General features: G+C 65.2%; 397 protein-coding genes, 9 tRNA genes, 1 other RNA gene and 3 pseudogenes (1 of these 410 running past the window's edge). 157 read left to right on the top strand and 253 right to left on the bottom strand.

Annotated elements, in window-relative coordinates:
• Positions 1-633: 633 nt before the first annotated feature.
• The gene (gene serA, locus ACQU6B_RS06130) at positions 634-1,830 is read right to left on the bottom strand and encodes a phosphoglycerate dehydrogenase (RefSeq protein ID WP_430869153.1); all 1,197 of its coding nucleotides are present in this window, start codon (positions 1,828-1,830) and stop codon (positions 634-636) included.
• A gap of 217 nt (positions 1,831-2,047) precedes the next feature.
• Between serA and ACQU6B_RS06125 the strand changes: the two are divergent.
• Positions 2,048-2,203 (top strand): annotated as a pseudogene (locus ACQU6B_RS06125) (methyltransferase domain-containing protein); the annotation flags it as partial.
• A 552-nt stretch (positions 2,204-2,755) separates the two neighbouring features.
• Positions 2,756-3,520 (top strand): NAD(P)H-hydrate epimerase, encoded by a 765-nt coding sequence (locus ACQU6B_RS06120; RefSeq protein ID WP_430869221.1) that lies wholly within the window; start codon positions 2,756-2,758, stop codon positions 3,518-3,520.
• Positions 3,521-4,050: 530 nt separating this feature from the next.
• Here ACQU6B_RS06120 and ACQU6B_RS06115 read toward each other — a convergent pair.
• From ACQU6B_RS06115 to ACQU6B_RS06105, 3 genes are all read right to left on the bottom strand, one after another.
• Complete coding sequence (locus ACQU6B_RS06115) at positions 4,051-5,055, bottom strand: CFI-box-CTERM domain-containing protein (RefSeq protein ID WP_430869152.1); 1,005 nt, start codon at positions 5,053-5,055, stop codon at positions 4,051-4,053.
• The gene (locus tag ACQU6B_RS06110; RefSeq protein WP_430869151.1) at positions 5,052-5,867 is read right to left on the bottom strand and encodes a DUF5677 domain-containing protein; all 816 of its coding nucleotides are present in this window, start codon (positions 5,865-5,867) and stop codon (positions 5,052-5,054) included. The genes ACQU6B_RS06115 and ACQU6B_RS06110 overlap by 4 nt, the downstream gene beginning before the upstream one ends.
• A gap of 505 nt (positions 5,868-6,372) precedes the next feature.
• The gene (locus ACQU6B_RS06105) at positions 6,373-6,822 is read right to left on the bottom strand and encodes a hypothetical protein (protein ID WP_430869150.1); all 450 of its coding nucleotides are present in this window, start codon (positions 6,820-6,822) and stop codon (positions 6,373-6,375) included.
• An 808-nt stretch (positions 6,823-7,630) separates the two neighbouring features.
• On the opposite strand from ACQU6B_RS06105, the gene ACQU6B_RS06100 reads away from it, so the two are divergent.
• Positions 7,631-8,566 carry an SPFH domain-containing protein gene (locus tag ACQU6B_RS06100; RefSeq protein ID WP_430869149.1) on the top strand — a complete coding sequence of 312 codons (936 nt, stop codon included), beginning with the start codon at positions 7,631-7,633 and terminating at the stop codon, positions 8,564-8,566.
• A 53-nt stretch (positions 8,567-8,619) separates the two neighbouring features.
• Here the strand turns inward: ACQU6B_RS06100 and ACQU6B_RS06095 are convergent, their stop codons facing one another.
• The gene (locus ACQU6B_RS06095) at positions 8,620-9,228 is read right to left on the bottom strand and encodes a hypothetical protein (protein WP_430869148.1); all 609 of its coding nucleotides are present in this window, start codon (positions 9,226-9,228) and stop codon (positions 8,620-8,622) included.
• 201 nt (positions 9,229-9,429) lie between these two features.
• Here ACQU6B_RS06095 and ACQU6B_RS06090 point away from each other — a divergent pair, with 201 nt between their 5' ends.
• The gene (locus ACQU6B_RS06090) at positions 9,430-9,861 is read left to right on the top strand and encodes a tyrosine-type recombinase/integrase (protein WP_430869147.1); all 432 of its coding nucleotides are present in this window, start codon (positions 9,430-9,432) and stop codon (positions 9,859-9,861) included.
• On the opposite strand, the gene ACQU6B_RS06085 is transcribed toward ACQU6B_RS06090, so the two are convergent.
• Together ACQU6B_RS06085 and ACQU6B_RS06080 are read right to left on the bottom strand one after the other, a co-directional pair.
• Positions 9,853-9,926: transfer RNA gene (locus ACQU6B_RS06085), tRNA-Pro, on the bottom strand. The genes ACQU6B_RS06090 and ACQU6B_RS06085 overlap by 9 nt on opposite strands.
• Positions 9,927-10,084: 158 nt before the next feature.
• On the bottom strand, positions 10,085-11,821 hold the full coding sequence (locus ACQU6B_RS06080) for a SulP family inorganic anion transporter (protein WP_430869146.1): 1,737 nt from the start codon (positions 11,819-11,821) through the stop codon (positions 10,085-10,087).
• Between the two features lie 98 nt (positions 11,822-11,919).
• On the opposite strand from ACQU6B_RS06080, the gene ACQU6B_RS06075 reads away from it, so the two are divergent.
• Positions 11,920-12,330, top strand: a complete 411-nt coding sequence (locus ACQU6B_RS06075) for a DUF1801 domain-containing protein (RefSeq protein WP_430869145.1) — start codon at positions 11,920-11,922, stop codon at positions 12,328-12,330.
• A 32-nt stretch (positions 12,331-12,362) separates the two neighbouring features.
• Here ACQU6B_RS06075 and ACQU6B_RS06070 read toward each other — a convergent pair whose 3' ends face one another.
• From ACQU6B_RS06070 to hisS, 3 genes are all read right to left on the bottom strand, one after another.
• The gene (locus ACQU6B_RS06070; protein ID WP_430869144.1) at positions 12,363-13,553 is read right to left on the bottom strand and encodes an S-layer homology domain-containing protein; all 1,191 of its coding nucleotides are present in this window, start codon (positions 13,551-13,553) and stop codon (positions 12,363-12,365) included.
• A gap of 216 nt (positions 13,554-13,769) precedes the next feature.
• The gene (aspS, locus tag ACQU6B_RS06065; RefSeq protein WP_430869143.1) at positions 13,770-15,545 is read right to left on the bottom strand and encodes an aspartate--tRNA ligase; all 1,776 of its coding nucleotides are present in this window, start codon (positions 15,543-15,545) and stop codon (positions 13,770-13,772) included.
• A gap of 96 nt (positions 15,546-15,641) precedes the next feature.
• The gene (hisS, locus tag ACQU6B_RS06060; RefSeq protein ID WP_430869142.1) at positions 15,642-17,021 is read right to left on the bottom strand and encodes a histidine--tRNA ligase; all 1,380 of its coding nucleotides are present in this window, start codon (positions 17,019-17,021) and stop codon (positions 15,642-15,644) included.
• A gap of 86 nt (positions 17,022-17,107) precedes the next feature.
• Between hisS and ACQU6B_RS06055 the strand changes: the two genes are divergently transcribed.
• Together ACQU6B_RS06055 and ACQU6B_RS06050 are read left to right on the top strand one after the other, a co-directional pair.
• Positions 17,108-17,914 (top strand): peptidylprolyl isomerase, encoded by an 807-nt coding sequence (locus tag ACQU6B_RS06055; protein ID WP_430869141.1) that lies wholly within the window; start codon positions 17,108-17,110, stop codon positions 17,912-17,914.
• Positions 17,911-19,575, top strand: coding sequence for a DUF349 domain-containing protein (locus ACQU6B_RS06050; protein WP_430869140.1), 1,665 nt, complete (start codon positions 17,911-17,913; stop codon positions 19,573-19,575). Before ACQU6B_RS06055 ends, ACQU6B_RS06050 begins: the two co-directional genes overlap by 4 nt.
• 73 nt (positions 19,576-19,648) lie before the next feature.
• Here ACQU6B_RS06050 and ACQU6B_RS06045 read toward each other — a convergent pair whose 3' ends face one another.
• The 6 genes from ACQU6B_RS06045 to ruvA form a co-directional block, all read right to left on the bottom strand.
• Positions 19,649-20,221 (bottom strand): hypothetical protein, encoded by a 573-nt coding sequence (locus tag ACQU6B_RS06045; protein ID WP_430869139.1) that lies wholly within the window; start codon positions 20,219-20,221, stop codon positions 19,649-19,651.
• A 110-nt stretch (positions 20,222-20,331) separates the two neighbouring features.
• On the bottom strand, positions 20,332-22,584 hold the full coding sequence (locus ACQU6B_RS06040; RefSeq protein ID WP_430869138.1) for a RelA/SpoT family protein: 2,253 nt from the start codon (positions 22,582-22,584) through the stop codon (positions 20,332-20,334).
• Between the two features lie 155 nt (positions 22,585-22,739).
• Positions 22,740-23,825 (bottom strand): protein translocase subunit SecF, encoded by a 1,086-nt coding sequence (gene secF / locus ACQU6B_RS06035; protein ID WP_430869137.1) that lies wholly within the window; start codon positions 23,823-23,825, stop codon positions 22,740-22,742.
• A gap of 2 nt (positions 23,826-23,827) precedes the next feature.
• Positions 23,828-25,762 carry a protein translocase subunit SecD gene (gene secD, locus ACQU6B_RS06030; RefSeq protein WP_430869136.1) on the bottom strand — a complete coding sequence of 645 codons (1,935 nt, stop codon included), beginning with the start codon at positions 25,760-25,762 and terminating at the stop codon, positions 23,828-23,830.
• A 60-nt stretch (positions 25,763-25,822) separates the two neighbouring features.
• Positions 25,823-26,848 (bottom strand): Holliday junction branch migration DNA helicase RuvB, encoded by a 1,026-nt coding sequence (gene ruvB, locus ACQU6B_RS06025; protein WP_430869220.1) that lies wholly within the window; start codon positions 26,846-26,848, stop codon positions 25,823-25,825.
• Between the two features lie 103 nt (positions 26,849-26,951).
• The gene (gene ruvA, locus ACQU6B_RS06020) at positions 26,952-27,548 is read right to left on the bottom strand and encodes a Holliday junction branch migration protein RuvA (RefSeq protein WP_430869135.1); all 597 of its coding nucleotides are present in this window, start codon (positions 27,546-27,548) and stop codon (positions 26,952-26,954) included.
• A gap of 762 nt (positions 27,549-28,310) precedes the next feature.
• Here ruvA and ACQU6B_RS06015 point away from each other — a divergent pair.
• Complete coding sequence (locus ACQU6B_RS06015) at positions 28,311-28,757, top strand: hypothetical protein (RefSeq protein ID WP_430869134.1); 447 nt, start codon at positions 28,311-28,313, stop codon at positions 28,755-28,757.
• A 9-nt stretch (positions 28,758-28,766) separates the two neighbouring features.
• Here ACQU6B_RS06015 and ruvC read toward each other — a convergent pair whose 3' ends face one another.
• The 14 genes from ruvC to ACQU6B_RS05945 all read right to left on the bottom strand — a co-directional run bounded on the left by ruvC (position 28,767) and on the right by ACQU6B_RS05945 (position 43,231).
• Positions 28,767-29,366 (bottom strand): crossover junction endodeoxyribonuclease RuvC, encoded by a 600-nt coding sequence (gene ruvC, locus ACQU6B_RS06010; protein WP_430869133.1) that lies wholly within the window; start codon positions 29,364-29,366, stop codon positions 28,767-28,769.
• Positions 29,367-29,370: 4 nt separating this feature from the next.
• Positions 29,371-30,129: a YebC/PmpR family DNA-binding transcriptional regulator gene (locus tag ACQU6B_RS06005; RefSeq protein WP_430869132.1), complete on the bottom strand. Its 759-nt coding sequence runs from the start codon at positions 30,127-30,129 to the stop codon at positions 29,371-29,373.
• Between the two features lie 128 nt (positions 30,130-30,257).
• Positions 30,258-30,893: a pyridoxal 5'-phosphate synthase glutaminase subunit PdxT gene (gene pdxT, locus ACQU6B_RS06000; protein WP_430869131.1), complete on the bottom strand. Its 636-nt coding sequence runs from the start codon at positions 30,891-30,893 to the stop codon at positions 30,258-30,260.
• Positions 30,890-31,399, bottom strand: a complete 510-nt coding sequence (locus ACQU6B_RS05995) for an NUDIX hydrolase (RefSeq protein ID WP_430869130.1) — start codon at positions 31,397-31,399, stop codon at positions 30,890-30,892. Before ACQU6B_RS05995 ends, pdxT begins: the two co-directional genes overlap by 4 nt.
• A gap of 55 nt (positions 31,400-31,454) precedes the next feature.
• Entirely contained in the window at positions 31,455-32,360 is a 906-nt protein-coding gene (pdxS, locus tag ACQU6B_RS05990) for a pyridoxal 5'-phosphate synthase lyase subunit PdxS (RefSeq protein ID WP_430869129.1), read from the bottom strand.
• Positions 32,357-33,508, bottom strand: a complete 1,152-nt coding sequence (locus ACQU6B_RS05985; protein WP_430869128.1) for a glycosyltransferase family 4 protein — start codon at positions 33,506-33,508, stop codon at positions 32,357-32,359. The genes pdxS and ACQU6B_RS05985 overlap by 4 nt, the downstream gene beginning before the upstream one ends.
• Complete coding sequence (locus ACQU6B_RS05980) at positions 33,505-34,389, bottom strand: phosphatidylinositol mannoside acyltransferase (RefSeq protein WP_430869127.1); 885 nt, start codon at positions 34,387-34,389, stop codon at positions 33,505-33,507. Before ACQU6B_RS05980 ends, ACQU6B_RS05985 begins: the two co-directional genes overlap by 4 nt.
• Positions 34,386-35,105, bottom strand: coding sequence for a phosphatidylinositol phosphate synthase (gene pgsA / locus ACQU6B_RS05975; protein ID WP_430869126.1), 720 nt, complete (start codon positions 35,103-35,105; stop codon positions 34,386-34,388). Before pgsA ends, ACQU6B_RS05980 begins: the two co-directional genes overlap by 4 nt.
• Positions 35,106-35,192: 87 nt before the next feature.
• Positions 35,193-35,720: an HIT family protein gene (locus tag ACQU6B_RS05970; protein WP_430869219.1), complete on the bottom strand. Its 528-nt coding sequence runs from the start codon at positions 35,718-35,720 to the stop codon at positions 35,193-35,195.
• Positions 35,721-35,747: 27 nt separating this feature from the next.
• Positions 35,748-37,739: a threonine--tRNA ligase gene (thrS, locus tag ACQU6B_RS05965; protein WP_430869218.1), complete on the bottom strand. Its 1,992-nt coding sequence runs from the start codon at positions 37,737-37,739 to the stop codon at positions 35,748-35,750.
• A 184-nt stretch (positions 37,740-37,923) separates the two neighbouring features.
• The gene (locus ACQU6B_RS05960) at positions 37,924-38,085 is read right to left on the bottom strand and encodes a hypothetical protein (protein WP_430869125.1); all 162 of its coding nucleotides are present in this window, start codon (positions 38,083-38,085) and stop codon (positions 37,924-37,926) included.
• Positions 38,086-38,187: 102 nt separating this feature from the next.
• Positions 38,188-39,060: a bile acid:sodium symporter family protein gene (locus ACQU6B_RS05955; protein ID WP_430869124.1), complete on the bottom strand. Its 873-nt coding sequence runs from the start codon at positions 39,058-39,060 to the stop codon at positions 38,188-38,190.
• Between the two features lie 96 nt (positions 39,061-39,156).
• Positions 39,157-40,731, bottom strand: a complete 1,575-nt coding sequence (locus tag ACQU6B_RS05950; RefSeq protein ID WP_430869123.1) for a chitinase — start codon at positions 40,729-40,731, stop codon at positions 39,157-39,159.
• 76 nt (positions 40,732-40,807) lie between these two features.
• Complete coding sequence (locus tag ACQU6B_RS05945; RefSeq protein WP_430869122.1) at positions 40,808-43,231, bottom strand: glycosyltransferase family 2 protein; 2,424 nt, start codon at positions 43,229-43,231, stop codon at positions 40,808-40,810.
• Positions 43,232-44,044: 813 nt separating this feature from the next.
• Between ACQU6B_RS05945 and ACQU6B_RS05940 the strand changes: the two genes are divergently transcribed.
• Positions 44,045-48,217, top strand: coding sequence for a DUF7507 domain-containing protein (locus ACQU6B_RS05940; protein ID WP_430869121.1), 4,173 nt, complete (start codon positions 44,045-44,047; stop codon positions 48,215-48,217).
• A gap of 663 nt (positions 48,218-48,880) precedes the next feature.
• On the opposite strand, the gene ACQU6B_RS05935 is transcribed toward ACQU6B_RS05940, so the two are convergent.
• The 3 genes from ACQU6B_RS05935 to ACQU6B_RS05925 all read right to left on the bottom strand — a co-directional run bounded on the left by ACQU6B_RS05935 (position 48,881) and on the right by ACQU6B_RS05925 (position 50,961).
• Positions 48,881-48,955 (bottom strand) — tRNA-Val (locus ACQU6B_RS05935).
• Between the two features lie 24 nt (positions 48,956-48,979).
• Positions 48,980-49,867 (bottom strand): aminotransferase class IV, encoded by an 888-nt coding sequence (locus ACQU6B_RS05930; protein ID WP_430869120.1) that lies wholly within the window; start codon positions 49,865-49,867, stop codon positions 48,980-48,982.
• Complete coding sequence (locus tag ACQU6B_RS05925; protein ID WP_430869119.1) at positions 49,864-50,961, bottom strand: chorismate-binding protein; 1,098 nt, start codon at positions 50,959-50,961, stop codon at positions 49,864-49,866. Before ACQU6B_RS05925 ends, ACQU6B_RS05930 begins: the two co-directional genes overlap by 4 nt.
• Before the next feature lie 187 nt (positions 50,962-51,148).
• On the opposite strand from ACQU6B_RS05925, the gene ACQU6B_RS05920 reads away from it, so the two are divergent.
• From ACQU6B_RS05920 to ACQU6B_RS05895, 6 genes are all read left to right on the top strand, one after another.
• A tRNA-Gly gene (locus ACQU6B_RS05920) sits at positions 51,149-51,220 on the top strand.
• Between the two features lie 52 nt (positions 51,221-51,272).
• A tRNA-Cys gene (locus ACQU6B_RS05915) sits at positions 51,273-51,343 on the top strand.
• A gap of 5 nt (positions 51,344-51,348) precedes the next feature.
• A tRNA-Val gene (locus ACQU6B_RS05910) sits at positions 51,349-51,423 on the top strand.
• Positions 51,424-51,675: 252 nt separating this feature from the next.
• Positions 51,676-53,367 (top strand): collagen-binding domain-containing protein, encoded by a 1,692-nt coding sequence (locus tag ACQU6B_RS05905; protein ID WP_430869118.1) that lies wholly within the window; start codon positions 51,676-51,678, stop codon positions 53,365-53,367.
• Positions 53,368-53,594: 227 nt separating this feature from the next.
• Entirely contained in the window at positions 53,595-54,179 is a 585-nt protein-coding gene (locus ACQU6B_RS05900) for a nucleoside deaminase (RefSeq protein WP_430869117.1), read from the top strand.
• 14 nt (positions 54,180-54,193) lie between these two features.
• On the top strand, positions 54,194-54,856 hold the full coding sequence (locus ACQU6B_RS05895; protein WP_430869116.1) for a 4'-phosphopantetheinyl transferase family protein: 663 nt from the start codon (positions 54,194-54,196) through the stop codon (positions 54,854-54,856).
• On the opposite strand, the gene ACQU6B_RS05890 is transcribed toward ACQU6B_RS05895, so the two are convergent.
• The 3 genes from ACQU6B_RS05890 to ACQU6B_RS05880 form a co-directional block, all read right to left on the bottom strand.
• Positions 54,850-56,160 carry a M1 family metallopeptidase gene (locus ACQU6B_RS05890; protein ID WP_430869115.1) on the bottom strand — a complete coding sequence of 437 codons (1,311 nt, stop codon included), beginning with the start codon at positions 56,158-56,160 and terminating at the stop codon, positions 54,850-54,852. The two genes, ACQU6B_RS05895 and ACQU6B_RS05890, sit on opposite strands and share 7 nt — an antisense overlap.
• Positions 56,157-60,011 (bottom strand): Pls/PosA family non-ribosomal peptide synthetase, encoded by a 3,855-nt coding sequence (locus ACQU6B_RS05885; protein ID WP_430869114.1) that lies wholly within the window; start codon positions 60,009-60,011, stop codon positions 56,157-56,159. The genes ACQU6B_RS05890 and ACQU6B_RS05885 overlap by 4 nt, the downstream gene beginning before the upstream one ends.
• A gap of 102 nt (positions 60,012-60,113) precedes the next feature.
• The gene (locus ACQU6B_RS05880; RefSeq protein ID WP_430869113.1) at positions 60,114-60,710 is read right to left on the bottom strand and encodes a DUF1684 domain-containing protein; all 597 of its coding nucleotides are present in this window, start codon (positions 60,708-60,710) and stop codon (positions 60,114-60,116) included.
• A 146-nt stretch (positions 60,711-60,856) separates the two neighbouring features.
• Between ACQU6B_RS05880 and treY the strand changes: the two genes are divergently transcribed.
• From treY to ACQU6B_RS05865, 3 genes are all read left to right on the top strand, one after another.
• Positions 60,857-63,370, top strand: a complete 2,514-nt coding sequence (gene treY / locus ACQU6B_RS05875; protein ID WP_430869112.1) for a malto-oligosyltrehalose synthase — start codon at positions 60,857-60,859, stop codon at positions 63,368-63,370.
• Positions 63,370-65,103: a malto-oligosyltrehalose trehalohydrolase gene (treZ, locus tag ACQU6B_RS05870; RefSeq protein WP_430869111.1), complete on the top strand. Its 1,734-nt coding sequence runs from the start codon at positions 63,370-63,372 to the stop codon at positions 65,101-65,103. The genes treY and treZ overlap by 1 nt, the downstream gene beginning before the upstream one ends.
• Before the next feature lie 62 nt (positions 65,104-65,165).
• Positions 65,166-66,038 carry a polyphosphate kinase 2 family protein gene (locus ACQU6B_RS05865; protein ID WP_430869110.1) on the top strand — a complete coding sequence of 291 codons (873 nt, stop codon included), beginning with the start codon at positions 65,166-65,168 and terminating at the stop codon, positions 66,036-66,038.
• A gap of 74 nt (positions 66,039-66,112) precedes the next feature.
• Here ACQU6B_RS05865 and zapE read toward each other — a convergent pair whose 3' ends face one another.
• A complete protein-coding gene (gene zapE / locus ACQU6B_RS05860) occupies positions 66,113-67,093 on the bottom strand; it encodes a cell division protein ZapE (protein WP_430869109.1) in 981 nt (326 codons plus the stop codon).
• A gap of 72 nt (positions 67,094-67,165) precedes the next feature.
• On the opposite strand from zapE, the gene ACQU6B_RS05855 reads away from it, so the two are divergent.
• Complete coding sequence (locus ACQU6B_RS05855) at positions 67,166-67,912, top strand: dihydrofolate reductase family protein (protein WP_430869108.1); 747 nt, start codon at positions 67,166-67,168, stop codon at positions 67,910-67,912.
• Positions 67,913-68,037: 125 nt separating this feature from the next.
• Here ACQU6B_RS05855 and ACQU6B_RS05850 read toward each other — a convergent pair whose 3' ends face one another.
• On the bottom strand, positions 68,038-69,630 hold the full coding sequence (locus ACQU6B_RS05850) for a collagen-binding domain-containing protein (RefSeq protein ID WP_430869107.1): 1,593 nt from the start codon (positions 69,628-69,630) through the stop codon (positions 68,038-68,040).
• Positions 69,631-69,855: 225 nt separating this feature from the next.
• The gene (gene gndA / locus ACQU6B_RS05845) at positions 69,856-71,289 is read right to left on the bottom strand and encodes an NADP-dependent phosphogluconate dehydrogenase (protein WP_430869106.1); all 1,434 of its coding nucleotides are present in this window, start codon (positions 71,287-71,289) and stop codon (positions 69,856-69,858) included.
• A gap of 105 nt (positions 71,290-71,394) precedes the next feature.
• On the opposite strand from gndA, the gene ACQU6B_RS05840 reads away from it, so the two are divergent.
• Both ACQU6B_RS05840 and ACQU6B_RS05835 read left to right on the top strand, forming a co-directional pair.
• Positions 71,395-71,955 carry a DUF3000 domain-containing protein gene (locus ACQU6B_RS05840; protein ID WP_430869105.1) on the top strand — a complete coding sequence of 187 codons (561 nt, stop codon included), beginning with the start codon at positions 71,395-71,397 and terminating at the stop codon, positions 71,953-71,955.
• Positions 71,952-73,262: an HRDC domain-containing protein gene (locus ACQU6B_RS05835; RefSeq protein WP_430869104.1), complete on the top strand. Its 1,311-nt coding sequence runs from the start codon at positions 71,952-71,954 to the stop codon at positions 73,260-73,262. The genes ACQU6B_RS05840 and ACQU6B_RS05835 overlap by 4 nt, the downstream gene beginning before the upstream one ends.
• Here ACQU6B_RS05835 and dxs read toward each other — a convergent pair.
• From dxs to ACQU6B_RS05815, 4 genes are all read right to left on the bottom strand, one after another.
• On the bottom strand, positions 73,259-75,142 hold the full coding sequence (gene dxs, locus ACQU6B_RS05830; protein ID WP_430869103.1) for a 1-deoxy-D-xylulose-5-phosphate synthase: 1,884 nt from the start codon (positions 75,140-75,142) through the stop codon (positions 73,259-73,261). The genes ACQU6B_RS05835 and dxs overlap by 4 nt on opposite strands.
• Before the next feature lie 110 nt (positions 75,143-75,252).
• The gene (locus tag ACQU6B_RS05825; RefSeq protein ID WP_430869102.1) at positions 75,253-78,087 is read right to left on the bottom strand and encodes an aconitate hydratase; all 2,835 of its coding nucleotides are present in this window, start codon (positions 78,085-78,087) and stop codon (positions 75,253-75,255) included.
• A 95-nt stretch (positions 78,088-78,182) separates the two neighbouring features.
• Complete coding sequence (locus tag ACQU6B_RS05820; RefSeq protein ID WP_430869101.1) at positions 78,183-79,400, bottom strand: class I SAM-dependent RNA methyltransferase; 1,218 nt, start codon at positions 79,398-79,400, stop codon at positions 78,183-78,185.
• On the bottom strand, positions 79,397-81,292 hold the full coding sequence (locus ACQU6B_RS05815) for an APC family permease (protein WP_430869100.1): 1,896 nt from the start codon (positions 81,290-81,292) through the stop codon (positions 79,397-79,399). Before ACQU6B_RS05815 ends, ACQU6B_RS05820 begins: the two co-directional genes overlap by 4 nt.
• Positions 81,293-81,333: 41 nt before the next feature.
• On the opposite strand from ACQU6B_RS05815, the gene ACQU6B_RS05810 reads away from it, so the two are divergent.
• Positions 81,334-81,999 carry a potassium channel family protein gene (locus tag ACQU6B_RS05810; protein WP_430869099.1) on the top strand — a complete coding sequence of 222 codons (666 nt, stop codon included), beginning with the start codon at positions 81,334-81,336 and terminating at the stop codon, positions 81,997-81,999.
• Positions 81,996-82,682: a potassium channel family protein gene (locus ACQU6B_RS05805; protein ID WP_430869098.1), complete on the top strand. Its 687-nt coding sequence runs from the start codon at positions 81,996-81,998 to the stop codon at positions 82,680-82,682. The genes ACQU6B_RS05810 and ACQU6B_RS05805 overlap by 4 nt, the downstream gene beginning before the upstream one ends.
• Here ACQU6B_RS05805 and ACQU6B_RS05800 read toward each other — a convergent pair.
• From ACQU6B_RS05800 to ACQU6B_RS05780, 5 genes are all read right to left on the bottom strand, one after another.
• On the bottom strand, positions 82,603-83,289 hold the full coding sequence (locus tag ACQU6B_RS05800; protein WP_430869097.1) for a DUF3159 domain-containing protein: 687 nt from the start codon (positions 83,287-83,289) through the stop codon (positions 82,603-82,605). The genes ACQU6B_RS05805 and ACQU6B_RS05800 overlap by 80 nt on opposite strands.
• Positions 83,286-83,585, bottom strand: a complete 300-nt coding sequence (locus ACQU6B_RS05795) for an OB-fold nucleic acid binding domain-containing protein (RefSeq protein WP_430869096.1) — start codon at positions 83,583-83,585, stop codon at positions 83,286-83,288. Before ACQU6B_RS05795 ends, ACQU6B_RS05800 begins: the two co-directional genes overlap by 4 nt.
• Positions 83,586-84,056 (bottom strand): dUTP diphosphatase, encoded by a 471-nt coding sequence (dut, locus tag ACQU6B_RS05790; RefSeq protein WP_430869095.1) that lies wholly within the window; start codon positions 84,054-84,056, stop codon positions 83,586-83,588.
• Positions 84,057-84,067: 11 nt separating this feature from the next.
• Complete coding sequence (locus tag ACQU6B_RS05785) at positions 84,068-84,367, bottom strand: DUF4193 domain-containing protein (RefSeq protein WP_430869094.1); 300 nt, start codon at positions 84,365-84,367, stop codon at positions 84,068-84,070.
• A gap of 117 nt (positions 84,368-84,484) precedes the next feature.
• On the bottom strand, positions 84,485-85,315 hold the full coding sequence (locus tag ACQU6B_RS05780; protein ID WP_430869093.1) for an inositol monophosphatase family protein: 831 nt from the start codon (positions 85,313-85,315) through the stop codon (positions 84,485-84,487).
• Between the two features lie 126 nt (positions 85,316-85,441).
• Between ACQU6B_RS05780 and sepH the strand changes: the two genes are divergently transcribed.
• Positions 85,442-86,548 carry a septation protein SepH gene (gene sepH, locus ACQU6B_RS05775; protein ID WP_430869092.1) on the top strand — a complete coding sequence of 369 codons (1,107 nt, stop codon included), beginning with the start codon at positions 85,442-85,444 and terminating at the stop codon, positions 86,546-86,548.
• A gap of 93 nt (positions 86,549-86,641) precedes the next feature.
• The gene (locus ACQU6B_RS05770; protein ID WP_430869091.1) at positions 86,642-87,445 is read left to right on the top strand and encodes an ABC transporter ATP-binding protein; all 804 of its coding nucleotides are present in this window, start codon (positions 86,642-86,644) and stop codon (positions 87,443-87,445) included.
• Between the two features lie 65 nt (positions 87,446-87,510).
• Here ACQU6B_RS05770 and ACQU6B_RS05765 read toward each other — a convergent pair whose 3' ends face one another.
• Both ACQU6B_RS05765 and ACQU6B_RS05760 read right to left on the bottom strand, forming a co-directional pair.
• Positions 87,511-88,680, bottom strand: coding sequence for an alkaline phosphatase family protein (locus ACQU6B_RS05765; RefSeq protein WP_430869090.1), 1,170 nt, complete (start codon positions 88,678-88,680; stop codon positions 87,511-87,513).
• Entirely contained in the window at positions 88,677-89,243 is a 567-nt protein-coding gene (locus ACQU6B_RS05760) for a DUF5998 family protein (protein ID WP_430869089.1), read from the bottom strand. Before ACQU6B_RS05760 ends, ACQU6B_RS05765 begins: the two co-directional genes overlap by 4 nt.
• Positions 89,244-89,384: 141 nt before the next feature.
• Here ACQU6B_RS05760 and ACQU6B_RS05755 point away from each other — a divergent pair, with 141 nt between their 5' ends.
• Together ACQU6B_RS05755 and ACQU6B_RS05750 are read left to right on the top strand one after the other, a co-directional pair.
• Complete coding sequence (locus tag ACQU6B_RS05755) at positions 89,385-91,844, top strand: DNA gyrase/topoisomerase IV subunit A (RefSeq protein ID WP_430869088.1); 2,460 nt, start codon at positions 89,385-89,387, stop codon at positions 91,842-91,844.
• Between the two features lie 172 nt (positions 91,845-92,016).
• On the top strand, positions 92,017-93,339 hold the full coding sequence (locus ACQU6B_RS05750; RefSeq protein ID WP_430869087.1) for a hypothetical protein: 1,323 nt from the start codon (positions 92,017-92,019) through the stop codon (positions 93,337-93,339).
• Here the strand turns inward: ACQU6B_RS05750 and ACQU6B_RS05745 are convergent, their stop codons facing one another.
• The 7 genes from ACQU6B_RS05745 to ACQU6B_RS05715 form a co-directional block, all read right to left on the bottom strand.
• Positions 93,340-93,696, bottom strand: coding sequence for a hypothetical protein (locus ACQU6B_RS05745; protein WP_430869086.1), 357 nt, complete (start codon positions 93,694-93,696; stop codon positions 93,340-93,342). It abuts the gene before it with no gap.
• A complete protein-coding gene (locus tag ACQU6B_RS05740) occupies positions 93,669-95,012 on the bottom strand; it encodes a threonine/serine ThrE exporter family protein (RefSeq protein WP_430869085.1) in 1,344 nt (447 codons plus the stop codon). Before ACQU6B_RS05740 ends, ACQU6B_RS05745 begins: the two co-directional genes overlap by 28 nt.
• 68 nt (positions 95,013-95,080) lie before the next feature.
• A complete protein-coding gene (locus tag ACQU6B_RS05735; protein WP_430869084.1) occupies positions 95,081-95,818 on the bottom strand; it encodes a class F sortase in 738 nt (245 codons plus the stop codon).
• 128 nt (positions 95,819-95,946) lie between these two features.
• On the bottom strand, positions 95,947-96,720 hold the full coding sequence (locus tag ACQU6B_RS05730) for a hypothetical protein (RefSeq protein ID WP_430869083.1): 774 nt from the start codon (positions 96,718-96,720) through the stop codon (positions 95,947-95,949).
• A 186-nt stretch (positions 96,721-96,906) separates the two neighbouring features.
• The gene (locus tag ACQU6B_RS05725) at positions 96,907-99,006 is read right to left on the bottom strand and encodes a DNA gyrase/topoisomerase IV subunit B (protein WP_430869082.1); all 2,100 of its coding nucleotides are present in this window, start codon (positions 99,004-99,006) and stop codon (positions 96,907-96,909) included.
• Positions 99,007-99,074: 68 nt separating this feature from the next.
• The gene (locus ACQU6B_RS05720; RefSeq protein ID WP_430869081.1) at positions 99,075-99,539 is read right to left on the bottom strand and encodes a GNAT family N-acetyltransferase; all 465 of its coding nucleotides are present in this window, start codon (positions 99,537-99,539) and stop codon (positions 99,075-99,077) included.
• A 10-nt stretch (positions 99,540-99,549) separates the two neighbouring features.
• The gene (locus ACQU6B_RS05715; protein ID WP_430869080.1) at positions 99,550-99,894 is read right to left on the bottom strand and encodes a hypothetical protein; all 345 of its coding nucleotides are present in this window, start codon (positions 99,892-99,894) and stop codon (positions 99,550-99,552) included.
• Between the two features lie 107 nt (positions 99,895-100,001).
• Here ACQU6B_RS05715 and ACQU6B_RS05710 point away from each other — a divergent pair, with 107 nt between their 5' ends.
• Both ACQU6B_RS05710 and ACQU6B_RS05705 read left to right on the top strand, forming a co-directional pair.
• The gene (locus ACQU6B_RS05710) at positions 100,002-101,012 is read left to right on the top strand and encodes an EamA family transporter (RefSeq protein ID WP_430869079.1); all 1,011 of its coding nucleotides are present in this window, start codon (positions 100,002-100,004) and stop codon (positions 101,010-101,012) included.
• A gap of 103 nt (positions 101,013-101,115) precedes the next feature.
• On the top strand, positions 101,116-101,985 hold the full coding sequence (locus ACQU6B_RS05705; RefSeq protein ID WP_430869078.1) for a tryptophan-rich sensory protein: 870 nt from the start codon (positions 101,116-101,118) through the stop codon (positions 101,983-101,985).
• Between the two features lie 104 nt (positions 101,986-102,089).
• Here the strand turns inward: ACQU6B_RS05705 and ACQU6B_RS05700 are convergent, their stop codons facing one another.
• Positions 102,090-103,475 (bottom strand): RNA polymerase sigma factor, encoded by a 1,386-nt coding sequence (locus ACQU6B_RS05700; protein ID WP_430869077.1) that lies wholly within the window; start codon positions 103,473-103,475, stop codon positions 102,090-102,092.
• 353 nt (positions 103,476-103,828) lie between these two features.
• Positions 103,829-104,887: a DUF4192 domain-containing protein gene (locus tag ACQU6B_RS05695; protein ID WP_430869076.1), complete on the bottom strand. Its 1,059-nt coding sequence runs from the start codon at positions 104,885-104,887 to the stop codon at positions 103,829-103,831.
• Positions 104,888-104,995: 108 nt separating this feature from the next.
• Between ACQU6B_RS05695 and ACQU6B_RS05690 the strand changes: the two genes are divergently transcribed.
• On the top strand, positions 104,996-106,072 hold the full coding sequence (locus ACQU6B_RS05690) for a polyprenyl synthetase family protein (protein WP_430869075.1): 1,077 nt from the start codon (positions 104,996-104,998) through the stop codon (positions 106,070-106,072).
• Between the two features lie 9 nt (positions 106,073-106,081).
• Here ACQU6B_RS05690 and ACQU6B_RS05685 read toward each other — a convergent pair whose 3' ends face one another.
• A complete protein-coding gene (locus ACQU6B_RS05685; RefSeq protein WP_430869074.1) occupies positions 106,082-106,432 on the bottom strand; it encodes an Rv2175c family DNA-binding protein in 351 nt (116 codons plus the stop codon).
• A 70-nt stretch (positions 106,433-106,502) separates the two neighbouring features.
• Between ACQU6B_RS05685 and ACQU6B_RS05680 the strand changes: the two genes are divergently transcribed.
• Together ACQU6B_RS05680 and pknB are read left to right on the top strand one after the other, a co-directional pair.
• Positions 106,503-107,822, top strand: coding sequence for a LysM peptidoglycan-binding domain-containing protein (locus tag ACQU6B_RS05680; RefSeq protein WP_430869073.1), 1,320 nt, complete (start codon positions 106,503-106,505; stop codon positions 107,820-107,822).
• A gap of 64 nt (positions 107,823-107,886) precedes the next feature.
• Positions 107,887-109,842, top strand: a complete 1,956-nt coding sequence (pknB, locus tag ACQU6B_RS05675) for a Stk1 family PASTA domain-containing Ser/Thr kinase (RefSeq protein WP_430869072.1) — start codon at positions 107,887-107,889, stop codon at positions 109,840-109,842.
• Positions 109,843-109,915: 73 nt separating this feature from the next.
• Here the strand turns inward: pknB and ACQU6B_RS05670 are convergent, their stop codons facing one another.
• The 4 genes from ACQU6B_RS05670 to ACQU6B_RS05655 all read right to left on the bottom strand — a co-directional run bounded on the left by ACQU6B_RS05670 (position 109,916) and on the right by ACQU6B_RS05655 (position 114,247).
• Positions 109,916-111,262 carry a class II 3-deoxy-7-phosphoheptulonate synthase gene (locus tag ACQU6B_RS05670; RefSeq protein ID WP_430869071.1) on the bottom strand — a complete coding sequence of 449 codons (1,347 nt, stop codon included), beginning with the start codon at positions 111,260-111,262 and terminating at the stop codon, positions 109,916-109,918.
• A 5-nt stretch (positions 111,263-111,267) separates the two neighbouring features.
• The gene (locus ACQU6B_RS05665) at positions 111,268-112,467 is read right to left on the bottom strand and encodes a pyrophosphate--fructose-6-phosphate 1-phosphotransferase (RefSeq protein WP_430869070.1); all 1,200 of its coding nucleotides are present in this window, start codon (positions 112,465-112,467) and stop codon (positions 111,268-111,270) included.
• A gap of 75 nt (positions 112,468-112,542) precedes the next feature.
• Positions 112,543-113,250 (bottom strand): lysophospholipid acyltransferase family protein, encoded by a 708-nt coding sequence (locus tag ACQU6B_RS05660; RefSeq protein WP_430869069.1) that lies wholly within the window; start codon positions 113,248-113,250, stop codon positions 112,543-112,545.
• A 31-nt stretch (positions 113,251-113,281) separates the two neighbouring features.
• Positions 113,282-114,247 carry an ROK family glucokinase gene (locus ACQU6B_RS05655; protein ID WP_430869068.1) on the bottom strand — a complete coding sequence of 322 codons (966 nt, stop codon included), beginning with the start codon at positions 114,245-114,247 and terminating at the stop codon, positions 113,282-113,284.
• A 75-nt stretch (positions 114,248-114,322) separates the two neighbouring features.
• On the opposite strand from ACQU6B_RS05655, the gene ACQU6B_RS05650 reads away from it, so the two are divergent.
• The gene (locus ACQU6B_RS05650; RefSeq protein WP_430869067.1) at positions 114,323-116,140 is read left to right on the top strand and encodes an AMP-dependent synthetase/ligase; all 1,818 of its coding nucleotides are present in this window, start codon (positions 114,323-114,325) and stop codon (positions 116,138-116,140) included.
• Here ACQU6B_RS05650 and ACQU6B_RS05645 read toward each other — a convergent pair.
• Complete coding sequence (locus ACQU6B_RS05645; protein ID WP_430869066.1) at positions 116,137-116,394, bottom strand: hypothetical protein; 258 nt, start codon at positions 116,392-116,394, stop codon at positions 116,137-116,139. The genes ACQU6B_RS05650 and ACQU6B_RS05645 overlap by 4 nt on opposite strands.
• Positions 116,395-116,532: 138 nt before the next feature.
• On the opposite strand from ACQU6B_RS05645, the gene ACQU6B_RS05640 reads away from it, so the two are divergent.
• Complete coding sequence (locus tag ACQU6B_RS05640) at positions 116,533-118,248, top strand: DEDD exonuclease domain-containing protein (protein WP_430869065.1); 1,716 nt, start codon at positions 116,533-116,535, stop codon at positions 118,246-118,248.
• Here the strand turns inward: ACQU6B_RS05640 and trpD are convergent.
• Together trpD and ACQU6B_RS05630 are read right to left on the bottom strand one after the other, a co-directional pair.
• Entirely contained in the window at positions 118,245-119,285 is a 1,041-nt protein-coding gene (gene trpD / locus ACQU6B_RS05635) for an anthranilate phosphoribosyltransferase (protein WP_430869064.1), read from the bottom strand. The genes ACQU6B_RS05640 and trpD overlap by 4 nt on opposite strands.
• 71 nt (positions 119,286-119,356) lie before the next feature.
• A complete protein-coding gene (locus ACQU6B_RS05630; RefSeq protein ID WP_430869063.1) occupies positions 119,357-119,779 on the bottom strand; it encodes a hypothetical protein in 423 nt (140 codons plus the stop codon).
• A 114-nt stretch (positions 119,780-119,893) separates the two neighbouring features.
• Between ACQU6B_RS05630 and ctaE the strand changes: the two genes are divergently transcribed.
• The 5 genes from ctaE to ACQU6B_RS05605 all read left to right on the top strand — a co-directional run bounded on the left by ctaE (position 119,894) and on the right by ACQU6B_RS05605 (position 124,816).
• Positions 119,894-120,523, top strand: a complete 630-nt coding sequence (gene ctaE / locus ACQU6B_RS05625; RefSeq protein ID WP_430869062.1) for an aa3-type cytochrome oxidase subunit III — start codon at positions 119,894-119,896, stop codon at positions 120,521-120,523.
• Positions 120,524-120,532: 9 nt separating this feature from the next.
• Positions 120,533-121,318: a cytochrome bc1 complex diheme cytochrome c subunit gene (gene qcrC / locus ACQU6B_RS05620; RefSeq protein WP_430869217.1), complete on the top strand. Its 786-nt coding sequence runs from the start codon at positions 120,533-120,535 to the stop codon at positions 121,316-121,318.
• The gene (qcrA, locus tag ACQU6B_RS05615) at positions 121,315-122,388 is read left to right on the top strand and encodes a cytochrome bc1 complex Rieske iron-sulfur subunit (RefSeq protein ID WP_430869061.1); all 1,074 of its coding nucleotides are present in this window, start codon (positions 121,315-121,317) and stop codon (positions 122,386-122,388) included. The genes qcrC and qcrA overlap by 4 nt, the downstream gene beginning before the upstream one ends.
• On the top strand, positions 122,388-124,007 hold the full coding sequence (gene qcrB, locus ACQU6B_RS05610) for a cytochrome bc1 complex cytochrome b subunit (protein ID WP_430869060.1): 1,620 nt from the start codon (positions 122,388-122,390) through the stop codon (positions 124,005-124,007). Before qcrA ends, qcrB begins: the two co-directional genes overlap by 1 nt.
• A gap of 188 nt (positions 124,008-124,195) precedes the next feature.
• Positions 124,196-124,816 (top strand): superoxide dismutase, encoded by a 621-nt coding sequence (locus ACQU6B_RS05605; RefSeq protein WP_430869059.1) that lies wholly within the window; start codon positions 124,196-124,198, stop codon positions 124,814-124,816.
• A 104-nt stretch (positions 124,817-124,920) separates the two neighbouring features.
• Here the strand turns inward: ACQU6B_RS05605 and ACQU6B_RS05600 are convergent, their stop codons facing one another.
• From ACQU6B_RS05600 to ctaC, 4 genes are all read right to left on the bottom strand, one after another.
• A complete protein-coding gene (locus ACQU6B_RS05600) occupies positions 124,921-125,589 on the bottom strand; it encodes a potassium channel family protein (protein ID WP_430869058.1) in 669 nt (222 codons plus the stop codon).
• A gap of 95 nt (positions 125,590-125,684) precedes the next feature.
• Complete coding sequence (locus tag ACQU6B_RS05595; RefSeq protein ID WP_430869057.1) at positions 125,685-126,086, bottom strand: cytochrome c oxidase subunit 4; 402 nt, start codon at positions 126,084-126,086, stop codon at positions 125,685-125,687.
• A gap of 12 nt (positions 126,087-126,098) precedes the next feature.
• Entirely contained in the window at positions 126,099-127,799 is a 1,701-nt protein-coding gene (ctaD, locus tag ACQU6B_RS05590; RefSeq protein ID WP_430869216.1) for an aa3-type cytochrome oxidase subunit I, read from the bottom strand.
• Between the two features lie 14 nt (positions 127,800-127,813).
• A complete protein-coding gene (gene ctaC, locus ACQU6B_RS05585; protein WP_430869056.1) occupies positions 127,814-128,686 on the bottom strand; it encodes an aa3-type cytochrome oxidase subunit II in 873 nt (290 codons plus the stop codon).
• 32 nt (positions 128,687-128,718) lie between these two features.
• Here ctaC and ACQU6B_RS05580 point away from each other — a divergent pair, with 32 nt between their 5' ends.
• Positions 128,719-129,849 carry a cysteine desulfurase family protein gene (locus tag ACQU6B_RS05580; protein ID WP_430869055.1) on the top strand — a complete coding sequence of 377 codons (1,131 nt, stop codon included), beginning with the start codon at positions 128,719-128,721 and terminating at the stop codon, positions 129,847-129,849.
• A 97-nt stretch (positions 129,850-129,946) separates the two neighbouring features.
• Here the strand turns inward: ACQU6B_RS05580 and erpA are convergent, their stop codons facing one another.
• Together erpA and ACQU6B_RS05570 are read right to left on the bottom strand one after the other, a co-directional pair.
• Positions 129,947-130,300 (bottom strand): iron-sulfur cluster insertion protein ErpA, encoded by a 354-nt coding sequence (erpA, locus tag ACQU6B_RS05575; protein ID WP_430869054.1) that lies wholly within the window; start codon positions 130,298-130,300, stop codon positions 129,947-129,949.
• 108 nt (positions 130,301-130,408) lie between these two features.
• Positions 130,409-131,455 (bottom strand): glycerate kinase, encoded by a 1,047-nt coding sequence (locus tag ACQU6B_RS05570; RefSeq protein ID WP_430869215.1) that lies wholly within the window; start codon positions 131,453-131,455, stop codon positions 130,409-130,411.
• Between the two features lie 40 nt (positions 131,456-131,495).
• Between ACQU6B_RS05570 and nadA the strand changes: the two genes are divergently transcribed.
• The 4 genes from nadA (at position 131,496) to ACQU6B_RS05550 (ending at position 136,102) form a co-directional block, all read left to right on the top strand.
• On the top strand, positions 131,496-132,701 hold the full coding sequence (gene nadA / locus ACQU6B_RS05565) for a quinolinate synthase NadA (protein WP_430869053.1): 1,206 nt from the start codon (positions 131,496-131,498) through the stop codon (positions 132,699-132,701).
• Between the two features lie 49 nt (positions 132,702-132,750).
• Positions 132,751-133,344 (top strand): DUF3043 domain-containing protein, encoded by a 594-nt coding sequence (locus ACQU6B_RS05560; protein WP_430869052.1) that lies wholly within the window; start codon positions 132,751-132,753, stop codon positions 133,342-133,344.
• A gap of 116 nt (positions 133,345-133,460) precedes the next feature.
• The gene (locus ACQU6B_RS05555) at positions 133,461-134,477 is read left to right on the top strand and encodes an aldo/keto reductase family protein (RefSeq protein ID WP_430869051.1); all 1,017 of its coding nucleotides are present in this window, start codon (positions 133,461-133,463) and stop codon (positions 134,475-134,477) included.
• A gap of 314 nt (positions 134,478-134,791) precedes the next feature.
• Positions 134,792-136,102 carry an amidohydrolase family protein gene (locus tag ACQU6B_RS05550; protein WP_430869050.1) on the top strand — a complete coding sequence of 437 codons (1,311 nt, stop codon included), beginning with the start codon at positions 134,792-134,794 and terminating at the stop codon, positions 136,100-136,102.
• Between the two features lie 14 nt (positions 136,103-136,116).
• On the opposite strand, the gene ACQU6B_RS05545 is transcribed toward ACQU6B_RS05550, so the two are convergent.
• Positions 136,117-137,070, bottom strand: a complete 954-nt coding sequence (locus ACQU6B_RS05545; RefSeq protein ID WP_430869049.1) for a PDR/VanB family oxidoreductase — start codon at positions 137,068-137,070, stop codon at positions 136,117-136,119.
• Entirely contained in the window at positions 137,067-137,702 is a 636-nt protein-coding gene (locus ACQU6B_RS05540) for a helix-turn-helix domain-containing protein (protein ID WP_430869048.1), read from the bottom strand. Before ACQU6B_RS05540 ends, ACQU6B_RS05545 begins: the two co-directional genes overlap by 4 nt.
• A 178-nt stretch (positions 137,703-137,880) precedes the next feature.
• Between ACQU6B_RS05540 and ACQU6B_RS05535 the strand changes: the two genes are divergently transcribed.
• From ACQU6B_RS05535 to ACQU6B_RS05495, 9 genes are all read left to right on the top strand, one after another.
• Positions 137,881-139,125, top strand: a complete 1,245-nt coding sequence (locus ACQU6B_RS05535; protein WP_430869047.1) for an amidohydrolase family protein — start codon at positions 137,881-137,883, stop codon at positions 139,123-139,125.
• Positions 139,122-139,892, top strand: coding sequence for an ABC transporter ATP-binding protein (locus ACQU6B_RS05530; RefSeq protein ID WP_430869046.1), 771 nt, complete (start codon positions 139,122-139,124; stop codon positions 139,890-139,892). The genes ACQU6B_RS05535 and ACQU6B_RS05530 overlap by 4 nt, the downstream gene beginning before the upstream one ends.
• Positions 139,892-140,713, top strand: coding sequence for an ABC transporter permease (locus ACQU6B_RS05525; RefSeq protein WP_430869045.1), 822 nt, complete (start codon positions 139,892-139,894; stop codon positions 140,711-140,713). Before ACQU6B_RS05530 ends, ACQU6B_RS05525 begins: the two co-directional genes overlap by 1 nt.
• A 63-nt stretch (positions 140,714-140,776) precedes the next feature.
• Positions 140,777-141,970 carry an ABC transporter substrate-binding protein gene (locus ACQU6B_RS05520; protein ID WP_430869044.1) on the top strand — a complete coding sequence of 398 codons (1,194 nt, stop codon included), beginning with the start codon at positions 140,777-140,779 and terminating at the stop codon, positions 141,968-141,970.
• Positions 141,971-142,005: 35 nt separating this feature from the next.
• The gene (locus ACQU6B_RS05515) at positions 142,006-142,764 is read left to right on the top strand and encodes an SDR family NAD(P)-dependent oxidoreductase (protein ID WP_430869043.1); all 759 of its coding nucleotides are present in this window, start codon (positions 142,006-142,008) and stop codon (positions 142,762-142,764) included.
• Positions 142,765-142,792: 28 nt separating this feature from the next.
• Positions 142,793-144,130, top strand: coding sequence for an FAD-binding oxidoreductase (locus ACQU6B_RS05510; protein ID WP_430869042.1), 1,338 nt, complete (start codon positions 142,793-142,795; stop codon positions 144,128-144,130).
• Complete coding sequence (locus tag ACQU6B_RS05505; RefSeq protein ID WP_430869041.1) at positions 144,127-144,936, top strand: creatininase family protein; 810 nt, start codon at positions 144,127-144,129, stop codon at positions 144,934-144,936. Before ACQU6B_RS05510 ends, ACQU6B_RS05505 begins: the two co-directional genes overlap by 4 nt.
• A complete protein-coding gene (locus tag ACQU6B_RS05500; protein ID WP_430869040.1) occupies positions 144,933-145,520 on the top strand; it encodes a pyridoxamine 5'-phosphate oxidase family protein in 588 nt (195 codons plus the stop codon). The genes ACQU6B_RS05505 and ACQU6B_RS05500 overlap by 4 nt, the downstream gene beginning before the upstream one ends.
• On the top strand, positions 145,489-146,628 hold the full coding sequence (locus ACQU6B_RS05495; RefSeq protein ID WP_430869039.1) for a methylenetetrahydrofolate reductase C-terminal domain-containing protein: 1,140 nt from the start codon (positions 145,489-145,491) through the stop codon (positions 146,626-146,628). The genes ACQU6B_RS05500 and ACQU6B_RS05495 overlap by 32 nt, the downstream gene beginning before the upstream one ends.
• Here ACQU6B_RS05495 and ACQU6B_RS05490 read toward each other — a convergent pair.
• Entirely contained in the window at positions 146,625-147,545 is a 921-nt protein-coding gene (locus ACQU6B_RS05490; RefSeq protein WP_430869038.1) for a LysR family transcriptional regulator, read from the bottom strand. The genes ACQU6B_RS05495 and ACQU6B_RS05490 overlap by 4 nt on opposite strands.
• Before the next feature lie 92 nt (positions 147,546-147,637).
• Here ACQU6B_RS05490 and ACQU6B_RS05485 point away from each other — a divergent pair, with 92 nt between their 5' ends.
• Positions 147,638-148,774, top strand: coding sequence for a TDT family transporter (locus ACQU6B_RS05485; protein WP_430869037.1), 1,137 nt, complete (start codon positions 147,638-147,640; stop codon positions 148,772-148,774).
• Here the strand turns inward: ACQU6B_RS05485 and ACQU6B_RS05480 are convergent.
• Positions 148,764-149,771 (bottom strand): quinone-dependent dihydroorotate dehydrogenase, encoded by a 1,008-nt coding sequence (locus tag ACQU6B_RS05480; protein ID WP_430869036.1) that lies wholly within the window; start codon positions 149,769-149,771, stop codon positions 148,764-148,766. The two genes, ACQU6B_RS05485 and ACQU6B_RS05480, sit on opposite strands and share 11 nt — an antisense overlap.
• 32 nt (positions 149,772-149,803) lie before the next feature.
• Between ACQU6B_RS05480 and ACQU6B_RS05475 the strand changes: the two genes are divergently transcribed.
• Positions 149,804-151,261, top strand: a complete 1,458-nt coding sequence (locus tag ACQU6B_RS05475) for a leucyl aminopeptidase (protein ID WP_430869035.1) — start codon at positions 149,804-149,806, stop codon at positions 151,259-151,261.
• A 125-nt stretch (positions 151,262-151,386) separates the two neighbouring features.
• On the opposite strand, the gene ACQU6B_RS05470 is transcribed toward ACQU6B_RS05475, so the two are convergent.
• Entirely contained in the window at positions 151,387-151,722 is a 336-nt protein-coding gene (locus ACQU6B_RS05470) for an oxidoreductase (RefSeq protein WP_430869034.1), read from the bottom strand.
• 91 nt (positions 151,723-151,813) lie between these two features.
• Here ACQU6B_RS05470 and lpdA point away from each other — a divergent pair, with 91 nt between their 5' ends.
• Genes lpdA through ACQU6B_RS05455 form a run of 3 tightly spaced genes read left to right on the top strand, consistent with a single transcriptional unit; the run spans position 151,814 to position 156,064 of the window.
• Positions 151,814-153,199, top strand: a complete 1,386-nt coding sequence (lpdA, locus tag ACQU6B_RS05465; RefSeq protein WP_430869033.1) for a dihydrolipoyl dehydrogenase — start codon at positions 151,814-151,816, stop codon at positions 153,197-153,199.
• Between the two features lie 20 nt (positions 153,200-153,219).
• Positions 153,220-155,145, top strand: a complete 1,926-nt coding sequence (gene sucB, locus ACQU6B_RS05460) for a 2-oxoglutarate dehydrogenase, E2 component, dihydrolipoamide succinyltransferase (protein ID WP_430869032.1) — start codon at positions 153,220-153,222, stop codon at positions 155,143-155,145.
• A 10-nt stretch (positions 155,146-155,155) separates the two neighbouring features.
• Complete coding sequence (locus tag ACQU6B_RS05455) at positions 155,156-156,064, top strand: TIGR01777 family oxidoreductase (RefSeq protein WP_430869031.1); 909 nt, start codon at positions 155,156-155,158, stop codon at positions 156,062-156,064.
• On the opposite strand, the gene ACQU6B_RS05450 is transcribed toward ACQU6B_RS05455, so the two are convergent.
• Positions 156,027-157,457 carry a protein kinase domain-containing protein gene (locus ACQU6B_RS05450; RefSeq protein WP_430869030.1) on the bottom strand — a complete coding sequence of 477 codons (1,431 nt, stop codon included), beginning with the start codon at positions 157,455-157,457 and terminating at the stop codon, positions 156,027-156,029. The two genes, ACQU6B_RS05455 and ACQU6B_RS05450, sit on opposite strands and share 38 nt — an antisense overlap.
• A 69-nt stretch (positions 157,458-157,526) precedes the next feature.
• Positions 157,527-159,713, bottom strand: a complete 2,187-nt coding sequence (locus ACQU6B_RS05445; protein ID WP_430869029.1) for an MMPL family transporter — start codon at positions 159,711-159,713, stop codon at positions 157,527-157,529.
• 71 nt (positions 159,714-159,784) lie between these two features.
• Between ACQU6B_RS05445 and lipB the strand changes: the two genes are divergently transcribed.
• From lipB to ACQU6B_RS05430, 3 genes are read left to right on the top strand one after another with little or no spacing between them, the layout of a single operon-like run.
• The gene (lipB, locus tag ACQU6B_RS05440) at positions 159,785-160,495 is read left to right on the top strand and encodes a lipoyl(octanoyl) transferase LipB (protein ID WP_430869028.1); all 711 of its coding nucleotides are present in this window, start codon (positions 159,785-159,787) and stop codon (positions 160,493-160,495) included.
• The gene (gene lipA / locus ACQU6B_RS05435) at positions 160,492-161,499 is read left to right on the top strand and encodes a lipoyl synthase (RefSeq protein ID WP_430869027.1); all 1,008 of its coding nucleotides are present in this window, start codon (positions 160,492-160,494) and stop codon (positions 161,497-161,499) included. The genes lipB and lipA overlap by 4 nt, the downstream gene beginning before the upstream one ends.
• A gap of 34 nt (positions 161,500-161,533) precedes the next feature.
• Entirely contained in the window at positions 161,534-162,226 is a 693-nt protein-coding gene (locus tag ACQU6B_RS05430; protein WP_430869026.1) for a DUF4191 domain-containing protein, read from the top strand.
• Here ACQU6B_RS05430 and ACQU6B_RS05425 read toward each other — a convergent pair.
• Complete coding sequence (locus ACQU6B_RS05425; RefSeq protein ID WP_430869025.1) at positions 162,223-162,648, bottom strand: RDD family protein; 426 nt, start codon at positions 162,646-162,648, stop codon at positions 162,223-162,225. The genes ACQU6B_RS05430 and ACQU6B_RS05425 overlap by 4 nt on opposite strands.
• Before the next feature lie 178 nt (positions 162,649-162,826).
• On the opposite strand from ACQU6B_RS05425, the gene glnA reads away from it, so the two are divergent.
• The 8 genes from glnA to ACQU6B_RS05385 all read left to right on the top strand — a co-directional run bounded on the left by glnA (position 162,827) and on the right by ACQU6B_RS05385 (position 172,810).
• A complete protein-coding gene (glnA, locus tag ACQU6B_RS05420; protein ID WP_430869024.1) occupies positions 162,827-164,260 on the top strand; it encodes a type I glutamate--ammonia ligase in 1,434 nt (477 codons plus the stop codon).
• A 118-nt stretch (positions 164,261-164,378) separates the two neighbouring features.
• Positions 164,379-164,687, top strand: a complete 309-nt coding sequence (locus ACQU6B_RS05415) for a hypothetical protein (protein ID WP_430869023.1) — start codon at positions 164,379-164,381, stop codon at positions 164,685-164,687.
• Positions 164,688-165,027: 340 nt separating this feature from the next.
• Entirely contained in the window at positions 165,028-166,680 is a 1,653-nt protein-coding gene (locus ACQU6B_RS05410; RefSeq protein ID WP_430869022.1) for a glycoside hydrolase family 13 protein, read from the top strand.
• Between the two features lie 35 nt (positions 166,681-166,715).
• Entirely contained in the window at positions 166,716-167,777 is a 1,062-nt protein-coding gene (locus ACQU6B_RS05405) for a LacI family DNA-binding transcriptional regulator (RefSeq protein WP_430869021.1), read from the top strand.
• Positions 167,774-168,649 carry a carbohydrate kinase family protein gene (locus tag ACQU6B_RS05400; protein WP_430869020.1) on the top strand — a complete coding sequence of 292 codons (876 nt, stop codon included), beginning with the start codon at positions 167,774-167,776 and terminating at the stop codon, positions 168,647-168,649. The genes ACQU6B_RS05405 and ACQU6B_RS05400 overlap by 4 nt, the downstream gene beginning before the upstream one ends.
• 302 nt (positions 168,650-168,951) lie before the next feature.
• Positions 168,952-170,211, top strand: a complete 1,260-nt coding sequence (locus tag ACQU6B_RS05395; RefSeq protein ID WP_430869019.1) for a sugar ABC transporter substrate-binding protein — start codon at positions 168,952-168,954, stop codon at positions 170,209-170,211.
• Between the two features lie 98 nt (positions 170,212-170,309).
• Complete coding sequence (locus ACQU6B_RS05390) at positions 170,310-171,902, top strand: ABC transporter permease subunit (RefSeq protein ID WP_430869018.1); 1,593 nt, start codon at positions 170,310-170,312, stop codon at positions 171,900-171,902.
• Positions 171,902-172,810, top strand: a complete 909-nt coding sequence (locus ACQU6B_RS05385; protein WP_430869017.1) for a sugar ABC transporter permease — start codon at positions 171,902-171,904, stop codon at positions 172,808-172,810. The genes ACQU6B_RS05390 and ACQU6B_RS05385 overlap by 1 nt, the downstream gene beginning before the upstream one ends.
• Positions 172,811-172,925: 115 nt before the next feature.
• On the opposite strand, the gene ACQU6B_RS05380 is transcribed toward ACQU6B_RS05385, so the two are convergent.
• The 4 genes from ACQU6B_RS05380 to ACQU6B_RS05365 are packed head-to-tail and all read right to left on the bottom strand — an operon-like array spanning position 172,926 to position 179,622.
• Positions 172,926-174,344: a hypothetical protein gene (locus tag ACQU6B_RS05380; protein WP_430869016.1), complete on the bottom strand. Its 1,419-nt coding sequence runs from the start codon at positions 174,342-174,344 to the stop codon at positions 172,926-172,928.
• A 42-nt stretch (positions 174,345-174,386) separates the two neighbouring features.
• The gene (locus ACQU6B_RS05375; protein WP_430869015.1) at positions 174,387-175,259 is read right to left on the bottom strand and encodes a hypothetical protein; all 873 of its coding nucleotides are present in this window, start codon (positions 175,257-175,259) and stop codon (positions 174,387-174,389) included.
• Positions 175,256-178,255 carry a bifunctional [glutamine synthetase] adenylyltransferase/[glutamine synthetase]-adenylyl-L-tyrosine phosphorylase gene (locus ACQU6B_RS05370; RefSeq protein ID WP_430869014.1) on the bottom strand — a complete coding sequence of 1,000 codons (3,000 nt, stop codon included), beginning with the start codon at positions 178,253-178,255 and terminating at the stop codon, positions 175,256-175,258. The genes ACQU6B_RS05375 and ACQU6B_RS05370 overlap by 4 nt, the downstream gene beginning before the upstream one ends.
• Before the next feature lie 32 nt (positions 178,256-178,287).
• Positions 178,288-179,622 (bottom strand): glutamine synthetase family protein, encoded by a 1,335-nt coding sequence (locus ACQU6B_RS05365; RefSeq protein WP_430869013.1) that lies wholly within the window; start codon positions 179,620-179,622, stop codon positions 178,288-178,290.
• Positions 179,623-179,695: 73 nt separating this feature from the next.
• On the opposite strand from ACQU6B_RS05365, the gene ACQU6B_RS05360 reads away from it, so the two are divergent.
• A complete protein-coding gene (locus ACQU6B_RS05360; RefSeq protein ID WP_430869012.1) occupies positions 179,696-181,345 on the top strand; it encodes an NAD+ synthase in 1,650 nt (549 codons plus the stop codon).
• Positions 181,342-182,151, top strand: coding sequence for a 3-methyl-2-oxobutanoate hydroxymethyltransferase (gene panB, locus ACQU6B_RS05355; protein ID WP_430869011.1), 810 nt, complete (start codon positions 181,342-181,344; stop codon positions 182,149-182,151). Before ACQU6B_RS05360 ends, panB begins: the two co-directional genes overlap by 4 nt.
• Before the next feature lie 76 nt (positions 182,152-182,227).
• On the opposite strand, the gene glsA is transcribed toward panB, so the two are convergent.
• Positions 182,228-183,223, bottom strand: a complete 996-nt coding sequence (gene glsA, locus ACQU6B_RS05350) for a glutaminase A (RefSeq protein ID WP_430869010.1) — start codon at positions 183,221-183,223, stop codon at positions 182,228-182,230.
• A gap of 59 nt (positions 183,224-183,282) precedes the next feature.
• Complete coding sequence (locus ACQU6B_RS05345; RefSeq protein WP_430869009.1) at positions 183,283-183,486, bottom strand: hypothetical protein; 204 nt, start codon at positions 183,484-183,486, stop codon at positions 183,283-183,285.
• A gap of 31 nt (positions 183,487-183,517) precedes the next feature.
• On the opposite strand from ACQU6B_RS05345, the gene map reads away from it, so the two are divergent.
• Both map and ppgK read left to right on the top strand, forming a co-directional pair.
• Complete coding sequence (gene map / locus ACQU6B_RS05340; RefSeq protein ID WP_430869008.1) at positions 183,518-184,399, top strand: type I methionyl aminopeptidase; 882 nt, start codon at positions 183,518-183,520, stop codon at positions 184,397-184,399.
• Positions 184,396-185,205, top strand: coding sequence for a polyphosphate--glucose phosphotransferase (gene ppgK, locus ACQU6B_RS05335; protein WP_430869007.1), 810 nt, complete (start codon positions 184,396-184,398; stop codon positions 185,203-185,205). Before map ends, ppgK begins: the two co-directional genes overlap by 4 nt.
• 8 nt (positions 185,206-185,213) lie before the next feature.
• On the opposite strand, the gene ACQU6B_RS05330 is transcribed toward ppgK, so the two are convergent.
• Positions 185,214-186,572, bottom strand: a complete 1,359-nt coding sequence (locus ACQU6B_RS05330; RefSeq protein ID WP_430869006.1) for an O-antigen ligase family protein — start codon at positions 186,570-186,572, stop codon at positions 185,214-185,216.
• Between the two features lie 238 nt (positions 186,573-186,810).
• On the opposite strand from ACQU6B_RS05330, the gene ACQU6B_RS05325 reads away from it, so the two are divergent.
• The 4 genes from ACQU6B_RS05325 (at position 186,811) to ACQU6B_RS05310 (ending at position 192,091) form a co-directional block, all read left to right on the top strand.
• Positions 186,811-189,288, top strand: a complete 2,478-nt coding sequence (locus ACQU6B_RS05325; RefSeq protein ID WP_430869005.1) for a glycogen/starch/alpha-glucan phosphorylase — start codon at positions 186,811-186,813, stop codon at positions 189,286-189,288.
• A gap of 60 nt (positions 189,289-189,348) precedes the next feature.
• On the top strand, positions 189,349-190,227 hold the full coding sequence (locus tag ACQU6B_RS05320; protein ID WP_430869004.1) for an oxygenase MpaB family protein: 879 nt from the start codon (positions 189,349-189,351) through the stop codon (positions 190,225-190,227).
• Positions 190,228-190,320: 93 nt separating this feature from the next.
• The gene (locus tag ACQU6B_RS05315) at positions 190,321-191,439 is read left to right on the top strand and encodes a GmrSD restriction endonuclease domain-containing protein (RefSeq protein WP_430869003.1); all 1,119 of its coding nucleotides are present in this window, start codon (positions 190,321-190,323) and stop codon (positions 191,437-191,439) included.
• 58 nt (positions 191,440-191,497) lie between these two features.
• Positions 191,498-192,091: a GNAT family N-acetyltransferase gene (locus tag ACQU6B_RS05310; RefSeq protein ID WP_430869002.1), complete on the top strand. Its 594-nt coding sequence runs from the start codon at positions 191,498-191,500 to the stop codon at positions 192,089-192,091.
• On the opposite strand, the gene ACQU6B_RS05305 is transcribed toward ACQU6B_RS05310, so the two are convergent.
• The gene (locus tag ACQU6B_RS05305; protein ID WP_430869001.1) at positions 192,088-193,329 is read right to left on the bottom strand and encodes an LCP family protein; all 1,242 of its coding nucleotides are present in this window, start codon (positions 193,327-193,329) and stop codon (positions 192,088-192,090) included. The two genes, ACQU6B_RS05310 and ACQU6B_RS05305, sit on opposite strands and share 4 nt — an antisense overlap.
• Positions 193,330-193,487: 158 nt before the next feature.
• Here ACQU6B_RS05305 and ACQU6B_RS05300 point away from each other — a divergent pair, with 158 nt between their 5' ends.
• Positions 193,488-194,339 carry a formate/nitrite transporter family protein gene (locus tag ACQU6B_RS05300; RefSeq protein WP_430869000.1) on the top strand — a complete coding sequence of 284 codons (852 nt, stop codon included), beginning with the start codon at positions 193,488-193,490 and terminating at the stop codon, positions 194,337-194,339.
• Between the two features lie 74 nt (positions 194,340-194,413).
• Here ACQU6B_RS05300 and ACQU6B_RS05295 read toward each other — a convergent pair whose 3' ends face one another.
• A complete protein-coding gene (locus tag ACQU6B_RS05295) occupies positions 194,414-195,451 on the bottom strand; it encodes a zinc-binding dehydrogenase (RefSeq protein ID WP_430869214.1) in 1,038 nt (345 codons plus the stop codon).
• A gap of 501 nt (positions 195,452-195,952) precedes the next feature.
• Between ACQU6B_RS05295 and ACQU6B_RS05290 the strand changes: the two genes are divergently transcribed.
• Positions 195,953-198,106: a DEAD/DEAH box helicase gene (locus ACQU6B_RS05290; protein ID WP_430868999.1), complete on the top strand. Its 2,154-nt coding sequence runs from the start codon at positions 195,953-195,955 to the stop codon at positions 198,104-198,106.
• Between the two features lie 177 nt (positions 198,107-198,283).
• Here the strand turns inward: ACQU6B_RS05290 and ACQU6B_RS05285 are convergent, their stop codons facing one another.
• Complete coding sequence (locus ACQU6B_RS05285; RefSeq protein ID WP_430868998.1) at positions 198,284-198,502, bottom strand: hypothetical protein; 219 nt, start codon at positions 198,500-198,502, stop codon at positions 198,284-198,286.
• Positions 198,503-198,643: 141 nt separating this feature from the next.
• Complete coding sequence (locus tag ACQU6B_RS05280) at positions 198,644-199,012, bottom strand: hypothetical protein (protein WP_430868997.1); 369 nt, start codon at positions 199,010-199,012, stop codon at positions 198,644-198,646.
• Positions 199,013-199,316: 304 nt separating this feature from the next.
• Between ACQU6B_RS05280 and ACQU6B_RS05275 the strand changes: the two genes are divergently transcribed.
• Entirely contained in the window at positions 199,317-200,519 is a 1,203-nt protein-coding gene (locus ACQU6B_RS05275) for a Fic family protein (RefSeq protein ID WP_430868996.1), read from the top strand.
• A gap of 35 nt (positions 200,520-200,554) precedes the next feature.
• A pseudogene (locus ACQU6B_RS05270) lies at positions 200,555-200,737 on the top strand (IS3 family transposase); the annotation flags it as partial.
• Positions 200,738-201,187: 450 nt separating this feature from the next.
• Here ACQU6B_RS05270 and ACQU6B_RS05265 read toward each other — a convergent pair.
• The 3 genes and pseudogenes from ACQU6B_RS05265 to ACQU6B_RS05255 all read right to left on the bottom strand — a co-directional run bounded on the left by ACQU6B_RS05265 (position 201,188) and on the right by ACQU6B_RS05255 (position 203,556).
• A pseudogene (locus ACQU6B_RS05265) lies at positions 201,188-202,362 on the bottom strand (IS3 family transposase).
• Between the two features lie 252 nt (positions 202,363-202,614).
• Positions 202,615-202,929, bottom strand: a complete 315-nt coding sequence (locus ACQU6B_RS05260; protein WP_430868995.1) for a hypothetical protein — start codon at positions 202,927-202,929, stop codon at positions 202,615-202,617.
• A gap of 126 nt (positions 202,930-203,055) precedes the next feature.
• Entirely contained in the window at positions 203,056-203,556 is a 501-nt protein-coding gene (locus ACQU6B_RS05255) for a hypothetical protein (protein ID WP_430868994.1), read from the bottom strand.
• Positions 203,557-204,305: 749 nt separating this feature from the next.
• Here ACQU6B_RS05255 and ACQU6B_RS05250 point away from each other — a divergent pair.
• The 3 genes from ACQU6B_RS05250 to ACQU6B_RS05240 all read left to right on the top strand — a co-directional run bounded on the left by ACQU6B_RS05250 (position 204,306) and on the right by ACQU6B_RS05240 (position 207,138).
• Complete coding sequence (locus ACQU6B_RS05250) at positions 204,306-205,346, top strand: peptidoglycan-binding domain-containing protein (RefSeq protein ID WP_430868993.1); 1,041 nt, start codon at positions 204,306-204,308, stop codon at positions 205,344-205,346.
• Positions 205,337-206,002 carry an ABC transporter ATP-binding protein gene (locus ACQU6B_RS05245; RefSeq protein WP_430868992.1) on the top strand — a complete coding sequence of 222 codons (666 nt, stop codon included), beginning with the start codon at positions 205,337-205,339 and terminating at the stop codon, positions 206,000-206,002. The genes ACQU6B_RS05250 and ACQU6B_RS05245 overlap by 10 nt, the downstream gene beginning before the upstream one ends.
• A gap of 116 nt (positions 206,003-206,118) precedes the next feature.
• A complete protein-coding gene (locus tag ACQU6B_RS05240) occupies positions 206,119-207,138 on the top strand; it encodes a hypothetical protein (protein WP_430868991.1) in 1,020 nt (339 codons plus the stop codon).
• Between the two features lie 1,358 nt (positions 207,139-208,496).
• Here ACQU6B_RS05240 and ACQU6B_RS05235 read toward each other — a convergent pair.
• Both ACQU6B_RS05235 and ACQU6B_RS05230 read right to left on the bottom strand, forming a co-directional pair.
• Complete coding sequence (locus ACQU6B_RS05235; RefSeq protein ID WP_430868990.1) at positions 208,497-209,054, bottom strand: hypothetical protein; 558 nt, start codon at positions 209,052-209,054, stop codon at positions 208,497-208,499.
• Between the two features lie 1,044 nt (positions 209,055-210,098).
• Positions 210,099-211,064, bottom strand: a complete 966-nt coding sequence (locus tag ACQU6B_RS05230) for a hypothetical protein (protein ID WP_430868989.1) — start codon at positions 211,062-211,064, stop codon at positions 210,099-210,101.
• Positions 211,065-212,300: 1,236 nt separating this feature from the next.
• On the opposite strand from ACQU6B_RS05230, the gene ACQU6B_RS05225 reads away from it, so the two are divergent.
• The 5 genes from ACQU6B_RS05225 (at position 212,301) to ACQU6B_RS05205 (ending at position 215,773) form a co-directional block, all read left to right on the top strand.
• A complete protein-coding gene (locus ACQU6B_RS05225) occupies positions 212,301-212,522 on the top strand; it encodes a hypothetical protein (protein WP_430868988.1) in 222 nt (73 codons plus the stop codon).
• A 663-nt stretch (positions 212,523-213,185) separates the two neighbouring features.
• Entirely contained in the window at positions 213,186-213,734 is a 549-nt protein-coding gene (locus ACQU6B_RS05220; RefSeq protein WP_430868987.1) for a hypothetical protein, read from the top strand.
• A complete protein-coding gene (locus ACQU6B_RS05215) occupies positions 213,655-214,467 on the top strand; it encodes a S1 family peptidase (protein WP_430868986.1) in 813 nt (270 codons plus the stop codon). The genes ACQU6B_RS05220 and ACQU6B_RS05215 overlap by 80 nt, the downstream gene beginning before the upstream one ends.
• A 526-nt stretch (positions 214,468-214,993) precedes the next feature.
• Positions 214,994-215,212: a hypothetical protein gene (locus tag ACQU6B_RS05210; protein WP_430868985.1), complete on the top strand. Its 219-nt coding sequence runs from the start codon at positions 214,994-214,996 to the stop codon at positions 215,210-215,212.
• Positions 215,213-215,227: 15 nt separating this feature from the next.
• Positions 215,228-215,773 carry a tyrosine-type recombinase/integrase gene (locus ACQU6B_RS05205; protein ID WP_430869213.1) on the top strand — a complete coding sequence of 182 codons (546 nt, stop codon included), beginning with the start codon at positions 215,228-215,230 and terminating at the stop codon, positions 215,771-215,773.
• A 587-nt stretch (positions 215,774-216,360) separates the two neighbouring features.
• Here ACQU6B_RS05205 and ACQU6B_RS05200 read toward each other — a convergent pair.
• The 3 genes from ACQU6B_RS05200 to ACQU6B_RS05190 all read right to left on the bottom strand — a co-directional run bounded on the left by ACQU6B_RS05200 (position 216,361) and on the right by ACQU6B_RS05190 (position 224,178).
• On the bottom strand, positions 216,361-216,606 hold the full coding sequence (locus ACQU6B_RS05200) for a hypothetical protein (RefSeq protein WP_430868984.1): 246 nt from the start codon (positions 216,604-216,606) through the stop codon (positions 216,361-216,363).
• Between the two features lie 120 nt (positions 216,607-216,726).
• Positions 216,727-217,551: a hypothetical protein gene (locus ACQU6B_RS05195; protein WP_430868983.1), complete on the bottom strand. Its 825-nt coding sequence runs from the start codon at positions 217,549-217,551 to the stop codon at positions 216,727-216,729.
• A 9-nt stretch (positions 217,552-217,560) separates the two neighbouring features.
• Positions 217,561-224,178: a DNRLRE domain-containing protein gene (locus tag ACQU6B_RS05190; RefSeq protein ID WP_430868982.1), complete on the bottom strand. Its 6,618-nt coding sequence runs from the start codon at positions 224,176-224,178 to the stop codon at positions 217,561-217,563.
• Between the two features lie 977 nt (positions 224,179-225,155).
• Between ACQU6B_RS05190 and ACQU6B_RS05185 the strand changes: the two genes are divergently transcribed.
• Both ACQU6B_RS05185 and ACQU6B_RS05180 read left to right on the top strand, forming a co-directional pair.
• Entirely contained in the window at positions 225,156-225,566 is a 411-nt protein-coding gene (locus ACQU6B_RS05185; RefSeq protein WP_430868981.1) for a hypothetical protein, read from the top strand.
• 10 nt (positions 225,567-225,576) lie between these two features.
• The gene (locus ACQU6B_RS05180) at positions 225,577-226,746 is read left to right on the top strand and encodes a hypothetical protein (protein ID WP_430868980.1); all 1,170 of its coding nucleotides are present in this window, start codon (positions 225,577-225,579) and stop codon (positions 226,744-226,746) included.
• Here ACQU6B_RS05180 and ACQU6B_RS05175 read toward each other — a convergent pair.
• From ACQU6B_RS05175 to ACQU6B_RS05140, 8 genes are all read right to left on the bottom strand, one after another.
• On the bottom strand, positions 226,713-227,546 hold the full coding sequence (locus tag ACQU6B_RS05175; RefSeq protein WP_430868979.1) for a hypothetical protein: 834 nt from the start codon (positions 227,544-227,546) through the stop codon (positions 226,713-226,715). The two genes, ACQU6B_RS05180 and ACQU6B_RS05175, sit on opposite strands and share 34 nt — an antisense overlap.
• Positions 227,547-227,554: 8 nt before the next feature.
• Positions 227,555-228,256: a hypothetical protein gene (locus ACQU6B_RS05170; protein ID WP_430868978.1), complete on the bottom strand. Its 702-nt coding sequence runs from the start codon at positions 228,254-228,256 to the stop codon at positions 227,555-227,557.
• A gap of 219 nt (positions 228,257-228,475) precedes the next feature.
• Entirely contained in the window at positions 228,476-228,661 is a 186-nt protein-coding gene (locus ACQU6B_RS05165; RefSeq protein ID WP_430868977.1) for a hypothetical protein, read from the bottom strand.
• A gap of 804 nt (positions 228,662-229,465) precedes the next feature.
• Positions 229,466-229,636 (bottom strand): hypothetical protein, encoded by a 171-nt coding sequence (locus tag ACQU6B_RS05160; RefSeq protein ID WP_430868976.1) that lies wholly within the window; start codon positions 229,634-229,636, stop codon positions 229,466-229,468.
• On the bottom strand, positions 229,633-230,583 hold the full coding sequence (locus ACQU6B_RS05155; protein WP_430868975.1) for a hypothetical protein: 951 nt from the start codon (positions 230,581-230,583) through the stop codon (positions 229,633-229,635). Before ACQU6B_RS05155 ends, ACQU6B_RS05160 begins: the two co-directional genes overlap by 4 nt.
• A 231-nt stretch (positions 230,584-230,814) precedes the next feature.
• On the bottom strand, positions 230,815-230,931 hold the full coding sequence (locus ACQU6B_RS05150) for a hypothetical protein (protein WP_430869212.1): 117 nt from the start codon (positions 230,929-230,931) through the stop codon (positions 230,815-230,817).
• A 526-nt stretch (positions 230,932-231,457) separates the two neighbouring features.
• Positions 231,458-232,432: a hypothetical protein gene (locus ACQU6B_RS05145; protein WP_430868974.1), complete on the bottom strand. Its 975-nt coding sequence runs from the start codon at positions 232,430-232,432 to the stop codon at positions 231,458-231,460.
• A gap of 11 nt (positions 232,433-232,443) precedes the next feature.
• Entirely contained in the window at positions 232,444-232,731 is a 288-nt protein-coding gene (locus ACQU6B_RS05140) for a hypothetical protein (RefSeq protein ID WP_430868973.1), read from the bottom strand.
• A gap of 346 nt (positions 232,732-233,077) precedes the next feature.
• Between ACQU6B_RS05140 and ACQU6B_RS05135 the strand changes: the two genes are divergently transcribed.
• Both ACQU6B_RS05135 and ACQU6B_RS05130 read left to right on the top strand, forming a co-directional pair.
• Positions 233,078-234,577: a P-loop ATPase, Sll1717 family gene (locus ACQU6B_RS05135; RefSeq protein WP_430868972.1), complete on the top strand. Its 1,500-nt coding sequence runs from the start codon at positions 233,078-233,080 to the stop codon at positions 234,575-234,577.
• 453 nt (positions 234,578-235,030) lie between these two features.
• The gene (locus ACQU6B_RS05130; protein ID WP_430868971.1) at positions 235,031-235,354 is read left to right on the top strand and encodes a hypothetical protein; all 324 of its coding nucleotides are present in this window, start codon (positions 235,031-235,033) and stop codon (positions 235,352-235,354) included.
• A gap of 27 nt (positions 235,355-235,381) precedes the next feature.
• On the opposite strand, the gene ACQU6B_RS05125 is transcribed toward ACQU6B_RS05130, so the two are convergent.
• The 5 genes from ACQU6B_RS05125 to ACQU6B_RS05105 all read right to left on the bottom strand — a co-directional run bounded on the left by ACQU6B_RS05125 (position 235,382) and on the right by ACQU6B_RS05105 (position 240,741).
• A complete protein-coding gene (locus ACQU6B_RS05125) occupies positions 235,382-236,155 on the bottom strand; it encodes a TatD family hydrolase (RefSeq protein WP_430868970.1) in 774 nt (257 codons plus the stop codon).
• On the bottom strand, positions 236,152-237,453 hold the full coding sequence (locus ACQU6B_RS05120) for a hypothetical protein (protein WP_430868969.1): 1,302 nt from the start codon (positions 237,451-237,453) through the stop codon (positions 236,152-236,154). The genes ACQU6B_RS05125 and ACQU6B_RS05120 overlap by 4 nt, the downstream gene beginning before the upstream one ends.
• Complete coding sequence (locus ACQU6B_RS05115) at positions 237,450-238,298, bottom strand: hypothetical protein (protein ID WP_430868968.1); 849 nt, start codon at positions 238,296-238,298, stop codon at positions 237,450-237,452. Before ACQU6B_RS05115 ends, ACQU6B_RS05120 begins: the two co-directional genes overlap by 4 nt.
• The gene (locus ACQU6B_RS05110; protein WP_430868967.1) at positions 238,288-240,180 is read right to left on the bottom strand and encodes a KAP family P-loop NTPase fold protein; all 1,893 of its coding nucleotides are present in this window, start codon (positions 240,178-240,180) and stop codon (positions 238,288-238,290) included. The genes ACQU6B_RS05115 and ACQU6B_RS05110 overlap by 11 nt, the downstream gene beginning before the upstream one ends.
• Positions 240,181-240,501: 321 nt before the next feature.
• Positions 240,502-240,741, bottom strand: coding sequence for a hypothetical protein (locus ACQU6B_RS05105; protein ID WP_430868966.1), 240 nt, complete (start codon positions 240,739-240,741; stop codon positions 240,502-240,504).
• 383 nt (positions 240,742-241,124) lie between these two features.
• Between ACQU6B_RS05105 and ACQU6B_RS05100 the strand changes: the two genes are divergently transcribed.
• From ACQU6B_RS05100 to ACQU6B_RS05090, 3 genes are all read left to right on the top strand, one after another.
• Positions 241,125-241,517, top strand: a complete 393-nt coding sequence (locus ACQU6B_RS05100) for a hypothetical protein (RefSeq protein ID WP_430868965.1) — start codon at positions 241,125-241,127, stop codon at positions 241,515-241,517.
• A gap of 761 nt (positions 241,518-242,278) precedes the next feature.
• Positions 242,279-242,911, top strand: coding sequence for a helix-turn-helix domain-containing protein (locus tag ACQU6B_RS05095; protein ID WP_430868964.1), 633 nt, complete (start codon positions 242,279-242,281; stop codon positions 242,909-242,911).
• Between the two features lie 10 nt (positions 242,912-242,921).
• Positions 242,922-244,127, top strand: a complete 1,206-nt coding sequence (locus tag ACQU6B_RS05090; RefSeq protein ID WP_430868963.1) for a tyrosine-type recombinase/integrase — start codon at positions 242,922-242,924, stop codon at positions 244,125-244,127.
• A 147-nt stretch (positions 244,128-244,274) separates the two neighbouring features.
• Here ACQU6B_RS05090 and rnpB read toward each other — a convergent pair.
• Positions 244,275-244,635: RNase P RNA component class A (gene rnpB / locus ACQU6B_RS05085), an RNA gene on the bottom strand.
• Between the two features lie 28 nt (positions 244,636-244,663).
• On the opposite strand from rnpB, the gene ACQU6B_RS05080 reads away from it, so the two are divergent.
• The gene (locus tag ACQU6B_RS05080) at positions 244,664-245,437 is read left to right on the top strand and encodes a YaaA family protein (RefSeq protein ID WP_430868962.1); all 774 of its coding nucleotides are present in this window, start codon (positions 244,664-244,666) and stop codon (positions 245,435-245,437) included.
• A gap of 48 nt (positions 245,438-245,485) precedes the next feature.
• Here ACQU6B_RS05080 and ACQU6B_RS05075 read toward each other — a convergent pair whose 3' ends face one another.
• The 9 genes from ACQU6B_RS05075 to ACQU6B_RS05035 form a co-directional block, all read right to left on the bottom strand.
• A complete protein-coding gene (locus ACQU6B_RS05075; RefSeq protein WP_430868961.1) occupies positions 245,486-247,072 on the bottom strand; it encodes a CoF synthetase in 1,587 nt (528 codons plus the stop codon).
• Positions 247,069-248,085: a hypothetical protein gene (locus ACQU6B_RS05070; RefSeq protein ID WP_430868960.1), complete on the bottom strand. Its 1,017-nt coding sequence runs from the start codon at positions 248,083-248,085 to the stop codon at positions 247,069-247,071. Before ACQU6B_RS05070 ends, ACQU6B_RS05075 begins: the two co-directional genes overlap by 4 nt.
• 106 nt (positions 248,086-248,191) lie before the next feature.
• Positions 248,192-248,914, bottom strand: coding sequence for a histidine phosphatase family protein (locus ACQU6B_RS05065; RefSeq protein WP_430868959.1), 723 nt, complete (start codon positions 248,912-248,914; stop codon positions 248,192-248,194).
• Positions 248,911-249,648 carry a zinc ribbon domain-containing protein gene (locus tag ACQU6B_RS05060; RefSeq protein WP_430868958.1) on the bottom strand — a complete coding sequence of 246 codons (738 nt, stop codon included), beginning with the start codon at positions 249,646-249,648 and terminating at the stop codon, positions 248,911-248,913. Before ACQU6B_RS05060 ends, ACQU6B_RS05065 begins: the two co-directional genes overlap by 4 nt.
• Positions 249,649-249,666: 18 nt before the next feature.
• On the bottom strand, positions 249,667-250,485 hold the full coding sequence (locus tag ACQU6B_RS05055; protein ID WP_430868957.1) for a Nif3-like dinuclear metal center hexameric protein: 819 nt from the start codon (positions 250,483-250,485) through the stop codon (positions 249,667-249,669).
• 41 nt (positions 250,486-250,526) lie between these two features.
• A complete protein-coding gene (locus tag ACQU6B_RS05050; RefSeq protein ID WP_430868956.1) occupies positions 250,527-251,303 on the bottom strand; it encodes a potassium channel family protein in 777 nt (258 codons plus the stop codon).
• Positions 251,304-251,544: 241 nt separating this feature from the next.
• Positions 251,545-251,618: transfer RNA gene (locus ACQU6B_RS05045), tRNA-Val, on the bottom strand.
• Positions 251,619-251,691: 73 nt separating this feature from the next.
• Positions 251,692-252,222: a peroxiredoxin gene (locus tag ACQU6B_RS05040; protein ID WP_430868955.1), complete on the bottom strand. Its 531-nt coding sequence runs from the start codon at positions 252,220-252,222 to the stop codon at positions 251,692-251,694.
• Positions 252,219-252,647 carry a DUF3052 domain-containing protein gene (locus ACQU6B_RS05035; RefSeq protein WP_430868954.1) on the bottom strand — a complete coding sequence of 143 codons (429 nt, stop codon included), beginning with the start codon at positions 252,645-252,647 and terminating at the stop codon, positions 252,219-252,221. The genes ACQU6B_RS05040 and ACQU6B_RS05035 overlap by 4 nt, the downstream gene beginning before the upstream one ends.
• 245 nt (positions 252,648-252,892) lie before the next feature.
• On the opposite strand from ACQU6B_RS05035, the gene aceE reads away from it, so the two are divergent.
• Positions 252,893-255,601 (top strand): pyruvate dehydrogenase (acetyl-transferring), homodimeric type, encoded by a 2,709-nt coding sequence (aceE, locus tag ACQU6B_RS05030; protein ID WP_430868953.1) that lies wholly within the window; start codon positions 252,893-252,895, stop codon positions 255,599-255,601.
• Between the two features lie 79 nt (positions 255,602-255,680).
• On the opposite strand, the gene ACQU6B_RS05025 is transcribed toward aceE, so the two are convergent.
• Entirely contained in the window at positions 255,681-256,823 is a 1,143-nt protein-coding gene (locus ACQU6B_RS05025) for a hypothetical protein (RefSeq protein WP_430868952.1), read from the bottom strand.
• A 262-nt stretch (positions 256,824-257,085) separates the two neighbouring features.
• Here ACQU6B_RS05025 and ACQU6B_RS05020 point away from each other — a divergent pair, with 262 nt between their 5' ends.
• From ACQU6B_RS05020 to ACQU6B_RS05000, 5 genes are all read left to right on the top strand, one after another.
• Positions 257,086-258,255 (top strand): PucR family transcriptional regulator, encoded by a 1,170-nt coding sequence (locus ACQU6B_RS05020; protein ID WP_430868951.1) that lies wholly within the window; start codon positions 257,086-257,088, stop codon positions 258,253-258,255.
• 90 nt (positions 258,256-258,345) lie between these two features.
• A complete protein-coding gene (locus ACQU6B_RS05015; RefSeq protein ID WP_430868950.1) occupies positions 258,346-259,260 on the top strand; it encodes an ACP S-malonyltransferase in 915 nt (304 codons plus the stop codon).
• A 5-nt stretch (positions 259,261-259,265) separates the two neighbouring features.
• The gene (locus ACQU6B_RS05010; protein WP_430869211.1) at positions 259,266-260,255 is read left to right on the top strand and encodes a beta-ketoacyl-ACP synthase III; all 990 of its coding nucleotides are present in this window, start codon (positions 259,266-259,268) and stop codon (positions 260,253-260,255) included.
• Between the two features lie 96 nt (positions 260,256-260,351).
• Positions 260,352-260,600: an acyl carrier protein gene (locus ACQU6B_RS05005; protein ID WP_430868949.1), complete on the top strand. Its 249-nt coding sequence runs from the start codon at positions 260,352-260,354 to the stop codon at positions 260,598-260,600.
• 55 nt (positions 260,601-260,655) lie between these two features.
• Positions 260,656-261,894 (top strand): beta-ketoacyl-[acyl-carrier-protein] synthase family protein, encoded by a 1,239-nt coding sequence (locus ACQU6B_RS05000; RefSeq protein ID WP_430868948.1) that lies wholly within the window; start codon positions 260,656-260,658, stop codon positions 261,892-261,894.
• A gap of 88 nt (positions 261,895-261,982) precedes the next feature.
• On the opposite strand, the gene ACQU6B_RS04995 is transcribed toward ACQU6B_RS05000, so the two are convergent.
• On the bottom strand, positions 261,983-262,480 hold the full coding sequence (locus ACQU6B_RS04995) for a DUF3145 domain-containing protein (protein WP_430868947.1): 498 nt from the start codon (positions 262,478-262,480) through the stop codon (positions 261,983-261,985).
• Positions 262,481-262,656: 176 nt separating this feature from the next.
• Between ACQU6B_RS04995 and ACQU6B_RS04990 the strand changes: the two genes are divergently transcribed.
• Positions 262,657-263,307: an NAD(P)H-hydrate epimerase gene (locus ACQU6B_RS04990; RefSeq protein ID WP_430868946.1), complete on the top strand. Its 651-nt coding sequence runs from the start codon at positions 262,657-262,659 to the stop codon at positions 263,305-263,307.
• 16 nt (positions 263,308-263,323) lie between these two features.
• Here the strand turns inward: ACQU6B_RS04990 and def are convergent, their stop codons facing one another.
• Positions 263,324-263,824: a peptide deformylase gene (gene def, locus ACQU6B_RS04985; protein ID WP_430868945.1), complete on the bottom strand. Its 501-nt coding sequence runs from the start codon at positions 263,822-263,824 to the stop codon at positions 263,324-263,326.
• Between the two features lie 101 nt (positions 263,825-263,925).
• Here def and ACQU6B_RS04980 point away from each other — a divergent pair, with 101 nt between their 5' ends.
• Positions 263,926-264,795, top strand: a complete 870-nt coding sequence (locus ACQU6B_RS04980) for an NAD(P)H-hydrate dehydratase (protein WP_430868944.1) — start codon at positions 263,926-263,928, stop codon at positions 264,793-264,795.
• Between the two features lie 105 nt (positions 264,796-264,900).
• Here ACQU6B_RS04980 and glpK read toward each other — a convergent pair whose 3' ends face one another.
• The 3 genes from glpK to ACQU6B_RS04965 all read right to left on the bottom strand — a co-directional run bounded on the left by glpK (position 264,901) and on the right by ACQU6B_RS04965 (position 269,024).
• Entirely contained in the window at positions 264,901-266,415 is a 1,515-nt protein-coding gene (gene glpK, locus ACQU6B_RS04975) for a glycerol kinase GlpK (protein WP_430868943.1), read from the bottom strand.
• A 52-nt stretch (positions 266,416-266,467) separates the two neighbouring features.
• Positions 266,468-267,151, bottom strand: coding sequence for an MIP/aquaporin family protein (locus ACQU6B_RS04970; protein ID WP_430868942.1), 684 nt, complete (start codon positions 267,149-267,151; stop codon positions 266,468-266,470).
• A 115-nt stretch (positions 267,152-267,266) separates the two neighbouring features.
• Positions 267,267-269,024 (bottom strand): glycerol-3-phosphate dehydrogenase/oxidase, encoded by a 1,758-nt coding sequence (locus ACQU6B_RS04965; RefSeq protein WP_430868941.1) that lies wholly within the window; start codon positions 269,022-269,024, stop codon positions 267,267-267,269.
• A 91-nt stretch (positions 269,025-269,115) separates the two neighbouring features.
• Here ACQU6B_RS04965 and ACQU6B_RS04960 point away from each other — a divergent pair, with 91 nt between their 5' ends.
• Entirely contained in the window at positions 269,116-270,132 is a 1,017-nt protein-coding gene (locus ACQU6B_RS04960; RefSeq protein ID WP_430868940.1) for a sugar-binding transcriptional regulator, read from the top strand.
• Between the two features lie 30 nt (positions 270,133-270,162).
• Here ACQU6B_RS04960 and ACQU6B_RS04955 read toward each other — a convergent pair whose 3' ends face one another.
• Together ACQU6B_RS04955 and ACQU6B_RS04950 are read right to left on the bottom strand one after the other, a co-directional pair.
• The gene (locus tag ACQU6B_RS04955) at positions 270,163-270,465 is read right to left on the bottom strand and encodes a DUF1905 domain-containing protein (protein WP_430868939.1); all 303 of its coding nucleotides are present in this window, start codon (positions 270,463-270,465) and stop codon (positions 270,163-270,165) included.
• Positions 270,466-270,510: 45 nt separating this feature from the next.
• Positions 270,511-270,584: transfer RNA gene (locus tag ACQU6B_RS04950), tRNA-Ile, on the bottom strand.
• A 107-nt stretch (positions 270,585-270,691) separates the two neighbouring features.
• On the opposite strand from ACQU6B_RS04950, the gene ACQU6B_RS04945 reads away from it, so the two are divergent.
• Positions 270,692-270,764, top strand: a tRNA-Asn gene (locus tag ACQU6B_RS04945).
• Positions 270,765-270,870: 106 nt separating this feature from the next.
• Entirely contained in the window at positions 270,871-271,404 is a 534-nt protein-coding gene (locus ACQU6B_RS04940) for a hypothetical protein (RefSeq protein WP_430868938.1), read from the top strand.
• A gap of 53 nt (positions 271,405-271,457) precedes the next feature.
• On the opposite strand, the gene dnaG is transcribed toward ACQU6B_RS04940, so the two are convergent.
• Entirely contained in the window at positions 271,458-273,512 is a 2,055-nt protein-coding gene (gene dnaG / locus ACQU6B_RS04935) for a DNA primase (protein ID WP_430868937.1), read from the bottom strand.
• Positions 273,513-273,678: 166 nt separating this feature from the next.
• Here dnaG and ACQU6B_RS04930 point away from each other — a divergent pair, with 166 nt between their 5' ends.
• From ACQU6B_RS04930 to ACQU6B_RS04920, 3 genes are read left to right on the top strand one after another with little or no spacing between them, the layout of a single operon-like run.
• Positions 273,679-274,128, top strand: a complete 450-nt coding sequence (locus tag ACQU6B_RS04930) for a DUF6941 family protein (protein WP_430868936.1) — start codon at positions 273,679-273,681, stop codon at positions 274,126-274,128.
• A gap of 6 nt (positions 274,129-274,134) precedes the next feature.
• Positions 274,135-274,554, top strand: coding sequence for a hypothetical protein (locus ACQU6B_RS04925; RefSeq protein WP_430868935.1), 420 nt, complete (start codon positions 274,135-274,137; stop codon positions 274,552-274,554).
• Positions 274,554-274,985, top strand: a complete 432-nt coding sequence (locus tag ACQU6B_RS04920; RefSeq protein ID WP_430868934.1) for a hypothetical protein — start codon at positions 274,554-274,556, stop codon at positions 274,983-274,985. Before ACQU6B_RS04925 ends, ACQU6B_RS04920 begins: the two co-directional genes overlap by 1 nt.
• Here the strand turns inward: ACQU6B_RS04920 and ACQU6B_RS04915 are convergent.
• The 6 genes from ACQU6B_RS04915 to ACQU6B_RS04890 form a co-directional block, all read right to left on the bottom strand.
• Entirely contained in the window at positions 274,982-276,238 is a 1,257-nt protein-coding gene (locus ACQU6B_RS04915) for a deoxyguanosinetriphosphate triphosphohydrolase (protein ID WP_430868933.1), read from the bottom strand. The genes ACQU6B_RS04920 and ACQU6B_RS04915 overlap by 4 nt on opposite strands.
• A gap of 78 nt (positions 276,239-276,316) precedes the next feature.
• Positions 276,317-277,156: an SDR family oxidoreductase gene (locus ACQU6B_RS04910; protein WP_430868932.1), complete on the bottom strand. Its 840-nt coding sequence runs from the start codon at positions 277,154-277,156 to the stop codon at positions 276,317-276,319.
• Positions 277,153-277,929: an enoyl-CoA hydratase/isomerase family protein gene (locus ACQU6B_RS04905; RefSeq protein WP_430868931.1), complete on the bottom strand. Its 777-nt coding sequence runs from the start codon at positions 277,927-277,929 to the stop codon at positions 277,153-277,155. Before ACQU6B_RS04905 ends, ACQU6B_RS04910 begins: the two co-directional genes overlap by 4 nt.
• 64 nt (positions 277,930-277,993) lie before the next feature.
• Complete coding sequence (locus ACQU6B_RS04900; RefSeq protein ID WP_430868930.1) at positions 277,994-279,061, bottom strand: threonine aldolase family protein; 1,068 nt, start codon at positions 279,059-279,061, stop codon at positions 277,994-277,996.
• 21 nt (positions 279,062-279,082) lie between these two features.
• Positions 279,083-279,796 (bottom strand): SDR family NAD(P)-dependent oxidoreductase, encoded by a 714-nt coding sequence (locus tag ACQU6B_RS04895; protein ID WP_430868929.1) that lies wholly within the window; start codon positions 279,794-279,796, stop codon positions 279,083-279,085.
• 34 nt (positions 279,797-279,830) lie between these two features.
• Complete coding sequence (locus ACQU6B_RS04890) at positions 279,831-281,279, bottom strand: DUF6421 family protein (RefSeq protein WP_430868928.1); 1,449 nt, start codon at positions 281,277-281,279, stop codon at positions 279,831-279,833.
• Between the two features lie 124 nt (positions 281,280-281,403).
• Between ACQU6B_RS04890 and ACQU6B_RS04885 the strand changes: the two genes are divergently transcribed.
• Both ACQU6B_RS04885 and ACQU6B_RS04880 read left to right on the top strand, forming a co-directional pair.
• Complete coding sequence (locus ACQU6B_RS04885) at positions 281,404-281,874, top strand: Lrp/AsnC family transcriptional regulator (protein WP_430868927.1); 471 nt, start codon at positions 281,404-281,406, stop codon at positions 281,872-281,874.
• 42 nt (positions 281,875-281,916) lie between these two features.
• Positions 281,917-282,507, top strand: a complete 591-nt coding sequence (locus tag ACQU6B_RS04880; RefSeq protein ID WP_430868926.1) for a dihydrofolate reductase family protein — start codon at positions 281,917-281,919, stop codon at positions 282,505-282,507.
• 30 nt (positions 282,508-282,537) lie between these two features.
• On the opposite strand, the gene dusB is transcribed toward ACQU6B_RS04880, so the two are convergent.
• The 19 genes from dusB to ACQU6B_RS04785 all read right to left on the bottom strand — a co-directional run bounded on the left by dusB (position 282,538) and on the right by ACQU6B_RS04785 (position 306,180).
• Entirely contained in the window at positions 282,538-283,728 is a 1,191-nt protein-coding gene (dusB, locus tag ACQU6B_RS04875) for a tRNA dihydrouridine synthase DusB (RefSeq protein WP_430868925.1), read from the bottom strand.
• Positions 283,729-283,855: 127 nt separating this feature from the next.
• Positions 283,856-284,554: a ribulose-phosphate 3-epimerase gene (locus tag ACQU6B_RS04870; protein ID WP_430868924.1), complete on the bottom strand. Its 699-nt coding sequence runs from the start codon at positions 284,552-284,554 to the stop codon at positions 283,856-283,858.
• Between the two features lie 33 nt (positions 284,555-284,587).
• Positions 284,588-285,361: a 5-deoxy-glucuronate isomerase gene (locus ACQU6B_RS04865; RefSeq protein WP_430868923.1), complete on the bottom strand. Its 774-nt coding sequence runs from the start codon at positions 285,359-285,361 to the stop codon at positions 284,588-284,590.
• Positions 285,362-285,396: 35 nt separating this feature from the next.
• Positions 285,397-286,497 (bottom strand): M24 family metallopeptidase, encoded by a 1,101-nt coding sequence (locus tag ACQU6B_RS04860; protein WP_430868922.1) that lies wholly within the window; start codon positions 286,495-286,497, stop codon positions 285,397-285,399.
• On the bottom strand, positions 286,494-287,798 hold the full coding sequence (locus ACQU6B_RS04855) for a TRAP transporter large permease (protein WP_430868921.1): 1,305 nt from the start codon (positions 287,796-287,798) through the stop codon (positions 286,494-286,496). Before ACQU6B_RS04855 ends, ACQU6B_RS04860 begins: the two co-directional genes overlap by 4 nt.
• Positions 287,791-288,363, bottom strand: a complete 573-nt coding sequence (locus ACQU6B_RS04850; protein ID WP_430868920.1) for a TRAP transporter small permease — start codon at positions 288,361-288,363, stop codon at positions 287,791-287,793. The genes ACQU6B_RS04855 and ACQU6B_RS04850 overlap by 8 nt, the downstream gene beginning before the upstream one ends.
• Positions 288,364-288,387: 24 nt before the next feature.
• Positions 288,388-289,407, bottom strand: coding sequence for a TRAP transporter substrate-binding protein (locus ACQU6B_RS04845; protein WP_430868919.1), 1,020 nt, complete (start codon positions 289,405-289,407; stop codon positions 288,388-288,390).
• A gap of 199 nt (positions 289,408-289,606) precedes the next feature.
• Positions 289,607-290,653, bottom strand: coding sequence for a LacI family DNA-binding transcriptional regulator (locus ACQU6B_RS04840; protein WP_430868918.1), 1,047 nt, complete (start codon positions 290,651-290,653; stop codon positions 289,607-289,609).
• Positions 290,654-290,826: 173 nt separating this feature from the next.
• Positions 290,827-291,342: a gluconokinase gene (locus tag ACQU6B_RS04835; protein WP_430868917.1), complete on the bottom strand. Its 516-nt coding sequence runs from the start codon at positions 291,340-291,342 to the stop codon at positions 290,827-290,829.
• The gene (gene manD / locus ACQU6B_RS04830; RefSeq protein WP_430868916.1) at positions 291,332-292,570 is read right to left on the bottom strand and encodes a D-mannonate dehydratase ManD; all 1,239 of its coding nucleotides are present in this window, start codon (positions 292,568-292,570) and stop codon (positions 291,332-291,334) included. The genes ACQU6B_RS04835 and manD overlap by 11 nt, the downstream gene beginning before the upstream one ends.
• Positions 292,571-292,674: 104 nt before the next feature.
• On the bottom strand, positions 292,675-294,063 hold the full coding sequence (locus ACQU6B_RS04825) for a mannitol dehydrogenase family protein (protein WP_430868915.1): 1,389 nt from the start codon (positions 294,061-294,063) through the stop codon (positions 292,675-292,677).
• Positions 294,060-295,463 (bottom strand): glucuronate isomerase, encoded by a 1,404-nt coding sequence (gene uxaC / locus ACQU6B_RS04820; RefSeq protein ID WP_430868914.1) that lies wholly within the window; start codon positions 295,461-295,463, stop codon positions 294,060-294,062. The genes ACQU6B_RS04825 and uxaC overlap by 4 nt, the downstream gene beginning before the upstream one ends.
• 87 nt (positions 295,464-295,550) lie before the next feature.
• The gene (locus ACQU6B_RS04815; RefSeq protein ID WP_430868913.1) at positions 295,551-296,531 is read right to left on the bottom strand and encodes a LacI family DNA-binding transcriptional regulator; all 981 of its coding nucleotides are present in this window, start codon (positions 296,529-296,531) and stop codon (positions 295,551-295,553) included.
• A 488-nt stretch (positions 296,532-297,019) separates the two neighbouring features.
• Positions 297,020-298,444 (bottom strand): UDP-glucose dehydrogenase family protein, encoded by a 1,425-nt coding sequence (locus ACQU6B_RS04810; RefSeq protein WP_430868912.1) that lies wholly within the window; start codon positions 298,442-298,444, stop codon positions 297,020-297,022.
• Positions 298,445-298,510: 66 nt separating this feature from the next.
• Positions 298,511-299,764 carry a right-handed parallel beta-helix repeat-containing protein gene (locus tag ACQU6B_RS04805; protein ID WP_430868911.1) on the bottom strand — a complete coding sequence of 418 codons (1,254 nt, stop codon included), beginning with the start codon at positions 299,762-299,764 and terminating at the stop codon, positions 298,511-298,513.
• On the bottom strand, positions 299,761-301,929 hold the full coding sequence (locus ACQU6B_RS04800) for a right-handed parallel beta-helix repeat-containing protein (protein ID WP_430868910.1): 2,169 nt from the start codon (positions 301,927-301,929) through the stop codon (positions 299,761-299,763). Before ACQU6B_RS04800 ends, ACQU6B_RS04805 begins: the two co-directional genes overlap by 4 nt.
• Positions 301,926-303,188, bottom strand: a complete 1,263-nt coding sequence (locus ACQU6B_RS04795; RefSeq protein ID WP_430868909.1) for a glycosyltransferase — start codon at positions 303,186-303,188, stop codon at positions 301,926-301,928. Before ACQU6B_RS04795 ends, ACQU6B_RS04800 begins: the two co-directional genes overlap by 4 nt.
• A gap of 437 nt (positions 303,189-303,625) precedes the next feature.
• A complete protein-coding gene (locus ACQU6B_RS04790; RefSeq protein WP_430868908.1) occupies positions 303,626-304,696 on the bottom strand; it encodes a YibE/F family protein in 1,071 nt (356 codons plus the stop codon).
• Positions 304,697-304,794: 98 nt separating this feature from the next.
• Positions 304,795-306,180 (bottom strand): glycine--tRNA ligase, encoded by a 1,386-nt coding sequence (locus tag ACQU6B_RS04785; RefSeq protein ID WP_430868907.1) that lies wholly within the window; start codon positions 306,178-306,180, stop codon positions 304,795-304,797.
• Between the two features lie 134 nt (positions 306,181-306,314).
• Here ACQU6B_RS04785 and ACQU6B_RS04780 point away from each other — a divergent pair, with 134 nt between their 5' ends.
• The 5 genes from ACQU6B_RS04780 to ACQU6B_RS04760 are packed head-to-tail and all read left to right on the top strand — an operon-like array spanning position 306,315 to position 309,820.
• Positions 306,315-307,247 (top strand): metal ABC transporter substrate-binding protein, encoded by a 933-nt coding sequence (locus ACQU6B_RS04780; protein WP_430868906.1) that lies wholly within the window; start codon positions 306,315-306,317, stop codon positions 307,245-307,247.
• 43 nt (positions 307,248-307,290) lie between these two features.
• The gene (locus ACQU6B_RS04775; protein ID WP_430868905.1) at positions 307,291-308,028 is read left to right on the top strand and encodes a metal ABC transporter ATP-binding protein; all 738 of its coding nucleotides are present in this window, start codon (positions 307,291-307,293) and stop codon (positions 308,026-308,028) included.
• Complete coding sequence (locus ACQU6B_RS04770; RefSeq protein ID WP_430868904.1) at positions 308,025-308,894, top strand: metal ABC transporter permease; 870 nt, start codon at positions 308,025-308,027, stop codon at positions 308,892-308,894. Before ACQU6B_RS04775 ends, ACQU6B_RS04770 begins: the two co-directional genes overlap by 4 nt.
• Entirely contained in the window at positions 308,891-309,304 is a 414-nt protein-coding gene (locus tag ACQU6B_RS04765) for a Fur family transcriptional regulator (RefSeq protein WP_430868903.1), read from the top strand. The genes ACQU6B_RS04770 and ACQU6B_RS04765 overlap by 4 nt, the downstream gene beginning before the upstream one ends.
• Complete coding sequence (locus ACQU6B_RS04760; RefSeq protein ID WP_430868902.1) at positions 309,305-309,820, top strand: DedA family protein; 516 nt, start codon at positions 309,305-309,307, stop codon at positions 309,818-309,820.
• Here the strand turns inward: ACQU6B_RS04760 and ACQU6B_RS04755 are convergent.
• The 14 genes from ACQU6B_RS04755 to hrcA form a co-directional block, all read right to left on the bottom strand.
• On the bottom strand, positions 309,774-310,529 hold the full coding sequence (locus tag ACQU6B_RS04755) for an isoprenyl transferase (protein ID WP_430868901.1): 756 nt from the start codon (positions 310,527-310,529) through the stop codon (positions 309,774-309,776). The two genes, ACQU6B_RS04760 and ACQU6B_RS04755, sit on opposite strands and share 47 nt — an antisense overlap.
• 36 nt (positions 310,530-310,565) lie before the next feature.
• Positions 310,566-310,976, bottom strand: a complete 411-nt coding sequence (locus ACQU6B_RS04750) for a hypothetical protein (protein ID WP_430868900.1) — start codon at positions 310,974-310,976, stop codon at positions 310,566-310,568.
• Positions 310,977-311,014: 38 nt separating this feature from the next.
• Positions 311,015-311,773, bottom strand: a complete 759-nt coding sequence (gene recO / locus ACQU6B_RS04745; RefSeq protein WP_430868899.1) for a DNA repair protein RecO — start codon at positions 311,771-311,773, stop codon at positions 311,015-311,017.
• A 111-nt stretch (positions 311,774-311,884) separates the two neighbouring features.
• On the bottom strand, positions 311,885-312,850 hold the full coding sequence (locus ACQU6B_RS04740; RefSeq protein WP_430868898.1) for a tail fiber protein: 966 nt from the start codon (positions 312,848-312,850) through the stop codon (positions 311,885-311,887).
• A gap of 178 nt (positions 312,851-313,028) precedes the next feature.
• Positions 313,029-314,123 carry an NINE protein gene (locus ACQU6B_RS04735; RefSeq protein WP_430868897.1) on the bottom strand — a complete coding sequence of 365 codons (1,095 nt, stop codon included), beginning with the start codon at positions 314,121-314,123 and terminating at the stop codon, positions 313,029-313,031.
• Positions 314,124-314,288: 165 nt separating this feature from the next.
• Complete coding sequence (gene leuA / locus ACQU6B_RS04730; protein WP_430868896.1) at positions 314,289-316,052, bottom strand: 2-isopropylmalate synthase; 1,764 nt, start codon at positions 316,050-316,052, stop codon at positions 314,289-314,291.
• Between the two features lie 272 nt (positions 316,053-316,324).
• Entirely contained in the window at positions 316,325-319,777 is a 3,453-nt protein-coding gene (locus tag ACQU6B_RS04725; RefSeq protein WP_430868895.1) for a hypothetical protein, read from the bottom strand.
• 101 nt (positions 319,778-319,878) lie between these two features.
• Positions 319,879-320,793: a GTPase Era gene (gene era, locus ACQU6B_RS04720; protein ID WP_430868894.1), complete on the bottom strand. Its 915-nt coding sequence runs from the start codon at positions 320,791-320,793 to the stop codon at positions 319,879-319,881.
• A complete protein-coding gene (locus tag ACQU6B_RS04715) occupies positions 320,783-322,033 on the bottom strand; it encodes a hemolysin family protein (RefSeq protein WP_430868893.1) in 1,251 nt (416 codons plus the stop codon). The genes era and ACQU6B_RS04715 overlap by 11 nt, the downstream gene beginning before the upstream one ends.
• Positions 322,034-322,060: 27 nt before the next feature.
• Positions 322,061-322,513, bottom strand: a complete 453-nt coding sequence (gene ybeY / locus ACQU6B_RS04710) for an rRNA maturation RNase YbeY (protein WP_430868892.1) — start codon at positions 322,511-322,513, stop codon at positions 322,061-322,063.
• Positions 322,510-323,568 (bottom strand): PhoH family protein, encoded by a 1,059-nt coding sequence (locus ACQU6B_RS04705; protein WP_430869210.1) that lies wholly within the window; start codon positions 323,566-323,568, stop codon positions 322,510-322,512. Before ACQU6B_RS04705 ends, ybeY begins: the two co-directional genes overlap by 4 nt.
• A 497-nt stretch (positions 323,569-324,065) precedes the next feature.
• A complete protein-coding gene (locus ACQU6B_RS04700) occupies positions 324,066-324,410 on the bottom strand; it encodes a histidine triad nucleotide-binding protein (protein WP_430868891.1) in 345 nt (114 codons plus the stop codon).
• A 58-nt stretch (positions 324,411-324,468) separates the two neighbouring features.
• Positions 324,469-325,593, bottom strand: a complete 1,125-nt coding sequence (gene dnaJ / locus ACQU6B_RS04695) for a molecular chaperone DnaJ (RefSeq protein WP_430868890.1) — start codon at positions 325,591-325,593, stop codon at positions 324,469-324,471.
• On the bottom strand, positions 325,594-326,634 hold the full coding sequence (gene hrcA / locus ACQU6B_RS04690; protein ID WP_430868889.1) for a heat-inducible transcriptional repressor HrcA: 1,041 nt from the start codon (positions 326,632-326,634) through the stop codon (positions 325,594-325,596). It lies immediately after the preceding gene.
• Positions 326,635-326,951: 317 nt separating this feature from the next.
• Here hrcA and ACQU6B_RS04685 point away from each other — a divergent pair, with 317 nt between their 5' ends.
• The gene (locus tag ACQU6B_RS04685; RefSeq protein WP_430868888.1) at positions 326,952-327,356 is read left to right on the top strand and encodes a DUF4870 domain-containing protein; all 405 of its coding nucleotides are present in this window, start codon (positions 326,952-326,954) and stop codon (positions 327,354-327,356) included.
• A gap of 182 nt (positions 327,357-327,538) precedes the next feature.
• Complete coding sequence (locus ACQU6B_RS04680) at positions 327,539-327,904, top strand: DUF4870 domain-containing protein (RefSeq protein WP_430868887.1); 366 nt, start codon at positions 327,539-327,541, stop codon at positions 327,902-327,904.
• 42 nt (positions 327,905-327,946) lie between these two features.
• Here the strand turns inward: ACQU6B_RS04680 and hemW are convergent, their stop codons facing one another.
• A complete protein-coding gene (gene hemW, locus ACQU6B_RS04675; protein ID WP_430868886.1) occupies positions 327,947-329,143 on the bottom strand; it encodes a radical SAM family heme chaperone HemW in 1,197 nt (398 codons plus the stop codon).
• Positions 329,144-329,145: 2 nt separating this feature from the next.
• Entirely contained in the window at positions 329,146-330,999 is a 1,854-nt protein-coding gene (lepA, locus tag ACQU6B_RS04670) for a translation elongation factor 4 (protein ID WP_430868885.1), read from the bottom strand.
• A gap of 170 nt (positions 331,000-331,169) precedes the next feature.
• Between lepA and ACQU6B_RS04665 the strand changes: the two genes are divergently transcribed.
• The 4 genes from ACQU6B_RS04665 (at position 331,170) to ACQU6B_RS04650 (ending at position 334,485) form a co-directional block, all read left to right on the top strand.
• Positions 331,170-332,882 carry a putative bifunctional diguanylate cyclase/phosphodiesterase gene (locus ACQU6B_RS04665; protein ID WP_430868884.1) on the top strand — a complete coding sequence of 571 codons (1,713 nt, stop codon included), beginning with the start codon at positions 331,170-331,172 and terminating at the stop codon, positions 332,880-332,882.
• A 6-nt stretch (positions 332,883-332,888) separates the two neighbouring features.
• Entirely contained in the window at positions 332,889-333,386 is a 498-nt protein-coding gene (locus ACQU6B_RS04660; protein WP_430868883.1) for a type II toxin-antitoxin system PemK/MazF family toxin, read from the top strand.
• A 72-nt stretch (positions 333,387-333,458) separates the two neighbouring features.
• On the top strand, positions 333,459-333,719 hold the full coding sequence (rpsT, locus tag ACQU6B_RS04655; protein ID WP_430868882.1) for a 30S ribosomal protein S20: 261 nt from the start codon (positions 333,459-333,461) through the stop codon (positions 333,717-333,719).
• A 46-nt stretch (positions 333,720-333,765) separates the two neighbouring features.
• Entirely contained in the window at positions 333,766-334,485 is a 720-nt protein-coding gene (locus tag ACQU6B_RS04650; RefSeq protein ID WP_430868881.1) for an EAL domain-containing protein, read from the top strand.
• Positions 334,486-334,492: 7 nt separating this feature from the next.
• On the opposite strand, the gene holA is transcribed toward ACQU6B_RS04650, so the two are convergent.
• The 6 genes from holA to leuS form a co-directional block, all read right to left on the bottom strand.
• Positions 334,493-335,485, bottom strand: coding sequence for a DNA polymerase III subunit delta (gene holA, locus ACQU6B_RS04645; protein WP_430868880.1), 993 nt, complete (start codon positions 335,483-335,485; stop codon positions 334,493-334,495).
• Between the two features lie 19 nt (positions 335,486-335,504).
• Positions 335,505-337,967 (bottom strand): ComEC/Rec2 family competence protein, encoded by a 2,463-nt coding sequence (locus ACQU6B_RS04640; RefSeq protein WP_430868879.1) that lies wholly within the window; start codon positions 337,965-337,967, stop codon positions 335,505-335,507.
• The gene (locus ACQU6B_RS04635; RefSeq protein WP_430868878.1) at positions 337,964-338,716 is read right to left on the bottom strand and encodes a helix-hairpin-helix domain-containing protein; all 753 of its coding nucleotides are present in this window, start codon (positions 338,714-338,716) and stop codon (positions 337,964-337,966) included. Before ACQU6B_RS04635 ends, ACQU6B_RS04640 begins: the two co-directional genes overlap by 4 nt.
• Positions 338,717-338,831: 115 nt before the next feature.
• Positions 338,832-339,692 carry a DegV family protein gene (locus ACQU6B_RS04630; protein ID WP_430868877.1) on the bottom strand — a complete coding sequence of 287 codons (861 nt, stop codon included), beginning with the start codon at positions 339,690-339,692 and terminating at the stop codon, positions 338,832-338,834.
• A gap of 45 nt (positions 339,693-339,737) precedes the next feature.
• Positions 339,738-340,619: a DegV family protein gene (locus tag ACQU6B_RS04625; protein ID WP_430868876.1), complete on the bottom strand. Its 882-nt coding sequence runs from the start codon at positions 340,617-340,619 to the stop codon at positions 339,738-339,740.
• A 224-nt stretch (positions 340,620-340,843) separates the two neighbouring features.
• Positions 340,844-343,348, bottom strand: a complete 2,505-nt coding sequence (leuS, locus tag ACQU6B_RS04620; protein WP_430868875.1) for a leucine--tRNA ligase — start codon at positions 343,346-343,348, stop codon at positions 340,844-340,846.
• Positions 343,349-343,595: 247 nt separating this feature from the next.
• Here leuS and ACQU6B_RS04615 point away from each other — a divergent pair, with 247 nt between their 5' ends.
• Positions 343,596-345,221, top strand: a complete 1,626-nt coding sequence (locus tag ACQU6B_RS04615; protein ID WP_430868874.1) for an S-layer homology domain-containing protein — start codon at positions 343,596-343,598, stop codon at positions 345,219-345,221.
• Between the two features lie 63 nt (positions 345,222-345,284).
• Here the strand turns inward: ACQU6B_RS04615 and ACQU6B_RS04610 are convergent, their stop codons facing one another.
• From ACQU6B_RS04610 to ACQU6B_RS04600, 3 genes are read right to left on the bottom strand one after another with little or no spacing between them, the layout of a single operon-like run.
• A complete protein-coding gene (locus tag ACQU6B_RS04610; protein ID WP_430868873.1) occupies positions 345,285-346,121 on the bottom strand; it encodes a transglutaminase family protein in 837 nt (278 codons plus the stop codon).
• Entirely contained in the window at positions 346,118-347,041 is a 924-nt protein-coding gene (locus tag ACQU6B_RS04605; RefSeq protein WP_430868872.1) for an alpha-E domain-containing protein, read from the bottom strand. Before ACQU6B_RS04605 ends, ACQU6B_RS04610 begins: the two co-directional genes overlap by 4 nt.
• Positions 347,041-348,633, bottom strand: a complete 1,593-nt coding sequence (locus ACQU6B_RS04600; protein ID WP_430868871.1) for a circularly permuted type 2 ATP-grasp protein — start codon at positions 348,631-348,633, stop codon at positions 347,041-347,043. Before ACQU6B_RS04600 ends, ACQU6B_RS04605 begins: the two co-directional genes overlap by 1 nt.
• A 135-nt stretch (positions 348,634-348,768) precedes the next feature.
• On the opposite strand from ACQU6B_RS04600, the gene ACQU6B_RS04595 reads away from it, so the two are divergent.
• From ACQU6B_RS04595 to ACQU6B_RS04580, 4 genes are all read left to right on the top strand, one after another.
• Positions 348,769-349,266, top strand: a complete 498-nt coding sequence (locus ACQU6B_RS04595; RefSeq protein WP_430868870.1) for a MogA/MoaB family molybdenum cofactor biosynthesis protein — start codon at positions 348,769-348,771, stop codon at positions 349,264-349,266.
• Entirely contained in the window at positions 349,263-349,679 is a 417-nt protein-coding gene (locus ACQU6B_RS04590; protein WP_430868869.1) for a molybdenum cofactor biosynthesis protein MoaE, read from the top strand. Before ACQU6B_RS04595 ends, ACQU6B_RS04590 begins: the two co-directional genes overlap by 4 nt.
• Positions 349,676-350,677 carry a GTP 3',8-cyclase MoaA gene (gene moaA, locus ACQU6B_RS04585; RefSeq protein ID WP_430868868.1) on the top strand — a complete coding sequence of 334 codons (1,002 nt, stop codon included), beginning with the start codon at positions 349,676-349,678 and terminating at the stop codon, positions 350,675-350,677. The genes ACQU6B_RS04590 and moaA overlap by 4 nt, the downstream gene beginning before the upstream one ends.
• 92 nt (positions 350,678-350,769) lie before the next feature.
• Positions 350,770-351,009 (top strand): hypothetical protein, encoded by a 240-nt coding sequence (locus ACQU6B_RS04580; RefSeq protein WP_430868867.1) that lies wholly within the window; start codon positions 350,770-350,772, stop codon positions 351,007-351,009.
• A gap of 313 nt (positions 351,010-351,322) precedes the next feature.
• On the opposite strand, the gene ACQU6B_RS04575 is transcribed toward ACQU6B_RS04580, so the two are convergent.
• Entirely contained in the window at positions 351,323-351,709 is a 387-nt protein-coding gene (locus ACQU6B_RS04575) for a hypothetical protein (protein ID WP_430868866.1), read from the bottom strand.
• A 209-nt stretch (positions 351,710-351,918) separates the two neighbouring features.
• Between ACQU6B_RS04575 and ACQU6B_RS04570 the strand changes: the two genes are divergently transcribed.
• Positions 351,919-352,557, top strand: a complete 639-nt coding sequence (locus tag ACQU6B_RS04570; RefSeq protein WP_430868865.1) for a hypothetical protein — start codon at positions 351,919-351,921, stop codon at positions 352,555-352,557.
• 38 nt (positions 352,558-352,595) lie between these two features.
• Here ACQU6B_RS04570 and ACQU6B_RS04565 read toward each other — a convergent pair whose 3' ends face one another.
• Positions 352,596-352,964 carry a VOC family protein gene (locus ACQU6B_RS04565; RefSeq protein ID WP_430868864.1) on the bottom strand — a complete coding sequence of 123 codons (369 nt, stop codon included), beginning with the start codon at positions 352,962-352,964 and terminating at the stop codon, positions 352,596-352,598.
• A gap of 63 nt (positions 352,965-353,027) precedes the next feature.
• On the opposite strand from ACQU6B_RS04565, the gene ACQU6B_RS04560 reads away from it, so the two are divergent.
• The 6 genes from ACQU6B_RS04560 to ACQU6B_RS04535 all read left to right on the top strand — a co-directional run bounded on the left by ACQU6B_RS04560 (position 353,028) and on the right by ACQU6B_RS04535 (position 357,263).
• A complete protein-coding gene (locus tag ACQU6B_RS04560; protein ID WP_430868863.1) occupies positions 353,028-353,480 on the top strand; it encodes a MarR family winged helix-turn-helix transcriptional regulator in 453 nt (150 codons plus the stop codon).
• A gap of 61 nt (positions 353,481-353,541) precedes the next feature.
• On the top strand, positions 353,542-353,952 hold the full coding sequence (locus ACQU6B_RS04555) for a TOBE domain-containing protein (protein WP_430868862.1): 411 nt from the start codon (positions 353,542-353,544) through the stop codon (positions 353,950-353,952).
• Positions 353,949-354,704: a molybdate ABC transporter substrate-binding protein gene (gene modA / locus ACQU6B_RS04550; protein WP_430868861.1), complete on the top strand. Its 756-nt coding sequence runs from the start codon at positions 353,949-353,951 to the stop codon at positions 354,702-354,704. The genes ACQU6B_RS04555 and modA overlap by 4 nt, the downstream gene beginning before the upstream one ends.
• Positions 354,701-355,564 (top strand): ABC transporter permease, encoded by an 864-nt coding sequence (locus tag ACQU6B_RS04545; RefSeq protein ID WP_430868860.1) that lies wholly within the window; start codon positions 354,701-354,703, stop codon positions 355,562-355,564. Before modA ends, ACQU6B_RS04545 begins: the two co-directional genes overlap by 4 nt.
• Positions 355,561-356,676 (top strand): sulfate/molybdate ABC transporter ATP-binding protein, encoded by a 1,116-nt coding sequence (locus ACQU6B_RS04540; protein ID WP_430868859.1) that lies wholly within the window; start codon positions 355,561-355,563, stop codon positions 356,674-356,676. The genes ACQU6B_RS04545 and ACQU6B_RS04540 overlap by 4 nt, the downstream gene beginning before the upstream one ends.
• A gap of 59 nt (positions 356,677-356,735) precedes the next feature.
• On the top strand, positions 356,736-357,263 hold the full coding sequence (locus tag ACQU6B_RS04535) for a GNAT family N-acetyltransferase (protein ID WP_430868858.1): 528 nt from the start codon (positions 356,736-356,738) through the stop codon (positions 357,261-357,263).
• A 14-nt stretch (positions 357,264-357,277) separates the two neighbouring features.
• Here the strand turns inward: ACQU6B_RS04535 and ACQU6B_RS04530 are convergent, their stop codons facing one another.
• The 21 genes from ACQU6B_RS04530 to ACQU6B_RS04430 all read right to left on the bottom strand — a co-directional run bounded on the left by ACQU6B_RS04530 (position 357,278) and on the right by ACQU6B_RS04430 (position 378,322).
• Positions 357,278-357,514: a MoaD/ThiS family protein gene (locus tag ACQU6B_RS04530; RefSeq protein WP_430868857.1), complete on the bottom strand. Its 237-nt coding sequence runs from the start codon at positions 357,512-357,514 to the stop codon at positions 357,278-357,280.
• Complete coding sequence (locus tag ACQU6B_RS04525; protein ID WP_430868856.1) at positions 357,514-357,777, bottom strand: DUF6457 domain-containing protein; 264 nt, start codon at positions 357,775-357,777, stop codon at positions 357,514-357,516. Before ACQU6B_RS04525 ends, ACQU6B_RS04530 begins: the two co-directional genes overlap by 1 nt.
• Positions 357,774-358,436, bottom strand: coding sequence for a molybdenum cofactor guanylyltransferase (gene mobA / locus ACQU6B_RS04520; protein WP_430868855.1), 663 nt, complete (start codon positions 358,434-358,436; stop codon positions 357,774-357,776). Before mobA ends, ACQU6B_RS04525 begins: the two co-directional genes overlap by 4 nt.
• Positions 358,433-358,864, bottom strand: coding sequence for a cyclic pyranopterin monophosphate synthase MoaC (moaC, locus tag ACQU6B_RS04515; protein WP_430869209.1), 432 nt, complete (start codon positions 358,862-358,864; stop codon positions 358,433-358,435). Before moaC ends, mobA begins: the two co-directional genes overlap by 4 nt.
• A 54-nt stretch (positions 358,865-358,918) precedes the next feature.
• Entirely contained in the window at positions 358,919-360,142 is a 1,224-nt protein-coding gene (locus ACQU6B_RS04510; RefSeq protein ID WP_430868854.1) for a molybdopterin molybdotransferase MoeA, read from the bottom strand.
• Positions 360,135-360,893, bottom strand: a complete 759-nt coding sequence (locus tag ACQU6B_RS04505; RefSeq protein ID WP_430868853.1) for a HesA/MoeB/ThiF family protein — start codon at positions 360,891-360,893, stop codon at positions 360,135-360,137. Before ACQU6B_RS04505 ends, ACQU6B_RS04510 begins: the two co-directional genes overlap by 8 nt.
• Positions 360,883-361,605 carry a sirohydrochlorin chelatase gene (locus ACQU6B_RS04500; protein WP_430868852.1) on the bottom strand — a complete coding sequence of 241 codons (723 nt, stop codon included), beginning with the start codon at positions 361,603-361,605 and terminating at the stop codon, positions 360,883-360,885. Before ACQU6B_RS04500 ends, ACQU6B_RS04505 begins: the two co-directional genes overlap by 11 nt.
• The gene (locus ACQU6B_RS04495; RefSeq protein WP_430868851.1) at positions 361,602-362,714 is read right to left on the bottom strand and encodes a uroporphyrinogen-III synthase; all 1,113 of its coding nucleotides are present in this window, start codon (positions 362,712-362,714) and stop codon (positions 361,602-361,604) included. Before ACQU6B_RS04495 ends, ACQU6B_RS04500 begins: the two co-directional genes overlap by 4 nt.
• An 11-nt stretch (positions 362,715-362,725) precedes the next feature.
• On the bottom strand, positions 362,726-363,943 hold the full coding sequence (gene cobA, locus ACQU6B_RS04490) for a uroporphyrinogen-III C-methyltransferase (protein WP_430868850.1): 1,218 nt from the start codon (positions 363,941-363,943) through the stop codon (positions 362,726-362,728).
• The gene (gene nirD / locus ACQU6B_RS04485) at positions 363,940-364,344 is read right to left on the bottom strand and encodes a nitrite reductase small subunit NirD (protein ID WP_430868849.1); all 405 of its coding nucleotides are present in this window, start codon (positions 364,342-364,344) and stop codon (positions 363,940-363,942) included. Before nirD ends, cobA begins: the two co-directional genes overlap by 4 nt.
• Positions 364,341-366,932: a nitrite reductase large subunit NirB gene (gene nirB, locus ACQU6B_RS04480; RefSeq protein ID WP_430868848.1), complete on the bottom strand. Its 2,592-nt coding sequence runs from the start codon at positions 366,930-366,932 to the stop codon at positions 364,341-364,343. The genes nirD and nirB overlap by 4 nt, the downstream gene beginning before the upstream one ends.
• A gap of 3 nt (positions 366,933-366,935) precedes the next feature.
• A complete protein-coding gene (locus ACQU6B_RS04475) occupies positions 366,936-368,450 on the bottom strand; it encodes an FAD-dependent oxidoreductase (protein ID WP_430868847.1) in 1,515 nt (504 codons plus the stop codon).
• The gene (locus ACQU6B_RS04470) at positions 368,447-370,657 is read right to left on the bottom strand and encodes a molybdopterin oxidoreductase family protein (RefSeq protein WP_430868846.1); all 2,211 of its coding nucleotides are present in this window, start codon (positions 370,655-370,657) and stop codon (positions 368,447-368,449) included. Before ACQU6B_RS04470 ends, ACQU6B_RS04475 begins: the two co-directional genes overlap by 4 nt.
• 3 nt (positions 370,658-370,660) lie before the next feature.
• A complete protein-coding gene (locus ACQU6B_RS04465) occupies positions 370,661-372,124 on the bottom strand; it encodes an MFS transporter (protein ID WP_430868845.1) in 1,464 nt (487 codons plus the stop codon).
• Positions 372,125-372,244: 120 nt separating this feature from the next.
• The gene (gene hemL / locus ACQU6B_RS04460) at positions 372,245-373,573 is read right to left on the bottom strand and encodes a glutamate-1-semialdehyde 2,1-aminomutase (RefSeq protein WP_430868844.1); all 1,329 of its coding nucleotides are present in this window, start codon (positions 373,571-373,573) and stop codon (positions 372,245-372,247) included.
• Between the two features lie 9 nt (positions 373,574-373,582).
• Positions 373,583-374,569, bottom strand: coding sequence for a porphobilinogen synthase (hemB, locus tag ACQU6B_RS04455; RefSeq protein ID WP_430868843.1), 987 nt, complete (start codon positions 374,567-374,569; stop codon positions 373,583-373,585).
• A complete protein-coding gene (locus ACQU6B_RS04450; RefSeq protein ID WP_430868842.1) occupies positions 374,566-375,381 on the bottom strand; it encodes a uroporphyrinogen-III synthase in 816 nt (271 codons plus the stop codon). The genes hemB and ACQU6B_RS04450 overlap by 4 nt, the downstream gene beginning before the upstream one ends.
• Positions 375,378-376,301, bottom strand: coding sequence for a hydroxymethylbilane synthase (hemC, locus tag ACQU6B_RS04445; RefSeq protein WP_430868841.1), 924 nt, complete (start codon positions 376,299-376,301; stop codon positions 375,378-375,380). The genes ACQU6B_RS04450 and hemC overlap by 4 nt, the downstream gene beginning before the upstream one ends.
• A gap of 28 nt (positions 376,302-376,329) precedes the next feature.
• Positions 376,330-376,971, bottom strand: coding sequence for a copper resistance CopC family protein (locus tag ACQU6B_RS04440; RefSeq protein ID WP_430868840.1), 642 nt, complete (start codon positions 376,969-376,971; stop codon positions 376,330-376,332).
• 73 nt (positions 376,972-377,044) lie between these two features.
• A complete protein-coding gene (locus ACQU6B_RS04435) occupies positions 377,045-377,644 on the bottom strand; it encodes a TetR/AcrR family transcriptional regulator (protein WP_430868839.1) in 600 nt (199 codons plus the stop codon).
• 93 nt (positions 377,645-377,737) lie between these two features.
• Positions 377,738-378,322 (bottom strand): hypothetical protein, encoded by a 585-nt coding sequence (locus ACQU6B_RS04430; protein ID WP_430868838.1) that lies wholly within the window; start codon positions 378,320-378,322, stop codon positions 377,738-377,740.
• A 289-nt stretch (positions 378,323-378,611) separates the two neighbouring features.
• On the opposite strand from ACQU6B_RS04430, the gene ACQU6B_RS04425 reads away from it, so the two are divergent.
• From ACQU6B_RS04425 to ACQU6B_RS04405, 5 genes are all read left to right on the top strand, one after another.
• A complete protein-coding gene (locus ACQU6B_RS04425) occupies positions 378,612-380,855 on the top strand; it encodes a glycoside hydrolase family 3 N-terminal domain-containing protein (RefSeq protein ID WP_430868837.1) in 2,244 nt (747 codons plus the stop codon).
• Positions 380,856-380,914: 59 nt separating this feature from the next.
• The gene (locus ACQU6B_RS04420; RefSeq protein WP_430868836.1) at positions 380,915-382,177 is read left to right on the top strand and encodes an MFS transporter; all 1,263 of its coding nucleotides are present in this window, start codon (positions 380,915-380,917) and stop codon (positions 382,175-382,177) included.
• Positions 382,178-382,253: 76 nt separating this feature from the next.
• Complete coding sequence (locus ACQU6B_RS04415; protein ID WP_430868835.1) at positions 382,254-383,441, top strand: LLM class flavin-dependent oxidoreductase; 1,188 nt, start codon at positions 382,254-382,256, stop codon at positions 383,439-383,441.
• The gene (locus tag ACQU6B_RS04410) at positions 383,438-383,926 is read left to right on the top strand and encodes a MarR family winged helix-turn-helix transcriptional regulator (RefSeq protein ID WP_430868834.1); all 489 of its coding nucleotides are present in this window, start codon (positions 383,438-383,440) and stop codon (positions 383,924-383,926) included. Before ACQU6B_RS04415 ends, ACQU6B_RS04410 begins: the two co-directional genes overlap by 4 nt.
• A complete protein-coding gene (locus ACQU6B_RS04405; protein ID WP_430868833.1) occupies positions 383,923-384,612 on the top strand; it encodes a CE1759 family FMN reductase in 690 nt (229 codons plus the stop codon). The genes ACQU6B_RS04410 and ACQU6B_RS04405 overlap by 4 nt, the downstream gene beginning before the upstream one ends.
• An 85-nt stretch (positions 384,613-384,697) precedes the next feature.
• Here ACQU6B_RS04405 and ACQU6B_RS04400 read toward each other — a convergent pair whose 3' ends face one another.
• From ACQU6B_RS04400 to ACQU6B_RS04385, 4 genes are read right to left on the bottom strand one after another with little or no spacing between them, the layout of a single operon-like run.
• Entirely contained in the window at positions 384,698-385,456 is a 759-nt protein-coding gene (locus ACQU6B_RS04400) for a hypothetical protein (protein WP_430868832.1), read from the bottom strand.
• Positions 385,453-386,664, bottom strand: coding sequence for a hypothetical protein (locus ACQU6B_RS04395; protein ID WP_430868831.1), 1,212 nt, complete (start codon positions 386,662-386,664; stop codon positions 385,453-385,455). The genes ACQU6B_RS04400 and ACQU6B_RS04395 overlap by 4 nt, the downstream gene beginning before the upstream one ends.
• A complete protein-coding gene (locus tag ACQU6B_RS04390) occupies positions 386,661-386,960 on the bottom strand; it encodes a hypothetical protein (protein WP_430868830.1) in 300 nt (99 codons plus the stop codon). The genes ACQU6B_RS04395 and ACQU6B_RS04390 overlap by 4 nt, the downstream gene beginning before the upstream one ends.
• Positions 386,957-387,259 carry an SAV_915 family protein gene (locus tag ACQU6B_RS04385; protein ID WP_430868829.1) on the bottom strand — a complete coding sequence of 101 codons (303 nt, stop codon included), beginning with the start codon at positions 387,257-387,259 and terminating at the stop codon, positions 386,957-386,959. The genes ACQU6B_RS04390 and ACQU6B_RS04385 overlap by 4 nt, the downstream gene beginning before the upstream one ends.
• Before the next feature lie 267 nt (positions 387,260-387,526).
• Here ACQU6B_RS04385 and ACQU6B_RS04380 point away from each other — a divergent pair, with 267 nt between their 5' ends.
• Positions 387,527-388,345 carry an HAD hydrolase family protein gene (locus ACQU6B_RS04380; RefSeq protein WP_430868828.1) on the top strand — a complete coding sequence of 273 codons (819 nt, stop codon included), beginning with the start codon at positions 387,527-387,529 and terminating at the stop codon, positions 388,343-388,345.
• A 14-nt stretch (positions 388,346-388,359) separates the two neighbouring features.
• On the opposite strand, the gene ACQU6B_RS04375 is transcribed toward ACQU6B_RS04380, so the two are convergent.
• Positions 388,360-388,797, bottom strand: coding sequence for a rhodanese-like domain-containing protein (locus ACQU6B_RS04375; protein WP_430868827.1), 438 nt, complete (start codon positions 388,795-388,797; stop codon positions 388,360-388,362).
• Positions 388,798-388,864: 67 nt separating this feature from the next.
• Here ACQU6B_RS04375 and ACQU6B_RS04370 point away from each other — a divergent pair, with 67 nt between their 5' ends.
• Entirely contained in the window at positions 388,865-389,872 is a 1,008-nt protein-coding gene (locus ACQU6B_RS04370) for an SLAC1 anion channel family protein (RefSeq protein ID WP_430868826.1), read from the top strand.
• A 22-nt stretch (positions 389,873-389,894) separates the two neighbouring features.
• Here the strand turns inward: ACQU6B_RS04370 and ACQU6B_RS04365 are convergent, their stop codons facing one another.
• The 3 genes from ACQU6B_RS04365 to ACQU6B_RS04355 form a co-directional block, all read right to left on the bottom strand.
• Complete coding sequence (locus ACQU6B_RS04365; RefSeq protein WP_430868825.1) at positions 389,895-391,763, bottom strand: alkyl/aryl-sulfatase; 1,869 nt, start codon at positions 391,761-391,763, stop codon at positions 389,895-389,897.
• 107 nt (positions 391,764-391,870) lie between these two features.
• Entirely contained in the window at positions 391,871-392,518 is a 648-nt protein-coding gene (locus tag ACQU6B_RS04360; protein ID WP_430868824.1) for an NADPH-dependent F420 reductase, read from the bottom strand.
• Between the two features lie 85 nt (positions 392,519-392,603).
• Positions 392,604-393,392, bottom strand: coding sequence for an SGNH/GDSL hydrolase family protein (locus ACQU6B_RS04355; protein WP_430868823.1), 789 nt, complete (start codon positions 393,390-393,392; stop codon positions 392,604-392,606).
• A gap of 113 nt (positions 393,393-393,505) precedes the next feature.
• Here ACQU6B_RS04355 and ACQU6B_RS04350 point away from each other — a divergent pair, with 113 nt between their 5' ends.
• Complete coding sequence (locus ACQU6B_RS04350) at positions 393,506-395,023, top strand: DHA2 family efflux MFS transporter permease subunit (protein WP_430868822.1); 1,518 nt, start codon at positions 393,506-393,508, stop codon at positions 395,021-395,023.
• Here ACQU6B_RS04350 and ACQU6B_RS04345 read toward each other — a convergent pair.
• Positions 395,020-395,667, bottom strand: coding sequence for an alpha/beta hydrolase (locus ACQU6B_RS04345; protein ID WP_430868821.1), 648 nt, complete (start codon positions 395,665-395,667; stop codon positions 395,020-395,022). The genes ACQU6B_RS04350 and ACQU6B_RS04345 overlap by 4 nt on opposite strands.
• Positions 395,668-395,705: 38 nt before the next feature.
• Positions 395,706-395,900 carry a CsbD family protein gene (locus ACQU6B_RS04340; RefSeq protein ID WP_430868820.1) on the bottom strand — a complete coding sequence of 65 codons (195 nt, stop codon included), beginning with the start codon at positions 395,898-395,900 and terminating at the stop codon, positions 395,706-395,708.
• Between the two features lie 248 nt (positions 395,901-396,148).
• Between ACQU6B_RS04340 and helR the strand changes: the two genes are divergently transcribed.
• Positions 396,149-398,320, top strand: coding sequence for an RNA polymerase recycling motor ATPase HelR (gene helR, locus ACQU6B_RS04335; protein WP_430868819.1), 2,172 nt, complete (start codon positions 396,149-396,151; stop codon positions 398,318-398,320).
• Here the strand turns inward: helR and ACQU6B_RS04330 are convergent.
• Positions 398,317-398,658: a DUF2200 domain-containing protein gene (locus ACQU6B_RS04330; protein WP_430868818.1), complete on the bottom strand. Its 342-nt coding sequence runs from the start codon at positions 398,656-398,658 to the stop codon at positions 398,317-398,319. The two genes, helR and ACQU6B_RS04330, sit on opposite strands and share 4 nt — an antisense overlap.
• 141 nt (positions 398,659-398,799) lie before the next feature.
• Here ACQU6B_RS04330 and ACQU6B_RS04325 point away from each other — a divergent pair, with 141 nt between their 5' ends.
• Positions 398,800-399,291 (top strand): SRPBCC family protein, encoded by a 492-nt coding sequence (locus ACQU6B_RS04325; protein ID WP_430868817.1) that lies wholly within the window; start codon positions 398,800-398,802, stop codon positions 399,289-399,291.
• Here ACQU6B_RS04325 and ACQU6B_RS04320 read toward each other — a convergent pair.
• From ACQU6B_RS04320 to ACQU6B_RS04235, 18 genes are all read right to left on the bottom strand, one after another.
• Positions 399,285-400,103 carry a hypothetical protein gene (locus ACQU6B_RS04320; RefSeq protein WP_430868816.1) on the bottom strand — a complete coding sequence of 273 codons (819 nt, stop codon included), beginning with the start codon at positions 400,101-400,103 and terminating at the stop codon, positions 399,285-399,287. The two genes, ACQU6B_RS04325 and ACQU6B_RS04320, sit on opposite strands and share 7 nt — an antisense overlap.
• Positions 400,104-400,278: 175 nt before the next feature.
• Positions 400,279-400,351: transfer RNA gene (locus ACQU6B_RS04315), tRNA-Ala, on the bottom strand.
• 131 nt (positions 400,352-400,482) lie between these two features.
• Positions 400,483-402,042 (bottom strand): MFS transporter, encoded by a 1,560-nt coding sequence (locus ACQU6B_RS04310; protein ID WP_430868815.1) that lies wholly within the window; start codon positions 402,040-402,042, stop codon positions 400,483-400,485.
• Between the two features lie 86 nt (positions 402,043-402,128).
• Positions 402,129-402,665 carry a TetR/AcrR family transcriptional regulator gene (locus ACQU6B_RS04305; protein WP_430868814.1) on the bottom strand — a complete coding sequence of 179 codons (537 nt, stop codon included), beginning with the start codon at positions 402,663-402,665 and terminating at the stop codon, positions 402,129-402,131.
• A 95-nt stretch (positions 402,666-402,760) separates the two neighbouring features.
• Positions 402,761-403,363, bottom strand: coding sequence for a histidine phosphatase family protein (locus tag ACQU6B_RS04300; RefSeq protein WP_430868813.1), 603 nt, complete (start codon positions 403,361-403,363; stop codon positions 402,761-402,763).
• Positions 403,360-403,722 carry a ribosome silencing factor gene (gene rsfS, locus ACQU6B_RS04295; RefSeq protein WP_430868812.1) on the bottom strand — a complete coding sequence of 121 codons (363 nt, stop codon included), beginning with the start codon at positions 403,720-403,722 and terminating at the stop codon, positions 403,360-403,362. The genes ACQU6B_RS04300 and rsfS overlap by 4 nt, the downstream gene beginning before the upstream one ends.
• A complete protein-coding gene (locus ACQU6B_RS04290; protein ID WP_430868811.1) occupies positions 403,722-405,518 on the bottom strand; it encodes a hypothetical protein in 1,797 nt (598 codons plus the stop codon). The genes rsfS and ACQU6B_RS04290 overlap by 1 nt, the downstream gene beginning before the upstream one ends.
• Positions 405,487-406,083: a nicotinate-nucleotide adenylyltransferase gene (gene nadD, locus ACQU6B_RS04285; protein ID WP_430868810.1), complete on the bottom strand. Its 597-nt coding sequence runs from the start codon at positions 406,081-406,083 to the stop codon at positions 405,487-405,489. Before nadD ends, ACQU6B_RS04290 begins: the two co-directional genes overlap by 32 nt.
• Before the next feature lies 1 nt (position 406,084).
• Positions 406,085-406,231, bottom strand: a complete 147-nt coding sequence (locus tag ACQU6B_RS04280; RefSeq protein ID WP_430868809.1) for a hypothetical protein — start codon at positions 406,229-406,231, stop codon at positions 406,085-406,087.
• Between the two features lie 121 nt (positions 406,232-406,352).
• A complete protein-coding gene (locus ACQU6B_RS04275; protein WP_430868808.1) occupies positions 406,353-407,648 on the bottom strand; it encodes a glutamate-5-semialdehyde dehydrogenase in 1,296 nt (431 codons plus the stop codon).
• Positions 407,649-407,846: 198 nt separating this feature from the next.
• Positions 407,847-409,124, bottom strand: coding sequence for a sugar ABC transporter permease (locus ACQU6B_RS04270; RefSeq protein ID WP_430868807.1), 1,278 nt, complete (start codon positions 409,122-409,124; stop codon positions 407,847-407,849).
• The gene (locus ACQU6B_RS04265; RefSeq protein ID WP_430868806.1) at positions 409,121-409,873 is read right to left on the bottom strand and encodes an ATP-binding cassette domain-containing protein; all 753 of its coding nucleotides are present in this window, start codon (positions 409,871-409,873) and stop codon (positions 409,121-409,123) included. The genes ACQU6B_RS04270 and ACQU6B_RS04265 overlap by 4 nt, the downstream gene beginning before the upstream one ends.
• A gap of 101 nt (positions 409,874-409,974) precedes the next feature.
• Positions 409,975-410,919, bottom strand: a complete 945-nt coding sequence (locus tag ACQU6B_RS04260) for a sugar ABC transporter substrate-binding protein (protein WP_430868805.1) — start codon at positions 410,917-410,919, stop codon at positions 409,975-409,977.
• A gap of 297 nt (positions 410,920-411,216) precedes the next feature.
• Entirely contained in the window at positions 411,217-412,347 is a 1,131-nt protein-coding gene (proB, locus tag ACQU6B_RS04255) for a glutamate 5-kinase (RefSeq protein ID WP_430868804.1), read from the bottom strand.
• A gap of 41 nt (positions 412,348-412,388) precedes the next feature.
• Positions 412,389-413,912 carry a GTPase ObgE gene (gene obgE, locus ACQU6B_RS04250; RefSeq protein ID WP_430868803.1) on the bottom strand — a complete coding sequence of 508 codons (1,524 nt, stop codon included), beginning with the start codon at positions 413,910-413,912 and terminating at the stop codon, positions 412,389-412,391.
• Between the two features lie 156 nt (positions 413,913-414,068).
• The gene (gene rpmA / locus ACQU6B_RS04245) at positions 414,069-414,323 is read right to left on the bottom strand and encodes a 50S ribosomal protein L27 (RefSeq protein ID WP_430868802.1); all 255 of its coding nucleotides are present in this window, start codon (positions 414,321-414,323) and stop codon (positions 414,069-414,071) included.
• 16 nt (positions 414,324-414,339) lie between these two features.
• Positions 414,340-414,648 carry a 50S ribosomal protein L21 gene (rplU, locus tag ACQU6B_RS04240; RefSeq protein ID WP_430868801.1) on the bottom strand — a complete coding sequence of 103 codons (309 nt, stop codon included), beginning with the start codon at positions 414,646-414,648 and terminating at the stop codon, positions 414,340-414,342.
• 154 nt (positions 414,649-414,802) lie between these two features.
• A complete protein-coding gene (locus tag ACQU6B_RS04235) occupies positions 414,803-417,481 on the bottom strand; it encodes an Rne/Rng family ribonuclease (protein WP_430868800.1) in 2,679 nt (892 codons plus the stop codon).
• A gap of 467 nt (positions 417,482-417,948) precedes the next feature.
• Here ACQU6B_RS04235 and ACQU6B_RS04230 point away from each other — a divergent pair, with 467 nt between their 5' ends.
• From ACQU6B_RS04230 to ACQU6B_RS04200, 7 genes are all read left to right on the top strand, one after another.
• On the top strand, positions 417,949-419,421 hold the full coding sequence (locus tag ACQU6B_RS04230; RefSeq protein WP_430868799.1) for a cytochrome ubiquinol oxidase subunit I: 1,473 nt from the start codon (positions 417,949-417,951) through the stop codon (positions 419,419-419,421).
• A gap of 30 nt (positions 419,422-419,451) precedes the next feature.
• Positions 419,452-420,477 (top strand): cytochrome d ubiquinol oxidase subunit II, encoded by a 1,026-nt coding sequence (cydB, locus tag ACQU6B_RS04225; protein ID WP_430868798.1) that lies wholly within the window; start codon positions 419,452-419,454, stop codon positions 420,475-420,477.
• Between the two features lie 261 nt (positions 420,478-420,738).
• Positions 420,739-422,223, top strand: coding sequence for a cytochrome ubiquinol oxidase subunit I (locus tag ACQU6B_RS04220; protein WP_430868797.1), 1,485 nt, complete (start codon positions 420,739-420,741; stop codon positions 422,221-422,223).
• 29 nt (positions 422,224-422,252) lie between these two features.
• Entirely contained in the window at positions 422,253-423,278 is a 1,026-nt protein-coding gene (cydB, locus tag ACQU6B_RS04215; RefSeq protein WP_430868796.1) for a cytochrome d ubiquinol oxidase subunit II, read from the top strand.
• Between the two features lie 6 nt (positions 423,279-423,284).
• The gene (locus ACQU6B_RS04210; RefSeq protein WP_430868795.1) at positions 423,285-424,916 is read left to right on the top strand and encodes an ABC transporter ATP-binding protein/permease; all 1,632 of its coding nucleotides are present in this window, start codon (positions 423,285-423,287) and stop codon (positions 424,914-424,916) included.
• A complete protein-coding gene (gene cydC, locus ACQU6B_RS04205) occupies positions 424,913-426,577 on the top strand; it encodes a thiol reductant ABC exporter subunit CydC (RefSeq protein ID WP_430868794.1) in 1,665 nt (554 codons plus the stop codon). Before ACQU6B_RS04210 ends, cydC begins: the two co-directional genes overlap by 4 nt.
• Complete coding sequence (locus tag ACQU6B_RS04200) at positions 426,570-428,186, top strand: sensor histidine kinase (RefSeq protein WP_430868793.1); 1,617 nt, start codon at positions 426,570-426,572, stop codon at positions 428,184-428,186. The genes cydC and ACQU6B_RS04200 overlap by 8 nt, the downstream gene beginning before the upstream one ends.
• Before the next feature lie 23 nt (positions 428,187-428,209).
• Here the strand turns inward: ACQU6B_RS04200 and ACQU6B_RS04195 are convergent, their stop codons facing one another.
• From ACQU6B_RS04195 to ACQU6B_RS04135, 13 genes are all read right to left on the bottom strand, one after another.
• The gene (locus ACQU6B_RS04195) at positions 428,210-428,827 is read right to left on the bottom strand and encodes a hypothetical protein (protein ID WP_430868791.1); all 618 of its coding nucleotides are present in this window, start codon (positions 428,825-428,827) and stop codon (positions 428,210-428,212) included.
• A gap of 112 nt (positions 428,828-428,939) precedes the next feature.
• Entirely contained in the window at positions 428,940-435,002 is a 6,063-nt protein-coding gene (locus tag ACQU6B_RS04190; RefSeq protein ID WP_430868792.1) for a ThuA domain-containing protein, read from the bottom strand.
• A 627-nt stretch (positions 435,003-435,629) separates the two neighbouring features.
• Entirely contained in the window at positions 435,630-436,247 is a 618-nt protein-coding gene (locus ACQU6B_RS04185; protein ID WP_430868791.1) for a hypothetical protein, read from the bottom strand.
• A 112-nt stretch (positions 436,248-436,359) separates the two neighbouring features.
• Positions 436,360-442,332: a ThuA domain-containing protein gene (locus tag ACQU6B_RS04180; protein ID WP_430868790.1), complete on the bottom strand. Its 5,973-nt coding sequence runs from the start codon at positions 442,330-442,332 to the stop codon at positions 436,360-436,362.
• A 468-nt stretch (positions 442,333-442,800) separates the two neighbouring features.
• A complete protein-coding gene (locus ACQU6B_RS04175; RefSeq protein ID WP_430868789.1) occupies positions 442,801-443,418 on the bottom strand; it encodes a response regulator in 618 nt (205 codons plus the stop codon).
• Between the two features lie 9 nt (positions 443,419-443,427).
• Positions 443,428-444,384 (bottom strand): bifunctional DNA-formamidopyrimidine glycosylase/DNA-(apurinic or apyrimidinic site) lyase, encoded by a 957-nt coding sequence (gene mutM / locus ACQU6B_RS04170; protein WP_430868788.1) that lies wholly within the window; start codon positions 444,382-444,384, stop codon positions 443,428-443,430.
• Positions 444,385-444,399: 15 nt separating this feature from the next.
• Entirely contained in the window at positions 444,400-445,161 is a 762-nt protein-coding gene (gene rnc / locus ACQU6B_RS04165) for a ribonuclease III (RefSeq protein ID WP_430868787.1), read from the bottom strand.
• Between the two features lie 30 nt (positions 445,162-445,191).
• Positions 445,192-445,386, bottom strand: coding sequence for a 50S ribosomal protein L32 (gene rpmF, locus ACQU6B_RS04160; RefSeq protein WP_430868786.1), 195 nt, complete (start codon positions 445,384-445,386; stop codon positions 445,192-445,194).
• Between the two features lie 63 nt (positions 445,387-445,449).
• A complete protein-coding gene (locus tag ACQU6B_RS04155) occupies positions 445,450-445,944 on the bottom strand; it encodes a YceD family protein (protein ID WP_430868785.1) in 495 nt (164 codons plus the stop codon).
• 147 nt (positions 445,945-446,091) lie between these two features.
• The gene (coaD, locus tag ACQU6B_RS04150; protein ID WP_430868784.1) at positions 446,092-446,574 is read right to left on the bottom strand and encodes a pantetheine-phosphate adenylyltransferase; all 483 of its coding nucleotides are present in this window, start codon (positions 446,572-446,574) and stop codon (positions 446,092-446,094) included.
• Positions 446,575-446,595: 21 nt separating this feature from the next.
• Positions 446,596-447,177, bottom strand: a complete 582-nt coding sequence (gene rsmD / locus ACQU6B_RS04145) for a 16S rRNA (guanine(966)-N(2))-methyltransferase RsmD (RefSeq protein ID WP_430868783.1) — start codon at positions 447,175-447,177, stop codon at positions 446,596-446,598.
• A gap of 30 nt (positions 447,178-447,207) precedes the next feature.
• Positions 447,208-449,496, bottom strand: coding sequence for an ATP-dependent DNA helicase RecG (locus ACQU6B_RS04140; RefSeq protein WP_430868782.1), 2,289 nt, complete (start codon positions 449,494-449,496; stop codon positions 447,208-447,210).
• A gap of 33 nt (positions 449,497-449,529) precedes the next feature.
• Positions 449,530-451,041 (bottom strand): DAK2 domain-containing protein, encoded by a 1,512-nt coding sequence (locus tag ACQU6B_RS04135; protein WP_430868781.1) that lies wholly within the window; start codon positions 451,039-451,041, stop codon positions 449,530-449,532.
• 312 nt (positions 451,042-451,353) lie between these two features.
• Between ACQU6B_RS04135 and rpmB the strand changes: the two genes are divergently transcribed.
• On the top strand, positions 451,354-451,545 hold the full coding sequence (gene rpmB / locus ACQU6B_RS04130; RefSeq protein ID WP_430868780.1) for a 50S ribosomal protein L28: 192 nt from the start codon (positions 451,354-451,356) through the stop codon (positions 451,543-451,545).
• Positions 451,546-451,673: 128 nt separating this feature from the next.
• On the opposite strand, the gene ACQU6B_RS04125 is transcribed toward rpmB, so the two are convergent.
• Positions 451,674-452,615: a thiamine-phosphate kinase gene (locus ACQU6B_RS04125; RefSeq protein WP_430868779.1), complete on the bottom strand. Its 942-nt coding sequence runs from the start codon at positions 452,613-452,615 to the stop codon at positions 451,674-451,676.
• Positions 452,616-452,676: 61 nt separating this feature from the next.
• Positions 452,677-454,041, bottom strand: a complete 1,365-nt coding sequence (locus ACQU6B_RS04120) for an MATE family efflux transporter (RefSeq protein ID WP_430868778.1) — start codon at positions 454,039-454,041, stop codon at positions 452,677-452,679.
• Positions 454,042-454,106: 65 nt separating this feature from the next.
• Between ACQU6B_RS04120 and ACQU6B_RS04115 the strand changes: the two genes are divergently transcribed.
• Entirely contained in the window at positions 454,107-454,568 is a 462-nt protein-coding gene (locus ACQU6B_RS04115) for a DUF3515 family protein (RefSeq protein ID WP_430868777.1), read from the top strand.
• A 108-nt stretch (positions 454,569-454,676) separates the two neighbouring features.
• Here ACQU6B_RS04115 and ACQU6B_RS04110 read toward each other — a convergent pair whose 3' ends face one another.
• The 4 genes from ACQU6B_RS04110 to murA are packed head-to-tail and all read right to left on the bottom strand — an operon-like array spanning position 454,677 to position 458,801.
• On the bottom strand, positions 454,677-455,768 hold the full coding sequence (locus ACQU6B_RS04110; protein ID WP_430868776.1) for a D-alanine--D-alanine ligase family protein: 1,092 nt from the start codon (positions 455,766-455,768) through the stop codon (positions 454,677-454,679).
• Between the two features lie 4 nt (positions 455,769-455,772).
• Positions 455,773-456,774 carry an NAD(P)H-dependent glycerol-3-phosphate dehydrogenase gene (locus ACQU6B_RS04105; RefSeq protein WP_430868775.1) on the bottom strand — a complete coding sequence of 334 codons (1,002 nt, stop codon included), beginning with the start codon at positions 456,772-456,774 and terminating at the stop codon, positions 455,773-455,775.
• On the bottom strand, positions 456,771-457,484 hold the full coding sequence (locus ACQU6B_RS04100; protein WP_430868774.1) for a lysophospholipid acyltransferase family protein: 714 nt from the start codon (positions 457,482-457,484) through the stop codon (positions 456,771-456,773). Before ACQU6B_RS04100 ends, ACQU6B_RS04105 begins: the two co-directional genes overlap by 4 nt.
• A gap of 6 nt (positions 457,485-457,490) precedes the next feature.
• A complete protein-coding gene (gene murA, locus ACQU6B_RS04095; RefSeq protein WP_430868773.1) occupies positions 457,491-458,801 on the bottom strand; it encodes a UDP-N-acetylglucosamine 1-carboxyvinyltransferase in 1,311 nt (436 codons plus the stop codon).
• 282 nt (positions 458,802-459,083) lie between these two features.
• On the opposite strand from murA, the gene ACQU6B_RS04090 reads away from it, so the two are divergent.
• A complete protein-coding gene (locus ACQU6B_RS04090; RefSeq protein ID WP_430868772.1) occupies positions 459,084-460,889 on the top strand; it encodes a cellulase family glycosylhydrolase in 1,806 nt (601 codons plus the stop codon).
• A 268-nt stretch (positions 460,890-461,157) separates the two neighbouring features.
• A protein-coding gene (locus ACQU6B_RS04085) for a cellulase family glycosylhydrolase (RefSeq protein WP_430868771.1) crosses the window boundary here: on the top strand, positions 461,158-461,373 show its beginning. The gene runs 1,584 nt beyond the window's last position; only the first 216 of its 1,800 coding nucleotides appear in the window; it begins with the start codon at positions 461,158-461,160; its stop codon lies off the right edge, out of view.

The raw sequence follows: 461,373 nt of genomic DNA, 5'->3' as shown, positions 1-461,373 counted from the left end.
AACGCCTCGAGGAGATGGCGCACTAGCGCGCTCGTCCCGGGAGTGGAACCTGATGGACTCTTGACTACAGGGTTCCCTGCCTCTGGTTCACCCGGAAGGGCGCCACGTGAACCGGGACCCCACACGTCAACGGGAGCGTCCTTCGGCCAACCCTGTATGTATCCACAGTGCACCAGATTCGCTAGATCCATAGTGTGGTCGGAATGCAGATGACTCAGATAGATGCCCCTAAGCCGGCTAAACGCCTGGGTCGGCCCTCCCCCACCTATGTCAGCGAAAGTCAACTGACGGGCCACTCCCATTCCTGCGTCAACTAGGTGGACCCGACCCTCGACGACCAGGGCGGACGCGATGCCTTGGCGTGCCACGCCCGGCTGACCGTCGGCGGGGTACGTCGCGGCCCCACCCGCTGTCCCTAGTAGAACGAGCTTGGTGCCTTTCATCTGTCCCACTTCCCTCTCCTCGACCAGCAAATCCCTCGAACGACTCCAATATTTCGACGGCCAGCCCCGTCCGCCGACTACGCGACTCAATCAGAACCGGCTAACGCGGACCACGCCTGACACGGGAAACGCCTGAGGCGTAGAAGGTACGGCGGCAAAGCCCCGGCCAAAGAACTTGCGGCTTCGGCGATTAGGAGAGGACACGCAATCGCACGGTGGCGTGCATACTCGAAAGGGCCTCGGTGGCGTCCTCCGGAATGCCGTCGGAGACGTCAGTGACCACGTACCCAAGCTCACCAGTTGTGGCCAACATCTGTCCGTCGATATTGACCCCATGCACCGCAAACTGGCGGTTAACCTCAGCCAGAACCCCAGGGATGTTTTCGTGGAGGTGCACGATGCGGTGGGATCCCTGCGCCCGGTCAAGCGACAACTGGGGAAGGTTCGCCGAGAGCGAGGTCGAGCCGTTGAAGACATAGTCGCGAAGACGTGTGGCAACAAAAATACCGATGTTTCGCTGCCCCTCCTCAGTAGACCCCCCGATGTGAGGGGTAAGAATCACATTTGGCATGTCGCGAAGCGGCGAGGAGAACGAATCTCCCTTGGCCTTTGGCTCAACGGGATAGACGTCGATGGCTGCTCCAGCAATGTGCCCAGATTCGAGAGCGTCCGTGAGCGCGTCAATATCGACGATAAAGCCGCGAGAGAGGTTGAGAAAGAGTCCACCTGGCTTCATGGCGGCGAACTGCTCGCGGCCAAAGAACCCCGAGTTGCCGGGCCGTCCATCCAAGTGGGCGGTCACTATGTCGGCCTCGTTGAGGAGCGATTCAAGTGAAGGCATTTTGGTGGCATTGCCAAGCGCGAGCTTTTCTACGCCGTCGAAGAAGATCACGTTCATGCCGAGCGCCTCTGCGATGACAGAAAGTTGAGACCCGATGTTGCCGTAGCCGACGATGCCGAGGGTGCGTCCCCTAATCTCGTGAGCCCCATTCGCGCTCTTGGACCATACGCCGGCATGCATCTGACGGTTGTGTTCAGGCAGTCGCCGTGTCAGTGAAATCATCTCAGACACCGCCATCTCCACGACCGAGCGAGTGTTCGAGAAAGGCGCGTTAAACACGACAACCCCCCGTTTAGCGGCCGCGTCTAGGTCGATCTGATTGGTTCCGACCGAGAAAGCTCCGATCGCAATGAGATCGGGGCAAGCCGCGAGCACCCGCTCAGTGATCTGAGTCTTGGAACGGATTCCGAGCAGCTGCACGCCGCTGAGTGCGGCGATAAGTTCGTCTTCGTCGAGAGCACCACCACGGTTCTCGACGGTGATACCGGCTGCTGTAAGGATGTCAGTGGACTCGGGGTGAAGTGTTTCAAGAAAGAGTGCGCGCATACCCATAATTATCGCGCACCCAGGAGCTATTCTCCAAAATGCGGTGGCGATGGCTCCTGATCCGTGAGCGTGCCGAGCTCAGGCGCTCATCACGTTCTCCCCGCAGGCCGATGTCGGCCAAAGAACAAGAGCCGCGAACGTGAGGCTCCCCCGTCCGGGCGCCCCCATCTGTCGGGCTGACAGGACTTGATCGTGCTCCCGCTTGCACCCACGCCTCGTGACAGCATCGCCGTTCCTGAGTGTGGACGTGTCCCAGACCAAGTTGCGGTGCGCGCGGGATCGCGGACGCGGACGCGGACTCGTCGAGCGGGCAGACGCCCTCGCCCTTCCGCTCGCCCACCACGCGTTCGATAAGGTCGCCTCATCCAAGAGTTCATGCCGTGTCCAACCGATGCATGTCGCGGCGTACGACGTGGCGCTGGTCTTGCGGCCAGCCCGGAGGGTCACGTTCCTCCGGCCACATCGGACGCCTTGGCGCGTCTGGGACGTCACGCTCCTGCCAGTGCGGAGCCGTCGCATGCACGGCGCCCACGCCATGCCCGAACAGGTTCAATGGCGGCACCTGATCAAACTTACTGATCGTGACGGCCTGCGCTATGTGGGGTCAGGCCGTCCTCGATTCGGGTTCCCGGTGCAACCCGCGGAGTACGACCACCGATACTCCCCAGCACATGCAAGCCACGCGGGCCGCGCTACCCCGGATGGCTTGGCCCGGTTCTCACCTTCCGGTGCCGCTCCTAATACTCGTGATGACCAAGCCGAGTTGACACCGGGGTGGGCGGCCCGAGCAGGCAAGGTAAATTGGTCACCATGCCCCCGTGCCGAACCTTCGCCAACCAGGTGCTCTCGGCGAAGCGCCACCGGTTCTGCGGCCACGCGCGGCGGCCCTCGCCGGCGGTGCCAGTCCGCCACCTCGGGAGCGCATATGACAGCTGAGGCATTCACCACGCCGACCGGCGTCCTAGTCTCGGCGATCACGACGGCGCAGATGCGCGAGATCGACCGAGTCGCGGTCCACGAGGTGGGCCCGAATCTCTACCAGATGATGGAAAACGCCGGGCGGAATCTCGCAGAATTGTGCGTAGAGTCGCTGGGCGACGGCTGGGATGCACGTCCGGTCGTCGTAGCTGCCGGCACCGGGGGAAACGGTGGTGGCGGGATGTGCGCCGCGCGGCACCTGGTCAACCACGGCGGGGATGTCGTGGTGGTGGTGACCGAGCCGACCAGGCTCACGGGCGTCCCGGCCACCCAACTCGATTTGTTCCGAGCCGCCGGTGGGCGCATTGTCGACGTGGACAACATCGGTTCGCTTCAACCCGACATGGTCGTGGACGCTGTGCTCGGCTACAGCCTGTCCGGCGCACCGCGGGGCGCGGCGGCCACTCTGATCGATTGGATGATCGGCGGCCCGGCATCAGTAATCTCGCTCGACGTGCCGTCGGGGATCGACTCGACCTCCGGGAGGGCGCCTGGCGTGTTCGTTAGTGCTTCGAAGACGATGACGCTCGCCTTGCCGAAGTCAGGTCTCGACGGTGCGGAGGTGGGCCAGCTGTACCTGGCAGACATCGGGATCCCGCGCGAGGTCTATCGCCGGGTCGGCGTGCACGTGCCTACCAACCTGTTCACCGGTAGTTACCGGGTCGGGCTGACGCCCGTCGACACCGGCCACGACCGTCATCCGGCTCCCTAACTGGTCACGCCGGGTCGGCCCCCTGCACCGCCTACTCTGCACCACCCGAGTTTGGGCCCTACGTCGAGCGGATCGCGCACTACTGGCGACTGCCAACCCAAGAAACCACAAAAGCCCCTCCCGAAGGAGAGGCTCTGTTGAGCGATGCTTTGACGCTTCACATCGGTCGGGCTGACAGGATTTGAACCTGCGACCCCTTGACTCAAAAGTAGGACTTCCCGGCAAGTCACGTTACTTCCCACTAGCGTCGATTTTCTTTATGTAGCAGGCCATATATTCAGTTTTGGTCTCCCGCACCTTCACGCCAGTTCTTTCTGTAATGTCCCCAAAATGTCCCCACGAGGTCCACCAAGCTCGCTAGCCAAAACGGCCGTACACGGACAACCCACCGTCATTCGCAGGCGTCACAGCGCCCAGTAGCCGGAAGCTGCTCATGCCACGTCGGACACGACGCACGCTCGCGCTCAACAGAGGTGGCATCGTGACGACCAGCGAGCCTTACCGATTGCCGATATTGCGGCCTGTCCAGGTTAGGAATCCAGTTTTCGAACTAGTTGGTCAAGGACCCATCGCGACGGCATGCTGAACCATCTGCGGCCCCCTATCGTGCGCACAAGGCTTGGGCTGACGGCGTAGTAGACCCGAACAAATCCCCTCCCAAGCAAACTCCGGTTTAGATCCCGATCCCGCCACAATCGCAGCACCCGGACTTGAGGCGCGTCGTAGTCGCCATACACGCTAGTTGCGATATAGCATCCAGCGCTCGACTGTGTACTTGAACTCGTAAGACTAGGCACTTGAGTCTCCGTTCTCGGCGGCGTAGTCTCCTCCGGGTTTCTAATGAAACCCACGCGCATCAAAACGAATAGATCTTGCGGGTCCGCGTCATCCGTCCGGCGAACAGCGTTGCCATACCACTCCATGAGAACACCAGTCATTCGTTCGCGTTCCGCGGAAACGCGTCGAGCCTCATCGAGCTTGCCTTCCGCTTCGAGGCGCTTCTCCATGACCCGCTTGAGAGTCGATGACCCTGGCCCGACGCGCCTTTGGCTCGACACCATGGTTCGGTGCGCCACGAGCTTTTCAGCAACGTCGCGAAGTTCGTTTTCGCCCGCCTTGCTTGACTTCGGGTACGGATCGAATTCAGGCCAGACCTTCGGTTTCGGCTCGCTTGCTTCGCGAGCCCGCATCTCGGCAAGTTCCGCGCGTCGTTGCTGTTCGATTAGGGGGATGGGACCCCATTCTGGGAGCCAGTAGCCTTCCTCGGTTGTAATTAGCGGCGCGTCGGGTCGGAGACCCCCCATGTCAGTATGCGACATGAGACTCATCGAGAGTTTAAGTTTGACGATGTTGCGAGGGTACGGCCCCGGCTTGAATGGCGGCGTCCAGTAACCCTCTCGGTCTTCAGGCGGGACGTCCGAGCGGCTCATAACCCGCTCCCAGAGCTCCTCATCGCTGATTGGCCCGCCAGCTTCACGAAGGGTCACCACTACCACAGCCGCATAGTCAAAGCCGTCCACGTCTTCCGCTGTCATTCTGATGCCTTCCGACTCAGTAGTTCCCGCCATCCTCGGACAGTTGTCCCATACTTTGAACCGAAGATGCCCAATGCTGATGTGAGGTCAGCCGCCAGCTCAACGATCATCGCGATCTCCTGTCGTGCCTCTCGCGCGAAAGCGGCGTATTCCTCGCTGCGCGGAGACCGTGGTGTCCGCGGTGCAACACTATTGATGAGCGACGAGGAGCTCCCGTGAGCCTGCTCAGACCACGATCGGTAGTAGTAGCGATACTGGCCGGTCCTCCACGTAACTCGCGAGGCCTCGGCCAACTTGCCTACGCTAAGACCTGACCAGGAGTCGCGAATATGTCCCTTGGGGTGTCGGAACTCATCGAACTGCGCGTCCTTCAGAGTTGCCTCGAGCGCCTCAACCCTTGCTGCCTCGTCAATGTAGCCAGTGGCGATGGCGTACTTCATCTTGCGAAGTGAGGCTTGGAGCAACTGAGCCTCGCCGTACGTTCGATAGCTTTTCCACGCGGCCTCGGTGTCACTCTGATTCAATAGGTGCTCGACGTTGACCAGCACTTCGAACATTTGCCGGACCACTCCAGCAGCGATCTCCCAGTGGCCTTCCTCCAGCAGTAGGCGAGCTCCATGCAACAGCAAGAGGGATCGCTGGCCCAAAGCGAGACGCATCACCTCGGACTCCGACCCCGGCCTCAACTTTTTCAGCGCGCGTTGGGTGTCGTCAATCACAAGGTCGAGGGCATCGAACTCTTCCGCGAGTAGACCGCGAAACTGCACGGCCCCGCTGTCTGGGATTTCGGAGTGTTCGTTCACTGCCTGCACAAACTAAAGGTTACCTGCTACGGGCGGCTCGAGAGCATTTATGTGACGCATCGGGTATGCCGCACCGGCAGGTGACAGACCCGTTCGCACCAGCCAGCTGAATTCCTAGCAGTACCGGTATGGGGGGGGTGCCTCCGAATCCGGCTTCTGGTGGATCGAGTCTGAGCGAGACTTCACAGCGCTACTAGCCTAGATTTGATGGTTGTCTGGCCGCCAACTATCCGCGTTAGCAACGCCGGACCTGTGCCGCCAGCGTTGGAAGTTGGATAGAGCAGGCGAGGTTCTTGACAAACGACGCGGGCTTCAGGCAGATCGCAGGTAGGACCGGCTCGCAGCACATGACATCTGTTTTCGCTGCGATGTCCCAACGACGAACACTTGTCCCTATCCTTTCTCCTACTCCCGCTGAGGGCAACGGAGCGTCAATCGCAGGCGTCACAGCGCCCACTAGCGGGAAGCTGCTCATGGCGCGTCGGACACGACGCACGCTCGCGTTCAACAGGCTTCACAGCGCGCACTCCCCCATTGCGGCGCAGGTTGTATTTCGCTGTGAAATGAGGCACCGCGTCTGCCGGTATGTCCTGCGCGTAAGCGCGGTAGCACTCCAGTCGATCCACGGCTGCGGCGTTCTCGCAATTACTCGAGTTATCGAACCCGTCGAGATGTCCGTGTGTGATGTAGCCGCTTCCCACGCCGCCGGTGCTGGCGTAATCCAGTTGCTGACAAGCTGGCGCGTTTGATATCCGGTCTCGGCGAAGAGCCTGTCCTTCAGAACGCCATACGTCACGGTCGCCGTGTACTGCGATGCCACATCCTGCAAAATTCCGGTCGCCACCTGCTGCCAAGCGTCCAATGCGACGCTGCGCCTCACCGCAATATTCGGCGCACTTTCATGCCACATTCCGGGCTGGGCGATGTTGACCTCCGGGTCATCACACAGAGCGTCCATGAACACAGCCATTCCTCAGTTGGGACTGCCCCGGGATTCATTGACGCTCGCAGCAGGGCCCTGAGCGCTTCAAACTGAGCCGATATCCTCACGGCCCGTTTCAGAAGAACAAAAATCGGCTTCCAACCCGAATTTCCCCCAGTTCGACGACTGTCATCTGTGACATGCGCACAAAACTCCTCTACCCGGAGGCACGAGGCCCCTAGGAAGTGCTGAATCCGCGTATATACGTTTCTGAATCCACGTCAGAGTGCCTCCACGCACTTTCCTGGGCGGGCGGCAAGTGTGCCCTATGTGAATTGATCACCCGTCGACCGCCACAATAACGGCGGGATTGGGCGAGCGAGCCTAGCGTTGGATGCGCTCTAGAACCTGCCGTCCGGGCTAGTTCGTTGGAAGTCATGGTTACTGTCCCGAACTACGCGCCGGAGTGCCTCCGAGCTCGCCACTCCCCGACGCAAACCCGGCATGTGCACCCGGCAGGAAGACCCCTAGGCCCTCCCCGCAAGAAGAAATCCACCGAGGAATGGATTGAGGGGCTCAGCAATATAGAATTTCGTAAACGTAGATTCCACGCTTAGCGAAAGAGAGTTGAAGTCCCATGGGGCTAATTTCAGCCGCGGTCGACGCCGTAGAAGGGACTCTGGCGGATCAGTGGGCCGAGTTCTTCACCTCTAGTACGTTCGACGAGCAAACTGTTGTAGCGCCTGCGGTACTCCAGCGGAAAAACCGAGGACGTGGCTCCAACGTATCGGGATCAGCCAATATCATCTCGGACGGCTCACGCTTTACGGTTCCAGAGAATACTGCACTCGTGATCACAGACGGCGGACGTATTACGGACGTATCCACCGAGCCTGGCTACTATACCTATCGAAATGATGGTCAGCCATCAATGTTCACAGGCTCGGGCCTAGCGTCCAGTTTGATCCGACAATCATGGGAACGGGTCAAGTTCGGGGGCATCCCAGGTTCTCAGCAGCTGGCGTATTTTGTGAACCGCCGCGAAATCCGGGACCAGTGGTTTGGCACGCCTGGTGCGCTCCCGTACAAGGACTACTCGCTAGTTCCTGCGGGCTCAACTCAGGCACCCGTACTGAGGATTAAGGCGCGCGGGATGTACTCGATTCGAGTCGCCGATCCCGTTCAGTTCTTTCAGAACTTCCTCCCCGCGAACGCCCGCTTCTATACGTTTGCTGATCCGGCTGCCAGCAACCAACTCTTCAACGAATTCATTACTGCCTTCCAGGCGGCCCTACAGGGTTTGTCCAGATCCACCGATATCGCTTCACTCGCTACTCACGGTCCCGAACTCGCCCGAGCCTTGACGACCGAAGCCGGGCCTGAAGGGTCCTGGCTTTCGCGGTTCGGCATTGAGGTGGTGAGTTGCGCTGTGTCGGCTATCGAGTATGACGCGGCTTCTCAGAAACTCATGGACAAGTACAACCAGGGCACAATGCTTAGCGGCGCTATCGGCAACGCTTACTCGCAGACGACCCTTGCTGACGCAGCGCTCGCCGCAGGTGAGACTGGGGGCGGCGCCGGGATGATGGGCGTTGGAATAGGCGTCGCTTCCGTGGGCGGGGGACTTGCTGCTATGCAGCAGCCGACCGGCGGATCCTCGGGAGTCAGTGAAACGGTCCCTGACCTAGTCACCTTGCTCGGCCAGCTGAAGGGCATGTTCGACCAAGGACTGATCACGGATGAGCAGTTTGCTGCGAAGCAGGCAGAAATCCTCGGTCGCATGTAGTCCCCTGGCAGCGAATCAGCACCGCTGCCAATACCGGCATCGCGATCAAGGTCTTACGCGACGCGCCCAGCTCCGCACTTCTCACATACAGTCGTCCCACCTAGGTTCGCACTCCGACAGTATCGGCACTGCCAGTCCGGCTTCGATTCCTCGCGAGCGGGGGCAAATCGGTCGAGAGTTGCGTTAACGCTTGCGCTGAGCTTCTGTGTTCTCGAGGCGGTGGCCATCGGATCGAGCGTTACCTTGTGGGCGATGAGGTCCAACTGCGCATTTCGCAAGAACTGAAGCTCCTCCTTTGATGACTTCCGCCCTATGTTTGCACTCTTAATCATGTCGGCGATAGCTGATTCGACTTCGCGAGCATCAACACCCACGGCTGACGCTACATCGTAAGTCGAAGTCACCTCAGTTCCCGCAAGAAGCTCACGAGTCTTGGTGGCTATCTCCGCCTTCCTAGCGTCCTCTGGATTCTCCCTCATTAAGAGCCACCAAATAGGGACACCCACAATGAAGAACCAGATGTAGCCATGCGTCAACCACGTAAGGAGAGCCAGCACGACGACGACTATTGCAATGATGGTCACCGGGCGCGCGGGTCGAATGCGGCCCTGCTCGTCCCTGGGGCCTAGCACGAGATCCCGGGCTACTAAGAGTTGTTTCATCGTGTTCTTTAGCCCCGGATCCGCTCGCTTTTCAAAGGATTCAATTTCGCGTCAGCGTAGCAGAAAACTAGTCAAATCGGCTTCGCGATGAGGCGGGTTGGCTAGGTTCAATTAGCACGGTAAACGAAGGCTCCTCTCGGTTATCCGGGACGTTGCGGGAAGTCCTCGAAACTGGACATCCCCGCTTCCGTCGTAGAAGAGTTGCGCGGCCTAGCCTGCGGTTGTGCCCCGAAGGACTTCGTCTTCCAGGCGGCACGAGGTGGGGCCGTCAACGATCACAACTGGCGCACAAGGGTGTTCGACCTGTGCAAACGCGAGGCAGGGCTGGACGACATCGGCCTGACACCCCACAAGTTACGCCACACCGCCGCGAGCATGGCGATAGCCGCTGGAGCCGACGTGAAGCTCGTTCAGCAGATGCTTGGCCATGCGGACTCATCAGAAACGCTGAACACCTACGCACATCTGTGGCCCGACAAAATTCATGAAGTTTCGTCAGTTCTGGACGCCGCTCGCCGGTGGGCTCTCGACACCTCAAGCGGAGCCAATGTCCCCACGGGCCGATTCGGACAAATGAAAAAGGGCCGCCTACCCGGGTTTCCCCAGGTAAACGGCCCTCATCGGTCGGGCTGACAGGATTTGAACCTGCGACCCCTTGACCCCCAGTCAAGTGCGCTACCAAGCTGCGCCACAGCCCGTGGCTCGTACTCAATGAAACGAGCACGGTCACCAATGCTACCGTGACTTCGCCTTCCCTGGTGACACTTCTGGGCCAAAAAACCTGACCCTCACAATGCGCCTTTGCCACGTACCGCTGGCCGCCCAAACTCCCCTCCCACCAGGCACTTACACCCGACTAAGCAGAGTCCTCAGGTTCCTGGACGGACACCAGGGCGTCGCGGTAGGCCCGCACGGTCGCACGGCCAAGCCACTCGCTCCCCATGTACACATTCTCCGGCCCGATCAGATCAGGAATGCCCTCGCGATCAATCTGGCCGAGAGCGTGCTCGCTGCTGATCACCAGCTTGAGCGTTCCGCCCTGCGCCATCAGGCGCTCCGCGTAGCGGCGCAACACGTTGATGAGCGAAAGCCCCACCTCGTCGACACCGCGCAGGCGCACCACGACGACGCAAGACTTGCTGGCGCGCGTGATCTTTGGCAACTGATTCTCAAAGGTGGGCGCGCTCGCAAAGAACAGGCTGCCGTAGGGCTGCAGCACCACCACTTCGCGCTCCTTGAGGCTGCGCACGGGGTCCGACTCGCGCACCGAATCATCGTCTTGAATATTGAGTTGGCGAACAGTGAGCTTGTTGGAGGCCTGCGCCACGAACAACATGATCCCTAGCCCCACCCCGACGAGCACCGCGAACTGCAGCGGGATGATCAGCGTCAGCACAAAGGTGACGGCCATCAGCGTGGTCTGGAAGGAACCCGTCTTCATGACGGAGCGGACCTTTTCCGGCTTGACCGCGCTCCAGCCCACCACCATCAGCAACGCGGCTAGGGCCGGCATCGCGATGACCCCTACGGCCCTGGAGAAGAACATCACCGCAATGGCCATAACCACCGAAGCGATCAGCAGGGCGGTGCGCGACCGCGCTCCCGACTTGGTCACCAGGGTCGATCCGGACATCGTGGCGCCCACCGGCATGCCCTGGAACAGCCCGGCGGCGATGTTTCCGGCGCCCTGACCGATGAAGTCCTTCGAGACGCGCCGCGGACCGGCGCCATGCGTCGACACGCTCGCTGTCACGGCCGCGCCCTGGATCATGGCGACGAAGGCGAGCGACAGGGCCGGGATCGATAGCGCGATGATGGCGCCGAAGTCGGGTATCCCGATGAAGGGCAACCCCGGCGTGATGTCCGCGATGTCGCTCACGGTCGCCACAGACGCACCCAGGAAAGTGTCGAGGAGGAAGGCGATCAGGGTGCCGAGCACCACTCCGACCACCATTCCCAGTGCACCAAGGCGGGTCCTGCTCAGGAGCACGATGAGCGCGATGGTGATCACGCCAACGACGGTCGTCCACAGGCTGATGTCGAACAGGTAGCGAAAGGTGGCAACGGTATTGAGGATCCGGCCGCCCTCGTTGGGCGCGAACCCCGTCAGGTTGCTGAGTTGACCCAGGATGATATTGATTCCCACCGCCGCGACGAATCCGGTCATCACCGCGGTCGGCACAAAACGCACGAGCTTGCCGAGTCGCAGGATGCCCGCGATGATCAGCACGATGCCTACCAGCAAGGTCAGCGTGAACATCGCGCGATTGGGATCCTCGAACCGAGCCAGATCCGTGTCGCCAACCACGAGTGCCATGGCACCTGTGACGCCGATCGCCATGAAAGCCGAGCCGGTGAAGAACGCGCCGCCGGCCAGCCCAAAGATGTAGGAGTAGAGGCCTGCCATGGGGTTAACCCCAGCGAGGATTCCGTTGGCGAGGGCATCGGGGATACTCTCGATTCCGAGCACCGTTCCGGCCGAGGCGTCCTGCTTGATGGTCTTGGGGTCGAACCGCCGGCGCAGACTATCTCGCAACGCGCCACCCGGCCTGGGAGGCGAAACCGCCGAGGCGTCTTCGTCTTTCTCCGTCACGCGACTCCGCCAATCACAGTTGCTTGGATACTGACTGCGACGTTAGCACCTGAGCACCCAAACTGGCGGACGTTTTACGCCCCGGTTACGCTCAAATCATGGCCAACAAGACGCAACCCACCGACTTATCCGTCGAGGACTTCCTCGCTACAGTCACGCCGGATCGCAGGCGAGCCGAGGGCGTGGCGCTGCTAGCCCTGATGCGCGCCGTCACCGGCGAGCAGGGCACCATGTGGGGCACGAGCATCGTCGGGTTTGGAGAGCTGCACTACCGCTACGCGAGCGGGCGCGAGGGAGACACCATCAAGGTGGGCTTTTCCCCTCGCAAGGCCAAGCTTTCGCTTTACGGTCTCCAGGACTCGCCCGATGCCGCGGCCCTACTACCCAACTTGGGCGAGCACACGCTTGGCGTAGGTTGCGTCTACGCCAAGCGGCTCGAGGACCTGGACGTCCGCGTACTGAGGGAGCTCGTCCGCATCGCGTACGAGCGCGGCGACTACACCGCCTAACAGCTAGCTGCCAACGGCTAGCTAGCTGTCAGCTAGTGAGTCGCGTCGTAGTAGGCGCGTGGGTCGAACACGGCGTCGATGTAGCTCAGCGGGCGCCAGCGGTGGAACACTCCCCTGCCGGAGTTGCCCGTACCGTCCGTAGTGTTGCCCTCATAGAACCAGGCGCCGTTGCCGGACACCCTGTCGACGATCGCGCTGTGAGACGCCCCTAGTCCGCCATTCCAATTGATAAGGACGACGTCACCCTGCTGGAGGTCGCCAAGGCTCACGTTCCAGTCGAGCACTCCTGCCGCCTTGAGTTTGCTCACGTAGTTATTCGAGCTGCTGGTGTAGCTGGAATCGAAGTACTTCTCCTTGGGCACGTACCCCGGGTAGCCAGCCTTTTCGAATACCCAACCGATGTAGACCGAGCACCACGCTGAGTTCGCGCCTATCCAGTCGTTGTACTTGTTCGTGCGCCAACCCGGCTCCCGGTAACCCACCTGCGACTTGGCGACGCTGATGATCTCGCTCGGCTTCCAGGGCACCTTTGGCTCTATGTACGTGGGGGCCCGGTAGGACGAAGGCGCGTATCCGCGGAACAGGAACGCGGCCGTGGCCGCGCGCGACGTTCCCTCATACGGACGGAACGTGCCGTCGCTAAATCCGGTAGTCATGCCGCTGTCGCTCAGCCAGGACACTTCCTTGTAGAACTTCGAGGACGTCTTCATGTCCTTGAACTTGGAGGTCTTGGGAGCCGTATAGGCCGCCCCGCCGTCGAAGCGGTCGTAGCGGTAGAGGAACGCCGCCATCGCGGAGCGCGAGATGGAATCGTCCGGCCGGAACGTCTTATCGGCCCAGCCTGTCGTGATGCCCGTCTTCTCGAGCCACACAATCTGCTTGTAGAACTGATCAGAGGTCTTGACGTCCTTGAACGGAGACTTGCTGGGCAAGGACACCGACGGCGAGCCGGCGAGCCGGTAAATGAAGGCCGCGAATGCCTCGCGGCTCACCTCGCGCTCCGGATAGAACCACTTGCCGTCGTAGCCCGTGGTGATGCCCTCGTCGGTCATCCAGGAGATCTGGGTATAGAACTGGTAGCTGCCGAGCACGTCGCGGAAACCAGTCGTCGCGGCCGTCGACGGAGCGGCCGTCAGCGGCACTACGGCTAGCGCCATCACTAATGCAAGTGCGGCGGCCTTGGTGTACTTCATTGTTCGAGCGATCACAATCGCTCCCTTCATGGTCGACTTCGTCGGTCCCAGCGGACGGCCAGCGCAGGAGCCGACGTGCCGCTAGTTGGCGAGTCTAAAAAACCCGTGAACTCAGGGTACGCGAGAGCGCCACGACATTCGAGGCCCGAAATGACCGATTTGTCACACTCGCACGGGAGACGCGCAATATGTCGGGACCGCCGAGGGACCCGGCGCGGTCGCGCGCCGGCCCTCGGTCAGCCCACGTTAAGCGTCAGCTACGGCCTCGTCCTCGGGGACGAAGTCGACTCCCGCTTCCGTGCGCTGCAGCTCTGTGATGGGAGCGGGCGCGGCGGTGAGCGGGTCGTAGCCACCACCGGACTTGGGGAACGCGATCACGTCGCGGATCGAGTCGGCCTTGGCCAACAGCGCGGTGACGCGGTCCCATCCGAGCGCGATTCCGCCGTGAGGGGGCGCGCCGAAGCCGAAGGCCTCGAGGAGGAAGCCGAACTTCTCGTTGGCCTCCTCTTCCCCAATTCCCATGACGCCGAACACGCGCTCCTGCACGTCGCGCTGGTGGATACGAATGGATCCCCCTCCGAGCTCGTTGCCGTTGCAGACGATGTCGTACGCGTACGCCAGGGCGGAACCCGGGTCGGTGTCGAACGTGTCCATAAACTCGGGCTTGGGCGACGTGAACGCGTGGTGCACCGCGGTATAAGCGCCGGTGCCGAGCACCACGTCGTCGTCGTCCGGGTCGTCGTCGATCGCCTTGAACAGGGGTGCGTCGACAACCCATACGAACTTGTAGGCCTCGTGGTCGATCAGGCCGCAGCGCTCGCCAATTTCGAGGCGAGCAGCGCCCAGCAGGGCTCGCGCGGGCGTGGGCTTGCCCGCGGCGAAGAAGATGCAGTCGCCGGGAGCGGCGCCCACCTTGGCCGCGAGGCCAGCAACCTCGGACTCGCTGAGGTTCTTGGCGACGGGACCGGTCAGGGTGCCATCTTCCTGCACCAGCACGTAAGCCAGTCCGCGTGCGCCGCGCGACTTTGCCCAGTCCTGCCACTTGTCAAGCGTCTTGCGAGGCTGCGAGGCGCCGCCTGGCATCACCACCGCGCCCACGTACTCTGCGGCGAACACGCGGAACGTGGTCTCCTTGAAGTACTCGGTCATCTCTGTGAGCTCGAGGCCAAAGCGCAGGTCGGGCTTGTCGGACCCGTAGCGGGCCATCGAGTCGGCGTAGGTGATGCGCGGGATGGGCAGCTCGATGTCGTAGTCGATGAGCGACCACAGTTCCTTGACGAGTTCCTCGCCCAGGGCGATCACGTCGTCCTGGTTGACAAAGCTCATCTCGATGTCGAGCTGGGTGAATTCGGGCTGGCGGTCCGCGCGGAAGTCCTCGTCGCGGTAGCAGCGGGCAATCTGGTAATACTTCTCCATGCCTGCGACCATCAGCAGCTGCTTGAACAGCTGAGGCGACTGCGGCAGGGCGTACCAGGAGCCTGGCGACAGGCGCGCCGGCACCAGGAAGTCGCGCGCACCCTCCGGGGTCGAGCGCGTCAACGTAGGGGTCTCGATCTCGAGAAAGTCGTGACGCTCGAGTACCCGGCGCGCGGCCTGGTTCACCTTGGAGCGCAGCACCATGTTGGCGCGCGGCTGGGGGCGACGCAGGTCGAGGTAGCGGTGCTTGAGGCGAGCCTCCTCGCCGACGGTGACGTGCTCGTCGATGGGCAGCGGCAGCGGCGCGGACTCGTTGAGGACCACCAGTTCCTCGATCACGATCTCGACCTCGCCCGACGGCAGGTTCGCATTCGCGGAGCCCTCGGGACGCAGGCGAACCTCGCCGGTCACCTGAATCACGTACTCGTTGCGCAGGCTGTGCGCGACCTCCTCACGGATGACGACCTGGGCGAACCCGGAGGAATCGCGAAGGTCGATAAACGCCACCCCACCGTGGTCGCGGCGACGTCCCACCCATCCCGCGAGCGTGACGGTCGAACCAGCATCGGCGGCGCGGAGGTTTCCAGCGAGGTGCGTGCGGAGCAAGATAAGCCTTTCCCAGTGCGCACCTGCCAGGCACGTGCGCGAATATTTATGTGTGAGGGTGCGGGCGCGACAGCGCCCACACGTTTGAGGTTAAGTCTATCCGTGAACGATGCGTGGCTTGAGGTCCTCTGCCGGCGGCGTCCAGGCATCGGCGTCAGCGGGGTTCTGCTCGCCGCTGCGAATGTCCTTAACTTCGCCGTCGGCGCAAGCCCCCTCCCCCGCGTCCGGGAACCAGACGAACGGGATGCCGCGGCGGTCCGCGTACTGAATCTGCTTGCCAAACTTTGCTGCGGAGGGCGAGACCTCGCAGGCGATTCCCCGTGCCCGCAGCCTGTCCGCGATCGAGGCTGATGCGCCGCGCGCTTCAGCGTCCGTCACCGCCACCAGCACCGCGCTGGGCACTGAGCGAGTGGCCGAGGCCAGCTCCGCGCCCAGGATCCGGCTCACCAGGCGGCTCACGCCGATGGACATGCCGACCCCGGGGAATCCCCCGCCCGCGATGAGCGAGTCGTAGCGTCCGCCGGAACAGATGGACCCGAGGTCCTCATGGCCGGTCAGGAACGTCTCGTAGACAGAGCCCGTGTAGTAGTCCAGTCCACGCGCGATGCGCAGGTCGGCCACGGCGACTCCACCGTTGCCGTCAGTGGCGGTCGCCTCGTTGACCCCGGTCACGAGCGCCGCCAGCGAGGCGATGCCGCGCGCCAACTTGAGCTGAGCCGCCTCAACCACGGGCCCGTCGTCGACGAGAACCGTGGTCTCCCACAGGTCCTCGACCGCGCCGGCGAACGACGCGTCTGGGGAGGAAATCTTGGCCAACTCAAGGACCGCATCGGCCGCACGCTCGTCGACGCCCTTGCCTGTCAGCTCCTTGCGGACCCCCTCGGGTCCGATCTTGTCGAGCTTGTCCACGCTGCGCAGCGCTCCCGCGACATCGGTGATGCCGACGCCCTCGTAGAAGCCCTCGACAAGCTGGCGGTTGTTGACGTGCATGCGCACGGCGGGAATGGGCAGCGCCGCCAGTGCGCGAGCCATGACGATGGCGACCTCGGATTCCAGGTGCTCGGGCAGGTTCTCGCGACCGACCACGTCGATATCCGCCTGATAGAACTCGCGGAACCGTCCCTCCTGGGGTCGCTCTCCGCGCCACACCTTCTGGATCTGGAACCGCCGGAACGGGAACTGCAGCTGTCCCTGGCGCTCCTCGACGTACCGTGCGAAGGGCACCGTGAGGTCGAAGTGCAGCCCGAGCTTGGCATCTGCGTCGCCCTCCGCAGTCAGGCGACCCAGGGTGTAGATCTCCTTAGAGGCGTCGGAGTCCCCCGCCAGGCGGCCGATGGGCTCGACAGCACGCGTTTGGATCTCGCCAAATCCGTGCAGCGCGAACACCTCACCGAGCGTTGAAATGACGTGAGACTCCAGGAGTCGGTCCTGAGGGGACCATTCGGGGAATCCGGACAGTGGTTGCACGCGAGCCATGCGCCCATTGTTCCACCCTTGGCGCAATAGACTGGCACGGCGCTGGGTCCAATACACGTGGCGCTCCACAATGAGGCAGGCAGAGAATGACCAGCAAGAAGCAGTCCAAGGCGTACGAGCAGAAGCGGCACGAGCAGTTGGAGCTGAAGATCGAGCAGACCAAGGCTCGCCAGCAGCGCAATCGGAAGATTGTTGCGCTCTCGGTAGCCGGCGTGGCGCTCGCCGCGCTGATAACGATGATCGTGCTCGCGCTCACCAGCGACGATGGTGCCGGTGCCGCCTCACCGAGCCCTTCGCCGTCGGCAACTGAGAACGCGGCAGCGCCCGAGGAGCTCGACGTAGACACCGCGGGCTGGGCCAACTCGCTGACTCCCCCCGATGCGGCGCTCGCCGAGGGACGGCTTTGGACAGTGGAGATCGACACCAACCAGGGCCCGATCACCGTCGAACTGGACGGCGTCAACGCACCGCTGGCCGTCGCGTCCTTCGTGTCCCTGGCTCAGGACGGCTTCTTCGACTCCACCGACTGCCACCGCATCGTGACGTCCGGAATCTACGTGCTCCAGTGCGGCGACCCCACGGGCACCGGCACCGGCGGACCCGCGTACCGCTTTGGCCCGCCCGAGAACACGCCCGCTGACGACACTTACCCCGCTGGAACGCTCGCCATGGCGAGGGTCGGCAACGACGCAAATTCCATGGGAAGCCAGTTTTTTGTCGTCTATGAGGACTCAGTTATCCCTTCCGACACGGCCGGCGGATACACCGTATTTGGCGAGGTAACGCAAGGGCTCGCTATTGTTGAGGATGTTGCCCAAGCTGGCACGATCACCGGAACCACCGATGGTCGACCCGCGCAGTCCGTGATCATCAACGAGGTATCCGTCTCATGACCCCGTCCACCACCCCTCCTTCCGACGCCGCCGAGCACGCCGCGACGCCGGACGACTCCGTGACCGCTACCCCGGAAAGCGCGCCTGAGGCCGCTCCCGAGACCGCTGCTCCGGCCACCCCCGACGCTACGGCTCCAGAAGCTGCGCCCGACGCCGCTGCCGAGTCGGCTCCGGAAGTCGCTCCGGAAGTCGCTCCGGACGTCGCTCCCGAAGCGGCCACCGAAGCAGCTCCCGACGAGCCCGCCGACAAGGCTGCCGCCGAGCCCGCGGAGAAGGAGACGCCCGCGAAGCCTGCACCTAAGCCATCCGCGAAGCCTCGTCCCCACGCTCCCAAGCCGGGTTCCTTCACGCCGGCGAGCCCTGCGAACGTTGCGGCCCACAAGACGCACCCGGTCAAGGTCCCCGTAGTCCACCCGGTCACTCCCGAGGAGCTCGCCGAGGGCAAGAAGTTCGCCGAGGTGGTCGAGGACAAGGTCTTCGTGATCGATGGCGACGCCAAGCACGAGGTTGGCGAGGCTGCCGGAGACGAGCCGATCGCGCCCTACATCCGTGCCTACTTTGAACTGCAGGCCTCGATCGAGCGTTTCCACGCCCGCCTGAGCTCAGCAGAGTTGTCCCCCAAGGACATCGACGATTCCAGCAAGACCATCACCGCGGGTCTCGCGACCCCCGTGGTAGTCGGCGACCTTCCCGCACTCCGCGAGCGGTTTGCGGTAGTCGAGACGGAAGCCGCCGAGGTGCGCGCGCGCATCCAGGCCGAGCGCAAGGCAGCCCGCGAGGCCGCCGTCGCCGTCCGCGAGGAGATCGTCGCGAAGGCCGAGTCCATCGCAGCCAAGGACCTCGCGTCCGTGCACTGGAAGAACGACACGACCACCCTGCGCGACCTGCTGGACAGCTGGAAGGAAGCACAGCGTTCCGGCGCGCGCGTCCCCAAGGACACCGAGCGGGCGCTGTGGAAGCGCTTCACTCACGCGCGCTCCTCGTTCGAGAAGGCCCGCAAGCACCACTTCGCGGAGCTCGACAAGGACAATGGCGCCGTCGCCTCCGCCAAGGAGACGCTGGTAGCCAAGGCCGAGGCTCTCGCAGAGTCCACCGACTGGGACCGCTCGGCCCGCGCGTTCAAGGACCTCATGGGCGAATGGAAGAACTCCGGACGCGGACGTCGTAGCACCGACGATGCCCTGTGGAAGAAGTTCCAGAAGGCTCAGGACGCGTTCTTTGACGCGCGTCGAGGCGCCTCGGACGCGGAGGACGCCGCGCTTGCCGAGAACGTCGAGGCCAAGGAGGCAGCGGTCGTCGAGGCCGAGGCACTCCTCCCGATCAAGGACCTGGGCGCCACCAAGAGCGCGTTGCGAGCCGTCCAGGACCGCTTCGAGGCCGCAGGACAGGTCCCGCGTGGAGACATCACGCGACTCACCAAGCGCATGACGGCCGTCGAGAAGGCCGTTCGCGACGCCGAGGACTCCGCCTGGACGTCACGCAACCCCGAGCTCGAGGCCCGCGCCACCGGCGCGGCCGCGCAGCTCGAGTCGGCCATCGCCAAGCTGGAGGCGGAAATCGCCGAGGCTAAGGAAGCGAAGAACACCAAGAAGGCGAAGTCGCTCACCGAGGACCTGGCCGCACGCAAGGCCTGGCTCAAGCAGATCGAGGGACTCTCCTAGTTCACGCCGCGCGGGGGCCATCGTGCCCCCGCGTTCGCCGTGCCCCCGGGCGTGTCCGTGCCGGTGACCCCGCCTAGCCCGACGCATCAAGTTCCGCCAGCGCGGGTCGTAGCGCTTGCCAAAGCGAACTGAGCCGCCCGTAGCCCGCGCCCCGGGGATTGTCCCGACTCGCCTCGTACTCAATGCTTGCCAGGCGCACGAAGCCCCGGGCGACCACTCTGGCTATCGCCGGAATGGCCTCCGCATGCGCGTCCCACCGCAGCGCGTCGCTGCAACACCGGGCCGGGTTGGCGATCGCGACCGTCCCCAGGACCGTTGGCTCGTCCCGCCACGCGATTCCGGAGTGGAACGTCACCGAATCGCTGCCTGCTTCGCGTCGACCCGCCGCGTCGCGATGAAGCCCCCGTTTGCCGACCACGGTGACCTCCCCCGGCCACCGACCCCCGTGCCATACCCAGAGTCCCGCCAGCCCGCTTAGAACCGTGCGTTCGGGGACGCTTGGCGACACGCACAGCGCCCGAATCCCCGGCGTCGAGACCACGTCGCGCGGCAACGCAAAGCGACGGGTGGCCGCAGACACGTGCCCGTCGCGAACCAGGCGGGAGAATTCCACCGGTCCCACGGCGTCGGCATCTACGAGGAGCATGCGACCAGCGTGACACGGGGGCCCTCGGCGCGTGCCGCCAGTTGACAACACTGTGGACAGTCCCGACCGGGGCGACGCGAAACTGCCGCCACCGGCCCCTAAGCTCCGCGTTACCCCGAGCGCTTGCCCGTGATGCGACGGGCGTCGTAGACCCCGTCAATGCGCCGCACAGCGCCAATGACGGCACCCAGGTGAGACGGATCGGCCATCTCGAACGAGAAACTCGACAGGGCGACGCGGTCGCGGCTCGTAGAGACCGCCGCGGACAGGATGTTGACGTGGTAATCGGAGAGCACCTGCGTCACGTCGGACAGTAGCCGGTTCCGGTCCAGCGCCTCGACCTCAATCTGCACCAGGAACGTGGTCTCGAACTGACCAGTCCACTCGACGTCTATCAGTCGCTCCTCCTGCGCCTGTAGGGCGTGCAGGTTGTCGCAGTCGGCGCGGTGGACGCTGACCCCCGAACCGCGGGTGACGAAGCCCTGGATGGGGTCGCCCGGCACGGGCGTACAGCACTTTGCCAGCTTGACGACCACGTCGGAGAGCCCATGCACGGACACCCCGGGGTCCCCACGCCTGGTGCGCTGAGGCGTTCCCGGGCGCGTGATCTCCGTCATGTCCTCGTCGGCACCCTCGGTGCCGCCGACTGCCTCGACCATGCGCGCCACGACGTCGGCCGCCTGCGCGTTGTGCTCGCCTATCGCCGCGTAGAGCGAGTCGACATCCTCGTAGTGCATCTCCTTGGCGAGCGCGAGTAGCGTGGACTTGCTCATGAGGCGCTGCATCGGCAGGTGTTGGCGGCGAATCGCGCGCGCCAGCATGTCGCGCCCGGTGTCGACAGACTCCTCGCGACGCTCCCGCGTGAACCACTGGCGGATCTTGTTGCGCGCCCGAGTGGACTGCACGAACTCAAGCCAGTCCCGCTTGGGGTGACCGTTTTCGTCAGTGGTGGTCAGCACCTCGACGGTGTCGCCGTTCTCGAGCGTCGAGTCGAGGGAGACCAGCCTCCCGTTGACCTTGGCGCCGATCGTCTTGTGACCCACCTCGGTGTGCACGCCGTAGGCAAAGTCCACGGGCGTCGCGCCCTGCGGAAGGGCCAGCAGGCGCCCGCCCGGGGTGAAGACGTACACCTCGGCGCGCGAGATCTCCCCGCGCAGGCTGTCGAGGAAGTCGTTCGGGTCCGCGGTCTCCTGCTGCCAGTCGGCAATCTGACGCAACCAGCCCATGCCCTCGGGCGAGTTTCCGCTGCCTTCGGAGGCCTTCGCGTTCTCCTTGTAGCGCCAGTGCGACGCGAGACCGTATTCGGCCCGGCGGTGCATCTCGTGGGTGCGAATCTGGAGCTCAACCGGCTTACCCGTCGGGCCAATCACCGTGGTGTGCAGCGACTGATAGAGATTGAACTTGGGCATCGCGATGTAGTCCTTGAAGCGGCCCGGCACCGGCTGGTAGCGGGCGTGCATTGCACCCAGTACGGCGTAGCAGTCGCGCACCGAGTCGACCAACACCCGCACACCAACCAGGTCGTAGATCTCGTTGAGGTCGCGGCCACGGACAATCATCTTCTGATAGACCGAGTAGTAATGCTTGGGCCGCCCGCTGATGGTGGCCTTGATCTTCATCGACTTGAGGTCGATCTCGATCTCGCGTCGCACCTCGGCGAGGTAGTTTTCCCGCTCCGGCGCTCGCTCGGTGACGACGTCGACGATCTCCTGATAGATCTTGGGGTAGAGCGTCTGAAAGGACAGGTCCTCCAGCTCCCACTTGATCGCGTTGAGCCCCATCCGGTGCGCCAGGGGTGCGTAGATCTCGAGGGTCTCCTGCGCCTTGCGCCGGGCGCTCTCCGCAGGCACGTACTTCCAGGTGCGGGCGTTGTGCAGCCGGTCCGCGAGCTTCAGCAGTAGGACCCTAATGTCCTTGGCCATCGCCACGACCATCTTGCGGACCGTCTCAGCCTGCGCCGAGTCGCCGTAGTGGACCTTGTCCAACTTGGTGACGCCGTCCACGATCATCGCGACCTCGTCGCCGAACTCCTCGCGCATCGTCTCGAGCGGGTAATCGGTGTCCTCGACCACGTCGTGCAGCAGGGCGGCGCAGATCACCGTCTCCGGCAATCCGAGCTCGGCCACAATCAGCGCTACCGCGATCGGGTGCGTGATGTACTCTTCACCGCTCTTGCGCGCCTGGCCCCGGTGTGCGATTTCGGCGACGTTGTACGCGCGCTCGATCTCGCCGGTCTTGGGCGCCTTGGGATACATGCGGCGATACGTCTCGAGCACGCCGTCGATGGCGGTGGGCTCGCGCCCGGTGCGGCGCAGGAAGCCCAGCGAGCGGGACGTGGACGACGTTGGACGGGCGTCGGTCATGGTCGCCTCCCCTGGCTCTAGTGTGGATGCTCGTCGCAGAGCCCCTTCAGTCTATCGGGGCTTGAATACCGCTCCGGCTCACGGCCCGGCCCATCCCCCCGAACGCAGAACGGCCCCGCCAATTAAGGCAGGGCCGTTCCGTTCGTCACTGAAAACTACTTGCGCTTCTTGCCCTTGGGCTGCGCCTTGGTTCCCTGGTGGCGCCCTGGCTGCAACGCTCCCACGCGGATGGAGCCGTCAGCGGCGTGAGCCACCTCGACCTCGCCGCTCTCGCGCAGACGCAGCACCATCTCGGTGTGCTCCTTGATCCACGGCTCGCGCAACCGGAGGGCAACCTCAAACGGCGTCGCGACGAAGATCGAGGAGTACGTGCCGACGGCCATACCGACGAACAGGGCCAAGGAAATATCCTGCAGTGTGCTCGCGCCTAGGAGCAGCGAACCGATGAACAGAATCGCACTCACGGGCAGCAGCGCCACCACGGAGGTGTTGATGGAACGGACGAGGGTCTGGTTCACCGCGAGGTTCGCCAACTCCTCGTAGGTGAACCGGTTCTGCTCGGTGAGGTGGGCGGTGTTCTCCTTGACCTTGTCGAAGACCACCACCGTGTCGTAGAGCGAATAGCCAAGGATCGTCAAGAAACCGATCACCGTCGCGGGGGTTACCTCGAAGCCGACCAGCGCGTAGATACCCACGGTAAATAGCAGGTCGTGGGCTAGAGCGCCGATGGCCGCCACCGCCATGCGCCAGGCGCGGAAGTAGACGGTGATGACGAGCGCCACCAGGACGATGAAGACGATGAGTCCCTGGACGGCCTTCTTGCCCACCTCGGCGCCCCAGGTCGGGCCGATCTGGGTGAAGCCCACCTCGTCCGCGGCTACGTCGTACGCCACCGACAGCGAGTCCACGATGGACTGAGAGGTGGCCTGTTCGACGACTCCGATCTGCACGAGGACGTCGTTTGCCCCCAGGATCGAGATCTCGGGGGTCTGTTCAGGAGCGAACTCGGCCACGACCTCGGTCGCGATGGCGGGGCTCGGGTCCGCGGCGTTAGACACCTGGAACTGGGTTCCTCCGGTGAAGTCGATGCCGGGGTTGAGGCCCTTGGTAAGAAGCAGCACGATTGCCGCCAGCATCAGGAAGCCGGAAACGGCGAACCAGCGCTTGCGCTGCTGGACTATGGGGTAGGTCTTCTCCCCCGAGTGCAGCGAGTTTCCCCACTTTGCAAGATTCATCGCCATGGTTACTTCTCTCCTTCGGCCGATGCGGCGGACGGGTCGGCGTCGCCACCAGCTCCGTTGTCGGTCGGCGACTGGTCCGGTGCCGTGTCTTCGGTGGCGACCGGGGCCTTGGCCGCCTTAGCGGCCGCCGCCCTGCGCTCCGCCAGCGTGAGCTGGCTGGAGCCCTCGATTCCGGCCACGGCCGGAGCTGAGGTGACTCCCGGAGTAGCGACGCGTCCGCGTCCCTTGTACATGGTTTCGCGTCCGAGCTGCTTGGGGTCCAGGCCCGATAGCGGGTGTCCGTTGCCGAAGAACTTGGTGCGGCCCAGCAGTACGAGCACCGGGTGCGTGAAGAGGAACACGACCAGGATGTCGACCAACGTGGTCAAACCGAGCGTAAACGCGAACCCGCGCACCCCGCCGACGGCGAAGGTGTAGAGGACCGCGGCCGCCAGCAGGCTGACGGCGTCGGAGGCCAGGATGGTCCGTCGCGCGCGCTTCCACGCGTGATCGATTGCGCTATGTAGCGAACGACCCTCGCGTAACTCGTCTCTGACTCGCTCGAAGTACACGATGAACGAGTCCGCGGTAATACCGATCGCGACAATCAATCCCGCGACACCTGCTAGCGATAGTCGATACCCGATTCCCCAGGACAACAGCGCGATCACCGCGTAGGTAATGACACCCGCGATGAGGAGCGATCCGACGGTCACCAGACCGAGCGCGCGGTACTGGAATAGCGAGTAGATGACGACCAGGATCAAGCCGATCGCACCGGCGATCATGCCGCTCTTTAGCTGCTCGGAGCCGAGCGTCGAGGAGATCTGCTCGTCGGACTGTACGACGAACGTCAACGGCAGTGCGCCGAACTTGAGCTGGTTTGCGAGCTGATCCGCCTCTTCCTGCGTGAAGGTGCCAGTGATCTGGGCCTCACCGCCGGTGATGGCCACCTCCACACGCGGCGCGGACAGCACGACGCCGTCTAGCAGCATCGCGAACTGGTTGCGCGGTGCCTCTAGCTGCGAGATGCGACCGGTGATGTCTGCGAAGGTGTTTCCTCCCGCGGAGGTGAAGTCGAGGTCAACCTGGTACGTACCGTCAAGCGTGCCGGCCGTCGTGTAGTGAGGGCCGGAGGTCGCACCAGCGAGGTCCGCTCCGGTCATCTCGACGGGGCCAAGAATATACTTGGCGACGCCGTCTTCGGCACACGCGACGTGGCCCGCCTCGGGGTCGCCAAGTTCGGCGCCTGCGAGGTTCAGTGGATCCAGGCAGTCGAGCGTCGCGTAATCCGAGGTGAGGTCGGCGGTGATCCAGTCGAAGGACGACGGGTCAGTCTCTCCAAAGACCGGCTCGGGAAGCGGCGCGGCTATCGTCGACGGAACGGCTGCGGGCTCCTCGCTCGCGGTCGCGTCCGGTGCGGCACTGGTCTCCGTGAACAGGCTCTTGGAGGCCTCGGAGGCGGAAGGCGTAGGCGTGGACTCCGCCCCGTCACTCGGCCCGACCTCTTCGGTGGGTTCCGCGGTCTCACTCGGGATTGCCGAGGGGGTCGTGTCGACGGTGGCCGGGAACGGCGAGCCCTCGACCAACACTGTGCGGAACTGCAGTTGAGCGGACTGCCGCACCAAGTCGACAGTCTCCTCGCTCGGGTTACCAGGCAGCGACACCACGATGTTGGGGTATTGCGTGCTGATCTCGGCCTCGGCGACACCGCTGGCGTCCACGCGGTTTCGCATGATGATGACGGCCTGATCCAGGTCGGTCTGAGTGATCTCCTCGCCGTTATCAACGACGGGGGTCAAAATTATCTGGCGTCCACCGGCTAGGTCGAGCCCCAGCCCCGGCGTCCATGAGGCGCCGCCGACGGCGACTCCCACTGCGAGCAGGGCATACAGGACGACCACGATGGCGCCGAGCGTTGTCAGCGACTTTCGCGCTGACTTCTTAACAGTTGACACTATGTTCCTTACGATCGAGTGCTCCGCAGAGCCCAGCCGATTCTAGGCGGGAACGCGCCTCTAGTCGAATAGGCGCGACCCTTGAGTCCCATTCGCGGCGTCCGCGGGCGGTTCCAACCCTAAATGAATCCACGCGTCGGCAGTTGCAACCCGACCCCGGGGGGTGCGGGACATGAGTCCCTCGCGTACCAGGAACGGCTCCGCGACGGTCTCAACGGTCTCCGTCTCCTCGCCCACGGACACCGCCAACGTGGAGAGTCCTACTGGCCCTCCGCCAAAGCGGGTGCAGAGCGCCCTGAGGACGGCCCTGTCGAGTCGGTCGAGGCCCAACTCGTCGACCTCGTAGACGGTCAGTGCCGCCTGTGCCGCGGGCAGGTCACCCACCCCCGAACCATGAATCTGAGCCCAGTCGCGCACCCGGCGCAGCAGCCTGTTGGCGATTCTGGGCGTGCCTCGAGACCGGGAAGCAATCTCCGCCGCGGCATCCGCGTCCAGTTCGAACCCGAGCATCGCCGCCGACCGCACCAGAATCTTCTGCAGGTCAGCCGGCTCGTAGAAATCGAGATGCGCGGTGAAGCCAAAACGGTCACGCAGCGGAGCGGGCAGCAATCCGGCGCGGGTCGTAGCCCCCACGACCGTGAACGCCGGCAGGCTGAGCGGGATCGACGTCGCACCGGCGCCCTTGCCGACCACCACGTCCACCCGGAAGTCCTCCATCGCCAGATACAGCATCTCCTCCACGGGGCGCGCGAGGCGATGAATCTCGTCGAGGAACAGGACGTCGCCCTCGTCGAGCGAACTCAGAATTGCCGCCAGGTCCCCCGCGTGCTGGATGGCGGGGCCCGAACTCACGCGCAGGGTGGAGCGCATCTCCCCCGCCACGATCATCGCGAGCGTGGTCTTGCCGAGCCCTGGCGGCCCGGAGAACAACACGTGGTCGGCGACGGCTTCGCGCGACACCGCGGCGCGCAGCATCAGCGAAAGCTGGCTACGCACCACCTGTTGCCCCACGAACTCGTCGAGGCTCCGCGGACGTAACGCCGCCTCGTTCGACCGTTCGATGACGTCAGAGTCAGTGCTCACCACTCGCGCGACGTCCGAGTCTGACGAGGCCCACGAGTCATCGTCATTCGTCGCCCCGGAGCCGCGGTCCGCCGATGCGTCCTCGTCGTATCCGCCGCCGTCTGCGCTAGCCACGCGAACCGCCCAGGTTCTGCAGCGCCGCGCGCAGTGTGTGTGACACCTCGTCGTCGCCGATGGGCCCGTCGGTCACCGACTCCACCGCCTTCTCTGCCACCTTGGCGTTGTATCCCAGACCCACGAGTGCCTCGGTCACCTGAGCGCGGCCGTCGGTAATCGCCGCACGTGCGCCGCCCTCCTGGGCCGGCAGCGTCAGCTTTCCTCCGAGCTCGAGCAGCAGTCGTGCGGCCACCTTGGCACCGATCCCCGGCACCTTCTCGAGGGCCTTGCGGTCCCCCTCAGCCACGGCACTGGCTAGCGCTGAGGGAGAGTGCACCGCGAGCATCGCCAGCGCGAGCCGCGGTCCCACGCCCTGCACTGAGGTCAGCGCCTCGAACGTGCCGCGCTCCGACGCATTGCCGAACCCGAACAGAGTCAGGGAGTCCTCGCGCACCACCAGGTGGGTGAACAACCTCACCTGGGCCCCGGGACGCAGGTCGGCGAGCGTGGCCGGAGTCGACAGCACGCTGTATCCGAGCCCGCCCACGTCGACGACGACTGTGGAGGTGCCCACGTCGAGTACCGTCCCCTGCAACTGTGCGATCACTACTTACTCCCTCTCCACGCCTACCTGCACGCGCGGCGGCGAGCTCGGTAGACACCCAGCGCCGTAGGCACCGCGTTCGAACGTATGTACGAACACGCTACGCCATGGGTGTGACGCCGCACGGATGACGCGCCGCTCGAGGTTGCGTCGCCGGTAGCCCGTAGGTGATCGCCTTAGCCCCGCGTAAGTCCTCCCAGAAGGAATGCCCGCGCCGGACACGGCCTAACTGCGCGACCCACTACACGAGAAGCGCCCTGCAGAACAGGCGCCGGATGAATTCTCGATGAACTCTCGATGACCTCCTGTTCTGAAGGATCCAAAAGCGTAAAGATGATGTTGTGTCCGGCGTGTCCTGGGCCGAGGGTTGGCCTTCAGGAGGGTTTGAGATGTCCAGACCAAGGTTTGGTGTCGCAGTCATCACGTCTGCGGTCATGCTATGTGGGATTGTCGCTAGTCCAGGCTCGGAAGCTCGGGCCGATGTCGGCACAGCTGATACGGGACCTGCTATACGTTCAGCGAAGAGCCTGTCGAAGTTTGAGGTTCATTCGAATACTAAAGGCAAAGCGGACGCGTTTGATGAGAACGAACTTGCTGACCTAGCCACCGCTGCGAAGTCTTCTGGTGTTTCGGTGGCGACAGCGGCGGGCCCTGGTTCTACGGCTCGAACGCGATCGGGGTGCATTCCGGCGCGGTCACGGGCTCCCACAGCTTGTTCACCAGGATTAGCGCGATCAACGACTTCCTAGATGCGACGGTGTTGGAATGATCAGGCCCGGCATGGCGGCGTTCCTGGTCACCGTGATGACCACTATGTCGCTGGCAGCGTGCACCGGTGAGGCTACCCCGCAACCCACGGCAGGAACCCCGTCAGCGACACCAGGCCCGGCTCAAATCCTCACCTGGACCCGCACTGCCAGCGATAGCCCCACGACAGACGCCCTGGTCTCAGGAACGTTGGCGGTCAACGACAACGGGTGCGTCACGATCGGGGCTGCACTCCTGGTGGCTCCGCCCGGCTCATCGGTCTTGGCTGACGGTTCGGGACTCAGCGTGTCCAGCCTTGGTGAGCACAAATTTGGCGACACCCTGCAGAACGTGTCAGGCGGTCACTTTGACATCACCGGCACCGCCGCCGACCCTGCGGGGATATCCGAGTGCCTCTCCTCTGTCAGCCCGGAGCACGAGTACACCGTCGTATGGGGAGAGTAGCTGGGCTCCCTAGCCACGCTTGCGCGCGGCCCTCTCCGCTTCAGCCCAGCGCTGCTGCGCCGGGGTAGCGCTACCCGCGCTCCCTTGAGAACCCGCAGGCCCAGCCGTGCCTGCCGTGCGCGTCCCGACCGCACCCGCCCCGCCTCGCCACGCGTGGGCGATGGCGATCGCCAGGGCGTCCGCGGCATCGGCCGGGCCGGGAATCGACTCGAGCCCCAGCAGCTTGGCGACCATGAACCCCACCTGAGCCTTGTCCGCGCGGCCGCTGCCGGTGACTGCCGCCTTGACCTCGGACGGCGTGTACAGCGCCACGGGAATCCCCCGCCGCGCCGCTGTGGCCATCACCACGCCGGAGATCTGCGCGGTGCCCATGACGGTACGCACATTGTGCTGGGCGAACACGCGCTCCAGCGCAACGGCATCGGGCCGATGCTTGTCGAGCGCGGCGTCGAACGCGTCCGCAATCGTTGCGAGCCGCTGGGGCACCTCGGCATCCGCGCTCGAGCGGGCCACGGAGACGTCCACCAGCTCAATCTTGCGCGAACGTCCGGCATCGATGACGCCCAGTCCACAGCGAGTCAGGCCTGGGTCGACACCGAGGATGCGCATAGGGCTACTCGGCGGACGCTTCCTCGAGCACCTCGTCCGAAGCGTCCATGTTCGCGTAGACGTTCTGTACGTCGTCGCAGTCCTCCAGTGCGTCGATGAGACGCAGCATCTTCTTTGCGCCGTCGACGTCCAGTTCGATCTTCACTGAGGGCATCCAGGTGGCCTCAGCGCTGTCGTAGTCAAGTCCGGCCGCCTGAAGCGCGGTGCGCACGGCGACCACGTCGGTGGGCTCGGAGATGATCTCGAAGTGCTCGCCAAGATCGGTGATGTCCTCCGCGCCTGCGTCGAGGGTCGCCTCCATCAGATGATCCTCGTCGGCGTCGCCCTCCTTAGCCACGATGACCTGACCCTTGCGGGAGAACATAAACATGACAGAGCCCGGGTCGGCGAGGGTGCCGTGGTTGCGGGTGAGTGCGGTCCGGACCTCCATGGCGGCACGGTTGCGGTTGTCAGTCAGACACTCGATCAGCATCGCAACACCGTTGGGCCCGTAGGCCTCGTACATGATGGTCTCGTAGCTGGCCGCGCCGGCCTCGAGGCCGGCACCACGCTTGATCGCGCGGTCGATGTTGTCGTTGGGTACCGAGGTCTTCTTGGCCTTCTGGACGGCGTCGACCAGCGTGGGGTTGCCGGACATGTCTGCGCCGCCGTCGCGCGCCGCGACCTCGATGTTCTTGACCAGCTTGGCGAACGACTTAGCGCGGCGGCTATCGGTGATGGCCTTCTTGTGCTTGGTCGTGGCCCATTTGGAGTGTCCGGACACGTTGGCTCCCAGTGAAATCGAGTTGACGAATGGTGCTGTCGGAAAAACTGCGGTCAGTACAGAATTACCGACCAGTCTAGGGCAGGACCGACTGCTGCCCACCTAGCCTCGCGGGAGGCGCCCGCAAGCTAGTCGCGGCGTGACGCCACGACGTCCAGCAGCAGCTGGTGCACGCGGTGGTCCCCGGAGATCTCCGGGTGGAAGGCCGTGGCGATGCAGTTGCCGTAGCGCACGGCCACCGCATGGGAACCCTGTGCGTCCTCGTCCCGGCCCGCCACGGTCGCGAGCACCTCGACGCCAGCATCGTAGGCCTCGACCCAGGGGGCACGGATGAAGGTGGCGTGCATGTCCGAACCGTCCGGCTCCCACGTGAGCGCGACCTCAGCGGAGTCGACCTGGCGCCCGAAGGCGTTGCGTCGCACGGTCATGGGGATGCCGCCCAGCGTCTGCTGGCCCTCTATGCCGCCTACGATGTCGCGAGCAAGAAGCACCATGCCAGCGCACGAACCGAGCACCGGGAGCCCCGCGTCGATCGCCGCAATCACGGGATCGCGCAGGTCGAACGCCCTCAGGAGCTTGTCGATAGTCGTCGACTCCCCGCCGGGGATCACCAGGGCCTGCACCTGCTCCAGCTCGGAGAGTCGACGCACCGCAACGACGGTGGCGCCGAGCGCAGTCAGGACCGCGGCGTGTTCCCGCACGTCGCCCTGCAACGCCAGCACACCCACGATCGGGCCGGCCTCGGTGGTGATCACTTCGCTCATGCATGCTCCTCTGCCAAGTGCCTGAGAAGCCCATCCCAGGGCATCACGGTGCTCAACAATTCTCTAAGACTGGAAGGAAAAATCTCTATCTCGACGCTAGCCAGGTCGTCCGCCGAGAACCACCTGGTGTCGTCAATGGCGTCCACCTCGGCGTCGGTCCAGGCGAGGTCACCCGGCGCAGCATCGGCGCCAAGCGTCGCCACAAAGAACACCTCGTGCTGGACGTAGGGCGTCTGCATGAAGTCGAACACCGCCGACCTCTCCCACACGGGCCCTACGAGCGAGTCGGCGGCCAGCGCGTAGCCGGTCTCCTCGAGCAGCTCGCGAGCAGCGGCCACCCGGGTCGACTCCCCCGCCTCGAGACCGCCGCCCGGCGTGAACCACCATTGACGCCCCGGCTGCACGGGGTCATGCCCTTTGAGCAGCATGATCCGCCCCCGCGAGTCGAAAAGTAGGACCCGCGCAGCTTCCCGCGCGACCCTGGACTGCGCCGCCGATTCATTCACGTTTCGCCACGTCTCGCTAGAGAGCCGGAACAGCGGCGACTCGAGGTGCCGTGCCCTACCAGCCGCGCTCGGCCAGGCGGTGAGGCTCAGGAACCTCTTCAACGTTGATGCCGACCATCGCCTCGCCGAGTCCACGCGAGACGTCCGCGACCACGGAGGCATCGTCGAAGAACGTGGTGGCCTTAACGATCGCCTTGGCGCGCTGCTCGGGGTTGCCGGACTTGAAGATTCCGGATCCCACGAAGACGCCCTCGGCGCCCAGCTGCATCATCATGGCGGCGTCGGCCGGGGTGGCGATTCCACCCGCGGTGAAGGTCACGACGGGGAGCTTGCCGGTCGCGGCGACCTCCTGGACCAGCTGCAGCGGAGCCTGGAGTTCCTTGGCTGCCACGTAGAGCTCGTCCTTGGGCATGGACGTGAGGCGCGCGATCTGCGAACGCAGCGTGCGCATGTGGGTGGTGGCGTTGGAGACGTCACCGGTGCCGGCCTCGCCCTTCGAGCGAATCATCGCGGCACCCTCGGAGATGCGACGCAGCGCCTCACCCAAGTTAGTGGCGCCGCAGACGAAGGGAACCGTGAAGTTCCACTTGTCGATGTGGTGGGTGTAGTCCGCGGGGGTCAGCACCTCGGACTCGTCGATGTAGTCGACGCCGAGGCTCTCGAGAATCTGCGCCTCGACAAAGTGTCCGATGCGGGCCTTGGCCATCACGGGGATGGAAACAGCGGCGATGATCTTCTCGATCATGTCGGGGTCGCTCATGCGCGAGACGCCACCCTGCGCGCGAATGTCCGCTGGTACACGCTCGAGTGCCATGACCGCGACCGCGCCTGCGTCCTCAGCGATCTTGGCCTGCTCGGCGTTGACGACGTCCATGATCACGCCGCCCTTGAGCATCTCGGCCATGCCGCGCTTGACCAGATCGGTGCCTACCTGGGGTGACTTAGCATCGGGCTGACTCATGAGGCTGCTTCCTTACTCTGATTGGGGTGGAATTCCGCGTCCATTCTAATCGCGTCGCGGTACGTCTCCAAGACCCGCGGCGCGACGACGTCCCAGTCGAACTCCTTGGCGCACTCCTGACCGAGCAGCGCCAGGGCGGCGCGCCCGTCCGGGTCGCCTAGCAAGGAGAGGACATGGGCGGCCAAATCGCCCGCGTCGCCTACGCGGTGAAACGCGACGGTCTCGACGCCGTCGACGTTCGTCGCGACGTCCTTGAACGCCGTCAGGTCGCTCGCGACGACGGCAGCTCCCGCAGCCATGGCCTCGACGAGCACGATTCCGAAGCTCTCACCGCCGAGGTTTGGCGCGCAGTAGATGTCCACGGAACTCATGAACACCTCCTTCTCGTCCTCCTGCAGCTCGCCGACTATCTCTGCCCCGGCGCGCGCCGCCTTTGCGGCCACGCGGTCGGAGAAGCGGCCAGCTACGAGGAAGCGGGTGCGGGGAAGTTTCGCCCTCACGATCGGGATCATGGCGAGGAAGTCGTCGAGCCCCTTGCGGGTCTCCTCCATGCGGCCCAGAATCCCGATGGTTGGGGCGGTCTTGGTCCCCTGCCACTCGCGCTTTGGCTGCGCGTTGACGTACCCCGAGGTGTCGACCCCGTTGGGGATGATGTGGGTGGCCGCGAGGTGCAGGTGCTGCTGAACGGTCTTGTCCGCCGACGGGGACACCGCGATGCGCGCATCGAGTTCCTCCATGCCCGGCTTGATGAACGGCTTGGCGATCCGCATGAGGCGCGAGTGGTCGTTCGACGTGTGGAAGGTCGCGACGGTCGGCCCGAGCCGGGCCCACATCGCGATCACGCTCAGCGACATCGTGCCTGGTTCGTGCAGGTGAACCACGTCAAAGTTGCCGTCCTGGAGCCAGCGCCGCACGCGTGCCGCGGTCAGCAGGCCAAAGGTGAGGCGCGCGGTCGAGCCGTTGTAGCTGACGGGGATTGACCGACCGCTCGCCTGAACGTAGGACGGCACCGGGGTGTTGGGCGCTGCGGGGGCCAGCACCGACACCTCGTGGCCGCGGGCGATGAGCGCCTCGGCGAGGTCGGTGACGTGGAGCTGCACGCCCCCGGGGCGATCGAGCGAGTAGGGGCAGACGATGCCAATCCTCATTCGATCCAGCCAAACCGTTGCAGCATGTGCCAGTCCTCCGGGTGCGCCGCGATCTGCTCGCTCATGAACGCTACCCAGGACTCTGTCATGGACTGCACCGCTTGCGGCTTAGGCCCGTCGGGGACACGTACGACCGGTCCAAACACCATCACCTTGCCGGTGCGAGACTTCGCTGCCTTGCGGCGCGCGCCTGTGAGCTTCTCGGAGTGGATGAACACCGGGATCAGGGGCGCCTTGGAGGAGGCGGCCAGCGCGGCGGGGCCCGGCGCGACGCGCGCGTCGTGTCCCCACATCTTGACCGCGATGCCGCTGCCCGACAGGTCCCGATCAGCTACCAGCGCCAGAATCCCCTTGCCGTTCGCGGCGGCGACTAGCCTGCGGAAGGTCGCCGAACCCTCGTGCCCAAAGATCGTCATGCCGAGGCCCTCGCGAAACGCGATGAACTCGTCGAACACTTCCTTGGGCTTTAGGACCTCGGCCACGGACGTCACCGGGCCCAGGTTACGGGCTCCGAAGGCGCCGATCAGGTCCCAGTTGCCTGAGTGGCTCAGGGGCGCGACGACCACGTTCTCGTCCTTAAGAGCCGCCACAAACTGCTCCGGGTTGTGCATCCTCACCCGGGCGTCAATCGCCTCCCCGCTCATGCGTGGGAGCTCAAGAACCTCCGCGTAATAGGCGGCGGTGGTGAGCATTCCGCGTCGGCTCAGCTTCCGCAGTGGCCGCCCCGACAGGCCCGTGACCTTGCTGAGGTTGCCTTCGAGCCGCGTGACCGACTTGCCGCGCATGAACCACGCGACGCTGCCCCCAGTCCAGGCCAGGCCGCGGATCACGGGTACGGGTAGGTAGCGCGACGTCCGCCACGCAGCAAGAAACATGTTCATTCGGAGGAGCCGCGGTCCTCTTCCATCGTGGCATTCTCACCCTGATTCGCGGGCTCGGACTCAGCGACGCCGGCCGCGCGCTTGCGCTCGTCCTCGCGACCCAGCTCGCGTTCGCGCTCCAGGTCCTCAACGGTGAGCGCGGGGTGGGCGCCAGGCGCCTTCTCCCCCGGCAACAAGGGAGACAGCGCCGAGGCACGCTTCACCGCCCATGAACGCTGCACCACGGTGATGAGGGCGGCGACGGCCAAGGCGTAGAGCGACCAGGTCAGCACCCACAGCGGCAGGCCGAGTCCCACGAGCCCGGTCGCCATCAGACCCACAAAGAGTCGGTCAGAGCGTTCCGCAATGCCGACGGAGGCGTCGATGCCGAGCGACTCGGCTCGGGCCCGCGCGTACGGGACAAAGGAGCCAATGGTGAGGCAGAGCATCGCCGCCAGCGCGGTGTTGCGGTCCACGTCGAGGAAGGTCCACACCAGCGCGCCAAAGATGGCCGCGTCCGCGACCCGGTCGAGCGTGGAGTCGAGGAAAGCGCCCAGGCGAGACGACAGCCCACCCAGCCGTGCCATCGTCCCGTCGATCATGTCCGTCATCGCGAAGAAGGTGATGATCAGCGCGCCCCAGAACAGCATCGTGCCGCCCTTGGGGAAGAAGTACAGCGCGCTGATAACCACGCCGAGCGTCCCGATGATGGTTATCGCGTTGGGGTGGATGCCCATCTTCAGTAAAGCGCGCGCTGGCGCTTCCAAGACTCTGGCGGCCAATGGCCGCAATTTGCCGAACATCAAATTCCTCTGCTCCGGGCGCTAGCCCTCGTTGGTCCAAGCCTCGCTGAGCCGCTGCCACGTGTCGTCCAAGAGCTCCGGAAGAGCCTTGGTCTGGGCAATGATCGGCAGGAAGTTGGAGTCGCCAGTCCATCGTGGCACGACGTGCTGGTGAAGGTGCTCAGCGATCCCGGCGCCGCCGACGGCGCCCTGGTTCATGCCGATGTTGAAACCCTTGGTGCCGCTCACGCGCTCGAGCACCCGCATGGCCTGCTGCGTCAGCGCGCCCATCTCGTCCCGCTCGGCATCCGTGGCGTCCGTGTACCAGCCGATGTGGCGGTAGGGACACACCATCAGGTGGCCGGGGTTGTAGGGGTACAGATTGAGCACCACGTAATTGAATTCACCGCGGAACACGACCAGGCTTTCGCGGTCGTTGCCGTCGATCTTCTGGCACAGCGGGCACTGGTGCTCGCCCTCGTACGCCTTGCGCTCCGAGGAGTGGCTGACATACGCCATACGATGCGGCGTCCAGAGGCGCTCGAAGCCGTCGGCCTCTCCGCCCATCATCTCGCCGTCAACGATGTCCACCACGCGCTACACCTGCACCTTGTCGGCGATGGCGGCCACGATGCGGGCCACCGCGTCGGCTACCGGCACCTGGTTGTCCTGGCTGCCGTCGCGCAGGCGGAAGCTGACCGCTCCGGCGTCCTTGTCGTCCCCGCCGGCGATCAGCACGAACGGCACCTTGTCCTTGGACGCGGACCGAATCTTCTTGGGGAACCGCTCGTCGGAGTCGTCCATCTCCGCGCGGACACCCTGCCGCTTGAGCTCGGCGACGATCTCGCCCAAGTACTCGTTGAAAGGCTCCGCCACCGGGATGGCGCGGACCTGCACCGGCGCCAACCACACGGGGAACTGGCCCGCGTAGTGCTCGGTGAGGATCGCGAAGAACCGCTCGATGGAGCCGAACAGCGCACGGTGGATCATCACCGGGCGCTGGCGCGAGTTGTCTGCGGCCGTGTACTCAAGCTCAAACCGCTCGGGCAGGTTGAAGTCAAGCTGGATGGTGGACATCTGCCATGAGCGACCGATCGCGTCACGGGTCTGAACCGAGATCTTGGGGCCGTAGAACGCCGCACCCTCGGGGTCAGGGACCAGCTCGAGCCCGGACGCGAGGCCCACCTGGCGTAGCGTCTCGGTGGCCTCCTCCCAGACGTCGTCGTCGCCCACGGACTTCTCGGGGTTGCGGGTGGACAGCTCCAGGTAGAAGTCGGTGAGCCCGTAGTCCTTCAGTAGGCCGAGCACAAAGTTCAGCGTCGTGGTGAGCTCGTCCTTCATCTGCTCGCGGGTGCAGTAGATGTGCGCATCGTCCTGAGTGAAGCCGCGGGCTCGCGTGAGTCCGTGGACCACTCCCGACTTCTCATTGCGGTACACCGTGCCGAACTCGAACATGCGCAGTGGCAGCTCGCGGTACGAGCGTCCGCGAGAGTCGAAGATCAGGTTGTGCATGGGGCAGTTCATGGGCTTCAGGTAGTAGTCCTGGCCCTGCTTAGTGATGTTGCCTTCGGCGTCGCGCTCCTCGTCCATGTGCATGGGCGGGTACATGCCGTCCGCGTACCAGTCGAGGTGACCGGAGGTCTCGAACAGCTGCTTCTTGGTCGCGTGGGGGGTGTAGACGAACTCGTAGCCCTCCTCGACGTGGCGCCTGCGCGAGTACTCCTCCATCTCCATGCGGATCACCCCACCCTTGGGGTGGAAGACCGCGAGACCGGAGCCGATCGCGTCGGGGAAGGAGAACAGGTCCATCTCCGCGCCCAGGCGGCGGTGGTCGCGGCGCTCGGCCTCGGCGAGGCGCTCCTTATACGACGTGAGTTCTTCCTTGGTCGGCCAGGCGGTGCCGTAAACGCGCTGCAGCTGCGGGTTGTTCTCGTTGCCGCGCCAGTAGGCGGCCGCGGAACGCATGAGTGACCAGCCGTTGGCGAGCACCTTGGTGTTCGCGACGTGCGGGCCCCGGCAGAGGTCCTTCCACTTGGTCTCGCCCTGGCGGTTGAGGTTGTCATAGATGGTCAGGCCGCCGTCGCCCACCTCGGCGGAGGCGCCCTCGGCCGCATCGGCCGCGTTGGACTTTAAGCCGACCAACTCGCACTTGTAGGGCTCGTCTGCCAGCTCGGCGAGCGCGTCGGCGTCGGTGATCTCGCGACGAGAGAACGTCTGGCCCTCCTTGACGATGCGCTGCATCGCCTTCTCGAGCGCCTTGAGGTCCTCCGGGGTGAAGGGCTCCTCGACGTCGAAGTCGTAGTAGAAGCCGTTCTCGATGGGCGGGCCGATGCCGAGCTTCGCGGCAGGGTTGATCTGCTGGACCGCCTGCGCCAGCACGTGCGCGGTCGAGTGGCGCAACACCATGAGGCCGTCCGGCTCGCTCACGGTCACCGCCTCGACGACGTCGCCTTCACTCAGCACACGCGCCAAGTCAACCAGCTCGCCCGCGACCCTCATCACGACCACGTCACGGCGGTCCTGGAACAGGACCAAGCCGGTGGTGCCGGTCTCGATCGAACGTTCTTCGCCGTCGATGGTCACGGTCATGCTGGCCACAGAGGAACCCCTTAGGTGTCGTCGGAGCGCACGCCGTCAGGCGCACACCCGATAATCGTACCGAGGTTCATGGGTCCGCCCGGCATCGGCTTGCCAAACGGGGTACCCGGGCGCGAACCACGCCGCGCGATCAAGCCGGGCGGCGCGGTTCGCAGCGATGATCTAGCGCAACGCTCTAGTCGTTGAGCTTCTTGGCTTGCTCGGCGAGCATGTCGACCTTGTCGTCGACGCTGTCGGGAGTCTTGGCCTTGATCTGGTCGACGGCATCGTCGATTTGCTCGTCCGAGACCTTGCCGGCCGCGTCCTTCGCATTGTTCATCATGTCGCCCATGTCCATGCTGACCTCCCGGTCGCTTGCTGTGGAAACCTCACGCGGGTGCGCACGTCCGACGCTACGCGAGTTGGTTTCGCGGCGCTCGCCGAGTGCCGCCTCACCGTGCTAGGCCGTCGCAGCCGCCTGCTCGCGCTCCGGCTTGCCGCCACGCTTGCCCATCTCCGCCGCGACAAGGATCAGTAGGACGGGGACCACAAGCGCGGCCACGAGCGTGCGCACCATCACGTCGCCATCGAGCGACACCGCAATGACCAGGGCGGCCGAGATGTTGCGCTGTGCCGTAGCGAAACTGGTGATCCTGCGGCTCGCGCTCGGCATACCGAACCCGGCCAGATATCCGGCCGCGTAGCTCACCACGACCAGGATGAGCGTGCCGACAAAGATCCAGGTGCCGACCGATGCGACGATCTCGCTCCAGTTGGTGAGGATGCCGGCGACCAGTCCGATCAGCAGCCCCATTATTGAGAGCTGATTCACTGGCTTGGCCCACGTCGCGGCGAGGCCCGTGTACCGGGCCCGGATGAACAGGCCGACGGCGAGCGGGATCAGCATGAGGACTATCAGTGAGGAGGCGATGTCCCAGGCGGAGACGGTGGCCCCCTTCACCACTAGCGGCACCACGATGGGCGCGTACACCACCGTCACGACCATGAGTAGCACCATGCCGCCCACAGCGAAGGCCGGGTCGCCCTTGGAGAGCTTGGCCAGCGTGGGCAGGAAGGGAGCCCCCGCACAGCACGAGACCAGGATCAACGCAGTCGCGGTGGCGTCATCCATCGGCAACACCGACGTGACCAGCACCATGATCGCGGGCACCACCACAAAGTTGGCCAACAGCAGCAGGATCACGAGCCGCGCGTTCTTCAGCGGTTCGACGATGCTCGCCACCGTGAGCTTCAAGCCCATCGATAACATGCTGGCCACGACGAACGCGAGTAGGCCGACCTTGGTGATTTCTAGCAATACGTCGCTGGGCATGGCGTGGCCTCTCCTACGTCAGTGTGCTGGAAGCGTAGCGCACCCGCCTCACGGGGCTGCGGTAAGAACCGCAACCCCGTGAGAGGCGCTAACTGGTTACTCCGCGCTTGCCGGCGTGATGAGCACCCAAGGAGAACCGCCTGCGACGGCCACACCCGGCTCCTGTCCCTCGGACCACCACTTGGCCTCATAAGGGACATTGCCTAGCTGCACTCGCGTGCCAGCGGAGTAGGTCTCGCTCACATCCCACTGCGGGTAACTGCCAGCGGGAAGCGTCGGCAGGGGTGCAGGGGTGTCGCCGGGCAGTACGGGCCCGACGAGGATCCACGGCAGGTCGCCGACGACGGCGGCCTGAGTATCCGGGGCGACGCCGCTGGTCCAGTAGCGCGCCTCGTAGACGTTGTGGTGCCAGACGATCATGGTTCCCGTTGGGTAGGTACCCAGCGGGTCCCAGATCGGGAACGGGCTGGTCTCGGGGTCGTCCGCCTCGTCAGTGGAGACGGCGGTGGGCGACTCGGACGGTGACGCAGAGGCCGACGGCGCATCGTCGGTGTCCGACGACTCGAACGGCGCGGACGGTAGGTCCTCCGCCAGAACCTCGGCGAAGGACTTGCCTCCCTGGTCAACCCCGCTGCAGAACGTCTGCACCACCGTGAGCACGGTGGGCAGCGGACTCTGGCAGGTGGCGTCACGGTTGAGCGACCACATGGACAGCTGGCCCACGCCGTTAGCCCGCGCAAACTCATTCACGGTCGCGGCGTCACCGAGGGTGAATACCTCGCCCGGGATGTCGTTCTGCCCGATCATCGGCGTGATACCCACCTTCTCCCACGCGTGCGTGACGGAGAGCTTGGTTCCGATGCGCGCGTACGCCTCGGTGACCTGGGCGTGCAGCGCGGTCGACGCCTCCAACACCACGTCGGAGTACGGCGCCGTGGCGGACACCCCGCTGTTGAAGTCCATGGTCATCCCGTTGACTCCGGCGAGGTCGACGCCAGCAGCAAGCATCTGGTCCACCGCGGTGATGCCCTCGGCCGTAAGGCCGGTGGGCGCGACGGGCAGCGTCAGCCACACGGAGAGGCTGCGGCCATCCTCGAGGGTCTGGTCCTGGACCGCCTTGATCGCGGCCGCCCGGCGGACTCCCGCCTCGGGATCTGCCAAGGAGGCGCCCTCGATGTCGAGGTCGATGCCCGTCAGCGTGTAGCGGTCGACCACTGACTGGTACGCATCCTGAAGGGCTGCCTCGTCGGTGCAGGTCACGGCAATTTCCGTGCCGGCCTGGCCTCCAAAGGAGACGCGTGCCTCCCCGCCCGTGCTTCGCAGCTGAGAGATGCGCCGGTCCAATTCGAGGTCGGCGGCGGCCTCGTCGAGGGAATAGGCCCCGCCCCACAACGGGGTGCAGCTGCTCGTCGGGTCGGCGACGATGAACGACAGAATCACGTGCGACTGCGCTGGCCCGACGGGCGTGCCGAAGGAGTACGTCGGCGTCACCGTCACGTCAACATAGGACGCAAAGACGGAGGGACCGGGCACGATCGGCTTGGTGACCACGGAGGCGAAGGCGTTGAATCCCGCCCACCCCAGCAGTCCAGTGCACACCAGCACCAGGGTGACCCGGAACAGGGAGATTCGAGTTCGAGGGGCGCTCGATACGGAAGTTGATTTGGTCATCGGGAACTCCAGATGTTGGTCAGGCGCGCTGACATGCTGTGTGCCGGCCGTCCGAGGAAGAAAATAGTCACGCCGCTTACCCGCGGTGACGCGCGCGGGTGTCGCCGCGCCGCTCCATAGGCGTGTCGCTCACGGCCGGAGAGGGCCGTTCGCCAGGCGCTCCGACGTAGTCGGGGCCAAAGTACAACACGGCATCCCAGTCGGGGTCGCCGGCGGCACCGCTCTCCTTGGGCTCCTCGCGGACCTTCGCGGGAATGCGCACCCAGTGCGTGAATCCGAGCACCACGTCGACAATCGAGTTACGGAATCCGATGAACGCGAAGATCGCATATGTCGTCAGTACCCCGTTGAACAGGGCGAAGGCGCCGTTGCTCCAGTTCTGCGTGATGACGTCGTTCGCGAGCGTGTAGAAGGAGAACGCCGCGATCAGGTACGCGGCGAGCACGTAGAGCGCCGGCGTAGACGTGCGGTTCTCGACCTTGGGTGTCCGCGCAAACGCAATCTTGGACTTCGCGGCTGCCTGTTGGAGGGACTTGATCGTCCCCGCGAGGTTGACCGGAAGCAACAGCAGGTTGAACGCGTACACCCGGAAGATGTCCGTCCGCTTGTACCCGAGTCGTTTGAAGTCGGAGGACATCGCCAGGAAGTACGGCAACGCCGCGACGACGATGACGGGGCTCAGCAGCTTCTCGTCGAACGGGAAAACCAGCAGCAGCACCAGCCCGATGCTCGCCCAGGAGATGGACGCCATGTAGTTGAAACGGAGCGCGGCCGACGCGCGAGGCACTCTGGTGCCCGCCTTGCGTTCGCGGCGACGGTAGCGGAGGAACTTGGGCAGGATGAGCAGGCCACCGTTGGCCCAACGTGCGCGCTGCACGACGAGCGAACCGAAGTCGGGAGGCGTGGCGCTGTAGCTGAGTCGCTCGGGGTAGTTAAAGAGCGACCATCCGGTGGCGATCAGGTCGATGCTGGACTCAGTGTCCTCGATGACGGTGCGGTCCTGTACGTACCTACGTACCTGCTGTCCCCCGACGTAGCTGACCTCAACGATGTCGTCGAGCGCCGCCTTTCGGATCACCGCGTTCGCGCCCACCCAGAAGGTAGCGCCAAAGTACGTCAGACCCTGGTGGAGGATGTGCTGAATGTCGGTAGTCGCGCCCGCGATCCGCTCGAGCCGCGTCTCCGCTCCGCGGAACGCAGAGTAGGGCGTCTGGATGACACCGATCCGCTCGTTGCCCGGCGCCTCCATGTAGTGCACCAGACGCAGGCAGTACTCACGCAAGAGCACGCTGTCGGCGTCGAGCGTCAGGATGTAGTCGCTGTCCGGAACGTCCATCACTTCGTCATTGGACACGTCCTCGTCGGTCGCGTCGCGCAGCACGATGCCGATCTTGGTGTCGACGGCGCGTACCTTGCGACCCATCAGGCCCATGTAGGCGTTGAGGTTCATCGCCTTGTTCGCGTCGTGCGGCAGGTGGGCGTACCGCTTGCGCTCGAAGGAGGTGAGCGTCGCGTCGAACGTCCACACGAGTCGGCGGCCGAGCTGGCTCAGACGGGCGGAAGGCAGCGGGGCCTTCTCGTCGAGCGAACGGAACAGCGCGCGTGCCGTGATCTCGAAGTCGCCGGCGAGACCGCCGAAGACTTCTTCGGACATGAAGTCGTCGGCGTGGCTCACGGATGCGTAGGAAGTGGCCTGATCGCGCAGCCAGGCGGCGGCCCAGACGTAGTCGAGCGCGAGGGAGCGCACCTGGTCGGGCGTACTCTGACCGTTGGTCTCCGCCGCAGCATCGTAAACACTGAGCGACGCGGCGAACCGATCGTGGGGCTCCTTCAGGAGTTCCTCGATCTCCCCTGCCAGTGCACGACAGCCCTCGAGGCTGTCCAGCGCGGCGGGGTCGGTGGGCGCGGGCGGATCGTCGATCAACAGCACGATGCGCATGCCGGGGTACTCCTGGAGCGCGGCCGACAGCAGCGTCGAGCGCACCACGGACGGCTCCTCGGCGTACGACGGCACCAGCACGGTCAGCGACGAGCGGTGGTCCGCCATAAACGCGTCAATCTCAGCGCGCGGCACCCGCGCATGGGTGCGGGACCGGTACAGCGCGCCCTGGCGCGCTAACAGGTACATGAAGGCGGAGAAGATCAGCAGGGTCATGATCGACACGTACAGCACCGTCTGGATGATGAACTGGCTATCGTTGATGCCGTTGTCGATGAACTGCGAGACCACGGATTGAATGAGGTACGCAGCCCAAGCCACCACAGTGACGGCCATGGCCAGCCCACCGAGCCAGGTGGCGCCGGTGCTCGCGGGCTTCTCCTGGATAGACAGAGGTGGTCGCGGGCGCTCAGCACCCCACTGTCGACGCCGCTTCTTGCGGGGACGTGGCTTCTCGTCGGTCTCCGCGTCCTCGGACACGTCGTCTTCGACGTCGACGGCCCCAGTTACGGCGTCGTTCAGGTCACGCGCGTCAGCGTCTTCAGCAATATTGACCGGCACAGGTCATTCCCCCTCAGTCGGACGTTTGGGCCTCAGCACCCTGTCCACAGGCTCACGTTGATCGCAACGCCGCCTCGCAAAGTGTAACTGGATGCTTTTAAAGAGCAAGGGGTTCACGGCCGATCGCAAGCACGCTGGGAATCAGACGCCGCCGACTGTTGGCCACATGTCGCGGGCACCAACCGGGGAGGGTGTCCACCTTGCCCCAGTTTGTCACCCCAATATCGCGATTCTGGGCACACCTGTGGCCGGTGGCACGCGGGGTGCGGCTATTTCAACGACCCTTTGTAACGCCAATTGCCACTGGTGAGGAGTTCCTCACAACGGCAAGCGGCGCATATTCATCTCCTCACGCCACCAACACCCTGTGTTCCTGCGACTCCTTCAGCGGCAGTTTGAGGACCATTCATGGATCCCGTTACTTGACCTGTTTTGTCACAGGTCAAGAGCGCCATAAGCCAAAGATATTCGAATGTCCTGCGTTGTCTTCCCGACTCATCATGAATTTCGGTCCCATTTGCCTGGCCGCGCCCGTGTCGCACACCGATCGGCCACCAAGTACCACTCTCTAACCGCGCTAGTTTTGGCCGCAGCATCCAAAAAATGCCGGACTGCGGGCAAGAAGCCGCGCGTAGTTGTCTGTGATCATCAGGGGGAATGACTATGTTCGGTCAAGTGCAGCACGGCATGCCACACGGAGTTGGTTCCGCGCTAAGACGAGCGGGGCGCACCCGAAAGACCGCGATCTCGACAGCTCTGGTGGCCTTACTTGCGACCACCGTGATGCTCCCGGCAGCGGCAAGCGCCGCGCCTGTGTCTGAGATCGAGACCCGGTGGGCGGACGGCACGCCCGCATCGTCCACGATCGGTCAGGTCGTGGTCGCTGAAGTCCGGATCAACGTCAATGACGATGCAGCCGCCCCCAGCAACGACGACGTCGACAACTTCACCGCTAACTTCACGACAGCGCAAGGCAAGTTCACTGACCTGCCTGACGCCTGCCTCGTGACCGGAGTCACCCCGGCCTCGAGCATCGCAGCCGACGGCCTGTCCATGGTCTGCAACTTTGGCACCCAGGAGCAGGGCACTGCGCTTGCGCTTCAGGTCCCCATCCAAGTGGTTGGCGGCCCCAACAGCACCAGCGGCGAGCTGAGCTTCGGCGCATCCGTCGGCTCTGTCACCGCGCCAGAACTGACCCACGAGGTCATCGCGCCGTTCATGATGGACTTCACGCTGGCCGGTAACTCCAACGTCGCGTCGCGAAACGGAGACACTCGTATTTTGCAGTTCGAGTACACGCTGAACCTGGGCAAGGGATCCATCGTCGGCCCCAACTCTGTGTCGTACACCCTCAACGTGAACCCCACCGTGGGCACCATTACCAGCGTGAACGCGTGCGGCGCGTTCACCGATCAGGTTGCCTCGAGTCACCCGAACTCGGGTGCAGGCTCCGACATTGAGCAAACTGCACCTGAGGCAGGCACATGCTCCATCACTCGGGTTGGCTCGACGAACAACTTCATTCTGACGCTGACGGGTATCGACTACTCGTTGACGCAGGTGCCGACCGAGAACTCCAGCGGCTACCTGCTGCGTGTCGATCGTTCCGCGGTCGCATCCGGCAAGTTCACCGTCAATGTGGAGTCCGCCGGCGGCGGAAGTGCGACGGTGTCAGCGAACACCCCCACCTACACATCGGCTGACGGTACGGCCACCTCGGCTGATGAGGCGTTCAACAACACGGCGTCAAAGGCGTTCACGAACCCCGGAGTGTGGATTTCATCCTGGAACCGACCGTTCTCCGGTTCTGGCGGCACCTCGTTCGATGACACGTTCCGGGTTTCTCCTGGCACCCACGTGCGTTCGTCGACCTACTTCACACAGTCTGTCTCGAACTTCAACCTCGCTGACACTCAGAACGTTGGTCTGTGCACGATCCTTGACAACAAGTACGTCGACTACGAGACCGCCTACATGGTTACTGCCCCTGACGCTAGCGCGCGCTTGGCGGCCAGCTACCAGTGGTACGTCGGTGGAACGCAGGCGGTCATCAACCCCGCCTCCGCAAGCTACAACCCTGGATCGCTGAATAACTGTGGTGAGCTCACCGGCGGAACTTGGGTGACTACGGTACCTACGGATAAGTCGACCATCCAGGCAGTGCGCTCCCTGATCCCGTTTGGTGATGTGAAGAACAACACCATTACCCACATGTTCGTGGAGCAGATGATCCAGGATGACGCTCCCGTAGGTATGGACGTGTGGCAGTTCAGCAGCTACTTCATCGGTGGTACGGGCTGGCTCCCAACAGACGCTTCTACGGCGTCCACCACGCCGACCCCGGACGCCCGCTACCCCCACACGAATGGCTACCGTGACGTACTGCGCGTTGTCGGCCTCACGCCAAACATCGAGAAGTCTGTGGACAACACGGTCTTGGCTCTCGGCACGGCGGCGACGTTTACGTTGACGTACTCGGCCAACGGTGCTGCGGCGCCAGCAACGGTTGACGGGTACGAGATCGTTGACACGATGCCTGCCGGTCTGACCTATGTTGCCGGCTCGGCAAGTCCTGAGCCGGTTGTCACTGTTTCTGGTGACCACCAGGTTCTCACCTGGAACCTTGACGGCGTCCCCACCAACGAGGAGAACACGCTGACCTATGAGGCTGTGGCCAACGAGAACGCGACCCCCGGTCAGCGTTTGACCAACGTCGTTGAGTCCTCTGTTCAGACTCGCACCTCGGCTGAGGCATCGGCTTCAACCACGGTCGCGAACAGCGGTCGCACCATCATCGGTAAGTCTGCCGACCAGGCACTCATCCCCAACGTTGACGGCAACGGCAACGGTGAGGGTTCCTGGACGGTGACTCTTCGTTCAGAAGACCCCACTGCGCAGGCGTTCACTGATGTGATCGACATCCTGCCCTACAACGGTGACGGTCGCGGAACTGATTTCGATGGCACGTACTCCGTGACTGACGTGGTCTCCACCGGCACGGTCTACTACACGACGGCGGCTCCGGCCACGATCAGCGACGACCCGGCTGACGCCACCAACGGTGCAGCAGGCGACACCACCGGCAACACCATCGGTTGGACGACGACGGCCCCGGCTGACGCGTCCACGATCACCGCGGTGCGTGTCATCGGGGGTACGTTCCTTCCCTCCCAGACGCGGTCCTTCCAGATCGTGATTGAAACTGCAGGTGCCTCCGGTGGCGACGTGTTCGTCAACCGCTCACAGGGCCGTGCGGAGCACACCGAACTGGTGATGCGTACTTCGGCACCGACGACCGTGTCGCAGTTCTTCGCGTACGACCTGAAGAAGTACGTGCTTGGCGCCGACGGCGAATGGCACGACGCGCAGGACACCAACGACGCCGACTGGCCGCAGCTGAGCCCCGGCGCCACCGCCCAGTACAAGTTCGTGGTGACCAACACCGGTCAGGGCGACCTTGCCGACATCGTGGTCGCTGACCCGCTGCTCGGTGTGAACTGGGAAATCGACTCGTTGGACGCAGGAGATAGCGTCGAGTCGGCCACGTACGACTACGCGATCACCGACGAGACGGAAAGCCCGCTTCGTAACGAAGCATGCGCAACGGCACCACTACCGGCTAGCTCCTCACAGGCCGAGCTCGCAGAGTCCTGCGACGAGGCGAACATCGAGATTGGTGCGTACACGGTCTCCAAGACCAGCGACCCGGTCTCTGGTTCCGAGGTCGAGACCGGTGACGTCGTCACCTACACGGTTGAGGTCAAGCACGAGGGCGACGCCGACATCATGGCTTCGTTCGACGACACTCTTACCGCGGTCCTCGACGACGCCGACTACAACAACGACGTGACTGCCTCGGCAGGAACTGCGTCAATCACGGGCGACGTGTTGTCCTGGGCGGGCGAATTGTCCGAGAGTGACGTTGTTGAGGTCACCTACTCGGTGACGGTCACCAACGCTGGCGACAAGGAGATGACCAACGTTGTCGCCCCCACCGCCCCCAACGGCGTTTGCGTTCCGGCAGATGACGAAAACGCGGACTGCACCACCACACACACCGTTCTCGAGGACGGCTCGTACACGGTCTCCAAGACCAGCAACCCGGCCTCCGGGTCCGCGGTTGAGATCGGTGACGTCGTCACCTACACGGTAGAAGTTGTCCACCAGGGCGAGACTGATGTTGATGCGTCGTTCGACGACACCTTGACTGCAGTTCTGGATGACGCCGACTACAACGACGATGTGACTGCTTCGGCGGGCACAGCTTCTGTGACTGGTGACGTTCTCTCGTGGACGGGAACACTCTCCGAGGATGACGTCGTAAATGTCACGTATTCAGTGACAGTCACGGGTGCTGGCGACAAGGTGATGACCAACGTTGTCGCACCGACCACGACAGAGGGCACCTGCGTTCCGGCAGATGACGAGAACGCGGAGTGCACCACCACGCACCGGGTCCTCGAGGCCGGTTCGTACACGGTCTCCAAGACCAGCGATCCGATTTCGGGATCCACGATCGAGGTAGGCGACGTCGTCACCTACACGGTCGAGGTCAACCACCTTGGCGAGGCTGACGTTCCGGCTTCGTTTGAGGACACTCTGACTGGGGTACTCGCACACGCCAGCTTCAATGACGATGTGGCCGCCACCGCGGGCACAACGACGATGGCTGGTGACGTGCTGACGTGGACGGGAGTTCTATCCGAAGGGGACGTCGTCGAGGTGACGTACTCCGTCACGCTGACGAGTGCCGGTGAAATCACGAACGTGGTCGCACCGACATCGCCCAACGGCACTTGCGTTGCCGCACCCGACGAGAACCCGGACTGCACCACCACGCACCGTGTAACCGAAGGCGGCACAGTGGGAGATTCAGGACTCCTCTCGAACACGGGAGCGAACCTCACGCTCGGCGCAGTGGCATTGCTCATGACATTGCTCGGTGGCGCTTTCATCGCCGTGCGACGTAGGAACTACGTCATGTAGGGACATCCCCTCGCTTAAGTGCCCGGAACTGACTCGAGTCGGCTCCGGGCACTTTTGTCTTTCCTGACCCGTAAGCCCCGACTCCCCCGGCTTGCGGCAGCCCTTGGTGCCGGTCCGTAATCAAGTGGTATAAATTGCGGCCTCAACTAGTCTCGCGAAACCATCCCTCGTTGCGAGAGCCTGCATGGCGCGCGGGCCCCATGCCCCAAATCGCCTGCCATGGGCGACTGAGGGCGCGTACGGCTCCGGCGGCAAGGGCGGGCGGCACGCCGGCCGATGCGGCGCTTCAGCGGCGTTGCTCAAGACCATTGGCCCCCGGCCTTCGAGTCTGTCGCCGTGCTCTTCCGGTCAGGAAGGACCATTACGGCATGAGGCGAGAGTGGTGCTCGCCAGACTACGACGCGAGAGGTGCCCTAACTCGGCGAGTGCGGGGTTTAGCCCGGCACATCCACCAGCATGTCGATCGCTTCCAGAGCTTCGTTCCCGAGCCGGCGTCGACGCCATCGATCTGCGGCGTTTTGCATATCTGGTTTTCGGCCCGCGGCCCGCGGTGTGAACCGAATAGAGTCCATTCACACTCAACTTCGCCGCTACGTGCGCTGGCGCCGGTCCGATAACTCAGGTTCTACGCGGTCCATCACGTCTCTTGGCTACCGTTCTTGATGGTGGGCGATACTGGGATCGAACCAGTGACCTCTTCCGTGTGAAGGAAGCGCGCTACCCCTGCGCCAATCGCCCTGAAAGCAGACTCCATACTAGCGGCTATTTTTGCCGCGGCGGGACCGGATCCGGGTTGTCGCCAGCGAACTCGTCGAACGTGCGCGTGAGCCGCCTCAGAATCGGCCCGCGTTCAAGGGAAACCCCGTCGAGGCTGTCCAACGGCTGGACCCCCCGGGTCGACGAGGACACCGCAGCAAACGCGGAGCCCTCACGGACCCTATCGAGCACGGACATGTCCAACTCCCCCACGTCTGCGGCGCGAATGGGCAGGCCCACCCGGGTGCCCCACTCGAGCGCGAGCCCCCTGGTGATGCCAGCGAGGCAGCCCGAGGCCAGCGGCGGCGTGAGCACCTCGCCATCTACCTCGATGAAGATGTTGGTTCCTGTGCCCTCGCACAGGTGACCGTGGGTGTTGGCGATAATCGCCTCGTCCGCGCCCTTGCCCGCCGCGAACTGAGACATCACGACGTTCTCCGCGTACGACGTCGACTTCACGCCCGCGATAGCCGAGCGCTCGTTGCGCACCCAAGGCGCGCGCACCGCCCTGCACCGCTCCGGCGCCGGCGCGTCGGACCCGACCACGATGAGCGATGGCGGGCCGTCACCACGCACGTAGCTCATCGGCCCCGGCCCGGAGACCAGAGTGAGCCTCAGGCGAGTGAGCTCGATTGGCTCGCCTGCCTCGGAGGCAGCGTTCGTGACGGCTTGGATTCCCGCCCGCACCTGATCAGCGTCGATGGGGTCGAAACCTAGGCGCTGCGCGGAATACGAGAGTCGCGCGATGTGGCGCGAAAGGGCAAAAGGAACCCCCTCCGCGACCGCCATCGTCTCAAACACTCCGTCGCCCACGGTAAGCCCGTGGTCTGTGGCCGCCAACAATGGCGTATCCGCAGCCACGAGGCTACCGTTCACCCACACCACGATGCTCATGGGGCCATTGTGTCCGTACTTGCCAGGGCAATCAAGCGCTTGGCCTTAAGTTCCGTCTCCTGCCACTCGCCCTCCGGATCGGACCCCCAGGTGATTCCCGCTCCGGTGCCGAATTTCAGGGTGCCGCCGGACTCCGGTTCCCACCAAAACGTCCTAATGCCCACCGCGAGCTCGGCGCGGCGTGCGTCGGCGTCGATCCAACCCAGACCGCCGCAATAGGGGCCGCGAGTGGCGCGCTCCTCGCGAGCGATGATCTCGAGCGCGCTGGACTTTGGCGCGCCGGAGACGGAGCCGGGAGGGAAGGTCCCGGCTAGCAGCGCTGGCCACATCTGAGGGGTCCAGTCGAACTCCGGCGCGAGGTTTGCCTGAACGGTGCTTTGCAGGTGGGAGAGCCCCGGGTGCTCGTGCTCAGCTAGGAACTCGGGGACGCGCACGCTGCCCGGCACCGCCACCTGCGAGAGATCGTTGCGAATCAGATCGGTGATCATGACGTTCTCAGCCTCGTCCTTTGGCAGCATCGACTCCCCCGGGGCAGCCGTGCCCTTGATGGGCGCGGATGTCAGTATCGCGCCCTCAATGCCCAGGTACAGCTCGGGCGAGGCGGACACCACCCAAGCGCCGGGGTGCCCGTCGATGCTGGGCACCACGATCCGGGAGGCGAAGCGAGCGGGATTTCCCGTCGCGAGAACCTGGGAGAGCGCTACGGCATCGGGTCCGGGCGCTGCGGCGGGCAGCGACGCCGACATCACCCGGCACAGATTTACCTGGTAGACGTCACCCTCACTGATCGCGCCACGAATGCTCTGCACGCCCCGCACGTACTCATCGCGATCCATCGATGTCGCCCAGCCTGCGGGAGAGGGTCCCCTCCACGTCCGCGGTTCGGGGGCGGCCTCGACGCCGTCGGTACGCTCCACCTCAGCGAAGCGCCAGGCGGTGATGGCGCCGTCAAACTCCGCGACCAGCACCCAGAAACCCGACTCGGACAGCCTCGCGCCCTGGGTCGCGACGTCGATTCGCTCGACCGGAATGCGCGCCCGAACGCCGCGGAACTCAGCGCTGCCTTCTCGGCGAGGGTCTCGGCTCCAGTCCACGCCCTAACGCTAGCGGTACGCCGACGGTGTCGGTCGAGGTTGGGACGGGTTTTGGTACCGAAGGGGCCCCATTGAGCGTGATCACGAGCGGGAACAGGCACAACGGGACGGCGCGCCAGTCGCGGATTGGTAAACCGGCCAACTTTCGGATATTGTCATCTCCTGTTCGAGGGAATACCGAGAACATGCGGACGTAGCTCAGTGGTAGAGCATCACCTTGCCAAGGTGAGGGTCGCGGGTTCAAATCCCGTCGTCCGCTCGGAGACATGATTTTGTTTTCGTACCTGGTACGAAGGCACAAATCACTTCGTGGTGGAGTGGCCGAGAGGCGAGGCAGCGGCCTGCAAAGCCGTATACGTGGGTTCGAATCCCATCTCCACCTCGCATGGGCCATTGGCGCAGCGGTAGCGCGCTTCCCTGACACGGAAGAGGTCACTGGTTCGATCCCAGTATGGCCCACCATGCAAAGAGAAAGCCGGTTGCGGCCCTAACGGGCCGGGACCGGCTTTTTTATTGCCCGTTCAGGCATTGCTCGAACCGGCTCCTCTGGCTTGTCCCCAAACTTTTTCGAAGCGGCGCCGTCATAAATTGACCTTCGCCCCGTCCTGATTGGCGACACATCAAATGCACCGACCGGACACGCTCCATGGGAGACCCCGGTCGGGTGAGCGCCATCTGACCTATAGGAGAAGTATCATCATTTCGAATAATCGAGTGCGTCCCACAACACTCATCCCGAGAGTCTTCGCGGGCGCAGCAATCACCGCAGTAGCAGGCACCAGTTTTGCTCTCTCGGCCCAGGCCGCCACCGAAACTATGAACCCGTTTGACGTAAACGCGGGATTCACCATCGTGTCCCAGAGTGACCTAGTCCTCGAGAACGCTGAACTAGAAGGCTCCGTCGCCGCATTCGGCACGATTTCGGCAGGAAGTAAGGACAGCTACCCAGTCATTCACGATGCCGCTGGCCAACCGGACTACCTGGTCCCGTTGATCGACGGCTTGCCGGTACGTATTTTGGCCGAGCGATTCGCGGGCACCGGTTCGTTTCAAGTGACGAACAGGGATGACTCCGGGACCATCACTGCCGACTCCCCCGAGGCGAACGCGACCGTCAAACTTGCCCATACCTCCACCCTGACCGGATCGCCGCGAGGCGGCGGCACTGGCGCTGCGGTCGGCGGCGACTTTCTGCGAATCGACAACGGCGAAGGCACCAGCGAGCAGGGACTGATCGATCTCTCCGCAGTCCCCTACACCGACAACGACCTTGACCCTTACTCGACCCAGCGAAGCTCGGTAGCGGATTACTTCGAGCAGCTCGACGAACAGGTCGCGACCGCCAACACATGCCTCAATACCTTGTACACCGACCCATCCGTGGGCAACAGCGTCGTGGTGACCGGCACCGACGGAACCGTCCAGGCTTCGGGCTTCGCTCTCGACAGGCCCAACATCATCAACTATGAAGACATCGCGGGCTCGGTTATCAAACTGGACAACGCTGCCGGTTACGAGCCGACCTCATCGGCCCCCCTCATCGTGCGCATTCCCGCAGGCACCACAAGCATTGGTGAACTGCGTTTTGAGGGCTGGTCTGCGGATCAGTCGGCAGATCAGGCTTTTGCGCGGTACATCATGCTCGACATGTCGGATGTGACGGGCGCCGTAACCATTGACGGACTGACGATGGGGTCCATTTGGGCGCCATACGCAACCATCAATTTCAGCTCGGGAACAACTACCAACGGTCAGTGGTTTGCGAAGGAGGTCTCTGCCTCTGGCGGGGGCGAAATTCATCACCACGCCTTTGCCGGTGCCATTCCTTGCGCCAGCACCGTACCCGAGCCTGAGCCTTCCGTCTCGGCGGAGCCGACACCTGAGCCTTCCGTCTCGGCGGAGCCGACACCTGAGCCTTCCGTCTCGGCGGAGCCGACACCTGAGCCTTCCGTCTCGGCGGAGCCGACACCTGAGCCTTCCGTCTCGGCGGAGCCGACACCTGAGCCTTCCGTCTCGGCGGAGCCGACACCTGAGCCTTCCGTCTCGGCGGAGCCGACACCTGAGCCTTCCGTCTCGGCGGAGCCGACACCTGAGCCTTCCGTCTCGGCGGAGCCGACACCTGAGCCTTCCGTCTCGGCGGAGCCGACACCTGAGCCTTCCGTCTCGGCGGAGCCGACACCTGAGCCTTCCGTCTCGGCGGAGCCGACACCCCGTCCCAGCCCGGAGTCTGGGGTAGAAGCTGAGAACGGAGGCTTCAACGAGGGCGACACCGTTGGCAGCTCTACGTCGCACAGCCTGTCGGAGACGGGTTCAGAGGCCATTAGGGGCGCTCTCATCGCGGCCGCGCTTGTGTTTGCCGGGACGCTCTTCGTTCTCCTCGCTCTGCGACGCGAACGCCTGAAGTAGGCCGCTAGCACGACGCCAAAGAAAGAAGCAAGGGTCGCCGACTTGAACCTCGGCGGCCCTTGCTTATTGTGTTTAGGGGCCCACCTGAGCCTAGGCGTGACTCGGCGAACTGGTTCTGACGGCAGCATCTGGGCCTCAGGGGAAGCAAGCCAGGACACTTGCACATCAAGGGCCGCGCGACACTCCTCGGACACGCGCCCGCAACCAGTTCTGGGTAGGCTCCCGCCATGGCTCTCAACACCTCGTACACCGTGAAACTCCCTGACTGGCTCGTAGACGAGCTCCCCGGCCTCCCCTCGCACATCGGCAGCCACGCGCAGCAGATGGCACTGGTCAACCGCCTCGCCGACCGCAATTGGCGCGAGGGCAATGGCGGGCCATTCGCGGCGATCGTGGTCGACCACGTGACGGGAGAACTCATCTCGGTTGGCGTCAATGTGGTGCTCTCGACCGGCATCAGCTCGGGTCACGCGGAGGTGACCGCTCTTGGGCTCGCGCAGGCCCGGCTCGGAAAGTGGGACCTGGGCGGGGACCGCGACCTCGCCCTAGTGGTCAATTGGCGCCCGTGCATCCAGTGCTACGGCGCCACGATGTGGTCGGGAGTGCGTCACCTCGTCGTAGCGGGCGACGGGCCGGAACTCGAGCAGCTGACCGGCTTCGACGAGGGGCCGATGGTCGCCGACTGGGCGGAACAGTTCGAGCGCCGAGGGATCGAGGTCGTTCAGGACGTGGGACGGGAGGAGGCGCTTGCCGTCTACAGGGCATACGGAATATCAAACGCGCTGGTCTACAACGCCCGCGGCCAGAGTTGAGCGACAATGGCGGCATGCAAGCGCCCGCCATCGTCGTTCGTTGGGCGCGCATCCCTCCAGCGGACACCAACCCCCAGACAGCTCGCCTACGCCGCGCTGAATCGAACAACCTGGCGCTGGCAGCCGCGGGGGCTCTCCTTCGCTCAGAACTCCCCCAGTTGGCCGTGACGCGCCGCTGTGAGGCCTGCGGGAGCCGAGCGCACGGCAGACCAGGCCTGACGACCTCCACCGCCGTGTCCGGCGGTACAGCCGTACCGTCACTCACGGTGTCTATCGCGCGCGGACGCGACGCCGCCATCGCCGCCGTGGCCATCGCTGACGACTCCCATGAGATTGGCGTGGACCTCGAGTCGAGCTCGCAGCCGCTGTCCCCCGGATTCGCCGACGTAGTCCTGGGCGCCGGAGAGCGTGCCCTCCACCCGATGACTAGCGACTCGCTCCTGCGGACCTGGGTGCGCAAGGAGGCGGTACTCAAGGCGGCTGGCACTGGTCTCCGGCTAGACCCCCGCCGAGTGACGCTCGAGGGCCTCAACGTGACGGGCGGCCCGGCGGGCCCGTGGAGCCTCGTCGATCTGGACCTTGCGCCAGACCTTGTCGCCGCGGTCGCCGTCCGGTGCAAGGCGGACCTCGACCTCGGTCTCGACGTCCGAATGAAGCCGGCCGCGATGGACTATTGAACCGGAAGTTCCGGCAACTCCTGCAGGTCGAGCCAGGACTTGAAGAGCCCCCCTAGCGGCCGTCCCGATGCGGAACTTGCGTGGCCGATAAACGCCTCGGTCGACACCGTGCCGTGACGGTAGCGCTCAGTCCAACTGCGCAGCATCGCGAAGAAGGCCGCGTCCCCCATCGTCAGCCGCACGGCGTGCAGCGTGAGCGCACCGCGCTTGTACAAACGGTCATCAAACATGAGGTCCGGCCCCGGGTCGCCGATGGCGAAGTCCTGCGGCAATGCCGCCAATCGTGCGTGGGTGGCGCGAGCGTGGCCGTCAGCCGTTCCGGATCCGCTCTCCTCAAACCACAGCCACTCCGCGTAGCAGGCGAAGCCCTCGTGAAGCCAGATGTCGCGCCAGCGCCCCACAGTGAGCGAGTTGCCAAACCATTGATGCGCGAGTTCATGGGCGATGAGTCGCTCGCCCGCGCCTGAGCCGTCCGCGTGATTCGCCCCGAACACGGACAGCCCCTGCGCCTCGAGCGGGATCTCGAGGTCGTCGTCGGCGACCACCGCCGAGTACGCATCGAAAGGGTACGGACCAAAGTCTCGCTCGAACAGCGCCATCATCCTGGGCTGACTGCCGAACTCCCTGATCGCGGCCTCGCGTAGGTGCGGCGGCACCAGCAGGTGCTGGGGCACGGTCCCGTCCATGGTGACCGTCGCGTAGCGGCCAATCTGGACCGTCGCCAGGTACGTCGCCATGGGAGCGTCCTGCTCGTAAACCCACCTGATGCGTCCCGCGCGCGCCGTGCGGGACGTCAGGGTTCCGTTGGCGAGAACCGTGTAGGAGGACTCCGCCGAGATCACGAATCTGAACGTGGCCTTGTCGCTGGGGTGGTCGTGGCACGGGATCCAGGATGGAGCGCCGTCGGGCTGCCCCGCGACAATCACGCCGTCGGTCAGCTCTTCCCAGCCGACGTCACCCCACGGCCCAATGAGGGGCCCGGGTGATCCCGCATACGTGACAACCACGGTGAATGCCTGAGCCTGCAGGATGCGCTTGGCCAGCCGGATGGTGAGCACCCCGCCGCGGTGCGTCCAGCGGGCCGGCTTGGCGTCGTTCACCACCACCTTTGCCACGCGCAGGTTCGCCAGTGAAAGCACAATCCTGTCGAGGTCCTCGTGCGCGACACCCGTGAGCCTCGCCACTGCGTCGAGGCGATTCGTCGCGACCTTGTAGTCGAGCTCGATCTCGTACCGCGAGATGGACAGGTGAGGGTCGGCTCGTCCCGCGAGGTAGGGATCGAGCGGCGGCGCGGTGAACGTCATACGCCTACCGCGACCACAGGATTGCCGGCCCAGCGGGTCCCTGCGGGGATCGCATCGCCGCGCAGCACCAAGGAAGCGGGGCCGATGCTCGCGCCGTCGCCGGCGCTTGCCGCGGGCAGGATCACGCCGTGAGGACCGATGCTCGCGCCGCGGCCGATCGTGACAGTGTCCATGCTCATCACGCGGTCATGGAACAGGTGGGTCTGGAGCACGCAGCCGCGGTTGACGGTCGCGCCATCACCGACCGTGACGAGGTCGGCCTCGGGCAGCCAGTAGGTCTCGAGCCATACTCCTCGACCTATCCGGGCGCCAAGGCTCCTGAGCCACACGTTCAGCGCCGGTGAACCGCTCGCCGCAGGTCCTAACCACGGCACGGCGACTACCTCGACGAAGGTATCGGCGAGCTCGTTGCGCCAGATGAACGAACTCCACAGCGGGTGGTCTCCCTTGCGTATGCGGCCGACGAGCAGCCACTTCGCGGCGGTCGCAATCGCGCAGGCCACCGACGCTATGGCGAGCACCACGAATCCCGATGCCAATCCAGCCACCAAGATTCCGGCGTTGGCGACCACCGAGAGCAGTACAACCAGAGCGGCGACACCAAGAGCGAACGAAACCATGACAGGAACGATACGCGCCAGTTCGACCAGCGCACGCCCCACCCGGAGTCTCCGCGCCGGCTGGTACGTCCTGGTTCCGTCGCTGTCCGCCGCCACTCTGCGCAGTTGCTGCGGAGGTGAGCCGATCCACGACGTGCCCGCCTTCGCCTTGCGGGGCGTCGCCGAGAGCACCGCGACCAGGCCGCGTTTTGGTACCGCTCGCCCCGGCGCGATCATCCCGGAATTGCCCAGGAACGCTTTCTTGCCGATGCTCGCGCGTTCCACCCGGAGCCAGCCGCGCCCCAACTCGTACGACCCGATCAAGGTGTCATCGGCGAGGAAGGCACCCTCGCCCACAGTCGTCAGCGCCGGAATCATCAGGACGGTGGACGCCTCGACGTCGCGGCCGATGTCGGCGCCAAGAGAGCGCAGCCAGGCCGGCGTCGCGGTCGAAGAATAGAGCGGGAACAGGGTCTGACGCGCGTCATCCATGAGGCGGAAAGTCGCCCAAATCTGCCAACCCGTCCGCGAGCGCACCGCGTGGAAACCCTCGGTCATGCCGATGGACAGCAGGCGGACTCCCGCCCACGTCATCACAAGCAAGACCGCCATGGACGCGAGCGCGCCGACCGGTGCCCACAGCAACGCACCCCACACCGCAGCGGCGAGGCTCGTGGCATCGCGCACGCCCGCCTCGACCACGAGTAGCCCCGCCCCCGCCGCGACGAGCGGCAGCATCGCCAACACCGCCGCGCTCACGCCGTACATCGCCACCCAGCGGCGCCCGCGCGGCGCCCGCTTTGACGGCCACTTCACCTTGGGTCGGCCGAGGAAGGCGGCGGGCGACCCGCCCCATCGTTCGCCCGGCGGTACCGAACCGGTCACCGCGCTGCCCGGCGCGATCTCCGCGCCCTGACCTATCCGGCTACCCGGCGCCAGGGTAGACCTGGTGCCGACGGTTGCTCGCTTGTCCACGCGCACCCGGCCCATCACGAAGATGTCGCCCTCTAGCCAGTGTCCGCTGAGGTCGACCTCTGGCTCGATCGAGCAGCCGTTGCCGAGGGTGAGTAGCCCGGTCACAGGAGGCAGCGCGTGCAGGTCGACGTCCTTGCCCACCTTCGCTCCCAGCAGACGTGCGTACACGGCCGTCCACGGGGCGCACGCGAGGCCGCCCACTCCCGCTGCTGCGGCCCAGCTCTCCGAGAACCACACCCGCAGGTGGACGGAGCCGCCGCGGTCGTACCGCCCGGGACCGATGTGGCGCAGCAAGAATCGCGACACGACGATCGTCGACCCCATGCGCCCACCCGGGCTGATGAACACGATCCAGCCAGCGATTGCCCACCACACCGCGCCCGGCACATCGGGCATCCAGGGTGCTAGGTCGAACACGTCGGCGAGAAGAACCACAATCAGCAGCCATGTCAGCCACCGCAAACCCACGACGATGGCGAGCGGGACGCCCAACGCGATCTGCGCGAATTGGGCGCGCAGCGGCAGCGGGGAGGGCACGTGGCGGTCGGTTGCCTGGGCTGGCACCATCTCCTCTAGGCGTCGACAGAGGTCTCCCAGGCGGGGTTCCTCGTAGACGTCTGCCACCGTGACGGTCGGGTAGCGCTCCCGTAGCGCGGACACGAGCTGCGCTGCGACGAGGCTTCCTCCCCCACTTGCGAAGAAGTCCTCGTCCGGCCCGCTAACGGCGGTGCCTAGCAGCGAGGTCCACTTGGTCGCCACCCATGCCTGACTGGGGGTGAGTCCCGCGGCGCCATCGTCGTTCGCGGCGATGCGTTCGAGGGGCCATGGGAGCGCGGCCCGGTCAATCTTGCCCGAGGTCCGCGTTGGGATCTCGTCGATCACTGTCAGCTGCGGGACGAGGGCCGCCGGCAGCTCCGCGCGCAACAGCCGTCGCGCCTCGTCTAGGTCGATCGTGTCGCCGGCCGTAGCGGCCAGGTAGCCCACCAGGATGGAGGTGCCGGCCGCCGTGCGCTGCACCGCGCAAGCCGCGGCGGCGACCGACGGCAGCGAGCTCATCGCGGCGTCGACCTCTCCCAGTTCGATGCGCCTGCCACCCAACTTCACCTGATCATCAGCCCGGCCTAGGAAGATGAGTCCCTCTTCCTCGAACCGCACCAGGTCGCCGCTTCGGTACGCGCGTTCCCAGCCGAGCTCGGGCGCGGGGGCATAGCTCAGGGCGTCCTTCTCAGCGTCGAGGTAGCGCGCCAGGCCAACTCCGCCGATGATCAACTCACCGCTGTCACCGGCGGCCACCTGCCTTCCGTCCGGGCCCACGACCGCGAGGTCCCACCCGTCCAGCGGCAGTCCGATCCGCACTGGGCCGTTGCCGTCCAGGATCGCCGCGCACGCCACCACCGTCGCCTCGGTGGGTCCGTACGTGTTCCAGACCTCGCGGCCGTGCGTAGCCAATCGGGCCGCAAGTTCGGGAGGACACGCCTCGCCCCCAAAGATCAGCATCCGGATGTTCTCCAGCTGCGCGCCGTCCCACAACCCGGCGAGGGTCGGCACCGTAGAGATAACGGTGATTTCCTGGCTGACGAGCCACGGCCCCAAGTCGATACCGGTGCGCACCAGTGCGCGCGGCGCGGGAACCAGGCAGGCCCCGTGACCCCATGCGAGCCACATCTCCTCGCACGACGCATCGAATGCGACGGAGAGCCCCGCCAGCACCCGGTCTCCGGGGGCCAGGGGCGCGTCCTGCAGGAAGATCCTGGCCTCCGCGTCGACAAACGCGGCCGCCGAGCGGTGCGAGACCGCGACCCCCTTGGGCGTCCCCGTCGAGCCCGACGTGAAGATGATCCAGGCGTCGTCGGTGAGAACCGGGGGCTCGTACTGAGCATCGCTGTGGCCCGGCACGGTGGCGAGGTCTCCCTCGGTGAGAATCAATTTCACCCCGGCCTCCGCGAACACGGTGCGGGCGCGCTCGTCCGGGTCGTCAACATCCACGGGCACGTACGCCGCCCCTGCCGCTAGGACCGCCAGAATCGCGGTGTACAGCTCGGCGGTGCCGGACGGGATCCGTACGCCCACGCGATCGCCACGCCGCACTCCCGAGGCAGCCAGGCCCCTAGCGCCTACGTCGATCGCCGCAGCCAACTCGGCGTAGGTGAGCACTACCTGGCCGTCGTCCAGCGCCGGCTGATCGGGGAAGCGCTGGGCAGTCTCGGCGAAGATCTCCACCAGCGTGCGGGGGGCTGGCGCGAGGTGGGAGCGAACGAGCGCGGCGGAAGTCTTCACTTCGCGATAATCGCACGGAGGACCAACGCTCCCCCGCACCGACGCCGTCTGTTCACCTGTTGTTTGCCTGTCGCGCCCGAAACGCCCAAGCCTCCTGGCATCCTAGAGGTAGAGTTCCCCTACCGGCACGTCCACGCCCAGCCTGTTGCCCGGGCCAGGCAGCGGGCAGGCCCAGGCCTCGTCATAAGCGCAGGACGGGTTGTAGGCAAAGTTGAGGTCAATGACCATGGCGCCCGCGTCACCCCCTAGGTCCGCACCCTTGATGGTGTCGAGAAGGTAGCGTCCCGCCCCGTAGGTCGTGTGGCCCGCCGTCCCATCGCGGAACGGAACAAAGATTCCGCCGCCGTAACTCGCGAGGCGCCACACGTCGAGTTCGCCCAGCCCCTCGAGCCGCACCACGCCCAGCCGCTCGAACGGAACCACGCCATCGGTCCCGGTCTGGACATCCCGCCGTAGTTCGGGCACGTCCGTGTCCAAGGCCACCACGAAACGGTAGGCGGGGTCGTACTCAGCCACCCGGCCGATGCCGGAGTTGTCGCGATCCTCCTCCGCCACCGGAGAAGCGGGGTGCGTGAGCAACATCTCACGCCGCTGATTCACCCACAGCGCATGCGCCGATTGGGGATCCACCTCCGCGCGCACGCGCCGGTAGATGTTAAAAGTGCTGCGCCGCCAGTGGGCCACCTCGAATGCAGTCATGGTTCTCACCGTACATTTGCGGCCCGTTACCTGGGGACGGGGGCGCACCAGCGCGCCTCCACGTTCCGCTCAGCCTGATTCGCTATCCGAGAAACCAACCCGTCACCAGGTTCTGACAGAATGACAGCAACGGATAGGTTGCATACATGACAGACGTAACTCACGAACGTAGCAGGCGACTTGGGCATCGGCTCGGTGCCCCAGTTCCCGTGTCCACATACCGGCTCCAGCTCAACGCGGACTTCACGTTTGCCGACGCTGAGTCGCAGTTGGATTACTTCCAGGCGCTCGGTGTCTCGCACCTTTACCTCTCCCCCATTTTGGACGCTGCACCCGGCTCCACGCACTTCTACGACGTCGTGGATCACTCCCGCATCTCCCCCGTACTAGGCGGGGAGGAGGGCCTACGGCACCTCTCGTGGGCCGCGGGCGAGCGCAACATCGGGCTTATCGCCGACCTCGTTCCCAACCACATGGCGGTGCCCACTCCCGCCTACTTCAACAAGGCGCTGTGGTCGGTGCTGCAAAAGGGCGAGGAATCCGACTTCGCACACTGGTTCGACGTCGACTGGTCCAGCGGGGACCCGGTGCTCATGCCGGTGCTCGGCGAGCGCATCGGAACGGTCCTGTCGCGCGAGGAACTCAAGCTCGAGTCCATGGTCGTGCCCGGCTTCGAGGAGCTCGGCGAGGTGCCCGTCCTGCGGTACTACGAGCACGTCTTCCCCGTCCGCGCCGGCACCGAGAATCTGCCGATGGAGTCCCTCGTCGAGGAACAGCACTATCGCCTCGCGTATTGGCGTGTGGCCAACGAGGAGCTGAACTACAGGCGCTTCTTCGACGTCGGCTCGCTCGTGGCTGTCCGCGTCGAGGACCCCGACGTGTTCGACGCCACCCACCGGGTGATCGTGGACCTGGTGTCCGACGGCACCCTCGACGGGCTGCGCATCGACCACCCCGACGGGTTAGCGGACCCTGCGGGCTACGTGTCCCAGTTAGCCGATGCGACGAACGGCGCCTGGGTAGTGGTCGAAAAGATACTCGAGGACGAGGAGCGCCTGCCCACCTCGTGGAAGACCGCTGGCACCACCGGGTACGACGCGGCCTGGCGGATCGGCGCGTTGCTGCGCGACCCCGCCGGATCCTCACCCCTCGCGGGCACGCTTCACCGGGTCACGGGCGACGCGATGGGCGCGCTGCCCGGCATCGTCGACGAGGCCAAGCGCGAGATCGTCAAGGAGACGCTGTCGAGCGAGGTTCACCGCCTCGCGACCATCACCCACGCGATCTGTGATTCCGATGTGCGCCTGCGCGACCACACCTGGCGGTCCATCTATGACTGCCTGCGCACGCTGTTGGTTGCCTTTGACCGTTACCGCGCCTACGTGGTGGCCGGCGTGCCGCCCAAGTCGATGTCCCTCGAGGCCATCGCCCACGCCGAGGCGCTCGCTCGCGAGAGCCTCGACCCGGAGCGCCACGAGACGCTTGAGGTGGTCGTGGACCTCTTGCGCGGCGCCGAGGTTGGCAGCGCGGGACGCACCCAGGAGTCGAGCCGGCGCGAACTCATCACCCGATTCCAGCAGGCATGCGGGGCCGTCATGGCAAAGGGCGTCGAGGACACCGCCTACTACCGATGGACTCACCTGCTGCCTCTGTGCGAGGTCGGCTCCCCTGCGTCGCGCTTCGCCATGCCTCCCGCGACATTCCACGCGTGGGCGGCCGAGCAGCAGCAGACTTACCCACACGCGATGACCTGCCTGTCCACTCACGACACCAAGCGCTCGGAGGACGTCCGCGCCCGCCTGGGCGTGCTGAGCGAGGACGCCGACGGCTGGGACGACCTGGTGCGCCACCTACAGTCGGCGACCGAGAAGTATCGTCCCAGCGAGCTCGACGGCCGCATGGAGAACCTCTGGTGGCAGATCCTGATCGGCACCTCGGACGAGTCCGAGTCCATGGAATGGGAACGGCTCGAGGGCTACCTGATCAAGGCCATGCGCGAGGCGAAGACCTTCACTACCTGGACCTCCGTGAACGACACCTACGAGGCCGCTGTGCTGAAGTTCGCCAAGAAGTCCCATCGGGACGAGGACGTGCGCACCCTGGCCGTTGCCTGGCACGAGCACACGGCCAGTGGCGTGCGCGCGGCGACGCTCAGCATGAAGCTCATCCAATTGACGATGCCCGGCATCCCGGACGTCTACCAGGGAACCGAGTCGGTCAATCCCACCCTGGTGGATCCCGACAACCGGCGCGCCATCGACTTCGACACCTACGCGTCGACTCTTGGCCGCGTGCTGGGCCGCTCCAAGCCGCGCTCGCTGGCCGAGGAGAAGCTTCAGGTCACGGCCCGCGCTCTCCACGCCCGCCTCGACCACCAGAACGCCTTCACCGGCCCCGAGGCGGGGTACCTCCCGCTGCCGTCGTCGTCCGGGCACGCCGTTGTGTTCGCCCGCACGGTCGCCGATGATCCCCAGGTGGTCACCGTCGCTACGCGCGTCGCACTCGACCTGAAAAACCTGGGCGGCTGGGCCGAGCACACCGTGCAACTTCCCGCGGGCACGTGGCGCGACGTGATCGGCCGTGCGACGTTCGAGGGCGGGGCGGTGCCGCTCGCCGATCTCCTCAAGAACTCCCCCGTGGCGCTGCTGGTGAGGGCCTAATGCTCGCGCGCGTCTGGGCGCCGCATGCCGCGAACATCGTGTGCGTCGCGGCCGTAGGCGGCGTCGAGCAGCGCTTGCCGATGCAGCTCGGCGACGACGGCTGGTGGAGCGGCCCGGAGCTTGTGCACGGAGCCAACTACGGGTACGAGGTCGACGGCGACGGCCCCTGGCCGGATCCTCGTAGCGCCGCGCAGCCCGACGGAGTTCACGCGCTGTCCAGGGTCTTCGACACCGGCCTGCATCGCTGGACCGATTCCGAGTGGACGGGCGTCGACGCGCTTGGATCCGTGTTCTACGAGCTCCACATAGGCGCGTTCACTCCGCAGGGCACGCTGGACGCCGCCGCGGCGCAGCTTCCCGCGCTGAAGTCGATCGGCGTGGACATCGTCGAGCTGATGCCCGTCGCTCCCTTCCCCGGGCGTCACGGCTGGGGTTACGACGGGGTTGCACTGTTCGGCGTCCATCAGTCCTATGGCGGACCCGCCGCGCTGCAGAGGTTCGTGGACGCCGCCCACCGCGCTGGACTTGGCGTGTGCCTCGACGTGGTCTACAACCACCTGGGCCCAGACGGCAACTACCTGTCCAAGTTCGGCCCGTACTTCACCGATGTGCACCACACGCCGTGGGGCTGGGCGGTCAATCTGGACCAGCCCGACGCGGACGGCATGCGGCGATTTGTCTGCGACAACGCCCTGCGCTGGTTCAGCGAATTTCACATCGACTGCCTGCGCCTGGACGCGGTGCACGAACTCAAGGACGACTCGCCTCAACACGTGTTGGCCCAACTGTCCGACGAGGTGGCCACCCTCGCCGACCGCATCGGCCGCCCCTTGTCGCTGGTGGCCGAGTCTGACCTAAACGACGATGTGATGGTGACCCCGACCGCCCAGGGCGGCTACGGCATGACTGCCCAGTGGAACGACGACGTGCACCACGCGTTGCACTCGTACCTGACTGGGGAGCGTCACGGGTATTACACGGATTTTGGATCCGTCGAGGCCCTCGACAAGGTGTACAGGGAGGTCTTCTGGCACAACGGCACCTACTCCCCGTTCCGCGACGCGAACTGGGGCAAGCCCGTCGATCCCGCTCGCGACCGGCGCCGCTTTGTGGTGTGCGCCTCGAATCACGATCAGGTCGGTAACCGCGCCATCGGCGACCGTCCATCCACCACTCTCACCGCCGGAGCGCAGGCAGCCTCGCTCGCCTTTATCCTGCTCTCCCCCTTCACTCCGATGCTGTTCATGGGTGAGGAGTACGGCGAGACCCGACCGTTCATGTTCTTCACTGACCACGACGAACCGTTGGGCAGCGCCGTCTCCGAGGGGCGAATGAGCGAGTTTGGCGGTCACGGCTGGGAGGAACTCTACGGACACGAGATCCACGTCCCTGACCCCCAGGATCGCATCACGTTTTTGCGCTCCAAACTCGGTGACGGCGTTGCCGCCGAGGGCAGCGAGCACGACGCGCTGCGCACCTGGGAGCTCCAACTCATGGCGCTGCGCCCGCGTATTCAGCCGCGCGACAGGTGGGACGCCCACCCTCCTGGGGTGTCGGAGTCGTCACCCCGCGTCGTCACGATGCACGGACCACTCGCCGTGCACGCCAACCTGAGTGAGGACGCGGTGACCATCGACACTACGAACGTGGTCGCGACCTTCGGGGAGGTCACCGTCGACGCCGACGGACGGGCCGTGCTGGAGCCCGACGCGATTGTTGTGGAAGCGCCGTAGTTTCCCGACGCGCGCCGGCCTGACGCGCTAGCGTGTCCATACCGACGTCAAAGGAGACCGAAGTGAGCAAGAACGAACCCGACCTCGCCACCGCGCCGTCTGCCGCGCTGCGTGTTCCGCGCGGCTTCAGCATCGCCGAGTACGACAAGAACTCGACGCCCGGGTTCGACGGCGGGAAGAAGGCGGGCGAGGCACTGATGGCCGAGCGTGGACGCGACCTGGCCGATCTGCAGGAGCGACTATTCGCCGAGGGGCGTGCGGGTGGGTCGCGCTCGGTCCTGCTGGTGTTGCAGGGCATGGACACCGCGGGCAAGGGCGGCGCCGTCCGTCACGTGCTGGGCATGGTGGATCCCCAGGGTGTGAATCACGCGAGTTTCGGTGCCCCGTCCAAGGAGGAGCTAAGCCACCACTTCCTGTGGCGCATCGACCAGAAGTTACCGAGCGCAGGCCGAATCGGCGTGTTCGACCGCAGCCACTACGAGGACGTGCTGGTAGCGAAGGTCCGGGGCTTCGCACCCCCGGAGGAGATCGAGACCCGGTACGGCGAGATCAACGACTGGGAACAACGGCTCATCGACCACGGCACCACCATCGTCAAGTGCACCCTACTGGTGTCGCTCGACGAGCAGCTCAACCGGCTCGAGAACCGCCTCGACCGGCCGGACAAGTACTGGAAGTACAGCCTCAGCGACCTGGACGACCGGGCGCTGTGGACTGACTTCCGTGATGCCTACGAGACGATGTTCGAGCGGACATCGACCGACGCCGCTCCGTGGCACGTCATCCCTGCTGATCGCAAGTGGTTCGCGCGGCTCGCGATCACGGAGTTGCTCTGCGACGCGCTGGAGGGGCTCGACCTCAAGTGGCCTAAGGCCTCCTTCGACGTCGACACCGAACGCGCGCGGATCGCCGCGCTTCGCGAGAGCGGAAACTAGTACCTCTCAGGTACATCACAACGGCGAAGCGGGGCTCGTCTCGCCCTATGTCCCCGGGTCTTCGCGCGGGCGCGCTACTGACCCGTCGTCATCGCGACCAGTCGAGACTGCGCCCGCAGGTACTTCTTGCGATAGCCGCCGCCAAGCATTGCCTCGGAGAACAGCCGGTCGAACGGCACTCCCGACGCCACGATGCGTGCATCGCGGTCATAGAGCCGGTCCACGAGGGTGACCACCCGCAGTGCCTGCGACTGGTCGTCGAGCGTCGTGACGTCCTGGACTCCGAGCACGGCCACGCCGTCAACGTAGGCGCCGTAGCGGCTGGGATGCACGCGCGCGATGTCTTCGATAAGTTCAGCGAACGCCACCACCGCGCCGTCCTCCCGCTCGCCGACGCCAGCCACGGCATCGGCCGTCGCCGGTGGCGGAAACTCATCGGTATGCCGGTGACGGTAGTCCGGGCCGTCGATCCTCAGCACGTCGAAGACGCCGGACAACGACTGGATCTCGCGCTGGAAGTCCTGAGCGGCAAAGCGCCCGTCCCCCAGCGCGCCGGGTGGGGTGTTCGACGATGCCGCGATCGCCACCCCCGCCTCGACCAGCTCGCGCAGGAGACGCGCCATCAACAACGTGTCGCCCGGGTCGTCCAACTCGAACTCGTCGACGCACACCACGGAGTACCCCGACAGCGCTTCACGCGCGTCCGCGAATCCCAGCGCGCCCACCAGGTTCGTGTATTCGACGAACGTGCCGAAGGCCGCGTTGGCGCCCACTTCCCGCGCAATAGCCACGAGCAGATGGGTCTTGCCCACCCCAAAGCCGCCGTCGAGGTAGAGGCCCTCAGCGTTGGCCCGCTTGCGGCCCCGGCGGGTTCTCTTGGCAGCGCGCTTCGCGAACCCGCCCGCGGCCTTGAGCGCGGCGGACTGGCTCGGATGATCGGGATCTGGGCGATAGCTCTCGATGGAAGCATCCCGGAAGTGCGGCGGCGGCACCAGCGCCTCCACGAGCTCGGCCGGAGACAGGTGCGGACGACGTCCGAGCAGGGTAAGACTCACCCACCTAGCCTAGAGTGCTGAGTATGGGGCTTCTGACTTCGACCACACTAGAGACGGCGGTGATCTGCGCGCATGAGCGATAAGAAAACGTCAACCGACGCGACGCTGACCCAGCACACGCCCGTGGAAAAGGTCTTCCCACCCGACGCCGCCGAGACGGGGCTCTCCCTGCTGTACCGCCAAGCTCCCCGCACCGTGCGCCTCGGCATGATCCAGAGCGCCGACGGGAAATCCTCCGGACCAGACGGCTCCTCGCGATCCCTCAACGGGCCCGAGGACCTGCGCATCTTGCGTACGCTGCGCTCCCAGGCCGATGTGGTGCTCGTCGGGGCGCAGACCGCCCGGCGAGAGCGCTACGGCGACATCACCCTGCCTCCGGCCATGGCGTCGACGAGGCGCGTAGCGGGGCTGCCGGACACGGTAGCGCTGGCGATCGTGACCCACACCGGCAACCTTCCCCCCGACCTGAACCCCGAATCCACTTGGATCATCACCACCGTCGGCTCGCCCGCCTCACGCCGGCTCGACGCCGTCTGGCAACAGCGGATGATCTACGCCGGTTCCGACCAGTTGGCCCCGCGCAGCATGATCCGCGGGCTCGCTGCGCACGGGCTGACCCGCGTGCTGTGTGAGGGCGGCCCCACGATCGCGGATGAGTTGCTGAACAAGGGTCTTGTCGACGACTACTGCCTCACCACCTCCGAGCTGATGGGCGGCGACGCGGCAACCCCCACCCCGCCGGTGCCGGGCGGCTTTGGGCAGGTACATGAGCTCACGGGTGGCGGGTTTACGATCCGGCGTTGGCAGCGGTCCGCGTAACGGTCACGCCACCGATCTGATCAGGTTCCACTCCGTACCTCACTCAACGCAGAGAGGGTCCGCACCCTTTGGGGTGCGGACCCTCTCTGCGTTATACGGATCCTGCTAGGTCAGTGACCGGGCAGTTACGCGCGGTTCCTGCGGCGCGCTCCACCGATCAGCATGGCTCCGGCGACAACGAATGCCGTCGCGAGCCAGCCGACCCAGGCCTCACCGAAGCCGGTCTCCGAAAGGGCTGCCCCACCGGACCCGGAGCCGTTCTCTCCGCCGCTACCGAGTGATCCACCCTCCGAGGAGGAAGGTTCCGGGGTAGCGCTCGCTTCGACGCTCGGCGTGACCGAGGGACTCGGGCTGGCCGACGGGCTGGGGCTGGCCGACGGGCTGGGGCTGGCCGACGCGGAGGAGCTCACCGAAGTCGACGGTGAAGGCGAAGGGCTAGGCGTCTCCGAAGGAAGCGGCTCGTCGGACGGCGGTGTCGACGAGGGCGTCGGCGACGGCGTGACCGAAGGCGACGGGGTAACCGAAGGCGACGGGGTAACCGAAGGCGACGGGGTAACCGAAGGCGACGGCGTAACCGAAGGCGACGGGTCTGGGGTCGTCTCGCAGGACAGGGTCGATCCGAACATGTACGAGTGGAACTCACCGGTACCTGGAGGTGCGGTCAGGGTCTTCGCGATGACCTGCCCGTCGAGCGGGCCAAAGTAGGCGGTCAAATCGGCGTGGGGAGCGTAGACCGAGCCATCGATACGCGTCGTCGACCCAGACTTGTCCGTCAAGGTGACGGCGCCCTCAATGGCGGACATGTCCCACATCACGTAGCGCGCGTACTCGCCCGTCTCGCCGAACGTCATGCCCCTGACGTTGGTGGTGTTCGCGGGGACTTGAACGATGATGGAAGTCGTCGCACTCGGGCGCACCGAGCCACCGTAGGTGATCTGCGACGCATAGTTGCCGCCAAAGAACATGTCGGCGTAGTCCACGATGTTCGCCTTGCCCTCGACCAGCGTCAGCTTGGCCTTGCCGCCGTCGTTCTCCGGGACCACGTAGTTGGTCGCGCTGGCATCCGGGCTCGCGAGGCAAGCGGTCACTGCCTCAGTGCCCGCGGTGCCGGTGAGGTAACTCGCTACGGAGGCTCCCTCGGCAGTGAACTTGGCAACACCATCGGTCGCCCAGTCGTGGTTCTTGCCCTCGATGACGGGACCGTTGGAGTCCGAATTCTGGACGTTCTTGGCCTTGTACTGCACGTACTCCGGCGAGCTTCCGCGACCGGAGAACGCGAAGTTGACCTTATCGGGATCGATGACCTTCGCGTACCCCTTGTCAACGCCTTCGGGCGCTCCAGCCCCGGTGACGTCGACGACGCCCGAGCCGGTAGAGAACGCGCCTATGAGCAAACGCGTGGTGTCCCCGTCGATAACGGGCGGGACGTAGTCCGTGGTGCCCGCGACGTAGTGAACGACAGGAAAGCGCTTCCCGGGGGTGCCGGCACGCAGGGTGCCTCCCACTGCTATGGCGCCCTCGACCTCCGAGTTGTCGAGGAAGGCGTCACCGCTGACGTACACGCTGAAACCACCCGCTTCTGCGAACGGGTTAAGCGACTCAGTAGCCGCCTGCGCGGGACTCGAGACGAAGGTGGCACCGACGATGGCCGCTACGGTGGCAAACACTGCGACTGCAGCGGTTGCCCGTGGGCGCGCGTCAATATATGGCGAATTCATGTTAGCTCCTCAGCTAGCGTGCATAAAAAATCCCGCTACGACCTCAGCTCCCTCAAGCCTGTGTCCTGGCGGGTCTCAATTGCCCACTATCTTACCGAAACGTTTCGAGAATGCAACCCCCGATGCGCGCCGATCTCGCCAGTGGGCGCTCACGTGCCGCTCTGGTGAGGCGGGGCGTTGTCGCCGACTCGCCAATGAGTCGGCGACAACGCCCGGTGTTGCCTGCTAAGCCTCAACCTCGGTGTGGTCACCGGTCCACTGAGTGTGGAAGGTGCCCTCCATGTCGACGCGCTTGTACGTGTGCGCTCCGAAGAAGTCGCGCTGACCCTGGATCAGCGCCGCGGGAAGTCGCTCCGCGCGTAGCGAGTCGTAGTACGACAGTGACGAGCCGAAGGCGGGCGACGGCACTCCGGCCAGCGCGGCCTGCGAAACGACGCGACGCCACGCGGACAGACCCGAGGCGACTTCGTCGACAAAGTACGGGTCAACCAGCAGCGACTCGAGTTCGGGGTTGCGGCCGTAGGCCTCGGAGATACGGTTCAGGAAGCGCGCGCGGATGATGCAACCGCCGCGCCAGATGCGGGCCATGGCACCGCGGTCGATGTCCCAGCCGAACTCCTCGGAGGCCTTCTGGATCTGGTCGAAGCCCTGGGCGTAGGCGACCACCTTGGACGCGTAGAGCGCGAGGCGCACGTCCTCGATGAAGCCCGCCTTGTTCTCAATGTGGAAACCGGACGCGTTGCCTGCGAGCACGCCCTGCGCGGCTTCGCGCTGCGCAGTCTGCGAGGAAATGGCACGGGCGAACGTCGCCTCGGCGATGCCCGTCACAGGGACCCCAAGGTCCAGAGCCGACTGCACGGTCCAGCGACCGGTGCCCTTCTGTCCGGCCTGATCCAGGATCACGTCGACGAGCGGCTTGCCTGTCTTCTGGTCCACCTGCGCCAGCACCTCGGCGGTGATCTCGATGAGGAACGACTCCAGGTCGCCCTTGTTCCACTCTTCGAAGATCTTGCCAATCTCCTTGGGGCTGAGGTTCAGTCCCTCGCGGAGCAACTGGTACGCCTCGGCAATGAGCTGCATGTCCGCATACTCGATGCCGTTGTGAACCATCTTCACAAAGTGACCGGCGCCATCAGGGCCCACGTGAACGCAGCACGGCTCGCCGTCGACCTTGGCAGAGATCTTCTCGAGAATCGGTCCGAGCGTCTTGTAGGACTCGGCCGGGCCTCCGGGCATAATCGAGGGGCCGAGCAAGGCACCCTCCTCGCCGCCGGAGACGCCCGCGCCAACAAATAGCAGGCCCTTCTCCTTGAGCGCGGCTTCGCGACGAACAGTGTCGGGGTAGTGCGCGTTGCCGGCGTCGACGATGATGTCGCCCTCGTCGAGAAGTTCGGTCAGCGCGTCGATGACGGCGTCGGTGGGGCCACCGGCCTGAACCATGACGACAACGGTGCGGGGCTTGGCAAGCGCCGCCACGAAGTCCTCGAGCGACTCGCAGCCGATGAAGTCGCCTTCATCGCCGTGGTCCTCGATAAGAGAGGTCATCTTGGCCACGGAGCGGTTGTGCACCGCTACCGTGAAGCCGTTACGGGCAAAATTACGGGCGAGGTTGCGGCCCATGACCGCGAGACCAGTTACGCCAATGTGTGCGAGCGCCATGTCACGTCCTTTTATGAGAAGGGGGTTGGGTACGCCGTCCAGCCTAGAGGGTCGGTGACCGCGTGGCGTACGGGCTGTGCGGCGCGCCCCGCCTACGCTCGGCTTATGGGTCAGGACATTGGAGCCGCCCCGCAGTCCTTTCAGGAGGCTCTGCGGTCGCTCCAGGGCGCGCCCACTCGACCCGAAGTAGCCCTGGTCGAGACCCCCGCCCCCAGCCGCATCGCGCCATACGCGCTGGCTATCAACGGCGAGATAGCCCTCGAGGACGCCGAGTCCTCTGGACGGTTCGTATTGCTCCACGATCCGGACGGCCAGGACGCCTGGGGCGGCACCTTCCGGGTGATCGCGCTGGTGAAGGCAGTGGTCGAGGCGGAGGTCGGCGGGGACGAGATGTGGGCTGACGTCGCGTGGTCGTGGCTCTCCGACGCGCTCGATGGCACTCCCCACCACGCGCGAGGCGGTACGGTCACTAAGGTCGTGTCCAGATCATTCGGCGAACTCTCCGAGCGCCCCTCCGAGGTAAACGTAGAGCTTCGGGTGTCCTGGACTCCCGACTCGTCAGACATCGCGCCACACATCGTGGCGTGGACCGAACTACTTGCATCGTGCGCCGGTATTCCTCCGGTTCCGGAGGGCGTCACGATGCTGCCAGGAAGGACCTCGTGAGCGAAAACCTTACGGCCGCACCCGAACAAGACCCGGAGAGCGTGCCCGAAGTCGACCCCGCTACACCGCTCACGATGCCCGCCGACGGCGTGCCAGACGTGATCGACACCCCCGAGGCCCTCGCGGAGGCAGCCGCTCGTTTCGCCCAGGGCACCGGCCCCGTAGCGGCAGACGCCGAGCGCGCGTCCGGGTTCCGCTACGGACAGGCGACCTATCTCGCCCAGTTCAAGCGCGAAGGCGCCGGACTGATTCTTATTGACACCGACGCGGTGTCAGACCTCTCAAGCTTTGGAGAGGCACTGGGCGACGCCGAATGGATCTTCCACGCGGCGAGCCAGGACCTTCCCGGTATGCACGACCTAGGAATGCACCCGGCGGCGGTTTTCGACACAGAGTTGGCCGCGAGGCTTCTCGGCTGGCCCAAGGTCGGCCTAGCCGCGGTGGTCGAGCGAGAACTGGGCCTCGCGCTCGCGAAGGAGCACTCAGCGCAGGACTGGTCGACCCGACCGCTGCCGCAGTCCTGGCTGATCTATGCGGCGCTCGACGTTGAGATTCTCATCGAACTGCGCAACGGCATCCACCAGCACCTCGCGGATGCGGGCAAGCTCGAGTGGGCCCGACAGGAGTTCGAAGCGGTGCGCCTCGCTCCCCCGGCTACTCCACGCGTGGACCCATGGCGACGGACCTCTGGCTCTCACCAGATTCGTGACCCCCGTGGCCTCGCCATCGTGAAATGCCTGTGGGAGGCGCGCGAGCTCGAGGCCCAGCGGCGCGACACCTCTCCCGGACGGATCCTGCGCGACGCGGCAATCGTCGCTGCGGCGCAGGCCAAGCCCGCCTCGTTCGATGAGCTGGTCGCCATTCGCGAATGGCAGTCCAAGGGCACTCGTCGCCGCGCCCGCGAGTGGTACGCCGCGGTCGAGGAGGCCATGGCTCTACACGAGAAGAAGTTGCCGCCGCGACGGGGTCCTGCCGGGGACGGCCCCCCGCAACCGCGCATGTGGAAGGACAAGCGGCCAGCCGCCGCAGCGCGTCTGACCCATGCTCGCGACGGGATTCAGAAGTTGGTCGACGAACACACCGTGCCCGCGGAGAACCTGCTTCAGCCCGATGCTCTCCGGCGCACCTGCTGGGAGTTCCGCCCCGAGGCGACGCCCGGCCAGGACGAAGCGTGGATTCGTGACTTCCTCGCAAGCCGCGGCGCGCGCCAGTGGCAGATCGACCTCACTACCCCCGTGCTGGTGGAGGCCTTCGCTACCGCCGCCGCAGCAGTGGAATCCGACGATGCGGGCGAGCCCGAGGCCTAACTGCTTGCGAGAGCGTCCCGGGCGACGTCCGCGATTGCGGACGCGTCCAAGCCAATCTGCTCGATGATCTGGGCCCGGCTCGCGTGATCCAGGAATTCCTTGGGCACGCCATGGTGTTCCCAGCGCACGGACGCGGCGTTAGCCACTCGCGAGTCACGGACCGCGTCGGCCCACTCCTCGCCCACTCCGCCATCGCGCAGCCCGTCCTCGATGGTGATCACCAATTGGGCACCCGCAACCAACTCGGCCAAACCGTCGGGTACGGGGCGCACCCACGTAGCCGAGGCCGCGATGACGTTGCGACCGTCTGCCGCGAGTTTGCCTGCCACCTCGATGGCCGTCCCCGCCATCGAGCCGATGCCGAACACGATCACGTCTGCCGCCTCACCTGATCCGTGCTCGGCGAGGATATCAATCGCGCCCGCAGTGCGAATAGCAGGAATGTTGTCCCCAACCGGACCCTTGGGGTAGCGCACCACCGTGGGGGCGTCGTTGACGTCGAGCGCCTCCCGGAAGGCCGTGCGCATGGTGGGCTCGTCACGCGGCGCCGCGAGCCGCAGAGTGGGCACGTGACGCAGTAGTGCCATGTCCCACATCCCGTTGTGGCTCGCGCCGTCGTCCCCGGTAATGCCAGCGCGGTCCAGCATGAACGTCACGCCGGCCTTGTGCAGGGCGACGTCCATGAGCAGCTGGTCGAACGCGCGGTTCAGGAACGTCGCGTACACGGCGATCACCGGGTGGAGCCCGGCGAAGGCCAGTCCCGCCGCGGAGGTCACGGCGTGCTGCTCCGCGATACCGACGTCGATGACTCGGTCGGGAAATTCGTCGGCGAAGGGCTGCAAGCCAACCGGCGCCAGCATCGCCGCGGTGAGCGCGACGATGTCGTCGCGCTCGTGCCCTGCGGTGACGATCTCGTCGGCGAAGATCTTTGTCCACCCAAAGCGCGAGGCCTCGATGGGGAGCCCGGTCTCGGGGTGAATCTTGCCCACCGCATGGAAGCGATCGGCGACGTCCTTCTCGGCCGGCGAATATCCTCGGCCCTTCTCCGTCAGCACGTGCACCAGCACCGGGCCGCCGAACTCATGGGCGTGACGAAGCGCGGCCTCCACGTGCTCGAGGTTGTGACCGTCGATGGGGCCTACGTACTTGAGACCCAGGTCGTCGAACATGCTGGGCTCCTGGATCAGGCCCTTAAGTGCCTGCTTGCCGTGCATGACGGTGCGGTAGGCAAAGTTGCGACACGCGCCGCGGTTCTCGAAGGTGCGCTTGCCCCATCCCAAAAAGTCCTCGTAGCGCCGGTCCGTACGGATGCCGTCGAGCTTGCGAGCGAGGCCGCCGATGGTGGGCGCGTAGGAGCGACCGTTGTCGTTGACGATGACGACGACTCGATCGTCAGCATCTCCGAGCGAGTTCAGCGCTTCCCAGGCCATGCCGCCGGTCAGCGCGCCATCACCGATGACCGCCACCGTGGTCCGGTCGGTCTCCCCCTTGATGGTGTGCCCTCGCGCGATTCCGGCAGCCCAGGACAGCGCCGTGGAGGCGTGCGAGTTCTCCACGATGTCGTGTACGCTCTCAGCCCGCGACGGGTACCCGGACAGTCCCCCGCGCTTGCGAAGATCGCTGAAGTCGTTACGCCCGGTCAGGAGCTTATGGACGTAGGCCTGATGCCCGGTATCGAACACGATCGGGTCGTGGGGAGAGTTAAAGACGCGGTGAATGCCGAGCGTGAGCTCTACTACGCCAAGGTTTGGGCCCAGGTGCCCGCCGGTGCGCGACACTGCCTCGACTAGGTATTCGCGGATCTCGGTCGCGAGCTCAGCCAATTGCTCGGTTGTGAGATCACGCAGGTCATCCGGCGAGCCGATTTCCTCAAGCACCATGCCTCCTTACCTGGACTGTTCCCACTGTACGACGTATTGGCGTCACCAAAGATGAAGTTCGCCGTCGCCCGTGGGGACGACGGCGAACCGTGAAACTATTTGCCCGCGAACTACTGGGATACGAGCGAGCGGAGCACGTACTGCAGGATGCCGCCATTGCGGAAGTAGTCCGCCTCGCCCGGGGTGTCGATGCGGACGACGGCCTCGAACTCGACGGCCGAGCCATCGGCCTTGGTCGCCTTGACGGTGAGTACACGCGGGTGTGCGCCGTCGCTGATCGCGCTGACGCCGTCGATGTCGAACGTCTCGCTTCCGTCGAGGCCGAGCGAAGCGGCGGACTCGCCCACGGGGAACTGCAGCGGGAGCACGCCCATGCCGATCAGGTTTGATCGGTGGATGCGCTCGAAGCTCTCGGTGATCACCGCACGCACGCCCAGCAGGCTGGTGCCCTTGGCCGCCCAGTCGCGGGAGGAACCCGAGCCGTACTCCTTGCCTGCGAGCACCACGAGCGGGACCTCAGCCGCGGCGTAGGCCTGAGCTGCGTCGTAGATCGTGTCCTGTTCGCCCGTCAGCAGGTTGAGCGTGAAGCCACCCTCAACCCCTGCGCCGTCGTTCTTGTCCGCGAGCAGCAGGTTGCGCAAACGGATGTTCGCGAACGTGCCGCGAATCATGACCTCGTGGTTACCGCGACGCGACCCGTAGGAGTTGAAGTTCTTGCGGTCCACGCCGTTCTCGTCCAGGTACTTGCCGGCCGGGCTGTCGACCTTGATAGCGCCCGCAGGTGAGATGTGGTCGGTCGTCACGGAGTCGCCGAGCAACGCGAGCACGCGTGCGCCGTTGATGTCCTTGACCCGGGCGGGCTCCATCGACATACCCTCGAAGTACGGGGGCTTGCGCACGTAGGTGCTGTCTTCGTCCCACTCGAACGTCTTGCCGTCGGGAGTCGGAAGCGTCTGCCACCGCTCGTCGCCCGCGAAGACATCCGCGTAGCCGTTCTCGAACATCGACTCCGTGATGGAGGATCCGACGATCTGGTCGACCTCGGACTGCTCGGGCCAGATGTCGCGCAGGTAGACCTCGTTGCCGTCGGAGTCCTTGCCCAACGACTCCGACTCGAAGTCGAAGTCCATGGTGCCGGCGAGCGCGTAAGCGATCACCAACGGCGGCGACGCCAGGTAGTTCATCTTCACGTCGGGGTTGATGCGCCCCTCAAAGTTACGGTTACCGGACAGCACGGACACCACCGCGAGGTCGTGCTCGTTGACCGCCGCGGAAACCTCTTCCGGTAGCGGGCCGGAGTTACCGATGCACGTGGTGCAACCGTAACCCACCAGGTGGTAGCCGAGCGCCTCGAGGTCGGGCCATAGGCCAGCCTTCTCGTAGTAGTCCGTGACTACCTTGGAGCCGGGCGCCATCGACGTCTTGACCCAGGGCTTCACGTTCAGGCCCTTGCGGTTGGCGTTGCGTGCCAGCAGTCCGGCGGCGAGCATCACCGAGGGATTCGACGTGTTGGTGCACGACGTGATCGAGGCGATCACGACGGCGCCGTGGTCGAGCTCGGTCTGTGTGCCGTCCGCCATGGTCAGCGGCACGCGCTTGGTGGGGCGCCCCTCGACCTCGCCCTCGAAGTCTTCGCGGGGAGCCGGAGCGTCGCCTGCATGTGCCTCCGCAGCGATCGGGTCGGAGGCCGGGAACGTCTCCTCCACGGACTCGTCGAGACCGCGAGTCTCCTGCGCCTCGTGCTTGGCGTAGTTCAGGATCGCGTGACCGAACGAGTTCTTGGCGTTGGTGAGCTCGATGCGGTCCTGCGGGCGCTTGGGCCCGGCGATGGACGGGACCACGGTGGTGAGGTCCAGCTCGAGGTACTCGGAGAATGCCGGCTCGACGTAACCGTCCGCGGACGGGTCGTGCCACATGCCCTGAGTCTTGGCGTAGGACTCCACGAGCGCAACCTGCTCTGCGGAGCGACCGGTGAGCCTCAGGTAGTCAATGGTGACGTCGTCGATCGGGAACATCGCCGCGGTCGATCCGAACTCGGGCGACATGTTGCCGATGGTCGCGCGGTTCGCGAGCGGGACGGCGCCAACACCCTCGCCGTAGAACTCGACGAACTTGCCGACAACGCCGTGCTCGCGGAGCATCTGCGTGATGGTGAGCACCACGTCGGTGGCGGTCGCGGTGGCGGGAATCTTGCCGCTCAGCTTGAAGCCGACGACCTTGGGGATCAGCATCGACACGGGCTGGCCGAGCATCGCTGCCTCCGCCTCGATGCCGCCGACGCCCCAGCCCAGTACGCCCAGGCCGTTGATCATGGTGGTGTGCGAGTCGGTGCCCACGCACGAGTCGGGATAGGCCTGCGTCACGCCGTTTGCGTCACGCGTCATAACGCCGCGCGCCAGGTACTCGAGGTTGACCTGGTGGACAATTCCGGTTCCCGGGGGCACCACCTTGAAGTTGTCGAAGGCAGTCTGGCCCCAACGCAAGAACTGGTAACGCTCGCGGTTGCGCTCGTACTCCAGGTCGGTGTTGCGCTTAAGGGCGTCGTCCCGGCCGAAGACGTCGATCACGACGGAGTGGTCGATGACCATCTCTGCGGGTGCAAGGGGGTTGATGACGGTGGGATCGCCGCCGAGCTCGGCGACGGCTTCACGCATGGTGGCGAGGTCGACCACACACGGCACGCCGGTGAAGTCCTGCATCACCACTCGTGCCGGAGTGAACTGGATCTCCGTGTCGGGGTCCGCCTTCGGGTCCCATTCGGCGAGCGCCTTGACGTGCTCTGCGGTGATGTTCGCACCGTCCTCGGTGCGCAGCAATGCCTCGGCGAGAACCTTGAGCGAGTAGGGAAGTTTCTCGAGCCCCGGCACAGCGTTCAACCGGTAAATCTCGTATGACTTGCCCTCCACGTCCAGCGTGGCCTTGGCTCCAAGTGTGTTCTCGCTCATGTATTCCTCCGTATAGATATCTGCGCCCATCCTATCCGGAAGACGCGCTCATCCTCGCTCACCCAGGCGCCACGCGGGCGGCGCCTGGCGCTCATTTAGGCCCGTTCGAAAGTTGCAATCGCCTCGACGTGGTGGGTCATCGGGAACAGATCAAACGCCTCGGCGTCCTTCAGCGTGTAGCCGCGCTCGGCGAGCAGTGCCGCGTCGCGAGCGAGCGCGACGGGGTCGCATGCGACGTAGACGATTCGCGCAGGATTCTGCTCGACGATGCGCTCCAGCGTCGCGCGCCCGGCTCCCGACCTGGGCGGGTCGAGCAACACTGCCGCGTCGTCCCCCAACGCTAGCTTGGGATCTGTCCCAGCGGCGGCGAGCGTCTTGCGCACGTCGCCGTTGAGTACCGTCGCGCCCTCGAAGCTGTGCAGGTTGCGGCGCGCATTCTTCGAGGCGGTCTCGTCAGTCTCGACACTGATGACGCGCTTGCCCGCCGTCGCGAGCGCTACCGAGAAGAGTCCGGCGCCGGCGTAGAGGTCCCACACCGCTGGCGCGTCGCCGATGCGGTTGAGCACCTGGCGAATCATCGTCTCTGGTGCGTCCGTGTGTACCTGCCAGAACCCGCCGGTAGCGACGCGGTACTCGTAGGTCTCTCCGTCGACGGTGACGCGCTCCGTCACGCTGGCGGGCGCGTTGTCGCGCTTATCGCGCCGGCCACCGTTCCACCTCACGCCTTCTACAAGCACGCGCGCCTCACCATCGGCAGGTACGACTACCTGAATCTTGCTGCCACCCGGGAATCGCTGACTCAGCAACGCCTCAGCGGCTGCGGGCAGCGCCAGCGGCATCGACTCGAGCGTCGCGATCTCCTTGGACCTGAACAGGTGCATCGCCGCGCGGCCCTCGACGTCCGCGATCGCACCCACCCGGGTGCGCCACGCAAGCCCGCCGCGGTCTGCGTCGCTGGGCGCGGCGCTCACCTCGCCGATGAACTCCTGCCCCGCGAAGCGCTCGAAGGACTCCTTCATCACGGCGAGCTTCCAGGCGCGCTGACCCTCCAGCGACACGTGCGCGAGCTCTCCCCCGCCTACCCCGCCGGGGCCTGCCTCAGGCCACGCGGACGGCACGCGATCCGGCGACGCCTCCAAAATCTCGACGGCATCGGCACGCCAGAAGGACGCGCCGTCTTCCTGTTCAGTCAGACGCGCCTCGACTACCTCACCGGGCAGGGTGTGGCGGACAAAGATGACTCGGCCGTCGTGCCTGGCGACGCAGTGGCCTCCATGTGCGGGGCTGCCAATGGTCAGGCGGACTGTGCTCACGTAATGTCTCGTTTCTTGCCGTTTTGGGCGGCTTCGCGCGCACTTTGCGCTGATTCAAGGTGCCAGGGCACGGCGGCGACCACCACGCCCGGCATGTGCAAGAGAAGTGACCGTAGTCGCACGGTCGAGCGGTTGTGGAGGAATCTCTCCCACCAGCGGCCCACGACGAACTCCGGTACGTAGACGACCACCACGTCTCGCGGGCTGTCGCGATGAATGGATCGCACGTATTCGAGGACCGGGCCAACGACGTCGCGGTAGGGCGAGTCGAGGATGACCAAGGGGACGCCCGCGGTGAGCTTGCCCCAGTCCTCCTGGAGCGCGGCGGCGGCCGCGGGCTCGACCCGCACCGAAACGGCCTCCAGCGAGGAGTGGCGCGCGGCCTTCGCGTAGGCGAGCGTGCGCATCGCCGGGCGATGCAGCTGCGTGACCAGCACGATGCCGTGAGTCGCGCTGGGCAGCGCGGAGGTGTGGTCCCCTGGCACGATCTTGAGTTCCGCGGCGACGTGCCTGTAGTGCCTCTCGATGCCCCGCATCATGACGACCAGGACCACGATCATGGCGAGCGCCACCCAGGCGCCGTTGAGGAAGTTGAAAATCGCGACCACGGCCAATACCGAAGCCGCCACGATCGCGGCGACCATGTGCAGCACTCGAGTGAGTGCCATGCGCGTCCGCTCTTTGCCTACCGGCGCGAGCGCGAGCCTGCCGCTGAAGAGCCGGACCATGGCGAACTGGCTCAGCACGATCGACGTGAACACGCCGATCACGTACATGTGGATGAGCTGGTCAAGCCGGGCGTCGACCGCGACCACGAGCACCGCGGACAGCACCCCGACCAGCAGCACGCTGCCGCGGAACACCAGCCGGTCATTGCGAATGGCAAGCTGACGCGGCAGGTACGAGTCGCGGGCCAGCAGCGAGGTCAGGTTGGCGAAGCGCTTGAAGACGGCCGATGCGGCCGCGTACAGGATCGCTACCGCAGCCAAGGCGACTATCCAGAGCACCCAGGTGGAGCCGAAGGCCCGCTGGGCGGCCTGGAGGAGCACCGGCCCCTCGGTCCATCCGGTGACGCGGTAGGACCACACGAGCCACGACACTCCGACGAACGCCGCGCCGGCCAACGCCACCGCGATCAGCAGCGTGCGTCCAGCCCGCTTGCCACGCGGTTCCGCGTGATAGGGCCCGGCCGCGGCGAGGTGCTCGATGCCGGTCACCATCACGGCGCCCGAGGCAATGGCGCCCGCGTAGGCGAACAGGACGGTCATCGTGGTGGGCGCATCGGAGGCGATGGGCGCGAGACCGGAGTCGGTGTGGTTTGCGATGCCGAACGTCACGACCATGGCGATGACGGCCAGGAAGCCAAAGAAGATCAGCAACAGGATCCTGGTGCGGTCGCTTACTCCGCGCAGCGCCGCCAGCGTCATGATCGCAATCGCGCCGACGGCGATGACCGTGTGCCAGTCGTTCGCCCACGGCACCAGGTAGCGCAGGAAGTGTGCGAGCGCGGCCACGGAGACCGCGACCGTAAACAGGTAGTCGATCAGAAGCGCCGAGCCGGTAATGACTCCCGCCTGGTTTCCGAGCTTGTCGCGCACAAGCCCGTAGTCGCCACGCTCGTCGGGGCGCTGGTGCACGTTGGACCGGTAGGCGAACCCAAGCAGCAACAGGATGGCCAACACGCCGATAGACACCGCGAGCATCGCGCTCTGCTGGCTGCCGCGGCGCAGGGCGTCGAGCACCGCATCGGGCGCGTACGCGACGGCGGAAACGATGCCCGCACCGAAGACGGGCAGGGCAAGCCGAGTCCGCAGAATTATCGGCCGCGCGCGGTCAGTCGCGATGGGTCGTCCGAAGACGATCCCCTTGAGCCTTTCCAGAAACTGTCGCACGTCGCACCATCTTAGGCTCATCGGGTATAGCGTGGGGTCTCGTGCATATCGTCATCATGGGTTGCGGTCGAACCGGAGCGTCGTTAGCGGAAGAGTTTGAGTCGCGGGGTCACTCCGTGGCCGTCATCGACCGCACCGGCGACGCTTTCCGTCGACTCCCGTCATCTTTCCAGGGTCAGAAGATCACCGGCATCGGATTTGACCGCGAGACACTCGTGTCAGCGGGCGTGGAGGATGCGTACGCGTTCGCCGCGGTCTCCGACGGAGACAACTCCAACATCCTCGCCGCCCGCGTGGTGCGCGAGACCTACGGGGTCGAGAACGTCGTCGCGCGAATCTCCGACTCGGGCCGTGCAGACGTGTATCGCCGACTGGGGATTCCCACGGTCGCCCCCGTCCCCTGGACCACCTCGCAGATCGTGTCGCGACTGCTCCCCGGCGTCACCGACTCTGTCTACGTCGACTCCACCGCGGGTGTGTCGATCCGCAGGCTCGCGCCTCACAAGTCTTGGGTGGGGCATCTGCTCACGGACATCGAGGGCGCCTCCGAGTGCCGGATCGCCTACGTGGTGCGTTTTGGCGAGGCGACGCTGCCCGAACCCGGTTCTCTCCTGCAGTCGGGCGACGAGGTCTACTTCGTGGTGCCCAACGCAGTCTCCAAGAATGCCGAGCGCGCGCTCTCACGACCCAGGACGGTCAAGTCATGAAGGTACTCATCGCCGGCGCCGGCTCCGTCGGCAGGTCAATCGCTCACGACCTCCTGGAGCACGGCCACGAAGTCCTGTTGATGGATAATTCCCCCGGCTCGATGCGGGTAGCCCAGGTCGCAGAGGCCGAGTGGATGCTCGCCGACGCGTGCGAGCTCGCCGCTCTGCGGGAGGCTGCCGTGGAGACCATGGACGTCGTCGTCGCTGCGACGGGCGACGACAAGGCCAACCTCGTGATCTCTTTCTTGGCGAAGACCGAGTTCGGTGTTCCGCGGACGGTTGCGCGCGTCAATAACCCGCGCAACGAGTGGATGTACGACGCCCAATGGGGCGTCGACGTGGCAGTGTCGACCCCGCGCATCATGACGGCGATGGTCGAGGAGGCCGTCGCGGTTGGGGACCTGGTGAAGGTGTTTACGTTCCACCAGTCGGGCGCTTCGATCGTCGAGGTGACGCTGCCGCCGGACTCCCCAGTGGTGGGCGCTCTCCTACGCGAGATTCAGTGGCCGAGCGAGATCGTCCTGTCCTGCATCATGCGCTCCGACCGCACCATCTCGCCTAGCCCCGAGGACACTCTGGAGGCGCGCGACGAGCTGCTGTTCGTTATTTCGGCTGAGGCTGATCCAGAGGCGCTTGCGGCCGTCCTACGGACCCCACTAACAGCCACATCACCCACAGACTGAGCGCGAAGAGCGGAATCCCCATCGCCAGTTTGGCTGTGCCGAGTGCGGTGACGTTGCCGGCCAGGTAGAGCGGAACCTGCACCAGCAGCCGCAAGCCAAATGTCGCCGCGAGAACCAGCGTCGCCCACTGCATACGTCGACGGATTTCACGATCCTTGCGCCACGACGTCCCGATGCCGCGGAACAGGCCAACCGCGACCCCGACGATGGGCCAGCCGACCGCCATCGTGATGAGGACGCCAACTAGGTAGACCGCGTTGATCCACAGGCCGGGGAGGAAGTACTCCCCCGCATCGCCCGCGCGCCAGGCCCAGACGGCTCCTAGCGCCACGCCAAACACTCCCGACATGGCCTGGGTCACCGGGGTGCGCTGCACGAGGCGCGCTACCACCATGACGACCACAATGCCCACAGACGCAATCACTGGCACCTTGAAGCCACCCACGGTGATGTAGGCCACGACGAAGACCAACCCGGGCAGGATCGACTCGACGAATCCGCGAGGACCGCCTATGGCCGCGGCAAAGGAGAACTCGTCCCCACCGAGCAAACGCGCCCCTCGGGCCAGGGGTTCAGTGGGCTCGTGTGATTCGTTCGGGCTGCTCACGCTCCCGCCCCCAACTCATAGCGCGGGTTATACATCAGCGGAACGGCCAACGCCTCGCAGACCCGCCCCTCCAGTACCACCCGGCGACCGGGCTCAATCCCTGGAATGACGCGTCGACCCTGAAAAACTGCGTCCATGCGGCCGGAGGGGTCCTCGATGCGCGCGGTGAGCCGCGGTTGCGCGTCCGAGGGCTCGACCTGCACCCACACGATCCGACCTTCCACGCGAGCGTACGTGCGCGCCTGGATGTCGCTGATGGGGGTGGTGGTGTCGATCCCGTGCCTCAGGGACGGCATCTAGGCAGTCTCCGAATCCACCGGCTGAGTGCTGTTGCCGGACGAGCCGAAGCCCGCTTCACCGCGGTGAGTGCCCGGCAACCGTTCCACCTCGACGAACGCGGCCCGCTCGACCCGCTGGATCACCAGCTGGGCGATGCGATCGCCCCTGGCGAACGTCACGGATTGCGTCGCATCGGTGTTGAGCAGGGTCACAGCGATCTCGCCACGGTAGGCGGCGTCGACCGTGCCCGGCGCATTAACGATCGTGACGCCGTGCTTGGCCGCCAGCCCGGAACGCGGATGAATCAGGGCAACGAAGCCGTCAGGGAGCGCAATTTTGATGCCAGTCGGCACCGTCGCACGTTCCCCGGGTGCCAACGTCACGTCGACGCGCGTCGTGATGTCCGCGCCCGCATCGCCTGGGTGGGCGTAGGCGGGCAGCGGAACATCCGGCGCAGTAGTGCTGATCAGCACGTCGAGCGTAGCCATTGGCAGCGCCGTTAGGAGGCGCACTCCGAGCAGATCGGCTGGTCGTTCTTGAACTCAGCCAGCTGGCTGCGGTGGTGCACGAGGAAGCAAGACATGCAGGTGAACTCGTCCTGCTGGGGTGGGAGCACGCGAACGCTGAGTTCCTCACCCGAGAGGTCGGCACCCGGGAGCTCGAAACCCTCCGCGGCTTCCGCCTCGTCTTCATCCACCACGCCGGACGACTTGTCGGCACGGCGTGCTTTCAACTCCTCGATGGAGTCTGCTGAAATCTCATCGTCTGTCTTGCGCGGTGCGTCATAGTCGGTTGCCATGCGGCGGTTTCCCTTCACGAAAAGTACTGGTGAGTACTCAATGCGCCTCGAGTCGTTTTTGTTCCCCAGGCGCACGCATTGTGCCTCAAAAATCGTCGCGATGCGACTCGACGCGCGCTAACTGTCCCACGTTTTATCCGCGCCCGCCTGCACAAGGGCGTCACGCAGGGCCACCCAGCGGTCCTCAGCGGCGACAATCAGCAGCCGCTCCGTGGCGGGTCCGCCATCAATTCCGGACACGCGCAATCCGGCCTCGGTCGCGATAAGGGCACCCGCCGCGAAGTCCCACGCGTGGAGCCCGTGCTCGTAGTACGCGTCCAACTGGCCCGCAGCCACCAGGCACAGGTCGATCGAGGCGGCCCCCATGCGGCGGATGTCGCGCACCTCGGCCAGCATGCGCGTCACGATCTCGCCCTGGCGCACGCGACGCTCCGGCACGTACTGGAAACCCGTGGCCAACAGCGTGCCCGCAAGATCCGGTCCCACCGTGCGAACGAGTGGGGCATCGTCCCTGGTGGCACCCATGCCCGCCCCTGCGGACCACATCACGCCCGAGCCGTCGTACACCGCTCCTGCGATGGGCTTCCATAGGGCGGGTGTCGGGGTACCCGCTACTGCCGCGACCGAGACACCGTAGTGCGGTAGCCCGTAGAGATAATTGACCGTGCCATCGATGGGATCGAGTACCCACGTCACGCCCGAGGTCCCGATCACGTCGTCCTCCTCCTCGCCCAGAATTCCATCGTCCGGGCGCAACTGGGCGATCCGTTCCCGCAAGTGCCGCTCGGCCGCGAGGTCGTTTTGCGTGACGATGTCGACCGCACTCGATTTTGTTGCGGAAATCTTGGCATCGACGCGCGACTTAATCACCTGCTCTCCCGCCTCGCGGGCAATCCTGCGTGCGATGTCCAGTAACTCTGCGGTCTCAGGTGCGGCAATGTGGGTCATGCCTCCCATGGTGCCCCACCGCCGGGCGACGCGTCTCGCCACATCCACCCGTCGATCGGGAACCGCACCTGTCGCTTCTGCGTGGCGTGACGCGCGATAACCCGCGCGGCGTGGCACCCTGGGCACATGACACGCTTGTCTTTGGTGGGCCCAGCCGATGATGGTGCAAACCTCATCGTCACCTCCGAGTCCGGAGAGCGGTTCACCCTGCCCATCTCGGACGAACTTCGACGCGCCATCCGGCACGCGCGCGCCGCGACGCCGGTTGGCGCCGCTCCCGCTCCCGTCACTTCGGGGCTCAGCCCCAAGGAGATTCAGCAGCGGATCCGCGCCGGACTCAATGCCGCCGAACTCGCGGAGATCACCGGCGAGGACGTCCGTGGATTCGAGAAGTACGAAGTCCCGGTCATCGCCGAGCGGTCCTACATCGCGGACCTGGCGCGCGGAACGCGCATCGGCCGCGACGTCGGCTCCCCCATTCTTGGCGACCTCGTCGCCGACCGCCTGGCGTCGCGCGGAGTCGACACCGCCACCATCGCTTGGGATGCCTCTCGCGACGTGAACGAGCCGTGGCAGGTCACCGCGGATTACGTCGCCGGCGGTCGCAATGTGCGTGCGCGCTGGACCTTCGACCACAGCGCCCGTGCCATCACCGCGGAGGACGACGAGGCCCGGTGGCTCACGGAGACCGAGCTTCTCGACGTACCCATCCCCAAGCGCCACCTCAGCGCGGTCCGCGGCGAGGACGGCGAAGCAGCGCCGCTGAACGAGACCCGCCCCCCGGCGGTGACCGCGACGCCCGAATCGAACCAGGGCGGCTACCACGTCGACAACGACGTGTACGAGGACACCCCCGTTCCGGCCGCAGGCGCTGCCGCCGAGCTCGACTTTGAGGTCAACCCCACCGAGGCGCTCCTCGAAGACTTGCAGGGCCGTCGCGGCACACGCGAAGCCGTCGAGGCCGACGATTTTGAGGATGATGACGAGGACGGCGGCTTTGAGGGCTTTGGTCCCGCCGCCAAGGCCCGCAGTGCGGAGGTCGGCTTCACATCGGCCGGGCGCACCATGCCACATCCCGCCGGTTCGGCGCGGCGCGACGAGGCCCCGGCCAAGCCGGAGAAGTCCGGCACCGCGGACGCTGAGCCAGTAGAGAAGCGAGCGGCCAAGAAGGGTCGCGCATCGGTCCCCAGCTGGGACGAGATCGTGTTCGGCGCCAAGAACGACGACACGTAGCTGGCCTTCCCGCGCACCTACCGCGCGGAACTCAAGACCTGCCACTCCGTCTTTGGGCCAAGCCCTCCCTACACTCCGGGATCTTTAATCGCCATGCCGCTTAGCCACGCAGGACTCGCAGACGAGGTGCTGCGCGTCGACGCAGTCTCCTTTGTCCGCGGCGAACGCACCATCCTCGCGGACATCGACCTGACCGTTCGTCGCGGCGAGAGGTGGGCCCTCATCGGGCCAAACGGCGCGGGCAAGTCCACCCTCGTGTCACTGCTCGCGGCGGTCATGCACCCCAGCCGCGGTTCCGTCAGCGTGCTTGGCTACCAGCTGGGCCGGGTCGACATGCGCGAACTGCGCAGGCACATCGGTTTTGTCTCGGCGAGGCATCCACTGGCCCGCGATATCCCAGCGCGCGACGTAGTGCTTACCGGCATCACCGGCTCGATCGAGCTGGTCCCCCGCTGGACGCCCACTCCGGCGCAGCAACGCAGGGCCGACGAGCTGATAGAACTCGTCGGAATCGCCCGATCTGAAGAACTGCGGTGGGCGACGATGTCTCAGGGCGAACGCGGTCGAGTGTTGATAGCACGGGCCCTCATCAACGACCCTGCGCTGCTGTTGCTCGACGAGGCCACCACCGGTCTGGACGTCGCGGCACGAGAGCAACTCCTGGCGACCCTCGCTGGGCTGGCCGTGTCACACCCCCAGATGGCCACGGTCACGGTCACCCACCACTTCGAGGAGCTGCCCGCGTCAACTACCCACGGCGTACTGCTTCGTGGCGGACGAGTCCAGGCGCAGGGATTGGTGACCGACGTCATCACGACCGATCAGGTCAGCAGGTGCTTCGACCACCCGATCTCGATCGAGCGCAACGACGGTCGCTGGACGGCGCGCTCGTACTAACTGCCGACCGTGCTCGTCGCGCTAAGTCGTCCGCGGCTTGAGGGGCGCGACGATGCTGGGGCTGACTAGTGCCCGACGGCGGTGAGTAGCGGCACCTGAAGCTCTTCGGGCGTGAGCGACCCGTGGACACCGATCAGCGCCATGGAGCGCTCCGACTGAGAGCGCGAGTCCACGACGGTCGCCCGCCCCGCCATCGCGACGACGACGTCGCCTATCCTGCCCGAGACATCGTCGAGAATCTCGCCGAAAAGTCCCGCCGAGTCCGCCTCGGCCTTGGTCGCGACCGCCGCGTTCTTTCCGAGCACGTCGCGCCAGCGGTCCGCAACCGTGTCCGCGTCCGCTCCCGCGTCGAGGTGAAGGTGAAGGGCACGGGGCTCACCTGCGGTGAGGCGCACGCCCTCGAGCAGCCCGGGATGCGTGCCGGCGTCCCAGCGGCGGGCGCCGGTAACGTCCACCATGCCGTGATCCGCCGTGACGACCATGACGGTGTTTCGCGGGAGTTGGCTGGCGAGGCGACGTAACTCGCGGTCGGCGTCCTCGAGAGCGGCAACCCACTCCTCGCTCTCCCACCCATAGCGATGGCCCGCGGAGTCGATCTCTCCCCAGTAGCAGTAGGACACGCCCGAAGAGCGGGCGGCGCCCAACGCCACGTCGATACGGTCCGCAAGGTTCTCCGCACCAACAAACTGGCCGCCGCGCAACACCGCCTGCGTCAGTCCCGAGCCCGCGAACTGCCGCTTCCCGAGCGTCGTGATGGTGAATCCGTCGTGGGCGGCCTCCTCGAGCAGGGAGGGTTGACGCTGCCACTCCTCGGGGGCGTCAGCGTGCTCCCACGAGATCAGGTTCGCGACCTCGCCGGTTCGCGGATTCATCGCGGTGTATCCCGTCATGCCGGTGCGGCCCGACGGTTGCCCCGTTCCGAACATCGCGAGCGAGGCTGCGGTGGTGGTCGGATACCCCGCCGTCACCACGCCCGACTCGATGGATCGTAGGAAGGGGGCGTGCCCGCGGCGCGCATCGAGCTGCCGGTGGCCCAACCCGTCCAGTATCACCACGACTACGTGGCGCGCCTTCGGGATGCCGAGCCGCTGTCGGTCTTGCTCTGCGTTGCGATACCGGACTACGTGGCCCGCGCCGACCGCGGCTAGCGCGGCAGGCAGTACCGCGCCAAGGTCCTTCTTGCCGTAGGCGGGCAGGCTGAGGCCGGCGGCGCCAAGCTGGGCTGCGAAGGTCACGCAGGGGTCCCAATGGCATGCTGCAGGGTGGCGGCGAAGGACTCGAGGTGGCGGACGGTGTCTGCTCCGTCGGCGATCGCGCTCACGCGCACCAGGGTGTCGTCGCCGGTGATGCCGCCCGTGTAGCCGTGGTCGGCGTCGCAGTTCTCATCGCCGCACGCAGCGGGCTCGAGTTCGATGCGTGAGTGCACGCCCCAGCCCACAGCGAGGACCAGCTCGGAGGGGCCATCGCCCTCGCGGAAGTTCTCGGGGTGATGCACGACGTAGGTCATGGCGGTATTCGAGATGCGGGTGAGGAAGGCCGTCTCGACCGTGGCCGATGCCTCGTGAGCGCGTTCCCCGGAATGACCAGCGCCATCGTCCATGTGCACGCGTAGCAGTCGCGTCTCGGTGATCACCAGGACCGTCATGTGGCGGCGCACCTCGCGGTCGTCAAAAGTCGTCTCCGCGTGCACGAAGTGTGCGGACACGGTTTCGGCGCCAATCGCGCTCTTGAGGACGGACGATGCGAGGGCAGGATAGTATCCGGCGACGGACACAGCTTGGTCAAGCGTCTGAGACATGGCCCTAGTGTTTCACCTTCCGGCGCGCCGTGGGAACTCAGTCGCTGTCAGTACCGGCGCCGCGTGCCTGCACCGACAGCGGGTTCAGTCGCGAGACAATACGTGCAGTCCCTTTGACCATGCAGCTTTTTGAGGAGTGAGATGACCGACGGGTCCGACGCGCAGATTGTCGACATTGATGTCAGTGCCGAGATGGAGGCGTCCTTCCTGGAGTACGCCTACTCGGTGATCTACTCACGCGCGCTCCCCGACGCCCGGGACGGACTCAAGCCGGTCCAGCGCCGCATCGTCTACATGATGCAGGACATGGGCCTACGCCCCGAGCGCAGTTACGTGAAGTCCGCCCGCGTGGTGGGCGAGGTCATGGGAAAGCTCCACCCCCACGGCGACTCGGCCATCTATGACGCGCTAGTGCGCATGGCGCAGAGCTTCTCACTGCGACTTCCCCTGGTTGATGGTCACGGCAACTTCGGTTCGCTCGACGACGGTCCCGCTGCCGCTCGTTACACGGAGGCGCGCCTCGCCTCGGCTGCCATGGCCCTCACTGCCGACCTCGGCGAGGACGTCGTCGACTTTGTCCCCAACTACGACAACAAACTGCAGCAGCCGTCCGTGCTGCCCGCCGCGATCCCCAACCTGCTCGTCAACGGCGCGGCCGGCATCGCGGTCGGCATGGCCACCAACATGGCCCCCCACAACCTGATCGAGGTCATCGCCGCAGCGCGCCACCTGCTCGCGAACCCCAAGGCGGACCTCGACGAGCTCATGCGGTTCGTTCCTGGACCCGACCTGCCTTCCGGCGGAAAAATAGTTGGGCTCGAGGGCGTGCGCGAGGCCTACGAGACCGGTCGAGGAAAGTTCACCACCCGCGCCACCACGCGCGTCGAGAAGGTCACTGCGCGCCGCGAGGGCATCATCGTGACCGAACTGCCCTACCTGATCGGCCCCGAGAAGGTCATCGACAAGATCAAGGACGGCGTCTCCAGCAAGAAGCTCGACGGCATCAGCGCCGTCACGGACCTCACTGACCGTCACAACGGCCTGCGCCTCGTGATCGAGATCAAGAACGGGTTCAACCCTGAGGCCGTGCTCCAGAAGCTCTACCGCTACACGCCGCTCGAGGAGTCCTTCTCCATCAACAACGTGGCGCTGGTCGACGGCCAGCCGCGCACGATGGGGCTCAAGGAGATGCTCGCGGTGTGGGTTGGCCACCGGATCAACGTCGTCACGCGCCGCTCTCAGTTCCGGCTCACCGCGCGCCTTGATCGCCTCCACCTGGTCGAGGGCCTGCTGATCGCGATCCTCGACATCGACGAGGTCATCCAGATCATCCGATCGTCCGAGGACGTCAGCCAGGCGCGAACGCGACTCATGGTGGCGTTCGACCTGTCGGAGATCCAGGCCGAGTACATCCTCGAGCTGCGCCTACGTCGCCTCACCAAGTTCTCGCGCGTCGAGCTCGAGGAGGAGAAGGCCAAGCTGCTCGCGGAAATCGCCGATCTCGAGGAGATTCTGTCCTCGGAGGCGACGCTGCGCGCCGTCGTCGGGCAGGAGATGGACGCGGCGGCCGCGCTCTATGGCACGCCTCGCCGCACCATCCTGCTCGCCAACGCCGCGGCCTCCGCGACGACCGGCGCGGTAAGCGCAGCCGCCGGCTCGCGCGCCGCGGCCATCCCGATGCAGATCGAGGACACCGCCTGCTTCGCACTGTTGTCGGTTACGGGCCTCGTCGCCCGCACCGCGGACGACTCCCCCGTCCCGACGGACGGTCGCCGTAGCGCGCACGACGTGATTCGCGCGTCGATCCCCGCCTCCGCCCGTGCCGATGTGGGCGTCGTGACCACCCTTGGTCGCATCGTCCGCCTGTCGCTGCTCGACGTGCCCGCGCTGGCGCCCTCCTCCGAGCCGCCGTCGCTGGGCGGCGGAGTGCCGCTCGCCGAACTCGTCACGCTCGAACGCGGCGAGGAAGCGCTCACCATCGTCCCGCTGACCAGCTCCGAACCGCTCTCGCTCGGCACCGCTCAGGGAGTCGTCAAGCGCGTCGCCCCCGGCGACACCCCCAACAAGGAATCGTGGGAGGCCATCTCGCTTAAGGACGGCGACACGGTGGTGGGGGCGGCACTCGCAGCAGACGACGACTCCGTCGTGTTCGTCACCGACGACGCCCAACTGCTTCACTTCTCCGCCTCACTCGTGCGCCCGCAGGGCCGCGCGGGCGGAGGCGTCGCGGGCATCAAGCTCACCCCTGGCGCGAAGGTGACGTACTTCGGCGTGATCGCGCCGGTTGACGCCGAGGCATCGGACACCGCCGCTCCCCTGGTAGTGACCATCTCCGGACCGTCTTCGGCCTTGCCCGGGACCACTCCTGGCGTAGCGAAGGTGACCCCGTTCTCCGAGTACCCGTCAAAGGGTCGGGCCACGGGCGGCGTGCGTGCCCACAGGTTCCTGCGCGGCGAGGATGCCCTGCTCGCCGCCTGGGTGGGTGCCGGGCCAGCGCGGGCGAGTTCCGGCGCGGGTCAGGCCGTCGACTTGCCTGAGGAGTTCGGTCGGCGCGACGGCTCGGGTACCCCGATTAGCACGCCCGTCCACGGCATCGGCTAACAACTCCTCACCCCCGCTCCGCGCCCCCTTCCGGGAAGCGCGTGTCTGCGTCGAACGCCCGCGGGTCGCCTCAGAAACCGTCCGACCCTAGCCTCCACGCCGTGTCCTCTCCTCCTTCGCCGCACTTGTCGATAGCGTTTAGGAGAATTGACACCAATGAGGGGACAGAAAAATGGACGATAAGTGGCAACGGGCGAGAATAATCCCCGTCGTTGGTACCGGCGCCGGAAACGAAAGGGAGCAACGGGCCACCTCAGCTCTCTTGGCGGTCCTCAGCATCGTTCGCACCCTTTCGATTGACCTACTGTCACCCCTCGGAGCAAGCCGCGCAGGGGCGGCTCGCGTCGATACCTATGTCGAGCCACCTTTCAAACTCGCCGATAAGACCACCTCGAGACCCGATGGCCTTATCGAAGTGCGCTATGGCAACCAATCTCCGTGGACCGCCCTGGTGGAAGTAAAGACTGGAAACAGCGTGCTCACCGCTGAGCAGGTGAATCGCTATATCGAGATCGCCAGGGGCGAGGGTTACCAAGCCGTCATCACGATCTCGAATGAGATTGCGCCGTCTGAGGGCCAACACCCGACGGCTGGGCTCAAGGTCCGCAAAGGCTCCAAGGTCGCCGTCCACCACTTCAGTTGGACCCGAATCGCAAACGTGGCTTCCCGCATTAAGGCACGCACCCGCGAAAGTGACCCTGAGCAGGCATGGCTGGTCGACGAGTTGCTGCGCTACCTGGAGCACGCATCTTCCGGAGCGGTCGAACTCGACGACATGGGTCCAGACTGGGTCAACGCGCGCGAACTTGTCCGAACTGGATCACTCACCCGTACCGACCCGAACGCGACCGATATCGCGCAGCGATGGGACAAGTTTCTGACCTATGCCGCGCTCAAGCTAGGGATGCGCGTCAACGCCGACGTCCAGGAGAAACTTCCTCGTGCGGAGCAGGAAGACGTCAACGTCCGTACCAAGCGATTCGTGACGCAGCTTTGCGAAAGCGGCGTCCTGACTGGCGAGCTCATCGTGCCGCAGTCGATCGGAGAGCTGAACGTATCTGTGGATCTGAGAGCACGTCTCACGTCAATCTCGACGACCTTTCGCGCGCCAGAGGACAAGAAAGCACGCGGGAGCATCTCCTGGCTCGTGCGCCAATTGGCAGATGCTCCAGGCAGTATCGAGATCGGTGCCTTCGCGCGCAATAGTCGTAGCCCGGTCGTAGCGACCCTCGCGGCTTTACGCGACGATGCGAACGTGATGGCGGCTGAACTCCCTGGCGATGTCGCGAAATTCACTGTGACCATGAGATCAGAATTGGGAATGGGGCGGCGGAGTGCGCGAACATCCGGATTCATCGAATCTGTGTTGGATGCGGTCTACAGCTTTTATGAACAAGTCCACCAGGAACTCGTCGCGTACCAGCCGCGTGCGCCACAAGCGCAAGCGAAGTCCGGCAACGCCGAGTCGCTGGAACTAGGATCGGTGACTGACTAGTTATGCACCAGCGGTCAGTTCAGCGATGCGCGTGGTGACGACGCCCTCCCATTGGCGGGCGCGTCGGCGGGCCTCCATGACGGTCCACGAGGCCAACCCAAAGATGGCCAGGAATACGACCGCCACTGTGGTTGCTCCGAGGATCAACGCGATCGCCGCGACTGCGGGTGAGAACATCACTGCCCCGGCTGTGGCGGCGTACGAGCGCAAGTAGCCGAGCAGGAGCCCAAGCGCGAGCAGGTCGGTCGAGGCCATGATGTCCCGCGCGTCCGGCTCGGTCATGGCCTTGGGACCGAGGGCGCTCTTGCCGACGTCCGGCAGAGTCGGGTCTACTTCCCTGAAGCGGTGCGATGCCATGAGTCGTGACCTCCCTCGAATGCCCACTCACGATCCGTGATCAATTTTGCGACCACGAGTCCCACCATGATGCTGAGCACCACCAATATAACCTGCAGCACTCCCGCCACGGCCGCGTTGTAGTCGCCCCGGTTGAGGCTCACCACCGCTCCGTGAGCGGTGACGCCGGGCACCATCACCAGGACTGCAGGCACCGAAAGTGTGATGTTCGGGAACCGGCCACCGCGGGACACCAAGGCTGCCAGGACTCCCACTACGACGCACGCGACGACGGTCGCACTCTGGATGACGACTCCCTGATCGACGGCGTAGAGCCTGCCGGTATTGGCAACTGTCCCAATCCCGGCCGCGAATAACGCGAGGCTCCACGGGCTGTTGAACATGAGCGCGAATCCCAGGACGCCGATCGCGGTCCCGCCTGCCCACATCGCCACCTGGGCGCCGACTGGCAGCTCCGTGGTGGCGCGGGCGCTGATCTGAAGTGCGCCGAGCAGCGAGACGGCCCACACGCTCACCGTCGCGCCTAGCGTGATCATGGTGCCGAAAGCAATGCGGGATATCCCGGCGGTGATGTCCATCTTGGCCATATCGAGCGCGCCAGTGATCAGCGCGAATCCCGGCAGCAGGAACAAAACGGCGGAGATGTAGCCGGCCGCGTGAACCTCGGCCTGGATCCCGGTGACGTTGAGGATGGCCATGACGGCCATGTAGGTGCCGGCCGCGACAGCCGCCGCCAGCATGGTCACCCCAAAGATGTTGAAACGCCGAGTCATGAGCGTGTGGCGGGTGTACTGGCCAAGTCCGGCCGCCAGGAAAACCGCGAGGATCTCGAGGATCCGGGCGTGGTTGAGGATCGCGAATCCACCGCAGGCCGCTCCGGCGAAGGCCGCATTCGCCCAGGCCGGATACCGCGCGCCACGCGCCTCGATCTCGTCGAGCCTGCGGTGCACATCGGCCGGGGTGGTTTCCTGGGGCATGGTGCGCCGCATGTGGTCGAGCGCCACAATCCGGTCGGTGTTGACGGCAAAGACGTTGTTGGTGACCACCTCGGTGCGGAAGATGCGGCCGCGTCGCGACGTGGCCGAGATGTCAGTGAGCGAAACCTGTGCGCTGTGGGAGTCGATTCCTAGCGAGCGTGCCACCGCATGCATCGCCTGCGACACCCGGTAACTGGCGGTTCCCGCCGCGAGCATGAGCCGCCCCATGCGCATGACCGCGCCGGAGTCCTCAATGAGGCGCACCGGCTCGATCGCTTCCTCATCGGCTTGTGCCGGGCGGAAGGACTCCTCGGACGGGTCTGGTTGGGGTTCGTTCACGCTCCTATTGTGGCGTACTCCCTCGCACGTAGAGTTTCCACTCCTTCGGCGCCCGCGGCACTCTACCTCTACTCCATTTCAGCGAACACGATCACGTTGTCGTAGAAGTGTCCCGACGAGTCGTCGAAGTCGCCTCCGCAGGTGATGAGCCGCAGTTGCGGCGTCGCCGTGTTGCCGTACACCTCCAGGGTGGGGAACTCCTCCTTGGGATGCTGCTCCACGCGAGTGACGCGGAAGTTGACTTCCTTGCCGTCATCCTGCGACACCGTAATTTGTTCGCCGACTGCGACCTCGCTGAGTCTGAAGAAAACGGAAGGGTCGCCATTCCAGCTCACGTGGCCCGCGAGGACGGCGGGTCCTACGGCGCCTGGCCTCGCGCCGCCGCCATACCAGCCCACCAGATCGGTGTCCTTGGGCGTGGCAAGCGAGCCGTCGTCGAGCAGGCCAAGCGTCTCGAGATCAGTGGAGACACCGACTGAGGGAACGGAGAGATGGGTGGGCTTGCCCTGTTCCGGCCTCGTCATCATGGGCTCGACGCGCTTGGACAGGTCTATCGGTACCGGACTGGGCGTAGGTGGGGGCGTCGCGGTCGGCTCCGACGATGGCGCCTGCTCGCCCGCGGCGGCCTGCGGCGCAGCGGTCGCCTGCGCGATGGGCTGGGGAACCACTGGACGCAACGCCATCCACGCGAGAACCGCGAAGACTGCTGCTACCGCAATAAGCCCGATGGCCACCCACGCGGTGCGCGAAAGGCCGAAACGGAGGGTGTTGGTCGATTCGGTGTTGGTCGATTCGGTGTCAAACATTTGAGCCTCCCTGGTTGGGGGTCGAAGTTGAATGGGCGAAGGGCCGGACCACCGTGGTGGCCCGGCCCTTGCTCAGAAGGCGTGCGATCGGCGAGCGATCACGCTGCTCATTGCGACCGTCCTTGCCCCTAGTTGGTGAGCGCGCGGCGACGGTTCACGAGGACCAGTCCACCGGCTGCGGCGGCCGCAGCGAGAGCTGCCGAACCGTAGATCACGGCAGTCGAGCTGTCGCCCATCGCGTTTCCGGTCTGGACGCCGCCCGAGGGCATCGCCTCGGTCTGCGCGTCGCCCAGGGCGCCACATGCTGCGGGCAGCGTTGCCTCAAGCGGCAGGCTGTCGTCCAGCGGGCTCTTGGCGTCGCCGTCGTACTCGCCGGAGCCATCTACGTCGACTCCGTGGTCGACGATGTGCAGGTTGGCGAGGTTATCCGCCACGTCCTGAGTCACAGTGAAGGTGCGGCTATATTCGAGGTTGCCATCCGCATCGGCCACCGGGAACCGGTCCACGGCCAGAGCGGAGTCACCGGAGGTGTCACCCTCAGTGGTTAGTGCGACCAGAACCCCGCCGTAGAGCTTGGCGGCCTCTGGCGTGGACAACAGCCCGTCGCCGTTCTCGTCGAGCTCAGCCACGTCGGCCGGTGTCGGACACACGAAGTTGGTTCCGGAGGCATCACCGTGAAGGTGCTGCGCGTGGGGTGCGTTGGGAGTGAAGCCAGTTCCGGAGATGTTGACGGTCACTTCCCTGCCGTCAACAGTGACCTGCGCGGAGCCGGAGGCCCCCGAGTCGTTGAGCGACGACAAACTGCCGTCGAAGGTGCCGTCGGCTGCCATCGCCATTGAGGCCGGACCTGCGAGGAGCAGGCCTGTCGCTGCGAGGAGCATTGAGGTGCGGAGAATCTTCATGATTACCTTTCCGTTGCGCTGCTGGTGGGTGACCGTTGTCGGTCCTGCCACGGAACGAGGCACTGGGCAAGGCCAGGGGCCTTGCCGTCGTACCCGTTCCACCAGGGGTTCGCGCGTTTGGGCGCGACGGATTGGTACAAGTAAAAAACTAGCGGAAGCTGTCTCGCGCCAAGGGTGGCGCGAGCTCTACATGTCGATGCGCTTGGTGTCGAGCTGCGACGCGCCGGCGACGATGAAGTCGCGGCGTGGCCCCACGTCGTTGCCCATCAGCAACTCGAAGACTCGCTCGGCGCCCTCGGCATCGTCCGCGGTGATCTTGCGCAACATGCGGTGCTGAGGGTCCATGGTGGTCTCCGCCAACTGGTCGGCGTCCATCTCACCAAGGCCCTTGTAGCGCTGGATGTCCTCCTTGTACTTGCGGCCCTTGCGGCGCAGGTCCGCGAGAGTCTCGACAAGTTCCTTTTCGGAGTAGGTGTAGATGTACTCCTTCTCACGCCGAGGGCTGCCCATCACCTCAATGCGGTGCAGCGGCGGTACTGCGGCGTACACCCGGCCCGCGTCGACCATGGGCCGCATGTACCGGAAGAACAGCGTGAGCAACAGGGTGCGAATGTGCGCGCCGTCCACGTCGGCATCCGTCATCAAGATGATCTTGCCGTAGCGCGCGGAGGGAAGGTCAAAGGTGCGACCGGAGCCAGCGCCGATCACCTGGATGATCGACGCGCACTCGGCGTTGTGAAGCATGTCCGTCACGGACGCCTTCTGCACGTTGAGAATCTTGCCCCTGATGGGCAACAACGCCTGGAAGTCCGACTGGCGCGCGAGCTTCGCAGTCCCGAGCGCGGAGTCCCCCTCCACGATGAACAGTTCGCTGGTCTCGACGTCGTTGCTGCGGCAGTCCGCGAGCTTGGACGGAAGTGACGAAGTCTCGAGCGCGTTCTTGCGACGCGAGATCTCCTTCTGCTTGCGCGCCGCGACTCGGGCGCGCATCTCGGAGATGATCTTGTCCATGACGTTCGTCGCCTGGGTCTTGAGGTCGCGCTTAGGGGACGTCAGCAGCGCTTGCATTTCCTTCTCGACGACCTTGGCGACGATGCCGCGCACGGGCCCCGTTCCCAGGACCTCCTTGGTCTGCCCCTCGAACTGCGGCTCCGCGATGCGGACGGTGACCACGGCCGTGAGGCCGGCCATGATGTCGTCCTTCTCGATCTTCTCCGCGCCGTCCTTGCCAGTGAGCTTGAGCCGGCGGGCATTGGTCGAGATGGCGGAGCGCATGATCTTGGTGAGGCCGGCGTCGAAGCCCGCCTGGTGCGTGCCGCCCTTGGGCGTCGCGATGATGTTGACGAACGACCTGACCTCGGTCTCGTAGCCGTTGCCCCAGCGCAGCGCGATGTCCACCTGGCAGTCGCGCTGGACCTCCTCGGAGACCAGCTGACCGTTGGCCTTGAGCACGGGCACGGTCTCCACGTAGCTACCGGAACCGGTCAACTCCCAGGTGTCGGTGACGGGGGCATCGTGCGCGATGAAGTCGACGAAGTCGCGCGGGCCGCCCTCGTAGCGGAAGCTCTCCTCGTTGGGCTCGAGCGGGTTGCGCTGGTCGCTCACCGTGAGCGTCAGTCCGGGAACGAGGAACGCGGTCTGACGAGCGCGCACAATCAGGTCCTCGTACGTGAACCGTGCCGTCTTGGTGAAGATCTGTCGATCCGCCCAGTAGCGGATGCGCGTGCCGGTCTTGTTCTTGGCGACCTTGCCGGTGGTCTGCAGTTCCGAACCGGTGACAAAAGGCTCGAACACCGCATCGGGCGAGGCCTCGCCTGCTACGTCCTTGAAGTAGCCGGGCTCTCCGCGCCGGAACCCCATGTGGTGGGTCAGCCCGCCGCGATCAACCCAGACGTCCAGCCGCTCGCTCAACGCGTTAACGACCGACGCGCCCACACCGTGGAGGCCTCCGGACGCGGCGTAGGAGCCACCGCCGAACTTGCCTCCGGCGTGCAGCTTGGTCATCACGACCTCGAGGCCGGTGAGGCCCGTCTTGGGCTCGATGTCCACGGGGATGCCGCGACCGTTGTCACGCACCTCAACCGAGTCGTCGGGGTGCAGGATGATGTCGATCGCCGTGCCGAAGCCGCCTAGGGCCTCGTCCACCGAGTTGTCGATGATTTCCCAGAGGCAGTGCATGAGGCCGCGGGAGTCGGTAGTACCGATGTACATACCCGGGCGCTTACGCACCGCCTCGAGGCCCTCGAGGACGGACAGATGGCGAGCGGAATAGTCAGATTGAGGCACGCGCCTAGCGTAGTTTGTGCAGACGACATCGGCTTCATGCCGCGCCGCACTTCACCACTGGTGGCCGCCTAACGCGGGCCGTGGTCCTTGCGCAGGGAGGTCATTGCGATGTTGTCGCCCTTGACGAAGAATCCGAGTTCCTCGTACATGTGTCGCCCCTGAGGGCTGGCGTGGAGTTCGAGGACTTCGATTCCGCGGCTGTCGGTCTCCTGCAGGAGCGCGTCCATGACGGCGCGTGCGTACCCCTTGTACTGATGCTGGGGCGCCGTGGAGACCCACTGCACGTAACCCATGTGGTGCGAGCGCGCGCCGGGGCGCGGCAACCGAGGCGCGACATTGACCAGGCCGCAGCAGGCCAACCCGCCCTCGGGCGCGTCGATCACCATGCCGATGAGGTCCTCGCCGATTCGCTCGGCGACGAGCTTGGTCGAGTCCACGGCCCACATGGGGGTGGGGGCCGCGCCGACGGCCTTGTACATCAGTGCCCCGAGGTGCACAATTTCCGCTGCGTCGCTCGCTACCGCGGGCCGCACGGGCATCATGCTAGTGCCAAGCCACCGCAACGATGACGTTGACAATGGTCAGCACGCCCACCAGCATCCAGGGGGTCTTCACCGACCCGGACTTCTTGTGGGTCGCTTCGCAGATTCCCACAATCGCGAGGGCGATCAGCAACTTGATCGCGATCTTGACGTGGTCTGGCTCGTTGTCACTCGCGTAGGCGGTGCCCACGAGCGCGAGGCCCGTGACGAGCTGCGCGCGGGCGCCCCACACCATCGTCATCGTGATGCTCTTGGACTTGGCGGTGAGCTGGCCGAGGAACGGGCCCAGGATCGCGGCCATACCAATCAGGTGCAGGATCACAAGAATGTTGGTCAGGGTTTCCATGAGTCTCTTTCCGCAGGAGTCTTAGGGCTCGATGCTATCGTGCCTGGCCTGAAGCGCACACGTGCACACGCAGTGCGGTGACATCACCGCGGCGTACGATGTCGCTCGTGACCGAGACGCCGTCCTCCCCCGCTTCCGTCCGAGTCAAATCAGGCGCTCGCGGCGCGCTCTACGTCCTGCTCGGCACCGCACTGTTCGGCATCAACGGGTCGGTGGCCAAGGTGGTCATCGGCGCGGGCGTGAGCCCCGCCCAGCTCACCTTCTTCCGGGTGCTCTCTACCGCCGTCATCGCGGGGCTTGTGCTGCTGGTCAGCGACCGGGCGCAGTTTCGGCCCAGCCGGCGACAACTCGGCAACCTGGCCGCGCTCGGCATCGGCGGCCTGGCGATGATTCAGTGGCTGTACGCGGTAGCGATCTCGATACTGCCGGTGGGGGTGGCGCTCCTCATCGAGTACACCGCGGTGGTGCTGGTGGCACTCGCATCGTGGCTGATTTTCAACGAGCGCGTGCATCCGCGGCTGTGGTTCGCGATCGGCGCCGTTCTGGTCGGTTTAGCCGTGGTCGCCCAGGTGTGGGACAGCAACCTACGCCTTCTGGGAGTGGTCGCGGCGTTCGGCGCGGCGATTACCTACGCGTTCTACTTCATCATGGGCGAGCGCGTCGTGGCGTCGATGCCACCGATGGCCGTCGCGTTTTGGGCATCAGTGTTCGCGAGCGGCTTCTGGGGCATCTTCTCCGCGTGGTGGTCGCTAGATCCCGCCACGCTCACCGCCAACGTCTCCCTGTCGGGAGCACTCGAGGCCGTCGTAGTTCCGGTGTGGCTGCCGCTGCTCTTCGTCATCACCCTGGGGGCCTTCGCCCCTTTCGTGCTGATCTTCACCGCGTTGGGCCACCTATCCGCTACCGCCGTCGGGATCCTCGCCTCGTCTGAGGTTTTGTTCGCCTTCATCGTCGCCTGGGCCTGGCTGGGCGAGAAGCTCACCCCCCTGCAGGTGGCCGGCGCGATCCTGGTGTTGCTCGGCATCGTTGTCGCGCAGACGGCCCGCACCCGCCCCGAGCCAGCGCACCCAGAACGGCCCGAGGACGCCACCCTGGAAGTACCTCCCGCCGTTCCCTAGCCCAGCACGCGAGCAGACTTTCGCCAGATCGTTCGCACTGCATCGGCCGTCGCGGGAATGAATCGCGGTGTTCCCCATGTTTTGCCTTGTAGGAGGTACAACGATGTCGAACCCCACTTCACCCACTTCACCCACTGACCCTTCGCTCGCCCCGCCCGCCACCCGCGCTGACACCCTGCGCCGATGGGCGGTCCTGATCGGCGCGGTTGGCGCCATCGTCGGGGCGGCGTACGGATCCGGCGCCTTCGGAGGCACTCCCATCGCTGAAGCGGCGGGTGGCGCGCTCGCGGCCGATGCCACGCTCCTCGCCCCCGCGACGGCTGCCTTCGGCATTTGGTCGTTCATCTACCTAGGGCTCGCGGTCTTCGCGGTCTTTCAGTTCCTGCCGCGCCACGCGACCGATCCGCGCCTGCGCGCCACGGCCTGGTTGGTGCTGGTGTCCATGCTCCTCAACGCCGCGTGGATTGGCGTCGTTCAGGCGGGGGCGCTGTGGGCCTCAGTCATAGTCATTGTCGCCCTCGTCATTGTGCTGAGCGTGGTGGCCGCACGCCTTGCGTCAACTCCCCCGTCCGACTGGCGCGAACGCCTGACCACTGACGTGCCTGTCGGGCTCTATCTGGGCTGGGTGGTCGTAGCGACCATCGCGAATGCTACCGCGGTGCTCGCGGCCAGCGACGGGGACTTCTCCGCGGGTGACGGTATGCCCTTCGCTATCGCCGCACTGGTGATGGCGGCGGCACTGTCCATCGCGCTCGCACGCGGTTTGAGGGCCTCGCCACCCTTGAGCATGGCTACTGGATTCGCGCTCGCGTGGGGTCTGTGGTGGATCGCGGTGGGCCGCCTGACGGACTCTCCCGCCAACACCGCGGTGGGTTGGGCTGCGGGCCTCGCCGCCATCGTTGCCCTGGCGACACCGTTTGCCATCCGGGACTTCTCCTACGTGAACCGCAAGGATCCGCTGGCGCCGCAGTAGCCGTCGCTCGGCGCCCTCCTGAACGCAAGCAACGCACCGGCGCTGAAGGCGTCGATGCGTTGCTATTGCGCTATTCGCTAAGTGCTAGCGCGCAGGCTCGTGGCTTAGTCGAGGTAGTCGCGCAACACCTGTGAACGGCTCGGGTGGCGCAGCTTCGACATCGTCTTGGATTCGATCTGACGGATGCGCTCGCGGGTGACCCCGAAGACGCGGCCGATCTCGTCGAGCGTCTTGGGCTGACCGTCGGTCAGGCCAAAGCGCATACCGACCACGCCGGCCTCGCGCTCGCTCAGGGTGTCCATGACCTTGCTGAGTTCCTCCTGCAGGAGCGTAAAGCCCACCGCGTCGGCGGGAACCACGGCCTCGGAGTCCTCGATGAGGTCTCCGAACTCGCTGTCGCCATCCTCGCCAAGGGGGGTGTGCAGGGAGATGGGCTCGCGGCCGTACTTCTGAACTTCGACGACCTTTTCTGGCGTCATGTCGAGTTCAGCTGCGAGCTCTTCTGGAGTAGGTTCGCGACCCAGGTCCTGAAGCATCTGGCGCTGAACGCGCGCGAGCTTGTTGATGACCTCGACCATGTGAACGGGGATACGGATGGTGCGGGCCTGGTCGGCCATGGCGCGCGTGATGGCCTGACGGATCCACCAGGTCGCGTACGTGGAGAACTTGTAACCCTTGGTGTAGTCGAACTTCTCGACCGCGCGAATCAGACCGAGGTTACCCTCCTGGATGAGGTCCAGGAAGAGCATTCCGCGGCCGGTGTAGCGCTTCGCGAGCGATACCACGAGGCGCAGGTTGGCCTCGAGGAGGTGGTTCTTGGCGTGACGGCCGTCGTTGGCGATCCACTCGAGCTGACGGCGGAGCTTGGGAGCGATCTTCTCTCCCGAACCCAGCTTCTCCTCCGCGAACAGTCCTGCCTCGATGCGCTTGGCGAGGTCAACCTCCTGCTCTGCGTTGAGGAGTGCCACCTTACCGATCTGCTTGAGGTAGTCCTTGACCGGGTCCGCCGTCGCGCCAGCGGTGAAGACCTGCTGCACCGGAGCGTCGTCGTCGGCGCTGCGAAGCACGTAGCCGCGCTCCTCGGAGTCCTCGACCTTGGGCTTGGCCTCGACGGGCTCGTCCTCGATCTGAGCCACGGGTGCGTCTTGGTTCTCAACGCTGCGTGCCTGGGCTTCTGCGTCTTCCTTAGCCTTCTTCGCCGAGGCGCGCTTTGCGGCCGCCGTCGGTGCTGCGGCCTTCTTGGCTGCTGCGGCAGAAGTCTTGGCCGGGGCGGCCTTCTTAGCAGCGGGCGCCTTCTTCGGTGCCGCTGCGGCAGCCTTCTTGGGTGCCGCGGTGGCGGCCTTCTTGCGCGTGACTGGCTTCGCGTCGGTCTCCACTGCTGCGGGCGCGCTCTCGGCCGCCGTCGTTTTCTTGGTTGCGCTCTTAACGCTGGCCTTGGCGGCGGTGGTCTTGGGCGAGGCTGCGGTAGTCGTGGCCTTCTCCTTCTTCATTGCCTTCGCCGATGCGGCGGAGGGCTTGGGGACTTACGGACTTGCGACGCATGAGGCGTCACGACGGTTTCGCGCGACTAAATTCACTCGATGAACGGCGTTTCTACAGGACGCCCATCAACCATTTGACCTTGTGGATCACGGCTGTGGGCCGATACGAGGAACCTCCCTGAATGCAGCGGGACTACCTCATTCTGGTAGCTAAACTGCGCACAAGTGGCTCTTCGCCGCATCGTGTAAATCCATTAAAGTCTAACGCCACTGTCAACCCGGAGGCTCCGAAAGTCGCGGTTTCTGCCCGATTCAGCGCAAAGAGAATCCGCCGCGAGACCAAGTTGCCCCATATGTCCGACTTACGCGCGCCAACCGGGGACTATGCCTGCCAAAATAGTAGCCCGCAGTAGGCCAGCCAACCGGTAGCCGGGGGCACATGCGCTAGCCGCGTCGCACAGCGAGAGCGCCTCGCTGGGCTCCCCAAGCCACCAGTCTACGAGCGCGAGCATGGTGATCAGTGGTGCGGCGTCCCTGCGTCGGCTGCGAGCGATGCACTCGCCCAACACCAGCCGTAGCGAGGCGGCCTGCCAGTCGTCGAGGGCGACGCCCCGATGCGGGTCGAGTATTGCGTCGAGCACCCTCGCCACCGACTCGGTCGGGTCGCCGGCTAGGACGTCCGCTACGGCCGACTCACTGCCGGGGACGAGCGAGACGATCAACGCGTCCCTGACCCGCACGTCGGCCAGACCGGAGACCAGCTTCCCCAGGTCCGTATCGCTCATCCCAGCGTCCTCGCCGAGGCCCTGCACCAAGTGCTCGTGCCACAGACCCAGGCTCCGACGACGCCAGCCGCGCTCATCGTCTGCTCGCTTGGCGGTCCAGCGATCCGCCGCGCGCGCGCAGCGCCGCCTCTCTATTTCCGGTGCCGTCCCCCAATACCTGCGCGCGGTGGCATGCGCAGCCGACGTCCGCCAGGCCGCGCCAGGCGATGCCGCGAGCGAGCTGGAGGCAACGGGAACCGGTGTGCCGTCGATCGGGCAACACGTCACATCGGCGCACCCCGGCGCGAAGTAGCGCCCGTCGGACACCGCCCAGCTATCGACTCGCGGGACGACCGCCGTAATTGATTCCCGGATCGCGTCGGCAGCCTCGCAGCACAGCCGCACCGGTTCACAGGTATACGACACCAGGATTGCCGCGATGGCATCATCGCGGGTGAGGTGCGCCGCGATGGCACGCGACATCGGCGCGAGCACCTCGGACACGAGGCAGTCGTCCCGGTCGACCCGCATCACGGCGCCCACCTCACCCCTATCGCGAATACTGACGACGACGACGGACTCCACGGGAGTGAAGCCGAGGACAACGGGGAGAGTGGCGAGTAGTTCGCCGGGACCGCGGAGTGTGGGAATTGTCATGTCTCGACTCTGCGCTCGAGCACGACTCGTCACGGTTGGACCAACTCGAAGTGTGGAATACGGACGTGCCGCGATCGCCTGTGGACGCAGGCGCTCTACGCTGGACGCGTGGATAACTTGCTGAAGGAACGTGCCCGCGCGGTTGACGCCAGGGTGGCGGCGTCGCTCGCGACTACCGCGATCGCGATAGCCCCCGCTGGGGCAGCGGCGCTAGAAATGACCGATCAGATTGCGGCCTCGTCCGCCGGCGGCAAGCGGCTACGCGCGCAACTCATCGCGGGGGCGCACGACGCTTTCCGTGGCCCGCGTCCGGACATAGCGATCGGCATCGGCGCCGCCGTCGAGCTCTTTCAGACCGCCGCACTGCTGCACGACGACGTGCTTGACGACTCCGACACCCGTCGCGGCCGCCCGGCCGCTCATCGCGCGCTCGCCCAGCTCCACGAGCAACATGGGTGGCTCGGTTCCGCGGACGACTTCGGCGCCGCTGCGGGCATTCTCGCCGGAGACCTGACTCTGATGGCCGCGCACCGCGCGCTATTCGACGCCACCAGCGCCCTCGCACCGGCGGCTGCCACCACGGTGAACGCACTGTTCGCGGACATGGCCGAACTGGTGACCGTCGGCCAGTACCTCGATATGCGGGTCGCCGCGCAGCCGCTGGCCGACATCGTCCAGCAGGAGCGGGCCATTCGCGACGTGATGCGCACCAAGACCGCGTCGTACTCCGCGGAATTCCCGCTCGCGATGGGCGCCGCGTGCGCCGGCGCATCCGCTGGCTCGATAGCCGCGATGCGCGACATCGGCGTCCCGATCGGCATTGCTTTCCAGCTGCGCGACGACGTGTTGGGTCTTACCGGCGCGCCAGCGGTCACCGGCAAACCCGCGGGCGACGACGTCCGCGAAGGCAAGCGCACGATGCTGGTGTGGCACGCCTGGAACGCCACCGACGCGGGGGGCCGGGATTGCCTGCAGAGCACGCTGGGCCGCAGGGACGCCAGCGACGCAGACGTGGCCGCCGCCGTCGCGGTGGTGGTCGCAACAGACGCGCTGGAGCGAGTGGAGGCGGAGATCGAGTCGTTGACTCGGGCAGCGTCCAGTCAGCTCGCCGACCTGGACCTCGATGCCGAGGCCAAGGACCTGCTCACTTACCTTTTGGGTGCGGCCGCCCACCGGTCCGCGTAACGCGACTCCCTACAGGAGCGCCTGCACCAGGCGCCGGACGGGCGCGCGCTGACCGGCACGAAGTGCTTCGAGCGGAGTCATTCCGAGCTCCTCGGCCGGCGCCATCAGCCAGTCGATTGCCTCCTCGTCGGAGAATCCGACGTCCCCGAGCAGTGCGAGCGTCCCGCGCAGGGTCGGAATGATGTGAGGGCTGACGTCGCCCGGGATGATGAAGCCCGCGGGAATCTGCCACGTATTACTGTCTCCGCGGCGGATCGCGATGATCTTGCGCTCGCGGAGTTTGTCACGGACATCGCCGGCTTCCACACCGATCGCCTCTGCGAAGTCGGGGATCGTTAGCCACTGTGTTGGTTGCGTCATACGGCAAGCGTACAAACCTCACGGACCCCTTGCGCACACGTCGAGACTGAGTTAGATTCACTTTTGTAACATGAGTAACATCAAACACATGCGCATCATCAGGGAGAACATCGTGGGAAACCTAGGACCGTCACGTCACGCGACCCGCATCGCCGCACTCGGAACTGCCGCGGCTATAGCGTTCACCGCCTTCGGCGCGACCGCCGCGCAGGCAGACGAGCAGCACAAGGTCACCTCCGGTGACACCGTGAGCGACCTCGCGCAGCGCTACGGCAGCACGATTGACGCCATCATCGCCGCGAACCGGCTCAACACGCGCGCCACAATCTTCAAGGGATCCACGATCACGATCCCCACCGCATCGGCCGGCACGAAGGCGCCCACCGCGACCAACTCCGCGAAGTCATCGACGAGCACTTCGGCTAGCCCCGCCACCCACAAGGTGGTGCGTGGCGATACCGTATGGGACCTGTCCCTCAAGTACGGCACCACCGTGTCCGCCGTCGTCGCAGCCAACGGGCTGAACCAGTCGGCCATCATCCGCATCGGGCAGCAGCTCACGATGCCCGGCGCCGCCTCCACGTCGACCACGTCCATCCAGACGAACTCCTCCACCTCTGCACCCACCGCTTCGAGCACAACGGGCATCCACCAGGTGGCTGCGGGAGACACGGTGTGGGACCTGTCGCGCAAGTACGGCACCACCGTGTCGGCGATCATCACGGCGAACAGCCTCACCCAGGCCGCCTACATCCGCGTGGGGCAGAACCTCTCCATTCCCGGCGCGAACTCCACCGGCGCCACCACCGTGTCCAACGTCAAGCAGGGCTCAACCAACACCTCGGGTGAGCCAAAGCTCGCGACCGACAAGAACCTGAGCGAATTCGCCGACACTCCAGAGGGACTGGTCGGAGACACCTTCCTGGGTCGCACCTACTCCGCCCCCGTCGTGGGCGCCGCCAACCAGAACAAGGCGACTCTCAAGGCCATGGACGTGCCCTCGAAGACGCAGATGCAGGCCCTGATCATCAAGACCGCGAATTCGATGGGAGTCGACCCAGCACTTGCGCAGGCAGTCGCGTACCAGGAGTCCGGCTTCGACATGCGCGCAGTCTCCCCCGCGAACGCCATCGGCGTCATGCAGGTCATCCCGACCTCGGGCGAATGGGCGTCGACCATCGTGGGCCGCGACCTGAACTTGCTCATCCCCGAGGACAACGTCGTGGCCGGAGTCGCGATCCTGAAGAAGCTGCAGCGCAACGGCACGCCCCTCGACGACGCCATTGGCGGGTATTACCAGGGCGAGACCGCCGTTCGCAAGTACGGGCTGTACGCGGACACCAAGCGCTACGTGGCCAGCGTGCAGTCGCTCATTACCCGTTTCAAGTAACAGATGTGTCACTACCGCCCTTGGCTGTGCGTGGCGTGCACTCTCTCCACCTTAGAATGACCCTGTGTCCGACACCCTCACCGACCCGCTCCTCGGCCGTCTGGTCGACGGCCGATACCTCGTGCGCGAATGCATCGGCGCGGGCGGAATGGCCACCGTCTATCTGGCCTTCGACAAGCGGCTCGAACGATTGGTCGCTCTCAAGGTAATGCGCGCGGGTCTGGGCTCAGACCTCGACTCGTCGGAGTTCACCGCCCGCTTTAGGCGCGAGGCCAAGGCCGCCGCCCGACTCACCCACCCCGGGATGGTCCGCGTCTACGACCAGGGCATCGACGGCGAGATCTCCTATCTCACGATGGAGTACGTCGAGGGCGAGAATCTGCGCCAGCGAATGAACCATGAGGGTTGCCTGACGCTCGGCGAAGCCCTCACCGTCACGGAGGGCGTCCTCGACGCGCTCGCCGCCGCGCACCGCCAGGACCTCGTCCACCGCGACATCAAGCCGGAAAACGTGTTGCTCGACGAGGAGGGACGCACCAAGGTCGCGGACTTCGGCCTCGCGCGCGCCGTGACCGAGGTGACGTCGACCTCTACCGGCACCATCATGGGCACCGTCGCCTACCTAGGCCCCGAGCTGGTGTCGCGCGGCACTCAGGATGCGCGCACCGACATCTACGCGGCGGGAATCCTTCTCTACGAGATGGTGACCGGACATCAGCCATTTACGGGCGACTCGGCCATCGAGGTCGCATCCAGGCATGTCCACGAGGACGTCCCCGCGCCGTCCGAGTCGGTCCCCTGGCTCCCCCCTGAGTTCGATGCACTCGTAGCGCAGTTGGTGGCGCGCGACCCCGACGACCGCCCCATGAACGGCGCGGCAGCTGTGACGATGGTCAGGCAGGCTCGCTCACTCATCGACGACCCGACGCTGGATCGCCGAGCGGATCCCCCGTCCGGGGCGATCCTCCTGACCGGTGATGATGACGACGCCACCACGGTGTTCGATCCGGCCCCCGCGGGCGCCACCGTCGTACTGCCCATCGGGCTTGGGGAGTCCGCCTTCGCGCCCGTCTCAGTAGGCGCGGAAATGATCGAGGACGACCCGGAGGCTAGGGAGCCCGTTGCCCCCCAGCGCCGAGGGCTGTGGTGGTCCGGAGCCATCCTGGCCGCGATTCTGGTGTTGGGAGGCGTGGCTTTCTGGTGGTACAACTCCGTGGGACCTGGCGCGTTCACCACCGTTCCCGCGGTGGCCGGCACCCAGCAGGATGCCGAGCAGGTGCTCGAAGCGGTAGGCCTGGTCACCGAGACCGAGTTCCAGTTTGACGACGACATCGCCGACGGGACCGTGATCGCCACCGATCCCGCGGGCCAGACCCAGGTACCCAACGGCGCTCTGATCACCATCATTGTCTCCAAGGGCCCGGAGATGACCGCGGTGCCTGCGCTCGTCGGCAGCAACCAGGATGACGCGACCGCCGCGATAACCGAGGCCGGCTTCGAGGTCGGCGAGACTGAAGAGAAGCCCTCGGATACCGTCCCCAAGGGCGAAGTGCTGTCGCAGGACCCCGAGTCTGGGGAGACCGTGCGTCACGACTCGGCCATCTCCCTCACGGTTTCCGGTGGCCCCGCTCCCGTCTCCTTCCCCGACGTCGTGGGCCAGAGTGAGGCAGACGCACAGGCGACCCTCGGCGAGGACGCACTAGTCGTGAGCGTCAAGCGGGAACGCACGGACGACCAGCCCAAGGGCATCGTGTTTAAGCAGGACCCAGCGGCTGGGGACGATGGTATCCGTACCGATGCGATCACCATCTGGGTCTCGGACGGTCCCCCACTGGTCGACGTCCCGAACTTCGTCTTCGACGCCGTCGACGAGGCGGTCCAGAATGCCAAGGACGTTGGCCTGATCCCCGAGTTGCGAGCCCGTTGGCCCTTCAGCTCCCGGGATCGGATCGCCGACCAGTCGATCGCGCCCGGGACTGACGTCGAACGCGGCACCGACATCGTGCTGATCTACAACTGACTCCCCCCGCACAAAGCAAACGGCGCCCAACCCGATGAGGGGTTGAGCGCCGCGCTAGGTGCACAGATACGGGTTAGCGCTGCGAGAGCAGTTCCGACACCTTGAATGCCATCTCGAGCGACTGCTGGTGGTTCAGGCGCGGGTCGACCTTGGTCTCGTAGCGACGGGCCAAACCCTCGTCGTCGATCTCCTCGGTCCCGCCCATCACCTCGGTGACGTCGTCGCCGGTGAGCTCCACGTGGATTCCGCCGGGTACGGTTCCTGCGGCGCGGTGGACCTCGAAGAACCCGGCCACCTCGTCCAGAATCGTGTCGAACTTTCGGGTCTTGTAGCCGGACTCGGAAGTGAACGTGTTGCCGTGCATCGGATCCGACATCCAGGTCACGACTACGCCAGCGTCGCGAACTGCCTCGACCAGGCTGGGCAGCACCTCGCGAACGTTGTCAGCACCCATGCGCGCCACGAAAGTGAGGCGACCAGGAATGTTGTCCGGGTTTAGTCGCGCTGCCAGTGCGAGCGCGTCCGCGGGCTTGGTGGTGGGTCCGAGCTTCACGCCGATGGGGTTGTGAATCTTGGACATGAACTCCACGTGCGCGCCGTCCAAATCACGGGTGCGCTCGCCGATCCACAGGAAGTGCGCGGAGCAGTCGTACGCGAGCCCGGAGCGCGAGTCGATGCGCGTGAGCGCCCGCTCGTAGTCCAGCAAGAGTGCCTCGTGACTCGAGAACAGCTCGACTGTCTTCAGCGCATCGAAATCTCCACCCGCGGCGGCCATGAAGCGCACCGCGCGGTCAATCTCGGAGGCGGTCCGCTCGTACTTTGCGTACGCGGGGTTGGCGGCGAAGCCCTGGTTCCACGAATGCACGCTACGCAGGTCAGCGAAGCCCCCGGTGGTGAACGCCCGGATCAGATTCAGCGTTGCCGCAGACACGTGGTACGCGTCCAACAGCCGCTGGGGATCAGGAGTCCGCGACTCGAGAGTGAACGCCGAGGAATTGACGATGTCGCCGCGGTAAGCGGGCAGCGTCACCCCATCACGCGTCTCGTCATTTGACGAGCGGGGCTTCGCGTACTGCCCCGCCATACGACCAATCTTGATGATTGGCGTGGACGCTCCGTACGTGAGGACTACCGCCATCTGCAGGATGGTCTTGATCTTGTTGCGGATGCGGTCGGCCGTCGCGTCGGAGAAAATTTCCGCGCAGTCGCCTCCCTGCAACACGAAAGCCTCACCGCGGCCCGCGGCGGCCAACTGCTCGCGCAGCACGTCCGCCTCCCCCGCGAATACCAGGGGCGGCACTTCGCGCAGGCGATCGGTGGCGCGCCGCAGCGCGTCGGCATCGGGCCAGATGGGCTGTTGCTTGGCCTCACAGGAGAGGAACGAATCCACCCCCGCGGCCTCGAGGTCGGTCTGGGTCATAGCAACTATGCCTGACCGATCTCGGTCAGCAGGTCCGTGTACCAGGGCGTGGTGATGTCGAAGGGCTTGTGGCCGGCGATCCGGGGGAACGCGATGGCCTTCAGTCGGTCGCCGTCCTCCTCGTCGTGACCGATGACGCCCGACTCGCCGCGCAGCGCGCATTCGACGGCGAGGTCAGTCATCGACTTGATCAGGCGCAGGTCTTCTGCGTTCGCCGCCGCGGCGCGCGAGTAGTACCCGGACTTCTGGACCATCACCTTTTCCGCACCGAGGCGCTCGGCGAACTGCTCCGCGAACCAGGCGCCGGGGTTGATGGTGTCCAGCCTGACGTGGCCGAACGGGTCGCGACCAACGGTGCCGCCGGACGCTTCGATCTCGGCGATGATCTCCGGAACGCCGGCGCCCTCGGAGATGAAGATGTTGACGTTTCCTACCTCGTCCATGACGGTACGCAAACGTGCAGCCTCGGCATCGATGTCGAGCTTGGCTTCCGGCAGGTAGACGGCGTGGATGTCCCACCGCTCCTTGGTGAGGCCGATTCCGGGGAGGAACTTCCTCGTTGCGAGGTCCTCGCGGTAGGACTTTGCCGCGGCCGCGGTGAGCCAGCCACAAGCGCGCCCCATGACCTCGTGCACGATCAGCATGCGGGGGCCCGAGCGGTGCTCGCCGATGATGTTGCGCGCGAAGCCAGCGGCCTCCTCGGCGGCCGTCCAGGCACCGAGCGACTGGCGAATAGGCACCACGTCGTTGTCGATGGTCTTGGGCAGGCCAACGACCGTCAGGTCGTAGTTGTTGTCCGCCAGGTACGCGGCGAGGTCAGCAGCGGTCGTGTTGGTGTCGTCTCCGCCGATGGTGTGGAGCACGTCGACGCCGTCGGCCTTGAGCCGTTCTGCGGCCACCGCCAGCGGGTTCTGACCCTCCTGGACGAGTCCGCGCTTGACGCAGTCCTCGACGTTGGTCAGTTTGACGCGCGAGTTGCCGATGGGCGACCCGCCGAACTCGTGCAAGATACCGGCGTTGGCGCGGACCTCGTCGTCGATCACGGTCTTCTTGCCGAGCAGAAGGCCCCAGTAGCCGTGCTCGTAGGCGATGATCTCAGCCTCTGGCGCGATCTCGGTGTAACGCTCGATCAGTCCGCCGACTGCCGACGACAGGCAGGGGGCAAAGCCCCCGGCGGTGAGCAGGGCAACGCGGCGTACCGTCATGACATACCTTTCACTTCAATGCTGGGTGTTTTCACGCCCATTCTAGGGCGAAGAATATTGACTACTTCTGCGCGATCAGGCTGATTCGCCGTCGGCGCGCTTCTGGCGATCGAGTTCGCGCTTGTACTGCGCGGAGTCACGATCCACATAGTCCTGGCCAGAAAGCTCGCGGATGGCGGTCATCACGCTGTCGGTGAAGGCCCGGAGCGCCTCGCGATCGTCCTGCTTGCCGACGTACGGCGCGTGGGTGATGGGTGCGCCGATGCGCACTCCAATGGGGTGACGCGACGGTACCCGCTGGCCGATCGGCTGCGCGATATCCGTGTCGATCATCGCCACGGGGATGATCGGAACCTGAGCCTCGATGGCCATGCGCGCCATCCCGGTCTTACCTCGATAGAGGCGTCCGTCAGCGCTTCGCGTGCCTTCGGGGTAGATGCCGAGCAGGTCGCCACCCTGGAGCGCCTCCAGGCCGGTACGTAACGCGGCCTCGGAGGCCTTTCCCCCGCCGCGGTACACAGGAATGACGCCGACTCCCTGCATGAACGCCTTGGTGCTGTACCCCTTGACGCCTTTGCCGGTGAAGTACTCAGCCTTGCCTAGGAAGACGACCTTGCGCTTGAGCACGAGCGGGAGAAACACCGAGTCGGAGAAGGACAGATGGTTTGATGCGAGGATCGCGCCGCCGGTGGCAGGGACGTTCTCGACACCCACCGCCCAGGGTCGGTAATACGTCTTGAGGCCAGGGCCCAACAGCACGTGCTTAAACAACCCGTAGTACATCCGCGTCCTCTCGTAGCCTTCAGGCTACCGTTTACTCCCCTGTAGCCTCGCGCGCCAAGGCGGCCGCGCCGACGATGCCGGCATCGTTCGCCATGTCCGCAGCGACGATCTTGGCAAATGGACGGTGCCCGCTCGCGGGCAAGTGCTCCCCGAAGGCCGCGCGTGCCGGCTCGAGCATCAAGTCTCCCGCCGCGATCACTCCGCCACCGACCACGAACATTTCCGGATCGAGGATCGCCGCCAGCGAGGCGGCCCCCTGACCAATCCAGGAACCCAGCTCCGCGAGCAGTTCGATGCCCAACTCGTCGCCGCCTAGGGCGGCGGTCGTCACGTGAGGCCCGGCGATATCCGCAGCGTTCCCACCCGCGAGTTCGAGCAGGGCCGCGGCGCGCACCGGGCGCTCCACGCCTGCACGACGCGCCTCGCGCACCAACGCCGAGCCGGAGGCGTACTGCTCCCAGCATCCGCGGTGGCCGCAGCCGCAAGCGTGTCCACCAGGAACCACTCGGAAGTGCCCCAGTTCGGCGCCGAACCCGTACTGCCCGCGCACCAGGTTGCCGTCGACCACCAGCGCGGCGCCGAGGCCCGTGCCGATCGTCAGCATCACCATGTTCGTGACGTCTCTGGCGACTCCGTACTTGTATTCGGCCCAGCCGGCGGCGTTTGCGTCGTTCTCCACCACCACGGTGATTTCGGGCCGCTTGAGCAGCGCCGAAACCTTGTCCGCGAGGGCGTACTCGCGCCAGGCAATGTTGGGGGCGAACATGACGCGGCTGCGGTCGGAGGAGACGAAGCCCGCTGCCGCGAGTCCTACGGCGTGAAACTCATAGTTCTGAGCCAGCTCCGCGACGGCATCGGCGATCGCCGCATCGATGCTGGCCGGATCTTGCGGCTGCGTCTTGCGGCGGGTCTTCGCCACAATCGCTCCTGATTCATCGACAACTCCGACAGCGATTTTGGTGCCACCGATGTCGACGCCGATCGCGTGCTTGCTCATTAAGTCTCCCGGTTACTTGCTTATCTAAAGAAAGCGTATCGTTTCAATACTCACCCAACGACACCGGAGTCGAGCATGCAAACAGCCGATAACCCCAAATACGCACAAAACATCGTTGCCGAGGTGAACGCCGCCTGGGACCGATACGCGGACCGAGTGCTCGTGAGTCACATGGTGGACGGCGCCTGGGTGGACCTGACGGGGCGCGAATTCCGTCATTTGGTGGATGGCGTCGCAAAAGGGCTGATAGCCAACGGGGTCCAGGCGCAGCAGAGCGTGGGGATTATGGCGCGCACCCGCTACGAGTGGGCGGTGCTCGACTTCGCCATCTGGTCTGCAGGCGCCATTCCCATTCCTATTTACGACACCTCCTCGCGATCCCAGGTGGACTGGATTACGTCCGATGCGAGCATCTCGCTGTTGTTCGTCGAGACAGAGGCGCACGCCGCAATAGCTCAGGACGTCGCCGCTGACGCTGAGTCGCCGCTGACCGACGTGCACTTGATCGACCACGGGATCGTCGCGACGCTGGTCGCGGACGGCGCGAGCGTCTCTGACGCGGACCTCGAGGCGCGCAAGAGTGGCTCCGCTCAGCATGACCTCGCCACCATCGTCTACACGTCCGGAACCACCGGCCGGCCCAAGGGAGTGCGACTCTCGCACTTTGCGTACCTGCGCCAGGTCAGCGGCATGCAGGAAATGGCAGGCGAGGTGGTCTTCCAAAAAGACGGCAGCACGGTGCTCTTCCTTACCCTCGCGCATTCACTGGCCCGGCTCATCCAGATCCTGCTGCTGTCTTCGGGCATGCGAATCGGTTACTGCCCAGACTCATCCCAGCTGGTGCCCATGATGAGCACCCTTAAGCCCACCCTCGTTCTCGCGGTTCCGCGGGTGTTCGAGAAGATCTACGCCAGCGCCGAGCAGAAGGCTGCGGTGGACGGCAAGGTGAAGATCTTCCGTTGGGCCGCGAAGCAGGCCATCGACTACTCGATGGCGCTGGACACGGAGAAGGGCCCGTCGCTCGCGCTCAAGGGCCGGCACACGGTAGCGAACAAGCTCGTGCTGAGCAAGATCGCCGCGATCATGGGTGGCCGCGCCACTTGGGCTGTCTCCGGCTCCGCGCCGCTCGGCCAACGCCTGGGTCACTTCTATCGCGGGCTCGGCCTCAGGGTGCTCGAGGGATACGGTCTCACTGAGACCAATTCCGCCTCACACGTGGACAGGCCGATAAAGCCGAAGATCGGCACCGTTGGCCCACCGCTTCCTGGCATGGAGTGCATGATCGCCGATGACGGCGAGATCATGCTGCGGGGCGACACTATCTTCGACGGCTATCACCACAATCAGGAAGCCACCGACGCCGCGTTCAACGACGGCTGGTTCATGACCGGCGACCTGGGCGAGATGGACGCAGACGGCTACCTGCGCATCACCGGGCGTAAGAAGGAGATCATCGTCACGGCGGGCGGCAAGAACGTCGCTCCTGCCCTGATCGAGGACCGACTGCGGGCCTACCCGCTGGTCAGCCAATGCATCGTGATAGGCGACGGCCGACCGTTCATTGGCGCGCTCGTCACCCTTGACGAACTGGCGTTGCCGGGATGGCTCAAGGCCAAGGGCATGGAACCCATGACGGTCGCCCAGGCCGCTCACGACCCGCAGGTGCGGGCGCGCGTGGCGAAGGCTGTTGAGCGCGCTAACTCAGTTGTCTCGCGGGCCGAGTCCGTCCGTGAATTCGAAATTCTCGAGAATGACTTCACCGTCGAGGGCGGCACGCTTACCCCCTCGCTCAAAGTTAAACGCAATCAGGTACTCACCGACCATGCCGATGCAGTGGAGCGCGTTTACTCACGCAACAAGCCAGCCGCGGATTCCTCCTCGCGACTGCCTTAACTCGCGCGCCGCCTCACGACGCTTAGGGGCTTCGCGCCGGGCGGCGGCGCGGCCCCCTGTAGGAGCCGCAGCGGCGGCACGAGGCCGCCCGCGACCAATGCCTCGACCGCAGCCTCTTGGTCAGCGTCCATCACTAACCGGCGGGTATCGCTGGGGGCACTCGCCCCAGCACGCACCGGAATAGTAAGGAACGACACCACACAGTCGCCGCATGCCTTGTCTCGCACCTCGCAGGTGTCGCAATCAATAATCATGAGAATGACGCTAGGTCCCCCCTCTGACATTGCGGCAATAACGATGTCAGCGGCTTCACGTAAGTTCGTCCTATGGCACCCCCGCGCTCAATTCCGTCGATTCCTCGGTCACTCGCACCGGGTCAAATTGCAGCGCCGGTGCGGGACCAGCTTGGGGACACCATTCAGCCCGGCTTCGATGACATCGGCGAGCCACTCTCCGCCACAACCTTCGTGGTCGTCGACCTCGAGACCACGGGCGGGTCTCCCGCGACCTCGGCAATCACGGAGATTGGCGCTGTAAAAACGCGTGGCGGCGAGATCGTGGGCGAGTTTCAGACCCTCGTCGATCCCGGGGGTCCGATTCCGCCATTCATAGTGGCGTTGACGGGAATCACGGACGTAATGGTCTACGCCGCGCCCCGTATCGAGGCAGTGCTCCCCGCGTTCCTCGAGTTCCTCGGAGACGCGGTGCTCGTAGCCCACAACGCTCGCTTCGATGTGGGCTTCCTCAAGGCCGCCTGCCGGGCCCACGGCTACCCGTGGCCGGGAAACGAGGTGGTCGACACCCTGACACTCGCGCGGCGGGCGACCACCAAGGAGGAGGCGCCAAACAAGAAGCTCGCCACGCTCGCCCGACTGTTCGGCTCCACGGTGGAACCCAACCACCGCGCCCTGGAGGACGCGCGCGCGACCTCCCAGGTGCTGCACGGACTTTTCGAGCGGCTCGCGGCCTGGGGAATCACGCACCGCGAGGACCTCGACGCCCTGCGCAACCCCGTACCGGATCACCTGCGACGCAAAGCCTCCATGGCGGACACCGTCCCGGCCAAGCCCGGCGTCTACGTCTTCCGCGGCCCTCGGGGCGAACACCTCTACGTCGGCACCTCCAAGAATCTCCGAGCACGGGTGAAGTCCTACTTCACCCGAGGCGAGAAGCGCCGTCAGATTCGAGAAATGTTGGAGCTGGCCGTCAGCGTCGAGTCCCACCCGACCGCGACCATTCTTGAGGCCTCAGTGGTCGAAGTGCGCATGATCGACCAATACCGGCCCCGGTACAACCGGCGGTCCACCCGGCCCGAACGCACCACATGGATCGCGCTGACGGACGAGCGCTACCCGCGCCTCACTATCACCCGGTCCGCGGACGGTAAGGGCACGGTGCTGGGTCCCATGCGCGGCGCCGGGGACGCTCGCCGCGCTCTCGAGGCGCTCCAACACTCATTAAGGCTGCGCACGTGCACGCCCAGGTTGACCGTTGTGCCCCGCGCCGGGTCCCGCGCCTGCATCCTTAGCGACATCGGCGCCTGCGACGCGCCCTGCGTGTCCGGTGCGGACACCGGGTACGACGATGCGGTCGCGGCCGCTCGCGACGCCATCTCACACGACCCCTCCCCCGTGATTGCCGCGCTCGCCCGAAGCGTGGAGCGCCACTCGCAGGCGCAGGAGTACGAGCGCGCAGCTGAGATCCGCGACGCCGCGAGCTCGATCATCGAGGCCGGCATGCGTACGGAGCGCCTCGCCTCGCTACGACGAGTGCGGTTGGTCGCCACGCGCAGGTCGGGCGACGCCTGGGAGATTGTCTCGGTGGTGCACGGCCGCCTCACCGCCAGCGCCCGCACGGACGCTGGCGTCTGGGACGCCGCCGATGCGCTGCAGTCCACGTGGTCAGACGCTCCCGATGCCACGGCAACCCTGATCGAAGAGCAGGAGCTCATCGCCCGCTGGCTCGAGCAACCGGGGACGCGATTGCTCCATATGGAAGGCGACTGGGCGCAACCGCTCGCCAGCGCCGGCCCGCACCACGCCTGGGTAAGCGCGCGCAACTCCGACCACGACCTCGTCCTCGACGTGGCTCGCGGTGACGTACTTTAAGCGTTGCTAGCTTTTGCCCACCGGCTCAACACATCGGCCGCGGCGCCCGAGTCCACTGACTCTCGCGCGAACTCGATCGCGGCAAGCATCCGGTCGGCAAAGCTCCCGTCGACCGTGCCGGGCAGCGTCGCGTCCGCGACGATTCCCGCAGCGGCGTTGAGGAGCACGGTGTCGCGCACCGGGCCCTTGTCTCCGTCCATCACACGGTGCACCACCGACGCGTTGTACTGAGCGTCGCCGCCCTTGAGGTCAGCGGTGTCGATGGCTGGCAAGCCCAGCTCGGTCACGGCGTTGAGCGTCAGCACGTCAATCTCGCCGTTGCGCACCTCCCACACATCCGATGGCGCGGTGGCGGCGAGCTCGTCGAGTCCGTCTCCCCCGCGGAAGACCAGTCCGTCCCGTCCCTTGCGCGCCAGCACTCCCGCGATGACGGGAGCGAGATCGCGGCTCGACGCGCCGATGGCGGACGACTCGGGCTGAGCCGGGTTAGTGAGGGGACCCAGAATGTTGAACGTGGTGGCGATCCCGAGCTCGGACCGGATCGGACCCACGTACTTCATCGAAGAATGGAACAGCGGCGCCGGGCAGAAAGTGATTCCTACCTCGGTCGCGAGCTCCGCGACTCGGTCCGGAGACGCATCGAGGTTGATACCAAGTTGCGAGAGCACGTCCGAGCTGCCGGTGGTCGAGGAGGCGGCCTTGTTGCCGTGCTTAACCACGGTGAGTCCCGCGCCGGCGGTCACGATCGACGCCATCGTGGTGATGTTGACCGTGTTGGCGCCGTCACCTCCGGTACCAACGAGGTCCACCGAGCGCACCGGGATCGAAATCTTGATCGCGTGGTCCAGCATCGCGTCGACCAGGCCCTCTACCTCCGCGGGGGTCTCACCCTTGACGCGTAGGCCTGCAAGGAACGCCGCCATCGGGACCGCGGTGGCCTCGCCGGTCAAAATCTGATCCATGATCCACCGAGTGTCAGCGGTGTCCAGATCCTCGCCATTCACGAGCCGGCTAAGAATGTCGCGCCACGATGCCATGATCAAACCCCCGATTTACAGCCTGATAGATAGAACGGCTACGGCGGCGAGCCGCCCGTAACGGTGCGTCGCTAGACGGACGCGGGAGCGAAGAACTCGTCGACGGCGTCGCGGACCACGAACGGGTCGAGCGGGTGCGCCACCGCAGCATCTGCCTCGGCCCAAGTCGCGAGCCAGGCGTCACCAGGACGCCCCACCAGCAGCAGTACCGGAGGGCAGTCGAAGTACTCGTGCTTCATCTGGCGGCAAATACCCATGCCGCCGGACTTTGCGGCCTCGCCGTCCAGGACCACCAGGTCGTACTGGCCGGCATCGAGTAGCCCAATGACCGCATCGTGCGTGGCGGACTCGGTCCACTCAATAGGGCGCCCATGGGTCTTGGAGCCCACAGCGAAGCGCACCTTCTCGCGTACATTCCTGTCGTCTGAATAAATCAGAATCGATACCTTCGCGGGGTTCACCGCTCCATCCGTGTGCTTCGCCACATCGCTCATGTCGCCCATTTTGGCACGACTTGCACGCATCGCACTGCGCTGACACCCGGACACGGCGGCATCCTGGCCTGTCGATGGCACACAAGGCCGCCTATTTACGCAATAATGGGCGTCATGTCCCAAGCCACGACTATGCCGTCACCCATCCATGCGACGCGGCCCAATCAGGTGGCCGTTGGCACCATCGTCTGGCTCAGCTCTGAACTTATGTTCTTCGCTGGGTTGTTCGCGATGTACTTCACCTTGCGGGCGCAGGTCCCCGAGGTGTGGGCAGCCGACGCGCAACTGTTGAACGTCAAGTTCGCCGCCATCAATACCACCATTCTGGTGCTGTCTTCATTTACGGCGCAGGCGGGAGTGCTCGCCGCAGAGCGCTACCAGCGTCGCCGCACCGGCCGGCTTTGGCAGGTCAAGCGCTGGGGCATGCACGAGTGGTTCGTGCTTACCTTCATCATGGGCTCCGTCTTCATCGGCGGCCAGGTGTTCGAGTACGCCGAGTTGATCTCGGAGGGCATGACAATTTCCTCCAGCGCGTACGGCTCGGCCTTCTACATCACGACCGGCTTCCACGGAATTCACGTGCTCGGCGGTCTCATCGCGATGCTGTTCGTCCTCGGGCGTTCTTTTGCCGCACGCAAGTTTGGAAACCACGAGGCGACCACCACCATCGTGGTGTCCTATTACTGGCACTTCGTTGACGTCGTATGGGTCGCCTTGTTCGCCGTGATCTACCTGGTTCAGTAGGGATTAATGATGAAAGCACTCGCTAATAAGCGGTACCACAAGGCAGCACCCCTCATGCTGGTACTCCTGCTGCTCGCCGGCATTACCGGCGTTGCCGCAGTGACAACTAGCTCGCCAGCTACCGCCGCGACCCAGGTCACCGAGGACGACGTCGTCCAGGGAGAGAAGATCTTCGCGGCCAACTGCGCTACCTGCCACGGCATGGACGCACAGGGCCAGGAGGACATCGCGCCCTCACTCGTAGGAGTGGGTGCCGCATCCGTCGACTTCCAGGTCGGCACCGGCCGCATGCCCATGCAGATGTCCGGCCCGCAGGCGCAGGCCAAGATGCCTCAGTTCGACCAGCCGCAGATTGACCTGCTGGCCGCGTACGTCACCTCGCTCGGTGCGGGACCGGCGGTTCCGACCGCTGAGCAGGTCGATGGCTCGCTTGGCGATCCCGCGATGGGCATGGAGCTCTTCCGCATCAATTGCGCGATGTGCCACGGAGCCGGAGCAAATGGCGGTGCGCTGACGCAGGGCAAGTTCGCGCCCTCGCTCTGGGAGACCACGCCGACCCACATTTACGAGGCCATGTTGACCGGTCCCCAGTCGATGCCGGTGTTCAACGACGACAACATTTCCTCGCAGGGTAAGACGGACATCATCGCCTTCCTCGAGCAGCAGCGCGAGCCGTCAGCCGGAGGCCTGAAGCTCGGAGCCCTCGGCCCCGTCTCAGAGGGCTTCTGGGCCTGGCTAATCGGCATCGGACTAATTATTGGCGCCACGGTGTGGGTAGGAGCACGTTCTTCATGAGCCAGTCAGATCAGCAGCAGGATAATTCGGTACCGGAGTCCTTCGAGGACCCGGGTGTGCCGTACCACCGTCCGCGTCTCGCGGATAAGGACCCCAAGGCAGCCAAGCGGGCCGAGCGCCAGGTAGCGGCACTCTTTGGCGTCTCGATCCTCGGCACGATCATCGCTATCTGGGCCTACTTTGGCCTCAACGAGATCAGCGACGACACCGAGTCGATCATGCAGGTGAACACCACCATCGGCATCGGCATCATGCTCGCCATGTTCGGCATCGGATTCGGGGCCATTCACTGGGCCAAGACCCTGATGCGCGACCACGAGATGGTTGAGGAACGCCACGAACTTCGCTCGTCCGACGAGGGCCGAGCCGGCGCCATCCAGAACCTCAAGGACGGCGTGGTCGACTCCGGAATCGGAGCGAGCGCCGACGGCGTCCCGCGACGCGGGCTACTTAAGGGCACGCTGATTACCGCGGTGCTCCTCGCTCCCCTAGCGATTCTGGTCCCCCAGATCGGCAACATGGGTGGCGACTGGGACATCAACGCCCTGCGCCACACCATGTGGAAGAAGGGCACCCGCCTCGCACGGGACCCCGAGGGCACGCCCATCAAGGCTTCCGACGTCACGATCGGCTCCGCGTTCCACGTGATCCCCGAGGGGCTCAACGAACTGGAGCACCACAAGCTCGAGGAGAAGGCCAAGGCCATCGTGCTCATGGTCCGCCTCGACCCCCGTGACCTGAACCTCCAGCCCGGCCGCGAGGATTGGTCGTTCGACGGCATCATCGCTTTCTCGAAGGTGTGCACGCACGTCGGTTGTCCTGTCGCTCTGTACGAGCAGCAGACGCACCACCTCCTGTGCCCGTGCCACCAGTCAACCTTCGACGTCGCCAACGGCGCCAAGGTAGTGTTCGGCCCCGCCAAGAGGCCTCTGCCGCAGCTTCCCATCGCTATTGACGACGAGGGCTACATCATCGCGCAAAGCGACTTCGACGAACCGGTTGGACCGAGCTACTGGGACCGACTCAAGACACCCGCCCCATCCCCGATCGTTGAGGAGGCTGGCCACTAATGGGAACCAAGATCAATAACGCTGCCGCCGGCACCGCGAACTACGTCGACGAGCGCACGTCCATCGGTGGCTTCGTCAAGTTCTTCGCACGGAAGATCTTCCCCGACCACTGGTCGTTCATGCTCGGCGAGGTCGCGCTGTACTCGTTCGTGGTGTTGCTCATCTCGGGCGTCTTCCTCACCGCCTTCTTTGTGCCCTCCATGGACCTCATCATCTACGACGGCACCTTCCCCACGATGCAGGGTGTCGAGATGTCGCGGGCGTTCGCGTCCACCCTGGACACTTCGTTTGAGATCCCTGGCGGTCTCCTGATGCGTCAGATCCACCACTGGGCCGCCCTGCTGTTCACGGCGTCGATCCTCATCCACATGGCACGCGTGTTCTTCACTGGAGCATTCCGCAAGCCTCGCGAGATCAACTGGTTGGTCGGCTTCACGCTGATGATCATGTCGCTCGCGGCTGGATTCACCGGCTACTCGCTTCCCGACGACGTGCTCTCCGGCAACGGACTGCGGATTATCGACGGCATCCTCAAGGCGATCCCTATCATCGGCACGTACATGTCGTACTGGCTGTTCGGAGGGGAGTTCCCCGGCGAGGTGCTGATCCCCCGAATGTTCACGGCGCATATTTTGCTTGTGCCCGGGATCATCCTCGGATTGATTGCTCTGCACCTGTTCCTGGTCTTCCTCCACAAGCACACCCAGTACCCGGGTGGTGGGCGCACGCACAAGAACGTCGTGGGACTCCCGCTGTTCCCCGTGTACACGGCCAAGGCCGGCGGATTCTTCTTCGTCGTCTTCGGTGTCATCGCGTTCATGGCGGCGTTCTTCACCATCAACCCGGTGTGGAACTACGGTCCTTACGACCCCTCCCCCGTTTCCGCAGGCACCCAGCCCGACTGGTACATTCTGTTTGTTGACGGCGCCCTGCGCCTCATGCCCGGTGAGCTCTTTGGCGTCATTCCGACGGAGTGGGTCATCGGCGGCTACACGCTCTCCTGGAACCTGTTGATCCCGGGCCTCATCATGCCGGCGCTGCTGTTCGGATTTATGGCGCTCTACCCGTGGATTGAGTCCTGGGCCACCGGCGACCGCGGCGAGAAGCACGTGCTCGACCGACCACGCAACGCGCCCGTCCGTACGGGCATAGGCGTTGCCGTCATCACGTTCTACGTGATCCTCGTCCTCGAGGGCTCAAACGACATCGTCGCCACCCTGTTCCACCTGTCGCTCAACGACCTGACCATCTTCTTCAGGTACGCGATCTTCATCTTGCCTGTGGTTGCGTTCATGGTGACCAAGAGGTTCTGTCTTGGGTTGCAACGCAAGGACCGGGAGTTGGTCCTGCACGGCAACGAGACTGGCAGAATTGTCCGCCACGACGACGGCGAGTACATCGAGGTCCACGAGCCGCTCGACGACCAGGCCTTCTGGATCCGAGTGTCCTACGACGACATCAAGCCGAGCGTGGTTGCACCGTCGGAGAACCACCGCGGGGTGCAGCGCAAGGGCCACAAGTTCGACCGCTTCAAGCACCGACTGTCGCGCTTCTACTACGAGGAGCGGGTGTCGCCCGTGACGCCCGCCGAGCTCGAAGAGGCAAAGCACCACCACTAGACCTATTCAAAGCAAAGTGCCCGTCCAGGGAATCTTGGGCGGGCATTTTGCGTTTGACCAGGTAAGACCCCGAAGAGTCAGCAGATCTCCCGCGGTGCGCCAAGCGATTTTGGTGCCGCGGGGATAGGCTCGAGGGGTTCCCAGAAAAGCTCCAGTCGAACCGGCTGGGCACGACCTAAGGAGATTCAATGGGCGACTACAGCCTTCCAGATCTTTCCTATGACTACGGCGCACTCGATCCCCACGTCGCGGGCGAAATCATGGAGTTGCACCACAGCAAGCACCACGCGGCCTACGTCGCTGGAGCCAACACCGCCCTCGAGAAGATGGCAGAGGCCCGCGATTCCGAGAACTTCGCGACCGTGCCGATGCTCGAGAAGAACCTCGCGTTCAACCTCGGTGGCCACATCAACCACTCGATCTTCTGGACCAACATGTCTCCCGATGGCGGGGACAAGCCCGTGGGCGACCTCGCGGCCGCCATCGACGAGCACTTCGGATCCTTCGAGGGCTTCCGCGGACACTTCACGACCACCGCCATGACCATCCAGGGCTCTGGCTGGTCGATTCTCGCGTGGGACACCCTCGGCGAGAAGCTGATCATTGTCCAGCTGTACGACCAGCAGGGCAACCTGCCCATCGGCGTCATCCCGCTGCTCATGCTCGACATGTGGGAGCACGCGTTCTACCTTCAGTACCGCAACGTGAAGGCGGACTACGTCAGCGCGTGGTGGAACGTCGTCGACTGGGCCAACGTCCAGTCACGCTTCGCCACGGCGCGCACGCAGGGCGCTGGGCTCATCGCCTAGGTCTTTATAGCCGCGGAGACTCATCCGTTGGCGTGGAGGGGCTGGTTCTCAAACGAACCGGCCCCTCTTTCCATGTCCGGAAGGTTCCGCTCGTCGGATACGGACTACTCAGGCTCGGTGTTCATGCGCCACCGAGTGCTTCCGACGCCCACCAGGCGCGCAATCACGATGGCGATGAAGAGTGTCCCCAGCACCGCCTCTAGCGAGGCGAAGGAGCGTGCCCAGTCTGTGACGGGCACGATGTCGCCGTACCCCAGAGTGGAGATGGTGACGTAACTGTCGTAGAACAGGGCCTGCCAGGTGACCGAGCCGCCGCCGTTCGTGTTGTCGATAAAGCTGCCGGGGTACGCGAACTCGATCTGGCTGGAGATAACGCCAAAGACACCGCCCAGGAGCAGATACGCGGAGACCGCGATAAGGACCAGGTCCACGGTGCGGGAATGGTGCGATGGCTGCATCAGACGGCGTACGAGCACTATCAAGAGCACCAGTTGGAACAGGCCGATCGCTGCCAGCAGGATCACCGTGGCCTCGGAGTCGTCCTGATGCAGCGCGAACCACACGGCCGCAAAAATGAGGAAGATGACGACCGGGGCGATGGGCCACTTGGCGCGCGGATGCACTGCGACCTCGCGCACGCCGAACATGATCACGCCGCTGTACACGAGCAGGTAGGCGACCGTCCACCACGTCCCGTAGTTGGTGATGGGGTAGCCGAACTGCAGCACCACCAAGCTGCCCAGCAATATCCACAAGCTGCCGCGAATGCTCATGACTCACCTCCCCCAACCTAACCTAGCGGTCCCGTCTAATGCAGTAGGGCCGACTCCCCCGTTGGGGAATCGGCCCTACTTAAACGTACAAAACCTTAGTGCGCGTGCTGGCCGCGTGAGAACTCAAATACCCAGCCGACGATGCCGATGATGAACACGAAGATGGCGGGCCAGAGGATCCACCAACCCACCGCCAGCGCGGTGAAGCCGAGCGCCGCGGATGCCGCGAGCACCAGCGGCCACCAGCTCCAGGGAGCGTAGACACCCTGCTCGCCACCCGTCTCGATGATCTCGCCATCGTTGCGGTCCTCGGGACGAACCCCGTGGCGCTTGTCGAGCATGTAGAAGTACACGCCGATCATCAGGAACAGTCCGCCGGTCAGCAGGATCGCGACGAATCCTACCCACTCTTCCCAACCGTTGAAGATGCCGTAAAGCACTGCAACAACGAGGAAGAAGATGGCCGGTAGATTAAAGAGCTTCGCTGCAATATTCATAGTCGAAGAGTCCTAACTCACCTTGGGGTGATCGGCGTCGTCACGCTCGGCCTGATAGTGATCGATCGCCGCAGCACCGGGGTGGTGAAGGTCGAAGGCTGGCCGCTCGGATCGGATACGCGGGATGGAGGTGAAGTTGTGTCGCGGCGGCGGGCAGGAAGTAGCCCACTCGAGCGAGTTTCCAAAGCCCCACGGGTCGTCAACGGTGACCTTGGGAGCCTTCCGCGACGTGCGGTACACGTTCCACAGGAACGGCAGGGTCGACAGCGCGAGGATGAACGCTCCGACCGTGGATACCTGGTTCATGCCTGTGAAGCCGTCTTCGGGGAGGTAGTCGACGTAGCGTCGCGCCATGCCCTGCACGCCCAGCCAGTGCTGGATCAGGAACGTGGTGTGGAAGCCGATGAAGAGGAGCCAGAAGTGGATCTTTCCCAGCCGCTCGTCGAGCATCTTGCCGGTGAACTTAGGCCACCAGAAGTAGAAGCCCGCGAACATCGCGAACACCACGGTGCCGAAGACCACATAGTGGAAGTGGGCAACCACGAAGTACGAGTCTGACACCGGGAAGTCCAGCGGCGGGGCCGACAGGATGACGCCAGTGAGGCCACCGAACAGGAAGGTGATGAGGAAGCCGATCGCCCAGAGCATGGGCGTCTCGAAGGATATCTTTCCTCTCCACATTGTTCCTATCCAGTTGAAGAATTTGACGCCCGTAGGCACCGCAATCAACATGGTCATGAACGCGAAGAACGGAAGGAGAACAGCCCCGGTGACGTACATGTGGTGGGCCCACACGGTGACGGAGAGCGCGGCGATCGCGATGGTCGCGTACACGATGCCGTGGTAGCCGAAGAGCGGCTTGCGGGAGAATACCGGGAGGATCTCGGTGACGATGCCGAAGAACGGCAACGCGATGATGTAAACCTCAGGGTGCCCGAAGAACCAGAACAGGTGCTGCCACAGAATGGCTCCGCCGTTGTCGGGGTTGAAGATCTGTGCGCCCATCCGCCGGTCAGCTCCCAGCGCGAGCAGCGCGGACGCGAGGGGCGGGAAGGCCACCAGGACGAGCATCGACGTGACGAGCGTGTTCCACGTGAAGATGGGCATGCGGAACATCGTCATTCCGGGAGCACGCATCGTCACGATGGTGGTGATGAAGTTCACCGCACCCAGGATGGTTCCGAATCCACCGAGCGCGAGACCGAAGACCCACAGGTCTCCGCCGACTCCCGGGGAGTAGACAGCGTTGCTCAGCGGCGCGTACGCGAACCAGCCGAAGGACGCCGCGCCCTGAGGGGTGAAGAAACCTGCCGAGGCGATGAGGCCACCAAAGAGGTAGAGCCAGAAGGCGAACATGTTCAGACGCGGGAACGCCACGTCGGGCGCGCCAATCTGCAGCGGCATGATCACGTTGGCGAAGCCCGCGAACAGCGGCGTCGCGAACAGCAGCAGCATGATGGTGCCGTGCATCGTGAACAGCTGGTTGTACTGCTCCGCGGACTGGACAATCTGCATTCCGGGCTCGAACAGCTCCGCGCGAATGACCAGCGCCATCAGGCCGCCGATGCAGAAGAAGATGAACGACGTCACCAGGTACATGTACCCGATGGTCTTGTGGTCAGTGGAGGTGATCCACTTGATCACCAGGCGTCCCTTAGTGTGAGGCGAGGTTGCGGTGGGCTCAGACGCCGCGGCGTCCGGCGATGCTTCCATGATGTCGGTGGCCATTATTCGTTGGTCTCCTCGTGGTCCTGGGTCATCTTGACGACCTGGTCACGGCTGTATTCCAGACCAATCTGGCCCTCGTAGCCTTCGTCGCGCAGTTCCTGCATGTGTGCGTCGTACTCCTCGCGGTCCACGACCTCGACGTTGAACAACATTGAGGCGTGGTACTCGCCGCAGAGCTCTGCGCACTTGCCCTTGTATGTGCCCGTCTGGGTGGGGATCACCTGGAAGCTGTTGGTGCGCCCCGGAATGGTGTCCTCCTTGTAGAGGAACGCCGGGATCCAGAAGGAGTGGATGACGTCACGCGAGTTAAGGATGAACTCGACCCGCTCGTTCACCGGTAGGTAAAGGGTGGGGAGGGTTTCCTCGACACCGGTCTCACCGGTGAGGGTGGCCTGAACGCCGGCCGAGTAGACGTCGTCGTCTACGTAGTTGAAGTCCCAGCTCCACTGCTTGCCGATCACCTGAATGGTGAGGTCGGGGGTTGCCGAGTCATCCTGGAGGGCACTGATGTCCTCCGCGGTGAACTTGAACAGGACGCCGACCATGAGGAGCGGCAACACCACGTACATGAGCTCGAGCGGCACGTTCGCACGCGTCTGAAGTGGCAACTTGTTGTCGCCCTTGCGCTTGCGATAGACGGCGACGCACCACAAAATCAGGCCCCACGTAATCACACCGACGGCGAGAGCCGCGATCCAGGAGCCGTTCCACAGCGTAATGATGCGGCCGGTCTGGTTAGTGATGTCGGGCGTGCTTGGAAGCGCGCCGTTCTCGATCCCTTCTACACAACCAGTGAGCAGGAGCATTACAGCTGCCGTGCCGGTTGCGCCTAGGGCATAACGGAGTGTTCTGGGGCGGGATACTTTGGACACGCGGTTAGTCTAGCGCGCGATACCGTGAGGGCATGTCAGCCACCCGCATGTTTTTGGATTCGAGCGGCTCCGCGCCACTGACCCCCCGTGTGACCGATGCCCTCAGGGCCGGTTTCGCGGACGGATGGGCGGATCCCAATCGCCTTCACGCCGAGTCACGCCGCGCGCGCGCGTTAGTAGAGGGGGCCCGCGCTGCCGTCGCCGACGTGCTCGGCGCGCAGACCGAGTACGTCCATTTCACTCCCTCCGTGAACATCGCTTTCGAGCGGGTGACGGCCGGCATCTGCGCGGCGCGGCGCGGTCGGGACCGCGCGGTGGTGTCGGCGATCGAGCGCGACGCGCTTCTCGACTCCGCTCACCACGTCACGCGGGGCCACGTCGATCTGGTCTCCGTCGACTCCCTCGGACACCTTGACCTCGCGCAATTCAGTTCCCTGACAAGCGACCCGGCCACCGCGGTGGCCGCGGTGCAGCACGCCAATCACGAGATCGGCACAGTACAGCGGCTCGCTGATATTCATGCCATTACCCAGGAGCGGTCAGTGCCGCTCATCGTCGACGCGACGGCCAGCATCGGCCACATCGAGGCCCCACAAGATTGGGACGCCTTAGTCGCGAACCCGGCGGACTGGGGCGGCCCGGCCGGCCTCGGGGTAGTTGCCATGCGGCCGCAGACCCGTTGGCTCCAGGCGTGGCCCGACGGCGACCCGTGGGCACCCGGCGGCATCTCGGTGCCGCTGGCGCTGGCCGCCGCCGTCGCGCTCCAGGAGCGGGTGGAGCAGCAGCAGGAAACAGCAACTCGCCTCGGCGGGTATGTAGACGAGATCCGGGCGGCGTTCGACAACCTTGAGGAGGTGGCGGTCGTCGGTGACACCAACGAGCGACTCCCCCACGTCCTCACCGCGGCGTTCCTCTACCTCGACGGTGAGCCGCTCGTGACTCGACTCGACCGCGAGGGGATCGCAGTGGGGTCTGGATCGGCGTGCGGAAAGGAAACCTTCGAGCCCAGTCGGGTGCTCGAGGTGATGGGCGCACTCACGCACGGAAACCTTCGCGTGGGTCTGCACCCGGGGATCGCCCATGAGGATGTCCGCCGCTTCATCGAGGTGTTGCCGCGGGTGATCTCCGATGTGAAGTCGGATATGGGTGTGTTCGGCTCGTAACCCGAACTGGGCTCTTCCGTCTTCAAGAGGAGACGCAAACGGGCGGCGGGGCCATCGCTGGCCCACACCGCCCGTTCTGCGCTAAGACGCGTCTCGCTTAGCTGAAGGAGTCTCCGCATGCGCAGGAACTTGCCGCGTTCGGGTTGTCGATCGTGAAGCCCTGCTTCTCGATCGTGTCGGCGAAGTCGATCGTCGCACCATCGAGGTACGGCACCGACATCTTGTCGACTACAACTCCAACACCGTCGAAGTCCTTGCGAACGTCGCCGTCGAGCGTGCGCTCGTCAAAGTAGAGCTGGTAGATCAGACCCGAGCAACCACCAGGCTGCACCGCAAGGCGCAGATTGAGGTCGTCGCGGCCCTCTTGCTCCAACAGGCTCTTGACCTTGCCTGCGGCGGCGTCGGTAATGACCACTCCATGCGTGGCGGTCTCTGTCGCGGTATCAGTCATATGCCGCTCCTCTCTCTAGGTCTGTAACTAATAGCGTACGCCGTGTTGCGGATATTCCCAGCAATCTGGGAAAAGTCGCCAAGTTGAGCCGATACGGGGCTCTCGCGCCTACGTTCGCGGCGTCCAGGTCTGCGCTACCCGGCCAAGTTGCGCGGCGAGCGCGTCGGCTCCGTGTCCCGCCTCGTAGACGGCGGCCACGCCTGCCGCCATCAGGTCCCGCCTACCGATGTGGACTTCGGGGGCGACCGCGACCACTGGTACGGCGGCCACGGAGGCCGCCCGAGCGAGCGCGCTTGCGATTCCGTGGTCGAGGCTCGTCGGCGACAGCGTCGGGGACAGCGCGACCGCGACGGCGACGTCGCCTTCTAAAGCGCGGGCTACCCCCGCGGCATCAGCGAGATAACCCGCAGCATCAGTCACGATGCGCCCGCCTAGCGCGGCCAGGCAGTAGGCGAGGCCCGATGCCGCTCCCGTGCCAGGTTGGTCTGATAGACGGGACGAACCCACCAGCATCGGCCGCGAGGAGACTGCGTCCACCTCACGGGCAATCCCCGTCCAGCGCTCCTCCTGCGCCTGCGCGGCGACAGAAACCGCGGCGTCGGCCTCGCGGCCATCGCGCAGCGCGGAGCTCATGCCGTGGAAGCCCAATAGGGGGCGGTCGGTGGTGGTCAGAATCACGATGTCCAAGGACGCGAGCCCCGCGCGCGCCGCGCCTACCAGCGAGGGCGTCTCTGCCCCACTGCCCCACAGCAGCGTCGCGTCCCCCGCGCAGTCTGCGTTGCCGACCGGCACAATCACCGTGATCCGGCGCGCATCCGCCTGTGCCATCGCGGCGAGGCCGAGCAGGCCGGAGGCTAGGTCGAGCGGGTTCCACCGGGAGTCGCGCCCCGACGGCACCACCATGAGGGCGCCAGCGTCAGCCTCGGAGCGACCCTGGTCGGCAAACGGAACCGCGTCGATTCCCCCGACCCGGCTGCGGGAGCCCGCCACGGCATCGGCCGACCGCGGACCGCCGTCGCCGATCGCGAATGCGTCGATCTCAACGTGAGGCGCCGCCTCACCCCAGGCTCGAACCGCTACGTCGCGAGCGGAATCCGCCGCGACGGGGTGTGGACCCGTCGCGTCCCACTCCTGGCACACCATCACTACACGCATGCTCACTAGTGTGCCCTGCGGACCGTGCCACAATGGACGGATGACTTCGACGTTCAGCGAACCGTCCGAATCGCCGGCCCTGTTGTTACTTGGGGACCGCCGCGACCCGATGTCCGAGCGCGGAGTGGATTGCCCCGGCGACCTTCCCGAGGCCTCGGACTCCGACCTCGTGCGCCGTGCGACCGTCGCCAAGGAGGCGCTCGGCGAGCGCGTCTTCATCCTGGGGCACCACTACCAGCGCGACGAGGTCATCCAGTTCGCGGACGTCACCGGGGACTCCTTCAAGCTCGCGCGCGACGCGGCGGCCCGCCCGGCCGCGGAGTTCATCGTTTTTTGCGGCGTCCACTTCATGGCGGAGAGCGCGGACATCCTCACGGACGACTCGCAGGCCGTGATCCTGCCGGACATGGCGGCCGGCTGCTCGATGGCCGACATGGCGAACATCAACCAGGTCGAGGACGCGTGGGAACAGCTAGCAGAGGCTGGTTTTGCGGACGTCACCGTTCCCGTCACGTACATGAACTCGACGGCCGCGATCAAGGCCTTCTGCGGCCGCAACGGCGGGGTGGTGTGCACGTCCTCGAACGCAGAGGTGGCGATGCGCTGGGCTTTCGACCGGGTTGGCGGGGTCGAGGGAACCGGCAAGGTGCTGTTCATGCCCGACCAACACCTCGGGCGCAACACCGCTGTCCTGCAACTTGGCCTGTCACTGGACGAGTGCGTCGTCTACGACCCCCGCAAGCCCCTGGGCGGCAACACCGCCGAGGAGATGGCCGCCGCGCGCGTGATTCTGTGGAAGGGCCACTGCTCAGTGCACGGCCGGTTCCGCAAGGTCAACGTCGATAAGGCTCGGGCGCAGATCCCCGGCATCAATGTGCTCGTACACCCCGAGTGCACGCACGAGGTAGTGCTGAGCGCGGACTACGTGGGCTCGACCGAGTTCATCATCCAGACCCTCGACGCCGCCGAGCCCGGCTCCGCTTGGGTGATCGGCACTGAGCTGAACCTGGTGCGCCGGCTAGCGAACGCGCACCCTGACAAGGAGATCCTGTTCCTAGAGGACACCGTCTGCTTCTGCTCGACGATGAACCGAATCGACCTTCCGCACCTGGTGTGGACGCTAGAGTCGCTTCTCGCCGGCGAGGTACCCAACCGCGTAGCCGTTGACGCCACGACCCAGGAGCAGGCTAAGGTCGCGCTAGACCGCATGCTGGCCCTGCCCGCCAAAGACGCAAGCAAGGACTAGCACTTTTCGCCCGAGCGCCCATGGGCGCACCACGAGATTTAAGGAAATAATGTTTAGCAAGAACGACAAGTCCACCCCTGAGCCTGTCGAGCCGACGCTCACGCCCGCAGAGGCAGAGGCAGCCGCCCTCAAGAAGGGCCGCCCCACCCCCACCCGCAAGGAGCAGGAGGCCAAGAACCAGCGCGGCCTCGTCATCGACCCCAAGGCTGACTCCAAGGAGCGCAAGGCCAAGGTGCGCGCCGAACGCGAGTCGCAGTACCAGGCCATGCGCAATGGCGACGAGCGGAACATGCCGCTGGAGCACCGTGGACCCGAGCGCCGGTTCCTGCGCGACTTCGTCGACGCCCGCACGTCCATCGGCGAGTTCCTGCTGCCCCTGTCCATCGTGTTCGTCATCGGCTCGTTGTTCCTCAACGACGCGCCCATCGGCGGCTCACTCATCCTCGTGTTCTACGTGTTCGTCTTCGCCGCCGCGATCGATACCTGGCTCATGACTCGCCGCCTCAAGAAGCACTTCATCGCCAAGTTTGGCGACGGCAAGCTGCCGCGCGGATGGGTCTTCTACGTCATCTCCCGTCACTTCAACATGCGTCGCTTCCGCGTCCCTCGCCCCAAGATCAAGCGCGGCGAGTTTCCCGTCTAACCTGGCGTTCCGCGCACGTGTCTGAAGACTCTTCTCACGTGCGCGGAACCCTCGTTACGCCCAGCGCGTAGCAAAAAGGTGAAGTCGCCCGTTTCCGGGGTGATTAGGGTGAACGTATGACTGCATATCGCTACCTGGGCAACTCCGGCCTCAAAATCACGGAGCTCACCTATGGCAACTGGCTGACGCACGCGTCACAGGTCGCCAACGAGCAGGCCGAGGCCTGCGTCAAGGCCGCGCTCGACGTAGGAATCACGTCGTTCGACACCGCCGACGTGTACGCCAATACCGGCGCGGAGACGGTGCTCGGAAACATCCTGCAGGGCGAGCGGCGCGAGAGCCTGGAGATCTTCACCAAGGTCTACTGGCCCACCGGGCCCAAGGGCCCCAACGACACCGGGCTGTCGCGCAAGCACATCATGGAGTCGATCAACGGCTCGCTGACGCGCCTCAAGACGGATTACGTTGACCTTTACCAGGCCCACCGTTACGACACGGAGACTCCGCTCGAGGAGACCATGACCGCGTTCGCGGACGTCGTGCGCCAGGGCAAGGCGCTGTACATCGGCGTCAGCGAGTGGACCGGAGACCAGATCCTGGCCGGAGCCAAGCTCGCAAAGGAACTCAACATCCAGCTCATCTCGAGCCAGCCGCAATATTCGATGTTGTGGCGCGTGATCGAGGACGAGGTGGTGCCGGCTTCCAAGGAGGCGGGGCTCTCGCAGATTGTCTGGTCCCCCGTCGCTCAGGGCGTACTCACGGGCAAGTACCTGCCCGGTCAGCCCGCCCCTGCGGGTTCGCGTGGCACCGACGACAAGGGTGGCAAGGACATGATCAGCCGCTTCCTCGGAAACGACGAGCTGCTGACTCGGGTGCAGAACCTCCAGCCCATCGCCGCCGAACTCGACCTCACGATGGCGCAGTTGGCCGTGGCCTGGGTGCTACAGAACGACAACGTCGCCGCGGCGATCATCGGGGCGTCGCGTCCGGAGCAGGTCTACGAGAACGCCAAGGCCTCCTCAGTCACCATTCCCGCGGAACTCATGACTCGCATCGACGACGCACTTGGCGACGCCGTGGTGCGCGACGCTTCGATGACGGTGAAAACCAGCCCGCAGACCCGACCGGTCTAACCGCCTGACCGGCCTCACCGGCTGGTCACCACCCTTCGGGGTCTGCTTGGCCCCGCCTCCCAAACACAACAGAAGGGGCCCGCGACCGTCCAGGATCGCGGGCCCCTTCTTATTGTTTCAAAGGAGAAAACAATGCTTGTGCGCCTGGCAGGTACGCACACTTCTTCAACGGGCAAACGGCCGCGATTGTTCCCCGTCCTGCAATCATCTTTTCGCAAGCTTTCAACGGTGCCGAACACCCGTCAACTGGCTCCGTCACGCGTCGATAGCGACGGCGCCACGAAGTGGAAACACGAGCGTGGCAAACTGCCCACATGTTGCTAACAGACGCGCTCGGCATCGTTGTAGATCCGCTTGACCCAGCCACCGAAAGGGCTGGGGACATCGCCTTTGACGGCGCGACAGTGGCGTCGAGAATCGCCCCGCTTCCAGGCGAGGATCAGCTCGACGTGTCGGGTTGCATCGTGACGCCGGGGTTGATCAACGCCCATCATCACCTGTTGCAGACGGCCTTCCGTACGCTGCCAGGCACGCGTGGCGTGCCGATGCGCGACTGGCTTCCCACCATGGCCGACGCCTACGCTGCGGCGGGCCTCGATGCCTCCCTCAGCGCGGTAGCTAGCGCGGCCGGAATCGCCGAATCGCTCCTCAACGGGGTCACGACGATCGCGGATCATCACCTGAACTGGCCGCACGGCGGTCCCGTCGAGGACCAGGTGGCGATCGCCTCGGCAGTCGTCGACTCCGCTTCGCTACTCGGCGCGCGGCTAGTCTTTGTCCGCGGCTCCGCTCGCGACGATCCGGAGGAGGCTGCGCTCAGCGCCACGGCCATCGTGCGGCATCTCTTGCGGGCCGGCCACGAGGGCGGTGTGCGCCCGGACGGGATGCTGCAGATTGCGGTTGGTCCCGCCGGCGTGCACTCCGACCCGGAGGCGACCTTCCGCCTGTTGCGCGAGGTGGCGGTGGAGCACGGCCTGCGCCGACGCACCCAAGCCAATGAGCAGGTGGACACGGCAATCGCGCTCGAGCGTTACGGCCGGCGGCCGCTCGACCTGCTCTCTCAGTGGGGTTGGCTGGAACCCGGCGTGACCATCGCGCACCTCTGCGACGTGACCGACGCCGAGATCGAGCGCGTCGCGTCAGCCGGAGTGTCCGCGACGCACGCACCCGGATGCGACGTGCCCATGGGGTGGGGCATCGCGCCGGTCCGGCGCTTGCTCGATGCTGGCATTCCCGTCGGGCTTGGTACCTCCGGCGGCGGCTCGAACGATGCGGGCCACCTGCTCGCGGACGCACGGCTTGCCATGCAAGTGTCGGGACTCGTCGGTCCGCAGCTCGCGGCCCGTGAGGTGCTGGCTATGGCGACGGCCGGCTCGGCGCAGGGACTGGGGCGCAGCGACCTAGGTGTGTTGACACCCGGCGCCGCCGCTGACGCTTGCGTGTGGGACGTCTCGGGAGTCGCCGATGCCGCGGTGGCGGACCCCATCGCTGGCCTGCTGTGGGCGTCCCCCGGACGCAGGCCACGCCACGTCATCGTCGCCGGTCGCCTGGTCGTGCGCGACTACGAACTGGTCAACTCGGACGAGAAGTCGCTAGTAGCCGACCTGGACCGACGGCTGGGCTGAGCGCCTGCTCCCTCCTAAAGGTCTAGCACCAAGCGGGGGCAGGCTGCGCGCGAGACGCACACATACATGACGTCCCCCCTGTCGCGCTCGGCCGGGGTGAGGATCGAGTCTCGGTGATCGACCTTTCCCTCGATGACGGGCGTCTCGCACGTGCCGCACGTACCCTCGGTGCAACTTGAAAGCACCAAAATCCCCTCCTCCTCAACGGCCGCGAGGATAGATTTGCCAGGTGGAACCTGCACCGTGATGCCGGACATGGCGAGCTCGACTTCGAACGCGTCGTCGCGAACGGGAGCGGTCAACTCCACCGGAGTGAAGTGCTCCATGCGCACCTCCATTTGCAGCGCCACCGCCGCGCTCGTCACCGCGTCGAGATACCGGGAGGGGCCACAGGCGTACACCACGGTGCCGGGCTCGAGGTTGGCGAGCTCGGACTCGAGGTCGAGGCGGGAGGCCTCGTCGGACACATGCACCGCGAGCCGTTCGCCGTGCATACGCTCGAGCTCCTCAACGAGTGCCATTGATTTGCGGGTTGAGCCGGAATAACGGAGCAGGTAGTCGCGGCCATCGTCCCGCGCGGCTCGCGCCATCGCGACCAGCGGGGTGACCCCGATGCCCGCGGCCAGGAAGAGCGCGGGCCCCGTACCGGTGTCGAGTTCGAAGTGGTTGCGGGGGCCTTCCAGGGTCAGCGTCGCACCCACCGCCGCGTTGTCCGCGAGCCAGCGGGAACCTCCCCTGCCGGCGTCCTCCCGCAGCACGGCGATCCGCCAACGGTCGCTGCCCGGTTCCCCGCACAGGGAGTATTGACGCACCATGCCCGCGGGCATCACTACGTCGACGTGGGCGCCCGGGGTCCATCCGGGCAGCGACGCACCGGTAGTCGCGACCAGGTCCACGACGATCACGCCGCCAGCGGTCTCCTCGCGTCTGACCACAATGACCCCAAAAGGTCCGCTGGCTTGACTCATGATTCCTCCGTAGGCGCCGGCCGTGGCTGCCTGGCTGTTGTTCGCGGCTGTTCCTTGACGACCAGGGCGTGGAAGCCGCCGGGGTCGACGGCCCGCCATCGGTGCGGCACCTCGGATTCGCAATACACCGAATCCCCCGGTTCCAAGACTTGGCGTTCACCGTCGAGTTCCACCTCAATGCGCCCGGCAACCAGGTACAGGAACTCGTGCTCGACGTGGACGAACGGCTCCCCGAATTCGAGGTGGTGACTGGTGATTGATAGCGGCCTAAAATGCGCGTCGGCGTCGGCCACGAGCAGCCGCGCCTCGCCCTCCCCATAGGTGCCCTGGGCAGCTTCCGCGGCCGCAGTAACGCGCGAATGCCCCACCGAGCCAGCCGGTCGAGAGTCCGTCAGCAGCTCGATCTGAGACGTTCCAAGCGCGTGAGCTATCCGCCCAAGAGAGTTGAAGCTGGGAGTCGCCTGGCCCCGTTCTACCTGGGAGAGGAACGAGTGGGAAAGAGCGGAAAGGCTCGCGAGGCGCACCAAGGTCATCCCCCGCAGCCGCCGCAAGGCGCGGATCCGTCCACCGAGCGCTTTGCCCGTGGATTCGTCCGACGCCGTGTCGCCGGCGATACGTCCTGGCGTGGTCATCGACCCTCCGATGCTCGGCCGGGTCAATCCCTAGCCGCTGGTAAGGGACGTTAGTCCTGAATTGTGACGGCAAATTTACTGTACGAAATCGCCGTGTCACAAGCCGGAAACTCTCGACCACTAGTGTCCTGAATGTTGATGAGGTCAACATTACCCCTACATGGCAGGCGAGGTGAATATGACGAATAGTGGCGAGTTCCCCAGTTTGATCCGCGGTGCACACCTGCCCGACGGGAGTGCCGTAGACGTCACGATTAGCGGTGGCACGGTGACCTCCGTGCTGCCCAGCGGCACGGCGCGCGTGCCGTCGGACGCCTCGGCGATTCTCGATCTGGATGGCCATTTGCTGCTCAGCGCGACGGCCGAGCCTCACGCTCACCTGGACAAAGCCGGGTCGTGGGATGCGATCCGTCCACCGATGGGAGACCTGCGCGCTGCCATCGTCAGCTGGCGCGACTACGCGGACGCCATGACCGAGCAGGACATCGTCACCCGCGCTCGGGCCCAGGTGCTGCGCAACGTCCGCAACGGAACCACGGCAATTCGCTCTCACGTGGACCTCCTGCGCGGAGACGACCCCCTGCGCGGGATCCGCGCCATCAACACGGTTCGCGACGAGCTCCACGACTTGGTCGATATCGAGATCATCTCCCTCGTCCCCGCGGACATCCCCACGTCGGTTGTCGAGGCCTCGCTTGACGCCGGCGCAGACGGCATCGGCGCAGCCGCACACCTCGCTCCCGAGCCGTTCGTGGAACTCGACCGCATACTCGCGATCGCCGAGCGAAACGACTGCGTGCTGGATATGCACACGGACGAGTCCCTCGACGAAGTCGTCACGCTCGGTAGGCTCGCCGAACGCACCCGCGCCTGGAGCAGGAACGTGACTGCGGGGCACTGCGTGCGCCTCGGAACCGTGAGCGTCGAGGAGCGTGACGGGCTGATCGAAGCCGTGGTGGCGTCCGGAATAGGCGTGATCGCCAACCCCATCACCAATCTGTACTTGCAGGGATGGGAACACGAGGTTGCCACCCCGCGCGGCCTCACCGCCGTCCGTGCCTTGGTCGATGCGGGCGCTCGCTTTGCGGCCGGGGCAGATAACGTACGCGACCCGTTCAATCCCATGGGTCGATCGGATGGCCTAGAGACGGCCATGCTGCTCGTTGTCGCCGGCCACCTCACTGCCGAGGAAGCGTTCCACGCCGTCAGTGGTGGCGCCCGCGAAGTGATGGGCTTGGCGAGCTCGGGCCCCACCGCCGGCGCCGCCGCCGACCTGCTCGCTGTGCGCGCTTCGCATCTCACCCACGCGATCGCCGAGGCGAGCGCGGATCGTGTGGTCCTGCACGGCGGCCGAGTCGTCGCGCGCACCCAGTCGCACTCCGAATTCCCCACCCTCGACACTGCCTCAGTGAGGACACGATGAGCACTACTCAACCCGCCGCACCGGCGCCCACAGGGCGCGCCGAACTCCTCGGTTTCGACAATGTCGAGATGACCTTCCCGGATGGGACGGTCGCGCTCCAGGGAGTGGACCTGTCCCTCAAACGCGGCGAGTTCGTCACGGTGGTGGGACCCTCGGGTTGCGGAAAGTCAACGCTCTTGCGGATTGCCTCAGGACTCGAGACCGCCTCAAACGGCTCGGTCCACCTGGCGACCGACCGCATCGGCTATGTCTTCCAGGACGCCACTCTCCTCCCTTGGCGGACTACGCGAAGCAACGTGGAACTCCTGGCAGAACTGCACGGGGAGTCCAAAGCCAGGCGCACCCAGGAAGCGCAAGAGGCGATCGACCTGGTCGGCCTGAGCGGCTTTGAGGATCACTTGCCGCGGCAACTCTCCGGCGGTATGAAGATGCGCGCATCGTTGGCGCGTAGCCTCACCCTCGATCCAGAGGTGTTCCTCTTCGACGAACCCTTCGGCGCGCTCGACGAGATCACCCGCGAGCGCCTTAACGACGAACTCATCCGCCTGTTCGACGAGAAGAAGTTCGCCGGGCTCTTCATCACGCACTCAGTCTCCGAGGCCGTGTATCTGTCGACGCGAGTCATCGTGATGTCGGGCAGGCCAGGCACCTTCGTCGGTGAGTACGAGGTGCCATTCGACATGCCCCGTGACCCCGAGATCCGCTTCACTCGCGAATATGCGGAGCTTGTCGGCGAGATCTCCCACGCCCTAAGAGAGGCGCACTAATGTCTACCGAGAATGTCACGTCGCCCGCACCGTCACGCACGAGCAAGGCCGCGAAGTCGGGCCTTCGTACCTGGGTCCCGCCGCTGACGATCGCGGCACTGCTGGTGGCCGTCGCGTACATCGCCAATGCGATGCTCGGCAAGAGGTCCTTCCTGCTGCCTGCCCCCCACGAGGTCATCACCAAGTTATGGGATCCGACGTCAGCACCGGATATCTGGGTCGCGATGTGGCGCACGACCGTGGTCTCGCTCACCGGCCTGCTCATCGCCATTGTGGTGGGCGTGTTGTGGGCAATCGTGATGCACCAGACCGGGTGGATGGAACGAGCACTCTTCCCCTATGCGGTCATGCTGCAGGCCATCCCGATTCTCGCCATCACCCCGCTCATCGGCTTCTGGTTCGGTTACGACTTCACCGCCCGCGTCGTGGTGTGCGTGATCATCGCGTTGTTCCCGATGGTCTCCAACACCCTGTTTGGCCTGCAATCCGTGGACCGCGGCATGCGCGAACTGTTCAAGCTGCAAGGCGCCACCCAGTCAATCGTGCTCAGCAAGCTCGAAATGCCAGCTGCGCTTCCGGCCATCTTCGCGGGAATGCGCATCTCCGCGGGCCTGTCTGTGGTGGGCGCGATCGTCGGCGAGTTCTTCTTTCAACGAGGCACGCCGGGCATCGGATCCCTCATCAACAAGTACAGCGCGCGCTTGCTCTCTGAAGAGCTCTTCGCGTCCGTGCTGGTCGCCTCCCTCCTGGGAGTGGTGATCTTCCTCATCTTCGGCTGGATCGGTAATCGAGCAGTCGGCAAGTGGTACGACTTCGGCTAATCGGCCGTCGTCGCAACCGCCCGTAAGGGCCCTCTCCCCCACGTATCAACTAAGGAGCGCAATATGCGAGTCCCCTTCAAGAGCGGCATCGTCCTCACGGGCATCGCCGTGTCCGCCCTCACGCTGGCGGCATGCTCAACCGATGCTGAGCCGGAAGCTTCCGCTTCGGCCTCGGCTTCCTCCACCACCTCCGCGATGGCCGGCGCGGTCGACCTGTCGGGCGTTTGCCCTGCGGACATCAAGATTCAAACCGACTGGAACCCTGAAATGGAGCACGGCCACCTGTACTCCATGCTGGGCTCGGAGTACACGGTCGACTCCAACAACAAGTCCGTCACCGGACCACTCATCGCCTCCGGCGCGGACACCGGCGTCGACATCACCGTCCTGTCAGGCGGCCCCGCAGTCGGCTACGCGCAGCCCAACACCCAGCTCTACTCCGACGAATCGATCTTCATGGCGTACGTCGGAACGGACGAGTCGATCGCCCACTCTGCCGACCTGCCGACGGTCGCCGTTTTCCAGCCGCTCGAGAAGGACCCGCAGATGATCATGTGGGACCCCGAGACCTACCCCGACGTGACCTCGATCGCCGACCTAGGCGCCGAGGACGTCACGGTGCGGGTCTTCCCAGGCGGCGTCTACATTGACTACTTCGTCGGCACTGGTGTGCTCTCGGACAGCCAGGTAGACACGACGTACGACGGCACCCCCGCGGTGTTCGTGGCCGAGGACGGCGCGATCTCTCAGCAGGGCTTCGCGTCGGCAGAGCCGTACATCTACGCGAACGAGGTCGAAGCCTGGGCAAAGCCCGTTGGCTACGAACTCATCAACGATGCCGGCTATCCCAAGTACGCGGCGTCGATGTCGGTACTCCCCGAGACCGTGACCGAGTACGCGGATTGCCTAGAACTGCTCGTCCCGATCATGCAGCAGGCAGAGGTCGACTACTACGACGGCACGTTGCAGGCTTCGGTCGAGGCGCTAGTGCTCGAACTGGTCGACGCCTTCGACACCGGCTGGGTCTACTCCGCTGACGTCGCGGAGTTCTCGTTCGACACGATGATTGCGGACGGCATCGCCTCCGATGGCCCCGACGGCATCCTCGGCACCCACGACGCAGAGCGCGTCGCGTCCCTGTTCGACATCGTCCTGCCGATCTACGCGGAGCAGGGCATCGAGGTCGCGGAAGGCCTCACGCCTGAGGACCTGTACACGAACGAGTTCATCGACGAGTCCATCTCGCTCGGTTTCTGATCTCAACTATCACCCCCACTCAGTAAGGACCACGCATGACAGCCTCTCCGGTAACGACCATCCCCCGCCTCGCACGACAGCGGGTCATCGTTACCGGAGGGGCGCGTGGCATTGGCGCCAGCATCGCCTCCCGCGTTGCGGCCGAGGGCGCCTCGGTGGTGATTCTTGACCGTTTGGCCGATCAGGCCCAAGCCGCAGCGAGTGAGTACGGCGGTCACGCGGTGGCCGTCGACCTGGCGGACGCAGCGGACACTGAACGCGCCATGGCGGAGGCGATCAGCCACCTGGGCGGCGTCGACGTGCTCATTAACTGCGCGGGGATCTTCGCGTTGCGTCCCCTCCTCGACATCACCGTCGACGAATGGGACGCGATGCTCGACATCAACGCCCGCGCGATGCTCCTGACCATGCAGCACGCGGGCAGGGCGATGATCGCGGCCGACGGCGGCGTCATCGTCAACCTCGCGTCAATGGCCGCCAAGAAGGGCGGCGCCATGGAGGGCCACTACGCGGCCTCGAAGGCGGCGGTCGTGGCCTTGACCCGAGCCGCGGCGCTCGAATGGGGCGCGCACGGGGTTCGCGCCAACGCAATCTGTCCTGGATACGTCCTGACGGAAATGGGCGCCGCAACCCGGACCGAGGAGCAGGTCTCGCAGTGGTCGAGCCAGTCCCCCCTCGGCAAGCTTCCCTGCCCCACCGATGTCGCGGACATCGCAGTCTTTCTTGCCAGCGACGAGTCTTCGTTCATGACTGGACAAGCGCTCAATCTCACCGGCGGCATGGTGATGCACTAATGCCGCCACTCGACTCCCGGAGGATCTCATGACCGATCTCAAAGCTGTCGACGCGGACCGCGTCGATGCACTCATTACTGAACTCGAGTCGCTTCTTGGAGCGTCAGCCGTCACCACCGAGGATGCCGCGCTCGAGCGGGCGTCGGTCGACGGTTCCTACCTGTCCCCCGTGATCACCCGCCTGCTGCCGCTGGGTCGCGCTCAGGTGGTCGCCACCCCCGGCTCCTCGGATCTGATTGCTCAGACCGTCGCGGCCGCGGTGCGCCACGGAGTCCCGATCACGCCGCGCGGCAAAGGCACGGGAAACTACGGCCAGGGCATCCCCATGGCGGGCGGCCTCGTGCTCGACACCAGCCGCGCGCGCAAGATCATCGAGGTCGGCGACGACTACATCGAGGCGGAGGCCGGCGCCGTGATGTGGGCCCTCGAACAGACCGCCAACAAGGCAGGCAAGCAGCTCTGGATGTACCCGTCGACCGCGCAGACCACGGTCGGCGGATTCATCGCCGGCGGGTCCGGCGGGACGGGGTCGATAGCGAACGGACTGCTCCACCAGGGCTTCGTGAAGGCAGTCGAGGTGGCCCACGCGCTGCCCGAACTCACGACGGTGTGGGTGGAGGACGACGAGGTGGCTCCCTACCTCCACAACTACGGCACGGCGGGCATCATCACCAAGGTTCGCGTAGCCATCGAGCCTCTGCAGCCGTGGCGAGCCTTCTACGCCAGCTTCGACACGTTCGAGCAGGTTGTCGCGCTCATCAAGCCATTCGCGGCGCTTGACCCCGCGCCGCGGCTGGTCTCCGGCGACCGCACGGAGCTAGCGCGTTGCCTGCCCGCCGACCTCGGCATCGCCGACGGCAAGGCGTCGTTGCGGGCCATCCTGGACGAAGCCACGCTCGCCGAGGCGACAAGGCTCGTCGAGGAGGCGGGCGGGCGAGTTGACGACGTCCGCGAGGGCGCACGGCACACCGTTCAACTATCCATGAACTCTTACAACCACCCAGTCGAGTGGCTGCAGAAGTCCGCACCAGGCAAGTACTTCCACGTGGAGGTGCTGGGTGACGCGCTCGTCGACAATCTTTCCGGGGTTGAGGCCTGCTATCCGGACGGGATGCTGCACATCGAGGCACAGAAGGCTCGTCCCATAGGGATGCTGACCGGAACCTACACTTCGACGGCGGACGTGCTGGCGGGCTTTGACCGGCTGGCAGCGCTCGGGGTCCGGACGCATAATCCTCACCAGTGGGCGGTGGATTTCGAGCCCGAACGCACAGCCGCCCTGGCGGCCACCACGGACCCGGGCGGCCTGCTCAATCCGGGCAAACTGGGTGCCGTAGTCTCCGAATACACCGGGACGCAGATGTGAGCGCCTCCGCCCCCGCCACTCGTGAGCTCGCCGAGCTCACCGGACCCGAAGCAGCTGCCACGCTGACAGCTGACTCGATCGTCGTGCTACCTATTGGCTCGATCGAGCACCACGGCGATCACCTACCGTTGGCGACCGATCTCATCATGGCCGATGTGCTGTCCTCCCGCATCGTCGCCCAGGCGGCCGCTTCCGGGCAGGACGTGTGGCGTCTGCCACCGCTGGCCTACACCAAGTCCGACGAACACCACTGGGCTCCCGGCACCTTCTGGATAGGCGCCGACGAGCTGTTAGCCACTCTCAGGAGCATCGGCCGCTCCCTGGCGGCCACCCCAGCCCGCACCCTGGTCCTCTTCAACGGACACGGCGGGAACGTGGCGCTGCTCGGCGTTGCGCTGCGCGAACTACGGCGCCTCTACGGGCTGCGCACGTTCGCGATGTCCGTCGCCGTTCCGTCCGGCGACGGCGACAGCGCGGGCATCGGCGGCCCCGACGAGGAGGGGCTAGGCATCCACGGGGGTTGGGGTGAGACGTCCCTGCTCATGCACCTGCGCCCCGAGTTGGTGCACGCGGACAGGTTCAAGCGCGCCATCCCCGAGGGCCTGTCCTCGAACCGACTCATCGGCTTTGGCGGCGCGCCCGTGCAGTTCGGCTGGCTCAGCGACGACTTTGGATTCGACGGCCTCCTGGGCGACCCCACGGGGTCGACCGCGGAGGTGGGCGCCGGCATCGCGACAGACCTTGTCGCGCGTTCGGTGGCCGGCCTGGCGGAGATCGCGACATTCAACCCCAAGGGAACCTCATGAGTCACAGAGAACCGCTGTCGCACGGCTTTCCCGCAGACCCGTGGGACCTGGTGCTCGATTGGCTACCCGGCGAGCCCAACCAGTTCCTGTTCACCCTGTCCACGCTCGACGATGGCGTGCCTGATGCGCGCACCCTGGTGCTGTCGGAGGTCTCACGCGAGGGCTTCTTCTTCCACACCGACGTCGCGTCTCGCAAGGTCGCCCAGATTGAGGCGGACCCGCACGTCGCGCTGACCGTGCTCGACCTGGACAACGCGCACCAGCTGGTGGTGCAGGGCACCGCGCTACGAGCCGCGACGGGTGAGATCGCCCAGGCCTACAGGGACCGCGGAACGTATCTGCAACAGCTGGCATGGATGAACACTCACGAGTTCGCCGCACTGGAGCAGAGCGAGCGCGAGCACCGCTGGGCGCAGTTCGAGACCGAGCGCACGCACGGGTTCACCCAGCCGGAGGGCTGGACCGGTTTTGTGGTGCGGCCCTCGCGGCTCACCTTCTGGCTGGGCTCGGCCGACACCGCGTCGCGACGAGTCGAGTACAAGATGGAGTCCGATGAGTGGACGGCTACGTTCCGTGCCGGGTAGTACCGAGCCACAACGCGTCGCCGATGCGCCGGTCGCCCCCGTCGCTCAGGGCACGGCCGGTTGCCCCAAGAACATGGAGTACGGGCCGTGCGGCGGGGTGGACTTTTCCGGCCGCTGTGAGGTGGCGGAGCACGCGTGTTCGTTCCTCGAGTTGGCCCCCGTGCGGTGGAAGGGCGCTCGCGACGATGCCGACCACGCCCCCTCGATGGCTCCCGATCCCGCCGGGGACGTGATCGCTCCGGCCGGGGCACAACGCATGCGCGAGCGCATCGACGAAGGTCCGATCGTGGTCGCGGACTTCCCCGCCCGAGCTCTCGATCCAGCGTCGTTGCGCGACTGCGCCCGAGCCCTCTCCGGCTCCGTCGACGCGGCGCTCGCGGGCGACTCGGGTACCGCCCGCGTGCAGTACCCCCCGTCGTACCGGGCGCTGCTACTGCGCGAGGCCGGCATCGCGCCCTGGATGGGAGTCAACGCTCGCGACCGTAACCGGGTCGCGCTAGAGGCGGAGGCCGCGGGGTTGGCTCACGCCCAGGCCGCCGGGGTGCACTGTGTGACGGGCGACCACACCCGCATCGGCTCCCGACCGGACGCCGCCCCGGTATTTGACCTGGACTCCACCAAACTTGCAGCACTCATGGCCCAGCGCGGCCACCTGGTCTCCGTCGCCGAGGCTCCGCTGTCTCCTCCTACCCATGCCCGGCCCGCTAGGTTGCTGGAGAAGCAACGCGCCGGGGCCCAGATCTGCTTCGTCAATCACGCGGGGGGCGTGGGGCCAGTCCGCGATTTCATCACGCGAGCCCAGGCGCTTGGAGTGACGATGGGCTTCATCCCCTGCGTGCCAATCATCGTCGATCGCTCCAGCGCGGACCTGATCCGCGGCTTCACTTCAATGGCGCTGCCCGAGGGCTACCTGGAGGAAATCACCGAGTCGGACGATGTGCAGGGCGCTGGCATTCGCGCCGCGATAGACCTGTCGCTGGCGTTCCTGCAGATTCCCGGCGTCGTGGGGGTGGACCTCTCGGGCGGGCCCGGCGCGGGGCGCGAGGTGGAGTTTGCTGAGGCTGAGGCTGCCATCGGCGCGCGCGTGCGGGCAGCCGTAGCTCCCTAGCCGGGGGTTGTGCCCGCCGCGCGTCGCGCGATGTCCAGGAGTCGCCTGACAGAATCGTGCCGCTGTCCGCGGGGATCCCAGACCGCGACGATGGGCCGGGGGAAACTCAGGTCCTCGGTCTCCACCCGCGTGAGTCGGCCCGCTGCAATGTCGTCCGCCACCGCGAGCGCGCTCAGCACGGCCACTCCCCCGCCCGCCATCACTCGCGAGCGGATCGCGAGCGCTGTCGGCAGTTCCGCAGCCGGCTCCGCGATGGAGAGTCCCACCACGGCGAGCCGGACCCGGCGTTCCAGCGTGGTGCGGGTGCCGGAACCACGTTCGCGGCTAATCAGGGGCGTCGCCGCGAGCTCCTCAACGGTGACCGATTCGCGTTGCGCCCATGGGTGCGTCGTTCCCACCACCACCAAAAGCTCATCGCTGGCCACGACCATCGAGTCCAGGTCCGTTGGCACGTCAGGAGTCTCGATGAATCCGACGTTGTATTTGCCCTCTCTCACCCCCTCGACGACCGCTGCGCTGTTGGCGGCGGTCAACTCGAGCCGGGTCGCGTCTCCCACGGAGGCAAAGCGGGTGAGCCATAGCGGCATGAGGTGCTCCGCGACTGTCAGGCTGGCTGCCACGCGGACGTGAGACTCCTCGTCACGCTTGAGCGCATCGACGGACGCGTCGAAGGAGGCGGAACGCGTCAGCAGGTCGTGCGCCCACTCCGCGATGACCACCCCTTCGGGTGTCAGGGCCGTTCCGCGGGTGGAGCGCTGAAACAGGCTCAGCCCCCACTGACTCTCTAGCGCGCGCATCCGCGCGGACACCCCCTGCTGCGACACCCCCAGGACGTCCGCGGCGGCGCTCAGGGATCCGTACTCGTGCACCGCGACCAGCATGCGCAGCGGCGCCAGCTCGGTGGGTTGGCGAGTCATGCGCGACTTCTCTTCATGGGTACAACATTAACTTGTGTCGCCACTATCTGGCGCGCGAACCGCGAAAATGGCCCGCGCCGCACAATCGAAGCGTGACTACGACAACTCTGTTCCCGGCGCATTTCTCCAGCAACCTGGCCTCGCGCACGCGCGGTGCCGCCTTCACGCTGAGCGCGCGCTACTCGCCGTCCTGGTTCACGCCGGTGATGGGGACCTCGATCATCGCCGTCGCCCTCACCACCCTGCCAATCGCCAACTCCGCCACCGCCGTTGTCGCCGCAGCAGTGTGGGTGCTCGGAGCGTGCGTCATGGTGGCGGCGGCCACCGCCTGGGCCCTGCAGGCGCTCTGGCACCCGCGCACAGCGGCGAGTCACCACGCGCACCCCATCCGGGCACACTCTTACGGCGCACCGGCGATGGGCATCATGTCCGTCGGGGCCGGCGCCTACCTCGCGGGCCCAGCGGTGTTACCCGCCCAGGTCGCCCTCGGGATCTTCATCACGCTGTGGGTAGTCGGCACCCTCATTGGACTCGCGGCCGCCACGATCGTTCCCTACGTGATGTTCACGCGTCACACCTTCGAGTCCGATGGCGCCTTTGGCGGTTGGCTCATGCCCATCGTCGCTCCCTTGGTCTCCGCGTCCACTGGTGCGCTGCTCATCGAGCATGTCCGTGACGGCCAGGCCCGACTCGACTTCACGCTCGCGCTGTTCGCAATGTTCGGAGCCAGCCTGATCGCCTCCATCATCGTGACCACTCAGGTGTGGAGCCGTCTCATGCACAAGTCGGTCCCGGCGGCAGTGATAGTGCCCACCACGTGGATCGTGCTGGGCTTCCTGGGCCAATCCACCACCGCTGCGAGCCTCCTGGCCGACCACAGTGCGTCCGTCATGGGACCGGTCAGCGCCGCCATCGCGCCGAAGGTAGCCGTGCTCTACGGCGTGCCGACCATGGGCTTCGCGATGATGTGGCTGGTCATCGTCCTTCTGCTCACGCGGAATGCGCTGCGACGCGGGTTGCCGTTCACCATGTCGTGGTGGTCCTTCACGTTCCCGGTTGGTACCTGCGTCACCGGGGCGTCATTGTTGGCAGCGAACACCGGATCGGGGGCCCTCGCCGCGCTGGCCGTCGCGCTCTTCGCGCTGCTCGTCGTCGGGTGGTCCGTGACCGCGTGGCGCACGCTTGAACTCGCCAGGACTCGAGTCGCCGCGGCCTGGGCTACCGAGTGAGCTCGGCGTTGAGCCGCGCTACCCACCACGGACCGTTGTAGACAAAGCCCGTGTAGGTCTGGAGCAGGGTGGCCCCCGCCGCGAGCAGCGCTCTGGCGTCGTCCACGGAGTCGATCCCGCCAACGCCGATGATGACCATATCCGGACCGACGCGCACGCGCAGTCGCGAGACCACTTCGAGCGCTCGCGCCCTCACCGGCGGACCGGACAGCCCGCCCGGGCCCCGGTCGTGCGAGATCGTCGTGTTGGTCGCCACAATCCCGTCGAGCCCCAACTCGAGCGCGAGGTCGGCGACAGCGTCGACGTCCTCGTCAGCTAGGTCGGGGGCAATCTTCACTAGCAACGGGACGGTCACGCCCGCGTCTTTGATGGCAGCGCGGACGGCCACCAGGATGGGGCGCAAGGCAGCGGTCGACTGGAGGTCACGCAGGCCCGGGGTGTTGGGCGAGCTGACATTCACCACCAAATAGTCCGCGACCGGCGCCAGCACCCGCGCTGAATACGCGTAGTCCTCGGCTGCCTCGGCAGCCGGTGTCGCCTTGGTCTTGCCGATGTTCACGCCCATGACTACCTTGGCGCCGTAACTCGACGAGCGCATCACGGAGAGCCGCTCGGCCACCGCATCGGCTCCCTCGTTGTTGAAGCCCATCTGATTACGCAGCCCGCGGACGTCCAGTTCACGCCAGGAGCGCGGGCGCGGGTTACCCGGTTGCGCATGGGCGGTCACCGTCCCGACTTCGACAAAGCCGAAGCCTGCTGCGGCGAGGCCGCGTACCGACTCCCCGTTCTTGTCCATACCTGCGGCCAGACCCAGCGGTGCAGGGAACGTGACGCCCATCGCCTTCACGGCGCCGCCAGCGTGAGGCGAGCTCACCAGCCCGCAGGCCCGCGCGGCCCTAAAACCCGCGAAACCGTAGTGAAAGGCGTTCACGCCGAGGCGGTGAGCGGCCTCAGCGTCGAGCTTGGATATGGCGTGGCGATACAGAGATGAGTACACGTCACCAACCTAGCGGGGGTTAGGCTCGTTTCATGACTTCAATACACGCGACAAGCGACAACCTTTCAACTCTGACGGCCGATGCGCTCATCCTAGGAGTGACCGAGGACGGGGCGATTTCTCCTCACGGTCAGCTCGATGACGACACGCTAGCGGGGCTCAACGAGCTCGCGAGCAAGCTGGACGCCTGCGGCAAGGTGGGCTCCACCACCGTCGTTCCCGGCGTAGGCCTCTCGATTAAGCGAGTGGTGCTGGTAGGACTCGGCGATGGCTCCACGACCGACCTGCGACTCGCGGCCGGTTCCGCCGCGCGCGAGTGCGGCAAGGACCCCGCCAGCGTCGTCATCGCCATCGAGGCGGACGACGAGGGCATCGCTGCTATGACCGCTGGCGCGCTCTTGGGTGCCTACCGCTTCGTCGACTACAAGTCGGATGCCGAGTTTGACGAGGACGAGACAGACGAGGACTCGGGTACGTCCTGGCTGGTCGCCGGCGCGAGCGAATCCGCCCTCGAGCGCGGCCGCGTCGTCGCCGGAGCGGTCGCGGGCACCCGCGACCTGGTCAACACGCCGCCGCTGGACCTGTTCCCCGGATCGTTCGCGGAAATCGCCGAGGGCTACGCCCAGGCAATGGGCGTCGAGGCGACCGTGTTTGACGTTCAGCAGCTCGCCGAGCAGGGCTTCGGCGGCATCCTCGGCGTGGGCATGGGCTCGTCCCGCCTGCCGCGACTGGTGCGCCTCGAGTGGAAGCCCGAGGGAGCCAAGCAGACCGTGGCGCTGGTGGGCAAGGGCATCACGTTCGACTCCGGCGGACTCTCGCTGAAGCCGCCGAAGTCGATGGAAACGATGAAGACGGACATGGCCGGCGCCGCCGCCGTCATGCACACGGTGCTTGGCGCGGCCCGCGCGAACCTGCAGATCGGCGTCGTGGGCTGGCTCTGCCTGGCGGAGAACATGCCGTCCGGTACCGCTCAGCGCCCGTCCGACGTCATTCGCATCTATGGCGGCAAGACCGTCGAGGTGCTCAACACCGACGCGGAGGGCCGCCTGGTGCTCGCGGACGGACTCGTGCGAGCAATCGAGGAGAACCCCGACGTGGTGCTTGACATCGCCACGCTCACGGGCGCGCAGGGCGTAGCGCTCGGCACGAGGACCTCCGGAGTCATGGGCGTCGACGAGATCCGTGACGAGGTCGTCGCCGCGGCAAACGCCGTCGCCGAGCCGATGTGGCCGATGCCGCTGCCCTCACACCTGCTCAAGCAGCTCGACTCGAAGGTGGCCGACCTGCAGAACATCGCGGGCCCCGCGGGCGGAATGCTCTCCGCTGGCGTCTTCCTCCAGCAGTTTGTGGGAGACGCGAAGTGGGCTCACCTGGACATCGCGCGCCCCGCGTACAACGAGGAGGCGCCCTTCGGCTTCACGCCCGCAGGCGGCACGGGTGCCGGCGTGCGCACGCTGCTCCACTTCCTTGAGGTGCGCGCCAACGCGTAGCCCCACGGAGTGAAACACGACGCCCGCCTCAGCAGATGCTGAGGCGGGCGTCGTGTTTTCACGCTCAATTTTCCCGCGGACTCCGGGTGCGCCGGTAGCGAACCGTCGCGGTCGGGCAGAAGCGGTTAAAGGCCCTTGCGGTGAGTCTCGTTCCATTCGCGCATACGCGACGGATAGCCAGAAAGATTCACGTCGAAGGCGGGGATGCTCAGCTGGGTTGCGAGCTTTCGTGCGGCGATGGGGTCCGGCACCTTGCGGCGAGTCCACTCCCCTGTGTCAGCCACGACCACCATGGTGGTCTGCGTCACGCGGGTGGGGGGCTCGATGTATCCCTCGCACCCTGCGTGCGCGGCGATGAACGCCTTGAGGTGCGTGACGGTAGCCGCCTGCGCCTCCTTGGAACTGGTCCCCGCCGTTTGTTGCGACGACTTAGACCGTGACTTACGCGAGAAGATGCCCATGTGCCCAGGTTAGTCACCGTTCGCGGTTCACGTGTGCCGTTTGGAGTGGCAAGATGGGTAGAACCGACTTCCTTACAAGGAGATATTCACTGTGACCGAGTCCATCCCCAGCTCGTATGATGTCCTGATTCTTGGCGCAGGAAGCGGCGGATACGCCGCCGCACTGCGCGCAGCCCAACTAGGCATGACCGTCGGACTTGTGGAAGAGTCCAAACTTGGCGGCACCTGCCTGCACAACGGTTGCATCCCCACGAAGGCCCTGCTACATGCCGCGGAACTCGCTGACAACGCTCGCGAAGGTTCCAAGTTTGGCGTGAACACCACGCTCGACAGCATCGACATGACTGCGGTGAACGCCTACAAGCAGGGGGTCGTTGACCGCCTATACAAGGGCCTCCAGGGACTCATCAAGAGCCGCCAGGTGGTCGTCATCGAGGGTCACGGCACGCTTGTTGGCCCCGACACCGTCGAGGTACGTGGCGAGCGCTATACCGGCAAGAACGTGATTCTTGCCTCGGGCTCCTACCCTCGGTCGCTTCCCGGCCTCGAGATTGGCGGGCGCGTCATGACGTCCGACCAGGCGCTCGAACTCGACGTGGTTCCGCAGTCGGCAATCGTGCTTGGCGGAGGCGTCATCGGCGTCGAGTTCGCCTCAGTCTGGAAGTCCTTCGGTGCTGACGTCAGCATCATCGAGGGCCTGCCCCACCTCGTTCCGAACGAGGACGAGGCCTTGTCGAAGGCGCTCGAGCGTCAGTTCCGCAAGCGCAAGATCAACTTCAAGGTCGGCGTCAAGTTCCAGAGCGTCGAGCAGAACGATGACGGCGTCAAGGTCACGCTCGAGGACGGCTCCGTTCTCGAGGCGGAGATTCTGTTGGTGGCCGTGGGCCGCGGCGCTCGCACCGCGAACCTCGGATACGAAGACCAGGGCCTACGCATGGATCGCGGCTTCGTCCTCACCGACGAGCGTCTCCACACCGGCGTCTCCAACATCTACGCCGTGGGCGACATCGTCCCCGGCCTCCAGCTGGCTCACCGCGGATTCGCACAGGGCATCTTCGTGGCGGAGCAGATTGCAGGCCTCAACCCGCAGCCGATCATCGAGGCCAACATCCCTCGGGTGACGTACTGCGACCCCGAGGTCGCGTCTGTCGGCCTCACCGAGGCCAAGGCCATCGAAACCTACGGCGCCGACAAGGTCGAGGCTCTCGAGACCAACCTGGGCGGAAACGGCAAGAGCCAGATCCTCGCTACGCAGGGCTTCGTGAAGCTGGTCCGCGTCAAGGACGGCCCCGTCGTCGGCATCCACATGATCGGCGCTCGTATGGGCGAACAGATCGGCGAGGCACAGCTGATTGTGAGCTGGGACGCGCACCCCGAGGATGTCGCCCCGCTGTTGCACGCCCACCCCACCCAGAACGAGTCGCTCGGGGAGGCGCACTTGGCGCTCGCCGGTAAGCCACTCCACCAACACGACTGATTTCGGAGACAATGAGCAATATGAGCAACGACGTCACTCTTCCCGCCCTAGGCGAATCCGTAACCGAGGGCACCGTAACCCGCTGGCTGAAGAGCGTGGGCGACTCCGTCGAGGTCGACGAGCCCCTGCTCGAGGTCTCGACCGACAAGGTCGACACCGAGATCCCCTCGCCCTTCGCTGGCACGCTGACCGAGATCCTTGTCCAGGAGGACGAGGACGCCGAGGTCGGCACCGTCCTGGCACGCATCGGCGACGCCGGTGAGGCTACTGGAGGCGACAGCGCCCCCGAGGCGGCGGCTGAGCCTGAAGCTAAGCCCGAGCCCGAGCCTGAGGCAGCGGCTGAGCCTGAGGCAGCACCTGCGCCAGCGGCCGACGCTGGCGCTTCCGCTGCTTCCCCCGCGCCTGCCGCCGAGGCCTCCCCTGCACCCGAGCCCGAGGCAACCCCCGCACCGGCCGATGCGCCGGCAGCTGGCGCCTCAGGTGGCCAAGAGGTGAAGCTCCCCGCACTGGGCGAGTCCGTCACCGAGGGCACCGTAACCCGCTGGCTGAAGAGCGTGGGCGACTCCGTCGAGGTCGACGAGCCCCTGCTCGAGGTCTCGACCGACAAGGTCGACACCGAGATTCCCTCACCCTTCGCTGGCACGCTGACCGAGATCCTTGTCCAGGAGGACGAGGACGCCGAGGTCGGCACCGTCCTGGCACGCATCGGCGACGGTAGCGCCGCACCCGCGGCGCCCGCCCAGGCCGAGAAGGCCCCCGAGCCTGAGGCAGCCCCTGCGCCTGAGGAAACCCCCGAGCCCGAGCCCACCCCGGAACCCGCGGCACCCGCCGCTGGAACCGCGTCGGCACCGGCGGAGCAGAAGGCGGCTCCCGAGCCGCAGTCGGCCCCCGACCCCGACGCTGAGCGGCCTCCCGCTGCTGAAGCACCCGCCGAGTCCGCACCCAGCGCACCGGCACCCGCTGCCGCACCAGTAGCAAACGAGTCCGGTTCCTCTAACGGCAGCGGCTACGTCACACCGATCGTGCGCAAGCTCGCGTCCGAGCGCGGAGTGGACCTCGCGTCCGTCTCCGGCACCGGCGTAGGTGGCCGCATCCGCAAGGAGGACGTCCTCGAGGCGGCCTCCAAGGCTGCGGCGCCCGCAGCATCGGCTACCCCAGCATCGGCGGCCTCCGCCGCTCCTGCCGAGGCGTCCGAGTCTGCAGCACCTGCGGAGCTCAAGGAGTCCGAGCTGCGCGGCCAGACCGTCAAGATGTCTCGCATCAGGAAGATCACTTCCAAGAAGATGATGGAGTCGCTGCACGGAATGGCGCAGCTTACCTCCGTTGTCGAGGTCGACTGCTCCAAGATCTGGGCGTTGCGCGCGAAGGCGAAGGATGGCTTCCAGGAGCGCGAGGGCGTCAAGCTCACGTTCCTGCCGTTCTTCACGCGCGCAGTCGCTGAGGCTCTCGCGGAGCACGCGTTCCTGAACGCGTCGGTCGACGGCGACAGCATCGTCTACCACGACAGCGTCAACCTGTCCCTCGCGGTCGACACCGAGAAGGGTTTGATGCTGCCGACAATGCGTGGCGCCGAGCACCTGACCGTTGCCGGTCACGCGAAGGCAATCGCTGACCTCGCAGAGAAGGCACGCACTGGCGGCCTCAGCTCCGACGAGATCTCGGGCGGAACGTTCGCGGTGACCAACACCGGTTCCGGCGGCACGATGTTCGACACTCCCATCGTTCCCGCGCCGCAGGTCGGAATCCTTGCGACGTGCGCGATCGTGAAGAAGCCCGTCGTCGTGCGTGGACCCAACGGCGAAGACGTGATTTCCATTCGCCCGATGTGCTACCTCCCGCTCAGCTACGATCACCGCATCGTGGATGGCGCCGACGCGGCTCGCTTCCTGCAGAGCGTGAAGAAGCGTCTTGAAGAGGGCGCTTTCGAGTCTGAAGTCGGGCTGTAACCACACCATCATGCGCGTAGTCATCTCAGGTGCCTCTGGCCTCATCGGTACGGCGCTAGCCGAATCGATGAGGGCGGACGGTCACGAGGTCATCGCGCTTGTACGTCGCGCCCCGCAGGGACCATTCGAATCCGAGTGGTACCCCGCGGCCGGCGAGATCGATCAAGACGTGGTGCAGTCGGCCGATGCCGTCGTTAACCTCGCGGGTGCCTCGATCGGCTCCAAGCGGCTGACCGATAGCTACAAGGCCGTGGTCAAGCAATCGCGCGTCGACTCGACCACGCTGATCGCACGCGCCTACGCGCCGCGAACAGATGGCGTGCTGATTTCCGGCTCCGCGATGGGCTATTACGGTGCCCGCGGCGACGAGGTGCTCTCGGAGCGCTCTGAACCCGGCGATACCTTCCTGTCCGACATCGCGCTCGCGTGGGAGGCCTCCGCGGCTCCTGCAGTCGAGGCCGGCGTGCGCACTGTCTTCATTCGCAGCGGGCTTGTGCTCGCGCCGAATGGCGGCTTCGCGGCGCGACTACTTCCCCTGGTCAAGCGCGGCCTGCTGGGCGGTCTGAGCGGCGCGAACGCGTGGCACGCATGGATCACGCTGCACGACGAGGTGAGGGCACTTCGCTACCTCATCGAATCGGACCACTCTGGACCCGCAAACATCATCGCCCCCAAGGCGGTGCGCGACAAGGAACTGATGAGGGCGCTGAGCAGCGTCGTGGGCAAGAAGCCCGGTTTCGTGGTGCCAGGTTGGGCTCTCGAGCTAGCCATCGGCCCCGCGATCGAGGACCTGATGAGTTCGCAGAACGCGCGCCCCGGCGTCCTTACGCGACTGGGCTTTACGTGGGATCACGAGAGCATCGAGGAAGCGGCCGCCTGGGTCATGACTGAGGCAGGACACGCTCCACCAGCCATGTAGCGCCCGCCAGGCGCAGGTCCAGCCAGGCATCCTCGCGGTGGGCCGCGACCTTTGTCGGGACCAGCTCCCCGCCGGTCCCGTCGCGGTGCCACACGGTGTGTGCCGAGACCACGTAGGTGACCGCCACTCGCGTCACCCCCTCGCCGCGCTCCCCCGGCACCTCCGTCGCCGAGATCACACTTGCCTGCACGTCCTCGAAACGTAGGTCCCCGTCCTCGATCGCGCGCGCCTGAGCCTGAAGACGCGCGGAGGCCGGGGAATCAGTGGCGCCCGTCGCCACCAGCGCCTCCGGGTCCGCCTGGGCTAGTGCCGCAAAACGAGCGTTCGTCAGCGCTCTAGCGGCGTGCGCCGCAGACAACTCCGCGCCAGGTTCTGCGTCCCCCACGCCGGCCGTGGCTGCACCTTGCGCAGTGCCTCCGGCTTCGGCCCCCGACCCGGCCCCGGCCCCGGCCCCGGCCTCAGACTCGACCTCAGACTCGGGCGCCGTCAGTGGCACTGGCACGGGCGCCAGCTCGGGCGAGTACTGACCCGGGCTGGTCGCCACCGCACTGTCGGAACTTGGATAGACGTACGCCGCCGCTCCCCCCACGGCCAGCGCCACCACGGCTCCTCCCGCCAGGCGAAGTGCCAAGCGGCGCGCCCGCCACGGCCGCGAACTGCGCAGGACCGTGGTGCGTTCGTGCGGCTCGCTCGCGTGAGCTCGCAGTTCACCCACCAGCCCGGTATCCGGGAGGCTGATCTGCACCGGGTAGGCGCACTGCGTTAAGCCCCTCTCCACACCTCGAGCGCTCGGCCTGCTTTCGGGCTGCTCGTCGAGCAATGGATCCAGCCACCCCATGAACCCCACGCGCTGTGCCGGATCGATGCAAACGGCGAGGATCGCGCCCACCGAATATATGTCAGCGTGCCGCGACGCCCCGTCGGCACGCTCCGGAGCACGAAAGCCCTCTGTCCCGCGTTCCTCAGGTAGCGCGCCGGCAACGGTGTCGACCAGGATCAGGCCGCTGCGTCCGATCATCACGTTGGCGGGTGACACGTCTCCGTGGAAGATCCCGCGCTCGTGCAGACTCGCCAGCGCCCCGCACAGTTGCTGGCCCAGGTACACACACTCCCCTACCGAAAGGTGCCCCCGACTAGCCAGGAGTGCATCGAGATCCATCCCTTCGATGCGCGGAAGGATCGCGACGACCACGCCTCCTGGGCGCATGAGAACTCTCTCAGGCACAGACACGCGGGCGTCACCCGTCAGGCGTAGCGCCGCCGCGCGCTCGCGCACCAAGGCGAAGGTCTCCGCGCCAGCACCGACGACGCGCTCGACGAGCGGCGCGCCACCACCACCGACGCTGATGTCACCATCAGCGCCGGAGGATGCGCCGGCCCGTAACCACTTCATACCCCCACTGTGACAAGGACACCGCAGCGGTGGGCGTTATCCACAGGGCACGAGTCAACGCGACCTGCGTCAGTTGTCGATCTTGCGGTGCCACGGCCACCATGAGATGCGGCCCATGTCCGACACCAGCCCCGGCACGAGCAGCGAACGCACGATGAGCGTGTCGATCAGCACCCCGAGCCCCACGATTACCGCGATCTGCGCGAGGAAGATGAGCGGGATGACTCCCAGCGCCGCGAAGGTCGCCGCGAGCACAATTCCGGCGGAGGTGATCACGCCACCGGTCACGGCGAGCGCGCGTCGCACGCCCTCGCGGGTGCCGTGTTGGAGGCTCTCCTCCCGTGCCCTCGACATCAGGAAGATCGAGTAATCGACTCCGAGTGCGACGAGGAACACGAACCCTAGCAACGGCGTCGCGGGGTCCATGCCGGGAAATCCGAAAACGTGGTTGAAGAGCAGCGAGGACAGTCCCAGCGCCGCTGCGAAGGACAGGATGTTCGCGAGCACAATCAGGAACGGAGTCAGGACTGCGCGTAGCAGCATCACCAGCACCACAAAGATCACCAGCAGGATCACCGGAATGATGATCTTGATGTCGCGATCGGTGGTGATCTTGGTATCGAGCGACTCGGCCGCCTGGCCACCAACGAGCGCCTGATCCGAGATCGGGTGCACCACGTCGCGCACCTCTTGCACGGTCACCGTGGCCTCCTTCGACGCGGAGGACACCTCGGTGACGGCGTTGATCTCCACCATGCCGTCGACCACGATCGGGGGCTCGTCGCCAGCCATGGGAGGCGCGCCTTGGGCCACCGACTCCGTCAACACGTACGCGGACGTGACGCCGTCCACTGCTTCGACCTCCTCGAGCACCTGTGCGGCGTCACCCTCCGGAACGAAGATGCGGATGGGCGAGCTCTGTCCGGCGTCGAAGTGCGCCTCGAGAACGTCGAACCCGGTGGTCGACTCGACCTCGCCGGTGAAGACGTCTCGCTGGCCGAGCCCGTCTGCCTTGAGACCAAAGAGTCCCGCCGCCATGATGAGCAGCACCGCGGCCGCGCCAATCCAGGTGCGACGCGGGCGGGCATCGACGCCGCGCGAGACGCGTCCCCACACCCCGGCCCGCTTCTCTACCGCCTCGATGGAGTTCTCCTCCTTCACGTCTTCCCCCGCAAACACGGGGCGCTTGGGCCAGAACACACCCCGAGCGTGCTTGCCGCCGATGAGCAGCAGTGCGGGCAGCAGCGTCAGCGCGGCGACGAAGGCCGCGATGATGCCGATCGCGCCGGCCGGCCCGAGCGACGCGTTGGACTTCAGGTCCGACAGTAGGAGCACCAGCAGTCCTAGGACCACGGTGCCGGCCGATGCGGCGATGGGCTCCAGCGAGCGTCGCCACGCCACGCCCATAGCGGTATACGGCGACTCGTGCCGCTGCAGCTCCTCGCGATAGCGGGCGACGAGGAGCAGCGCGTAGTCGGTCGTCGCGCCTACGACAAGGATGAACATGATGCCCTGGCTCTGGCCGTTGAGCGTGATCACGTCAGCCTTTGCCATCGCGTACACGGCGATGATGGCGGCAGTCAGCGCGATCATCGCGGTGATCAGCACCGCGAAGGGCAATACCGGGCTTCGGTAAACGATCAGCAGAATAATAAGTACCACGACCAGCGCGACGATCAGCAGGATGCCGTCGATGCCCGCGAAGGCCGCGACTAGGTCGGCGGTCAGACCCACGGGCCCGGTGAGGTAGCCGTTGAGCTCGGTGTCCTGCTCGGCCCATACCGCTCTCACGGTCGACGCGAAAGCCTCGCCGAGGGTCTCCTCGCCGATGCTCTCCTCGAACAGGGCCGCGTCCAGGTTGAACGCCACCAGTACGGCCTCGCCGTCCTCGGACGGAACAACTGTGGCCGGCGCCACCAGCAAATCGTTGACTGTGCGCCCTTCTGGGTCGCCCTCGATGACGGTATCCCCCGCCTCGGCCGCGAAAGCCTCGACAGTCGCAACGTCCTCGGGGCTAGTCACTCCGTCAACCACGAAGAGGCCCGGAATGGTGTCCGACGGCACGAACTGCTCGTGCAGGGCGGCCGCCTCGGTGGACTCGGCGCTAGCGGGCAGGAACGCCGCGGAGTCGTTCTCCTGGACGGAGCTGAGCTGCCCAAACGTCGAGCCCCCCACGCCGCTAATGGCGAGCCACCCGAAGATCACGAGGACAATCGCTACGGGGCGCCACCAGGTCTTCTGCTTTGAAGTCTTCATCGTCATTGTCGAGGTCATGAACTTTTCAACGCGCGGAACGTCCCGCTATTCCCAGCAGTTAGCCTGAACCCATGGAGATCTTGAAACTCGAGGTGGGCACCCGCCTGGTTGAGTATCACGAGGCATGGGACACCCAGCGTCGGATTCACGCGGAGGTGGTCGCCGGAGAACGCCCTGACACGCTGATCCTGGTCGAACACCAGAGCGTCTATACCGCTGGCCGCCGAACCGCCTCCTGGGATCGCCCCGACGACGACACGCCGGTCGTGGACGTCGACCGCGGCGGTAAAATCACCTGGCACGGCCCGGGACAGCTCGTCGGCTATCCGATAGTCCGGCTGCGAGAACCCGTGGACGTCGTGCGCTACGTGCGGGCCCTTGAGCAGGCGACCATGGACCTGTGCGCTTCCTACGGCTTGTCGACCATTCGCGTCGACGGCCGTTCGGGCGTCTGGCTGCCAGCCACTCAGTCGCAGAGCGAACGCAAGGTGTGCGCGATAGGGGTGCGCGTCGCGAAAGGCGTAACCATGCACGGCTTCGCCCTCAACTGCGACCCGGACCTTGGCCAGTTCACGCGCATCGTCCCCTGCGGTATCTCCGACGCCGGTGTCACGTCCCTCACCGCTGAGCTCGGGCGCGACGTGAGCGTCACCGAAACCGTACCCGCCGCCATCGAATGCTTAAGAAACGCACTCGCCGACGTACGCTTAACCACGTCTGCCACAACCATGACGTCCACCGGCGCCGCCGCCGACGCGACCCCCACAAAGGAGACCGTGTGACTATCGCACCCGAGGGACGCAAGATGTTGCGCGTCGAGGCCCGTAACGCCGAGACGCCCATTGAGCGCAAGCCCGAATGGATCCGCACCAAGGCCACCATGGGCCCTGCCTACAACGAGCTCAAGTCGCTCGTGAAGACGGGCGGCCTGCACACGGTGTGCGAGGAGGCCGGCTGCCCCAACATCTTCGAGTGCTGGGAAGACCGCGAGGCCACGTTCCTCATCGGCGGCGCCCAGTGCACGCGCCGATGCGACTTCTGCCAGATCGACACCGGCAAGCCCTCCGCGCTGGACCGTGGCGAGCCCCTCAAGGTGGCGCAGTCGGTGCAACAGATGGGACTCAAGTACTCGACCGTCACGGGAGTCGCACGCGACGACCTCGACGATGGTGGCGCGTGGCTGTACGCGGAGACCGTCCGCCAGATTCACGAGCTCAACCCCGGCACCGGCGTCGAACTCCTGATCCCAGACTTCAACGCAGTTCCGGAGCAGCTCGCGGAGGTCTTCGCGTCACGCCCCGAGGTATTGGCGCACAACGTCGAGACCGTGCCGCGCATCTTCAAGCGCATCCGCCCCGCGTTCCGCTACGAACGCTCGCTGTCGGTGTTGACCTCCGCGCAGGCGGACGGCTTCGTCACCAAGTCCAACCTGATCCTGGGCATGGGCGAGACGTACGACGAGGCCGTACAGGCGCTGCGCGACCTCAAGGAGGCCGGTTGCGACCTCATCACGATCACGCAGTACCTGCGTCCGAGCCCGCGCCACCACCCGGTGGACCGCTGGGTCAGGCCCGAGGAGTTCGTGGAGCTGTCCGACGCAGCCGAGGAGATGGGCTTCCTAGGAGTCATGTCCGGTCCCCTGGTGCGGTCGTCTTACCGCGCCGGTCGACTCTGGGGTCAGGCCATGAAGAGCAAGGGCCGACCGATCCCCGATGCGCTCGCTCACCTGGGCGAACCAGTCGAGGCTCGTCAAGAGGCGTCGGCACTGCTTAAGGCGCGCGCCTAGCAACCCCCGTAGACCTACTAGACTGTGGGTCATTATGGCTAAGACTGCACCCGAGAAGAAGCCCCGCTGGTACAAACTGATCTGGCAGGCGTACAAGGTAACCGCGCCTCACGACAAGTGGCTGCTGCCCATCATGATTGGGGAGTTCGTCGGCATCGTCGGCATCGCCGTCGTGATCGGCCTGCTGGTGGGCTCCGTTGCCGCGATCGTCTACGCGTCCATCTTCGGGTTGCTGACGGCCATCCTCGTGACGCTGTTCACCCTGACCCGACGCTTCGAGAAGAACGCCTTCTCGCGCATGGAGGGCCAAATCGGAGGCTCGCTGTCCGTCGCCCAGTCAATCCGTTCGGGCTGGACCTTTGCTGACGACCCGGTGTCGATCGACCCGCGCGGCAAGTCCGTGGTGTTCCAGGGCATCGGCCGCGGTGGAGTCCTCCTCCTCGCGGAAGGCGGCAACGCCGCCAAGAAGCAGGTCGATGCGACCCGCCGACGCGTCTCCAAGCTCATCCCGGGTGTCCCGATCAACGCGATCTACGTCGGCACGGGTGAGGACCAGGTCCCCCTGAAGAAGCTGTCTCGCCAGATCCGTAAGACCAAGAAGGTGCTGTCGAAGGGCGAGCGCGACGTTGTCGCGTCCCGACTTCGCGCCATCGGCGGCCAGAAGCTTGCCGTGCCAAAGGGCGTCGACCCGATGCGCGCGCGACCCAACCGCAAGGGCCCTCGCTAGCGCGTACGCACCAGGCGGGTGCGGGCGGTGCGGTCGTGATACCCGCGACCCTCCGGGTCGGTAAACAGAGCCGGGACTACGACCACGAGTAGCAGCGTGCGCGTGAGCCCGCTGACCAGGCCGACCGGCGAGCTGCCGTCTTCTCGCACCACCTTGACCCCAACCACCCGGTGTCCGATCGTGGTGCCTAGCGTCGCGACCAGCAGGAAGTGTTGCGCTGCCCACACTCCGAGGGTCGCGAAGGAGTTCCCGACCAGGAACACGCTCTCGACCGGCCCTGCTGTCGCCACGGCCGCGGCATTCGCGAAGAACGCCGACGAGATCACGAGCGAAAGCGTCCAGTCGATGCCGAGGCCTAATAGCCGGCGACCGACGGCGGGGCGTGCTGGCGCATCGGGAATGGGCAATTCGGAGGTACTCACCCGGTCATCGTAGTCGGGTGCGAGCACACTTACGATCGTCGTTTTGGGGTCAAAACCCCCTCTCGCGGCGGTCAGCAGTTAACACGCTCGTAACATTCCACGAACGCAGGGGAAACTGCCGCCGGTTAAGGTGGTAGTTGCCACTCCAGGCTAGAGATTACTTTCAAGGAGCAAACGGATGTTTAACACCGCCGAAGAGGCCCTCGCCTACGTTAAGAACGAGGGGGTTGAGTACGTCGACATTCGATTCTGCGACCTTCCAGGTTCGATGCACCACTTCAACATTCCCGCGCACCAGTTCACCGAAGATATCTTCGAAGACGGCGCGATGTTCGACGGATCATCGATCCGCGGATTCCAGGCCATCAACGAGTCCGACATGAAGCTGCTGCCCGACGTGGCCACCGCGTTCGTTGACCCGTTCCGCAAGGCCAAGACGCTCATCATCAACTTCTCGATCGTGGACCCGTTCACCAACGAGCGCTACTCGCGTGACCCCCGCAACGTCGCCATGAAGGCGCAGGAGTACCTGAAGTCGACCGGCATCGGCGACACCGCGTTCTTCGCCCCCGAGGCCGAGTTCTTCATCTTCGACTCCGTGCGCTTCGACACCAACCAGCACGAGAGCTACTACCACATTGGCGCCTCGAGCGGCTGGTGGAACACCGGTGCCGAGACCGACGCTGATGGCCTGCCTAACCGCGGCTACAAGACGCGCATCAAGGGCGGCTACTTCCCCGTCAGCCCCGGCGACCAGTTCGCTGACCTGCGCGACGAGATGTGCACGGTCCTCACCGAGGTCGGGCTCGACATGGAGCGCGCGCACCACGAGGTTGGCTCCGGCGGTCAGCAGGAGATCAACTACCGCTTCAACACGCTGCTGCACGCGGCTGACGACCTGATGAAGTTCAAGTACGTCGTCAAGAACGTCGCTTGGGCCGCAGGCAAGACCGTGACCTTCATGCCCAAGCCCATCTTTGGCGACAACGGCTCTGGTATGCACGTTCACCAGTCGATCTGGAACGACGGCGAACCGCTGTTCTATGACGAGTCCGGCTACGGCGGACTGTCCGACATGGCGCGCTGGTACGTCGGTGGAATCCTCAAGCACGCTCCTTCGCTGCTTGCCTTCACCAACCCCACCGTGAACTCCTACCACCGCCTGGTGCCCGGCTACGAGGCTCCTGTGAACCTGGTGTACTCGGCTCGTAACCGTTCGGCTGCGGTCCGCATCCCGATCACGGGATCGAACCCCAAGGCTAAGCGCATCGAGTTCCGCGCACCTGACGCCTCGAGCAACCCTTACCTCGCGTTCTCCGCGCTCCTGATGGCCGGCATCGATGGCATCAAGAACCGCATCGAACCCCCCGCACCGGTCGACAAGGACCTGTACGAGCTTCCCCCCGAGGAGCACGCGCAGATCCAGCAGGTTCCCGCCTCGCTTCCCGAGGTGCTCGACGAGCTCGAGAAGAACCACGACTACCTGCTCGAGGGCGGCGTCTTCACCGACGACCTCATCGCCGAGTGGATCGACTACAAGCGCACCGCGGAGATTGACCCGCTACGCTTCCGTCCGCACCCGCACGAGTTTGAGCTCTACTACGACTGCTAAGCCGTAGCCGCTCATCAAAGCGGGGTCGCACCTATTGGTGCGGCCCCGCTTTTGCGTTCCCGGTGGGAGGTGAGCGCGCCGTCACTGCGACGGCGGGAGTCGCTCGTATGCTCAAGGCATGGATGAATCCGCAAAGCTCACAGCCCAAGTTCTACTCGATTTCTATGCGAACGCCGCCGACGCCCGCGACCAGTTGGACGAGGACAAGGCTTTCGACGACGCGTTTACGGGTCTCGAGGAGGCAGGCGCGTTCACCGTTGAGGTGGATGACGACGACGAGGTGCAGCTCGACGTCACGCCGCTACTGCTCGGGACCACCGTCACGCTGCAGTGGCTCATCGGCCAGCTGGCAAAGGCGGTCGACTACACGGAGGAAGAGATCCTCTTCGACCTGCGCACCTTCATCGAGCGCCTCGAGACCGAGTAGCCACCAATCTGCTGCGGTGTCCCGTGGCCACCACGAGGTGGCCACGGGACACCCGTGAGCGTTTCAGCAACAGGGCACACGCTGGGCCTGCAGGCGCTACATCGACGGTCCCTCTCCGCCCCCGCCGTCACCGCCGCACGCGCAACCGCCCGCGTCCTCGGTCGCTACGCTCTCGTACTCGCCGGCAACTCGGCTTGCGCTCGGGCTACGCAAACGTTTACATTTGGTGCGTGGGATCCTGAGAAGTGGGATCACTGAAGCACCTCATCAGGCAGAGCGGCCCGAGCGCGATAGCGTGAGGAGTCACCATGCCTCATGCACCTATTGGAGACGAATCCACGTGAACACGCACGCTGCGCCGGCCACTGGCAACGAATGGTGGCGCACCGCCGTCATCTATCAGATCTATCCTCGTTCGTTCGCGGATTCCACGGGCGACGGCGTGGGTGACCTGCGCGGCATTACCGCCCGGCTCTCACACTTGGAGACGCTTGGCGTGGACGCGATCTGGCTGTCGCCCTTCTACACCTCGCCGCAGCGCGACGGCGGATACGACGTTGCCGACTTCATGGACGTCGACCCGTTATTCGGCAACCTCGCCGACTTCGACGCCATGGTCGGTGAGGCGCACAATCGCGGCCTTCGCGTCATCGTCGACATCGTGCCTAATCACACCTCTGATCAGCACGAGTGGTTCAAGCAGGCACTGCCCGCCGCCGCCGGCTCGCCCGAGCGTGACCGCTACATCTTTCGCCCGGGCCAGGGGCCGACGGGCGCGGAGCCGCCCAACAACTGGGTTTCGGTGTTCGGGGGCCCCGCGTGGACGCGCGTGTTCAACACGGACGGCACCCCCGGTGACTGGTACCTGCACCTGTTCGACACGTCGCAGCCCGACCTGAATTGGGCTAATGAAGACGTGCTGTCCGGGTTCGACGAGATCCTGCGTTTCTGGCTCGACCGGGAAGTCGACGGCTTCCGTGTCGACGTCGCCCATGGCCTGATCAAGGCGGATGGGCTGCCGGACTACACGGTCGACGAGTCCTACGGGTCGATGGGCAGCGAAGCTCAGGCCCCTCCCTTCTGGGCGCAGGAAGGCGTCCACGACGTCTGGCGCCGCTGGCGCAGGGTGCTCGACACCTATGAGGGCGAGCGAATCCTCGCTGCCGAGGCGTGGGTTTACCCCCTGTCAAAGATGGCCAAGTGGGTGCGGCCGGATGAGATGCACCAGTCGTTCAACTTCGCCTACCTCGAGACCGCGTGGAACGCCACGGACCTGCGCTCGATCATCGACACCTCCATCCGCGAGTTCAACGCGGTCGGCGCCCCGAGTACCTGGGTGCTGTCCAACCACGACGTGGTCCGGCACACGACCCGCCTGTCCCTCACGGAGGAGAACCCTCAGGGCCATGGAATCGGGCGCGACAGCCTCGGCCTTCCAGAGACCGAACCGGCGCTTCGGCGGGCACGAGCTGCCTCGATGCTGATGCTGGCATTGCCGGGAAGCTCGTACATTTTTCAGGGCGAGGAACTTGGGCTGCCCGAGGCACTTGATATCCCCGACGACGCTCGTGCGGATCCCACCTGGTTCCGTACGCAGGGGGAACGGTACGGACGCGACGGCTGTCGCGTGCCGCTGCCCTGGACCGCGAAGGGTGCGGCGTACGGGTTCTCGCCGACGGGCGCGACGTGGCTTCCGCAACCCGATCAGTGGCGCGAACTTGCCCGCGACGCGCAGGTCGGCGTCCCCGACTCCACGCTCTCGCTCTACACCTCCACCTTGGCCCTGCGTCGCGAGTACGGGACCGCAACCGCGACGCTCGAGTGGCTCGACGACACTCCCGAGGGCTGCATCGGCTTCCGAGTCGGCGCGGTGACGGTGCTCGCGAACGTGTCGGGCGCCCCCATCTCGCTACCGCAGGGCGAGGTGCTCGCCAGTTCCTCCCCCATCACCGATACGCTTCCCGCAGACACAACTGCGTGGGTGCGCGAATAGGCGCTTCGCCCGCGCACCTGAGCTGAGGGGCACTCATGACGAAGATCCAGAAGGTCGCGGAGCTCGCGGGCGTCTCGACGGCGACGGTGTCGCGCGCATTGGCTGGCAAGAAGTCCGTGTCGCCCGCCACGCGAGTGCGAGTCGAGACGGCAGCGAAGGAACTCGGCTACGTGGTGTCCGCCGCCGCCTCGAGCCTCGCTTCGGGACGTACACGCAACGTAGGCGTCGTCATGCCCTTCCTCAACAGCTGGTTCTACACCACCGTCATGAAGGGCGCCCAGCGCGCGCTCGCGGAGGCCGGCTACGACCTCACGCTCTATCACCTCGACACGAATCCCGGCAATGACATCCCCCACGCGGCGAATCCGCGCCGACGCCAACTCTTCGAGGACTTTCTTCAACGCAAGCGCGTCGACGCCTTGCTCGCTATCAGCCTGGAACTGGAGACCGGAGAACTTCAGCAGATTCGCCGGCTCAACAAGCCCGTGGTCGGACTGGGCGGCCCCCTGCCGGGCATCCAGACCCTCAGCGTGGACGACCGTGCCATCGCGCAACTGGCGACGGACCACCTCCTCGCACTCGGGCACACGCAGATCGCCCACATCGGCGGCAACCCTGACTTTGAGCTCGACTTCCACTTGCCCTCCAACCGCAGGGACGGGTACGAGGACTCGCTGACCGCGGCGGGGATAGCATTGGAGCCGCTCATGGTGCGCTCAGCGGACTTCACGATTCCCGGCGGCTACGACGCCACCTTGCAACTCCTAGGCGATCCACGCGTGCACCCCACCGCGATCTTTGCCGCCTCCGACGAGATGGCCATAGGTGCGATTCTGGCCGCGCGCGACCTCGGCAAGACCGTTCCAGGGGACCTGTCCGTGATCGGCATCGACGGCCACACCCTCGGCGAGTTCTTCGGACTCACCACTATCGACCAGCACCCGGAGGCACAGGGGCGACTGGCCGTCGAGTCCCTACTGAGGGAGATCGGGTCGGGCGCTGAGGCACCCGACCCCGACAACACTCACCTGCCTCATGACCTAGTGGTTCGCAAGTCCACCGCGGCGCCACCGACGCGCCATCACGAATCGGCATGACCGCTAGGGGGGTGACCTCGCCGCGGCGCGATGTGGTGGTCATCGGGCCCGCGACCTGGAACCACGTGATCGCCCTCGACGAGCTCCCCCCGCCCACCCCTCACATGCAGTTCGCTAGGGATCACTGGTGGACGATGGGCGGCACGTCCGCAGGTAAGGCCCTCCACCTGGCCGACCTGGGCGTGGAGCAGACGCTTGTCGCCGCCATTGGCCCTGACGATGCGGGAGACCATGTCCGGTCGCAGCTCGCACGCGGCGGCGTCCGGCTCGTGGAGATGCCCGGCGCCGTAGCCACGGAGAGCCACACCAATCTCATGAGCACCACGGGCGAACGCGTCTCCCTGTACGTCGACCCGCCGCCGGCCGCCTCCGCGGCGAGCGTAGAGGTCGCGCGACTGGCCATCGCGGACGCGACGGTCGTGGTGCTCGATCTGGCCGCCACCGGCGCCCGAATCGCGGGCGACGATGTCCCACTGGACGCCGAGGTCTGGGTGGATCTTCACGACTGGGACGGCGAGAGCAACTTTCAGGTGCCGTTCGTAGGCGCGGCCAACGTCGTCGTCGCCAGCCACGAGCGCCTGGCGGACATCGAGCGGTTTCTGCGCAGGTGCATCGACGACGGGGCGGAGCTCGCCATCGTCACTCGCGGCGCCGATGGGTCAGTCGGGATGGACGCGGCCGGAAACACGGTCATTTGCGCCGCGTCGGCCGTAGACGTGGTTGACACGAACGGCGCCGGCGACGCGTTCGTCGCGGGTGCGCTCGCGGCGAGGATGCACGGGCTGCCGCTAGAGCAGATGCTCGAAGCGGGGTCGAAGCAGGCGCTACGCGCCCTTACCAGCCGCCACCTCTGCGCTTCGCTAGACATGTAAGCGGTCGATAGGCCCGCGCCATGGCGCCCCACTCGCGCGCGTCCCCCGCGCCCCTGTCGCGTCGCAGCGGCAACCGGCCGGCCCCTCGTTCGCACTCCCATAGGCGCGGTCCCGTGCTCAAATCCCTGCATCGGACCGCCTATACCGAACCGTTATCTCCCGCGGTTGCTGACTTGGCAAATGTCGGGTTACTCTGTAAGCGCTTGCATTCCGGTGCGAGTCGAGAGAAGGGCCTCTCTACGCTGGCTTCCGTTCAGCAAGGTGGGTTCTCACGTCAACTACTGCGAAAAAGGAAGACACCGATGTTGAAGACAAAGAAGTCCTTAGCCATGGGAGCGATGCTCGCCACCGCGGGCCTGCTCATCACTGCATGCTCAAGCAGCACCGATGACGCGACCACCAGCGCAAGCTCAGAGCCGACGTCCTCGGCAATGGCTAGCGAGCCCGCAGCAAGCTCCAGCCTTGTCGTATGGGTGGACTCGGAGCGCGCAGATGCACTCGCGCAGACCGCCGCCGACTACGAGGCCAAGACCGGGGTCCAGGTCGAGATCGTTCCCCGCGACAATGCCACTCTCAAGGATGACTTCATCCAGCAGGCCAACTCAGGCTCCGGACCCGACATCACCATGGGCGCGCACGACTGGCTGGGCGAGCTCACCGCGAACGGCGTAGTAGCCCCCCTCGAGCTGGGCGACACCGCCGCCAACTACCTTCCCGTAGCGCTCGACGCTTCGACCTACGAGGGCACTGTTTACGAACTCCCCTACGCAGTTGAGAACCTCGCGGTGCTGCGCAACGCGGACCTGGTCCCCGAGGCCGCAACCGACTACAACGACATGATCTCGAAGGGCACGGAGGCCGGAGCGGAGTTCCCGTTCGTCGTCGAGCAGGGCGCCGAGGGCAACCCGTATCACCTCTACCCGTTCCAGACCTCGTTCGACGCACAGGTCTTTGGCCGCGACGACGCTGGCGCGTACGACCCCACACAGCTGACGCTGGGCGACGGCCAGGACTTCGCCGCATGGCTGGGCGAGCAGGGCGCTGATGGCAACATGAGCACCGAGATCACCGGTGACATCGCCAAGGAAAAGTTCACGTCCGGCGACGCCGCGTTCTGGCTCACCGGCCCGTGGAACCTCACCTCCGCGACCGAAGCGGGTATCAACGTCGAGGTAGACGCTATCCCCGCACCCGGACCGTCGGTGGCCGCTCCCTTCGCCGGCGTCAAGGGATTCTTCGTCAACGAGTACTCGGAGAACAAGGTCGCAGCGAATGACTTCCTGGTGAACTACATCGGCACCGAGGAAGTTCAGCTCTCGCTGTTCGAGTCCGGCAAGATCCTCCCCGCCTTGACTGCAGCGGCAGACACCGCGGCGGCAGACCCGCTGGTCGCGGGCTTCCTCGCCGCAGGCACCGACGCCGTACCGATGCCCGCCATCCCCGCAATGGGACAGGTCTGGCAGTACTGGGGCATCGCCGAGGCCGCAATCCTCGATGGCGCCGACCCTGCCGCCACGTGGACGAAGCTGACTAGCGACGTCGAAGCAGCAATCGCAGGTTAAGACCCACACCAAGCAAGCCGGGGCGGCCCCGCTCAGGGATCGCCCCGGCTTGTTGCGCACCGAACGAATAACTCTGACTAGAACGGACCCTTAGTTCAATGACGAACACCAACGTGGCTGAACGCGCACCCAAACGTGCACCCCGGAAGCGACTGCGCTTCGACTCCTTCCGCATCGGCCCCTTGGTGCTCAAGATCGCCCTGCTCGCGTCGTTCAACGCGATCATGGCGTTCCTGATCTTCGTGCTCGCGACTCAGGGCAGTTGGGGCATCGTCGTGGGTGCAGTCGCCCTCGCGATCGCCATCGACGTCATCTACCTCAGCAAGCGGATGCTTCCGGCGAAGTACATCACCCCGGGCCTGGTCTTCCTCCTGATCTTCCAGGTGTTCGTGATCATGTACACCTTCTATATCGCGTTCACCAACTACTCCACGGGCCACATCCTCGACAAGGACCAGGCCATTCAGTCGCTCCTCAGCCAGAACCAGGCGCGCGTGCCGGACTCGGTCTCCTACCCGCTCACAGTGGTCGACGGACCCAACGGCCTCGGGTTCCTCGTGACCGGGCCAGAGGGCCAGGCGCTGGTCGGCGACGCCGAGACCCCGCTTGCCCCCGTGGAGGCCACCTTCGACGGAGACAAGGCCGTCGCGACCGACGGCTACACGACCCTTAAGTTTGCCGACGTCCTGCAGGTTCAGGACGCCGTATTCACCCTGGTGGTCCCGGTCTCCGAGGACCCAAATGACGGATCTGTACGTACGCTCGATGGCTCGAGCGGCTACCAGTACGTGTCCAACCTTGTCTACGACGAGACCGCGGATACGCTCACCAACACCACCACTGACGTCGTCTACTACGACGACGGCAACGGAGTCTTTGAAGAGCAAGACGGCGCCGAGCTCCTGCCCGGTTGGACCATCAACATTGGGCTCCAGAACTTCGAGCGCGCGTTCACCGACTCCTCGATCCGCGGGCCCCTGGTCAGCGTGATGATCTGGACCTTCGTCTTCGCCACGCTTTCCATGCTGTTTACTTTCGCGCTGGGCCTGTTCATGGCGATCATGTTCAACCACCCACGCATGCGCGGCTTGAAGGTCTATCGAATCATCATGGTGCTGCCCTACGCCTTCCCGGCGTTCCTGGCGGCCATGGTGTGGTCCGGTATGTACTCCACGAGCTTCGGATTCATCAACAGGGTGCTGCTCAATGGCGCCGACATACCGTGGCTCACCGATCCCACCCTGGCGAAGGTCGCGGTACTGATCGTCAACCTCTGGCTGGGCTTCCCCTACATGTTCCTCGTTACCCTGGGAGCTCTGCAATCCATCCCCGAGGAGATCCAAGAGGCCGCCCGCACCGATGGGGCGAGCCCGTGGCAGGTCTTCAGGCAAATTAAGTTGCCACTCCTCCTCGTGAGCGTTGCCCCGGTGTTGATCGCGACGTTCGCGTTCAACTTCAATAACTTCAACGTCATCTATCTGGTGACGGGCGGTGGTCCTCGAATATCCGGCGCGGACATACCCGTGGGCCATACCGACATCCTGATCTCGCTCGTCTACAAGGTGGCGTTCACCGGGCAGCAGCGTGACTACGGGCTGGCGAGCGCCTTCTCGATCATCATCTTCGTGGTGGTCGCCACCATCTCCATCATCAGCTTCCGCAAGACTAAGACTCTGGAGGACATCAACTAATGAGCACCGTGACTCAAGTCAAGAGGACCCCGCTGGTGCGCAACAAGCGCCCGTTCTCTTTCGTGCGCTGGTTCCGCGACACCGGTTGGCGACACGTGATCGCAGTTGTTCTGTCCCTCTTTGCCCTCTTCCCGCTCGCGTACATCCTGTCCGCGTCACTCAAGCCCTTCGGAACCCTGACCGGGTCCAACGACCTCTTCTCCGAGATCAGTTTCGAGAGCTACTCGCGTCTACTTAACTCGACCAAGTACCCGTTCAAGGAGTGGTTCGTCAACTCGCTCGTCGTGGGCCTTACCACCGCGGTCTTGGCCGTTTTCCTTGGAGCGCTTGCCGCCTACGCCTTCTCACGGATGCGATTCAAGGGTCGCCGTACAGGCCTGCTCAGCCTGGTGTTGGTGCAAATGTTCCCCCAGCTACTCGCCGTGGTCGCCATCTTCCTGCTCCTGACGAAGATCGGCGAGGTCTTCCCCGCCATCGGGCTGAACACGCATGCGGGCCTCATCATGGTCTACCTCGGCGGCGCGCTCGGCGTGAATACGTACTTGATGTACGGGTTCTTCAATACAGTCCCCAAGGAGATCGACGAGGCAGCCAAGATTGACGGCGCCGGGCACGCTCGAGTGTTCTTCTCGATCATCCTGCGCCTGGTTGCGCCGATTCTCGCGGTGGTCGGGTTGCTGTCGTTCATCGCCTCGATGAACGACTACGTGATCGCGTCGGTGGTGCTGGTAGACACCGACCAACAGACACTCGCTGTTGGCCTCTACCGCATGGTCGCTAACCCCAACTATGCCGACTGGAGCCAGTTCGCCGCGGGCGCAGTCATGTCGGCCGTGCCGGTCGTAATCCTATTTCTGTTCTTGCAACGGTTCATCGTCTCCGGGCTCACCGCGGGGGCCGTCAAGTAGGCGCGCCACCAGCCGCAGCCTCACGGCTTCTGGCGTGAGAAAGGGCACCGGCGTTATCGCCGGTGCCCTTTCCCCTGTCTAGGCTCGCCAATCAAGTCGGAAGCCCGAAGCCAACCTAGGCGGTGGTCGGGGGCTCCTCGCCGCTCACGGGCTTAGCGGCCGCCGGCTTGGTCGCCGCCGGCTTGGTCGCAGCTGGCTTGGTCACCGCGGGCTTCTTGGCTACTGGCTTCTTGGCTGCGGGCTTGCGCGCGGCCGGTGTTGCCTTGGCGGCCGCGGGCTTCTTCGCCGCTGGCTTCTTTGCTACGGGCTGCTTGGCTCCGGCAGCGCTCGCAGTCGAGGATGCGGGCCTCTTAGCGGCGGGCTTGCGTGCGGCCGGCTTCTTGGCCGACGGCACGACCGCTGGGGCCTCGGGTGCGGCCACCGTGGGGCTCTCGACCGTGACGGCCGTGGAAACCGATGTGGGAATGCTGGCAGTCGACGACTCGCCGGCGTCGCGCTCCACCGCCCCAGCCCCCACAGAAACTGGCAGCGGCAGGGTGTCGCCAAGCTTCACGTCCGAGCCCGCGACGTCGGTTTCGGTCGAACCTGAGCCCGCACCCTCGGAGTGGACCAGCGGCTCCGCATTGAGCTCGCGCTCGGCGCGGACTCGGTCGCGGAAGACTGGCACGTAGCGCACGGCGAGCAAGGAAAGGATCGCCAGCACCAGTGCCGCTATACCGAGCTTCACCAGCAAACCGGTGATGGTCGGAATAGCAGTGTCTGACAAGAGCTGGTCGACCGTGGTTCCCAACCCGCCCTCGGTTCCCCCGGGTACCAACCCGGCGATGGTGTGTGCACCAAATGCGTTCACGGTAAAGCCGATCGCAAGCACCAGCACTCCCGCCAACAACATGGAGCGCGCGAGGAACCACTTGCGGCGCGGCGAAGTCATCACGCCAAGAGCAACCAGCAGTAGCCCAATCCAGATGAACCACGTGGACATAAATTTTGCGGAGGAGTAAACAGTATGAACGTCCTGGAATACCTCGGCCTCCATGACCGTCAGTTCGAGTGGCGGCACGGTCACATCGGGGATCAGCGTGCCCACGAACGGGATCTCGTCAATGCGCGCATTAACTCGCGGGGACACGTCTACGCCAAGAAGCAACGGCCCGATCACGCGGTCCTTGTCCGTCAGCGCCTCAACCAACCCGGCCTGTAGTTTGCTGGCCCCGGACTCTGCCACATTTGTGACGGCGTCCGACCCGAGGGCGCTTACTACGGCGTCGTGGATGGGCTGCTCCGCGAAGGTCCACAGAAGCTCGAAGGCATCGGAGTCAACCTTCGCGGCAATCTCGTCGTGAACCTTGTCCGTCACCGTTGTCGCTGCCTTGTCCGCGATCTCGGGGGATGACAACACGGCGTTGGTCAGATTCGCCGCGGCGTCGCCGCTCTCGACGGCGTCGACCGTCTTAGACGCGAACGCCCACGAGACGATCATCATGACGCCCAACAGGACCAGGAACGCGGAAATGAAGGTACGAAACGATCTCACGGTAGGACTCCAGTGGGTTGGTGGCGCGTTATGGGAGTTAGATTACGCTGTTTTTCGTTTATTACCAGCGGCGATGAACGCAAAGATGCCCGATCCCACCAGGGCTATCAGGGCCCACCAGAGCATGCGGCTGGCCACGGACGGGGCCGACTCCGCCGCGAACGTACGAATGACGATGTTCGCGGCGCTCTCCTCCCCGCCACTCGAGAACCAGCCGGCGATGGTCTCCGGCGCGGTGAAGGTGAGCAGTGCCCATACCCCGAGCGAGATGACGCCTACGGCGAGCAGTGTCTTGGACAGGAACCATCGCCTGCGCGCGGAGATCACTAGGCCCACGACGATCAGCGCGATTCCGATCCACAGGAACCACGTCGCCGCGAACTCCATGAAGCCGTACGCGGTACGCGCGTCGTCGATGGTGGCCGCGCTGGCGACTTCCACCGGAACGGGGGCGAGGGTCAGGGTCGGCACGAATGATCCGACCAAGGGGATCTCCGAAATTCGATCGTTGACGAGTGGGGAGGCGTCCATCATGAGCACCAAGGGTGCGGACTCACGCGCATCGTCCGTCAGCGCATCGGCAAACTGCCCGTGCGATTGCCCCACCTGGCGCTCTACCTCAGCGGCGAAGGCCTCCGACTCCACCAGCGCCGTCACCTGATCGCGAATCGCGCCGTCGAGCCCGAGCGCCTCGACGTCTATCGCGGTGTTGCCGAGCGCGTCAATCGCGACGTCGCCCAACTCAACGCTCATCGCGGCTAGCGCCGTAGGAGAATCGAGGACGGCGGCGGTGATGTTCGTGACGGCGCTGCCGTCCTCCACCGACTTCACTGCTACCTGGCTGACACCCCAAGTCGCGATCAGCAAAGCTCCGAGCACTATCGCTACGGCGGAAAGAATCGTCCTCAGGATCATCGTGGTTCCTCTCTCCAGTCAAAAAACACGCGCTCGGTCACGAGGCGTGCTCGGCGCGACGCGCGCGAATACTGTTCGTCCAGCTCGGAGCCAGTCATACGCACGTTCATAATGTCAGCAAGTACCTTCATCTGCCGGACGTCGGGCGGCAGCACGTCCGTGCGCCTGCCCACCCCCCGCAGCGCGAGAGCGCCACGTATGTCGGTGGCGAACCTCCAAGCGTCGGCCAACACTTCCGCATCGTTGATCTCGATGAGCTTGGCGTCGACGGCGGCCGCGAGGGCATCCAACGTCACCGTGGTGCGTAGCGCGGGGTGCTCGTGAGCGTGGCGCAGCTGCAGGAGTTGCACGCTCCACTCCACGTCGGACAGTCCGCCTGGCCCCAGCTTCACGTGCCGGCGCGGGTCGACTCCGCGCGGGAGCCGCTCGCTCTCCATGCGGGCCTTGAGCCGGCGCATCTGCGTGAGAGCGGAGTCCTCGAGCGCCTCGGGGTAGCGGACCGAGTCGATCATCTCGACGAACCGGTCGCGCAATTGCTGGTCCCCCGCGCACGGACGCGCACGCAAGAGCGCCTGGGCCTCCCACGGGTCCGACCAGCGCTCGTAATACTCCCGGCAGCTGGCCAGTGAGCGCACAAGAGGCCCGTTCTTGCCCTCCGGACGCAGGTCCGCGTCGATCTCCATCCCTGGCTGGCTTCCCACGGACTGGAGGTATCTGCGCAACTCTGTCGCGACCTGCTGCGCGAAAGCGTGACCGCCCTCGCCGTCGCCTTCGTACACGAATTGAACGTCGGCGTCCGAGTTGTAACCCATCTCGTACCCGCCGTAGCGTCCCATGGCGATCACGGCCATAGCGACCGGGGCTCGCTCCAATCCCTTTTCCCTCACGACCGTCGCGAGAGCGACCCTCAACGCTCCGTCGATCAGTACGTCGGCAACCGTCGTGACGGTCTTCGCGGCCTCGACCGAGGAGAGCATGCCCAGCACATTTGCGGCCGATGTCCGGGCCAGCTCACGCCGCCGCAATCCGCGCAGGGCGGTAATGCACTGATCGGGATCCGCCGCGCGCTTCATGATCGCGTCGGCCTCGCCCCACAGTCGCGCTGGGTCGCGCGGCAACAGGTCCTCGTCGTTGTCAAGCCAGGTGATGTCTTGCGCGGACGCCAGCAGGGCCTTCGTCACGTAGCCGGAGGTCGACAGCAGTCTCGCTAGCCTCTCCGCGGCAGTGCGAGAGTCGCGCAGGAGCTTCAGGTACCACTGCGCGTTCTCCAACTGTTCTGAGAGTTGGCGGAACGCGAGTAGTCCGGCGTCCGGATCCGCGCCCTGCGCGAACCAGCCGATCATCGCGGGCAGGAGCTGGCGCTGGATCGACGCCCTGCGGCTCACGCCCTCAGTCAGTGCAGAGATGTGGCGTTTCGCGCCCGTCGGGTCGCCGAAGCCCACGGCAGCCAGGCGAGCCCGCGCGGCGTTGTCGTCCAGCGCCGCCTCGTCCGCGCTGAGCCGCGCCGTCACAGGCAAAATCGGCCGGTAGAACATCTCGAGGTGCATGGCACGCACGTCTCGACGGATGTCCTGCCACACCTCCTCCATGTATTCGACGGTCGCGAAACCGGACGCGCGCGCGAGCACTCGTTTGCCGTCGTCCGTGGCGGGCATGAGGTGCGTTCGGCTGAGCTTGCGCATTTGCAGCCGGTGCTCCCACACCCTCAGCTGCCGGTAGGACCGGTCCATAGTCGCGGCCTGAACACGGCCCACGTAGCCGCCGGCGCGCAAGGCGTGCAGCGCCTCAAGCGTGTTGCGCGAGCGCAGTGTCTCATCCGAGCGGCCGTGCACAAGTTGCAGGAGTTGCACGGTGAATTCGACGTCACGAAGTCCGCCCGGGCCCAACTTGATCTGGCGCTCCGACTCGCCCCGCGGCACATGCTGCTCGACGCGGCGGCGCATGGCCTGCGCGCTCTCCACGAATCCCTCACGCTCGACCGCCTCCCACACCAGGGGTGACATCTGATCGAGGTACTGCTGGCCAATCTCGAGGTCTCCCGCGATTGGTCGTGCCTTGAGGAGCGCCTGGAACTCCCAGGTCTGCGCCCACCTGTCGTAGTAGGCCCGATGCGACGCGACGTTGCGGACCAGCGCCCCGTCGCTTCCCTCCGGACGCAGGTTCGCGTCGACCTCCCACAGTGCGGGTTCGACCCCGGCGCTGTCGCACGCCCGCGCGGCGTGGTTCGCGAGGCGCCCGGCCACGCGCAGTGACTCCTCGTCAGTGTGTCCGTCGGTGGGCTCCGCGACGTAGATCACGTCGACGTCGGACACGTAGTTGAGTTCGCGCGCGCCGCACTTGCCCATCCCCAGAATGCACAGTCGAGTCGCGACGTGGTCGGGATACGCCGCCCGGGCCAGCGCGAGACCCGCGTCGAGCGCGGCACCCGCGAGGTCAGCGAGCACGCTGCCAACCTCGTGCATGATCGCCGCTGGCACCCGCGCGAAGAGATCCTCGGACGCGATTCGCATGAGGACCCTGCGGTATGCGATGCGCATCGCGGCCTGTCCGTCCGCCCCCGTGACGGTCGCGACTGGCGCGTCCGAGTCCGGGTCAGCGCCCACGCTTTCCATGATGATGCGGCGCACGGGGATGTCGGCGAAAACCTCCCCGACGGGCAGGTTCCCAAAGTCGGCGACCATACCGGGGTGGCGAATCAGAAAGTCGCCAAGCGCGAGCGAGCCGCCCAGCAGGATGGTCAGTTTAGAGCCGCCCTCCGTGCCACGCAGCGCAACCAGGGCGTCGAGGTCGCCGCTGTCGCGCGCGGCCTCGGCGAGTCGAAGCAACTGCAGGATTCCCGCATCGGGATCCGCCAGGTACGACAGCGCGTGCGCGGGGTCCTCTAAATAGGTGCCGGTAATCGCGTTGATCTGCTCGATCTGCGCCTGCACGCGTGGCGCGTCGAGCACGCCGGCGCGCCGGAGTCGAGTGGCAAAAGGAACTTCGCGGGTGTTCATGTGTTCACCCTATTGCGCCGACGTGGAGCGAGTTAAAGAACCGGGAGGTACTGCTCGATCTCGTACGGAGTCACCTGTGCTCGGTACGACTCCCACTCCGCGCGCTTGTTCTTGAGCACAAAGTCGAAGACCCGCTCGCCGAGCGTCTCCGCCACGAGCTCGGAGCGCTCCATGACGTCAACGGCATCGGACAGTGACGCTGGCAACGGCTCGTAGCCCATCGCGCGCCGCTCGGAATTAGACAGCTCCCACACGTCGTCCTCCGCACCCTCGGGCAGGACCAACTCATCCTCGATGCCCTTAAGCCCTGCCGCGAGCAGCACGGCGAAGCTCAGATACGGGTTTGCCGCGGAGTCCATCGCGCGGTACTCGACCCTGGTCGACTGTCCCTTGTCGGGCTTGTGGGTGGGAATCCGGAGCAACGCGCTGCGGTTGTTGGATCCCCAGCACACGTAGGAGGGCGCCTCGGTGCCGCCCCAGAGTCGCTTGTAGGAGTTCACGTACTGGTTGGTGATCGCCGTGATCTCCGGTGCATGCTTAAGGATGCCCGCCATGAACTGGCGCGCGACTGGCGACAATTGGTGGGCCGCGCCGGCCTCGTAGAAGGCGTTGCGGTCGCCCTCGAACAGGCTCATGTGCGTGTGCATCCCGGAGCCAGGGCCATTGGCGAGCGGCTTGGGCATGAACGACGCGAAGACGCCCTGCTCTAGTGCCACCTCTTTGATAACCATGCGGAAGGTCATAATGTTGTCGGCCATCTGCAGCGCATCCGCGTAGCGAAGGTCGATCTCGTTCTGACCAGGCCCCGCCTCGTGGTGGCTGAACTCCACCGAGATGCCCATGTTCTCAAGCATCGTGATGGCGGTGCGGCGGAACTCGTGCGCGGTCCCGCGCGGGACGTTGTCGAAGTACCCGGCCTGGTCAATCGGCTTGGGAAGCTTGCCCTCTTCGAGGGGCTTGAAGAGATAGAACTCGATCTCGGGGTGCGTGTAGAAACTGAAGCCGAGCTTGGACGCCTTGTCCAACGTGCGTTTGAGCACCTGGCGGGGGTCGGATAGCGCGGGCTCACCGTCAGGCGTGTAGATGTCGCAGAACATGCGGGCCGCACCCTGTCGGTCCCCGCGCCACGGCAGAATCTGGAACGTGGACGGGTCCGGCTTGGCGAGCATGTCCGACTCGAACACGCGCGTCAGGCCCTCGACGGCGCTGCCGTCAAAGCCGATGCCCTCCTCGAACGCGTTTTCAAGCTCCGCCGGGGCGATCGCCACCGACTTCAGGATCCCGAGCACATCGGTGAACCAAAGTCGGATGAAACGAATGTCGCGCTCTTCGACGCTGCGAAGCACGTACTCCTGCTGCTTATCCATGCCCCCATCTTGCCGTACTCGCGTGTCCATTGTGTAACGTGACCGGCGACGCGCCGACGGATAGGCTGACGCCATGGCTGACTTGAAAATTGCGCTCGCGCAGATCAACACCTGTGTGGGTGACATCGCTGGTAACACGGCACTCGTCCTCGACCGATGCCGCGCGTCCCACGCACTCGGCGCCCACCTGGTCGCTTTCCCGGAGATGACGACCACCGGATATCCGATCGAAGACCTGGCGCTGCGCGAGAGTTTTCAGCGCGCCGCCGAGGGCGCGGTGCAGGACATCGCGGCCACCCTCCACGCGGAGGGTCTCGGCTCGCTCACCGTGATTTTGGGCACGCTTGGCGTCAACACAGAGGGCCGCCCGACCAACCAGGCGGTAGTCATCCAGCACGGAGACGTCAGCGCCCGCTACAACAAGCATCACCTCCCCAACTACGGAGTGTTCGACGAGCGCCGCATCTTCGCCCCCGGCGAGGATCGGTGCGTCATCGAGGTCAACGGCAAGCGCGTCGGGCTCGTGATCTGCGAGGACATTTGGCAGGACGGCGGCCCGGTCTCGCAGATGGATGATGCCGACGTCAACCTGCTCCTGGTGCTCAATGGCTCCCCGTTTGAGGAGGGTAAGGGCCACATCCGCACCGAGCTCGCGCAGCGCCGAGCGCTCGAGGTTGCCGCTCCCGTGGCGTACGTGAACATGTGGGGCGGGCAGGACGACCTGGTCTTCGACGGCCACAGCTTCATCGTCGGCGCGGACGGACGCCTGCTGGCCGCGGCACCCGGCTTCACCGACGCACTCGTGCTGTGGGACGTGCCTGCCGACCACGAGACTCCCCCGGCATCGGAAGTGACGGCACCGCTCAGCGAGGACGCGCAGACCTACTGGGCCTGCGTCACCGGGCTGCGTGACTACGTCCTCAAGAACGGCTTCACGTCGGTGATGCTCGGGGTGTCGGGCGGAATCGACTCCGCGCTGACCGCCGCAATGGGCGCCGACGCCATCGGCGGCGAGAACGTGGTGGGAGTGTCGATGCCCTCCGAGTACTCCTCCGAGCACTCCAAGGACGACGCCGCGGACCTCGCCAAGCGCCTGGGCGCCGACTATCGGGTCCAGCCCATCGCGCGCATGGTCGACGCGTTCCAACAGGAACTGACACTCACGGGCGTGGCCGAGGAGAACCTGCAGGCGCGCGTGCGCGGCGTCATCCTGATGGCGATCTCCAACCGCGAGGGCCACATGGTCATGGCCCCCGGCAATAAATCGGAACTCGCGACCGGCTACGCGACCATCTACGACGCCGGGAGCATCGGCGGGTTCGCGCCCCTCAAGGACCTCGATAAGTCCAGAGTGTGGGACCTGGCCAGGTGGCGTAACTCGTACGCCCAGAGCCGCGGCGAGATTGCCCCCATCCCGGAGAACTCGATCACCAAGCCCCCCAGCGCGGAGCTACGCCCGGGGCAGTTGGACCAGGACTCGCTGCCTCCGTATGAACTACTGGACGAGGTGCTCGACGCCTACGTGGAGCACGCCGAAGGTCGAGCCGAGCTACTGGCACGCGGCTTCGACGAAAGAATCGTCGACAAGGTGCTCTCACTGGTGGATCGCGCCGAGTGGAAGCGCCGGCAGTACCCGCCGGGCCCCAAGGTCACTGCGCTGGCATTCGGGCGCGACCGCAGGCTACCGATTACCAGCCGCTGGCGTGAAAGGATAGAGGAATGAGCGATCGCAAGCAGGTACGCATCCATCACTTCGCGCAGATGAAGCAGCGCGGCGAGAAGATCACGATGCTCACCGCCTATGACTACCCGACGGCGCGTGCTTTCGACGAGGCCGGCGTGGACATGCTGCTCGTGGGCGACTCGATGGGCGACAACATCCTGGGCTACGACTCGACCGTGCCGCTCACGCTCGAGGAGATGATCCCGTTCGCGCGGGCCGTCTCCCGCGCCGCCAGTAAGTCCTTTGTGGTCGCCGACCTGCCCTTTGGCTCGTACGAGATCTCGCCGGAACAGGCCGTCGAGTCCTCGATCCGGATGATGAAACTCGCGCAGCCCAACGCCATCAAGTTTGAGGGCGGGCGCCGCGTCGCGCGCCAGGTCAAGGCCGTCACCGACGCAGGCATCCCCTTCATGGGCCACCTTGGCTTCACTCCACAGAGCGAGAACGCCATCGGCGGCCGCCGCATTCAGGGCCGCGGGGATGGCGCCTACGAGGAGATGCTCGCCGACGCTCTCGCGTTGCAGGAGGCCGGAGCGTTCGCGATCGTCCTCGAGATGGTGGTCGAGCCCGTCGCCACGGAACTGACGGCCGCGCTCGACATCCCCACCATCGGCATCGGCGCCGGTCCGCACACCGACGGTCAGGTGCTGGTGTGGCTGGACGCGCTCGGGGTGGGCGACTGGCACCCGTCGTTCTCCAAGCAGTTTGGCGCGGTCGGGGAAGCGATGCGGCAGGGCGCGGCTGGCTACGTCGCCGAGGTCAAGGGCGGCACCTTCCCCAGCGTGGATCACACCTTCAGCGACTGACCAGGTTCAGCGGCTTAACCGGGCGGACCCTCGACGAGGAGCCCCTCTGGAGTCCCTGGTCCTCAGTCGCTAGTTGCTAGTCGACGTAAGGCTGGGACGCGAACAGGTTCAGGGCCAGCGCCTTCGACAGGTACGAGGTGGCGTGAATCCCGCGCACGCTGTTGCCGGCGTGGTCTAGGCGAGGCGAGAACGTCGCGATGCCGCCCTTGCCAGGGGCGACGGCCACGATTCCGCCGGCGACTCCGGACTTGGCCGGCAGGCCGATCTCGAACAGCCACTCCCCTGAGCGCTGGTACATGCCCGTGGTCGCCATGATGGCGAGGACGTCGCGGCACACCTCGGCGGAAACCACCTGGTCCTTGGTGACGGGGTTGACGCCACCGTTGGCCAGGGTGGAACCCATGACCGCAAGGTCCGACGCCGTCAGCGCTAGCGAGCACTGACGGGTGTAGACATCAACCGATTCCAGCGGATCTCGCTGCAGTTTGCCATAGCTCTGAAGTAGCCGCCCCAGCGCCTGATTGTGCTGATTGGTCGCGGACTCGGATCGGTAGACCTCATCGTCAATGTGCAACTCGCGCCCGGCGAAGTCGGACAGCCCGGACCTGATGTGGTCCCACCGGACCGCCTCGGTCTGGCCCGGAATCATGGCCGTCGTGGCGATGGCGCCCGCGTTGACCATCGAGTTCATGGGGTGGCCGTCGTTGAGTTCAATGGCCATGACCGAGTTGAACGGCAAGCCCGTGTTGTTGACCCCCACCGCGTCACGCACCACCCCGTGACCGAGCGCGTGGCACGCCAACGCGTAGACGAACGCCTTCGAGATGGACTGGATCGAGAACTCGGTGGCCGCGTCGCCTACCGCGTGCACCACGCCATCGACCTGCGCGGCGACTACCGCGAGGCTCTCCGGATTCGCGTTGGCGAGCTCCGGGATGTAGCTGGCCACCTCGCCCTCCCTGTGGGGCAAGGCGTGGTTGTAGGAGTCCTGCACCAGTTGAGCGACATCGTTGGCTCGGGGAAGTGTCCCGGTGGCTACCCGCTGGTCCACGACGGAATGATCGATGTCCACGTCAGTACTCCCTTAGAGGTCGCGCAAGCAGGTCTGGCGAGTCAGTAAAGCGGCGGGAATCAGGAGCCCTCGCCACGCCATTTGTCGTCCGCATCGTCCCACGACTTGCTGCGCTTGTTGGCCGTCTCGAGCGCGAGCTGCGCCTCCTCGGGCGTGTCATAAGGCCCCATGACGTCCTCCCACGAGCTGAGGCGGCCCTTTTCGACCATCTTAGTGCGAGCATTAAAGAAATACTCGGGCTTCTGTTCGGCATCTGATGACATGAGTGTCTCCTCCACTTATAGACTGCCAGGTATGGGACCCGTACGCGAGAGCATCAGCAAAGGCGTGGTGTCTCCACTACGCACCGTACCTAAGGGCATCGCTCGCCCAGACTATGTCGGCAAGAAGCGCACCGCGAGGTGGGGCGGCGGCGACGTCCACACCGCCGAGGCGATCGAGCGCATTCGTATCAGCGCCAAGATCGCAGCGCAGGCGCTCGCCGAGGTCGGCAAGAACGTTGCGCCCGGAGTGACGACCGATGAACTCGACCGGATCGGACACGAGTTCATCCTCGACAACGGCGCCTACCCGTCCACGCTTGGGTACCCCGGCGCTGCGGGCCGGCCACCATTTCCCAAGTCGCTGTGCACGTCGGTCAACGAGGTGATCTGCCACGGCATCCCCGACTCCACCGTGATTCAGGACGGCGACATCGTGAAGGTCGACATCACCGCCTACAAGAACTCCATGCACGGCGACAATTGCGGTTCATTCATCGCCGGCGAGGGCACCGACCGCTCCCGCAAACTCGTCGAGGCCACCCACGAGGCGATGATGCGCGGCATCAGGGCCGCCCAGGCGGGGCGCGAGGTCAACGTGATCGGCCGCGTCATCGAGAAGTACGCCTCTCGCTTTGGGTTTGAATCCGTCCAGAACTACACCGGCCACGGGGTGGGCCCCGCGTTTCACACCGGGCTGGTGATCCCCCACTACGACGCCGCACCGGACCACGCGGACGTCATCGAGCCCGGCATGGTCTTCACCGTCGAGCCGATGCTGGTCGACGGGTCCGAGGCGAGCCAGGAGTGGAACGACGGCTGGACCGTCGTGACCAATTCCAGCGCGTGGGTCGCACAGTTTGAGCACACCATAGTCATCACTGAATCAGGCCCGGAGGTTCTGACACTGCCATGAGCAAACACATCGCACTCGGAGTTGACATCGGCGGGAGCGGCATCAAGGGCGCCCCCGTCGACCTTAGAACCGGCGAACTCACCGAGGATCGCTACCGGATTCCCACGCCCCAGCCTTCTACGCCCGATGCGGTGGCTAGGACCGTCGCGGAAGTCATCGCGCGCTTCGAGCCCTCCCGCAAGATGTCCGTCGGAGTCACCTTTCCCGGGGTCATTCAGGACGGCATCGTCAAGACCGCGGCCAACGTTGACGATCAGTGGATCGGCACCAACCTGCGTCAAATCATCCGCGACTACGCGGGCCACGACGTGGTCGTCCTCAACGATGCCGACGCCGCCGGCTACGGCGAGTTCAAGTACGGCGCCGCGCACGAACGCGACGGATCCATCCTGCTGACCACGCTCGGGACTGGAATCGGCACCGCGCTGATCGTCGACGGCACGCTGGTGCTCAACACCGAGTTTGGCCATAGCGAGATCGATGGCGTGGAGGCCGAGGAGTACGCCGCGGAGTCATCTCGCGAGCGGCACAACCTGTCGATGGACGAGTGGATCGTGCATCTGCAGAGGTACTACTCCGAGATGGAGAAGCTGCTCTGGCCCGACCTGATCATCGTGGGTGGAGGAGTCTCCAAGCACTCCAAGGAGTTCCTTCCCAAGCTCAGGCTACGCGCGCCCATCGTCCCCGCTGAACTGTTGAATCAGGCGGGAATCGTCGGCGCGGCCGCACACGCACATCACGTCCACCAGCGCAACGCGGACGCTGCGAAGGCCGCCGAGAAGAAGGCGAAGAAGCACCGCCACTAGGCGGGACGCTACTTCTCCTTAAACGCGATCTTGGCGTCGATTCGTTGCTTGGTTCCTGCGTGAACCAGGTCCGGGTCCACCAGCGTCAAGGTAAATACCTGTGGGCCCATGCAGTACAGCGCCACCAACAGGAACCAACCGCCTTCCACGAGCATGCGGGACTCGGTCAACGCCTGAATCGCCATCGCGCCGGTGAGCATCGCCCATCCCAGCGGGATGAACGTGTCGCCTCGACCCGCGCGCTCGACCAGGCGCCAGGTGCTGCCGAACAGCAGCACGACTATCACGATGATGAGCGCGAGTCCGATCAGCCCCAGTTGGAGCCAGGAGTCAAGGTACGCGTTGTGCGCGTGCGTGGCGAAGACTCCCGTGTCGTCGACGATGTTCTTGTACGGGCTCTCCCACACGGGCCAGTACCCCACGAAGCCCCACCCCTCGGGCCGTTGCATCGCGTACGCAATGACCTCGTGCCACAGCTCGGTGCGGTTGGTGACGTCGCCGCCGCGGTCGAACAGGCCAAAGATGAGGTCGCGGTACTTCAGCGTGAGAATGGCCACCGCCGCTGTACACCCGAGCACCGTGAACGACAGCACTCGTTTCAGCGAGGCGGGAGCGGCGCGGATGATCAGCCCCGCCACCGCGAGCACCACGATGTAGATCGCGGAGGCGCTAACTGTGGCGGACATCGTCAGAAGGTGAACGGCGCCTGCGGCCGCCAGGGTGAGCAGCGCATCGGTCCTGCTGATGCGCTTCTCGAGCATCAGGATGAAGGCGACGATCGCGGTGAACAGCGCGATCGCGCCGAAGGGGTTGCGGTTACCCACGAAGCCCTGAATCGGCCCTCCTGCGAACAGGTTGTTCTCTGACCATGGGTCCGGCGACGTGCCTGCGATAGACGTCAGGTCGTTCACGACGGGGAACACATCCGAGCGGTAGAGCGTCGCCACCACGAGCTCAAAGAGGAGCCCGCCCAAGAGGCTGATCTGGAGCCCGCGATACAGCAACTCCATGAAGCGAACGTTGGAGTGCCCGCGCACCGTGACCACGGCGACGTAGGTGGTCAGCACCATCACGAGCGAGGCGAGGATGGTGACGGGTCGGGTAGCGGACCAGCCGATGCTCAGCACCGCCAGGCCCACGAAGGCCATCAGCACGTGTGGGATCTTGAGCTTGCCCCACGGGGTGCGAAAACTGAGGACGACCGCGGCGATGGTCAGCGCCACCAGCACTCCGAACGCCGGCAGGCCGAGCAGGAATCGGAAGCCCTGGCCGGACATCAGCAGGACGATCAGCCACACGGTCACGACGCTCTTGCCGCGGCTAGTACTGAGCCACGCCAACGAGGCGCTCGTCTTCTGCTTAATCATAGAAATGTGAGCTCCTCACCCGTGGGCCCCAGAGCCGACGGTCGGCAAGGCTACGTTCGTGGCCTGCGGACGGACGTGAGTCGTCGGCGCGAGGTCCTCGCTGATCCTACTGCGACGTGCGGCAAACAGGGACGTTGGCGAGCGGTGACACGCGCGCGACAGCCTCGAACTGGGGCGTTTCCGTCAGGTTAAAACTGGGTGGAGCTGGTGGTGCGGGTCCACCAGAGCGACTAGATTCATGGGTGTGAACGCTAATACTCCCCCCATTGCCGCCCGTGAACACACCGTCGAGAGCTTTACGCGCGAGTTTCTCCGCGAACTCAACTTTGGGCAGGGGGTGGACCTCGATCGCGCCTCAGAGAACGACAAGTACCTGGCCTTGGCGCGCACCGTCCGTCACTACCTGATGGAACGCTGGCTCGAGACCCTGCGCAACCAGTACAGCGACCAGGCCAAGACGGTCGCGTACCTGTCAGCAGAGTTCCTGCTCGGCCCGCAGCTGGAGAACAGTCTGCTCGCGGCCGACCTCGACGGAGTCGCCAACGAGGCGCTCGCTGCGCTGGGCATCAGCGTCGACGACCTACGCGGCGTGGAGATTGAGCCCGGTCTCGGTAACGGCGGCCTGGGGCGCCTCGCGGCCTGTTTCATCGACTCGCTCGCGACCAAGAACGTGCCGTCCATCGGCTACGGCATCCGGTACGAGTACGGCATCTTCCGCCAGACGTTTGTGGACGGTCGTCAGGTAGAGACGCCCGACAACTGGCTGCGCCTGGGATCCCCCTGGGAGTTCCCGCACCCCGAGAACGCCATCGAGGTTCACTTCGGTGGCCGCACGGAGGCCGTCACGGATGGCCCCGAGGGCGCGCGCCGCTGGGTTCCCGCGTGGCAGGTCATGGGCATCCCCTATAACTACATGGTGCCTGGCTTCGGCAACGGCCGCGTGAACACGCTACGGCTGTGGAGCGCCGAGGCCACCAAGGCGTTCGACCTCCAGATTTTTAATTCGGGCGACTACGTAGAGGCCGTGCGCGCGCAGACGTTCGCGGAGAACATCTCGAAGGTGTTGTACCCGGAGGACTCCACGCCGCAGGGCAAGGAGCTGCGTCTTCAGCAGCAGTACTTCTTTGTCGCGTGCTCGCTGCGCGACTTCATCGAGCAGGTGCTGCCGGCGGACTACGACCTCGCCAACCTCCCCGAGCGCATCACGTTCCAGCTCAACGACACCCACCCGGTCATCGCGGTGCCCGAGCTCATGCGCCTGCTGGTCGACGAGCGTCAGTGGGACTGGGACGCGGCGTGGGCCGTCGCGCAGAAGGTGTTCGCCTACACGTGCCACACGCTGCTGCCCGAGGCGCTTGAGACGTGGCCAGTGGAACTGTTGGGTCGCCTCCTCCCCCGCCACCTCGAGATCATCGACCGCATCAACGAGGAGTTCCTCGCGCAGGTTCGCGCCCAGTACCCCGGCGACGACGCCCGCGTGGATCGCATGTCGATCTTCGGCGAACACCCCGTTCGCTCGGTTCGCATGGCTCACCTGGCCACCGTCGCGGGCTTCCGCGTCAACGGCGTGGCGGAACTGCACTCGCAGTTGCTCGCGGACAAGGTCCTCAGCGACTTCGCGCAGATGTGGCCGGACAAGTTCACCAACGTGACCAACGGTGTCACCCCGCGACGCTTTGTGCGCCTGGCGAACCCCAAACTGTCTGGCCTCATCACCGAGTCCATCGGCGACGGCTGGATCACGGACCTGGAGCGCCTGCGCGAGCTAGAGCCCCTCGCGGAGGACGCTGAGTTCCGGCGCCGCTTCCGTGAGATCAAGCTCGCCAACAAGCGCCGGTTCGCAGACGTGTTGATGCAGCGCGACGGCATCGAGATCGCGGGCGACGCGATGGTCGACGCGATGGTCAAGCGACTGCACGAGTACAAGCGTCAGAGCCTCAAACTTCTCCACATCGTCTCGCTGTACGAGGGCATCCGTTCTGGCCGTCTGCCCCTCGACCAGGTCACTCCCCGCACGTTCGTGTTCGGGGCCAAGGCGGCTCCCGGTTACTACATGGCCAAGGAGACCATCGCACTGATCAATGCGGTGGGATCCACTATCAACGCCGATGCCTCGCTCCAGGGCCGCCTCAAGGTCGCCTTCCCGGCCAACTACAACGTCACTCTCGCCGAGTCGCTGGTCCCCGCCGCGGACCTGTCCGAGCAGATCTCCCTCGCGGGCAAGGAGGCGTCCGGCACCGGGAACATGAAGTTCGCCCTCAACGGCGCGCTCACCATTGGCACTGACGACGGCGCCAACGTAGAGATCCGCAAGCTCGTCGGAGACGACAACTTCTTCCTGTTCGGAATGGACGAGCCTGCCGCGGCGACCCTCGAGGCTGACGGCTACCACCCGCACGCGTTCTACGAGGGCGACCGCGAGCTACGCGCGGCGCTCGACATGATCTCGTCGGGCATCTTCGCCAACGGCGACGCCTCCGCGTTCGCACCCGTGGTGTCCAGCCTCCTGCAGTCCGACCGCTTCATGGCGCTCGCCGACTTCCGTCCGTACCTCGATGCGCAGACGCGCGTCGAGGAGGCGTACGCGGACCAGGAGGCGTGGAGCCGGTCTGCGGTCCTCAATGTCGCGCGCTCCGGATACTTCTCCTCGGACCGGTCCATCCAGGATTACCTCGACCGCATCTGGGGCGCCAAGCCGGTAGACCAGAACCGCTAGCCACGGCTCACCGGGCCCGCGGCAGTCGAGCACTCCCGCGGGCCGGGTGATACTGGAAGAGTGACCACTACCGCGAACCCCATCGAGCGCATGCGGTCGCGCGTGGGCGACGCCATCTTCACCAAGATCGCCGGCCCCGGCGGCTACGACGCGCGGAACAAGATTCACAACACCCCCGGTCCCCGTTGGTTTCCGCCCGATAGCCCGATGCGCAGGGTGCACGGCGACGCGTCGACGTTCGTTGGGGGGCTTCGCGCCCTCCTGCTGCAGTCGCTGCATCCGCTAGCGATGGCGGGGGTCGCCGGCCACTCCGGCTACCGAGGCGATCCCTGGGGTCGGCTCGCGCGCACGTCTACGTTCCTCGCCTTCACCACGTTCGGCATGGCGGACGACGCCCAGGAGATGGTCGACCGCGTGCGCGCGGTGCACGAGCGTGTCAGGGGCAAGGCCGCGGACGGCCGCCCCTACCGCGCGAGCGACCCTCACCTCCTGCTCTGGGTGCATCTTGCGGAGGCCGACTCCTTTTTGCGAGCCCATCAGGAGTTTGGCGCGCGCAAACTCACCGACGCGGAGGCCGACGAGTACGTGGCCCAGTCCGGCAGGGTCGCCTCTGCGCTCGGGGCAACGGAAGTGCCGCAGACTGTCGCCGAGCTCGCGGCGAGCCTCGAGGGCTTTCGGCCCGAGCTCGAGGCAACGGCGGAGGCACTCGACACCGCGCATTTCCTGCTCAAGGAACCCCCGCTGCCGTGGGCCGTGCGCCCGGGGTACAAGATGCTGGCGGCCGGGTCCGTAGCATTACTGCCTGGCTGGGCACGCGACGAACTGGGACTGAATCCCCGCCTGGGCCCGAGCATCGGCCGCCTGCAGGGATCCTTGGCGACCAAGGGTGTGAGGTGGGGGCTCGGAACCGCCGAGCGGACCCCAGCTAAGCCTTCCTGAATCACAATTGCGTGACCCTCGTCACGGCAACTTCCGGCGGAACCTTCCGTCCCCTACATTCCTTAGTAGTGAAGTCTGAGGGACTGAGGGAAAATGCAAAACCAACACGAACACGGGTCCTACGCGCCCAATTCGACCACGCGTAGCGCCGCCTCGCGGACGCGCCTGGCGGCACGGCCCGGCAAGACGACGTGGCGATCCTTCGTCGTCGCCGTTCCGCTGGTCGTCAGCCTGGTCCTAGCCGGATGCGCGGTCAGCACGGATGCCGACACCCTGGCCCGAGCGGTATCCGCCTCGTCCAGCGCGAGCCCCTCCGCCGAGCCGAGTCCGTCACCGACCGCGACGGCGGTGAGCGCCAGCCCCGAGCCCACCCCGTCACCAAGGCCGAGCGAAACAGCCTCGGCGGCATCGGGCACCGCGGAGGCGGCGGCGCTAGCGCTGGTCGTCAAGGGCAAGTCCGCCAAGACCGGCTACGAGCGCGATCAGTTCGGTTCCGGCTGGGTGGACGTGGATCGCAACGGGTGCGACACGCGCAACGACATGCTCAACCTGCGGCTCGAGAACCGCGAGATGTCCGGCAACTGCAAGGTGCTGGCGGGCGACCTCCCCGACCCGTTCACCGGAACGTGGATTCACTTCGAGCAGGGCGGCGCGAGTGAGGTCGATGTCGACCACCTCGTGGCGCTCTCCGACGCGTGGCAGAAGGGAGCGTCCGGCTGGGAGTTCGCTCAGCGCGTCGCTTTCGCGAACGACCCGCTGAACCTGGAACCGGTGCAGGCGAGCGCCAACCGACAAAAGGGCGACGGCGACGCGGCCACCTGGCTGCCCTCGTACAAGCCCTTCCGATGCGAATACGTCGCAAGGCAGGTGGCCGTCAAGGCCAAGTACGACGTGTGGGTCACCCAGAGCGAGCTTGACGCCATCCTCGGCGTCCTGGCCACGTGCCCCGAACAGGCGCTCCCGGACGCCGGCGATCAGCCCGTGATCGCTGACAACATCGGCCAGGCCCCGGAGCCCGAACCCGAACCCGAACCGAAGAAGACCGCCACCGAGAAGCCCGCGGCCCCCAAGCCCGAGCCGGAAGCGGCACTGGACAAGCGGTATCCGTACTGCAAGGACCTGCCGTCGGGCTTCGGCCCCTACGTCGAGGGAAAGAATCCCGAGTACGACTGGTACACGGACCGCGACGGCGATGGGGTCGTCTGCGAATAGCGGTCGCTTGCTGGCCTCGGACGGCGGCCTCACGCAGCGAACGGATAGCATCGATTCCGTGAACTTCGCCGACACCCCAGTCCTAGCCGGCCCGACTGTTCGCCTCGAGCCGCTCGCGCCGTCGCATGCGGGCGACCTCAGCGACTCCGTGGCCGTCGGCGACCTGTGGCGCACCTGGTCCACGTCCATTCCCGCACCGGAGGCCATGGCTAACGAGATCCAGTCGCGGCTCGGGAAACAGCGCGATGGCACGATGGCGCCGTGGGCTGTGGTGGATGCGCGCACCGGGCGCGCGGTCGGCATGACCACCTACATGAACATCGACGAGCCCAACCTCCGCCTCGAGATAGGCAGCACCTGGCTGGGGCGCGACGCGCAAGGCACGGGGATCAACCCCGCCATGAAGCTCCTGCTGCTCTCCCGGGCCTTCGACGACCTGTCCTGCAACGCGGTGGAGTTTCGCACTCACTGGCACAACCTTCAGTCACGCGCCGCGATTGCGCGCCTAGGCGCCAAGCAGGACGGCGTCCTGCGCAATCACAAGGTCTGGCACGACGGCACGCTCAGGGACACGGTGGTGTTCTCCATCATCGCCAGCGAGTGGCCGGCAGCACGCGCAGCGCTGGCAGCGCGGGTGCAACGCCACCGCTAGTTGAAGCCGCCAACCTCGGTGCCTGGCTCGAACTCGCCGTTGGCGATCTTGTCCCAGAACTCGTCGATCTGGTCGGGGTCCAGCAGCACGGTCGAGCCGACGCCGTCGACGCCGTAGCCGAGGTCCGCGATCGGCGGGGTGCCGGTGACGGCGTTGCCGCCCATGCCCGACCGCAGGGTCAAGGCGAACTTGCCGAGGTCAAACACTCCCGTGCCCTCGCTCACCCGGAACGCATCGAGCCCAGCGGCCGTGAGGGGAACCAGTTTGAACGGGTTGAGGATTGTCGCGGGGTCGAGGATGTCCTGAGCGACCACGCTGACCAGCTGTTGCTGACGCTGCGTACGGCCGATGTCGCCCAGCGGGTCGGAGTAGCGCATCCGGGAGAACGCCAGCGCGTCGTCGCCGCCCACCACGTGGCAACCGGCCTCCCATTCCATCTTGCTCTTCTCGTCGCTGACGTCCGCGTCGTGGCAGAGTTCGACTCCTCCGAGTGCGTCCACTATCTCCCCGACGCCGGTGAACCCAATCTCGAAGTAGGCGTCCACGGTCAGCCCGGTGAGGCCCTCGACCGTCTCGACGAGGAGTTCGGGGCCACCGAACGCGAACGCCGCGTTGATCTTGTTCTTGTTGTACCCGGGAATCTCGACGTACGAGTCCCGCGGGATGCTGATGAGCGCGACGGGGCCGCTCTCCGGCTTGTGGAGCAGCATGATCGTGTCGGTGCGCGCACCCTCAGTCGAGTCGGGGTGATCCCATCCCTCGCGCGAGTCCGAACCCACGATGAGGTACGTCTCGCCGGGAGTGTCCGGCGCTCCGCTGAGCGCGTCGACCGTGTTGATGTTGGACTGCGCCCAGAGCAGGAAGGCCACCCAGAACAGCACGAACAGCCCGATCAACACCACCGCGACAGTGCGGCAGCCGCGGTGCTTGCGACGCCTCTTGGGCGGGCGCGGGGGCGCCTGCTGCGGCATCGGCTGCTGCGGTGGGCGCTGTTGTTGTTGCGGCGGGCGCTGTTGGTTCTGAACCTGCGGTGGCCGTTGCTGCTGACTCTGCTGCGGCATCGGCGCCGGAGCGCCGGCAGGCGGAGACGTCCTGGTCGACGGGCGGTCTGGCCGCGAGGTCTGCGTGGGTGGCACTACCGATCGGCGCTGAGGCGCACTGTTGGGAGAGATCGAGGGCGGCATGGGGCGGCGCGGGTCGCGCTGGCCGCCGGAGCTGTCCTTGCCGCTGGGTGTCACGTAGCGAGACTACCGCCACGCGCGGGCGGCTGCGGCGTGCGACCCGCCCAACCAATCTGCGAAATCTGGCGGCACCGTGCGGTGGGAGTGACGGATCTTCCAACTACCGGGACCAATGCACCGCATTGCGCAATCGAAACCGTGAGAACCTAGACCCCATGACAGATCAGGGGCAGATGTTCCCAGGCAAGCAGTTCATCTCGACGGTGCTCGACGCGCTTGACGCGAAGACCACGATGAGCGGGGGCCTGGCTCGCGTGTACCTGATGCGTGCGGCGATGGCGGGCGCGATCATCGGCATCATGTACCTCACGTACTACTCGGTGCTCGATGTGTTCAGCGACATCGGCGGCGTCGACCTCATCGGTGTGGGTCGCATTCTGGGCTCCCTGTTCTTCGGCTTCGCGCTGGTCTTCATCTACTTCAGCAAGTCGGAACTGCTCACGTCGAACATGATGTTCGTGGCCGTCGGCGGGTATTTCCGTCGCACCTCCGCCTACCGGTCCATGCGAATCCTGGTGCTGTGCTTCGCGGGTAACTTCATCGGTGGACTCGCGATCGCGATCCTGGTGATGGGCTCGACCCTCGCCAACGGAGGCGTCGGCGAGCAGATGGCGAACTCTGTGGATCATAAGCTCGCGTTCCTGACGGAGGGCCTGTCTGGCTGGTCCGACCTCTTCGTTCGCGCGATCCTGTGTAACCTCATGATCAATCTCGCGATGGTGCTGGTCTACAACGGCATGATCAAGGACGCCTTCACCAAGTCGCTCGTCATGGTCATCAGCGTCTTCGTCTTCGCCTTCCTCGGCTTCGAGCACTCGGTCGCCAACACCGTCCTATTCACGATCGTCGGCCTCACGCAGGGCATAGATGTGGGGCTAGCGCTGGGCAACATCGCCATCGTGCTAGCGGGCAACTTTGTGGGCGGCGGGCTGCTCATCGGGTTCTACTACGCCTACGCTAACGACGACCGTCGCTACCTTCGCAAGCAGGCCGCCAAGGCCTCTTAGCGGCCGCGACTGCACCACCACAGCCCCGCTCTCTACGACGCAGGCCTCCAGCAGCGTCACCGCGGCCGATGGCGTCAGAGGCTGGGATCGACCATTACCTTGAGCGACTCACGCGCATCCATCGCCGCATAGCCAGCGGGAACGCCGTCCAGTCCTACCGCCACGTCGAATACCTTGCCCGGCGCGATTCGCCCCTCGAGCACGTCGGGAAGTGCCGCTTCGATGTAGCCCCGCACCGGGGCTACGCCGCCCGTCAGCGTGATGTTCTTGCCAAAGAGCGAGCCGACGCCCACCGGCGCTGACTCGTATTGCGGGACTCCCACGCGGCTGATGACTCCCCCGGGCCGGACTACGCCATACGCCTGCTCGTACGCGGGCATGTGGCCAACCGCTTCGAGCACGATGTGGCTGCCCTCTCCTGCCGTCAGTGCCATCACCTGAGAAACGCCGTCCGGGCCGCGGTCGGCCACGACGTCCGTCGCGCCCCATTCACGCCCCAGATCGGTACGCGTCTGGTGCCGACCCATCAGGATGATCTGCTGGGCCCCCATCTGGCGCGCGGCCAACACCGCTGACAGACCGACGGCGCCGTCCCCAATGACGGTGACGATCTTGCCCGGCTCAACGCCGCCCTTTAAAGCAGCGTGCCAGCCGGTCAGGTAGACGTCAGACAGTGTCAGCAGTGACGCCAGCAGATCGTTGTCCGCGTGTTCGTCGACCCCTGGCACCTTGACCAGAGAACCGTCGGCTTGTGACACGCGCACGGCCTCCGCCTGGCCGCCGGAGAGGTAGCTGCCATGCACACACGAGGTGTGCACTCCCTCGCTGCAGAAAACGCAGGTGTTGTCCTCGAGCGCGAACGGGACAATAACGAAGTCGCCCTTGGCGATGTGCGAGACGTCTGAGCCGATCTCTTCCACCACGCCGATGGCCTCGTGGCCCATGGGCCGACCCCTGTCGCCCGCGGGCATCGTGTGGAAGGGGTGAAGGTCAGATCCACAGATGCACGCCCGCACCACGCGGACCACTGCATCCGTAGGCGAGCCGATCGAGGCATCGGGGACATCGACGACGCGCACGTCGCCCGCTCCAAACATGAGTGTGGCCTTCATCATCATCCTTCAATCCATTGGGAGCGTTCGTGTAGTCAGACTGAACAGTGCAACCTGAACAGTGCAACGCGAAGGTACGTCAGATATTTCCCTCCATGCGCATCGTCGCGAGGAGCGAGCGTTCGCCTACGCTTTCGGAGTGCGCCGCCGCGTCTTCTGAAACATGCCCGCTAATTTCCGGTAGCATCGTGTTCCGAACGGTATACATGCGGGTGCCGGGCACCACGCCCGGGCTTGTCCGTGGATGAGCAGGGCTACGGCCGTGATCCGCGGTGATTCACAGTGTTACCCGGCCACGTGGAACCATCGGTATCAACACGGCCAGCGGGTCACGCCAGCGGAACCGCTACCAGTGGCCCCGCGCCCGATCTCGTGGCCCTGACCTCGGTCTCACATGGCCCAGGTTTACGCGCTGCGGTCCCCGCCCCGCCGAGTCCGGCGCGGCTGTTGTATGAAGCGTTGCGCCGCACTAGCGGCGCGTAGATTCATGAAGGAGGAGATGTGGCACAAGCAGGCCAACGCCGTTCCAGTGGCGCGCGACCCGAGCGCGGCTCACAGCGGCGCCGGAACCCCCGTGCCACCCCTCAGGGCCTCCTCTCGGTGCTCGCGGAGATCGCCCAGGAAGTCGACCGCGCCGTACGGAAGCCGCCCACGCGCCCGGTGGTCCGCACCAAGTTTCAGGTAGTGGCGCAGCTCGTCCGAGAAGAACGCACCCGAGTCCTGGCCGACGATTCCCAGAGCGACTCGGGCCGCACCAAGAAGCTCAAGCAACTCGACGGGGTGGCGACCATCCTCGCCAAGACCGCCGTCCGCGACACCTCGCTACTACAGCTGCTCGCCGAGGACGCCCGGGTCTCAGATTCCGCGCGCGCCTTCAAGGTGACCGTGCTGCGTGCCGCCGGAATGGAGCCGCCCGAGGAACCCGAGCCCGAGCCTGTCGCTCCGACTCCGACCTCCTCCAGTGCCAAGAGCCAAGCCGCGCCGCAGTCCGTGATCGCGCGACAGCTGGCCAACCCGTTCCTGGCCCCCGACTTCGAGGCAGCGGCGGAGCGCAACGCGTCGCACGCCCGGCGTCTGGCCGGCTGGGAACTCCTCGAGCCGTTGTTCAAGTCCTTCGAGGTCGGCGGCGCCGGTACCCCCGCGTGCATGTCGCTGCCCGCACCACGGCCCGTCCCCACTCCCCCGGGCCGGGAACTGATGCCTCACCAGGCCCAGGTTGTCGCGGCTGCCGCCAGCGGACACCGCACGTTTCTGCTCGCCGACGAGCCCGGCCTGGGCAAGACGGCCCAGGCACTGCTCGCCGCGCAGGCGGCCGATGCCTTCCCGCTGCTGGTGGTCGCGCCCAACGTGGTGAAGACCAACTGGGAGAACGAGGTCCGACTCTGGACGCCCCAGCGAAAGTCGACTGTGGTTCACGGTGACGGCGATCGCATCGACGGGTTCGCGGACATCGTGATCGTGAACTACGAGTTGCTGGACCGCCACGTGGGATGGCTTGGAGACCTCGGCTTCCGAGGAATGGTCGTCGACGAGGCTCACTTCATCAAGAACAAGAGCTCACAGCGATCCCAGCACATTCTGTCGCTCTCGGAGCGCATCCGCGCCCGTGCCGCGCGGCCTCTGCTCATGGCGCTCACCGGAACCCCGCTCATCAACGACATCGAGGACTTCCGCGCGATCTGGCAGTTCCTCGGCTGGATCGACGACGAGAAGCCGCGTGGTCCGTTGATGGCCGCTCTCGAGAAGACGGGGCTTACCCCCGTCAATCCCGGCTTCAACACCGCAGCGCGCGCCACCGTGATTGACATGGGAATTGTGCGGCGCCACAAGGTCGACGTCGTGGCAGACATCCCGGCACGCCGGGTCGCCGACCTCCCCGTTGAACTCGACGGCGCAGTCGGACGGTCGATTCTCGCGGCCGAGGCCGCTCTCGCCAGCCGGCTGGTTGGTCGTTACACGGCCGCCATCCAGGCCCGTCCGGCGCACAACGCTGGGGACGAGATCGACCTGGACCTGGTTCGCCGGGTCGCGGCATCGGAGCTCAAGGAGTCGAGTTCCGGAAGCAGCGAGGAGAACGTCTTCACCATGGTCCGCCGGATCGGGCAGGCCAAGGCCGCGCTCGCCGCGGACTACGCGGCGCAGCTCTCCCGCAACGTGGGCAAGGTGGTCTTCTTCGCCAAGCACATCGACGTCATGGACAAGGCAGAGCAGATCTTCGCCGACCGCGGCATCCGCTACGCCTCCATCCGCGGAGACCAGACTCCCAAGGTGCGCGCCAAGAACATCGCCGCGTTCGTGGACGATCCCGAGGTATCGATTGTGGTGTGCTCCCTGACTGCCGCGGGAGTGGGGCTGAACCTGCAGGTCGCCTCCAACCTGGTGCTGGCCGAGCTTTCCTGGACCGACGCCGAGCAGACTCAGGCCATCGACCGGATCCACCGCATTGGGCAGGACGAGCCCGTGACCGCGTGGCGAATCATCGCCGCGCACACCATCGACTCCAAGATCGCCGAGCTGATCGACAGCAAGTCTGGCCTCGCCGCACGCGCGCTGGACGGGGCCGCAGAGGAAGACGACTCGTCGACCGCGTCAGTTCAGCTCGAGGCGCTGGTGGGCCTGCTCACGGACGCCCTGAATGCCGAACACCTCGGTTAACACATAAGCACCCGTCCGGTTTCGGCGCTTACGTCTCCGGCGTAGGCGCGAGACTTCGCGCCAGGTCCAGGGCAACGTCCTGAACCACGATGAGTTCGTGGCTGCCATCCTGGTCACCGGTGACGATGAGGAGCACTCCGTCTGGGATACAAGTCCGTGGGAAAGTTCCGTGACGCATTAGCGGCACGTGCGGCCCGGAAACAATACGAGTGCCGCGGCGGGTATGACCAGGAAAACAGTCCCCGTCACCAGCGCCGTCATGCTGAGCTCTCCCGCGAGTCCCGGGGATAGTACGAATACCATCCACCACGCAAACAGAACCCCTGCCATCATCAGGGCCCAGATCTGCCCTTTGCGCTCGACCCAGTAGGTCCCCCGGCGCTGGATGATATCCATCACTCCACCCTACGTGCAGGAGCAGACATTGGCCTTGGCAAGGCTGGCCCCTGCCGACAAGAGCAGAGCCACGGCAGTCCGGCGGGCGCAACGCCCCACGCGCCGCCTTAGTGGCTGCGGGGCAGGGCGCTTGCTTGCGGCCTAGTGCTTTGGGACTGAGAGCGCGCGAGCCAGATCGATGGCGAGTCCTTGCTCGACAACAAGCTCGTGCCTCTCATTGCGCGAATCCATCACCGCCACCCAAGCGCCTCCCGGCACGTCGCGACCATCAATAATCGCCGTGACTCTGCGGAGCCAATTGCGGCCAGGGAGGAAAGACAGCAATGCGGCAGGCGGAAGCAAGAACATGGAACCGACAAGGAACGACCACGGATCCGTAGCGCCAACCACGGCCGGGAGAACTATCAGTACTACCCAAATTCCGAGCAAGATCCCCGATAGCACCTTTGCCCAGGTCTTGCCCTTGTATTCAAGGTAATACGTCCCACGCCGCAGCGTAATTTTGTTCATCTAGCCACACTAGCGGGACACCCCTGCTGGCGCCCGGGAATGCGTCTATCCCTGAAATGCTCCTCGCTCGCCGCAACGTCGACCAGCGCACACTCCCGCGCTTGGGACTGCTGAACGGTTTGGTGACAGTTTGGTTTAGGCCGCGAGGGTTCAACTGTGCGCTCATATTATCAAGGTAGCCATAACGCCCCCGATGGTTACCCGGCGACGCCCGCATCGACTTCGCGGTCTAACCGCAAACAACGCTCGGCCTACTTGCACTTATTGCCCCTAAATGCAAGTAGCGTGCTGTACTCTTGCGGTTATGGAAAGACGAGGATGGCCGCCACACACCGTCGAGACTCTGCCGTGGTCGCAGCAATTCCGCGGGGGCACGCGAGAGGACCGGGAACTCGACACCGTGCACACGAGTGTGCCTCCCAACATTGCCACACTGAACTATCCTCCACCGCTGCCCATTACCGTGACCAGCGAGCACGCGCTGCTCGCCGTGGCGCAAGCCGATGCCGACGCCGAGGGCCACTCATCGGCTCTCAGCCGGTTCATGGTGCGCTCAGAGTCAGTCGCCTCCTCCAAAATTGAGCGCGTTTCAGCGAGCGCGGAGGACTTTGCGCGCGCGCTAGGCGGAAGCAGGGCGAACACTTCAGCGCTCAGCATGGTGGCCGCGTCCACAGCGCTCGTCACACTCATCGATAGCGTCGGCGCTCGCGGAGCCTTCACCATTGGGGACATCACCGCCGCCCATCATGCCCTGATGCTCGATGATCCCGACGAGGCGCCTTACGCCGGCAAGGTACGCGACATGCAGAACTGGATCGGCGGCAGCGACCACTCTCCTCGCGACGCACTGTATGTACCGCCCGCGCCGGCGCGCGTTCAAGCGCTGATGGATGATCTCATCATCTACCTCAACCGCGACGACGTGCCCGTCATGGTGCAAGCGGCCATCGCTCATGCCCAGTTCGAGTCGATCCACGCTTACACCGATGGCAACGGTCGCATCGGCCGCGCGCTCGTATCAGCCTCATTGCGCCGCCGCGGCGTCACCCGTCACGCAGTTGTCCCTCTCGCGAGTGGCCTCCTCGCCAAACGGGACGACTACTTCGCGGCACTGACTACCTACCGAGCCGGAGACCCGGCACCCATCATCGATGTCTTCGCCCGCTCCGCACGAGCTGCAGCAGTGTGCGCGCGCGACTCCATTGCACGGCTGGCAGCAATCCCCGGCGAATGGGAGTTGGCGATCAAGCCCCGCGCAGGCTCCGCGGCCGCGGTGCTGATCCCCGCATTCTTCGACAACCCTGTCATGAACGCCGAGGAGGTGATCGCGCTCACCGGCGGCTCCGAAACTCGCGCGTACCGCGCCATCGACCAGCTCGTTGGCGAAGGTTTCATCACCGAACTCACCGGACGCAAACGCAACCGCGTGTGGGTCGCGTCAGAGGTGCTCGCCGAACTCAATGACCTCGACAAACGCATCAACCAAGAGATGTCCAGGCAGGGTTAAGCACCATGCGCCCGCACGAGCGCCATGGACTCAACGACCGCATGAAGTCCGCGCTCGCTGTCGCAGCCATCAACAACGCAGACGCCAGACGCGGTGACGTATCAGCCTGCGTGGTTCGTTCTGATCGTGGAAGCCAATTTAGGTCCAGGAAATTCGGCCACGCTTTGGCCACCCACGGCATTTTCGGATCCATGGGCAAGGTAGGCGCTGCAGGCGACAGAACACCTCGGCCGATTGGCGCCCATCGATTTCGAGACCATCATGACAAAACAGGTCCCCCTCGCGGCCTAAACCAAACGGACACCTAATCGTTCAGCAGTCCCAAGCATACTCCCTGGTAAATCTAGTAAAAACGGATGAGTTGGCCGATACGCCGGGTTTTACCTAAGCGGCGACATCGAGCGCTATCGAACGCCAGGCGGGACCTAAACTACCTGGTAAATATACTTCGGCGTGTCATCCAAAGTCAGTGCGCGCTAGTAGCGTTGCGAAGTTTCTGCGAAGTTCTTGCTTGCCCCGCCGACTGACCCCCGGGTCCAATCTCAAGAGCACGAAGCCTCGTGCATACCGACAAGACCGTTAACGGCCACACCGCCACGTAGGCGACTTTGGGCGCTCCGCGCTCGCCTTTAAACACCGGACGCCGCGTGACCTGCCCCCAGGTTTGGTTACCTGGTGAGGTGTGTTCTTTTGGCGTGGGTGGTGTTCATTTCGGACTGTAGTTCAAAGTCGACTGGCGTGAGGTAGTTGATGCTGGAGTGGCGGCGTGCGCGGTTGTGCCAGATCTCGATGTATTCGAAGATTGCGTTGGTGAGCTCGAGTCTGGTGTTCCAGCGTTGACGATCAAGCAATTCGATCTGCATCGAGGACCAGAACGATTCAATCATGGCGTTGTCGAGTCCGTCTCCGACGGTGCCGAACGAAGGCATCAGACCTGCACTCCGGATTCGGTTGCCAAAGGCCCAAGAAGTGAATTGGGCTCCATGATCTGCGTGAACAATACCGCCGGGTGCGGGATTGCGGGTCTTGATCGCCATATCCAAGGCGCTGAGAACGAGCCGGGTGTCTTGGCTGGAGTCGATGGACCATCCGACTATTTTGCGGCTGAAGGCATCGAGCACGCAGCAACAGTAAAGCCAACCTTCACGAGTGCGATGTTGCGTGATATCGGTGACCCACAGCTCGTTTGGCCGTGACCGGTGGAACTTTCGATTGACGAGGTCATCAGCGGTGACGACGCCACGCAACCGTTTGATCCGCGAGGGTCCTGGCAGACCACGCAGCCCTTCAAGGTTCATGAGAGTGCCCACCAGGTGGTCACTCACGCTGACACCCATCCCAAGCGTGAGCTCGGCATGGACCCGCCGGTATCCGTAAGTCCCCTTGGACGACAGATGGACCTCACGGATCAGTCCGGTCAACCACTCCCTTCGCATGGCAGTGGGCGAGGTTGGTCGATTGCGGTAGCGGTAGTAACCGGGCTTCGACACACCCAGGATGCGACAGCATGTTAAAGCTGGATGTCCGGCGGCGGCAAGGACGTCGATCACCGGGTGAAGCCTTTTGGGTGGGGCTTATCCTCCCCAAGAAGACTCGCCGCGACCTGCAGAATCTCGACTTCACGCTCGAGCTCTCGAATCCGTTTTCGTGCTGCCTTAAGTTCTGCGTTTTCTCCGGTTGTGATGCCCGAGATTTCGCCATGGTCGACGCGGTCTTGGCGCACCCAATTACGCAAGCAGCCCTCGCTGACGCCCAGGCTAGGGGCCACAGCGGTGACGGGTTTGCCGGCACGCACCAACGCGACAGCTCGGTAACGAAACTCCGCAGGATAGGCCTTTGGCATGTTCAGACTCCTTGTACTCGAGCCAAAACAACACTCTGCCACTGGTAACCAAACTATGGGGCAGTCAGCGAGTCAACGAAACCGGGGGCAGTCCCCCCCCGCTATCCTGCGTCCGGCGGGATGCTCTACGAGGATCACGGAGCCCAGTTCGCTTCATGGGCCTTCGTCTATCGGATCCGGGGGCAGGCTAACGAGGCCCCGAACCGTTCTGCAGCCCAGACTCGCTGTCGGATACGAGGATTCAAGAGTCGTCTAAACAGGCCAAACCCAATCTCCACGTATCAACTCGCGGTAGGTCCCGCTCGTGTAGTAGTTGCCCGAGCCACTTCGCCAATTCGTATAGAACTGGTAGGAGGTTCCGTTGGGTGAAAAACTGTGGCGCACGGCGATTCTAGAGCAACGATTATTGGTGTCGGAGATCCAAGCATAGTCATTCACATAGCTGGTACCCGTATCCGGTTCGCAATACGTTACGGCATGTGCTGGCTGCGCTTCGACAAGAATGCCGGTCGCAGCAAGCGCCACTGCAAAAACTCCGGCAAAGACGCGAGGGGTGCGCAATTCCATAGTTACTCATCTACAAAGATTAAGACCGATATAAGGTGATTCTCTAAGACCCCAGTGCCCTATGTCAACAGCAACATCAAACGACGCGCACGGCTCGGAGTCGAGTGGCCAATACTCAGCGCATGTTTAGAATTCAGTGATCTCCTGGGCGTTGAGGCAGTCCCGACCGGATTCCCCGCTCTTGACGATCTCAAGTAGCCACTCTCGAATCGGCAACTCACCGTCGACGACTATTCCTGCATCTTCGATGCAGGTTTGAAGTGCGGGGCGTTTGGCATCTAATGCGCTATCCAAGACCTCCTGGATGGCTGGCTGCGATGAGTAGGCCATCTCGACGTAAAAGCTGTGAGCTCGAATGCATTCGTCCGGGACCGGATTGTCAGGGCCGCCAGAAGCCTTGGAGCCCGCGGCGAACCCATAATTCAATCGAGGGTACCCGGAGCTTTCATCGAAATGAGGGCCGTCAATTTCAACCCCAGCTTCGGCGATGCATTCGAGCGAATAATCAATCGCTTGAGCGTATTCTTCGAAAAGGAGCTCTTGAGCCTGGACCGCGCGCCGAAGGATACTCAGCTGATCGGCATCCACAGCGTCGTCCGCCTTCGCGAGTTGCTCGTAGTATTCCAACGACCCTTCCTCGACCAGCCCTGACGCCGGCTCAGCGGTAGAGAGACTATCCGAAGTTGCGGGGCTAGATGCCGGATTTGATGCATCACTTGAGGCAGAACAGCCGCTCAAAAGAACTACGACTCCCAACACCCAAGGCAGGAATATCGCACGTACTGCGTGGTTCACGGCTCCTCCTCTATCGATTACTAATTTTCGGCGCCTCTTGAAACGCGACGTTGCGCAGCCGCCACGCTTCCAGATATCGCATCGTGGCGCAACACCAACGTGGGATCGAGAATTCTCGTGGACCAAGCGATCGGGAGGGACAACAGTCCGCCACAAGTCGGAACTCCCAACCCTCACCGCAACCAAAATGACGACAACGGCGCAGGTTTGCTCTGATGTGATAAGGTCCGATTGGTTCATTGGTGAGAACGCTCAACTGCATACTCTCCAGTTTGTCGAACAGTCACGTTAAAACCATCGAGGAGAGCACCGATGCGGCATCGAGCCCGGCGAAGCATGACCACGCTCCTCGCTGGTAGCCGCTGCATCGGCACTAAGCGCGGGACCCCAAGCCGACGCCACACCGCGAGACTATGGACGAGGCAATCAGTTTGTTAACCAGAAATGACGGTGGTTGCGTCTGCATTATAGATACCCGTATGCGCAACGACTTTACGTAGACTTTTGGCTGTAAGAGCTGGTAGACACAAAGCATTCGTGAGCGCCGGAGCGCGCAATCGACCGATTGGATGTATCGAGAGATGACAGGAAGCGCCAAAGGTTCACGCCAAAGCGGGATCACGATTGCCGTGATAGTCGTATTGATTGTGCCGTTGCTTGCCGCAGGCGTATGGGTGTTCGCCGCGTCCAGCGAGTCGCCGCTGGAGTCTGCGGCACTGGTGGCGCCGCTCATCGCCACCGTCGAGTCGGCGACTCGCACAGAGTCTGCGGACGTTGCCATCGCAGTGGTGCCGGGAGTGGCTTTTTCACCTTCCACCCAAGCATCGGGGACCCTGACGGAGTTCGGTGTGGAGCCGGGCGACAAAGTGAATAACAAGGACGTGTTGATGACCGTGGACGCCAAGTCAGTCCTCGCGTACACGTCAGAGCAACCGCTGTATCGCGATGTGACTCGGAGCGCGACGGGCGCAGACGTGAAGACCGCCCAGCAGTTGTTGATTGACTTAGGGTTCCTCGAGGGTAAGGCGGATGGCAAGGCCGGGAACGCCACTGAGCAAGCTGTTAAGGCGTTCAACCTGGAGTACGGGTACGGCAAGAACAACCCTGTGTTATCGCGGTCGTCGTTGGTGTGGATTGGTGAAAGCCCGGTGACAGTGAGCGAGGTCAATATTGCTGCGGGCGATACGGTGTCGCCGGGCACAGAGGTGTTCGCTACCACGTCGGCGGTTGCAGGGATCGCGGTAACTGAGACCCCGAGCATCCCGCGTGATGGTGTCCTAGAGTTAGTGGCCGACGACATCACCGTCCCGTATGTTGCGGGTTCGGAGCAAGTGACTGACCCCGATGCTGTGGCGGCCATTGCCGCGATGCTGGGCAGTGTGACAGAGTCTGTTGCCACAGTGCGACTCGCGGAGCCAGTCACGGTGGGCACCGTGCCGTCCTCGGCGATCGTCGAGGACAGCAATGGCATGGCGTGTATGTTCCCCTCAGTCGGCGGTGCGGCGGTGGTGGTGGTTCCCACTGGTGGAACGTTGGGCACTGTCGATCTGGACCCGAAGCTAATTAGTGATCCGGTGTTGGTAAACCCACGCGAAGTGCGAGGCGACCTGTCTTGCGGCTAGTAGCCCGCGGTGTCACACATCAGTACCCCCAAGGCGACCATCAGGTCCTGGCAGGGGTTGACTTCGACATCCCCGCAGGCACGTCGGCCGCGGTCATCGGTCCCTCTGGCTCGGGCAAGACCACATTGCTGTCCTTGATGGGCAACTTGTTGCCCTTGCAGACCGGCACCATCACCGCGGTGGACGAGGATGGGGTCGAGCGGTCGCTTACATACACGGCGTCCTGGGTGCTGCAAACGGTGTCCTTGCTGCCTGACCGCAGCGCGGTCGACAACGTCGCCGTGGGCGCCTACTCGGACGGTGCCACGCGGGCCGATGCTTGGGGCCGGTCAATTGAATGTCTGGCGGCGGTGGGGTTGTCAGGGCGCGAGGACGATCCAGCCCGGATTCTGTCCGGAGGTGAAGCACAACGCGTAGCGATCGCGCGAGCGTTGGCATCACGGCGGCCCATCATCCTGGCCGACGAACCCACGGGGCAGTTGGATGCGAAAACCTCCGCCACGGTGTTGGACGCGATGATTGGATCCCACGGTGAGCGCACGGTGGTGGTGGTGACCCACGACCCCGAGGTTGCTGACCGGTGTGATGTGGTGTTAGAGCTACGTGACGGGCGCATACATCAGCGCACCAACAGGCGAAGCTTGAAGGAACGATGATGGCGCGGAACGAGGATCATCGGTGGAGGCAGGTGTGGCCCTTGAGGTTGTCTGCGCGAGAGGGTTTCGCGACAGCACGCACGGGCCGATGGTCCAGTTTCCTGATTGTGGTCGCCGTGGCCTGGATAATCGCAGCACCGGCCATCGCCGATGCCGTGGAAGTGACCAAGACAATAGAAGCCGAGCAAGCGTGGATTGACGCGGGGGGTTACGTGTTCGTTGCCACCGGCATGCGTACAGACGACGGCGCCAACCCTATCCCGGCATCGGTGTGTGAGAGGTTGTCAAAAGCGGACGGCATCAGTGCATCGTTCGCTCTGCAACGCACTAGCGCTTCCGGCTCGGTTGCCCACATCCCCGGCGGCCGTGCCTCGATATACGACGTGTCAGCCGGGGCACTTCCATTCCTGGGGGTAGCGCCAGCAACGAACGGGGTGGTGCTGGTCACGCATGGTTTTCTTGACCGCACCGGGGTTTCCGACGGAGAGGCCGTGCGGGTTACCCGGCGTGCCAGCCAAGGCTCTGCCGCTGCAGAGTCCGACCCCCTAACCGTCCGAGTAGCCGACACCCAGATTTTGGGCGAGGAATTCGACGGCGCATTGCTGATGCCCGCCCAACTTACGGACACCGCCAGCGCCTGCTATGTCAAGACGGACGCCGCACACTACGACGCGGTACATGCCGCCTTGCCTGCCTACCTGGCGTATGAGGGTGAGCCTTCAATTACGAACCCGCGCTTGTTCGGCTCCGAATTCACCGTCGACTACACGACCGCTTTCCAGGACCGCCCACTACGTTGGATGTGGATACCCGCCGCCGCGCTTCTAGGGTTGCTTTGGGCCATGTTGCAATGGTCCCGCCGCTCCCAAACAGCGATTTACGCCACCTTCGGTGTGCGCGTCCCCTCCCGCATCGTCATGCAGACTTCCGAATGGGCGGTACTCGCTATCACCGGCTTAGCTTTTGGGTGGGCCATCGGCATCACCGGCGCCCTCGCGCTCGGCGCCCGTACGGACCAAGCCCTGGCGCTCGCCAGTGCTCACGCGGCGCTGACGCTCATCGGCGCCAGCGTGCTTGTGATCCTCATCGCTCTGCGCCCCACCGGAACTTTACTCAACGCCCTCAAGGATCGTTAATGAGCGATGACGAGCATAACTCTATGCCCCTGAAATCAGAAACATACAGGAAGCAGACGACTTGTATTGATTTTTCCTGGCGTCGAACACATTTGGAAGTGCATCGCCGTGGCGTGCGCGAGTGTGGTTGGTTTAGCCCGCGGGAGAATTCAATCAAGAACCTGTCCTCTGGCGCCGTCGCATTACCGTCAGTTTGAATGACCCCTGGTTCGTTCGAATGGCTGAATTCGCGGATGGATGATAGCAGTGTCAGAAATGAAGAAGTATCCCCGGAAGTTGCAAGATCTGGCGATGATACTCAGGCAGGATGTGCGCAGTTAGGAACCGTGTAGGTCATCGAATGCTGCAGTGTTCCAGATCCAACAGCGCACCGGCGTGAGGCCCGGCACTTTGGTTGGGTAGTTAAGGCAGTTGCTTGTTGATGTTGGAGGGCGACTGGCGGCACGACGAATTACTCTAGAGGCACCGAGTATCTCGAGTCTAGGTCGCATAACCTGAAATGCGCTCGTGACATCCTATTGACGACGTCGAGTTTCTTCGCGCAAAGGGCGCGCGGCTTTATTCACTCCTTCTAACTACTACGCCTTCAGGAAACCTCCAGTCGCTGCACGTCCATTGCGAGACGGCGGGATGGAGGTTGAGATCGAAACGTTCATTGGGTTGGAACCTTAGACACGGGATCGCGGACGCGCGTGAAACGTGTCGGCTGTTCGATCGCAAAACGTTGACGTGGCTCGATGCACTGTCGAGCGGCTGGCTAGGGCTCCCGGATTACGTAGTGTGAGTCGCGGCGACCGGTAAGTGTCTGAGGGCGCCTCTGTCGCGGTGACGCGAACGAGTCGCCGCTCGATGTGAATCAGCATTGGGGTCCGCCGAGACGCCGGGTTTGCTCCGAATGTACTGACACGCAGCCTTATTCGCAAAGATGGCGACCTTGTGGACAACGAGACACGACTCACCGGCGGGAACGTCTCCGCGAGTAATTAGCTCTGGGGTGACGCCATGCGCCACCCCAGCGTCACCTTTCAACGCCTGCTAGCTCACGTCCGCTCCCACGGAATCACGTGGGTTTCGGAGCCACGCGGTGTAGACATTTCGGGCCGCGTTGCCTCTCATGTCTCCCCGGCAGAGTGGCGCAAAGCAAGGCCGCACATCGCGCCGATGCTGCCGTGCTCACCGAGGTTGCTCGCGCCATACACCAGTGGCACGATTCCACGTCGAGTTTTCGAACTAGCGGCGTAGACCTGTGGAAGTGCGCGGTACGAAATCCGGCAGATGCCGATGCTTAGTGTTTGCGACCATTGCAATCGCCGTAGAGAGTACGGGCGCTGGTCAACGAGCGTTGGGCGCTTTTGAAACTAAAGACCATCGATTCCCGAAGCACTAAGGCAATCGACGCTGTTTCCGTCAGTCTCCTCTCCCAAGACCTCTAACGCCTGCATCGCAAGCTCCCACCCGGTGGCCTCTAGATCAGGGGAATAGCCGTTTTCACTAAGACACTCGCGCAGTTGTGGCTCGCGTGACGTCACGTACGCGCCCAACGCGTTGCGCGCCTCCGGCTGCAATTGGTAGGCGCTGGATAGCCAAAACGAGGTTTCTTTCTCACACGCATCAAAGAGGGCATCGGCCTGGGGCGTACTTAAATCCGATGGGTGCTCTGCAACGTACTGGGGCACGACGTAGCCCGACGCCTTGACCCCATCGCTCACAGACACGGTGAAACCGGATTCTTCTAGGCACTGAGCGTTCGCTGCAATGGCTTCACGAACCAGTTCCACATCGATTTTTCCCGACTCGCGAGAAGCAATCAGTGCATCCACCTGTTCCTGCGAAGCGTCCCCCGCGCGAGCTTCCTCAACGTACTTGTCTATGAACTCGGTGAACGGCCCTGCGGACCATGGTTCCTCGGTCTCCATTGTGGTCGTTGAACAACCCCCTAGGCCTAAGACAGCCGCCGCCCAGCACACTGCTGTCAGACGGGCTTTACCACGACGCATAGAAGTCGGTCATGTACTGCGCAGTAGTTGAGGAGAACCTATTATTCGTCTGGGTGCTCGTCGTATACGTGTTGCCGAGGTGCACAAAATGAGCCTTAATGCTGAACGGCCAATTCGGACCCCGCACTGTTGCTTTGTAAGAGGCAGACCCGATGTAATCCTTCTCCCAACTAATCGTGCCAGAGGTAGATTGCCTCGACCCGTCCTGAGTGGTCCACCCTGTCGTGCCCGCAGACGCCGATCCCGCAACCCCAAGAACGCAAACACCGGTCAAAGCAGTGACCGCCAATGACTTCCTGAACTTCATTGTTCACTCCCCTGCGCGTCTCCCCTTTGGCGACAAACGCATGACAACCACCCTAGCAAGCGCACCCCCTACCCGCAAATGGGGGACGAGGAGGCCTCACAAGCGAACTTTGGGCGGTCATACCTGGTAGACCTGGAGTATTTGTTAGTCTCGGACCTCACAACCGACCTATTGGATGTATCGAGAGGCGACAACATAGAGCGATTGGATGTATTGAGAGATAACAAGAGCGACTTCCCCAGGCAAACTTGGCTCCTTGACCTTCTCCCTGGGTTAGGTCACCTCGTCTGGTGTGGTGCTTTAACGTGAGATCGGTGGCCCAATCCGTACCGCCGACGTGCCCGAACTTGTGGCCTTGTGGTGGGCGCACTGATTCGCCAAGGGCCGGCTGCGCTCCTCCATTGGATACTTCACACCGATGAGATTGACGACCTTTACTTTCTTAAGAACAACCTCTAAATCAAGCAGTCGCTGAGAGAAGCCATTCTCCTCTAAACTCGTGCATTTCACCTGTTCATGCATCACTTCCTAGAGCACTTTATACTTTTCGTTCAGACCACCATCATTACCCCTGGAACGATTGACGTCCGTGCCGCAAGTAAACCCGAGAAGTCCATGGCGAAAACACGAGTCCGGCAGACTGCAGTTCGCTGTCGCTATTCAGCGGATTGTTCGAGAGTGGAAGATAGTTCGACCTGAGGCTCCCAATCAATTCCCGGTGCGGACAAAAGCTCGTCGCCGGCACCTGACCACCACCCGAGCCGCTGGAAAAAGATCCTTTCGTCACCGTCACACTGGGGCCCAGATGTTGAGTAGATCTCGGAACGCGAGGTGTCGCCGTCAGGTGAGATATATACAGTCTCAACATCCGCGCCCCCACGCCAGCGGCGAATCTCACTGTGCTCCAGCGTTGGAGAAGAACGCTCCGTTAACCAGTAAAGCCAATCTCCGCAAAACACCTGAGAACCGGCGACCGAGTCTCCGAGCGAGATTGGCTCACCTTCTCCGAGCGCCACTAATTCGGTATGGAAGAAACCATCGTCTTCGCCACCGGTCGCGGTCTCGTTCCACACGACTAATTCGTTGCCGACTACCGCCCGCGATGCGCAGCCAGGTACCGCCAACTCTTCGACTTCCCCAGTTTCCTCGTGAATCCTGTTCACTGCCCAGCACTCATCGTCCTCAGTTCGGGTCAGGAACGATACGTCTCCCCCGCTACTCTTCAACCAGCCAATATCTGAACCTGCGTCCACACACGAAACTACCTCGTCATCTACTGGGGACAAGGGGTCGGCGAAGTCGACTCTTGCAATACAGTGCTCGCCTGCTGAGCCCGGGGCGGTGAAGTAGAAATCGGTACCCGAAAGCGTGTATTCGGACCAGGAGTCACTCTCATAAACGACGGTCGATTTGTCGGCCTCCGGGTCCCAGACCACGATCTCGAATCGGCCAGTAGCGTCAGAGCCGACCCCAAAAACGACGGCTTGGCCCACGCCGATAGGTTCCTGCACAATTCCGTCGTGAGCCTCGTAAGTGCGAGACGTACCATCGGACTGGTAGGAAATGAGTCGCGAAGATGATTCATCGTCGTAGTAGCGTGCGATCACAGTATTATCGGCCACAGGACCGTAAGTGGGGAAGCCCTCCGACCCTGGAATAGCTATCTCCCAATCCATCAGCGCTTGTGGAAGGGGCGAAGCCGACGGAGAAGCCGTCATTGATGCGCTTGGCTCCGGGTCGGCAACCTCAGACTTGTCGGGTGTGGGTGGAGGTGTTTGCAATTCTTGACCCGTGCAACCCGCCCCAAGCAAAACTGTCATCACCGCCCAACATGTAAACGTCCGTCGGCTTCGCCCGCTACTCATACGCCGATACTACGCAAGCCTGGTAGTTCGACGAAGGCGGATGAGTTGGCCGATACGCCGGGTTTTACCTGAGCAGCGACATCAAGCGCTATCGAACGCCAGGCGGGACCTAAACTACCTGGTAAATAGACTTCGGCGCGTCATTCAAAGTCAGTGCGCGCTAGTAGCGTTGCGAAGTTTTTGCGAAGTTCTTGCTTACCCGCCGACTGACCCCCGGGTCCAATCTCAAGGTCACGAAGCCTCGTGCATACCGACAAGACCGTTAACGGCCACACCGCCACGTAGGCAACTTTGGGCGCTCCGCGCTCGCCTTTAAACACCGGACGCCGCGAGACAAGGAAACCCGCCGCAGTCCCGTGCGTAATTCACGAGACACAGGCCAGGGCCTCTTGCTGGCTAAGGCGCGCCGCACCTACGGCCGCGCGCCGACACTGAGCCCCTCGCAAGTTGACGAGGCTCCTAGCGCCGCCCCGAAGACGACGAGGGGGGCGGCGTGTCAGCATGTTGCGAACCAAAGTGTGCCCCGGACGACTGCACAAACGGCTACGGCGCCACCGGCCGTACTCTCGACGCAGTAAACGCTCCGGGCATTGACGGTCCGCCTCATTTTTTCCGCACAGCGTGCATAATTGGATGGCGGCCCGAAAGACAAGAATCAGCGCATCTCTAAACCACGAGAGAGACAGCACAATGACAGTGCAGGACGATCCAAATTACGAATTCCTGAATTCAGTGAGAATCAGCTCACCGTTCAGTTTCGTTCACGACAGTGACCTGCACAGGCGACCAGATCAGCAAATTGCGAGACCTTGGAGTGACGCGATTCTTGCGATTGCGGCAGGGCGACCGTTCGCGGCCGGTGCGTTCGGAAGCGCGTCAACCCCGGGCTCGCCCGCGGAGCTCGCGCAGTTCGTGGGAGTAACTGATCGAGCAATCATTCACGGTGAAGCGACGGTCCACTTTGAGGCGCAGGGCAGCGCGACAGTGAGGGCGTTGCCTCTATCTCTCGTCACGGGATGGAAGATTGATCGATTCCACGGCTCCGTGGTTGCTGCTCAGGATCCTTCAGACGCCATTCCCAGCGACTGCCGGCTGGTAGTCGAGACAAGCAACGGCCAGAAGGTCACGTTCGACACCTCATCAGCTGGCGACACCAACCGACCCAAATTTCATTGGGACGATCTAGTAGCCGTGATGGGACTCCTCTCTAAGTAGCGCCCGAGGGAGTGAGACTCACCGCTGTTGACATGGGCGAGATTGATGGCGAGAAGTATTCCGACAAGGGCGCTTTAGCGGCCGATTCGGCTGCGGACTCAGTTTGAAATAGAGGCAAGTCGCAAGAAGATTGTTCCTGGTAGATACGGTAAAAACGGATGAGTTGGCCGATACGCAGGGTATGCGCCCCGCACGGCTTGTTTTTGGCAAAAACTCACGGCACTTACTGATTACCAGGGTTAGCACTGCCTTGGCATGGTGGCCTCGGGTGGCAGTTACTGATACGCGTGCGAACACATTGCGGACTGGCGCACTTTCGCACCCTCAAGACTTCGGGGGCATGACCCCCATCGAGTTCAAGACCGTATACGCTCAACAAACAATGGCCCTCGCGGCCTAACCCCACCAGTCAACTAATCCTGGGGCAGACCCAAAGGCCACTTACTGCCGTCCCTATCAGAAGGAAGAGGTCTTGACTAAAGACAACAGTTCTCAAGTCACTTGGACGGACACCGCGTCGTTCTACGGTGTTGGACTGAGTTCGCAAACTGGATGGAACTCCAAAGGACGTTTGAAGGTGACGATGGGCTCTGTTGGTGGTCAGATATGCGGCACAAATGGTTACGCTACGACATCGAAGGCCTATCAGATTGTCGTCAAGTAGTGATCGCAACCTCTCTGAAGGTCCTAGGTATGGGCCTTGTTGGACTGACTGTGGTGGCGCTTGCTGCATGCACTGCGCCACCACAGAACGGTCCTCTTGTCGGCCCCCGGAGCGCTGCTGGGGCAGTAGTGTTTTGCGCGCCGGCGCGAGACGTAGATGCTCAGAAATTTTATGCTGAGTCTCTCACCAATCTAGGTACGGACTCGATAGAGATACTTGATATTTCCGGCTCTGGGCAGTCGATCAATACCCCGACCTATGGCCTCGACCTGGAAGCTAAAGAAGACGAGCTTTTGGGATCCTGGTGGTGGCCTTCGACCGGTGAACCAGGGGTCGAACTTGCGATGAAGAGGATGACGGCACCGGTTGGTGTCATCATTGAACCTGGGCATTCAGTGGAGCTCTTCGCGGGGTTCTCACCGACCGAACAAGGTGGGCAGGGGAGCCTTGAGAAGACGGTCGTCGAGTATGCCAGCGGGGGCACTAAGTTCCGTGAAGAGATCCTTGTCCATTACCAGCTGCGAGAAGGCGATGGTTGCGAGAAGTAGCGCACTAATCTTGACCTTGATTGGTTTAGTGTCTGGCTGCAGCGTAGACCGACCACCGGTGCTGCCCTCGGGAGCATTCGTAGCAGTCATAAATGCGAGCTCCGCGGACGACCGGATTTGGGACAACAACTACTGTGCTGGGGTGCTCGTCGCAAAAAACGCAGTAGCCACAGCGACACATTGTGTTGACTCAGGCCCACTCCCAGACGTTGTGGTCGGAGCGATGAATCTATGTACTGATCAAGGCGAGAGGCGCCACGTTAAGAATGCAATTTTCGGTGACGGCGAAGCCCTCGAACTCACCCTCTTAGTACTCGAAGACCCCGTAAAGGCCGACTATGCCATAACCGCGAGAGAATCCGTCAGTTCAGATCTCGTCGCGACAGGATGGGGACGAACTGCCGTCAACGCACCTCGCAAATGTGACTCAAAACTCGTGAGCCTAACTTCGACCCCGGGCAGTGATTGCGAAGCCACGCTGAGAGCTGCAACGGCCAGTAGCGCCGCACCAAAATCTACCGTGTGCTTGCAGGCTAACGGGGAGACGAACACCTGTATTGGCGACAGCGGTGGTGGTGCATACGACGTAGTCGGAGGCGACCTGAGAGTTCACGGCATTACCCTCGGGGGGCTCGGATGCACTACCGCCGAACCGGGCCTATATGCAGGCCCTCGCGCCATAGACGCCCTTCTGACTCAGGCAGCGTTAGAGCCACTGAGTCTGCCGAACTGATCGTTAGCCGCGGAATGCAGCGACCCCTCTCCTTTAGTAAGCTGCTGCGTCTCGTTGTCTGAGGTTTCACTCATAAGGTTCAGTTTCCTTGTTCCGTCTGGTGCTTGGCGACGTAGTGCTCAAGCACTCCTCCGACGAGCTGCGACATTCTCATACCCACTGCGTCCCCTTACACAAAAAACCCGACAGACCCCGACAACGGCAAGTGGCGGGCGCGCTAACGTGACGCCGCGGGCAGCGAGCATGCACAGCATTTCGCGCACAAGGTCGAGGCGACGCGGTGGGTCGATTCGGTGAATGCTTCAGTAGCTACTGTCCAAAACGTCGACCTAGGCGCCAACAAGGTGATGTCCCGTGATTACGCACAGAGCACGCGGCGCCCGGACCAGTACCACCGCCACGGCACTCAGGATCAAGTGCATCGCCACTTCAACCACCACGTATACCCAGCCGCAGGCGACCTGCCCTCGGCATCCAATCATGGGCGAGCATCGTTCCTAGCGACTTAAAGGCACTGGTCAAGAGCTTGCGCGAGACGCTATCCCCCGCCACCGTCTCCGTGATGTTCCGCGATGCCTCCGCGATTTTCAAGGCGGCCGTCATGGATTGGCGCATCGTGGCGTCGCCCGGTGCCGTCATCAGCGTGCCCAGTCCCCGCCCGCGCAAGGTGGAGCCAGTGGCGACGGAAAGCATCGAGACCATCGTCGGCGCCGTGTCTCCTCGCTACTGGGCACTGGTGATCTAAACAGCGGTCACCGGAATACGTCAGGGGGAAGTCTTTGGCCCTTTCAAAGATCGCGTCGACTTCCTGCGCCAGCGGACCGTGGTCGATAGGCAGCTCACGACGGTCACGGCCGGCGCTCCGAACTTTGGGCCCACCCACGACTGCCGGGAGCGTGCGCACGTTCCCCCCCTACTCCACGTTGTCGCGGACGCTCTACTCGAGCACCTCGCGCGTTACGAGTACGGGCGCGACGGGTTGATCTTCACAAATGACTATGGCGACCCTCTGCGCAGATCTGGCTTCAACACCACCTGGCGGCGCGCGCTTACGAAGGCAGATACTGAGCCGGCCGTTCTCCACTCGTTGCGCCACTACTACATGAGCCTGCAGATCCGGCACAGCGCGAGCGTCACGGTGGTTCAAGAACGCCTAGGCCACGCCAGCGCGAGCGCGACTCTGGGCACCTATTCTCACCTATGGCCGGATTCCGAGGATCGCACCCGCGAAGCTATTGACGCCGCGCTCGGCGAATCAGCGACGAGAGTTCTTGCGGACTCATTGCGGACTTTGAGTACGATGTAATACAGTTATTCCAGGTAGATACGGTAAAAACGGATGAGTTGGCCGATACGCCGGGTTTTACCTGAGCAGCGACATCAAGCGCTATCGAACGCCAGGCGGGACCTAAACTACCTGGTAAATAAACTTCGGCGCGTCATCCAAAGTCAGTGCGCGCTAGTAGCGTTGCGAAGTTTCTGCGAAGTTCTTGCTTGCCCCGCCGACTGACCCCCGGGTCCAACCTCAAGATCACGAAGCCTCATGCATACCGACAAGACCGTTAACGGCCACACCGCCACGTAGGCGACTTTGGGCGCTCCGCGCTCGCCTTTAAACACCGGACGCCGCGAGACAAGGAAACCCGCCGCAGTCCCTCGCGCACGGCGCCGTAGACCTGCGCGTCCGTGACCGTGCGGATAGCGACGTTGCCTTGGCGTTGAGCCCGATAGATGCGCGCGGCAATCTGGCATCCCTGCTCACGCAGAACCCGAAATATCGACTCGACCGCGTGACTTTTGGCTCTCATCGCATCAATGAAACACATCATCATCGGTTGCGGGGGTCGAGCTCCCCACAAAGAGACTTGGTGCCACCCGTGGGGTCGCGACGTCCTAACGCGGACGCGTGTTTTCAGTTTTGGGACGCTTAATCTCGGCATGCTCGACCGATGTCACACCGTCACGCGTGCCGTCATCAATATCGGCTTGCAGCACACACCTACGCACCGACTCGTAGCCGACACCGACCTGACGGGCAACGGCCGCCCACGCGGCCGTCAACGACGGAGAATTCGACCGGTGCTCACGCACCAACCAAACAGCACGCTCCCGGAGCGCTGGATCAATCTTCTTAGGCATGACATGCATGCTCTCAACTCAAAAGGATGCGGCATCAAACCTGGGGCGCTTTAAGGTGACGCTAGGGACGGATGCGACGCTCATGACGATGATCCGAGGCATGGCTTCATACATGTGGCCTTAGAGCACCGTGGGTTCCCAGTAGTTGGGAGACCGCACCGGGTCATTTGGCGAAGGATCGAAGAGGTTGTCGAGAACGCCAATCTGGCTCGCTTGCGGAACCCCAGGCAGGACGGTTGCGATGCGATCGACCAGATAGCGGACCCTGTTCACCGTCGCATCGAAATCGTCGACTAGCAGCTCGCTCTCCAGCCACAAAAAACTTCCAATGAGCTTGTCACCACGCCGGCGCAAAACCACAGCTTCCACCTTGTTGAAGGGCTTCTTGTCGTCCTCATATGTGTGATACATCCCGCCCATGACATTCACCTTGGCGATCCCTGCAGCTCGGAAGGCGGCTCTGTAGTCCTTATTCTGAGCGAGCGCCTCAAAAGCGGCATCGTGAGCCCGCCGTATCACCGTGGGGACCTGGTCCAATGATTCAACCATGCGGAGCGTCCAGGAATCGTCGTAATCGGGGTCGGGTTCCATCCCTGGCTCAGGCAGGGCCTCGTCCGTCAGTTGCGCGTACGCCTCATAAAGACCCTCGACGAAGTGGAAACCCTCCTCGCCCAGCACAGCGCCGAGCGCATCGGGAGACGTGAGCGCACGCTCGAAGGTGGATCGACCAGCGAGCACAAGCTCGACTGCCTCCGCAAAAACACCATCACTCATACAGGCGTCGTGCGCAGATACATATTCTTCGGCCCGGGCACACAACCACGTCCAGAACTCGAGAACGGCCTCGTCACCCAGAGCCACAAGCGACTCAATGACGGTGGACGAATCTGCCAGCGACGCGTTTTGCGAGTCGCCGAAAAATTCCCAGTATGAATCAGATTCCATTGTTTCTCCCTACCGGCAACTGACCGATTGCCCAGGTGGACATTTTTTGTACTTGATCCAGTAAGCAGTAATATACGACGCTTCCCATAGTCGCGCATTATAAAAGCCTTTAATATATCCAGAAATAAATAAGTACGTGCACGCAGATTTGAAGTACCTATAGCATGCGGAAATTTGGCTAGCGGGCCTGCTATTGCCCTCAACGCTAGTTATACCGTATTTCCAGATTGCCCCATTTGAGACTCGATGTATCTGGTAGACACGGTAGTCGTGAATTGCCCGATAAGTTCGCGAACCCAGCTGCGGCCATGGAATCCGTTTTGCTGCCTCGTAGATCTTTCTCGCGAGCCACACTACTGCCACGACAGCGGCAACGATAACAAGCGCACGCACAACCAATGCGAGCACTGCGGCACCCCCCAGCAATGGTATAGCAATCACGGCGGTGCCGGATAAGTCATAGTTATTTACTGGATCTTGAGGATATGCATATGGGGTGCTATTCCCGCCCTTAATGGGATCTATCGAGGTGAAGAGTCCGGTCATAGGGTTATAGAGGCGCACTCCCATCAATATAATTCCCGAGCCATCACTGGCTCGCTCACTAGCACCGAGCCAGCCATAGCTGATCACTCCGGTTTCGGCGTCGAGCGAGGTTGTTTGGGTGCGCCCGTACTCATCGAATTCAGAGAATGCACCGATCGATGCGGTGTCGCCGTCGGCGTCCAAAGTCACGGATACCGCAACATCCCCATGCATGTTTGACAAATGCAAGGCGGCAGTGCCGTCAGTGACAGTGAGCCCGAGGTCGCCAACAATGGAACTGCCGTACCAACTGGTAGATACGGCGCCTGCAGCGTTCGTCGAGAGCGCCCATGCGGGGCTATCGGACAGGTCTGAGTAGTGGCTCACCTCGCTCGACGTTCCAGTCTCGGACGTAGTTGTCGCACTGGTGCGTCGTTTCATAGGGTCGAGCTCGAATTCAGTAGAGACGTCCGACTGGCCTATCGAACGTGCGAGATCGTTGTCGAAATACGCCACCTCGATATCGCCCTGTTCGGGGCCAAGCGGGGTATCCGTCGCAGGGATCACTGTTTGTCGGCCAAATGCATCATATTCGTACTGGCCAGCATTATTAGCGCCTGTCTGTACTCGATCTGCCGTGTCGTAAGACCAAGCCTCAGTGGTTCCGGTTGATGGATCGACACACGCCCCTTCTGCGTCAGATACGGAGGACGAGCGAGACAGTCTGTTGCCGCGCACGTCAAATGTGTATGCCCGACTGATACAAGCCGAGTCGCTCGATGGCGACTCGTTGTCGCCCACACTACTTACGACAGCGGTGCGGTCGGTGACCCCGGTTAAGCGTCCCGCGCGGTCGTACTCGTAACCACGGTCGTAAGTGGCCGCTTCGGACGGTTCTGCTCCGGCGCTCGGTGTGGCCTCCGCGACTACGCGCCCAAATAGATCAGTTTGTTGGCTCCATGCGACAAGCGGCAAAGTGTCACCGTTTGTGTCTGTTGCTGAGTAACTGAGCCCCAATAGATGTCCCGCAAGGGAGTAAGCGCGCGTCTGTGTCAGGTCCCCAGGGAGTGTCTGAAGCTCAAGTTTTCCCGCCGCGTCGTACGCCGCCTTGTAGTCATATGCCGCTGTACCGTCGCTACTTTGCACCCTCATGCCGGTCGCGAGACCGCGATGTTCGGCGGCGCCACGGGCATCAGCACCGTCGTAGGTGTACGACGTCACATAGAGTCCATCATCAACGGAGGCCACCTGACCTCTTGAGTCGTAGCTGGTGGTTGAGGTGGCTCCGTCAGTATCGACGTACGAAATGGGCCTTGACCAGGAGTCGAGGAACGTCTCTACTTTCGGCCCATTGGCAGACCCCGAAGCCGTACCCGTGTGCAAACCAGTTGAGGAGTCGTACCGGAGCCACACGTCTTCGATTGGCACAGAGCCGTCAACTCCGCTTACAGATGTGGACACTGATTCGACATTCCCATCTACAAGAAAAGTCATTGACGTTTCTCTCACGGCCGAGCCAACTGATTCAATCACGGTTTCCGCTTCGAGATCGCGGGTGTATGAACTTATGTAGGTGCTAGGGACGGTCCGCGTTGCCTCTCCGCTGCCCGACACGCAAAGTTCGCCAGCCCACTCGGGCTTCTTGCCACAGCGCGAATCGTCGCTATTCGGCGTGGCCGAGTAGTAAACGGCGAGTTCAGTTTTTGCGTCGGTACCAGAGGAACCCGGCTCGCGACGTTCAACAACTCTGCCCAGCGCGTCATACCGCACACGTGTGACTATGTCCTGCGCGCCGTCGTCCATCGTGGTGGTCATTGTTGTCGGCGCGCCAATCCTCCAACCGGACGTCTCCTCAGTAGCACTTGCGCCATCAATCGGATCGTAGCCGGTTAAGAACTCCGCTAAGAGTGGTTCGCCGGAGTCAACGACGACCCCCGTATCCCACGTGCCCGAATGCGCCTCAGCGCGAGTTTGAGTGATTGAGGTCATTAACGCGAACCTCTGCCCGCTAACGGGATTTACTGCTGAATTAGGTGCCCCCTCGTCATACTCGTAGTGGGTGTGGAGGCGTGCAGGAACGCCATTCTCATCCTCCATCGATGGAGCCCACACATCGGCAATGACACTGCCCGCGGGCAACAACACGGTCCCTTGAGGGATCGTCCCACCATCCCAAGTGAGATCGGTTGGCGAGACAATTTCGTCGTTGTATCGGGTGACCGTACCAACAGCATTGACTTCATCCTGTGCCACAGGTTCTCCGTCATTAAGTGATGACTGTTCCATCAAGTGAGCAGTTGCGGATTCGTCGAGCGCGCGGACCACACGCCCGCCGTCGTCATACTCAGTCGCAGTGAACTGCCAAGATCCAGCGCCGTGTTGCGCGGAGTTGATGGTGTAGCCGAGGCCATCGGTGTACATCAGCTCGGCATCTCGCCACTCCGCCGCATCGACGGAGTCAACGCTAGAGCCGCCCGGGTCCTCGCCCTGCGAGAACACCGCAAATCCGTGCGACGGTACGCGAGATTGGCCCCACGCCGCGGCTGCCGGACGCACCTCTGGACTTCCGCTCGGCGGGGCGGCAGGGTCGATGCCGTAGACAAGTCGTGTGGTCGGAACGTAAGTGTCGCTTCCGTCGGTGTTAAGGCGAGAGACAAGGGACACTGAAGCCGACGTGCCATAGTCGATCTTCCACGGGGCCAGTCCTGCAGGTGTCACAGACGTCAGTGTGGGTGCACCAGACCCAGTCACGGCTCCATAACCGTAAGAAGTGGAACGGCCGCTTCGCGGATCAGTGACCTTCGTGAGGCGACCACTGGAGTCGTACGAATACTTAGCGACGACGACTTCCGTCATCTGCTCCAAAGCCGGGTCCCATGCGGTCGACTCAATCTCGGAGACACGTCCCACATACGCATTAGAGGCAGCGCTCGTCGCCGAATAGTATGAGATGTTCAGCGCGCGACAACCAGCGACAAGGGTCGTGCACGTTACACCGTCGGGAACGGGTCCGAGGATACGCGTCACTTTGCCCAGGGTGTAAGTGAACGTGGTGGACTCGCCGCCTGGTTCTGTCACCCGCTCTTGCTGCCAAAGGCCACTTCCCCGGTGGGCCCATACGGTGCTCACCCCCGCATCGTCCACGACTGTTAGAAGTGAGCTGGTTCCGGAACCCGATAGCGTCAAACTCCACCCAGAGCTTTCCGTGTCGGTGTCGAGTGGCACATATGTGCCCGTCTTCTGCGCGGTCGCTGTGCCGCCGGGCTGGCCATACAACAGATAAGTGCCGTCAACATCCTCAAGCGCGATCATGCCATTCACGCCGGTAGTGTCGATCACCGTCAGCCCTGCAGCGCCCACGTCGCTGCCCTCAAACGACGGAGCCCATCCAGACCCAAAGGGGGAAGTCTCGGTGCCGCCGGCGAATGAGTTGTACGAACGCGACACGGACAGCGTGCCCGTATAGCCGGGCACCGACACGTCGGTCGCGGTGGTGTTGAACTCGCCGGTCCACAAAGCGACTTGTCCCGGGCCGGCGTCGGCCACTGGGAAGGCATCTCCAAACGCGTGCGGCAAGCGCACGACCGAGGTGTGACTGTCGACATCGTCAGTCCAACTGCATCGCGTGTCGGCGGTGTAGACGTAGGTGAAGCACACCTGCACATCCATGCGGTAGGGCAAACGTTCGTAGGCGTCGGGAACGGACGATGCTGCCGACCACGTGTAGTTGACATCAGTCGCGCCGCCATCTGCCACCTTGGATAGTTCAGCGACCTCGGTCCAGCCGCTGGCTGATCCCGTCGTCTCCCCATAACCCGTGCCGTTGGCCTGGCCCGACGGGCGCCAATAGACGACGCGTTCCACGTCGCCGCTTACCCCCGGGGGCGCGCTGGCCTTCACAACCGCCTTGTCGGTCGTTGTGAAACCAGCCGCAGGGGCGGTGATGCCGACCGCCCCGATCCCGTACTTGAACGTGACCCACGCACCGGAGTTGTTGGCGCGGTCGATCGCACGCGCTTCAAGTTTGTGGCCCCCATTCGTGCGCGGCAGTGCGGTAACCGTGGCTGAGCCCGAAGTGGCAGTAACTGTTTTCACGGTGCCGCCATCGACCTTGTACTCAAACTTGACGGCGTCAGTGGCACTCAAAGCCGCACTCACACTTGATGGTGCAGTGTCTTTCCATTGGCCATTGCTGAACTGGCTGGAGGTGATAGCCGTAGCGCCCGGTGCAGCGGTGTCCACCGTGACAGTCCATGACGGCTTCGAAGAAGCTTTGGAGTCAAGCGCACTGTCGTTAGCCCACACTTCTACCTTGTAGTCACCCTGTGCCAACGCAGATGGCGTGTACGACGACGTGGAGCCCGACGCCACTGCTGAACCAGAAGCCTTCGTGACAATCGTCGACGTTCCCTTAGTCACGGTGAAACGCCCCTTCACACTGCCTCCATCGGCGTCGCTCACCGTGGCAGAAAATGTGGGGGTCGTGTCATTGGTGTAATACACCGCGCCCGATACCGGGGTTACTGCGTTGACCTTCACGCTCGAGGGCGTAGACGGGTAACGGTTGTAACTAATCGACAGCACCGGCTTGTTAGAGCTCGAGTTACCCGAATAGAACCGCTTCCAATAGAAGTTGTCCGTCTCGCTGCTCGCCTTGAGACCCACACCTACCGTCGACGCAGTGCCGTTGGCCCACGCCTGCGCCATCGACTTGATATCAACACTGGCGTAGCCGTCCGCACACGACGAGGAGTACCCCTTCGTCGTTGTGGGCGAGGCATACTTCGTTGAGAACGACGGCATGTTCGTCCACCGCGTGGACGAACTCGTCGTGGCGGTCGACCACACTTCCCAACCCTTCGCAGTACACGACCACGAGTGATGGTTGTAAATCTTGAAGGCTGCAGCCGTTACCGAAGCGCCCTTAATGGCGGAGATCCCAAAATTCAGGTACGAACGATACTTAGCAGTTCCACCATTGAACGTGCCAACGAAAAGCTCCGACTCGCCAGACTTGTCAAACGTTGCAGCGTTAGTAACGGAAGTATCGAAACTGGGAGAAAGCGTCACCGATGGGTCAATCACCAGCGGGTACTCAACCTCAGGGTCAGTCACTACGGCCACAGGAACAGTCATGCTCAAATCAACAGCATCACCGTCAGTCGAGCCACCCAAGGACACCGGTTCGCCGTCAGGAGCCGCATTGAGATCCTGCTCCACTACTGCGCCATCTGCGTCTGGTGTCGGCGAGGCACTCGGCCCATCTTCAGTGGGCAATGCCGCCAACGTCACTGGGTCCAAACGGCTTAGGTCTTCAACCGCGTCCCACGCCGCCGCATCGGACACCCGGGCAACAACATCACCGCTCTCGTCCGCAAACGTGAAGCCCTTGGCATTTGAGCCGGAGACCTCCGCCCCGTCCATCTCGAAACGCAGCGGCAATTTAGGCAACTTTCCCGACTTCGGTCGCTCATTGACCACAAAATACTGTTCAAACCCAGTCGCATTCACTTCGATGACAAGGTCAACACCCTTTTTGATGTCCACGTATCGCGCAAAATTGTCCTCGAGAATCGGCTCAGGAACCTTACCCTTCCACCACATTTCCAGCGTGTGGCCGGTCAGAGAATCCGTGGCGGCGGCCAACAACACCTTGCCAGAACCCCCACCAGACAGCACCACATCATTAGGGTGAGCTGCCGCACGGAACGACCCATCGGTGAACTCGGTCAGGGTCGCGTCGAAAGACTCCCAACCCTCCTCCGTGGTGGGATCCTCACCCGTCTCAACCCACACCGGCCCAGCGGCAATATCCGCCCGCCACGAACCATCGGGCAACGCGAAAGCCGACGTCGTCTCAGAACGCTGCGAAAGATCCTCCACCTCAACGCCAGACAACTTCGCACGCATCTGAGCAGAGATTGAATCAGGAGACGTCAACGTCTCTACCGAATCCTCAACAACCTCGACCAGGTCAGCAGGAGGCTCCACTGCCGCCTCAGCTGAGGTCGTGATCACCAGCGCGGCAACAACCACAGCTGCGGTCACCACGCCAGGGACACGGAAAAATGGGTTCAACAGAACGGACTGGGGGATCGCCACAACAGCAACCTTTCACGCACGGATAAAGCAAACGGAATCGGAACTGGCCCACGGCCAACCGCCACCCGTCCGCTTTTGGTGTACTCCGTACGCTCGAGGGTTGGCATATTTATAGCAGTAGTACAGGAGCCCGGCAAGCGCTCACGAGTGTTTTCTTGAAAACTGTGGAACCCATGAGCGGTTTCAGCGCGGTTTGTGGCCTCAGCTCCCTACTGCACCGGCACGTCGCCGTCGACGAAAACCGCGACGTCGATAGTGCTGGAGAACGTGCACGCTACCGATTTCGGCGCTCTGTGCCGTTAGTTTGTCATCGCTCCGAGTCGTCAGCGGTAGATGAAATCGCATCGAAAGTGAGGATCTGTGATCTTCGGTAGAAAGTTGCGCAAGACATGCCAAAGTCGCGCGTGACTTGGGCGGGTGGTGTAACTGCTTGTATGAGCTTGAAAGCGATGAACATGTTCCCTGTTAAAAGTGTCAAAACGGATGATTTGGCCGATGCGCAGGGTTTTACCTGAACAGTGACACCCAGCGCCATTGAGCGCTACATGTGATTTAAAAAGCCTGGTAAAGGAACGTTAACCGGAAACCCAGAGCCAGCGAGTGCTAGTAGCGTTGCGAAGTTTTACCGTCCTCGCCTACTCGCCCGTAGCTGAGTATCCTCATCACGAAGCCTCGTGGTTGTCGCTTAGTCATCCAAAGGCCACGCCTCCACGCAGACGGCCTTGGGCGAACCACGCGCTCCTATAGAAACCTCGCCCCGTAGCCCCTGGTTGGCACGCGGCACGCAAACGAAAATGGTCGGCTGGATACCTTGCGTTTGGGCATGGTGCCCGTCGGTCCTTTGCGGGCCGCAAGGCTGTAGGGAGGGCGTTATGCCTGAGGTAGAAGAAGTTGCGCGTTGGTCTCGTTGGTCAGGTCGAGATGTAGGGAACGCGGGCGGTGCGATTGCGTCGGCTTCGGTAGCGGCTTCTGGCGGCATGAGGCTGTTGGGACGCGACCACGAAACAGTCGAGGCTGCCATCGACGGTAGTTCCGCCGTACTGAAGGTCCTTGCGGAGCTCGCTCGTAAGGGTTCGCCTCGCCCAGGAGCGAAGGCTGGCCCGGTTCCCAGTTGGGCAGCTCAGGCATTCTGCGACGGCGGGCGCCGAGCTGTGGCTTCCAAAGGTGCGACGCTTGCGGCACGTGGCATTGAGGTCCATGAGGTGGTGACCCTGGTCGAGGCGGTGTTGACGCGGCAGACATCGGTAGTGGAGGCTGCGGCAAAGCTCGGCATTACGACCAACACAATGACTCGACACAAGGCGATCTACGTTCGTGGCGGGCGACAAGCACTCGAGATCGAGGGCCTCGGCCGCGGCGAACGTATCGATGGGCCTCACCTGGCGTAAGCGGTGTCAGATGGCGGTGGCAGGATCACGCTCAAGCGGGAGGTGCGATATGGGCATAAAGCTTGAGGTCGGGCCGAGTCCGGTCGACGAACGCTGGCCGGGTGTGAGCGTCGTGGTCCCACCACTGCCGTCGCAGGTGGAGTGGCTAAGGCCGAGCGGGGAGACCTTGCTCGCGCTCGAGCGCGCGTCGCGCGCATTGGGCCGTATCGACGGTGCCTACCGTGCGGCGCGGGCGCCTGAAGCTTCCATCTACGCGACGCTTGCTTTGGAGGCTTTGGCGTCGGTCGCCGTCCACGGTGAGGCGGCGTCGTGGTCGAAGCTGCGTTACGCATTGGCGGCGGCACCGGTGGCCGGGTCGCTGCAAACCTCGCATGACCGTACGGCAAGGCATCTACAGAAGGCGATAGGTCTCACGGGTTCAACGGGTCGTGGTGGAGACCCGGCGTGGGTGCACACCTTCGAGGCCGCTCTGACGTGGTGGCCGTCAGCGATGCGTAAGGGGCGGATGCCGGAGAGGTTCGCGTCAGACCTCATTAGCGATCTGTGCTCTTGGGTAAATGACGGGAAGCAACCCGCACTGGTGAAGGCGAGCATCGCGATGATGGTTGCGGCCGCCACTGACCCGGATTGCCCGGATACGGCGATTGTGGCTAGGGAACTTTTTGCTGTCGTGCTGGAGGGGGCGGGCGGTATCGATCGGTGGTGTGCGCCGGCAATTTCAGCGTGGTTTGCGCATGACCGCGGGTCGTGGAGTCTCGTTGCGACGGCGCTTGCCGGCGAAGGCGAACCCGACCCCGTCGCGGTTGACACGGGGCTCCGGGCAGTCTTCGATGCCGTGACGCGAAGTGCGAACAGCGGAGCGTTTGGGGTGGAGTGGGCAAGCAAGGACGCGGTCCGTTTGATCGAGAGCGCTCCAGTGAAACTCACACGCAAGCAACAAGTCTTGGTGGAGGTGCTGGTGGGCACTCCGGCATTGAGTCCGCTTTACGTGCCCGCCTTACTCGGTGTGACTGAGCGGGGTGCGCGTCGCATCATCAAGACGGTGCTTGACTCAGGTCTAGCGGTCGAACGCCTCAACCCTCGAGGCGATCCGTACCTCATGGCTCCTCACGGTATGCGTGCTTGGCTGACTGCTGTGGCTGCGTATCAAGTGCCAGGCATGCCGGACACTGAGGTCTGAGTCCCGACCGCGCAACGCGCAGCCAGGACGATGAAACGCGTGGCATCGCCGCCGTCGAGATCTTCGAGGGATTGCAGGTAGTGCTCTGTGAGCCGCGTGCGCTTGGGGTAGAACCATTCGCCGTCATGAAGGGCACGATCGACGCCGAGGGTCATCAACGGTCGGGGCAGCCCGTGGCTAACAATGATGGCATTCGCCCATGTCCTCGCCACAAGATGATCCACACCGACGTGGATAGCTGTAGCGGCCAGCACGAACGCGCGTTCGATGACGCAGTCGATCGTGTCATCGGGACGGAGATGACCAACTCGCGCGGCAAACGAGCCCCCGGCAGACAATGACAAGGCGAGGGCGAGGCCCTGAGCACTTGCTGCGTGGACAAAACGCGTGCGGCTGGAAACGACCTGCTCCGACACTCCCGAGGGTTCCACGAGTCGGTACGCATTGCGCGGGTCTATGGCGGTAGATGCGAAGGTTAAGACGTCTGCGTCGAGTGCGACATCCGTTTCCACATAACGCTGCGCGGCGGTTCCAGCGAATCCCCGACGTGCGCCAGACGGGTGCCACAGATGTCGCACTGTGGACGGATCCTGGAGCGCCTGTGATCGCAGACCCAGCCCTCCGATGATCTGCCGAACCTTGAACGCGTCGTAGAACACCGGTGCGCAAGTGTTTGGGGGTGCGATGCGTGCCGGGTCGAACCAAGGGGCCAGTCCGGCTTGCCCGGCCCAGGCCAGATCCTGCCCGGCGGCGCACGGACGAACATCGACAGTGAATTGTTCTTCGACGATCACCGACATGGTCGCTCCTAACAGTTGGGAAACAGGCGCAGTGCCAAGCGCACAGAAAGGAGGTCTGGTTCGGGAAACACCGCCGTGGCGGCCTCGGACACGTCCAGCACATCGAGTAGATGTTGCTGAGCTTCAACGTTGTCCAGGTCGACGCGGTACGGCTCAAGCCAGCGCGCCCAGAGTTCGTCCCGTGACGCAATGAGTTTGCCGTCGAGCCAGTACTCGGGTTCTCGGTTGTTGGGGTGGATCACAGCCGCGCCGTCAGGCCGGGTCAACACCCCGTCGCGCACCCAGTTGAGTTCCTTGTTCCAACAGATGGCAGGCCCATCTTCACGGTCCAGGTAGCCGGCGTCATTGGTGTAGGCCCAGTTGTCGTCCCCCAACACCACAGAGGGGCCCGTAGACCGACGGATACGGCCTCGCGACGCCCAGATTTTCCAGCCTTCACCAGCCAGGGCCGGCTCGTCGTGTTCGCGGTGCAGACGGCCGTAGCCGTCGAGCCAACGGCGGTGCGGCCACGTTTGCTTGCGGGATTGGAATGACCAGTACGGAGGGTTGCCACGATCATCATCAAAAGGAGTCGACGGTGACGTGACGCCGGGTGCCAGCATGCAACGTTGACACTTGTTCGCCTCAAACTTGTCGATGTGGAGACCTGCGACAGGACAACCGAAGTACCCGAACTGGCGTGGATCGTCGACGGATTCGAGTATCCGCATGATGGGTGTCGACCCTCCGTGGCGACGAAGTCGCACCTGCCTCACCGCTGCATCCCAACACATGCTCGTCGGCCGACGAACGCTCGCCCCGTGACCCCTGGCACTAGTCGAGTTTGGGTGGTCCCGCGACGAGCTCGCATTCGAATGGTCTTCCCTCCGTTGTTATGTCACCCCGTTTGTACCGCGCGCCAACGCGCCCAGTTGTGTTCTGAATTGCGTTCAGTTCGGGTGGAGTCGCAGTGCGGCAGCAAGCGCCGTTGGCTCGATCGACTCGCCCAACCGGTTTATCGCCCCACCCGCCACGAGCAAGTCCCAGGCGTCGGCGTTGTCGACATCGAGTGTCGGTCGTTCGCCGTCTGCCGTGTAATGGCGCAGTACCGACCATCTCGTCCTCACGTCGGGCACGGGCTTTCCTTCGAGGTAATACTCACCAGTGCCCCACTTGTCGCCGCGCCGATCACGGAAGACCTCACGGGCGGGCCCGTCGATCCGGTGGCGCTGCCCGTGACTCCAGTACTCATCAGGCCCCGACTCGTGAAGTCCATACGGTCGCGGATACTCGATCGCAGGTCTTCCCTGATCCCTGTGTCGTTTGCCGGCTACCCAAAACTCGGCAGTACCATCCGCCCACAGCCGCGCCGGCCCTTCGGCTCTCGACACACGACCCTTGCTGTCCGTCCACTCCTCAACCAATTGCTCCGTGCGCGCGCCAGGCATATCGAAGATAGTGAAGGGTGGTCGGCGATAGGGCATGCCACTCTGGTCGGTCTCTGGCAGTCCTCCGTCGACCTCACCCACAAAGACCACATGCGTGGGCATCGGCGCCATATGCGAAGGCCCAGTGGCAGTCCGTCGTTGAACCCCCGCTTCGAGCCATCGCTGGACGCCCGAGTCGTACTCGACGGCCGGTAGGTCTCCGGGCCGGTTTAGGAGGCCGTCTTCAGCGCACCAGAAGGTGACTTCAGCCAGGGGTGATCGCCACCCATCACCTTCGCGCTCGCAGCCCGGTAGCCGCCGCCAAAACTCGACAAGTTCCTGCAAACCCCGCACCTCCTCTTTTTGGCTCGTGAAATGAGGCTACGGCCGCCCTCTGACGTTGACCCTGGAATGTGGCAGTCCCGCGGAGACTCGACAAGCACATCCGTAGTCGCCGGGAGTGCCGACCTGTGCGGCCCGATCGGCTAAGGGCAGCCGCGTGTCCCACTTACTTCAGGACAGTTCGCGCATGCGGATGGCGTTTGCGGTGCAGAACGCGCGCACGTCGTCCCAGTCCGCGCATCGAGCCGCGGCGGCCTCCAGTTCGGCCTGTATGCGTGGCCTGCGAGCGATGTCTTGCTCGAAGTGTGTGAAGGTGAACGGTGCCCACGTTGGCCGGGTCATGCTGCCACTTCCCGGGTGTCGTGGTCATCGCCTGTCACTGGGCGATTGAGTGCCGTCGGAATGCTCTGTTGCTTAAAGTTCTTGGACCCCACTACCTGCATCCACTCGCGCAGGGGCACCTGTGCGGCCAAATCGCCGCGAAGCGATGCGTCGTTGAGCAGTTGCCACGGTGACTTGTTCTTACGGTCGAGCCTGCACGTGAACATAGGCGAGTCGCTTCCTCGGTCGTACTCGATCTCCTCGACTGCCTTGGTGAGGTACGAGCTGACACGCTTAGCATCCTCCTTGGTGTCCCCAATCACGGTGTAGGTCTGGATGTCTGAGTGCGCGCCGCATCCGTGCTGAGTCGCGAGTTCTGACCACCTCTTGGCCTCGGCCGTGGCTAGCGTGCTCGCGGCACTGTCACTGATGGGCGCCAGGAGGAAGTAGACGCAGTGCAGATGGACATGCCATCCGTCCGTGCCGTGAAGAAGATGAACGATGCGTGCCCGACGGAAGACGCCAGCGGCCGCCCGGCGCCGGCGGGTGCTTGCGGTGAGCCCGCCCCACGCGTCTCGAAGGATCGTCCAGCGCTGTGCGAGCGAGAGATGGTGCGGGAAGTCGAGTGAGAGCGACACTAGGATGGCCCCTCCCCCACCAGCGGAGTTCTCGAGCAGGAGTTCCTCAAGGCGCCGGCGCTGCGTCCACAGGCGCTTCTTCCCGCATCGTGGGCAGATGGTGGTGATGCCGCATGTCTTTCGGCCTACGAATTGGACACTCCCGGGTCCGAGCTTCAGTCCGATGCCTGCGCAGTCGTCCTCGGCGCTGACACCACACACGAAGTTGGCCTCGGGATCGAGCACCGCTCGCATCTCAGCAAGAGCAAGCGCTCGCTCCAACGATGCGACACGCTCCTCGAACTTGAAAGCCGCTTCCAGAGCCAAAGAGACGTCCGATGGCTTGGGCACCGGTGGTGTACCAGAAACGGTTAGGGAACTAGAACGAGGGAGGATTGTGCGCGCGGGTGTCGCGCGCGTGCGGGGCTCCTGGCGGTCAATCGGGGTTTTTGACGAAAGCATGGGCGTCTCCTTGAGGTATTTGGGGCATGGCGAACTAGACGCACGTGGCACGAGCGTCGTTGTAGAGGGGTTGACCGCTGACGCACCTTAGTGAGCGTCGACGGACAGAGGTGACCTACGTCAGTTCAGACGTGGCGGGTCGCTGAGTTCTTCTAACCAAAATTCGATATCGGCGTGCCTAAATAGGACGCGTTTTCCTGAACGAATCCCGCGGGGACCCCGACCCTGCCTGCGCATCTCATAGATCGTCGAAGACCTGACACGCAGCATCTCCGCGAGCTCGTCCACTGTCAGAAGCTCTGACATGTGCAACTCCTTAGGTAGGCACGTGCAGGGCCGTCTCGGCTCGCACAACGTCCCAATCGACCGCGCTTCCCCGGATGTTAGGTGTTTGCCCAAGAATCTTTCGAATTGCGCCAAATTGCCGCCAAATGACACCAGATACTTGGGTCGATACGTTCCGCTGTTGCCAGCTACGCCGGCGCGGACGTTCACACTCGGCGGCACACGAGCGCCACCGACAGTTGCATCAACAACCGCCGTTCGCCGATCGTCGTTCCACCGCCGCTACTGGAGAAGAACTGGAGCCTGGTGCCGAGCGAGGTCCGCGCAATTACAGCGGACCGAGGCACGAACACAAAATGTGGGGACCTATATGGGTGGGCGCACCCCGCTCATCGCCCCACTTTTGATGCAACTCGTGCTCAGATCTCGCCAATTGGTGGCATGACGAAACGGCGTTGCTCGCGACGGTGTTAGAGGACTATTCTTCGGCGCGGTGCTGTGTCACGATCATGTTAGGCGGGTCGGGGAACAAGCCTTCAGCGGGCAAGTGGTAGTGCGGCTCGAGGCCAACGTATTCGTTTGCCCAGTTCATCGTGAGCATGGACCCCTCGAACGTTCGAGGATCGATTATCCACTGCTTGCGCGATCCCTCAACGTCTCGGCGCACCACGGCCACTCCCAATTTGGAGTCGCAGGCTTCGACGTAGGACGTGGAGACGTGACGAATCGCTCGATCAACGTATGGAGCGCTCTGGGTGAGCAATGTCGCGGCGAATAGGTCGTAGCCGTGGCGAGCCGAATACAACGTATCGACAACATCTACGATGGGCGGCATGTCCTTGCGCGCCTTGCGCAGTTGGTCCCACGCTCCCTGATAGCGCGGTGAGAGCTGACACGAGTTAACAAAGTCCAGAACCTGGTCCATGGCAATGGTGAGACGTTGCTGCCCGTCGATGTGCGCAACACTCAGGAAACTCGATGCTGCGCGTTGATGCTGAGACAGGTTCCGCAACTGCCACAGCAGGAGATAGTCAGGGTTCGCAGTTCGCAAGTGCTTGAACTCGATCTTCGCGGCGTTGAGGAACTTGTCGCCGAAGCGTGCGGCTGCGTTCTCGATCTGCGTATGGGCTTGTGTCAGCGAGGCCAGTGCCATGTCGAACGCACCGTTCACCCGCATCGTCGCATCGAAGTCCAACGCCAGGTAATTTCCTGTCTCTAGACCGCCACGAGCAGCCCCAAGAAACTCACCGCTGGCAATATGAAACGGAGTAGTGAGGCGGCTGAGGTTGAAGATCGCGAGATCTTCGTAGGCGCCGTGGAGCCGCAGTTGCTCCTCGTGACTGATGATCTTGGCGGGAGTGAAACCCGCCGGAAGGCCCACTAACGCCACAGCCTCCCTCGGGACTAAACGCCCCAGAGCCCAACCGCCAGTATCGCCCGCATCGTCTTTCATGAGTGATTAACCTACGCGGTATTCTCCACCCCAGTCGAGGCGTAGCGGCCCACGCCGCGCAACGCCGAGTAAAGCGTCGGTCGCGAAATCCCAAGATCGCGAGCGACGCGGGCGTGCGACACACCGTCCACCACGATCCTCCGTCGTGCCTCGACGACCTGTGCGCCGTCCAGTTCCGTGGCGCGAGCGTATGTTCCGCGCGCATTAGTCAGCGTGATCCCCTCGACCTGGCGCGCCTCATTCTGATCAACCAAACTGACCCGAATGTAAGCAACCGCCTGAATCTTTTGTCCACTCATCTCTAGACCTCCAGGCACATGTGTACAACTGGGGTCTGACACAACTAGTTGGACACAGCGGCATAGGGCCTGCGGGGGTGTCAATCGAGGTACACCTCATTGGGTTGGTTTACATTGGCGCGCTTCCGTCGTGACGGCGAGAGTGCGTGTGTGGGTCTCGCTATTGGTTTCGGGAAATAGCTTCGTGAATCGAGATGGATTGGCTTGGGCTGGAAATCCTGGGATCGGCCTAGCGGGCGGCGGAGCCTTTGACCCGACCGGCGAGACGCCTCGTATCCCTAGGGTTGCGGGACCGCACGCATCTATTCCCTTGCAGATAAGATCGTTGCCAACGACTGGAGACCTCATGGCAAAACCGAGATTTCGTGACTTGTACTTCGGCAAGAGTGACTCGAAGAACGAACTGGCAGGCGATCGCGACGAGTTCATCAGGAGTTTTGTCGACCTAAATCAGATCACAGACGATGTAGTTTCAGGAGACAAGACTCTGATTCTCGGCCCCAAGGGGACGGGCAAATCAGCCCTCGCCTGGTTCCTCGAAGCTTCGCAGAGTGAGCACGATTATCTCTGTACAGTGCAGGATGCCTCCAACCTCCCACTGGCAGACATTCCGAGGTTAGAAACCGGGCAGGCAGCCGGAACGGATCGAACCGTCGCAGCTTGGAAATTCATTCTGCTGTGCAATTATCTAGCTCTGCTTCTGAAGGACCAGGGATGTAGGTTGCCCAACCGCAATGAGATTGACAGGGTCACAAGGCTGCTCCGCGGCTACGGTTTGATCGGTGATACATCCGGACGCGCCATTCTCGACATTTCGAAGACGACAATCGAGATACCTATCCCAAAGGTAGGCACCATCTACCGACGTGAGAGACAAGCAAAGCTCAACATTTATTCACTGTTGCCCTACCTTGAGGAATGGGCCGCGAACGCACGTTCGGGTAACCGACACATGCTTCTTCTTGACGGACTTGACTCGATCTTTTTGAACGACGAGAAGTACGACGAAAGCCTCGCTTCCATGGTCCAAGCTGCCTACTCCATCAATCAACGCCTTTCAGGCGAGGGGGCCACAGGAAGCATCGTGTTGCTACTCCGCCACGACGTTTTCAACCGGGTGTCACTAATGCTTCCTGATTCACAGAAGATGCGCGATGACTTCGCGGTTGAGCTTGACTGGCGCGTCTTGTCAGGGGCCGCCGGCGTCAGTGCTCCTTTGCTTCGCCTCGTAAACGGAAAGGCTGCTCGCGCAATGGGCATCGATTCCGTCGATGTGCTCTCCTACTTCCCCAAGAATATTCACATCGGGGGTGGTAACGGCAATGCGCAAAGGTCCTTTGATCGACTTCAATACTTACTGAACCTCACCCGGCATACTCCAAGAGATCTGCTTCGCCTGTTCGATGAGATTCGGAAGGTAGAAGCATCCGGTGCATTCCCGGAGAGTAACGAGGTGCTTCGATCCGACGTAATTCGAGAGGGTGTTCTGCAGTACGCAACGAAGTACTTCACCGGCGCGATTCGGAATGAATTTGCTGGCTACGAAAACGGCACTCAAGAGGCACAACGAGCCCTAGATGCGCTGCAGGGGCTGCCACACCAGACGTTTGACAGGTCGGTCTTTGCAAAGAAGTTGCAAGAGGGTGGTGAGGAGCGCGGCGAGGTGGTCGATCGTCTACTTAAGCTACTCTTCTTCGCTGGCGCCATAGGTAACAAGGTAGCGATACCTGGCGGGAGTTACCTGCAGTTTTACCATCGGAGAGATGACTCTGAAGTTCATTTAAAGGGAAACTTTATACTCCACAACGCACTCTGTCACGCATGGAACGTGCCGTTCTCGACTTGAACGGGGGAACGGCTGAGCGACGCTCACAACTCGATAAGTGTGCCTCAAAACCCAAGTGTCTCGAAACAAACTTGTCCCGAGGTGATGGCGCCTCTTACCGCGCTGCCGAGCGATCCCAGAACGGCGCTACGTACTGATGAACTTCACGGGCTCATCCGGATTAACGGCGCCCGTCAACGTGTCGGAGAACGGCAACCCGGGTACACCCCATTGGGAGGCCTTACATGGGTGCGATTCAGTCGATATGGCGAGGATGCCCTTAAGGGTGGCGGTCTTGGTTTCGGAACACAGTTACGAGAATCGCGATCAAACCGCTTGGGCTGGAAATTCTTGGATCGCCCAACTCGGCAACGGGGACCTTGTACCGACCGGCCAGACGCCTCGTTTCCCTAGGGTTGCGAGACAGCGCCCCATCGACCTCGGTGCTAGCGGTGTTGCCCCGAACTAGGAGATGTGCTCATACCAAATAGCGAAAGTAAACTCAGCGACTATGAACCGGTCGATCAGCGCGGCCTGATTAACTTCGTGGCAGCGCACGTCGTTGGCTCACGCGCTGTCGTGCAAGTGCGTGGCGAGCGAGAGGTGCTCCTGATGGGGCTCGCTGCCGGCACGAACTCGGCAGCCTTACACCAATCGGTCGAGCGCTTCGCGTTGTCGTTCGCAGATGAGTCTGTCTTTGGTGCCGCTGCACGGCGGGGATGGGCCAGCAACATCCGGAGGATTGATGCGAGCAGTTGCGATCATCTGCTCCCCGACAACATGCGCCCGACAGACTAACGCTGTGATCGCGCCAACGCGCAGCGACTACCGCTTTGAGGCCTCGGTCATTCGGCGTACGGCAGCAGGCAGAATTCCGAGGACACCAGCGTCGTCAACCAAGTCAGCAAAATTCTTCCACACCTGAGTCCGAATCTCCGTCGAGGTGACACCGTAGACGAGCGCTAAGGCGCTCTCTACACCGCCCACCGATCCTGGCTGGCGAGGCCCCGAAGCGCCTCGGTCTCCCGAGGGGTGATCTGTCTCGATCAGGACGCGATTGATGGGGATGAGTGCGACATCGCTCGGATACTTCATTCCGGCCAGGTTGATTGAGAACCAACATCCAAGTTCGATGGCTCGGGCGGTCTGCGCCGCCGTTCCACGCCACCAGTGGAGGACAGCACCTCGGACGGGAACCTCACTAAGGGCATCAAGCACCTTCCCCGAGACGCCATTGCTATGAATTGAGACGATGCGCGGCTTGGCACTCAACGCGCGGAGGACCTCTCTAAACGTTTGCTCTTGAAGTGCCATCGGGACTTTGGAACGACCATCAAGGCCGACCTCGCTGACGAATGCCGTCGTCTTGATGGCTTCAGCGAATCCGTCGGGGTCAAAGTCTCGCTGCGCTCGCTCCACACCAGGGTGAGCTCCGACCCCCCAGATTGTCACGCTGTCTCGGCGTTTCTGGGTCTGATGGAACTCATCAAGCGACCGGGTTGCCACGAACACAACGGCGCCGAGCTGCTCGAGTTCCCGCGGCGCGATGGTGGGCTTGACGTGCGCGTGAAGATCAAGGGGCGGGAGCGGCGGAATCATCCCACTAAGCCTCGCAGCTCATCGACACCCTGCTGGCAAAGCGTGAGCGCGTCTTGAGCCAGGTAACCCACAGGAAGCGACATCGCCATCACGTCTCGCGGGCGCACTCCTCGGTGGATAAAGTCACGGACAGGCTCAACGATGCTCTTGCCCTTGACAAAGTCGACGAACTGTCCCGTCGTGTCGTCAACGAGATACGTGGTCGTGTCCACCACGCCGGATGCATCGAAGGCGGAGCGGCGAACCAGGCACCCGAAACAGACCCCGCAGGAAGAGCCGGCGGGAGCGCCGCTGTAGCGGCCATCGGTGTGTGAGCACGAGTTGGTGGCACTCAGATAGCTAGAGGCAGCGTCCTCGCCGATTTCAGCAGCAAGGCGTCTGAACATCTCGCCCTTGGTGATGGCCTCGAACGGATTCTCAATCGCTCCGTGCCCGCCAGCTGCGATAGCAATCGCGCTGAGACCACGGAGGAAACGCGGGTGCGTCGTGTGTGTTGATAGGCTCCCCCGCCGATCGGGACCAAGCGGAGGATTCAGCGACGCGAAGCCATTCTCTGGAATCCAGAGAATCGATTCAGCTCGCTCGGCAACTGCCAGCCCAAGCGCGAGGAAGAGGAAGGATCGTGAACGGCTCGAACTCTCGTTTCGGAAGGCAGTTCCATCGAGCCGTCGTCCGGCACGACTCAAATGGAACTGATGGTGGCCTTGGGTCTGGCCCGGAACTGCTGCCTCTATGGCGGTCACAAGATCGCGCTGAATCGGAGAGAGCGCGGTGAAGCTGTAATGCGACACCAAAGCCTGCGAGCTTTCGTCTCCGAGCTCGAGCGCTGACATCAGTGCGCCAACGGCAGAGTCCGCACCGCCACTCAATAGGACCGTTCGCCCGCGATGCTGTTCTTCAAGCGCCAACGGCGCGACGGCCGCGGATTGCGCCTGTGTGAATGTAAAGGACCAGTGGTCCCCTGTTAGGAATCCAACCAGCGTTGAAAGTTCGGCCGACTGTGCCGCCCAGACACTCGGATTGGCCACCTCGACAGTCAGGTCAAAGTGTCGGTCGTTCCAACCGGAGCCAGCCTGCTCCCGGAGGATCGATCGATCGGAAGCGAACACGCCAAGCGCGATACGCACGAGGTCAACGTTGATCGGGTTGACCGCTCCAAGTTCCGCGAGGAATGGTCCGGAGGACCCTGTGAAGGTCGTGCGTCCTCCCGACGTCCAGAGGAAGACCTCGTCGAAGGTGCCGCCGACGAGAGCCACGTCAGCGTTGGATTCCGAGAGAGTTAGAAGCAGGCGGCTCATGAGTCGACTCCAAAGATCGTGCCAATGTCTTTCAGGCCGGTCTCTATCGCCGTGGACATCTCCTGCTCGGTAGCGCCCGTGGCGCTCAGAGCTGCCTGTGCGGCGTACTCCGCGGCGACGTCACGAATCTGCTGCTCGACGCTTTGCCGCTGCGCGAAAGAGGCGCCCTGCTCGTAAAGCGACGATGAGATCTCGGTCAGCGCTGCCTCGGCGATCGCGGTCTCGATGGTTTTGCGGACCACCTCCTCAGGCGATGGCGCCCGGTCCGCGGGGCGCTCAAGGATCCAAGCAACCACATCCGCCACGATGTCGCGCTCCTCGGCGTCAGCGAGGGTGCTGTCAGCCTGGGCCTCGAACGCGGCCTCCACGATCTTGATGCCGATAGCAACGGGATCGCCGAGTGCACGTAGCTCGTCGTAGTTGAGTCCTGCGCTTTGCAAGGCGGCGCGATTGCCGGATGAGTATGCGAGTGCGAGGCTTCCAGCGCGGCCTGCGGCGCGAGAGATTCGTCCGACTGAGCGTCTGACGCCTCCGGATGAACGACCGCCACCGCCACCGCCACCAGGCCCGTCGCCGCCGCCACCACCAGGCCCGTCGCCGCTCCCGCCGCGTGAGCGGAACAGGAGCCTAACGGCAGGGCTCAGATCAATCGTGGGACTGCCCGGAGCGGGGTCGCCAGGAGGATTCGTTGAGGTCCCATCGGCGTTGCCATCGGTGGTCGTGGCCTCATCGCCGTCAGCACCGGTGAAGCCAGCACCGTCGCCATCGAGCCACGCCGCGATGTTGTCGCGGAGGTCTTTTGCGTCCTTGCCGCCACTGCCGCCGAACGAACCACTAGTTCCCATGAGTGCCCCAGGCCTTCTCTACGACCGTGATCGAGTTGACCACTGGATCGAGCGTTGCGCCGGACTTCCAGATCGCCAGCACAGACCCAAAGGTCGCCTCGTCGTGCGGACGCAACTTGACGACGGTCGCTGCCTCAATGTCCACGCCCCGGATAGAGCGGAGTGCAGCCACAACATCGACTGTGACTGTTGGCTGAGCGCTGGCGAGGCGGAGCAGGCTCTCGACTGAGAACTTCTGGATGGAGGGCTGGTCACGAGTGCGTCGACCGAGGAAGCCGACAAGCGTGCGCGCATCACTTTCGGGCAGCGCCTGGAGGGTGGCATCGGTGATCCCGGAGCGATCCACCTTCAGTGATGAGGTCAGTGAGGCTGCAAGATCTCGGAGTCGCTCCGGGAGCCCTGAGTCGATCACCTCGATCTTCGCGAATGATGCAGCAAGGTACAGGTAGCCGGAGATGGCCGCTGCATCGAGAACCGGAGGCAGCTTCGCCCAACGGCGTAGCGTGTCGGTGAATCCCTCGTCAGGAAAAACAGCTGGCGTCGGCTCCTCAGCCGGGGTGGCGCTCTTTGCTCGCGATCCAGCTTTGGAGACCGCGGTAGCAGCTGGGGCTGCTGGCTCCGCCGCCTCCGGGTCTGATTCGGCTGATGGGGTTGGGCCGTTAGCGAGCGCGTCGAGCGCCTCGAGCTTGTCACGGAGTTGGTTGGTCGCCAACCAATCGAGCACCTGCTCGAAGTCTCGGGTAAGTACTCGCTCAAGAACCATGAGCTTGGCCACCGCGTCGGGCGCGAGGTTGATCCCGCGACGCCCGGCGATGCTCTGCCGCACATTCAGGTCGTTGAGGAACCGCTTGATGCGGCGCGGGTTGCCATGGAACTTCTCATACAGGATCGGGGTGAGACGTGCCGCAGTGACGAGATGATCCGCGAGCGGACTGTCCTCCGCCACCTCAATGGCATCGAGTCCACCGCCGGATACACGCAGCTCATCGCATTTCTTCACCAGGGCGGCATACACGTCGTCGTCGAGACCAGCCTTCCCGAGCAACAGGAAGAGGTACGCCTCCGTGTCGAAACGACTGAGTGCTGGAACGGGAATCGTGGTCTGGACGATCTTGTGCAGGTAGAGCTTCGCAGGCGTCTCGTCGTCCTTCTCATCAACCGGGGACTTGAGCTTCTGCTGGATTGCGTCGGCAACGCGGTCCTCGTCGGCCGCGATCACGAAGGACATGCCCTTCGCGGAGAGGAAGAGCCTGATGGCCTCAAGGGTCTCGACCACGGTATCCGGCAGACAGCGATCCAAGTCGTCAACGAGGACAACCACACGAGAGATGTGCTGGAGCGCGGGGTCGGCTAGGAGCGACTGGAACTGCTCCCGGAACCCCGCCATGCCTTTTTCCCCCTCGAGACTCTCAGGGTCATCGTTCACGAGGCCGAACACGTCGTCCAGCGTTGGAATCTGCATGGTGATGGCCGTGCGGGTGGCCATCTTGACGGCCTTGGTCCAGTTGACCTTTTTCACAAGCTTTTTGAATGCTTCGAGTCCGGCCTGACCAACCGGATCCTCACGATTGAACTCGCCATTCAGCGCGCCGAGCACCTCGGCGATGAGGCTTTCCTTCGGCCCGACCGCGGGGTCATATCGCCACGGCTGTGTCGAGACCACCAGGACTTTGCCATCTGCCTCGGCCGAACGGCTCTTAATCTCCTCTATCACAAGTTCGAGGACACTGGTCTTGCCACTCCCCCAGGCGCCCGAGAGACCAACAGCGATCGGATCGAGGTCATCGTCAAAGATGGCATCGGCCACAGTCTCTGCGACCGCTCGGAACGCAAGAAGGTCCCTCTCTGCCGGTTCGTCGGACCAGAGCGGGAACGTATGCACCTGCGCGGATGTACTTTTTGAGGTCATATTGCTTTGAGTATGACAGCACCCTCCGACGCGTCAAGGTTGGGTATACGGGGTATTTTCGCGATCGAAGGCTGATGGGGCGGAAATGCGCGCGGCCCCCAGGGAGAGCGTGGCGACGATCGCTCGTGCGACTGACAGCGCGAGTGTTTTTAAAATCACGTCATCTTGCTACTACCCGGATGACCTTGCGGTTGGCGCCTAAGCCCTACTTTCGGATCATAGGCTAGATGTTGAGGGTCGGGTCGACGAAGTCGTAGTAACGCCATGCGTCCTCAAGGATGGGATTGCGGCGTTTCAGAACCTCTTCGGCGAAGCGCCGCCAAAGCGGCCGCCCTCTCCCGCGGGGTGCGCGTGTTCGATAACCATGTTGGCGGCCTCGGGCTCTGAAAGGCCAACGAGGAACTCGAGGTCTCGGAACGAGAACGTCGTCACGGGAATCTCGCCTGAGGAAGCGAACCCTGAGAACGGAGCGCCTGCAAGATAGAACTGCTCGGCAGTGTTGATGAAGCCAATGACTGGTCGATCGGCTGGCACATGGGCAAAAGAGCGCCCACTGTGTCTCAGTGTGCCGACGCCGCATGCTCTCGAAGAGGATTGCCTCGGAATGCGCTGAGACGCCAGGCGATTTAGGTCATCTTGGGGTTGGCATACTGGCTGATAGTCGCCCGTCGAATTCGTGACCTTGATGACCGCACCCGTAGCGCTCGCTGCGTCACTAGCCGCTGCCACCAGTCACAGCAACTGACCCCAGAGCCGTCACCATCACAGGTACATGCGCCATTGGTTGGCTTGCGATGGTCCGACGTGTTGCTCGGTAGTGCCAACTAGTTAGCATCCGTGCGGATTGCACCAGCGCCACCGCGGACGGTCGAGGGATACGCCCGCTACGCGTGAGGTCAAATATTTCGAGGAGCGACATGGGATTTCTGGACAAACTCATCGCGGGCGGCGTAACGGCGGCCGTCGGCACTGTTGCGGCGATTCTCCTCAAAGACGCCGCCGAGACACGGCGTCGCAAGAGCACAACAGTAGAATTCAACGATCGCCTCACGCGCCGCGAGTTCGAGGCGCTCGTTAGTACGTCGGCGGCAAAATTGCCGCGTATCGAGTCGTTCAACATCAGCAACCTTGCCGTGATGCTTCGCATCCGTTCTAACTCGGGAGTATCGGCCTGGGAGGCAGAGGTCGACTTCAACGACTACGGAAGGGCCACGGGACGTTACTGGATCACTTCTGAGAACGACCAGTCTCCGCTTCCGGAGTTCTTCGCAAACACAGTGAGCGAAGCAGTACAACTCAAAGTGAGTTGACTCTACTACCTGCTCGCGAGGCGCGTTGTTGACGGAGATCCAAGCTCACGTCTGTCGCCAGAACTTCCGACGGCACCCAGAGTGTTAGGCGGCGCAGCCCACATGCATTCGTTTGGCGCGCGGCGAGTCTGCTTCTATCTCACCGCGCGCCCATACTCGTCTCGGGTAATCAGTCCAGACCAGTAACGGAGAGTTGCAAGTACATGCGTGCCGTACTTGTCTGTCCTGACGATAAATCCGGCCGCGGGGTCGTTCGGATCCGCAGACCACCAGATCCATGCCGAACGGCCATATTCTCGTCTCACCACAGACTGGACAGTGCGACCGCTGAACGTACCATGCCCGGTAGTGATCTCTGCGGTCACCTCAAACCCCCGAAGAGCAGTTGCTGGCTGCCGCCGTTACCGTCCAGACGGTGGCATGCGATAGCGATGCTGTCGGTACCCACGGCGCTACGCGGCAATTTTCCCGCGTCCTGTGTCGGTGCTGAGGAGGTAGTTGTTGACGGCCTCTCGTCGGTAAAGTACTTTGCGGCCGAAGTAGCACCAATCCGGCCCCTCACTCTTCGCGCGCCACGCGCGCAGCGTGCTGGTCGCAGTCCTCGTCAGAATCGCCACTTCAGCAGTTGTCATGAACTCAGAATCCACTTTCATCCCCCTTCAGGATGTCTTGCCTCATAGGGAGACAATATCTTGAATGGCGGGAGAATCTCTTAATGCGGTACGGTGTGTCTCACATTGGGACGAGCGTCTGGAGTAAATGTGACCACCTACGAACCGGGACTCGGCGAGGCACTCGCCGACAGGATAGAGATCGAGCGCACTTCGCGAGGCTGGTCCTACGGAGCACTGTCCAAAGAGCTCAGCCGCATCCAGTGCAAGATCGCGCCAAGTTCACTGCACCGTATCGAGCGTGGAATTCCTCCGCGGCCCATTAGTGCGGAAGAGCTGTTCGCATTCGCCGAGGTGTTCGGCGTCGACGTCACGCAATTGGCTCAACCTGCGTCAGAGCACTTCCGGACAAAGGCCTTCACATTGCTCGAGCGTCACGCTCTCAACGCCGAAGCGATGGTCGACCTGCGGCAGGCCGATGCTTTCACCACCGCCGAACTACTCGACGCCTGCCGCCACCTTCCAGATGACACGTTGGAGGACGTCGTTAATTCTTGGATCGAGCACGCGGAACTGGTGAGGGGCTCCTTCGAGGACGTGCCTACCCTCGCGTCGAAGCTCATCTCATTCTTGAAACAACAGCCGAATGCAACCACACCTTTCGTTGACGCAATCGGTGGAGATGCGTTACGCGTGCCTGCATATAGATACTGGTCCGATCCCGACTACCCCGACGAACCCGGCACCCGCCTGCAACGGCCGCCCGCGGAACGAGAAGGCTGACTGCGACGCCATGGCAAGTATTACCAAGACAGAACGTACTCGGATCGTTAAGGATAAAAACGGACGGAAGCTGCTGGATGGGGAGGGTCGCATCCGCCGAGTCGGAACCGGGACCTACTACCATCTTCTCACCTACCGCGAGGAAAAAGGCTCCCGTAAGGAGGTGAAAAGGCGCTTCAAGTCCAAGGCGGAAGCGGAGCAAGCACTCAAGAATTCCATCCGCGATCAGGCAACCAACACTTACGTAAGCCCTGGTCACGGCAAAGTCACTGTGCGCGAGTTCGTATATTCAACATGGCTTCCCGCTCGAGCGCTCAAGCGGCCCTCAAAGGGGACCACCGATCTCGTCGATCGCCACCTGCGCAATCACATCTTGCCTGCGTTCGGCGAGACGCGTCTCGATCAAGTCCGCCCCTTGGACTGCTCCGACTTCATCGCAAGACTGCTTGACACGCACGAGGCATCTACAGTCAAGCTGATCCATGTATACGCCAAATCGATCTTCACAGCGGCGGAGAAGAAGCGCTTGATCCGAGAGAGCCCCTTCGCCGAGATCACGGCGCCCGTCATACACAAGAAGAAATTAAGACTCCCCTCGACGACAAAGATCGTTGCGCTCGCAGACGCAATGCCAGCCCGCTATCGCGCGCTGATCATATGTGCTGCCACTACGGGATTGCGGCAGGGTGAACTCTTCGGTCTCACCTGGGACCGAATCTTCCAGGAAGACAAGGAACTAGAGGTCGATAAGCAACTTGTTGGCATCGTTAACGGGATGCCCGTGTTTGGCCCACTCAAGACCGCAGCCAGCTACAGGACGATACCCTTGCCGCAAGTCGCACTCGCCGCGCTCGCCGATCATGGCTCAAGCTGGCCAGCGGGGCCTGAAGGGCTCGTCTTCACAAACGTCCACAACGGCCCCTTGACGCGGCAAAATCTTGAGCCCCTTTTCAACGCTGCGCTCGCGGCAATCGAACCGGATACTCCGGCTAGTACCTCAGCGGACAGGAAGAAAACGAAGTCAACAACATTCCACACGTTGCGCCATTACTACGCCAGCTTACTGATCCAGTCCGGCGAGTCGGTAAAGGCTGTACAGGAGCTCCTTGGACATGCAAGTGCAGTAGAGACCTTGGACACTTACGGCCACCTCTGGCCCGGAGCCGACGAGCGCGTTCGAAGCGCCGTGGACAAAGAGTTCGACAACCTGCAATAGCCCAGCCAACTCGCACGCGTGGCCACGTGTGAACCGTTGCGGAAGCGCGTTACCGTCGCCAAGAGCGATCGAACGCTAGTTGCGTTGCGCAGTATCTACGAAGTTCTCAGCCATTCGGATGGATAATCCCTGGTAAATGATATTAAACGGATGAGTTGGCCGATACGCCGGGTTTTGTCGCCGTGACCTAAGCCACGGGGGCGGTCATCCATCTACGACGTACGTTGCCGCACGCCTCTAGCAACCTACCCAGATGCTCGGGCGAGCAGCCCTCAAACGCATCCTGTCTGGTCTTGCTCCGGGTGGGGTTTACCTTGACCGACTCTGTCACCAGCGTCGCGGTGAGCTCTTACCTCACCTTTTCACCCTTACCTCTTGCGAGGCGGTAATTTTCTGTGGCACTTTCCCGCGGGTCACCCCGGGTGGCTGTTAACCATCACCCTGCTCTACGGAGCCCGGACGTTCCTCGGTGTGGGTTACCCCACCACGCGACCGCCTGGCCAACTCATCCGCCCTGCAAGCATAGGGTGTAGCCCGTGCTTGTGTTGCTTCCGCCCTCCGAGGGCAAGACTCCCCCGTCCATCGGCGACCCCGTCGACCTCTCCCTGCTGAGCCATCCCGAGCTCGCCGATGCGCGCCGACGCGTGGGCGACACTCTCGCCAAGGTCAGCGCCCAGCGCAACGCGGTGAGCGTGCTCGACGTGGGCGCCTCCCTCGCGGGGGACGTCGCGCGCAACACGTCGCTGTGGTCGAACCCCACCGCGCCCGCAGGGCAGGTCTACACCGGGGTGCTGTACGACGCCGCGGGCATGGCCACCTGGGATGCGGCCACGCTCTCCCGCGCAGCCGATCGCATCCGCATCGTCTCCGCGCTGTGGGGAGCGGTCTCCCCCGCGGATCTGATCCCCGCGTACCGCCTGTCGATGGCCACCAGCCTGGGACGCATCGGCGGGCTCGCCTCGTTTTGGAAGCGCCACCTGACGGGCCCCCTTGCGGCCGATGCGGACGGCGGCCTAGTGGTCGACTGCCGCAGCAGTTCCTACGTCGCCGCGTGGCGCCCTACGGACAGCCCCTGGGTGAGCGTGAAGGTGCTGCGCGAGCTCGACGGCAAGCGCGCGGTCGTGAGCCACATGGCCAAGCACACGCGCGGCCTGCTCGCCGCCCACCTGGTTGCCGCCGATGCGTGCCCCGAGACCGCTCAGGACCTCGCCGATGCGGCGGCCGGGATGATCGGCCACGCACTGGTGGACGTGGGTCTCTCCCCGAGCGCCAAGGGACCCGACGAGCTCACGCTCGTCATCGCAGGCTAACGCCCCCGCCACTCGGGACGGCCGCGACGCTGAGACCCCGTGCCGCTGTTAGTTCGCGTCGCGCGGAGGGGCGTAACCCGCCCGCAGCCCCCAGGACTTCACCTCGGCCCCGTCGAGCGTCCACACGTACTCGTTCTTGAGTTTGGATCCGTCCTGCGCGAACGGGCCGGTACGGAACGGGTAGACGGCCAGGGTGGGGAACATCTGCTCGGGCGACGTGCGAATGGCGTTGGAGAAGTCGCCATTGGTCTCCCGCATCGCTGCGAAAACCTGCGCCCCGATCGCATCCTCGTCCGCGTCGGCCGCGCCGGGAACCAGCTGCAACGCGATGTGGAGTTGGCGGTCGCCGCCGACGTCCTCGTAGCTGATCAGGCGGTGGTTCTCGACGCGCGCGGACAGCGCCGGGTCGGCAAACACCACGTCGCGCACCGTGTCCGGCGCCACCACCGCGCCGTTGAAGTCCAGCGACATGTCCGAGCGTCCGTAGAGGAACAGCAGCGGCAGGTCGAGCTGGCGCTCCTTGGCGAGCGAGTCCAGCCCGAACTCGGACAGCACCGGGGCGAGGTCGCGCAGGCGCAGCACGTGCCCCCGGTCGTGGATGTTGTACCGCAGCCGCGGGTTGATGTTGGTGCGTCGCGTGATGGTCACCAGCAGCTCGCCCTGCTCGTTGGTCTCCATCAGGTAGTCGAACGGGTTGAACTGGAAGATCATGGGCAGCACGCCGTACTCGCTGCGCTTGGTCAGCCGCGCGGACAGTTCCGGGTCGCGTGCGATCGCCTGGCGCAGCGCCACCGAGAAGTCGGTCTCGATCGCGATGTTGATCTCGAGGTCGGACGCCCCGTAGGAGCCGTAAGCGCTGTACGCGTTCTTCATGATGAGCGCGCGCATGTTCTCGGAGATGCCCTCGCCGCCAAACGCGGTGGCGACGTCGTACGTGTCCCATTCGATCCGGTCGTCCTCGAAGAGCGACTTCAAGAACGGCGGGTAGCTGGTGATGATGTACGTGTAGTGCGGGCCGAACTCCTTCATGGTCGCGATGATCTTGTCCTTGTCGGGACCGATCGACTTGATCATGGTGACCTCGGTCAGGGAGGCCGAGACGTTCATGCCCGTCGCCCAGGCGCCCAGGGAGAAGGCGTTCAGCACAAAGGGCTGCTTGGTCAGGGTCTTGGATGTGCGCGAGAAGCCCACCTGCAGCAGCTGCCTCGTGGCCAGCCGCTCGTCCGGGCCGCGCACCCAACTGGTGGGCGTGCCGGAGCTTCCGGAGGATTCGTCGACCACCACCCCGCGCCGCGGGAGCCGACCCTTCACGGACCGTTCCGTGACCGACCAGCGCCGAATGTAGGACTCCTTGTCCATGGGCGGGACAGCGGAGAACGCTGCGCCCGCGCCGCCACGGGTGTCGAGCCGCGGCTGGACGCCCTGATCCTCCAGGAACGCCCGGTAAGCGGGCACGTGCTTCGCGGCGTACTCGAACGTCCGCCACGCCCGCAGCTGGCCCAGGCGCCACCGCAGGGACTCAAAGCCCGGCATCAGCAGGAACGTGTGGGTGAAGACCCGCCGGGTCAGCAGGCGCACCACACAGTCCTGCGCCTCGAGGTAGGGAAAGACCAGGATCCTCTTGAGCCAGTTCACGCGACAATCATCTCCTCGGTGGGACGGCGGTGGGCTATCGGGGGAACCTTCGAGTAGCCGAACCTGAACAGCATCCACGCCATCGAGTCGGGCCCCTCCTCGATGCCCGCCACGCGCACAAACTCCTGGTGGGAACGCGGGTTGGTGATGACGGTGCCGAACGGGTGCAGATACACGCCGTGGAGCGTGAACTCGAGCCACACGCGCATGAAGGCGCGCCCGGCCTCGACGTAGTCGGCCGGCTGGGAGAACGGCCCCTCGAGCCAGCCCACCTGCGTGACCCCGCGCATCGTCCTCAGGTACATGCGACGTATCACCGCGCCCATCACCGGCGCCTGCCACAGCCCGCGATGCTTCATCGCGAACTTCAGCGCGGGGCCCGGCATCAGCATCGTCGCCGCGCTCAGCCCGTCGCCACGCTCCCGCGCCTGCTCCTCGGAGTACCTCAGCCACTGCAATATCTCCGCGTGCACGGCGTCATTTTGGAGGTCGTCGAACAGCGTCTCCTGGTTCACGCGAATGATGCGGTTGACCAGCTCGGACTGGTCGCTGGAACTGAATCGCTGGCCCGATGCCTCGACCACGCTCGCGACGGACGCCAGCACCGCAGCGGGCACGGTAGCGGCGTCGTAGGGCAGGCGCGACGTCTGCCGTGCTTCGTACGCGGCCAGGCGCGCGAGGTCCTCGTTCTCGACGTCGTGCGGCTCTAGTCGCAGAGTCCCGAGCCGGTGCAGGCGCTCTGGCGCGTCGAAGTCCATGTCCCCGTGCTCGAGCGACTCGACCACCCGGAACCCGCTGGCTGCCGCCACCGTCGCGAGCGACTCCAGGAACACGCCGGCGCACACGTGCCCAAACGGGATCCCGTAGTTCTCTGCGGGAAGGCCCAAGTCGAGGTCGTAGAAGAACTCCGCCTCGCGGTTGCCGAGCACGCGCACCTTGATGGGCTGCGAGTTATGCGGCGACGGATACTTTCGCGCGCGCTCCAACAGTGCGCGCCAGATGTCTTTGTCCATAGTCCCCATAGTTGCAACCTAGGGGCAAGGGTGGCGGGTAGCAAGACTCAGCGCCCCAAGTCGCTTGGGCGCGTCGCGGGCCGCGTCGCCTAGTGGGAGGGCACGCCTAGTGGGTGGCAGCACCCAAGCACATCAGGTGGCGCTCGCCAATCTCGCCGGTGCGGTTGACGCGCAACTGCAGGATGGTGAGAGACGCCGGTGACGGCCAGATGTAGTTCCACTTGCGCTCGTCGATGCCCATCGATAGTCCAATGCACGACTTGATCGCGACGGAGTGGGTGGCGAAGGCGTAGGAGCGTCCCACCTCGTCCCCGTCCACACACTTTGCGGCGTGCTCCGCAGCGAGGTCCACCAGCAGGGACTCCATGCGGCGTCCGACGTCCGGCATCGACTCGCCACCTGGAGCAGCGACCTGTCCCGAACGCCAGTCGCTGATCGCGTCGCCGTCGGCGGCGATGATCTCCGGCCCGGTGAGGCCCTCCCAGCTGCCAAAGTGCACCTCGCGCAGGCGCGGGTCGGTCTCGACGTTCAGGCCCGTGCGACGGCCTAGGGCCGCGCCGGTGTCCTGGGTGCGATTCATCGGCGACGCGATTACTCGCGTGACCTTGGGCAGCGCTTCCCACCTATCGCGGCCGATGCGCTGGATTGCGTCGGCGGCCTTCGCCGCCTGGATGCGCCCGGCAGGATTGAGGTGCGGACCCAGCGTGCCGGAACCGGAGAACCGCTGGGCTACCGTCATCTCGGTGACGCCGTGGCGGACCAGGACCAGCGTCAGCGGGCTGACGGATTCGGTGTCGCTCACGGCGCTGGGGGAAGTCCTGGCGCTCACTCGCCGGTCCCACGCACCAGGATGCGACCGCACTCCTCGCAGCGCACTACCTCGTTGGAGGGGGCGGCGTTGATACGAGCCAGCTCCCCAGCGTTGAGGTTCATGTGGCAGCCCTGGCAGGCGCCGCGGATGAGCTCGGCTGCGCCGATGCCGTCGTACTGCGCGCGGATCTTCTCGTAGAGCGCGACGAGCGTGGCGTCCACGCCGTCGACCGCCTTTTCGCGTTCAGCGGCGATGGTCTGCAACTCGGCTTCGATCTCGTTGAACGCGATCAGCTGCTGAGCCTTGAGGCCCTCGACCTGGGTCATGATCGCGTCGTACTGCTCAGTCGAGTCCGACTGCGCCTTCTGCGCGTCCTCGAGACGCTGCATGATTTCCATCTCGACCTCTTCGAGGACGTCCTGACGGCGCGTGAGGACCTCGAGCTCGCTCTGCAGTGCCTGCAGGTCCTTGGAGGTGCCCTGGCCGGACTCGAGACGCTTGTTGTCGCGCGCGGCGCGGGTGCGAACCGCCTGGACGTCGTCCTCGGCCTTGGTGACCTCACGCTTGAGGTCGCTGACCTCGGTGCCGCGCGCGATGCGTTCCTCGTCGAGGTCCAGCGCGCGTCCCATCAGCTCGTCGATCTGCGAGATCAACGGGTGGTGGTCGCGGCGGTGACGCGCCTGATTTGCGCGGGTGTCAGCGTCTTGGACAACCAAGATTCGCTTCTGGTCTGCGGCTGGTGCAGTGGGCACGGTTGTCTCCTTGCGGACTCAGGCGCCTACGCGCGCGGTCCAGGGGTCGGTGTTCAGGTTACTAACGATGGTGTCTATGCCGGTGGCGTCAGCGACGCCCTCGGCGGCCGCGACCAACCACGACCATTCTGATGCGAAGTGTGCCACGTCGACGAGGAACGGTTTTCCATCTGACAGGCTCGCCAGGTCCCGCGCGTCGGACGCGGGGTGGTGGCGCAGGTCCGCGGTGACGTAGACGTCTGCCCGCTGGGCGCGCGCCGCGTCCAGGAAAGAGTCGCCGGAGCCGCCCATGACGGCGACCGTGGTCACCTCGGCGTCCAGGTCTCCCGCGATGCGCACGCCGTGAGCTGTAGTCGGCAACGCCGCGGCAACGCGGTGGGCGAACTCGCCCAACGTGACCGGATCGTCAAGGCGGCCGATGCGGCCCGCCCCTACCGTCGCATCGTCCGCCGATGGGACGAGAGGCGCAGTGTCGACCACACCCAGTACGGCTGCCAGAGCGTCCGCCACTCCCCCGTGGGCCACGTCGGCGTTCGTGTGTGCGTTGTACAGCGCACAGCCGCCCGCGATGAGCCTGTGCACCACGGCACCCTTCGAGGTATTTGCCGCCACCGAGGTCACCCCGCGCAGCATCAGCGGGTGATGCGTGACGAGGAGGTCGGCACCCAGGTCGAGCGCCTCCTCAACCACGGCCAACGTGGGGTCAACCGCGAACATGATTCGAGTGACGGGGGCGGCAGGGTCACCGACCGCGAGCCCATTCACGTCCCAATCCTCGGCACGCTCCGGGGGGAAGCGTGCCTCGAGAACTTCGATTACGTCCGCGACGGTTGTCATGGCCACAACGCTACTGGTTCTCCGCACCGGCAAGCGACTCGCTAGCGCCCCGGCTTACGTTGTTCTCGCTCGGCGTTGGAGTCATGAATCGCCAGGAGGCGATCGATCTTCGCCTCGAGGTCGACCACGCGCTGCGCCATCGCGTCGTCGCGGGTGTCACGCACGTCGTCGCTCGCCTCGTCCTGGGTCGACGTGAGGCTGACGAACCAGGCGGCGACTGAGGCCGTCACCACACCAATGAGCGCGATGCCCAGCAGCATCATGCCGGAGGCAACCATCCGCCCGGTCGTGGTCACCGGAGTGAAGTCCCCGAACCCGACGGTCGTCACAGTCACGATGGCCCACCATAGGGCGTCACCGAAGGTCTCGATCGAGGCTCCCGGCGCTCCCCGCTCCGCGGACAGCACCCACACGGCGCCGATCCACAGCAGCAGCGCGGTGGACAGGACGACGGCCTGCATGGTCTTGACGCGCCCTGTCGAGCTCGCCAGCATCGTGCCCTGAGTAAAGACAGTCAGGATCTTCAGCGGCCTCGCGGCGGGCAACAGCACCGCGACCACATCCAGGGGATGGGTCCACAGGAACTTCCAGGACTTCTCCGAGAGCACTGTCCGGATCACTAGGTCCGTGACAAAAGCCAGCCAAATCCAAAACTGGATGGTCAGCAACGTGGTCAGCACGGATTGCGGCAGGTCCTCGCGGAAGATGATGCGCGTCGACCACACCACCAGGAACACGAAGGCGAGGACCAGCATCAGCCTGTCAACGTGATGGGTGTATTTCGTAAAACGATCCGGCTTGGCATCTGCGAATCCCACGGCGGCACCCCCTGGCGCTTACGCGCGCGTTCTCGGACTTGAACTGAAAGCACCGGCCAGACAAGCGCCGTCACGTGACGGCGCCCGGCTTGCGGCGTAATCTGCCTGCTTCTTGCCGCTCAGCATACAGACACACTTCCCGCTCGCGACGGGCGGGCGGGCGGGCTTGGTCTATGCGGCAAATAGCGGTACGCGACCCGCCTCTGACTACAGCAGCGACGTGCGGGATGACTCGCAAGAGTGGGCCCTACCGGACTCGAACCGATGACACCTGCGGTGTAAACGCAGTGCTCTAACCAACTGAGCTAAGGGCCCCTCGCCTCTTCAGGCGTAACTATTGTGGCGTAGATGTTCCGTTTGGGGTAATCCGCCACACCGGCGACTGGTGCTAACCGCCGCGAACCGCCAGGGGAAGCGCCGCGCGGTAGGCGTCCAAGTCGCGGGGCCGTCCGATGGGGCTGACAACAGCCCAGCGCACAATGCCGTCGCCGTCGATCAGGAAGGACCCTCGATTAGCAAGACCCTTGTCCTCGTTGAACACGCCGTAAGCGCGCGCCGCCTGGCCGTGTGGCCAGAAGTCGGACAGTATCCCGCCCGCGTACGAGTGCGCGTCCGCCCACGCCTTGAGCGTATAAATGGAATCGCACGACACGACGGTGACGGTGATGTCATCGTGGCCAAGCAAGTCTGTCGCGCCTTGGAGCTCAACCAACTCGTTGGTGCAGGTGTCGGTAAACGCGAAGGGCACAAAGATCAACAGCACACCGCCACCACGAAAACTCTTAAGCGTGACGGTGCGCCCGTGTTGGTCCAACAGGCTGAAATCTGGCGCCGGGGAGCCGATGAGAGGCTGCGCCTCAGCGTTCATGTCCCGGGCTTCCGCCACTTGTTCGGGCGTGCTCAGGGAAGTTGGGGTCACTTAGAGCGGCCCTTTTCCACCAACTGGGTGGCGGACCAGGAATCGCCCACCACAAAGGTAGACGTCGCGTGCAGGCCTGCCAGCGAGGCGGATTCGCCTACGACGCGCGGCTCGACGTGCCCGGAGATGCCCTTCTTGGGGGTCAGTACCCACATAGAGGCGCCGTCGTCGAGCAGGGACTGTGCGTCCATCAGCAAGTCGGCGAGGTCCTCGTCTCCCTGGCGGAACCACACAAGCGCACCGTCGGTAACGTCCCCGTAGTCCTCGAACACGATCGGTTCGCCTGTGGCTTCCTCGATCCCGACGCGGAGGTCTTTATCGACATCCTCGTCGTATCCGAACTCTTGGATGATGTGTCCCTTGTCGAGGCCAAGCCTCGCGATCATCGTCTCGTCGACTGATGTCGGGTCCTCCTGTGTCGCCACGGCGGCGTCGCTCCTTGTCTTTGGGGAATGGCGCCTCCACGTGCACCTGCGACCAGAGTAGAGGCACCTGCGCCTGCAGTGCAACGGCGGGCCGGGCGCTAGTGTGGAGCGCGTGTTCGCTCGAAGCGCCAACGCTGGCGTGACAATCACCAGCAAAATGGCAAGAATGTTCAAGAGGCGACACACCCGATACGCCCCCATTGACACTTTGGCGCACTATCCCGCGCCCGGCAGGAAGGCTCCCGGTGGCATCACACGGCGACGTTGACAAGGATCCGAACGAGACGAACGAGTGGCTTGAGTCGCTCGACGACATGATCGAAACGAACGGCGAGGGCCGAGCGGAATACATCCTGGACCAGCTGCTCGAGCGCGCCGCTCAGCGCCGGCTCAGCGTGCCGTTGAGTCTGAACACCCCCTACGTGAATACGATTCACTACGAGGACGAGCCCGAGTTCCCCGGTGACGAGGCCGTGGAGCGCCGCTATCGCGGCTGGATCCGCTGGAACGCCGCAGTCATGGTGACGCGCGCTCAGGCCGACGGCAAGGGCGTGGGCGGACACATCTCCTCATACGCCTCCGTCGCCACGCTGTACGAAGTTGGCCTCAACCACTTCTTCCGCGGCAAGGACCACCCAGGCGGTGGCGACCACATCTACTTCCAGGGCCACGCGGCCCCCGGCGTCTACGCACGCGCCTTCGTCGAAGGGCGTATGTCCGAGGAGGACCTCGACTCGTTCCGTCAGGAAAAGTCGGCAACGGGTCGTGGACTATCGTCCTACCCGCACCCGCGCCTCATGCCCGAGCTCTGGGAATTCCCCACCGTCTCCATGGGACTCGGCCCGGCATCGGCCATTTACCAGGCGTGGACCAACCGCTACCTCGAAGCACGCGGCATCAAGGACACCTCGGACCAGCAGGTCTGGGCCTACCTCGGTGACGGCGAAATGGACGAGCCCGAGAGCCGCGGAATGCTGCAGCTCGCAGCTAACCAGGGACTCGACAACCTCACCTTCGTGGTCAACTGCAACTTGCAGCGACTCGACGGCCCGGTGCGCGGTAACGGCAAGATCATCCAGGAGCTCGAGGCCTACTTCCGTGGGGCCGGCTGGAACGTGCTCAAGGTGGTGTGGGGTCGCAGCTGGGACCCGCTCCTCGAGCGCGATGAGGATGGCGCGCTCGTCAACCTCATGAACACCGTTCCCGACGGTGACTTCCAGACCTTCCGAGCCGAGTCCGGTGCGTTCATTCGCGACCAGTTCTTTGGCGGCGACCCGCGCGCTAAGGAACTCGTCAAGGACATGACTGACGACGAGATCTGGGCGCTCAAGCGCGGCGGTCACGACTACAGCAAGCTCTACGCGGCGTACGCAAAGTCGATGGAGAAGAACGGCAAGCCCACCGTGATCCTTGCCAAGACCATCAAGGGCTACGGTCTGGGGGCTAACTTCGCTGCGCGCAACTCGACGCACCAGATGAAGAAGCTCGCCACCGCAGACCTGAAGGTCCTGCGCGACACGTTCGAGATCCCGTTCACGGACGAGGAGCTAGAGGCGGACCCTTACAACCCGCCCTACTACCGCCCCGATCCCTCGGACCCGGCGATTCAGTACATGCTGGACCGTCGTAAGGAGCTCGGTGGATTCGTCCCCGAGCGTCGCGACCCCAACACGCAAATCACTCTTCCCGACGACAAGAACTACGAGCTTCTCGCCAAGGGTTCGGGCAAGCAGCAGGTCGCCACCACCATGGCGTTCGTGCGGCTGTTCAAGGACCTTGTCCGCGACAAGGAGTTCGGCAAGCGCATCGTGCCGATCATCCCCGACGAGGCCCGCACGTTCGGACTCGACGCGATCTTCCCGAGCGCGAAGATCTTCAACACGCAGGGTCAGAACTACCTGCCCGTTGACCGTGAGCTCATGCTGAGCTACAAGGAATCCGACTCCGGGCAGATCATGCACACCGGCATCAACGAGGCCGGTTCCGCGGCAGCGTTCCAGGCCGTCGGCACCTCGTATGCGACGCACGGCGAGCCGATGATTCCGTTCTACATCTTCTACTCGATGTTCGGCTTCCAGCGCACGGGCGACCAGTTCTGGGCAGCTGGCGACCAGCTCACGCGCGGCTTCATCATCGGCGCGACCGCCGGACGCACCACGCTGGCCGGCGAGGGCTTGCAGCACGGCGATGGGCACTCCCCCATCCTCGCTGCGACCAACACCGCGGTCGTGCAGTACGACCCCGCGTTCGGCTACGAGATCCGCCACATCGTCAAGGACGGCATCCAGCGGATGTACGGCAACGACGGTCGCGACCCCAACGTCATGTACTACCTCACGGTGTACAACGAGCCGATCTTCCAGCCCGCAGAGCCGGAGAACGTCGATGTCGAGGGCATCCTCAAGGGCATCTACAAGATCGCGGACGCCGCCGAGGGTGACGGGCCGCGCGTCCAGCTGCTCGCGTCGGGCGTGGGCGTTCCTTGGGCCCTCGAGGCACAGGAGCTCCTACTCGCCCACCACGGCGTGCGTGCGGACGTCTGGTCAGTGACGTCGTGGAACGAGCTTCGCCGCGACGCGCTGGCCGCCGACGAGGCGTCCTTCCTCCATCCCGAGAACGGTCCGCAGGTGCCGTACCTTACCCAGAAGTTCCAGGGCGTCGAGGGGCCGTTCATCGCGACCTCCGACTTCGACCACCTGATTCCCGACCAGATTCGCGCTTGGGTTCCGGGCGAGTACGCCACCCTGGGCGCCGACGGTTTCGGATTCTCCGACACCCGCGCAGCGGCGCGGCGGTTCTTCCACATCGACGGTCCGTCGATGGCGGTCAAGGCCCTGCAGTTGCTGGAGCGCAAGGGACAGGTCCAGGCGGGCACCACTGCCGCCGCGATCGAGCGCTACGAGCTCCACGACCCTGCTAAGGGCACGTCGGGCAACGCCGGCGGCGACGCGTAACGCGACTCGCTCCTTAACGAGGAAGGGCCCCGACTCCATCTGGAGTCGGGGCCCTTCCTCGTTTACGGCATGACCTGCGCTAGCGCTGTCCATCCCCGTCGCGCGGCGGTGCTGCCTCGGGCGGGGTGGGTTCTGGCGCCGGGGTGGGCTCAGGCGCCGCGGGGGCCGGTGAGTCGGTTGGCGGGGCCGTCGTAGAGCTCGGCTCGGGCGCCGGTGCTGGCGCTGTGCTCGCCTCTGGTGCCGGTGCAGGCGTCGACAATGGCGTTGGTGTCACACCCGGCGCTTGTGTTGGCGCTTGCGTCGGAGCTGGTGCTGGTGCTGGTGCTGGTGCTGGTGCTGGTGCTGGTGCTGGTGCTGGTGCCTCGCTACTCTCCGGAACCTCCTGAGGGACGATAGGCGCGCTCGTCGTGGTCGCGTCCACCGCCGTAGGGTCGGCCGGCGGGGTGGTGGCCTCGAGCCGCTCCGAGGTTCGGATCGAGCGACGCACGCCAATTCCCAGCGCCACAATGACGATGAACAGGATCCCGGCAAGGACCCAAACGCCGATCAGCAGCGGGGTTCCGAAGGCGCTCGCCGGCGGCACCGCGATGTAGGCGTCCGTCTCGCAGTCGCCGTCCGACGCGTTGACGCCCCCGTACACGTGATACGCGCCCGTCAGTTCAAGACCGCTCGCATCCTTGAGCTGGTCCTGAAGATCCTGAACATTCGCGGTCCCCGACAGTTCCTGGACACCCGAGAACTTCTCCAGGCTGCCGGTCCAGACTGGAATCTCGATGCCCACAATCACCAGGCCAGCCACGTTGGTGGGCGACGTGAATGGCGTGTCCGTGGTCGCCACCCACGGGACGTCGTCGATGAGCGCGGCTCTGAAGGGCGAGGTCGCCGAGGTGTTGGCTGGCCCTGTCTTCCCACTCAGCGACGAGCTCGCCTCGACGGTGCAACCCGAACTGATCGACCCGCCGCTCACGAACTCGGGGATTCCGGTCAGGGCGACGCCGCCGAACAGTGCGGCAAACACGACCACCACGACGAATCTCTTGCGAACCAAAGACACCCGCTGAGTCAGGGCGAAAGTGCAGATCAGCATGACGATGCCCACCACGCCGAACACCACGAGTCGATCCGGGGGAACGATCCCGAGCTGCCAGAGCAGCGCGACTATCACCACCCCAAAGAAGAATCCGAATATCGCACCTGTCACCGGCTTGGGCTGCGGCTTCATCGCCTACCTCCTTGTTTGAATCACTAACCTACAGATACGCGGGCGTTTGCGCTCTGCCTGCGACAAGAGCGCCCGAGAACCGCCGCAACGAGCCGCCGGCCGCCTCGCCATCACGAGGGGTCGAGATTGCTGTTCCCCACAGGGGCGAGTCGATGACGTGTCCAGGTTTGGGCTTTATGTCCGTATTTTTGACTCGAATTGCCCCCCATTCGGGGGGCGCGCCACTGTGGATATCAGACAAGTTCACAGTAAGATGTTCCCCATGGCAATCACTGACACTCGGCAAGAAACACTCAAACGACTGCGGAGCGGCACGGGCAAGCTATCTACTGCTGCCATCTCCAGCCTTGACTCCGAGTACGCCTGGTTTAGAGACCTGCCGGCGCAGGAGCGCTCGTGGGTCGGCACCGTCGCCCAGGCAGGCATCGATTCCTTTGTGCAGTGGTATGCCGACGTCTCTCGCAGTTACCGTGCCGCCAGCGAGGTGTTCTCCGCCGCTCCCCCCGAGCTGACCCGCTCCATCTCACTGCAGCACACCCTTGGGATCGTGCGCACCGTCGTCGAGGTCGTAGAGAAGCACTGCGACGAGTTCGCCGCCCCCGGCGGCGAGCGCGAGCTTCGCGAAGCCATCCTTCGCTACTCGCGAGAGATCGCCTTCAGCGCAGCCGAGGTCTATGCGCGCGCCGCGGAATCACGCGGCGCGTGGGACGCACGTATCGAGGCCCTCGTGGTGGACGCACTGGTCCGCGGCGAGGTTGACGACGATCTGCCAAGCCGCGCGGCCGCACTGGGCTGGAAGTCCGGACCGACGCTAGTCATGGTGGGACTCACCGACGGCACGCTCGGCGAGGTTCAGTCTGCGGAGCTCCGTCGCTCCATCCGCCGCGGAGCGTCAGGCGCGCTGGTGGGAATCCACGGCGACGACCTGGTCATCATTGCGCGCTCCGACGCCGACATGGACGAACTCACTCAACAGCTCATGTCCAACTTTGGTCCCGGCCCCGTGGTGATCGGACCCCCAGCGGTCACGCTGGTCGAGGTCGCCCGTGCCACCCGTGCCGCCTTTACCGGGGTCAGCGCCGCACCCGCGTGGGCGCTGTGCCCGCGCCCCGTCAAGGCCGACGACCTGCTTCCCGAGCGCGTCCTCGTGGGCGACTCTGTCGCGCGCGCCAAGCTAATCGCCGTGGCGTACGACCCGATTGTCAATGCCAGCGGCGCACTCGTCGACACCGTGGCTACCTACCTCGACTGCGGTCGCTCGCTCGAGCTCGCCTCGCGGCTCATGTTCGTCCACGCCAACACCGTTCGCTACCGCCTCAAGAAGGTCTCGGAGCTCACCGGGTGGAACGTCTTGTCCACTCGCGATGCCCATGTGCTCGAAACGGCGTTCGCGCTTGGTCGCCTGCGGGACTCCAATAGTGCGGCAATCTGACCCGCCTTTGTAGAACCCCTACAGTCTGATTAGTGCGAATCAGTGAGCACGGAGTCCACGTTTTCCTGATTCATAGTGCAGTCTAGAGACATGATTGCCGTTCTCTGCCCCGGCCAGGGCGCCCAGACACCTGGAATGCTCACCCCGTGGCTACAAATCCCCGGGATCGCCTCAACCCTCAAATCATTGTCGGAAGCCACAGAAGTCGACGTGGTGAAGCACGGCACGGAATCCGACGCGGAGACCATCCGCGACACGGCAGTGGCGCAACCGCTTCTTGTCGCGACCGCGCTCGCCACCGCCCGCGAACTGCTGGGCGACGCGCTGCCCGCAGTGACGGCCGGCCACAGTGTCGGCGAGTTTGCTGCCGCAGCTCTTTCCGGCGCGATCACCGATCACGAGGCCATGCGGCTGGTGACGGTGCGCGCCAACGCGATGGCGGCCGCTGCGGCAGCCGCCGAGCCCACGTCGATGGCAGCGGTACTCGGCGGTGACCCCGAGGACGTGCTCGCGGCACTCGCTGCACTGGGGCTCACACCCGCCAACATGAACGGCGGCGGCCAGGTTGTTGCGGCCGGAGCCAAGAGCGCGATCGAGGCGCTGGTCTCCTCGCCCCCTGCGCGAGCCCGCGTAATAGAGCTTCAGGTCGCTGGGGCCTTCCACACGGAGACCATGCAGCCGGCCGTCGCCGCCCTAGCCGACGCCGCATCGTCCGTGCGCCCCAACGATGTCGCGGAAGTGTTGCTGTCGAACGCCGACGGCGCCCGCGTATTCGACGGCGCCGAGGTACTTGGCCGCCTCGTGTCTCAGGTCGCCAACCCGGTACGCTGGGACCTATGCCAGCAATCGATGCTGGACCTTGGCGTCACCGCCATCATTGAGGTGGCGCCCGGCGGAGTCCTGACGGGCCTCGCCAAGCGTTCTATGAAGGGCATCCCCGCGGTTGCCCTCAAGTCGCCAGCCGACTTGGACGCTGCCCGCGAACTCTTGGAGGCACACGCGTGACCACGATGTCCATCAACCGAGGACCTGAGTTCTCGCGAATCCTAGGACTCGGCGTTTACCGCGGCGAGCAGGTAGTCCCCAACGAAGACATCATCGGGCCGATCGACTCGTCAGACGAGTGGATCCGCAAGATGACGGGCATCTCGACCCGAGTGCGGGCTAACCCGGAGACCTCCCTCGTCGACCTCGCAGAGCATGCTGCGCGCGAGGCAATCGCCAACGCCGGCATCGCCGCCGACGAGATCGATACGGTCATCCTGTCCACCATCACGTACCCGCACATGACTCCGGGTGGTGCGCCTGTCTTGGCCGACCGCCTCGGCATTCAGGCGGCCGCGTTCGACATCTCGGCAGCCTGCGCCGGGTACTGCTACGGCATCGGCCAGGCCGACGCGCTCGTTCGCGCAGGCTCCGCTCGCAACGTCCTCGTCATCGGCGCGGAGAAGATGAGTGACTTCATCAACCCGGCCGACCGCTCCATCTCCTACCTGCTTGGCGATGCCGCCGGCGCAGTCGTGATCGGCGCCTCGGACACCCCCGGCATCGGCCCCACGATCTGGGGCTCCGACGGTTCCGGGTCACACCTGATCCGCCAGACGTCATCGTGGATCGACGTGCGGGATGGCGAGGACGTAGCCTTCCCCACCCTCGTCCAGGAGGGACCGTCTGTCTTCAAGTGGGCATCGTTCAAGATGGCCCCCGTGGCGCGCGAGGCAATCGCCGCCGCCGGCCTCACGCCCGACGACATCGCCGCCTTCATTCCCCACCAGGCCAACGTTCGCATCATCGACCAGCTCGTGAAGCAGATCGGCCTGCCCGACCACGTCGCAGTAGCCAAGGACATCGTCGACTCCGGAAACACCTCGGCAGCCTCGATTCCACTGGCCACCGAGCGACTCTTCCGTGACGGCGAAGTTAAGTCCGGCGACCTCGCACTCCAGATCGGCTTCGGCGCGGGACTCGTGTACGCGGCGCAGGTCATCGCACTGCCATAATTGCTCGCTCGACCGACCAAGTCGACGCAAAAAATTTACAATCGTTCGATCACCGAACACGATGCGTCCGCATCACACCCACATAAGGAGATACGCATGGCACTGAACGAAAACGAGGTCCTCGCGGGACTTGCAGAGATCGTCGCCGAAGAGACCGGAATCGAAGCAGACCAGGTCCAGATGGACAAGTCGTTCACCGACGCTCTCGACATCGACTCGCTGTCGATGATGACCATCGTCACCCTCGCAGAAGAGAAGTTCGACGTCCGTATCCCCGACGAGGACGTCAAGGACCTCCTCACCGTTGGAGACGCCGTCAAGTACATCACCAAGGCACAGGCTTAACCAGCGCTTTTTGCGCTCTGCCCGTGCTGACTGACCTAAAACGGAGAATCACACCATGACGAATGTCGTAATCACCGGCCTTGGAGCCACCTCGCCTCTCGGCGGGGATGTAGCTACGACCTGGGAGAACGCTCTCGCCGGCAAGTCCGGCGTGCGTACGCTCGACAACGATTGGGCGGAGAAGTACGGCATGCCCGTGAACTTCGCCGCCAAACTCGTGGTGCCTCCGGCTGAGGTCCTCTCGCGGCCAGAAACCAAGCGCATGGATCCGTCCGCACAGATGGCTATCGTGGCGACGCGTGAAGCGTGGGCCGATGCGGGCTCGCCCGACATCGACGGCGAACGCCTTGCCACCGTAGTGTCTTCGGGCATCGGCGGGGTGTGGACAATGCTCGACTCGTGGGACACGGTGAGGGACAGGGGCGCATCGCGCGTCCTGCCCCTCTCCGTGCCCATGCTGATGCCCAACTCCCCCTCCGCGTACGTCTCGCTGGAACTGGGAGCCAAGGCCGGCGCACACGCCGTCGTCTCCGCCTGCGCGTCCGGCGCCGAGGCGATCGGAATGGCCTACGACATCATCCAGTCCGGGCGCGCCGATATGGTTGTCGCCGGCGGCACCGAGGCGGCCATTCACCCCCTGCCCATCTCTCAGTTCGCGGCCATGAAGGCGCTCTCCAAGCGCAACGACGACCCTGCAGGCGCGTCTCGCCCCTACGACGTGACCCGCGACGGCTTCGTGCTGGGCGAGGGCGCCGCCGTGATGGTCGTCGAGTCCGAGGAACACGCGAAGGCTCGTGGAGCACACATTTACGGTCGGCTCCTGGGCGTCGGCATGACGTCAGACGCCTATCACATTGCCGCCCCGGACCCCGAGGGCGCCGGTCAGACCCGCGCCATGAAACTGGGTCTCCAGGGTGCTGGCCTGACCGCCAGCGACATCGTCCACGTCAACGGACACGCGACCTCCACCCCCGTGGGCGACATGATCGAGGCCCGCGGCATCCGTAGCGTCCTGGGCTCTCACGCCGACAGCACGCTACTTAGCGCCACCAAGTCCATGACCGGCCACCTGCTCGGAGGTGCGGGCGCTTTGGAGTCGGTCTTCACGATTCTGGCTTTGGGCGACCGCAAGGCTCCCCCGACCATCAACGTGACGGAGCCGGAGCCGGAGCTGGCTCTAGACCTGGTGCGCGACGTCCCGCGCGACCTGCCCGCATCGGGCCAGCTCGCCGCGATCAACAACTCGTTCGGATTCGGCGGCCACAACGTGGCGCTGATCTTCGGAACCGCTTAACCCCAGCACACGCAAAAGAGGGAGTGCCACTTACCGTGGCACTCCCTCTTTTGCGTCTAGACGGCCCGGGGCCGCCCGCAATCCTGAACTAACCGACGCGGTGGAGCCAGCGCACGGGTGCGCCCTGTCCCGCGTAGCGGAAGGGCTCGAGCTCGTGGTCCCACGCCGCGCCCAGCGCGAGATCCATGGAACGCTTGAAGTCGGCGGCGGTCCCGCCGGCCTCGATGGCCGAACGGATGCGGTCTTCTGGCACCACAATGTTGCCGTGCACATCGGTGACGGCGTGAAAGATGCCTAACGAGGGCGTGTGCGACCAACGCCCACCGTCGCAGCCAAAGGAGGGGTCCTCGGTGACTTCGTAGCGGACGTGCTCCCAGCCGCGTAGCGCGGAGGCGACCTTCGCGCCGGTACCTTGCTGACCCTGCCACGCCACCTCGGCGCGGAAAAGGTTGTTGCCGGCGGGCTGATCCGTCCAGTCAAAGCTGGCGCGCGTGCCGAGCACGCTCTGCGCCGCCCACTCGATGTGAGGGCACATTGCGCGCGTTGCAGAGTGCACAAATAAAACACCACGGGTAATAGCAGCCATGACCCTTCCTTCCTGTTGAGGTGCGTCTTCCCCTACGACCTCTGAAGAAATGTCCGGCAAACCGGGTGTGTCTCTATATTGCCCCATCTTGAGCGGATGCGCCAGCGTGCACGCGCAGTATGGCTATCATCGCGGCACGAGGTGCGCCGTTTGGCGGTCCGTGCGAGAGTCAGATTATGGCTACTTCCGCTGCAGTAATGTCCACCGCCCAGATACGCGAAGCCGAGCGCGCCACCATGGAGTCCACGCCCGAGCCCGAGCTCATGGACCACGCGGCCGCCGCAGTGGCCGCCGAGGCGCGCGGCACCACCGAGGCGCGTACTCGACTCATGGGCAGGGCGAGGATCGTGATCCTCGCCGGCACGGGCAACAACGGCGGCGACGCTTTGCTCGCGGGCGCGTTGCTGTGCGACGACGGGGCGGACTGCGTAGCGGTGCTCATGGGCCCCACCGCCCACGAGCGCGGGCTCAAGCAGTTCACCGCTGCCGGCGGACGAGTGATTCATGCCGCTCGCGCGCTCGACGAGGCCCTCACCCTAGTACGGGAGGCCGATAGCGTCATCGACGGCATCGTGGGGCTCGGGGCGCGCGCGGGCTTGCGCGCTCCCGCCGATCAAATCGTCGCCGCTATAGCGTCGGAAGCGGCCGTCATCGCTGTCGACATCCCGAGCGGCCTCGAGGCCGACTCCAGTGAGGCGAAGCTACCGCACGTGCATGCGGGCGTCACCGTGACCTTCACCGCGCTCAAGCGATGCCTGGCAGCAACGCCAGCGAAGGCATCGGCGGGGCTTGTGGTGCTCGCAGACGTGGGCGTCGAACTCGACTAGCCCTCGGCGCCTTGGGTTACTTGGCCTCGTCCAGCGACTCGCGCAGCTCGCGCATCGCCCGCTTGCGGACATCCTTCTTGAGCCGGTCCAGGTAGAGGTGACCGTCCAGGTGGTCGACCTCGTGGTTGATGAGTCGCGCCCAGATCTCCTCGCCCTCTAGTATCACCGGCTTGCCGTCCAGGTCGATGCCCTCGGCTCGCGAGTACGCGGGCCGCTCGCACGGGTACCACAGGCCGGGCACGGAGAGGCAGCCCTCGTCCCCCAGCTCCTGAAGCTCCTCCGAGCGTTCGACGATCACGGGGTTGATGATGTAACCCATGTCGTCATCGATGTTCCAGGAGAACGCGCGCAGGTTGACGCCTATCTGGTTTGCGGCGAGTCCGGCCCGACCGTCGTAGTCGACGGTCTCGAGCAGGTCCTCGATCAGGGTCTTCACCCGCGCGTCGATGTCGGTGATGGGGTCGCACACGGTGCGCAGGACGGGGTCGCCGGTTACTCGGATCTCACGGAAGGCCATGGCACACATTCTTTCACGGTGTCGCGCTCGCTTCGTTCCCCGCGGCAGATATTGCGCGCAGCATCCTCTTAGGCCAGTCGCATTTGTGCGACGCTGAGGTCATGAACGACACCCTCGAGTTCTCCAGGTCCGACGTGCGGCGAGTATGGCCCGTGCCGGGCGCACACGACGATAAATACTCGCGCGGCGTACTCGGCATCGTGGCGGGGTCCGAGGCGTACCCGGGGGCGGCAGTACTCGTGGTCGGCTCGGCCATCAGGGCCGGGTCCGCCTTTGTTCGCTACGTTGGCCCGCGGCGCGCACAGGACCTCGTGCTGGCTCGCCACCCGGAGGCGGTGATGTACGCGTCGACGGACGCCGGTGAATCACTCCCCCGCTGTCAGGCCTGGGTCGTCGGCCCCGGGGTCGCGGACCACCCTGACCAGGACGCCGTCATTGGGTCGATCGCCGAGGCGGGCCTGCCGATGGTCGTCGACGCCGGCGCGCTCGTGCCGGTGGCCCGTGCCCGGGCGTCCGGTCAGTGCGCGGCGACCAGCGACCAGGTGCTCCTGACGCCGCATGCCAACGAGTTGGTCGCGACGCTGCGAGCCCTCGGCCACGACGTGGTCGCCGCCGACGTCACGCAAGACCGCGTGGGACATGCCCGACTGCTTGCCGAGGCAGCGAAGGCTACGGTCCTCCTCAAAGGCTCGCGCACCATCGTCGTGCAAACCGACGGCGTCGCGGTGTCGCTGCCCGCGGCGACGCCTTGGCTCGCCACCGCCGGCTCGGGGGACACTTTGGCGGGCATAGCGGGCGCCCTTCTGGCCGGCGGACTCAGTGCCGCCGATGCCGGGGCTAGCGCCTCCTGGGTCCACGCCAGGGCCGCAGAGCTGGCCTCGGGAGGCGGCCCCATCAGCGCCCTCGATGTGGCGGACATGATTCCGGCCGTGATCACTGCGTTGCTGGTTGATGGGCCCGGCCGAGGCTAGGCGCCGTAGAGCGCGCCCGGACCCGCTCGGACGCAAGAAGCGGCGGCGACCCTAGAAGGTCGCCGCCGCCCGCTCGCCAGCCGTCAGGCCGAGCTATCGATCAGGTCACTCGACGTCGTCGTCAACCCAGTCCATAGTCTTGGTGACAGCCTTCTTCCAGTTGCGCATCATGCGCGCGCGTTCGTCCTCGTCCATGGAGGGCGTCCAGCGCTTATCCTCGGCCCAGTTGTCGATGACGTCCTGCTCTCCGGACCAGAAGCCGACCGCGATGCCTGCTGCGTACGCAGCACCCAACGCTGTCGTCTCGGCTACCTTGGGGCGCACCACGTCGACGTTGAGGAGATCCGCCTGGAACTGCATCAACACCTCGTTGGCAACCATGCCGCCGTCAACCTTGAGTTCCGTCAGCGTCACGCCTGAATCGGCGCGCATTGCGTCCAGCACCTCGGCCGTCTGGAACGCCGTGGCCTCGAGCACCGCGCGAGCGATGTGTCCGGCCGTCACGTAACGCGTGAGGCCCACCAGAGCACCGCGCGCATCCGACCTCCAGTACGGAGCGAAGAGCCCCGAGAATGCCGGCACGAAGTAGGCGCCTCCGTTGTCTTCAACGGTGGCGGCAAGCGTCTCAATCTCCGGAGCAGACTTGATCATTCCGAGGTTGTCCCTCATCCACTGCACCAGCGAGCCCGTGACTGCGATCGACCCCTCCAGCGCATAGATCGCTGGCTTGTCGCCGATCTTGTAACCCACGGTGGTGAGCAGTCCGTTCTCGGACGGCACCACTTCCTCGCCCGTATTCATGAGCATGAAGTTGCCCGTGCCGTACGTGTTCTTGGCCATTCCCTTCTCAAAGCATGCCTGGCCGAAGGTCGCCGCCTGCTGGTCACCCAGGATGCCCGCGATGGGCACTCCCGGGAGCATGCCGCCGTGGCGGCCCTTTCCGTAGACCTCGGCGGAGGACCGAATCTCCGGCAACATGGACATCGGGATACCCATGTCCTTGGCGATCGACTCGTCCCAGGACAACGTCCGCAGGTCCATGATCATGGTTCGTGACGCGTTGGTGACGTCGGTGACGTGGATGCCGCCGTTGGTGCCGCCCGTCATGTTCCACAGCAGCCAGGTGTCAATCGTGCCCATGAGTAGGTCGCCGGCATCCGCCTTCTCGCGGGCCCCGTCGACGTTCTCGAGAATCCACATGACCTTGGGACCAGCGAAGTACGTCGCAAGTGGAAGACCCACCTTCGCCTTGTACTTATCCGGCCCGTCGTCCCCCGCGAGCTTGTCGATGATCTTCTGCGTGCGCGTGTCCTGCCACACGATCGCGTTGTAGACGGCCTTGCCTGTGGTCTTGTCCCACACGACGGCCGTCTCGCGCTGGTTGGTGATACCGACGGCGGCGAGGTTCTCGTGGGTGAGGTCGGCCTTGGTGAGGGCATTACCCACCACCTCGCGCACGTTCTGCCAGATCTCGTGCGGGTCGTGCTCGACCCATCCCGCCTTGGGGAAAATCTGCTCGTGCTCCTTCTGGCCACTCGAGACAATCTGTCCTGCCGAGTCAAAAACAATCGCCCTCGAACTCGTGGTTCCCTGGTCGATTGAGAGTACGTATTCAGTCATGGTGATCTCCAATCACTTCATTGTGCGGAGAGCGGCACGCGGCCGCTCTGGATTAGTAGACAGCGCTCGACAGCAAACCTGCTGCGATACCACCGAGGATCGGGCCGACAACCGGTACCCACGCGTAGGACCAGTCAGAGGAACCCTTGCCCTTGAACGGCATGATCGCGTGGATGATACGGGGACCGAGGTCGCGAGCGGGGTTGATGGCGTAGCCGGTCGGCCCACCGAGGCTCGCGCCGATTCCGACCACTAGTAGCGCCACGGCCAACGGTCCGATGTCCCCGGGCCAGTTGCCGAAGCTCAGCACCACAAACACGAGCACGAACGTGCCCAGGAACTCCGTAGCGAGGTTCCAGCCGTACGCGCGAATCGCGGGACCCGTCGAGAAGATGGCCAGCTTGGCGCCGGCGTCGTCTGTCTCGTCAAAGTGACGCTTGTACGCGACGTAGACCAGCACCGCACCGATCATGGCGCCGATCATCTGGGCGACAATATACGTCGCAAAGTTCGCGGGGTCGACGGGAATGCCCGGCGCGAACTCCGTCGATCCGGAGGCCCAGATTCCAAACGTCACGGCCGGGTTGATGTGAGCACCCGACGCGAATGACACGTAGACACCGGCGAAGACTGCGAGGCCCCAGCCGAAGTTGATCAGCAGCCAGCCGCCGTCAAAGCCCTTCGACTTGGTCAGCAGCACGTTGGCCACCACTCCTCCACCGAGGAGGATCAGCATTGCCGTTCCCATCAATTCTGAGAGGAAAATTTCTTGCACGATTCTGTCCTTTCGTTCACTTCATTGTGAGTAGTAGGCGACTTTCGTCGCCAAAATGCCCCGGGGAGGGCACATTTTATTCGGGGTGCTGTGCACCACCGGATTCGTCCAGGTCAACCATCGGCGCGATGTCAGAGGCGATCGATCGCGCATCAATCGCGCTCTGGTCGCTCTGCTCGCGCGCGGCTGCAGCATCGGCCTCGACGCGGGCGCGGTACGACTCGATCTCGCGCGCCACCCGTGCGTCGTCCCATCCCTGGACGTCCGCGATGATCTTGGCGATCTCCGGGGCCGCGGCCAGGCCCGAGTCGGACACCTCGTAAACCAAACGCGTGCGGTGCATCATCACGTCTTCCAGGTGGATGACCTGCTCGTGGGTCGCCGCGAAGTGAATCTCCGCGCGCAGGTACGCCGGGGCGTGCTCCACGGGCAGCGACAGGTCAGGCTGGGCCTCGATCGCGTCGAGAATCTCCGAGATTCCCGAGCCGTAGCGATGGATGAGGTGGTCGAAGGTCGCCCGGGTCCAGCCTTGGCTGGTGCTAATGGCCCGACCCTGCCGCTTGACGGCCTTGAGCCCCTCGGCGCCCCATAGGGGGATGCGGTCCGTGATCGACGGCAGCGCCTTCTGTTGCGAACCGAGCGCAAAGTCAATCGCGTCCTTGGCCATGACTCGGTAGGTTGTGAGCTTGCCGCCCGCGATCACCGTCATTCCCGGCGCAGGAGACGCGACAGTGTGCTCGCGCGACACCTTGGCCGACGAGGTGCCTTCCTTGGTGCCCGGCTGGAGGAGGGGACGCAGTCCCGCGTAGGTGCCGATCACGTCGTCGTGCGTGAGCGGCGTCGCCAAGACGGCATTCGCGTGCTCGAGGATGTAGTCGATGTCGGCGCGAGTGGCGACGGGGTGAGTGGGGTCGAAGTCGTACGGGGTGTCGGTGGTGCCGATGATCCAGTACCTCGACCAGGGGATGACAAAGAGCACCGACTTCTCGGTCTGCAGGATCAGCCCCACGTCGCCGCGGATGAGTTCGCGCGGGACCACGATGTGCACGCCCTTGGACGCAAGCACCTGGAGTCCTCCCTCGGACTGGGCGAGCGCCTCGGTCTCCTCGGTCCACACACCAGTCGCGTTCACCACGTGGCGGGCCTTGATCGTGTGCCGCGTTCCCGTCTCCAGGTCCTCGACGACCGCGCCAGTGACGGTGCCCACTGCGGAATGCGTGAGCGACACCACCTGAGTGCGGTTGGCCGCGAGCGCGCCGTAGGACGCCGCCGTTCGCACTACCGTCAGCACCAGCCGCGCGTCATCAACCGAGGCATCCCAGTAGCGGATCGCGCCGATGGCAGCATCGTGGCGCAGGTCCGGGAATTCCTTCTCCAACGCGTCGCGAGTGAGGTGATGGTGGATGGGCAGGGCGCGCCTGCGGCGGCCGTTGACCGAGGCCAGCGTGTCGTACAGCGCCACTCCGGCGCCCACGAACGCACGCTCCCACACTCGGTGCTCGAGCGGGTACAGGAAGGGCACGGGCTCAACCAGGTGAGGGGCCAGCTCGGCGATAAGCAGGTCGCGTTCTGTCAAAGCCTCACGCACCAGCGTGAAGTCGAGCATCTGGAGGTAGCGCAGACCACCGTGCACCAGCTTGGACGACCGCGACGATGTTCCCGACGCCCAGTCCTGGGCCTCGACGATTCCGGTCCGCAGTCCTCTGGTCGCCGCGTCGAGTGCTGCGCCGGCGCCGGTGATGCCGCCGCCGATGACGAGGACATCGAGGCCCTGCTCGTCACTCATCGCCTCGAGGGCGGCGATCCTGCTCTGCGGGGTCAGTCTGTTATTCATGGTGGCGTGCCTCCTTGTTATCCTTCATCGAAGCCCAGCGTGGACGGATGCGCAACCCGAGCGCACAAATGTGCATGGAAAGGAGCCGAAGATGGGAACTCGTGACATCGAGCCGATTCCGGGAATACAGGCGAGGGAAGACCTCATGCGTGAAGCCGCAGGCATGTATTACCTAGAAAACGACACTATGGAGGCGGTCGCCAGAAAACTTGGCCAGTCCCGCTCCTCGGTGTCGAGGCTGCTCAAAGAGGCCCGCGAGACGGGCATCGTGCGCATTCAAGTGAGGGACGTCGGAACCGCAAGCGACGTGGCGCAGGAACTCACCCGCCGCTTCCGGGTCCGCACTCACGTAGTCCGGGTGCGCGAGCCGATGGGCGACGCAGAGCGCCTCGACCGCGTCGCTCGTTTCGCCGCGACGGCACTGACTGACTGGTTCGAGGACGGCATGACGCTTGGCGTCGCGTGGGGAACCACCGTGTCCTCAATCATCACGCACCTCAAGGAGAAGCCGCTTGCGGGGGCGACGGTGGTGCAGCTCAACGGCTCCGTCTCCCCCAGCACCACCGGACTCGCGTTCGGCGCCGAGCAGATGAGCGCCATCGCACGCGCGTTCCACGCCGACATGATGCCGTTCCCTGTCCCAGCGTTCTTCGACTTCCCCCGCACCCGCGAAATGATGTGGCAGGAGCGCTCCGTGAAGGAAGTGCTCCAGCGCCAGGCACAGGCGGACATGGCGCTGTTCGGCATCGGGACCATCAACTCGCCCGTGCCCTCGCACGTCTACACGTCGGGCTACCTCGACGAGATCGACCGTCACACCCTCGCCCAGAACAACGTCGTGGGCGACGTGTGCACCGTGTTCCTACGCGGGGACGGATCCTGGCGCGACATCGCCATCAACTCACGCGCGAGCGGCCCCACCCCACACGAGATTGCGCGCATTCCGCGGCGCATCGCGGTGGTCGCGTCCCCCACCAAGGACACCGCACTTTTTGCCGCGCTCCGCGCCCGCACGATCACAGAATTGATCGTGGACTCGGGCACAGCACAGGCGCTGCTGAAGCTGAGCCGCACCCCGGCGGAAGTCCGTCGCGCCGAATCCGAATGACCGCCTCCGCGCAAGCGTGACCTCGAGTGGCTAGGTGAGAGTGACCAGCTCGAAGCGGCCCACGGTGCCCTCGTCGAGTTTCTCCGCGAGCCTCACGGCCTTCTTGACCGGCAGGATGAACCCGCCCATTTCCTGAGACGGGAAGATCGACGTCTCCCAGGTGGTGGCGCCTACCCGGACCCGCACCTTGACGGACCCGAAACCCGCACGCGGACCCGCCTGAGCATCGTCTATCTCGTCGGTCACGTTCTCCGGCAGTGTCACGAACATCCAGACCGACTGCTGGGCGGTCCATTGCCACAGTGGGGCTTCGAACTCGTACGTATTCGTCACCGTCCTGCCACCTTCCTCGAGCTCCGAGGCGTCACTCGGCACGGGTGGGCCAGGTGGGGCTTGAACCCACGACCGACGGATTATGAGTCCGCTGCTCTAACCAGCTGAGCTACTGGCCCGTGCACGCCATCATCGGCGAGCGGTAGGTAGTCTATCTGCGAGCGACGCTCATCACCGCCGTGTACGTAGTCCGCCTCCAAGTCATGTAAAGTTTGTGACTGCACAATCCCTCTTAGCTCAATTGGCAGAGCAGCCGACTGTTAATCGGCAGGTTATTGGTTCGAGTCCAATAGAGGGAGCAGTTTGCCCCGGCCCGCAGCCCCACCAGGTTGCGACGTCGGGGCTTTCGTGTACCCGGGCTGAGAGGTCAAATTTCAGGTCGGCGACTACGCCTAGACTCGAGAAATGTCCGCGGCCACTCCCCTTCCCGATGCGGCGCAAACCCCGTCTCCGACCGAGGCGTCCACGCCCTACCTGGTCTGGGCATCGGTAGCTGCGGGAGTCGCGATGTCCGTCGCGTGGCTGTTCTGGGGCGCGCAGGACACTTACCTCACGACCGTCTTCTACCCGACTCTGGCCTTCGTCGCCGCTTTCGTCGTGGCGCAGGTGCGGCGCGACAAGGATGCGGCTCGCGAGCTGGGCATCGTGTTGGTCGCCGTCATCGTCCTGATGATCTTCGGCGCGGTCGTCGTGCTGCCGCTGCCGTGGGCCGTCGTCACGATCGCCTTCCTGTTCGCCGGCGCGGCCTCGCGCAATCTCGCCCTGGTCATCCTTGGACTCGCGTCCGGCATCGGGGTGGCCCTCAACGCCTGGCCCTCGGCGTATGCCGATGCGGGCCCCGGCCTGAGCATCGGCGCCCTGAGCCCCGTCATCGGGGCGGCCGCGATCCTCGTGGCACGCGCCGTGGTGGCGCGGCGCGCAGCCACGCCCAGCGACTAGGCAGACCGGCAGATAGCACCACCGGCGCGAACACCCAGCGGTGCGGACCCGCGCTACTCCTCGCGGAGGCTACGGCGCTGCTGTTCCAGGCGAATCACGTCGGCGAAAGCCTCGCTCGCGGCCTCGGTGCCCTGCCCGGCCCGCTGCATGCGGCCACGAAGCTCCGCAATCTGCCGCGTGACGCTCAGGTCAGCCACCCTGGCGAGCACCGAGCGCACGTAGCGGAACGCCTCCTCGGGCTTGTCGTGCGGGAGGGGGGTTACCGCGATCTCGGAGACGGTCGGGGCCAGCATCGGGCCCACCTGTTCCGCGACCATCGCGACCCACTCGGAGACGGCCTGCGGCCCTCCGGCAGCGAGCACTCCGTCGAACACCGCGCGGTACTGAGGCACCGTGAACGCCTCGGACGTGAGCCCGTCGAAGACCTGGCGCACGTCGTCGTGGGCGACAATCGCATCGGGAAATTGCAGGATGACGCCGAGCGCGACGGCCTCGGAGCGCACCACCGGGTCGCGCGGGTTGGGTCGCGTGTACCCCTCGTGCACCCCAAACGCTCCCTGAGCCGACGCATGGTCGGCGTAGGGGTCCCCGCCGTCCTGGTCGGGGTCCGGCGGTGGCACGTCGTCAGGCGGGCCGCTAGTGCCGTTACGGGCGGCCGATGCCCCGGCCCCCTGGCCCGATCGCGACGCCTGAGTGCGTTGTTGCCCTCCCTGCGGTGCACGCGACTGCGCGGCGTGCGAGCGAGCCGAGGACTCGCGAGCCCTGCCCGCGTCCGTGACGGCCTTGCGCACCACCACCTCGTCCATGCCCAGCCACCCGGCCAGGCGGCGAGCGTATTCGGGCTGGATGGCGCGGTCGCGGATGCCGGCGACGACGGGCGCGGCGGCACGCAACGCGGCCACACGCCCCTCGGGGGTCTCGAGATTATTCGCCCCCAGCGCGGTCTTGATCACAAACTCGAAGAGCGGCACCCGCGCCTCCATGAGCGCGCGCACCCCCTCGTCGCCGCGCTGCTGGCGGATGTCGCACGGGTCCATGCCCTCCGCGTCCACGGCCACAAACGTCTGCGCGAGGAACTGCTGGTCGAGCGAGAACGACTTGAGGGCGGCGTTCTGGCCCGCCTCGTCGCCGTCGAACGTGAAGATCACCTTGGCACCCTTGGAGCCGACCTTCAGCTGCGCGCCGCCGGTGTCTCCCATGAGCCGGCGCACCACCTTGACGTGGTCCTCGCCAAACGCGGTGCCGCACGTCGCGACGGCGTTCATCACGCCGGCAAGGTGGCACGCCATGACGTCGGTGTAGCCCTCAACCACCACCACGGTGCGCTCGGAGCGGATCGCACCCTTGGCCAGGTCGAGCCCGTACAGGACGTTGCTCTTCTTGTAGAGAGCCGTCTCAGGGGTGTTGAGGTACTTGGGGCCCTGGTCGTCCTCGTAGAGCTTGCGCGCGCCAAAGCCGATGGGCTCGCCAGTCACGTCGCGGATAGGCCACACCAGGCGGCCCCTGAAACGGTCGTAGATGCCGCGCTGACCCTCGGATACCAGGCCCGATGCGCGCAGTTCCGGCTCCGTGAAGCCGTTGCTGCGCAGGTGCTCCAGGAGTGCGGACCACCCCTGCGGGGCGTAGCCAACGCCGAACGTCACTGCGGCTTCCTTGCCGAAGCCGCGGCCCACCAGGAAGTCGCGGGCCGTCTTGGCCTCGGGGGTGGCGAGCTGCGCGACGAAGAACTCAGCCGCTACCCGATGCGCGTCGAGCAGCCGCTTGCGCAGGCCCACCGTGCCCTCCTTGCGCGGACCGGTCCCGGACTCGTAGCGCAGGGTCACGTTCGAGCGTTCGGCCAGGTACTCGACGGCCTCGCCGAAGGGCAGCCCGTCCATCCGCATGACGAACTCGATGACGTCGCCGCCCTCGCCGCAGCCAAAGCAGTGCCAGCGGCCAGCCCCGGGACGCACGTGGAACGAGGGGCTGCGCTCGTCGTGGAACGGGCACAGGCCCTTCAGGGAGCCGACGCCAGCGGACTTCAGCGTGACGTGCTGGCCGATGATGTCCTCAATGGGCGCGCGCTCGCGAACAGTCGCGATGTCGTCCCGATTGATAGTCCCAGCCACGTGCCCACTCTAGTTGCGCGTGCGGCATTGGCCCACACGTCGCACCTGGCCGCGGCGCCCTCCCGCCCGGGCGAGGTGAGGGCTACTCGCTCAGCGAAATTTCGCTCGTCCTCAGACCGCATCTGCCTGGGTAGGCTAGGTGCATCATCAGCGAAAGGAAACCATCGTGAGAGTCGATGCATTCTTGGCGGACTCCGCCGAGGTCGTTCAGGGCAAGATCTACTCGCTGGGTGCGGGCTGGAACACCATCTACGTGCGCCAGTTCCCCGCGGCCCACCGTCGCCTGTCGGTCGCATCGACCGTGCACGTGCCGTTCACCGCGACCAACGCGAGCCACACCTTTGAGCTCAAGCTCCTCACTGAGGACGGCAAGGAATACCCGATTGGCGTCCGTCAGAACGCCGAGGGCAAGGCCGAGCCCGTGCGCGCCATGGGTGGCGAATTCACCCTGGGTCGCCCGCCGCACCTCGTCGACGGCGACGAGCAGGTCGCGTGCTTCGCCTTCACCGTCGATGGCATGCGCTTCCAGTCTCCCGGAATGTTCACGTGGGTCGTCTCTGTCGATGGCGAAGAGGCCACCCGACTGCCGATGCGCGTGCAGCAAGCCACCAGCTAGCTCCGCATGGGCTTTTTCGAGGGGTTCGTCTATCCCCTTGTGCTGGGATTCAGCGCCGTCCTGGCCCTCACGGGCCTGGTCACGCTGGTGTGGGTTCGAGCGCACCGCGTTCTCAAGTGGGTCGTCACCGCAGCGTATGTGGTGGCCCTGATTGAGGTGCTCGCGATCGCGAACGCGCTGCTGGGCGGCGGCATACCCGTGGTGATCACGCTGGGCTACATGCTCGCCGCGATCGCGCTGGTGCCGCTGCTGGGCATCGGGCGCCTCGGCGAACCCGACGCCGCCGCTGAGGACCCCGACCCCAACCGTCCGGTGCTCGCCCCCGATCAGATAGCCCGCGTCGACGGCGCCGTCGCGATCATCGTCGCGGTAGCGATGGCGGTAGTGGCGTGGCGCATCGACGTCATTTTCCACGGAGTCCAGTAGTGAACCCGGTGGCGCGCATCGCGCTGGTCGTCCTCTACGCGGTCCTCGGCCTCGCCGCCGCCGGTCGCTCCGTAGTCCAGATCACGACCAAGCTCTCCGATGCGCCGCTGGCGTACTCGATCTCCCTGCTGTCCGCGGTGCTCTACGCCGTCATCGCGATTGCGATCTGGCGCGGGGCCTACAAGCTCGCGCTCGTGGGCACCGCGGTGGAGCTCGCGGGTGTGCTCATTGTCGGCACGCTCGGCTACGTCGAGTCGAGCTGGTGGCCGGACGAGACCGTGTGGACCGGATTCGGGTCCGCGTACGGCTGGGTGCCGCTGGTGCTCCCCATTGCCGCGCTCGCGCTGCTACTTACCGGGCGCCACCGCACGGGCGACGATGCGTCGGTCCAGACCCCGAGGTCCCCCGCATCGGACGCACGCCAGAACTAGCCGCAATAGCGGTGGTGCCAGTCGTACGCCGACTTGTCGGTGAGTGACGCGACCTGGTCGACGGCGACGCGTAGTCGCGCGGCATCGTCCGCTGCATCTGCGTAAGAAGCCGCGAAGTGAGGCTCGAGGGCATCCGCGCCGCGCCGCGCCAACTCCGTCACCAACGCGATGAGGCGCTCGCGCTGCTGGCGGTAGGCGGGCTTCTTCTCGCGCGGGGCCATCAGAAAGTGCACGGCGATGCCCTTGAGGATCAGGATCTCGTTGGCGACGTCGGCCGGAATCACGAGCTGAGCGTTGTGGCGCGTCAGTGGTCCGTCTCCGTACTCGGCGCGCGTGGCCTCGGTGACGGTGCCTGCCAAGCGGCCGATGAGCTGGCTGGTCATGTCCTTCAGCGCCGCGAGGGCGCGATGCGAGCCGTTGTACTCGTCCATCCACCAGTCCTGGGCGCGCATGCGGTCCAGCGCCGCGGCCAGCTCGGCCTCGTCCCCGCGCCCGTACCATTTGCGCACGTGCGCGGCGACCTCGCGCGCCTGGCCCGGGTCCCGTAACACGCTGAGCGACACCGCGTTGTGAACCACCGAGTCCTCGACGTCGTGAACCGAGTAGGAGATGTCGTCCGCGAGGTCCATGACCTGCGCCTCGAAGCTAGTGTGGCGCTCCGGGGCATCGGCGCGGAGCCAGTCGAAGACCGGGCGATCGTCCTCGTAAACCCCGAACTTGCGGGTGGGACTGCCGTCCGGCCGCGTGGGGGTCGCGTTCTCGCGCCACGGGTACTTGACGGAGGCGTCGAGCGTCGCACGGGTGAGGTTGAGCCCCACGCTCTCCCCCGTGACCGGGTGCACGGACTTGGGCTCCAGCCTCGTCAAAAGTCGCAGCGTCTGGGCGTTGCCCTCAAAGCCGCCGATGTCCTTGGCTACCTCGTCGAGCGCGCGCTCCCCGTTGTGGCCGAAAGGCGGGTGGCCGAGGTCGTGGGCCAGGCACGCGGTGTCGACCACGTCCGGGTCGCACCCGAGCGACTTGCCGAGCTCGCGCCCCACCTGGGCGACCTCGAGGGTGTGGGTAAGGCGGGTGCGCACAAAGTCCCCGGAGCCCGCGCCGAGCACCTGCGTCTTAGCGCCAAGCCGGCGCAGCGCGGACGAGTGCACTATCCGGGCCCGGTCGCGCTCGAAGGGCGAGCGGGCGGCGCTCTTGGGGGGCTCCTCGACGTAGCGCTCGATGTCGCCGTCGCCGTAGCCCGCGGGTAGTGTGCTCACGTTCCGATGCTACTGGGCTTGGTGGCGTAGCCCGGCGTGCGCGCCGGGAGGTGGGTCGGTGTGGGGCTTCCGTGTGCCCTAGTCCAGGAAGATGTCAGGGAACAACGCGTGGTCGGGCGTGCCGGGTCTCGCGGCATAGTGAGAAAAGTCTCGGACTCCCGAGCCCTCCAGCACGTCCTCCACAATGAGACTCTGACCGGACATCTCGCGGGATCCAGTGGTCACCACCACGTACGCCGCATCCGCGTAGATCTCAGGGGTGCGGCTGGCCTGCATGATCCTGTCGCCGCCGAGCAGGTTCTGCACCGCGGCGGTGGCGATGGTAGTGCGCGGCCACAGCGTGTTGGCCGCGATGCCTTGTGGCTCGAATTCCGACGCCATCCCCAGGGTCACCATCGTCATACCAAACTTCGCGACCGTGTACGCCGTGTGCGCGCCCAGCCATTTTGCCGACGGGTTCAGGGGTGGTGACAACGACAAGATATGCGGATTCTCCGCCTTCGCGAGATGCGGCGCGGCTGCGCGCGACAGCATGAAGGTTCCCCGCACATTGACGTCCTGCATGAGGTCATACTTCTTCGCCTCAATAGCGCTCGACGGCGACAGGTCAATTGCGCTTGCGTTGTTAACCACGATGTCGATGCCACCGAAGGCCGCCACGGCCTGGTCGACTGCGCGCGAGATGTCGTCATCGTTGCGCACGTCGCCCACGACCGCCAGCGCGTTTCCCCCGCGGGCATTCACGGCATCGGCCGCAGTGTGGACGGTGCCCTCGAGCCGCGGATGAGGCTTGTCGGTCTTCGCGAGCAGAACCACGTTGGCGCCGTCCCCCGCGGCCCGCAGCGCGATGGCCAGGCCGATGCCCCGGCTGCCCCCGGAAATCAGCAGCGTCTTGCCGGAGAGGGAGCGAGAGCTCATAGTTTTCCGCCCCGGGCAGCGCTGGCCGCGACGAATGCCGCGATGCGCTTTTGGGCATCGGCGCTGTCGAAGGCAGCTCCGATGCTGCGGGCCTCGTCGGCGAGGCTGTCAGCAAAATCGCGCTGAGACGAGGCGTGCACCAGGCGTTTGGCCTCCCCCAAGGCACGGCTCGCGCCTTGGGCCCACTGCCCTGCGATTTCCATCGCCCGAGACTCGGGATCCTCCGCGACTTCCGCGACCATGCCCCACTGTTGGGCGGTCGCCGCGTCGAGCTCGCGGCGCGTGAGCAGCATTTCCAGGGCGCGGCGCTCACCCACCGCGCGCGTGAGTAATGTGCTGACGCCGAGGTCCGGCGTCAGGCCCACGTCGGAGTAGCTGCCCGTGACCCTGAGGTCTGGTCCCGCCACGACGTAGTCCGCGGCGAGCATCAGGCCGATGCCTCCGCCTGCCACGGCGCCACGCGTGGCAGCGATAACTGGAATTGATGAACCCCTTAGTGCGCCGATACCCTCGTGGATGACGTGAGCGGCATCGGTCACTTGCGAGCCGGACACCTCTTCACTGGCCATCGCCAGCAAATCACCGCCCACGCAAAACGCGGGCCCCTGGGCGCTGATGACGATCGCGGAGACATCGCCCGCGGAGGTGGCGGCGACGCAGGCGTCGCGATACTGCTGTCCCGCGTCGAAGTCGATGGCGTTCAACCTTGTGGGGTTCGCCAGCACTATGTGAGCAATGCCCTGATGGGTGGTGACCAGAATTTTTGGTGACACAAGCACTCCCTACGGGTCGACGTTGAGCCGTTCTTGCCATCCTGCCATGGACGCAGCAGTGACTCTAGGCGGAGGTCTCCCGAGCAATCGCCGCGAGTAGCGCGTCAATGTCGTCCTCCGAGGTGTCGAAGCTGCACATCCAGCGCACCTCGTTCTGGGCGGCGTCCCAGTCGTAGAACGCGAACGCCGCGCGCAGCCGATCCGCGACGCCGTCGGGCAGGGTCGCGAAGATGCCGTTGGCCTGCGTGGGCTGCGTGAAGGCCACCCCGTTGATGGAGCCGTCCGCCAGCCCCGCCTCGATACCGGCGCGCAAGCGCTGGGCCATCGCATTAGAGTGCGTGGCGTTGCGCAGCCACAGGTCGCCGTCGAGCAGGGCGAGCAGCTGGGCGGACACGAAGCGCATCTTCGACGCCAGTTGCATGTCGAACTTGCGTAGGAACGTCAGGCCCTGCGATGCCTCGGGACCCAGCACCACGATCGCCTCGCCGAGCATCGCCCCGTTCTTGGTGCCACCAAAGCTCAGCACGTCCACGCCTGCGTCGCGCGTGAAGGCGCGCAGCGGAACTCCGAGCGACGCCGCGGCGTTGGAGATGCGCGCGCCGTCCATGTGAAGCCGCATCCCGAGGCCGTGGGCGTGATCGGCGATCGCCGCGACCTCGTCGACGGTGTAGCGGGTGCCTAGCTCGGTCGATTGCGTGATCGACACCACCAGCGGCTGAGCGCGGTGCTCGTCACCCCAGCCCCAGGCCTCGCGGTCGATGAGCTCGGGGGTGAGCTTGCCGTCGTCCGTGGGGACGGTGAGCAGCTTGATGCCGGCCACCCGCTCGGGCGCGCCGCCCTCGTCGACGTGGATGTGCGCGGTGGCGGCAGTGACCACGGCGCCCCAGCGGGGCAGCATCGACTGCAGGCCCACCACGTTCGCGCCGGTGCCGTTGAACATCGGGTACGCCTCCACGCCCTCCCCGAAGTGGCCGGCCATCACCTCCTGCAGGCGCGCCGTGTAGGCGTCGCCGCCGTAGGCGCCCTGGTGGCCGCCGTTGGCGGCGGCGATCGCCGCGAGCACCTCGGGGTGGATGCCGGAGTAGTTGTCGGAGGCGAAGCCGCGCGAGGCGGGGTCGTGAATGGAGGTCACGGGTTTCCAATCTCTTCAGATCTAGGGGGAACTGAGGTCGACGATCGTGTCGTTGGTTTGGGAGGCGGGCGCCGTCCAGAGCCCGGCGAAGCGCCGCGCGAGCGTCTCCTCGAGTCCCGCGAGGCTTTTCACCCTGAAGATCACTGCGGCGGCGGACAGCGGACGCCCGGCATCGCGGGAGTCCTTGGCGAACCCCTGCGCGACGGCGCGCGTCCACGCCTCGGTCGCCGCCTTGACGGCCGCGTAGTTCGCTCCCCCGGCCAGTGGCCGCGAGACAGCGGTGGAGGACACCACCGCGAGTCGGCCTGCGTCGGAGCCCCGGAGGTCTGCATCGAACGCGCGGCTGACGTGGCGCAGCGCAGTGAACGACCCCTCCAGGAACCGGAAGTCCGTATCGCTTTGCCCGGCGAGCCCGCCGCCGCCGCGCCACCCGCCCACCAGGTGCAGCACTCCGTCCACGGCGCCGTCAGTCTCGCGGACCCGCTGCGCGAGCCGAATCACCGCGGATTCATCGGTCAGGTCGCACACCTCGGTGCGCACTCTCCCCCCGGCGTCGCCGCCTGGAGAGCCGGTGCTGGGCTCTGAGGCAACAACACGCAGCAGCTCGTCGAGCTTGTCGGAATCGCGACCCACGGCGATCACCTTCGCGCCGGCACTCTTGAGTTCGTGCACCGCCGCGATCCCGGACGCGCTGGTGGCGCCCGGGAGAAGCACTAGCCTGCCTGCGACGCTCATGGTCCCAGCCTCCCACGTCGTGCGTTCGTGACGGTCAAGATTCGCGACCGGTGATCCCGGCGGTAGATTCGACGACCGCCTTCATCTTCTTGTCGAGTGCCTCAAAGAACATGGACAGCGGGAACTCGTCGTCCAGCACCGCGTCGGTGTAGCCCTTGGGCAATCCCGCGAGAATCTCGTCCGGCAGCGCCCGCGCCCACACCGAGGCGGGGTGAGGCGTGAGCGTCGAGCGCACCAGGTCGTATGCCGCGAGCCAGTGCGCGGTCTTGGGCCGGTCAATCGAGCGCCAATACAGCTCGTTGATGGAGTCGCTGAGGGCGATGACCGCCCCTGGAACCTCGTCCCAGTCAAGCGCCAGGGAGGTGTCGGTCCAGTGCAGCACGCCCCGTTGGTGCAGCCAGGCGAACAGCAGCTGGCCGCCCAGTCCGTCGTAGTTGCGCACGCGCGAGCCGGTGATGGGGAAGCGGAAGATGCGGTCAAAGAGGATCGCGTATTGCACCAGCCCCGCTTGGTCGTGCGTCTCCGCCTCCACGGCCCCCAGCGTCTCGCCGGCGTCGATCCGGGCGCCGAGTCGCTTCTGGATGGCCACGCTCTCGCGGAAGGCCGTGAGGTCGCAGCGCAGTTCCTCGAGCGAGTACAGGAAGTACGGCATGCGCTGCTTGATCATGAAGGGGTCGAAAGGCAGGTCGCCGCGCATGTGGGTGCGGTCGTGAATCATGTCCCACATCACGAACGTCTTCTCGGTCAACTGTTGGTCGTCGAGCATGCGAGCGGCATCCGCAGGCAGATCGAGTTTCGTGACCTCGGCGGCGGCGCGAACCACTCGTCGGTAGCGTGCGGCCTCTCGGTCCTCGAAGATTGCCCCCCACGTGAAGTTGGGGACCTCGCGCATCGCGATGGTCTCCGGGAACAGCACGGCCGAATTGGTGTCATAGCCAGGAGTGAAATCCAGGAAGCGCAGCGACACGAACAGCTTGTTGCCGTAGTCGCCCGCCTCTAGCTGCGCGATGAACTCGGGCCAGATTGCCTCCACCAGCACCGCCTCGACGTGGCGGTTAAGCGAGCCATTCTGGGTGTACATCGGGAACACCACCAGGTGACGGGTTCCGTCCACCCGATGCTGCTGCGGCTGGAACTCGCTAAGCGAATCCAGGAAGTCTGGGACGCCGAAGCCCTGGTCCCTCCACTGCTCAAAGTCCAGCACGGACGCGGCGAGGTACTCGGAGTCGTGCGGGAAGGCTGGCGCGAGCGCGCGGATTCCGGCGATGATCTCTGCCACCAGGGTGCGGGCCTCGCCGCGGGGATCGGGGGCCGCCGCTTCCGTCGGGGCGGGAATCGACCCGTCCTTCACCTGGAGGCGCTGGATCGCGGTGGCCGCAGCCTTGAGCCGCAGCCAGGCGCCACTGGTGGGGGCGAGCGTAGCGTCCTCGACGACCTCGGGTTCGCCGACGATGAGCTGTGTCGAGTGAGCATGAATGGACATGTGAACCTCCGGTCCCTGCGCTGGGTTGGTCTCGTCCCGCAATCCTACGGGATATGTTCCTGTCAGTCACGTGTTTGACCGGAACGATTCCGGCGCACGCGCTTTCCGCTGATAGTGTCGGGCAATGGTCAACGACACCCCCGCGCGGCTCGACGACGACATCGACGCGGGCATCGTGCGGGCGGTGTCGCACGACGCCCGCGCGACGCTCGCGGAGCTTTCTGCGGCGGTCGGGCTGTCCATCTCCGCCGTGCAGGCGCGCCTGCGGCGGCTCGAGGCTCGCGGCGTCATCACGGGTTACCGCGCGCTGGTCGACGCCGAGGCGGTGGGCAAGCCGCTCGCGGCCTTCGTCGAGATCACCCCACTCGACCCGGGCCAGCCAGACAACGCCCCAGAGCTCCTCGAGCACCTCGCCGAGATCGAGGCGTGCCACTCGATTGCAGGCGACGCCGCCTACATGCTGCTGGTGCGCGTCGCATCGCCGCGGCATCTCGAGTCGCTCATCCGCGACATCCGCACCGCCGCCTCGGTCAACACCCACACCACCGTGGTGCTGCAGACGTTCTACGAGAACCGCCCAATTCTCCCCGCCTGACTCCGTTGGCAGCCAGCGCCGGGGCGGCGTAGCGTGAGGCACATGGACCCCTTGCCAGGGCGCGTGCGCGTCTACATCGCCTGCTCACTCGACGGCTTCATCGCCGACGTTCACGATGGCCTCGACTGGCTCACGCAGCCGCGCGCCGAACGAGCGCCACTCGCACGCGGCAACTGGGCCGAGCGAACCTCAGACGCGTTGGGCTACGACGACTTCATGCGGGACGTCGGTTCCATGCTCATGGGCAGGCGCACCTACGACGTGGTGTCTGCCTTTGCTCAGTGGCCCTACGGGGACACCCCGGTCATCGTCGCCACCTCGCGCCCACTGGACAACCCACCGCCCACGGTGACCACGGCATCGGCCCCCATCAAGAACCTCATCGCCGAGGCGCAAGACGCGGCCGCCGGCAAGGACGTGTACCTCGACGGCGGCAGCCTGATTCGGCAGGCGCTGGACGCAGACCAGATCGACCAGATCATCGTGACTCAGATGCCCACCGTGCTGGGGCGCGGTCACGCGCTATTCGCGGGCGCGGACAACGCCCGAGAGCTCACGGTCACCGACGTACTCAAGTTCGACGCCGGGATGGTGCAGCTTCACCTGACGCCCGTGCACGACGTCGCGAAGTAGAGATTCACCGGCGGACGATGCCGGGGCGAGTTAACCGCCGGAGACGCTCAGTTCCGCCTCGCGCAGCTTGAGCTCCATTGCCGGCGTGATGTCCTGCGTGTCGAGCCAGCCGTCCGGGCACGATGGCCGCTTGGGCGAGCCCTGACGTCCGCGCGCACCCTCGGCCCCCGCGCCCGGGTAGGGCAGGTCCAGGTCAAGGCCGTCGAGCAAGCCGCGCAGCTGCGGCAACGTCTCCACCAGGCCCAGCGAGCGACGCACGTCGCCACCAACCGGGTAGCCCTTGAAGTACCAGGCCACATGCTTGCGGATCTCCCGCATTGCCTTCTGCTCGTCGTCGTCGAAGAACGTCACCATGAGCTCGCCGTGGCGGTAGATTGTGTCGGCGACCACGCGCAGATTTGGCTGCACCCGGTCATCGCGACCCTCGAACGCGGCCTGCAGGTCCGCGAACAGCCACGGCCGGCCCTGGCAGCCACGCCCCACCACCACGCCGTCGCAACCGGTGCGTTCCACCATGCGCAGCGCGTCCTCCGCTGCCCAGATGTCGCCGTTACCCAGCACTGGGATGGTCGTCACGGCCTCCTTGAGGCGCGCGATGGCCTCCCAGTCGGCCTCGCCGGAGTAGTAGTCGGCGGCGGTGCGGGCGTGCAGCGCGACCGCCGCGACCCCCTCGGACTCCGCCATGCGGCCAGCGTCGAGGTACGTCAGGTGGTCGTCGTCAATTCCCTTGCGCATCTTCACGGTGACGGGGATGCCGTAGGGATCCGCCTCGCGCACCGCCGCGCGCACGATGTCGCGGAACAGGTCGCGCTTCCAGGGCAGGACCGCTCCCCCGCCCTTCTTGGTGACCTTGGGCACCGGGCAGCCAAAATTCATGTCGATGTGGTCGGCGCGATCCTCCTGCACCAGCATGCGCACCGCGGCGCCGATAGTCGACGGATCCACGCCGTACACCTGGACCGACCGCGGCTTCTCGTCTGGGTCGTGGTGGATGATGCGCATGGACTCGCGGGTGCGCTCGACCAGCGCCCGCGACGTCACCATCTCCGCCACGTACAGCCCGCCGCCGTGCTCGCGGCACAGCCTGCGGAACGCGGCGTTGGTGATGCCCGCCATCGGCGCGAGGATGACCGGGGTGTCGACTGTGATGGGCCCGATAGTCAGGGGTGGCAGCACACGCGTGACCGCACGGGCATCGCCGGATTTCTCAGTCATGCTCATTGGGACATTTTCTCATGCGTGGCCCGCCCCACCTTGACACTGCCCCGAGAAAAAGCCGCCCGGGCGTCTAGAGAGACACCCGGGCAGTGAGTAATACGAGTCGTGAAGAAGAGTTGAGGCGATCCCGTCAGCGAGCTATTCGCCGCAACCGATCCAACTCGGAACTGCTGGTGGGAAAGCCAGCTTTCTCCATCCGAGCATCGAACTGCTGAACGCCCTTTTTGAGCCCCAAAGCCGGGTCATAAACCGTGTAGATTCCAGTGACGAAAATCTCTGCGCCTAGTCGCGCACAAGCCTCTGCGCCTTCGTAGGTGACCCCGCCATCTATCTCAATGAGCGCGGCAGAACCTAACTTGGCCCGCAAAGCCACAAGTTCCTCGAGCCTCGCCAAGGAACCTGGCAAGAATGTCTGTCCAGCGAAGCCTGGCTCCACCGTCATGAGCACCACATAGTCTGCGAGCCCAAGGATCGGCTCCAAGAGCCCAATAGGTTGCGAAGGATTGATAGCAACACCTGCCCGCATCCCCGAAGCTTGGATGCTGGATATCGCTCGGCGAGCGAAACGCGTCGAGTCCACGGGGAAACTGACCGCATCGCAACCTGCATCCGCCAGTCGGGCAATGTAGGGCTCAACCTCGTCGACCATCAGGTGGCCATCGACGACGAGGCCTGGGTGCGCTTGCTTAATATTCTTCACCACCGACACAGGAAAACAGAGATTCGGAACGTAGTGACCGTCCATGATGTCGATGTGTATCGCCTCGACACCGCCGCTCACCATCGTGTCCAGATCAGATCCGAGTGTCAGCATGTTTGAGTTAGCCATTGAAGGCGCGTTAATCATCTCTCGTCACCCGCCCTAATCGAACTTCACGCCGTACTCAGGCTGGATCGTGAGGTCCATGAACTTCCGATCCTCCTTGGTACGCGAAGCCATAAAGTACACGTAGGACAAGCCTCCTGCAGGACTGCCCACGCTCGGGTGGTAGCCGCCAGGAACGGAGACCAAATGGCCTTCACGCACAAGGGAGACACTGTGAGGAGAGTCCATTCCATCGCCACCCTCGTAGACGAGCTGCACGCCGAACGAGCCGTCAAGCCCAAAATAGACATAGGTCTCTTCGCGCTGCTCGCCGTGCTCGTGTGGAGGCCACGCAGTCCATCCCCCGAGCTCGCCTAAGGCCTGACCGCAAAGCATCCGCTGGGAGTCGAATGGCTCATCGATGAAATCCCACACTTCGCGGCGGCTACCGTTGGCCGCGTCACCGTAGGTGTGGTGCCGGTTCGGGTCAGAGTCCACCTCGGAGAACGCAACGACCTTGAACGATGTATCCCGGTCGCACGGAGCCCAGAAGCAGACGATAGTAGCGCTGGCGCCGTCCGACGGACCTACCTCTATTTGCGAATTGCGAGGCACATAGATCATGTCCCGGTACGTCGCGTTACCCGACGCCTCGCTAGAACTGAACGTAATGCTGCCATCGATGATGATGACGACGAGCTCCTCTTGCTCCGTCTTGAGCGCCGTCTTGTCGCTCACCTGAAGCCGCTGTACCGACGTCAGCTCTTGCCCTATTTCGTGCGGCTCGAGCCTGCGCTCGAACTCGTTCGGAAGCAGATGCACACTGTTCACGAGTTCCCCTTTTCTTAGTTGAATTGAATTTGTGGTCATGCTTGCAACACGGCGGGACGCTGGCGCCCGGCGACCGCCACCGATGGCCAATTCGGGCCCGGAGCGCCTATCGCTTGGGCACCCCCGTCACGGACCAAGGCGACCTCCTCTACCTTGAATCCGGCCGCGGACGGGTTCCACGCGACGACCGCGCCGTCCAAGAGAATGGGGTCCTGGTCTCGACCTGCCAAAATCTCGCGGGGCGCAAAACCCGCCAACCCACCCTGATGATGCTCGCGCCAAGTTCCGTCGGGAAACCCCTGCTGCCGATAGGCGGCTTTTCCTGCTTCTAGACCGTCTGATAACCGCGCCCCGGGAACGCTCGCATTGAGCATCGCTGCTTCCACTTCGAGAAGACCGCGGTAGAGCTGGTGCTCGTGAGGGGCGAGGGGATCAAACGTCAAATAGCGCGTAACACTGGTCACGACCCCGTGCCGGCGAACGCCAACAGAGATCACTACCCTGCCGCAAACGGGTACAGCGCGCGGAACCGGGTGTTTGAACCGAAACTGATCCCGTCCCGACCCGACCAGAACGACCAGGGGTTCCCCATCGACCAGCAGCGCCTCGCTGGCTACCTGTGCCGCAATCTCGAGTTCGGTGAAACTCGGCGTGACGCGCAACGCAATCGTCTCGACCAGGTTCGTCACTTCAGCGGTGAGTGCCCGCAGATCGCGTCGATGCTCGGGTTGAAGAACTCGCCGAACGTCCTCTATCTGGGGGCCCAAGAACCGCAACCCGTCGCGGCGAACATCAGTACCCACGCTGCCGGATGAATCTAGGTCGTCCCAGGCGGAGCCGGACCATTCGTAAACGGAATACCGAGAGCATCCTGAGTACTTCACGTCAGTGCGCAGCGAAGCCCGGACGCGATCCGCCTCGTGTCGCGGGATCACGTAATTCACTACGCAGTCACCCGACCGCCAGTCCAACTCCACAGAGAAGCAAGGCTGATCGGCGCCGAGGCGGACGTTGCTACGGATGCCCAGAAGCCACGAAACAGTGAGCGAATCGCTTATGACCAAACGATCGACCCCGTTTTGCAAGGCCATCTCCCCCAGCAAACGGACTCTCACATCGAGACAGGTTTCTGTCATGGGGCGACAAGCCCTGCCACAGTTGGCAACCACATCGACAATGCCGGAATGAACGCGACTGCGACGAGCGCAAGTATCAAAGCGCCGTAGAACGGTAGGGCTTTGCGAGCCACCTGTTCGACGGGTTCACTCGCAATTCGGGCTCCGATAAACAGCACGTTTCCTACCGGAGGGGTAATCGAGCCAATCGCCATCGCCATGACCACAATTGCCCCGAACTGCACGGGGTGGATTCCAAAGTCGGAGATAATCGGAAGAAAGATAGGAACAAATATGAGGATCGCCGGCGTCGGATCCATAAATGTGCCGACCAGGAGCATCATGAGCAAGATCAACAACATGATGATGTATTGGTTCTCGGAAATGCCAAGCATCGCGTCGGAAACCAACTGAGGTATCCGCGCGTAGGAGAGAATCCACGCGAGTGCCCCGGAGACACCTACCAAGATCATCACCACGCTGGTGGTACGCCCGGCATCTAGAAGAATTCTTGGGAGGTCCGAGACACCGACATTGCCGTATGCAAGCGCTAGTACCAGGCAGTAAGCCACTGCTATCGCAGCGGACTCCGTGGCGGTGAAGAACCCTGCGAGAATTCCTCCCACCACCACGACGACCATCGCTAGCGATGGAACTGCACGCCACAGCACACGCAATGCCTTCTTGAACGTGAGCTCCGCACGAATTCCCTTGTACCCACGATTCACGATCATCAGCGTGATGATGCACGCCACCACCCAGATGATGCCCGGCACCACACCCGCCATGAACAACGCCGCAACCGAGGTCGAGCCCACGAGCGAGTAGACGATAAACGTATTGCTGGGAGGAATGAGCATTCCAGCAGGCGCCGAAACTACATTGACTGCAGCCGCGAGGCGAGGGTTATACCCCTCCTCCTTCATCCGCGGAACGGTAACGGACCCTACGGCCGCAGCGGCGGCGACGGCAGCCCCCGAGACGGCACCAAACATGCCGTTCGCTGCGATTGTCGTGGCGCCCAATGAACTTGGCGCGCGGCCCACCACAACTTTCGCTGCGTCGATGAGCCGCCCTGCAATACCTCCGTTAGCCATCAGCACGCCTGCGAGCACGAAGAGAGGTATCGCTAGCAACGTGAAAGAGTTCATCGCCGTGAATGTGCGGCCTGCGAGCACCTCCCCCGCATCCGAGGGCCCAAGCACAGCAACGCCCGCGAGCAAACTTGCGACACCAATACTTACAGCGATAGGCACCGAGGTAATGATGCCGATCGCGATGGTGATTGCCAAAATAAGTGCAACTACAGTCGCCTCAGCCATCATTACCATCCTTCTCAATCGCTTCTGCTTGTTTGGCAAGCGGCGGTAGGACTTGCGGCTGCTCGAGAGGGACGGTGGACCCCGCCACGGGATCCCACCGCCTTCCTCGAGCTGCCAGAACCATGTCTTGCAATGCGAACGAACTGATAAGCAAGCCCGCAATAGGCATCGCTAGATACAACTGCCCCAACTGAAAGGGCAATGCCGTTGCGTTCTGCCCCCATGCACCAACCGAAGTGAGGTAGCCGCCGATGACGAGAAGCCAGGTGCTAAACACCAGAATCACGGCGTTGACAAAGACCTCAATCGACCTGCGCGGGAGACCATGCAATTTGTTACGCAGGAGTTCCACCGCGATGTGGCCCTTCTCCGAGAACACCAGGGCAGCGCCGAAGAAGCTCAGCCACACAAAGGCGTATCTCGCGAGTTCATCAGTCCATGCAGCAGGGCTTTGCACCACTTGGCGGGTGAATACCTGCCACAAGACTGTGAGCACCAGCAGCGCAAAAAGCGCGACCACGGCCCATCGGAGTACGCCACCTACCCCACGGCGGTATCGGTTCATGAGAGCATCCTTCATTCGCTTCGACTAGGCCTGGTCACGAATTGCCTCGTACAGCGCTCGCTGCGAGTCGGTCTGGAGGCTCTCGTCCACCACCGGCTGGAGCACCGCACGGAACGCGTCCGCGTCGACTTCGTTGAACTGCGCGCCGGCCTCTTCGGTCTGCTTGATCGCGTCGGCCTGCTGCTCGTCCCAGATGTCAACGAAGGTATCGACCGAAGCCAAGAAATCCTCGTTGACGACTGCGCGGTCGGCTTCGCTCATCGAATCGAGCAGCTCCGCGTTCACCACGATGAAGTCCGAACCGATAAGGTGGTTGGTGAAGGAGAAGAACGGAGCGACTTCGTAGTGCTTCTGCGTGAAGTAGGAGACCGCGTTGTTCTCTGCACCATCGATCACTCCGCTCTGAAGCGCGGTGTACACCTCTGAAAAGGCCATCGGGGTAGCAGTACCACCCATGGCGTTGATCATGTCAATGTGTGTTTCGCTTTCCTGGACACGCACCTTGAGCTCGTCCATGTCCTCCGGAACGACCACTGGCCCCCGGCTGTTGTACAGCGAGCGTGCGCCCTGCGTGTACGCACCGAGCACGACGAGCGAGTTGCTGTCGGACAGGGAGTCGAACAGCTCCCCCGTGATCTCCGGGTCATTGATCGTCGCCATCTGGTGCTCCTCCGAGTCGAAGACCAGGGGCATGTCCAGCACGGCGAAGTCGTCGTTGACGTTCACCATCTGAGGCCCCGAGATGCTGGCAGCGCCCACTGAGCCATTGCTCACGAGCTGGACACTTTCCTGCTGCTCGCCAAGGACCCCATTGGGATAGACCTGAAAGTTGACCCGACCATCCGTGTCCGCTCGCACATCGTCTGCGAACGAGGTCAGAGCGATGAATCCCGGGTGATCTTCGGTCTGGTTGATCGAAAGCTTAATCTCTTCGCCTTCGCTATCGCTCGAGGCGACCGGGTCCGCAGATCCGCCGCTGCACGCGCCGAGGAAAAGCACACTGGCGCCCAGTACCGCACCCACTGCAATGTTATTGGTATTCACAATCTAACTCCTTTGTTGGTTGTTACCATTTTTTGTAAAATTTCTGGCTGGCATTCCTCTTCAGGGTCTTACGATCCGTACCTGAAGTCCGCGATGGAGGATATAGCCGCTCAACATTTCATCTATTTATATGATACCGGTTTCCTACTCGAATACGAAACTCACTTCGAGTGCCTGCCCGGCCGCAATAGCGCTAGCGCTATTGCGACGCCTGACTAGCTCCAGACCCGCACCCGCACGTGTTTCGTACGACGAGATCCGCTGGCAGGATGACGCTCTTCGCCGGCAGCGACTGCCCGTTGTCTGAGTCCCAGCGGGCAAGAATCCGCTCTAGTACGCGCCGGGCCGCCATCTGGCCAATCTCCCGAATCCGGCCATCAACTGTGGTCAGTTGAACCCCTGGAACCCTCGACACCCACACGTTGTCGAATCCGACCACCGCCAAGTCCTCCGGGACCTTCTTACCCACCCTTGCACAGTAGTTCATGACCCCGAGCGCGAGGAGATCATTTGCCGCGATAATCGCGGTGGGGGATCCTTCCGCAAAGATGGCCTCCGCAACGCGTTCACCACCCTCCATCGTCGCGTGATCTGCTTGGACCAGCCCCTGCGACGACTCCGCCACCCCTTGCTCGTCCATGTAGGAGCGATAAGCCTCAGCACGGTTGTGGAACGTGCCGACTTGATCAGGTCCAGCGAGGTGCCAGATCGCAGAATGTCCATGGCCACGCAGGTGGTCGAGCGCCGACCTCATTCCTCCCGCGTCATCAATTAAGACAGTGTCGGCGGCAAAATGGGCTGCCGCGCGGCTCACCAGCACAACCTCGACGTCCGCCTCGACGAGCGCGCTGAGCGCTCCCGCCTCCTTGGGAACCGCCGCGAGCAAAACCCCTTCCACCTGCCGCTGCCGGAAGGAGGAGATGATCTGCTTCTCCCGTACGGCGGAATCATCCGAGCTACCGAAGACGAGCGTGTAGCCCGCCTCGTCTGCAACGTCACTCATTCCCGCCATAAGACTCGGGTAATACGGATTGAGGAAGCTCGGAACCATCACTCCGATGGTCTTGGAGCGTCGGTTGGATAAACCTCGAGCCATAGCGTTGGGCTCATAGCCCAGTTCCTCGATCGCGGCGGCGATCCTGGCGCGAGTAGCTTCCGCGACGTAATACACATCTGCGTCCGCCATGTACTTAGACACGGTGGCACGCGAAACTCCGGCTACTGCCGCAACTTCGTTTATTGTCACGTATGGACGCATCAGCGAGTCCTTAGATGGGAACACGGTTTCTTAACTGCCTAACTGAATATTGTCATACTTGGTTTCCGCCGTCAACCACATTGAGCAAACCTCAATATTCCCTGCTGCCGAGGGGCGTGGGAAGGCCTCGATCAGACACGAGTTGGGTCGTGAAATCCCGCTCACCGTAGCGCCTCCATCACAGAGATCGCGATTGACTCGACCGGTTGGGCGACATCGACCCTGAGGCCACGCTCGTCCGCCTGGAGCGGCTCCAACGTTGCGAGCTGGGAGCCCAGGAGTGAGGCCGGCATGAAGTGATCAGTCCGCGCTACCGCCCGAGCGGCAAGGAGTTCGGGCGTCCCGTCCAGATGAACCCACATCACGTCGGGCGCGTAGGAACGGACTCGGTCGCGGTACTCGCGCCGCAGTGCCGAACAGGCGATCACGAGGCCCTCCCCTTTGGCGCTCGCAATCGCGAACCGCTCTCCGACCGCGTCTAGCCAGGGAGCACGGTCTGAGTCAGTGAGTTGATTCCCGGAAAGCATCTTCTTCTTATTTGCGGGTGGGTGAAGGTCGTCACCATCCACAAACGGCACCGCCAGGCGCGAGGCGACCTCTTGCCCTACCGTGGACTTTCCCGCTGCGGAGACGCCCATCACGACGATCAGAGGGGCCGCAGCGTGGCTACCAATCATGAACCGTTCCGTCCGCAAGTCGATTAAACGGCAGGTAGGCCTGTTCGTAAGGGTATTTCCCTGCCTCGTCCACGTCTAGTGTCACACCGAGTCCGGGCTCGTCCCCCGGGTGCAAGTAGCCGTCGTTCCAGGTATACGTCTGGTGGAAGACGGCGTTGGTCTTGGCTCCGTGCTGCATGTACTCCTGGATCCCGAAATTGTGGATCGAGAGCCCGAGGTGCATCGCCGCAGCCATCCCCACCGGGGAAACGTCCGTTGGCCCGTGCATTCCAGACTTGATTTGATACTGAGCTGCGTAGTCCAGGACTTTCTTGAGGTGTGAGATCCCACCGGTATGGGTGACAGCGGAACGCACGTAGTCAATGAGTTGTTCGCGGATTATCTGCTGGTAGTCCCAGACCGTGTTGAAGATCTCACCAATAGCAAGCGGCGTCGTCGTGTGCTGCCTCACTAACCGGAGCGCCTCCTGGTTCTCCGCGGGGGTGCAGTCCTCAAGCCAGAAGAGATCGTAAGGCTCAAGGGACTTACCGAGCTGCGCAGCCTGGATGGGCGTCATGCGGTGATGCCCGTCGTGCAGTAGCGGGAGCTCAGGGCCAAACTCGTTGCGCACGGCCTCAAACACAGTGGGGATGTGCCGCAAGTACGCGCGCGTGTCCCAGTCCTCTTGGGCAGGCAAAGCACCTCGCCGCGCGGGCTCGTGGTCGTATCTCACAGCGCTGTCCCCCGTGTCCGCGCTCTGCGAGGCGATGCCATAGATGGCATTGAGGCCGGGAACGCCAGATTGGATCCTCATCGACTTGTATCCAAGTTCCAGGTGTTCGTTCACGCTGTCGAAGATCTCAGGCATAGTCTTTCCCGACGCGTGACCATAGGCCATCAAACCCGAGCGGCTTGCGCCTCCAAGCAGCTGGTACACCGGCATGCCGGCCGCTTTTCCCTTGATATCCCAAAGCGCCATGTCGACCGCAGCGATGGCAGCCATGGTGACCGGGCCCCGGCGCCAGTAAGCGCCTCGGTACAGGTACTGCCAGATATCCTCGATCCGGCCGGCGTCTTTGCCCAGGAGCAATGGAGCAACGTGCTCCTTCAGGTACGCCACCACCGCAAGCTCACGTCCATTCAGAGTGCCGTCTCCGATCCCAACGTGGCCTTCATCCGTAGTGATTCGCAACGTCACAAAGTTTCGGTCTGGACTTGTGACGATGATTTCTGCTTTGTCGATGATCATGTTGATTCCTCGTTTCTTGTTCGGCACGACTCGCTCAGTCGCGCCTTGCGGTGGGCTCGCGTGCCCTGGGTTGGCGGATCAAATGGTGGGCGATGCTTCGCGGTTCAGGCGCGGCCCACTACCGTCGACTGCAGGTGCGCCGCGTGGCGTCGCACCTGCGCCACGAAGGCCGGGGTTGAGGCAAGCTCGTCGGAAAGCAACCGCACCAACTCAAGTACGGGATCGCGACCCTTCGATGCCATGGCGATCTGAGCCGATCGAGTGTCGCTCGCCGGTCGCGGCAACGTGGTGCTCACCGCCCACTCCGCGATGGCGATTGCACACGCGGCACCGTCTCTGCCTGCGGCTAGCTCCTGTGCTGCCACCGCGCAGGTCCTCACTTGAAACTTGGTCGACGCGTCACCTGCTATCTGAGTCAGCAGGTGGACAATGCGTGGATTATTGAAGCGCTCGCGCAGACTCGCCCGGTATGCAACGTGCTCGATTCCTGGGAGATGCGCCGCCCCTTCCTCCCAGAACGCCTCGACCATCGCCCAGACTTCCGCATCCGCGCTTGCCTCAGAAACTGATTCGTGTCCACGGTTCAGGCCCGCGGCCGCGATCAGGCTGTGCGCGCCATTCAGCAGCCACAATTTGCGTCTCTCGTATGGAAGTATGTCCTCAACAAACCGGGCGCCCGCGCTTTCCCAATCGGGCCTTCCCGCAGGAAAGACACCGCACAGCGTCCAATCGCTAAAGGGCTCCGTTACGACGGGAGCAACATCGAGCCATCCCGCTCTCTGCGCAGCCTCTTCATCGGACGGAACACTCCGCGGCGTTATTCGATCCACCGAGGTCGACACGAAGGAGACGTTGTCCTGTATCCAGCCAACGAGTGTCTCGTCGACATGTGCGGCCAGCGCGAGAAGGCCGGTACGTAGCCACCAACCATTGTCAGGAACGTTATCGCAGGGCACCACCGATATTGGGCCCGCGCCACTGGAGCGCCGCACCTGGAGCGCGAAGAGCAACCGCCCTAGCGCAGTAGTCGGGTTAGCTTGCACGATTCCATGCGTGAGCATGTTCTTCATGTCCGCCTCGAGCTCCGGATCCGAGGTGTTTAGTCCGCCGCTCGCAGTGAGGCGGTAGCCTGCCTCCGTCACCGTGGTGGAGAGTATGGCGACCTCCGACCGACCGAGATACGAGGCAAGTGCATCAAGCTCGGCCCCTGAGTGTGCCGCGACGATGCTGGACACCACCTCTACCTGGTCACCGGTGGCTCCCCGTGTCACCAGGCAATACAGGCCATCTTGCGAGCTAAGAACCTCGGCAGCTTGCGCACTTCTGCCGGTGAAGGCCGCGATCCCCCACTCCGAGGCGTCACTTGAATGTGCCGTGTACCAGGCTTCGTGGGCGCGGTGAAAAGCACCGAGACCTAGATGAACGATTCTTACGCGCGGGCTTTGGAGCCCTTGAGAAGAGCGGCTGAGAATTATGGGGTTTGCTGGGCTCACAGTTTGAACACCTCACGTGGGATGGCATCGACCAGATCAACGATTATTCGTTCCGCTGCTGGCATGGTGACGCGCCCCTCTGCAACGAGGCGCGCTAAGAAACCTGCGTCGAGCCTGCGTGAGGCGTCGTGACGCACGGGAATGGACAGAAACGCGCGGGTATCGTCAACGAATCCCGACGTCTTGTAGAAACCAGCAGTCTCGGTCACAGCCGAGCGGAACCGCTGCGTCGCATCTGGCGCGTCCAGGAACCACCAGGGTGCGCCCACATAGACGCTCGGGTAAAAGCCGGCCAGCGGAGCCAATTCCCGTGAAAAAGCAGACTCATCGACAGTGAATAGCACCAAGTTCAACGTCGGCTCGGCTCCGAAGTGCTGCAAGAGGGGCCGCAGATTGTTGGTGAAATCAGTGCGAACAGGAATGTCGTGCCCGGTATCAGGTCCATATTTGGCGAAGGTAGGGGTGTGGTGGTTGCGGAATACACCGGCATGGATCGTCATCACCAGACCATCCTCGACGCTCATCTTTGCCATCTGAAAGAGCAGGTGGCCTCTCAAGACCCTTGCTTGGCTCACATCGAGCTCGCAGCGCATAGCTCCCTGGAACAGACGCTCAGCTTCATTCGAGTCGATGTCCGCAGTGAATGGCTCCACCACCCCATGGTCGGCGGAAACCGCACCGTGGGCGATGAAGTGGTCTCGCCGGACTCGCATCGCGTAGAGAAATGAGCTAAATGTAGTGGAGTTGTGGCCGGCCACACCAAGCAACCGTTTTGCGTTTGAGACGAAGTCGGGAGAAGCCGGGTCAATGTACGCGTCTGGTCGGAACGTCGGTAGGACCGCGCCCGCAAGCTGCCCGCCGTCACGCAATGCCGCGTGATACTCGAGAGAGTCGAGCGGATCGTCCGTTGTCGCAAGTGCCGAAATATTGAAGGAATTGAAAAGTGCCTGCGGAAGAAACTCCGCCGAGGCCAAGGCCGCCTCGATGATGTCGTATGTGACGTCGGCGTCCGCTCCGGTCAGCTCACCGGAGATACCAAATTGTTGGGAGAGCTCCTGAGTCAACCAGTACGACGACGCCGTCCCGGTGAACTCGTGCCAGCGCTCGCAAAATAGGCGCCACACCGCCCGCGGGTCAGAGACCTCATCGCCCTGTCCGAGTTCGGAGAGGCCGACACCCCGCGAGTGCATGACTCGCGTCACGTAGTGGTCTTTGAGGATCAGCAGTTCCGCGGGATTCGCGAAAGGCCGATTCTCGGCGAGAGCCCTGGCTTCGACGTGACCATGCGGAGACAGGATGGGAAGTTCCGCGACTCGGTCGTACAAGTCGCTGGCTATGGCACGGGTGCCTGGTTCTGAAGGGAACAGTCGATGTGCGTCGTTGAACGGCTGCGTTCTCATGTGCACTATTTGACATGGAAAAGCCTTGCTTGTCAACCGGTTGCCAAAAGACCGCTTGGCAACCATGACTCCCACCGTCGGATGCGGCTAAGGACCGACCTTCGGCCCAGTCGAGTCTCGTACCACCAGGGTGGACACCAACTCTTCGAGTTCGGGCACTTCCTTGTAGACCCCGATCTCCGCCAAGAGAATATCGATGGCCTGCTCCCCCGCCGCGGCCAGATCCACCCGCACAGTAGTGAGCGATGGGACCATGAACTCGGCACCAAAAATGTCGTCGAATCCGGCAACGCTGAGTTCAGAAGGAATCCGCACCCCTCGGTCGCGGGCCACTTGAATCAGGCCGATCGCGAGCAAATCGTTGAAGGCGATCACGGCGGTGGCCGGCGAAGCGGACACCCGGTCGAACGCTGCCTTGCCTCCATCAATTGTTGGCGAGTTCGGGCCAATCTCGAAGATCGAAACGCCTAGCTGCCTTGCCTCCACCAACAACGCCTCCCACCGTCTCGCGCTCGTCCATGAGTCCCGTGGCCCGGAGAGGAACGCAACCGCCTCGTGACCAAGTGCCACCAGATGAGAGAGAAGCTCGGCCGCACCAGTACGAATAGTAGGCTCGACACTCCTGATGCCCTCGGCTGCCCGGTTGATCATGACTAGTTTCTTGCGTCGAGCTAGCTTCGCTAGATCGGAATCAGTAAGCCGCGTGGTCGCCAATACAATGCCATCTACGGCTGGCGCGATGCGCGCTACCGTTGCCGCCTCTACGGCCCCGGACTCTTGAGACTCGGAAATCACGAGCGTGTAGCCAGCTTTCGCTGCGGCTCGCTCAGCGCCTCGGACTATGCCAAACACAACTGGATTCGTAATGTCGGCCACGACCAACGCGATCGTGTTGGTTCGGCCCGTGGGAAGCGCGCGCGCCATGGGGTTGACGTGGAAGTCAAGCTTCTCCGCCGCGGCGCGGATCCTCGCTTCCGTCGCCGCCGATACCCTTCCGGGCTGATTAAGTGCCCGGGACACCGTCGACGGGCTCACTTTCGCCAGATCGGCAATATCATAAATGGTCACTGCCCCGGAACGCGACGTCTTCCGCGATGATTTGGGGCCGCTTTGCGGCTCGAGCATGATGCTTAACCCCTCCCACTTAGGCCTCTGATGCTACCGGTTGCCAAGCGGTTTTGCCGCGCAAACTCACGACCCGCGCCAACACCTCAAACCCTAGTTCAATACGACGTTCATCGGGATCTCCCCACCAATGCGTGCCGCCATGCCGCGGTCGAGGCACTTTTGCCAATTGAAGACCTCCGGACTCCCAATCCCACGACATATCGGCTCCGGAAGGCCCAGTTGGCCAACTGGAACTGGTGGGTCCAAGACTCAACCCGACTGGTCTACATTACGGGGCGTCCATCCCCAGCAGCTGGTCAGTTGCCGCCGAGCCCTCCGCCTATTCGAAGTCATTGGGGCCCTCACAGGGGCGCACGTCCGCCCCGGTCGCTGAGGGAGCCCCGGGGCGGACGGCATCGCGGCGGCTGGGAGGAGCGGCCGCAATTCTGTTACGCCGTGGCGGACACCTGATCCTTCGCGTCCTCCACCAGGCGCACGGTGGCGGGCTGGGCTGGTCGACCCAGCGCCCGGTACTCCCAACCGGCGGCACGGTAGGCGTCGGCATCCAGCGCGTGCCGGCCGTCGACGATCGCCCGGCGGGCTACCAACACGCCCATCATTTCCGGGTCGGCGTCGCGGAACTTCTGCCACTCCGTCAGCAGCACCACCACGTCGGCGTCGCGGATGCACTCGGCAAAGTTGGGTGCGTATTCGAGTTGCGGGTACGCGCGACGGGCGTTGTCCATCGCCTCCGGATCGAACACCACGACACTCGCGGACTCGGCCCGCATCATGTCGGCCACGTCGAGCGCCGGCGCGTCGCGGATGTCGTCGGAGTTGGGCTTGAACGCGGCACCGAGGGCGGCGATGCGCTTGCCCTTGAGGTCCCCTCCGGCGAGTTCACGCACCAGGTCGACGGTGCGGCGTCGCCGACGATTGTTGATGGCGTCGACCTCGTGAAGGAAGGCCACCGCCTGCCCGGCGCCCAGCTCCTCGGCGCGGTGGGCGAAGGCGCGGATGTCCTTGGGGAGGCAGCCCCCGCCAAAGCCCAGTCCTGGCTTGAGGAACCGAGAGCCGATGCGGTCGTCGTAGCCGAGCGCGGAGGCGAGCAGGTTCACGTCTGCGCCGGTGACCTCGCAGACTTCCGCCATCGCGTTGATGTAGGAAATCTTCGTGGCGAGGAACGAGTTCGCGGCCACCTTGACGAGTTCGGCCGTCTTCATGTCGGCCACGACGACGGGAGTGTCCGCGGCGAGGATGGGCTCGAATGCCGCCCGCAGCATCTCCTCCGACCATTCGGATTGCACCCCGAAGACCAGCCGGTCCGGGTGCAGCGTGTCCTGCACCGCGTAACCCTCGCGCAGGAACTCGGGGTTCCAGGCGAGCTCCACGAGCTCCGGATTGGGCGACGTCAGGCACACGATGTCGGTCAGCCTTTCGGCCGTGCCCACCGGCACCGTCGACTTTCCGACCAGCAGCGCCGGCTTCGTGATGCGCTTGGCCAACTCCGTAAAGGCGCTTTCCACATACTCGAGGTTCGCGGCGTGCGACCCCTCGAGCTGGGGGGTTCCGACGCAGATAAAGTGCACGTCACCGAACTCGGCCGCCTCGTCGAAGGAGGTGGTAAAGCGCAGCCGTCCGGTCTCCAACACCTCCGCGAGGAGTTCCGGCAGGCCGGGCTCGAAGAACGGGACCTCGCCCGCGGCGAGTCGATCGATCTTGGCCTGGTCAATGTCGACACCGAGCACCTCGTACCCGAGTGACGCCATCGCGACAGCGTGGGTGGCACCGAGGTAGCCAGTGCCGACCACGGTGAGCCGCGGCTTGGCTGGGACGTTGTTCTCGTCGAGGGCAGTGGGAATGGTGGTAGACATTATTTCTCCTCATGGTTGGTGTGCATGGTGCGGTGGACATACGGAACGCCCCTCACGGACCCCGTATTAGATGCAGGCAACATTTGAATACCCCTCAGCCGCGTTGGTGACGATGTTCGAACACGCGACCACGTTGTCGAGGGAGGGCGTCAGCGAGATGCCGTACCCGGGGCCGCCGACGTCAGCGACGTTGTCGCGGAAGACGTTCCCCGCGCCCCATCCCTCCAGGATTTCGTGCGTCTGAAAGCCGTCGTTGGGCGATGACTCGCCCACGTTTCCCTCAATCAGCCACTGATTGCCCTTGACGTCGACCCAGGAGTCCCCGCCGTCGGACGTCACGGCGGAGCCGTCAAAACTGTTGCCGCGGATGGCGCCGTTCGAGGTGCCCTCCTTCACGTCGATGGCCTCAGCGGTGACGTCGTAGATCGTGTTGTCCTGGATCAGGTTTCGGTCGGAGTTATCTGGCTTGCAGTCGGTGATGTCGCACCAGTTGCTCTGGGCGGTTCCGACGTAGACGCCCTCCCCGTACTTGTCGCGGCGCAGCCCGGTATCGAAGATCGTGTTCCCGATCACCGCGTTGTCCGAGCTGTGCCCGCGCAGGTGGATGGCCTCGTCGCCGATCTGGTGAACGGTCAACCCGGCGATCACGCTGCCCTGGCTTCCATCAGCCATGACGCCCTTCTGGCCGTTGCGGACCGTGAATCCCAACAGGGTCCAGTGAGAGGCGCCGTCAAGGTGGAGGACGTACCCCTCCTTGGGGCCCCCGGAATCCAGGATCGCGTCCTGGGACCCGCACAGCACGATCGGCTCGGAGCTGGTGCCCGAGGCCTCGGCGACGAAGTTGCCCTCGTAGACGCCGTCCGCCATCCCGATCACGTCGCCCGGCTGAGCGGCCTCCAGAGCCTCGGCCAGCGCATCGGCCGTCCCCACGTTCACGGTCGCGGCCGGGCAACGCGGCACCTGGGCCGCGGGGGGCGCCGCGGAGACCACCGCAGCCGCCGATGCCGCCGTCCCCTCGGACTCCTTGGTGGAGGGCTTAGCATCGTTCTGGACGTCCTGCGAGCCCTCCGCCGCAGCTGCCCCAACACCCTCGGCGTCGAGCGTCCCGGAGCCGCAGCACTCCAACGTCGACGGTGCCGTCGGCTCGACGGCGGTCGGCGAGGAGGACGCCTCGCCCGGTGAGGGAGCACCAGCCAGAGAGGATCCGGCTCCCGATGCGGACGCGTGTTGGGCGGTGGAGATCAGGGCGACAGGTGCCGCGACCACGAGCGCGCCGACCGCGGCGGCGCACGCGGCGATCATCCACTCCCGCCGGTTCATACGCCCACCGATTCGTGGTCCGTCGCCGAGAACCTACGGGGTAGCCCCACACGGGTCACGCCACCGTCTTCGCGCCGGGCGCGACCGGGGTTCGCCACGGAAGGCTGGGGAGCCTCCGTCCCAGCGACCGGTGCGTGAACCGGCACCGCGGGACCCGCCGCTTCGGGGGCCTCCCTATCCGAGAGGTCAGCCGATCCGGGAACGTTGACTCCCGGAACCGAGGATGGGTCCACCATTCCGCGCGTGAGTTCTGACAGCGGGGTCCGACCACGGTAAGGGTGTCGCACCCCATGCCTGCGGTGCCTGATCCCGAGGACGGCGGTCAGGATCAGCAGCCCCCCGAGCAGGATCCACATCATGGTCAGCGGCTTGGTGACGGAGTCGACAACGACCTGCTGGACGCTCTTGGTGCTCCACTGCGCCAGGTCGTTGTCGCCCTGAACCGCCACGGCATCGGCGCGGAACACATCGATGGCCGACGCGCCCACTCCCGCAATGGTGTTCTTGGCGACGACGCTGCCGTCGGTGAGGCCGGTGATGGTCACGCCGTGATTCGTGACGCCCCAGATGTCGTTGCCGTTGACATTGACGATCGAGTCGCGGGCGTACACGCCCGTGACGGTTTCGGAGATCTCGTTGCCTGCGAGTTCCACCTGGGAGCCGTCGCGGACCGCGACCCCCTGCTTGGCGGGCCCACTGATGGCGTTGTCTTGAAGTGCGACAGCCTGTGCGCCGTCGCGCACCACGATGCCGAATTGACCGCCGTTCGTGGCGTTGCGCGTGAGGGCGATATCGGTGCCGCCGCTCAACTCGATTCCCGTGTCCGCGTTGGAACTGGCCACGCTGTCGCGCACCGTATGGGCGCCGTACGACTCGGTGGACAGGCCCACCGCCGATGGCCCGGTGGCGAGCGGCGCGGCGTTGATCGTGATGCCGTTGTTGCCGTTGCCGTCCGCGGTGACGGAGTCGAGCAGAATGCCGTTCGAGCCACGGGAGATCCGGAATCCGTCTCCGGCGTTGCGGCTCGACTCCGTGTTGACGACGTTGGAGCTCTTGACCTCGCGGTGGAAGACGACGCCGTCGACCAGGCTCTCGGAGACGTAGCTGTCCCGAATCTCCACCTGCTCAGCGTTCGACACGAACATTCCGAAGGCGTTGCCTACCGCGCTCACGTTGGAGATCCACGCCGTGACACCCAACGGAATGAGGCCCTCGCCTGTGCCGGGGTCCACGACCGCCTCGTCGGTGGGGGCCGCCAACGACGTCGCCGTGGCCTCCCCCGCGCTTTCGGTAGCGATGCCGCCTCCCTGCTCGGGCGCAGTGGCCGCGTCTGTACCGACGCCTGCGGCGGGTTCCGGGCTGTCCGGCGACGATGCGCCGCCTACCGCATCGATCCCGGCGACTAGGCCGAAGACCTCGTCTGTGCCCGTGAGCGCCAGTCCCCCGGTATTGCCGCTCCAGAATCCGAGGTCATCGAGCTGCGCGTTGGAGATTGAGATCTGTCCGCCGATGGCCCGCAGATACGCGCGCCCATCCGACGTGTCTAGGTCGGTCTGACCCTGCGGCGCGTCCCAGCTGCGCACGCGCGCTGGTGACTCCGCGCTGCCCTGGATCACGAGCGAACCGCCCAGGGAGATGACCGAGACGAAGCCCTCGGGCTGGCTCGCGAGCAGGAGCTCGACCGGGCCGCGAGCGGAGACCAGGAACGTCGCCCCCGGCAGAATCGCGACGTTCTCATTGAGCCGGAAGGTGCCGCCGCCGAGGTTTGCGACGGACTGCGGAGCCAGTTCGCTCAGCTCGTCAAGCGTGTAGGGGCCAGTGCGGGCGGTGAGCACGAGTGTCGACACCGCGCTCCCACTCACGCGGAAGGGCCTGGTCGTATCCAACTCGGGGACGAGCGTGCCCGATGCCACCAGGTCGATGTCGACCAGTCGGCGATCCTCCGCCGCCACCAGCGCCGCCTCCGCGGCCGGGTCACCCGGGTAGACGTACTCCGTCTCCGGGTCCAGTTCTGCCTGCGGCTCTGCCTCCTGATCGGCACCCAGCAGCGGGGCCCCCGTGCCCTCATCGTCGTCGAGGGACGATGCCGCGCCAGCCGGCGCCGCTACCAGCGCCAGGATCGAGGCGAGCCCGATGGCGACAGCCGTGGTGCGGAACCGCATCATGAGGACACCCCCGCGGGGACCGGGTCGGAGGTCGACGTCAGCGTCGAGGAAGATTGCCCCTCGCCGCCCACCCCGTCAGCACTCCTGGTGAGCCACCCCTGCTTGTTCATGGTGACGAACGCGTAGAGCTTGATCGGTAGGGCGATGAAGATGACGGTGAGAACCATGAGGGGCAGCAGGAAGATGTCGCTCGGGTTGCGCCGCAGGTTTGACCAGCCGCGGATGCCGCGCCCCAGCATCATCCAGGTCGCCACGATCACGAAACCCTGCCAGGTCGCCTCGAAGCGTGAGAGGAACAGGTAGCCCAGCGTGAGGCCCATCGTCACGGGGGTCAACAGGATCTGGAGGATCGTCACCTTCGTCACGAACGGCATCTTCCACAGCCACCCCTTGGCCCCTGCGGTGAAGTACGTGCGGTAGGAGTTACGGCTCCAACGCACGCGCTGCTTGATGAAGGCGCGGAAGCTCGACGGGAACATAGACACCGCGCGAGCGGTGGACTGATGCACTGTCTTGTAGCCAGAGGCGAGCACGAGCCAGGTGAGCCGGCCGTCGTCGCCCGCGACGCATCGGCGGCCTAGGAAGAACTCATTCTCGAGGTTGTCAAGGACCGGCATGACGGCCTCGCGACGGTAGATCGCCGTGCGGCCCGAGATGCACGGCACCGCCCCCGCGCGCCCCATGGCGGGCACGTAGTCGTAGTAGCGCAAGTTGACCAGCCAGTCGGCCGTGCGGCGCCAGATGCTCGAGTTGCGCTCGAAAACGTTCTGCTGGGTGCTGCAGCCACCCACTTCCGGGTCCGCGAACGGCATCTGCCCGGCCTGCAACAGCCCGGGCTCCCACCAGGTGTCAGAGTCGACCAGGAACAGAATCTCCGAGGTAGCGAGACGAATCCCGCAGCCCAGCGCCGAGCGCTTGCCCACGTGGTGGAACAGCACCGCCGTGACACGGTCATCCCCTAGCGCGGTGATGCGGTTGTAGGCCTCGACGTCCGCGACATCGAGCACGATGATGATTTCGGTGGGGTTCTGGCTGCGCCACGAGTCGAGGCACCGGAGCAGGATGTTCGGGTCCTCGTGATACGACGGGACGATCACGGACGTGGTGGTGCGGAAGTCGGTCACGATGGGCCGAGCTCGCCGCGACAGGATCACCCGGTAGAGCCACAATCCCCAGACGATCGATCCCGCGATGGCGAGCGGAAAGAACGCCCTCACGTTGTCAAACAGGTCCTTGCCCTCAGCAAGCAGCGTGTCCATAGACACACCTCCAAGTACTAGAAAAATCCACTGGTTGGTGTGCCACCGATGCCGCGGGCTCTGGTCCCACAGCGCATCGTCATTGATGAACTCCGATCGCGGTTTCGCCCCTCTCAGGACCTCCGTCGACCATCAATTCGATGACGTGACGAACGTAAGGTGTGATGTACATCACACGCAAGTTAGCGGGCATGAATTTACACGATGTTCATATTCACCTCTGCGCAAATTCGCGGACGAATGGGTGCCAATTTCATGCCGCCGACAGGGGTGTCTACCAGGAGATATCCCCACTGGAACTAAATGCGCCAAGGGCCGTCGTGGAGAATATGTTGCGTCGCCAGAATGAGGTATTGGCAACCCTACTGAAACGTCCGGCGCGGCAGTATCGGCGCCATATGGACGCGCAGAGACCCCCGAACAGCGCCGGTGGCGGGCTACGCGCTGGCTGGCTCCAGGGCTGGCTCGCGTACCGCGTGGCGGCCCACCACGAGCGCCGCGATCGCGGTGGTCAAGGGAACTGCCAGCACCAGGCCGATGGACCCCACCAGCGTGCGCACTATCTCCCCCGCGACCTCAGATGAGGTGATAGCGGTCTCAGCCCCAGTGTCGAAGTGCAGCACGATCACGATTAGCGGCAGCGACGCTCCGACGTAGGCGAAGGCGAAGGTGTAGACGGTGGACGCGATGTGATCGCGACCTATTCGCATGCCCCGCTTGAAGACCTCGAGGCGAGGCAGATCCGGTCGCGCGCTGCGCAGCTCCCAGACGGCCGAGGCCTGCGTCACGGTGACATCGTTGAGGATTCCGAGGCCGGCGAGGATGAGTCCGCACAGCGCGAGGCCGCTCAGCGAGATGTTTCCGTTGATGTAGATCAGGCTCAGTTCGGCCTCTCCAGGCACTCCCGGAATATTCGCCGCAGAGACGGCCCACACGCCGATCAGCGCGGTAACCGCAAGCCCGGCGATCGTCCCCAGGTAGGCCGTCGTGGTCCTGGCATTGGGGCCGTGCGCTATGTACAGCAGCGCGAACAGCGCCCCCGCGCCGGTCACGAGCCCGACCAACACCGGGCTATTGCCGTCGAGCAGCGACGGAACCGCGTAGAAGACGACGATGCCGAAGGCGATGCCAAGCCCCAGCAGAGCACCCGCCCCGCGCCAGCGCGCCACGAGCAACACGACAAGCACGTAGATAGCGAGGAGCAGCAACATCGGCTCCGTGCGATCGAAGTCGGAGAAGACCATCGAGCCGTCCGGCAGTTCGAGCACCCGAATACTGTCCCCGGGCTCGAACAGCATCCCGGGCACGCCCGACGGCTGGACGCTCGCGCGCTGAGGCTCACCCCGGCTCGTCACGTCCACCGTGATCTGGCCCGTCGCCTCGTCGACGGACACCACGTCCGCCTTGACCCATTCGGCGTCGTCGGCGATCAGCTGTTCGGAGCCGAGCGTGGAGAGATTGCTCGGCCAGGTCATCGCGGCGCCGACCGCCACGGCGACGCCGATCACAGCAACGAGAATCGCGAGAACTATGGTGGTCCGGCGGGACGCACGCGGCTGATTATCAGTATGCGAGTGCACTGGAACGCGTCGACCCTTCGGAACCGCTAGGCGCCGATGAGACGCTGCGCGAGGTAGCCCTGGACCTGGCTGAGGCCCACGCGCTCCTGCTGCATGGTGTCGCGGTCGCGAATGGTCACCGCCTGGTCGTCGAGCGTCTCGAAGTCCACCGTCACGCAGTACGGCGTGCCGATCTCGTCCTGGCGACGGTAGCGCTTGCCGATGGCCTGCGTCTCGTCGTAGTCGACGTTCCAGGCCCCGCGCAGTTCCTTGGCCAGGTTACGAGCCGTGGGCGCGAGGTCCTCGGACTTGGACAGCGGAAGCACCGCTGCCTTGACCGGGGCCAGGCGGTGGTCGAGTCGCAGCACCGTGCGCTTGTCGACGCCACCCTTGGTGTTGGGCGCCTCGTCCTCCTCGTAGGCCTCGACGAGGAACGCCATCAGCGAGCGCGTGAGCCCCGCGGCCGGCTCGATCACATACGGGAAGTACTTCTCGTTGGTGACCGGGTCGCGGTACTGCAGGTCCTTGCCCGAGTGCTCGGCGTGCGTCTTAAGGTCAAAGTCGGTGCGGTTGGCGATGCCCTCGAGCTCGCCCCACTCGCTGCCCTGGAATCCAAAGCGGTACTCGATATCCACGGTGCGCTTGGAATAGTGCGACAGCTTCTCCTGAGCGTGCTCGTACTGGCGCAGGTTGTCGCGGCTGATGCCTAGGCCGACGTACCAGTCGGTGCGCTCGTCGATCCACTTCTGGTGCCACTCCTCGTCGGTGCCGGGCACCACGAAGAACTCCATCTCCATCTGCTCGAACTCGCGGGTGCGGAAGATGAAGTTGCCGGGCGTGATCTCGTTCCGGAAGCTCTTGCCGATCTGCGCGATGCCGAACGGGGGCTTCTGGCGCGTGGCCTGCATGACGTTCGCGAAGTTCACAAAGATGCCCTGCGCGGTCTCCGGGCGCAGGTAGTGCAGACCGGACTCGTCCTCGACCGCTCCAAGATACGTCTTGAGCAGGCCGTTGAAGTTGCGCGGCTCGGTCCAGGCGCCGCGGGTGCCGCAGTTGGCGCAGGCGATGTCCGCCAGGCCGTTCTCGGGCACGCGGCCCTTCTTCTCCTCGAACTCCTCGAGCAGGTGGTCCTCGCGGTAGCGCTTGTGGCAGCTCGTGCACTCGACCAGCGGGTCGGTGAACGCCGTGAGGTGGCCCGATGCCTCCCACACCTTGCGCGGCAGGATCACCGAGGAGTCGAGGCCCACAATGTCATCGCGGGTGTTGACCATCGCGCGCCACCACTGACGCTTGATGTTCTCTTTGAGCTCGACGCCCAGGGGTCCGTAGTCCCAGGCGGAGCGGGTTCCGCCGTAGATCTCGCCGGCGGGAAAAACGAAGCCACGACGCTTCGCTAGCGAGATCGCGCTGTCAAGACGGGACGGCTGTGCCACTGGAGACTCCTTGTATACGTACGGAAGAATTGCTCGCAACAGTCTATCGGCGTGCGGCCGATGCTGTGGTTGCCTCAGCGCGTGGCGTCCCAACCTTATTGACAATGATTATCAATAGCATTAGGGTCGTAGCCATGACCACACCACTGCGCCCCGTCCTCCTCTCCGCCGCCCTAGCCGGCACCCTAGTGTTGTCCGCCTGCACCGCGAGTCCCGAGGACTCGGACGCGCAAGACGGTTCCCAGATCGACGTGGCAGCCGCCTTCTACCCACTCGAGTTTGTCGCCGCGGGCGTGGCCGGCGAGCACGCGAACGTTCAGGGGCTCACGGCACCCGGGGTGGAGCCTCACGACCTCGAGCTCTCCCCCGCTACGGTGCGCGAGATGCAGGACGCGAGCGTGGTGCTCTACCTGTCCGACTTCCAGCCCGCGGTGGACGACGCGATAGCCGCGACCGACGTCCACACGCTGGATGCAGCCGGCGCCGTGGAGCTCAAGGACACCGCGGATCACGAGGCCGAGGCGGAGGACGACCACGACGATCACGACCACGGCACTATCGACCCGCACTTCTGGCTGGACCCCACGCTGCTGGCGACCTACGCCACCGCCGTCGGCGAGGAGTTCGCGAGCCTCGATCCCACCAACGCCGACGACTACACGGCCAACGCCGCCGCGCTCGCCGCCGACCTGACCGAACTCGACGCGACGTTCACCGAGGGCCTGGCCCAGTGCGAACGCCAGGACATCTTCGTGACCCACGAGGCCTTCGGCTACCTCACGGGGCGCTACGGACTCCACCAGGAGGGCCTGAGCGGCATCGACCCGGACGCTGAGCCCTCGCCGGCGCGGGTCCGCGAGATCCGGGACCTCATGGGCGCGGAGGGGGCGACCACCGTCTTCACGGAGTCGCTCGTCAGCGCCAACGTCGCAGAGGCCCTCGCGTCCGATGCCGGGGTCGCCACCGCGGTGCTGGACCCAATCGAGGGCGTCGTCGGGCAAGATGACTACATGAGCGTGATGAACCAAAACCTATCCAACCTGCGAGAAGCACTTGCCTGTTCCTGAGTCCACTCCGGCGCACTTGACGCCGGCCCTCGAGGTGGAGGACGTGACCGTCGCGCTGGGCGGCACCGAGATCCTGCACGGCGTGTCGCTGTCCTGCGCACCCGGCGAGGTGGTCGCGGTCATGGGCGGCAACGGCTCGGGTAAATCGACACTGATCCGCACCGCCGTCGGGGCTATCGCTCACTCCTCCGGCAACATCCGCATCTTTGGCGACCAGCCGTCCCGCCGGACGATGGCCAGGGTCGGCTACGTCCCGCAGCGCGTCAGCGCCGCGTCGGGAGTCTCCGCCACCGCCCGCGAGGTGGTGACTGCGGGCCTGCTCGGCGGGGGCCACCTGCGCGCCCCCCGCGGCGCTCGCTTGCGCGCCGAGCAGACGCTGGACGGCCTCGGCATCGGCGACCTGGCCGGCCGCGACGTCGCGCGCCTGTCCGGGGGCCAGCAGCAGCGCGTGCTGATCGCGCGCGCCTTGGTGCGCGACCCCGACCTACTGATCCTGGACGAGCCCATGGCCGGCGTCGACGTCCCCAGCCAGGAGGCGCTCGCCCACGCACTCGAGGAGCGCAGGAAGGCCGGCACCGCCATCGTCATCGTGCTCCACGAACTCGGGGCACTGGCCCCTCTCATCGACACCTCGGTGGTCCTCGAACGCGGGTGCGTCACGCACGTCGGCGAGCCCCCGCATGCTCTCGGGGTGCACGCGCTCCCCGGCCACGACCACGTCCACCCCCACGACGACCCGCACGAAGGCGAGCCCGGCCTGAGCTGGGAGGTGACCTCATGAGCCTGCTGACCGACCCCCTCGTGCAGCGCATGCTGCTGGTCGCCCTGCTCGTTGGCCTGGCCGCGCCGATCGTCGGCACCTACCTGGTGCAGCGCCGCATGGCGCTGCTCGGGGACGGCATCGGTCACGTGGCCCTTGCCGGCGTCGCGGCCGGCTGGCTGGCTGGTTCGTGGGCCGGCTTCGCCGAACGCGACGCGCTCGCCATCCCCGGCGCCATCGTCTTTGCGATCGCCGCGGCGGCCGTCATCGAGCGCATGCGGTCGCACGGAACCACGGGCGCCGACGTCGTCATGGCGATCCTTTTCTACGGCGGGATCGCCGCTGGAGTGCTCCTCATCGGCGCCGCGGGAGGCACCAACGCCAACCTGCTCGGCTACCTCTTTGGCTCCATCTCCACCGTGACCTGGACGGATGTGTGGATGACGGTCATCCTTGCCGTCGTCATCCTGACAGTCGGTCTTGGCCTGCGCCAGGCGCTGTTCGCGGTCACTCACGACCAGGAGTTCGCCTTCTCCATCGGCCTTCCCGTGCGCTTCCTCAACATGGTGGTCGCGGTCCTCGCCGCCGTCACCATTACCGTCGCCATGCGCGTGGTGGGCGTGCTGCTGGTCTCCGCGTTGATGATCCTGCCGGTGGCTATCGCCCAACTCATCACGCGCTCGTTCGCGCGCACCATGTGGCTGGCCATGGGCATCGGCGCGGCGCTGTGCCTCACCGGCGTGAGCATCACGCTCGAACACAACCTGCAGCCAGGAGCGCTCATCGTCGTGCTCGGCGTGGCACTGTTCCTGCTGGTCAGCGTCGTCACGTCGCTGCTGCGGCGCAGATCACGGCGAACCACCTCGCGGACGGAAGTTGCCCCATGACCCCCGATAACCCCAAGCCGCGCCAGACCCGCCAGCGCACCGAGATCCTGACCGTGCTCGAGGCGACTGGCGACTTCCGCTCCACTCAGCAGTGGCACGACGTGCTGCGCCACGAGGGATCGACCGTGGGCCTCGCGACCGTGTACCGCGCCCTGCAGTCGCTCGCCGAAGGCGGCGAGGTCGACGCCGTCGTCACGGATTCCGGGGAGACTCTCTACCGCCGGTGCGAGGCGGGCGAGGTGCATCACCACCACCTGCGATGCCGTAATTGCGGTACCGCGGAGGAGATCGACGTCCCCGAGTTCGAGGCCTGGGCGTCGCGCATAGCGAACCGCCACGGCTACTCGAGCATCGACCACACCGTCGAGCTCACGGGCCTGTGTGGCGCGTGCACCGCCGCCGGCGTCTAGATGGCCGGCGTCCCAGGATTCATCGACGACCTCGGCTGGTGGGCGGTCGCGATCTTCCTGTTTGGGGTGGTGTTCGTGCGCACCCAAGCGACGTACTTCGTCGGACGCTGGGTCCGGGCGGGCGCCGCCACCCTCGCGGAGGAGCCGGATAAGCACCCCCGGCTCGCTCGCTGGAGCAACAAGCTCTCCGGCCCCCGCATGCAGCGCGCAGACGAGTTCACCCAGAAGTGGGGTTTCGTCGCGATCCCCCTGTCGTTCCTGACCATCGGCCTGCAGACCCTCGTCAACGCGGCCGCAGGCTACGGGCGCATGCGCTGGGACCTCTACACGCTGGCAATGCTCCCCGGCTGCGTCCTCTGGGTGGGCGCATACTTCCTCGTAGGAGCCTCGGTAGTGCGCGCGTGGCAGGCCTCGCCCTGGCTGTTCATAGGCGCGACCGTCGCGGTGATTGTGGTGTCCTGGCTGGCGGTCAGGCTGCGCCGAAGCGCCGATTCCGCCGGGCGTACTCCTCAATAGCCGCCCACAGGTGCGTGCGGTCCACCTCGGGCCACAGCACGTCGCTGAAAACGTACTCCGCGTAGGCCGCCTGCCATGGCAGGAAGTTGCTGGAGCGCTGCTCGCCGCTCGAGCGCCAGAACAGGTCCACATCCGGCATATCCGGCTCGTCGAGATGCGCCGCGAGCGTCTTCTCGGTGATCTTGTCGGGGTTGATCTGACCCGCCGCCACCTTCCGCGCGATCTCCCTCGCGGCATCGGCGATCTCCGCGCGACCGCCGTAGTTGACGCACATGGTGAGGGTCAGCCCGGTGTTGTTGGCCGTGAGTCGCTCGGCTTCCTCCAGCTCGTCGATCACCGACTTCCAGAGCTTGGGTCGGCGACCGGCCCAGCGCACGCGCACGCCCCAGTCGTTCATCTCGTCGCGGCGCCGGCGGATCACGTCGCGGTTGAACCCCATCAGGAAGCGCACCTCCTCGGGGCTGCGCTTCCAGTTCTCGGTGCTGAAGGCGTAGGCGCTGATGTGGCTCACTCCGGCCTCGACGCCTCCCGCGACCACGTCGAGCAATGAGGCCTCGCCCCGCTTGTGCCCCTCGGTGCGCGGCAGTCCGCGCTCCTTAGCCCAGCGGCCATTGCCGTCCATCACCACTGCTATGTGCCGAGGGATCGCGCTACGGGGAAGATCGGGAGGGGTCGCGCCGGATGGGTGCGGAGGGGGTGCGATGGGCATGGGGCCAGCCTAGCGCCGGACCCCGCCGTGGCCGCGCTACGTACCTGGGTCCTCGTCTCCCAGCACGTCGCGCCCGATCTGGTCGATCTCCATCCACAGATCCGGGTCGTCGGAGCCGTCCGCCGCCGCCACCCTGGACTCGCGATGCTCGGCTACGGCGTTGCTCCACTGCACGAACCAGTCCCGGACTGCCCGGTCGGTCACGGCCCATTCCTGCCAGTGGCTGAGCATCTCGACGCGCTCGATGCGTCCCGGGCGGGTCTCCACCAGGGTCAGCTCACCGAGGAAGAGCAGTCCGTCGGTCACGAGCGGACCGAACGTCGCGCTGTCGTCCGCCAGTGTCATCGTCACCGCCCATGCGTAGGACTCGAAGCGCGGCTCGGTGCCGGCCAGGACCGCCTCGCATCGCTGTGCGATCTCGTCCAGGAGTGCGTCGTCAACGTCCATCGGGCCCGCTCCTCACGCCGACACTTCCGCGATGATTCTCATACCGGCCGCGCCTGTCGGGTGGGCTGCGACCTGTCCACGTGACTGAGGCTGCGCACCTTGCGTTCCAGGTGAAACTGCGTGTACGCGGCGATGAGCCCGGCCGCCTCGCGGCGGTATCTCTCCTCGGAGGCATCGGCCGCCGCCCAGTCTCCGCGTAGCAGCCCAGTCAACAATTCAAACGTTTCTACCGCGGGCGCCGCGGCTCCCGACGGCCGGCAAGCCTCACAAACGGCGCCACCACCCGCAACCACGAACGCCCGGTGCGGCCCCGGCTTCCCGCAGCTCGCGCACTCGTGAAAGCTTGGCTCGTAACCCGCGATGGAAAGCGACCGGAGCAGGAAGCTGTCGAGCACCAGGCCGGGATCGTGTCCGCGCCGGCTCAGCGTGCCGAGGGCTCCGTGCAGGAGTCGGTACTGCTCGTTGGCCGGCTCCTTCTCCAAGTCCACGAGCTTGTCCGCCGTCTCCACCATCGCGGTCGCCGACGTGTACAGCGCGTAGTCCTCGCTGATGCGGCGCGCGTACGGCTCCAGCGTCTCGACCTGGCTCACGATGTCCAGGTTGCGCCCCTCATAAAACTGGACATCCACCAGCATGAAGGGTTCGGTGCGCGCACCGATGCGACTGGTAGTGCGTCGCACGCCTTTGGCGACCGCCCTCACCTTGCCGTGGTGCCGCGTCAGGAACGTGATGATGCGATCCGCCTCACCCAGCTTGTGGGTGCGCAGCACAATCGCATGATCTCGATAAAGGGGCACGCTCTATTGTCGCGCGCGCAACCTCCCGGCATCTGCGCCGCGCGAGAGGTCTACGGATTGAACCCGCATTGACCCCGTTTTGGGGGGAGCCGGAGACCCGCGACAGCCTGCCTAGTTACGCTGCGGGAACAGTCCGGCGCTGCAAACCGTGTAGGTCATGTGGTCCGGGGTGATTGGGCCAAGGTCCGGAAGTCCGAAAGTAGTGGTTCCGTTCCCTCCGTAAGTGGTACCCAGCAACGCATAGAGCGCGGTGTTACTACTGATCTGCAGCAGCGAGCCATCGGCCTTGTATCCCACTGCAGTACTAGTGGCTGTCAACATCACCTCGCCGAGTGTGCACTCGGCGCCGGAATAACCGGGGGAAGCATTCCCCGTCTGGTCACCAAAGCCCGCGACCGTGCCGCTGGCCCCGGTGGGGCCCTGGGGTCCCGTCGCACCAGTGTCGCCAGTGTCTCCCTTGGCACCTGTGGCACCGACTGGTCCAGGGGCCCCGGTGGCCCCGGTGGCGCCGGCTGGTCCCGTCGAACCAGTCGCACCCGTTAGCCCGTCGAGCCCCGCTGCTCCCGTTGCCCCAATCGGGCCCGTTGCGCCAATCGGGCCCGTGAGTCCCGCTGCACCCACCGCTCCGTCATCGCCGGATGCTCCCGGCGCCCCCGCGGCACCCATCGGCCCGGCGACACCCATCGGCCCGGTCGGTCCGGCTGTGCCGTCCCCGCCTGCCGTTCCGGAGGCCCCAGCGGACCCCGCTGCACCGCGAGCACCGGGCTCACCCGCCGCTCCCGCCGCCCCGATCAGGTCGAGTCCCGCCGAGGGCCACGTGCCGTCAGCCTGAGGGCCGTAGAGAACTCCGGACGCTGTGTCGAGATACCAGTCACCATCATTGCCGGTGAGGACATCGGGCGCGCCACGCCCACTAATGATCGCCGAACCTGCGAGGCCGTTCGCGCCGGTCTCGCCTTGCGCGCCATCGGCACCAGACGTGCCGGTCTCCCCCGAATCCCCGGCGGGGCCGGAACACCCAGTCAGCGCGATCAGCCCTCCCACGAGAAGGGGCAGGATGAGGCGAGATCGGGGCATGGAGACTCCAAGGTTGGCGCGAAGGTCGTGACCAAGTTAGCAGGTAATTGGCCACTTTTGACTGGTTCATGCAAACGCGCACCCGCATCGAGTCCCGCAGCCGGGCGGCAGGGTGAACGCACCGCGCCCGAACACCTCACTTAAGGGTGCTCGGGCGCGGTCGACGGTTTGCTCGCGGCTAGCTGGTGGCGAGCGTCCACTCACCAATTCCGGCCACGGTGACGACCGAAGGACCGGCGTGCATGGTGGTGGTTCCGTTAAATTCGCCGACCTCGAGGAACAGGCTGCCGGAGAAGGCGTCGCCCCCGTACTCCATCACCGAGAAGGCGCCGTCGCCGACGTAGCTTCCGGTGAGCGTGGCGGCGGGGCCGTCGTAAAGGAAGACTCCGTCAGTTGTCCCGCTTGGGGCCAGCGTGGGGGCGGAACTGAGCTGAGAGACGGTGATCTCCCACTCGCCGTCGGCCTCCACCTCAAGCTGAGTCGCGGTCTCGAGGAGGTCGCCGTTCATTCCGTACACGTTCGACCCCTCGAAGTCGCCGAGCGACAGCGCCACGACGTCTCCGGTGGGGTCGTTGTTAGCGTCGAGCGGGGTCACCGAGAAGGCGGTGAAGTCCGAGCTGCCCGTGTACGAGGAGGTCACGATGCCGGCCACCGCGCCCTCGGGAAGCTCTAGCACGTCGTTGCCGTTGCCCGTGAAGGTCTGTTCCTCGAAGGTGCCGTAGGTTTCGTCGGCCCACGCGACGGCGTCAACAGGTTCGCCACTCGGCTCAACGGTTGGCTCCTCGGTGGGTTCGTCGGAGGGCTCCGCCGTGACCGTCGCGGTCGGAGTCGGGCTGGGCGTGGTCGATGCCGAAGGGCTGGCGGAGACAGACGCCTCCGGCGCCGCATCGTCCGCGCCGGAGACCGCGATGACGATGGCGATGATCACCCCGAGTAGCCACACCCCGATGGTGACCGCCCAGGCGAGCGCGCGCCTCTGCGAGTAACCCGCGAGGGCGAGGCCCTCCTTGTCGCGCGTGCCGCCGGAGAGCGTCACGATCAGGTCGATGAGGTACCAGACGCCCAGGCCACCCAAAGTGAACAACTTCAGCAGGCCGGTGCCGACCTTACCCAGGTAGAAGCGATCAACACCCCAGAAACCCAGGAGCCACGAGAGCAGCCAGGTGGTGACGAAGCTACGCGAGCCGGACTCGGGCTGCTCCGGGACCGACGGGTCCGTGGCCGCCACTGGCGGGACGGGCGGAACAGACGGGGGTGTGACGTTGTCTGACATGTGTACTCCTCAGCACTTCGTGCGCAATGCACGATTCGATTCCATACGACGCGGGCGCTGGTTTGCGCCGGTGCGTCATAGGCGGGAAAGCCGACCCCTCGTTGCTCAGGGCCCCCACCAAAGTCGTTAAGACCCTATCAATCGGGGTCGCCGCCGCACCGGCCGCTAACGGGCCGCGCGATTGACCGCGGAGATAATCGCCTTGAGAGACGCTGTGGTGATGGACGGGTCGATGCCCACGCCCCACAGAATCTGGTCGCCGATCTGGCATTCGACGTACGAAGCAGCGGCTGCGTCGCCACCGCCGCCGAGCGCGTGCTCGTGGTAGTCGAGCACCTCGACCTTGACGCCCCTGGTCCCCAGCGCCGCCACGAAAGCGGCAACCGGCCCATTCCCGGAGCCCTCGACCGTGAGCGAGACTCCCGCATCGGCGATATCTGCCGCGAGGGTGTCGGGGCCGACGTCGGAGGACGTGGCTCGGGTGCCGTGCAGCGCGAACCGGCCCCACGCATCGTCCGCCGCGGCTGCCGGCAGGTATTCATCCTGGAAGATCTGCCAAATCGCGTCCGCGGTCATCTCGCGGCCGGAGGCGTCCGCCTCGCGCTGCACTACCTGCGAGAACTCGATCTGGAGCCTGCGGGGCAGGTCGATCTGGTGCTCGGTCTTGAGAAGGTACGCCACGCCGCCCTTGCCGGACTGCGAGTTGACGCGGATCACGGCCTCGTACGAGCGGCCTACGTCGCGCGGATCGATGGGCAGATACGGCACGGCCCAGACCAGGTCGTCCACCTCGACGCCCTGCGCGGTGGCCTTCGCGTCCATGGACTCCAGGCCCTTCTTGATCGCGTCCTGGTGCGATCCGGAGAAGGCGGTGAACACCAGGTCTCCGCCCCAGGGGTGACGCGCGTGCACGTCGATCTGGTTGCAGTACTCCACGGTGCGGCGGATGTTGTCCATGTCGCCGAAGTCGATCTGCGGGTCGATCCCCTGGCTGAACAGGTTCATGCCGAGCGTGACCAGGTCGACGTTGCCGGTGCGCTCCCCGTTGCCAAACAGGCAACCCTCGATGCGGTCGGCGCCGGCCATGTAGCCCAGCTCGGCGGCGGCGACGGCCGTGCCGCGGTCGTTGTGCGGGTGCAGGCTGATGATCACCGAGTCGCGGTAGTCCAGGTTGCGGTTCATCCACTCGATGGAGTCCGCGTAGACGTTCGGCGTCGCCATCTCGATGGTCGCCGGCAGGTTGATGATCACCTTGCGGTCGGGCGTGGGCTTCCAGACGTCGAGGACCGCGTTGCAGACCCTGACGGCGTACTCGAGCTCGGTGCCCGTGTAGCTCTCCGGGCTGTACTCGTAGAAGACGTTGGTGCCGGGGACGGTCTCCTCGAACTTCTGGCACAGCATTGCCCCGTGGGTCGCGATGTCCAGGATCTCGTCCATGTCCTTGCGGAACACGACCTCACGCTGGACGACCGAGGTCGAGTTGTACAGGTGCACGATCGCGTTCTTGGCGCCCTTGATGGACTCGTAGGTGCGCTCGATGAGATGCTCGCGCGCCTGGGTCAGCACCTGAATCACGACATCGTCCGGGATCTTGTCCTGCTCGATCAGGGCGCGGACAAAGTCGAAGTCGGTCTGGCTCGCGCTGGGGAACCCGACCTCGATCTCCTTATAGCCCATGCCGACCAGCAGGTCGAACATGCGCATCTTGCGCTCGGCGTTCATGGGCTCGATCAGCGCCTGGTTGCCGTCGCGCAGGTCGACCGCGCACCAACGCGGCGCCTTCTCGATGCGCTTGGTGGGCCAGGTCCGGTCCGGCAGGTCCACGGTGATCTGCTCGTGGAACGGCAGGTACTTGTGCACGGGCATCTGCGAGCGGGTCTGCTCGCCGCCGGTGTAGTAGTCCTGCGTGGCTTCTGGTTCGCGGTTCATATCAATCCTTCAAAGTCTGTGGGGGGCTTGTAAGCCGGCACACCAACCACCGCGACGAGAATCCGGCTGTTTAGGCCTCGTCGCGGCAACGAAGGAGCAGGTTGAACTGCGGTGCACACATAAGTTCACCATAGCCGATTGATGGGCCGGGTTGCCATCACGACGTGACCCAGCGGACCAACAGTGGGAGCGCCGGGCATCCCCTGCCGCTTGCCGCCTGCCACCGCGACGCCTCGGTCTCCTCTGCGGTGACCGAGGCGTTCTCTGCATCGTCAGCCAGCAAGCCCCAAGAAGACGTCGAGGCGAGAGATGCTGCCGGTGCGCTGGAACATCTCGGCGGAGTCGGTCAAGTCGAGCCCCAAACCCTCCACGCGGTTCTGCTCGTCGCCGCGCGTCACGACGATTCCCGCCGTGCCATCGCGGTGGAGCACTACTGGAACCTGACACAGGGTGAAGCCCATCGTCCCTGCCTGCAGAGCTACGTCCGCGAATTCTCCGTCAAGGCCCACATAAGTCAGCACTGCGGGCGCGTCAAGGAACTCCTGTGCGCGCACGAGTCGCGGCTCGAAGCGCACCGCTCCGTCCTCAACGACCACACCCATCTCGCTCGCACGCGTAATGAGGTCCTCCTTGACCTGACCGGTCATTCCGGGCTGCTGCACCCCCGAGAAGCTGGGAGTGTGCGAGTACGGGTCGGTGGGCACCGCACCGTATTCGGCCGGCGACTTGTGAACGCCGATGCCGTCGCGGATCTGGTCGTAGTGCCTCTCGAGGCGTTCGACCACGGCAGCACTCGCCCCCGTCTGGATCGCGCGCTGGCGCGCCTCGTCAACCGCGAGCAACAGCTTGGACACCATGTGCCAATAGATCGAGCCGAGACCCTCGTACTTGTAGAAGGTTCCAGAGCGCCCCGTGAAGGACGCGTGCTCGAAGACGGCCTCGTAGGTGTCGAGGATGCGGGCGCGGTCGTCCGCCACGAGCGAGCCGTACTCCCCCTCGCCGAGGGCAGTGAGTGCCTCGCCCACGTAGGCGGCATTCCGAAACGCCGGGTTGAAGTGGATGCCGCCGTCGACGTCCCTGGCAACGATGCGGGTGTCGCCCTTCTCCAGCATCGCTGAGAGGAGTCCGGACGCTGCGGCGTCGTCATCGGATATCAGGTTCTTTTCGAGGAAGTGCGGCAGTTCGCGATCGGGATACAGGATGTAACTGTTTTGGTCCGCGCGGTACAGCGCACTCGTGCGCAACGCATCCAGCAGGTCGGCAACCTCCGTAGCCCCGAGCAGCCCACAGCTCAACACGGCCACCTGACCCTCGAGCATTTCACTGAGGTGCTTGACGGCGACCGCGTCGTCCGACACCCGAATGATGTTGTACGAGTGGTAGAGGCCGTCGTCGCGGCGGTTAGTCGCGATCGTGTTGTCGGCGTGGTGAAGTGAACCCTCAATGAAGGCGCGAATCTCCCCTATCGACACGGTCGTCGAAACTCCGCGAGACGTCTGGTCGTACGCGCTTGCGCGGTAGGCCGTTCCGGCCGCACCGAGGCGATCGAGCAACGTCTTGCGGTCGCCGTCCGAGACGGCCCCGGATGCAAGGTCGGAGTGATCGTCAAAGGCCGCGGCAATCGCGCGCATGGACGCTGCGACCGAGGCCGACATCTCGACCTCCTCGAGCGCGGAGTGCGCGAACTGCTCGTCCACGAAGGCGAGGTAGCGGCGCAGGTAGCACAGCGTCACCATCGACACCCCGTTGCCGACCAGGGCGTTGTTGGCGTCATTCCACTCAGGGCGCTGGGTATTCATCCAGATGCCGCCGCCGGGAACAAAGTTTGACAGCTTGGAGAGCGCGACGATGAGCAGCTTCTCGGCGAGGTTGGCACGTAGCAGAGCCCCATCGGCGTCAACAACAGCCTTACCGTCGGAGCCGATGCGTCCGGCACGCTCCATTGCCGCATCGTTGACGGCCTGGTCGAAGTCGATAGTGTCGCGGGGATCGCGCAGCAGGTCCTCGTACGGCCGAATCCGGTAGGGAACGTCCGCAAAGGTGAATACCTTGCGAGTGAGCAAGGGCACGAGGCTGCCGGGGCGGTGGCGATCCGCCACTTCGAGCAATCGCAGAAGGTAAATAACCTGGTGATCGCCCCAATAGCCGATGTTCGCCCAATCGTCGTCCACGTCCAACATTTCCCACTCGTACCCCTCGCGCAGCACACGGTAGGGGTTGTAGCCGTCGATCGTGGACGAGTCCGCAAACTTGAAGAGCATGGCCTCCACGAAGTCGGGGTAAGACAGCGCGAGCGCCTCCCAGTTCTGGAAGATGTCCCGCCAATTTCCCTGATAGTTCAGCATCGGCAGGCCCTGATCGTCCTTAAGACGAATCGAAAACGAGTTCCAGGGGCGGCTTGGGTCGCCGTGACGACGGCTGAAGGACAGCGGCAGGTACTCCGCCGCAAGGCGCTCGAGATCGACGTCGCCTACAGCCGCGACTCTTTCCACCAAGTCACTGCGCAACAGCGTCGCGGGAAGCGCGTCCAGGAAGTCCGCGTGACGAGCACCAACGGGCGCGTTGGTCTTGGCTAGATAGGCGCGCAGGTCGTCGCGAGACACGAGGTAGCCGTGATCGGGCAGACCGCCACGCATCGCGTTGAACAGCGTGTTCGCAAAGTGGCGCCACACGCTCGGTTCATCAGCGGTGGCCTGGAGTCCATCCGTCTCGCCAACGATCCGCACGAGTTTGGCGGTGCCGCTCGCGACGTCGGCTAGCACTCGGTCCTTGATTCCGGGCACCGCCACGTCACGCATGAGGGCTCGCACGCCGGAAGCGTCCTGCTCGACTTCGGCGACCACGAGCCAGTCGACCGTTTCCCCTGCTGCGAGCGCGAATGAGGCCGATACCAAGTACGCGCCGCGGCGTCCGCGAATGTCAGCCTCGGCCGTCACGGCCGCGCCGGCACGGAAGGCGTCGCACTGGATCTCTGAGAGCAGCACCGTGGCGGAGTCGAGGCCCGTGGCCCATGCCACGTTCACCCTCAGCGCCTCGCTGGGTACTGCGGTATCCGTAGGAATTGAGCTGAGGCGGTAAAGCGCGAGGCTGGTGTCCTCGGCCGTTTCGGTGCGCTTGTACCCGTCGACCAGTGTGCTGAACTCCAGCTGGAAGCGTCGGCTGACACCGGACGGCAACACGTTGCGGATGCCATCAAGCACCTCGATGTCGACTGCAGAGTCTGAGACGTTACGCACCTCACTCTGGCGCACAAATCCGTAGGCATCGCTGTTGGACCATGAGTAGCGGAACACCAAACCGAGATCGTGGTTGGTCTCCTCGAACAGCACCCGATTGCCGTACACGCTCTTGTAGAGCGCGCGCTCCGTGCGGTACAGGCCCTCTTGGCGCGTCGTGAACGGCTCCCACAGCGAGATTCGACCGTCGCGAGTGGCACGCACCATGCTGATCGAACCCGTCGTCTCGGAAGAGTCGTGGATGCGGTCGTCGGTGTAATACGGGAAGAGGGCGTTATCAGGGTCGCGTCGACCTGCAGTGAGGCCGCCATTGGTGGAGAGGAACATCCAGTGGTCGGAGTCGCTCACCACGCTCATGAAGAACGGATCCATCCGGTCGTAATGGCCGATGCGGTAATACCGCTCACCGGCCAAGAACACTAGGCTTCCGTCGACTTCTCCGTTCGGTGCAATTTCCGAATTGAGAGTGGTCGCGAGTTCGTCCTTCATTGCATGCCTCCAAGGGCAAAAGTGTTCCTACCGGCGTGTTGGTCATCACGCCGTGAGAGCGCGACCACACCCCTTTATCGAACCCTTTCGACTACCCATTGTCAAAACCCGAGTCGGCCCAGCTGCTTGGGGTCGCGCTGCCACTCCTTGGCAACCTTGACGTGCAGGTCCAGGTAGATCCTGCGGCCCAACAGCGCCTCGATTTCCTTGCGCGCCTTGGTGCCGACGTTGCGCAGTCGCTCGCCCTTGTGGCCCAGGATGATGCCCTTCTGGCTGTCGCGCTCGACGAACAGTTGGACGCGCACCTCGAGCAGCGGCACCCGCGGGTCGTCTGCGGCCTGCGGGCGTTCGACCATTTCTTCGACCTGAACCGCGATCGAGTGCGGGAGCTCGTCGTGGACGCCCTCCAGCGCGGCCTCGCGCACGAGTTCGCCGATCATGACCTGCTCGGGCTCGTCGGTGAGTTCGCCGTCGGGGTACAGCGCCGGTCCCTCGGGGAGGTACTTGGTGAGCACGTCCTTCAACACGTCGACCTGGATGCCCTCGACGGAGCTCACGGGCACAATGTCGGACCAGTCGGCCAACTCGGAGACCTCGATCAGGTGGTCACCCACCTGAGGCTTGGGTACCTTGTCGATCTTGGTCACGATCGCGATCTTGGGGGCGCGGGCCTGAGCCAGTTCGCGCGCGATCCACTTGTCGCCGGGACCAATCTTCTCGTCGGCCGGCAGGCACATGCCAATCACGTCGACCTCGTTGAAGGTCTCACGCACCAGGTCGTTGAGGCGCTCTCCCAGCAACGTGCGCGGCCGGTGCAAGCCCGGCGTGTCGACCACGATGATCTGGGAATCCTCACGGTGCACAATTCCGCGGATAGCCCGGCGCGTGGTCTGCGGCCGCGATGACATGATCGCCACCTTCTGCCCCACTAGCGCGTTCATCAGTGTGGACTTACCCGCATTGGGTCGGCCCACAAAGCACGCGAACCCGCTCCTAAAGGGAGTGTTACTCGTCATCTTCGGCCTCCTTGACCACAACAATCGACGTCAGGCGGCGCCTGCGCCCTTCTGCTCGTTCCGCGAGCATCACTAACCCATGAGTCGTCACGCTGGAGCCGGGAATCGGTACCTTGCCCAGCGCCTTCGCGAGCAGGCCGGCGGCCGTCTCGACGTCGTCGTCCTCAATCTCAATATCAAACAGCTCGCCCAGTTCGTCGAGCGGGTAACGCGCAGGCACACGGTACCCCCCGGTCGCGAGCTCCACCGCGTCAGGGGTGGTGCGGTCGTGCTCGTCGACCACCTCGCCAACAATCTCCTCCAGCGTGTCCTCGATCGTCACGAGCCCGGCGACTCCGCCAAACTCGTCCACCACAATCGCCATGTGGGAGATCGACTGCTGCATGCGTCGCAGGAGGTCGTCGACAGGCACGGACTCGGGCACAAACACCGGCTCGCGCATGAACTTGTTAACTGACTTGGATAGCTTGTCGGCATCGTTCCAGGTCGCCTTCACTACGTCCTTGAGATACACGACCCCCAGCGTGTCGTCGACGCCGTCGCCGATGACCGGCACGCGCGAGAATCCGGAGCGCATGAACAGCACCATCGCCTTGCGCGCAGAGGTGCCCGAGGGGATCGTCACCATGTCGGTGCGCGGGACCATCACTTCACGGGTGAGGGTGTCTCCGAGGCTCACGACGCTGCGCAGCAGCTCAGCGTCGGCGTCCTCCAGCGCGTCCTGCGCCTGCTCAACCAGGTCCTCTGGCTCGGCCAGTGCCGGCATGCGCAGCGCGGGTACGACGGCTCGCACCGGCGTCGTGAGGTTGATCAGCGCCGATGCGACGGGCGCCACCGTGGCGACAGTCGCCAACGGGTGGGTCCTCGCCAACTGGCGCGGAATCGCACGAATCAGCATCAGCGCGATGAACGCGGCGACGACGATGGCCATCAGGATGGTGAACCACGTCGCCCACCCCAGCTCGACGCCCAGGTTCCAGGCGAGCACGCTCCAGCAGACAATCACGACAGCCTCGAGGATCGCGTACGCGACGGACGCGGCGTTGTCGGTGTGTTCCGGGAGCGACGCGAGCCTGGCTGCGGCCGTGGGACGGCCATCTCCTCGTACGCGGGCGGCGATCCTGCGTTCGTCCGCATACGGCAGCTGCTCGAATGCGGCGACCACGGCGTGCAACACCGCGGCACCGATCAGGCTCACGACGCCGATCACGATGAGCCACGTCACGGTGGCGCTATCCATGGATACCGGGTTCAGTCAAGGTTCGCGTCATGCGCGGCTGGCGAGGAAGGTCAGCAGCAGCCGGCGCTGTAGTGCGAACATTTCCTTTTCTTCCTCGGGCTCGACGTGGTCGTAGCCGAGGAGGTGCAGGATGCCGTGGGTGGTAAGCAGGAGCATCTCCTCGTCGGCCGCATGGCCTGCGACCTTCGCCTGCCTCGCCGCGACGCTCGGGCACACCACGATGTCCCCGAGCAGGCCCGCGGGGGTCGGCTCCTCGGGGGTGCCCGGGCGCAACTCGTCCATCGGGAAGCTCAGCACATCGGTGGGGCCCGGCTCGTCCATCCACTGAATGTGGAGCTGCTCCATGGTGGGCTCGTCTACAAACAGGATCGCGAGTTCCGCGCCATCGGCCACGTGCATCTCGCGCAGCACGAAGGTCGCCAACTCGGCGAACTCGATCTCCTCGACCACGGCATCGGTCTCATTGTTGACGTCGATCATGGTTTTTCTCCATTGGTGTTGAGCCGGCGCTGCTGGCCGTCCGTGCGCGATGATCGGCGCGAGGCCGGGGATTCGTTGGTCTCGTCCGCGGTGGCATAGGCCGTCACAATGTCGCTGACCAGGCGATGACGCACCACGTCATCCGCGCTCAGGCGGCAGAATGCAATGTCCTCCACCCCCGTCAGAATCTCGCTCGCGGCGCGCAAGCCCGACTGCGTGCCTCCCGGCAGGTCGACCTGGGTGACGTCGCCCGTGACGACCATCGTCGACCCGAACCCAAGACGCGTCAGGAACATCTTCATCTGCTCGCGGGTGGTGTTCTGAGCCTCGTCGAGGATCACGAAGGCGTCGTTAAGCGTGCGCCCGCGCATGTAAGCCAGCGGCGCGACCTCTATGGTCCCCGCCTCCAGGAGGCGCGGAATCGAGTCAGGATCGAGCATGTCGTGCAGGGCGTCGTACAGCGGGCGAAGGTAGGGGTCGATCTTCTCGCTCAGCGAGCCGGGCAGGAAGCCCAACCGCTCCCCCGCCTCGACGGCGGGTCGAGTCAGGACGATCCTGGTAACTCGCTTGGCCTGTAGCGCCGCCACGGCCTGCGCCATCGCGAGATAGGTCTTTCCCGTACCGGCGGGACCGATGCCGAACGTGATCGTGTGTTGCTCGATCGCGTTGACGTAGTCCGCCTGACCCTCGGTCTTTGGTCGAATGGTGCGGCCGCGCGAACTGAGCACGGTGCGACCGAGCACCTGGGCCGGGCGCGGCGCCGTGGCCGTCTTGGATTCGGCGGGGACCGCCACGGGTGACTCGGCTACGGGTTCCGCGCCTGAGGGGACCGCCTCTGGTGACTCGGGCGCAAGTCCCGCGAGCTCGGGGACGTCGACGGCGAGTGCCGCCGCGGGCTCCGGCGTGTCAATGAACTCGACCGGGAAGCCAGCCACGGGTTGAGCGGTTTCGGACTCGCCCAGTGGCGACTCGATCTCCGTAGGTTCAGGGACCGCTACAGAAGGTTCCGCTGCGAGCTCGGGCTCGTATTCAACCTCAGGCGCGCCGTCCGGCACTAGCTGGGGCTCCTGTTCGCTCCCCGTTGCTGGATCCACGTCAGGCTCAGGTGCGAGGTCGGGTTCAACCACCGGCATGGAGTCCGATTCGATCTCAGGTTCGGGGTCCGTAGGCTCAAGGACCACTACCGGCGCCTCGGGTGCGGACTTCGTACGCTTGGGGACCACTACTGGGGGTGCGGGCTTGGGTTTGGGTGCTGGCTCGGGTTCCGCCTCGACCGCGACTTCCTCGACGCGAGACGCGCGCAGCATGCGCATAGTCTCGCGAGCGACGTCAGGGTTGAGGGGCGCGCCCGCAGCCAAGATGTCGCGCAACTCCTCGATCACGTTGGCGGCCTCGTCGATGTCCGCGGCCGCCCCCTCAAGGGAGATCTCATTGCCGCGCACCAGGAAGGAAACGGCGGGGTAAGCGTTTTCGACGACGCGAATAACGGTGTCGTTGTACCCCAGCAGCTCGGCTACTTGAGAGTTATCGACGACTACGACTCGATTGGGGCTCACGCGGGACTCCATCCCAGTTGTTGGCCGCCAAGGACGTGGCCGTGGACGTGGAAGACCGACTGACCGGCGGTGGCCCCCGAGTTGAAGATCCATCGGAACTCGCCACCACACTCCGCGTCGGCAACTCCCTGCGCCACCACGGCCATGTCCGCCAGTAGCGCGGGGTCGGAGGCCGCGAGCGCGGCGACGTTCGGCGAGTGAACCTTGGGGATCACCAGCACGTGAACGGGCGCCTGCGGAGAGAGGTCGCGAAAGGCCAGGACAGTGTCGGTTTCGGCGACCTTGTCCCCGGGAATGTCGCCCGCCACGATGCGGCAGAACAAGCAGTCGGTGTCGGTCATCCCTCTAGAGTAAAGCCCCCTTGGTTGTCGCGAGACGATCGCCCGCCGAGCGCGCCTATCAGCGGCCCATGAACGTGTCGCGCAAACGGGAGAACACTCCGCCGCCGATGGGAGCCAAGTGAGCCTCGGGCATCTCCTCGCCGCGCAGTGCGGCGAGCTGGCGGAGCAGGTCCGTCTGCTCGTCGGTCAGCTCTGCGGGTGTCTGAACGTCGAGGCGCACCAGCAGGTCTCCGCGTCCGGAGCGCTGCAACTTGCCTACGCCGAGGCCCTTGAGCTTGACGATGGAGCCGGACTGCGCGCCGGCGCGGACCTCGACGTCCTGAGCGCCATCGAAAGTATCGAGGCCCATGACCGTTCCGAGCGCCGCGGCTGTCATCGGGACGTGAAGCGTGCAGTGGATGTCGAAACCCTCGCGTTCGAAGGTCGGGTGAGCCTTCTCGCGAATCTCGATGTAGAGGTCACCCTTGGGGCCGCCCGCCACTCCCGCATCGCCTGAGCCGGACATCCGGATACGGGTGCCGGTCTCGACGCCAGCCGGGATCTGCACCGTCACCGTGTGACGGGAGTGCGTGCGCCCCTGGCCGGAGCACTCCGCGCAGGGCTGCGGGATGGTGGACCCGTAGCCGCCGCAGACGGGGCACGGCGAGGTGGTCATCACGTTGCCGAGCAGCGAGCGAGCCATGCGCTGAACGTGTCCAGCACCGTTGCACTGGCGGCACTGCTGCGGCGACGTTCCGGGCGCGCAGCAGCTGCCGCTGCAGGTGCTGCACGTGTCGGCAAGGTCAACCTGGATGTCCCGCTTGACGCCGAACACCACCTCGTCCAACGTGAGTTCCGCCGTCACCAGCGTGTCACCGCCACGCTGCATCCGCGTCGCGGGGCCACGGCGTTGCTGCTGCCCGCCGCCAAAGAAGGTCTCGAAGATGTCCTCGAAGCCAAAGCCCTGTGGGCCCGCGTTCTGGCCGCTGTGACCGCCGCGGGGATCTACCCCACGGTCGTACTTTGCGCGCTTGTCCGAGTTGCCCAGCACCTCGTAGGCGGCGCCCACCTCCTTGAAGCGGGCCTCGCCGCTCGGCCCCGCAACATCGGGGTGGAACTCGCGGGCGAGCTTCCGGTAGGCCTTCTTGATATCAGTCTCACTGGCGTCGCGCTGGACGCCCAAGACGGAGTAGTAGTCATTCACTTAAGCTTCCACAACCTTCGACAAGTAGCGGGCGACGGCGCGTACCGCGGCCATCGTCCCTGGGTAATCCATCCGTGTAGGTCCTAGTGCGCCGAGCAGGGACAGTCCGCCGTTGTCGGCTCCGTACCCTGCGGCGACTATGGACGTGCGCGCTAACGCCTCGTGCTGGGTCTCGGACCCAATGCGCACCGCCACGTCCTGGCTCTGCCCGGTCATCTCGTGTAACAACCGCAACAGCACAACTTGTTCCTCAAGAGCGTCAAGTACCGATCCGACGGCATCAGCCTCGAAGTCCGTTCCTGCCCGCGCAAGGTTCGACGCCCCTGCGAAAACGACGCGTTCTACGGTACCGCCGCGCGCGGACTTGGAGACCGCCGTCGCGAGCGCTGTGGCCCAGTCCGGCTGGCCGTCGCTGGTAGACCACGTCTCGAGGGCGTCCTGCAGCCCGGAGGGAGTCGAGCCAACCGCGACCTGGTTGACCTCTCGGGCGACCCGTTCGAATTCGTCGCCGCTCGGGTCGCCGTCTAGCGCGATGGTGGCCTGCTCGACCCGAGCATCGGCCGACACCACGACGGCGAGCGCGCGCGCTGGGCTCATGCGTACCAGCTCGACTCGCCGCACCGCGCTCTCACGCACCGAGGGGTACTGCACCACGGCAACCTGGCGTGTGAGCTGGCTCAGCAGCCTCACCGAGCGCTCCACGACGTCGTTGACGTCCACCGCATCGGATAAGAAGGTAGTGATCGCGCGCTTCTGGGAGTCCTGCAGCGCGGAGGCCGCGACGTGGTCGACGAACGAGCGGTAGCCCTTGTCGGTGGGGATGCGCCCGGCGGAGGTGTGCGGCTGCGCGATGAGCCCCTCCTCCTCCAGTGCGGCCATGTCGTTGCGAATAGTCGCCGGCGACACTCCCAATTCCTGGCGCGTAGACAGCGCCTTGGATCCCACTGGTTCCGAGGTGGACACGTATCCCTCGACGATGGCGTGCAGAACTGCACGGCGGCGGTCGTCAATCATCGTGTCCTCCCCTCGGCGAGTCGTCATAGGTCGGGTGCTGGGCATCGCACCGCGCGGGGCGCACCCGCGGCTGGCACTCTCATTACCCGAGTGCCAATTCTACATTGTCTGACGAGGAGCCTTCGGAGGGCCCGCCATGGGGCCATTGGCGCGACCTGGCGACTCGCGATAGGTGCCCATCGCCCCTCCTACGTGGGCACATCTGTACATTGGGTCCGCATTGTCGATACATTGGACGAGTTGACAGTCTCGTAGTCGCGGTCCAACTGTGTCCAGACAATCCGCGGTGCCCAGCGAGCCTGGCCAGCGAACCGTCCACTTCTAAGTCACTGAGGAGAAAACACATGACTGACAGCACACCTCCCCCACCCCCTCCCGAACCTTCAGCAGGTCAGCCAGCGGGTCAGCCCGTGGCTGCGCAGCCGCTGTCCGACAGCGACGCACGCCTGTGGGTCACGCTCTCCCACATCGGAACGATTCTGTTCGGCTTTGTCCCGGCGCTTATCTTCTGGCTCATGGGCAAGGACCGCAGCAAGTTCGTCAGCGACGAGGCCAAAGAGGCCCTGAACTTCGGCATCTTGATCACCGCCATGTACGTCATCGGCTGGATTCTTTCGATCGTTCTGATCGGCTTCCTGTTGGTGTTGGCCGCATTCGTGCTGAGCCTTATCTTCTGCATCCAGGGCGCGATGAAGGCGAACAAGGGCGAGACCTACCGGTACCCGCTCAATGTTCGCTTGGTGAAGTAACAACCCTTACTTCACACCCTGACGCGAACCAGGGCCCCGTATCCCTCCACGGAAGGATGCGGGGCTCTGTCGTTTCGTGGCAGTCTCTAGCCATGAGCGAATCTCCCGCAACACCGCAGTTTCCCCAGCCTCCCCAGACTCCCCAGCCGGGCGGTTACTCACCACCTATCACCCCGGCGCCTATGTACGAATCCGAGGCGCGGACCATCTCGATGTGGATTCACTTCGCAGCGGCCATCGCCACGATCCTGTCGGGGGGCACGCTGGGCTTCATGATCCCGCTGATCATGTGGCTGATCTACCGAGACCGCAGCGCGCTCGTGGACTGGCACGGAAAGCAGAACCTCAACCTGCAGCTGACCGTCGTCCTCGCCGCCATTGCGGCCGTCGTGATCGGCTTCATCACCTTCTTCTTCGGGTTCCTCCTCACCATCCCGCTGTGGATCGCGTACGTGATCTACTCGATCGTGATCTCGTTCATCGCCGGCGCGGCGGCGCAACGCGGTGAGTACTACAAGGTCCCGCTCTCTATTCCCTTTGTGAAGTAGGGACCGCCCGCTCGGGGTAACTACCTGACGATGGTCCGAGGGCTAGGTGAGCGCGCGCACGGCGGCGTCGGCGAGCAGGCGCCCACGTAGCGTGAGTACCAGCCGGCCCACCATGGCGGCTCGACCGTCCACGATCCCGTCGCCGATGAGCGCCGCGATCTGGGCGGTCTTGTCTGGCGCCACCAGATCCCGGGGGATTCCCTCCGCCAGCCGGATGCGCAGCATCACCGTCTCCAGGGCGAGGTCCTCGGAGGTCAGGGGCTCGCGCTCCTGTGCGGGGCTTTCCCCCGAGCCGATGCGAGCCGCGTAGGCGCGCGGGTGCTTCACGTTCCACCAGCGCTCAGCGCCGAGGGTGGTGCCGTCGGAGCCGACCCGTGGACCCAAGTAGCTGTGTGCCCCCGGCCCGATTCCCCACCAGTCCTGGCTGCGCCAGTAAGCCATGTTGTGCCTGCACGCTTGGCTCGGCTCGCGGGCCCAGTTACTCACCTCGTACCAGGCGAAGCCTGCCTCCGACAGTCGTGCCTCCGCGGCCTCGTACATGTCTGCCTGCGTGTCGAGATCGACGGGCTCGACCTCTCCGCGGCGAAGCTGCGCGCCCATCTTGGTGCCCGGCTCGATCACGAGCGCGTACGCACTCACGTGATCCGGCCCGAGCGAAATCGCGGCGTCTAGGCTCGCGTTCCAGTCCTCCAGCGTCTCCCCCGGCGTGCCGTAGATGAGGTCGAGGCTTACGGCGAGACCCGCCTGCCGCGCATAGACGACGGCCCTCTCGACATTGTCGGGATTGTGGGTGCGCTCGAGCGTCGCGAGCACGCTCGGGACCGCTGACTGCATCCCAAAACTCACACGCGTGAACCCCGCCGCCGCGAGCGCCGACAGGGAGGCTGCGGTCACGGAGTCAGGATTGGCCTCGGTGGAGATCTCCGCGTTCTCGGCGAGTCCCCAGTGCTGTCGGACCCCGTTGAGCAGGGCGATCAGTGCCTTTGGATCCAGCATTGTCGGCGTCCCGCCGCCAAAGAAAACAGTGGAGGCGGCGCGAGCGTCGCCCGTCATGGCTTCGCGCGCGAGCTTCATCTCGCCCAGTGCGGCCTCGACGTAACCCTCGCGCGTGGCGCCCTCGACCTCGCCGGGTGCGTAGGTGTTGAAGTCGCAGTATCCACAGCGAACGGAACAGAACGGGACATGGATGTAGACCCCGAAGTCGCGCATCGGCGCCGACTGTGGCTGCGCGACAGACACCGCTACTTCTTCTTACCCTTGTCGGCACCGTCGTCGGACGTCGATAGCGCCGCGATGAAGGCCTCAGGGGGAACCTCGACCGAGCCGATGTTCTTCATGCGCTTCTTACCGGCCTTCTGCTTCTCGAGCAGCTTGCGCTTACGCGAGATATCGCCGCCGTAGCACTTGGCCAACACGTCCTTGCGGATCGCCTTGATGGTCTCGCGCGCGATCACGCGCGCGCCGACCGCCGCCTGGATGGGAATCTCGAACTGCTGGCGATCGATCAGCTTGCGAAGCTTGCCCACCATCGACAACCCGTACCCGTAAGCGGCATCCTTGTGCACCACGGCGCTGAACGCGTCGACGGTCTCCCCCTGGAGCAGGATGTCCACCTTGACCAGGTCCGCGGCCTGGTCGCCGTCGGGTTCGTAGTCGAGCGATCCGTAGCCCTTGGTGCGCGACTTGAGCTGGTCGAAGAAGTCGAACACGACCTCGGCCAGGGGCAGCGTGTAGTGCATCTCTACGCGGGTCTCGCTCAGGTAATTCATCGTGCCCATGGTGCCGCGACGTTCCTGGCAAAGCTCCATCACCGTGCCGATAAACTCGCTCGGTACCAGGATCGATGCCTTGACGATGGGCTCTCGGACCTCTTTGATCTTGCCGCCGGGGAACTCCGAGGGGTTGGTGACCTCGATGATCTTGCCGTCGTCCATCTCGACCTGGTAAACCACGTTGGGCGCGGTCGAGATGAGGTCGATGTTGAACTCGCGCTCGAGCCGGTCGCGAACAATCTCGAGGTGCAGCAGTCCCAAGTAGCCACAACGGAAGCCGAAGCCGAGCGCAACCGAGCTCTCGGGCTCGTACACGAGGGAGGCGTCGTTTAGCTGCAACTTGTCGAGCGCGTCGCGAAGGATGGGGAAATCCGAGCCGTCGAGCGGGAACAGACCCGAGTACACCATCGGCCGCGGGTCTCGGTAGCCACCAAGTGACTCCTTGGCGCGGTTGTTCGCGAGCGTCACCGTGTCGCCGACCTTGGACAGACGCACGTCCTTCACACCGGTGATGAGGTAGCCCACCTCACCTACGCCGAGCCCCTTGGTGAGCACTGGCTCTGGGCTGATCACGCCGATCTCGAGGAGCTCGTGCGTCGCGAGCGTGGACATCATCGCGATCTTGTCTTTTGGCTTGAGCCCGCCGTCGATCACCCTGATGTACGTCACAACGCCGCGGTAGGTGTCGTAGACGGAGTCAAAGATCATGGCCCGCGTGGGGGCCGATGCATCGCCCTGGGGCGGCGGAATGTCGCGAACCACGCGGTCGAGCAGCTCCGAGACACCCTGGCCCGTCTTGCCGCTGACCCGCAGCACCTCGCTCTCATCGCACCCGATGAGCTGCGCGAGTTCGGCGGCGTACCGGTCGGGGTCGGCAGAGGGCAGGTCAATCTTGTTGAGCACCGGAATGATGACGAGGTCGTTCTCCATCGCCAGGTACAGGTTGGCGAGGGTCTGGGCCTCAATGCCCTGAGCCGCATCGACGAGCAGCACGGCGCCCTCGCACGCGGCGAGCGAACGCGAGACCTCGTAGCTGAAGTCAACGTGGCCGGGGGTGTCGATCATGTTGAGCGCGTGAGCACCCCCCTCGACCTCCCAGGGCATGCGCACGGCCTGCGACTTGATGGTGATGCCGCGCTCACGCTCAATATCCATGCGGTCCAGGTACTGCGCGCGGGAGGCACGCTCGCTCACAACCCCGGTGATGCCGAGCATGCGGTCGGCCAGGGTCGACTTGCCGTGGTCGATGTGCGCAATGATGCAGAAATTGCGAATCAGACTCGGGTCAGTCGAGGCAGGCTGAATACGAGGGTCAAGTGACACGTTGCTGAATATTCCTTGGGTGGTGGCGGAAATAGGGTTCTATCGTCCCACGAATCACCACCTTTATGCGCGGACCGAGGTTGCCGATAGATGTTGCGTAGGTGGGCGCGGACCGACGACGACGTCGAGTCGGCGCCGCGAGCACAACAGGCAACGTCCTGGGGGGACACATGAAGCACGACGGCACGCTATTCGATTCGACGTTTAGAGACTCACCCATCGGCATCGCGCTGATCGATGAGGCGGGCACTTACGTCGCGCTGAACGATGCCTTCGCCCGCATGCTCGGACGCGACAGCGCCGACGTCGTAGGTTCGCACTACTCGACGCACACTCATCCTGACGACCTGCGTCGCGACCGCGAGATGATGACCGCCGCCACCTCCGGATCGCTGCCGTACTACCAGGCGCAGAAGCGGTTCGTGCACCGCAATGGCGACACCGTTTGGACCCGCGTGACCGTCTCCGACGTGACCCGCAACGAGGACTCGGGCCGGCACACGTGCGTGTTGCAGATCGAGGACGTCACGGAGGTGCGCCGCGCTAAGGAGCTCCTGCAACGCCGAGCGCAGTACGACCACCTCACGGGGCTGCCCAACCGATCCCTGCTGATCGAGACCCTGACCCGCACCCTGGCCAAGGCGGCCCACGCCTCGCCGATCGCGGTTCTCTTCATCGACATCGACCACTTCAAGCTCATCAACGACTCGCTCGGGCACGACGCAGGCGACCAGGCCATCGTCGAGATCGCGCGTCGCATCTCTGGTGCGGTGCGACCCTCAGACCTCGTCGCGCGCCTCGGGGGCGACGAGTTCGTGGTGGTACTCAGCTCGATCCTGAGCGAGAATGCCGCCCAGGGTCTGCTCGCGGTGGTCACCGACGCCGTCCAAGCTCCGCTCGACGTGGCGGACCACACCATCCAACTCACCATCAGCACCGGGATAGCCCTCTCCGACTACAACCTCACCGCGGAGACCCTCGTACGTCGGTCAGACCTCGCGATGTACGCCGCCAAGCAGGCGGGCAGGGCGCGGTCGGAGGTGTTCCGTGCCGAGGTTCACGCTAACGCGCTGTCGCGCCTTTCGGTCGAGGCGGAGCTCCGCACCGCGCTGACGGACGGGCAGCTACGGGTCCACTACCAGCCGGTCGTCGACCTACGTAACCGGGAGATCGTCTCCTACGAGGCGCTCGTGCGATGGGAACACCCCACGCGGGGGCTACTTCTGCCCCAGGAATTCATCGAGGTCTGCGAAGAGGCGAACCTGGTGATCGAGCTCGGCAGGCTGGTGCTGATCGAGGCGTGCCACTTCATCGCCTCGCGCCCCGAGTTTCGCGGCAAGGTACTAGTGAATGTCTCAACTCGGCAGGTTGGAAGCGCAGACCTCAGCCGCGTCGTGAAGTCAGTGCTCAAGGAGACCGGGGTGGGTGCAGACCGCCTGGCCCTCGAGATCACCGAGTCGGGAATGCTCGCCACCACCCCGGCGGAGCAGTCCGACCTCAAGCGCCTGGCGGCCATGGGCGTCGACCTCATCATCGACGACTTTGGCACGGGCTACTCGTCGCTCTCCTCGGTGCTGCAGAACCCGGTCGCCGGCCTGAAACTGGCCAGGGAGTTCACGCTGCGACTAGGAGACCGGTCGACTGGCGACAGAATCTCCACCGCCATCGCGGGTCTGACCGCATCGCTCGAAATGTACGGAGTCATCGAGGGCATCGAAACCGAGGCGCAGTACACCATCGCCCGCCGGCACGGCTGGAAGTACGGCCAAGGATTCCTGTTCGGGCACGCGGAACCCGCCGACAGCATCGGGCCTCACCCAACCGTCAACCCGGAACACGCCGACGGCAGGGCGCCGGGCGCCACGCCCGTCGCGCTAGCGTAAACAAGCATGAGCACCGCAAAACAGTCCCGGATGTCCCGCGCTTTCGCGAGGCTGAAAAGCGCGTTCAAGCCCCGCTCGGCGCGCAGTGGCCCACCGGCGTACCCGGGTGACTTTGAGGGCCGCTTCGACATTGAATACTCTCCCAAGCTGGACGGGAACCCCGATCCAGGCGAGGTGGTGTGGACCTGGGTGCCCTTCGAGGAGGACTTCACGAACGGCAAGGACCGCCCGGTACTACTGATCGGCCGGGACGGCGACTGGCTACTGGGGCTCATGCTCACCAGCAAGGACCGCGATCGCAATGCTGCCACTGAGGCGCACTGGGGCCGATACTGGTTCGACCTCGGATCCGGAGATTGGGACCGTCAGGGACGGCCAAGCGAGGTGCGGCTTGATAGAGTGTTGCGTGTCGACCCGAGCGCGGTGCGGCGCGAAGGCGCCATTCTCCCGTACGCTCGGTACGAACAGGTCTCGCGTTCGCTAATTGAGTGCCATCACTGGTAGCATTAGCGGTCGTGTGCGCGCCCGTCGGGCGTGTCACCCCAAGTTTCTTACCATCACCGTTAGAGGATCCACGTGGCAAACATCAAGTCGAAGATCAAGCGTATCGGCACCAACGAGAAGGCTCGCGCGCGCAACGTCGCCGTCAAGTCGCAGCTGAAGACGCACATCCGCAAGGTACGTACCGCTATCGCAGCTGGTGACAAGGCTGCAGCGCAGACCGCGCTGCTGACCGCGACCACCAAGCTCGACAAGGCTGCGTCCAAGGGTGTCATCCACGAGAACCAGGCAGCGAACCGCAAGTCGGCCCTCGCCAAGCAGGTCGCAGCTCTCTAGTCTCATCACATATAGCCCCGGCACGCCGCGCGCGACCGGGGCTTTTGTGCTGCCCGAAAGCGATCTGGTCTCGCCTTCCCCGGAGCCGAGGCTGTGGCACCACACCCACCCCGAGGCCACTGCGACCCACAAGTCGGTACCCATCCTCGTGGGTCGTCAAGGCTTGTTCACCGCCGCCGGCGAACTGCTGGGCTACGAACTACTCTTCCGCGCGGCCGGGTTCAAGGGTTCCCGTTGCGACCTGTGGACGCACCAGGAGCAGGACCTCGCCACGGAGCACGTCATCGCGGCCGCCCTCCACCAGGGCACGGATGTCACCCGCGGGCTCGACGCGTCGGTGAATTTCAGCGATACCTACCTACTCGCGCACCGCGACCTTCGCTGCGATCCTCGCAAAGTCATCATCGAGATTACCGAATCCTCCGTGATGTCCGACGCGCTCCTGACCCGCATACAGGAACTGCGCGCCGAGGGCTTTAGAGTCGCGCTCGACGACTTCGTCGCAACTGACACTCAATGCCAGCTGCTTCCCTTCGCCGACTTCGTGAAGATAGATCTTCGCGATATTTCCGGGCGCGAGGACGCACTCCTGAGCCATGCGAGGGGCAACAACAGGGTCCTAGTCGCCGAACGCGTCGAGACCCAGGCGGAGCTGGCCGAGGCCGTGACGCTCGGTTTCCACCAGTTTCAGGGGCACCTGTTTGAACCCACCGAGGTGGTCAGCGTCCCGTCGCCCCCAGCGCCGAGTACGGCCCTGGCTCGCTGACGCGCCGTTAACTCGAGGCGAGGCCCGCCACTCGGCGTACCACTCGCTCGAGCGCGAAGTCCGGCGCGCGGCCGCCGCCCTTGATGTCCGCATCAGCCTGCGCGACCAACTCAATGGCCTCCGCCAGCGAGTTGGCGTTCCAATGTTGCAGTTCGCGTCGCGCGCGGTCGACCTGCCACGGCGCCATCTTCATATCCCTCACGGGGTCGAGGCCTCTCCCCCGCGCAGCGCCCACCTTGGCCAGCGTGCGGAGTTTGAGGGCCAGCGCGGATACGAGCGGCACGGGGTCTGTGCCAGTCGACACCGCGTGACGCACCAGTGCGAGAGCGTCGCCCACCTTGCCCGCGACAGCTGCGTCGGCCACGGCGAATCCGGTGGCGTTCACGCGAGTCCCGTAGTACTTGGTGACCGCCTCCTCGCCGATGGTGCCGTCGACGTCACTCATCAGCTGCGAGCAGGCGGCGGCCAGTTCGGCGACGTCGCCGCCGATGGCGTCCACCAACGCCCTCACTGCCTTGGCTGGCGCAGGTCGCTTGCCACGCTCGAACTCCCCCATCGCGAAGTCCACCAGCTCTGCGTCCTTCTTGATCGCGGGGCAGGTGTATTGCGGGGCGCCCGCGGCCTTCAGCGCGTCGAGCAGCTTCTTGCCGCGCACTCCCCCTCCGTGGCGAATAACAACGACTACGGAGGGATCCGGCGCCTCGACGTAGGCCAGGGCGTCCGCGAGGAACTCGTCGTTCATCGCCTCGGCGCCCTCCACCACGACTATGCCGGGCTCCGCAAATAGCGAGGGACTCGTCGCGGACATGAGCGCGCCGCGACTGTAGGCGCCGGCCTCGAGCCGGGTCACTGCCACCGACTCCTCGCGCTTTCGCACGGCGAGCACGATCCTGTCGATTGCCCGTTCGCCCAGAACCGACTCCGGGCCGGATACTAGGACCAGCGGCGCGGGGGCGGCCTTAAACCAGGTCGCTTCCGAGGTGGGGTTGCGTGCTGCCATGTGCTTAGCCTGCCATGCGTTACTGACAACCGGACGCCACGCGCAGGCCGTCCTCTCTCCACACCACCACATCCGCACACTCGTCGGTCCTGATGACTCTCGTCCCGCCCCGCCCGTACAGCTCGAGCGCCTCCCTCGAGGGGTGCCCGTAGTTGTTGGCCGCGCCAACGCTCACTACTGCGACGGCCGCCTCAATGCGAGCAGCCAGACCCGCTTCCTGCACCCGCGAACCGTGATGCGGGATCTTGACAACGTCCACCGCGAGCGTGCCCTCGATGGTCGTTTCTAGGTCCCGTTGAGCTTCCGTCTCCACATCTCCGAGCGCTAGGAAACTCACCCCCTGGGTAATGCCGGACACCACCAGCGACGCGTCGTTGAGGTCGGTGCCGTCCAGCTGCGACGCCCAAAGTTCGCCGTCCGCCCGCGGTGCGGGAGCAGGAGCCGAGGCCGCCGGCGACGCCAGCCGCAGAGTGACGTCGACCTGCGCGGCGCGCCACGAGGCACCTGGGCGCGGGACCTCGACTGAGACCCCGCCGCGCCGCATCATCTCGGCGGCCTCGTCGAGGCCATTAACCGTCGCGAGGTGCGGGACCCACGCCGTGTCGACGCGAGCGGCCGCCAGCACCTCGGCAACTCCCCCGTCGTGGTCGGCGTGGGGATGAGTAAGGATGAGTAGCGGGACCCTCGACACCCCAAAGCGGCGCAGACACGCGGCCGCGGTGCCGTCGCCGGGCCCGGCGTCGATCAGCACCGCGGAGTGCTGATCGACTCGCAGCATCATCATGTCGCCCTGACCCACGTCGCACGCGACTACCGCCCATTCGCCGGGCACAGGGCTCGTCCACTCCCACACGCGGTCCGCCTTCGCCGTGACCATGATCGCGATGAGCGCGACCAACGTGGCGAGGGTCTTGAGTAGTCGCGGCCCGCGTGCCACCGTCCACCACATGCCCGCGGCCGTGAGCGCCGCCAACGACAACGCTCCTGCAATTCCCTGCGGCCAAGACACTGTCGAGCCTGGCAGCGAGGCGGCGGCGGACGCTACGACGGCCACCGGCCAGGCCGGGAGGCTAGCGAGCCACGCCGCGAAGGTGGCGACGCTGTGGGAGACCGGCCCGATGATCACGGCGCCCAGGCCTGTGAGCGTCACCGGCGCGGCCAACGGCGCGGCAAGCAGGTTCGCGCCCACCGCGTAGAGGCTCACCCGCGGCTCGAGCAGGATGAGGATTGGCGCGCACGCCGCCTGAGCGGCGAGCGGAACCGACAGGAGCAGGGCGGGCGTCGGCGACACGACGCGCTCCAGGAGCACCCGTAAGCGCGGGGCCCACAGGATGATCGCAGCGACCGCGCTCACCGACAGCGCGAATCCCGGCTCGAGCGCCACGAAGGGATCCACCCACACCAGGGCGATCACGGCGGTTGCCAGCGCGGGAAGTCCATGTGCCGGGCGACCCCACAGGATGGCGAGCGCGCCTACGAGCGCCATGACCAGCGCCCTCACCACCGACGCATCCGGAAACACCAGCAGTGCGAAGGCTCCCATTCCGACTGCCGCCACGACCGCGCGGGTCGCCCGACCTAGCCGCAGCCTGCGCAACACGCCATGCAGCAGCACCGCCACGACCGCGAAGTGGGCGCCGGACACCGCGGTGAGGTGCGTCAGGCCTGACACGCGCATGTCGTCGCGCTGCTGACTTGGCATCGAACGCGTATCGCCGATCACCATGCCGCGGCTCAGCCCCCGCACCGGCGCGGGTAGCCCGTCCGTCGCCTCGCGAAATTTCTCCCGGATATTCGCGATCGCACCGGCGGTACCGGTCGCGGGCCGGGTGGTGCCGACCCGTCCATCCCAGCCGATGGCGACCGCGCGTTCGCCCCGCACCCGGCTGAGGGAGGCTTCGAGCGTGATGTGGTCGCCGTAGGCAAGCGCCGCGATGTCCTCGCCACCTATCACCTCGATCGTCGCCGCCGCGGGAAGCCAGGCAGCACCGGGGCCCGCGATGGTGGCGGCGTCGACGGACGAAGGCCATTGGCTCGCCCCGGCAGGTCCTTCCGGCCGCCAACTCCGCACAGCGACCTCCACTCGGTGCCGGGGCTCCCCGTCGAACCCCGGGTTCGTCAAGGGAACCGGTTCACGGGCGACGACCGCTTGGAGGTCTACGGGCCCGGAACCGGACACCGCCTCAGCGAACCCTCCCTCCCAACGTGCGTTCATGTGCGCCACGGCGCTGCACGTCACCACGATGGCCACCGTGGCCGCCAACAGGACATGCGCGAGAGCGGAACCTAGCCGGGCCGCGGTTCTGTGGGAAAGCACGTGCGCGACTACCCACACGAGTGTCGCGGCGCACGCGGCCCAAGTTGCCACCGCTACGAGCGCGCGCACCTGCGACACCGCCAGCACCTCTCCCGTGGCCAGGCCCGCGCAGGCGTAAGCCCCAATCGCGGCGGGAACCAACCTCGCGTCGTGGCGCGGCTTCACACGGTTGCCGCCTCGGCCAACTGCGCGAGCAAGGACGGCCCTATCCCGGACACCTCCTCGAGGTCACCCACCGACGTGAACGGGCCATGCCCCTCGCGGTATTCAAGAATGCGCTGAGCGAGCACGGGGCCCACCCCGGGGAGCTCCTCCAGCTCCTGAGCGTCCGCACGATTGACGTTGATCTTTCCTGGCTGGGACGCGGAGGCGCCCTCGTCTTCTGCTCCCGCCACGTAGACCTGCTCGCCGTCGACCAGCACGCGAGCCAGGTTGGGGGTGTCCCGCGAAGCATCGGGAAGCAGACCGCCGGCGGCGTCGATCGCGTCCCCCACCCTTGACCCAGCGGGAAGCTCCCGCACGCCGGGCGCGGCGACGTAACCGGCCACATCCACGATCACGATCGTGCTGTCGCCCTCGCTCGCCCAGCCCTCCTGGCTTCCCGCGTCGGGATCGAGTGAAGCCTGCGTAATTCCGGCCGATGCCGAGGGGGCCGCGCTCTCCGGGCCCAAACCGGTGAGCAGGGTCCCGACCGGCGCCCGTGACACCCACAGCGCGACCGCCCCCAAGACCAGGATCACCACGCACGCGGTCAACGCGACGCGCGGCGTGAGAGACCACCGCACCCCGCGCGCCTCGTCGCTGACTGGGTTGCCGTGCGCAGACTCGTAGACGGCCCGCGCCTGGCGCGCGACACCCTCGCGCCAGCGCTCACCGACCGTATCGCGGTGAGGATCCGAATGATCATCGTCCATCGTTCGAGGCTAAATAACGAACTGCGCCATCGTCCGCCTACGCTCGCCAAAGCGGACCGCCACACCAGTGCCTGGGCCTGTGAGCATCAGTCGGGGGCCACCCGCACGACTCTCTCTAGGCGACGTCGCCGGGCAGGTCCACGACCACCGCGGCGAGGGCACCCGGTCCGGCATGCGCCGCGAGCACTGCGCTGACCGGGGTTCGCACCAGCATCGCGAGCTCGGGGTGCCTACTCTCGACGAGGAGCGCAATGTCGTTCCCGAACTGCTCCTCACCCAGGACCATAATCGCCGCGGCGGGCCGGGCATAGGTCGCCAACCGGGCATCGATCGTATCGAGCATGCTTCGGCGCGCGCGCGCCGTGGTGCGGACCCGGTCCAACACCACGAGCTTGCCCTCGCGTATCTCCACGACGGGGCGCAGGCTGAGGGCGTCGCCGATCATGGCCGTCGCTGCGCTCACCCGCCCGCCGCGCTTAAGGTATTCGAGGCTATCGAGGGTGAACACGCAGAAGGCAGACGCCGCCACCTCGCGGGCGCGTTGCGCGACCGCTGCCATCTCCGCCCCCGTTGCCGCGATAGCGCTCGCCGCCAACGCCGCGAAGCCGGAGGCCATGGCCACGTTGCGAGTGTCGACCACCTCGACCGGGATCGAGGCACTCTGCGCGGCCGTCAGCGCAGCATTTACTGTGCCGGACATCTCGCCGGAGATCAGCACCGCCACCGCCGCGGTCGCCCCTGCTTCGGCAGCGCGCCTAAACGCCGCCTGGAACGCCTCGACGCCGGGCTGGGAGGTGGACACCGCTCGCGAACCCACGAGGTGTGCGAGCACTTCCGAGGGGCTGATTTCCTCGCCCTCACGAAACGCGCGGTCGTCGACAATAACCTGAAGCGGGACCACGATGATGCCCCACTTCTTGGCCAGTGCGGGCGGCAGCGATGCGGACGAATCCGCGATCACGGCGACTGTGTTCATGGTCACCACAGTAGCGGCGAAGTGCCCGCTCGCGCGGGACTGCGGCTAGGGTGCGCCGACGCTCGATCCGCGCAGCACGTCGAAGTACGCCTGCGGCATCTGGGCAACGGCTGCGTAGTACATGCCGGGGCCGGTGTGGATCGCGAGGGACGTCGGGGGGTCGGACTCGAGCGTCGGCCCGTGGATGCTCATGTGGAACTCGGCGGGAACCGACTGCGATCCCACCAATCCGACGGCGCCCGCGGGGCGCAGCATCGCTGCAGCGCTTCGCTCGGCTAGTCCACGCACGTCGGCTCGAGCGGCGTCCGTGCCACGCTTGCGGTCGATGGACTCGACCTTGCCCTCCCGGATACTCATGATCGGGCGCAACTTCAGCATCGAACCGAACGTCGCAATCGCACCGGAGATACGGCCGGATCGACGCAGGTAATCGAGCGTGTCGACCGTGAAGTACACCTGCGAACTCTTGGCGGTAGCGCGTGCGGTCTCCGCAACCTCGTCCGCGGAGCCGCCCGCAAGCGACACTGCGCCGGCCGCCAGCGCCGCGTAGCCCTGGGCCATTCCGGTGGTGCCGGTGTCGATCACGGTCACGGGAATGGGGGAGGTGGCGGCGGCTGCACGTGCCGCGCTGACGGTCCCGGACAACTCGCTGCTGACGTGCACGCACACGATTGCCTTGGCGCCCGCGTTCGCGCACTCCGTAAATGCCGTCTGCATAGCGGCGACCTGGGGCTCTGCCGTCTCCACGCTCTTGCCCGCATCCATCGCGGCGATCGCCTCGTCGGGACCGAAGCCCACGCCGTCCATGAAGGTGCCGTCCGGCGTCGTGACGCGAACCGGGATCATGTACACGCCAAACTCGGCCGCGATGCTCCCTGCCAGGCCGCATACCGAGTCGGTGATGACGGCTACCGTGCGTTCAGCCACGTGAAATCCTTTCGGGCGCTACCAAAACCGGACTGGCGCGCAACAAAGCCTTCGCCATTTGGCGGAGAGGCTTGGGTGGTGCCGCGGAACGGTGCGACTGAAGCAAGTGTACGTGCGGTCTCGGCCAAAAAAGGGTCTCGGAAACGTGGCGTTGGTCACGTTTGCCCGCTTCCAGACAGGTCAATACTTAACGGGCACGCCAACTCCGAGTGATGCGCTCCGCGCTAGGCGGGAACGATGTTCACGAGCTTGGGCGCACGCACGATCACGGTGCGGATTCCCGCGCCGTCGAGCGAGCGCTGAACGGCTTCGGAAGCCAGCGCCAACTCGCGCAGCGCATCCTCGCCGATGCCGGGGTCCACCTCGAGCCGGGCGCGCACCTTTCCCTTGACCTGGACAATGCAGGTCACCGTCTCCTCCACCAGCAGGGCTGGGTCGACCTCGGGGTAGCCGGCGTGGGCCACGTTCTGGTGGCCGAGCATCGACCACATGTCCTCCGAGCAGTACGGCGCGAACAGGCTCAGCAGGATCGCCACCACCTCGGCAGCCTCGCGCACCGCGGGGTCGTCCGCCCCGGCGCCGGTGTCAATGGCCTTGCGAGTGACATTCACCAGCTCCATGGTGCGGGCGACGACCACGTTGAAGCGGAAGCTCTCCACCAGCTCGGCGCACTCGGCCAGCGTCTTGTGGGTGTGGGCGCGCAGCGCCACGTCGCCCGATGCTGGGTCGGTGCCAGGCTCGCTCGTCACGTCGCGCGCGAGTCGCCACGCGCGGGCCAGGAACTTGGCGCTGCCGGAGGGCGAGACATCCGCCCAGTCGATGTCGTCCTCTGGCGGACCCGCGAAGGCCATGGTGAGGCGAATGGCGTCGACCCCATACTCGTCGAGCTGGTCGCTGAGGCGCACGATGTTGCCGCGCGACTTGGACATCGCGGACCCGTCCATCTGGACCATGCCCTGGTTCAGCAGGGCCAGGAAGGGTTCCTCGAAGTCGACGTAGCCCATGTCGCTCAGGGCCTTGGTGAAGAAGCGCGCGTACAGCAGGTGCAGGATCGCGTGCGTCACTCCACCCACGTACTGGTCCACCGGCGCCCAGCGGGACGCCTCTGCCGGGTCGAAGGGTCCGTCGGACTTGCCCGGCGACAGGAAGCGCAGGAAGTACCAGGAGCTGTCGACGAAGGTGTCCATCGTGTCCGTGTCGCGCAGCGCGGGGGCGTCACACTTGGGGCACGTGGTGTTGACCCAGTCGGTGGCGGCGGCGAGCGGCGACTTGCCCTTGGGCGTGAGGTCGAGTCCGTCCGTTGGCGGAAGCTCCACTGGCAGCTGGTCGTCCGGGACGGGGACCTCCCCGCAGGCCTCGCAGTGCACGATCGGAATAGGCGTGCCCCAATAGCGCTGGCGGGAGATTAGCCAGTCGCGCAGGCGATAGTTAGTGGTCTCGCTACCTACTCCATCGGCCGCCAGGCGGGCGACGATGGCCTCGATGGCGGCCGTCTTGTCCAGTCCGTCGAGGTCTCCGGAGTTGATGAGCACGCCGTCGCCAGTTGCGGCCACGCCGGTCTGGGCCGGGTCGCCCAGCGGCGTGCCGTCCTCGTCGCGGCAGTCCAGGACCGTGCGCACAGGCAGGTCCATGGTGCGCGCGAAGTCCAGGTCTCGCTGGTCGTGCGCGGGAACGGCCATCACGGCGCCGTGGCCGTAGTCGGCCAGCACGTAGTCCGACGCCCAGATCTGCAGGCGCTCGCCGTTGGCAGGGTTGGTCGCGTAGCGGCCCAGGAACACCCCGGTCTTGGGGCGGTCCGTGGCCATACGGTCGATGTCCGTCGCGCCCTTGACCGCGGCGACGTACGTGTCGAACGCCTGACGGGTGGCGTCGTCCGCATCGGCCGCGAGCTCCGCGGCCAGGTCCGAGTCCACGGCTACCACCATGAACGTCGCCCCATAGAGGGTGTCCGGGCGCGTGGTGTAAATGTTGATGGGCTGGTCGCGGCCCTCGATCGCGAACTCGACGTCCGCGCCGTGCGAGCGGTTAATCCAGTTGCGCTGCATCGCGATGACCTTGTCAGGCCACTTGCCCTCGAGGCCCTCGAGGTCGTCCAGCAGGCGGTCCGCATAGTCGGTGATCTTGAAGTACCACTGCGTGAGCTTCTTCTTGGTGACGGGGGTGTCGCAACGCTCGCACAGCCCCTGCACCACCTGCTCGTTGGCGAGCACGGTCTGGTCCTTGGGGCACCAGTTCACCAGCGACGGCTTGCGGTACGCGAGTCCGCGCTCGAACATGCGCGTGAAGATCCACTGGTTCCAGTGGTAGTACTCGGGGCGGTGGGTCGCGAGCACGCGGTCCCAGTCGAACGAGCACGCGTAGCGCTCCATCGAGGCGCGCTGCTGCGCGATGTTCGCCTCTGTCCAGTCGCGGGGATCCAGGTTGTTCTTGATGGCCGCGTTCTCCGCGGGCAGCCCGAACGAGTCCCACCCGATGGGGTGCAGCACGTTGAACCCGCGCTGAATCCAGTAGCGCGAGATCACGTCGCCGAGCGCGTATGCCTCCGCGTGACCCATGTGGAGGTCGCCCGAGGGGTACGGGAACATGTCGAGCACGTACTTGGTGGGACGAGCATCGTCCGCATCCCCGGCCTTGAAGGGCTGGCTGTCGGCCCACACCGGCTGCCAGCGCTCCTCGAGCGCGTGGAAGTCGTAGCGGTTCTCATCAAATTCTGGGTTCGCGGAAGTCACTCCCCGATTTTAGCGGGGATGCGCGCAACGCAGTCACGCCCCCCAGTTGCACGCCCCGCCAGCGGCCGATGCGTCGCTCGGATTGGCTGCGCCGCGCCAGTGGGATGCGCCACACGGGGTTTACTTGCGCCCGAATTACGCCGATTATCCCTATAGCAATCGGTGTGCTTCCCAGGCACGCGTCGTCATCAATGCCAGAGGAGAAGGGTTCATTCCCGCTTTACGCAATATTGCCCGGCTGATCGCCGTGCGCTTCGCATGCACGGTCACGGTCGGCGCCGTGCTGGTCCTCGGTGCCACTAATGCGCAGGCGCAACCGATAGTGCTCGCGTCGACTCCGGCACAGTCAGACTCAGCATCGCCGCAAACCACTGAGGCCCCGAGCCCCGAACCCTCGGCGACCGCGGATCCGACACCGTCGCAGGATCCAGCATCAACTCCCTCCCCCACGACGAAGCCCGAGGAGGGCCCCGGGCAAGAGCCCCCGCTCGAGGATGCTTCCACTCCTGAGCACTCCGATGACGCGGACGTGCCGCGCGACCCTGATGACGACGCCTTGCCCCCGGCGACGACGATGCTGAGGTCAGCAAGTCCTGAAGCCGCTCGGACGGCTTCGGCGATCAGCTTTACCGACGTCTCTGGGACCGTGGGCGCCCGTAACTACTCGAAGTTCGCCACAGAGATCAACTGGCTTGCCAATAACGGCGTGAGCACCGGATGGAAGATGCCGAGCGGCTCGCGGGAGTACCGCCCCTACTCGTCTGTCTCTAGGGACGCGATGGCTGCCTTCCTCTATCGGTTCGCGGGCAAGCCCGCCTACGTCGCGGCTCCGCGCTCGCCCTTCCTCGACATGAAGCCCTCCTCCGCCTTCTACGCCGAGATCACGTGGGCCGCGGAATCCGGGATCTCGAAGGGCTGGACAGTGACGGGTGGGCACGAATTCCGCCCGTTCGACGCCATCACACGCGAGGCAATGGCCGCGTTCCTGTACCGCTACGCCGGGTCCCCCCAGGTGTCCGTGCCCACTAAGTCGCCATTCAAGGATGTCGCTACTTCTTCGCCGTTCTATAAGCCAATCGTGTGGCTCGCCTCCACGGGTGCGACCACCGGCTGGCGGACCTCCACGGGCGCAGAGTTCAGGCCGAGTGCCACCATCACGCGTGATGCCATGGCGGCGTTCCTGTACCGCCTGGATCGCGCCGGCGTGACCTACGCGCCTGCTTCCGTGTCGGGCCCGCTGCTGCGGCACTCCGTCGTGTACGTGTACGGCACCTCAACTCTCAATCTGCGGTCTGGACCGTCAACGTCGAGTCCAGTAGTCGCGCAGCGCACGCAAGGCACCGCACTGACGCCCACGGGTGCCGTTTCCCCAGCAGGCTGGGTTGAGCTTCAGCTCGGTAGCGCAACGGTATGGGGATGGGGCTATTACCTTGCCGGCTCGGGAGGAGTAGCAATCACCCGGGCCAAGTCCGCGTACTCCAACGGCAATATCCCCGGCTCTCATCTGTGCTCGTTGTCGTGGGACCGGTCGGAATTGCTCCTCTGCCAGGCGGCGGACGACCTCGAACGCCTCAACATCACGTTTCGAGGACGCTATGGAATAAACATTCCCATCAACGACACATACCGCAGCTACGCGGAGCAGGTCGCGGTTCGCGAGGTCCTTGGCTACCTCGCCGCGATTCCGGGCACCTCGAACCATGGCTGGGGGGCTGCGATCGATATCTCGGGAAAGTCCCTGCCGGGGGGTTACTCCGGAGCCGCGTACCTGTGGTTGCGGGACCAGCTCACCGGATACAACTGGAACTCGCCCACCTGGGCAAGGCCGTCAGGAAGCAAGCCCGAGCCCTGGCACTTCGAGTACACGGGCTGACTGAGCGCGTTCGACCGGCGGTTCGGCAGGCTCTCCCGCTCCTCCCCGTCGCCGATGCGGCCGCTAGGAGACCGTTGTGACCTTCACCGTGACGTCCAGACCGGTGGTGTTCCCGGCGACGACGCCCGACAGCGGGCGTACGTCACGGTATTCACGGGCACGCGCCACGATCACGTGGTGGTCGCCCACCTCTGACGAGTTAGTGGGGTCGTAGCCGAACCAGTCGCCTCCCCACCACTCGACCCAGGCGTGGGACTCGCCGCTGACGGTCTCCCCTATACCCGCCTCGCGGTTGGGGTGGAGGTAGCCAGACACGTACCGGGCGGGAATCCCCACGGCCCGCAGCGCGCCGATGGCCAGGTGAGCGAAGTCCTGGCAGACCCCGGACCTCGCCGCCCACGCATCGGTCGCCGGGGTGTGCACGTTGGTGACCCCGGGAACGTAGTTGATCTGGTCGTGTAGGAAGTCGCAGATCTGGCGCGCGGCCTCGTCGGGCTCGGCCTTACCGGCCGCTTCCTGCGCGAAAGCGAGCAGCTCGTCCGTCGGCTGCGTCACCGGGGTCAGCGCGAGGTACTCGCACAGCAGGTCCTTGAAACGTGGGCCCTGAAGCGCACTCCAGTCTGCTCGCTCCTCGCGGTGAACCTGCGGCAGCACCTCCACGAGCGAGCGACTGGTCACTGTCAGCGACGAGTGCGGCTGCGTGACCTCGAACACCGTCACGTCGCTCTCCCAGTAGTCGCGGTAGGTCGACCGCCACGACACTGGCGAGATCTCCACATTGGAGTCGAGCACCCGCTGGCGCGGGAGCCACGCGGGCGTGAGGCGCGCCTCGTTGTACGAGGACACCACCGGCTCGGCGTACTGGAAAGCGGTCTTGTGTTCAATGCGCAGCGTCGTCACAATGCCTCCTGGCTCCACATGACCGTCGAGGCGGGCAGGAAGTAGCGGTCACGGATGAGGGTCGATGCGGTGGTGCAGGCTCGCTGCACCTCGCGCATCTGGGACGGCAGGTCGGCAAGGATGTCGCCCACGTCCGTGTATTCAAGGTTGGTGCGGGCGCGGCCCAGGGAAAGCCGGGCGCGGTCCGCGAGAATGCGGCTGGATCCCGCCCCGTCGATCTGCCCGAGGATGGTTTCCGCGCGGTCGAGGTTGTAGGCGATCGACCTGGGGAACAGCGGGTCGGTCAGGAGGAACTCCGCGGCGCGCTCCTCGGTCACCAGCGAGCGCACCGTGCGCAGGTACGCCTCGTGAGCCGAACAGGTGCGCAGCAGCGTGGTCCAGTTGGGCCCGGTGGTGCCCTCAAGATTGCGGGTCATCAGCAGTCGCGCGATCATGTCGGCGCGCTCCAGCGAGCGTCCCAGTTCCATGAAGTGCCACGCGTCGTCGCGCGAGGTGGTCGCGCTCGACAGGCCCCACACCACTGCGGCGCGCTCGCGAACCCAGACAAAGTATTCGTGGGGCCGGGACGCCTGCGACCAGCGCGGGAGCTGGTTGCGCGTCATGTTCAGGCTCTCCCACACCTCCGTGGAGATGACCTCACGGGCCCGGCGCGCATTCTCGCGGGCCGCTGACAGCGTGCCCGCGATGGAGGAGGAGCGGTCGCGGTCGAAGGCCAGCTGCTCGAGCACGTCGGATCGCGACACGGGCGCCTCGAACTCACAGTTCATGACAGCCAGAATCGAGGCGTTGGCGCTGGGCTCGTCGACCCACGGGTCCTCGAGCAGCACGTTGAGGTGCACGTCCAGCAGGCGGGCGGTGTTGTCCGCGCGCTCCACGTAGCGACCAATCCAGAACAAAGACTCAGCGATGCGGCTCAGCATTAGCTCTCACCGCCCTGTTGTTGTTGCTGCTGTTGTTGTTCCTGGCCCGCGGCGTAGTCCTCGGGGTGCGCGGCCTGGGGTACGGCTCCTAGGCCGGAGAAGTCCGCGTGCGCCTCGGCGGGAGGAGGAGCGGTGCCGCGGTGGCGGACGCCACCCAGCACCCAGGTGTCCTTGGAGCCGCCACCCTGGGAAGAGTTGACGATCAGCTGACCCTTGGCCATTGCCACGCGCGTGAGCCCGCCCGGGAGCACCCAGACATCGTCGCCGTCGTTGATAGCGAAGGGCCGCAGGTCCACGTGGCGCGGGTCGAGCCCGTCGTCGGTGAGCGTGGGCACCGTGGATAGCTGCACCACGGGCTGCGCGATCCAGCCGCGCGGGTCAGCCAGGATCTGCTTGCGAACCGCCTCAAGCTCTGCCTTGGAAACCTTGGGGCCGATGGTCACGCCCTTGCCTCCCGCGCCATCGACCGGCTTCACCACCAGCTCGTGGAGTCGGTCCATGACCTCCTCGCGAGCCTCCGGCTCCTCGAGGCGCCAGGTATCGACGTTGGGAAGGATGGGCTCCTCGCTGAGGTAGTAGCGAGTGAGGTCGGGCATGTACGTGTAGATGAGCTTGTCGTCCGCGACGCCGTTGCCCACCGCGTTGGCGATGGTGACGTTGCCAAGACGCGCGGCGTGAATGATCCCCGGCGCGCCAAGGGTCGAGTCCGGGCGGAAGGCGATGGGGTCCAGGTAGTCGTCGTCGATGCGTCGGTAGATGACGTCGACGCGCCGGCGTCCCGCCGTGGTGCGCATGTACACCCGCCCGTTGTGGGTCTCAAGGTCGCGGCCCTCGACGAGCTCAACGCCCATGGTGCGCGCGAGCAACGAGTGCTCGTAATAGGCGGAGTTGAACACGCCCGGCGTGAGCACCACGATGGTGGGGTCGTCGACGTCCTCGGGTGCCGCCTTCGCGAGTGCGGACCTCAGACGCTGCGAGTACTCCAACACTGGACGCACGCCCATGGCGCCGAACATGTCGGGGAACATCTGCGACATGGCCCGACGGTTGGACAGCACGTAGCTGACGCCCGAGGGCACCCGCACGTTGTCCTCTAGGACTCGCCAGATGCCGTGCTCGTCGCGCACCAGGTCGATTCCCGACACGTGCACGCGCACGCCGTTCGCGGGGTCCACGCCGGCGACGGAGCGGTAAAAATACTGTGACGACGCGATCAGCTTGCGCGGGATGACGCCGTCCGTGACGCAGTGCTGAGAGCCGTAGACGTCCGCGAGGAACGCCTCGAGCGTCCTGACTCGCTGCGACACACCGGGGTCGATGATGTCCCACTCATCCGCGCCGATCACTCGCGGCACGATGTCCAGCGGGAAGGGGCGCTCCTCGCCGGCGTGATCGAACGTGACACCCTGCGCCAGGTACGTGCTCGCGAGCGCCTCGGCTCGGGCAAAAAGGTCGTCGCCCGACATGCGGTCGATCTCCGCGTAGACGCGGGCGTAGGGTTCGCGCACCTTGCCCTTGACATCGACTGCTTCGTCCCAAGCTGCGGCTGGCGTGTACCCCGTCCACGGGGTATGCGGCGATTCTGACGTCATTGCACCACACTAACGCCACGGGGTTTCAATCTCGTGACCGCGCGGTTTCAAGGTTCAACTTCGGCGCGTCCCGGATAGATGGGTGCGGCTAGCGCGGACAACCCACCCACTCGTCACAACTCGTAGACTGCGTATATGACAAACGAACTTAACGATGTCCTGTGCGCCGTTATCACTGTGTCTGACCGTGCGTCGCGAGGCGAGCGCGTGGACACCAGCGGCAAAGTCATTGCCGAAGCCCTGAAGGACGCGGGTGCCGAAGTAGAGCACAGCGTGGTGGCCGATGGTGTGGACACGGTGCTCAACGCGCTGCGGGCCTCCACCAGCACCGGCGCGCGCGTCGTGATCACCACCGGCGGCACGGGCATTGCGCCCCGCGACTTCACTCCGGAGGCCACGGCGAGCATCATCGCGCGCCCCATTCCCGGCATCCCTGAACTCCTGCGCAGGGTCAGCGGCGTGTCCGTCCCCACCGCAGCACTCTCGCGTGGAATCGCCGGCGTCACCGGCGGCCCGATCACCGCGATCGTCATCAACCTGCCGGGCTCACTCGACTCCGCGACCGCCGGAATCCACACCCTGCTGCCGTTGCTGCCGCATATGATCGCGCAGCTGGACGGCGAGGACCATTGATTTCACTCGCGCGCGTCACCGCCGACCCGCTGTCCCTCGACGAGCACGTCAGTGCAGTCGCGGGCTCGAGTCGCGGGGCAATCGCGACGTTCATCGGGACGGTGCGTGATCACGACCCCTCGGTCGAAGGCGAGGTGACTCACCTGGACTACACCGCCCATCCCGATGCGCAGGCGACCATCGAGCGAATCGCCGGGGAGACCTGCACCGGCGACGTCTCCGCCGCCGTGACCCACCGCATCGGCCTCCTGGGAGTGGGCGACGCCGCGATCGTGGCCGCCGTCTCCAGCGCCCACCGCGCGGAGGCGTTCGACACCTGCCGACTACTTGTGGAGCGGATCAAGGCCGAGCTGCCCGTGTGGAAGCGCGAAATTCTGGCCGACGGCTCACAGACCTGGGTAGGTATCTCATGACCACCGGCGCACTCCTGGACCGCTTTGGCCGCGAACACCGCGACCTGCGCATCAGCCTCACCGACCGCTGCTCGCTGCGCTGCACGTACTGCATGCCGGCGGAGGGCGTGCCGTGGCTCAAGGCTGACACGATGCTCACCACCGATGAGCTGGTGCGCGTGGCGCGCGTCGGGGTCGAGATGGGCATCAGCGAGATCCGCCTGACCGGCGGGGAGCCCCTGCTGCGCCCCGACGTGGTGGACGTCGTGGAGCGCATGGCCAACCTTGAGGGGCCCAACGGTCGCCCCGAGGTGTCGCTGACCACCAACGGCCTGCGCCTGCCCGGGCTGTCCGCCAAGCTGCGCGACGCCGGCCTCGCCCGCGTCAACGTGTCGCTGGACACCTTGCGCCGCGAACGCTTCACCGAGCTCACGCGCCGCGACCGCATCACCGACGTGTTCGCCGGACTTGCTGCGGCCGATGCGGCGGGCCTGTCCCCCATCAAGATCAATGCCGTCGCGATGCGCGGCGTGAACGACGACGAGATCGTGGAGCTCACGCAGTTCTGCGTGGACCACGGGTACCAGATGCGGTTCATCGAGCAGATGCCGCTGGACGCCGGGCACACGTGGGACCGCAACGAGATGGTGACGGGCGAGGAAATCCTGGCCCAGCTCACCGGGCACTACACGCTCACCGAGCGCGGCGACCGCGGCGCCGCACCAGCTCAGGTGTGGGACATCGACGGCGGACCAGCCTCGGTGGGCGTCATCGCCTCCGTCACGGCGCCGTTCTGCGGAACCTGCGACCGCGTGCGCCTCACCGCCGACGGCCAGCTACGCGCCTGCCTGTTCGCGCGCAAGGAGTCGGACATCCGGGCCCTGGTGCGCGACGGCTCGGACGACGAGGCCATCGCCGCCGCAATCACCGCCTGCCTGCAGCTCAAGCAGCCCGGCCACGACATCGACGACCCGGCTTTCCTACAGCCCGACCGTCCCATGAGCGCAATCGGCGGCTAATTTGAGTCCTCGGTCTTCAGTCAAGGCGGTGTGCACAGCAGGACCCCGTTGAGAGCGAGCGTGTCCGCGAAGGTCGCCGTACGATGTTGAGCATGACGTACCAGGGAGTCACGCCACAGACGGCGCCACAGCGTACCTCGAGTTCAGCGATCATCGGCCTGGTCTTCGCGTTGCTCGGCATCATCCCGCTCGGCCTCGCGTTCTCGATAGGCGGGCTTCTCCAGACTAGCGGCGGGGATCGGAGTGGCCGAGGAATTGCGATCGCGGGGTTGTCTATCACTGTCGTGCAGATCGCGCTCTTGCTGTCGTGGTATTTCTTTATCCGGGCCTAGCGCCGACTTATCGCGCTGGCTCGAACATGCGCGCGCATCCCCGCATTGCCGCGGTCTCCGTATCTGATGTACATGGAATTGTGAGACCTTCGACAGTGGCGTCTGTATACCGGATTTCGTCCATTACTCATGTCTTGAACTGTTTGAGCAACGGTGCCCACGAAGAATGTCAGAGTCCGCCAGACTGGCTGGATTGACGACAGGCCGGGTCTGGAGTCAGTCGTGTAGTCGTTGGCCCGAGCGCACCTCGTGCCGATCGCGCGCGGGAGTGGGGGCATCGGAGAGGTGTTCCCTTTTGGAGAGCTGGTGTCGCCTAACCCGCCGATAACGGCTCTGGGCACATGTCACCATTCGCGGTGATGGCGAGAGTTCCGTCCGATTCGGCCGAGAGGTCTGCCATCGTCAGTTCATTGCTGACACTGACCCTCGAAATGGCTTCCGCGGAATCAACTACGCGCGATGCAACCAAATCGACGGAGACGACATCGCTCCCATTGACGCTAAACACCCGGGAGTCCCCAGTCGCGATCTCCATATCATCATGGGTTTCCCAGTCAACGCGAGTGTCGTATACGCCGAACTGAAGATCCTCGACGCAGTCATTTGTCACCCGAATTTCGGTGCCACCAGAGGCGCAACTCGAGAGCAAGAAGACCCCCACCATCGCCGCTAGACCTTTGACAACCGTCGCGTGATTCATCCCCACCCCCGTCTTTGTACACGCTATACGGAGAAAGGCCCGGGAGCACTGAATAGTCGTCATATTGACGAGTCGTTTCTTTTTAGAGCGTCGGTAAGCGCCGCCCTCTTGACTGCCAATGCGCCAGAGCGCAGCCGTAGATACGGCCTGGCTAAGCAATACTGAGGGCTCCGACGGCTATGGAGCGTCCGGTTGCTCAGGGGGAAAACATGAAGTGGCCCGAGACTGACAGAGACCTCTCAACGGTGGGGAGTATCGCCGAGCGCGAACACGCCGCCGTGGCGCGAATCTTCCTTCCGGTGCCCGGCGCCAGCGGCCCCACCTCGTGGTCTTCGATCGCCGCCGATGCCGGCATCGAGCTCGCTGCCCAGACACCCTGGTCGGAATTAGCCGAAACGGGACTACCCAATGCACGCGGCCTTCAGTCCCCATACGGGGAGGTCGACGAGTCGGTGGTCAAGGTCCTCACGCAACTACTGCCTGCCCACACGGAGAGCCGCGAACTGTATGCCGTGCTGAGTCCCATGCGCGACGACGCAGTTCCGGCGGGTTTCGACTTCACTCGCATCCCTTGGTCGGACGGTAGGACCCGCTGGCACGACGGGCACCACCTAATCGCTCGCATCGGCTTCGAGGATCTGCACCTCTTCACCGAGCAAGAGAATCGACAGTTCCCCGTCGCATTGATCCCAGGCGACCTGGGCTTTATGGTCGGTTGCGCCGCCTACTCCGACTCGCTGATCGTGAGCGGGAGCAACGACCTCGTGCGCGATCTGGCGGCGACGGATCTCGAGTGGCTGCCCACCACGCGTAGCGCACCCCTTCCAGTCGAGTACCTGCCGCAGTAGCCCTGCAACCGCTATGCGCTCCCGTTGCCTGTCGAGTATCAGCCGCGGTCGTGGAGGGTGACGTGGTAGCCGTTGGGGTCGGCGAAGGTGAACGTTCGGCCAAAGGGTCCATCGATCGGTGCCGCGACGATGCCGTGTCCGTCTGCGACCAGGGCGTCGTGAATAGCCTGCACCTCAGTGGCGTGCAGCCAGATCGCGACGCCAATTCCCGGCTGAGATACGGACGCCAGATCCGTGCCTTCGATGACCGAGCGGAGCGCGAAGGCGATCGGCTTGGTCTCGAACACCACGGCGTGTGGCGGTCCGGCCTGCGAGCGGACCAGCCCTAGGTAGTTCTCGTAGAACGCCTGCGAGGCGTCGAGGTCCAGCACTTGAAGTGAGATGAAATCGGGTCCGGTAACTGGCATGGTGATGCTCCTTACGTCTATGTCAGTTTGCTGACACGGATCAATATATGTCAGAATACTGACATGGGTCAAGACGGAACCGGCATCAACTTGGAGACCTCCCTGGGCTACGCCCTCAAGGAGGCTTCGAGCGCGCTACGCGCCGCCATGGTCGAGGAATTGCGACCGCTCGGCATGACCGTGACGCACTACTCCTGCCTCGAGCTACTCGCCCAGCGCCCGGGCCTGTCCAACTCGGAACTCGCGCGGGGCGTGTTCGTGACCCGACAGTCAATGAACGTGCTGCTCCAAACGCTGGAGCGCGACGGTCACGTCACCCGGCCCGAGTCGGCGCCCGTCGGGAAGGTGCTTCCCACGCGTCTCACCCCTCGCGGCAAGGCACTGCTGGACAAGGCGACCGCCGCGGTCCGGCAAGTGGAGGTTCGCATGCTGGCTGGGCTGACCGAGGACGAGCAGTCCGACGCTTTCCGCATGCTGCAGACCATGGCGCACTCGCTGCGCAGCGACGCCTCCTAATTGAGCCCGGGGCGCCTCCCCCGCTTGGCTTCTCCGCAGATGCGTCGCTAATCTGTTCTTTATGCCGCACTTACGGATTTCCGAAGCCGCCCGTCTCGTCGGGGTGAGCGATGACACCATGCGCCGTTGGATCGACGCCGATTCGCTGCCCACCGTCAAGGACGAGTCCGGCCGGGCGCTAATTGACGGAGCACACGTGGCCCGCCTCGCCCACGACCACGCCGTCGCCCCCAGCGACACCAGCGGCGTGGCCCGGTCCGCTCGCAATCAGTTCGTCGGGATCGTCACCGCAGTCACCGCCGACACCGTGATGGCGCAGGTCGAGCTGCAATGCGGACCCCACCGGGTGGTCTCCCTCATGAGCTCCGAGGCCGTGCGGGAGCTGGGCCTGGAGGTCGGCACGGTGGCCGTCGCGGTGGTCAAGGCCACCACCGTCATCATCGAGACGGCAGAGGCCAAGGCGCGCTCGTGAAGCGAGTCGTCCCGGCAGCGATGGCGATCTGCGCGTTGGCCGGCTGGTCGCTGACCGGCTGCACGGCGGAAGCGAACTCCCCCGTGGAAACCGTGACCGTCTTCGCCGCGTCCTCCCTCACCGACACATTCACGCAGATCGCCGACGACTACGAGGCCGAGCACCCCGGCGTGAGCATCCGCCTTTCCTTCGCGGGCTCGTCAGATCTCGCCACGCAGATAGTCGAGGGCGCTCCTGCGGACGTCTTCGCCTCCGCCGACCAGGCCCAGATGCAGGGCGTCGCCGATTCGGGCCTCACCGCCGCGGCGCCCGTCACCTTCGCGACCAACGTGCCCGCCATCGCGGTTCCGCCGGACAACCCCGCGGGCATCGAGACCTTCGCGGACCTCGCCAACCCCGCCGTCGCCACCGTGGCGTGTGCACCGCAGGTCCCGTGCGGCGTGGCGGAGCAGAAGCTCGAACAAGCCACGGGGATCCACATCGCGCCCGTCAGCGAGGAGTCCTCGGTCACCGACGTGCTGGGCAAGGTGACCACCGGCCAGGCCGATGCGGGAGTCGTCTACGTCACCGACGTCGTGCGGGCCGGGGCGGCCGTCCTAGGTGTCACCATCGCGGGCGCCGACGTCGCCACCACCTCCTACCCGATTGCCGCGCTCGCCGGCTCGAGCCCCGCCGCGCAGGACTTCGTCGACTATGTCGCGGGGGCCAGTGCCGCAGTGGTGCTGACGAGCGCAGGATTCGGGACACCATGACGCTCGCACCGTCGGACTCCTCGCGCTCCGCCGCCGGGACGCGTCGCTCCTCGCCCTCGCCCTCGCCCTCGCCAACGGCGGGCTACGTGCCGCCGTGGTTGCCGCCCGTCGCCGCCGTGGGCGCGCTGCTCATCCTGATCCCGCTGGTCGCGATGGCGACCAGGGTTGATTGGGCGAACTTTGGTTCCCTGGTGACCTCGGACAGCGCCGTCGCGGCCCTCGCGCTCTCGCTGCGCACGTCCCTCGTCGCGACGCTGCTGTGCATCCTGCTCGGGGTGCCGATGGCCATGGTGTTGGCTCGCGTCGAGTTTCCCCTCAAGACGCTCGCCCGCACGCTGGTGCTGGTGCCGTTGGTCCTTCCCCCGGTGGTGGGAGGGCTCGCCCTGCTCTACGCGTTCGGCAAGCGCGGACTCCTGGGCGGCACGCTGGAGGTCCTAGGAATAGACATCGCCTTCTCCACCGCGGCCGTGGTGCTGGCGCAGACGTTCGTGGCGCTACCCTTCATGGTGCTCACGCTCGAATCGGCGCTGCGCGGGCGTGGCGCCGGATACGAGGGTGTCGCCTCCGCGCTGGGTGCGCGGCGCGGGTACGCGTTTCGCCACGTCACCCTGCCGCTGATGTGGCCCGCGCTCATCGCGGGGACGGTGCTGTGCTTCGCGAGGGCGCTCGGCGAGTTTGGAGCCACCTTGACCTTCGCGGGGAGCCTTGAGGGCGTCACCCGGACCGTGCCGCTGGAGATCTACCTCCAGCGCGAGGTGGACCCCGATGCCGCCGTGGCGCTGTCCCTGCTGCTAATAGTGATCGCGCTCGCCATCGTCGGGTTCGCCTACCGGCGCCCCGGCCGCCGGAGCGCCCGATGAAGCTCACCGCCTCCGCCACCATCAAGGCACGCGGCCTGGACGCGCACCTCGCCGTCGAGGCGGGGCGCACGCTGGCGCTGCTGGGCCCCAATGGGTCCGGAAAGTCCTCGCTGCTCGGCGTGCTGGCCGGCCTGCTGCGACCCGACGCCGGCAGCGCGCGGCTGGATGGTGGCGAGCTGTTCGAGCTCTCCCCCACCTCCGCCCGGTGGCCCCGCCCGGACGCGCGACCCATCGGCCTGCTTGGACAAGACCCGATGCTGTTCCCCCACCTGAGCGCGCTCGACAACGTGGCCTTCCCCTTGCGTGCGGCAGGCGCGACCCGATCCGTCGCCCGCGAGTCCGCATTGTCGTGGCTGCGCGCGGTGGGAGCAGAGTCCCTCGCACTGTCGCGGCCGGCAGCCCTCTCCGGCGGACAGGCACAGCGTGTGGCGATCGCCCGCGCCCTCGCCGCTGAGCCCGCCGTCCTGCTGCTGGACGAGCCCCTGGCCGCGCTCGATGTGGATGCGGCCGTGACTATCCGCGCTCTCCTCGCGACCGTGCTGCGGGGCCGCACCGCCATCCTCGCCACCCACAACGTGGTTGACGCGTCGATGCTCGCGGACGACATCGCCGTGCTGCACGACGGCGGGATCGTCGAGACCGGACCCACCCGCGACGTCCTGGCTCGGCCTCAGCACCCGTTCACGGCCCGCATGGCCGGGCGCGGGCTAGTCCGCGGCGTGCGCACCGCGACCGGCCTCCGACTGCCCGACGGAACCGAACTCGCGGGCTCCGCCTTCGTCGGGCGCGCACTGCCCGACGGAACCACGCCGCCATCGGCCTCGCCAGCCCATGCCACGCCGGGCACGGACGCACTGCTGACGGTGAGGCCCGCGGCCGTGCGGGTTGTGCCGCCGTCCCCGGAAGGAAGGCCTACCGCGCCCAACACCATGACCGCGACCGTCACGGCCGTCGAGGCCCACGCGGAGTCGCTGCGAATCTGGGCGGGAGGGCTGATCGCGGATCTGGACCTCGAAGTGGTCCGCGATGGAGCCCCGAGCATCGGCGAGACGGTCACCCTGCACGTGGACCCGGCGGAGGCCGTCGTGTACCTCTCGGCACTTGACCACTAGGCCCCGCCCTTCGCAGCATGCGCTAGCCGTTTGTCAGCGCCACATGCTTCACTCGGGTGATGACGACGAGCAACCCTCCAGCTATCGAGATTTACCCCTACTCGGCGGCCGACCTCGATCTGCTGCGTCGCGCCAACACGCCCGAACTCATGGACCAGATGGGCGGTGTAGAGGACGACGCCGGGGTCCTGCGACGTCACGAGCGCTACCTGCGGCTTCCCGCGATCAACCAGGGCCAGCAGTTCCGCGTCACCATCCCGGGCCACCCCGAGGGAGTGGGGATGGTCGGGTTCTGGACCCCCGATCCGCAGGTCCCCGACGAGCTGGAATGCGGCTGGTCAGTCGAGGCAGGTTTTCGCGGGCGGGCAATCGCGCCGTCAGCCGCCATCGCGTTGATCGACTGGCTGCGCGAGCGTGGCCACACCGGCGTGCTGCGCGCGTTTCCGAGCGTGACCAACGGGGCATCCAACGCCGTGTGCCAGAAGGCGGGCTTCACGTTGGTGGGCACCACGACCGACCCGGCGGTTGGCGCGGGTGAGACAGTGCTCAACGACTGGGTCTATCCACTCGCCGCGGGCCTCGATTAGCGGCACTGGCGGGCCTAGCCCCCGGCGAACGGCGGCAGCACGTCCAGCATCGAGCCGTCCGCGATGACCTCGTCGGGCCCCACCCTGCGCCCCTCCACCATCAGCGCGCACTGGCGCCACACGCGGGCAAACTCGTCGCCGCCGGTTTCGATCAGCTGCTCGCCGATCTGGCTGGTCGTGCCCGACGGCACAGACGTCTCCTCGCAACCTGCGGCCTCCGCCGCAGCGGCGAACAGCCTCACGGTCACCATCAGCCGGGCATCTCTTCAGTCCACGCCAGCGCGAGGGCGCTGGTCTTGCGCGATGCCTCGGCCACGGCATCGACGCCGCCGCCGTTGAGCGCAGCGGCGTAACCCACCAGGAAGGTCGCGAGCGGGGCCGCGGGTCGGGTCACCGAGTGGGCGGCGTCGCGCGCGACGTCAAGCAGCCCCTGGACATCGACCTCGTCGAGGTCGACCCCGAGTTCGACGGACAGCGCCGCCACCCAGGATTCGAGTTGTGCGGGTGAAGTCATGATTCCTCCCCAAGCCTGCTGGGCCATGGTCGCGCACCCCAACGGTCCGCGTCCTGCCAAGTATCGATGTCGTCGCTCACACCGTGCAATCCGAGCACCGGCGCCATCACCAGTTCGTACGTCAGGTCGCTCATCGACGCGCCCGTCAGCTGCGGCAGCGCCTTCACCGCGTGCATCAGTGACTGAGCGCGATACACGGCCAGCAGGGGCTGGTGACGGCCGATGTCGTCGACCACCCACGCGCCGTCGACGGTGCGGCCGTCCATGGTCGAGTCCTCGTCCTCGCTGACGCGCGCCGTCGCCGCCTCGACGAGCGCCTGGACGGCATCGGCCGCATTGGGCATGTCGCACGCGAGGCACAGGATCAGGTCCTCCGGGTCGAAGCCGTCCGCGTCGCCCACCAAGGACGCGAGTGATTCCAGTCCCGCCGCCACGCCGGCCGCGGGCCCACCGCCGGGCGGATCCTCGCTCGTGACGAGGATGCCGTCGCGCGCCAAGGAGTCCGGGCCCACGACAACCACCGGCGACGCCTGAACCGCCGCGCAGGCGGCCAGCGTCAGGTCAAGCAGGGTGTCCTCGCCCACAATCAGGTCCGGCTTGGACGCGCCGCCCAGCCTGCGCGCGTTCCCGCCTGCAAGAACTATCGCTGAGAGTGTCATGCGTCGCGGCTCCAGTCCCCGGACTTTCCCCCGGTCTTGGCCACCAGCTCGATGCGCCCGATGGAGGTGCCCTTGTCCAGCCCCTTGACCATGTCCACGACATTGAGCGCGGCCACGCTGACGGCGGTGAGCGCCTCCATCTCCACGCCCGTGCGGTCCGCGGTGCGCGCCGTGGCCTCAATCGCGACGCCCGCGTCGACCACCTCGAGGTCGACCACGACCCCGTGCACGCCGATGACGTGCGCCAGTGGCAGCAGGTCGGGGGTCTTCTTGGCTCCCGCGATGCCCGCGATCCGCGCGACGGCGAGCACGTCACCCTTGGGCACCGAGCCGTCCCTCAGCGCGGCGACCACGTGCGGCGCGCACTCGACGAACCCGCGCGCCGTCGCGCTGCGGATGGTGGGCTGCTTGTTGGTCACGTCGACCATGCGGGCGTGTCCCGCCGAGTCCAAATGCGTAAAGTTCGACACGGTTCTTGCCTCTCAACCAGAAAATCTTATGAGTTCAACGGTATCGCGCTCGGCGACCGCGTCGACCTCCGCGGGGACCACCGCGAGCGCCTCGGCCAGCGCGAGGCTGGCGACCAGGTGCGAGCCGGAGCCGCCTACGGTGGCGGGCACCACGGTGCCGTCCGCCAGGAATCGCACCGGCATGTACTGCTGACGTGCGAGAGGCGTGGTCCAGCCGAGAGCGACGGTGACGCTTTCACGCGGCCGATGCGGCGGCAGCCCCCGCAGCACCCGCAGCATGGGAGCGACGATCACCTCGAAGGACACGAGCGACGACACGGGGTTGCCCGGCAGGCACGCGATGGGGGTGGAGCCCACCGACCCGAGTCCCTGCGGCTTGCCCGGCTGCATCGCGACCTGCACGAACTCGACGCCGCGCTGCGCCAGCGCGCCCTTGACCACGTCGTACACGCCAGCGCTGACCCCGCCGGAGGTGACGATCAGGTCGGCCTCGACAGATTCCAGCGCGTCGTGCAGCGCCTGGGCGGTGTCCCCCACGCGCGTGAGCACCAGCGGGGTGCCGCCCGCGCGGCGAACGCTCGCGGCGAGGACCACCGAGTTCGAGTCGTAGATCTGGCCGGCGCGCAGCGCCTGGCCCGGCGCCACCAGCTCGTCTCCGGTGGCGAGGATCGCGACCACCGGGCGGGGAATCACCCGCAGGCGGGCCGCTCCCACGCTCGCGGCCGCCGCCAACTGCGAAGGGCCCAGCAGCACGCCGGCCTCCATGACTACCTGGCCCTCGACGACGTCCGTGCCTCGTCTCCGGATGTGGGTGCGTCCTGCCGGCGCTGAGAAGATCCGCACCGCGGCGCCGTCCGCGTCGACGGGCTCGAACATCTGGAAACTCGCGGAGGTGGCCTCCACCGGGACCACGAGGTCCGCGCCGGACGGCAACGGGGCGCCCGTCATGATGCGTACCGCCGTGCCGGGCGTGACGGTGGGGGTAGATTCCGACCCCGCGACGCTCTCTCCGGCCACGCGCAGCGTCACCGGGGTGTCCGCGGTCGCGCCGTCGACGTCCGCCATCAATACCGCGAAGCCGTCCATCGCGGAGTTATCAAACGGGGGCGAGTCGACCCGGGCGGTCACCGGCTCGGCCAGCACGAGGCCCAGGGCCTCAGCGAGCGGCAACTCCGTCGCGGGAAGCGTGGAGACCAGCGCGACGGCCGCGGCGACGTGATCGTCGACGCTACGCATTGTCGCTGCCCACGTCGCGCTGTCCCGCACCTACCGGAAGTGACCTCCACTGACCCGACCGTCCGTCCAGGACTTCGATGCGCCCCTCGAGGGAGGAGCCTGCGCCGCTCGCGAGCTTGATGGCCTCGGTGGCCATCGCCGTGGCGACCTGGCCGCACACGGTGCCCATGACGGGGCCGTTGTCGCACACGTCCAGGTCCAGCTCGGGCTCGGCGGGGAACGCGTCCCGCAGGCGTACTCGCGCACCGAAGGCGGTGACCTGGCCGTGCCATCCCTGGACGGCGCCCCACGCGACCGGGATGCCCAGGCGGGCCGTCGCGTCGTCGATCAGGAGCCGCGCGTGAAAGGTGTCCGTGGCGTCGAGCACCACGTCGTGGCCCGCCAGGGTGGCCTCGGCATCGGCCGCGCTCAGGCGGACAAAAACGGCGGTCACGCGACAAAGCGGGGCGATGGCGGCGAGGCGGCGCTTGGCGGCGTCGACCTTGCGCTCGCCCACATCGTCAGGCCCAAAGAGCACCTGCCGGTGCAGGTTGGTGACGGAGACGGTGTCGGAGTCGATCAGGGTGATGCGCCCCACACCCGCGGCCGCGAGATACAGCGCGGCGGGACACCCGAGCCCGCCGACCCCCACGATCGCCACCGACGCATCGGCTAGCGCGCGTTGACCGGCCTCACCGAACCCCGCGAGCGTGCGCTGCCGCACAAAAGGATCTACCTCTGTCGCGGCTGGGGTGACTCGGTCAGGCTCCACTCGCCTCACGATACCTGTCGGCGATGATTTCCAGGAGCAGCGGGTGCGGCGCGAGCGGGCCGGTGAAGTGGTCGGCGCCCGCCGCCTCGATGCGCCCCTGGAAGAAACCCGGAGAAAGCAGGAATGATGCCACGGCAACCTCCATGTCCTCGCCGTAGGCGCGCGCGGCCTCGACGGCCTCCGCGACGCTGGGCTTGATGCCCGCGGCGTAGCCGACGCGCACCGGTCCGCCCCAGTGCACCCGCAGCATGTCCGCGGCGGCCTCGGTGTCCGCCTGCGAGCGCGGGTCCGACGAGCCGGCGGCGGCCAGGACCAACGTGGCCGTCGCGGGGATGCCCGCCGCGGCGACGCGCTCGAGCACAATGTCGATGAGGCGCTCGTCGGGGCCGAGCGCGGGAGCGGCGACGACGTCGGGGCGGTCCTCGATGGCCCGGGCGATGTCCACGTACACGTGATAGCCGCCGCCCAGCAGCAGCGGGATAACGACGGCGGCGAGCGCATCCTCGTCGGCGTCCTCGCTCGACTCGATCTGAGCGACCACCTGGTCAACCTTGGGGTCCTGCACGTCCACGTAGGCCTCGCTCACCTCGACTCCCAGGTGCTCGCGGACCGCGTCGAGCAGGTCCCGGATCACCTGCTGACCGGCCGGCTCCCTGGTGCCGTGGGCGCACCCGATGAGCACCGGGGAGTTGGGGGCATCTTCGCTGGTCATGACGTCACTCCTAACGCGTAGCCTCGCTTCACGACTGTCCTGACGATTTCCTTGCCGCCCGCGTTCTCGCGGAGGCGGTTAATGGCGGCCTCGACCGCGTGCGGCCCCGCCTGCGCGCCGGGCAGGAGCGCCGCGAGCTGGTCGCGCGTCAGCACGTCCCCCTCTGCGTCCGCGAGCGCCCGCAGAATATCCAGCCCAGTGGGCGTCAGCGGCAGGATACGCCCGTCGAGTACGGCGGCGGTCGCGCGCATGACCAGCACGCCGCTCGCGGTGCTGATCCCCGCGGAGTTCTCCGAGTAGTGGCGCACGAGTTCGCGAATGAGCGCGCCGAGGCGCCACCGGTCCGGGTAGCAGACCTTGATGCCGGCGTCCTCCAACGGCGCGGCAGTGACGGGCCCGACCGCCGCCATCACCAGCGACCTGTCCGCGGTGCGACGCACCACGTCGTCGACCACACCGAGCTCGCGCGCCGTGGTCAGCCACTCCTGCGCGCCCGGCGCCGACGTGAACAGGACTGCGTCCGCCCCGCCATCGGCCGCCCGCTGAACCCACTCGCGATGCACTTGAGGGTCGACCGGCGGGCCCCATCCGTAAACCACCAGGCTGCGCACGTGCGCGCCCGCGCCGGTGAAGGCCTCGTCGAGTCCGTCGGAGCCGTTGCCGTGGTGCTGGACCGCGATGCGCAGGCCGGCGACTCCCTCCGCCAGGAGGTAGTCGCGCAGCTCCGCGGCCGTCTCCGTCTCCGCTACCCAGTCGGCCTCAAGACCGGCGGCCTGGATCGCGCCCCTGGCCTTGGGCCCGCGGGCCACTAAACGCGCGCCTCGCAGGCAGGCCAGCAGGTCCTCCGCGAGCCCAGCGGCGTCGGCAGCCTCCACCCAGCCACGGAAGCCGATGCCGGTGGTCGCCACGACCACGTGCGGAGGCTCGGCGATCAGGGCCCTGGTGTCCGCGATCAGTTGTTCGTCGTCGAGATGAGGGACGGTACTCAGCGCGGCCGCGTGCTGAACAGTCGCGCCGCGACGCTCAAGGGCCGACGCCAGCTCGCGCTTACGCCGGTCGGCCGTGATCACCATGACGCAACCCGCGAGCGGTTCACCAACAACAGTCACGCTGGGCTCCTCTACGTTGGGGTACCGGCAATGGGCGATGCCAGTAAGCCTGGCCGTGCCACCTCTCCGATGACGATAACGGCTGGAGGTTTCACCCCCGTTTCGGACGCGATTCGGGCAATATCCTCTAGCGGGCCACGCGTGACACGCTCGTGGACGGTCGTCCCGCTCTCGATCACCGCCACCGGCGTTGTGGCGTCCACCCCCGCGGCTATCGCGGCGGAAGCAATACCGGGCAGCGCCGTCACGCCCATCAGCACCAGGACCGTCGCGCCGGCGAGCATGGCGGCAATCGCGGCGGGCTCGGCGCCCGCGTGCCCAGTGGTGATCAGCACCGAGGCGGCGACCCCGCGTTGGGTCACCGGTATCCCGACTGACGCGGGCACGGACAGCGCCGAGGTGATGCCTGGCACCACCTCGTATTCCACGCCCGCACTCAGGCAGGCGTTGACCTCCTCGCCTCCGCGGCCAAACACAAACGGGTCGCCGCCCTTAAGGCGAACCACGGTCTTGCCCTCCAGCGCGCGCTCCACCAGCAGCTTGTTGATCTCGGCCTGCGGCACGGGGTGGTTGTCGGGAGACTTGCCCACGTTGACCACCTCGACGCCGTACGGCAGCGTCGACAGAATCGCAGTCGATCCGAGCCTGTCGGAGACCACCACGTCCGCCTCGGACAGCGCCTGGCGACCGCGAATGGTGAGCAGGCCCGCATCCCCCGGCCCGGAGCCGACGAGGATGACGCGCCCAGTGCCGGGGCGTCGTCGCCGGAGGTCGACCTCGCCGCCGTCGACCACGGCCGCGATCGCGTCCCGGACGGCGCGCACCCGCGCGGGGTCAGGCGACTCCAGCGATATGACGCCGATGCCCAGGTCTCCGTGCACTGACGTCGCCGCCGCGCGGGCTGAGCCCAGCGACGCATCGGACGCGTTGATGCACCAGACGCGCAGCTCTGCGGCACGGGCCGCGAGGCGGGCGTTGACGTCCGCGTCATTGGTCGCGAGCAGCGCGAACCAGGCGCCGTCGAGGTCAGCCTCCTCCACCTCGCGGCGTCGCCATTCGAGGTCGTGGTGGCTGGCCAGCCTCTCGATGTCCTCGGACACCTCGGGCGCGATGACCACCACGTCCGCGCCCTCCGACAGGAAGCGCCGCAGGCGACGGGTGGCGACCTTGCCTCCGCCCGCCACCACGACACGCTTGCCGCGCAAATCGAGTCCAAAGAGTGAGGTCACTCGCCACCTGCCAGGTTGATGTACACCTGGCCATTGTCCTGGGTGACGGCGTAAGTAGCCAAGTTGGCCTCGTTGCCCGGCTTGGGCTCCTTGTCCATGGTGGCGAGGCACTCCCCCGTCAGCAGCGAATACACCTGCTTGTAGATGGGAGAGGCGATCGTGGGGATCGACCCCCTCGAGCCGGTGATGCCGCGCGACATCACCGAGGCGCCGGAGAAGGGGTCGAGGTTTTGAACGGCGTACAGCGAGCCGTCGTCCAGCAGGAACAGCGCCACCTGCGCGTCGCCCACCAGCGCGGCCACGCCGAGTTCGGGGGTCAGCTGGCTGACAGCGCAGACGTGCACCGCGGCTGCCGCGGGCGTGAGGGCGCTGACCTCGGCCGTCCGAGTAGGACTAGTCATGAGCGAACCTCCAGTGTGGTCGGTGCGATGAGCACGGGCGAGGACCTGCGCTCCTCGGCAGTGGCGGGGCGGCGCTGGCCGCGCTCGGGCACGTACGCGAGCGTGGAGTCGGGCTGGTCGGGCGCGTTGATGAAGGAGCTGAACTGCTGCAGCCGCTCGGGGTCCCCGAGCACGGCCTTCCACTCGTCCTCGTAGGTGTCGACGTGGCGGTCCATGTGCGCGTCCAGGTCGGCGCAGATTCCCAGGGAGTCGTCGACGATCACCGCGCGAATCGCGTCGAGCCCGCCCTCGTACTCCTGCTGCCACGGCGCGGTGCGCTGCAGCCGGTCGGCGGTCCTGATGTAGAGCATCACGTACCGGTCGATCAGCTTGAACACGGTCGCATCGTCGATGTCCTCGGCGAGCAGCTGCGCGTGCACCGGCGTGAAGCCGCCGTTGCCGCCCACGTAGAGGTTCCACCCGTTGTCGGTGGCGATCACGCCGATGTCCTTGCCGCGAGCCTCCGCGCACTCCCGGGCGCATCCCGAGACGCCCATCTTGAACTTGTGGGGGCTGCGCAGCCCGCGATACCGCAGCTCCAGCGCGATGGCCATGGTCGTGGAGTCTTGGACCCCGTAGCGGCACCACGATGATCCCACGCAGGACTTCACGGTGCGCAGCGACTTTCCGTAGGCCTGCCCCGACTCCATGCCAGCGTCCACCAGGCGGCGCCAGATCTGCGGCAGCTGCTCGAGGCGGGCGCCGAACATGTCGATCCGCTGGCCGCCGGTGATCTTGGTGTACAGGTCGTAGTCCTTGGCGATCTGGCCGATCAGGATGAGGTGCTCGGGCAGGATCTCGCCGCCAGGCACCCGCGGCACCACGGAGTAGGTGCCGTCCTTCTGCATGTTGGCCATGACGCGGTCGTTGGTGTCCTGCAGCGCCGCCCGATCCTGCGACAGCACGTGTTCGTTGTGAAGCGAGGACAAGACCGATGCGACGGTGGGCTTGCAGACGTCGCAGCCGCGCCCCGTGCCGAACCGGTCGATGATCGCGGAGAAGGTGCGCAGGTCGCTGACCTGAATCGCGTCGAAGAGTTGCGCCCGCGAGAACTCGAAGTGTTCGCACAGCGCGTTGGAGATCTCGATGCCGGACTTCTCGAGTTCGGCGCCGACGAGCTTCTTCACGAGCGGCAGGCACGAGCCGCACGACGTCCCAGCCTTGGTGCAGGCCTTGACGGACGCGATGTCGGTGCATGCGTGCTCCGTGACCGCGGCGCGCACCGTCCCGGCGGTGACGTTGTTGCACGAGCAGACGTTGGCGGCGTCAGGCAGGTCAACGTTGGGACGCTCGATCGCGCCCTCGGGCAGCAGCCAGCCGGCCGGGTCGCCGCCCAGCTCGCTGCCCACCATGGGGCGCAGCGACGAGTAGGCCGAGGCGTCGCCCACCAGCACTCCGCCCAGCAGCGTGCGCGCATCGTCCGTGAGAACCAGCTTCTTGTAGACGCCGGCGACGGGGTCCGCGTAGACCAGTTCGAGCGCGCCCGGCGTGGTGGCGTGGGCGTCGCCGAATGAAGCGACGTCCACCCCGAGCAGTTTCAGCTTCGCGGCGGTGTCCGCCCCCGGGTACTGCGACGCCCCTCCCAGGAGCCGGTCGACGGCGATCTCCGCCATGGTGTTACCAGGCGCGATGAGGCCGATGCAGGCCCCCTGGATGCACGCCACCTCGCCGATCGCGCTGATGGAGGGGTCTGCGGTGAGGCACGTGTCGTCGACGACGATGCCTCCGCGAGCGCCCATCTCGAGTCCCGCCTGCTGACCGAGTTCGTCGCGCGGGCGCACTCCGGTCGCGAAGACCACCACGTCGACCAACTGTTCCGCTCCGTCGGCGAACAGCAGGCGTCCCACGCGGCCCGTCTTGTTCGCCTTGATTGCCTTGGTCGCGGTGTTGACCATGACTTTGACGCCCAGGTTCTCCACGAGGCGGCGCAGCGCCGCTCCGCCGCCGGGGTCCACCTGCAGGTTCATGAGCCGATCGCCGGACTGGATGACGGTGCTGGTGGCGCCGAGCTCCTGGAGGGCGCCGGCGGCCTCGAGTCCCAGCAGCCCGCCGCCGATGACGGCGCCGCGCACGGGGCGGCCCTCCTCCTTGGCGCGCTGCTCGACGTAGATCCGCAGCGCGGCGACGTCGTCAATGGTCCGGTAGACAAAGACTCCGGGCAGGCCCGCGCCCTCGAGCGGAGGCGCCCAGGCGTAGGACCCCGTCGCCATGACCAGGTGGTCGTAGCCGTACGTCTGGCCGTCCTTGTCCGTCACGGTCTTGGCTTCGCGGTCGATCTCGGTGACGCGCGCGTCGCGGCGCAGCGTGACGAGCGGGTCCTCCCACAGGCCGCGATCGCCGAGCTCGAGGTCCTCGGGGTGGCGCCCCGTGAAGTAGCTGGTCAGCGCGACCCTGTCGTACGGGCGGCGGGGCTCCTCCGCGAGCACCGTGACCGCGTAGGTTCCGGCCTCGTCGCGCGCCCGCATCGCCTCCGTGAAGCGATGCGCGACCATGCCGCCGCCCACCACGACAATCCGCTGCGTCGTGCCGAGATCAGATGTTGCGCTCATGGGTTAGCCCTTCGTCCGCCCCGCGAGTGCGGGGATCTTGGTTGTCTCTGTCGATGCGCAGTGGTCCACGATTTCCCCGACCAGCGCGCGGCAGTCCCCGCACCCGGTCGAGGCTCGCGTGGCCTTGGCGACGTCCTCCGTGGTGACGCAACCCGCGCGCACGGAGGCGGCAATCGCGCCCCTGGTCACCGAGTTGCACTGACACACCGGGTGGTCGTCTGTCATGTCCTTCACCGCCACGGCGGCCGAGGCGACGGCGCCGGCCAGCGGGCGAATGATCAGGTGGGCGGGGTCGCTCGGCACGGGGATCATGCGGGTGTACATCGCGCTGAGCTCCGCGGCCGCCGCCTTGTCTCCCACCACCGTCGCGCCCACGAGCAGCCCGTGCGACACCACCACTTCCACGAAGCGGCCGATGGCGGGGTCGCTCATGCGCACCGCGCGCAGCTCGCGCTCGCCGTGGTCGAATTTTCCCGACAGGCCCATCGTGACGACGTCCAGACCCGGGGCCTTCACCCGCACCACGTTGGTCAGGTCCGCGTCAATCTCGTCAGTCTCCGCGCGTGAGGGCCGCGCGGCGGGTATCGATGCGGCGCCGACTTCAGCCGACCAGTATTCGACGAGGCGGGCCGCCTGCTCCCAGCCCTGCGCGACCAGACCGGTGCCACCCGCGGGGGGCTGCGCGCAGTCGCCGATAGCGAAGACGCGCGGGTCGGCGAGGGTCGCGAGGTCGTCCCCCACCATGATTCCGCGCTCGCAAGCCAGCCCAGCGTTGCGCGCGAGCGCCGACTCGGTGATGGTGCCCGCGCACATGACGAGCATGTCCGACAGCAGCTGGGTGCCGTTGTCGAGCTCGACCGCGCTCAGCACCCCGCGCCGCTCGGTGATGCGCGACACCGAGGCGTCGGTCACGACACTCACGCCGAGGCGACTCAGGGATCCCTCGGCAACCTTTGACGCGGCGTCGCCCAGCTGGCGTTCCATGAGGCGGCCGTGGTGGTGAACCAGGGTGACCGAGAGCCCCCGGGCCGCCAGGCCGGTCGCTACCTCGAGCCCGAGCACCCCCGCACCCAGGACAACCGCGCGGCGGGCACGCGGGATCTGCGCGACGATGCGCTCCGCATCGGCCAGATCCTTGAGCACCGAGACCCCGGGCACCAGGCCCCTGTCCGTGGCGATGCCGTGGATGTTGGGGATTCGAGCGGCGGAGCCGGTGGCGAACACCAGCCTGTCGTAGGAGTGCAGCGCGCCGGTGCTGTCCGTCACTAAACGCTTACCCCTGTCGACGGACACCGCGCTGACGGCCCGCAGCACCTCGACGTGCGGGTGTGGCTCGACGGGCAGCGACAGCATCGAGGCGGCGGACTTTCCCGCCACCACGCTCGACAGCAACACTCGGTTGTAGGGCGCCGCGTCCTCCTTACCCAGCACCGTGACCCGCGCATCGGGCCTGCGCGCCACGAGGTCGCCCGCGAAACGCGATCCCACCATGCCGTGACCCACCAGGAGCACCCTCATGAGGAGACCACCGGGTGGGGCGCACTGGCGGGGGCCACGGCCACCGCGGTGACCTTGAACTCCGGCATGCCAGAGATGGGGTCGGTCACGTCGTTGGTGAGGAGGTTTGCGCTGCCCTCGCCCGCCCAGTGGAACGGCATGAAGACCGTGTCGGGGCGTATGTCCTCGGTGACGCGGACTCGGGCCACCGCGCGTCCGCGGGCGGTGGTCAGGGCCGCGAAGTCGCCAGCAGTCAATCCCCTGCGCTCCGCCAGCAGCGGGTGGACCTCCACGAAGGGCTCCGGCTGGGCGGCGACGAGCTCGTCGACCCTGCGGGTCTGGGCCCCGGACTGGTAGTGCTGCAGCACGCGCCCGGTGACGAGGTAGGTGGGGGCGTCCGCGCGAAGGTCGTCGGCCGGAGGGTGGTGGTCCACCACGACCATGCGTGCGCGGCCGTCCGGAGTGTTGAACCGGTCCAGGAACACGCGCGGCGTGCCCCGCGCTGGTGTCCCGGAGGCCGTCGCCGGGCACGGCCAGTGCACGCCCGCGCCGCCGTTGTCGTCGCCGTCGTTGTCATCGCCGTCCAGCAGCGCGTAGGTGATGCCGCTGTAGTCCGCGGTGCCGCCCTTGGACGCGAGCGCGAGCTCCGCGAACGTCTCCTGGGCGTCCGCTGAGAAGCCCGTGGCGTATCCCAAGCGTGCGGCAAGCTCGCGCAGAATCCACAGCTCCGAGCGCACCCCGCCGGGCGCGTCAACTGCCTTGCGGCGACGGATGACGCGGCCCTCCAGGTTGGTCATGGTGCCCTCCTCCTCCGCCCACTGCGTGACGGGAAGGATCACATCCGCGAGCATGGCCGTCTCGGACGGAACCATGTCGCACACCACCAGGAAGTCGAGCCTGCCGAGCGCGTCGATGACCGTGCTCGCGTTGGGCGCGGACACCACCACGTTTGACCCGTGGACCAAGAGCGCCCTCGCGCCGGCGTCGGTGCCTAGCGCCTTCAGCATCGGCACTGCAGGGATGCCCGGGCCAGGCAAGTGACTTGCTGGGACGCCCCACACCCCCGCTACGTAGTCGCGGGCCGCGGGATCGGTGATCATCCGGTACCCCGGCAGCTGGTCCGCCTTCTGCCCGTGCTCGCGACCCCCCTGACCATTGCCCTGCCCCGTGACCGGGCCAAAGCCGGAGCCGACAACGCCCACCAGCCCCAAGGCAAGCGAGAGGTTGATCGCCGCGGTGACGCACGCGGTGCCCTGGGACATCTGTTCGATTCCGCGACCCGTCAGCACGTACGCGCCATTGCCGCCGTGAACGGGGGACGCCGCCGCAAGCAGCCGCGCCACGCGCCGGAGCTCGTCCGCGGGTATCCCGCACACCGCCTCCGCGCGCTCGGGCCACCACTGCGCCACCGAGCGCTTGACCGCCTCCCATCCCTGGACGCGGGACCTCAGGTAGTACAGGTCCGCGAGGTCCTCGGCAAAGATGATGTGGGTCAGGGCGAGCAGCACCACCATGTCGCTGCCCGGCACTGCGGCCAGGTGCACTCCCGCCCCGTCGCGGGCCAGGCGTGCCGTCACGCTCTCGCGTGGATCCACCACTACCAGCCCGCCGCGCTCGCGGCATCCCGCCAGGTGCTGGACGAAGGGCGGCATCGTCACGCCCATGTTGGAGCCAAGCACCAGCACGGCGTCGGCACCGCCGAGGTCAGCCAGCGGGAAGCCCAGGCCGCGATCCATGCCGAACGCCCGGTTGGAGGCGGCCGCCGCGGAGGACATGCAGAACCTACCGTTGTAGTCGATGAACGGGGTCTGCAGCACCACGCGCGCAAACTTCCCGAGCGCGTAGGCCTTCTCGTTGGTCAGCCCTCCCCCACCGAACACGGCCACCTTGTCCTTGCCGTGACGGTCCTGGATGTCGCGCAGCCGCGAACTGACAAGGTCGAGCGCCTCGTCCCAGCCAGCGGCGCGGAAGCCGCCATCGGCGGTGCGAATCATCGGCTCCGTGACGCGGTCGCTCGCGCTCAATACCTCCGCGGACGTCCAGCCCTTCTGGCACAAGCCGCCGCGATTGGTGGGAAAGTCGCGGCCCCTGACCTCCAGCGGGAGCGCGCCGCCGGGGGTTGGTGTCAGGGTCTGGGCGCACTGCAGCGCGCAGTACGGGCAGTGGCTCGCGACGGCGTGGCCCGCACCTGGCGCCGGGGCGGCCGTCGCGACCGTGGGGTCCTCCATCAGCTAGACGTTCTGCATCCGTGCGCCGCGACGCAGGTAGAACACCCAGGTCAGGACCGCCATCAGGGCGAACACCCCGATGTAGAGGCGCAGGGCGGGCACGATCGAGCCGTCGAAGGTCCGTTGCGACCACATGTAGATGAAGGGGATCGCGAACCCTCCCAGGGCGCCGATCGCGGAGATGATGCCGACCGCGCCGGCCGACTGACGCTTGTACTCGAGAGCGGACTCCGCAGTGCCGTCCCCGTCCTGATCGCGCAACCGGTTGAAGATGGAGGGGATCATCCGGTACGTCGAGCCGTTTCCGATGCCGGTGAAGGCGAACAGGACGATGAAGCTGAGGAAGAACAGCCAGAGGTTCTCCTGCTGCACGCCAAGCACCGCGACGTAGCCGCCTATCCCCATCACCACGAACGACGTGGCGGTGATAATGGCGCCGCCGAACCGGTCGGCCAGCTTGCCGCCGTACGGGCGCGCAAGCGACCCGATCAGCGCGCCCAGGAAACCCCAGGACAGCGCGATGTCGCCGCGGTCGAAGACCACCTTGAGCAGGGTCGGGAAGGCCGCCGAGTAGCCGATGAAGGAACCAAAGGTGCCGATGTAGAGGAACGCCATGAGCCACGAGTGGCCGTGGGTCAACGCCCTCGCGGTGGGCTTGGGGTCCGCCTTTGCCTCCCGGAGGTTGTCCATGAAGATGAACGACAGGATGGCGGCAGCGACGGCCAGCGGCGCGTAGATCAGGCCCGCGGCGGGCAGGCCGATCGCGCTGATGCCGATGACCAGCGGCACGATCTTCTGCGCGACGGCGACGCCGATGTTTCCACCCGCGGCGTTGAGCCCCAGCGCCCAACCCTTGGCCTTGTCCGGGTAGAAGAAGGAAATGTTCGCCATGGAGGAGGCGAAGTTACCGCCGCCGAGTCCCGCCGTGGCGGCGATCACGAGCAGCACGCTGAACGACGTGTCCGGCTTGCCGAGCACCCACGCCATGCCCAGGGTGGGGATCAGCAGCAGCAGCGCGGAGATCGCCGTCCAGTTGCGGCCACCAAAAATGGGCACCGCGAAGGTATACGGGACGCGCATCACGGCGCCGACGCCCGATGCCACGGCTAGCAGGGTGAGCCCCTCGCCAGCCGTCAGCGCCCAGCCGCCCGTCCCCGCTGCGGTGAGGGTGCCATCGTCCGCGAAGGTGCCGTACATCTTCACGACGACGATGCTCCACAGCAGCCAGACGGAGAAACCGATGTGCTCCGCGACTATCGAGTAGCAGAGGTTGCGGTAGGCAATCGCCTTACCCTTGGCCTCCCAGAACAGGTCGTTCTCCGGATCCCAGCGTTCGATCCAGCGGCCCTTACCAATCACACCCGGCTCTACCTGGCGTGTCGCGGTGGTGTCGTTGATTGCCATGATTCCCGTCCCCTGGATCGACTGCGTTGACGTCTGAGCAACGTCAACGTCAGCGTCTGACACAAGGGAATCTACGGAGGCGGTGTTACGGGAGCGCCCTCCGCATGTGAAGGGCGGGAAACTTCTCTCTCACGCGTGCCGGGGGTCGGCTGTGAGACCGATGGCGCGGGGTGGCGCCGGAGGCTACCGGTTGGCAGCCGCCCAGGCGCCCACCGCGTCACCCACGCGGTCGATGTCCACGGGAGTGTGTGCCGCGGACAGGAACCAGGCCTCGAAGGCCGAAGGCGGCAGGTAGATGCCGCTATCGCGCATCGAGTGGAACAGCGTGGCGTACCCGGCGGTGTCCTGCCTGGAGACCTCGTCGAAGTCTCGGGGGGTGGCGTCGAGACCCAGGAAGAACGACGCGAGGGTGCCGGCGCGACCCACTGCGTGAGACACCCCGGCGTCAGTGAGCGCGCCCGAAACACGATCGACCATCTGATCGGAGAGCTCGGCAAGATTGCGGTACAGGCCGTCGTCGAGCAGGGACATGGTCGCGCGGCCGGCCGCAACGGCGACCGGGTTTCCGGACAGCGTGCCCGCCTGATAAACGTTGCCCAGCGGAGCGAGCTGCTCCATCAGGTCCGCGCGGCCGGCCAATGCGGCGACGGGCAGCCCACCGCCGATGACCTTGCCGAACGTGACCAGGTCAGGGACCCAGGGCTCGACGCCCCGGGCGATGGCGGCATCTCGCTCCACTCCCCAGTAGCCGGCGGGGCCGGCGCGGAAGCCGGTGAGCACCTCGTCGAGGATGAACACGGCACCCTCGTTGCGGCACAGCGACGCGATGAGTTCGTGGAAACCGAGCGGGGGCTCGATGACGCCCATGTTGGACGGCGCAGCCTCGGTGATGACCGCGGCGATGCGCGCGCCGTGTTCGGCGAAGGCGTCGGTGAGCGCGGCATCGTCCCCGTACGGGAGCACGATGGTCTGGGCGGCGATCGCGGCCGTGACGCCGCCGCTGTCCGGCACGCCGGAGGTGGCGAGGCCGGAGCCCGCCGCGACCAGCAGCCCGTCGGAGTGCCCGTGGTAGCAGCCCGCGAACTTCACGACGAGGTCGCGACCCGTGGCCCCGCGTGCGAGGCGAACAGCGGTCATGGTGGCCTCGGTGCCGGTGCTGACCAGGCGCACGCGCTGCGCGGGCGAGTAGCGCGCGCGGATCTCCTCGGCGAGGGAGATCTCCGCCTCGGTCGACGCCCCAAAGCTGAGGCCGCGCTCGGCGGCACGCTGGACGGCCTCCACCACGAGCGGGTGCGCGTGCCCCACGATCGCGGCTCCCCAGGAGCACACCATGTCGACGTAGGTGCGCCCCGCGGCGTCCGTCACGTAGGCGCCCTTGGCCGAGGCCAGCGGGACGGGGTGACCGCCCACGCCGTTCCAGGCGCGCACGGGCGAGTTGACGCCGCCGGGGGTCACCGCCTCGGAGCGGAGTACGAAGGCGTCGGCGTCGAAGCCGGTCGATGCGTCTGTCATGAGATGTCCTTAGTTTTCGGAGAGCCAGGCGGCAAGGTCGAGCGCGGCGTAGGTCACGACGATGTCGGAGCCCGCGCGAATCATGGAGGTCAGGGCCTCAAGGTGGGCCGCGCGGCGGTCGAGCCAGCCGCGCTGCGCTGCCGCCTCGATCTGGGAGTACTCCCCAGAGACGTGATACGCGGCGACCGGCACTCGCGACGCCGCGGCGACCTCGGCCACCACGTCCAAATACGGCAGTGCGGGTTTGACCATCACGATGTCCGCGCCCTCGGCCTCGTCGATCTCCGCCTCGAGCAGGCCCTCGCGGCCGTTCGCGGGGTCCATCTGATAGGTCTTGCGGTCGCCCTGCAGGTCGCTCTGTACCGCGTCCCGGAAGGGGCCGTAGAAGGCGGACGCGTACTTGGCCGCGTACGCCAGCAGCGACGTGTCCATGTAGCCCGCGACGTCCAGGACCGCGCGCACGTGCGCCACCTGACCGTCCATCATTCCGCTGAGTCCGAGCACGTGCGCGCCCGCACGGGCCTGAGCCAGCGCCATTTCGCCGTAGGCCTCAAGCGTCGCGTCGTTGTCGACGCCCCCGCGCTCGTCCAGCACCCCGCAGTGGCCGTGATCCGTGAACTCGTCCAGGCACAGGTCGGCCATTACGACGAGCCGGCCGTCCGCCGCCGCGACCGCGCGCGCGATCGCACGGTTGAGGATCCCGTCCGGGTCCGCCGCCGCCGAGCCTGTCGCGTCCCGCTGCGAGGGGATCGCGAACAGCATGACCCCGCCGATGCCCGCCGCTGCGGCCTCGTCGACGAGGCTCGCGAGAGAGTCGAGCGTGTGGTGGCTCACCCCCGGCATCGACTCGATGGGCTGGGTTTGCGTCACCGACTCGTGCACAAAGATGGGCAGTACCAACGCGGCAGCGCTGGGCCGAGTCTCGCGCACGAGCCGGCGCAAGGGTGCGGAGGCGCGCAGCCTGCGGGGTCGACGCTGGGGTCCGATCGCGGTCATGAGTCCTCCGTTGAAGTTCCTGGGTTGCCGTCGCTCGCTGGGGCTAGAACCCCGACGAGCGCCTCCACAATTCCGTCATACGACGGTACGCCTGCCACCGCGTCGACGCGTAACCCCGCGGCCTCGGCGGCGTGCGCGGTGGATGTACCGATCGCGACGATCCGCGTGCGGGTTGCGACATCCGGGGACTGGGCCGCGAAGCGTTCCGCGACGGAACCGGACGTCAGCACCACGGCGTCCACGTCCCCCGCGCCCAAGGCCGCGGCGAGCTCGTCGCTCATTCCGGGACCGTCTACGGTCCGGTACGCCTCGACCGTATCCACGACCCAACCCTTGCGTTCGAGCCCGCGGGTGAGCATCGGCGAGGCAAGGTTCCCCAGCGGCGCGAGTACGCGCCCGGGGCCCTCCAGCATGTCCGCCACGATGCCACTTGCCGTGGATTTGCCAGACGGCACCAGTGTCACGTCGAGCCCCGCCTCTGAGCAGGCGCCCAGCGTCGCCTCCCCCACAGTCGCGACGCGCGCGGACGGCTGCGGCTCGGCCAGAGAGGTCCCCGCCGTGCGCGCGAGTTCGGCCATCGCGGCGACGGCGTTGCGGCTGGTCACTGCCATCCAATCGTACTGGCCGGAGCACCACTTGGCCGTGGCGATCGCGAGGTCCGCCGGCGTGGACGACGGCGCGATCGCGATGAACTCCACCGCGTCCACCAGCACCCCGGCGGCGCTCAGCCGCTCAGCGAGCACGCGTCGGCGCTCGGTCACGGGCACCAGCACCCGCGCCCCGGCAAGCACTGCGGCGGTGAGGTCGGTCACGACCGACCCATCAACCGCGCAGCTCCTCGACCCATGAGCGCCCAACCCGCGCTCCTGCCGACGGAGCCGGCATCCGCGACGGACCCGGAGTCCGTCTCGTTCAGCACCAGGGTGCCGGTCAGGTTAGTGACTCGAGTGGTGAGCCGTAGCGTATTGCCGACGACCACCGCGTGCGCCGCCACCGGGGTGGCGCAGCCAGCCTCGAGCACCTCCAGCATGGTGCGCTCGGCGGTCACCGCCGCACGGGTGTGCGGATGGTTGACCGCGCCGACCACTTCGGCAATTTCAGCCGCCGCATCCGCGCGAATCTCCACGCCCAACGCTCCCTGTCCCGGCGCCGGGACCATCTGCGTAGTGGTGAAGAACTCGGAGACCTCGTCGGAGCGTCCCAGCCGAGCCAGCCCGGCGGCAGCCAGGATGACGGCGTCAAAGTCGTTGCCGACGCGCGCGAGGCGCGAGTCGACGTTGCCCCGCAAGTCCGCGACCTCGAGGTCGGGCCGCAGGGCCCTGACCTGAGCGGCGCGACGCGGCGAACTGGTGCCGACTCGTGCGCCCTCGGGCAACTCCGCGAGGGTGAGGCCTCCTCCGCACAGCGCGTCGCGCACGTCCTCGCGTTCCGTCACCGCCACCAGGTCCAGCTCGGGGTGCGCGCCTACGGGCATGTCCTTGAGCGAGTGCACGATCAGGTCGCACTCGTCATTCAGGAGCGCGTCCCGAAGGGCGTTGACGAACACACCCACCTCGCTGAGCCCTACCAGCGAGCCCTGGGTGCGGTCTCCCTTGGTCGAGATCTCGACCAGCTCGACGGTGACCTCGACGCCACGCACGGCGGCGCGCGCCACGATGTCGTCCGCGACCATGCCGGACTGGGTGGTCGCGAGCGTTGACGCTCGCGTACCGAGGCGCAAATTCATACTCATGTCAGTCTCACCAATCCGGGTTGCCCGTTCACTGCTGGGGGGCGTCTGAGCCTTCTGCCTTCTTGGTTCCGGTGCGCCACATGACGAATCCGACGACCGCGCCCACCACGAGGCCGATGCCGACGATCCACCACACCAAGTTTGACGAGCCTTCCTCAGCGGGGGCGCTGATGGGAACAGCGCTCACCTCGGCGACGGGCTCCGAGATCAGGCTGGGCACGGGTGAGGGAGTTTCAGACGCCACCGCGGGCGCGGCCTCGCTCGCGGAGGCGCTGGGGGTGCTGGCCGCACCCTCGGGCGTATACGTGAAGGCCACGGAATTCTCCAGGGGGTGTCCGTCGCTCGCGACCACGCGCCAGTCGATCACATACTCGCCGGCGGCAAGATCGGCAGGCAGCGGCGCGGTCAGCTCGCTAGGCACCGACAGGTCGACCTCGAGGTCAACCGTCGTGCCCGCCGCGTCGGTGAGAGTCACCGAGTTGCCGATGTCCAGGAGCTCGTCCGAGAACACCAGACTCACGTCGGCGAGCTCCGTCATTACCTCGCCGTCGGTGGGCACCTCGCTGATGAGCGACGTGTGCGCGCTGGCGGCAGGGGCCAACGCCAGCGCGAGCATGCTCACGAGTGCTACGGAGGCGATTCTGAGGGGGCTAAAGGCTACGCGATTCATGTGCACCATTCTTGCATCCAAAGCATCCTCGCTCCCCCACTGGCAGGCCTCCGATCGCCGACGACCGTGGCCCTCAGAGGGGCACGGTCAGCTGACGCTGAAGATGCGCACGCAGCGATGCCGGCATGTCCACGCAATCGTTGTCGAGCAGCCACTGCACCTGAAGCCCGTCCATCAGGGCGATCATCTGTTGCGCGGCAAGAGCGGGGTCGACGCCCTCGGCGAGTTGCCCGGCGTCTCGGGCGACGCCGTAGGCATCTGCGACCTCGCGCACCAGGCGCGCGTAGCGCTCCTTGAAGAATTCGTGCGCGGGGTGGTCCACGGCCGTCGACTCCGCCGACACCACAACGAACACCTCGACGATGCCGGGGCGCCCCTGATTGACGGACGCCGAGCGGACCAGCCGTCTCAGGACGTCGATGCCGATGTCGTCTGCGCTAGCCTGCTCCGCGCGATCCACCTCGTCGCGGTGACTCAACACCGCGAGCAGCAGCGCCTCCTTATTGGGGAAGTGGTACAGCAGGCCCGGGTGCGATATCCCGCACCGGGCGGCGATGTCCCGCAGAGACGCACCGCGGTAGCCATGTTCGCCGAACTGCTCCATCGCAGTGCGGAGGATCAGGGAGCGGGTCTGGTCGCCCTTGCGCGTGGCCCTCGCTGTGTCAGCACTCATGAGGCCACCCTAGTTTGCCTACCGCCCGGTAGGAAATGCAAAAGCGGGGACCTACGCGCTGGCAGCGCGCCGGTCCCCGCCCGAAGATCGCGGCTAGACGAGCCAGCGGTTCTTCTGAACGATCGGGAGACGCTTCCACGGCTCTCCGAAACCAATCTTCTGGATGTAGCGGGCCTCGAGAATCACGATGGCGATGATGGCGACGCTGTAGATGATGTGCTCATCGACAAACGGGTTGTTGGCGTTCTGTACGGCACCGGGCCATGCGTGAGAGACGTACATCATGACGAGCATGAGCGGGCCGGCCACCATGGCGACGCGAGTGCCGATGCCGAGCATCAGCGCCAGGCCAATTCCGAGCAGTCCGAGCATGAAGAACCAGTCGGTCCACGCCTGCCCACCAAGAGTCTGGAAGAATTCTGCGAACGGACCGGAAGACGATCCGAGGTATCCCTCGGTGATGCGCCCGCCGTTGATCCACGAGGCGTCGCAGTTGACGGTGATCGCGCCAGTTTCGCGGTCGCTGCATGTGGCGAACCCGAGCCCGAAAGCCTTATCGAGGAATGCCCACAGGAACGTGAATCCGATCAGGATTCGGGTGACGCCAAGCAACGCCCATCCGGTGCGGCCCTGAATCACCGGTGCTACCGCGGTGGAACTGCTGGTTTCTGCACTCATGTCAATACTCCTAGAAACAATTTGTCGCGAGCGACGTCGGGGATCCGCGCCGTGCCAAACGATCTAACTCCTTAAGACTATGGAGCGTTTGGGCCCGGTTGCCAGGACTTTTGTCCCATGGTCGAGACCCCCTGAACGCGGCACGTGCCACCGATCAGCTTCCCCGCGCACGCCGCGAAAGGCTCTCGTCGAACCCATACTTACCAAGTGGTAGGTAATGCGGTTAACATGGTTCCTAGATGAATCGCCGCGGAGCCGCGGCACCCACCGCTACCAGGCAAGGACCACCATGAACGACGCCGCCTACCTCGACGCCACGCTCCCGACCGCGCAGCGCGTCGACGACCTGATCTCCCGCATGACGCTGGCGGAGAAGGTGGGCCAGATGATGCAATTCACCGCCACCGACGGCGTGCAATCGATCATCGAGGACTTTCACGGGGGCTCGATTCTGCACACGTCGCCCGAGCGGGTCTTTGAGGCTCGCACCTGGACCGAGAAGTCCCGACTACGCATCCCGCTCATCGTGGGCGAGGACTGCATCCACGGTCACTCGTTCTGGAGGGGCGCCACCATCTTCCCCACCCAGCTGGGCCTGGCCGCCTCCTGGGATGCGGGCCTATTGGAGCGCGTCGCCAGGACCACCGCCGTGGAGGTCGCAGCGACCGGGATCCACTGGACCTTCTCCCCCGTGCTGTGCATCACCCGCGACCTGCGCTGGGGCCGCGTGAGCGAGACCTTCGGCGAGGACCCGTACTTGATCGGCGAGCTAGCCTCCGCGATGGTGCGCGGCTACCAGGGCGACGGGCTGTCAGACCCCACCGCAATCCTGGCTACCGCCAAGCACTTTGCCGGATACTCGGATACCCAGGGCGGGCGCGACGCGTCCGAGGCCGACATCTCGCGCCGCAAGTTGCGCGCCTGGTACCTGCCCCCCTTCGAGCGAGTGGCACGCGAGGGTATCGCCACGTTCATGCTGGGCTATCAGTCCACGGACGGCGTACCCATCACGGTCAACGAATGGCTCCTGAAGGACGTGCTGCGCGAGGAGTGGGGCTACCAGGGCACCCTCATCACCGACTGGGACAACGTGGGCAACCTGGTCCGCGAGCAGCGCCTATTCCCCGACTACGCCCACGCCGCCGCCGCCGCGGTCAACGCCGGCAACAACATGATCATGACCACCCCCGCCTTCTTCCAGGGCGCGCAGGACGCGGTGGCCCAGGGGCTACTCGCGGAGAAGCGAATCGATCAGGACGTGGCGCGCATTCTCACGCTGAAGTTCGAACTCGGCCTGTTCGAGAACCCGCGCATGCCCGACGTCGCGCGCCAGGCCACCGAAATCGCGGCCCCCGCGCACACCGCGTTGAACCTCGAATCCGCGCGCCGTTCGCTGGTCCTGCTCCAGAATGACGGCGCGCTGCCGCTGCCCCTCGAAACCTCCAAGCGCATCGCGATCGTCGGCCCCAACGCGGACGATGCCCAGACACAGCTCGGCGACTGGGCCGGATCATCCGGCCAGGCACCGTGGCTCATGGACGGACACCCCCGCGAGCAGATCACCACGGTGCTCGACGGGCTCACCGCCCTGGCTCCCGAGGACTGGACCGTGACCCACGCGCGCGGCGCCGACATCCTGACGCTGGGAGCCGACCCCGCCGGAGAGTTCTTCGCTGACGGCCAGCCGCGCCCGCAGGTAGTGCACCCGTGCGATCCGGACGCGCAACTGATCGCCGACGCCGTGGCCGCCGCGCGCGACGCCGATTACGTGGTCGCGGTCGTCGGCGACCGCATCGAGCTCGTCGGCGAGGGAAAGTCCACCGCCACGCTCGACCTGATCGGCGGGCAGGTCGCGCTACTCGACGCCCTCGCCCAGACCGGCACCCCCCTCATCGTGGTGCTGCTGGCGTCCAAGCCGCTCGTTCTGCCTGCCTCGGCTCACTCCGCCGCGGCCATCATCTGGGCCGCCAATCCGGGCATGCTAGGCGGGCAGGCGATCGCCGAGCTCGTCCTCGGCCACATCGAACCCACAGGGCGGCTGCCCATCTCTTTCGCGCGCCACGTAGGCCAGCAGCCCACGTTCTACAACCAGATCGACGCGCAGCACGGCACCCGCTACGCAGACCTGACCCAGGAGCCCGCCTGGGTCTTCGGCGAGGGTCTCAGTTACACGACCGTCGAGTACTCGGACCTCCAGGTCCACCAGGCCGAACTCGGACTGGAGGACACCGTGAGCGCCAGCGTCACCGTTACCAACACCGGCGCGCGCCCCACGCTTGAGACCGTCCAGGTCTACGTGCGCGACGTGAACACGTCCGCGACCTGGGCAGACAGGGAACTCAAGGCGCACACCCAGGTGGCGCTGCAGCCGGGCGAGTCATCGACGGTCGAGCTGTCGCTGCCAGTCACGGACTGCTCGATGGTCAACGCCCGCGCGGAGCGCGTGGTCGAACCGGGCGACTTCCAGTTGCTGGTCGGCCCGTCGTCGCGCCTCGACGTCCTTGAGGTGGCGACGTTCACTGTGGCAGCGTGAGTTCCGCGCGGCACAAGTCTCACCCCGCCCCTTTTCATTCCGCACTTAAAGGTTGAATCATGCCCGCATCCGAACGCCGCGTCGTCACGACGGAGCTGAAGCGCGCGCGCATCGGCGTCGCGCTGATCTTCTTCACGAACGGAATTGTGCTGGGCGGATTCGCGCCGCGCATCCCCGAGATCCGCAACTCGCTCGAGCTCTCCTACGGCGGACTCGGCCTCGCGATGGCCGCGTGGCCAATTGGTTCACTGCTGCTCGGTCTCGCGGCCGGGTCACTCATCCGCCGCTATCGATCCTCGCGAGTGGCGACCTTCGGAATGAGCCTCAGCGCGATCGCCATGCTGGGTGCCGGCCTCGCGGGCTCGCCTCTGTGGTTTGGGGTGGCGCTGTTCATCGTCGGCACTACCGACGCGTGGGTCGACGTCGCCCAGAACTCGCACGGCCTGCGGGTGCAGCGTGGCTACAAGAGGTCCATCCTCAACTCGTTCCACGCACAGTGGAGCATCGGCGCCGTCACGGGGGGCCTGGTGGGCGGAATCGCCGCCGGGGCGGGCATGAGCGTGCCCTGGCAATTCGGCATCGTCGCGGTATTCGTCATCGCGGTCAACGCCTTCGCGTACCCGATGCTGCTGAAGGGCCCCGAACCCGCACACGCGGGCGAGGAGGGCGCGGACGAGGCCGGCATCCCGCACGCCGCGACCGCGCCCCACACCCCGTTGCGCCGGGTACCCCGGCACACCTGGGCCCTACTCGCCGCGCTGAGCGTCATCGCCATCGCCGGCGGCTGGGCCGAAGACGCCGCGTCGACCTGGTCGGCCAGCTACCTGCGGGACGAGCTGTCAGCCGGAGCCACCTTGGCCGCGCTCGGCTTCGTCTCGATGCAGGGCTGCCAGTTCATCGGCCGCATCCTTGGCGACCGGATGGTGGACCGCTGGGGGCAGCGCAGCGTCGCCCGCTGGGGAGGCCTCCTGGTCGCGCTCGGGATGGGGCTCGCGATCGCGTTCCCGTCCGTGTGGGGCACCATCGTGGGCTTCGGCGCCGCCGGATTCGGCGTGGCCACGCTCATCCCGGGCGCCATGCACGCCGCGGACCAACTACCCGGACTGCGGGCGGGCACCGGCCTCACCGTGCTGTCGTGGCTCATGCGCACGGCGTTCCTGCTGTCGCCGCCCGTCGTGGGCGCCATCGCTGACTCGACCAGCTTGCGCACCGGGCTCGCGCTCGTGCCACTGATGGGCGTGCTCGTGTTCCTGCTGGCGGGCGCCATGTCCCCCCCGCAAGGAACCAACCTCCGCCCCCTAGGGAGCGCCCGTCAGAGCTGACCAGGGAATACTCCGACACGTTGCGCGTTGATATATGCAAACGCATATAATCATTGTGAGCGACTAGGAGACCATCATGCAGTTCGGCATCATGTCCGTCAGCGACATCACCCGTGACCCCGTCAGCGGTCACACCCCCTCGGAGGCGGAGCGCATCGACGCGGTCGTCAAGATCGCGGTCAAGGCCGAGGAGGTCGGCCTCGACGTCTTCGCGATCGGCGAGCACCACAACCCGCCGTTCTTTTCCTCTTCGCCCACCACCCTGCTCGCGCACATCGCGGCGCTCACCGAGCGACTGACGGTGACCACCTCCACCACGCTGATCACCACTAACGACCCGGTGCGCATCGCCGAGGAGTACGCGATGCTGCAGCACCTCAGCAAGGGCCGCATGGACCTCATGCTGGGGCGCGGCAACACCGCCCCCGTCTACCCGTGGTTTGGACAGGACATCCGCCAGGGCCTGCCCCTGGCGCTGGAGAACTACAACCTGCTGCACCGCCTTTGGCGAGAGGACGTCGTGGACTGGGAGGGCGAGTACCGCTCGCCGCTGCAGGGCTTCACGTCCACGCCCCGCCCCCTGGATGACGTGCCGCCGTTCGTGTGGCACGGCTCGATCCGCACCCCCGAGATCGCCGAGCAGGCCGCTTTCTACGGCAACGGCTACTTCGCGAACAACATCTTCTGGCCGGCCGGTCACTACAAGCGGCTAATCGACTTCTACCGCCAGCGCTTCGAGCACTACGGTCACGGCACCCAAAAGGACGCCATCATCGGCCTCGGCGGCCAGGCTTACATCGCCAAGACCTCCCAGGCGGCCAAGGATGAGTTCCGCCCGTACTTCGACGCCGCGCCCGTTTACGGCCACGGCCCCTCGCTCGAGGACTTCTCCTCGCAGACCCCCCTCAGCGTGGGCAGCCCGCAGGAGGTCATCGACAAGACCCTGACCTTCCAGGCGGAATTCGGCGACTACCAGCGTCAGCTGTTCCTCATGGACCACGCGGGGATGCCGCTGTCGATGGTCCTCGACCAGCTCGAGCTGCTGGGCGGCGAGGTGGTACCTGTGCTGCGCAAGGAACTCGAATCCCGCCGAGACCCCGCGTCCGCCCAGGTCCCGACCCACGAATCGCTGGTCAAGGCCAAGTACGGCGACGCCGAGCCGCGCCAGAGTCGTCCCAACGCGAACCGGGGCGACAACGTCACCGGCGGCTCGCCCTACCAGGACAGCAACGACGACGCCGTCGCCAACCTGCCGACGCTATGACCGCCACGGACGCCTCACCCGACGTAGCATCGGCGGACCTGGGCGCGCCCAGGTCGCGCACTCGCCTCGCGAACGACGCATGGGAGGCGATGATGACCTCTCACGCCCACCTCATGCGGCGCTTCGCGGCCGAGGACATCTGGGGCGAGGTGTCGATGCGGGAGTACGACGTGCTCTACACGCTGTCTAAGTGCGACGAGCCTCAACGGATCGGTGAACTCGGCCGCCACGTGCTGCTGAGCCAGCCCGCCCTGTCCCGGCTCGTCGAGCGGCTCGCCACGCGCGGGCTAGTCGAGCGTTCGACGGATCCGTCGGACGCCCGTTCCGTGCGCATCGGCCTCACCGAGCCCGGCCGCGTAGCGCAGCGAACCGTGGGGCGCGCGCACGCCGCGACCGTCGCGGCGACCATGCGGGCCGCGTTCACCCCCGCCGAACTCTCCACCCTCATCAGTCTCACCAGCAAGCTTCAGGAGCCATCATCATGACCACCACCTACCGGCTAGTAGTAGTCAACGCGGGCGTCTCCGATCCGTCGTCCACCAAGTTGCTGGCCGACCGCGCCTCCGCTCGCGTGGCGAGCCTGGTCGAGTCGCGGGGCGCCTCGCTCAGCGTGACGACCATCGACCTGCGCGAGTTGCTCCCCGAGCTCGCCCCGGCAATCTCGTCCCAGCATTTTGGCCCCGGGTTCACCCGCGCCATCGAGGCGCTCGGCGCGGCCGATGCGGTCATCGCCGCCGCGCCCGTCTACAAGGCCGGCGCGTCGGGGCTGTTCACCTCCTTCTTCCAGGTGCTCGACAACGACCTGCTGATAGGCAAGCCAGTCATCCTCGCGGCCACTGCCGGGACCGCGCGCCACGCGCTCGTGGTCGACGAGGAGCTGCGCTCCCTCTTCGCCTACCTGCGTACGCTCGTGGTCCCCACGTCGTTATTCGCGGCGACGGAGGACTGGAGCGACAACGCGCTCACCAAGCGCATCGACCGCGCCGCCTTCGAGTTGGTTCTGCTCATGGAGAGCGGCTTCGCCCGCGCGGTACGCGACGACTCGTGGGGTCATTACCAGCACGAATATGGTTCCGCGGGAGGCACCGAGGTGGGCATCGACCTGTCCAGCGACCTCATGCGCCTGGCCACCGGCGGCTCCGCCAAGCCCAAGCGGCCGCCTCACGAATGACAGTCACCGCACACGAAGTAGGCTGACGCCTCGAGTCAGCCGCGCGAGATTTTCCTCAACGTCCGGGCACGTCTAGCGTCGCGGCTCAGAACTCACCACTGCGCAGACGCGCGAGCGTGCCCTGTCCGATCTCGGCGCGCGCATCTTGCCGCCTGACGTAGAAATTCACCAGTTCCGCCACAATCACTGGGTCGCTGGCGAGATCCATCGCCGCCCACGAGGCCCTGATCCCCGAAGTGGTTCCCACCTCGATGCGATTGCCTCGCAATCCTGCCTCCCGCACCTCGTCCCAAGTTGCACGCAGTTGGTTGCGGGGTATGCGTAGTACCAGCCCGCTGCGACTTAACGTGAGCTGGTGGCCTTGGGCCCCCCGGAACCATGCGCGGACCCCCACCACCGTGATGGTGAGGCCAAGCACGGGCACTACCAGCAAAGTGAGTAGTGTCAGACGGCCAGACGGCACCGTCGCAACTGCCCAAACCCACCCAGCAAGGATCATGGCGCCCCCACCAGCGAAGGCACGAAGAGGCAGCACCACCTCCTGCGCCCCCTTGAACACCACGGTGTCGTCACTGACCTTAACTCGCACCACTCGCACTCGAGATACCCGCAAATGCGCGGCGAGCATCCACCCCGTAAGTCCCACAGTCAGGATGACACCCGCACCCAAAACCTTCATCGCTGACGCAGGGTCGCTCATCATGACTACGCCGTAGGCGACCACTGCCAGCATCAGCACAGCGCTCACCGCGATCAGGCCGGTCGTGGAGCCCTGTTGACCCTGCCAACCCGCGTGTGAAGGCACGCGCACCTGCTCTATTGCGGGCGCCGTTTGCGGAGTCACCCGAACACCCCATTCCACGCCTTGCCAATACCGTGCCCTACGTCGCCAATGAGGTCGGTGGTGTTCTCCCATGCGTCCTCAGCAAAATCAGTGGTGGCATCCCACGCATCACCCAAGCCGGCGTCAATTGCCTCCCTGACGTCCTGCGGCACCCAACTCTCGTAGGCCCATACCGCACCAGCACCTACAGCCACCGCGGCAGCGCCAACAACTACGGCCGTTCCCCACACAGGCAACGTCACAATTCCCGCGGCGGCAAGCCCACCCACCACGACTGTGGCGGCCGCAGCGCCCGCAACTCCGCCAAGGATCTCCACCGCCGTCGACGAAGGGTCATTCCCGCTCTCCAGGTCGGAACCGAAAGTGACGAGGTCAATAGCCCACCCGACAATTGGCACGGCGCGTCCGGCGCGAGAAAATCCTCGTGCCAGGTCTTCCGCCTCGTCAGCCGCCCACCGCATTCCCCGAGGGTTTGCACTCTGCGCCGCAGCCCTTACCGCCGGGTTTCCGGACCTCAGACCTCGAACAAAGTCCGATGCCTCGTCACGCAGCTGCGCCGCGTTGGCGACAAGGTTTTCCGCGTTGGCCTCCCATACCAGGCCAACCCCGTCGAGGTACTCGCGAGAGAGAACAGTTCCCGAGTCGCTCAGCCCCTCCAGAATCTTCTGAGCCGTCGATTGCTCTGGCTGGGCCTCGAGGAAACCGTCGAGATTCTCCGAGATCCACACCTCGAGTTCGCCCCACCAGGAACCAACATCGGTAGCAATCTCGTTGTAAAGCTCGATCCGGTCGAGGTGCTTTTGCCAGTCGTCCCAATACAGGTCGTCTCGAGACGCTGGGATCGTAGGTACCAAGGAGATGGGCCGGCGGATCAGCGCGCCATTGACAGGAAGCCCAGCCGAGATGGCCCTTGACCTGTGCGCCGCAAAATCATCGTGCATGCGCTCCAACTGGCCTGCGTAGGAGCGAAATTTCTCGGCTGCGTCACGTGCTTGGACACCGATCTCGTCCGCAGCATCGGTGGTCTTGAGCAGAATGCTCACGTAGGAGTCCGCCGATTCCCCGAACCAATGCGAGCGGACACCCACAGCAATGAGCATCGTGGTTTCTGATGAGTAGCCAGCGGCATCCTTAAGGGCGGGGTCGAGCCACTCCGCCGCCGCCCGCACCTGAGATGCATCACCACGAGTGGTGGTATCGATGGTCACGAGAGGTCCTCGAGTTCAGCGGTGACGGCTGCCAACTGGTCGATGACGTCCTGCTCCTGGATATCGGAGTCTGACGCCACCGAAGCCACTACTTCACCCAACGTTCCATTGATGCGGTAGAGCGCATCAACGCCGACGCCAACGCGCATCATGATTGCGGCAATCGAGTCCGATGCCAGGCCGCCATCAACGGCGGCAGGGATCTCCAACAGCTTTTCACCAATTGCGTCCGTCGCCTCCTGGTGTAGGCGCACGTGATGGGCCATCGCCTCAGGATCCATCGCGATTAGACTCATGCGATTGCGCCGTCGCGCCGGTACTGAGCAGGAACAGCTAGATCGAAGATCACCACGTCGTATGGCTGGGCGTCCTTGATTTGCTGGAGGTCTTCTGTGCGAAGAAGGATCCACGGCTGACGTTCACCCGCGAGGTTCTGGAGTCGGTCCAACGCAGTGTAGGCCAGCAAAGCGCGCCGACCATCCTTAAGCTCCCTGATCTCGACGGTCTGCTCCTCAGTGGTCGACTGAGCGCTAAGCGGTAGATACAACACAGGCGGGACGGACGGCCGTGCCGCCTCGGTTGGCTCGAGCGCCATTGCGATGCTCCTAAGTGTCGGCGGGTTTGGGACGACAATACCTGGAACTCGGGCAGATACGCCTGCCACCACACTGCCGTGGCGACATCGCGCGTAACCCCATCAGCGGCCCTACCCCTCCGAGGCAGAACGCATTGCGGGCGTCGTCAAGATCGCCAGGACGGCCGAGGAGGTGGGCCCGGATGCCTCTGCCATTCGCGAGCACCACAACCCGGTGCGCCGCTGACCCGCACCAGTAGGTCGCACAGGTGAACTATCTTTGGGGTCATGCTTAAGCCACGCGCGATCTTCCTCGACATCGACGGCACCTACGCGAGTCACGGCGTGGTCCCACCTGGCCACGTCGACGCGGTGCGCGCTGCTCGCGCGGCCGGAAACCTGGTGCTGCTGTGCTCCGGGCGCCCCGCATCTGCACTGCCCGACTCCCTCACAAGCGCAGGCTTTGACGGGTTCGTCGGAGCGGCGGGCGCCTACGTCCGGATAGGCGGGAAGGTCCTGTCGGACGTGCGGTTCCCCACGGAGCTGGCGGCCCGCACCGTCAGCGCGCTCGACAAGCACGGCATGCTCTATATCCTCGAGTCCCCCGAGGGCCTGTTCGCACGCCCTGGAGCATTGGGGCTGATCGAGCGCGCACGCCGTCTGTACGCGGGAAACGACGACTCGGCCGAGGCCCGTCGCACCCCGATCACCTCCGCTGACAACCTGCACCAGGTTCCCTTCGGAAAGGCGGTCTGCCTGGACGGCGACACCCCCATCGACGAGGTCGTGCGCGAGATCGGCCCCGAGGTCGCGGTGGTCACCATGTCGATCGAGGATGCAGGGTCGGCGGCTGGCGAGATCTACCAGTCCCACCTCAACAAGTCCGTTGGCATGCGGATCGCGATGGAACACCTTGGACTCACGGTCGACGACATCGTCGCTTTCGGGGACGGACTCAACGACCTGGAGATGCTGCAATTTGCCGGCACGTCCGTGGCCATCGAGGGCTCCGACCCCCGTGTGCTGGCGGCCGCCGACCGCACCGCCAAGGGGCCTCAAGAGGAGGGCCTCCGCGCGGCCTTCGCCGAGCTTGGGCTCGTGGGCTAGCGCCCGACGCCGGTCTAGCCGCCGACCACGTCGCCCGTCCACGCGCCGATTCCGCCGGCGAGTCCAATGGTGTTCGCGATGCCCTCCTGCGCCATGAGGTCGATTGCCGCGGCCGACCGATTCCCCGAGCGGCAGTACACGGCGTAGTCCCCCGCGACCTCCAGTTCGCTCACCTGAACACCGAAGTCGGCGGCCTGCACGTCGACGTTAATCGCCCCCGGCAGATGGCCGGCGTCGAACTCCTCGGGGGTGCGCACGTCGATCACCGTGACGCCCGCGACCTCCGTCGCTGCGGCGAACGTCGCCGCGCTCACGTGCTCGCCCGCGAATTCGACCTCGTCAGGCGCGTCCGCGCTGGAGCACCCGGCAAGAGCGAGCGCCCCGATGGCCGCGACCACGAGGGCGCGTAGCGAGGCGACGCGACGGAAGGAGGAGGATGACGATGAGTTCATAGCCGCCACTATACCCCTAGGGGTATATCGTGGCTACCGAAGAACGACACCTAAAGGGGACGCCGCCATGTCAACTGCTACACCCGAGCCCGCGTCGCGACCGCCCGAGGATCGGTCGATCACAGAGCCCCGCCTGCAGCACGTGCCACTGGGGGCCTTCGCCATGGTGATGGGCCTGGCCGGCACCGCGGGCGCCTGGCACCTTGCCGGAGAACGGTGGGACCTTTCCCCGTGGGTCGGCCGAGGTGTCGCGGTCTTCGCGCTGGGGGTCTTCGCGTTGGCCGCAGTTGCCTACGGCGCAAAGGCCGTCAGGTTTCCACGCGTCGTCGCGTCGGAATGGGCGCATCCCGTCAAAGCGGCCTTCTCCGCGACCATCCCCGTGTCGCTCCTGGTGCTCGCCATCGCCTTCAAGGACTGGGAGCCGGGGCTCGCCGAGGCGCTCTGGTGGGCCGGCGCCGTCGGGCTCTTCCTCATCACGCTGATGGTCCTGAGGACCTGGATCCACGACGCGGCGGTTCAGCCCGCCCACATCCACCCCGCGTGGTTTATCCCCGTGGTGGGCAACTTGGTCGCGCCGATCGCCGGCGTCGACTATGCGCCAGAGCCCGTCAACTGGTACTTCTTTGGCGTCGGTATCGTCTACTGGGCGGGCCTGCTGCCAGTGATCCTTACCCGCCTGTTCACCGTGGGGACCTTGCCTGCGAGGCTGGCTCCCACTCTCGCCATCCTGGTCGCGCCGCCGGCCGTCGCAGCCCTCGCCTGGAACCGACTCGGAGGCTCGTGGGATGACCCGTTCTCGCGCATTTTGGTAGGGGTGATGACGCTGCAGGTACTCCTGCTGGCGGTGCAGGCGAACACCCTGATGCGCACGCCATTCGCGATCTCCTCCTGGGCCTACTCGTTCCCACTCGCCGCGGCCTCGAGCGCGTACCTGTCGTCGAGCCTTCACGGCGGCTTCGACTACAACTGGGGCGCCGGAGTCATGATCGCCGCGACCACCGCGGTGGTCGCGGCACTGCTGATCCGGACCAGTCTTGCCGCCCGGCGCGGCGCGATCTGCCAACCCGAGGGCTAGCAGATTCGCCACGCCAGAGGCGCTAAGGCGTGACGATCGCGAAGTCCGGGTCACCCATATCGAGCACCGAGAGCAGGCCGCGGAGCACCGCGGCGTCGCCGTCGAGCTCTAGTCCCGCAGACTCGGCGTCGCCGCCGAGCATCCCGATCAGACGCATCTTCGACGCGCGGATGGTCAGCGTCACGTCGCCGCCATCAGTCTCGCGGTAGATCAGCACGCCGTTGCGCAGCGTGATGGAGAACCGGCGCGACAGGTCGGTCAGCTCGATCGCGAACGCGATGTCCAGATCCCAGGCCTTGGGGCCATCGACCTTGATCGCGATGCTGTCGAGGAGCTGCTCGGGACTCAGCTGCGCGAGGATCGTCGGGGCCGCCGTGTTGACAGGGGTTCCGAAGTTTGCGCCGCGCAGCTCTGTGGCTCCCGACAGGTAGAAGTTGCGCCACGGCCCGTTCTCAGAGCCGTACGCGAGTTGCTCGAGGGTGTCGGCATACAGCGCACGCCCGGCGACGTGGCGCTCGTCCGCAAACACCACGTGGTCGAGAAGCGTCGCCGCCCACCGGAAGTCCCCCTCGTCGTACGCCTTCTGAGCCACCTCGACCACGCGGTCGATGCCGCCGATGGCATCGACGTAGCGCTGGGCGAGAGCCTCGGGAGGGTGCGGCCACAGGCGCGCGGGGTTGCCGTCGAACCAGCCGAGGTAGCGCTGCACCACGGCCTTGACGTTGTGACTCACGCTGCCGTAGTAGCCGTGCGTGTTCCAGGCGGCCTCGAGCGCTGGCGGCAACTCGAACATCTCCGCCGCTTCGGCGCCCGTGTACCCGCGATTAATCAGTCGCAGGGTCTGATCGTGCAGGTAAGCGTAGAGATCGCGCTGCTGCGAGAGGAACTCGATGACGCGCTCCTCCCCCCATGCGGGCCAGTGGTGAGACGCGAAGACCACGTCCGTGCGGCCCGCAAAGGTGTCGATCGCCTCGGTGAGGTACAGCGCCCACACGTGCGGGTCACGTACCAGCGCACCGCGCAGCGTCAGCAGGTTGTGCATGGTGTGCGTCGCGTTCTCCGCCATGCACAGTGCGCGCGAACCAGGGAAGTAGAAGTGCATCTCCGCGGGCGCCTCGGTGCCCGGAGCCATCTGGAACTCGATCTCGACTCCGTCGACGACGTGCGTCTCGCCGGTGGCGGTGATCTCTAGGGTCGGCGGGACGATGCCGGGCGAGCCCTTGGACGTGCTCTGGCCGAGGCCCGCACCCACCTGGCCCTGGGTTCCGCGCTCGAGCGCAGCGCCGTACATGTACCCCGCGCGGCGACTCATCGCGGTGCCCGCGAAGACATTCTCCGCCACCGACTCCTCGACGAAGCCCGCGGGGGCAATAATCTGCACCTTGCCGTCGGCGACGTCCTGCGCCGATGTCACGCCGAAGATTCCGCCGAAGTGGTCGATGTGGCTGTGGGTGAAGATGACCGCGCGCACCTCACGGTCGCCGCGGTGCTCGCGGTACAGGGCGAGCGCGGCGGCAGCGGTCTCGGGCGAAATGAGGGGATCGATAACGATCACACCGGTGTCGCCCTCGATGACCGTCAGGTTGGAAAGGTCGAATCCTCGGACCTGGTAGATACCCTCGGTGACCTCGAACAGGCCATCCATCGCGACGAGCTTCGACTGGCGCCACAGGCTGGGGTGAACCGTGTCGGGCGCGTCGCCGGAGATGAAGGCGTAGTCGGTGTTGTCCCACACGACGCTGCCGTCGGCACCCTTGATAACGAGTGGGTCGATGGTGGCGACGAAGCCACGCTTCGCGTCGTCGAAGTCTCGCGTGTCGTCAAACGGAAGCGACTCGAGAGCTGCTGCGTGCTGGGCCTGAATCGCGGCCGATGCTGGCTTGTGGTCCATAGTGAGGCGTGCTCCATTTTCGACGAGTGAGTGCACGCTGGCAACCGTGCCGGTCTGCCCCGATTCTCCCACCCGGCACGCGCCGCGGCAAGCCCGTCGCGATAGGACTACTCGAGCCGTGCGGCCCTCGCGCGCGCCACCACTCGGCCGCGCTGGGAGTCCCAGAACCGGTCCAGGATCGCGCGCACCTCCTCCGCCGTCTCGTCCGCGGCGAACAGTGCAGTGTCGGGCTCGAGCATGACACCGGTGGACAGATCACCCGCGACCACGGGGTCAAACCCGATCGCGTCCACGTAGGCGCACACGGCGGCGACGTCCCGTGGGTCGTCCCCCGCTATCGCCAGCGCCTTGCGCCCCGACGCACCCGCCGGCAGCGCCTCGTGTTCGAGCGCGTACACGCTCATGTGGTTAAGGGTCTTGACCACGCGCGCACCCACCAGAAAGGACTGCAGCGTCTGGCTCGTGGACGTGAGCGGGTCGCTGAGCTCGGGTACTGCGCCGTCGTACTCCCACCAGTAGTTCATCGCGTCGATCACGAGCGAACCCGCGAGCGCCTCGACAGGCAGCGCCCGGAACTTGCCCCGCGGAATGGCGAGGACCACGATGTCCGCCCGCGCGGCATCGGCCGCCGTCACTGCGGTGGCGCCCGGCGCCTCGTGTCGCACCAGGGTGGCGATGCTCTCTGGCGCCCCCGATCCGGCTATCGCGACGTCGTAACCCGCAGCCAGCGAGAGCCGTGCGACGGCGGCACCCACGCGGCCCGCGCCGATGATCCCTACGCGGAGCTGGACCCGCTCAGTCCCCTGGGGCGCCCCGACCGGGTCGCTACTAGCACCCGCGCTACTGATCGGGCATACCCGCGGCGCGCGCTTGCTCCGCCGACCCGTCGACGCGCACCCAATCGCCAAACTTGGGCTGGCGTCCGTCGCCGGACGATGTGCGGGTGAGGCGCCGCCCGATCCAGGGCAGGACGTAGGCACCCAAATACTTGGCCTCGGTGAGCACCCCGCGCTTGGCGATGTCTGCACCGTCGGCCCGAGGCAGCTCCGTCTCGACGCCCAGCTCAGTCAGTATCCGCGCCGCAATCCGGGCGTGGCCCAACGCGTTGAGGTGAAGCCGGTCCGCAGACCAGTACCCGGGGGCACGCAACTCCTGGTCGCTCCAGTTGTCGACCATCGTCACCTCGGGGTGCCGGGCCAGCATCACGCGAGTCGCGTCAAGAAACTCGTCACCGCGAGCACGAATCGAGGCGCCGCGAGGCAGTCCAGCCGTGGGATCGCCGCCGCTGACCAGCAGCATGCGGGTACCCGCCTCCTCGCAGCGCGTGACCACCTGCTCGGCCAGCGCCATGACCCTGTTGACATCAAACCCCGTCCGCAACATGTCGTTGCCGCCGCCGTTGAACGTCATCAGGTCCGGCGCGGGGTCCAACGCGAGCGCGGGTTCCAGTTGCTCGTCGACTATCCGCTGGATCAGGTGCCCGCGGATCGCCAGGTTCGAGTACCAGACGTCCTGGCCGGCGGCCGCAAGTCCGGCGGCGACCAGGTCCGCCCAGCCGCGCACCTGATCGTTGCCCACGTCGTCGCCGACGCCCTCGGTAAAGCTGTCTCCAATTGCTACGTATCGCATGCATCGAGCCTAACCCCGAATGCTCCCGCGAATTCGTTGAGTTAGGCTCAGGGCCTGGCGCGTGAGCCGCGCCCTCCCCCCTTTTAAGATTTCGCAGGAAGACGAGCGCCCTCATGATCGACGCCCAACCCATTGAGCCCGCCAGCCCCACCGGCGTCGCGCTCCCCCCGGCCCACAGCAAGCGCAACTCCACGGTGATCAACCTGCTCGTGGTGTCGACCTTCGTGGTGATTCTCAACGAGACGGTCATGGGCGTCGCGATCCCCCACCTGATGACGGACCTGCAGATCACCGCGGTCGCCGCTCAGTGGCTCACCACCGCCTTCCTGCTGACCATGGCCGTCGTGATCCCCATCACCGGGTTCCTGCTCAAGCGCTTCCCCACACGCGGCATCTTCATCACCGCGATGTCCCTGTTCAGCGCTGGAACACTGTTGGCCGCGGTCGCGCCAGGATTCGACGTGCTGCTGATTGCCCGAGTGATTCAGGCCAGCGGCACAGCGATCATGATGCCCCTGCTCATCACCACGGTGATGCAGCTGGAGCCGGCGGCTACCCGCGGCCGGCGCATGGGCAGCATCTCGATCGTCATCGCGGTTGCCCCCGCCATCGGCCCCACCATCTCGGGCCTGATTCTGTCCGCCTTCAACTGGCGCTACATGTTCATCTTTGTCCTACCCGTCGCGCTGTTCGCGCTGTGGATGGGCTGGCGCCGCATGGAGAACGTGACGGAGCCCACCCACGCGCCACTCGATGTGCTCTCGGTCGTGCTCTCCGCCCTCGGGTTTGGTGGGATCGTGTTTGGCCTGAGCCAGTTGGGCGAGTCCATCGAGGGCGGCGTGACGGCCACCACCGTCTCCGCAATCGCGGTTGGCGCCGTGGCCCTGGCCCTATTCGTGTGGCGCCAGCTGGTGCTGCAGCGGTCGGATAACGCCTTGCTCGACCTACGCGTGTTCCGCACTCCCACGTTCTCCGTCTCCACCGCCATGTTCATGATCGTGATGGTGTCGCTGTTCGGGTCGCTGATTCTGTTGCCGCTGTTCATGCAGGGCGTGCTGGGCTTCACGGTGCTGCAGAGCGGCCTGGTAATCCTGCCCGGAGGAATCGTGATGGGCGTGCTGGCGCCCTTCATCGGCAAGCTCTACGACCGCGTAGGCCCACGCCCACTGGTAATCCCGGGCGCGGCGATCGTCGCGACGGTGCTCTGGACCTTCACCGCGGTCCTGACCCCCGGCATGCCCTCCTGGCAACTGGTGGCGGCCCACGTCACCCTCAGCATCGGCTTGGCCCTCATGTTCACGCCGTTGTTCTCCGCAAGCCTGGGCTCACTGCCCCCTCGCCTTTACGCGTACGGCTCCGCGACGCTGACGACCCTGCAGCAGGTCGCCGCGGCCGCAGGCACTGCGCTGTTCATCGCGATCATGTCCGGAGTGACAATGTCCCAGGCCGACTCGGGCGCCGATGCGACGCAGGCCCAGGCCGCCGGTATCCAGGCCGCGTTCGCGGTGGGCGGCTCCCTCGCCTTGATCGCGATCGTCCTGGCGTTCTTTGTACGGCCACCCGCCGACTCTCCCCACGATCACGACCACAAGGGCGCGCCCAGCGTTACGTCCGAGCCCAGCGCGGCTTAGGCCAGGGTCGCGTCGAGGAAGCGGCGGATATCGCCCAACTCCTCGCCGCTAATGCTGTGACCCATGCCCGGGTACACGTGGGCCTGGACCGCGGTGTGCTTGGCGAACCACTCGCCCGCGGATTCCACCAGGTCCGCCGGGATGACCGGGTCCTGGTCGCCACGGCCCCAGAACACCCGTGGCGGCGCCTGGGCAAGCCGCGCATCGGCGCTGCGCGGGGCGTCCGAAACGTATCCGCTGAGCGCCACCGTCGCGCCGATGCGTTCTGGCCTGGTGCGCAGCAGTTGGCTGGCCATCATGGCGCCCTGCGAGAAACCGATGGGGATCAGCGAGGTGCGCGCGTCGACGTTCGCGTCCACCCACTCCCACAGGGAGTCGGTGGCCTCCGCGATGGCCTCCGCGGGGGAGAAATCCACCTCCAGCGGGTACCAGGAGTACCCGGATCCGGGCAGACGGAGCGGGGCCCGCACCGAGGCCCACGGCAGCGTCGGCGGCAGGTACTCCGCCAGACCTGCGAGGTCGCGTTCATCCGAGCCGTAGCCGTGTAAGAACACGGCGAGAAACTCGGCCGGCTCGGCGGCTGTTGCTGCTTGCGCTCCGGGGAGCGGGGCATCGGGCGACTGAAGTGCGAAGAGGGCTGACATGCCACCCACTCTAAGTCAGTCGCCCGATGCCTTAATCGCTACTCGGTAGCGTCGTTGTACTTCTCCGCCAGGCCGTCCTTGGCATCTTCGATCTTGTCCTTGGCCTCGGCCTTCTGCTGGTCGAGCTTGCCTTCGGCTTCCATCTGTTCGTTGTCGGTTGCCTTGCCAAAAGCTTCCTTGGTCTTGCCCTTGGCGTCTTCCGCAGCGTTGCCCATCTTGTCTCCGAGTCCCATGCCATTACCTCCAGTTTTATGTGTAAATGACCTCAGCATCGCCATCATAAACACGCGATCGACGAATTTGCTCGCCGGGAATACGGTTTTCGTCGTAGGCGAAAATCCGGCTCGATTGACTGAGGGGCACGGACGTCCGCATAAGATTTAGGCGGCGCCCTGTTGGCGGTCCATCCCATCAAACGCGGCGGCGACCCGCCACGCCATGGCGGGCTAGCGCGCTGCACGCCAGCCCCAGATCTACGGAGATGAATCACGTGTCGCTTTCCCACTTCAACCTCCCCGATCGACTCTCCCCCAAGGCCGATGCGGCGCTCACCGATCACGACGAGCGACACTTCGAGCGGCTCGCCAACCGGCTCGAGCGTCAGATCGCGGACCTGACCGAGCGCCTCGACACCGAACGACGTGCGCCGGGAAGCGCGGGCGAGGCCGCGCTCAACCGCGACCTCGAGGTGCATCGGCTCGTGGGGCGCCTGCGCGTCCTCAGCCGCTACGGCATCGACCTGTGCCTGGGACGCATGGTTCGCGAGGGCGACGGCGAACCCGCGTACATCGGCCGTGTTGGCCTCACCGACGGCGACGGCACTCAGCTGCTGATCGACTGGCGGGCGCCCGCCGCGGAGCCCTTCTTTGGCGCGACTCACGCCAATCCCATGGGCCTCGCGAGTAGGCGCCGCTATCACTGGGCTCGCAGCCAGGTGACCGATTATTGGGACGAGGTCTTCGACTCCGGAGAGGTCGAGAGCAACGCGGCGCTGGACAACGAGTCGTCATTTGTCGCGAGCCTCGGCGCGAGCAGGTCCGAGCGCATGCGCGACGTGCTCGCCACCATCCAGACCGACCAGGACGCGATCATCCGCGCCCCGTCACGCGGCGCCCTCGTCGTGGACGGCGGGCCCGGGACGGGCAAGACCGTGGTCGCGCTGCACCGAGCCGCGTACCTGCTGTATTCGGAGCCTCACCTGGGAGACAGGCGTGGCGGCGTGCTCTTTGTGGGCCCGCACGACCCCTATCTCGCTTACGTCGCCGACGTCCTGCCCAGCCTCGGCGAGGACGGCGTGAAGACGTGCACCGTGCGCGGGCTGCTCTCCGAGGGCGCCCGCGCTCGTGAGGAGGCCGATGCCCGCGTCGCCGCCCTCAAGGCCTCGAGCCAGATGGAGCGCGCGATCGACGCCGCGGTCGCGATGTACGAGGAGCCTCCGGCGGACGGCACCATTGTGGAGACCACGTGGTCGGAGGTGTGGCTGAGCGCACGCGACTGGGCCGAGGCGTTCGACGCCCCCGAGCCAAGCACGCCGCACAACGAGGCGCGCGACCAAGTCTGGGAGGCGCTTGTCGGCGTGATCTGGGACAAGCGCGAGCACAACGATCCGGACGCCGATCCCGATGAACTAGCGGCGGGTAGAGATCAACTGCGGCGCGCCCTCGCCCACCAGAACCAGCTCACCACCGCCCTGAACAGCGCGTGGCCGCTGCTTGAGGCGGAGGACGTGGTCTCGGACCTGTGGTCCGTGCCCGCGTACTTGCGGATGTGCGCTCCGTGGCTCTCCGCGGAGGAGGTCGCGTTGCTCCAGCGCCCCGATGCGCAGGAGTGGACGCAGTCCGACCTGCCGCTGCTCGACTCGGCGCGCCACCGCCTGGGCGACGCGACAGCCTCCGCGCGCAGGCGCCGGCTCGCGGCGGCCGACGCCGCGGAGCGCGAGTACATGTCGCTGGTGATCGACGAGGCCAGCACCGCGGACAACGACTTCGAGGCCGCGGTTGGCATGCTGATGGGCATCGACGCGGAGAACACCCTGGCGCGAGACGCCGATGGGCCCGCCACGCGCGCGGACCGCCTGGCCGGACCGTTCTCGCACATCATCGTGGACGAGGCTCAGGAGCTCACCGATGCGCAGTGGCAGATGCTGCTGCGTCGCTGTCCCTCCAAGAGCTTCACCATCGTCGGCGACCGCGCGCAGGCTCGCCATGGCTTCACCCAGACGTGGCACGAGCGCCTCGGCGCGGTGGGGCTGGACGCCCGCATCGCCACCCTCGGCGTCAACTACCGCACGCCCGCGGAGATCATGGCGGAGGCGGAGCCGGTCATCAGGGCGGCCCTGCCGGACGCGAACGTGCCCACGTCGGTGCGCTCGAGCGGGATCCCGGTGCGTCACGCGCCCGTTTCGGACCTGGGCGTGGTGCTGGAGCAGTGGCTCGCGGCGAACCCCGACGGCACCGCCTGCGTCATCGGCGCACCATCCTTTGTCGCGACCGAGAGGGTCCGATCCCTCACGCCGTCCCTGGCCAAGGGGCTGGAGTTCGACCTGGTCGCGCTGGTTGATCCGGAGGCCTTCGGCGACGGGATCGAGGGCGCCGTGGATCGCTACGTCGCGATGACCCGCGCCACCCGCGAGCTCGTAGTTCTCACTCCCTAGGAGCGCAGCACCTTCTCCATCGTCTTGCCCCTGGCGAGTTCGTCCACGAGTTTGTCGAGATAGCGGATCTTCTGCATGAGCGGGTCCTCGACGTCCTCAACGCGCACGCCGCACACCACACCCTTGATGAGCGAGGTGCCCTTATTCATGGATGCGCCCGCGAAGAACTCGTCAAATGTGGCGCCGCTATCGATCTTCCCTGCGAGCGCTGCCGCGTCGTTCCCCGTCAGCCACTCGATCACCTGGTCCAACTCCGCGCGCGTTCGCCCCTTGCGCTCGAGCTTGGCCACATAGAGCGGGTAGACGTCGGCGAAGGGCATCGTGAAGATCTTGTGCATCTCTCCAGCCTACGGCCGAGCCATCGAGACGCCCCCTGCGCGCACAATGAATTGCGCATAGGTTAGGTAGGGAACGGTGGCGAGCCACCCGGCGCCCACCTTCACCGTTGCCGCCCAGGCCCCGAGCGGAAGGATCAAAAGATGCCTGACACCGACCACGTCCGGATCGAGCGCTCGTTCGCCGCCCCAATCGACCTGATCTGGGCAATGTGGACGCAGCCCGACCATTTCTCCGCCTGGTACGGCCCAGCCGGCGCGGCGATCCCGCGAGCCGCCATGGACGTCCGTGTTGGCGGTAGCCGCTCCATCGACATGACGATGGACTCGCCCGGAGGTGTCATGGAAATGCACTTTGTCGGCCAGTATCTCGAGGTTGAACCGAGAAGCCGGCTCGTCTATACCGAGGCTAAGGCTAACTCAGCCGGAGTCGCGCTGACCGCAGAACAAATGGGGTTGCCCGCGGAAACTCCCATGGAGACCTCAGTCGTCGTCGACCTCACCGATGCGGGCGGCCGCACGCTTATGGTCGTGACGCACGTTGGCGTTCCCGCCGACTCCCCCGGAGCTCAGGGCTGGGGCGCGGCACTCGACAAGATGGAGGCACACGCCGCCGATCTCGTACGCGGTCAGTAACCGACGGCCGCGAGGATCTCTTCCCTCAGGTTGACCAGCTCGGGGTAGTCGGCGAAGAAGGCCACCTTCTCTGCGGCAACCGTGCCAGGCTCGACGACGTCGAGTTCGCCATCGTCGTCGGCGTCACCCGCGTATTCGGTGTCGCCGAAGACGTACATGGCCCAGCTCTCAGCCATGTCCTCGCTGCCGTCCGGCTGCGAGGCAGCGTATTCGGTCACGAAGTCCTCGGGGTAGTCCTCGTAGGACTCTCCGGGCGTGAAGGTGTCGTTGAAGTCGGTCGCGTACACGGTGGGGACGTCCGATGCCGCCGTGAGGAAGATGGTGTGGCCCACCTCGTGAACGATGGTGCGCTCGAGTTCGGTGCTGTAGCCGGTGGTGTCCAGCGCTAGGTAGCGCTCCCCGGTCGGCTCGTCGTCGGCTCCGCTCACGTCCTGCATGGCCCCGTCGGTGCCGCCGCTCTGCTCCTGGTCGATCGCGACGAATCCGATGACCCCGGTGCGGTAGCCGACGGGGATCAGGTCGGTGTAGATGGCGAACGTGTCGACCGCGTCAGCGGTCGGGTCGCACAGCAGCGTGACTCCATCGGTATCGATCAGATAGCTTCCGAGCACGTCCATGGTGTCGTCGCCGATCTGTGCAGTCGAAAGGCTGCAGCTGGCCGCCTCAACGGTTGCGGACGCCTCAGGAGAGGCTGACGCAGACGGCGCGATCGTCGCGGTGGACGAAGCCTCGGGCGAGTCGCTGCTCGCCGTGCACGCGGTGAGTGAGAAGGCGACGATTGCCGCTCCAGCGAAAATCTTCCAAGTCGACATGGGGCGGTTGTCCTTTTGTTTCTAATCGATGATCACAGTTGCGAGGAAAGGTTAGCACCGCATCTTTCGCCCGGGCGCGCGTCGAGGTGCTGACGGAAGCAGAACCTGGGGGACGCCTAGGAACACGAAAGGCCGCCCCGAAGGACGGCCTCAAGCGATGAATCTTCACGCAATGTGGAGCTGAGGGGACTCGAACCCCTGACCCCCTGCATGCCATGCAGGTGCGCTACCAGCTGCGCCACAGCCCCGCGGTCTTGCGACCGAAGCACTCCGAAGAGCGACTGCCATAGTACCTAATGCGCGGCGGACTTTCCTAATCGGGAGCCGAATCCATCGCAAAGGCCCAAAGCCGGCACAGCCAGGACGATCCGGCAGGCTCTTAGCCGACCCGCATCGGCGCCGAGTCTTCCCGGTCCACTGGAGTTCGATCCTTGAAGCCGATTACGACGACAACGGCCGCGCCCAGCGACAGGACCACACACGCGATAGCGAGCCAGCCCAGGCCCGAGTCGAAAGCCCTTCCCGCGGACTCCATAAGACCGGAGGCCGCCGACGGAGAAATATCCTGCGCCACAGCGGCGGCACCCGGCAGGGTCTCCCCTGCCATGGATGCCTGCTCGGCGGAAAGCCCGGCAGGTACCGTCATGTTGGTGCGATAGAACGCGGTGATCATGGTGCCGAGCGTCGCCGTGCCCACCACAGCACCAAGCTCGTACGCGGTCTCGGAGATCGCTGACGCGGCGCCCGCCTTCGCGGCTGGCACTGAGCCGATGATGGTGTCGTTGGACAGCGTCTGCGACATACCCACGCCAATCTCGATGAACCCGAAGGCAAGCAGGATCGCGGGCACCGTCAGGTCGCCACGGAACAGGAAGACACACACGAAACCGAGGGCGAGGAGCAAGAGCCCCACCACCATGAGCCACATGGGCGCAAACCTCCTACTGAGCCCCACCACGCCAACGCCGGCAATGGCAGACAGCACTGCGCCCGGGAGCAAAACCAAGCCGGCGTTCATTGGGCTGAGCCCCAACACCAACTGCAGGTGCTGCGAAATGAAGAACAGGAACGCGATCAGGCTGACTACAGACAGGAAGTTCGCAAGCACCGACGCGGTAAACGGAAGCCTCTTGAAGAGTCGCACGTCAAGCAACGGGGTCTCCGCGCGTAACTGACGCACAATAAACCAAGCGATGATCGCGGAGCCCGCGATGGCCGCGCCAACCGGCCAACCGCTCAAGCCATCGTGGGCCAGCGTCTTAATGGACCACACCACCAGGAACATGCCGACAAAGGACAGCCCCACGCTCGCCAGATCGATACGACCGGGGTTGGGGTCCTTGGACTCGGGCAATAGGAACCGGTATAGCAGCACTAGCGGGAGCAGGATGGGCACTGCGATGAAGAAGATCGACCCCCAGTGGAAGTGCTCGAGCAGCGCGCCGCCCACGATCGGCCCCAGGCTGTTTCCCGCGGCAAAACCGGTAGCCCAGATCGCGATCGCTTTGCGACGGCGCATGGGGTCGATAAAGATGTTGCGAAGCAGCGACAGCGTGGCCGGCATGAGCATCGCGCCGAACAGTCCCAGCGCGGCACGGGCGGCGAACAGCTGCTCTGGAGTAGTCGAGAACGCCGCGAAGGCCGACACCACGCCAAACCCGATGGCGCCGATGATCAGCAGTCGCCGGCGCCCGAATCGGTCGCTCAGGCTACCCATCGTGACCAGTAATGCCGCGAGCACCAGCGCGTAGATGTCCGCGATCCACAGCTGCATGGTGGCGCTAGGCCCCAGGTCTTCGGTGATGATGGGTAGCGCAAAACTTAGGACGGTGTTGTCGACGGAGATCAGCAGCACCGGCAGCATGAGCACCGCAAGGGCGGCCCATTGCCGGCGGTGGGACATCTCGGCTGCCGAGCTGGGCTTGGTGAAGATGCGCATTCGTTCATTCCTTCATGTCAATAAGCGAGCCACCGCGGTACGAATTCGCGCGTCGGTGACGAAAATCTGGGTGCGGCGTACCGCAGCTAAATCTTGGAGGCTTCCTGTGAAGCCAGTCGGGCACTGAGTGCCAGGCGAGACTCCTCGGGCACGCTCGCCCCGAGTAACGAGCCAAAGAACAGCCCGTCGCCCACCAGTCGGATCAGCAGGGCCCGCTGCGCGGCGTCGGGGCCTGTCAGCTCCTCGGCTATGCGACGGTCTACGTGATCGAGGAACTCGCCGTAGTCGCTGTCCCCCGTCTCGCCCGCCGCGCGTAGCGCCTGCATGCAGGTGAAGAGGACGAAGACCTCGTTCATTTCCTCCGACTTGGGAGTCGAGGCGGACAGCCACGCGTCAACCGCCGATCCCTTCTCACAGAGGTCGTCAAACCAGGCGATCGACTTCGCACCTAACCAGTGCGCAAGACCGCGCAACAGTGCCACTCGCGTCGGAAAGTGGTGCAACAACCCGCCCTTGGACACGCCGGCTGCGCGCACCACAGCATCGAGCGACGGCACCGCGCCGTTCGCGAGCGTCAGGTCAAAGGTCGCCTGAACTATGGAGGTGCGGGTGTCTGTGGCCATGCCGGAATCGTACAGTCCGTCTGGACGGTCGGTCAACCAAGGGCGCAAAAAGGCGAGTCGCGACCCGAAGGAAGCGAGTTATTCAGAGGACGTGACTACTCGGCGCCAATGTTGTGACAGTCGAGCGACCAGCCGCCGCCCTCGGGCAGACCGAGTCGCGACCAGGAGGCGTTGCCTAGGTTGCCGATCCGCCGGCCGGACACCGGCAACTCCAGCAGGTGCATGATCGCCATGCGCGACGCGCTGCCGTGCGTCACGACCAGTAGGTCCCCTGGCGCGCGCTCGACCCAGTCGAGGATCCCGGCGACCATACGAGCACCCACGGAGGCATGATTCTCGTAGCCCTCGTACTCGGGCTCGAGGCCATTGCGGTAGGCCTTGTGCTGGAGCGGGTCGTACTTCTCGCGCTCGTCCGCGGACAGGCCCTCCCAGGGGCCGTAGTCGCGTTCCACGAATCGCTCGTCGGTGTGGACCTCGCTCCCCCACTGCGCCGCGATGATCCGCGCGGTCTCGTGGGCGCGGTCGAGAGGTGAGGTCACCACGAGCACGCCGTCACGCACCGCGGGTCCAAGCGTCTTGGCAGCACCTAGCGCCTGCTGGCGCCCGGTGTCGTTGAGCGCGGTGTTCGAGGACCCCTGGAGGCGGCCCTCTACATTCCAGTCGGTTTGGCCGTGCCGAGCGATAAAGACGCGGGTCATGGCACCGAGGGCAGTGGAACGACCGGGCAGTCCTTCCACAGGCGTTCGAGCTCATAATAGCCTCGGTCCTCGTCGTGCATTACGTGCACGATCACATCGTTGAAGTCGAGCAATGCCCAACGGCCCTCGCGCACGCCCTCGCGGCGCTTGGCCTCGACCCCCTGCGCGCGCATGGAGTCCTCGACGCCCTCTGCGATAGCTGCAACGTGACGCTCATTCGTGCCCGATGCGATCAGGAAGACGTCGGCAAGCGGCATCCTCGCACTCACGTCGAGGGCGACGATGTTTTCCGCCTTCTTGTCGTCGGCGGCCGAAGCGGCCATTTGGGTGAGCTCAATAGCTCTTTCTGTCGCGGTCATTATCCTTGCCCTGCCAGGTTGTATACGAGCACGCCGAGAACAAAAGCTATGGCACCGATAACGGCTATATGCGCCCAACGGAAGTGGCGTGCGCCTCCCGCGGGATGAAGTTCTGGAACCTTACGTCGCGCTACCTCTATGCTGCCCGTCGTCAACGGGGCGTCTCCATTGGAGTACGCCTCCGGGGAGAACGGTGCCGGGTGCTCCGGGTTGATGGCCGGGGTCAACGTGGAAAAATCAGGTCGCGGGATGGCCTGCGAAGGCGCATCCTCGAGCTCGCGGCTCTGCGACTGGGTCGAGTTCAGCGGATGCGCGTCCCAGATTGAGGGAGCAACAGTGACGGTGGATCCCGAGACCGGCACCATGGGCGCGTCCGGGTCAACCGTCTGCTCGACCAGCGGCATCTCGCCGGAATGGGTCGCGATGACCTCGTCGAAGCTGGCGTGGTGGGGTGCCTTGGCAGGCGCCTCGCTGGGCTCCTCAACGGATTCGTCGGCGGGACCATCGACGTACTGCCCGACGGGCTGCTCGCTGTGGTGCTCTGCGGGAGCGACGGCGTCGGTAGTGGTGTCCGACTGAGGCTCCGAGTCGGCGACTGGGGCCTCCCACTCGGACACCGACTGCGAGTTCTCTGTTTCCGGGGTCGTGTCCGACTGCGGAACAGCCACAGCAGCCTCAGCGGCTCGGTGAGACGAGCTCTCGATGCCCGCCATCGCCTCGGCAGTGAGACGACGAATCTCTTCCGCGGGGTCGACGTAGTCCTGGCCGGTCGCGGCGGAGACCTTGGCTTGAGCGGCTTGCTCGACGGAGTCTGCTCGCGCGTTCTGCTGTTCCTCAGCGTGGGCCGCCATCGCACGCGCCTGCAGGGATCCGGGAGGGAACATCCCGCGGAAGGCTTCCGGAATGGCGTCGTAGCCGGTGGGCACTGGCGCGGGGTCCGATGCCGGCTGCATTACGCCAACGGGTTCCGGCTCTACTACTTCGGGCTGTGCCAGTTCTTCAGGCTGCGCCGGTTCAGGTTCAGCAGAGTCTGACGACTCCTCCGCCTCGCCGGCAGTGGGTTCCGCCGACTCCGCTTCAGCCTCAGTCTGGTCGGCGTGGCTGGCCTCGGACGCGGCGAGGTCCGCTGAGGCACCGTCCGCGTCGTGACCCTGCTCGTCCTTGTCGTCTTCGTAAGCCTGCTGGACGTCGTCGCCGGTCTGAGGACTCTCGTGGTCCTCCTGGACGTCGTCGCCGGTCTGAGGACTCTCGTGGTCCTCCTGGACGTCGTCGCCGGGCTCAGGAATCTCGTGATCCTCGTGGATCTCATCTGCGTCGGCCACGGCGGCATCGGACTCCGCCACCACGTCACCGTCGGCGACGCGCGCAAAGGCGCTCTCGCGCACCGGAGGTGTCGCAGGGGTCGCGGCGTCGGCCTGCTCGGAGTCGACCTCGTCCACAGTCCGGCCGAGCGCGGCGGCTGCGGCCTCAGCGTCGGCGGCGGCGGCTGCCGCCTTCTCCTTGGCGAGGCGCTCCTGCTCGGCGATAACAGCGGGAGTCATCGCGGGCAGCTGGCCGGTGGCGATCATCTCTTCTTCAGCGGTCCACGACTCCATGGGGCGCTGAGTGCGCTCGATGCGGCGCCGATCACGGCGCGATAGCCCGTCCGTGGGCGGCGATGAGTTCTCTCCCACGTTCTCGAGCGACTCGGTTGGATCCGGAGCGCCGCCGGCAGCGCGCGCCTCCATGGCGCGTCGATCCCGTCGGGAGAGGGGCTTGCCCTGCTCAGTCATCCAGTCCTCCGAGGTAAAGCTCATGCGTAGCGATGTAGTCAGCGACCGATGCGGGCACTAAGTATCTGATCGGTGCGCCCGCCCGTACACGGCGACGGACATCAGTCGAGGATATCGCCAACGACGGCACCTCGACGACCCTATGTGTGGTTTCTAACTGTGGGAACGAATGGCCGGCCCGAGTCACTCCCACGAATTGTGCGAGCTCTCCAAGTTGGTCGGTGTCCTTCCACTCTGCGAGTCTGGCAAGCGAGTCCGCGCCCGTGATGAAGAAAAGGTCCGCATCTGGGTACTGAGCCGACAGGTCACGCAGGGTATCGATGGTGTACGTCACGCCGCCGCGGTCCACGTCGACCGTTGACACCGAGAAGCGGGCGTCGTTGCGGACAGCCTTGACACTCATGGCCACCCGGTGCGCCGGTGACGCGGTCACGGAATCGCGCTTGAACGGCTGGGTAGCTGTCGGCACGATCAGCACCTGGTCGAGGCGTAGGGCCGCGCACACCTCCGACGCTGCGGCCAGGTGTCCGTGATGAATCGGGTCGAACGTCCCCCCTAGGACACCGATCCGAGCGCGTTGAGCGGACACGTCAGTGACGGGTGCCGATGCTCCGGAACGCGAAGGTGATGAACAGCAAGGTCATCAATCCCGTGAACGCGAGAAGGCCGATGGCTGCGGGCGAAATGGGCAACTCGTTGACGACGTGCTCACTGGTGGTAACTGCTTCTAAAATCACGGTGACTCCTATCACGGTCTGCGACGATTATTCCACGTACGGCGCGGCATTGGGGCCGCCACGTCGCGGAAACGCGCTTGAGGTCGGTTCCGGCACTAAACCAGGCACCAGCGCGAAGGCGCTACGGGCGAATGTGACCGTCGCCGTAAACCACCCACGTTGTCGTAGTGAGCTCGCCCAGACCCATGGGGCCGCGCGCGTGAAGCTTCTGCGTCGAGATGCCGATCTCCGCCCCGAGCCCAAACTCGGCGCCGTCGGTGAAGCGCGTCGAAGCGTTCACCATCACGGCTGCGGTGTCGAGGTTGGCGACAAACTTATCCGCTGCGCCGATGTCGTCGGTCACGATCGCCTCGGTGTGGCCGGTCGAATAGTGGCTGATGTGGGCGATCGCCTCGTCGAGGTCGTCCACCACCTTGACCGCCATGTCGAGCGAGAGGTACTCGGTCGCCCAATCCTCGTCCGTCGCGGGGACCGTGGGGACCCCCTCCGGCGCGAAGCCGGCGGCCGCGGCATCGGCGTGGAGAACCACGTTCTCTGCGTGCAGTGCGGCGAGGACCGCAGGCAGCACTCGCGCGGCGGCGTCACGGTGCACCACAAGAGTCTCCGCCGCGTTGCAAACCCCAACGCGCTGCGCCTTGGAGTTCACCACGATATCGACGGCGCGCTGCACGGGCGCCGATGCGTCGAGGTAGACATGGCAGTTTCCCTCGCCAGTCTCGATGGCTGGCACAGTCGAGTCACTCACTACGGCCTGAATGAGTTCCCGTCCGCCGCGCGGCACGAGCACGTCGACCAGCCCACGGGCGTTCATGAGCACTCGCGCCCCGGCCCTGCCGTAGGCGTCAATCGACTGCACCGCAGCGCGGGGAAGACCCGTACCCTCAAGCGCGTCCTGGAGAACCTCCACGATGACCTCGTTGGACGATGCCGCGGCGGAACCGCCACGCAGTACTGCCGCGTTTCCCGACTTTAGCGCGAGGCCAGCCGCGTCGACGGTGACGTTGGGTCGCGCCTCGTAAATCATGCCGACCACGCCCATGGGCACGGCCTTCTGGATCAGGCGCAGACCGTTCGGAAGTGTCGAGCCACGCTTGACCTCGCCCACCGGGTCGGGAAGCGTCGCCAGGAAGCGCAGCGCCTGCGCTATTGAGCCGATGCGGTCCTCCGTCAGCTCGAGTCGGTCCAGCAGTCCCGGCTTCATGTCGTTGGCGCGCCCGCGCTCGAGGTCCTTCGCATTGGCAGCAATGATTCGCGGAGCCTGAGCGACGAGCGCGTCTGCCATAGCGAGCAGCGCCGCGTCCTTGGTGGAGCGCGTCGCGGTCGCGAGCGCGCGGGAGGCGATCTTGGCACGACGGCAGGCTTCAAGGACGGCGAACTCGACGTCGGTTTCGCTGGAATTCTGGACGGTGTCAGTCATTCGCCCAGTTTACGCGGGAGCGCTGACTATCTCCAAGGGCCGGTCCCGGGCAACTGGAACGCTTTCCTCTGCGGGCCCGAGACGCAGCGCAGCCGAGTAAGCCGTCACGTGGAGTGGACACCTCGGACGCGAAAAGGGGCTCCCGACCGTAGCGTCGGGAGCCCCTTGCCTGCCATGCGCCTCAAACGGCAGCTGTCACTAAGTGATTTGCCCGTTCCGGCGCCGAGCGAGTGCGTCGATTGTGGCAGCGAGCACCAGCACGCCACCGCTCACCGCGAGGGTCGCGCCCGCAGGGAGCCTCAGCAGTCCGAGGCCGTTTTCAATGACAGCGATGACGAGCGCGCCGACGAGTGCGTAGATGAGCCGCCCCCTTCCGCCGAAGAGGCTGACTCCACCGACAACTGCCGCCGCGACACCTGACAGCACGATGTCACGCCCAGAAGCGGCATCCACGGAACCGATGCGCGAGACGGAGAGCACCCCCGCGATGACCGCAATCGTCGAGCAGACCATGAATGCGCTCCAGCGAATGAGAGTGACGTTGATGCCCGAGCGGCGCGCGGCCTCACGATTCCCGCCGATCGCGTAGAGGTAGCGACCGTACTTGGTGCGGTCTAGCACGAAAGTCCCAATCATGACGAATACCAGCACAATCGGTACGACAATGGGCACGCCCTGCACAGCGTGGGCGTTGGTGCCGCGGTCGAGGTTGAGGAAATAGACGAGGAACGCGCCCAGGAGGGCGACACCGATCAGCTTCGCCAAGATGATGGTGACCGGAGGGTTTGGCGCCCCCGAGCGAGTGCGGCGCCATCGGTCCCACATCGCTACCCCAAGTAGGAGAACAAGGGCGATGGCCAACATCAACCACCCCGCCCAGACCGGCAGATTGCTGTTCTGGATTGCCTTGATGGGTTCCGGGATCACACGATAGGTTCCACCAGCACCGATGATCATCAGAATGACGCCCTGCAGTCCGAGGAACAGACCCAGGGTCACGACAAACGACGGCACCCCGACTTTTGCAACGAAGAACCCGATGAAGGCACCGATCGCTAGGCCGATGGCCAGCGCGAGCATGAATGCGACCGGCCACGACAGCCCTCCTGGCTGCGTTGTTCGAACGAATACGGCCATCGCTACGCCGAAGGTGACTCCGGCGGACAGGTCGATCTCGCCCAGGAGCAGGACAAACACGAGCGCCATGCCAAGCATCACCAACGGCGCTGCCTGGGTCATGAGGTTCGCGATATTGCGTTCCGTCAGGAACTTGTCATTCGCGAGTGCGAAGATTGCCATGAGGACGATTAGTCCGCCAATCGCTGGCAACGCCCCCATGTCTCCGCCACGGAGTTTGCTGAGGTAGGCCCGGAAGTGGTCTCCGATGCCCTGCTCGACACCCCGTCCGAGCAGGCTCGGGGCGTCGGACGCACGTGGCCCGTCTGGCGTCGCTGAGTCCTGTGCTTCTGCGCTCATGAGGCCACCTGCTCCATCTTCTTAGTTCCGGTGATGTATCCCACGACATCCGACGAGTTCGTCAAAGCGGTTTCAATGCTCGCCGTCATCGTGCCCAGGTAAAGCACATTGATGTCATCCGCAACCTTGAAGACGTCCTGGAGGTTGTGCGACACGATAATCACCGCAACGCCGCTGTCGGCGAGTCGGCGAACCAGATTCAATACCTGTTCTGTCTGCGCAACCCCAAGCGCGGCAGTCGGCTCGTCGAGAATGACGACCCGCGCCTGCTTAACCACCGAGCGCGCGATCGCGACAGTCTGACGCTGTCCGCCTGACAGTGACGCCACTTTCTGGTGAAGCGACTCGACGGTGCGGACGTTGAGTGATTGCAGAGCCGCCGCGGCCTGCACTTCCATCTCGCCCTCTTCGAAGGTGGCGCCACGTACTTCCTCACGACCGAGGAACATGTTCTGAACGATGTCGAGGTTGTCGCATAGCGCGAGGTCCTGGTACACGACCTCGATGCCAAAACGAGCAGCCTCGCGCGGGTGATGGATCGAAACTGGTTCGCCGTCGAATAGCACGGTCCCACCGTCGTAGGGCTGCACTCCGGCAAGACCCTTGATAAGCGTCGACTTGCCGGCGCCGTTGTCGCCCACGAGCGCAGTCACGCGCCCCGCGTGGGCGGAAAAGTTGATTCCCTTCAGCACGTTGACGGGCCCAAAGCTCTTCGTCACTTCCTGAAGCTCAATAATCGGACGTTCCACTGTTCTGTCTCCTTTGACCTAGTAACGGGCGACTTCCGCGCTCACATCGAGAGGGCTCCGCACCAATTGGTGCGGAACCCCCTCGTGTATGGCGAGATTCCCTACGCAGCGGGCGTAAGGCCTGCCTCGTCGCAAGCGGCCTTCACGTCGCCAGCGCAGAGCTCGTCGTACGAGATGTTGCCGTCGTCGATGACCTGCTGCACGTTCGCGGGAGTGATGTTGATCGGCTCGCTCGCGATGAACGGTGTGCCGTCGTCTAGCGTCATCTCGGTAGTAGGCGACTCGCCGTTCAGGAGCGCGATAGCGAGCTCCGAAGCGGAGGCAGCTTCAACCTGATACGGCTTGTAGACCGTGCAGGCCTGCTTGCCGAGGAGGATGTTCTGCAGACCGGCCACCGAAGCGTCCTGGCCCGAGACCGGAACGACGAGGCCGTTCTTGTCGAGAACCGTGATGACTCCAGCAGCGTTGGTGTCGTTGGCGGCCCACACCGCGTCAACCTTGCCATCGAGCGAGGTCAATGCCTGCTCCATGTTGGTCGCCGAGATGTCGCCGTCCCAGGCGCCATCCGGCTCCTTTGCGGGGACGACTCCGGCAGCCGCCATGATCGAGTCGGCACCGTCGTGGAACATGGCCGCGTTTCCGTCAGCGGGGTCTCCACCGATGTAAACGACAGTCGCCGACGCTCCGTCAACGCCAGCGGCGTCAAGGCCGTCGACGATGCACTGGCCCTGGAGCTCGCCGACGTGGAAGTTGTCGAACGACACGTAGTAGTCCGCACCCGCGATAGGGCGGTCATACGCGATGACCGGGATGCCTTCGGCCTGAGCGTTCTCCGTGACGGTCACTGCCGCACCCTGAAGATCGACAAGAAGCATGACGTCGCAACCGCTGGTCATCTGCTGCTCGGCGATCGTCGCGTACTTCGCGGTGTCTCCCTGAGCGTTCTGGATATCGACCTCGAAGCCCGCAGACGTGATGGCCTCTTCGAGAGCGGGACGGTCACCATTTTCCCAACGCGGCGACGACGCCGCATCGGGGAGGATCACGCAAGCACGTGAATCCGATGCGCTTGCTACAGCGGTACCGCTACCGCTAGCGGTGCTCTCAGTCGTGCTGTCGCTCGAGCATCCGGCCAATGCGGCCGTGGACAGTATCGTGAAAGCTAGGACTCCGATAACTGATTTGTTCTTCACATCACACCTCTCTGTGTAACTGAGGAAAGCCCTCATAGCCGCTCATCTTTGAACGACAGATTTCACATTATCCAGAAGAGGCTCTTGTCTTCACTAAATAAAGTCACGGTCGCGTAACGATTGCGCCGAGGGCTCCGAAGGTGCTGGTAGTTACACCACTATGAGAGCGTCGATGTGGACCAGTTCGTGCGCGAAGTGGGGCCCAAGTTGGTCACGGAGTTGCGCAGTACTGAGCCCCAGCATGGCGGGAACCTCATGCGCAGCGAAGCTCGCAAGCCCGCGTGCGACCACTGCGCCGTCGGGGGAAACGAGCTCAATCGGGTCTCCCGCCTCGAACTCCCCCCTCACGGCGCTCACCCCGGCCGCCAGCAAGGACGCCTTGCCGCCGCGCAGCGCGCGTACGGCTCCGGCGTCGAGCACCAACTGACCGGACGGTCGCGCCGCGTGCGCGAGCCAGGCCAGCCGCGAACCGTTGTGCTTCCCGGTCGCGACAAAGGCAGTTCCAACATCCTCGCCCCGCATCGCCTCACGAGCCGACGACGCGGAAGTCAGGACCACGGGGATCCCGGAGGACGTTGAGATGGCCGCGGCCTCGAGTTTGGTCACCATACCGCCGGTGCCGATGGCCGACCCCCTGCGCGAGATATCGATCCCGGCGAGCTCGTCCATCGACGTGACTATCGAAATACGCGTGGCGCCCGCCGTGCCTGGCGCGGCCGTATAGAGCCCGTCGACGTCCGTCAGGAGCACCACCGCGTCCGCGTGAACGACGGTCGCGACCAGGGCCGCGAGCCTATCGTTGTCGCCAAACCGGATCTCGTCGGTCGCCACCGTGTCGTTCTCGTTGACAATAGGCACGACCCCGAGCTCGAGGAGGCGGTGCAGCGCTCGTTGGGCGTTTCCGTAGTGCGCGCGGCGCACCATGTCGTCAGCCGTCAGCAGCACTTGACCCACACGCAGGCCGTGACGGGCGAACGCCGCCGAGTAGGCCGCGATGAGGATCCCCTGGCCAACGGACGCCGTTGCCTGCTGCATCTCAAGGTCGCGCGGGCGTCGATCGAGACCCAGCGGGCCGATGCCCGCGGCGATCGAGCCCGAGGTCACCAGCACCACGTCGCGGCCGTCCTGGCGAGCCTCCGCGAGGACGTCCGCGAGCTTGCCGAGAGCGGACTCGTCGAGGTGCCCGTTGGCTCCCGTCAGCGACGACGAACCAATCTTGACGACCACGCGTCGCGCATCGGCAATCTCCGCGCGCACAGCGGAATGGGCGGCTGAAGGCACTACTCCCCCTGGGTTGTTCCTACCTGGCCGGTGAGGCGAGGCTATTCGTCGCTCTTGGGATCCGTCCAGTGTCCCGCATTGCGCTCGGTCCAGAGCTCCTTGCGGGCCTCCGTCTTAGCGTCCATGCGTTCCTTGTGGTCGGCGCGCTTCTCTGAACGTGTGGCGCGGCCACCGCTGTCGTGTTCCTCGACGCGTATGTCAGTGCCGCGCTGCCCGAGGAGCTCGGCACCCGTGTACATGGTGGGCTCCCAGTCGAACATGATGCCACCCTCGCGGGGGCCGATCACGACCTCGACACCCGGGATTGCGCCCGCCTTGAACAGCCCGTCCTCGACGCCTGCGCGAGCGAGTCGGTCTGCGAGGTAGCCCACGGCTTCGTCATTCGAGAAGTCCGTCTGCTTGACCCAACGCTCAACGCGCGGGCCGCGCACCTGGAAGTAGTCCTCGGCACCGTCGCGCACGTGCTTCACAGTGAAGCCACTCTCGTCCACGGCCTTAGGTCGTAGCACCATGGGCGCCTTCTCGAGTTCGGGCATCTTGGCCCGTTCGTCGGCGACCATCTCCGCTAGCGCGTAGCTGAGTTGGCGCAGGCCCTCGTGGCTGACCGCGCTGACCTCGAAGATCGGCATTCCGAGTTCCTCGAGCTCCGCGCGCACCATGGCGGCGAGCTCGCGTCCGTCGGGAATGTCAATCTTGTTAAGGATGATGATCTGGGGGCGCTCTGCGAGCGGCACCCCGGAGATAGCGTCGTCGCCCGTGTACGCCGCGAGCTCCTTGGCAATCACGTCGAGGTCGCGCAGCGGGTCCCGGTCGCTCTCAAGCGTCGCCGTGTCCAGCACGTGTGCGATCACGGAGCAACGCTCGATGTGGCGCAGGAACGCGTGCCCCAGGCCCTTACCCTGCGAGGCGCCCTCAATGAGTCCAGGAACGTCGGCGATCGTGTACCGCGACCCGCCAATCTCCACGACGCCAAGGTTGGGGACGAGGGTGGTGAACGGGTAGTCGGCGATCTTGGGACGGACCTTTGACATCGCCGCGATAATGGACGACTTGCCCGCACTCGGGTAACCCACGAGTGCGACGTCGGCGATCGACTTGAGCTCGAGCACTACCGAGGCTTCCAAACCGGGCTCACCCATGAGGGCGAATCCGGGAGCCTTACGCTTCGAAGACGCGAGCGAGGCGTTTCCGAGGCCTCCGCGGCCACCGGCCGCGACCACGTACTCCGCGCCCTCGCCCACGAGGTCCTCGAGGAACTCGCCGGAGGGTGACTTCACGATCGTGCCGTTGGGCACGAGTAGCACCAGGTCCGGAGCGGTCGCGCCGTGACGGTTGTCGCCGGCGCCCTGCTTGCCGTTCTCCGCGACGCGGTGCGGCGAGTGGTGGTAGTCGAGCAGCGTGGTCATCTGCGCACTCACGCGCACAATCACCGAGCCGCCGTTGCCGCCGGTGCCGCCGTCTGGTCCGCCCAGGGGCTTGAACTTCTCGCGGTGCACGGAGGCCACGCCGTGGCCACCGTTACCGCCGGTGGCGTGCAATACCACCCGGTCCACGAACGATGCCATGTGTCGCCTCTCAATCGCCGCGTGAGTCCACGCGTACGCAGTTGTGCACCCGCCCGGATTCGATCATCACCGCGGCGGCATGCTTTCTAGCCTAGATACACGTCAGGGGCGCTGCCATTCGGCGCGCCCCTGACGTAAAAAATGAAGTGCTGTCCGTTAGACGGCCGCCACCACGTCTACGACCTTGCGGCCTCGACGGTTGGTGAATGCCACCGAGCCCGCCGCGAGGGCGAACAGGGTGTCGTCCTTGCCGCGACCGACGTTGTGTCCGGGGTGGTGGTGCGTGCCGCGCTGGCGAAGGATGATCTCGCCTGCGTTCACAACCTCGCCGCCGAAACGCTTGACGCCCAGGTACTGAGCGTTCGAGTCACGACCGTTGCGCGAGGAACTCGCGCCCTTTTTGTGTGCCATGAGTTATTCCTCGCCTTTACTTAATGCCCGTGACCTTCAGGCGCGTGAGCTCCTGACGGTGGCCGATGCGCTTGCGGTAGCCGGTCTTGTTCTTGAACTTCAGGATGTCGATCTTGGGACCGCGCTCGTCGCGAACGACCTCTGCGGTGACCTTGACCTTGGACAGTGCCTTGACGTCCGTCGTAACGGTTTCGCCGTCGACGAGCAGAAGAGCCGGAAGCTCAATCTTGTCGCCTTCGGACGCCTTGATGCGGTTCATCACCACAACGGTGCCAACAGAAACCTTCTCCTGGCGGCCACCGGCCTTAACAATCGCGTACACCATGATCTATTCCTTAAAAGTCTGTCTCTTTGTTTCCCTACCGCTGCCGCTCCTGTGTTCCCATGGAGGGCGCAGGCAGGGTTGGACGCTCGCGCGCCGACTGTCAAAGATACCGCCTCGCATGCCCCCGGGTCAAACCCGCTGGGCAGGCAATTCGCTAGTCCTTGTCTTTCGGCTCGTCTGCTTCGTTTGAAGACTCCTCGGCGGGCGCCGCTGAGTCGCTGGGCTGGTTCTGCATGCCGTCGGATTCGGGGGCGTTTGATGCGCCACCTTCCGCCGGAGCCTCGTCTTGCGACGCGGCTGGTTCTGGCAACACGATGTCGATGACGACGGCATCGGTAGGTTCAACGTCCGCCGACGTCAGGCCGCCTTCGGCAGGCGCATCCTCGTCGAAGTGGTGCGCCTTTTCCGCCGCCGCCGCGATCGAGGCAAGCGTCGCCTTGACTGCTGCGCGTGCGTCCTCGCGGTCGTCGAGGGCGTGCGTCTCGCCGTGCGGCTCCTCTTCGTGTGAGGACTGCTTCGGTTCGTTGCGCTTGCCTCCACCCGAGTTGCCGGAGCCGGAGTTGTTGCCACCCGAGTTGTTGCCGGTGCTGTTGCCACCGCGGCCGCGACGGCCACTGCGCTCAGGCTGCTTCTCGCTCGCCTCGGGGACCGGCTCGCCCTGGACCAGGAAGCCTCGTCCCTTGCAGCACTCGCAGGTCTCTGAAAAGGCCTCGACCAGTCCCTGGCCGACGCGCTTGCGCGTCATCTGCACGAGCCCGAGCGACGTCACCTCGGCAACCTGGTGCTTAGTGCGGTCGCGCCCCAAGCACTCGATCATGCGGCGCAGGACGCGGTCCCGGTTCGCCTCGAGCAGCATGTCGACAAAGTCGATCACGATGATTCCGCCGATGTCGCGCAACCGTAGCTGGCGAACGATCTCCTCAGCGGCCTCAAGGTTGTTGAGGGTCATGGTCTCTTCGAGCGTGCCGCCCTTACCGACGAACTTGCCGGTGTTGACGTCCACGACCGTCATGGCCTCGGTGCGGTCGATCACGAGCGAACCACCCGAGGGGAGCCAGACCTTGCGGTCCATGCCCTTGGAAAGCTGCTCGTCGATGCGGGACTCGGAGAAAACATCCTTGTCGCCGGTGAACTTGTGCAGGCGCTCGACCAGGTCAGGAGCGACTGAGCCGACGTAGGCGCTCAGCGAGTTCCAGGTGTCGTCGCCCTGAATAGTGAGCGAGTCAAAGTCCTCGTTGAAGATGTCGCGGACCACGCGGATGGCCATGTCCGGCTCGCCACGCAGCAACTGCGGGGCCTTGCCGGTCTTGGCTTCCTTCTCGATGGACTCCCACTGACGCTTCAGTCGGTCGACGTCGGCGCGCAGCTCTTCCTCTGCAGCCCCCTCGGCGGCGGTCCGGACGATCACGCCGGCGTCAGCCGGGATGACCTCGCGGAGCAGCTTCTTGAGGCGTGCGCGCTCGGTATCCGGCAGCTTGCGGCTGATGCCGGTCACCCCGCCGCCCGGTACGTAGACCAGGAAGCGTCCGGCGAGCGAAATCTGGCTGGTAACGCGGGCACCCTTGTGACCGATGGGGTCCTTGGTCACCTGCACCATGACGGTGTCGCCGGGCTTGAGCGCGAGTTCGATACGGCGCGGCTTGCCTTCCATTCCGGCTGCGTCCCAGTTAACCTCACCGGCGTAGAGCACCGCGTTACGTCCGCGTCCTACGTCGATGAACGCCGCCTCCATGCCGGGCAGCACGTTCTGGACGCGACCCAGGTACACGTTGCCGGCCATCGCCTGCTGTGCCTGGTGGGAGACGTAGTGCTCAACAAGCACGTCATCCTCCATGACGGCGATCTGCACGCGGCTGTCCTTCTCGCGCACCACCATCGAGCGCTTAACGGATTCGCGGCGGGCCAGGAACTCGGCCTCGGAGATGACGGGGCGGCGACGCTGTCCGTCGCGGCTGTCGCGACGGCGCTGGCGCTTGGCCTGCAGGCGAGTCGAGCCCTGGAGCTGGTCGTCACCGCCACCTGAGCCGCCACCGGAGTTTCCGCCCGAGTTGCTGTTCGAGTTTCCGCCAGAGCGCGAGCTACGCCCGCTGCGTGAGCGTCGGCGCCTACGCGATCCGCCCTCGCCTGACTCGTCGTCTCCACCGTTGTCGTTTCCGCCGCGGTTGGCGTTGCCTTCGTCGCCGGAGGTGCCGTCGTTGCCGCGGTCGCTTCCGTTGTCGCCGTTGCGGTCGTTGCGGTCGTTGCCGCCATCGCGGTCGTTGCCGCCATTGCGGTCGCTGTCGTTGTTGCGCGAGGAGTCGTCGCCGTCGCTAGCCGAGGCGGAGTCGCCTCCGTCAGCGCCGTCTGTACGCTTCTTCCCGCGCCCACGGCCGCCACGGCGGCGCCTACGCGGCGAACCGTCGTCCGAGTCGCCGCCATCGCGGGAGTCTGGGCCGTTGCCCTCGGACGAGTCGTTCTGCGAGGAATCCGCAGAGTCGGACTTCTTGCCCCTGCTTCCTGACTTCCTCGCCGGAGCGTCGTCGGCCGACTGCTTGTCCTGCGAGGCGTCCCCCGAATTGGATTCGCCCTTGGCCGTGTCGCGCTTCTTGCCGCCGCCGGACTTGCCGCCGGAAGACTTGCGCTTGGGAGCGTCCTCGGAGCCGGAGCCGTCGCCGGACTTGCTGGGGGCCTTAGCCCCGGCATCGGCGCCCGTCTTGGGCTTGGCCGGCGCCTTGTCCGCGGACGATGCGGGCGGCCCGGCTGGCGCCGAAGCTCGCCGCGACTTCGCGGGTTCAGGAGCCTGGAAAACCAGGGCGCTAGCTGGTGCTGCTGGGTTAGTGTTGTCCTCGCTCAAAGCGGGTACCTCAGATCGAGACGACCCACACGTCGCCTCGACATCATTGTCGGTTATGGGTCACGGTCCCGTGCCCACTGAAGTCTTCAGGTCGCGGCGAATATCCACAGTTAATACTTAAGCGCCTACCCCCGGTGTCTCCGCTAATGGCTGTAGCCGGCGGGACCTTGTCGGGACTGGCTGCTCCTCAGTCTCTGCGAACATCGCGCGGTTCGCACCCGATGTGGCTAGGTGCTGACCTGTTGTCCATTGTGACACACGCCCGAGCGAAAGCGCGGATTGCGTCGATATCGACGATGCGTGGCCCCTAGCGGCGACGAGCAAACTCACGCTCACGCGAACCTCAGGTCAACTCGCGCTCGCATGATCTCACTGAATCCGTGGGCGGATCTGGGACCAAAGTCCGGCCCTCCTCGCTGCAGTGCTGAACTACCCTTTACACCAGATTCTCCCTGAAAGGACTCGTTTTGGAAGCCCTAGAGTTGGCCCGATGGCAGTTCGGAATCACCACCGTCTATCACTTCATGTTGGTGCCGCTGACGATCGGGCTGTCCACCCTCGTCGCAATTCTGCAGACCACTTGGGTTGTGACGGGCAAGGAGAAATGGCTACGGCTCACCAAGTTCTTTGGGAAGCTCCTGCTCATTAACTTTGCGCTAGGCGTGGCGACGGGAATCGTTCAAGAGTTCCAGTTCGGAATGAACTGGTCTGAATACTCGCGGTTCGTGGGCGACGTGTTTGGTGCCCCGCTGGCGATGGAGGCGCTCGCCGCGTTCTTCCTCGAGTCGACCTTCCTGGGGCTGTGGATCTTTGGTTGGGACAGGTTGCCCAAGAAGGTCCACCTCGCGACGGTGTGGGCCTTCTCGATTGGTTCGATCCTCTCCGCGTACTTCATCCTCGCAGCGAACTCCTGGATGCAGCACCCGGTCGGCGCGATCTACAACCCAGAGACTGGCCGCGCGGAGATGACCGACATCATGGCGGTACTCACCAACAGCACCACGCTGGTGGCGTTCCCGCACGTGATCGCCACCGCGTTCTTGGTGGCGGGCACGTTCATGGGCGGGATTGGCGTGTGGTGGATGGTCAAGGCCTCGCGCGCCAAACAGGTCGAGGACGCTCAGATGTATCGCTCGGCTGCCCGAATCGGCGCCTACGTGATGATGATCGCGGGAGTAGCGCTCCTCATCACCGGAGACCTGCAGGCCAAGCTCATGTTTGAGCAGCAGCCCATCAAGATGGCCGCCGCCGAGGGCCTGATCGAGACTGCCCAGCCAGCGGGACTCTCCCTGCTGTCTATCGGCAACCCTGCCGGCGATGATCCCGACTCCGTGCGGCACATCATCGAGGTGCCGGGCCTGCTTTCCTTCATGGCGACCGGCGACTGGAATGCGGAGGTGCTGGGGGTGAACGACCTGCAGACCATCTACGCGGAGCGCTACGGTGCCACCACGCCCGACGGCGAAGCCATCGAGTACCGCCCGAATCTCCTCGTGACCTACTGGTCCTTCCGCCTCATGATCGGGCTCGCCGTGTTCTCGGCAGCACTGGCGCTTTCGATTCTGTGGTTCACCCGCAAGAAGCGCACGTACGACAAGACCTGGTTTAAAACACTCGCACTGGTGTCGCTGCCGATGCCGTTCCTGGCCGCATCGTTCGGCTGGATCTTCACGGAGATGGGTCGCCAGCCGTTCGTGGTCGCCCCCAATCCCACCGGGAACGACCAGATCATGTTGATGACGATGTTCGGGTACTCCACGTCCGTCAGCGCGGGCGAGGTCATCCTCTCCATGAGCACCTTCACGATCGTCTATACGGTCCTGGGAGTGTTCTGGTACCGGCTGCAAAAGCGCTACGCCAGCGAGGGCGCGCCCGTGATCGCGGCACCGTCAGACGACGAAGACAACGACACCACCAAGCCCATGTCGTTCGCGTACTAGGCCGGACCAGGGATTCAAGGAGACATTGACATGGAACTCGTGACCGTCTGGTTTATCGTCATCGCCATCCTGTGGACCGGCTACCTGGTCCTCGAAGGATTCGACTTTGGCGTAGGCATGCTGATGCCGATCGTGGGACGCAACAACAGGGAGCGCCGGGTCGCGCTCAACACCATTGGCCCCGTCTGGGACGGCAACGAGGTGTGGCTCCTCACCGCCGGCGGGGCCACCTTCGCCGCCTTCCCCGAGTGGTACGCCACCATGTTCAGCGGCTTCTACATTCCACTGCTGATCATTCTGGTTGCGCTCATCGTGCGCGCCGTCGCCATCGAGTACCGCGCCAAAATCAACGACCCCAAATGGCGCACCAACTGGGACCGCGCAATCATCATCACCGCGTGGGTGCCGTCAATCCTCTGGGGCGTGGCCTTCGCCAACCTGGTGCGCGGCGTCCCTCTCGATGCCGATCACCAGTTCATCGGCAACCTCATGACGTTGCTCAGCCCCTTTGCCCTGCTGGGCGGGGCTGTGACATTGCTCCTGTTCCTCACCCACGGTTCGGTCTTCCTCGCGCTCAAAACGGATGGGGTGGTGCGCGAACGCGCAGAGTCCCTCGCCAAGCGTTTCGCCCCCATCACGTTGGCCGTCACGGCCGTCTGGGCGATCTGGGCGCAGCTGGCCTACTCCGAGGTGACGTGGACCTGGATCCCCTTGGCGTGCGCAGCAGTGAGCTTGGTTCTGGTGTGGTGGTTCACCGTTAAGGGCCGAAGCGGCAGGGCCTTCGCCGCCAACGCGGTCGCAATCGCGGCCGCTGTAGTGCTGATCTTTGGCTCCATGTTCCCTGACGTCATGCCTGCCAGCAACGACCCTGCTAACTCCCTGACGGTGTACAACGCCTCGTCCACTGACTACACCCTCACCGTCATGTCGTGGGTGGCGGTGTTCCTGGTACCAGTGATCCTGCTCTACCAGAGCTGGACGTATTGGGTGTTCCGCAAGCGGATCTCCGTTCACGACATTCCGGAACACAACGAGCTCACCTTTTCTAAGGACTGAGAGTTCCGTCACCGGTTACTGTCTACCGCGTCACTTACGGCGCTTGGTCTCATCACAACTGGGCTGGAAATCGCGGGAATTTGCCCCGTTTTCGGAATTTCGCTTTGACCACAAAACCTGGGCGTCGCGTGTAGATTAGACCCGTCGCATCAGTGCCAACGCGAATGGGGCCCTACCCACCTCGTCGAGTAGCCCCCACCTGCCATGGTGGTGAGCGGGCGACACGAAAGCGAAAAGTGTCACCCTCCGAAAGGATCCCCCGTGGACGTACTTGACTTGGCACGATGGCAGTTCGGCCTCACGACCGTCTACCACTTCATGCTGGTGCCGCTCACGATTGGCTTGTCGACGATGGTCGCGATTATGCAGACCGCGTGGGTGAGGACCGGGAACGAGAAGTGGCTTCGGCTCACCAAGTTCTTTGGCAAGCTGCTGCTGATCAACTTCGCGCTGGGCGTTGCGACCGGAATCGTGCAGGAGTTCCAGTTCGGCATGAACTGGTCCGAGTACTCGCGCTTCGTGGGCGACGTCATCGGCGGTCCCATTGCGATGGAGACGCTCGCGGCGTTCTTCCTGGAATCGACATTCCTCGGCCTGTGGATCTTCGGATGGGATCGGCTTCCCAAGAAGGTCCACCTCGCGACCGTCTGGGCCTTCTCGATTGGCTCGATGCTGTCCGCCTACTTCATCCTGGCCGCCAACTCGTGGATGCAGCACCCCGTGGGCGCGGACTTCAACGCCGAGACCGGTTACGCGGAGATGACCGACATTTGGGCCGTGCTGACTAACAACACCGCACTGTGGGCAATTCCGCACGTACTCGGGGCCGCCTTCCTTGTTGCTGGCACCTTCGTGTGCGGTATCGGAACCTGGTGGATGGTGAAATCCACCCGCAAGCACGCCGAGAACCCCGAGCACCCGGATCGCATGATGTATCGCACCGCAGCCCGATTCGGCGCGCTTGTAATCGTGATCGCTTTCGCCCTCGTCTTCCACACCGGTGCCGAGCAAGGCAAGTTGCTGTTCCAACAGCAGCCGTACAAGATGGCGGCGGCCGAGTCGCTGTGCACCACCGAGCAACCGGCCGGATTCTCGGTGCTGTCGGTGGGCCACTTTGGCACCACCAGCTGCGAGGAAGTCAACAACATCATCGTGATTCCCGGCCTTTTGAGCTGGCTCGCCACGGGCGATTGGAGCGCGGAAGTCACCGGGCTAACCGAGACCCAGGCGGCATACGAGGAGCGCTACGGCACCACGACCGCCGAGGGCGAGACCATTGTCTACCAGCCCAACCTGCTCGTGACCTACTGGGCCTTCCGTGCCATGATCGGCTTCGCGTTCTTCTCCATCCTGCTCGCGTTGACAGTGTTCTGGGTGACCCGCGGCAAGCGCACCACCGGCAGCACCTTCGTCAAGCGATTCGCGTTGTTCACGATTCCGATGCCGTTCTTGGCGGCATCATTCGGCTGGATCTTTACCGAGATGGGCCGCCAACCATTCGTCGTCGCGCCTAACCCCACAGGGAATGATCAAATTCTGCTGATGACGATGTTTGGAAACTCCGCGTCGGTGAGCGCCGGGGAGGTATGGACCTCGATCATTGGCTTCGGAGTGCTCTACGCGATTTTGGGCGTGTTCTGGTTCCGACTGCAGAAGCGCTACGCCAGCGAAGGCGCGCCTGTCATCGCACCCCCGCCGGATGACTCGGACGACGAGGCTGACAAGCCGATGTCGTTCGCGTACTGAGTCGGCGGCGGAAGGCATAAGGAGACATTATGGAACTCACCACCGTCTGGTTTCTCGTCATCGCATTCCTGTGGACCGGGTACCTGGTCCTCGAGGGTTTCGACTTCGGCGTCGCCATGCTCATGCCGGTAGTCGGCAAGAACAACGCTGAACGCCGAGTCGCGCTCAACACCATCGGGCCCGTCTGGGACGGCAACGAGGTGTGGCTGCTCGCGGCCGGCGGATGTACGTTCGCCGCCTTCCCGCAGTGGTACGCGAGTATGTTTAGCGGCTTTTACCTGCCGTTGCTCTTTATCCTGCTAGCGCTCATCCTGCGCGCCGTCGCAATCGAGTATCGCGCCAAGATCAACGACCCCCGATGGCGCACCAACTGGGACCGCGCGATCATCGTCACCGCGTGGGTGCCGTCAATCCTGTGGGGGGTGGCCTTCGCCAACCTGGTCCGCGGCGTGCCGCTCGACTCCGACCACGAGTTCATCGGCAACTTCTTCACGTTCCTCAGCCCGTTCGCGCTGCTGGGTGGCGCGGTTACGCTGCTGCTGTTCCTGACGCACGGTTCGGTGTTCTTGGCACTCAAGACGGACGGCATCGTGCGCGAACGTGCACAGAAGCTGGCCGTGCGGTTCGCGCCCGTCGCGCTAGTGGTCACTGCGGTGTGGGCAATCTGGGCACAGCTCGCCTACTCCGATGTGGCATGGACCTGGATCCCCATCGTCGCCGCAGCCGTGGGCCTGGTGCTTGTCTGGAGATTCTCCTTGCAAGGACACAACGGCAAGGCCTTCACCGCCAATGCCGTGGCCATCGTCGGAGCCGCAGCGCTGATCTTCGGTTCGATGTTCCCCGATGTGATGCCCGCTAGCAACGACGCAGCCAACTCGCTGACGGTCTACAACGCCTCGTCGACGTCCTATGCACTGACGGTGATGACCTGGTTCGCGGTCTTCATGCTGCCTGTAGTGCTGCTCTACCAGAGCTGGTCGTACTGGGTGTTCCACAAGCGCATCCACTCTGACCACATTCCCGAGCACAACGAGCTCACCTTCGCCAAGGACTAGGGGCTTATGCGCCCCTTCGATCCGCGACTCATTGGCAAGATTGGACCCGCGCGCCGGTACGTGATCGTCACGGCAATCCTGGGTGCCGTGACCGCGTTGCTGATCCTGGCGCAGGCGCTACTCATCGCGCGCCTGCTGGCCCCGGTGCTAGCGCCGGAACCGCTGACCGAGGACGGCCTAGGTTGGTGGGGACGGCTAGTCCCGGAGGGCACGCGCACCCTCGCGGTGGGTCTCACCTGGCTCACCGTGGTGGTGGTGGCGCGCGCCTCGGTCACCTGGCTGCAGGAACGACTCGCGCATCGGGCGGGCGTCCGCGTCATCAGCGACATTCGCACGCAGGTAGTCGACCACGCCGCGAGCCTAGGGCCGCGCTGGATCGCCCAGGGCGAGGGTGCCTCGGTCACCACCGTCGTCACCCGCGGACTTGAGAACCTACTCCCCTACTTTGTGCGCTACCTCCCGCAGCTGATGCTGGCGGCCACGGTCACGCCACTCATGCTGATTGTGGTCCTTGGCCTCGACTGGCTCTCCGCGGTCATCATCGCGGTCACGCTGCCCCTGGTGCCCGTCTTCATGATCCTGGTAGGCCTGCTGACGCGTGAGCGCTCGGCTCGCCACCTGGACAGCATGGAGCGCCTGGCTATGCGCACCCTCGACCTGATTGAGGGCCTGCCTACCCTGCGGGCGTTGGGTCGCGAGCGGGGTCCCGCCGCGCGCGTGAGGGAACTCGGCGACGCGTACCGTGCGGCGACGATGAGTTCTCTGCGCGTCGCGTTCCTGTCCGGCATGGTGCTCGAGCTCTTGACCACGCTGGCCGTCGCCCTCGTGGCGGTCACCATGGGATTCCGGCTCATCGCGGGCGGCATCGGCATCGAGACCGCGCTGGTCGTTCTGGTTCTGGCACCGGAGGTCTACCTGCCGCTGCGCAACGTGGGCACTCACTTCCACGCCTCGGCGGACGGCCTCGCCGCCGCCGACGCGGCGTTTGAGATTTTGGACGCCCGCGCGCCTAGTCCGCAGACGGAGACCCTGGGAGCGGCGCCCGCACTGCGCGGCGTCAACCTCTCGGTACGAGATCTCGCGGTGGAAACACCCGACCGACGGCGTTGGGCGCCGGCGGCGCTCAGCTTCGACGCCCAGCCGGGAAGCGTCACCGTGCTGCGCGGCAGCAATGGCGAGGGGAAGTCGACCGCGCTCATGGCGTTGGTGGGGCTGCTAGCCCCCGACCTGGGCACGATCTCCGCGGATGCGGCCGCCCCGTCGGGCGACACGCCTTCCCTGCAGCTGCTCGCCAGCCCGAGCGAGAGCGTCGAACGCATCGCGTGGAGCTCGCAGTGCGCGTGGGTCCCCCAGCGACCCGACCTGGGACCCGCAGGCCGGACACTGAGTCTGGGACAGCGCCAGCGCCGCGCGCTCGACCGCGCCTTCGCGTCAGGACGCCCGGTGCTGGTGCTCGACGAACCCACCGCGCACCTCGACTCCCAGTCGCGCGCGGAGGTCATCGAACAAATCCGTGCCGCCGCACAGGGCGGCGCCACCGTGGTGGTGGCGACTCACGAGGTCGAGATGATCGACGCGGCAGACGTCGTGGTGGACGTGCGCGACGCGATCCGCCCGCACGCGCAGGTGGAATCGTGACCGCGCTGCGCGAGGCGCTTCGCGACACCGAGATCCGTCGCTGGCAGGTCGTCAAGGCCGTCGCGCTCGGAACGATGTCGCTGGGCTCCGCGGTTGGTCTCGCCGCGGTCGCCGCGTGGCTGATCGCCAAGGCCGCGGAGATGCCCTCCCCCGCGGATATTGCGCTGGCGGCCACCATCGTCCGATTCTTTGGCATCAGCCGCGGGTTCTTTAGGTACCTCGAGCGCCTCGCGAGTCACGATGCCGCGCTGCGTGGCGTGGTCGCCCTGCGCGAACGTACCTACAAGGCGCTGGCCTCCTCGGGTGCTCGGACCATTATGGGCTTGCGGCGCGGCGACATCATCGCGCGCCTTGGCGCCGACCTCGACGCGATCGGCGACGCGGTGGTGCGCGCGATCATTCCCGCGTGGGTGGCCCTCACCGTGTCCGCGCTGGCGGTCGCGGTCGTCGGATACTTCTCGCTTCTCGCAGCGGCCACGCTGGCAACCTGCCTCGTCCTTGCGGCGCTCCTACCCGGGATCCTGACCGCACGCGCGTCGCGAATAGCCGCCGAGCGCGGCGGTGCGGCGCAGGCGCGAGTCACCACCGTGGTTCATTCCTCCCTCGAGGCAGCGTCCGAGCACCGCGTGTGGGACACCTCGGGAGCCGTTCACGACGAACTTGAGTCGGCCAACAAGGAGGCCGAGGACGCGGCCGATGCTGCAGCCTCGCCCGCCGCGTTCGCCGCCGGGTTACAGTCCCTCGCAGCTGGCGCGGCGCTCGTCCTCGGACTCGCCATCGGCGTCAGCGCCGCCGCCGCCGGGAACCTCAGTGGTCCCGGCGCTGCGGTAGTCGCCCTCACTCCCCTCGCGGCGTTCGAGGCAGTGGGCGCAGTCCCCACCGCCATGAGCCAGTACTTCAGGTCGCGATTCGCGGCACGGCGCGTGCGAGCCATGACGAGCGACTCTGGCTCCGCGTCGCCTGAGACCGCACCGTTCCGCGATGCGGCCTCCGTCACCGCTGCAGCCGCGACTCCCGCTCTTGTTATCCATGGGTTATCGGTCGGTTGGCCGGCCAGCAGGGATCACAGCGCATCGATTCCCACCCGCCCCGTGACCGTGCGGGTAGAGCCCGGCACCAGCCTGGGAATCGTCGGACGGTCGGGCACCGGCAAGACAACCATGCTGCTGACCCTTGCCGGCGCGCTTGCGCCGATCCAGGGCGAGGTGTTGCTGGACGGCAAGCGGGCGACCGAATCCGACACCGGCACGGTAGTCGCAATGACGGCCGAGGACGCGCACGTGTTCGGCACCTCGGTGCTGGAGAATTTGCGCGTGGCCAGGGGCGACCTCACCGCGGACCAGGCTGCGGCCGCGCTCCAGACGGTGGGACTGACCGCGTGGGTCAAGGGCCTACCCGACGGCATCGACACGCTGCTCGGCTCGGGTGGCGACTCCGTGTCCGGCGGCGAACGGCGGCGTCTGCTGCTTGCTCGCGTGCTCGTGACGCCTGCACGAGTACACCTGATCGACGAACCCGGCGAGCACCTCGATAGGGCTGGACGCGACGCGCTTAGAGCGGTCTTGGATGAGATGAGAGCTCAGGGGCGTACCGTTGTTGTGGTGACCCACGACCTCGACCTCCTCGACCGCGCCGACCAAGTGGTGGACCTAGATGCCTGACCAGCCGATCCCCGCGATCGATGCGCTCACGCATGCCATCGTCGCCCTCAATGCCAAGCACTCGCTCGCGGCCGTGCTTGCGGAGATTGTCGACGCGTCGCTGCAACTGACCGGCGCCCAGTATTCCGCCATTAACAGGCTCGACGCCAACGACCGCAGCATCGAGTTCCAATACGCCGGCATGGACGACTCGGTCTGGGAGCGCATCGGACGCGCCCCCGACGGCGTAGGGGTGTTGCATGTGATCCCGCGGGACGACATTCTCGTCGTCGAGGAACTCAGCGAGCATCCCGCCTTCCTTGGCCTTCCGGAGGGTCACCCTCCGCTGGGTGCCTTTCTCGGGACGCGGCTCCGTGTACGTGACAAGACGTTCGGCTATCTGTACCTCGCGAATAAGAGCGGCGGCTTCAACGAGGCCGATGGCCGGGTGGTGCGGGCGCTTGCCGCCGCGGCCTCCGTCGCGATCGACAACGCGCAGATGTATCACCAGACGGTGGAACGACAGGCCTGGCTCGAGGCCTCCAACGCCATCGTGACCGCGCTCCTGTCCGACCCTGAGGACGAGTCCGTCTTCACGATGATCCTCAATTCGGCCACCGGAATCGCCGGCGCCACGCACGCTGCGCTTGCGCTCCCCGGCGTCGCGGACAAGTGGGTCATGGAGTTCACCTCAGGCCCGCAAGCCGATCACCTCCTGGGCCTCGAACTGCCCGACGACGGGCACGCGATGATGACCGTCCGTAGCGGGGTGGGACTAGTCGCGTCCATACCGCCTGGCACCTATGTGCTCAAGGCAATTAGGGACTTTGGGCCAGCGATGTACGCTCCGCTGCGTGCGGGCGACCGCACGGTCGGTCTCCTCATGCTGTGGCGCGAGACCGGCGAGCGAGAGTTCGGCGAAAGGGACCTCGCCACAGCGCAGCGGTTCGCCACCAACGCGGCGGTCGCGCTGGGACTGGCTGAGATAGCCCATATGAAGCGCGTATCCAAGCTCAACGACGAGAGCCAGCGCCTCGCGGACGACCTGCACGACTTCGTGTCGCAGGAGCTGTTTGCCACCTCGATCCAGCTTGAGAGCATCAGCCAGGACGCGAGTCCCGAGGTGGCACGGCGGCTGGGCGCGACGTTGGAGCACGTCCGTCGCGCCCAGTTCGAGGTGCGCGGGGTGATGAGCACTCTCGCGGTCGGGCGAAGCGCCGAGCCCCTCTCCACGCGACTGATCCGCGAGATAGTGCTGGCGGGCGAGACGCTGGGCTTCTCCCCCGTCGTGGAGGCGCCGTGGGACGACGTCGCCGACGCGGTGGCTGCGGACCAGTCACTCGCGGACGACGCCGTCGCCGTGACTCGCGAGCTGCTCTCGAACGTTGCCCGCCACGCTCGCGCGAGTGCGGCGTGGGTGAGCGTCGCGTGCACGGACAGCCGGCTGAGCATCACGGTGAGAGACAACGGAATCGGCCCAGCGGGTGCGACCAAGCGCCATTCGGGGACCTCCAACCTCGCCAACCGTGCGTTACGCAGGAACGGCTCGTTCACCCTCACCGAGGCCTCACCCGGCACGGAAGCGCCGGGCTCGATCGCCGAGTGGAATGTGGCGATCGAGGTTTCCTGACCGGGGCGTCTGGACCCCGTTGGTTAGCTGGTCGGTGTTGCGCGCTTTCGGAGGAAGATTACGAGTGCTGCGATGATGAGTGCCGCGCCGGCGATGAGTGCCGCGATGGCTAGTGTGGACATCCCGGTGGAACCGTTCTGGTCCTGCCCGTCGGCGTCTGCCGCGGGGGTCGCAGAGGCGTCGGTAGAGGCTTCGATGGGTTGCGGCTCGATAGGCGCCTCGAGGGGCTCAACCGTGAACTCGATGGTCGCGGCGGCCTCGCCGGGCTCGGTGGTGGTGACGTCGACGGTCCAGTCGCCGTTGTCCAGGAAGGGCTCTTCGGAGACCCAGCGGCCTTCTCCCTCGGCTGAGGAGATCAGCGCGATGGGGCCGACCATTTCTCCTTCGGCAGACATCGCCATCGCGACCGGGTCCATCACCTCGGTCACGATATGGCCGTCTTCAAGGTAGGTCGCGTAGAGGGCGATGCCGCCCGCCGCGTCACTGGAAACGTGCAGCTCGAAGGGCCCGCCATGCGCCGCTGCGCTGGTGGCCGACATCAGCCCACTAGCCAGTGCGATCAACGCGACCATCATCGCGGCGACAACCACTCGTGCCCGTCGTGCGTCCGGGCGGTCAGAGGTTCCTAGTGAGCTTGTCATCGTGCTGCCTTTCTCTTTCTTAAGGGGAGCTTTAGTGCTGTCTGCCAGCGCAGTTCAAGGGGCCCCGACATCTTGGATGATGTCGAGGCCCCTTGACTGTAGTGCTTATCGACTAGTCAGCTAGTCGGTCGTACCGGTACAAGAACGCAGCCATCGCGTCACGGTTGGTAAGGCTCAAAGGACGGTATTCCTTAGCGCCGCTCACACCCCAACCAGTCGTGATTCGAGTATCAGCCAACCACGTGATCTCCTTGTAGAACTTGGTGCTCGTCGTCATATCGACGAACGGAGACCTCGAGGGGCTGGTGTGAGCAGGCTTACCAGCGAAGCGGTAAAGGAACGCCGCCATTGCGTCTCGCGTGATCGGCTCGTACGGACGGAACGTCTTAGTTCCGTTCTTTTCAAGCCAACCGGTCGAGATGCCTGCCTGTGAAGCCCACACCATCTCCTTGTAGAACTGCGTGCTCGGAGTGATGTCCGCGAAGGGAGACTTCGACGGCAACGTCACCGCAGGTGAACCCGCGTAGCGGTACATGAACGCCACCATCGCGTTGCGGTTCACGTCCGACAGAGGACGGTATTCCTTACCCGCCTCAGTAGCAAAGCCCGTCGAAACGCCCGTGCTTGCCAGCCAGGAGATCTCCTTGAAGAACTTCGTCGAAGCGTTGACGTCAATGAACGTCGTCGGCACCGTCGGAGACACGAAGGTGAATGACTTAGCCGAAGAGGAACCGGCTGCAGTCGTGACCACCACGTTGACCGTGCCGGCCGCGTGGGCCGGAGTCTTCACCGTGATCTTGGTATCGGAAACAACAGCCAAGCTCGTTCCCGAAGCGGTACCGAACTTGACCGAGGTCGCACCGGTGAAGTCAGTGCCCGTCAGGGTCACCGTCGTCCCACCAGCAGTCGTACCCGAGGTCGGAGACAAGGCACTCAGCGCGGGGGCCGAGACCTCTTCCTCAACTTCAGGAACGTCAGTGCTACCAGCAGCGGAGATGTTGCCCGCCGCGTCGGTGGCCCTGAACTCAACCGTCTGAGCATCGTCCGTGAGAACGACGCCCTCGGTGTACTCAGTCCATGCACCAGCGTCAATCCGGTACTCGACCAGATCCACACCACTGCCAGCATCGGTCGCCGTCACCTCAAAGACACGAGGATCAGCTTCCAGGTCAGCAACAGCACCGGTCACTGAAGGCTTGGTGGCGTCAATCTTGAACGACACCTGACCCTCAACCTCGTCCACCTCAGGGCTCGAGGCCTTGAAGTAGATGGTGTGCTCACCGTCGTCGCTCACCACGATGGGCGAGGTGTACTCCGCCCACACGTGCTCACCGTCGAACAGGAACTCACGGTAGACACTGCTCTCGCCACCACCGGTGACATCAATCTCCACCGTGACGTCACCGTTGTACCAACCGTTCGCACCCGAAGCGCTCTCGGGGCTCACCGTCGCGGAGACCTCGAGAGGCTCCACCACGACGTCCTCAATCACCCGGAAGTAATCGAAGTACGCGGTGTGTGAGGCAGTCGCCTGTGCAGGGTGGCCCAGGGCGTACAGACCGACCTTTCCAGTAGTTGCGGCGGCATTGGTCATCGCGACATCGCCTACCTGCGCCCACGTTTCACCGTCGACGCTGTAGTAGCCGGTGAAGTCATCGCCGCTGCGCTCGAGGCGAAGCCAGACGATGTCGTTGGTCACTGCGTCGACGTTGGGTTGCGGCTGTTGCACCACACCGCCAATTTCGCTGCGAATCTCTACCTTACGGTTGAGGGCGGCGTCCGCTACGTTCAGCGAGATGACATCCAACTTCACGTAGTTGTCGTCATCTGCACGGACGATCAGGCCGCCCTGCTGGTAACGACGGTCGAACTCCGACGCATCAATCTTTGTCTCGACTACCCACTCGTCACCCTCGACGTCCTGGACGACGAAGTTGGTAACGTCACCCGCTGCCGCCGCATAGATGTCATAAGGCGAGGTATCGATCTGCAACTCGCCGTCAGCTACACGGTAAGCCGCAGCATCCTCGTTCACCACACTCCAACGGCATCCATCGAGAGCGGTCCCGTCGAACTCATCGTTCGGACCACTCGCGGTTGCAGTGTCGTCAGGAGTGATGTGGAACCAATCGAACTCAGCTTCCACCAGCGTCGCCGGCGCGGAGGTGCTACCCACTGCCATCAGGCCAATACGAGGGTTGTCGATCCCAGCGAGCTGCTTGGTCTGCGGCATCATCGTGAAGTCCACGCCGTCAGCGGAGTACCACGCATTGAGATCGCTCCCATTGCTGGTGAACCGAACGTAGTACGTGTCGGGGAATTCAGCGCCTAGGAGCGCGGTGTTCGACAACACGGCTACCTCGTTCGGGGCAGCGTCCTCTTCCCTGAGGAATTGGAAGATGCGGTCACCAGCGGAGTCAACCTTACGCGCCTGCAACATCATCTTGGCGTAGTTGTCGTCATCTCCATAGATCACGATGCCAGCCTGCTGGAACTTATCCCTGGCGGGGAAGGTGACCTTTGCCGTCGCGGTGAAGGCACCTGCAGGAAGGTCCTGCAAGACGATGTTCTCCGAGTCCTGGTTCCTCGTTCCATAGATGTCGGTCAGCCCCGCGGGAATGACCAGCTTGCCGTCCTCGATGCGAGCGTCCTGCGTGGGGCGGACGATGCCGTCCCAGCGCTCGGTGTCGAGGTTGTCATCGGTGAAGTCGTCCGAGCGGCCACTGAAGCACATCTGCGTGCCCGTGTTCCCGCCGGCCTGAGTCACGTTGATCGTGACCTCTTCCTCGCCGTATGCGCCCTCCTCGTCGGTGGCACGCACCTTGAGCAGATACTGGCCGGGAGTGTCGTACACGAACTGCTCGGTGGCATCTCCTGCAACGAATCCTGCACCAGTGCCCTGGTTCCACGTCAGCGTGACATCGGTACCTTCGGGGTCGGTTGCCGTCGCGGTGGCATCCACCGTCAGCGGCGCGTCTCCGGACACTACTGGAACGTCCAGGTCGATAATCGGCAGCTGGTTGCTGTCGACACCTACCCCGGTCCACTCGAAGTAGTTGATGTTGACGCCGCCGGACACGTTGACGAAGTACAGCGTGCCGGTTTCGGTCGGGAGGTCGGTCAGCTCAGTACCGAAGTCCTGGTACTGCTGCCATCCGCCGGTACCCGTGTAGTTGAATGTTCCCAATTCGGGCCCGTCCGGCGCATTCCAACGCATCGAAATGGTGCCAGGCTGGTTTGGCGATGCTCCACGCATCTCAATACCGGTGATGCCCTTGAAGTTAACGGGCTCGTAGGACCACCAGTCGCCGGCGCCGACGAAGGACAAGTTCAGTCCGCCGCCCGCGTCGCCAGTGCTTTCGGTACGCACGCCCTCTGAGTCTCCGCCAGTCTCGTCGAAGTACTCGGCCTCGAAGTGCTTGGAGTTGAGAACGTTGGTGCCGTATGCGGTCAGCGGGACGTCTGCGGCGCCGCCGTCATCCGTGTAGCGCACGTCCACTACCCAGAAGATGTTGGCCGTCAGGCCGTGTCCGCTGTCACGCTGCGTGGGAATGTTCCCCTCGCAACCATTCAGCTCTCCCATGGGGTGCTGGTGCGAGTCGTGACCCAGCGCCGGAAGCACCTGCACGTTTGCACAGTCGATAGCTCCGGACGCGTCGGGGTCATCCACAATCACCTTGTAGGCGACCTCGTCACCCCAGGAGAAGAATCCACCCTGTTCGGGGAAGACGATGCTCACTGTGGGCAGCGCATTTCCAACGACCAAGTTAACTGTCGCGATAGAAGTGCGCTCATCGGGGTCGGTCACCGTCAGCTGAGCGGTGTATTCGCCCACACCATTGTAGGTGTGCGTGGGGTTCAGGTCGCTGGACGTAGCCGAACCGTCGCCGAAGTCCCATTCGTAGTCGAGCGGGAGTGCGGCGGGGTGACGCGTGCCCTCCGAGGAGAAGTTCACCTCGAGTGACGTGTCAGCGGTGTGCGTGACGTCAGCCGATGCGCGAGCCACGGGCGATGGACTGCCCTCGACATAGTCAATGCGGTAGACACCGGAATCGGCGTTGTTACCACCGAAGCCGGAGCCCCAGTCGATCACGTAGAGCGAGCCGTCGGGGCCCCACTCCGCGTCCATGACCCGGTTGAAGCCGGACTCGTCGCCAATTAGGTCAGGCAGCATCGGGACCATCTTCAGGATCTCGGTTCCGGGCTCCGCGCCTTCGCGGTTCATCTGGATCGAGAACGCCTCACCGTTGTTCCAGTCACCAAAGAATGCCTTGCCGTCCCAGTACTCGGGGAACTTGGTGTCGACGTCTAGGCTCTCGTCGTACTCGTACGCGGGTCCGCTCATGGGTGCGCCGGTGTAACCGGAACCGTTGCCCACCTGAGGCCACGGGTTGTCGTTGCGTCCACGCTCGCCGTAGTACTCGGGCGCAATCATGGGCGGAAGGTTGGTCAGACCCGTATTGTTCGGGCTGTCATTCACGAGGGCATTGGGATTGTACTTGTCCCCTGACTGACCGTTGGCGAAGTTGTAGTCGTTGTAGCAGGTGATACCCGTGCAGAAGGGCCAGCCGTAGTTGCCAGCCTCGGACACGATGTTCCACTCGGTGGTAGCTGCCGGGCCGCGGTTTGCGTTGCGGCTACCAGCGTCGGGGCCATAGTCAGCCACGAGGACGCTACCGGTGTACGGGTCAAGTCCGATGCGGAACGGGTTACGGAAGCCCATGGCGTAAACCTCGGGCCGCGTCTTGTCGGTCGCATCAGCGGCCTCGTCGAACAGGTTGCCTGCGGGGATCGTGTAGGAACCATCGGTCTGCGGGGTGATGCGGATAATCTTTCCGCGCAGGTCGTTGGTGTTACCCGAGGTGCGCTGGGCGTCCCAAGATGAGCGTCCGGCCTGCTCGTCGATCGGCGAATAGCCGCCCGACGCGAAGGGGTTGGTGTTGTCGCCCGTGGCGAGGATCAGGTTGCCGTCGAGGTCAAAGACCATGTCGCCGCCAGCGTGGCAGCACTCATCGCGCTGAGTCGTGACCTTCAGGACCGCGATCTCCGACGCAGCGTCGAACGTTCCGGCTGCGGGGTCGTACGTGAAACGCGAGAGCCGGTTGTGAGGCCCGTCCTGTGCGGTGGGAGTCTTGGGCGAGTAGTAGATGTACGCCCAGTTGTTGTTCGCGAAGTCGGGGTCGAGCACCATTCCGATGAGCCCGTCCTCCTGGCCCAGAGCAACGTCCAACTGGAGAGCGTCCGAGCCCTGCTGGGTGTCGCCGTCGATGCGGCGAACCGTACCCTTGCGCTCAAGGAAGAAGACCGTGCCGTCTTCGGCCACGTTGAGGGACATCGGGTTCCCGGTATCCCCGTCCAGGGTGACGAGCTCGTAGCTGTCGCTCTGCGTGACGTTGCAACCTGCCGCCTCAACACCGGCGGCAGTGCGGATACCCTGGCGCAGGTGCTCAACGAAGTTAGCGTCGGTGAATGACGCCTCAGTGTGTCCGCCACCGGTGTACCAGGAGCGACCTCCGTCGTAGTTTTGGCACCACGCGATGGGGTGGTCGTCGCCCATGGTGCCGCCGTTGTACGAGTCGTCGTCGAGCGACATCAGCACGTGGACGTCGCTGCGCGGGTTGTCGCGGAAGCTGTACCACTCATCAAAACGCGGCCACACCTCGTCGAGGTGCTCGGTCGACGGGTGCGCGAAGTCCTCCACGATCACGTCAGCGTTCTGCTGCGCAGGGTGGCCCTGGAAGAACGCGCCCACGAGATCGCCGTACCATTCCCAGTCGTACTCGGTGTCGGAAGCCGCGTGAACTCCTGCGTAACCGCCGCCGGCCTGAATGTAGGACTCGAAGGCCGCCTGCTGGTTAGCGTTCAAAACGTCGCCCGTGGTGGAGACCCACACGACGACGTCGTACTGCTCGAGGTTCGCCTCGGTGAACGCCTCGGCGTCCTCGGTGGCGTCGACCTCGAAGCCTCCGTCTACTCCCATCTGCTCGATGGTGGCGACTGCGGTGGGGATGGATCCGTGCCGGTAGCCGGCGGTCTTGGAGAAGACCAATGCCTTGAACTCGGGTTCCACGGGTTCGACAGCGAGGGGCACTACGGCGCCCTCGAGGTTAGAGGCAGGGACGGTGCTCGCCTGCGCTGGTGAAGTGCCAAGGGCCGTGAGTGGAAGCGCAAGCATGGCGCTCAACACGGCGGCTGTGACACGAGGACTTTGACGGCGTACGTAGTTGTACAAGGAAGTGATCCTCTCGGGCCCCGCATCGTTGCGGCGCCTGTTTTGACTGCGTTGGTTACGGCTCGACACATCACTGTGCCAAGTCGTTAACGGCGACCATAACTACACTTATGATTTCTGTCAACGTAAAGATGCGCGACGTCTTGTGTAAGGCGCGCATATGCAAAGAAAAGCTGTAGGAGGTCGACATAAAGTCGAATCGTTGCGAAAGCGAGCTCCGCAAAGGACAATCCAGTCGGGCCTAAAAATGCCCCCGGCCCCAAGCGTCGACGATTTCTCAAGGCACGGGGAAGTAGCACATCCGGCCGACGTGCGAATGAGGCAATTGAAGGCACCCTGGACCCCCGCAGGTGTGGTGGGCCTCGCGCGGGCAGCCGCCCGCGCCGCGTCTTCTACGGCGCGAAACAGCCCTCCCCTAAGGAGGGGCCACTTCCTGACCTGCTTGAGGCCAGCCAGGGGCCGAGTCTCGCGCGCGCACTCCTGATGGCTTCTATCAGACCTACCGCGCTCTGTAGACGAGCGCACGGTGGCGATCGAGGTTTCCTGACCGGGGCGTCTGGACCCCGTTGGTTAGCTGGTCGGTGTTGCGCGCTTTCGGAGGAAGATTACGAGTGCTGCGATGATGAGTGCCGCGCCGGCGATGAGTGCCGCGATGGCTAGTGTGGACATCCCGGTGGAACCGTTCTGGTCCTGCCCGTCGGCGTCTGCCGCGGGGGTCGCAGAGGCGTCGGTAGAGGCTTCGATGGGTTGCGGCTCGATAGGCGCCTCGAGGGGCTCAACCGTGAACTCGATGGTCGCGGCGGCCTCGCCGGGCTCGGTGGTGGTGACGTCGACGGTCCAGTCGCCGTTGTCCAGGAAGGGCTCTTCGGAGACCCAGCGGCCTTCTCCCTCGGCTGAGGAGATCAGCGCGATGGGGCCGACCATTTCTCCTTCGGCAGACATCGCCATCGCGACCGGGTCCATCACCTCGGTCACGATATGGCCGTCTTCAAGGTAGGTCGCGTAGAGGGCGATGCCGCCCGCCGCGTCACTGGAAACGTGCAGCTCGAAGGGCCCGCCATGCGCCGCTGCGCTGGTGGCCGACATCAGCCCACTAGCCAGTGCGATCAACGCGACCATCATCGCGGCGACAACCACTCGTGCCCGTCGTGCGTCCGGGCGGTCAGAGGTTCCTAGTGAGCTTGTCATCGTGCTGCCTTTCTCTTTCTTAAGGGGAGCTTTAGTGCTGTCTGCCAGCGCAGTTCAAGGGGCCCCGACATCTTGGATGATGTCGAGGCCCCTTGACTGTAGTGCTTATCGACTAGTCAGCTAGTCGGTCGTACCGGTACAAGAACGCAGCCATCGCGTCACGGTTGGTAAGGCTCAAAGGACGGTATTCCTTAGCGCCGCTCACACCCCAACCAGTCGTGATTCGAGTATCAGCCAACCACGTGATCTCCTTGTAGAACTTGGTGCTCGTCGTCATATCGACGAACGGAGACCTCGAGGGGCTGGTGTGAGCAGGCTTACCAGCGAAGCGGTAAAGGAACGCCGCCATTGCGTCTCGCGTGATCGGCTCGTACGGACGGAACGTCTTAGTTCCGTTCTTTTCAAGCCAACCGGTCGAGATGCCTGCCTGTGAAGCCCACACCATCTCCTTGTAGAACTGCGTGCTCGGAGTGATGTCCGCGAAGGGAGACTTCGACGGCAACGTCACCGCAGGTGAACCCGCGTAGCGGTACATGAACGCCACCATCGCGTTGCGGTTCACGTCCGACAGAGGACGGTATTCCTTACCCGCCTCAGTAGCAAAGCCCGTCGAAACGCCCGTGCTTGCCAGCCAGGAGATCTCCTTGAAGAACTTCGTCGAAGCGTTGACGTCAATGAACGTCGTCGGCACCGTCGGAGACACGAAGGTGAATGACTTAGCCGAAGAGGAACCGGCTGCAGTCGTGACCACCACGTTGACCGTGCCGGCCGCGTGGGCCGGAGTCTTCACCGTGATCTTGGTATCGGAAACAACAGCCAAGCTCGTTCCCGAAGCGGTACCGAACTTGACCGAGGTCGCACCGGTGAAGTCAGTGCCCGTCAGGGTCACCGTCGTCCCACCAGCAGTCGTACCCGAGGTCGGAGACAAGGCACTCAGCGCGGGGGCCGAGACCTCTTCCTCAACTTCAGGAACGTCAGTGCTACCAGCAGCGGAGATGTTGCCCGCCGCGTCGGTGGCCCTGAACTCAACCGTCTGAGCATCGTCCGTGAGAACGACGCCCTCGGTGTACTCAGTCCATGCACCAGCGTCAATCCGGTACTCGACCAGATCCACACCACTGCCAGCATCGGTCGCCGTCACCTCAAAGACACGAGGATCAGCTTCCAGGTCAGCAACAGCACCGGTCACTGAAGGCTTGGTGGCGTCAATCTTGAACGACACCTGACCCTCAACCTCGTCCACCTCAGGGCTCGAGGCCTTGAAGTAGATGGTGTGCTCACCGTCGTCGCTCACCACGATGGGCGAGGTGTACTCCGCCCACACGTGCTCACCGTCGAACAGGAACTCACGGTAGACACTGCTCTCGCCACCACCGGTGACATCAATCTCCACCGTGACGTCACCGTTGTACCAACCGTTCGCACCCGAAGCGCTCTCGGGGCTCACCGTCGCGGAGACCTCGAGAGGCTCCACCACGACGTCCTCAATCACCCGGAAGTAATCGAAGTGCGCGGTGTTGACCTGGGATCCCTGTGCGGGGTTGCCCAGGGCGTACAGTCCAACTTCTCCAGCAGCTGCGGCTGCGTTAGTCATTGCCGCAGTGCCTACCTGCGCCCACGTTTCACCGTCGACGCTGTAGTAGCCGGTGAAGTCATCGCCGCTGCGCTCGAGGCGAAGCCACACGATTCCATTGTCAGGCGCAGTGGCGTTGGGCTGCGGCTGTTGCACCGCACCGCCAATTTCGCTGCGCATCTCGATGTTGCGCTTGAGTGCGGTACCCGCATTGTTGGTGGACAGGATGTCCAACTTCAGGTAGTTGTCGTCATCTGCACGGACAATCAGTCCACCCTGCTGGAAACGACGGTCGAGGCTTGAGGCGTCGACCTTGGTCTCGACTACCCACTCGTCACCTTCGACGTCCTGGACGACGAAGTTGGTAACGTCGCCCGCTAGCCCTGCATAGATGTCGAACGGGGTGGTGTCGATCTGTAGTTCACCATCAGCCACTCGGTAGCCGTCGGTGTCCTCGTTGACGACGGTCCAGATGCACTTGTTGAGGGCAGAGCCGTCGAACTCGTCATCCGGGCCACCCACCGCGGATGCGGTGTCGTCAGGAGTGATGTGGAACCAATCGAACTCAGCTTCCACCAGGGTGGCGGGAGCTGCTGAGTTGGCCCAAGCAGCCACGCCGATACGGGGGTTTTCCATCCCAGCAAGCTGCTTGGTCTGCGGCATCATCGTGAAGTCCACGCCGTCAGCGGAGTACCACGCGTTGAGGTCGGTGCCATCGCTGGTGTAGCGGACGTAGTACGTGTCCGGGAACTCCGTTCCGAGGTTCGCGGTGTTGGACGCCGTGACCTCGTTAGCTGATCCATTCTCTTCCCTAACAAACTGGAAGATCCGGTTAGCAGCATTGTTCGTCGAACGTGCCGAAAGCACCATCTTGGCGTAGTTGTCGTCGTCTCCATAGATCACGAGACCCGCCTGCTGGTAACGATCCCGGGCAGGGAACGTCACCTTCGCGGTAGCGGTCCATGCACCGTCAGGAAGATCCTGCAGCACGAGGTTTCCAGCAGTATTCGTGCCCTGATAGAGATCGGTCCGAGCTGCCGGAATGATCAGGTCGCCGTCCTCGATGCGAGCATCTTGGTTGGCGCGAACAATGCCGTCCCAGCGATCAGTGTCGAGCGTATCGCCAAGGAAGTCGTCCGAGCGGCCACTGAAGCACATCTGAGTGCCCGTGTTTCCGTCGACCTGAGTCACGTTGATCGTGACCTCTTCCTCGCCGTAAGCGCCCTCCTCGTCGGTGGCACGCACCTTGAGTAGGTACTGGCCGGGGGTGTCGTAGAGGAACTGCTCGGTGGCATCTCCTGCAACGAATCCTGCACCAGTGCCCTGGTTCCACGTCAGCGTGACGTCGGTACCTTCGGGGTCGGTCGCCGTCGCGGTGGCATCCACCGTCAACGGAGCGTCACCCGTTACTACCGGCACATCAAGATCGATGACCGGCAGCTGATTGGCGTCAACGCCAGTTCCGAGCCACTCGAAGTAGTTGATGTTCACCTCGCCGACAGAGTTGACGAAGTAGAGCGTTCCGGTTTCAGTCGGAAGGTCGGTCAGCTCAGTACCGAAGTCCTGATAGGCCTGCCATCCTCCGGTGTTGGTGTAGTTGAAGGTACCCAGAATGTCACCATCGGGCGCGTTCCAACGCATCGTGATGGTGCCCGGCTTGTTCGGCGACGCTCCACGCATCTCGATACCGGTGATGCCCTTGAAGTTGACGGGCTCGTAAGACCACCAGTCGCCGGCGCCGACGTAGGACAAGTTGAGTCCGCCGCCTTCGTCGCCAGTGGTCTCGGTCCGCACGCCGTCCTTCGCTCCACCAGTCTCGTCGAAGTACTCAGCCTCGAAGTGCTTAGAGTTGAGTACATTCGTCGCGTTGGCAGTGAGGGGCACGCCGGCAGCTCCACCATCGTCGGTGTATGCCACGTCAACAACCCAGAAGATATTGGCCGTGAGACCGTGTCCGCTGTCACGCTGAGTAGCGATGCTGCCCTCGCACCCGGTCATAGTTTGCATTGGGTGCTGGTGAGAGTCATGGCCAAGCGCTGCCCCGACCTCCACGTTGGAGCAGTCAATCGTTCCGCCGTCGGGGTCCTCAACAATCACCTTGTAGGCGACCTCGTCTCCCCAGGAGAAGAATCCACCCTGTTCGGGGAAGACAATGCTCACCGTGGGCAGCTCGTTACCAACCACCAGGTAGACCGTTGCGATGGCGCTCCGGTCATCGGGGTCCGTGACCGTCAACTGCGCGTTGTAATCGCCCACGCCGTTGTAGGTGTGCGTGGGGTTCGGATCGCTGGACGTAGCCGATCCGTCGCCGAAGTCCCACTCATAGCTGAGCGGAAGAGCTGCGGGGTGACGCGTGCCCTCCGAGGAGAAGTTCACCTCGAGTGACGTGTCCGCGGTGTGCGTGACGTCAGCGGATGCGCGAGCAACGGGCGAGGGGTTTCCCTCGACGTAGTCGATGCGGTAGACACCGGAGTTGGCGTTGTTGCCGCCGAAGCCGGAGCCCCAGTCGATCACGTAGAGCGATCCGTCCGGGCCCCACTCAGCGTCCATGACCCGGTTGAAGCCGGACTCATCGCCGATCAGGTCAGGAAGCATCGGAACCATCTTGAGCATTTCGGTTCCTGGCTCCGCGCCTTCGCGGTTCATCTGGATCGAGAATGCCTCGCCGGTGTTCCAATCGCCGAAGAACGCCTTGCCGTCCCAGTACTCCGGGAACTTGGTGTCGACGTCTAGGCCCTCGTCGTACTCGTACACAGGACCGCCCATGGGCGCGCCGGTGTAACCAGAACCGTTGCCCACCTGAGGCCACGGGTTGTCGTTGCGGTTCTTCTCGCCGTAGTACTCGGGGGTGATCACGGGGGGCAGTGTGGTCAAACCCGTGTTGTTCGGGCTGTCGTTGGTGATCGCCGCGGCATTGAACACCGCACCCGACTGACCGTTAGCGAAGTTGTAGTCGTTGTAGCAGGTAATACCCGTGCAGAAGGGCCAGCCGTAGTTGCCAGGCTCCGACACGATATTCCACTCGGTGGTAGCTGCCGGGCCGCGGTTTGCGTTGCGGCTACCGGCGTCGGGACCATAATCTGCCACGAGCACGCTACCGGTGTACGGGTCCAGTCCAATGCGGAACGGGTTACGGAAGCCCATGGCGTAAACCTCGGGCCGCGTCTTGTTAGTCGCGTCAGCTTCCTCATCGAACAGGTTGCCCTCGGGGATCGTGTACGAACCGTCGGTCTGCGGGGTGATTCGGATGATCTTTCCACGCAGGTCATTGGTGTTGCCCGAGGTGCGCTGCGCGTCCCAGGAGGAGCGACCGGCCTGCTCATCGATCGGCGAGTAGCCGTTGGAGGAGAAGGGGTTGGTGTTGTCGCCCGTGGCAAGAATCAGGTTGCCGTCGAGGTCGAACACCATGTCGCCACCCGCGTGGCAGCACTCGTCACGCTGAGTAGTGACCTTGAGGACCGCCACTTCCGACGCCTTGTCGAAGGTCCCGATTGCGGGGTCATACGTGAAGCGCGAGATGCGGTTGTGGGGACCATCCGCCGGAGTGACAGTCTTGGGCGAGTAGTAGATGTACGCCCAGTTATTGGTAGCGAAGCCCGGATCGAGGACCATGCCGATCAGGCCGTCCTCGCCGCTAAGGTTCACCTCAAGAGCAAGAGCATCAGACGTTTGCTGGGTATCAGCATCGATGCGGCGCACCGTGCCCTGGCGCTCAAGGAAGAAGACCGTGCCGTCTTCCGCGATGTTCATCGACATGGGGTTTTTGGTCTCGCCGTCCAGCGTGACGAGCTCGTAGCTCTCGCTCTGGCTGACATTGCAACCGGCCTTCTCCGCGCCGGCTGCGGTACGGATGCCCTGCAACAGGTGTTCGGAGAACTTGGCGTCCGCGAACGACTCGTTGGTGTGTCCGCCTCCGGTGTACCAGGAGCGACCTCCGTCGTAGTTCTGGCACCACGCGATGGGGTGGTCATCCCCCATGGTCCCGCCGTTGTATGAGTCGTCGTCGAGTGACATCAGCACGTGGACGTCGCTGCGCGGGTTGTCGCGGAAGCTGTACCACTCGTCAAAACGCGGCCATACCTCGTCGAGGTGCTCGGTCGACGGGTGCGCGAAGTCCTCCACGATCACGTCAGCGTTCTGCTGCGCAGGGTGGCCCTGGAAGAACGCGCCCACGAGATCGCCGTACCATTCCCAGTCGTACTCGGTGTCGGAAGCCGCGTGAACTCCTGCGTAACCGCCGCCGGCCTGAATGTAGGACTCGAAGGCCGCCTGCTGGTTAGCGTTCAAAACGTCGCCCGTGGTGGAGACCCACACGACGACGTCGTACTGTTCGAGGTTCGCCGCGGTGAACGCCTCGGCGTCCTCGGTGGCGTCGACCTCGAAGCCCTCGTCCACTCCCATCTGCTCGATGGCGGCTACTGCGGTGGGGATGGATCCGTGCCGGTAGCCGGCGGTCTTGGAGAAGACCAATGCCTTGAACTCGGGTTCCACGGGTTCGACAGCGAGGGGCACTACGGCGCCCTCGAGGTTAGAGGCAGGGACTGTGCTCGCCTGCGCTGGTGAAGTGCCTAGAGCCGTAAGCGGGAGCGCAAGCATGGCGCTCAACACCGCGGCTGTGACACGAGGACTTTGACGGCGTACGTAGTTGTACAAGGAAGTGATCCTCTCGGGCCCCGCATCGTTGCGGCGCCTGTTTTGACTGCGTTGGTTACGGCTCGACACATCACTGTGGCAAGTCGTTATCGGTGACCTTACGCACTCGATTTGTTTCGTGACAACACAATTGCCAAATCGTTATAAGTGCCTCGCCGCAACAAATAAACGCCGACAACGATGTCTTGTTTGTTGTCTACAGTCACAACAAATTATGTCCGATATGCGAATATCGCGGTTGCGGCGAGGCGCGCCGGAGCCAAGCCAGAACGGCGTTAAGTACCTGGTAAGAGCCCGCTAGGGCCGGCTATGACGGGCTCGGGCCGGCTAGGCGCGGAACGAACCGGAGCGCTTGGCCGTCGCCCACGCGACCACCTGGGTGCGTCGCTGGAGACCCATTTTTGAGAGCACCGCGGTCACGTGATTCTTTACCGTCTTCTCCGCGATGCCGAGGGCTTCCGCGATCTCGCGGTTGGACAGCCCCTCCCCCACCTGCTCCAAGACGCGGCGCTCCATGGGAGTCAGCGACGCGATCTCGTCGTCCTCGTGGACGGAGATGTGCTGCCCGTGTTCGCGCCCCGATGCCGCGTCTCGGACGGCCTGAAGCATCTGCGCGGAGGTGGCGGTCTTGGCAAGAAAGATGTCAGCGCCTGCGGCCCGCACCGCGGCCTTGGCCCCGTCGTCGTCGTAGCTGGTGAGCACCACGACGTGAGTGTCCGGGAGCGACTCGCGGACGTGGGCGACCACGTCCAGTCCGGTACCGTCCGGCAGGCGCAGATCGGACATGATGACCTGTGGGCGGACCGCGTCGGCACGCCTGATGGCCTGTGCGACGGTAGCCGCCTCCGCGACCACTTGGATTCCCTCCGCGCGGTCCAGGATGTCGCAAATGCCGCGGCGTACTACTTCGTGGTCATCGAGGACCATCACAGTGATGTCAGACATGGCTCGATGCTACCGCGCCTGGGTCCGGCGCCATTCTCGCTGGCACCGCGCGCACCAGTGGGTAGACCGCCCGCCGATGGCCGCGCGCCTCAGCGGAGTACCGCAGCGCCGGCATGGCTCGCCCTCGCGCCCGTAGGCCTCGAGTGAACGCGAGAAGTACCCTGACTCACCATTCACGTTCACGTACAGCGCGTCGAAGCTAGTGCCACCCTGCTCCAACGCGCTCGCCATCACACGTTGGGCCGCCTCCAGTAGTTCCAGCGCACGGGGCCTGGTGACCGCGTGGGCGGGGCGCTCCGGGTGCACTCGCGCGGCCCACAGCGCCTCGTCGGCGTAGATGTTGCCGATGCCGCTCACCAGGGTCTGGTCCAGCAGTACCTGTTTGATGCCGCGCGAGCCCCGTCGCCACGAGGCGACAGCCTGCCCCTGGTCCAGGTGCGGGTCCAGCGCGTCGCGGCCTATGTGGGCGACCGACGCTGGCAACACCGACCAACGGGTTCCCGCCCCGGCCGGCTCACCGTCGTCAATCTCCACCATTGCCTCGCAGTGGAGGTACCCGAAAGTGCGCTGGTCGAGGAAATCCGCAGTGTATTGGGCGCCATCGTCCGTCGCGAGCGACAGCCTTGCCCTGCAGTGCGGATGCGGCTCGGGCGCCTCTGCCCACGGCCCCTCGTGGACGCGGAACTGCCCGGACATGCCGAGGTGAATCGACAGCGACTCTCGCGGAGCCTGTGAACTGGGCCGCGCCGCATCGTCCGAGGGAACCAGGGCCATCCACATGTACTTGCCGCGACGGGCTACCTCGTCGATGCGCTGGCCGACAACGCTCGCGCGAAACTCCTCCGGCCCACCGGAAACAAGGCGTACACAGGAATCGCGTCGCACGTCGACGTCGACGATCACCGCGCCCGCTGTGAGGGACTCGAGACCGGCTCTTACCGTCTCGACCTCGGGCAGTTCGGGCATCGTACGGCGGTGAGGCTACTCGGCAGGCGGCGTGACGCCGGGCGCCGCGGCGTCGTGCGACGCATTGTCCATTGCCGGCGCGTCGTCCGCGATCAGGGACGCATAGGCGGCAGCCGCACCGTCCTGCTCGGCGTGCTTCTTCGCTGACCCTTTACCGGTGCCGCGGGCGACGCCGGCGATCAGCACGGTCGCGACAAAATGACGCAGGTGGTCGGGCCCGCTACCTACAACCTCGTAGACGGGGCTGCCGAGAGCGCGCTCTGCGCAGGCCTCCTGCAGGGAGGTCTTCCAGTCGAGTGCCACGCCGGAATTCGCCGCGGCGTCGAGCGTCGGCCCGACCATCCGCAGGATCGCGTCGGTGGCGACCTCTATCCCGTGCGACAGGTAGATGGCGCCGAAGATCGCCTCGAGACCGTCGCAGAGGATCGAGTCCTTGTCTGCACCGCCCGTGGCCCGCTCGCCCTTGCCGAGCAAGATGCACGGACCCAGGCCGACCTCGCGGGCGACCACGGATAGCGCCTTCTGCGACACGCTCGCCGCCCGCATCTTCGCGAGGTCGCCCTCGGGAAGATCGGGGTGGGAGCGGTACAGCTTGTCGGTGACGACTATGCCCAGCACCGAGTCGCCCAGAAACTCCAGGCGCTCGTTGGTGGGCAAGCCGCCCGCCTCGTAAGCAAAGGAACGGTGCGTCAAGGCCAAGACGAGCAAATCGGGGTCTATTGATACACCCAACCGCTTCACCAGCGCGTCAGCCGCGGCCTGCCCTGGGATACTCATCGACTCACCTCGCGCCTCACGGCGCGAACCTTATACTTCGTGCTCGGTGCGCAGCGCCTCGGCGTACTGGCGGCCGTTGTAGGCGCCACACGAGGGGCATGCGACGTGCGTCAGCTTGAGGGCCTTGCACGAGGGGCACGTTGCGGTGTTCGAAGGAGTGGTCTTCCACTGCGAACGGCGCGAACGGGTATTGCTGCGCGACATCTTGCGCTTCGGAACTGCCACGATTTGCTCACTCTCTTTAGGGAAGAATCCCAGTGTTTCGATCAGACCAGTACTGGTAAGACCCTAGTTGTCTTGCAAATTCTGCAGGGCCGACCACCGGGGGTCGATCACCTCGTGCTCATGGCCCGGATCGTCCGCGAGCCGTGCGCCGCATTGGTCGCATAACCCCGGGCAACCAGAAGAGCATAGCGGGGTGTACGGCAAGCTAGTAGCCACCGCGTCCCGCACGACCTCCTCGAGTTCGATGATGTCGCCATCAAACTCGTGGACGTCCTCCGTCTCTCCTTCTTCCGCCTCGCTGTCCGCATCGGGGAACATGAACAATCCCTGGACCGCGGTGTCGACGTCTATCCGCACCGTATCCAAGCATCGTCCGCACTCCCCCACGGCTTGCGCCTTGACGGTTCCGGACACCCAAATGCCGTCGGACATCGACGCGAAACTCAACTCGAGCTCCACGTCAGCGTCCTTCGGCACACCAATCACGTCGGTGCCAAGCACCACGGGGGCCGGGAACTTGAGAGTCTCTGTACGCTGCGCACCTGGCCGCCGCGACATGTCTCGCATGGAGAATGTCAACGGCGAGGTGGCAGGTCGGTGCGAGTGTGACACACACGCCTCCCAATATCCTTAGCCCTCGTGGACCTTGGCCCGCCGCAGTAGGCAGGGCCAGCGCCCTACATTACGCGATGTAGGGGGATTAACTCAACCCCGGCGGCTCAGCGCGTCGGATACCGCGGTGGCGACGCCTCGCGGAACATAAGCGGAGATGTCCCCTCCATGCTTGGCGACGTCCCTCACCAACGAGGACGCCACGTGGCTGAGCGCGCTATCTCCCACGATGAAGATGCTCTCGATGCCCGTCAGCGATCGATTCATGAGCGCCATCGGCAGCTCCGCGTCGTAGTCAGCGCCGCCTCGTAGGCCCTTCACGATTACGTCCGCGCCCTCGCGGTCACAGAAGTCCGCGAGCAAGCCCTCTATGAGCTCGACGCGCACCCCTTCCAGGGGCGCCACGGCGGCGGCCGCGACGTCGACGCGCGCCTGCGCGTCCAAGAGCGGCGACTTCGACGAGTTATGCGCGACGCCCAGGATCACCTCGTCGAACAACTTGCGCGCGCGCACGGCGATGTCGATGTGGCCCACGGTGATGGGGTCGAAGGTGCCAGGAAAGACAGCGATGGTCATGGCTCGACGCTACCCCACGCGCTAGTCTGCGTCGCCGCGGGCCGCGCTCGGCTGGTAGTCGGCGTAATGCAGCACCGTGTCGCCGTACTCCTTGCGCGCGACCGCCACGAGGAAGTCTGGCCAGTTGGGCAGCGGCGCGTGAGCGGACCATTCGACCACCACCACGGCGCCCGATGCGAGGGCGGGCTCGAGGGAGTTCAAGACCTGCGCCAGGTCCCCCGGCGAGATGTCGTACGGCGGGTCAGCGAAGACGAGGTCCACCTTGATGGTCGGCCCGCCTCGGTTCAGGTAGGGCTGCACCCGCTCGCGCACTAGCGTCGCGCGGGGCCCAACCCCGAGGTCACGGATATTGGTCTGGAGCACTCGCGCCGCGGCGCCGTTGGCCTCGACGAAGGTGGCCTCCGCGGCGCCCCGGCTCAGGGCCTCCAGCCCTAGTCCTCCGGAGCCGGCGAACAGGTCGAGGACATGTGCGCCTCTCAAGACGTTCGAGTGGTCGAGGCGGCTAAACACGGCCTCACGCACGCGGTCGGTGGTGGGGCGTGTGCCCTTGGCTGGCACGGCGATGCGGCGGCCGCCCAGGGTGCCAGCGATGATTCGCGTCATGAGGCAAGCCTAGGGGGACTTGAGCCCTGGTCAGGATCTCTCAAGGTAGTCCTCCCGCTCGGGCTCGAGCCACTGCGCGATTGCGCGCGCCAGCGCTGGGCTTTGAACAAACTCCGGATCCGCCGCGACGAGCTCACGGGCGTCAACTCTGGCTTGGTCGATGATCGCCGCGTCGCGCACCACGCGGAGCAGGCGCAGCGAATTACGTCCGCCGGACTGGGCGGCGCCGAGCACGTCCCCCTCGCGGCGCAACTCCAAGTCCTTCTCCGCGAGCTCGAACCCGTCGGTGGTCGCCGCCAGAGCCTCGAGTCGCTCGTGCGCGACAGTCCCAGGCCCCGCGCGCGACACCAGCAGGCACAGCGAGGAGTGCCCCGCCCGTCCCACGCGGCCACGCAGCTGATGCAACTGCGAGATCCCAAAGTTGTCCGCGTCCAGGACCACCATCACGGTCGCCTGAGGCACGTCCACGCCCACCTCAATCACCGTGGTCGACACCAGGACGGGAGTCTCTCCGGACGCGAAGCGGGCCATCGCGGATTCCTTCGCATCCGCAGATAGCCGCCCGTGCATGACGCCGATGCCGATGCCGACTAGCTCCGGGCGGGCGCCGAGCATCGCCGCGGTATCCGTCACCGACGCGAGAGGAGCCTTTTCGGGGCCCGGCTTCACCTGTTTTCCGGGCTGGGCGGAGGCGTCGGAGGCCCTGGAATCGGGCGACTCCCCGGCCGCTGCGTCTGCCAGGACCGAGCCGGCAAGGTCCGAACCGGCGGCCTCGTCGCCATCAATTCGAGCGCACACGACGTAGGCCCGCCTTCCCGCGTCCACCTCCTCGCGAATCCGGCCCCACGCGCGGTTCAGCCACGCGGCGTTGTCTGCGGCGACCACGTGCGTCGCGATCTCCGCGCGCCCCGCAGGCTTCTCAGCGAGCACCGACGTCTCGAGGTCGCCGAAGACGGTCATCGCCACGGTTCGGGGAATGGGGGTGGCGGTCATCACGAGCGTGTGAGGTGGTCGATCGCCGCGCGCGCGCAATTCATCGCGCTGCTCGACGCCAAAGCGGTGCTGCTCGTCGACCACGACGAGCCCCAAGTCAGCGAACTGCACGGTCTCGTTCAGCAGCGCGTGCGTACCCACCACGATTCCTGCCCCGCCGGAGGCCGCCTCGGCGAGCGCCGCGCGCCGCGCCTTCGACCCCTGGGAACCCGTCAGCAGCGTCACCCGGGTCGCGCCCTCGGTGCCCGTGAGCATCCCCGCCTCGGCGAGCGGCCCCATCAGGGCCCGCAGAGTGACCAGGTGTTGCGCGGCGAGCACCTCCGTGGGGGCCAGCAGGGCCGCCTGCCCCCCGGCGTCGACCACCTGCAGCATCGCGCGCAGGGCCACCACGGTCTTGCCCGCGCCAACGTCTCCCTGCAGGAGCCGCATCATCGGGGTGTCGCGCTCGAGGTCAAGCGCGATCTGTTCCCCCACGTCCCTTTGGCCCTGTGTAAGCGGGAAGGGTAGGCGCGCGTCGAATGCGGCCGCCATCGCGTCTGAGCGGCGCGGGCGCGCCACCGACGTGAGCGAGTCGTTCGCGGCCCTCCGGCGCGCGAGGGCAGCCTGCAGGATCAGCGCCTCCTCGTAGACGAAACGGGCGCGCCCGCGCTTGAGTGCTGCCTGATCGTCCGGGATGTGCACGTCGCGCAGGCTCTGAATCAGGGCGGGATGCCCGTGCCGTGCCAGCAGGTGGGCCGGCACTGGGTCGTCGAAGTAGTCGTCCGGCAGCGGGTCCAATACCGTCCTGACCGCGCGGCCGATGCGCCAGGTGGGCACGCTCGCGGCGGCCGGGTAAAACGGGATGGGCCGCGACGCCTCGAGCACCGCCTCGTCCTCGTCTGCGGCGTCAACGCCGACGATCAGGTAGTCCGGGTGAGTCAGCTGGCGTCGGCCTCGGTATTCACCAACGGTGCCGGTGAACAACCCGGTGCGACCGGCCCTCAGCTTGTCCTCGTGCATGCGCAGCACGCCCGCGCGCTTGGCAAAGAAGGTGAGCTGGAGCGTGTGGGTGCCATCCGTGACGATCGCCTCGAGCATCGCTCCCCCGCGCGAGTGCATGGTGCGGATGGTCGCAGACCGGACCTGAGCCATCACGGTGACGTGCTCGCCCACCGCGAGCTGCGAGATGTCAGTCAGCTGGCCGGGATCACCGTAGCGACGCGGGTAGTGCCGGAGGAGGTCCTCTACTGTGACCAGGTCCAGCTTCGCCAGTTGTTTCGCCGTGCGCGCGCCGAGCACCTTCGCGAGCGGTTCTCGCTGACGCGCCGCGGACTCAAAGTCGGTCACCACGCAGCCCTTCCCATTCGAGCGACACCCTCGCTACGAGGGCATATCCTCGACGCCGATCAGCACAGCAGGCTCGAGGTGGCCCCCACGGTAGACGTTGACGTCAGCGAACGGCGCGCTCGCTCGCGCGGAAATCCGCACCGCGTCCGCCACTGAGGGATTCACCCCGTCCGCTAGCACCAGGGTGACGACCTCGGTTGAGCGGCTCAGCAGCAGGTCCACGTCGTGGTCAAGGGCGTCGCCGGAACTCGACCCCACGACCGTGGCGGCCGCCGCCTCCGCCATCTGCTCGGCGAGGTCCTGACCCGGCGTCGCGAGTGCGCTTGCCGCAACTGCAGCCACCACCTGCGCCTCGTGGGCGCAGTCGAGCACGGTGAGTTCGGGCTTACGACGCTTGTCCGCGAGCTCCAACGCCGCTGCGCGCAGCGCCGGGTGTCCCGCGACGACGACGGCGGCGCGGCCGGATGCGTCTTTGACTGCGCGACGCAGCGCGCGGGGCTTGAGCGCTTGCGGATCTGGCACCACCAGCACCACGGCGCCGGCGTCGGCCAGCGGCTCCGCGAGCCCCGGGCATCTCGTCAGCGCCACAATTCCGGTGGAGGCGCGGTCCGCGATGTGGCTGAGCGCGACGTTGCGGACCAGCATCTGCCGTGCCGAGTGGGCCTGGGCCACCTCGACCGCGAGGTGCGGGGTATCCGTGTGGACGTGGGCCTGCCATAGGCCGTGCAAGCCAGTCAGCGCGACGGAATCCCCGATGCGCACGAGATCCTCGCGCAACGAGACACCAGCGTCCTTGTCGTGCGCGACGACAAACATCACTTCGTAGGCTCCGCCGTGCGGACCCACCGAGGACAGCTCATCCTTGCCTACGCGCGAGCGTCCGCTGCCGATCTCCCAGTCAACCTCGTCGAGCGAGCTGAGGGCGTCCGGCCCCGCGATGTTCTCGGCCAGCGCCTCGAGCTGCAGGACCAATCCCGCGGCTCCCGCGTCGACAACGCCTGCCGCTTCGGCACTGGGAAGGTCCTTGTTGGTGCGAGCGAGCGCGGTGCGGGCGGACAACACCGCCGCCACGATCACGGTCGAGCGGTCGGCGGATGGGGAGAGTGTGTCCGAGGCCCCCTTGGCCGCGGCGCGCGCCACGGACAGGATGGTGCCCTCGACGGGGTCGACCACCGCGCCGTAGGCGGCGTCGGACGCAATCTCCAACGCCTCGGCGATGCCGGCGGGTCCCACCTTGTCCAGCCCGCCTCGGTCGTCGATCGAGGTCAGGAACGCGCTGAGGTACTGGCTCACAATCACGCCCGAGTTGCCGCGGGCTCCCATGAGCGCGCCGCGCACGAATGCCGCGACTACCTCGCGGTGAGAGGCGCCCTTGGGCAGCTTGGAGATGGCCCTGTTGCCCTCCTGCAAGGTGAGGTACATGTTGGTGCCGGTGTCGGAGTCCGGCACCGGGAAGACGTTGATCGCGTCGAGCTTGGTGCGCGCGCCCTTGACGGACTTCGCACCCGATTCCAGCCAGCGCCGCAGGTTCGCGGTATCGCTCACGCGTTCGCCCTCCGTCGTGGTTTCGCAGCGCGGATCAGATCCGTCTCCACGCTGCCTCTAGTCCAGAGCAGTGTTTCCCCTGCGCAGCACAATCGTTCCTGCTCAGCCCAGTTTCAACTGCCCAGCTCCATTTGTACTGCACAATGGTGACACGGCACACCCACAAGCCTTGCACTACACACGCCACTTGCAGTTCAAGTTTGGCGTGAAGGGGCTTCGTCGGATACGATTGTGCGGTTGCCCGAGCATCGGGCATGACAACGTGGCGCGACGGTATACAACTTGTTCGCGCATAATCCTAGGAGAACTATCGTGGCTGCCAACTGCGAGGTCTGCGGCAAGGGTCCGTCATTCGGTAACTCTATTTCGCACTCTCACCGCCGTACCTCACGTCGCTGGAACCCGAACATCCAGCGCGTCCGTGCTGTGGTTGCCGGAACACCTAAGCGCCTTAACGTGTGCACCTCGTGCCTCAAGGCCGGCAAGGTTACCCGCAACATCTAATTTCTGCTTGACTGCGAAAAGCGGGCACTCCCTCACGGGATGCCCGCTTTTTTCATGCCCCGGCGGCCGATGCTCGGTTGCCCCGGGCGCGCGCCGCCCACCGCCCATCGGGCGTGCAGACGAGGGCCTTAGCCGCCGAAGTGATCCCAGCCGCGCGAGAGTGGCGCGGCGCCGTCTACGCGCACCCCGGTGAACTCGTCGGTGGTGACCCCCACCACTGTCCAGCCCGGCGGTACCGCTGACTCACTCGGGAACACGGCGACCATGTGGTGGTCCTCGCCTCCCGCCAGCGCCCAGTCGAGCGGGTCCATGCCCAGCGCGGCCCCTGCAATGCGGGCACCCTCGTGGATCGGCACCAACGTCGAGTCGATGTCGATCCCCACCTCGGAGGCGCGTGCAATCCGACCCGCGTCGCGCACCAGGCCGTCGGAGAGATCCATCATCGCGGTCGCCCCGTAGAGCGCTCCCTCAAGCCCGGCTCCGATGCGCGGACAGGGGCGCAGGAACAACGCGATGGTGGCCTCGTCGGCACGCACACCGCGGGTGAGCTGCTCGAATCCCGCCTTGGCGCCTCCCAGCGGCCCTGCCACCGCCACGACCTGCCCAAAGACGGCATCGGCCCTGGTCACCGGCTGGGTGCCGTGTGTCTCGCCGAGCGCGGTGACCGAGATGGCGATCTCGCTCGCGCCGCTGAGGTCTCCGCCCACCACGCCGACTCCGTGAGGCTCGCACGCCTCGCGCAGACCGTCGGCGAAGTCCAGGACCCACTCCACGAGGGTGCTGGCCGGGGCGGCGAGAGTGACCTGCAACGCGGTGGGAACCGCGCCCATCGCGTCAATGTCCGCGAGGTTCTGCATCGCGGCGCGCCAGCCGACGTCCGCTCCCGTCGACCACTCGGTGCGGAAGTGCCGATTCTCGATCAGCACGTCGCTCGAGACAACCAAGTCGCCGTCGACGGAGATCACCGCCGCATCGTCCCCCGCCCCCAGGATCTCCGCATCGGAAGTGGGCAGCCGTGGGGCGAACAACGCGATGAGCGCGTCCTCGTCGATTTCACCGATAGTCGTCATGACACGAGCCTACGGGTGAAAAACGGCCACCTCGCTCACGCCCACTGCCCCCACATAGGGCTTAAGGATGGGTGTGCGCGCGAGTCAACCAGGTGCCCGCGACGGTCTGACGCCAGTAGGCGAGCCCCAGGGTGGCGCCCCGAGCGAAATTGAAGATGGCGAACGCGCGCCACAGGTTGCCGTTGGGGTCATCCGTGGTCGAGCCTAGCCACCAGGCGAGCGCGAAGATCGCCGCGGAGACCGCCATGCCGAGCAGCATCCATCCCACCTTGCCGCTGCCCAGGAACACCCCGTCGAACAGGTAAGCGGCGGCGGAGGCCAGCGGCAACACCGCGACCCACGGGAGCGCCGCCAGCGCGGCATCGGTCACGTCGGGCAAGGACGTGAGGATCCCAATGAACGTCGGTCCGGCCACCAGGTAGGCGATTGTGAAGACGGCGCCAATGGCCAAGGCGGGGAGCGTCGCAGCGGCAACCGCGCGGTGCAGACCGCGGACGTCTCGGGCACCAATCTCGCGCGCCGCCATCGACTCGGCCGCGGCCGCGTACCCGTCCTGCCCGTACGAAGCCAGGTACATCAGTTGCATGAGGATCGCATTGGCCGCCAGCACCGTCAGCGAAATGTGCGAGCCGTACGCCGTGACGAAGGTGATCACCGCGTAGAGGATCAGCGTGCGCAGGAAGATGTCGCGGTTCATGCCCAGCAGCGAGGACCAGCCGCTGCGCAGACCTCGCCCGCGCCACTTGGCCACCATCGCTCGGATGGTGGGGCCGGCCATGCGCCACCACAGCCACAGCGCCACGGCCAGCCCCGCCCACTCGGCGATCACGGTCGCGGCAGCGGCGCCCTGCGCGCCCCATCCAAAGCCCGCGACAAAGGTCGCGTCGAGCACGATGTTGATAGTCGCCACGACCGCCACCGTCGCGAGCGGCCGCTTGGTGTCGCCCGAGCCGATGAACCAGCCGGTGACCACGAGCGTCAGGAGCACCGCCGGCGCCGAGAGCAGCCGGATCGAGGTGTAGTCCGATGCGACGGCGCCCACAGCGCCCTCCGGCGTGAGCAGGCCCATGACCCAGGGCACGATGGGCGCCTGGATTATCAGCACCGCCGCTGAGAGCGCCAGCGCGAGCAGCACGGCTCGCTGGGTGTGCTTCACGGCGAGGGCGTCGTCGCCCGCTCCGCGCGCGCGTCCCACGAGCGAGGTGGTGCCGGTGCGCAGAAAGGACATTAGCCAGAAGACGGCGCCGAGCACGGTGGCCCCCAGGGCCACGGCACCAAGGTTGAGCTCGTCCGAGAAGTGCCCGAGCATGGCGGTGTCGACCAGCCCCACCAACGGGACGGAGATATTGGACAGGATCGCGGGCCAAGCCAGCGAGAACGCGCGCCGGTGCGGCAGCCCCGAGACTAGTTGGCGTGCGGTGTTCACGCTCCGACCATACTGGTCGCGCCACGGCGTGCCGCACACCCCCGCGGCGGCCGTAGGCTTGATCCATGCTTCGTGCCCGATTCGCCGCCCTGGGCGTGCTCACTGCAATGGCCCTGGCCGGATGCACACAGCCCCTCATCGTGGAACCGGCTCTGTACGCGGCCGATCCCCACTGCGCCGATGTGATGCTGGCGGTCCCCGACGTCCTCGGCGGCCTCGCGGTGCGCGGAACCTCCTCGCAGGCCACGAGCGCGTGGGCAGAGGAGTTCCCCATCGTCGCGCGCTGCGGTGTAGAGCCTCCCGGACCCACCGCCGAGTCCTGCACGCAGGTGGACACCCCGTCCGTCACGATGGGTTGGCTGGTCGAGGAGGACGGCGACGACTGGCTCGCAGTAACCTTCGGGCACTCCCCCGCCCTCGAGTTGCGCGTGCCCAAGGTCCGGGCCGACGCGGCGGTCGGCGACGTTCTCGCGGAGATCTCCGACGCCGCCGCACTTGCGCCGAGCAACGGCCTGGAGTGCCGCTAGCGCCTCCCCTGGACGGCCACGACCACGTCGTGGCGCCCTAGGGGTCCGTTAACGCACGTTTTGAGCGCCGACTGAGTCCTAATGGTCCGATATGGCCCGGCGAGTTCCTTAGCGTAGGCCGATTCGGCGTTCCAGCGCCGTCTCGAGCAGAGTCTGCACCAGTTCGGGGTACTCGACGCCCGCCGAGGCCCACATCCGCGGGTACATGCTCGTGGTGGTGAAGCCCGGCATCGTGTTGATCTCGTTGACCGTCACGGTGCCGTCCTCGGCCACGAACGCGTCGACACGCGCGAGTCCCTCCGCCCCTACCGCTCGGAAGGCGCGCCGCGCGTAGTCCGCGACCACATCCGCCACCCCTGCGGGAAGCGTCGTGGGGCACAGCAGTCGCACGTGGCCCTCATCCAGGTACTTCGCCTCGAAGTCGTAGAAGGCGTGGTCGTCGCCCGCGACTATCTCGCCGGCGGGCGAGACGCGCACCTCGGTGGCCGTCGCGAGCACCGCGGTCTCGATCTCTCGACCGCTCACCCCGCGCTCGATCAGCACCTTGGGGTCGTGCAACACCGCCTCGGCGACCGCTGCCTCGAGCTCCGTGAGGTCGTCGACGCGCGAGATGCCCATCGAGGAGCCCGCCCGCGCCGGCTTGACGAAGAGCGGCAGGCCGAGCGCCTCAACGTCGGCGCGGTGGCCCTCAACGTCGTCGCCCGGGTACAACACCACGTCGGGGGTGACGGGCAAACCCGCGGCCTTGAAAGCAGTCTTCATGAACTCTTTGTCCATGCCGAGAGCGGAGGCGAGGACGCCAGCGCCGACGTAACGAATGTCTAGGAGCTCCAGCGCGCCCTGAAGCGTGCCGTCCTCTCCATATGGCCCGTGCAATACCGGGAACACCACGTCGATGTTCGCAAGGTGGCGGATGTGGCCGTCGTGACCCTCGACCCGCCAGATTTTGTCACCGGCGCTGACGGGCAGCAGGACGGTCTCGCCGTCATCCTTGACCGTCGGCAGCTTCCCGTCGACGATCGCCCAGTCCTCGGGCGCATCGCTAGCAACTGTCCAGCGGCCGTCCGAGGTGATCCCCAGCGCGACCACATTCCAGCGTTCACGATCGATCGCACCGAGAACTCCACCCGCAGTGACGCAGGAGACTCCGTGCTCGGACGAGCGTCCGCCAAACGCGACGGCGACAGTGGGCTTGTCCACGCGCTTAGTTTCCCTCGGCCTTGCGCGGTCGAGCCAGCAGCGCCTGAAGAACCGCTTCCTTCGGCTTGCCCTCGTGCAGCATCTCGACCACGGCGTCACAGATGGGGATGTCGATCCCGACAGTCGCCGCGAGTTCCCGCACTGACAGCGACGTCTTCACGCCCTCCGCGGTGCCACCCGTCAGCGCGATGGCGTTCTCCAGCGTCGCGCCGCGCCCGATGTGGGCACCCAGCGTGTGGTTGCGTGACAGCGGCGAGGCGCATGTCGCGATGAGGTCTCCCATTCCCGCGAGGCCCGAGAACGTCTCTGGCGACGCGCCAAGCGCCAGCCCCAGTCGCGTGATCTCAGCAAGCCCGCGGGTGATGACGGTGGCCGTGGTGTTGTGTCCGAACCCCAGCCCCGCGGTGATGCCCACAGCGACCGCGATGATGTTCTTGTACGCTCCGCAGAGCTCGACACCCGCCACGTCGGTATTCGTGTAGGGGCGGAAGTAACTCGAGGCGGTGGCCTCAGCCAGGCGTTCCGCCGCCTCGATCTCGTACCCGGCGACAACGGTGGCCGTGGGCTGCTTCGCCGCGATTTCGCGCGCGAGGTTGGGCCCCGACACGACGGTGATCCGCTCCTTGGGCAACGACCAAACCTCGGCCAGGACCTCGCTCATGCGCTCGTGCGTGCCGAGCTCGATACCCTTCATCAGCGACGTGACGATGGCATCGGCGGGAAGCGCCGCGCCATGCCCCTCTAACACCGCGCGCACGTGCTGCGACGGGAGGGCAACAGCGACGATGTCCGCGCCGGCCAGGGCATCGTCCATCACGGTGGTAGCCCGGATGCCGGACGGGAGTTCGAGTCCCGGCAGTGCGCGCTCGTGGTGACGGTGAGAGTTGATCCCCGCGACCACGTCGGCGTCACGACCCCACAACGACACCTCAGTGCCGGCGTCGGCCATCACGGCGGCGAAGGTGGTTCCCCACGCGCCGGCTCCTAGGACTGCAGCCTTAGTCATGCGTCTCGCTTCCTGTCGCGTGGGTCGAACGGCTCGGCGGGAGCGGTCTCGCCCCGAATTTCCTCCAGCATAGAGGTCAACGTCGCCATAATTTTGATAGTCGCCGCACGCAAAAGTGCGGCGTCGATGGGCTTGCCTCGGAACTCGTCGAGGTCGATGGGCGGCCCCGCAACCACAGTGATTTCCTTGCGTGGGAACGGGTGAAGCTTCTTGGAGTCCTGAGCGATGAGCCGATGCGCTCCCCACTGAGCGACGGGGACGACGGGGACGTTCTGCTCGAGGGCCATCCGCGCGGCGCCAGGGCGCGCGGTCATGGGCCACAGGTCGGGGTCCTTAGTCAGAGTGCCCTCGGGAAACATCGCGATCATGTCCCCTCGCGCGAGCACAACGGCGCCCGCGTCGATCGCGTCACGGGCGCGCTTGGTGCCTCGATACACGGGAATTTGGTCAAGTTTGGTGAGCAGCCAGCCCGCCACGGGCAGGTCGAACAGGCTGGCCTTCGCGAGGAAACGCGGCGGCCGACCGTTGTTGTAGAGGAAGTGCGCGAACGTGAGCGGGTCTACCGGGGAGACGTGATTGGAGACGGCGATGTAGCCCGTGTCGACAGGAAGGTGCTCGGCACCGTGCCAGTCTTTTCGCATCGCAAGGGACGCCACGGGGCGCATCACTGACGCCACCACTCGGTACCACGGCGGAGCGCCGGTCGTCATACGCGATTACTCGATGCTGGCGCCGAGCGCCACAAGCTTGGCGCGGAAATTCTCGTAACCGCGGTCGATGATGCCAATGCCGGACACGTTGGAGGTACCCGTCGCGGCGAGCGCCGCGATCAGGTGGGAGAAGCCGCCCCGAAGGTCGGGGACCTCAATGTCTGCCGCGGTCAGCGGCGTGGGCCCATAGATCACAGCAGAGTGCTGGAAGTTGCGCTGCCCAAAGCGGCAGGTCCGGTCACCCAGGCACTCGCGGAATAGTTGAACCTGGGCGCCCATCGCATTGAGCGCGGAGGTGAAGCCGAACCGCTGCTCGTAGACGGTCTCGTGGACGATGCTCAGCCCCGTCGCCTGCGTGAGCGCCACCACCAGCGGCTGCTGCCAGTCGGTCATGAAGCCGGGGTGGACATCGGTCTGCAACGCAATTGAGTGAAGCTCGCCGCCGGGGTGGTAGAACCGGATGCCGTCGTCGACGACGTCGAACTCGCCGCCCACCTTGCGGAAGACATTGAGGAACGTGCCCATGGTGCGCTGCTGCGCGCCGTGAACAAAGATGTTGCCCTTAGTCGCCAGTGCCGCGCTCGCCCACGACGCGACCTCGATGCGGTCGCACAGCGCGGTGTGGTCGTACCCGCGCATGGACTTGACGCCCTCGATCTGGATGGTGCGATCCGTGTCGACGGAGATGATCGCGCCCATCTTCTGGAGCGTGTCAATCAGGTCCTTGATCTCCGGCTCCACCGCGGCGTTTTCCAGCAGCGTGGTCCCCTCGGCCATCACGGCGGTCAGCAACAGCTGCTCCGTGGCGCCCACCGATGGGTAGGACAGCGCGTAGCGGATGCCCTTAAGGCCGTTGGGTGCGGTGAGGTGCAGCCCGTCGCCGGACTGGGACACCGTCGCGCCGAACTTCTGCAGGATCTCGAGGTGGAAGTCGATGGGCCGGTCGCCGATACGGCAGCCGCCCAGGTCGGGGATGACTGCCTCGCCCAAGCGGTGCAGCAACGGCCCGCACAAGAGGATGGGGATGCGCGAGGAACCCGCGTGCGCGGCGATGTCTATCGCCTCGGCGGGGTTCAGGTCAGACGTATCCATGTTGACGACGCCGGATTCGACGTCGTAGTTCACCTCGACGCCGTGGAGGCGTAGGAGGCCAGCTACCACGCCCACGTCACGGATCTCGGGGACGTTGCGAAGGGTGGATGGGGTCGAGCCCAGCAGGGCCGCCACCATCGCCTTGGACACAAAGTTCTTTGCCCCGCGGACGGTGATCTCACCCTCAAGTGGACGACCACCGTGAATGCGAATTGAGTCGGTCATTAGTCCATCTTCCCCTATGTCGCCGCAAGGGCCACGCCACGCCACGCCACGCCCGCGGCCGCCAGGGCAAGTACCTGGACGAAAAGGTGGCCCTGTCATAGATGCCGCAGCCAGGCGGCGCCTGCCGGGCTACGGGTACCCTAGGACAGATTTGTCTCTTCCTGCGCACATGGGAAGCGCTGCCCACTCCGACGGGCGGCGAAACATTGCGGGCGCGGCGACTATCCGTTTTGGGAGTGCCGCCCGCTCGTAATCCGCCTACGACGCCGGAGGAAGATCACTATGAATCAGGAACTTGACGGCAGACGTCCGCCGCTTAGCACGGGTCGCAATAGGCGGGCCCAACCCTGGATTATCGCCGCCGGTGTCACCGTCGTAGCGCTTGCGGCGGGCGCGACACTCGTGGCTGCGAACGCCTCTGCGGTCGACGGATGCAGCGCCGAGCTGACCATCGCTCAGTCGTGGCCGGAAGGCTACATCGCGCGAGTTCAAGTAGCCGGCGGCGCTGATGGCGTCGACGGCTGGACAGTAGCGGTCGGGCTAGGTGACTCGACCGTCGAATCCGCCTGGAACTCCACCCTGGCGGCCGGCGCGACTGGCGACTCCAACGCATCGGACGTGGGCCGCAACGCCGTGCTCGCGAGCGGCGAGGTCACCGAGTGGGGCTTTCAGAGCGTTGGCGCCGCACCGGCGGCAGGCCCGCTCGAATGCAACGGCGAACTTGCGGTGGCCAATACCTCAGACCCGAGCGTGACTCCGGACTCGGACCCCGCCTCGGCGCCGAGCCTGACACCGCAACCGAGTGCCACCCCGGAACCCACCCAGTCTCCCGACGGGTTCGAGCCCAGCGAAAGCAATGATGACTGGCTCCACACTGACGGCAACACGATCGTGGACTCGCAGGGAAATCCTGTGTGGCTGACCGGCGCGAATTGGTTCGGCTTTAACACCACTGAACGCGTACTACACGGTCTTTGGACGGCGAACCTGAACGACACCGTCGATCAAATCAGTGCCCATGGATTCAACGTGCTGCGCGTCCCCATTTCCACTGAGCTGCTCCTGGAGTGGAAGAACGGCCAGGCCGCCGTCGCCTCGGGAATCAACACGCACGCCAACCCCGAGCTGGAGGGCCTCACTACCCTCGGCGTTTTTGACGCCTTCCTGGCCGCCTCCAAGGACGCCGGCGTGAAGGTCATCCTCGATGTTCACTCCGCCGCGGCCGACAACGCGGGTCACGTCGCGCCGATGTGGTACTCGGGTTCGATCACCACGGAGGACTTCTACGACGCGTGGGTATGGACTGCCGAGCGCTACAAGAACGACGACACGATCATCGGCTACGACCTCGAGAACGAGCCGCACGGCACGTTCCAGGATTCGCCTCGCGCCAAGTGGGACGGCTCCACGGACCCGGACAATTGGAAGTACGTAGCCCAGACGATTGCGAACAAGATCCTCGCCATCAACCCCAACGTACTGATCCTCGTCGAGGGCATCGAGACCTACCCCAAGGACGGCAAGTCCTGGGACTCCACGGACGGCGGCGACTACTACTCAAACTGGTGGGGCGGAAACCTGCGCGGCGTGGCCGACCACGACCTGGACCTCGGATCCGACCAGGACCAGCTGGTGTACTCGCCGCACGAATACGGGCCGCTGGTGTACGAGCAGCCGTGGTTCACCGGCGAGTTCTCTCAGGCGAGCCTCACGGAGGACGTGTGGGGACCCAACTGGCTGTACCTCCACGACAACGACCAGTACCCGTTGCTCATCGGCGAATGGGGAGGCCGCATCGGTGAGGATCAGCGCCAGGACGACTGGATGCTGTACCTGCGAAACCTCATCGCCGAGAAGAAGATCAACCACACCTTCTGGACGGTCAACCCCAATTCCGCTGACACCGGCGGGCTGCTGCTCGACGACTGGGCTACGTGGGACCAGGAGAAGCTAGCGCTCCTCGATCCAGCCCTGTGGCAGGACTCCGAGGGTGACTTCGTGGGCCTCGACCACGTCGTTCCGCTCATCGACGGCACCAACGTGACCGAATACTACGAGAACGGCAACGCCGCCCCCGTGGGGCGATAGCTCGCCTGCGCGTAGGCGTCAAAACTCGGCCAAACGGCCAGCGCGGGTGCGCGGGCGGCTCGCAGCCATTCGATTCCCGGGCCATTGGCGACTCCCCCGGTCGCCACTTGCCGCGCCGCCGCAGTTCCGCGTCAGATTTGTCACACCCTCAGCACACGGGATGGGTCGCTCTCCACCACCGGTAGCGAAACGTTACGAGTGCGGCTAATGTCCGTTTTGGGGGTTCCCTAGCTCCCGATCCGCCAACGAAGCCGGAGGAAAGATCGACATGAAAAAAGATATTGACCAGGCACAGTTACCCCGCAGTGGCAAGCGCGGCCGAACACGAATTGTTGCCGCGGCGGCGACCACCGCGGCACTTCTCGCGGGAGCAACGATGGTGGCCGCGAGCGCGTCCGCAGCCGAGAACTGCAGCGCGGAGCTCACCATCGCGAACTCGTGGCCGGGAGGCTACATCGGCAACGTCAAGGTCACCGGCGGCGCG

This window comes from Demequina aurantiaca (genome assembly GCF_050598105.1).
In the GTDB taxonomy this organism is placed as follows: Bacteria; Actinomycetota; Actinomycetes; order Actinomycetales; family Demequinaceae; genus Demequina; species Demequina aurantiaca_A.
The sequence above is the reverse complement of the archived record's forward strand: the minus strand, read 5'-3'. Positions and strand labels throughout refer to the sequence as shown.

Coding starts and splice junctions, on each gene's coding strand:
- serA (WP_430869153.1), bottom strand. CDS start 1,830: ATGCGCGCACTCTTTCTTGAAACACTTCACCCCGAGTCCACTGACATC.
- ACQU6B_RS06120 (WP_430869221.1), top strand. CDS start 2,756: ATGACAGCTGAGGCATTCACCACGCCGACCGGCGTCCTAGTCTCGGCG.
- ACQU6B_RS06115 (WP_430869152.1), bottom strand. CDS start 5,055: ATGACAGCGGAAGACGTGGACGGCTTTGACTATGCGGCTGTGGTAGTG.
- ACQU6B_RS06095 (WP_430869148.1), bottom strand. CDS start 9,228: ATGAAACAACTCTTAGTAGCCCGGGATCTCGTGCTAGGCCCCAGGGAC.
- ACQU6B_RS06075 (WP_430869145.1), top strand. CDS start 11,920: ATGGCCAACAAGACGCAACCCACCGACTTATCCGTCGAGGACTTCCTC.
- ACQU6B_RS06070 (WP_430869144.1), bottom strand. CDS start 13,553: ATGAAGGGAGCGATTGTGATCGCTCGAACAATGAAGTACACCAAGGCC.
- hisS (WP_430869142.1), bottom strand. CDS start 17,021: ATGGCTCGCGTGCAACCACTGTCCGGATTCCCCGAATGGTCCCCTCAG.
- ACQU6B_RS06055 (WP_430869141.1), top strand. CDS start 17,108: ATGACCAGCAAGAAGCAGTCCAAGGCGTACGAGCAGAAGCGGCACGAG.
- ACQU6B_RS06050 (WP_430869140.1), top strand. CDS start 17,911: ATGACCCCGTCCACCACCCCTCCTTCCGACGCCGCCGAGCACGCCGCG.
- ACQU6B_RS06045 (WP_430869139.1), bottom strand. CDS start 20,221: ATGCTCCTCGTAGATGCCGACGCCGTGGGACCGGTGGAATTCTCCCGC.
- ACQU6B_RS06040 (WP_430869138.1), bottom strand. CDS start 22,584: ATGACCGACGCCCGTCCAACGTCGTCCACGTCCCGCTCGCTGGGCTTC.
- secF (WP_430869137.1), bottom strand. CDS start 23,825: ATGGCGATGAATCTTGCAAAGTGGGGAAACTCGCTGCACTCGGGGGAG.
- ACQU6B_RS06015 (WP_430869134.1), top strand. CDS start 28,311: ATGATCAGGCCCGGCATGGCGGCGTTCCTGGTCACCGTGATGACCACT.
- ruvC (WP_430869133.1), bottom strand. CDS start 29,366: ATGCGCATCCTCGGTGTCGACCCAGGCCTGACTCGCTGTGGACTGGGC.
- pdxT (WP_430869131.1), bottom strand. CDS start 30,893: ATGAGCGAAGTGATCACCACCGAGGCCGGCCCGATCGTGGGTGTGCTG.
- pdxS (WP_430869129.1), bottom strand. CDS start 32,360: ATGAGTCAGCCCGATGCTAAGTCACCCCAGGTAGGCACCGATCTGGTC.
- ACQU6B_RS05985 (WP_430869128.1), bottom strand. CDS start 33,508: ATGAGGATTGGCATCGTCTGCCCCTACTCGCTCGATCGCCCCGGGGGC.
- ACQU6B_RS05980 (WP_430869127.1), bottom strand. CDS start 34,389: ATGAACATGTTTCTTGCTGCGTGGCGGACGTCGCGCTACCTACCCGTA.
- pgsA (WP_430869126.1), bottom strand. CDS start 35,105: ATGGGCATCCACCCCAACGCGATAACCATCATCGGGACGCTCGGCGTG.
- ACQU6B_RS05970 (WP_430869219.1), bottom strand. CDS start 35,720: ATGATGGGCGGAGAGGCCGACGGCTTCGAGCGCCTCTGGACGCCGCAT.
- thrS (WP_430869218.1), bottom strand. CDS start 37,739: ATGACCGTGACCATCGACGGCGAAGAACGTTCGATCGAGACCGGCACC.
- ACQU6B_RS05960 (WP_430869125.1), bottom strand. CDS start 38,085: ATGGACATGGGCGACATGATGAACAATGCGAAGGACGCGGCCGGCAAG.
- ACQU6B_RS05955 (WP_430869124.1), bottom strand. CDS start 39,060: ATGCCCAGCGACGTATTGCTAGAAATCACCAAGGTCGGCCTACTCGCG.
- ACQU6B_RS05950 (WP_430869123.1), bottom strand. CDS start 40,731: ATGACCAAATCAACTTCCGTATCGAGCGCCCCTCGAACTCGAATCTCC.
- ACQU6B_RS05930 (WP_430869120.1), bottom strand. CDS start 49,867: ATGAGCATCGTGGTGTGGGTGAACGGTAGCCTCGTGGCTGCGGATACG.
- ACQU6B_RS05900 (WP_430869117.1), top strand. CDS start 53,595: ATGGCTCTCAACACCTCGTACACCGTGAAACTCCCTGACTGGCTCGTA.
- ACQU6B_RS05895 (WP_430869116.1), top strand. CDS start 54,194: ATGCAAGCGCCCGCCATCGTCGTTCGTTGGGCGCGCATCCCTCCAGCG.
- ACQU6B_RS05890 (WP_430869115.1), bottom strand. CDS start 56,160: ATGACGTTCACCGCGCCGCCGCTCGATCCCTACCTCGCGGGACGAGCC.
- ACQU6B_RS05880 (WP_430869113.1), bottom strand. CDS start 60,710: ATGACTGCATTCGAGGTGGCCCACTGGCGGCGCAGCACTTTTAACATC.
- treY (WP_430869112.1), top strand. CDS start 60,857: ATGACAGACGTAACTCACGAACGTAGCAGGCGACTTGGGCATCGGCTC.
- treZ (WP_430869111.1), top strand. CDS start 63,370: ATGCTCGCGCGCGTCTGGGCGCCGCATGCCGCGAACATCGTGTGCGTC.
- ACQU6B_RS05855 (WP_430869108.1), top strand. CDS start 67,166: ATGAGCGATAAGAAAACGTCAACCGACGCGACGCTGACCCAGCACACG.
- ACQU6B_RS05850 (WP_430869107.1), bottom strand. CDS start 69,630: ATGAATTCGCCATATATTGACGCGCGCCCACGGGCAACCGCTGCAGTC.
- gndA (WP_430869106.1), bottom strand. CDS start 71,289: ATGGCGCTCGCACACATTGGCGTAACTGGTCTCGCGGTCATGGGCCGC.
- ACQU6B_RS05840 (WP_430869105.1), top strand. CDS start 71,395: ATGGGTCAGGACATTGGAGCCGCCCCGCAGTCCTTTCAGGAGGCTCTG.
- dxs (WP_430869103.1), bottom strand. CDS start 75,142: ATGGTGCTTGAGGAAATCGGCTCGCCGGATGACCTGCGTGATCTCACA.
- ACQU6B_RS05825 (WP_430869102.1), bottom strand. CDS start 78,087: ATGAGCGAGAACACACTTGGAGCCAAGGCCACGCTGGACGTGGAGGGC.
- ACQU6B_RS05805 (WP_430869098.1), top strand. CDS start 81,996: ATGAAGGTACTCATCGCCGGCGCCGGCTCCGTCGGCAGGTCAATCGCT.
- ACQU6B_RS05795 (WP_430869096.1), bottom strand. CDS start 83,585: ATGCCGTCCCTGAGGCACGGGATCGACACCACCACCCCCATCAGCGAC.
- dut (WP_430869095.1), bottom strand. CDS start 84,056: ATGGCTACGCTCGACGTGCTGATCAGCACTACTGCGCCGGATGTTCCG.
- ACQU6B_RS05785 (WP_430869094.1), bottom strand. CDS start 84,367: ATGGCAACCGACTATGACGCACCGCGCAAGACAGACGATGAGATTTCA.
- ACQU6B_RS05780 (WP_430869093.1), bottom strand. CDS start 85,315: ATGACCCACATTGCCGCACCTGAGACCGCAGAGTTACTGGACATCGCA.
- sepH (WP_430869092.1), top strand. CDS start 85,442: ATGACACGCTTGTCTTTGGTGGGCCCAGCCGATGATGGTGCAAACCTC.
- ACQU6B_RS05770 (WP_430869091.1), top strand. CDS start 86,642: ATGCCGCTTAGCCACGCAGGACTCGCAGACGAGGTGCTGCGCGTCGAC.
- ACQU6B_RS05760 (WP_430869089.1), bottom strand. CDS start 89,243: ATGTCTCAGACGCTTGACCAAGCTGTGTCCGTCGCCGGATACTATCCT.
- ACQU6B_RS05755 (WP_430869088.1), top strand. CDS start 89,385: ATGACCGACGGGTCCGACGCGCAGATTGTCGACATTGATGTCAGTGCC.
- ACQU6B_RS05750 (WP_430869087.1), top strand. CDS start 92,017: ATGGACGATAAGTGGCAACGGGCGAGAATAATCCCCGTCGTTGGTACC.
- ACQU6B_RS05745 (WP_430869086.1), bottom strand. CDS start 93,696: ATGGCATCGCACCGCTTCAGGGAAGTAGACCCGACTCTGCCGGACGTC.
- ACQU6B_RS05735 (WP_430869084.1), bottom strand. CDS start 95,818: ATGTTTGACACCGAATCGACCAACACCGAATCGACCAACACCCTCCGT.
- ACQU6B_RS05730 (WP_430869083.1), bottom strand. CDS start 96,720: ATGAAGATTCTCCGCACCTCAATGCTCCTCGCAGCGACAGGCCTGCTC.
- ACQU6B_RS05715 (WP_430869080.1), bottom strand. CDS start 99,894: ATGGAAACCCTGACCAACATTCTTGTGATCCTGCACCTGATTGGTATG.
- ACQU6B_RS05705 (WP_430869078.1), top strand. CDS start 101,116: ATGTCGAACCCCACTTCACCCACTTCACCCACTGACCCTTCGCTCGCC.
- ACQU6B_RS05700 (WP_430869077.1), bottom strand. CDS start 103,475: ATGAAGAAGGAGAAGGCCACGACTACCGCAGCCTCGCCCAAGACCACC.
- ACQU6B_RS05695 (WP_430869076.1), bottom strand. CDS start 104,887: ATGACAATTCCCACACTCCGCGGTCCCGGCGAACTACTCGCCACTCTC.
- ACQU6B_RS05685 (WP_430869074.1), bottom strand. CDS start 106,432: ATGACGCAACCAACACAGTGGCTAACGATCCCCGACTTCGCAGAGGCG.
- ACQU6B_RS05680 (WP_430869073.1), top strand. CDS start 106,503: ATGAGTAACATCAAACACATGCGCATCATCAGGGAGAACATCGTGGGA.
- ACQU6B_RS05670 (WP_430869071.1), bottom strand. CDS start 111,262: ATGACCCAGACCGACCTCGAGGCCGCGGGGGTGGATTCGTTCCTCTCC.
- ACQU6B_RS05665 (WP_430869070.1), bottom strand. CDS start 112,467: ATGACGGTACGCCGCGTTGCCCTGCTCACCGCCGGGGGCTTTGCCCCC.
- ACQU6B_RS05660 (WP_430869069.1), bottom strand. CDS start 113,250: ATGTACTACGGGTTGTTTAAGCACGTGCTGTTGGGCCCTGGCCTCAAG.
- ACQU6B_RS05655 (WP_430869068.1), bottom strand. CDS start 114,247: ATGAGCAAGCACGCGATCGGCGTCGACATCGGTGGCACCAAAATCGCT.
- ACQU6B_RS05650 (WP_430869067.1), top strand. CDS start 114,323: ATGCAAACAGCCGATAACCCCAAATACGCACAAAACATCGTTGCCGAG.
- ACQU6B_RS05645 (WP_430869066.1), bottom strand. CDS start 116,394: ATGATTATTGATTGCGACACCTGCGAGGTGCGAGACAAGGCATGCGGC.
- trpD (WP_430869064.1), bottom strand. CDS start 119,285: ATGGCATCGTGGCGCGACATTCTTAGCCGGCTCGTGAATGGCGAGGAT.
- ACQU6B_RS05630 (WP_430869063.1), bottom strand. CDS start 119,779: ATGAGCGATGTGGCGAAGCACACGGATGGAGCGGTGAACCCCGCGAAG.
- ctaE (WP_430869062.1), top strand. CDS start 119,894: ATGTCCCAAGCCACGACTATGCCGTCACCCATCCATGCGACGCGGCCC.
- qcrC (WP_430869217.1), top strand. CDS start 120,533: ATGAAAGCACTCGCTAATAAGCGGTACCACAAGGCAGCACCCCTCATG.
- qcrA (WP_430869061.1), top strand. CDS start 121,315: ATGAGCCAGTCAGATCAGCAGCAGGATAATTCGGTACCGGAGTCCTTC.
- qcrB (WP_430869060.1), top strand. CDS start 122,388: ATGGGAACCAAGATCAATAACGCTGCCGCCGGCACCGCGAACTACGTC.
- ACQU6B_RS05605 (WP_430869059.1), top strand. CDS start 124,196: ATGGGCGACTACAGCCTTCCAGATCTTTCCTATGACTACGGCGCACTC.
- ACQU6B_RS05600 (WP_430869058.1), bottom strand. CDS start 125,589: ATGAGCATTCGCGGCAGCTTGTGGATATTGCTGGGCAGCTTGGTGGTG.
- ACQU6B_RS05595 (WP_430869057.1), bottom strand. CDS start 126,086: ATGAATATTGCAGCGAAGCTCTTTAATCTACCGGCCATCTTCTTCCTC.
- ctaD (WP_430869216.1), bottom strand. CDS start 127,799: ATGGAAGCATCGCCGGACGCCGCGGCGTCTGAGCCCACCGCAACCTCG.
- ACQU6B_RS05580 (WP_430869055.1), top strand. CDS start 128,719: ATGTCAGCCACCCGCATGTTTTTGGATTCGAGCGGCTCCGCGCCACTG.
- erpA (WP_430869054.1), bottom strand. CDS start 130,300: ATGACTGATACCGCGACAGAGACCGCCACGCATGGAGTGGTCATTACC.
- ACQU6B_RS05570 (WP_430869215.1), bottom strand. CDS start 131,455: ATGCGTGTAGTGATGGTGTGCCAGGAGTGGGACGCGACGGGTCCACAC.
- nadA (WP_430869053.1), top strand. CDS start 131,496: ATGACTTCGACGTTCAGCGAACCGTCCGAATCGCCGGCCCTGTTGTTA.
- ACQU6B_RS05560 (WP_430869052.1), top strand. CDS start 132,751: ATGTTTAGCAAGAACGACAAGTCCACCCCTGAGCCTGTCGAGCCGACG.
- ACQU6B_RS05555 (WP_430869051.1), top strand. CDS start 133,461: ATGACTGCATATCGCTACCTGGGCAACTCCGGCCTCAAAATCACGGAG.
- ACQU6B_RS05550 (WP_430869050.1), top strand. CDS start 134,792: ATGTTGCTAACAGACGCGCTCGGCATCGTTGTAGATCCGCTTGACCCA.
- ACQU6B_RS05545 (WP_430869049.1), bottom strand. CDS start 137,070: ATGAGTCAAGCCAGCGGACCTTTTGGGGTCATTGTGGTCAGACGCGAG.
- ACQU6B_RS05540 (WP_430869048.1), bottom strand. CDS start 137,702: ATGACCACGCCAGGACGTATCGCCGGCGACACGGCGTCGGACGAATCC.
- ACQU6B_RS05535 (WP_430869047.1), top strand. CDS start 137,881: ATGACGAATAGTGGCGAGTTCCCCAGTTTGATCCGCGGTGCACACCTG.
- ACQU6B_RS05530 (WP_430869046.1), top strand. CDS start 139,122: ATGAGCACTACTCAACCCGCCGCACCGGCGCCCACAGGGCGCGCCGAA.
- ACQU6B_RS05525 (WP_430869045.1), top strand. CDS start 139,892: ATGTCTACCGAGAATGTCACGTCGCCCGCACCGTCACGCACGAGCAAG.
- ACQU6B_RS05520 (WP_430869044.1), top strand. CDS start 140,777: ATGCGAGTCCCCTTCAAGAGCGGCATCGTCCTCACGGGCATCGCCGTG.
- ACQU6B_RS05515 (WP_430869043.1), top strand. CDS start 142,006: ATGACAGCCTCTCCGGTAACGACCATCCCCCGCCTCGCACGACAGCGG.
- ACQU6B_RS05510 (WP_430869042.1), top strand. CDS start 142,793: ATGACCGATCTCAAAGCTGTCGACGCGGACCGCGTCGATGCACTCATT.
- ACQU6B_RS05500 (WP_430869040.1), top strand. CDS start 144,933: ATGAGTCACAGAGAACCGCTGTCGCACGGCTTTCCCGCAGACCCGTGG.
- ACQU6B_RS05495 (WP_430869039.1), top strand. CDS start 145,489: ATGAGTGGACGGCTACGTTCCGTGCCGGGTAGTACCGAGCCACAACGC.
- ACQU6B_RS05490 (WP_430869038.1), bottom strand. CDS start 147,545: ATGACTCGCCAACCCACCGAGCTGGCGCCGCTGCGCATGCTGGTCGCG.
- ACQU6B_RS05475 (WP_430869035.1), top strand. CDS start 149,804: ATGACTTCAATACACGCGACAAGCGACAACCTTTCAACTCTGACGGCC.
- ACQU6B_RS05470 (WP_430869034.1), bottom strand. CDS start 151,722: ATGGGCATCTTCTCGCGTAAGTCACGGTCTAAGTCGTCGCAACAAACG.
- sucB (WP_430869032.1), top strand. CDS start 153,220: ATGAGCAACGACGTCACTCTTCCCGCCCTAGGCGAATCCGTAACCGAG.
- ACQU6B_RS05455 (WP_430869031.1), top strand. CDS start 155,156: ATGCGCGTAGTCATCTCAGGTGCCTCTGGCCTCATCGGTACGGCGCTA.
- ACQU6B_RS05450 (WP_430869030.1), bottom strand. CDS start 157,457: ATGAAGTGGTTACGGGCCGGCGCATCCTCCGGCGCTGATGGTGACATC.
- ACQU6B_RS05445 (WP_430869029.1), bottom strand. CDS start 159,713: ATGAAGACTTCAAAGCAGAAGACCTGGTGGCGCCCCGTAGCGATTGTC.
- lipB (WP_430869028.1), top strand. CDS start 159,785: ATGGAGATCTTGAAACTCGAGGTGGGCACCCGCCTGGTTGAGTATCAC.
- ACQU6B_RS05430 (WP_430869026.1), top strand. CDS start 161,534: ATGGCTAAGACTGCACCCGAGAAGAAGCCCCGCTGGTACAAACTGATC.
- glnA (WP_430869024.1), top strand. CDS start 162,827: ATGTTTAACACCGCCGAAGAGGCCCTCGCCTACGTTAAGAACGAGGGG.
- ACQU6B_RS05415 (WP_430869023.1), top strand. CDS start 164,379: ATGGATGAATCCGCAAAGCTCACAGCCCAAGTTCTACTCGATTTCTAT.
- ACQU6B_RS05405 (WP_430869021.1), top strand. CDS start 166,716: ATGACGAAGATCCAGAAGGTCGCGGAGCTCGCGGGCGTCTCGACGGCG.
- ACQU6B_RS05400 (WP_430869020.1), top strand. CDS start 167,774: ATGACCGCTAGGGGGGTGACCTCGCCGCGGCGCGATGTGGTGGTCATC.
- ACQU6B_RS05395 (WP_430869019.1), top strand. CDS start 168,952: ATGTTGAAGACAAAGAAGTCCTTAGCCATGGGAGCGATGCTCGCCACC.
- ACQU6B_RS05390 (WP_430869018.1), top strand. CDS start 170,310: ATGACGAACACCAACGTGGCTGAACGCGCACCCAAACGTGCACCCCGG.
- ACQU6B_RS05385 (WP_430869017.1), top strand. CDS start 171,902: ATGAGCACCGTGACTCAAGTCAAGAGGACCCCGCTGGTGCGCAACAAG.
- ACQU6B_RS05375 (WP_430869015.1), bottom strand. CDS start 175,259: ATGATCCTGAGGACGATTCTTTCCGCCGTAGCGATAGTGCTCGGAGCT.
- ACQU6B_RS05370 (WP_430869014.1), bottom strand. CDS start 178,255: ATGAACACCCGCGAAGTTCCTTTTGCCACTCGACTCCGGCGCGCCGGC.
- ACQU6B_RS05365 (WP_430869013.1), bottom strand. CDS start 179,622: ATGGATAAGCAGCAGGAGTACGTGCTTCGCAGCGTCGAAGAGCGCGAC.
- ACQU6B_RS05360 (WP_430869012.1), top strand. CDS start 179,696: ATGGCTGACTTGAAAATTGCGCTCGCGCAGATCAACACCTGTGTGGGT.
- panB (WP_430869011.1), top strand. CDS start 181,342: ATGAGCGATCGCAAGCAGGTACGCATCCATCACTTCGCGCAGATGAAG.
- ACQU6B_RS05345 (WP_430869009.1), bottom strand. CDS start 183,486: ATGTCATCAGATGCCGAACAGAAGCCCGAGTATTTCTTTAATGCTCGC.
- map (WP_430869008.1), top strand. CDS start 183,518: ATGGGACCCGTACGCGAGAGCATCAGCAAAGGCGTGGTGTCTCCACTA.
- ppgK (WP_430869007.1), top strand. CDS start 184,396: ATGAGCAAACACATCGCACTCGGAGTTGACATCGGCGGGAGCGGCATC.
- ACQU6B_RS05330 (WP_430869006.1), bottom strand. CDS start 186,572: ATGATTAAGCAGAAGACGAGCGCCTCGTTGGCGTGGCTCAGTACTAGC.
- ACQU6B_RS05325 (WP_430869005.1), top strand. CDS start 186,811: ATGGGTGTGAACGCTAATACTCCCCCCATTGCCGCCCGTGAACACACC.
- ACQU6B_RS05315 (WP_430869003.1), top strand. CDS start 190,321: ATGCAAAACCAACACGAACACGGGTCCTACGCGCCCAATTCGACCACG.
- ACQU6B_RS05300 (WP_430869000.1), top strand. CDS start 193,488: ATGACAGATCAGGGGCAGATGTTCCCAGGCAAGCAGTTCATCTCGACG.
- ACQU6B_RS05295 (WP_430869214.1), bottom strand. CDS start 195,451: ATGAAGGCCACACTCATGTTTGGAGCGGGCGACGTGCGCGTCGTCGAT.
- ACQU6B_RS05285 (WP_430868998.1), bottom strand. CDS start 198,502: ATGGATATCATCCAGCGCCGGGGGACCTACTGGGTCGAGCGCAAAGGG.
- ACQU6B_RS05280 (WP_430868997.1), bottom strand. CDS start 199,012: ATGAACAAAATTACGCTGCGGCGTGGGACGTATTACCTTGAATACAAG.
- ACQU6B_RS05275 (WP_430868996.1), top strand. CDS start 199,317: ATGGAAAGACGAGGATGGCCGCCACACACCGTCGAGACTCTGCCGTGG.
- ACQU6B_RS05260 (WP_430868995.1), bottom strand. CDS start 202,929: ATGGAATTGCGCACCCCTCGCGTCTTTGCCGGAGTTTTTGCAGTGGCG.
- ACQU6B_RS05250 (WP_430868993.1), top strand. CDS start 204,306: ATGACAGGAAGCGCCAAAGGTTCACGCCAAAGCGGGATCACGATTGCC.
- ACQU6B_RS05235 (WP_430868990.1), bottom strand. CDS start 209,054: ATGGAGACCGAGGAACCATGGTCCGCAGGGCCGTTCACCGAGTTCATA.
- ACQU6B_RS05215 (WP_430868986.1), top strand. CDS start 213,655: ATGCCAGCGGGGGCACTAAGTTCCGTGAAGAGATCCTTGTCCATTACC.
- ACQU6B_RS05200 (WP_430868984.1), bottom strand. CDS start 216,606: ATGCCTAAGAAGATTGATCCAGCGCTCCGGGAGCGTGCTGTTTGGTTG.
- ACQU6B_RS05195 (WP_430868983.1), bottom strand. CDS start 217,551: ATGGAATCTGATTCATACTGGGAATTTTTCGGCGACTCGCAAAACGCG.
- ACQU6B_RS05185 (WP_430868981.1), top strand. CDS start 225,156: ATGAGGCTGTTGGGACGCGACCACGAAACAGTCGAGGCTGCCATCGAC.
- ACQU6B_RS05180 (WP_430868980.1), top strand. CDS start 225,577: ATGGCGGTGGCAGGATCACGCTCAAGCGGGAGGTGCGATATGGGCATA.
- ACQU6B_RS05175 (WP_430868979.1), bottom strand. CDS start 227,546: ATGTCGGTGATCGTCGAAGAACAATTCACTGTCGATGTTCGTCCGTGC.
- ACQU6B_RS05170 (WP_430868978.1), bottom strand. CDS start 228,256: ATGCGGATACTCGAATCCGTCGACGATCCACGCCAGTTCGGGTACTTC.
- ACQU6B_RS05160 (WP_430868976.1), bottom strand. CDS start 229,636: ATGACCCGGCCAACGTGGGCACCGTTCACCTTCACACACTTCGAGCAA.
- ACQU6B_RS05150 (WP_430869212.1), bottom strand. CDS start 230,931: ATGCGCAGGCAGGGTCGGGGTCCCCGCGGGATTCGTTCAGGAAAACGC.
- ACQU6B_RS05145 (WP_430868974.1), bottom strand. CDS start 232,432: ATGAAAGACGATGCGGGCGATACTGGCGGTTGGGCTCTGGGGCGTTTA.
- ACQU6B_RS05140 (WP_430868973.1), bottom strand. CDS start 232,731: ATGAGTGGACAAAAGATTCAGGCGGTTGCTTACATTCGGGTCAGTTTG.
- ACQU6B_RS05135 (WP_430868972.1), top strand. CDS start 233,078: ATGGCAAAACCGAGATTTCGTGACTTGTACTTCGGCAAGAGTGACTCG.
- ACQU6B_RS05125 (WP_430868970.1), bottom strand. CDS start 236,155: ATGATTCCGCCGCTCCCGCCCCTTGATCTTCACGCGCACGTCAAGCCC.
- ACQU6B_RS05120 (WP_430868969.1), bottom strand. CDS start 237,453: ATGAGCCGCCTGCTTCTAACTCTCTCGGAATCCAACGCTGACGTGGCT.
- ACQU6B_RS05115 (WP_430868968.1), bottom strand. CDS start 238,298: ATGGGAACTAGTGGTTCGTTCGGCGGCAGTGGCGGCAAGGACGCAAAA.
- ACQU6B_RS05100 (WP_430868965.1), top strand. CDS start 241,125: ATGGGATTTCTGGACAAACTCATCGCGGGCGGCGTAACGGCGGCCGTC.
- ACQU6B_RS05090 (WP_430868963.1), top strand. CDS start 242,922: ATGGCAAGTATTACCAAGACAGAACGTACTCGGATCGTTAAGGATAAA.
- ACQU6B_RS05070 (WP_430868960.1), bottom strand. CDS start 248,085: ATGGACAAAGACATCTGGCGCGCACTGTTGGAGCGCGCGCGAAAGTAT.
- ACQU6B_RS05055 (WP_430868957.1), bottom strand. CDS start 250,485: ATGACAACCGTCGCGGACGTAATCGAAGTTCTCGAGGCACGCTTCCCC.
- ACQU6B_RS05025 (WP_430868952.1), bottom strand. CDS start 256,823: ATGAAGCCGCAGCCCAAGCCGGTGACAGGTGCGATATTCGGATTCTTC.
- ACQU6B_RS05020 (WP_430868951.1), top strand. CDS start 257,086: ATGGCAATCACTGACACTCGGCAAGAAACACTCAAACGACTGCGGAGC.
- ACQU6B_RS05015 (WP_430868950.1), top strand. CDS start 258,346: ATGATTGCCGTTCTCTGCCCCGGCCAGGGCGCCCAGACACCTGGAATG.
- ACQU6B_RS05010 (WP_430869211.1), top strand. CDS start 259,266: ATGTCCATCAACCGAGGACCTGAGTTCTCGCGAATCCTAGGACTCGGC.
- ACQU6B_RS05005 (WP_430868949.1), top strand. CDS start 260,352: ATGGCACTGAACGAAAACGAGGTCCTCGCGGGACTTGCAGAGATCGTC.
- ACQU6B_RS05000 (WP_430868948.1), top strand. CDS start 260,656: ATGACGAATGTCGTAATCACCGGCCTTGGAGCCACCTCGCCTCTCGGC.
- ACQU6B_RS04995 (WP_430868947.1), bottom strand. CDS start 262,480: ATGGCTGCTATTACCCGTGGTGTTTTATTTGTGCACTCTGCAACGCGC.
- ACQU6B_RS04990 (WP_430868946.1), top strand. CDS start 262,657: ATGGCTACTTCCGCTGCAGTAATGTCCACCGCCCAGATACGCGAAGCC.
- def (WP_430868945.1), bottom strand. CDS start 263,824: ATGGCCTTCCGTGAGATCCGAGTAACCGGCGACCCCGTCCTGCGCACC.
- ACQU6B_RS04980 (WP_430868944.1), top strand. CDS start 263,926: ATGAACGACACCCTCGAGTTCTCCAGGTCCGACGTGCGGCGAGTATGG.
- glpK (WP_430868943.1), bottom strand. CDS start 266,415: ATGACTGAATACGTACTCTCAATCGACCAGGGAACCACGAGTTCGAGG.
- ACQU6B_RS04970 (WP_430868942.1), bottom strand. CDS start 267,151: ATGCTGATCCTCCTCGGTGGAGGAGTGGTGGCCAACGTGCTGCTGACC.
- ACQU6B_RS04965 (WP_430868941.1), bottom strand. CDS start 269,024: ATGAATAACAGACTGACCCCGCAGAGCAGGATCGCCGCCCTCGAGGCG.
- ACQU6B_RS04960 (WP_430868940.1), top strand. CDS start 269,116: ATGGGAACTCGTGACATCGAGCCGATTCCGGGAATACAGGCGAGGGAA.
- ACQU6B_RS04940 (WP_430868938.1), top strand. CDS start 270,871: ATGTCCGCGGCCACTCCCCTTCCCGATGCGGCGCAAACCCCGTCTCCG.
- ACQU6B_RS04925 (WP_430868935.1), top strand. CDS start 274,135: ATGGGCTTTTTCGAGGGGTTCGTCTATCCCCTTGTGCTGGGATTCAGC.
- ACQU6B_RS04910 (WP_430868932.1), bottom strand. CDS start 277,156: ATGAGCTCTCGCTCCCTCTCCGGCAAGACGCTGCTGATTTCCGGGGGC.
- ACQU6B_RS04895 (WP_430868929.1), bottom strand. CDS start 279,796: ATGAGCGTCGCAGGCAGGCTAGTGCTTCTCCCGGGCGCCACCAGCGCG.
- ACQU6B_RS04890 (WP_430868928.1), bottom strand. CDS start 281,279: ATGTCCATTCATGCTCACTCGACACAGCTCATCGTCGGCGAACCCGAG.
- ACQU6B_RS04885 (WP_430868927.1), top strand. CDS start 281,404: ATGGTCAACGACACCCCCGCGCGGCTCGACGACGACATCGACGCGGGC.
- ACQU6B_RS04880 (WP_430868926.1), top strand. CDS start 281,917: ATGGACCCCTTGCCAGGGCGCGTGCGCGTCTACATCGCCTGCTCACTC.
- dusB (WP_430868925.1), bottom strand. CDS start 283,728: ATGAGCATGACTGAGAAATCCGGCGATGCCCGTGCGGTCACGCGTGTG.
- ACQU6B_RS04870 (WP_430868924.1), bottom strand. CDS start 284,554: ATGGCTAACTCAAACATGCTGACACTCGGATCTGATCTGGACACGATG.
- ACQU6B_RS04860 (WP_430868922.1), bottom strand. CDS start 286,497: ATGACAGAAACCTGTCTCGATGTGAGAGTCCGTTTGCTGGGGGAGATG.
- ACQU6B_RS04855 (WP_430868921.1), bottom strand. CDS start 287,798: ATGGCTGAGGCGACTGTAGTTGCACTTATTTTGGCAATCACCATCGCG.
- ACQU6B_RS04850 (WP_430868920.1), bottom strand. CDS start 288,363: ATGAACCGATACCGCCGTGGGGTAGGTGGCGTACTCCGATGGGCCGTG.
- ACQU6B_RS04835 (WP_430868917.1), bottom strand. CDS start 291,342: ATGATTGGTAGCCACGCTGCGGCCCCTCTGATCGTCGTGATGGGCGTC.
- manD (WP_430868916.1), bottom strand. CDS start 292,570: ATGATCATCGACAAAGCAGAAATCATCGTCACAAGTCCAGACCGAAAC.
- uxaC (WP_430868914.1), bottom strand. CDS start 295,463: ATGAGAACGCAGCCGTTCAACGACGCACATCGACTGTTCCCTTCAGAA.
- ACQU6B_RS04810 (WP_430868912.1), bottom strand. CDS start 298,444: ATGTCTACCACCATTCCCACTGCCCTCGACGAGAACAACGTCCCAGCC.
- ACQU6B_RS04805 (WP_430868911.1), bottom strand. CDS start 299,764: ATGAACCGGCGGGAGTGGATGATCGCCGCGTGCGCCGCCGCGGTCGGC.
- ACQU6B_RS04800 (WP_430868910.1), bottom strand. CDS start 301,929: ATGATGCGGTTCCGCACCACGGCTGTCGCCATCGGGCTCGCCTCGATC.
- ACQU6B_RS04795 (WP_430868909.1), bottom strand. CDS start 303,188: ATGGACACGCTGCTTGCTGAGGGCAAGGACCTGTTTGACAACGTGAGG.
- ACQU6B_RS04780 (WP_430868906.1), top strand. CDS start 306,315: ATGACCACACCACTGCGCCCCGTCCTCCTCTCCGCCGCCCTAGCCGGC.
- ACQU6B_RS04770 (WP_430868904.1), top strand. CDS start 308,025: ATGAGCCTGCTGACCGACCCCCTCGTGCAGCGCATGCTGCTGGTCGCC.
- ACQU6B_RS04765 (WP_430868903.1), top strand. CDS start 308,891: ATGACCCCCGATAACCCCAAGCCGCGCCAGACCCGCCAGCGCACCGAG.
- ACQU6B_RS04760 (WP_430868902.1), top strand. CDS start 309,305: ATGGCCGGCGTCCCAGGATTCATCGACGACCTCGGCTGGTGGGCGGTC.
- ACQU6B_RS04755 (WP_430868901.1), bottom strand. CDS start 310,529: ATGCCCATCGCACCCCCTCCGCACCCATCCGGCGCGACCCCTCCCGAT.
- ACQU6B_RS04750 (WP_430868900.1), bottom strand. CDS start 310,976: ATGGACGTTGACGACGCACTCCTGGACGAGATCGCACAGCGATGCGAG.
- ACQU6B_RS04740 (WP_430868898.1), bottom strand. CDS start 312,850: ATGCCCCGATCTCGCCTCATCCTGCCCCTTCTCGTGGGAGGGCTGATC.
- ACQU6B_RS04735 (WP_430868897.1), bottom strand. CDS start 314,123: ATGTCAGACAACGTCACACCCCCGTCTGTTCCGCCCGTCCCGCCAGTG.
- leuA (WP_430868896.1), bottom strand. CDS start 316,052: ATGAACCGCGAACCAGAAGCCACGCAGGACTACTACACCGGCGGCGAG.
- ACQU6B_RS04725 (WP_430868895.1), bottom strand. CDS start 319,777: ATGAAGGACGAACTCGCGACCACTCTCAATTCGGAAATTGCACCGAAC.
- era (WP_430868894.1), bottom strand. CDS start 320,793: ATGACGAGTAACACTCCCTTTAGGAGCGGGTTCGCGTGCTTTGTGGGC.
- ACQU6B_RS04715 (WP_430868893.1), bottom strand. CDS start 322,033: ATGGATAGCGCCACCGTGACGTGGCTCATCGTGATCGGCGTCGTGAGC.
- ybeY (WP_430868892.1), bottom strand. CDS start 322,513: ATGATCGACGTCAACAATGAGACCGATGCCGTGGTCGAGGAGATCGAG.
- ACQU6B_RS04700 (WP_430868891.1), bottom strand. CDS start 324,410: ATGACCGACACCGACTGCTTGTTCTGCCGCATCGTGGCGGGCGACATT.
- hrcA (WP_430868889.1), bottom strand. CDS start 326,634: ATGACGACTCGCCGAGGGGAGGACACGATGATTGACGACCGCCGCCGT.
- ACQU6B_RS04685 (WP_430868888.1), top strand. CDS start 326,952: ATGACTGACAGCACACCTCCCCCACCCCCTCCCGAACCTTCAGCAGGT.
- ACQU6B_RS04680 (WP_430868887.1), top strand. CDS start 327,539: ATGTACGAATCCGAGGCGCGGACCATCTCGATGTGGATTCACTTCGCA.
- ACQU6B_RS04665 (WP_430868884.1), top strand. CDS start 331,170: ATGAAGCACGACGGCACGCTATTCGATTCGACGTTTAGAGACTCACCC.
- ACQU6B_RS04660 (WP_430868883.1), top strand. CDS start 332,889: ATGAGCACCGCAAAACAGTCCCGGATGTCCCGCGCTTTCGCGAGGCTG.
- holA (WP_430868880.1), bottom strand. CDS start 335,485: ATGGCAGCACGCAACCCCACCTCGGAAGCGACCTGGTTTAAGGCCGCC.
- ACQU6B_RS04635 (WP_430868878.1), bottom strand. CDS start 338,716: ATGGACGATGATCATTCGGATCCTCACCGCGATACGGTCGGTGAGCGC.
- ACQU6B_RS04630 (WP_430868877.1), bottom strand. CDS start 339,692: ATGAACACAGTCGCCGTGATCGCGGATTCGTCCGCATCGCTGCCGCCC.
- ACQU6B_RS04605 (WP_430868872.1), bottom strand. CDS start 347,041: ATGCTGAGCCGCATCGCTGAGTCTTTGTTCTGGATTGGTCGCTACGTG.
- ACQU6B_RS04600 (WP_430868871.1), bottom strand. CDS start 348,633: ATGACGTCAGAATCGCCGCATACCCCGTGGACGGGGTACACGCCAGCC.
- ACQU6B_RS04595 (WP_430868870.1), top strand. CDS start 348,769: ATGACAAACGAACTTAACGATGTCCTGTGCGCCGTTATCACTGTGTCT.
- moaA (WP_430868868.1), top strand. CDS start 349,676: ATGACCACCGGCGCACTCCTGGACCGCTTTGGCCGCGAACACCGCGAC.
- ACQU6B_RS04580 (WP_430868867.1), top strand. CDS start 350,770: ATGACGTACCAGGGAGTCACGCCACAGACGGCGCCACAGCGTACCTCG.
- ACQU6B_RS04575 (WP_430868866.1), bottom strand. CDS start 351,709: ATGAATCACGCGACGGTTGTCAAAGGTCTAGCGGCGATGGTGGGGGTC.
- ACQU6B_RS04570 (WP_430868865.1), top strand. CDS start 351,919: ATGAAGTGGCCCGAGACTGACAGAGACCTCTCAACGGTGGGGAGTATC.
- ACQU6B_RS04565 (WP_430868864.1), bottom strand. CDS start 352,964: ATGCCAGTTACCGGACCCGATTTCATCTCACTTCAAGTGCTGGACCTC.
- ACQU6B_RS04560 (WP_430868863.1), top strand. CDS start 353,028: ATGGGTCAAGACGGAACCGGCATCAACTTGGAGACCTCCCTGGGCTAC.
- ACQU6B_RS04555 (WP_430868862.1), top strand. CDS start 353,542: ATGCCGCACTTACGGATTTCCGAAGCCGCCCGTCTCGTCGGGGTGAGC.
- ACQU6B_RS04545 (WP_430868860.1), top strand. CDS start 354,701: ATGACGCTCGCACCGTCGGACTCCTCGCGCTCCGCCGCCGGGACGCGT.
- ACQU6B_RS04540 (WP_430868859.1), top strand. CDS start 355,561: ATGAAGCTCACCGCCTCCGCCACCATCAAGGCACGCGGCCTGGACGCG.
- ACQU6B_RS04535 (WP_430868858.1), top strand. CDS start 356,736: ATGACGACGAGCAACCCTCCAGCTATCGAGATTTACCCCTACTCGGCG.
- ACQU6B_RS04530 (WP_430868857.1), bottom strand. CDS start 357,514: ATGGTGACCGTGAGGCTGTTCGCCGCTGCGGCGGAGGCCGCAGGTTGC.
- ACQU6B_RS04525 (WP_430868856.1), bottom strand. CDS start 357,777: ATGACTTCACCCGCACAACTCGAATCCTGGGTGGCGGCGCTGTCCGTC.
- mobA (WP_430868855.1), bottom strand. CDS start 358,436: ATGACACTCTCAGCGATAGTTCTTGCAGGCGGGAACGCGCGCAGGCTG.
- moaC (WP_430869209.1), bottom strand. CDS start 358,864: ATGGTCGACGTGACCAACAAGCAGCCCACCATCCGCAGCGCGACGGCG.
- ACQU6B_RS04510 (WP_430868854.1), bottom strand. CDS start 360,142: ATGCGTAGCGTCGACGATCACGTCGCCGCGGCCGTCGCGCTGGTCTCC.
- ACQU6B_RS04500 (WP_430868852.1), bottom strand. CDS start 361,605: ATGACCAGCGAAGATGCCCCCAACTCCCCGGTGCTCATCGGGTGCGCC.
- nirD (WP_430868849.1), bottom strand. CDS start 364,344: ATGACTAGTCCTACTCGGACGGCCGAGGTCAGCGCCCTCACGCCCGCG.
- nirB (WP_430868848.1), bottom strand. CDS start 366,932: ATGAGCGCAACATCTGATCTCGGCACGACGCAGCGGATTGTCGTGGTG.
- ACQU6B_RS04475 (WP_430868847.1), bottom strand. CDS start 368,450: ATGAGGGTGCTCCTGGTGGGTCACGGCATGGTGGGATCGCGTTTCGCG.
- ACQU6B_RS04470 (WP_430868846.1), bottom strand. CDS start 370,657: ATGGAGGACCCCACGGTCGCGACGGCCGCCCCGGCGCCAGGTGCGGGC.
- hemL (WP_430868844.1), bottom strand. CDS start 373,573: ATGACAGACGCATCGACCGGCTTCGACGCCGACGCCTTCGTACTCCGC.
- hemB (WP_430868843.1), bottom strand. CDS start 374,569: ATGACCGCGATCGGACCCCAGCGTCGACCCCGCAGGCTGCGCGCCTCC.
- hemC (WP_430868841.1), bottom strand. CDS start 376,301: ATGAGTATGAATTTGCGCCTCGGTACGCGAGCGTCAACGCTCGCGACC.
- ACQU6B_RS04440 (WP_430868840.1), bottom strand. CDS start 376,971: ATGAATCGCGTAGCCTTTAGCCCCCTCAGAATCGCCTCCGTAGCACTC.
- ACQU6B_RS04435 (WP_430868839.1), bottom strand. CDS start 377,644: ATGAGTGCTGACACAGCGAGGGCCACGCGCAAGGGCGACCAGACCCGC.
- ACQU6B_RS04430 (WP_430868838.1), bottom strand. CDS start 378,322: ATGAGTGCAGAAACCAGCAGTTCCACCGCGGTAGCACCGGTGATTCAG.
- ACQU6B_RS04425 (WP_430868837.1), top strand. CDS start 378,612: ATGAACGACGCCGCCTACCTCGACGCCACGCTCCCGACCGCGCAGCGC.
- ACQU6B_RS04420 (WP_430868836.1), top strand. CDS start 380,915: ATGCCCGCATCCGAACGCCGCGTCGTCACGACGGAGCTGAAGCGCGCG.
- ACQU6B_RS04415 (WP_430868835.1), top strand. CDS start 382,254: ATGCAGTTCGGCATCATGTCCGTCAGCGACATCACCCGTGACCCCGTC.
- ACQU6B_RS04410 (WP_430868834.1), top strand. CDS start 383,438: ATGACCGCCACGGACGCCTCACCCGACGTAGCATCGGCGGACCTGGGC.
- ACQU6B_RS04405 (WP_430868833.1), top strand. CDS start 383,923: ATGACCACCACCTACCGGCTAGTAGTAGTCAACGCGGGCGTCTCCGAT.
- ACQU6B_RS04390 (WP_430868830.1), bottom strand. CDS start 386,960: ATGAGTCTAATCGCGATGGATCCTGAGGCGATGGCCCATCACGTGCGC.
- ACQU6B_RS04385 (WP_430868829.1), bottom strand. CDS start 387,259: ATGGCGCTCGAGCCAACCGAGGCGGCACGGCCGTCCGTCCCGCCTGTG.
- ACQU6B_RS04380 (WP_430868828.1), top strand. CDS start 387,527: ATGCTTAAGCCACGCGCGATCTTCCTCGACATCGACGGCACCTACGCG.
- ACQU6B_RS04375 (WP_430868827.1), bottom strand. CDS start 388,797: ATGAACTCATCGTCATCCTCCTCCTTCCGTCGCGTCGCCTCGCTACGC.
- ACQU6B_RS04370 (WP_430868826.1), top strand. CDS start 388,865: ATGTCAACTGCTACACCCGAGCCCGCGTCGCGACCGCCCGAGGATCGG.
- ACQU6B_RS04365 (WP_430868825.1), bottom strand. CDS start 391,763: ATGGACCACAAGCCAGCATCGGCCGCGATTCAGGCCCAGCACGCAGCA.
- ACQU6B_RS04355 (WP_430868823.1), bottom strand. CDS start 393,392: ATGCGATACGTAGCAATTGGAGACAGCTTTACCGAGGGCGTCGGCGAC.
- ACQU6B_RS04350 (WP_430868822.1), top strand. CDS start 393,506: ATGATCGACGCCCAACCCATTGAGCCCGCCAGCCCCACCGGCGTCGCG.
- ACQU6B_RS04345 (WP_430868821.1), bottom strand. CDS start 395,667: ATGTCAGCCCTCTTCGCACTTCAGTCGCCCGATGCCCCGCTCCCCGGA.
- ACQU6B_RS04340 (WP_430868820.1), bottom strand. CDS start 395,900: ATGGGACTCGGAGACAAGATGGGCAACGCTGCGGAAGACGCCAAGGGC.
- helR (WP_430868819.1), top strand. CDS start 396,149: ATGAATCACGTGTCGCTTTCCCACTTCAACCTCCCCGATCGACTCTCC.
- ACQU6B_RS04330 (WP_430868818.1), bottom strand. CDS start 398,658: ATGCACAAGATCTTCACGATGCCCTTCGCCGACGTCTACCCGCTCTAT.
- ACQU6B_RS04325 (WP_430868817.1), top strand. CDS start 398,800: ATGCCTGACACCGACCACGTCCGGATCGAGCGCTCGTTCGCCGCCCCA.
- ACQU6B_RS04320 (WP_430868816.1), bottom strand. CDS start 400,103: ATGTCGACTTGGAAGATTTTCGCTGGAGCGGCAATCGTCGCCTTCTCA.
- ACQU6B_RS04310 (WP_430868815.1), bottom strand. CDS start 402,042: ATGCGCATCTTCACCAAGCCCAGCTCGGCAGCCGAGATGTCCCACCGC.
- ACQU6B_RS04305 (WP_430868814.1), bottom strand. CDS start 402,665: ATGGCCACAGACACCCGCACCTCCATAGTTCAGGCGACCTTTGACCTG.
- ACQU6B_RS04300 (WP_430868813.1), bottom strand. CDS start 403,363: ATGACCCGCGTCTTTATCGCTCGGCACGGCCAAACCGACTGGAATGTA.
- rsfS (WP_430868812.1), bottom strand. CDS start 403,722: ATGACCGCGACAGAAAGAGCTATTGAGCTCACCCAAATGGCCGCTTCG.
- ACQU6B_RS04290 (WP_430868811.1), bottom strand. CDS start 405,518: ATGAGCTTTACCTCGGAGGACTGGATGACTGAGCAGGGCAAGCCCCTC.
- ACQU6B_RS04275 (WP_430868808.1), bottom strand. CDS start 407,648: ATGACTGACACCGTCCAGAATTCCAGCGAAACCGACGTCGAGTTCGCC.
- ACQU6B_RS04270 (WP_430868807.1), bottom strand. CDS start 409,124: ATGAGCGCAGAAGCACAGGACTCAGCGACGCCAGACGGGCCACGTGCG.
- obgE (WP_430868803.1), bottom strand. CDS start 413,912: ATGGCATCGTTCGTGGACCGGGTGGTATTGCACGCCACCGGCGGTAAC.
- rpmA (WP_430868802.1), bottom strand. CDS start 414,323: ATGGCACACAAAAAGGGCGCGAGTTCCTCGCGCAACGGTCGTGACTCG.
- rplU (WP_430868801.1), bottom strand. CDS start 414,648: ATGGTGTACGCGATTGTTAAGGCCGGTGGCCGCCAGGAGAAGGTTTCT.
- cydB (WP_430868798.1), top strand. CDS start 419,452: ATGGAACTCGTGACCGTCTGGTTTATCGTCATCGCCATCCTGTGGACC.
- cydB (WP_430868796.1), top strand. CDS start 422,253: ATGGAACTCACCACCGTCTGGTTTCTCGTCATCGCATTCCTGTGGACC.
- ACQU6B_RS04210 (WP_430868795.1), top strand. CDS start 423,285: ATGCGCCCCTTCGATCCGCGACTCATTGGCAAGATTGGACCCGCGCGC.
- ACQU6B_RS04200 (WP_430868793.1), top strand. CDS start 426,570: ATGCCTGACCAGCCGATCCCCGCGATCGATGCGCTCACGCATGCCATC.
- ACQU6B_RS04195 (WP_430868791.1), bottom strand. CDS start 428,827: ATGACAAGCTCACTAGGAACCTCTGACCGCCCGGACGCACGACGGGCA.
- ACQU6B_RS04190 (WP_430868792.1), bottom strand. CDS start 435,002: ATGCTTGCGCTTCCACTCACGGCCCTTGGCACTTCACCAGCGCAGGCG.
- ACQU6B_RS04185 (WP_430868791.1), bottom strand. CDS start 436,247: ATGACAAGCTCACTAGGAACCTCTGACCGCCCGGACGCACGACGGGCA.
- ACQU6B_RS04175 (WP_430868789.1), bottom strand. CDS start 443,418: ATGTCTGACATCACTGTGATGGTCCTCGATGACCACGAAGTAGTACGC.
- mutM (WP_430868788.1), bottom strand. CDS start 444,384: ATGCCCGAACTGCCCGAGGTCGAGACGGTAAGAGCCGGTCTCGAGTCC.
- rnc (WP_430868787.1), bottom strand. CDS start 445,161: ATGAGTATCCCAGGGCAGGCCGCGGCTGACGCGCTGGTGAAGCGGTTG.
- ACQU6B_RS04155 (WP_430868785.1), bottom strand. CDS start 445,944: ATGTCGCGGCGGCCAGGTGCGCAGCGTACAGAGACTCTCAAGTTCCCG.
- coaD (WP_430868784.1), bottom strand. CDS start 446,574: ATGACCATCGCTGTCTTTCCTGGCACCTTCGACCCCATCACCGTGGGC.
- rsmD (WP_430868783.1), bottom strand. CDS start 447,177: ATGACGCGAATCATCGCTGGCACCCTGGGCGGCCGCCGCATCGCCGTG.
- ACQU6B_RS04125 (WP_430868779.1), bottom strand. CDS start 452,615: ATGACGACTATCGGTGAAATCGACGAGGACGCGCTCATCGCGTTGTTC.
- ACQU6B_RS04115 (WP_430868777.1), top strand. CDS start 454,107: ATGCTTCGTGCCCGATTCGCCGCCCTGGGCGTGCTCACTGCAATGGCC.
- ACQU6B_RS04105 (WP_430868775.1), bottom strand. CDS start 456,774: ATGACTAAGGCTGCAGTCCTAGGAGCCGGCGCGTGGGGAACCACCTTC.
- ACQU6B_RS04100 (WP_430868774.1), bottom strand. CDS start 457,484: ATGACGACCGGCGCTCCGCCGTGGTACCGAGTGGTGGCGTCAGTGATG.
- murA (WP_430868773.1), bottom strand. CDS start 458,801: ATGACCGACTCAATTCGCATTCACGGTGGTCGTCCACTTGAGGGTGAG.
- ACQU6B_RS04090 (WP_430868772.1), top strand. CDS start 459,084: ATGAATCAGGAACTTGACGGCAGACGTCCGCCGCTTAGCACGGGTCGC.